Source organism: Floridaenema evergladense BLCC-F167, assembly GCF_041929205.2.
Classification (GTDB): domain Bacteria; phylum Cyanobacteriota; class Cyanobacteriia; order Cyanobacteriales; family Aerosakkonemataceae; genus Floridanema; species Floridanema evergladense.
The window spans coordinates 5,799,296-6,260,668 of the sequence record NZ_CM171625.1 but is presented as its reverse complement, the minus strand read 5'-3'; the positions used below and the strand labels follow the sequence as shown (position 1 = coordinate 6,260,668).

General features: G+C 40.3%; 401 protein-coding genes, 5 tRNA genes, 7 pseudogenes and 1 riboswitch (2 of these 414 only partly in view). Of the genes and pseudogenes, 181 read left to right on the top strand and 232 right to left on the bottom strand.

Translation table 11 applies throughout. The features are described from left to right. The 3 genes from ACE1CA_RS29825 to ACE1CA_RS29815 all read right to left on the bottom strand — a co-directional run. Positions 1-484: the 5' portion of a cation:proton antiporter gene (locus ACE1CA_RS29825; protein ID WP_413279592.1), read on the bottom strand. 779 nt of this gene lie to the left of the window's left edge; only the first 484 of its 1,263 coding nucleotides appear in the window; it begins with the start codon at positions 482-484; its stop codon lies beyond the left edge, outside the window. A gap of 134 nt (positions 485-618) precedes the next feature. After that, positions 619-1,551: a WG repeat-containing protein gene (locus tag ACE1CA_RS29820; protein ID WP_413279593.1), complete on the bottom strand. Its 933-nt coding sequence runs from the start codon at positions 1,549-1,551 to the stop codon at positions 619-621. 142 nt (positions 1,552-1,693) lie between these two features. Then, positions 1,694-2,758, bottom strand: a complete 1,065-nt coding sequence (locus ACE1CA_RS29815) for a WG repeat-containing protein (RefSeq protein WP_413279594.1) — start codon at positions 2,756-2,758, stop codon at positions 1,694-1,696. Positions 2,759-3,162: 404 nt separating this feature from the next. Here ACE1CA_RS29815 and ACE1CA_RS29810 point away from each other — a divergent pair, with 404 nt between their 5' ends. Beyond that, entirely contained in the window at positions 3,163-3,465 is a 303-nt protein-coding gene (locus ACE1CA_RS29810; protein WP_413279595.1) for a hypothetical protein, read from the top strand. Between the two features lie 73 nt (positions 3,466-3,538). Here the strand turns inward: ACE1CA_RS29810 and ACE1CA_RS29805 are convergent, their stop codons facing one another. The 4 genes from ACE1CA_RS29805 to ACE1CA_RS29790 form a co-directional block, all read right to left on the bottom strand. Next, positions 3,539-3,862: a hypothetical protein gene (locus ACE1CA_RS29805; RefSeq protein WP_413279596.1), complete on the bottom strand. Its 324-nt coding sequence runs from the start codon at positions 3,860-3,862 to the stop codon at positions 3,539-3,541. 194 nt (positions 3,863-4,056) lie between these two features. After that, a complete protein-coding gene (locus ACE1CA_RS29800) occupies positions 4,057-5,403 on the bottom strand; it encodes a (Fe-S)-binding protein (protein ID WP_413279597.1) in 1,347 nt (448 codons plus the stop codon). Positions 5,404-5,448: 45 nt separating this feature from the next. Continuing rightward, positions 5,449-6,768, bottom strand: a complete 1,320-nt coding sequence (locus ACE1CA_RS29795) for an FAD-binding oxidoreductase (RefSeq protein ID WP_413279598.1) — start codon at positions 6,766-6,768, stop codon at positions 5,449-5,451. A 200-nt stretch (positions 6,769-6,968) separates the two neighbouring features. Then, positions 6,969-7,844, bottom strand: a complete 876-nt coding sequence (locus ACE1CA_RS29790; RefSeq protein ID WP_413279599.1) for an Rpn family recombination-promoting nuclease/putative transposase — start codon at positions 7,842-7,844, stop codon at positions 6,969-6,971. A gap of 330 nt (positions 7,845-8,174) precedes the next feature. Between ACE1CA_RS29790 and ACE1CA_RS29785 the strand changes: the two genes are divergently transcribed. The 3 genes from ACE1CA_RS29785 (at position 8,175) to ACE1CA_RS29775 (ending at position 11,388) form a co-directional block, all read left to right on the top strand. Continuing rightward, positions 8,175-9,146, top strand: a complete 972-nt coding sequence (locus ACE1CA_RS29785; RefSeq protein WP_413279600.1) for a glycosyltransferase family 2 protein — start codon at positions 8,175-8,177, stop codon at positions 9,144-9,146. Positions 9,147-9,320: 174 nt separating this feature from the next. Continuing rightward, a complete protein-coding gene (locus ACE1CA_RS29780; RefSeq protein ID WP_413279601.1) occupies positions 9,321-10,655 on the top strand; it encodes an alpha/beta hydrolase family protein in 1,335 nt (444 codons plus the stop codon). A 199-nt stretch (positions 10,656-10,854) separates the two neighbouring features. After that, complete coding sequence (locus ACE1CA_RS29775; RefSeq protein ID WP_413279602.1) at positions 10,855-11,388, top strand: REP-associated tyrosine transposase; 534 nt, start codon at positions 10,855-10,857, stop codon at positions 11,386-11,388. Positions 11,389-11,560: 172 nt separating this feature from the next. On the opposite strand, the gene glcD is transcribed toward ACE1CA_RS29775, so the two are convergent. The 4 genes from glcD to ACE1CA_RS29755 all read right to left on the bottom strand — a co-directional run bounded on the left by glcD (position 11,561) and on the right by ACE1CA_RS29755 (position 18,379). Further along, entirely contained in the window at positions 11,561-13,033 is a 1,473-nt protein-coding gene (gene glcD, locus ACE1CA_RS29770; RefSeq protein WP_413279603.1) for a glycolate oxidase subunit GlcD, read from the bottom strand. Between the two features lie 92 nt (positions 13,034-13,125). Then, the gene (locus ACE1CA_RS29765) at positions 13,126-15,225 is read right to left on the bottom strand and encodes a tetratricopeptide repeat protein (RefSeq protein WP_413279604.1); all 2,100 of its coding nucleotides are present in this window, start codon (positions 15,223-15,225) and stop codon (positions 13,126-13,128) included. Positions 15,226-15,373: 148 nt separating this feature from the next. Then, positions 15,374-16,066 carry a carbonic anhydrase gene (locus tag ACE1CA_RS29760; RefSeq protein WP_486517584.1) on the bottom strand — a complete coding sequence of 231 codons (693 nt, stop codon included), beginning with the start codon at positions 16,064-16,066 and terminating at the stop codon, positions 15,374-15,376. 63 nt (positions 16,067-16,129) lie between these two features. Continuing rightward, positions 16,130-18,379 (bottom strand): O-linked N-acetylglucosamine transferase, SPINDLY family protein, encoded by a 2,250-nt coding sequence (locus ACE1CA_RS29755; RefSeq protein WP_413279606.1) that lies wholly within the window; start codon positions 18,377-18,379, stop codon positions 16,130-16,132. Between ACE1CA_RS29755 and ACE1CA_RS29750 the strand changes: the two genes are divergently transcribed. Continuing rightward, positions 18,378-18,533 carry a hypothetical protein gene (locus ACE1CA_RS29750; RefSeq protein WP_413279607.1) on the top strand — a complete coding sequence of 52 codons (156 nt, stop codon included), beginning with the start codon at positions 18,378-18,380 and terminating at the stop codon, positions 18,531-18,533. The two genes, ACE1CA_RS29755 and ACE1CA_RS29750, sit on opposite strands and share 2 nt — an antisense overlap. 270 nt (positions 18,534-18,803) lie before the next feature. On the opposite strand, the gene miaA is transcribed toward ACE1CA_RS29750, so the two are convergent. Next, a complete protein-coding gene (gene miaA, locus ACE1CA_RS29745; RefSeq protein ID WP_413279608.1) occupies positions 18,804-19,721 on the bottom strand; it encodes a tRNA (adenosine(37)-N6)-dimethylallyltransferase MiaA in 918 nt (305 codons plus the stop codon). Positions 19,722-19,917: 196 nt separating this feature from the next. Here miaA and gyrB point away from each other — a divergent pair, with 196 nt between their 5' ends. Continuing rightward, entirely contained in the window at positions 19,918-21,855 is a 1,938-nt protein-coding gene (gene gyrB, locus ACE1CA_RS29740) for a DNA topoisomerase (ATP-hydrolyzing) subunit B (protein WP_413279609.1), read from the top strand. A 77-nt stretch (positions 21,856-21,932) separates the two neighbouring features. On the opposite strand, the gene ACE1CA_RS29735 is transcribed toward gyrB, so the two are convergent. Next, positions 21,933-22,586 carry a Uma2 family endonuclease gene (locus ACE1CA_RS29735; RefSeq protein ID WP_413279610.1) on the bottom strand — a complete coding sequence of 218 codons (654 nt, stop codon included), beginning with the start codon at positions 22,584-22,586 and terminating at the stop codon, positions 21,933-21,935. A gap of 130 nt (positions 22,587-22,716) precedes the next feature. Between ACE1CA_RS29735 and ACE1CA_RS29730 the strand changes: the two genes are divergently transcribed. Further along, on the top strand, positions 22,717-23,298 hold the full coding sequence (locus ACE1CA_RS29730; RefSeq protein WP_413279611.1) for a Uma2 family endonuclease: 582 nt from the start codon (positions 22,717-22,719) through the stop codon (positions 23,296-23,298). A gap of 29 nt (positions 23,299-23,327) precedes the next feature. Further along, positions 23,328-23,909 (top strand): Uma2 family endonuclease, encoded by a 582-nt coding sequence (locus ACE1CA_RS29725; protein ID WP_413279612.1) that lies wholly within the window; start codon positions 23,328-23,330, stop codon positions 23,907-23,909. Positions 23,910-24,000: 91 nt separating this feature from the next. On the opposite strand, the gene ACE1CA_RS29720 is transcribed toward ACE1CA_RS29725, so the two are convergent. From ACE1CA_RS29720 to ACE1CA_RS29695, 6 genes are all read right to left on the bottom strand, one after another. After that, complete coding sequence (locus ACE1CA_RS29720) at positions 24,001-24,366, bottom strand: low temperature-induced protein (protein WP_413279613.1); 366 nt, start codon at positions 24,364-24,366, stop codon at positions 24,001-24,003. Positions 24,367-24,554: 188 nt separating this feature from the next. After that, positions 24,555-24,851: a hypothetical protein gene (locus tag ACE1CA_RS29715; protein ID WP_413279614.1), complete on the bottom strand. Its 297-nt coding sequence runs from the start codon at positions 24,849-24,851 to the stop codon at positions 24,555-24,557. A 140-nt stretch (positions 24,852-24,991) separates the two neighbouring features. Then, the gene (locus ACE1CA_RS29710) at positions 24,992-26,056 is read right to left on the bottom strand and encodes an ABC transporter permease (protein WP_413279615.1); all 1,065 of its coding nucleotides are present in this window, start codon (positions 26,054-26,056) and stop codon (positions 24,992-24,994) included. Between the two features lie 26 nt (positions 26,057-26,082). Then, positions 26,083-26,601 (bottom strand): adenine phosphoribosyltransferase, encoded by a 519-nt coding sequence (locus ACE1CA_RS29705; RefSeq protein ID WP_413279616.1) that lies wholly within the window; start codon positions 26,599-26,601, stop codon positions 26,083-26,085. Positions 26,602-26,736: 135 nt separating this feature from the next. Next, a complete protein-coding gene (locus ACE1CA_RS29700) occupies positions 26,737-28,371 on the bottom strand; it encodes a ShlB/FhaC/HecB family hemolysin secretion/activation protein (RefSeq protein WP_413279617.1) in 1,635 nt (544 codons plus the stop codon). A gap of 265 nt (positions 28,372-28,636) precedes the next feature. Continuing rightward, the gene (locus tag ACE1CA_RS29695) at positions 28,637-29,317 is read right to left on the bottom strand and encodes a response regulator (protein ID WP_413279618.1); all 681 of its coding nucleotides are present in this window, start codon (positions 29,315-29,317) and stop codon (positions 28,637-28,639) included. A gap of 246 nt (positions 29,318-29,563) precedes the next feature. On the opposite strand from ACE1CA_RS29695, the gene ACE1CA_RS29690 reads away from it, so the two are divergent. The 4 genes from ACE1CA_RS29690 (at position 29,564) to ACE1CA_RS29675 (ending at position 33,451) form a co-directional block, all read left to right on the top strand. Beyond that, the gene (locus tag ACE1CA_RS29690) at positions 29,564-30,160 is read left to right on the top strand and encodes a superoxide dismutase (protein ID WP_413279619.1); all 597 of its coding nucleotides are present in this window, start codon (positions 29,564-29,566) and stop codon (positions 30,158-30,160) included. Positions 30,161-30,291: 131 nt separating this feature from the next. Then, entirely contained in the window at positions 30,292-30,504 is a 213-nt protein-coding gene (locus tag ACE1CA_RS29685; RefSeq protein WP_413279620.1) for a hypothetical protein, read from the top strand. 34 nt (positions 30,505-30,538) lie between these two features. Further along, entirely contained in the window at positions 30,539-32,674 is a 2,136-nt protein-coding gene (ppk1, locus tag ACE1CA_RS29680; RefSeq protein ID WP_413279621.1) for a polyphosphate kinase 1, read from the top strand. Positions 32,675-33,016: 342 nt separating this feature from the next. Next, positions 33,017-33,451, top strand: coding sequence for a response regulator (locus tag ACE1CA_RS29675; RefSeq protein ID WP_413279622.1), 435 nt, complete (start codon positions 33,017-33,019; stop codon positions 33,449-33,451). Here the strand turns inward: ACE1CA_RS29675 and ACE1CA_RS29670 are convergent. Both ACE1CA_RS29670 and ACE1CA_RS29665 read right to left on the bottom strand, forming a co-directional pair. After that, positions 33,448-33,633 carry a hypothetical protein gene (locus ACE1CA_RS29670; protein ID WP_459563666.1) on the bottom strand — a complete coding sequence of 62 codons (186 nt, stop codon included), beginning with the start codon at positions 33,631-33,633 and terminating at the stop codon, positions 33,448-33,450. The genes ACE1CA_RS29675 and ACE1CA_RS29670 overlap by 4 nt on opposite strands. Positions 33,634-33,684: 51 nt before the next feature. Further along, positions 33,685-33,942: a hypothetical protein gene (locus ACE1CA_RS29665; RefSeq protein WP_413279623.1), complete on the bottom strand. Its 258-nt coding sequence runs from the start codon at positions 33,940-33,942 to the stop codon at positions 33,685-33,687. Between the two features lie 349 nt (positions 33,943-34,291). Between ACE1CA_RS29665 and ACE1CA_RS29660 the strand changes: the two genes are divergently transcribed. Beyond that, complete coding sequence (locus ACE1CA_RS29660; protein WP_413279624.1) at positions 34,292-34,837, top strand: DUF2854 domain-containing protein; 546 nt, start codon at positions 34,292-34,294, stop codon at positions 34,835-34,837. A gap of 133 nt (positions 34,838-34,970) precedes the next feature. On the opposite strand, the gene ACE1CA_RS29655 is transcribed toward ACE1CA_RS29660, so the two are convergent. From ACE1CA_RS29655 to ACE1CA_RS29645, 3 genes are all read right to left on the bottom strand, one after another. After that, a complete protein-coding gene (locus tag ACE1CA_RS29655) occupies positions 34,971-36,122 on the bottom strand; it encodes a glycosyltransferase family 4 protein (protein ID WP_486517583.1) in 1,152 nt (383 codons plus the stop codon). A gap of 242 nt (positions 36,123-36,364) precedes the next feature. After that, entirely contained in the window at positions 36,365-37,354 is a 990-nt protein-coding gene (locus ACE1CA_RS29650; RefSeq protein ID WP_413279626.1) for a GDP-mannose 4,6-dehydratase, read from the bottom strand. A gap of 66 nt (positions 37,355-37,420) precedes the next feature. After that, entirely contained in the window at positions 37,421-39,058 is a 1,638-nt protein-coding gene (locus ACE1CA_RS29645) for a serine/threonine-protein kinase (protein ID WP_413279627.1), read from the bottom strand. A 708-nt stretch (positions 39,059-39,766) separates the two neighbouring features. Between ACE1CA_RS29645 and pheT the strand changes: the two genes are divergently transcribed. Then, complete coding sequence (pheT, locus tag ACE1CA_RS29640; protein WP_413279628.1) at positions 39,767-42,208, top strand: phenylalanine--tRNA ligase subunit beta; 2,442 nt, start codon at positions 39,767-39,769, stop codon at positions 42,206-42,208. Positions 42,209-42,376: 168 nt separating this feature from the next. Further along, positions 42,377-42,646: a YciI family protein gene (locus ACE1CA_RS29635; protein WP_413279629.1), complete on the top strand. Its 270-nt coding sequence runs from the start codon at positions 42,377-42,379 to the stop codon at positions 42,644-42,646. 79 nt (positions 42,647-42,725) lie between these two features. Here ACE1CA_RS29635 and ACE1CA_RS29630 read toward each other — a convergent pair whose 3' ends face one another. Next, entirely contained in the window at positions 42,726-43,283 is a 558-nt protein-coding gene (locus ACE1CA_RS29630) for a single-stranded DNA-binding protein (RefSeq protein WP_486517582.1), read from the bottom strand. Positions 43,284-43,412: 129 nt separating this feature from the next. Then, positions 43,413-45,977 carry a sugar phosphate nucleotidyltransferase gene (locus tag ACE1CA_RS29625; protein WP_413279631.1) on the bottom strand — a complete coding sequence of 855 codons (2,565 nt, stop codon included), beginning with the start codon at positions 45,975-45,977 and terminating at the stop codon, positions 43,413-43,415. A 627-nt stretch (positions 45,978-46,604) separates the two neighbouring features. Here ACE1CA_RS29625 and ACE1CA_RS29620 point away from each other — a divergent pair. From ACE1CA_RS29620 to ACE1CA_RS29610, 3 genes are read left to right on the top strand one after another with little or no spacing between them, the layout of a single operon-like run. After that, positions 46,605-46,793 (top strand): hypothetical protein, encoded by a 189-nt coding sequence (locus ACE1CA_RS29620; protein ID WP_413279632.1) that lies wholly within the window; start codon positions 46,605-46,607, stop codon positions 46,791-46,793. A gap of 14 nt (positions 46,794-46,807) precedes the next feature. After that, complete coding sequence (locus ACE1CA_RS29615) at positions 46,808-47,626, top strand: cobalt-precorrin-6A reductase (RefSeq protein ID WP_413279633.1); 819 nt, start codon at positions 46,808-46,810, stop codon at positions 47,624-47,626. 12 nt (positions 47,627-47,638) lie between these two features. Then, positions 47,639-48,064, top strand: coding sequence for a DUF29 family protein (locus ACE1CA_RS29610; RefSeq protein WP_413279634.1), 426 nt, complete (start codon positions 47,639-47,641; stop codon positions 48,062-48,064). Positions 48,065-48,105: 41 nt separating this feature from the next. Here the strand turns inward: ACE1CA_RS29610 and ACE1CA_RS29605 are convergent, their stop codons facing one another. Then, positions 48,106-49,704, bottom strand: a complete 1,599-nt coding sequence (locus ACE1CA_RS29605) for a gamma-glutamyltransferase family protein (protein ID WP_459563667.1) — start codon at positions 49,702-49,704, stop codon at positions 48,106-48,108. A 70-nt stretch (positions 49,705-49,774) separates the two neighbouring features. On the opposite strand from ACE1CA_RS29605, the gene ACE1CA_RS29600 reads away from it, so the two are divergent. Further along, entirely contained in the window at positions 49,775-50,692 is a 918-nt protein-coding gene (locus ACE1CA_RS29600) for a histone deacetylase family protein (RefSeq protein WP_413279636.1), read from the top strand. A gap of 15 nt (positions 50,693-50,707) precedes the next feature. Here ACE1CA_RS29600 and ACE1CA_RS29595 read toward each other — a convergent pair whose 3' ends face one another. Further along, a complete protein-coding gene (locus ACE1CA_RS29595) occupies positions 50,708-51,013 on the bottom strand; it encodes a small RNA NsiR4-regulated ssr1528 family protein (RefSeq protein WP_413279637.1) in 306 nt (101 codons plus the stop codon). 127 nt (positions 51,014-51,140) lie between these two features. On the opposite strand from ACE1CA_RS29595, the gene ACE1CA_RS29590 reads away from it, so the two are divergent. The 4 genes from ACE1CA_RS29590 to uvsE are packed head-to-tail and all read left to right on the top strand — an operon-like array spanning position 51,141 to position 53,032. Beyond that, positions 51,141-51,356 carry a hypervirulence associated TUDOR domain-containing protein gene (locus ACE1CA_RS29590; RefSeq protein ID WP_413279638.1) on the top strand — a complete coding sequence of 72 codons (216 nt, stop codon included), beginning with the start codon at positions 51,141-51,143 and terminating at the stop codon, positions 51,354-51,356. 2 nt (positions 51,357-51,358) lie between these two features. Then, positions 51,359-51,688: a DUF3140 domain-containing protein gene (locus ACE1CA_RS29585; RefSeq protein ID WP_413279639.1), complete on the top strand. Its 330-nt coding sequence runs from the start codon at positions 51,359-51,361 to the stop codon at positions 51,686-51,688. 19 nt (positions 51,689-51,707) lie between these two features. Further along, positions 51,708-52,094 (top strand): nuclear transport factor 2 family protein, encoded by a 387-nt coding sequence (locus ACE1CA_RS29580; protein ID WP_413279640.1) that lies wholly within the window; start codon positions 51,708-51,710, stop codon positions 52,092-52,094. Next, a complete protein-coding gene (gene uvsE, locus ACE1CA_RS29575; RefSeq protein ID WP_413279641.1) occupies positions 52,091-53,032 on the top strand; it encodes a UV DNA damage repair endonuclease UvsE in 942 nt (313 codons plus the stop codon). The genes ACE1CA_RS29580 and uvsE overlap by 4 nt, the downstream gene beginning before the upstream one ends. 228 nt (positions 53,033-53,260) lie before the next feature. Here the strand turns inward: uvsE and ACE1CA_RS29570 are convergent, their stop codons facing one another. Next, the gene (locus ACE1CA_RS29570) at positions 53,261-54,034 is read right to left on the bottom strand and encodes a class II glutamine amidotransferase (RefSeq protein ID WP_413279642.1); all 774 of its coding nucleotides are present in this window, start codon (positions 54,032-54,034) and stop codon (positions 53,261-53,263) included. Positions 54,035-54,197: 163 nt separating this feature from the next. After that, complete coding sequence (locus tag ACE1CA_RS29565) at positions 54,198-55,427, bottom strand: methionine gamma-lyase family protein (protein ID WP_413279643.1); 1,230 nt, start codon at positions 55,425-55,427, stop codon at positions 54,198-54,200. Positions 55,428-55,507: 80 nt separating this feature from the next. Between ACE1CA_RS29565 and ACE1CA_RS29560 the strand changes: the two genes are divergently transcribed. After that, the gene (locus tag ACE1CA_RS29560; RefSeq protein WP_413279644.1) at positions 55,508-56,320 is read left to right on the top strand and encodes an acyl-CoA desaturase; all 813 of its coding nucleotides are present in this window, start codon (positions 55,508-55,510) and stop codon (positions 56,318-56,320) included. Between the two features lie 9 nt (positions 56,321-56,329). Beyond that, the gene (locus ACE1CA_RS29555) at positions 56,330-56,461 is read left to right on the top strand and encodes a hypothetical protein (protein ID WP_486517581.1); all 132 of its coding nucleotides are present in this window, start codon (positions 56,330-56,332) and stop codon (positions 56,459-56,461) included. A 105-nt stretch (positions 56,462-56,566) separates the two neighbouring features. Here ACE1CA_RS29555 and ACE1CA_RS29550 read toward each other — a convergent pair whose 3' ends face one another. From ACE1CA_RS29550 to psbZ, 5 genes are all read right to left on the bottom strand, one after another. Then, on the bottom strand, positions 56,567-57,838 hold the full coding sequence (locus ACE1CA_RS29550) for a glutamate-5-semialdehyde dehydrogenase (RefSeq protein WP_413279645.1): 1,272 nt from the start codon (positions 57,836-57,838) through the stop codon (positions 56,567-56,569). Positions 57,839-57,842: 4 nt separating this feature from the next. Next, complete coding sequence (locus ACE1CA_RS29545) at positions 57,843-58,253, bottom strand: hypothetical protein (RefSeq protein WP_413279646.1); 411 nt, start codon at positions 58,251-58,253, stop codon at positions 57,843-57,845. Between the two features lie 401 nt (positions 58,254-58,654). Beyond that, positions 58,655-58,726: transfer RNA gene (locus ACE1CA_RS29540), tRNA-Gly, on the bottom strand. An 88-nt stretch (positions 58,727-58,814) separates the two neighbouring features. After that, positions 58,815-59,405, bottom strand: a complete 591-nt coding sequence (gene ribH, locus ACE1CA_RS29535) for a 6,7-dimethyl-8-ribityllumazine synthase (protein WP_413279647.1) — start codon at positions 59,403-59,405, stop codon at positions 58,815-58,817. Positions 59,406-59,513: 108 nt separating this feature from the next. Then, on the bottom strand, positions 59,514-59,702 hold the full coding sequence (psbZ, locus tag ACE1CA_RS29530; RefSeq protein WP_413279648.1) for a photosystem II reaction center protein PsbZ: 189 nt from the start codon (positions 59,700-59,702) through the stop codon (positions 59,514-59,516). Positions 59,703-60,070: 368 nt separating this feature from the next. On the opposite strand from psbZ, the gene ACE1CA_RS29525 reads away from it, so the two are divergent. The 6 genes from ACE1CA_RS29525 (at position 60,071) to ACE1CA_RS29500 (ending at position 72,982) form a co-directional block, all read left to right on the top strand. Then, positions 60,071-62,785 (top strand): CBS domain-containing protein, encoded by a 2,715-nt coding sequence (locus ACE1CA_RS29525; RefSeq protein WP_413279649.1) that lies wholly within the window; start codon positions 60,071-60,073, stop codon positions 62,783-62,785. A 127-nt stretch (positions 62,786-62,912) separates the two neighbouring features. Beyond that, positions 62,913-63,824, top strand: coding sequence for a DUF928 domain-containing protein (locus tag ACE1CA_RS29520; RefSeq protein ID WP_413279650.1), 912 nt, complete (start codon positions 62,913-62,915; stop codon positions 63,822-63,824). Between the two features lie 99 nt (positions 63,825-63,923). Beyond that, positions 63,924-67,253 carry a two-partner secretion domain-containing protein gene (locus ACE1CA_RS29515; RefSeq protein WP_486517580.1) on the top strand — a complete coding sequence of 1,110 codons (3,330 nt, stop codon included), beginning with the start codon at positions 63,924-63,926 and terminating at the stop codon, positions 67,251-67,253. A 15-nt stretch (positions 67,254-67,268) separates the two neighbouring features. Beyond that, a complete protein-coding gene (locus tag ACE1CA_RS29510) occupies positions 67,269-70,022 on the top strand; it encodes a CHAT domain-containing protein (RefSeq protein WP_413281412.1) in 2,754 nt (917 codons plus the stop codon). Between the two features lie 184 nt (positions 70,023-70,206). Next, a complete protein-coding gene (locus ACE1CA_RS29505) occupies positions 70,207-70,476 on the top strand; it encodes a hypothetical protein (RefSeq protein WP_413281413.1) in 270 nt (89 codons plus the stop codon). Between the two features lie 184 nt (positions 70,477-70,660). Then, positions 70,661-72,982, top strand: a complete 2,322-nt coding sequence (locus ACE1CA_RS29500) for a lamin tail domain-containing protein (protein ID WP_486517579.1) — start codon at positions 70,661-70,663, stop codon at positions 72,980-72,982. A 54-nt stretch (positions 72,983-73,036) separates the two neighbouring features. On the opposite strand, the gene ACE1CA_RS29495 is transcribed toward ACE1CA_RS29500, so the two are convergent. Both ACE1CA_RS29495 and ACE1CA_RS29490 read right to left on the bottom strand, forming a co-directional pair. Then, positions 73,037-73,933: an alpha/beta fold hydrolase gene (locus ACE1CA_RS29495; RefSeq protein WP_413281415.1), complete on the bottom strand. Its 897-nt coding sequence runs from the start codon at positions 73,931-73,933 to the stop codon at positions 73,037-73,039. 125 nt (positions 73,934-74,058) lie between these two features. Further along, positions 74,059-74,742, bottom strand: a complete 684-nt coding sequence (locus tag ACE1CA_RS29490) for a phosphoribosyltransferase (protein ID WP_413281416.1) — start codon at positions 74,740-74,742, stop codon at positions 74,059-74,061. 88 nt (positions 74,743-74,830) lie between these two features. Here ACE1CA_RS29490 and ACE1CA_RS29485 point away from each other — a divergent pair, with 88 nt between their 5' ends. Next, positions 74,831-75,538, top strand: a complete 708-nt coding sequence (locus ACE1CA_RS29485) for a uracil-DNA glycosylase (RefSeq protein ID WP_413281417.1) — start codon at positions 74,831-74,833, stop codon at positions 75,536-75,538. 182 nt (positions 75,539-75,720) lie between these two features. Continuing rightward, positions 75,721-77,394, top strand: a complete 1,674-nt coding sequence (locus ACE1CA_RS29480) for an aspartate:alanine exchanger family transporter (protein ID WP_413281418.1) — start codon at positions 75,721-75,723, stop codon at positions 77,392-77,394. A gap of 10 nt (positions 77,395-77,404) precedes the next feature. On the opposite strand, the gene ACE1CA_RS29475 is transcribed toward ACE1CA_RS29480, so the two are convergent. From ACE1CA_RS29475 to tyrS, 3 genes are all read right to left on the bottom strand, one after another. After that, on the bottom strand, positions 77,405-77,899 hold the full coding sequence (locus ACE1CA_RS29475) for a hypothetical protein (RefSeq protein ID WP_413281419.1): 495 nt from the start codon (positions 77,897-77,899) through the stop codon (positions 77,405-77,407). 226 nt (positions 77,900-78,125) lie between these two features. Further along, positions 78,126-78,845 (bottom strand): orotidine-5'-phosphate decarboxylase, encoded by a 720-nt coding sequence (pyrF, locus tag ACE1CA_RS29470; protein WP_413281420.1) that lies wholly within the window; start codon positions 78,843-78,845, stop codon positions 78,126-78,128. Further along, positions 78,845-80,077, bottom strand: a complete 1,233-nt coding sequence (gene tyrS / locus ACE1CA_RS29465; protein WP_413281421.1) for a tyrosine--tRNA ligase — start codon at positions 80,075-80,077, stop codon at positions 78,845-78,847. Before tyrS ends, pyrF begins: the two co-directional genes overlap by 1 nt. 343 nt (positions 80,078-80,420) lie before the next feature. Here tyrS and ACE1CA_RS29460 point away from each other — a divergent pair, with 343 nt between their 5' ends. After that, the gene (locus ACE1CA_RS29460) at positions 80,421-82,337 is read left to right on the top strand and encodes a transglycosylase domain-containing protein (RefSeq protein WP_413281422.1); all 1,917 of its coding nucleotides are present in this window, start codon (positions 80,421-80,423) and stop codon (positions 82,335-82,337) included. Between the two features lie 121 nt (positions 82,338-82,458). On the opposite strand, the gene ACE1CA_RS29455 is transcribed toward ACE1CA_RS29460, so the two are convergent. Next, a complete protein-coding gene (locus ACE1CA_RS29455; RefSeq protein WP_413281423.1) occupies positions 82,459-82,782 on the bottom strand; it encodes a DUF1825 family protein in 324 nt (107 codons plus the stop codon). 341 nt (positions 82,783-83,123) lie between these two features. Between ACE1CA_RS29455 and ACE1CA_RS29450 the strand changes: the two genes are divergently transcribed. Further along, a complete protein-coding gene (locus ACE1CA_RS29450; RefSeq protein WP_413281424.1) occupies positions 83,124-83,495 on the top strand; it encodes an SHOCT domain-containing protein in 372 nt (123 codons plus the stop codon). A gap of 8 nt (positions 83,496-83,503) precedes the next feature. Continuing rightward, on the top strand, positions 83,504-84,010 hold the full coding sequence (locus ACE1CA_RS29445) for a ComEA family DNA-binding protein (RefSeq protein ID WP_413281425.1): 507 nt from the start codon (positions 83,504-83,506) through the stop codon (positions 84,008-84,010). A gap of 149 nt (positions 84,011-84,159) precedes the next feature. On the opposite strand, the gene lepB is transcribed toward ACE1CA_RS29445, so the two are convergent. Beyond that, positions 84,160-84,765, bottom strand: coding sequence for a signal peptidase I (lepB, locus tag ACE1CA_RS29440; RefSeq protein ID WP_413281426.1), 606 nt, complete (start codon positions 84,763-84,765; stop codon positions 84,160-84,162). Between the two features lie 310 nt (positions 84,766-85,075). On the opposite strand from lepB, the gene ACE1CA_RS29435 reads away from it, so the two are divergent. Beyond that, the gene (locus tag ACE1CA_RS29435) at positions 85,076-85,261 is read left to right on the top strand and encodes a hypothetical protein (protein ID WP_413281427.1); all 186 of its coding nucleotides are present in this window, start codon (positions 85,076-85,078) and stop codon (positions 85,259-85,261) included. 50 nt (positions 85,262-85,311) lie between these two features. Here ACE1CA_RS29435 and ACE1CA_RS29430 read toward each other — a convergent pair whose 3' ends face one another. The 3 genes from ACE1CA_RS29430 to rimI all read right to left on the bottom strand — a co-directional run bounded on the left by ACE1CA_RS29430 (position 85,312) and on the right by rimI (position 89,759). Continuing rightward, positions 85,312-86,142, bottom strand: a complete 831-nt coding sequence (locus ACE1CA_RS29430; RefSeq protein ID WP_413281428.1) for a transglutaminase-like domain-containing protein — start codon at positions 86,140-86,142, stop codon at positions 85,312-85,314. Between the two features lie 216 nt (positions 86,143-86,358). Beyond that, positions 86,359-88,830 (bottom strand): ATP-dependent Clp protease ATP-binding subunit, encoded by a 2,472-nt coding sequence (locus ACE1CA_RS29425; protein WP_413281429.1) that lies wholly within the window; start codon positions 88,828-88,830, stop codon positions 86,359-86,361. A gap of 254 nt (positions 88,831-89,084) precedes the next feature. Beyond that, entirely contained in the window at positions 89,085-89,759 is a 675-nt protein-coding gene (gene rimI / locus ACE1CA_RS29420) for a ribosomal protein S18-alanine N-acetyltransferase (RefSeq protein ID WP_413281430.1), read from the bottom strand. Between the two features lie 74 nt (positions 89,760-89,833). Here rimI and lysA point away from each other — a divergent pair, with 74 nt between their 5' ends. The 3 genes from lysA to uppS all read left to right on the top strand — a co-directional run bounded on the left by lysA (position 89,834) and on the right by uppS (position 93,451). Then, positions 89,834-91,225, top strand: a complete 1,392-nt coding sequence (lysA, locus tag ACE1CA_RS29415; protein WP_413281431.1) for a diaminopimelate decarboxylase — start codon at positions 89,834-89,836, stop codon at positions 91,223-91,225. 412 nt (positions 91,226-91,637) lie between these two features. Then, positions 91,638-92,555 (top strand): diadenylate cyclase CdaA, encoded by a 918-nt coding sequence (gene cdaA, locus ACE1CA_RS29410; protein WP_413281432.1) that lies wholly within the window; start codon positions 91,638-91,640, stop codon positions 92,553-92,555. Positions 92,556-92,701: 146 nt separating this feature from the next. Beyond that, positions 92,702-93,451, top strand: a complete 750-nt coding sequence (gene uppS, locus ACE1CA_RS29405; RefSeq protein WP_413281433.1) for an undecaprenyl pyrophosphate synthase — start codon at positions 92,702-92,704, stop codon at positions 93,449-93,451. Positions 93,452-93,535: 84 nt separating this feature from the next. Here the strand turns inward: uppS and ACE1CA_RS29400 are convergent, their stop codons facing one another. Both ACE1CA_RS29400 and ACE1CA_RS29395 read right to left on the bottom strand, forming a co-directional pair. Further along, positions 93,536-93,808, bottom strand: coding sequence for a DUF3143 domain-containing protein (locus tag ACE1CA_RS29400; protein WP_413281434.1), 273 nt, complete (start codon positions 93,806-93,808; stop codon positions 93,536-93,538). A 45-nt stretch (positions 93,809-93,853) separates the two neighbouring features. After that, positions 93,854-94,369: a J domain-containing protein gene (locus tag ACE1CA_RS29395; RefSeq protein ID WP_459563720.1), complete on the bottom strand. Its 516-nt coding sequence runs from the start codon at positions 94,367-94,369 to the stop codon at positions 93,854-93,856. 189 nt (positions 94,370-94,558) lie between these two features. On the opposite strand from ACE1CA_RS29395, the gene ACE1CA_RS29390 reads away from it, so the two are divergent. From ACE1CA_RS29390 to ACE1CA_RS29375, 4 genes are all read left to right on the top strand, one after another. Further along, the gene (locus tag ACE1CA_RS29390) at positions 94,559-94,948 is read left to right on the top strand and encodes a hypothetical protein (RefSeq protein WP_413281436.1); all 390 of its coding nucleotides are present in this window, start codon (positions 94,559-94,561) and stop codon (positions 94,946-94,948) included. Between the two features lie 16 nt (positions 94,949-94,964). Next, complete coding sequence (locus ACE1CA_RS29385; protein ID WP_413281437.1) at positions 94,965-95,366, top strand: DUF6575 domain-containing protein; 402 nt, start codon at positions 94,965-94,967, stop codon at positions 95,364-95,366. 132 nt (positions 95,367-95,498) lie between these two features. Next, complete coding sequence (locus ACE1CA_RS29380) at positions 95,499-95,741, top strand: DUF2281 domain-containing protein (protein WP_413281438.1); 243 nt, start codon at positions 95,499-95,501, stop codon at positions 95,739-95,741. After that, positions 95,738-95,950, top strand: a complete 213-nt coding sequence (locus ACE1CA_RS29375) for a hypothetical protein (RefSeq protein ID WP_413281439.1) — start codon at positions 95,738-95,740, stop codon at positions 95,948-95,950. The genes ACE1CA_RS29380 and ACE1CA_RS29375 overlap by 4 nt, the downstream gene beginning before the upstream one ends. A 24-nt stretch (positions 95,951-95,974) precedes the next feature. On the opposite strand, the gene ACE1CA_RS29370 is transcribed toward ACE1CA_RS29375, so the two are convergent. Next, the gene (locus ACE1CA_RS29370) at positions 95,975-97,291 is read right to left on the bottom strand and encodes an O-antigen ligase family protein (RefSeq protein WP_413281440.1); all 1,317 of its coding nucleotides are present in this window, start codon (positions 97,289-97,291) and stop codon (positions 95,975-95,977) included. A gap of 18 nt (positions 97,292-97,309) precedes the next feature. Then, entirely contained in the window at positions 97,310-98,152 is an 843-nt protein-coding gene (locus tag ACE1CA_RS29365) for a YaaW family protein (RefSeq protein WP_413281441.1), read from the bottom strand. Positions 98,153-98,232: 80 nt separating this feature from the next. On the opposite strand from ACE1CA_RS29365, the gene ACE1CA_RS29360 reads away from it, so the two are divergent. Beyond that, positions 98,233-99,273, top strand: a complete 1,041-nt coding sequence (locus ACE1CA_RS29360) for an NAD(P)/FAD-dependent oxidoreductase (protein WP_413281442.1) — start codon at positions 98,233-98,235, stop codon at positions 99,271-99,273. Positions 99,274-99,325: 52 nt separating this feature from the next. Here ACE1CA_RS29360 and ACE1CA_RS29355 read toward each other — a convergent pair whose 3' ends face one another. The 5 genes from ACE1CA_RS29355 to pap form a co-directional block, all read right to left on the bottom strand. Then, the gene (locus ACE1CA_RS29355) at positions 99,326-99,874 is read right to left on the bottom strand and encodes a PEP-CTERM sorting domain-containing protein (protein WP_413281443.1); all 549 of its coding nucleotides are present in this window, start codon (positions 99,872-99,874) and stop codon (positions 99,326-99,328) included. 2 nt (positions 99,875-99,876) lie between these two features. Continuing rightward, entirely contained in the window at positions 99,877-100,020 is a 144-nt protein-coding gene (locus ACE1CA_RS29350) for a hypothetical protein (RefSeq protein WP_486517578.1), read from the bottom strand. Between the two features lie 91 nt (positions 100,021-100,111). After that, complete coding sequence (locus tag ACE1CA_RS29345; RefSeq protein WP_413281444.1) at positions 100,112-101,860, bottom strand: ABC transporter ATP-binding protein; 1,749 nt, start codon at positions 101,858-101,860, stop codon at positions 100,112-100,114. An 80-nt stretch (positions 101,861-101,940) separates the two neighbouring features. Beyond that, a complete protein-coding gene (locus ACE1CA_RS29340; protein ID WP_413281445.1) occupies positions 101,941-103,092 on the bottom strand; it encodes a YdcF family protein in 1,152 nt (383 codons plus the stop codon). 132 nt (positions 103,093-103,224) lie between these two features. Continuing rightward, on the bottom strand, positions 103,225-104,712 hold the full coding sequence (gene pap / locus ACE1CA_RS29335) for a polyphosphate:AMP phosphotransferase (RefSeq protein ID WP_413281446.1): 1,488 nt from the start codon (positions 104,710-104,712) through the stop codon (positions 103,225-103,227). Positions 104,713-105,193: 481 nt separating this feature from the next. On the opposite strand from pap, the gene ACE1CA_RS29330 reads away from it, so the two are divergent. Continuing rightward, positions 105,194-106,054 carry a pentapeptide repeat-containing protein gene (locus tag ACE1CA_RS29330; protein ID WP_413281447.1) on the top strand — a complete coding sequence of 287 codons (861 nt, stop codon included), beginning with the start codon at positions 105,194-105,196 and terminating at the stop codon, positions 106,052-106,054. Between the two features lie 57 nt (positions 106,055-106,111). On the opposite strand, the gene ACE1CA_RS29325 is transcribed toward ACE1CA_RS29330, so the two are convergent. Continuing rightward, positions 106,112-106,747, bottom strand: coding sequence for a sugar transferase (locus tag ACE1CA_RS29325; RefSeq protein WP_459563721.1), 636 nt, complete (start codon positions 106,745-106,747; stop codon positions 106,112-106,114). Between the two features lie 591 nt (positions 106,748-107,338). Between ACE1CA_RS29325 and ACE1CA_RS29320 the strand changes: the two genes are divergently transcribed. Next, on the top strand, positions 107,339-107,623 hold the full coding sequence (locus tag ACE1CA_RS29320; RefSeq protein ID WP_413281448.1) for a KGG domain-containing protein: 285 nt from the start codon (positions 107,339-107,341) through the stop codon (positions 107,621-107,623). Between the two features lie 366 nt (positions 107,624-107,989). Here ACE1CA_RS29320 and ACE1CA_RS29315 read toward each other — a convergent pair whose 3' ends face one another. From ACE1CA_RS29315 to ACE1CA_RS29230, 18 genes are all read right to left on the bottom strand, one after another. Continuing rightward, entirely contained in the window at positions 107,990-108,937 is a 948-nt protein-coding gene (locus tag ACE1CA_RS29315; RefSeq protein ID WP_413281449.1) for a F0F1 ATP synthase subunit gamma, read from the bottom strand. Between the two features lie 203 nt (positions 108,938-109,140). Further along, positions 109,141-110,661, bottom strand: a complete 1,521-nt coding sequence (atpA, locus tag ACE1CA_RS29310) for a F0F1 ATP synthase subunit alpha (protein ID WP_413281450.1) — start codon at positions 110,659-110,661, stop codon at positions 109,141-109,143. Positions 110,662-110,809: 148 nt separating this feature from the next. Further along, complete coding sequence (atpH, locus tag ACE1CA_RS29305; RefSeq protein ID WP_413281451.1) at positions 110,810-111,358, bottom strand: ATP synthase F1 subunit delta; 549 nt, start codon at positions 111,356-111,358, stop codon at positions 110,810-110,812. After that, a complete protein-coding gene (locus ACE1CA_RS29300) occupies positions 111,355-111,909 on the bottom strand; it encodes a F0F1 ATP synthase subunit B (RefSeq protein WP_459563719.1) in 555 nt (184 codons plus the stop codon). The genes atpH and ACE1CA_RS29300 overlap by 4 nt, the downstream gene beginning before the upstream one ends. A 106-nt stretch (positions 111,910-112,015) precedes the next feature. Next, the gene (locus tag ACE1CA_RS29295) at positions 112,016-112,450 is read right to left on the bottom strand and encodes a F0F1 ATP synthase subunit B' (protein WP_413281453.1); all 435 of its coding nucleotides are present in this window, start codon (positions 112,448-112,450) and stop codon (positions 112,016-112,018) included. 177 nt (positions 112,451-112,627) lie between these two features. After that, complete coding sequence (atpE, locus tag ACE1CA_RS29290) at positions 112,628-112,873, bottom strand: ATP synthase F0 subunit C (protein WP_413264337.1); 246 nt, start codon at positions 112,871-112,873, stop codon at positions 112,628-112,630. A 126-nt stretch (positions 112,874-112,999) separates the two neighbouring features. Further along, complete coding sequence (gene atpB / locus ACE1CA_RS29285; protein ID WP_413281454.1) at positions 113,000-113,758, bottom strand: F0F1 ATP synthase subunit A; 759 nt, start codon at positions 113,756-113,758, stop codon at positions 113,000-113,002. A gap of 65 nt (positions 113,759-113,823) precedes the next feature. Beyond that, positions 113,824-114,267, bottom strand: coding sequence for an ATP synthase subunit I (locus ACE1CA_RS29280; protein WP_413281455.1), 444 nt, complete (start codon positions 114,265-114,267; stop codon positions 113,824-113,826). 267 nt (positions 114,268-114,534) lie between these two features. Then, a complete protein-coding gene (gene lpxB / locus ACE1CA_RS29275; protein WP_413281458.1) occupies positions 114,535-115,692 on the bottom strand; it encodes a lipid-A-disaccharide synthase in 1,158 nt (385 codons plus the stop codon). Between the two features lie 101 nt (positions 115,693-115,793). Then, entirely contained in the window at positions 115,794-116,612 is an 819-nt protein-coding gene (lpxA, locus tag ACE1CA_RS29270; RefSeq protein ID WP_413281459.1) for an acyl-ACP--UDP-N-acetylglucosamine O-acyltransferase, read from the bottom strand. Between the two features lie 183 nt (positions 116,613-116,795). Further along, positions 116,796-117,305, bottom strand: a complete 510-nt coding sequence (gene fabZ, locus ACE1CA_RS29265; RefSeq protein WP_413281456.1) for a 3-hydroxyacyl-ACP dehydratase FabZ — start codon at positions 117,303-117,305, stop codon at positions 116,796-116,798. Positions 117,306-117,443: 138 nt separating this feature from the next. Continuing rightward, the gene (gene lpxC / locus ACE1CA_RS29260) at positions 117,444-118,310 is read right to left on the bottom strand and encodes a UDP-3-O-acyl-N-acetylglucosamine deacetylase (protein WP_413281457.1); all 867 of its coding nucleotides are present in this window, start codon (positions 118,308-118,310) and stop codon (positions 117,444-117,446) included. Between the two features lie 134 nt (positions 118,311-118,444). Beyond that, a complete protein-coding gene (locus ACE1CA_RS29255; protein WP_413281715.1) occupies positions 118,445-120,895 on the bottom strand; it encodes a BamA/TamA family outer membrane protein in 2,451 nt (816 codons plus the stop codon). Positions 120,896-121,173: 278 nt separating this feature from the next. Next, positions 121,174-121,899 carry a phosphoribosylaminoimidazolesuccinocarboxamide synthase gene (purC, locus tag ACE1CA_RS29250; RefSeq protein WP_413281716.1) on the bottom strand — a complete coding sequence of 242 codons (726 nt, stop codon included), beginning with the start codon at positions 121,897-121,899 and terminating at the stop codon, positions 121,174-121,176. A gap of 151 nt (positions 121,900-122,050) precedes the next feature. Beyond that, positions 122,051-124,696, bottom strand: a complete 2,646-nt coding sequence (locus tag ACE1CA_RS29245; RefSeq protein WP_413281773.1) for a GAF domain-containing protein — start codon at positions 124,694-124,696, stop codon at positions 122,051-122,053. 444 nt (positions 124,697-125,140) lie between these two features. Beyond that, positions 125,141-126,271: a glycosyltransferase family 4 protein gene (locus ACE1CA_RS29240; protein WP_413281717.1), complete on the bottom strand. Its 1,131-nt coding sequence runs from the start codon at positions 126,269-126,271 to the stop codon at positions 125,141-125,143. A gap of 148 nt (positions 126,272-126,419) precedes the next feature. Continuing rightward, complete coding sequence (locus ACE1CA_RS29235) at positions 126,420-127,571, bottom strand: NAD-dependent epimerase/dehydratase family protein (RefSeq protein ID WP_413281718.1); 1,152 nt, start codon at positions 127,569-127,571, stop codon at positions 126,420-126,422. 144 nt (positions 127,572-127,715) lie between these two features. Continuing rightward, complete coding sequence (locus ACE1CA_RS29230; RefSeq protein ID WP_413281719.1) at positions 127,716-128,306, bottom strand: chromophore lyase CpcT/CpeT; 591 nt, start codon at positions 128,304-128,306, stop codon at positions 127,716-127,718. A 393-nt stretch (positions 128,307-128,699) separates the two neighbouring features. Here ACE1CA_RS29230 and ACE1CA_RS29225 point away from each other — a divergent pair, with 393 nt between their 5' ends. Beyond that, positions 128,700-130,469, top strand: coding sequence for a SulP family inorganic anion transporter (locus ACE1CA_RS29225; RefSeq protein WP_413281720.1), 1,770 nt, complete (start codon positions 128,700-128,702; stop codon positions 130,467-130,469). A 57-nt stretch (positions 130,470-130,526) separates the two neighbouring features. Here ACE1CA_RS29225 and ACE1CA_RS29220 read toward each other — a convergent pair whose 3' ends face one another. After that, positions 130,527-131,699, bottom strand: coding sequence for an esterase-like activity of phytase family protein (locus ACE1CA_RS29220; protein ID WP_413281721.1), 1,173 nt, complete (start codon positions 131,697-131,699; stop codon positions 130,527-130,529). A gap of 93 nt (positions 131,700-131,792) precedes the next feature. On the opposite strand from ACE1CA_RS29220, the gene ACE1CA_RS29215 reads away from it, so the two are divergent. Further along, positions 131,793-133,034 carry a tetratricopeptide repeat protein gene (locus tag ACE1CA_RS29215; protein WP_413281722.1) on the top strand — a complete coding sequence of 414 codons (1,242 nt, stop codon included), beginning with the start codon at positions 131,793-131,795 and terminating at the stop codon, positions 133,032-133,034. Positions 133,035-133,183: 149 nt separating this feature from the next. Here the strand turns inward: ACE1CA_RS29215 and ACE1CA_RS29210 are convergent, their stop codons facing one another. The 6 genes and pseudogenes from ACE1CA_RS29210 to ACE1CA_RS29185 all read right to left on the bottom strand — a co-directional run bounded on the left by ACE1CA_RS29210 (position 133,184) and on the right by ACE1CA_RS29185 (position 139,233). Then, positions 133,184-133,987: a calcium-binding protein gene (locus ACE1CA_RS29210; protein WP_413281723.1), complete on the bottom strand. Its 804-nt coding sequence runs from the start codon at positions 133,985-133,987 to the stop codon at positions 133,184-133,186. A gap of 287 nt (positions 133,988-134,274) precedes the next feature. Further along, positions 134,275-135,303: an ABC transporter permease gene (locus ACE1CA_RS29205; RefSeq protein WP_413281724.1), complete on the bottom strand. Its 1,029-nt coding sequence runs from the start codon at positions 135,301-135,303 to the stop codon at positions 134,275-134,277. Positions 135,304-135,392: 89 nt separating this feature from the next. Further along, positions 135,393-135,736, bottom strand: a pseudogene (locus tag ACE1CA_RS29200) (four helix bundle protein). A 52-nt stretch (positions 135,737-135,788) separates the two neighbouring features. Next, the gene (locus ACE1CA_RS29195; protein ID WP_413281725.1) at positions 135,789-137,435 is read right to left on the bottom strand and encodes an ABC transporter substrate-binding protein; all 1,647 of its coding nucleotides are present in this window, start codon (positions 137,433-137,435) and stop codon (positions 135,789-135,791) included. A gap of 228 nt (positions 137,436-137,663) precedes the next feature. Then, positions 137,664-138,680: a sulfate/molybdate ABC transporter ATP-binding protein gene (locus ACE1CA_RS29190; RefSeq protein WP_486517987.1), complete on the bottom strand. Its 1,017-nt coding sequence runs from the start codon at positions 138,678-138,680 to the stop codon at positions 137,664-137,666. A 244-nt stretch (positions 138,681-138,924) separates the two neighbouring features. After that, complete coding sequence (locus ACE1CA_RS29185) at positions 138,925-139,233, bottom strand: hypothetical protein (protein WP_413281726.1); 309 nt, start codon at positions 139,231-139,233, stop codon at positions 138,925-138,927. Between the two features lie 313 nt (positions 139,234-139,546). Here ACE1CA_RS29185 and chlP point away from each other — a divergent pair, with 313 nt between their 5' ends. Together chlP and ACE1CA_RS29175 are read left to right on the top strand one after the other, a co-directional pair. Then, entirely contained in the window at positions 139,547-140,767 is a 1,221-nt protein-coding gene (chlP, locus tag ACE1CA_RS29180; RefSeq protein ID WP_413281727.1) for a geranylgeranyl reductase, read from the top strand. Positions 140,768-141,366: 599 nt separating this feature from the next. Then, on the top strand, positions 141,367-142,104 hold the full coding sequence (locus ACE1CA_RS29175) for a choice-of-anchor K domain-containing protein (RefSeq protein ID WP_413281728.1): 738 nt from the start codon (positions 141,367-141,369) through the stop codon (positions 142,102-142,104). A gap of 487 nt (positions 142,105-142,591) precedes the next feature. On the opposite strand, the gene ACE1CA_RS29170 is transcribed toward ACE1CA_RS29175, so the two are convergent. Further along, positions 142,592-143,335: a response regulator transcription factor gene (locus tag ACE1CA_RS29170; protein ID WP_413264363.1), complete on the bottom strand. Its 744-nt coding sequence runs from the start codon at positions 143,333-143,335 to the stop codon at positions 142,592-142,594. Positions 143,336-143,732: 397 nt separating this feature from the next. On the opposite strand from ACE1CA_RS29170, the gene ACE1CA_RS29165 reads away from it, so the two are divergent. Further along, positions 143,733-144,728 (top strand): YheT family hydrolase, encoded by a 996-nt coding sequence (locus tag ACE1CA_RS29165; RefSeq protein WP_413281775.1) that lies wholly within the window; start codon positions 143,733-143,735, stop codon positions 144,726-144,728. 93 nt (positions 144,729-144,821) lie between these two features. On the opposite strand, the gene ACE1CA_RS29160 is transcribed toward ACE1CA_RS29165, so the two are convergent. Further along, positions 144,822-145,658 (bottom strand): CPBP family intramembrane glutamic endopeptidase, encoded by an 837-nt coding sequence (locus tag ACE1CA_RS29160; RefSeq protein ID WP_413281729.1) that lies wholly within the window; start codon positions 145,656-145,658, stop codon positions 144,822-144,824. 13 nt (positions 145,659-145,671) lie between these two features. Beyond that, a complete protein-coding gene (clpS, locus tag ACE1CA_RS29155) occupies positions 145,672-145,953 on the bottom strand; it encodes an ATP-dependent Clp protease adapter ClpS (protein ID WP_413264316.1) in 282 nt (93 codons plus the stop codon). Positions 145,954-146,306: 353 nt separating this feature from the next. On the opposite strand from clpS, the gene ACE1CA_RS29150 reads away from it, so the two are divergent. Then, complete coding sequence (locus ACE1CA_RS29150; protein ID WP_413281730.1) at positions 146,307-146,672, top strand: hypothetical protein; 366 nt, start codon at positions 146,307-146,309, stop codon at positions 146,670-146,672. 145 nt (positions 146,673-146,817) lie between these two features. Here ACE1CA_RS29150 and ACE1CA_RS29145 read toward each other — a convergent pair whose 3' ends face one another. Both ACE1CA_RS29145 and ACE1CA_RS29140 read right to left on the bottom strand, forming a co-directional pair. Further along, on the bottom strand, positions 146,818-147,993 hold the full coding sequence (locus ACE1CA_RS29145; RefSeq protein ID WP_413281731.1) for a pyridoxal phosphate-dependent aminotransferase: 1,176 nt from the start codon (positions 147,991-147,993) through the stop codon (positions 146,818-146,820). Between the two features lie 137 nt (positions 147,994-148,130). After that, on the bottom strand, positions 148,131-148,325 hold the full coding sequence (locus ACE1CA_RS29140; protein WP_193980889.1) for a hypothetical protein: 195 nt from the start codon (positions 148,323-148,325) through the stop codon (positions 148,131-148,133). 512 nt (positions 148,326-148,837) lie between these two features. Between ACE1CA_RS29140 and ACE1CA_RS29135 the strand changes: the two genes are divergently transcribed. From ACE1CA_RS29135 to ACE1CA_RS29120, 4 genes are all read left to right on the top strand, one after another. Then, positions 148,838-149,173, top strand: a complete 336-nt coding sequence (locus tag ACE1CA_RS29135) for an STAS domain-containing protein (RefSeq protein ID WP_413281732.1) — start codon at positions 148,838-148,840, stop codon at positions 149,171-149,173. 297 nt (positions 149,174-149,470) lie between these two features. Beyond that, a complete protein-coding gene (locus ACE1CA_RS29130) occupies positions 149,471-152,131 on the top strand; it encodes a TIGR03960 family B12-binding radical SAM protein (protein ID WP_413281733.1) in 2,661 nt (886 codons plus the stop codon). A 1,088-nt stretch (positions 152,132-153,219) separates the two neighbouring features. Next, complete coding sequence (rne, locus tag ACE1CA_RS29125) at positions 153,220-155,490, top strand: ribonuclease E (RefSeq protein ID WP_413281734.1); 2,271 nt, start codon at positions 153,220-153,222, stop codon at positions 155,488-155,490. A gap of 84 nt (positions 155,491-155,574) precedes the next feature. Beyond that, positions 155,575-156,177, top strand: a complete 603-nt coding sequence (locus ACE1CA_RS29120) for a ribonuclease HII (RefSeq protein ID WP_413281735.1) — start codon at positions 155,575-155,577, stop codon at positions 156,175-156,177. Between the two features lie 151 nt (positions 156,178-156,328). On the opposite strand, the gene ACE1CA_RS29115 is transcribed toward ACE1CA_RS29120, so the two are convergent. Beyond that, complete coding sequence (locus ACE1CA_RS29115) at positions 156,329-156,904, bottom strand: DUF1997 domain-containing protein (RefSeq protein WP_413281736.1); 576 nt, start codon at positions 156,902-156,904, stop codon at positions 156,329-156,331. Between the two features lie 263 nt (positions 156,905-157,167). Between ACE1CA_RS29115 and pheA the strand changes: the two genes are divergently transcribed. Further along, positions 157,168-158,058, top strand: a complete 891-nt coding sequence (gene pheA, locus ACE1CA_RS29110; protein ID WP_413281737.1) for a prephenate dehydratase — start codon at positions 157,168-157,170, stop codon at positions 158,056-158,058. A 53-nt stretch (positions 158,059-158,111) separates the two neighbouring features. Further along, positions 158,112-159,512 (top strand): hypothetical protein, encoded by a 1,401-nt coding sequence (locus ACE1CA_RS29105; RefSeq protein WP_459563729.1) that lies wholly within the window; start codon positions 158,112-158,114, stop codon positions 159,510-159,512. Between the two features lie 80 nt (positions 159,513-159,592). Here the strand turns inward: ACE1CA_RS29105 and ACE1CA_RS29100 are convergent, their stop codons facing one another. The 9 genes from ACE1CA_RS29100 to ACE1CA_RS29060 form a co-directional block, all read right to left on the bottom strand. Beyond that, complete coding sequence (locus ACE1CA_RS29100) at positions 159,593-160,234, bottom strand: LON peptidase substrate-binding domain-containing protein (RefSeq protein ID WP_413281776.1); 642 nt, start codon at positions 160,232-160,234, stop codon at positions 159,593-159,595. A gap of 128 nt (positions 160,235-160,362) precedes the next feature. Continuing rightward, a complete protein-coding gene (gene rpsJ, locus ACE1CA_RS29095) occupies positions 160,363-160,680 on the bottom strand; it encodes a 30S ribosomal protein S10 (RefSeq protein ID WP_073594782.1) in 318 nt (105 codons plus the stop codon). A gap of 133 nt (positions 160,681-160,813) precedes the next feature. Then, positions 160,814-162,043 carry an elongation factor Tu gene (gene tuf, locus ACE1CA_RS29090; RefSeq protein ID WP_413281739.1) on the bottom strand — a complete coding sequence of 410 codons (1,230 nt, stop codon included), beginning with the start codon at positions 162,041-162,043 and terminating at the stop codon, positions 160,814-160,816. 120 nt (positions 162,044-162,163) lie between these two features. Then, positions 162,164-164,242, bottom strand: a complete 2,079-nt coding sequence (fusA, locus tag ACE1CA_RS29085) for an elongation factor G (RefSeq protein WP_413281740.1) — start codon at positions 164,240-164,242, stop codon at positions 162,164-162,166. Positions 164,243-164,334: 92 nt separating this feature from the next. After that, a complete protein-coding gene (gene rpsG, locus ACE1CA_RS29080; protein ID WP_413281741.1) occupies positions 164,335-164,805 on the bottom strand; it encodes a 30S ribosomal protein S7 in 471 nt (156 codons plus the stop codon). 183 nt (positions 164,806-164,988) lie between these two features. Continuing rightward, positions 164,989-165,375, bottom strand: coding sequence for a 30S ribosomal protein S12 (rpsL, locus tag ACE1CA_RS29075; RefSeq protein WP_193980877.1), 387 nt, complete (start codon positions 165,373-165,375; stop codon positions 164,989-164,991). Positions 165,376-165,430: 55 nt separating this feature from the next. Further along, entirely contained in the window at positions 165,431-165,772 is a 342-nt protein-coding gene (locus tag ACE1CA_RS29070) for a HesB/IscA family protein (protein WP_413281742.1), read from the bottom strand. 6 nt (positions 165,773-165,778) lie between these two features. Continuing rightward, complete coding sequence (locus ACE1CA_RS29065) at positions 165,779-166,195, bottom strand: phosphomannose isomerase type II C-terminal cupin domain (protein ID WP_413281743.1); 417 nt, start codon at positions 166,193-166,195, stop codon at positions 165,779-165,781. Between the two features lie 278 nt (positions 166,196-166,473). Beyond that, positions 166,474-168,291, bottom strand: coding sequence for a phosphodiester glycosidase family protein (locus ACE1CA_RS29060; RefSeq protein ID WP_413281744.1), 1,818 nt, complete (start codon positions 168,289-168,291; stop codon positions 166,474-166,476). 685 nt (positions 168,292-168,976) lie between these two features. On the opposite strand from ACE1CA_RS29060, the gene ACE1CA_RS29055 reads away from it, so the two are divergent. Then, on the top strand, positions 168,977-173,794 hold the full coding sequence (locus tag ACE1CA_RS29055) for a glutamate synthase-related protein (protein WP_459563730.1): 4,818 nt from the start codon (positions 168,977-168,979) through the stop codon (positions 173,792-173,794). Between the two features lie 40 nt (positions 173,795-173,834). Here ACE1CA_RS29055 and ACE1CA_RS29050 read toward each other — a convergent pair whose 3' ends face one another. The 3 genes from ACE1CA_RS29050 to ACE1CA_RS29040 all read right to left on the bottom strand — a co-directional run bounded on the left by ACE1CA_RS29050 (position 173,835) and on the right by ACE1CA_RS29040 (position 178,324). Further along, positions 173,835-175,115 carry a polysaccharide deacetylase family protein gene (locus tag ACE1CA_RS29050; protein ID WP_486517577.1) on the bottom strand — a complete coding sequence of 427 codons (1,281 nt, stop codon included), beginning with the start codon at positions 175,113-175,115 and terminating at the stop codon, positions 173,835-173,837. A 276-nt stretch (positions 175,116-175,391) separates the two neighbouring features. Further along, positions 175,392-177,026, bottom strand: coding sequence for a bifunctional pantoate--beta-alanine ligase/(d)CMP kinase (locus ACE1CA_RS29045; protein WP_413281747.1), 1,635 nt, complete (start codon positions 177,024-177,026; stop codon positions 175,392-175,394). Between the two features lie 185 nt (positions 177,027-177,211). Continuing rightward, positions 177,212-178,324, bottom strand: a complete 1,113-nt coding sequence (locus tag ACE1CA_RS29040; protein ID WP_413281748.1) for a septal ring lytic transglycosylase RlpA family protein — start codon at positions 178,322-178,324, stop codon at positions 177,212-177,214. Positions 178,325-178,761: 437 nt separating this feature from the next. Between ACE1CA_RS29040 and purM the strand changes: the two genes are divergently transcribed. Further along, positions 178,762-179,790: a phosphoribosylformylglycinamidine cyclo-ligase gene (gene purM / locus ACE1CA_RS29035; protein ID WP_413281749.1), complete on the top strand. Its 1,029-nt coding sequence runs from the start codon at positions 178,762-178,764 to the stop codon at positions 179,788-179,790. A 66-nt stretch (positions 179,791-179,856) separates the two neighbouring features. Here the strand turns inward: purM and ACE1CA_RS29030 are convergent, their stop codons facing one another. The 3 genes from ACE1CA_RS29030 to ACE1CA_RS29020 all read right to left on the bottom strand — a co-directional run bounded on the left by ACE1CA_RS29030 (position 179,857) and on the right by ACE1CA_RS29020 (position 183,103). Next, entirely contained in the window at positions 179,857-180,507 is a 651-nt protein-coding gene (locus tag ACE1CA_RS29030) for a hypothetical protein (RefSeq protein WP_413281750.1), read from the bottom strand. A gap of 165 nt (positions 180,508-180,672) precedes the next feature. Continuing rightward, entirely contained in the window at positions 180,673-181,806 is a 1,134-nt protein-coding gene (locus tag ACE1CA_RS29025) for a tetratricopeptide repeat protein (RefSeq protein ID WP_413281751.1), read from the bottom strand. A 16-nt stretch (positions 181,807-181,822) separates the two neighbouring features. After that, complete coding sequence (locus ACE1CA_RS29020; RefSeq protein ID WP_413281752.1) at positions 181,823-183,103, bottom strand: C13 family peptidase; 1,281 nt, start codon at positions 183,101-183,103, stop codon at positions 181,823-181,825. Positions 183,104-183,226: 123 nt separating this feature from the next. Between ACE1CA_RS29020 and ACE1CA_RS29015 the strand changes: the two genes are divergently transcribed. Continuing rightward, entirely contained in the window at positions 183,227-185,227 is a 2,001-nt protein-coding gene (locus ACE1CA_RS29015) for a DNA polymerase III subunit gamma/tau (RefSeq protein ID WP_413281753.1), read from the top strand. Between the two features lie 69 nt (positions 185,228-185,296). On the opposite strand, the gene ACE1CA_RS29010 is transcribed toward ACE1CA_RS29015, so the two are convergent. Further along, on the bottom strand, positions 185,297-186,700 hold the full coding sequence (locus ACE1CA_RS29010) for a glycosyltransferase family 2 protein (protein ID WP_413281754.1): 1,404 nt from the start codon (positions 186,698-186,700) through the stop codon (positions 185,297-185,299). A gap of 7 nt (positions 186,701-186,707) precedes the next feature. Further along, positions 186,708-186,947, bottom strand: a pseudogene (locus ACE1CA_RS29005) (radical SAM protein); the annotation flags it as partial. A gap of 193 nt (positions 186,948-187,140) precedes the next feature. Between ACE1CA_RS29005 and ebsA the strand changes: the two are divergent. The 6 genes from ebsA (at position 187,141) to ACE1CA_RS28975 (ending at position 191,032) form a co-directional block, all read left to right on the top strand. Further along, a complete protein-coding gene (gene ebsA, locus ACE1CA_RS29000; RefSeq protein WP_413281755.1) occupies positions 187,141-187,518 on the top strand; it encodes a type IV pilus biogenesis protein EbsA in 378 nt (125 codons plus the stop codon). Positions 187,519-187,564: 46 nt separating this feature from the next. Beyond that, positions 187,565-188,656, top strand: coding sequence for a phosphotransacetylase family protein (locus ACE1CA_RS28995; protein ID WP_413281756.1), 1,092 nt, complete (start codon positions 187,565-187,567; stop codon positions 188,654-188,656). 189 nt (positions 188,657-188,845) lie between these two features. Further along, positions 188,846-189,349: a DNA recombination-mediator protein A gene (locus ACE1CA_RS28990; RefSeq protein ID WP_413281757.1), complete on the top strand. Its 504-nt coding sequence runs from the start codon at positions 188,846-188,848 to the stop codon at positions 189,347-189,349. Positions 189,350-189,394: 45 nt separating this feature from the next. Then, positions 189,395-189,799 (top strand): MAPEG family protein, encoded by a 405-nt coding sequence (locus tag ACE1CA_RS28985; RefSeq protein WP_413281758.1) that lies wholly within the window; start codon positions 189,395-189,397, stop codon positions 189,797-189,799. Positions 189,800-189,935: 136 nt separating this feature from the next. Continuing rightward, on the top strand, positions 189,936-190,427 hold the full coding sequence (locus tag ACE1CA_RS28980; RefSeq protein WP_413281759.1) for a YajQ family cyclic di-GMP-binding protein: 492 nt from the start codon (positions 189,936-189,938) through the stop codon (positions 190,425-190,427). 50 nt (positions 190,428-190,477) lie between these two features. Then, positions 190,478-191,032 (top strand): YidH family protein, encoded by a 555-nt coding sequence (locus tag ACE1CA_RS28975; protein WP_413281760.1) that lies wholly within the window; start codon positions 190,478-190,480, stop codon positions 191,030-191,032. A gap of 46 nt (positions 191,033-191,078) precedes the next feature. Here ACE1CA_RS28975 and hemL read toward each other — a convergent pair whose 3' ends face one another. Further along, entirely contained in the window at positions 191,079-192,377 is a 1,299-nt protein-coding gene (gene hemL, locus ACE1CA_RS28970) for a glutamate-1-semialdehyde 2,1-aminomutase (RefSeq protein WP_413281761.1), read from the bottom strand. A gap of 120 nt (positions 192,378-192,497) precedes the next feature. On the opposite strand from hemL, the gene ACE1CA_RS28965 reads away from it, so the two are divergent. Continuing rightward, positions 192,498-192,710 carry a ChaB family protein gene (locus ACE1CA_RS28965; protein ID WP_413281762.1) on the top strand — a complete coding sequence of 71 codons (213 nt, stop codon included), beginning with the start codon at positions 192,498-192,500 and terminating at the stop codon, positions 192,708-192,710. Between the two features lie 164 nt (positions 192,711-192,874). Then, a complete protein-coding gene (hisIE, locus tag ACE1CA_RS28960) occupies positions 192,875-193,522 on the top strand; it encodes a bifunctional phosphoribosyl-AMP cyclohydrolase/phosphoribosyl-ATP diphosphatase HisIE (RefSeq protein ID WP_413281763.1) in 648 nt (215 codons plus the stop codon). Between the two features lie 11 nt (positions 193,523-193,533). Here hisIE and ACE1CA_RS28955 read toward each other — a convergent pair whose 3' ends face one another. The 7 genes from ACE1CA_RS28955 to ACE1CA_RS28925 all read right to left on the bottom strand — a co-directional run bounded on the left by ACE1CA_RS28955 (position 193,534) and on the right by ACE1CA_RS28925 (position 201,058). After that, positions 193,534-194,181: a restriction endonuclease subunit R gene (locus tag ACE1CA_RS28955; protein ID WP_413281764.1), complete on the bottom strand. Its 648-nt coding sequence runs from the start codon at positions 194,179-194,181 to the stop codon at positions 193,534-193,536. Between the two features lie 7 nt (positions 194,182-194,188). Continuing rightward, complete coding sequence (locus ACE1CA_RS28950) at positions 194,189-194,851, bottom strand: restriction endonuclease subunit R (RefSeq protein ID WP_413281765.1); 663 nt, start codon at positions 194,849-194,851, stop codon at positions 194,189-194,191. A gap of 20 nt (positions 194,852-194,871) precedes the next feature. Then, positions 194,872-195,132 (bottom strand): DUF4926 domain-containing protein, encoded by a 261-nt coding sequence (locus tag ACE1CA_RS28945; RefSeq protein WP_413281766.1) that lies wholly within the window; start codon positions 195,130-195,132, stop codon positions 194,872-194,874. Position 195,133: 1 nt separating this feature from the next. Beyond that, entirely contained in the window at positions 195,134-195,463 is a 330-nt protein-coding gene (locus tag ACE1CA_RS28940) for a DUF6883 domain-containing protein (protein WP_413281767.1), read from the bottom strand. 161 nt (positions 195,464-195,624) lie between these two features. Beyond that, positions 195,625-196,986, bottom strand: coding sequence for a tellurite resistance TerB family protein (locus ACE1CA_RS28935; RefSeq protein ID WP_413281768.1), 1,362 nt, complete (start codon positions 196,984-196,986; stop codon positions 195,625-195,627). Between the two features lie 182 nt (positions 196,987-197,168). Continuing rightward, entirely contained in the window at positions 197,169-198,983 is a 1,815-nt protein-coding gene (locus ACE1CA_RS28930) for a protein kinase domain-containing protein (RefSeq protein WP_413281769.1), read from the bottom strand. Between the two features lie 98 nt (positions 198,984-199,081). Then, positions 199,082-201,058, bottom strand: coding sequence for an SPFH domain-containing protein (locus ACE1CA_RS28925; RefSeq protein ID WP_486517576.1), 1,977 nt, complete (start codon positions 201,056-201,058; stop codon positions 199,082-199,084). Between the two features lie 368 nt (positions 201,059-201,426). On the opposite strand from ACE1CA_RS28925, the gene ACE1CA_RS28920 reads away from it, so the two are divergent. The 6 genes from ACE1CA_RS28920 to ACE1CA_RS28895 all read left to right on the top strand — a co-directional run bounded on the left by ACE1CA_RS28920 (position 201,427) and on the right by ACE1CA_RS28895 (position 206,119). After that, entirely contained in the window at positions 201,427-202,065 is a 639-nt protein-coding gene (locus ACE1CA_RS28920; protein WP_413281771.1) for a peroxiredoxin, read from the top strand. Between the two features lie 108 nt (positions 202,066-202,173). Next, on the top strand, positions 202,174-202,758 hold the full coding sequence (locus tag ACE1CA_RS28915; RefSeq protein WP_486517575.1) for a Uma2 family endonuclease: 585 nt from the start codon (positions 202,174-202,176) through the stop codon (positions 202,756-202,758). Between the two features lie 20 nt (positions 202,759-202,778). Then, positions 202,779-203,363, top strand: coding sequence for a Uma2 family endonuclease (locus ACE1CA_RS28910; protein WP_486517574.1), 585 nt, complete (start codon positions 202,779-202,781; stop codon positions 203,361-203,363). Positions 203,364-203,383: 20 nt separating this feature from the next. Then, on the top strand, positions 203,384-203,968 hold the full coding sequence (locus ACE1CA_RS28905; protein WP_413280900.1) for a Uma2 family endonuclease: 585 nt from the start codon (positions 203,384-203,386) through the stop codon (positions 203,966-203,968). Positions 203,969-204,014: 46 nt separating this feature from the next. Beyond that, positions 204,015-204,989 carry a cysteine synthase A gene (locus ACE1CA_RS28900; RefSeq protein WP_413280899.1) on the top strand — a complete coding sequence of 325 codons (975 nt, stop codon included), beginning with the start codon at positions 204,015-204,017 and terminating at the stop codon, positions 204,987-204,989. Between the two features lie 122 nt (positions 204,990-205,111). Further along, positions 205,112-206,119 carry an NAD(P)-dependent alcohol dehydrogenase gene (locus tag ACE1CA_RS28895; RefSeq protein ID WP_413280898.1) on the top strand — a complete coding sequence of 336 codons (1,008 nt, stop codon included), beginning with the start codon at positions 205,112-205,114 and terminating at the stop codon, positions 206,117-206,119. 85 nt (positions 206,120-206,204) lie between these two features. Here the strand turns inward: ACE1CA_RS28895 and ygfZ are convergent, their stop codons facing one another. The 5 genes from ygfZ to ACE1CA_RS28870 form a co-directional block, all read right to left on the bottom strand. After that, positions 206,205-207,248, bottom strand: a complete 1,044-nt coding sequence (ygfZ, locus tag ACE1CA_RS28890) for a CAF17-like 4Fe-4S cluster assembly/insertion protein YgfZ (RefSeq protein WP_459563705.1) — start codon at positions 207,246-207,248, stop codon at positions 206,205-206,207. A gap of 29 nt (positions 207,249-207,277) precedes the next feature. Continuing rightward, entirely contained in the window at positions 207,278-207,661 is a 384-nt protein-coding gene (locus ACE1CA_RS28885) for a hypothetical protein (RefSeq protein ID WP_413280897.1), read from the bottom strand. 62 nt (positions 207,662-207,723) lie between these two features. After that, positions 207,724-209,136: a GGDEF domain-containing response regulator gene (locus ACE1CA_RS28880; RefSeq protein WP_413280896.1), complete on the bottom strand. Its 1,413-nt coding sequence runs from the start codon at positions 209,134-209,136 to the stop codon at positions 207,724-207,726. After that, positions 209,137-210,249, bottom strand: a complete 1,113-nt coding sequence (locus ACE1CA_RS28875) for an IS630 family transposase (protein ID WP_486517970.1) — start codon at positions 210,247-210,249, stop codon at positions 209,137-209,139. A gap of 393 nt (positions 210,250-210,642) precedes the next feature. After that, complete coding sequence (locus ACE1CA_RS28870) at positions 210,643-211,254, bottom strand: GNAT family N-acetyltransferase (protein WP_413275846.1); 612 nt, start codon at positions 211,252-211,254, stop codon at positions 210,643-210,645. 39 nt (positions 211,255-211,293) lie between these two features. Between ACE1CA_RS28870 and ACE1CA_RS28865 the strand changes: the two genes are divergently transcribed. The 6 genes from ACE1CA_RS28865 (at position 211,294) to ACE1CA_RS28840 (ending at position 217,631) form a co-directional block, all read left to right on the top strand. Continuing rightward, a complete protein-coding gene (locus ACE1CA_RS28865; protein ID WP_459563549.1) occupies positions 211,294-212,058 on the top strand; it encodes a hypothetical protein in 765 nt (254 codons plus the stop codon). After that, positions 212,058-212,534 (top strand): DUF2726 domain-containing protein, encoded by a 477-nt coding sequence (locus ACE1CA_RS28860; RefSeq protein ID WP_413275844.1) that lies wholly within the window; start codon positions 212,058-212,060, stop codon positions 212,532-212,534. Before ACE1CA_RS28865 ends, ACE1CA_RS28860 begins: the two co-directional genes overlap by 1 nt. Before the next feature lie 2 nt (positions 212,535-212,536). Continuing rightward, the gene (locus tag ACE1CA_RS28855; RefSeq protein WP_413275843.1) at positions 212,537-212,983 is read left to right on the top strand and encodes a hypothetical protein; all 447 of its coding nucleotides are present in this window, start codon (positions 212,537-212,539) and stop codon (positions 212,981-212,983) included. Between the two features lie 90 nt (positions 212,984-213,073). Continuing rightward, positions 213,074-213,167: riboswitch (TPP riboswitch) on the top strand. Between the two features lie 7 nt (positions 213,168-213,174). Continuing rightward, complete coding sequence (thiC, locus tag ACE1CA_RS28850) at positions 213,175-214,560, top strand: phosphomethylpyrimidine synthase (RefSeq protein WP_413275842.1); 1,386 nt, start codon at positions 213,175-213,177, stop codon at positions 214,558-214,560. Between the two features lie 62 nt (positions 214,561-214,622). Next, positions 214,623-215,744 carry a restriction endonuclease gene (locus ACE1CA_RS28845; protein ID WP_413275841.1) on the top strand — a complete coding sequence of 374 codons (1,122 nt, stop codon included), beginning with the start codon at positions 214,623-214,625 and terminating at the stop codon, positions 215,742-215,744. Between the two features lie 36 nt (positions 215,745-215,780). Next, entirely contained in the window at positions 215,781-217,631 is a 1,851-nt protein-coding gene (locus ACE1CA_RS28840) for a hypothetical protein (RefSeq protein ID WP_413275840.1), read from the top strand. A 215-nt stretch (positions 217,632-217,846) separates the two neighbouring features. Here ACE1CA_RS28840 and pyrE read toward each other — a convergent pair whose 3' ends face one another. Next, positions 217,847-218,440 carry an orotate phosphoribosyltransferase gene (pyrE, locus tag ACE1CA_RS28835; protein ID WP_413275839.1) on the bottom strand — a complete coding sequence of 198 codons (594 nt, stop codon included), beginning with the start codon at positions 218,438-218,440 and terminating at the stop codon, positions 217,847-217,849. Positions 218,441-218,522: 82 nt separating this feature from the next. Here pyrE and ACE1CA_RS28830 point away from each other — a divergent pair, with 82 nt between their 5' ends. Then, positions 218,523-219,005 carry a hypothetical protein gene (locus ACE1CA_RS28830; protein WP_413275838.1) on the top strand — a complete coding sequence of 161 codons (483 nt, stop codon included), beginning with the start codon at positions 218,523-218,525 and terminating at the stop codon, positions 219,003-219,005. Positions 219,006-219,081: 76 nt separating this feature from the next. Here the strand turns inward: ACE1CA_RS28830 and ACE1CA_RS28825 are convergent. Then, positions 219,082-219,154, bottom strand: a tRNA-Ile gene (locus ACE1CA_RS28825). A gap of 155 nt (positions 219,155-219,309) precedes the next feature. Between ACE1CA_RS28825 and ACE1CA_RS28820 the strand changes: the two genes are divergently transcribed. Next, positions 219,310-220,029 (top strand): hypothetical protein, encoded by a 720-nt coding sequence (locus ACE1CA_RS28820; RefSeq protein ID WP_413275837.1) that lies wholly within the window; start codon positions 219,310-219,312, stop codon positions 220,027-220,029. Positions 220,030-220,097: 68 nt separating this feature from the next. Beyond that, positions 220,098-221,567, top strand: coding sequence for a hemolysin family protein (locus tag ACE1CA_RS28815; protein WP_413275836.1), 1,470 nt, complete (start codon positions 220,098-220,100; stop codon positions 221,565-221,567). 8 nt (positions 221,568-221,575) lie between these two features. Here the strand turns inward: ACE1CA_RS28815 and ACE1CA_RS28810 are convergent, their stop codons facing one another. The 3 genes from ACE1CA_RS28810 to queC form a co-directional block, all read right to left on the bottom strand. Further along, positions 221,576-222,022 (bottom strand): DUF29 domain-containing protein, encoded by a 447-nt coding sequence (locus ACE1CA_RS28810; protein WP_413275835.1) that lies wholly within the window; start codon positions 222,020-222,022, stop codon positions 221,576-221,578. A gap of 114 nt (positions 222,023-222,136) precedes the next feature. After that, on the bottom strand, positions 222,137-223,264 hold the full coding sequence (locus tag ACE1CA_RS28805) for a trypsin-like serine protease (protein ID WP_413275834.1): 1,128 nt from the start codon (positions 223,262-223,264) through the stop codon (positions 222,137-222,139). A gap of 289 nt (positions 223,265-223,553) precedes the next feature. Further along, on the bottom strand, positions 223,554-224,231 hold the full coding sequence (queC, locus tag ACE1CA_RS28800) for a 7-cyano-7-deazaguanine synthase QueC (RefSeq protein WP_413275833.1): 678 nt from the start codon (positions 224,229-224,231) through the stop codon (positions 223,554-223,556). A 246-nt stretch (positions 224,232-224,477) separates the two neighbouring features. Between queC and ACE1CA_RS28795 the strand changes: the two genes are divergently transcribed. After that, a complete protein-coding gene (locus tag ACE1CA_RS28795) occupies positions 224,478-225,509 on the top strand; it encodes a Gfo/Idh/MocA family oxidoreductase (RefSeq protein WP_413275849.1) in 1,032 nt (343 codons plus the stop codon). A 99-nt stretch (positions 225,510-225,608) separates the two neighbouring features. Here the strand turns inward: ACE1CA_RS28795 and ACE1CA_RS28790 are convergent, their stop codons facing one another. Beyond that, complete coding sequence (locus ACE1CA_RS28790) at positions 225,609-226,556, bottom strand: SGNH/GDSL hydrolase family protein (RefSeq protein WP_413275832.1); 948 nt, start codon at positions 226,554-226,556, stop codon at positions 225,609-225,611. Between the two features lie 198 nt (positions 226,557-226,754). Here ACE1CA_RS28790 and ACE1CA_RS28785 point away from each other — a divergent pair, with 198 nt between their 5' ends. Together ACE1CA_RS28785 and ACE1CA_RS28780 are read left to right on the top strand one after the other, a co-directional pair. Further along, a complete protein-coding gene (locus ACE1CA_RS28785) occupies positions 226,755-226,895 on the top strand; it encodes a hypothetical protein (protein WP_413275831.1) in 141 nt (46 codons plus the stop codon). A gap of 255 nt (positions 226,896-227,150) precedes the next feature. After that, entirely contained in the window at positions 227,151-228,542 is a 1,392-nt protein-coding gene (locus ACE1CA_RS28780) for a malic enzyme-like NAD(P)-binding protein (protein ID WP_413275848.1), read from the top strand. A 173-nt stretch (positions 228,543-228,715) separates the two neighbouring features. On the opposite strand, the gene ACE1CA_RS28775 is transcribed toward ACE1CA_RS28780, so the two are convergent. Next, positions 228,716-229,075: a PipX family protein gene (locus ACE1CA_RS28775; RefSeq protein ID WP_413275830.1), complete on the bottom strand. Its 360-nt coding sequence runs from the start codon at positions 229,073-229,075 to the stop codon at positions 228,716-228,718. 313 nt (positions 229,076-229,388) lie between these two features. Between ACE1CA_RS28775 and ACE1CA_RS28770 the strand changes: the two genes are divergently transcribed. From ACE1CA_RS28770 to ACE1CA_RS28735, 8 genes are all read left to right on the top strand, one after another. Next, on the top strand, positions 229,389-230,876 hold the full coding sequence (locus tag ACE1CA_RS28770) for a hypothetical protein (RefSeq protein WP_413275829.1): 1,488 nt from the start codon (positions 229,389-229,391) through the stop codon (positions 230,874-230,876). Positions 230,877-231,179: 303 nt separating this feature from the next. Next, positions 231,180-231,641 carry a ribosome maturation factor RimP gene (gene rimP, locus ACE1CA_RS28765; RefSeq protein ID WP_413275828.1) on the top strand — a complete coding sequence of 154 codons (462 nt, stop codon included), beginning with the start codon at positions 231,180-231,182 and terminating at the stop codon, positions 231,639-231,641. A gap of 178 nt (positions 231,642-231,819) precedes the next feature. Beyond that, complete coding sequence (nusA, locus tag ACE1CA_RS28760) at positions 231,820-233,112, top strand: transcription termination factor NusA (protein ID WP_413275847.1); 1,293 nt, start codon at positions 231,820-231,822, stop codon at positions 233,110-233,112. A 2-nt stretch (positions 233,113-233,114) separates the two neighbouring features. Then, positions 233,115-233,456, top strand: coding sequence for a YlxR family protein (locus ACE1CA_RS28755; protein ID WP_413275827.1), 342 nt, complete (start codon positions 233,115-233,117; stop codon positions 233,454-233,456). A gap of 451 nt (positions 233,457-233,907) precedes the next feature. Next, complete coding sequence (gene infB, locus ACE1CA_RS28750; protein WP_413275826.1) at positions 233,908-237,051, top strand: translation initiation factor IF-2; 3,144 nt, start codon at positions 233,908-233,910, stop codon at positions 237,049-237,051. A 134-nt stretch (positions 237,052-237,185) separates the two neighbouring features. Next, the gene (locus tag ACE1CA_RS28745) at positions 237,186-237,797 is read left to right on the top strand and encodes a low-complexity tail membrane protein (RefSeq protein WP_413275825.1); all 612 of its coding nucleotides are present in this window, start codon (positions 237,186-237,188) and stop codon (positions 237,795-237,797) included. A gap of 76 nt (positions 237,798-237,873) precedes the next feature. Then, complete coding sequence (locus ACE1CA_RS28740; protein ID WP_413275824.1) at positions 237,874-238,071, top strand: hypothetical protein; 198 nt, start codon at positions 237,874-237,876, stop codon at positions 238,069-238,071. 214 nt (positions 238,072-238,285) lie between these two features. Further along, on the top strand, positions 238,286-239,995 hold the full coding sequence (locus ACE1CA_RS28735; protein ID WP_413275823.1) for a DUF1565 domain-containing protein: 1,710 nt from the start codon (positions 238,286-238,288) through the stop codon (positions 239,993-239,995). Between the two features lie 422 nt (positions 239,996-240,417). Here the strand turns inward: ACE1CA_RS28735 and ACE1CA_RS28730 are convergent, their stop codons facing one another. After that, positions 240,418-240,705, bottom strand: coding sequence for a DUF3493 domain-containing protein (locus ACE1CA_RS28730; RefSeq protein WP_413275822.1), 288 nt, complete (start codon positions 240,703-240,705; stop codon positions 240,418-240,420). A 111-nt stretch (positions 240,706-240,816) separates the two neighbouring features. On the opposite strand from ACE1CA_RS28730, the gene ACE1CA_RS28725 reads away from it, so the two are divergent. From ACE1CA_RS28725 to ACE1CA_RS28710, 4 genes are all read left to right on the top strand, one after another. Then, on the top strand, positions 240,817-242,640 hold the full coding sequence (locus ACE1CA_RS28725; RefSeq protein ID WP_413275821.1) for an ABC transporter ATP-binding protein: 1,824 nt from the start codon (positions 240,817-240,819) through the stop codon (positions 242,638-242,640). A 166-nt stretch (positions 242,641-242,806) separates the two neighbouring features. Beyond that, positions 242,807-243,910, top strand: coding sequence for a hemolysin family protein (locus ACE1CA_RS28720; RefSeq protein WP_413275820.1), 1,104 nt, complete (start codon positions 242,807-242,809; stop codon positions 243,908-243,910). 101 nt (positions 243,911-244,011) lie between these two features. After that, a tRNA-Tyr gene (locus tag ACE1CA_RS28715) sits at positions 244,012-244,093 on the top strand. Positions 244,094-244,104: 11 nt separating this feature from the next. After that, positions 244,105-244,176, top strand: a tRNA-Thr gene (locus ACE1CA_RS28710). Here ACE1CA_RS28710 and ACE1CA_RS28705 read toward each other — a convergent pair. The 10 genes from ACE1CA_RS28705 to ACE1CA_RS28660 form a co-directional block, all read right to left on the bottom strand. Then, a complete protein-coding gene (locus ACE1CA_RS28705; RefSeq protein WP_413275819.1) occupies positions 244,168-244,929 on the bottom strand; it encodes a DUF4058 family protein in 762 nt (253 codons plus the stop codon). The two genes, ACE1CA_RS28710 and ACE1CA_RS28705, sit on opposite strands and share 9 nt — an antisense overlap. Positions 244,930-245,212: 283 nt before the next feature. Next, positions 245,213-245,536: a Grx4 family monothiol glutaredoxin gene (gene grxD, locus ACE1CA_RS28700; RefSeq protein ID WP_413275818.1), complete on the bottom strand. Its 324-nt coding sequence runs from the start codon at positions 245,534-245,536 to the stop codon at positions 245,213-245,215. Between the two features lie 158 nt (positions 245,537-245,694). After that, the gene (locus ACE1CA_RS28695) at positions 245,695-245,931 is read right to left on the bottom strand and encodes a BolA family protein (protein ID WP_413275817.1); all 237 of its coding nucleotides are present in this window, start codon (positions 245,929-245,931) and stop codon (positions 245,695-245,697) included. A gap of 54 nt (positions 245,932-245,985) precedes the next feature. After that, entirely contained in the window at positions 245,986-246,609 is a 624-nt protein-coding gene (locus ACE1CA_RS28690) for a hypothetical protein (RefSeq protein ID WP_413275816.1), read from the bottom strand. Positions 246,610-246,720: 111 nt separating this feature from the next. Continuing rightward, positions 246,721-247,446, bottom strand: coding sequence for a lysophospholipid acyltransferase family protein (locus tag ACE1CA_RS28685; RefSeq protein WP_413275815.1), 726 nt, complete (start codon positions 247,444-247,446; stop codon positions 246,721-246,723). Positions 247,447-247,667: 221 nt separating this feature from the next. Then, entirely contained in the window at positions 247,668-248,156 is a 489-nt protein-coding gene (gene tadA, locus ACE1CA_RS28680; protein ID WP_413275814.1) for a tRNA adenosine(34) deaminase TadA, read from the bottom strand. Then, positions 248,143-248,319, bottom strand: coding sequence for a BrnT family toxin (locus ACE1CA_RS28675; protein WP_413275813.1), 177 nt, complete (start codon positions 248,317-248,319; stop codon positions 248,143-248,145). The genes tadA and ACE1CA_RS28675 overlap by 14 nt, the downstream gene beginning before the upstream one ends. 1 nt (position 248,320) lies before the next feature. After that, positions 248,321-248,635: a glutaredoxin 3 gene (gene grxC / locus ACE1CA_RS28670; protein ID WP_413275812.1), complete on the bottom strand. Its 315-nt coding sequence runs from the start codon at positions 248,633-248,635 to the stop codon at positions 248,321-248,323. Positions 248,636-248,826: 191 nt separating this feature from the next. Further along, on the bottom strand, positions 248,827-249,249 hold the full coding sequence (locus tag ACE1CA_RS28665; protein ID WP_413275811.1) for a VOC family protein: 423 nt from the start codon (positions 249,247-249,249) through the stop codon (positions 248,827-248,829). 284 nt (positions 249,250-249,533) lie between these two features. After that, positions 249,534-250,187 carry a Uma2 family endonuclease gene (locus ACE1CA_RS28660; protein ID WP_413275810.1) on the bottom strand — a complete coding sequence of 218 codons (654 nt, stop codon included), beginning with the start codon at positions 250,185-250,187 and terminating at the stop codon, positions 249,534-249,536. A 339-nt stretch (positions 250,188-250,526) separates the two neighbouring features. Between ACE1CA_RS28660 and glpX the strand changes: the two genes are divergently transcribed. From glpX to ACE1CA_RS28645, 3 genes are all read left to right on the top strand, one after another. Further along, positions 250,527-251,564: a class II fructose-bisphosphatase gene (gene glpX, locus ACE1CA_RS28655; protein WP_413275809.1), complete on the top strand. Its 1,038-nt coding sequence runs from the start codon at positions 250,527-250,529 to the stop codon at positions 251,562-251,564. A gap of 291 nt (positions 251,565-251,855) precedes the next feature. After that, positions 251,856-253,151: a glutamyl-tRNA reductase gene (locus ACE1CA_RS28650; RefSeq protein WP_413275808.1), complete on the top strand. Its 1,296-nt coding sequence runs from the start codon at positions 251,856-251,858 to the stop codon at positions 253,149-253,151. Between the two features lie 616 nt (positions 253,152-253,767). After that, positions 253,768-256,755 carry a UPF0182 family protein gene (locus tag ACE1CA_RS28645; protein WP_413275807.1) on the top strand — a complete coding sequence of 996 codons (2,988 nt, stop codon included), beginning with the start codon at positions 253,768-253,770 and terminating at the stop codon, positions 256,753-256,755. A 146-nt stretch (positions 256,756-256,901) separates the two neighbouring features. On the opposite strand, the gene ACE1CA_RS28640 is transcribed toward ACE1CA_RS28645, so the two are convergent. After that, positions 256,902-257,135, bottom strand: a complete 234-nt coding sequence (locus tag ACE1CA_RS28640) for a hypothetical protein (RefSeq protein WP_413275806.1) — start codon at positions 257,133-257,135, stop codon at positions 256,902-256,904. 131 nt (positions 257,136-257,266) lie between these two features. After that, positions 257,267-259,177 carry an ATP-binding protein gene (locus ACE1CA_RS28635; RefSeq protein ID WP_413280486.1) on the bottom strand — a complete coding sequence of 637 codons (1,911 nt, stop codon included), beginning with the start codon at positions 259,175-259,177 and terminating at the stop codon, positions 257,267-257,269. A 288-nt stretch (positions 259,178-259,465) separates the two neighbouring features. On the opposite strand from ACE1CA_RS28635, the gene ACE1CA_RS28630 reads away from it, so the two are divergent. Both ACE1CA_RS28630 and ACE1CA_RS28625 read left to right on the top strand, forming a co-directional pair. Beyond that, on the top strand, positions 259,466-259,663 hold the full coding sequence (locus tag ACE1CA_RS28630; protein WP_413280485.1) for a hypothetical protein: 198 nt from the start codon (positions 259,466-259,468) through the stop codon (positions 259,661-259,663). Positions 259,664-259,957: 294 nt separating this feature from the next. After that, positions 259,958-260,788: a cyanophycinase gene (locus ACE1CA_RS28625; protein ID WP_413280484.1), complete on the top strand. Its 831-nt coding sequence runs from the start codon at positions 259,958-259,960 to the stop codon at positions 260,786-260,788. 95 nt (positions 260,789-260,883) lie between these two features. On the opposite strand, the gene ACE1CA_RS28620 is transcribed toward ACE1CA_RS28625, so the two are convergent. The 5 genes from ACE1CA_RS28620 to ACE1CA_RS28600 all read right to left on the bottom strand — a co-directional run bounded on the left by ACE1CA_RS28620 (position 260,884) and on the right by ACE1CA_RS28600 (position 267,061). Continuing rightward, positions 260,884-261,615 carry an amino acid ABC transporter ATP-binding protein gene (locus tag ACE1CA_RS28620; protein ID WP_459563693.1) on the bottom strand — a complete coding sequence of 244 codons (732 nt, stop codon included), beginning with the start codon at positions 261,613-261,615 and terminating at the stop codon, positions 260,884-260,886. A 28-nt stretch (positions 261,616-261,643) separates the two neighbouring features. Then, entirely contained in the window at positions 261,644-263,119 is a 1,476-nt protein-coding gene (locus tag ACE1CA_RS28615) for an ABC transporter substrate-binding protein/permease (protein ID WP_486517573.1), read from the bottom strand. Between the two features lie 167 nt (positions 263,120-263,286). Then, a complete protein-coding gene (locus ACE1CA_RS28610) occupies positions 263,287-264,948 on the bottom strand; it encodes an iron uptake porin (protein WP_413280481.1) in 1,662 nt (553 codons plus the stop codon). A 114-nt stretch (positions 264,949-265,062) separates the two neighbouring features. Then, positions 265,063-265,866 carry an ABC transporter ATP-binding protein gene (locus ACE1CA_RS28605; RefSeq protein WP_486517986.1) on the bottom strand — a complete coding sequence of 268 codons (804 nt, stop codon included), beginning with the start codon at positions 265,864-265,866 and terminating at the stop codon, positions 265,063-265,065. A gap of 58 nt (positions 265,867-265,924) precedes the next feature. Then, on the bottom strand, positions 265,925-267,061 hold the full coding sequence (locus tag ACE1CA_RS28600; RefSeq protein WP_413280479.1) for a branched-chain amino acid ABC transporter permease: 1,137 nt from the start codon (positions 267,059-267,061) through the stop codon (positions 265,925-265,927). Between the two features lie 238 nt (positions 267,062-267,299). Between ACE1CA_RS28600 and ACE1CA_RS28595 the strand changes: the two genes are divergently transcribed. From ACE1CA_RS28595 to ACE1CA_RS28580, 4 genes and pseudogenes are all read left to right on the top strand, one after another. Further along, complete coding sequence (locus ACE1CA_RS28595; protein WP_413280487.1) at positions 267,300-268,886, top strand: glucose-6-phosphate isomerase; 1,587 nt, start codon at positions 267,300-267,302, stop codon at positions 268,884-268,886. Between the two features lie 43 nt (positions 268,887-268,929). Next, a complete protein-coding gene (locus ACE1CA_RS28590; protein WP_486517572.1) occupies positions 268,930-269,214 on the top strand; it encodes an isopentenyl pyrophosphate isomerase in 285 nt (94 codons plus the stop codon). A 67-nt stretch (positions 269,215-269,281) separates the two neighbouring features. Continuing rightward, positions 269,282-272,701 (top strand): annotated as a pseudogene (locus ACE1CA_RS28585) (DUF4912 domain-containing protein); the annotation flags it as partial. A gap of 192 nt (positions 272,702-272,893) precedes the next feature. Then, positions 272,894-273,850: pseudogene (locus ACE1CA_RS28580) on the top strand (DUF4912 domain-containing protein); the annotation flags it as partial. Between the two features lie 134 nt (positions 273,851-273,984). Here the strand turns inward: ACE1CA_RS28580 and ACE1CA_RS28575 are convergent. Then, positions 273,985-274,656, bottom strand: a complete 672-nt coding sequence (locus ACE1CA_RS28575; protein WP_413279455.1) for a 2OG-Fe dioxygenase family protein — start codon at positions 274,654-274,656, stop codon at positions 273,985-273,987. A gap of 154 nt (positions 274,657-274,810) precedes the next feature. Then, positions 274,811-275,572 carry an HpcH/HpaI aldolase family protein gene (locus tag ACE1CA_RS28570; RefSeq protein ID WP_413279454.1) on the bottom strand — a complete coding sequence of 254 codons (762 nt, stop codon included), beginning with the start codon at positions 275,570-275,572 and terminating at the stop codon, positions 274,811-274,813. A gap of 186 nt (positions 275,573-275,758) precedes the next feature. On the opposite strand from ACE1CA_RS28570, the gene ACE1CA_RS28565 reads away from it, so the two are divergent. Continuing rightward, complete coding sequence (locus ACE1CA_RS28565) at positions 275,759-276,412, top strand: response regulator transcription factor (RefSeq protein WP_413279453.1); 654 nt, start codon at positions 275,759-275,761, stop codon at positions 276,410-276,412. Between the two features lie 39 nt (positions 276,413-276,451). Here ACE1CA_RS28565 and ACE1CA_RS28560 read toward each other — a convergent pair whose 3' ends face one another. The 9 genes from ACE1CA_RS28560 to rpsP all read right to left on the bottom strand — a co-directional run bounded on the left by ACE1CA_RS28560 (position 276,452) and on the right by rpsP (position 281,796). Further along, positions 276,452-276,943 carry a low molecular weight protein-tyrosine-phosphatase gene (locus ACE1CA_RS28560; protein WP_413279452.1) on the bottom strand — a complete coding sequence of 164 codons (492 nt, stop codon included), beginning with the start codon at positions 276,941-276,943 and terminating at the stop codon, positions 276,452-276,454. A 42-nt stretch (positions 276,944-276,985) separates the two neighbouring features. Beyond that, the gene (locus ACE1CA_RS28555) at positions 276,986-277,630 is read right to left on the bottom strand and encodes an HAD-IA family hydrolase (RefSeq protein WP_413279451.1); all 645 of its coding nucleotides are present in this window, start codon (positions 277,628-277,630) and stop codon (positions 276,986-276,988) included. 1 nt (position 277,631) lies between these two features. Then, positions 277,632-278,252, bottom strand: coding sequence for a serine O-acetyltransferase (locus ACE1CA_RS28550; RefSeq protein ID WP_413279450.1), 621 nt, complete (start codon positions 278,250-278,252; stop codon positions 277,632-277,634). Positions 278,253-278,287: 35 nt separating this feature from the next. Then, positions 278,288-279,091, bottom strand: a complete 804-nt coding sequence (locus ACE1CA_RS28545) for a DUF6816 family protein (protein ID WP_413279449.1) — start codon at positions 279,089-279,091, stop codon at positions 278,288-278,290. A 42-nt stretch (positions 279,092-279,133) separates the two neighbouring features. Then, positions 279,134-279,541, bottom strand: a complete 408-nt coding sequence (locus ACE1CA_RS28540) for a ChuX/HutX family heme-like substrate-binding protein (RefSeq protein ID WP_413279448.1) — start codon at positions 279,539-279,541, stop codon at positions 279,134-279,136. 105 nt (positions 279,542-279,646) lie between these two features. Then, the gene (locus ACE1CA_RS28535) at positions 279,647-280,603 is read right to left on the bottom strand and encodes a PhoH family protein (protein ID WP_413279447.1); all 957 of its coding nucleotides are present in this window, start codon (positions 280,601-280,603) and stop codon (positions 279,647-279,649) included. A gap of 196 nt (positions 280,604-280,799) precedes the next feature. Next, positions 280,800-280,973, bottom strand: a complete 174-nt coding sequence (gene rpsU, locus ACE1CA_RS28530; protein ID WP_073595038.1) for a 30S ribosomal protein S21 — start codon at positions 280,971-280,973, stop codon at positions 280,800-280,802. Between the two features lie 165 nt (positions 280,974-281,138). After that, on the bottom strand, positions 281,139-281,573 hold the full coding sequence (locus ACE1CA_RS28525) for a KH domain-containing protein (protein WP_413279446.1): 435 nt from the start codon (positions 281,571-281,573) through the stop codon (positions 281,139-281,141). Then, positions 281,536-281,796: a 30S ribosomal protein S16 gene (gene rpsP, locus ACE1CA_RS28520; protein ID WP_193981862.1), complete on the bottom strand. Its 261-nt coding sequence runs from the start codon at positions 281,794-281,796 to the stop codon at positions 281,536-281,538. Before rpsP ends, ACE1CA_RS28525 begins: the two co-directional genes overlap by 38 nt. Positions 281,797-281,881: 85 nt before the next feature. Here rpsP and ACE1CA_RS28515 point away from each other — a divergent pair, with 85 nt between their 5' ends. After that, a complete protein-coding gene (locus tag ACE1CA_RS28515; RefSeq protein WP_486517571.1) occupies positions 281,882-282,019 on the top strand; it encodes a hypothetical protein in 138 nt (45 codons plus the stop codon). A 67-nt stretch (positions 282,020-282,086) separates the two neighbouring features. Here the strand turns inward: ACE1CA_RS28515 and ffh are convergent, their stop codons facing one another. Further along, on the bottom strand, positions 282,087-283,550 hold the full coding sequence (gene ffh / locus ACE1CA_RS28510) for a signal recognition particle protein (RefSeq protein ID WP_413279445.1): 1,464 nt from the start codon (positions 283,548-283,550) through the stop codon (positions 282,087-282,089). A gap of 224 nt (positions 283,551-283,774) precedes the next feature. Between ffh and hpsL the strand changes: the two genes are divergently transcribed. The 4 genes from hpsL to hpsP all read left to right on the top strand — a co-directional run bounded on the left by hpsL (position 283,775) and on the right by hpsP (position 288,955). Continuing rightward, entirely contained in the window at positions 283,775-285,448 is a 1,674-nt protein-coding gene (gene hpsL, locus ACE1CA_RS28505) for a hormogonium polysaccharide biosynthesis protein HpsL (protein ID WP_413279444.1), read from the top strand. Between the two features lie 84 nt (positions 285,449-285,532). After that, positions 285,533-286,528 (top strand): hormogonium polysaccharide biosynthesis glycosyltransferase HpsN, encoded by a 996-nt coding sequence (gene hpsN / locus ACE1CA_RS28500; protein ID WP_413279443.1) that lies wholly within the window; start codon positions 285,533-285,535, stop codon positions 286,526-286,528. An 84-nt stretch (positions 286,529-286,612) separates the two neighbouring features. Beyond that, positions 286,613-287,788: a hormogonium polysaccharide biosynthesis glycosyltransferase HpsO gene (gene hpsO / locus ACE1CA_RS28495; protein WP_413279442.1), complete on the top strand. Its 1,176-nt coding sequence runs from the start codon at positions 286,613-286,615 to the stop codon at positions 287,786-287,788. After that, on the top strand, positions 287,789-288,955 hold the full coding sequence (hpsP, locus tag ACE1CA_RS28490; RefSeq protein ID WP_413279441.1) for a hormogonium polysaccharide biosynthesis glycosyltransferase HpsP: 1,167 nt from the start codon (positions 287,789-287,791) through the stop codon (positions 288,953-288,955). Between the two features lie 71 nt (positions 288,956-289,026). On the opposite strand, the gene ACE1CA_RS28485 is transcribed toward hpsP, so the two are convergent. After that, positions 289,027-290,298 carry an MFS transporter gene (locus ACE1CA_RS28485; protein WP_413279440.1) on the bottom strand — a complete coding sequence of 424 codons (1,272 nt, stop codon included), beginning with the start codon at positions 290,296-290,298 and terminating at the stop codon, positions 289,027-289,029. 142 nt (positions 290,299-290,440) lie between these two features. Between ACE1CA_RS28485 and ACE1CA_RS28480 the strand changes: the two genes are divergently transcribed. The 4 genes from ACE1CA_RS28480 to ACE1CA_RS28465 all read left to right on the top strand — a co-directional run bounded on the left by ACE1CA_RS28480 (position 290,441) and on the right by ACE1CA_RS28465 (position 294,528). Beyond that, a complete protein-coding gene (locus ACE1CA_RS28480) occupies positions 290,441-291,265 on the top strand; it encodes a tetratricopeptide repeat protein (protein WP_413279439.1) in 825 nt (274 codons plus the stop codon). A gap of 107 nt (positions 291,266-291,372) precedes the next feature. Then, positions 291,373-292,122: a sucrose-phosphate phosphatase gene (locus tag ACE1CA_RS28475; RefSeq protein ID WP_413279438.1), complete on the top strand. Its 750-nt coding sequence runs from the start codon at positions 291,373-291,375 to the stop codon at positions 292,120-292,122. Then, positions 292,119-292,754: a Holliday junction branch migration protein RuvA gene (ruvA, locus tag ACE1CA_RS28470; RefSeq protein WP_413279437.1), complete on the top strand. Its 636-nt coding sequence runs from the start codon at positions 292,119-292,121 to the stop codon at positions 292,752-292,754. The genes ACE1CA_RS28475 and ruvA overlap by 4 nt, the downstream gene beginning before the upstream one ends. 121 nt (positions 292,755-292,875) lie before the next feature. Then, positions 292,876-294,528 carry an alpha-amylase family glycosyl hydrolase gene (locus ACE1CA_RS28465; protein WP_413279436.1) on the top strand — a complete coding sequence of 551 codons (1,653 nt, stop codon included), beginning with the start codon at positions 292,876-292,878 and terminating at the stop codon, positions 294,526-294,528. Between the two features lie 318 nt (positions 294,529-294,846). Here ACE1CA_RS28465 and ACE1CA_RS28460 read toward each other — a convergent pair whose 3' ends face one another. Continuing rightward, entirely contained in the window at positions 294,847-295,368 is a 522-nt protein-coding gene (locus tag ACE1CA_RS28460; protein WP_413279435.1) for a DUF29 domain-containing protein, read from the bottom strand. Between the two features lie 128 nt (positions 295,369-295,496). Between ACE1CA_RS28460 and rpsO the strand changes: the two genes are divergently transcribed. From rpsO to aroF, 3 genes are all read left to right on the top strand, one after another. Beyond that, positions 295,497-295,766: a 30S ribosomal protein S15 gene (gene rpsO, locus ACE1CA_RS28455; protein WP_413279434.1), complete on the top strand. Its 270-nt coding sequence runs from the start codon at positions 295,497-295,499 to the stop codon at positions 295,764-295,766. A 5-nt stretch (positions 295,767-295,771) separates the two neighbouring features. Further along, positions 295,772-296,299, top strand: a complete 528-nt coding sequence (locus tag ACE1CA_RS28450; protein WP_413279433.1) for a PAM68 family protein — start codon at positions 295,772-295,774, stop codon at positions 296,297-296,299. Between the two features lie 99 nt (positions 296,300-296,398). After that, positions 296,399-297,457 carry a 3-deoxy-7-phosphoheptulonate synthase gene (gene aroF, locus ACE1CA_RS28445; RefSeq protein ID WP_413279432.1) on the top strand — a complete coding sequence of 353 codons (1,059 nt, stop codon included), beginning with the start codon at positions 296,399-296,401 and terminating at the stop codon, positions 297,455-297,457. A 174-nt stretch (positions 297,458-297,631) separates the two neighbouring features. On the opposite strand, the gene ACE1CA_RS28440 is transcribed toward aroF, so the two are convergent. The 3 genes from ACE1CA_RS28440 to ACE1CA_RS28430 form a co-directional block, all read right to left on the bottom strand. Further along, positions 297,632-297,985, bottom strand: a complete 354-nt coding sequence (locus ACE1CA_RS28440) for a DUF1257 domain-containing protein (RefSeq protein ID WP_413266424.1) — start codon at positions 297,983-297,985, stop codon at positions 297,632-297,634. A gap of 107 nt (positions 297,986-298,092) precedes the next feature. After that, complete coding sequence (gene ycf46 / locus ACE1CA_RS28435) at positions 298,093-299,619, bottom strand: stress-responsive protein Ycf46 (protein WP_413279431.1); 1,527 nt, start codon at positions 299,617-299,619, stop codon at positions 298,093-298,095. Between the two features lie 95 nt (positions 299,620-299,714). Then, a complete protein-coding gene (locus ACE1CA_RS28430) occupies positions 299,715-300,068 on the bottom strand; it encodes a slr0373 family blue light stress response protein (protein WP_413279430.1) in 354 nt (117 codons plus the stop codon). Positions 300,069-300,391: 323 nt separating this feature from the next. Between ACE1CA_RS28430 and ACE1CA_RS28425 the strand changes: the two genes are divergently transcribed. After that, positions 300,392-300,463: transfer RNA gene (locus tag ACE1CA_RS28425), tRNA-Cys, on the top strand. Between the two features lie 51 nt (positions 300,464-300,514). Here the strand turns inward: ACE1CA_RS28425 and ACE1CA_RS28420 are convergent. Continuing rightward, the gene (locus tag ACE1CA_RS28420) at positions 300,515-300,988 is read right to left on the bottom strand and encodes a GNAT family N-acetyltransferase (protein WP_413279429.1); all 474 of its coding nucleotides are present in this window, start codon (positions 300,986-300,988) and stop codon (positions 300,515-300,517) included. A 193-nt stretch (positions 300,989-301,181) separates the two neighbouring features. Between ACE1CA_RS28420 and rnhA the strand changes: the two genes are divergently transcribed. Further along, positions 301,182-302,033, top strand: a complete 852-nt coding sequence (gene rnhA, locus ACE1CA_RS28415) for a ribonuclease HI (protein WP_459563659.1) — start codon at positions 301,182-301,184, stop codon at positions 302,031-302,033. 150 nt (positions 302,034-302,183) lie between these two features. Here rnhA and ACE1CA_RS28410 read toward each other — a convergent pair whose 3' ends face one another. The 4 genes from ACE1CA_RS28410 to ACE1CA_RS28395 all read right to left on the bottom strand — a co-directional run bounded on the left by ACE1CA_RS28410 (position 302,184) and on the right by ACE1CA_RS28395 (position 307,682). After that, positions 302,184-302,630, bottom strand: a complete 447-nt coding sequence (locus ACE1CA_RS28410) for a DUF29 domain-containing protein (RefSeq protein WP_413279427.1) — start codon at positions 302,628-302,630, stop codon at positions 302,184-302,186. A 139-nt stretch (positions 302,631-302,769) separates the two neighbouring features. Further along, positions 302,770-304,698 (bottom strand): alpha-amylase family glycosyl hydrolase, encoded by a 1,929-nt coding sequence (locus tag ACE1CA_RS28405; RefSeq protein ID WP_413279426.1) that lies wholly within the window; start codon positions 304,696-304,698, stop codon positions 302,770-302,772. A 168-nt stretch (positions 304,699-304,866) separates the two neighbouring features. Then, positions 304,867-306,591, bottom strand: a complete 1,725-nt coding sequence (locus tag ACE1CA_RS28400) for an ABC transporter ATP-binding protein (protein WP_413279425.1) — start codon at positions 306,589-306,591, stop codon at positions 304,867-304,869. Between the two features lie 38 nt (positions 306,592-306,629). Further along, positions 306,630-307,682 carry a YegS/Rv2252/BmrU family lipid kinase gene (locus ACE1CA_RS28395; RefSeq protein ID WP_413279424.1) on the bottom strand — a complete coding sequence of 351 codons (1,053 nt, stop codon included), beginning with the start codon at positions 307,680-307,682 and terminating at the stop codon, positions 306,630-306,632. A gap of 294 nt (positions 307,683-307,976) precedes the next feature. Here ACE1CA_RS28395 and ACE1CA_RS28390 point away from each other — a divergent pair, with 294 nt between their 5' ends. Beyond that, positions 307,977-308,750: a class II aldolase/adducin family protein gene (locus ACE1CA_RS28390; RefSeq protein ID WP_413279423.1), complete on the top strand. Its 774-nt coding sequence runs from the start codon at positions 307,977-307,979 to the stop codon at positions 308,748-308,750. Positions 308,751-308,778: 28 nt separating this feature from the next. Continuing rightward, the gene (locus ACE1CA_RS28385) at positions 308,779-309,432 is read left to right on the top strand and encodes a VOC family protein (protein ID WP_413279422.1); all 654 of its coding nucleotides are present in this window, start codon (positions 308,779-308,781) and stop codon (positions 309,430-309,432) included. Positions 309,433-309,655: 223 nt separating this feature from the next. Here the strand turns inward: ACE1CA_RS28385 and ACE1CA_RS28380 are convergent, their stop codons facing one another. The 4 genes from ACE1CA_RS28380 to ACE1CA_RS28365 form a co-directional block, all read right to left on the bottom strand. Then, positions 309,656-310,027, bottom strand: a complete 372-nt coding sequence (locus tag ACE1CA_RS28380; RefSeq protein WP_413279421.1) for a hypothetical protein — start codon at positions 310,025-310,027, stop codon at positions 309,656-309,658. A gap of 203 nt (positions 310,028-310,230) precedes the next feature. Then, positions 310,231-310,497 (bottom strand): hypothetical protein, encoded by a 267-nt coding sequence (locus ACE1CA_RS28375; protein WP_413279420.1) that lies wholly within the window; start codon positions 310,495-310,497, stop codon positions 310,231-310,233. A gap of 290 nt (positions 310,498-310,787) precedes the next feature. Beyond that, positions 310,788-311,000, bottom strand: a complete 213-nt coding sequence (locus ACE1CA_RS28370; protein WP_413279419.1) for a hypothetical protein — start codon at positions 310,998-311,000, stop codon at positions 310,788-310,790. A gap of 226 nt (positions 311,001-311,226) precedes the next feature. Beyond that, on the bottom strand, positions 311,227-311,820 hold the full coding sequence (locus ACE1CA_RS28365) for a hypothetical protein (protein ID WP_486517570.1): 594 nt from the start codon (positions 311,818-311,820) through the stop codon (positions 311,227-311,229). A gap of 251 nt (positions 311,821-312,071) precedes the next feature. On the opposite strand from ACE1CA_RS28365, the gene rpsD reads away from it, so the two are divergent. Then, positions 312,072-312,680, top strand: a complete 609-nt coding sequence (gene rpsD, locus ACE1CA_RS28360; protein ID WP_413279417.1) for a 30S ribosomal protein S4 — start codon at positions 312,072-312,074, stop codon at positions 312,678-312,680. Positions 312,681-312,763: 83 nt separating this feature from the next. On the opposite strand, the gene moaA is transcribed toward rpsD, so the two are convergent. The 3 genes from moaA to ACE1CA_RS28345 form a co-directional block, all read right to left on the bottom strand. Beyond that, positions 312,764-313,750: a GTP 3',8-cyclase MoaA gene (moaA, locus tag ACE1CA_RS28355; RefSeq protein WP_413279416.1), complete on the bottom strand. Its 987-nt coding sequence runs from the start codon at positions 313,748-313,750 to the stop codon at positions 312,764-312,766. An 82-nt stretch (positions 313,751-313,832) separates the two neighbouring features. Then, complete coding sequence (locus ACE1CA_RS28350) at positions 313,833-314,183, bottom strand: type II toxin-antitoxin system RelE/ParE family toxin (RefSeq protein ID WP_413279415.1); 351 nt, start codon at positions 314,181-314,183, stop codon at positions 313,833-313,835. After that, on the bottom strand, positions 314,167-314,454 hold the full coding sequence (locus ACE1CA_RS28345; RefSeq protein WP_413279414.1) for a type II toxin-antitoxin system Phd/YefM family antitoxin: 288 nt from the start codon (positions 314,452-314,454) through the stop codon (positions 314,167-314,169). The genes ACE1CA_RS28350 and ACE1CA_RS28345 overlap by 17 nt, the downstream gene beginning before the upstream one ends. Positions 314,455-314,484: 30 nt before the next feature. Here ACE1CA_RS28345 and ACE1CA_RS28340 point away from each other — a divergent pair, with 30 nt between their 5' ends. Beyond that, the gene (locus tag ACE1CA_RS28340; RefSeq protein WP_486517569.1) at positions 314,485-314,625 is read left to right on the top strand and encodes a hypothetical protein; all 141 of its coding nucleotides are present in this window, start codon (positions 314,485-314,487) and stop codon (positions 314,623-314,625) included. 12 nt (positions 314,626-314,637) lie between these two features. Here ACE1CA_RS28340 and ACE1CA_RS28335 read toward each other — a convergent pair whose 3' ends face one another. Further along, the gene (locus ACE1CA_RS28335) at positions 314,638-314,769 is read right to left on the bottom strand and encodes a hypothetical protein (protein ID WP_413279413.1); all 132 of its coding nucleotides are present in this window, start codon (positions 314,767-314,769) and stop codon (positions 314,638-314,640) included. A 141-nt stretch (positions 314,770-314,910) separates the two neighbouring features. Between ACE1CA_RS28335 and ACE1CA_RS28330 the strand changes: the two genes are divergently transcribed. Then, positions 314,911-315,981, top strand: a complete 1,071-nt coding sequence (locus ACE1CA_RS28330) for an SGNH/GDSL hydrolase family protein (protein WP_413279412.1) — start codon at positions 314,911-314,913, stop codon at positions 315,979-315,981. Positions 315,982-316,037: 56 nt separating this feature from the next. Here the strand turns inward: ACE1CA_RS28330 and ACE1CA_RS28325 are convergent, their stop codons facing one another. Both ACE1CA_RS28325 and ACE1CA_RS28320 read right to left on the bottom strand, forming a co-directional pair. Beyond that, positions 316,038-317,462: an MFS transporter gene (locus tag ACE1CA_RS28325; RefSeq protein ID WP_413279411.1), complete on the bottom strand. Its 1,425-nt coding sequence runs from the start codon at positions 317,460-317,462 to the stop codon at positions 316,038-316,040. A 540-nt stretch (positions 317,463-318,002) separates the two neighbouring features. Next, positions 318,003-318,338, bottom strand: coding sequence for an STAS domain-containing protein (locus ACE1CA_RS28320; RefSeq protein WP_413279410.1), 336 nt, complete (start codon positions 318,336-318,338; stop codon positions 318,003-318,005). Positions 318,339-318,822: 484 nt separating this feature from the next. On the opposite strand from ACE1CA_RS28320, the gene ACE1CA_RS28315 reads away from it, so the two are divergent. The 6 genes from ACE1CA_RS28315 (at position 318,823) to guaA (ending at position 329,505) form a co-directional block, all read left to right on the top strand. Then, positions 318,823-323,001, top strand: coding sequence for a TIR domain-containing protein (locus ACE1CA_RS28315; RefSeq protein ID WP_413279409.1), 4,179 nt, complete (start codon positions 318,823-318,825; stop codon positions 322,999-323,001). A 76-nt stretch (positions 323,002-323,077) separates the two neighbouring features. Continuing rightward, positions 323,078-324,613 carry a DUF4231 domain-containing protein gene (locus ACE1CA_RS28310; protein ID WP_413279408.1) on the top strand — a complete coding sequence of 512 codons (1,536 nt, stop codon included), beginning with the start codon at positions 323,078-323,080 and terminating at the stop codon, positions 324,611-324,613. 13 nt (positions 324,614-324,626) lie between these two features. Continuing rightward, the gene (locus ACE1CA_RS28305; protein ID WP_413279407.1) at positions 324,627-324,962 is read left to right on the top strand and encodes a hypothetical protein; all 336 of its coding nucleotides are present in this window, start codon (positions 324,627-324,629) and stop codon (positions 324,960-324,962) included. Positions 324,963-325,012: 50 nt separating this feature from the next. Next, entirely contained in the window at positions 325,013-326,356 is a 1,344-nt protein-coding gene (locus tag ACE1CA_RS28300; RefSeq protein ID WP_413279406.1) for a hypothetical protein, read from the top strand. A 108-nt stretch (positions 326,357-326,464) separates the two neighbouring features. Next, positions 326,465-327,661, top strand: a complete 1,197-nt coding sequence (gene cbiD / locus ACE1CA_RS28295) for a cobalt-precorrin-5B (C(1))-methyltransferase CbiD (protein WP_413279405.1) — start codon at positions 326,465-326,467, stop codon at positions 327,659-327,661. A gap of 296 nt (positions 327,662-327,957) precedes the next feature. Continuing rightward, the gene (gene guaA, locus ACE1CA_RS28290; RefSeq protein WP_413279458.1) at positions 327,958-329,505 is read left to right on the top strand and encodes a glutamine-hydrolyzing GMP synthase; all 1,548 of its coding nucleotides are present in this window, start codon (positions 327,958-327,960) and stop codon (positions 329,503-329,505) included. Between the two features lie 87 nt (positions 329,506-329,592). Here the strand turns inward: guaA and ACE1CA_RS28285 are convergent, their stop codons facing one another. Continuing rightward, complete coding sequence (locus tag ACE1CA_RS28285) at positions 329,593-329,829, bottom strand: hypothetical protein (RefSeq protein ID WP_413279404.1); 237 nt, start codon at positions 329,827-329,829, stop codon at positions 329,593-329,595. Between the two features lie 331 nt (positions 329,830-330,160). On the opposite strand from ACE1CA_RS28285, the gene ACE1CA_RS28280 reads away from it, so the two are divergent. From ACE1CA_RS28280 to ACE1CA_RS28265, 4 genes are all read left to right on the top strand, one after another. Continuing rightward, positions 330,161-330,919 carry a MinD/ParA family ATP-binding protein gene (locus tag ACE1CA_RS28280; protein ID WP_459563658.1) on the top strand — a complete coding sequence of 253 codons (759 nt, stop codon included), beginning with the start codon at positions 330,161-330,163 and terminating at the stop codon, positions 330,917-330,919. Between the two features lie 5 nt (positions 330,920-330,924). Further along, a complete protein-coding gene (gene glsA, locus ACE1CA_RS28275) occupies positions 330,925-331,956 on the top strand; it encodes a glutaminase A (protein WP_413279402.1) in 1,032 nt (343 codons plus the stop codon). A 79-nt stretch (positions 331,957-332,035) separates the two neighbouring features. Next, the gene (locus tag ACE1CA_RS28270) at positions 332,036-332,842 is read left to right on the top strand and encodes a hypothetical protein (protein ID WP_413279401.1); all 807 of its coding nucleotides are present in this window, start codon (positions 332,036-332,038) and stop codon (positions 332,840-332,842) included. Positions 332,843-332,997: 155 nt separating this feature from the next. Next, a complete protein-coding gene (locus ACE1CA_RS28265; protein ID WP_413279400.1) occupies positions 332,998-334,767 on the top strand; it encodes a PAS domain S-box protein in 1,770 nt (589 codons plus the stop codon). A 31-nt stretch (positions 334,768-334,798) separates the two neighbouring features. On the opposite strand, the gene ACE1CA_RS28260 is transcribed toward ACE1CA_RS28265, so the two are convergent. From ACE1CA_RS28260 to sat, 3 genes are all read right to left on the bottom strand, one after another. Continuing rightward, positions 334,799-335,752 (bottom strand): TPR end-of-group domain-containing protein, encoded by a 954-nt coding sequence (locus tag ACE1CA_RS28260; protein WP_413279399.1) that lies wholly within the window; start codon positions 335,750-335,752, stop codon positions 334,799-334,801. Between the two features lie 4 nt (positions 335,753-335,756). Beyond that, a complete protein-coding gene (locus ACE1CA_RS28255; RefSeq protein WP_486517568.1) occupies positions 335,757-338,024 on the bottom strand; it encodes a caspase family protein in 2,268 nt (755 codons plus the stop codon). A gap of 164 nt (positions 338,025-338,188) precedes the next feature. Continuing rightward, entirely contained in the window at positions 338,189-339,367 is a 1,179-nt protein-coding gene (gene sat / locus ACE1CA_RS28250; RefSeq protein ID WP_413279397.1) for a sulfate adenylyltransferase, read from the bottom strand. A 136-nt stretch (positions 339,368-339,503) separates the two neighbouring features. On the opposite strand from sat, the gene ACE1CA_RS28245 reads away from it, so the two are divergent. After that, positions 339,504-340,346, top strand: a complete 843-nt coding sequence (locus ACE1CA_RS28245; protein ID WP_413279396.1) for a DUF4351 domain-containing protein — start codon at positions 339,504-339,506, stop codon at positions 340,344-340,346. 162 nt (positions 340,347-340,508) lie between these two features. On the opposite strand, the gene mnmA is transcribed toward ACE1CA_RS28245, so the two are convergent. Beyond that, positions 340,509-341,570, bottom strand: a complete 1,062-nt coding sequence (gene mnmA / locus ACE1CA_RS28240; RefSeq protein ID WP_413279457.1) for a tRNA 2-thiouridine(34) synthase MnmA — start codon at positions 341,568-341,570, stop codon at positions 340,509-340,511. 295 nt (positions 341,571-341,865) lie between these two features. Here mnmA and ACE1CA_RS28235 point away from each other — a divergent pair, with 295 nt between their 5' ends. Next, positions 341,866-342,912, top strand: coding sequence for a hypothetical protein (locus ACE1CA_RS28235; protein ID WP_413279395.1), 1,047 nt, complete (start codon positions 341,866-341,868; stop codon positions 342,910-342,912). A gap of 41 nt (positions 342,913-342,953) precedes the next feature. Next, positions 342,954-344,513, top strand: a complete 1,560-nt coding sequence (locus tag ACE1CA_RS28230) for an NAD(P)H-hydrate dehydratase (protein ID WP_413279394.1) — start codon at positions 342,954-342,956, stop codon at positions 344,511-344,513. Positions 344,514-344,566: 53 nt separating this feature from the next. Here the strand turns inward: ACE1CA_RS28230 and ACE1CA_RS28225 are convergent, their stop codons facing one another. The 12 genes from ACE1CA_RS28225 to ACE1CA_RS28170 form a co-directional block, all read right to left on the bottom strand. Further along, complete coding sequence (locus ACE1CA_RS28225; protein ID WP_413279393.1) at positions 344,567-345,664, bottom strand: hybrid sensor histidine kinase/response regulator; 1,098 nt, start codon at positions 345,662-345,664, stop codon at positions 344,567-344,569. 68 nt (positions 345,665-345,732) lie between these two features. Beyond that, positions 345,733-347,526, bottom strand: coding sequence for an EAL domain-containing response regulator (locus ACE1CA_RS28220; RefSeq protein WP_413279392.1), 1,794 nt, complete (start codon positions 347,524-347,526; stop codon positions 345,733-345,735). Continuing rightward, positions 347,459-348,199 (bottom strand): ATP-binding response regulator, encoded by a 741-nt coding sequence (locus ACE1CA_RS28215; protein ID WP_413279391.1) that lies wholly within the window; start codon positions 348,197-348,199, stop codon positions 347,459-347,461. The genes ACE1CA_RS28220 and ACE1CA_RS28215 overlap by 68 nt, the downstream gene beginning before the upstream one ends. A gap of 76 nt (positions 348,200-348,275) precedes the next feature. Further along, entirely contained in the window at positions 348,276-349,382 is a 1,107-nt protein-coding gene (locus ACE1CA_RS28210; protein WP_413279390.1) for a hybrid sensor histidine kinase/response regulator, read from the bottom strand. Next, positions 349,379-355,144: a PAS domain S-box protein gene (locus tag ACE1CA_RS28205; RefSeq protein WP_413279389.1), complete on the bottom strand. Its 5,766-nt coding sequence runs from the start codon at positions 355,142-355,144 to the stop codon at positions 349,379-349,381. The genes ACE1CA_RS28210 and ACE1CA_RS28205 overlap by 4 nt, the downstream gene beginning before the upstream one ends. A 35-nt stretch (positions 355,145-355,179) precedes the next feature. Further along, positions 355,180-356,670, bottom strand: coding sequence for a histidine kinase dimerization/phosphoacceptor domain -containing protein (locus ACE1CA_RS28200; RefSeq protein ID WP_413279388.1), 1,491 nt, complete (start codon positions 356,668-356,670; stop codon positions 355,180-355,182). A 455-nt stretch (positions 356,671-357,125) separates the two neighbouring features. Further along, positions 357,126-358,493, bottom strand: a complete 1,368-nt coding sequence (locus ACE1CA_RS28195; protein ID WP_413279387.1) for an NAD(P)/FAD-dependent oxidoreductase — start codon at positions 358,491-358,493, stop codon at positions 357,126-357,128. Positions 358,494-358,738: 245 nt separating this feature from the next. Then, a complete protein-coding gene (gene pstS, locus ACE1CA_RS28190) occupies positions 358,739-359,824 on the bottom strand; it encodes a phosphate ABC transporter substrate-binding protein PstS (protein WP_413279386.1) in 1,086 nt (361 codons plus the stop codon). Between the two features lie 486 nt (positions 359,825-360,310). Beyond that, on the bottom strand, positions 360,311-361,426 hold the full coding sequence (gene pstS / locus ACE1CA_RS28185; protein WP_413279385.1) for a phosphate ABC transporter substrate-binding protein PstS: 1,116 nt from the start codon (positions 361,424-361,426) through the stop codon (positions 360,311-360,313). A 124-nt stretch (positions 361,427-361,550) separates the two neighbouring features. Next, the gene (gene pstS, locus ACE1CA_RS28180) at positions 361,551-362,639 is read right to left on the bottom strand and encodes a phosphate ABC transporter substrate-binding protein PstS (protein WP_413279384.1); all 1,089 of its coding nucleotides are present in this window, start codon (positions 362,637-362,639) and stop codon (positions 361,551-361,553) included. A 185-nt stretch (positions 362,640-362,824) separates the two neighbouring features. Continuing rightward, on the bottom strand, positions 362,825-365,905 hold the full coding sequence (ppc, locus tag ACE1CA_RS28175) for a phosphoenolpyruvate carboxylase (RefSeq protein WP_413279383.1): 3,081 nt from the start codon (positions 365,903-365,905) through the stop codon (positions 362,825-362,827). Positions 365,906-366,210: 305 nt separating this feature from the next. Then, positions 366,211-366,444, bottom strand: a complete 234-nt coding sequence (locus tag ACE1CA_RS28170; protein WP_413279382.1) for a hypothetical protein — start codon at positions 366,442-366,444, stop codon at positions 366,211-366,213. 492 nt (positions 366,445-366,936) lie between these two features. Here ACE1CA_RS28170 and ACE1CA_RS28165 point away from each other — a divergent pair, with 492 nt between their 5' ends. From ACE1CA_RS28165 to recR, 3 genes are all read left to right on the top strand, one after another. Next, on the top strand, positions 366,937-370,095 hold the full coding sequence (locus ACE1CA_RS28165; RefSeq protein WP_413279381.1) for a hypothetical protein: 3,159 nt from the start codon (positions 366,937-366,939) through the stop codon (positions 370,093-370,095). Positions 370,096-370,258: 163 nt separating this feature from the next. Then, positions 370,259-371,776, top strand: coding sequence for an MBOAT family O-acyltransferase (locus ACE1CA_RS28160; RefSeq protein WP_413279380.1), 1,518 nt, complete (start codon positions 370,259-370,261; stop codon positions 371,774-371,776). Positions 371,777-371,840: 64 nt separating this feature from the next. Then, on the top strand, positions 371,841-372,437 hold the full coding sequence (gene recR, locus ACE1CA_RS28155) for a recombination mediator RecR (protein ID WP_413279379.1): 597 nt from the start codon (positions 371,841-371,843) through the stop codon (positions 372,435-372,437). 57 nt (positions 372,438-372,494) lie between these two features. On the opposite strand, the pseudogene ACE1CA_RS28150 reads toward recR, so the two are convergent. After that, positions 372,495-372,779, bottom strand: a pseudogene (locus tag ACE1CA_RS28150) (metal-dependent phosphohydrolase); the annotation flags it as partial. Between the two features lie 221 nt (positions 372,780-373,000). On the opposite strand from ACE1CA_RS28150, the gene ACE1CA_RS28145 reads away from it, so the two are divergent. Then, entirely contained in the window at positions 373,001-374,683 is a 1,683-nt protein-coding gene (locus ACE1CA_RS28145) for an IS1634 family transposase (protein WP_413277490.1), read from the top strand. A gap of 267 nt (positions 374,684-374,950) precedes the next feature. Here ACE1CA_RS28145 and ACE1CA_RS28140 read toward each other — a convergent pair. Further along, positions 374,951-375,529, bottom strand: a pseudogene (locus ACE1CA_RS28140) (metal-dependent phosphohydrolase); the annotation flags it as partial. Positions 375,530-375,928: 399 nt separating this feature from the next. Here ACE1CA_RS28140 and ACE1CA_RS28135 point away from each other — a divergent pair. The 3 genes from ACE1CA_RS28135 (at position 375,929) to ACE1CA_RS28125 (ending at position 382,204) form a co-directional block, all read left to right on the top strand. After that, entirely contained in the window at positions 375,929-377,797 is a 1,869-nt protein-coding gene (locus ACE1CA_RS28135; RefSeq protein WP_413278666.1) for an AAA-like domain-containing protein, read from the top strand. A 70-nt stretch (positions 377,798-377,867) separates the two neighbouring features. Continuing rightward, on the top strand, positions 377,868-378,698 hold the full coding sequence (locus tag ACE1CA_RS28130; protein ID WP_413278667.1) for an ATP-grasp domain-containing protein: 831 nt from the start codon (positions 377,868-377,870) through the stop codon (positions 378,696-378,698). A 53-nt stretch (positions 378,699-378,751) separates the two neighbouring features. Beyond that, entirely contained in the window at positions 378,752-382,204 is a 3,453-nt protein-coding gene (locus tag ACE1CA_RS28125; protein WP_413278668.1) for a GAF domain-containing protein, read from the top strand. 75 nt (positions 382,205-382,279) lie between these two features. Here the strand turns inward: ACE1CA_RS28125 and ACE1CA_RS28120 are convergent, their stop codons facing one another. Both ACE1CA_RS28120 and ACE1CA_RS28115 read right to left on the bottom strand, forming a co-directional pair. Then, positions 382,280-382,513 carry a hypothetical protein gene (locus tag ACE1CA_RS28120; protein WP_413278669.1) on the bottom strand — a complete coding sequence of 78 codons (234 nt, stop codon included), beginning with the start codon at positions 382,511-382,513 and terminating at the stop codon, positions 382,280-382,282. A 343-nt stretch (positions 382,514-382,856) separates the two neighbouring features. Then, on the bottom strand, positions 382,857-383,360 hold the full coding sequence (locus ACE1CA_RS28115; protein ID WP_486517985.1) for a response regulator: 504 nt from the start codon (positions 383,358-383,360) through the stop codon (positions 382,857-382,859). 208 nt (positions 383,361-383,568) lie between these two features. On the opposite strand from ACE1CA_RS28115, the pseudogene lipA reads away from it, so the two are divergent. Continuing rightward, positions 383,569-384,510: pseudogene (gene lipA, locus ACE1CA_RS28110) on the top strand (lipoyl synthase); the annotation flags it as partial. Positions 384,511-384,762: 252 nt separating this feature from the next. Further along, complete coding sequence (gene psaX, locus ACE1CA_RS28105; RefSeq protein ID WP_413278671.1) at positions 384,763-384,903, top strand: photosystem I protein PsaX; 141 nt, start codon at positions 384,763-384,765, stop codon at positions 384,901-384,903. Between the two features lie 92 nt (positions 384,904-384,995). Here the strand turns inward: psaX and ACE1CA_RS28100 are convergent, their stop codons facing one another. After that, positions 384,996-385,868, bottom strand: coding sequence for a branched-chain amino acid ABC transporter permease (locus ACE1CA_RS28100; RefSeq protein ID WP_413278672.1), 873 nt, complete (start codon positions 385,866-385,868; stop codon positions 384,996-384,998). A 279-nt stretch (positions 385,869-386,147) separates the two neighbouring features. Between ACE1CA_RS28100 and ACE1CA_RS28095 the strand changes: the two genes are divergently transcribed. Then, positions 386,148-386,822 carry a DUF305 domain-containing protein gene (locus ACE1CA_RS28095; protein WP_486517567.1) on the top strand — a complete coding sequence of 225 codons (675 nt, stop codon included), beginning with the start codon at positions 386,148-386,150 and terminating at the stop codon, positions 386,820-386,822. A 214-nt stretch (positions 386,823-387,036) separates the two neighbouring features. Continuing rightward, entirely contained in the window at positions 387,037-387,225 is a 189-nt protein-coding gene (locus ACE1CA_RS28090; protein WP_413281076.1) for a heavy-metal-associated domain-containing protein, read from the top strand. 69 nt (positions 387,226-387,294) lie between these two features. Here the strand turns inward: ACE1CA_RS28090 and ACE1CA_RS28085 are convergent, their stop codons facing one another. The 3 genes from ACE1CA_RS28085 to ACE1CA_RS28075 all read right to left on the bottom strand — a co-directional run bounded on the left by ACE1CA_RS28085 (position 387,295) and on the right by ACE1CA_RS28075 (position 389,798). Beyond that, on the bottom strand, positions 387,295-387,570 hold the full coding sequence (locus ACE1CA_RS28085) for an FmdB family zinc ribbon protein (protein WP_413281077.1): 276 nt from the start codon (positions 387,568-387,570) through the stop codon (positions 387,295-387,297). Between the two features lie 153 nt (positions 387,571-387,723). Then, the gene (gene fmdA / locus ACE1CA_RS28080; RefSeq protein WP_413281078.1) at positions 387,724-388,899 is read right to left on the bottom strand and encodes a formamidase; all 1,176 of its coding nucleotides are present in this window, start codon (positions 388,897-388,899) and stop codon (positions 387,724-387,726) included. Positions 388,900-389,165: 266 nt separating this feature from the next. Next, positions 389,166-389,798 carry a PD-(D/E)XK nuclease family protein gene (locus ACE1CA_RS28075; RefSeq protein WP_413281079.1) on the bottom strand — a complete coding sequence of 211 codons (633 nt, stop codon included), beginning with the start codon at positions 389,796-389,798 and terminating at the stop codon, positions 389,166-389,168. A 104-nt stretch (positions 389,799-389,902) separates the two neighbouring features. Between ACE1CA_RS28075 and ACE1CA_RS28070 the strand changes: the two genes are divergently transcribed. Beyond that, on the top strand, positions 389,903-390,775 hold the full coding sequence (locus ACE1CA_RS28070; protein ID WP_413281080.1) for an urease accessory protein UreD: 873 nt from the start codon (positions 389,903-389,905) through the stop codon (positions 390,773-390,775). A 62-nt stretch (positions 390,776-390,837) separates the two neighbouring features. On the opposite strand, the gene ACE1CA_RS28065 is transcribed toward ACE1CA_RS28070, so the two are convergent. Continuing rightward, positions 390,838-391,566 carry a ferritin-like domain-containing protein gene (locus tag ACE1CA_RS28065; RefSeq protein ID WP_413281081.1) on the bottom strand — a complete coding sequence of 243 codons (729 nt, stop codon included), beginning with the start codon at positions 391,564-391,566 and terminating at the stop codon, positions 390,838-390,840. Between the two features lie 112 nt (positions 391,567-391,678). Between ACE1CA_RS28065 and ureA the strand changes: the two genes are divergently transcribed. The 5 genes from ureA to ureC all read left to right on the top strand — a co-directional run bounded on the left by ureA (position 391,679) and on the right by ureC (position 395,547). Next, complete coding sequence (gene ureA, locus ACE1CA_RS28060) at positions 391,679-391,981, top strand: urease subunit gamma (RefSeq protein WP_413281082.1); 303 nt, start codon at positions 391,679-391,681, stop codon at positions 391,979-391,981. 111 nt (positions 391,982-392,092) lie between these two features. After that, positions 392,093-392,407 (top strand): urease subunit beta, encoded by a 315-nt coding sequence (locus ACE1CA_RS28055; RefSeq protein WP_413281083.1) that lies wholly within the window; start codon positions 392,093-392,095, stop codon positions 392,405-392,407. Between the two features lie 24 nt (positions 392,408-392,431). Then, positions 392,432-393,109, top strand: a complete 678-nt coding sequence (locus ACE1CA_RS28050) for a Coq4 family protein (RefSeq protein ID WP_413281084.1) — start codon at positions 392,432-392,434, stop codon at positions 393,107-393,109. A gap of 167 nt (positions 393,110-393,276) precedes the next feature. After that, the gene (locus ACE1CA_RS28045; RefSeq protein ID WP_413281085.1) at positions 393,277-393,813 is read left to right on the top strand and encodes a DUF1349 domain-containing protein; all 537 of its coding nucleotides are present in this window, start codon (positions 393,277-393,279) and stop codon (positions 393,811-393,813) included. Between the two features lie 9 nt (positions 393,814-393,822). Then, positions 393,823-395,547, top strand: a complete 1,725-nt coding sequence (ureC, locus tag ACE1CA_RS28040; protein WP_413281086.1) for an urease subunit alpha — start codon at positions 393,823-393,825, stop codon at positions 395,545-395,547. A gap of 21 nt (positions 395,548-395,568) precedes the next feature. Here ureC and ACE1CA_RS28035 read toward each other — a convergent pair whose 3' ends face one another. The 6 genes from ACE1CA_RS28035 to ACE1CA_RS28010 all read right to left on the bottom strand — a co-directional run bounded on the left by ACE1CA_RS28035 (position 395,569) and on the right by ACE1CA_RS28010 (position 408,932). Continuing rightward, positions 395,569-395,796: a hypothetical protein gene (locus tag ACE1CA_RS28035; RefSeq protein ID WP_413281087.1), complete on the bottom strand. Its 228-nt coding sequence runs from the start codon at positions 395,794-395,796 to the stop codon at positions 395,569-395,571. A gap of 369 nt (positions 395,797-396,165) precedes the next feature. Beyond that, on the bottom strand, positions 396,166-399,666 hold the full coding sequence (locus ACE1CA_RS28030; RefSeq protein ID WP_413281088.1) for a WD40 domain-containing protein: 3,501 nt from the start codon (positions 399,664-399,666) through the stop codon (positions 396,166-396,168). Between the two features lie 33 nt (positions 399,667-399,699). After that, the gene (locus ACE1CA_RS28025; protein ID WP_413281089.1) at positions 399,700-399,951 is read right to left on the bottom strand and encodes a hypothetical protein; all 252 of its coding nucleotides are present in this window, start codon (positions 399,949-399,951) and stop codon (positions 399,700-399,702) included. Positions 399,952-400,388: 437 nt separating this feature from the next. Then, positions 400,389-403,883, bottom strand: a complete 3,495-nt coding sequence (locus ACE1CA_RS28020) for a WD40 domain-containing protein (RefSeq protein WP_413281090.1) — start codon at positions 403,881-403,883, stop codon at positions 400,389-400,391. A gap of 88 nt (positions 403,884-403,971) precedes the next feature. After that, entirely contained in the window at positions 403,972-406,626 is a 2,655-nt protein-coding gene (locus ACE1CA_RS28015; RefSeq protein ID WP_413281091.1) for an AAA-like domain-containing protein, read from the bottom strand. 194 nt (positions 406,627-406,820) lie between these two features. Continuing rightward, positions 406,821-408,932, bottom strand: coding sequence for an AAA-like domain-containing protein (locus ACE1CA_RS28010; RefSeq protein ID WP_413281007.1), 2,112 nt, complete (start codon positions 408,930-408,932; stop codon positions 406,821-406,823). A 337-nt stretch (positions 408,933-409,269) separates the two neighbouring features. On the opposite strand from ACE1CA_RS28010, the gene ACE1CA_RS28005 reads away from it, so the two are divergent. Further along, complete coding sequence (locus ACE1CA_RS28005) at positions 409,270-410,406, top strand: sensor histidine kinase (RefSeq protein WP_413281006.1); 1,137 nt, start codon at positions 409,270-409,272, stop codon at positions 410,404-410,406. Positions 410,407-410,512: 106 nt separating this feature from the next. Then, positions 410,513-411,892 (top strand): aldehyde dehydrogenase, encoded by a 1,380-nt coding sequence (locus ACE1CA_RS28000; RefSeq protein ID WP_413281008.1) that lies wholly within the window; start codon positions 410,513-410,515, stop codon positions 411,890-411,892. Between the two features lie 71 nt (positions 411,893-411,963). On the opposite strand, the gene ACE1CA_RS27995 is transcribed toward ACE1CA_RS28000, so the two are convergent. The 4 genes from ACE1CA_RS27995 to ACE1CA_RS27980 form a co-directional block, all read right to left on the bottom strand. Continuing rightward, positions 411,964-412,560 (bottom strand): sulfite oxidase-like oxidoreductase, encoded by a 597-nt coding sequence (locus tag ACE1CA_RS27995; protein ID WP_413281005.1) that lies wholly within the window; start codon positions 412,558-412,560, stop codon positions 411,964-411,966. Between the two features lie 153 nt (positions 412,561-412,713). Further along, positions 412,714-412,893 carry a 50S ribosomal protein L32 gene (rpmF, locus tag ACE1CA_RS27990; protein ID WP_413281004.1) on the bottom strand — a complete coding sequence of 60 codons (180 nt, stop codon included), beginning with the start codon at positions 412,891-412,893 and terminating at the stop codon, positions 412,714-412,716. A 73-nt stretch (positions 412,894-412,966) separates the two neighbouring features. Then, positions 412,967-414,379, bottom strand: coding sequence for a hypothetical protein (locus tag ACE1CA_RS27985; RefSeq protein ID WP_486517566.1), 1,413 nt, complete (start codon positions 414,377-414,379; stop codon positions 412,967-412,969). Positions 414,380-414,609: 230 nt separating this feature from the next. After that, positions 414,610-415,893: a hypothetical protein gene (locus tag ACE1CA_RS27980; protein WP_413278253.1), complete on the bottom strand. Its 1,284-nt coding sequence runs from the start codon at positions 415,891-415,893 to the stop codon at positions 414,610-414,612. Between the two features lie 79 nt (positions 415,894-415,972). Here ACE1CA_RS27980 and ACE1CA_RS27975 point away from each other — a divergent pair, with 79 nt between their 5' ends. Continuing rightward, a complete protein-coding gene (locus tag ACE1CA_RS27975; protein ID WP_413278254.1) occupies positions 415,973-417,709 on the top strand; it encodes a caspase family protein in 1,737 nt (578 codons plus the stop codon). A 54-nt stretch (positions 417,710-417,763) separates the two neighbouring features. On the opposite strand, the gene ACE1CA_RS27970 is transcribed toward ACE1CA_RS27975, so the two are convergent. Both ACE1CA_RS27970 and ybiA read right to left on the bottom strand, forming a co-directional pair. Further along, complete coding sequence (locus ACE1CA_RS27970) at positions 417,764-420,529, bottom strand: GAF domain-containing protein (protein WP_413278255.1); 2,766 nt, start codon at positions 420,527-420,529, stop codon at positions 417,764-417,766. Between the two features lie 199 nt (positions 420,530-420,728). Then, on the bottom strand, positions 420,729-421,187 hold the full coding sequence (ybiA, locus tag ACE1CA_RS27965; RefSeq protein ID WP_413278256.1) for a riboflavin biosynthesis intermediates N-glycosidase: 459 nt from the start codon (positions 421,185-421,187) through the stop codon (positions 420,729-420,731). Positions 421,188-421,287: 100 nt separating this feature from the next. Between ybiA and ACE1CA_RS27960 the strand changes: the two genes are divergently transcribed. From ACE1CA_RS27960 to ACE1CA_RS27940, 5 genes are all read left to right on the top strand, one after another. Continuing rightward, a complete protein-coding gene (locus ACE1CA_RS27960; protein WP_413278257.1) occupies positions 421,288-421,884 on the top strand; it encodes a DUF4129 domain-containing protein in 597 nt (198 codons plus the stop codon). Next, positions 421,881-423,002 carry a DUF4350 domain-containing protein gene (locus ACE1CA_RS27955; RefSeq protein WP_413278258.1) on the top strand — a complete coding sequence of 374 codons (1,122 nt, stop codon included), beginning with the start codon at positions 421,881-421,883 and terminating at the stop codon, positions 423,000-423,002. The genes ACE1CA_RS27960 and ACE1CA_RS27955 overlap by 4 nt, the downstream gene beginning before the upstream one ends. Positions 423,003-423,083: 81 nt before the next feature. Then, positions 423,084-424,037 carry an AAA family ATPase gene (locus tag ACE1CA_RS27950; protein WP_413278259.1) on the top strand — a complete coding sequence of 318 codons (954 nt, stop codon included), beginning with the start codon at positions 423,084-423,086 and terminating at the stop codon, positions 424,035-424,037. Between the two features lie 52 nt (positions 424,038-424,089). Beyond that, a complete protein-coding gene (locus tag ACE1CA_RS27945; RefSeq protein ID WP_413278260.1) occupies positions 424,090-425,415 on the top strand; it encodes a DUF58 domain-containing protein in 1,326 nt (441 codons plus the stop codon). A 17-nt stretch (positions 425,416-425,432) separates the two neighbouring features. Further along, positions 425,433-426,257, top strand: coding sequence for a hypothetical protein (locus ACE1CA_RS27940; protein WP_413278261.1), 825 nt, complete (start codon positions 425,433-425,435; stop codon positions 426,255-426,257). Positions 426,258-426,299: 42 nt separating this feature from the next. On the opposite strand, the gene ACE1CA_RS27935 is transcribed toward ACE1CA_RS27940, so the two are convergent. Then, positions 426,300-427,256 carry a stage II sporulation protein M gene (locus ACE1CA_RS27935; RefSeq protein WP_413278262.1) on the bottom strand — a complete coding sequence of 319 codons (957 nt, stop codon included), beginning with the start codon at positions 427,254-427,256 and terminating at the stop codon, positions 426,300-426,302. Between the two features lie 79 nt (positions 427,257-427,335). Here ACE1CA_RS27935 and ACE1CA_RS27930 point away from each other — a divergent pair, with 79 nt between their 5' ends. From ACE1CA_RS27930 to ACE1CA_RS27890, 9 genes are all read left to right on the top strand, one after another. Continuing rightward, positions 427,336-428,139 (top strand): DUF975 domain-containing protein, encoded by an 804-nt coding sequence (locus tag ACE1CA_RS27930; protein WP_413278263.1) that lies wholly within the window; start codon positions 427,336-427,338, stop codon positions 428,137-428,139. 121 nt (positions 428,140-428,260) lie between these two features. Next, entirely contained in the window at positions 428,261-429,037 is a 777-nt protein-coding gene (locus tag ACE1CA_RS27925; protein WP_413278264.1) for an RDD family protein, read from the top strand. Between the two features lie 235 nt (positions 429,038-429,272). Then, complete coding sequence (locus ACE1CA_RS27920; protein WP_413278265.1) at positions 429,273-429,425, top strand: hypothetical protein; 153 nt, start codon at positions 429,273-429,275, stop codon at positions 429,423-429,425. Between the two features lie 247 nt (positions 429,426-429,672). After that, a complete protein-coding gene (locus tag ACE1CA_RS27915; RefSeq protein ID WP_413278266.1) occupies positions 429,673-430,416 on the top strand; it encodes an LmeA family phospholipid-binding protein in 744 nt (247 codons plus the stop codon). A 396-nt stretch (positions 430,417-430,812) separates the two neighbouring features. After that, complete coding sequence (locus ACE1CA_RS27910; RefSeq protein ID WP_413278267.1) at positions 430,813-431,634, top strand: DUF1206 domain-containing protein; 822 nt, start codon at positions 430,813-430,815, stop codon at positions 431,632-431,634. Positions 431,635-431,835: 201 nt separating this feature from the next. Beyond that, positions 431,836-433,530, top strand: a complete 1,695-nt coding sequence (gene crtO / locus ACE1CA_RS27905; protein ID WP_413278268.1) for a beta-carotene ketolase CrtO — start codon at positions 431,836-431,838, stop codon at positions 433,528-433,530. A gap of 81 nt (positions 433,531-433,611) precedes the next feature. Continuing rightward, a complete protein-coding gene (locus tag ACE1CA_RS27900; RefSeq protein WP_486517565.1) occupies positions 433,612-434,715 on the top strand; it encodes a saccharopine dehydrogenase family protein in 1,104 nt (367 codons plus the stop codon). Positions 434,716-434,796: 81 nt separating this feature from the next. Beyond that, a complete protein-coding gene (locus ACE1CA_RS27895) occupies positions 434,797-435,372 on the top strand; it encodes a TMEM175 family protein (RefSeq protein ID WP_413278269.1) in 576 nt (191 codons plus the stop codon). Positions 435,373-435,506: 134 nt separating this feature from the next. After that, positions 435,507-435,797 carry a hypothetical protein gene (locus tag ACE1CA_RS27890; RefSeq protein WP_413278270.1) on the top strand — a complete coding sequence of 97 codons (291 nt, stop codon included), beginning with the start codon at positions 435,507-435,509 and terminating at the stop codon, positions 435,795-435,797. A gap of 75 nt (positions 435,798-435,872) precedes the next feature. Here ACE1CA_RS27890 and ACE1CA_RS27885 read toward each other — a convergent pair whose 3' ends face one another. The 4 genes from ACE1CA_RS27885 to ACE1CA_RS27870 form a co-directional block, all read right to left on the bottom strand. Continuing rightward, positions 435,873-436,811: a hypothetical protein gene (locus ACE1CA_RS27885; protein ID WP_486517564.1), complete on the bottom strand. Its 939-nt coding sequence runs from the start codon at positions 436,809-436,811 to the stop codon at positions 435,873-435,875. A 3-nt stretch (positions 436,812-436,814) separates the two neighbouring features. Continuing rightward, positions 436,815-437,957: an AAA family ATPase gene (locus ACE1CA_RS27880; RefSeq protein WP_413278272.1), complete on the bottom strand. Its 1,143-nt coding sequence runs from the start codon at positions 437,955-437,957 to the stop codon at positions 436,815-436,817. Further along, on the bottom strand, positions 437,954-439,096 hold the full coding sequence (locus ACE1CA_RS27875) for a DUF262 domain-containing protein (RefSeq protein WP_413278273.1): 1,143 nt from the start codon (positions 439,094-439,096) through the stop codon (positions 437,954-437,956). The genes ACE1CA_RS27880 and ACE1CA_RS27875 overlap by 4 nt, the downstream gene beginning before the upstream one ends. A 155-nt stretch (positions 439,097-439,251) precedes the next feature. Beyond that, a complete protein-coding gene (locus ACE1CA_RS27870; protein WP_486517563.1) occupies positions 439,252-440,274 on the bottom strand; it encodes a hypothetical protein in 1,023 nt (340 codons plus the stop codon). Positions 440,275-440,359: 85 nt separating this feature from the next. On the opposite strand from ACE1CA_RS27870, the gene ACE1CA_RS27865 reads away from it, so the two are divergent. Next, positions 440,360-441,547 carry a hypothetical protein gene (locus tag ACE1CA_RS27865; RefSeq protein WP_413278275.1) on the top strand — a complete coding sequence of 396 codons (1,188 nt, stop codon included), beginning with the start codon at positions 440,360-440,362 and terminating at the stop codon, positions 441,545-441,547. Between the two features lie 48 nt (positions 441,548-441,595). On the opposite strand, the gene ACE1CA_RS27860 is transcribed toward ACE1CA_RS27865, so the two are convergent. The 9 genes from ACE1CA_RS27860 to ACE1CA_RS27820 form a co-directional block, all read right to left on the bottom strand. After that, positions 441,596-441,949: a XisI protein gene (locus tag ACE1CA_RS27860; RefSeq protein ID WP_413278276.1), complete on the bottom strand. Its 354-nt coding sequence runs from the start codon at positions 441,947-441,949 to the stop codon at positions 441,596-441,598. A 6-nt stretch (positions 441,950-441,955) separates the two neighbouring features. Continuing rightward, a complete protein-coding gene (locus ACE1CA_RS27855) occupies positions 441,956-442,534 on the bottom strand; it encodes a Uma2 family endonuclease (RefSeq protein WP_413278277.1) in 579 nt (192 codons plus the stop codon). A gap of 108 nt (positions 442,535-442,642) precedes the next feature. Next, entirely contained in the window at positions 442,643-443,572 is a 930-nt protein-coding gene (locus tag ACE1CA_RS27850; protein ID WP_413278278.1) for a LysR family transcriptional regulator, read from the bottom strand. A gap of 265 nt (positions 443,573-443,837) precedes the next feature. Then, positions 443,838-444,584, bottom strand: a complete 747-nt coding sequence (ccmO, locus tag ACE1CA_RS27845; RefSeq protein ID WP_413278279.1) for a beta-carboxysome assembly protein CcmO — start codon at positions 444,582-444,584, stop codon at positions 443,838-443,840. A gap of 77 nt (positions 444,585-444,661) precedes the next feature. Then, positions 444,662-445,387 (bottom strand): beta-carboxysome scaffolding protein CcmN, encoded by a 726-nt coding sequence (gene ccmN / locus ACE1CA_RS27840; protein ID WP_413278280.1) that lies wholly within the window; start codon positions 445,385-445,387, stop codon positions 444,662-444,664. Positions 445,388-445,517: 130 nt separating this feature from the next. Then, a complete protein-coding gene (ccmM, locus tag ACE1CA_RS27835; protein ID WP_413278281.1) occupies positions 445,518-447,155 on the bottom strand; it encodes a beta-carboxysome scaffolding protein CcmM in 1,638 nt (545 codons plus the stop codon). Positions 447,156-447,286: 131 nt separating this feature from the next. Then, positions 447,287-447,589: a beta-carboxysome shell vertex protein CcmL gene (ccmL, locus tag ACE1CA_RS27830; protein WP_413265431.1), complete on the bottom strand. Its 303-nt coding sequence runs from the start codon at positions 447,587-447,589 to the stop codon at positions 447,287-447,289. 3 nt (positions 447,590-447,592) lie between these two features. Next, complete coding sequence (locus tag ACE1CA_RS27825) at positions 447,593-447,934, bottom strand: carbon dioxide-concentrating mechanism protein CcmK (protein ID WP_413265430.1); 342 nt, start codon at positions 447,932-447,934, stop codon at positions 447,593-447,595. A gap of 121 nt (positions 447,935-448,055) precedes the next feature. Then, positions 448,056-448,364, bottom strand: coding sequence for a carbon dioxide-concentrating mechanism protein CcmK (locus ACE1CA_RS27820; protein ID WP_073591589.1), 309 nt, complete (start codon positions 448,362-448,364; stop codon positions 448,056-448,058). 289 nt (positions 448,365-448,653) lie between these two features. Between ACE1CA_RS27820 and ACE1CA_RS27815 the strand changes: the two genes are divergently transcribed. The 3 genes from ACE1CA_RS27815 (at position 448,654) to ACE1CA_RS27805 (ending at position 453,443) form a co-directional block, all read left to right on the top strand. Continuing rightward, positions 448,654-450,540, top strand: a complete 1,887-nt coding sequence (locus tag ACE1CA_RS27815) for an NAD(P)H-quinone oxidoreductase subunit F (protein WP_413278282.1) — start codon at positions 448,654-448,656, stop codon at positions 450,538-450,540. 113 nt (positions 450,541-450,653) lie between these two features. After that, the gene (locus ACE1CA_RS27810) at positions 450,654-452,165 is read left to right on the top strand and encodes an NADH-quinone oxidoreductase subunit M (RefSeq protein WP_413278283.1); all 1,512 of its coding nucleotides are present in this window, start codon (positions 450,654-450,656) and stop codon (positions 452,163-452,165) included. Positions 452,166-452,261: 96 nt separating this feature from the next. Continuing rightward, positions 452,262-453,443, top strand: coding sequence for a CO2 hydration protein (locus ACE1CA_RS27805; RefSeq protein ID WP_413278284.1), 1,182 nt, complete (start codon positions 452,262-452,264; stop codon positions 453,441-453,443). 15 nt (positions 453,444-453,458) lie between these two features. Here ACE1CA_RS27805 and nagB read toward each other — a convergent pair whose 3' ends face one another. The 5 genes from nagB to ACE1CA_RS27780 form a co-directional block, all read right to left on the bottom strand. After that, positions 453,459-454,259: a glucosamine-6-phosphate deaminase gene (nagB, locus tag ACE1CA_RS27800; protein WP_413278285.1), complete on the bottom strand. Its 801-nt coding sequence runs from the start codon at positions 454,257-454,259 to the stop codon at positions 453,459-453,461. A 90-nt stretch (positions 454,260-454,349) separates the two neighbouring features. After that, complete coding sequence (locus ACE1CA_RS27795) at positions 454,350-455,282, bottom strand: hypothetical protein (RefSeq protein WP_486517562.1); 933 nt, start codon at positions 455,280-455,282, stop codon at positions 454,350-454,352. 34 nt (positions 455,283-455,316) lie between these two features. Continuing rightward, positions 455,317-456,930, bottom strand: coding sequence for a GldG family protein (locus ACE1CA_RS27790; protein ID WP_413278287.1), 1,614 nt, complete (start codon positions 456,928-456,930; stop codon positions 455,317-455,319). Positions 456,931-456,961: 31 nt separating this feature from the next. Further along, entirely contained in the window at positions 456,962-457,771 is an 810-nt protein-coding gene (locus ACE1CA_RS27785; RefSeq protein ID WP_413278288.1) for an ABC transporter permease, read from the bottom strand. Beyond that, positions 457,772-459,052, bottom strand: a complete 1,281-nt coding sequence (locus tag ACE1CA_RS27780; RefSeq protein WP_486517561.1) for an ABC transporter ATP-binding protein — start codon at positions 459,050-459,052, stop codon at positions 457,772-457,774. It lies immediately after the preceding gene. A 318-nt stretch (positions 459,053-459,370) separates the two neighbouring features. Here ACE1CA_RS27780 and ACE1CA_RS27775 point away from each other — a divergent pair, with 318 nt between their 5' ends. Next, positions 459,371-460,105 carry a hypothetical protein gene (locus ACE1CA_RS27775; RefSeq protein WP_413278290.1) on the top strand — a complete coding sequence of 245 codons (735 nt, stop codon included), beginning with the start codon at positions 459,371-459,373 and terminating at the stop codon, positions 460,103-460,105. 281 nt (positions 460,106-460,386) lie between these two features. Here ACE1CA_RS27775 and ACE1CA_RS27770 read toward each other — a convergent pair whose 3' ends face one another. Together ACE1CA_RS27770 and ACE1CA_RS27765 are read right to left on the bottom strand one after the other, a co-directional pair. Next, positions 460,387-460,947: a phycobiliprotein lyase gene (locus tag ACE1CA_RS27770; protein ID WP_413278291.1), complete on the bottom strand. Its 561-nt coding sequence runs from the start codon at positions 460,945-460,947 to the stop codon at positions 460,387-460,389. A gap of 130 nt (positions 460,948-461,077) precedes the next feature. Beyond that, a protein-coding gene (locus ACE1CA_RS27765) for a HEAT repeat domain-containing protein (protein WP_413278292.1) crosses the window boundary here: on the bottom strand, positions 461,078-461,373 show its 3' portion. The gene runs 370 nt beyond the window's last position; 296 of the gene's 666 nt are visible here — the last part of the coding sequence; its start codon lies beyond the right edge, outside the window — the gene reads right to left on this strand; the stop codon is at positions 461,078-461,080.

Here is a 461,373-nt window from a genome sequence, read left to right as displayed (position 1 = left end):
TTAAACCGCCTTCTGAGGTTAGACCAAAACGTAATTCTTCTTTATCTTCTACATGGGAAATTTGGACTTCTGAAGCTAATACTGGGTCAGTTGGTGCTAGAATTGCGCCTAGTAAAATTGCTGGACCCCAGTCCATTTTTAGGAGAAAATGTCCGACAGCAGCGATCGCAAAAATGGAAATAGGCATTAAAAGACCAATTAGCCGAACTGTGGAACCCCAAGCCATAGGATGCAGCGGTCGATTCATTTTTAATCCGCAACTGAAGAGGGAAACAATTACCACAAATTCGGTCAATCTTTCCAAAGTTTCAGCATCTGGACGCAATTGAATTAGATGTAATCCATAAGGCCCTAAAAATACGCCAACAATTAAGTATATTAAAGCAAAAGATAGGGGTAATCGGGCAATCCAACCAGAGGCTAAAGTAACAATTAGTAATAATAACCCGATAACTAGCAGGTCAAGAATATAGATGTCTACCATAGCGATCGCAGGTATATTGAGAGCAACTTTTTGACTTTACAAGGCAAACCTTTGCTCTCTAAATACCCTTTAGGAAGATATTTTAGTTACACTTCTCTATCTCTATCTATTGGATGAAATAGAGGGAAATTTCATCACTGCTGTTTATTAATATTTTCGACAAATCTACCAGTTTTATCTATATACCCCGATTTATCTCCTAATCTCACTTCTGCCAAACCTCCCGAAAAACTCGCAGCAACATCAAACTGTGGTGGGATGACAAATTTTCCAGTTTTATCTATGTAGCCATTTTTATTATTAATAGATACTCTGGCTAAACCTTCAGAAAATGGATCGGCGCAGCCAAACTGTGGCGTAATTACAATTTTGCCTGTTCTATCCATATAACCGTATTTGCCGCTATTAGGAATATCAGGGTTTTCGTCAATTATTATTTGTACCAATCCCTCGGAAAATGTAAAAGCATGAGCTAAATTTATGGGAATAATTATTTTTCCACTACGGTCAATATAACCGTATTTTCTAGTAGATTTTTGGCTGTTAACAGAGTGACTATGTGCAGATTTTTTCCCGTCTAATCCAACTAATCCCAACCCTTCAGAAAAGTGTTTTGCTTCATCATATTCAGGGGAAATTACTACATTTCCAGTTTTGTCGATGTAACCCCATTTGTTGCCAATTTTAACTGCTGCTAATCCTTCGTTAAATTCTAAGGCATCATCAAATTTTAAACCAATAACTATTTGACCTGTTTCTGATACATAGCCATATTTGTTTTTAATTCTTACCATGCCTAAACCATCAGAAAATTTCCTAGCTTCATCAAATTGAGGAGGAATAACTATTTTACCAGTGCGATCGGCATAACCATATTTTTCATTCTCTTGGATGGGAACTAAAGCACTCTTATTTTGAGGAGTGGGAATAACTGATGGTTCTGGTTTGGCTTCTTGGGTCATATTATGAGTATCTGAAGCCAGTGCTGATGGAGATTTGCCACTAATTATGCTGAAGCAGATAGCTAGAAAAGTTATTAAAAAGATTTTATTTAAATTGAACTTCATTTTAATACACCTAGTTACTTTAATCTGATTATAGTTTAGCCGATCGCAAATGATTGTCAACCTAGCCATACTCATGTGCTTAAATTTACGCTTTTATCAATACAACCTTCCGCGAAAGCTAATTTAGATATCTGTATAATCCTTATTTAGTTGGTTTCCAAACAAATTTACCTGTTTTATCAATATAACCAATTTTACCGTCATTGCTTCCAATGGTTGCCAGTCCATCAGAAAAACCATAGGCTTGATCAAATTGAGGTTTAATAACTATTTTCCCAGCTTTGTCGATAAATCCCCATTTATTACCTATTTTTACAGTTGCTAATCCTTCAGAAAAAACATTAACTTCATCAAATATTGGCTTAATTGCTAAAATTCCTTTTTTATTAGCAAATCCCCATTTAGCACCAACTTTTACTGGTACTAATCCTTCAGAGAATAGGCTCGTGTCATCGAATATAGGCTTAATTACCACTTTTCCTTTTCTGTCAATGAATGCCCATTTCTTGCCAACTTTAATAGAGGCTAAACCTTCAGAAAACAAACTATTATCATCAAATATAATCTTAATAGCTGTTTTTCCTTTTTTATCAATGTGACCCCATTTTTTTCCGATTTTAACTGATGCCAATCCTTCAGAAAAGGGGCTAGTTTCATCATAAATAGGCTGAATTAATACTTGCCCTTTGGGATTGATATAGCCCCATTTATTACCAATTTTGACCGATGCTAATCCTTCGGAAAAGTCTTGTACTTCACTAAATTGAGGTTTAATGACGATTTTTCCTGTCTCGTCAATATAACCCCATTTGGAGCCAGTTTTAATAGCCGCTAAATTTTCTGAAAAGTTGTTTACTTCTTCAAATTGAGGCTTGATAATTATTTTGCCTGTCTGGTCAATGTAACCCCATTTAGAGTTTATACTGATTGGTGCTAAACCTTCTGAGAAACTGAATGTTAAATCGTATTGAGGTTGAATTAAAATTTTACCTGTACGATCGATAAAGCCTTCTTTACCATTTTTAGTGATAGAAAAAAGTGGTTTTTCAGGTTGCTGAAGCTGCGTTTGTGAGCCAGAATTAACTGCTTGTGTTTGCTTTTCAGTAGCAGCTAATTCATCAATTTCTTTTTTTGGGCTACAGGATATTAAACTTATATGAGCAAGACAGAGGAAAAGCAAAATTGATTGGTTAATTTTTTTGTTCATTGTTAGGAAAAGAAAATTGCTAAGAATTGGCTTAAAGTAGAAAATTTGTATGTTTTGAATTACTAAAAATTAGCTTAGTAGAAAATGTAATAGCTAGAGTTTACTATGAATTTTGGGCTCTCCCGTACTTGTGGTGGAAAACCCTGGTTTTAGGGACTGGGGACTGGGGACTAGGGACTGGGAAACCTTGTGGAGTAAGCACTTGGCTAATTAATTAGGTTTACTTATCACCATGATTACGGGAGAGCCGGATTTTGTTGCATGATTCTTCTTTTAACCAGAAATTCATCTATATTATTTGTTGACGATCGCAAAAGGAATTTTTCAAATTCGAGTGTTTTTACTATGTTCGATCGCTTTCTTTCCATGTTAATACCGTAAAAGTTCTTCTATGTCAATCAAAAATGCTTGTCCAAAGTCGATCGCTTGATACTTTAGATTACAGAACAATTGTACTAACAGAAGATAGAAAAGCTTTAAGTTACGAAGTCGTCAGAAGATTTGCAGAAGCGACAGAGGCGGTAGAATGCTTTTGGAGGATTAGCGATCGATCTTTTTCTGGTTGTGTAGCAGAAGTTTGGTTTAACGAGTTGCCAATAGCCGGAGAATTTGCGCGGGTGTGTGGCGATCGAACTGGTGTTAATTGTAAGCTGCGAGTAACTTCCGAAGGCCCAGCTAAATTTTACGTGACTGTACCTTGTTTGTAAATATAGAAAAGTCTCTATATTGTAGGGTGCGTTAGCTTTAGCGTAACGCACCATCACCCATCTTTAGTGTCGTTTAAAAAGGAGGTAATAAACCTGTGTTTGCTATGATTCCTTGCATAGCAGCTTGTTTAGCAACCTGAAAAGCTACTTCAGCATATCGATCGATAAAATCAAATTCAGGTTTAGAAGCATGAAAAGGTCTAATCCCAAGTGATTCTACTTTATATTTTTGCTCAAGTTTCCATCCATTTGGAATACAGGTTAAACTCAGTTCTGAAGCATCAATATTTTTAATCCAAAATTCATTACTAAACAAAGGAGGGTTATCATAAAGAGCTACTTTTAATCTACCTGTTTGGCTACAGATAAAAAATTTTATCTCATGTACATAAGCCATGTTTTCACCTTCTATTTTTAGAAATCTTGTATGGTGGACATAGCTAAAGTTTAAGAAGTTTAAAAAGTACCGACAACAGTATATTTTCGGAATTTCCTAAACTCAACTGCTGGCAAAGTCAATTCGGTCTGAATTTATTTGCAATTCAAAACCCAGAAATGACGAATTTTGCCAGCAATTCACTGCTTACCAATTTATGCGTCGATTTTTACACCTCGAATTGAGTAATCTAATAATTCGATCGGGTGCATAATCGGAATTTCCTTTCCTTGAATCTGCAAATGTTTACTAATTTGCAAACTACAACCAGGATTCGCAGAAGCAATTAAACGCGCCCCAGTATTCAACAAATTAGTAACTTTTTGTTCTCCCAATTCTTCTGCTACTTCTGGTTGCAGCATATTATAAACACCTGCACTACCACAACATAAAGCAGCATCTATTGGTTCGCGCAATTTCACCCCAGGAATTTGCTTTAATAATTGACGAGGTTGGATACTAATTTTTTGACCATGTAACAAGTGACAAGCATCTTGATAAACCATTATTAACTCATTATCACTAATCGGTGAAAGTGGCGCTTTTAATCCCACTTCTGCCAAAAATTCTTGAGCATCTTTCACCTTAGCTGCAAATGCTTTTGCCTTGTCCCGATAGTTACGATCGTCTGCCAAAATATGACCGTACTCTTTCAAAGTGTGACCGCAACCAGCCGCATTAATAATGATAAAATCAACGCCAGTTTCAGCAAAACTGTCAATCATTTGTCGCGCCAAACTTTGCGCTTGTTCCCTTTGTCCTTGGTGTTCCGGTAAAGCAGCACAACAACCTTGACTTTTAGGAATAACAACCTCGCAACCGTTAGCAGTTAAAACTCTTACAGTTGCTTCATTTACCTTAGAGAAAAACAGTCGTTGTACACAACCCAAAATCACCCCTACCCGATACCTTTTTTCCCCTTTTGCTGGGATAACTTCCGGTAAAGTATCGACAAAAGATTTAGCAGTTACATTAGGCAAAAGAGATTCCATCGCCCCTAAACGAGGCGAGATTTTTTTCAGTAATCCAGTAGCGCGGAAAAACTTAGGAAATCCCAACTTTTGATACACCAATAAAGGTGCTAACAAAACCCGTAATCTTTGCGGATAAGGAAACAAATTAAAAATCAATTTTCTATACAGAGTATCCGGCAAACTCCGCGAATAATTTCTTTCAATTTGCGGACGAGTTGCGGCAATTAACTTGTCATATTGTACCCCGGAAGGACAAGTAGTAACACAAGCCAAACAACCCAAACAACTATCAAAATGCTGTACCGTTCCTTCAGCAAGAGGTGCTTCTCCCTCATTAATCGCATCCATTAAATAAATGCGTCCTCTAGGAGAATCCATCTCCTTACCAATCACGCGATAACTCGGACAAGTGGAAAGACAAAAACCACAATGTACACAAGTATCAATTAACTTTGGATTAGGCGGATTCTTCGGATCAAACCCACTCAAATCTTCATTATTTGTTGCTGGTTTCTCAGAAATCTGCATCTTCTCTTCCTTCGCGCTCTTCGCGTCTTCGCGGTTTAATTAAAACTAAATCCCTGCCACAAACCGATGAGGACTAAAAATATTATCAGGGTCAAACTGCTGCTTAATTTTTCGCATTACATCAAAAGCATTGCCACTGTAACCCCAAACATCCAACTGTTTTTTCCAAGCTAAAGGTGCTTCTAAAACCGTGAGAAAACCGCTATTTGATTGACATAAATTTCTCATTTGTAAAATTGTTTGTGATGACAAGTTTGCACTATCAAATTTTAACAATCCTAACCCATTACTAGCATGAATCAATCCCATACTTCCAGGGGCAAGTTTATCCAGTTGAGTTAGGGTGGTGACAGCAGCAGTGGGTAATACTCCTATTTTGCAGGCGATCGCCAACTCTGCACCAACTTCCCACATAGAATCTTGTAATCCTTGCCATAGATTAACTTCATCATTAGCCGAAATTTGGCTACCTGACAAACCCAACTTTTCCCCTACTTCTAAAAGACGGTTTGATTGCTCTTTAACACTTTCCATTACACTTTGAAATCGAGCAATTAAACCCAGACCTTTACCCAATCCCAACTTATTGACTAATTCAGTAGATAATAAATCAATTGCGATCGGAGTTAAAGCCGAAGCCAGCAAAATTTTATTAGCTTCCGCAATCGCATCTGCTGCACCAATTAACGCTACAGTTTGGGAAGCTTCCGACATTGGATAAAGTCGAAAAGTGACTTGACTAATAATTCCTAAAGTGCCAAAAGAACCCGTAAATAACTTCATTAAATCGTATCCGGCAACATTTTTTACTACTCTGCCGCCAGCTTTGGCAATTTTGCCATCATAACGAACAAAAGAAATTCCTAATAACATATCTCGCACGCCGCCATAACGTTGGCGCAGCGAACCAGCATCAGCTGTAGCCACAATTCCGCCGATAGTTGCTGTTTGGGGATAAGCTGGATCTAAAGCGAGAAATTGCTTTTCTTTAGCAACAATTTCTTGAATATCAGCAAATTTTGCTCCAGCTTCTACAGTGAATGTTAAATCTCCGATCGCGTGTTCCACAATTCGATTTAAGCGCTTTGTGCTAACAATTAAATCGATATTTTTCGTTAAACCACCCCAAGTCAGTTTGCTACTATTACCGCAAGCTAAAACCCGCCAATGATTTTTATCAGCACAGGCAATAATTTCGCCTAACTCTTCTTGAGTATTTGGATAAACGATGCAACTAGGAGAAGAATTTTCTGTTACTTTCAGTATTGTTTCTTGTTGGGTTGCTTCTATTTCTTCCCAGGTACAAATTGCGCTTGGGTTAAGGATAGATGTGAGTTGTTGTGCGATCGCAGTTTGAGTTATCAAGTATCAAATCCCCTTTATAGAAATAGTTGTAAATTTTACTACTCTATCAATTATCGTTCACCATTGGACTATTTCTATACACCGAGCAAAGTTGCTATTAATGCAGAGTTTACCCTGGTTTTTGAGTTAACCCAAAGCAAAATTTTGCAAAAAACCGGGTATCTGCTTCATATTATTTTGCGTGGTGGCGATCGGATTTATTAGTGCGCCGCTAACCAAGCCGACAAATCATCCAGACTGCTAAAATCCAGTAACGCCTCACTTAAATCTTCCAATACAGATAGCGGTAAGTTAGATATGCGTCCTCTGAGTTCGTCGGATAACTCTCCAAAGCGGTGCAACAAAATACGAACAACTAAATTAGCAGCTTCTTGCTGTCGTCCTTCCAGTTGTCCTTCAATTCGTCCTTCAATTCGTCCTTCTTCTTTGGCTTCCCGATAAACTCTACTTTCTTCCAATCGCATTCCCAGCATGGCTTCTACCTCCTGACGACTTAGATTAGTAAACTTGTAAACGATTATGGTGGCGATCGTATTTATTATGGCGCGACTTGCCTCTGGTTCGCTGACTTCTTGTTGGGCACGTTCGAGTAAATGCCTTGCCTCTACTGGTGCTTGTTCTTCAGAGACAATTGTGAGTACCATCAAAGCTATCCCTAACGGTAACTCTCGAATCCCACCTAACTCGTTCAGATACACTCGATGCACTTGATCGGAGTTTAGCAGCGATCGATAAGGATGAGAATCGCTTTGTTCCATACTGCGTGTCGGATAAATCACTACCGCTTGCCAATCCGAATAACGCTCTCGATTGCGGTAAAAATAGAGAAATGCTTCCCCGAATAAACGTTCGTATAATCGTTCGTCTTTCTGAAACTGAACTTCGCAGAAGTAGACGATTCCTGTACTATCAGTTTCCGGTGGCAGAAATACACCATCAATCTCAAATTTTGGTTCTTTAACTGCTACCGAGTCAAAGCGATACCTGCTGGCATTAGCTGGGGGAGTTGCCAGTAAGTCGAATAACAGAGTAGGTGATTGCTGGAAGAGTTTGTAAAAGATTGAGTCTCGCCGCATGAATCAGGTTGTAGCGGATAAATCAAGTCAATTGTACTGTTTAATACTACCGTTTTTACGCTTCGGTAATAGTTAAAATTTATGGTTGGGAAATTGGGACTTACTAAATGGGGAATTTCTAATCAAATTAAGTTAATTTTACGTCAGAGTTACAGTTTTATAATCTTGGCAATTTGCCAGAAAAGCTATTAGTAAGAAATTTACTATTCAAATTAAAGGGAGAAAGAAAATCCAAGATATGTTCATACTTAATGGGATTAATCCGTCTTCAGACAGAGGAAACAGCCAGAGCGAAGCAGTATTCTTTAAATTAATTTCAAGGTCTTGAAAATGGCTGAAACAATTGCTGCTGTGGTTGTAACGTATAACCGCAAACATCTGTTGGTTGAATGTCTGGATGCACTAATTTCTGGAACCAGATTATTAGACAAGATTATTATTATTGATAATGGTTCTACAGATAAAACTTTTAATTTACTACAAGAAAAAGGTTACTTAGAAAAATCTTGCATTGATTACATTTTATTGCCAGAAAACACTGGTGGTGCTGGGGGGTTTTATGAAGGCGTAAAATATGGTTACGAAGCAGGTTACGATTGGTTATGGCTAATGGATGATGATGCTGAACCTAAACTAAATGCTTTAGAAAAGTTATGCGAACATTTATCTGAACCAAATGTAAGTGCCTTATCAAATTTAAAGATCGATCCCAAAGAAAAGATTGCCTCTACCCATTTAGGATTTGTTAATTCTCTTTATGATTCTGATTTTGAAGCGGAAATTTTTAGAGAAGTAAAATATAGTGATATTCAAGATTATCAAACAATAGAACTAAGCTTTACTTCTTTTGTTGGACTGTTAGTTAAAAGAAATGCGATCGAGCAAATAGGCTTTCCCAAAAAAGAGTTTTTCATCCATTTCGATGATATAGAATATAGTTTTAGATTAATGTTAGCCGGGAGAATTTTACTGGTGACAGACAGTATTATTCTTCATAAAGAAGCTACGGCTAAATCAGCCATTACCAAAAACTTTTTCGGAAAAACTTTTTACAGACCTGCTTACGAAAAGCTTTGGTTATCATATTATGGAACTAGAAATGGAGTCTGGCTAAGAAAGTCCAATTACTCAACAGCCAAATTTTACCTGAGACTGCTTAAGAATTATTCCCGTTCCATAATAGCTATACTTTTGTTTGACGATCGCAAGTTAAAACGCCTTCGTTTTTTAACCGAAGCGTATCGAGATGGCATCAATGGAAACTTTGATAACCTTAAGCCAAAAACTCTTTTATACAGATAAGCGAAATAGTTAAACCAGTCAATTCATTAACCTTTTAATAAACCTAAAAAGCCAGGATAAATAATATGCACGTAAAAGAATGGCAAAATGCTGCTAAATATCTGACATCTACTATGTTTTGGCAAGAATATCTTCAAGTAAACAAATAAAAAACACCATATAGGAATTATTAATATGGTTCAGGTCAATTTTAATATTTGGGGTAATGGTTCGATCGACCTTTCCGGGCAAATCGATCGCAACTCGCAGACTTATATCATCGTACATGGCTGGAACAACACGGGTGGCAATGCTGCTAACAATTACCAGCCAACTGATTGGATGACTAATCATGCCCAAACCCTTCGCCAGCGGGAGTCCAACGCTAATATAATTCTGGTGGACTGGGAAGATGGAGCGCGTAATCCCTTCTATTTCCCCTCTGCTAACAGAACGAAGGATGTTGGCAATCAAGTAGCTGCTTACTTGAGAAATATCAGCGTAGATCCTGACTACACAAGTCTAATCGGACACAGCCTGGGGGCGCAGATCGCTGGATTTAGTGGTGCTACCTATCTTCAATCTACCGGGTGCTCTATCTCGCAAATTGTGGGATTAGATGCTGCTGGGCCTGCATTTGAGGGCAGGGGTGCAAGCGATCGCCTAGATCCAACTGATGCGGCTCGTGTTGTTAGTTTCCATACCAGTTTTATCTTGGGCTATGACGATCCTTTGGCTACTCTGGATGTCTACCCAAACCGGAACGACTTGTTTCAACCCGGACAGAGGAGTTTTATCGGCAATCATGGCTATGCTAATACTCTGTTTACAGAATTGCTCGAAGGCAACAGCTTTACCCAGTCCAACGGCTTTCTGTTAAACCTAAACACGGTAGTCAATGCGGGATTTGTTGGGGTTAACAATGTCAACACTAGAAACAATAAAGTTGTCGTGGCTCTCAACTTGTCGGGCACTCTCAACAACGATAATCTCGCAGGTGGCGCTGCTGACGACAACATTAGTGGCGGCGCGGGAAATGACAAAATTAGTGGTGGCGATGGCAATGATTCCCTGTTTGGCGATAGCAACACCGATCTCATTAATGGCGGACGTGGTAATGATTTTATCTTCGGTGGTACTGGTGGCGATCGCTTATTTGGCGATGATGGCAACGACTTGCTCACAGGAGCAGATGCAGTAGTAGACAGAGGTTTTGGGGAGATCGATCGCTTAACTGGTGGCAATGGACGCGATCGCTTTGTGCTCGGAGTTACACAGGAAGTCTTTTACAGCGACAACGATCCGAACACGAATAGCATCAGCGATTATGCTCTAATTGCTGACTTTAATATCTTGGAAGACACAATCCAACTGTCCGGTTCCACGTCGAGATATACTTTGGGAGCCTCACCTATGGATTTAGCAGTGGGTACAGCCATTTTTCTCAATGAAACTAGTTTGGAACTGATTGCGATCGTACAAGGTGCGATCGACCTCAATCTCAGCGCCACCTACTTCGTAAATGTCTAAAAACGTAATTCAGTAGAAAGCATAATTATTCTTCAAAAACTTGACTTTCCCACTCTCAAAAGCCAGGTAATAAGTATATAGCATGAGTGGATCTACTGTTTTCTAATATTTTCCCCATAGCTATTATTTCCTCATTACCAGGCTCAGCCTGGTAATGCTGTTTAAGAGGCTCTGCCTCAATCTAATCAAGCGTAATAAAATGGGACGCAGCCGTTATCGGGTAATAGGGAATCAACCGCACTTTTTAACCTGTACAGTAGTCAATTGGATACCCCTATTCAGTAAAGTAGAACTAGCAGAAATTGTGCTGAATTCATTAACTTTTCTGCAACGTCAACAACGCCTAATATTGTACAGTTATGTATTGATGGAAAACCATCTCCATTTGATTGCGTCGGCGGCAAGTTTATCAAAGAAAATCGGAAATTTTAAATCCTTTACGGCAAGATCGATCGTTGATTTACTTACACTAAACCAGTCCAAACATATTCTTGCCCAACTCCAATTTTATAAGCTCAAACACAAAACGGATCAACAATATCAAGTCTGGCAAGAGGGATTTCATCCCCAAGCTATTTTGAATGAAGAAATGTTCACACAAAAATTGAATTATATTCACAGTAATCCGGTTCGTCGTGGTTATGTGGATGATCCTGCTCATTGGCGCTATTCTAGCTACCGCAATTACATAGGTCAACCAGGGTTATTAGAAGTAGAAATCATTGATTTTTAGCGGGTGAGGCAGAGCCTCTAAAAAAGCATTCCCAGGTAGAACCTGGGAACGAGGGGAACGAGGGGAACGAGGGAGAACGAGGCACAAAGGGACGGCTCTCGTTCCAAGCTCTCGCGCTCTCGTTACCAGGCTCAGCCTGGTAACGCAGTTCTAGAGGCTCAGCCTCGCTTTCTCAAAATACCTCGACTTGCTCAAATTTTTTCTCGGTTTGAGCGCGTGCTGCTTCTCCGCAAGTGCGAGGCGTGGGGAAAATTTTCCCAGGATTTGCTAAATCTTTGGGATTAAAAACTTGCCTTATCCATTGCATAGTTTCTAAATCTATTTCTGTAAACATTGCTGGCATATAGCATTTTTTATCTGCACCAATGCCATGTTCGCCGGAAAGACTACCGCCAACTTTTACACAAAGCTTGAGAATATCTCCTCCCAATTCTTCAACTTTTTCTAATGCTCCCGGCACTGATTTATCATAAAGAACTAATGGGTGTAAATTCCCATCTCCTGCGTGAAATACATTAGCAATTCGATAGCCATACTTGTCACTCAAGGCTTCAATCTCTCGCAAAATGTAAGGCAGTTGAGTGCGTGGAATTACGCCATCTTGCACGTAATAATCAGGACTTATATGACCTGCTGCGGCGAATGCTGCTTTACGTCCTTTCCAGAATTTTAATCTTGTTTCGGGGTCATTCGCTGTAGTAATATTACGTGCGCCATTCTTTTGACAAATTTCGGCAATGCGTTTTTTATTAGTAGCAACTTCTACTTCTAATCCATCTATTTCTACTAACAAGATAGCCACTGCATCGCGAGGATAACATCCAGTAGCGACTACATCTTCTACAGCATTAATGCTCAAGTTATCCATGATTTCCATGCCAGCAGGAATAATTCCGGCACTGATAATATCAGACACAGCTGCACCACAGGCTTCTATGTTGGTAAAGTCTGCCAAAAGTACACAAATTGATTCGGCTGTTTTGAGTATTTTTAAAGTAATTTCTGTGGCAATACCCAGAGTGCCTTCTGAACCAACAAATAATCCTGTTAAATCATAACCAGGCATTTCGGGAACTAAACTTCCAGTATCAACAATTGAGCCGTCGGGAAGGACTAATTTTAATCCTAAAACATGGTTAGTTGTGACTCCATATTTTAAGGAATGAACGCCTCCAGAATTTTCGGCTACATTGCCACCTATTGAGCAAATAATTTGGCTGGAAGGGTCTGGTGCGTAATAAAATCCTGCGCCGCTAACTGCTTGAGTTACCCAGTTATTAATTACTCCTGGTTGCACTACAACTCGCTGATTTTCTAAATCTATTTCTAAGATTTTATTCATTAAGGCGGTAACAATTAGGACGCTATTTTCTATTGGTAATGCACCGCCAGAAAGTCCGGTTCCTGCTCCTCTGGCTACCCAAGTAATTTGATTTCGATCGCAAATTTTTACTAATGCTGCTACTTGTTCGGTGGTGCGTGGTAGGACTACTACAGCTGGTCTTTGGCGATAGCTGGTGAGTCCATCACATTCATAAGTTAGTAGTTCTTCTCGACGCTGTACTACGTTTTTTTCGCCAACAATGGCGGCAAATTGTTTAATAATTGGTTGCCAATTTATTGGGGATTTTTCTTGGGTAATCATGGGGATAAAAGTAGCGGTGGATGGATTTGGTGTTAACTGTCTTAGAATTATTGTGCAAAATTTATGGCTAAAAGGAAAGTATTACAGATGATTTAACGTCCTAATTTTTTTTGTAGGCGCTTGCGTTTGGCAATTGCTTCTTGATTAGCAGGCCAAATTTGGATGGTTTTATTGTAAGATTCGATCGCTTCCTCTAGTTTCTGCTTTTTCTCTAAAATCAATCCGCGATGATACCAAGCTTCAGCATAATCTGGTTTAATTTGTGTGGCTTTATCTAATGATACGATCGCTTCGTTTTCATTATTTATCTGAGACAAAATTACTCCTCGCTCATACCAAGCTTCGGCATTATCTGATTTAATTTGGATGGCTTTATCTAAAGATGCGATCGCTTCATCATACCTTTTCAATTTTCCTAAAATATCGCCTCTTTGTTGCCAAGCTTCCGCCGAGCCTGAATTAATTTTTAAAGCTTTATCTAAAGAAATCAGTGCTTCTTCTTTCTGGTTTAATTTACCTAGTGTTGCTCCATGTTCTATCCAAGCATCTGCGTAATTTATTTCGATTTCTAATGCTTTATTTAAGGCTGTCAATGCTTTTTTAGGCTGATTTATTTGATTTAAAACCACACCTAATTTATACCAAGCTTGGCGATAATCTGGTTTTATTTCTGTAGCTTTATTTAAAGAAATATAAGCTTCTTTATAATTTTTTTCTTGAATTTGCATCTCTCCTAGATTATACAGAGATTCAGCATTATTAGGTTGAATTTCAATAGCTTTAATTAAAGATTCCTGGGCAAGTTCGTGGCGATTTAATTTTTCTAATGCCAAGCCTCTTTCATACCAAGCTTGAGAATACTCCGATCTAATTTTCAAAGCTTCTTCGTATGATTTTTGGGCTTCTTCATATTTCTGCAATTTACTCAACGCTTGACCTCGCCTTAACCAAGCTTCGGCAGATTTGCTATCAATTTGTAATGCTTGGTCTAAACTAGTAATTGCTTCTTCATAGCGCTGTAATTCTATTAAAGTTTTTCCCTGTTCTAGGAGTTTTACAGCTTGGTTGTTTGGCGATACAACGGGAGGTGTAACAGTTGTTGTTGGTGGCAGGACTACTGAATTTTCATTGTACATATTCCAGAATTTAGCAATACCAAAACTTATGCCTGCTGTCAACAAAATAATCAATAAATAAGAATAATTTTTAAAATAACTATGTTGACTTTCTGCTGATTTTAATATTTTTGTATTATAGTTAGTATAATTTTTTAATTTCTCTAAATCGCAAAGTATTTCTTTAGCTGATTGATAACGATCTCTAAAATGCGATCGTACCATTTTTTCTAAAATTACTGCTAATTCATTACTAATTGATGCGTGTTCGCGCCAAATCATCTCTCCCGTTTCTACATCTTCTTCAAATTCTTCCGGTGATATTTTAGTTAATAATTGAATCGCCGTTACTCCTATAGCATAAATATCACTATTAAACCTTGGTTTCCCTTTTAATTGTTCGCTTGGCATATACCCAGAAGAACCAATTAATATAGTGCCTGTTATTTGTTCTCCAGAATGTAATACCAAACTTCTAATTTCCTTAACTGCTCCGAAGTCAATTAAAACTATTTTGCCATCTTTCTGCCGTCTAATTAAATTTGAAGGCTTAATATCGCGATGAATTACATCTTGTTCGTGTACGAAAGCTAAAGTTTGTAAAACATCCTGCAAAAAAGCAATTAATTGAGATTCACTCAACTTTTTACCAGTAATTAATTCTTGACCAAAATCTTCTCCTTCAATATACTCTTGCACTAAATAAAATTCTTGATTTTCTTCAAAATGTGCATACAGTTGAGGAATTTGCTCGTGTTTTCCCAATCGGTAAAGCACCTGTGCTTCTGTGTCGAACAAACGCCTAACGGTTCGTAAAATTGCCGGATCTGAGTCGTTTGACTTTAGCTGTTTAACAACACACAGAGGTTGTCCAGGGAGATCGAGATCTTGGGCTACAAATGTTGTTGAAAACCCCCCGCTTCCTAACTGGCGAATAATTTGGTAGCGTCCACGTAGCGTTTTTCCAAGCATTGGGTCTTTGCTATTTAGCAGCACTGATACTGCATTCTTACCCTGATTTTGACACATGGCGACACCATATTCAGCACAACTATTGGGGAATTTTTTTGCTGCCATTGAACTCATGTTCGTTTACAAAAACACTTTCAGGAAAATTTCGTGCTTGACTACGGTTCTTTTACGCTTCAGGTAAAAATTGATTAACTAAAGAATTTGCCTCTGCGTACAGTCGCTCAAATTTCTAATTTCCTATGAGTAATTTACGCTAAATCATATTTACCTCCGAAGTATTAATATCTTTTTCTTGGACAATGTTTTCGGGAATAGAAAATCCTAAATCTTCGTGTCTCGCTTGAATATTACATCTTTCCATGCTGTAAACAAAAACTCCACCAGTTTCAATTTTATAAATCCAACCGTAAATGCTCAATTCGCCTTTGTGAAGTTTGGAATGGATCGCTGGGTAGGTGCGTAAATTTTCTATTTGAGTGAAAATATTCTCTTCAATTGTAGCATCCAGAAGTTCTTTTCCTTCATAATTCTGATAATTTTCTTTAATCAACCTGCGAGTAGCTTCGGCGTGTTTCAACCAATTATAAACTAATGGCATTTCTTCAGCTAATTTACCTATTTGCAATAATCCTTTCATGGCTCCACAATTAGAGTGACCGCAGACAATAATTTGTTTAACTTCTAAGGCTACTACAGCATATTCGATCGCTGCTCCTTCTCCACCATTAGCGGCACCGTAAGGGGGGATAATGTTACCTGCATTCCTAATAATAAAAAGTTCACCTGGCTCGGTTTGGGTCAGCAAATTTGGATCGATGCGGGAGTCCGAACAGGTAATAAATAAGGCTCTCGGATGCTGTTCTTCTGAGAGCTTCTCGAATAATTCTCGATGGCTAGTAAAGTAGTTAGATTGAAATTCTTGTAATCCTCTAATTAGTTTTCTCATGGGGAATTTGTAGTTTTTACTGCTAAAGATTATTAGCTTTCAATATAGCTAATAATCGCTTAATCAAAAAGTATTCTGTTGTACAACTTGAGCATAAAACTGCTCTAATGCTTGAACACAATTTTGGTCATCAAAAAGGAGATTATGATTCGTTTTAATTTTTTCAACTACCTCCTGTCGCCACTCATTATTTAAACCTAATTTTACAGCAATTTCGATGTATTCTGCTTCAGTTTTAGCGATCGTCTCTGTAATCCCAATCATTTTTAAAAAGCTATCTGCATGACGACCGCGCATAAATTCACCTGGCTGGGTTACGATGGGTAAATGACAAGCGATCGCTTCTAAAGAAGTATTTCCCCCCGACCAACCGATCGTGTCTAAAAAAACATCCGAAAGTAAATTTATCATTAAATAATCTGGTCGAGTTGGAATATTAAGAAATAGACAATAATCTTCATAATTTAAATTTACTTGAGCAAAAGCACGTTCCAAGCGTTTTTTCAGTAATTCACCTCGCAGGAAAATGAACTTAGCTTGTGGAATACAACGAGCAATTTCTGCAAAAATATAATCATGCTGTGGCAAATACTTAAAAGGTGCTTGGCAACATAAGTACAATACATCATTATCTGATAATCCAAAATCCGATCGGGTTTTTGTTATTGCTGGAATATCTTTCGGTTTTGGATAAGCAACTCCGATATTTGGCAACAAAATTAACGTTTCTGAATAATGTTTTTGAGGATTTTCTGGTTCCATCAATTGACTAGATATAAAGTAATCAATTGTTGGTATTCCTGACGTTACCGGATGTCCCCAAGCCGTACATTGCAGTGGTGCTAAACGCAACCCAGCCATAGTAACAGTTTGCGAGTCCATGCCAATTTCAGGAAATACTAAAATATGTAATTCATCAGCTAATATTTGTTGACAAACTGCGGTGAAATTACCAGGAATATGATAAAATTTATCGCTGAAATCATAAAATTGTTTAGTTATATAATCAGGATCGTTTCCTGTGTAGTAACAGTAAACTTCAAACTGCTCTTTATTAACGTTTCGCAACCAACCAGTTAACCACAAAGTTCCACTATAAGAATGTAAATAATGGGAAACATAACCGACGCGAATTTTATTATTTTCTTTCAATGGCGGCATTGCTAAAGGTTGCACCCATTGGGGATAATTCGCTGCTACAATTTGATAAATTAAATTTCCCCATTGATGCTGCAACTCTAAAACATCTAATCCTTGATGTCCCAAATAAAAGGTAGTAACACAAGTTAAACCTCTCAAAGCATTCTGTTTATCTTCTGTAGTTTCTAAGGTTGTTTCTTGAATTAAGCTTTCTAGTCCTTGAGTATATCTTTGCCGATAATACTTGATTTCATCTTCTGTATCATAGACTAAAGGCAACATTAATTTACTAAGAATTTTGAAAATATAGTTATGAGGTAAAAGACGAGTTGCGGCTTCTGCACAAGCAATTGCTTCTTGAGTTTTTCCTTTTGTTTGCAAGTATATAATTAGGGCATAGTGTAACCGATCTGCTGTAGGATAAAGCCGAATTCCTTCTTCTAGTGTATGAATAACTTCTGTGGTGCGATCGAGACTTTTATAACATTCACTAATAGCCAGATAAACTGTTGCATCTCTAGTGCGAGTGGCTAAAAATTCTTGATATTTAGCGATCGCTTCTTCATACTTTTCTTCTTGGTAAAACTTGTTAGCACTTTCTCGAATATAAGCCGGATTATTTTGCAAATTAATAGCAATTTTTAAATTATATAAAATATCAGTATTGTTGGGATTAAACTTTAATGCAGCTTGATATACCTCAATAGCTGAGTCAATTTGATTTTGTTGGATTAACAAATTTCCTAAATTAATATAACTGCCAAAATGCTGAAAATTAGTAACTATTGCTTGCCGGAAAATTGCTTCAGCTTCGGGAATTTTGTCTGTTTGTGATAAGAGATTTCCTAAGTTATTGTAAGCATCAGTTAAGGTGGGGTCGAGGGCGATCGCATCTTCGTAAGCTGATATTGCTTCCGGTAAATTATCTGTTAGTTCCAAACAACAACCAAGCACATAATATGCTTGGGCATTTACTCCATCAATTTCTAATGATTTATAAATAGCTTCGTGTGCTTGCGGGTAATTTTGGGTTTGATAGTAAAGTATCCCGAAGTTTAACCAAGCTTCAGCATGGTCGCTATTCAATTCTAAATATTCTCTATACTTGGACTCAGCTGCGGTAAATTGCTGTTGCTGATGTAAGTTTAAAGCTTCTTGATAAATGTTATCCATGATATTTATTCTTTACTTTAGCTATCTGGTAATTTTACCAATTATTATACGTAATTGGCAAGCTGAACAACGCGCCACCCAAGCGGAACGACCTGCCCAACTACTAGCAGAACAACTGCGAAATTTAGGGATTGATCCCGATACAATTATTTAAAACATTGTCAGTTAGATCCCCCCTAACCCCCCTTATTAAGGGGGGAACAAAAACTCAAAGTCTCCCTTAATAAGGGGAGAATAAAAACTCAAAGTCTCCCTTAATAAGGGGGGGACAAAAACTCAAAGTCCCCCTTAACAAGGGGGAACAAAAACTCAAAGTTCCCCTTAATAAGGGGTATTTAGGGTGATCTATAACGCTTAATCTCAAAGTTATTTAACTTAACTCAAAGTCCCCCTTGGTAAGGGGGATTTAGGGGGATCTTCATATTTATTTAACTTTAACAAACTCCTGTATTCGCTGCCAAACCTTTTCTAATAAATCAGAATCGTCAGCATTAAACCATTCAATTTCAGCATAAGATCGAAACCAAGTGCGTTGACGTTTAGCGAATTGTCGCGTATGCAAAACCGTTAATTCTTTCGCTTGTTCCAAGCTAATTTCTCCAGCTAAATATTGTTTAATTTCCGCATATCCCAAAGTGTTCAATAAAGGTAAATTTGCCCCATATTTTTGGCAAAGATTTTCGATTTCTGTTACCAATCCATCAGCGATCATTTTCTCAGTACGTCGCGCAATCCGTTTTTGCAAATCTTCCGAATTACACTCTAAACCTATCTGCAAAATTGGATAATTTGGTGGATTTTCTCCTTGTTGTTCGGAAATTGGTTTGCCAGTGACGTAAAATACTTCTAATGCTCTTAAAGTTCTCACTAAATCGTTAGCGTGAATTTTTTCGGCAGCAGCACGATCGACTTGTTGCAAAAAAGCGTAAAGTTGAATTTGTCCCAAGTTTTCTAATTGCGATCGCAAATCCAACTGCGGCGCAACTCGCGGAATTTTCAAACCCTGCACCACAGAACGAATATATAAACCCGTACCACCAACTAATAATGGCACACTTCCTGATTCCTGCTGTTGACTAATTAATGATTCAGCTTGTTCTTGATAATTCGCAACTGTTAATGTCTCCCTTGGATCGCAAATATCTATTAAATAATGTCGGACTAACTTTTGCTCAAACAAAGAAGGTTTAGCCGTACCAACATCAAATTCGCGGTACACTTGACGAGAGTCTGCACTAATAATTGCTGAATTCAGCCGTTGCGCCAAAGCCAAAGCTAACCCCGATTTCCCCGTCGCCGTTGCGCCACAAATAGTAATTAAAGCTGGTTGGTAATCCGTCATTTGATTTGAAATTTTCGATTTAGTTTCCTCATCTCCCCTTAACACCCAGTTCCCTGGAAGGAATCAATCCCCTAAATAAATTTTTTATTATATTGGTCTACGGTCGCCACTAAGCCTTTTGTGCTAGAATTTTGGAGTGTTTTTTCCTTTTTATGTCAATACAAGGCTCAAAGCCATTATTGGAGAAATCCCGACTATGACAAGCAGTTACAGCGCCGAACAGATTCAAGTTCTCGAAGGACTGGAACCAGTACGCAAAAGACCAGGGATGTACATTGGTTCAACCGGACCAAGGGGACTCCATCATTTAGTTTACGAGGTAGTAGACAACTCGATCGATGAGGCGCTGGCTGGCTATTGCACTCATATTGAAATTGATCTGAACGCCGACGGTTCAGTGACAGTGACAGACGACGGGCGGGGTATCCCTACAGATATCCATCCTCGCACGGGCAAATCAGCGCTTGAAACGGTTTTAACAGTTCTCCACGCTGGAGGCAAGTTTGGTGGAGGCGGTTACAAAGTTTCCGGGGGACTACACGGCGTTGGTGTTTCGGTAGTTAATGCTTTGTCCGAGTATTTAGAAGTTACAGTATGGCGAGAAAAGAAAGTACATAAACAACGCTTTGAACGTGGTGTTCCAGTGACCGAATTGCAGGTTGAACCAATTAAAGAAAATCGCACTGGAACTTCAGTAACATTCAGTCCCGACGAGCAAATTTTCACCAGTGGCACAGAGTTTGATTATACAACTTTATCTGGTCGTTTGCGCGAATTAGCTTACCTAAATGCTGGGGTAAAAATTACCTTTACTGACAACCGTTTAGAATTACTGAAAAGCGGTGTTCCCAAAGTAGAAAGCTACGAATACAAAGGTGGAATTCGCGAATATATTGCTTACATGAACCGCGAAAAACAAGCCCTGCATGAAGAGATTATTTTTGTGCAAGGAGAGCGGAATGATGTGCAATTAGAAGTAGCATTACAATGGTGTACTGATGCTTACTCAGATAATCTTTTAGGCTTTGCGAATAATATCCGCACCATTGACGGTGGGACACATTTGGAAGGTTTGAAAGCGGTGTTGACGCGGACGTTAAATGCGATCGCCAGAAAACGCAATAAACTAAAAGAAGCTGATGCCAACCTCGCCGGAGAAAACATCCGCGAAGGTTTAACCGCAGTAATTTCCGTAAAAGTACCAGACCCCGAATTTGAAGGACAAACCAAAACCAAATTAGGCAACCCAGAAGTCCGGGGAATTGTTGAAGGTTTAGTCGGCGAAGCATTAACTGAATATTTAGAATTTCGTCCCCCCGTAGCTGACGCAATTTTAGAAAAAGCAATTCAAGCCTTTAAAGCCGCCGAAGCTGCTAGACGTGCCCGTGATTTAGTCCGCCGCAAATCAGTTTTAGAATCCTCCCCTTTACCCGGTAAATTAGCAGATTGTAGCTCCAGAGATCCCGCCGAATCAGAGATTTATATTGTGGAAGGCGACTCTGCGGGCGGAAGTGCAAAGCAGGGAAGAGATAGACGTTTTCAAGCAATCTTACCTTTGCGCGGAAAAATCCTCAACATTGAAAAAACCGACGATGCCAAAATCTACAAAAATACCGAAATTCAAGCGTTAATTACTGCTTTAGGTTTGGGGGTCAAAGGTGAAGAATTCGATGCTTCCCAATTGCGTTATCATAGTATAATTATAATGACAGATGCTGACGTAGATGGGGCGCACATTCGCACGCTATTGCTAACATTTTTCTACCGCTATCAACGGGCATTAATTGAGCAAGGGTATATCTATATTGCCTGTCCTCCATTGTATAAAGTTGAGCGTGGTAAGAATCATGATTACTGTTATAGCGATCGCGAATTGCAAGAATTAATTCGGGCATTTCCCGCTAACGCTAAATACACAATTCAGCGTTTCAAAGGTTTAGGTGAAATGATGCCTACACAACTTTGGAATACTACCATGAATCCAGAAACTCGGACATTAAAACAGGTGGAAATTGAAGATGCAGCAGAAGCCGATCGCATTTTTACTATTCTAATGGGCGATCGAGTTGCACCCAGACGCGAATTCATTGAAACTTATGGACCGAAATTGAACCTCACCGATTTGGATATTTAGATCCCCCCTAACCCCTCTTAACAAGGGGGGAACCGGATTGATTCAAAGTCCCCCTTATTAAGGGGGATTTAGGGGGATCAAAAGCTAATTTCAGCAATGATTTTTTCAAATTCTGCTAATGCTTCTACTGTGCCTACTTGCCAAGAAAGTTCTACAATCTGAGGAATTATTTGAGTTAGGGGAATAGAGGGAAAATTAGGGCTTGTTTCAGAAGCAATATACTGTCCATTTGTCAATAAATAAATTATTAATTTGCTATTAGCATAAACCCATAATTCGGGAACTGCGATCGCTTCATAAGCATCAAGAGTAGTTTTAGAAGTTACATTTGATTCGATCGCTAAATCAGGTGGAGGATCGTTTGGTTGGAGTCGGCGGCGATTAATCATTCTTTGGTAATTCTGGATATAAAAACAAGCATCTGGTTCGACTCCAGCGACATTTTCTTTCTTAAAAGTTGTGGAACCAAAAGGTTCATATTTTCTACCTGACTTTTTGAGCAAAATTTTTACCATATCCGAGATTAATTCTTTGGGTTTCTCATGTTCAGGTAGAGGAACCATTATTTCTAACCAACCTTTGCTGTAAGCAATACGAGAAGAACGCTTTTCTCCCATTTCCTGTAAAATCGCTTCAAACTCCTGCCAATTCACATTCGGAATAGTGACTACACTACCGGGAGATAGCTGAATTTGGCTAACAGGTTTGACAATAGAAGTTCCAAGAGTCATGGGATTTTAGATTTTGGATTTTGGATTTTATATTGAACCGACAGATACATCTTTTGGTTATAGCTAGAAAAGGTTTACAATATAGTAACCTTGATTCTGCTACATTAACAAACCGACACAGTAAAGTAAAATGAACAGTGTCACATTAAATTTATCTCAGATTCTAAAACTCACTGACGAAAAGTTTGCCAAATTAGCGGCGGCGAATGACAATTTGCGATTAGAATTAACAGCTAAAGGAGAGTTAATTATTATGCCGCCGACGGGGGGAGAAACGGGAAATCGCAATTTTGAAATTTACATTGATTTGGGTATTTGGAATCGCCAAACTCGATTAGGAAAAGCATTTGATTCTTCCACAGGTTTTCGCTTACCAAATGGTGCGACTCGTTCTCCTGATGTATCATGGATTAGAATTGAGAAATGGTCAGCTTTAAGTGCAGAACAAAGAAAGAAGTTTTTACCAATATGTCCTGATTTTGTGGTGGAATTAGTTTCAGAAACAGATGATTTAGCACAAGTGCGTCAGAAGATGCAGGAATATTTAGAAAATGGATTACTTTTAGGTTGGCTAATTAATCCAAAAAATCGGACGGTAGAAGTTTTTCGTGCGAATCGAGAAGTAGAAAGATTAGAAAATGTTTTAAGTTTGTCGGGTGAGGATGTGTTACCCGGATTTGTCTTGAACTTACAACCAGTTTGGAATGAATAGAATTCTCTAGCAAATAAAGATTAATTAATATGAGTACTGTCAGCCTTAACATATCTAATATTGTGAAATTGACGGACGAGAAGTTTGCAGAATTAGCAGATGCTAATCGGGATTTGCGATTAGAATTAACAGCTAAAGGAGAGTTAATTATTATGCCGCCGACGGGGGGAGAAACTGGCGATCGCAATTTCGAGATTGACGGACAACTTTGGTTGTGGAATCGCCAAACTCGATTAGGAAAAGCATTTGATTCTTCCACAGGTTTTCGCTTACCAAATGGCGCGACTCGTTCTCCTGATGTATCATGGATTAGAATTGAGAAATGGTCAACTTTAAGTGCAGAACAAAGAAAGAAGTTTTTACCAATATGTCCTGATTTTGTGGTGGAATTAGTTTCAGAAACAGATGATTTAGCACAAGTGCGTCAGAAGATGCAGGAATATTTAGAAAATGGATTACTTTTAGGTTGGTTGATTAATCCGAAAAATCGGACGGTAGAAGTTTTTCGTGCGAATCGAGAAATGGAAAGATTAGAAGGTGTTTTGAGTTTGTCGGGTGAGGATGTGTTACCCGGATTTGTATTGAATTTACAACCAATTTGGGAGAACTAAAACTCGACACTTCTAACAAACATTCAAAAAAATAAGAGTAGACACTCAGCCTACCCTCTTTTAGTAACCAAATATTAATTAAACTTTGGTATTACTTTTCACCAGTCACCTTTTCCAAAGTTTTACCAATAATTTGTTCAACAGACTTCGTGTTATCTGAAGTATTTTCTGGACGTTTCATCTTATCAGCATCAGCAGTTCCTTGGATTTCGTTCAACCCAGGATTGGTTTCCTTAACTTGCTTGTGCAAACCGAAATCTGAAGGGTCTTTACTAGAAATAGCATCTTGAGATTTGCCTTCAATTTCTAACAAATTAGCTTCGCCTTCGGTAGGTTTAGAAGTAGCGCTGTAAGCAGGTAAGGCATAAGAAATTACTAGCAATGCACAGACACAAACAACTGCAAAAAAACGAACTCGGCGTAGCAAATTAGAAAGATTAAAATTGATAAAGCGCATAGTAGGCTTCTCCTCTCTATTAAACTAAAAACTAACTAGTGGTTGTTGATAATAGCTAAAGAAAGCTCTTTTCACCAACCTCCTACTATTTGCTCATATTTTTCTCGTCCTAACATCTGTAGCTAGATATATCTGTGCCAATGAAAATTTCCATCAAACTCAACCGGAAGGAATAGGCAGTAATCGCCTCAATTCTGGACAAAAAACTCAATAGTTGGCAAAAGCGGGTCGCGCACTACCCCTACACCCGCAAAACCCCAACGTTTTAGCAGGTTTTTGAGTTGACCTCCCGGAACAGATTCTATAGCAAAGCGATTTGCCACATCTGCACCATGAGTATTTAAATAACTTAACGCCTCAAAATCTTGAGAAAACATCAACAAATAGCCTGTGGGATTTGCTGTTTCCGAATTACTTTCTGGGTGGGCAGTTAAATAACGACCATCAGCAGTAGAACGAATTACGTAATAGACTTGAGAGAACATAGTAAAATTTGGTAATTGGTGGTAGGTAGTTGGAAAAGTTCTGAGTTTTAAGTTGTGAGTTTCAAATTAAACTTTCAATTTTCTATTTAACACTTATAACTTATCGATTTTTCAAGCTAACTACCTACTACTAAAATAAACTAATTAAGGTTTTCCAATTTGATTCTTGGATCGGCACTTTTTAACATTAAATCAGCTAAAAGATTCCCGATAATTAGCATGACTGCACCTAACATCAAACTTGCCATTACTAGATAAAGGTCTTTAGCTGTAACTGCTTGTAAAATTAACCTTCCTAAACCAGGCCAATTAAAAAAGTTTTCTACGATGAAAGAACCACTTAATAATCCAGCGAATTCAAAGCCCAATAAAGTAATTAGTGGGTTAATGGCATTTCGCAAAGCATGAACGTAAATTACGCGGTTTTCTGGTAAACCTTTGGCGCGGGCTGTTTGGATATAATCTTGGCGCAAAACTTCTAGTAATTCGCCACGAGTAATGCGCTGTAATCCGGCAAAACCAGTAATACTTAAAGCTAGTACAGGAAAGACTGAATGCCAAGTAATATCTAAAAATTTACCCAAGGGAGTGAGTTCAGCATAATTGATGCTGGTCATGTTTCCTACGGGAAATAAAGGGGAGATATTCTGCACAAAAGTTAGCAGTAATAAACCCATAACTAGAGTTGGAACTGCTTGTCCGGCGTAGCTAATTACGCGCAAGACTTTATCTAACAAACGATTTTGGTGAACTGCGCCAATGATACCCAAAGGAATGGCTATTCCCCAGGTTATTATTAGGGATGCGATCGCTAAAAATAGCGTAGCAGGTACTCTTTCCCACAACAATTCGGATACTGGACGTTGATAAGCGAAACTCAAGCCAAAATCTCCGCGAGAAATTATCCCCCATAACCACAAAAAATACTGAACAATTGCAGGTTTATCCAACCCAAATTGCATTTTTAGTTCTTCAATTCTTTCTGGGGAAATTTTGGGATTTTGACGCAAAGTATCTAAGTAACTTCCCGGTGCTAATTGAATAATGGCAAAACTTAAAGCTGATGCCAATAAAAGTGTTAGTACCGCCTGCAATAATCGCTTCAGTATATACAAAGCTGTTTCTTCTGAGGGAACTAACTTTAATAGTTTATCTCCCACAAATTGAAAGCTTCTAACAACCGAAGAACTCCTAGCAGAACTCATTTTTCACCTCAAAACAGTGACTAGATTCAATATTCAATCAGCGTCACAATTGGTAGTTCGGGAAGCTTTTCTTTTCCGCCTAAACCCTTTAGTTCGATGATAAAAGCAAAACCAACCAATTCTGAACCCGTTTGCTGTACCAATTGTGCTGTTGCAGCTGCGGTTCCCCCTGTAGCAATCAAGTCATCGACAATTAAGACTCGACTTCCTAAACCTAGAGCATCTTGGTGCATTTCTAAGCGGTCTACACCATACTCTAATTCATATTCCACACAACAAACTGCTGCGGGAAGTTTCCCTGGTTTGCGGACGGGAATAAAACCAGCACCCAATTGATAAGCTAAAGGTGTGCCGAAAATAAAACCGCGAGACTCCATTCCCACTACATAATCAATTTTACCGAAGGTGTCTTTGCATTGCTGGGTCAAAGTGTCAATTGTATGACGTAATCCGTCGGGGTTTCGGAGTAAGGTGGTGATGTCTCGAAATAAAATTCCTGGTTTGGGAAAGTCAGGAATATCACGAATTAGAGATTTTAAATCCATATTGGCTGAAAGTTACAGATAATGTTCCAGATTATATGATTAATTGGTGATAATTTGTCATTGGTCATTGGTCATCGATCGCTAAAAACCAGCAATTACCCACTACCGATTACCCATTACCCACTACCAAAAAGACTAAAATCGATAAAATAGTTGGAAGTAAAGACCTCGATCTTGAATGTTGTCTCCTCGATCGCGAACATAGCTCAAAGGTATACCGTAATCAATTCGTAAATTCAATCCCGGAATTGGTTCCCATAATACACCTAAACCCGCCCCAGCTAAAAATCTTCGACTGGGAATTGCATTAGGATTATCTGGGTGATTCCAAACAGTACCTAAATCTACAAAAGGTGCTAATTGAAAAATTTCTCTTCCACCTTTATCCCGACTCAAAATAATTCTATCTTCTATAGAAACGCGAAAACCATTATCACCAGAACGCAGATTTTGCCGATATCCGCGAATTGATTGACCGCCACCAATTACAAATTGTTGAGATGGCAATAAACTATTTGGTGTTAGTTGCAAATCTCCCTGGATAATTAATACATTATTGTTACTAATTCTTTGCACTCTTTGCACTTGACCGAGCCAACTAAAGAAGCGTCCATCAGGAATTGGTTCAGGATTAGTCGTAGCATCAAAAGCGTCAATACCGAAACTAAAAAGCGATCGCAAAGCTGTTGCACCTTGTACATCTCGCCTTACATAATCCTGACCAAAACCAATTACGCTAGTGCGAGTTCTGCCTTCTTCATCAGGGCCAAAACCGAAAGGAAAAGGTTCATCATCCAAGAAAGTTTGACCGCGACGGTAAGTAAAACCGATTGATAAAGCTAATTCTTCACGAGGCGATCGAATTAACGGTTGCCGATAACTAAACTCATAGAGTTCGGAATTACCTCTAATATCTAAATCCCGAAACTCTTCCTCAGTTACCCTATAATAATTCGGTGCAGCCCGCAATTGTAAAGTGCCATCCATTGCATTAATCGGCACAGTATAGGAAAAATCTAAAACATTAGAGCCGCCTGTGGTCGATCGAAAATAAGAAGCAAAAAAAGTATCGCCAATTCCGCTAACATTTCGAGCAAAAAAATTGCCTCCAAATCTTTCCGAACCAATACTAGGCGGCGAATTATTATCAATTACTAAACTAGAACCAGTAAACGGACTCGCTTCAGTTACCCTGACTACTAAAATACTTTGTCCCTGTTGATTTCCCGGACGTAAACTAGCTTCAACATTTTTAAATAAAGGATTAAACCGCAATAATCTTAATTGATCTTCTAACTTAGCGCTGTTTAATGGTTGTTCAACTCCCAAGCGCACTCGACTGCGAATATAAGAACTATTTAACCTGCGATTTCCCTCAATCTCAATTTTTTCTAACTTGCCTTCAATCACTAAAATTCGCACCACACCATCAGTAATTTTTTGGTCTGGTAGCACTGCTCTCGAAGTAATATAACCACGTTCCACATAAAGTTGAGTAATAGAATCAGCAACTTTGCCTAATTCTTGAATTGTGACTTCTTTACCTTCCAAAGGTTTAGTAATTGCACTAATTTCATTACTCAAAATTGTATTACCCGTGACCTCAACTTTCTGCACTTGAATCCTAATTGGTGGTGCAGGTTGAGTAGGCGTAGGTGTGGGAGTTTCTAAAATAGGCGCTTGCGGATCTGGTGTAGTCGGGGGAATTATTGGTGCAGGTTGGAGAAAGCGATCGGTATTCGGGCGAGGTTCCACATTCTGTGGCGGCACCTGAGAAAGGCAGAAGGCAGAAGGGCAGAGGGGCAGAGGGGCAGGGGAGCAGGGGAGCAGGGGAGCAGGGGAGCAGGGGAGAAATAAATTTTCCTTGTCTCCTTGTCCCCTTGTCTCCTTATTCCCTTGTCCCCTTATCCCCTTATCCACTTGTCCCGTTGTCTCCTTATCCCCTTGTCCTCGCGTCTCCCACGCCCCCAATACCATCTTTGGGAATAGACTAAAACACAAACAAGTCAATAAAACAGTCAAAAGCTTCCACATCTCAGACTAGTCCTGTACGCAGAGCCACAACAGCTGCTTGAACGCGATCGTCTACAGACAGCTTGTTCATTATGCCACGAACATGAGTTTTCACTGTATTCGGACTTAAATAAAGAGCTTCAGCAATTTCGGGATTACTATAACCCTCCACCATCAATTTCAGAACTTCTAGCTCTCTTTGAGACAAATTAGCTAAATTTCCCGTTGGCGACGGTGGTTTTAGATGCTCGATCACCTTGCGGGCAATTTGCGGATCGAGGTAAGTAGCACCCTCAGTAGCAGCTGCGATCGCCGTTAACAACTGTTCCACACTCGCACCCTTAATACAATAAGCATCCGCACCACTCGAAAGCGCCGCAATCACCTCCGTCTCCGCCGTATGCGAAGTCAACATCACCACACGCACCCCCGGCAAAGCCGCCTTAATTTGTTGCGTCGCCGCAATCCCATCAAGTCGAGGCAATCCAATATCCATCACCACCACATCAGGCTTGAGTGCGATCGCCGCTTGTACCCCCAAATAACCATCCTCAGCTTGTCCCACCAAATTAACCTGCGGATGATTCGCCAAAGACTGCTCCAACCCCAACAACATCATTGGATCGTCTTCCACAATCAACACTCGAACAGGTGCAGAAGCAGAATTAGAAGAACTATTTTCGGGACGTGATTCAAGAGACATATCTATAAAATCAATTGCAAAAAGAGGAATCAGGAATCGTGCCTACTGTCCACATAGTCTATCCGATTTAATCAAAAAGGCAGAAGTTTTAAGTAATCAACGTCCCCTCGTCCCCTCTTCCCCCCTACCGACTTTTGATATAAAGTTCTATCATAAGTTTGGGTTTAAACTGAGCGAGAACCCATAAGTTGGAGAGCAGCTTGTACATTAGCTCAGAAACGAAAAGCTAAAAGAGGATTGAACACAATGGCAATTGAATTGGCACCTTTACCATTCGACTACTCTGCCCTAGACCCGAAGATGTCGAAGTCAACCCTTGAATTCCATCACGACAAGCACCATGCTGCTTACGTTACCAACCTGAACAAATTAATTGAAGGCACCGAACTCGCCGACAAATCTTTAGAAGAAATCGTCGTTACCTCCTTCAAAGAAGGTAAAACTCCCATCTTCAACAACGCTGGTCAAGTGTGGAACCACAACTTCTTCTGGCAATCCTTGAAACCAGGTGGTGGTGGTACTCCCACTGGCGCATTAGCCGACAAAATCAATGCTGACTTCGGCAGCTTCGACAAATTCAAAGAAGAATTCAAGACCGCTGCTACTACTCAATTTGGTAGCGGTTGGGCTTGGTTGGTAGTTGACAACGGCACTCTGAAAGTTACCAAAACCCCCAACGCAGAAAACCCAGTAGTTCACGGACAAACTCCTCTGTTAACTTTGGACGTTTGGGAACACGCTTACTATTTGGATTACCAAAACAAGCGTCCCGACTTCATTACCACTTACTTAGAAAGCTTGGTTAACTGGGACTTTGCCGCAGAGAACTTCTCTAAAGCTTAAAGCTTTTCCTTAATCAAATTTCCCATAGAATACAAATTAGGACAGTCACGACTCAAACGTGGCTGTCTTTTAATTAGTTTAAACTTTTGGTACAGTTACAAAACTTGTTTAAGTTTATTAATGTCTCAATAATGAATAGCCAAGAACTAGCACAATATTTAGAAGCAACAGACAGCATTTCCAAATCCTGGCTGTTAGTACAACTACGACTGAAAAAACTACAAGAAAGCCGTGCAGACCTTTCCCCAGAAGCTTATGCTGAGCAATTAGCAGACATTCATCAAGATTTGATGAACTTGGGAGAATGGTGGATTGGCAGGGAAGATGAAGTTTTTGGTACTTAAGGTGATTACTTACTAATTTTTTTGAATTTTGTTTATGACCAAAACTAAAAATACAACCACAGAAATTAATCTCAAAGAGCCAGAATACTATTTCAATCGGGAACTGAGTTGGTTGGAATTTAATTACCGTGTTTTGCATGAAGGGATTGATGAAAGAACGCCTTTAATTGAAAGATTGAAGTTTTTGGCGATTTTTAGCTCGAATTTGGATGAATTTTTCATGGTGCGAGTAGCTACTTTGCGGGAACAGTTAGAAGCGCAAGTAACTCGGTTAAGTCCTGATGGAATGTCTACTAAAGATCAATTAATAGCTATTAGCCAAAAATTGCGTCCTTTAGTAGAACTTCTCCACCAACATTTTGAGCAAGTATTACGCCCTTTGTTAGCAAAACATGGGGTGATTATACTGGACTATGTAGACTTAAATCAGGAGCAAAGAATTTATTTACAAAACTACTTTGACGAGCAGATTTTTCCGGTACTTACACCTTTAGCTGTCGATCCTGGACATCCGTTTCCCCATATTTCCAATCTCAGTTTAAATTTGGCTGTGGTGATTCAAGACCCTGATACTAAAGAGGAGCTTTTTGCTAGGGTGAAAGTACCCCAAATGTTACCGCGATTTGTGGTGATGCCGGAAGCGTTACGGGTACAAACAGAGGGACAATCTTTAGTTTGGGTTGGTGTACCTTTGGAGCAGGTAATTGCTCATAATTTGGTTGCTTTGTTTCCGGGAATGAATGTGCAGGAATGTTATGCTTTCCGTATTACTCGGAATTCGGATATAGCTTTACAAGAAGATGAAGCGGATGATTTGTTATTAGCGATCGAACAAGAACTTCGCAAACGTCGCATTGGCGGATCGACTGTACGTTTGGAAATTGATGCAACTGCTTCAGATTGGGTACGAAATACTTTGGTGCGGGAATTAGACCTAAGTGAAAATGATGTTTACGATGTGAATGGTTTGTTAGGACTGCGGGATTTAATGTCTTTTATGCAATTACCCCTTCCTGAGTTAAAAGACCCTACTTGGACACCTGTCATCCCAGCACGTTTTCGTCGCCTCGCGGAAATTGGTCAAGATGGAGAAAACATTTTCGATTTGATTTCGCAACGAGATTTATTAGTTCATCATCCTTATCATTCATTTGCCGCGACAGTACAGCGTTTTATTACCCAAGCAGCACACGATCCGAAGGTTTTAGCGATTAAAATGACCCTGTATCGGACTTCGGGAGATTCACCAATTGTTCAGGCTTTAATTGCAGCGGCAGAAAATGGGAAACAAGTAGCTGTATTGGTGGAAATTAAAGCTCGGTTTGATGAAGAAAATAACATTCTTTGGGCTAAGAAGTTAGAGCAAGCTGGCGTTCATGTTGTCTACGGTTTGGTAGGATTAAAAACTCATACAAAAGTAGTTTTGGTAGTGCGTCGGGAAGATAATCATATTCGCCGTTATGTGCATATTGGAACGGGTAATTACAATCCAAAAACGGCGGGTTTATATACGGATTTGGGTTTGTTAAGTTGTCGAGAAGATTTAGGTGCGGATTTGACAGATTTGTTTAATTATTTAACTGGTTATTCGCGTCAAAGGTCTTACCGGAAATTGTTGGTTGCGCCTGTGAATTTGCGCGATCGCATGATCGCCTTAATCCACAGGGAAATCGAACATTGCCAAAACGATCGTTCCGGTCGCATCGTCGCCAAAATGAACTCACTAGTAGACCCGCAAATTATTGCTAAACTCTACGAAGCTTCCCGTGCAGGCGTGGAAATTGATTTGATTATCCGAGGAATTTGTTGTCTGCGTCCGGGATTCCCAAATGTCAGCGAAAATATCCGTGTAATTAGTATTATCGGTAGATTTCTAGAACATTCCCGCATTTTTTACTTCCAAAATGGCGGTCAGGAAGAAGTTTACATTGGTAGCGCTGATTGGATGAATCGAAACCTCACTCGACGGGTAGAAGCTGTTACTCCCGTAGAAGACTTAAATCTTGCTAAAGATTTGCAGGAAATTTTAGGTATTATGCTATCCGACAATCGCCAAGCTTGGGAATTACAACCAGACGGCAGTTATACTCAACGCCGTCCCTCGGACAATCTCCAAGAGCAAAGCGCTCAAAAAACACTAATGGAGATGGCTAGCAATTCCGGGAGTTAAACCAAGCGTCTAAGTGATAATACGGGATAACCAGGTCAGTAACTCCGGGTTTTTCCCTATTAATTTCCTTAGATTTACGGATTCGCAAAAATCTGATTTCCGGGCAAAATATAAAATAATCATAATTTTGCAAATCTGTTTTTCGCTCGTCTATCCCTCATTAACTCTAGTTTTCTGCCTTCAAGACAGGTAAAACCTAAGCGTTTTTGTGGTTTACAATTTCTTTAAAAAACAACAACAATCATCTATGCTGGATTCAATCAAATGGTAGAGGGAATAAACTGTTAATCAGCGTAAACTAGTGGAATAATACACCAACTGTTGAGAAACTTTTGAGAGGAAATGTTGTCATATTACGATCCGTCGAGTGTCCGTGTTCTAGTGGTTGACGATCATGAACTAACTCGTCTCAGCCTCAAACTAGCACTCTCTAGCCAAAAAAACATCCAACTTGTTGGCTTGGCTAGCAATGGACAAGAGGCTATTAAAATGGTGGAATCCCATCACCCTGATGTGATTATCCTGGATCTCCATATGCCTATTATGGATGGGTGGAGTGCTTCGAGCTATATCAAAAGCATTGACCCGCAGGCTCAAATTATAGCCTATTCAGCAATGGAGGAGACACAAGCGATCGCACTCCAACAAAAATCTACTTTCGATGCCTTTTGTAGCAAAGAAACAGCTACCCAAGAATTAATCCAGCTAGTAAACGAACTAGCACAAAAAGCTGATTCCTCTACTAGCTCCGCTGTCAAGATGGAAGTAAACAGTTAAATAGTTTCCGACTCAGGAAAAGTCCGGTTAAATTCCTCGATCAGGTCGTCTATTTCTTCTAACGCTTGATTAACATCTATTCTAAGGGTGCCTAAATCTGGTTGCTCCAAAAGCCGCAACAAGGTTTCGCGTTTACTTTCAATCACAGAAATGCGCTCTTTCAGGGTCTGGGGGTCGATCATCTTAATAATTAGTGCTATTCAAAAGTGCTAATCAAACTCTTAAATCCAAGTCTATCTTAGGAAAGGTGGTCTTTCATCATCCTTGGGCTTATTTTTCACACTTTCGGCAATGAAGCGCTTCAAAGCTTTTTCCCGATTTTTCATGAAAGCAGCCCAAAAACCAGGGTGAAATTCATCCATAGTTTTAGCCAGCGCCCAGACATCTACCGCCAATATATTATAAAGAGTTTCATCTTCCCGCTTGAGCGAGTTAATTTGTTCGAGAATGGTACGTTCTTGAGTTTCGGGACTGTTTCCATTAGGGTTCATAGGAGATTTCAGTAATTAAAATATCAAAAATACTGCATCAAAATACCAACAGAGAATCTTTTTGGCTGTCTGTCCAAAAATCAACTCTTCCAAAGGTAGCTATTCGGTAAGAATTACGGCTCTCCCGTACTCATGGTGATAAGTAAACCTAATTAATTAGCAAAGTGCTTACTCCACAAGGTTTCCCAGTCACTAGGCTTCGACGTGAGCGCTCAGCCGAACGTCCCCAGTCCCCAGTCCCCAGTCCCCAGTCCCTAAAACCAGGGTTTTCCACCACAAGTACGGGAGAGCCAAACTGAGTTACGAAATTAGAGAATAATAAAAATTACCAATTTAACTACCTAACACTATGTTACGTCAAACTTCGTTGGCAACTCTAGGAATGAGCCTGGGAAGTATTTTAACTACTGTGGGTTTCATCGCTTATTTTGCCAATAATCCCACCTTAAATCTAGTAGGATTCTTTTACGGGTTTCCACTGTTACTGGGAGGATTGGCACTTAAGGGTTCTGAACTAAAACCTATACCCTTCTCTCAACCTACTCCGGCAAACATTCTGGAACTGCGAAATCAGCAAGCGACAAAAACTCAAACCAAGCTACGTAAGGACTTGACTAGTTACAAATATGGACAAGATGCTCATTTAGATAGAGCTTTGGCTCAAGTAGGTTTAAGCCCTACGGAAGAAAAAAGACCACAAATTACCGGAATCCGGGAAACGGAAGTCAAAGGTGCTTATACTTTGGTGCTGGAGTTTGATTCGCCGTTACTACCGTTACAGGTGTGGGAAGAACAACAGGGAAAAATCGAGACTTTTTTTGGCCCTGGTATTAAAGCTGAGTTGCAACAGCCAGAAAATAATCGAATAGAGCTATCTTTAATCGCGTCGCCCTGAGTTAGGGACTGAGGGAGATGGGGGGATGGGGAGGTGGGGAGGTGGGGGGAAAGATGTAGCATTATTTTTTCTATTCGATTTTAGGAATCTGGGGAGAAGGAGACAAAGGTTATTTCTCCTTCTCCCCAGATTCCTACTTTGGTATAACCACAGCACGATCTGTAGCATTTAACAATTCTTGTAGTTTTTGGCGAAAAGCAGTTCTACCGAATTGGGCTAAAGACTCTTCTCGTAACCATTTTCCGTCGCAACGTTGGTCTTTGCCTTGGAGAATTTCTTGACAAGCTGTTGCTACCGCTTCTGAGTTACGGTGTGGGACTCGCCAACCCAAGCGTCCATCCTGTAAAGGGTCTGCTGAACCGTCAGCGTCACCAGACAATACGGGAACACCACAAGCCATTGCTTCTAAGTACACGATGCCAAATCCTTCTTGTGAAGGCATGATATAGGCATCAGCCAGACGATAATGTTCGACTAGTTGTTCTGTTGGGATGAAACCTGCAAAAACTACTCTGTCACCGACACCCAAATCTTTGGCTAACTGGGCTAGTCTGGGTTGGTCGTCACCTCGACCGATAATTAAGTATTTTACGTTGGGGAAGGCTTGCGCGATCGCAGGTAACGCCCGAATCGTCACATCTACACCTTTATAAATGTCCCCGGACCACAGTCGCGCCACAGTCATCAACACCCTAGCACCTGCCAAATTATACTTTTCCACTAAAGCCTGATTCTTCTCTCCCGGAGTAAAGGTTTCGCCATCTACACAACAAGGGAGAAATTCCACCAACTTGGGATTAATTTGATTAGTTTGACAAGCTCGATCGCGACTATAACGGCTAATTGTCCAAATTCCCGACGCTTGTTGCAAAGCTTTTTGATATCTGGGTGATAACGGTTCCCAAACTTCTTTACCATAAGTCAAAACAGTATAACGAATTCCGCTAATTTGGCAAAGTGTTTGAATTAAAGGTGCTAAATTAATGTGACCGCAGAAAACATGATCGGGACGATATTGCCACAAATAAATTGCGAAATTAGCAATCATCCAAACTCGTCCTAACATCGGATTTCTAGTCTTAAAATAATGAAATTTCAACTTCTCGGTAGCAAAGGGATTATGCTTTACTGGTGCGTCACGAAGTAAAAATATATCAGCAGTAGATGGTTCGGATAATTCCCCATAAGCCCGCCAAATATCTTTAACGTAGGATTGAATCCCTCCTTCAACACCAAGGATTTCTAAGAAAACAAATAAGTACCGCTTTTCTCTGTTCATTTTCATTCTTATCCTTAATTTATTATTTATATAATTCCCAAGTTAAAACTAAAACTAACTCTTAGATCCGGCTTTTCTAAACTGATGGGCTCTCCCGTACTTGTGGTGGAAAACTCTGGTTTTAGGGACTGGGGACTGGGGACTAGGGACTGGGAAACCTTGTGGAGTAAGCACTTGGCTAATTAATTAGGTTTACTTATCACCACGATTACGGGAGAGCCAACTGATGTCTCTCCTGTTTCCCTGAACTAAGACTTAACGCTAGTAACAATTGTTCCATTCTGCAATCGCTCTAAATCTTTGAGTACCATTTTTTCTAACAGGTTGTCAAAGCTCAATTGAGGTTGCCATTGGAGTTTTTGCTTGGCTTTTTTAGAGTTAGCTGCTAATAGAAAATGTTCGTCCGATCGAACTAAATTGGGATTCACCACTACGTAGCGCGTCCAATCTAACCCCACACATTCAAAAGCGGTAGCTACTAATTCTTTAACACTATGCAATTTTCCGGTGCCAATTACGTAATCTTCTGGCTTTTCTTGTTGCAACATCTGCCACATACTTTCTACGTAATCACCTGCATAACCCCAATCGCGCTTAGCTTCTAAGTTGCCAATTTCCAGACGATCGCTAATTCCCAGTTTAATTGCTGCTGCTGCCAAACAAACTTTTCGACTCACAAACTGTGTGGGTCGGCGGGGAGATTCATGATTGTATAAAATGCCACTACAAGCAAACAAACCGTAACGCTGCCGATAATGCACCATTGTCCAATGGGCGTGTAATTTGGCGGTGGCGTAAGGATTCAGCGGTCGAAAGGGGGTATTTTCATCTTGTGGCGATCGTTCCACTTGACCAAACATTTCCGAACTGCTAGCTTGATAAAATCGAGTTGCCAAACCTGCTTGACGAATCGCCATTAACAATCTAGTTGTCGTTCCAGCAATTACATCCAAAGTGGCGAGAGGGTCATTCCAAGAATCTGGAACAAAACTAGGAGCAGCTAAATGATAAATTTCTTGAGGTTGTACTTGTTCGAGTAAGCCAGAAAGCACTCTACTATCACTCAGATCAACGGCATAAATCTCTAGTTTATTCACTAAAGAACCCAACTTAGCCAGACTACTTTGCCGTTGAGGTAATATCAAGCCTACCACTCGATAACCCTTTTGCAAAAGGAATCGGCTTAAGTAATAACCGTCTTGACCTGTAACTCCTGTAATTAGTGCTGTCTTAGTCATTAGTCATTAGTCATTAGTCATTAGAACTTTTTTTCCCAGTCACCTTGTCACCTTGTCCCCAAACTTCTACCAAATCCCACCACGTTTCCCAGTGGGACGGACTGTCATCCAGTTAGTTTTCGCCATAGCTAACTGTTCTTCTGTAATTCTGGCACCTGTGAGGTTAGCACCACAAAGATTTGCCCCTCGCAAATTGGCATTCATCAAATGGGCATCACGCAAATCTGCTCCACGCAAATCTGCTCCTTCTAAATCAGCATAACTGAGATAAGCCTTACTTAAGTTAGCATCTCGCAGAATGGCTTGATTTAAACTGGCTCTGCCAAAATTGGCACGAAATAAATTTGCGCCTTGAAGATTGGTACGATTTAACCTAGCTTGATGGAAAATAGCTTCTGATAAATCAACTTTTTGTAAATTAAGTAAACTGAGATTTTGTTGAGCAAAATCTCTTCTGCCTTTACTGTAAGAAGTTTGGACTTCTTGCGCGTCTAATTTGCGCTTAATATTTTTACCTTTACTTCCAGTAAAATTATCACTGCTAGGTACATTGCTACCATTTCTGTTGGTGTTACCTCGATAGCCACTAATTCCTGAATGGACATCTGTTCCTTCTAGCCTAGTGCGTCTGGCACGAATTGCCATTGCTGCTCTCGATACAGAATTGGAAGATACCGATCCTTTAAAAGCACCTGCTCCAGAATTTAAGGAGTTAGGGCCAAACTTACTAGCTGAGGAAGGAGAAGGTCCTGATGGGGGGCCAGCGATCATGCCTTGGGCTAAACTATCAAGGTATGGTTCTAGGTCTAAGGCTCTCAGGACATCGTTGGCGCATTGGAAGCGATCGCGCACCGATACTTCTAACATTTTCCGTAGCACATTAGCAAAATGGTCGCTCAAATTGTTGACCATGCGGACGTGCTTTTCCCAGAGCATTTCCCCAGTTGAGGGATTATAATCTAAATCTTTGGGAGATTTGCCACTTAGTAAATAAATACAAGTGACACCTAAAGCATAAATATCACTGGCATAAACTGGGCGCATCGCCATTTGTTCTGGGGGGGCGAACCCAGGCGTACCAATAGCATAAGCTGTTAAAGCTGTTTGGTCTGAACTATTCGTCGCTGCTTGGTTGACTTGGTTTTTCACTGCCCCGAAGTCAATTAAAACTAGCTTACGGTCTTGGTTGCGCCGAATTATGTTTGCCGGTTTAATATCTCGGTGAATTACCTTTTGACCGTGAATATACTGTAGTACTGGCAGGATCTCGCTCAAGAATTGTTTGACACCTTCTTCGCTGAAGGGGCCATTTTGTTTCACTTCTCTTTGTAAAGTATCCCCAGATACATATTCCTGCACCAAGTAAAATTGCTGATGGTCTTCAAAGTAGGCTAGTAACAGTGGAATTTGGGGGTGATTGCCAATCTTACCCAATGTTTCCGCCTCTCGGACAAATAACTCTTGGGCCATTTTAAAAACGTGAGGTGCGGTAGCCGTTGGACGTAGTTGCTTAATTACGCAACAGGGTTCTCCCGGCAGTAATTGGTCTTTAGCTAAAAATGTAGCTCCGAAGCCACCCTGACCCAGTGGTTTGACCACACGATATTTATTTTGCAGCATGAGTTGTGAACCACAAGCTTGGCAGATTTCTTCGTGGTCTAGGTTTTCTGGATTAGGACAGGCTGGATTTAAGCAATAGCTCATTGAGCGTCACTCGCAAAGAGGATCATTTCGGTATTCTTTGAGCGCCCTATTTTTATTATCCGGGCTAAAACCAACAATTACAGTAGTATGTAACCAATAGATCAATTAAAGAGTTGATTAAGCAACCTCTAAATTTTTGCACTCTTGTTGAATTGTTCTACATTCACCCCCATTTAAATTACAAAAAATTTAACCTACCTATAGTTAGATTACCCGTTGTCAGTGGGAAACTAACAAATAAATTTAGTTAATGAATCGATGAATAAAGCTAAAAATGATACTTTCATCTTAACTAACATGAACGATTCTTAAGCAGAGCGTTCAATCTGAGCTTGTCACATACTTAAATAGTATCATGTTGGCAAAGAGTGAGTAAATCCGCGATCGTGCTAACAATGAGTATGACTTTTGGTAATTCGCGATTTAATTACGTAATCTTACCTAAATTTTTGTCTGGGCAGGAAGTAGGGACAATTGATGAATTGTCCCCACTGTTCATGATTTAAACCTTTGGTTGAAACCGCAGGGTAGGTGAATCTTGGGACAAGGGGACTAGGGGAAATGAATTAACTAGTTGTAGGGACAATGATAAATTTCCCCGACAACACAAAACTGTTCCTGTTCCCTTTCTGGCAGTAGTAAAAAAACCGGGATTGTTGATACTTTAGGTAAAATAGAGAGTCTGACAACAGTAAAGGCATTTTAGCGATGCGGATCTCTCTGAACTGGTTGCGGGAACTGGTAAATTTCACCATCACCCCGGAAGAATTAGCCCACAAGCTGACTATGGCTGGGTTTGAAGTAGAAGACATTGAAGACCGTCGCACTTGGGCTGATGGTGTGGTAGTGGGTAAGGTGCTGAGTTGTCAACCCCACCCTAACGCCGATAAGCTGAGAGTTTGCGAGGTGGATATTGGCTCAGGCACTCCTTTAAATATTGTCTGTGGTGCGGCTAATGTCAAGGCAGATCTCTTTGTGCCAGTGGCGACTATTGGCACATATTTACCGAAGGTTGATTTGAAATTACGATCGACTAAACTGCGTGGAGTGCGATCGGAAGGGATGATTTGCTCTTTGGCAGAATTGGGTCTAGAAAAGGAGTCATCGGGAATTCACAGTTTTGACCCAGAAAATATCGAATTAGGCAGCGATGTTCGCCCACTTTTAGGTTTAGATGATGTGATTCTCGACTTGACAGCAACGGCTAATCGTGCTGATGCTTTAAGTATGATTGGAATTGCGCGAGAAGTGGCAGCTTTAACTGGGGCAACTTTGAAATTACCAGAAGTTCCTGAAGTAAAAATTCCTGGGGGAAACAAAGAGGTTTTAAGTTTAAAGATTGAAGAAACTCAAGCTTGTCCTGCTTATATTGGCACGGTAATTGAAAATATCAAAATTAATTCTTCTCCTGTTTGGTTACAACAAAGATTGCAAGGGGCGGGAATTAGACCAATTAATAATGTGGTAGATATTACCAATTATGTGCTTTTAGAATGGGGACAACCTCTACACGCTTTCGATCGCCAAAGTTTACTCTCTGTCACGGGCAAAGATTCTCTAACTATTGGGGTTCGTTTGGCTAAAACTGGCGAATCTTTGCAAACATTAGACGGACAAACTCGCAATTTACAACCTCCAGTTTTGTTAATTACTGCTAACGATCGACCAGTTGCTTTAGCTGGGGTGATGGGTGGTGAAGAAACGGAAGTTTCCGATCGCACCCAAAGTATAATGTTAGAAGCGGCATTATTCGATCCGACAGCAATTCGTCGATCGGCACGCAGTTTGGGAATCAGAACTGAGGCTTCTGGACGTTATGAAAGAGGCGTGAATCAGGCGGAATTAGAGTTAGCTTGTCGGCGGGCGATCGCCTTAATTTCTGAGTTAGCTGGCGGAACTCCAGTCACGCAAGAAATAGCCGATAATCGTCCGAATCAATCTGCTTGGACTAGATCGATCGAACTTCGTCTAGATAGAGTCAATCAAATTTTAGGGCCGATCGATTTAGGCGAAGAACTTGGCGAATTACAAACAGAAGATATTCGTCCAATTCTCATATCTTTGGGATGCGAAATTACTCCTACTGAAGATGAAGACGTTTGGTTAGTTACAGTACCACCTTACCGCTATCGAGATTTAGAACGAGAAATCGATTTAATCGAAGAAATTGCCCGTCTTTACGGTTACGACAATTTCTATGTGGAATTACCCGAAGAAACGGAACCTGGTTATCTTTCGATCGACCAATTGTTAACTCGTAAATTGCGCGAAGCTTTACGAGGTGCGGGGTTAACCGAGTTAGTACATTACTCTTTGGGTAAACCGGAAGGAGAAGCACAAATCAAACTGCGTAACCCAATGTTTAGCGAATATTCAGCTTTACGCACCGATTTAATTTCGGGATTAATTGACAGTTTCCAATATAATTTAGAACAAGGAAATGGCGCTTTAAATGGTTTTGAAATCGGGCGCATTTTCTGGAGTGATGAAGATGGGTTAATGGAAGCTGATTCTTTAGCGGGAATTATCGGTGGCGATCCTACGGTAGGTCGTTGGGTAAATTCTGGAAAGGAAAAACCAATGACTTGGTATGAAGCTAAAGGTGTTCTAGAAAGCGTGTTTCAACGGTTAGGAATTACGGTAGAATATCAACCAGATTGTCGTGATTCTCGCTTGCATCCGGGACGAACTGCTTCTTTGTGGGTACAAGGCGATCGGTTAGGAACTTTCGGGCAACTTCATCCTCAATTACGTCAAGAACGAGGTCTTCCCGATGCAGTTTATGTGTTTGAATTAGACCTGGATGTATTACTAGAACAGATGAATCAAGATGAAATTTTGGTTCCAGTTTTAAAACCCTATTCTAGTTATCCAGCATCCGATCGCGATATCGCTTTATTTGCCCCTACAAAAGTTTCTGTGGCAGAAATTGAACGGGTAATGGCAAAAGCCGCTGGTACTTTATTAGAATCAGTGGAATTGTTCGATCGATATCTGGGCGAAAGTGTACCCGAAGGACAACGCAGTTTAGCATTTCGGTTGATTTATCGGGCGGGCGATCGTACTCTCACAGAAGAGGATATCGAATCTGTACATCAACAAGTCCGAGAAGCTTTAACCGAAAAATTCCAAGTCACTCTCAGAAGTTAGTTCTTTTGGTAGTTGGTAGTTGGTAGTTGGTAGTTGGTAATTTTTAGAACCTCCTAAATCTCGTTCCCAGGTTCAACCTGGGAACGAAAAATAGAGGCTCTGCCTCAGAAGTAAAATATCTGAGTTTAACATTGCTATACTACATTTGATTTCTGGAAAATTTACATTATGCCAAAATACGTGATGTGGGGAAGTTATTGTGAGGATGTTCTGGAAAAAAGAACACCTTATCGACAAGCACATTTAGATGGTTTAGCAGCACAAAAAGAGTCGGGAGTTTTAATTACGATCGGCCCAACTAAAGATTTAACCAAAGTCTTTGGCATTTACGAAGCAGCAGACGAAACTACTGTTCGTCAGTTAGTTGAAGCCGATCCTTATTGGCAAAACGGTATTTGGACAGAATACGAAGTTAAGGAATGGATTCAGGCGATTTAATTAATTAGATAGTAGGTAGTGGGAATGAATTCCTATTACCAATTACCCACTACCCACTACCCACTACCAAAAAAGCCGTTTAAAAAGGAATATCATCCACATCTGGTTGATTTACTGGTGTAGTAGGTTTTGATGTAGTTGTGGTAGTAACAGTCGGCAGAGGTTCATCATCTACATCTACTTCGGGAATAGTAGTATTTCTCGCAGGCGCAGTTGCCACAGATCTGTTACTTGTAGTTGCTACATTGCCAGAATGATAAGAATCTTGATTACTATTTGTAGCTTGGTTTCTAGCAGCTGGTGTTGCTGTTGTCGTTGCAGCAAAACTTTCACTAGCATTTAAATAATGTACTTTTTGGGCAGTTAATTCGGCGCGTTTTTCTTTGAAACCTTCTGGTTTACGTTCAAAGGTGATCATCCCCAAACGACCTTCAATAACTACTTGTAAACCTCGGTGACAACGTTCGTGAATTTCTGTGGCTAAGTTTCCCCATCCGATTACTTTTAAGTTAGCTGGAGGATCTTCCGGTTTGAAACCGGGAAACTGTACCAACATCTCAGCAACAGCGAGGTTATCAGGTGTATATCGCAGTTGAGGATCTTGTACGACCTCAGCCATTAAAATGCAGCTGTTCATAAATAATTTTTGAGTGATGATTGTTTACTTTTGTCCGCATTATTCTTATTTTACAACTTTATTTTGTAATTGGTAATTAGTAATTGTTAATTCGCCCAATTTTTTACCAACTACCAATTACAAAATTAACTATTGAATTGCTTGTTCTCGTTGTTCTTGCTCGACAAAGTTCTGCACTTTAGTGCGGTATTCTTTTAAGGTGCGATCGACCCAAGCCCGATCGTTACTGTTCACGAAAATATGCACTAATGGTTCGCCAGCATCGGGTAAAAGTAACACCCAGCTATCATCAGTTAAAGAGCAAATTTTCACCCCATCAATTAATTCTAAAGAATCGGCAGGATGGGTTTCTACCAAATAGCGCATTAATGCACCTTTAACTGTCCAAGGGCAACGCACGGTTTGGCTTTTATGGTAAACTGTTGGCAATTCTTCCCGAATTGCGCCGAGCGATCGCTCTTGAATTGTTAACATTTCAATCAACTTCGCAATGCAGAACATCGCATCAAATCCCGGATGCAACTGTGGGAAAATAAATCCCATTTCTGCCGAACCACCTAACACTACATGAGCATTAGTTTGACAAGCTTCCATTAACGCACTCGGATTAGCTTTAGTCCGAATTACTTTGCCATCATGTCTGCGGGCAATTAATTCCACCGCACTCGAAGTATCAACCGGAACTACTACCGTTCCTCTCGGATTAGCTGTCAAAATCATGTCTACCATTAAGGCGGTTAGCATTTCCCCGCGAATTGGTGCCCCAGTTTCATCAACTAAAATTAACTGTTCCCCGTTGCCAGATACTTGAACTCCAAAATTGGCTTTTAATGCTTCTACCACATGACCAAGTTGATGCAATAAAGCCTCTCTTTCCACTGCGGAAACAGCTGTTTGATTCAAGGAAGCATTTAATACTACTGCATCGCAACCAAACTTAGCTAATAATTGTGGCAAAACTGCCCCAGAAACCGCATAAACATAGTCAATTACTACTTTAGAATTGCTATGACGAATTGCTTGAGTTGTCAGGTGTTTTTCAAAACTAGTGCTGTAAATATCCATCACCTGACTTGGATAAGCCATATTGCCAATTTCATCAATTTGGGCACGACGTAAATCTTCCTTAAAATAAGCTCCTTCAATTTTCTTTTCTTGGGATTTGGAAATGTTAATTCCTTTCAAATCTAAGAACTCAATCAAAATATGATCGGGCCGTTCGGGATGGATTCTAATATGAACTCCGCCGACGACTGGCAAGGTAGAAATTACGGTGCGAGTAATGGGAATCGCTGTTGCTTCTAAGTTTTGTACGTGAACTCCCACTGACATTAAACCCGCAATAAAGGAACGAGAAACCATGCGGGAAATGCTGCGTTGATCGCGGGAAACGGCTACTTGTGCCCCAGGTTTTAAGGTGGAACCGTAAGCTGCACCTATTTTGACGGCAAATTCTGGCGTAATATCAATATTTGCTAATCCTGAAACGCCTCTTTGAGCAAATAAATTCCGGGTGGCTCTTTGTCCCCAAATTAAGTTAATGTTCAAGGTAGCGCCGGATTCAATTTGTTTGCTGGGCCAAACCCGAACACCTGGATTAACTAAGCTTTCTTCTCCGACGGTGGACAGGGAACCGACGACTGCACCTTCTAGAACTTGGGCGCGTCGATCGACTCTTGTCCCTCTGGCAAGTACGCAAGCACTCAGTTGCGCTTCATCTCCAACTATCGCCCCATTCCAAATTATTGGGCGTTTTAAGTTGGCTTCTGCACCAATGGTTACTTTGTCGCCAATGACAGTTCCGGCTTCTATTTGTACTCTCGGTCCGATGCGGCTATTGTCTCCGATTAAAACTGGTGCTTCAATTTCAGCCGTAGGGTCAATGTAGGTATTTTGCCCGATCCAAATTCCTGATTCTCCGATGTATGACGGTCGTGTTAGCGTGGCAGAACCGTATCGTTCTCCGTAAGCTATATCTAATTTAACTTTGCCGCATAATCCATCATATTGGGCTTCTCGATAAGCATCTAAGTGACCGACATCGCACCAGTAACCTTCGGCAATATAGCCATACATTGGTATGCCTTTATCTAACAACAAAGGAAATAAATCTTTGGAAAAGTCGCTTTCTTGGTTAGCTGGTAAAAAGTCTAAAACTTCTGGTTCTAGAATGTAAATACCTGTGTTAACTGTATCGGAAAAAATCTCGCTGGTAGAGGGTTTTTCTAAAAATCGTTTGATATGTCCTTCTTCGTCGGTAATTACTACTCCAAATTCGATCGGATTCGGCACGCGAGTGAGGATTATAGTAGCTTTTGATTGATTCCTTTTATGATAGTGAATGGCGGCGCTTAAGTCAAAGTCGGTAATACAATCACCGCTAATTACTAAAAATGTTTTATCCAAAAGTTCGGCAATATTTTTGACACATCCTGCCGTTCCTAAAGGCTGGTCTTCCTCCACAGCGTAGGTCATTTGTACGCCAAAATCACTGCCGTCATGAAAGTAATCGCGAATTACATCTGGTAAGTAATGTAAGGTAGCGATTACTTCGGTAATTCGATGTCTTTTTAATAAGTTGATTATATGTTCTGCGATCGGTCTATTTAGTATAGGAACCATTGGTTTGGGAAGATCGCAGGTTAGCGGTCTTAATCTTGTTCCCGATCCGCCAGCCATCAGCACTGCCCGCATAAGTCCTCCTATTTTATCTTCTTAATTACTGTTTAGATTAGGGCGGGCTTAGTGATAGTTAGGTTTCCCAATCAAAGTTTGATTCACTTTGCCCCTGATATTTTGTTTCAAATCTTACGGTTAGGTCAGTAATTACATCATACTATTAGACAAGTTTAACTAATTTTTTCACTCTTGGTTTAACTGCGATCGAGTCTTTTTGCTCATTTGTAACAAATTAATAAAATCACCTCTCTGTTTAGTTAGCTTGTCCCGACCTAATTTTGGGCAGGTAGCTTTTTATAATCTTGCCGCAGGAATATTATTAACTTTAGCTGAGATGTTCAGCTTGGTTGTGAGTTTTGAACTAACAAAACTTAGCTAAAGCAATTCTAAGTTTAGTTAGGATCGTAATCTTTATTATGTAACTGCTTGCCGGACAGACAGTTTTTGTTAAACATTTTTTAGCAAATTAGTTAATTTGCCAGAACGATCGTTAAAGCTGATTTAATCAGCTAAATTATATTTCATGATTTGGCTCTAATTAGATCGAGGTCGTCAGCCAATTATCCAATCTGTTATTCTGGGTAAAGAACGCTACTTTCAGAGGCAGAAATTAAGATATAAGTAGGGTCGTTAGGAGATTTTATGGGTAATTTAATTCTTTTAGTATTGGCAGTGGTTTACGTGGGAGGCGTTTGGAAGTTTTGGACTGGTTTTGAGAGGACAAACTTCCAACGCAGTTTGCCGACTCGCATCTCTTTAGCCTTATTGTGGCCTGTGTTATTGGTGAATAAGTCTTTTCGCCGCAATTTTACGAAAGCCCTTAAAGGTTAACAGAGAGTCAGCTGTTGCAGAAGGAATCAGAAACTCAAACTAGGATCTGGTTAATTGGTGGCACTGGAGAAAGTGCTAAATTAGCAATAGCGTTGCTGCAAATTGAGCTGCCTTTGGTAATTTCTGTAACTACCGAAAATGCCCGATCGCTCTATCCAAATTCGTCTTTGTTGCAAGTTTGGGTAGGGCGTTTCAATTTATACCAAATCGAGCAATTTTTAACTCAACAAAATATCATTGCGGTTTTGGATGCTTCTCATCCTTATGCGGTGGAAATTTCCCAAAATGCGATCGCCGCTTGCGCTCAAAAAGATATTCCTTATTTGCGTTTTGAACGCCCCAGGTGGGAGGTGGGGAAATGGGGAGATGGGGAGATGGGGGGACGGTTGATTTATTTGGATAGTTTTGAGAGGTTAGTAGCTGGTGAATATTTAACAGGACAAAGGGTGCTTTTAACTGTTGGTTATAAAGTTTTGCCTTTGTTTAGAGATTGGCATGAGCGATCGACTTTATTCGCCAGAGTTTTACCTGCTACTACTTCTATTGAAGCAGCTTTAGCAGCTGGTTTTACACAAGATAAATTATTTGCTATGCGTCCGCCAATTCCCATTAATTTAGAAAGAGAACTTTGGCAACATTGGCAAATTTCAATGGTAGTAACTAAAGCTTCCGGTGCGCCTGGAGGAGAGGATATTAAACGGCAATTATCAGCAGAATTAGGAGTTAGTTTGGTAATTATTGAACCGCCAATTATGGATTATCCTCAAGTTACTAGTGATTTGGAGGAAGCGATCGCATTTTGTCAGCAACAGTTTGGAAGTCAAAATGTTTAGGATTCACAAGCAATGGAAGAATTACTCACATTAAAACAATTGTTGCATCAGGGCAAAATATCCGAAGCTCTGCTAATTGTAGAAGAATTAGAAGAAATGAGTAAATCTGATAAACTCAACAAAATTTTTAGCTTTGGTATTATCTTATTATTGCATTTAATCAAACAATCTGCGGAAAAGCGTACTACTAAATCTTGGGATACTTCGATACTTAATTCAGTCAAGCAAATTCAACGCACTAATAAGCGACACAAAGCAAAAGGCAATTATTTAACTGAAGAAGAGTTATTAGAAACTCTAGAAGATGCTTATGATTCAGCTTTAAGAGATGCAGCAATAGAAGCTTTTGAAGGACGTTATGAAGCTGAAGAAATTGGGGAAATGGTGAATCGAGAAGAGATTATTAGAAAGGCAATGGATTTGATTTTAGTGGACTAGATCCCCGACTTCTTGAAGAAGTCGGGGATCTGGGTAGCTAATTAAAGTGCGATCGCCATTCCATCAGCACGAGGTTCCGAACCTGCAATAAACACATCTTCTTGACGTAAAATAATTTGACCTTTGCCAAACAAAGATGTATTTTTAGTTACTCGCACTTCATGACCTTTTGCTAATAATAATTCAGCTACTTTTGGCGAAACATTTTCTTCTAATAACACTCTATTTCCAGCTACAAAAAACCAACGTGGCGCATCTAAAGCAGCTTGGGGATTCATTCCATAATCCACCATATTTAATATTACTTGTAAATGCCCTTGGGGTTGCATTGGCCCTCCCATAACTCCAAAGGGGCCTAATGGTCGATCGCCTTTTGTTAAAAATCCGGGGATAATAGTATGAAATGGGCGTTTTTCTGGGGCAATTTGGTTAGGATGTCCAGCTTCTAAAGTAAAACCCAATCCGCGATTATGCAAAGCAATTCCCGTTTCAGGTATCAATATTCCACTACCAAAACCCTCAAAATTAGATTGAATAAAAGAAACCATTAATTCCCCATCTGCTGCTGCTAAATAAACCGTTCCACCTTTAGGAAGTCCAGGTTCAGCAAGAAAAATCGCAGTATCATTAATTAAATTTCGCCGTTCAGTAGCGTAAGTTTTATCTAGCAAATGTTCTGCTGCAACTGTCATAAATCTGATATCAGCGACGTGACGATGAACATCAGCAAATGCCAATTTCATCGCTTCAATTTGTAAATGATAACTCTCCACAGATTCACGGGGATATTTGGCAAGATCAAAACCTTCTAAAATATTTAATGCCATTAAAGTGGCGATTCCTTGTCCGTTGGGGGGAATTTCCCAAACTGTTAAATCTCGATAGTTTGTAGAAATTGGTTCTACCCAATCTGCTTGGTGATTGGCGAAATCTTCTGTTGTTAAAAACCCGCCTGTATCTTCAGCAAAGTTAGCGATTTTTTGGGCAATTTCTCCATTGTAAAAGCTTTCGCCGCCAGAAGTTGCGATCGCCCTCAAAGTCTTTCCATGCGCTTCACTTACCCAAATTTCCCCCGCTTTCGGTGCGCGATTTTTGGGAAAAAAGACTTGTTTAAAATGTTGAAATTCAGGATTATTTAAAGGTAAAAATATCCTTTCCGCACCTTGCCAAGCTTGTGCAGTTACCGGAGACACCGGAAAACCATTTTCAGCATAGCGAATTGCCGGAGAAAATAACTGTTCAAAAGGCAATTTTCCCCAACGTTCCCATAAGTTTCGCCAAGCAGAAACCGCGCCGGGAACTGTTACAGGCAACCATCCATTTGAGGGAATTTCTGTTAGGTTTGTAAATGCTGCTAAAGGTAGAGATTTAGCGCTTTTTCCTGAAGCATTTAACCCATGTAATTTGCCATCCCAAACTATTGCAAAAGCATCGGAACCTATGCCATTAGAGGTGGGTTCAACTACGGTGAGTGCGATCGCCATTGCTACAGCTGCATCTACCGCATTTCCCCCAGCTAATAACATTTCTATTCCTGCTAAAGTTGCGAGGTTTTGACTCGTCGCCACTGCACCCCACTTTCCCATTATTACTTTTCTTTGTGATGGATAAGGGTAGTTTGTTAAATTTCCTAACTGCATAACTTTCTAATTGTAAAATTGAAGAATCAAGTATCAACGATTTGCTGTTAAGTATAAACAAATTTCAACTATGGTGACTATCATTTATTCAGACGAGTTTTTGCGCCACGACACGGGAGAACGACATCCAGAGAAAGCAGAAAGATTGAGAGCAATTGTATCTTTACTCAAAAGTATTTCTTGGGCCGATCGACTAAAATGGCGATCGCCAACTCCCGTCAATCAAACATCTTTAATCCCGCTTCTCCAACAAGTTCACACAGCAGAATATATTCAAAAAGTTGCCCAATTAGCTAAACAAGGTGGCGGCGATTTTTATTCAGATACCATTGTTTCTCCTGATAGTTATGATGTCGCTTTGTTAGCAGTAAATGCTTGGTTAGATGGTGTTCAACAAGTGCTAATAACTGAAGAACCAACCTTTGTTTTATCTCGTCCTCCCGGACATCATGCTTTAGCGGATACTGGCATGGGATTTTGTTTATTTGCCAATGCTGCACTTGCCGCTTACTATGCTTTAGAACAACCAAAAATTAACCGAGTAGCTATTTTAGATTGGGATGTTCATCACGGTAATGGTACACAAGCAATTGTAGAAAACCATCCCCAAATAGCTTATTGTTCCTTGCATCAATCACCTTTCTATCCTTTTACTGGTAGAGAAGACGAACATGGCACACATAACAATGTTTTAAATCTGCGATTTTCAGCAGGAAGTACTTTCGCTGATTATCAACCGAGATTTGAACGAGAAGTTATGCCATTTCTTAGCAATTTTCAGCCAGATTTATTGATAGTCAGTGCTGGTTATGATGCTAATCAAGCTGATTCTTTGGGATGGATAAATCTACAACCTCAAGATTATGGTGTATTCACCAATTATTGTTTGCAATTAACCAGACGAATCTTATTTGGTTTGGAAGGTGGTTATGAACTTTCTAGTCTTGCTAAATCGGTAGCTGCAACTATTGAAACTTGTCTGAGTTAACCTTACCTTTTGCTGCTATTTACCACCATAAAAGAAGGCAATTTCTTTGTCTTTCAAAGGCGCGAAACCTGCACCAATTAGCTTTTGGTTGAGTTCATCTTGGGGAATATGTTTTGCGCCAATTCTGACAATTCGCGATCGCATTGTATTGCTAACTCCGCTACGTTGTCTCCCCGCTTCCAACGCCATAACTTGATTATAAAGATCTAATTTTTCGGCAGGAATGGGAGAACCATCAAAATCTATTCCTTTAGCAATAGCTTCATCGATCGCATCTGCACCTGTAGTGGTTTGTTGTTCTGGGGTAGTTTCAGGAGACATGAGAAAGTAGCAATTAACAACAGGAATATTTTACCAGAATGGCGATCTCTATATTTCGGTTGATGTTTAATTCGTCTTTGTTAACACAATGTAACAAATAGAGGTGTAGCGAAACAGGAGCAAAATTTTGGCAGACGAATTTAAAAAAGGCGACAAGGTAGAATGGAAGACTTCTCAAGGGAAAACTCAAGGGGAAGTGAAAGAAAAACTGACTTCACCAACAGATATTAAAAGTCATCATGTTGCTGCTTCTGAAGATAACCCAGAATACTTGGTAGAAAGCGATAAATCAGGGAAAGAAGCTGCACATAAACCCGAATCTCTGAAGAAAATTGAGGAATAAAAATGAGTAAGGACTCGCAAACCGTAATTGATGAATTTCAGCAAAACGTCAACATGACGGCGAAAGAAATGGAAAATTGGCTGAAAACAGATGAGTCAAAATCAGTCGGACAAAAAGACGGAGATAGCGAATCAATTGGACATGAGTCTGGTAGATATATTGTCGATATTTTGCAGAAAAAAGAAGCGAATTACACCGATGATGATATCTCCCAAATGCAGCGAGTTGTGAGTTACATCAAACGTCATTCCGCGCAAAAACCATCAAGTGATATTGAAGATTCTCGCTGGCGATATTCGCTGATGAATTGGGGACACGATCCGCTAAAATAAGTAAGGGAGTTGAATAAAAATGGCAAGTGAAACTGCTGAGAAATTTATGCAAACACTTCAGCAAATAGAGGAAAATAAGAATATTGAACCTTTGGTTTCTCTGTTTACTGAAGATGCTGAATTGAGTAATTTAGCAACTCCATCGCCGCTACAAGGGAAAGATGGTGCTAGACAATTTTGGCAAAAATATTTGTCAGTTTTTCAACAAATACATTCTAAATTTACCAATGTGGTAGAAAGCAATGGTTATGCTGTGTTAGAGTGGACTTCTGAAGGTAGTTTAACATCAGGTGAACCGCTAAAATATCAAGGTGTGAGTATTATAGAAACAGTAGATGGAAAGGTACAGCGTTTCCGTACCTATTATGATTCAGCTGCTTTTTTACCCCAAGGCGCGAAACAATGAATTTGAGCACAAAAAACGATCGCACAACCACCCCCACAACCACCTTACCAAAGTTAGGTTTAGTCTGCATTACCGCCTCTGACAAAGTGCGTTATCGCACTGTTACTCGCAAAAGATTGTTAACATTAACACCCACAGAACAAGCAAAGGTGTTAAGAGAATTATATGCAGACAACTTGCAGCGACTCAATGGTGCGATCGCTTTTTGTGCAACTAACAACATTAAATTATATCGTGTTACTTCTGGGTTATTTCCTTTTGCTGATGACACCATTGGCGAGGATATCTTAACAGAATTTAGCGAAGAATTGGGGAAAATTGGCGATCGCGCTCAAAATTTAGGAATGAGAATTGTGATTCATCCCGATCAATTTGTCGTCTTAAGTTCCGACAAACCAGAAGTTATTGAAAACAGCATTAAAATTCTCAGTACTCATGCCAGAATTTTAGATTTATTAGGTTTACCGCGTTCCCCTTGGACAGTCATGGAAATACATGGGGGAAAAAGCGATCGCGCCGAAAGACTAATTAATGTAATTGCCAATTTACCAGAAACAATTCGTTCTAGAATCGCCTTAGAAAATGACGAATACGCCTACAGCGCATCAGAAATATTCGACATTTGTCGCACCGCAAATATCCCAATGGTTTTTGATGCACATCATCATATAATCCACCAAAAACTTGATAGTTACGACCATCTTAGTGTAGCAGAAATGTTAGCCAAAGCCCAGACAACTTGGCCTAAACCAGAATGGCAATTAGTTCATATTTCCAACGGCAAAGAATCTTTCAACGACCAACAACACAGCGATTTTATCACAGTAATGCCAACTTCTTATAAATCAGCACCTTGGATAGAAGTAGAAGCGAAACTCAAAGAACAAGCGATCGAAAAATTACGCCAAGAATGGTTGCCATTAGTAACTAGTAATTAGTCATTGATAAATCACAAAAAGCTATATATAACATCTGCGTTCATCTGCGTTCATCTGCATTCATCTGCGTTCTAAAAAAAGATATTGCCTCCCACCAAAAAGCTAAAAGCACATCTGTGTTCATCTGTGGACATCTGTGGTAAGAAAAAAGACTCCAGCAAAAACCGATAACCTAGATATAAAATCTAGGTTCCAAAAAATCTGACTTCCTGATGTGTAAGTCTTAAATTAATCAAAAAATTGAACCATTCCATCCTGAAAAACCAACAATTCTCCCGGTTTAATTTGCGTCCAAACTTCATTATCAGTCAAAGGAGTAGTCGCAATAATTGCTACTCGATCGTTCGGAGTAGTCAACTTTTGAAAATCCACCGTCACATCTTGGTCAATTAAATGAGCCGCAGCAAAAGGCGCTTGCCTTACAATGTACCAAAGATTAGTCGAACAATGAGCAAAAAAGTCAGAACCATCAGAAAGTAAATAGTTAAAAGTTCCCTTTTGGGCTAAACTTGCCGTTACTTCCTTTAACACCGGATAAAGTTCTGGCAAAGGTGGTTTAACTTTGGGAAAATACGATCGCAACTCATTCAAAATCAAACAAAAAGCTTTCTCACTATCAGTCTCGCCAACTGCGCGATAAAACCCATTATTTTCAGGATTAAAATCTTCTAAATTCCCATTATGAGCAAATACCCAATACTTACCCCAAAGTTCGCGCCGGAAAGGATGACAATTTTCTAAAGCAACTTCCCCTTGAGTTGCTTTCCGAATATGAGCAATTACATGAGTAGAACGAATCGGATAACACCTTACCACATCAGCAATTGGAGAAGCAACAGCAGGTTTAGAATCTAAAAAAATCCGACATCCCAAACCTTCAAAAAAAGCAATTCCCCAACCATCTTGGTGAGTATCTGTTCTTCCCCCTCTAGCAGAAAAACCTTCAAAGGAAAAACATATATCCGTCGGTACGTTACAATTCATTCCCAAGAGTTGACACATAGTAACTGGGGATTGGGGACTGGGGACTGGGGATTGGGGACTGGGGACTGGGGATTGGGGACTGGGTACTGGGTACTGGGTAAATTTTACCCTGTTCCTTTTACCCGAATATTTCCTTCTTTATTCCTTCTTTACCTTCTGCCTTCTGCCTTCTGCCTTTCCTTCAAGCAGGTCCGATCGCATCAATCGCCGCCTCAAGTGCGATCGCCACGTGAGTCCAATGCGTCCCACCCTGGCAATAAACAATGTAAGGTTCTCTTAATGGCCCATCTGCGGAAAATTCCAAAGTGCTACCTTCGATAAACGTACCACCAGCCATGACCACCTGACTTTCATAACCGGGCATATCCCAAGGTACAGGTTCCACGTAAGAATCGATCGGGGAATATTGCTGAATCACCTGACAAAAAGCAATTAACTTCTCTGCCGAACCCAATTTAATCGCTTGAATCACATCCCGTCTAGGTGCTAAAGCGGGAGGATTCACCGGATAACCCAACTGATCGAACACATAACCAGTCAAATAAGTTCCCTTCATCGCCTCCCCAACCATTTGAGGTGCTAAAAACAAACCTTGGAACAGCAAACGGTTTTGGTCAAAAGTTGCACCCCCCGCACTGCCAATTCCGGGGGCTGTGAGGCGACAAGCCGCCGCTTCCACCAAATCTGACCTTCCAGCGACGTAACCCCCCGCCGTGACCACTGTACCCCCCGGATTTTTAATCAATGACCCGGCTATCAAGTCAGCACCCAGATGGGTCGGTTCTTGGGTTTCGATAAACTCGCCATAACAGTTATCTACAAAACAAACTGTGTTAGCATTTTGCTGCTTCACAAGGTAGATAATCTTCTCAATTTCCTCAATAGAGAGGCTAGAACGCCAAGAATAACCACAAGATCGCTGAATCAACACCAGGCGCGTTTTTTCACCTACCGCATGGGAGAGAGCTTCCCAATCTACATTTCCTTCTTTTGTCAGAGGTAATTCTCGGTATTTGATGCCAAATTCAATAAGTGATCCTTGACCCTCACCGCGCAAGCCAATGACTTCTTCGAGAGTGTCGTAGGGAGTACCGACGACAGCCAGCATTTCGTCACCGGGACGTAGGACACCGAACAAGGCGCAAGCGATCGCATGAGTACCGGAAACAAACTGCACTCTTACCGCAGCAGCTTCGGCACCCATAACATCCGCGAACACCTTGTCTAAAACTTCCCGCCCCAAATCATCATGTCCATAGCCGGAAACACCCGCAAAGTGATGGGCTCCGACGCGATGACGACGAAAGGCTGCTAAAACTCTTTTAAGATTTTGCTTGACCTGAGCGTCAATTCCAGAAAAAATCGGAAATAGTGCCTGTTCTGCTTCAAGCAGCTTGAAAAAGCTGTTCATTAATTCCTCATTCACGATATAGGTATGCGGATTTTAAGACCGCGCAGATTGGGCTAGACAATTCGTTTTAAGGTTCCTGCATGACAATTGCAAGCTCAACTCAACTTCGCCCCAATACTTCCCATGCAATTGGTTTATTGGTAGTTCACTTCGGAGCATTATTTGCTCTACTTCCCAGTAATTTCAGTTGGGCTGCGATCGGCTTGGCTGTTTTCCTCCACTGGGTTACAGGTGGCTTGGGCATCACTTTAGGTTGGCATCGGTTATTATCCCACCGTAGTTTTCAAACCCCAAAATGGTTGGAGTACTTTTTAGCTTTCTGCGGGGTACTTGCCAGCCAAGGAGGAATAATCGATTGGGTTGGGTTACACCGCCTGCATCATCTCCATTCCGATCAAGAACCCGATCCCCATGATTCAAATCGGGGTTTTTTATGGAGTCATATCGGCTGGATGTTATTTGATAGTCCAGCTAACGCCGATATACCTAAATTTACGAAAGATCTTGCCGAAGACCCAGTTTATCAGTTTTTCCAAAAATACTTTGTACTGATACAGGTAATACTAGGAATTGGTCTTTACCTTTTAGGTGGCTGGCCCTTTGTGGTTTGGGGGATCTTTGTGCGTTTATTCGCAGTATTCCATTGTACTTGGTTTGTTAATAGTGCGACTCACAAATTTGGCTATCGTACTTATGAATCTGGCGATCGCTCAACCAACTGCTGGTGGGTAGCATTAGTCACCTACGGCGAAGGTTGGCACAACAATCACCACGCCTTCCAATATTCCGCCCGTCACGGTTTACAGTGGTGGGAAATTGACATGACATGGAAGACAATTCAAGTCCTACAATTCCTTGGTTTAGCCCAGAACGTCAAATTACCGCAGAAGTAGTCAGGTGAGATGGGGAGATGGGGAGGTGGGGAGGTGGGGAGATGGGGAGATGGGGAGGTGGGGAGATGGGGAGATGGGGAGATGGGGAGATGGGGAGATGGGGAGATTCTCGTTCCCAGGTTGAACCTGGGAACGAGGTGAAGGAGGTTCTACCTCCATTCCCTAACTCAAAACTCAAAACTCAAAACTCAAAACTTCCCCAGTCCCCAGTCCCCAGTCCCCAGTCCCCAGTCCCCAGTCCCCACTCTAAAATCTGCCATTCCCCTGTACAATGTGCTTCAGCGTTGTCAGAGCTTCCATACTAATTAAGCCTCGGCGCTGTCCTCTTTGGTTAGACATTCCGAGAAAAATTGCGTCTCCTCTGCCAGGATTTCTGGAAAATCTGGGACTAGCGTTAATGTAGGTTGAGGCACTGTTGACACCCAAGGCAAATTGGCGGCTTTCTTGGTAAGATTCGGTAACTATACAGTCAGCATGACCGCTGCTGTATTGGTTAATCCAAACGATCGCATCTTCCAAGCTATCCACCAACTTAAAAGCTAGTGTCTTAGTTAGGTAAGATTCACTCCATTCCGCATCACTAGTGCTTCTCAACTCAGGAAACTCTGCTACTAAATTGGAATCACCTTTTAAAGTAAAGCCCTTTTCCTTCAAACTGTTAAATAAGGTGACTAAGGAAGAGGGTTTTTGATTGGGATGAATTAAAACTTTTTCGATCGCATTCACCGGATCGGGCTCACTCTGATGACTATCCATAATCACCCAACGCGCTACTTCCAAGCTACCCGAAGGCGACCAAAATAAGTAACAGTTACCCATTCCCGACTTTAAAACGGGTGCAGTTGATTGGCGTACTACCTGCTGCACTAAACTGGGACGACCGTATGGGATAATTAAATTAATATAGCGCTCTAGCGTAATTAAGTCTCGCAGAGAACCGCCTTGATCTGTCGGCAAAAGTTCCAAGCTTCCCTCTGGTATTCCTACTCCCTGCAATGCCGACTGCAAAGCTTTAGTAATTGCACTGTTGGAATGACTCGCTTCCGTTCCACCCCTGAGAATTAAAGTATTTCCCGTTTTCATACATAACCCAGCTGCGATCGCACCCAACTCAGGAAACGCCTCATAAACTAAAGCTATTACCCCTAAAGGCATCAGCTGACAGTAAGTTTGGGAATGTTCCAATTGATAAGCTGCTGTCATTACTCGCCGCATCGGATCTGGTAACTCCCCTAACCTTTGCAGCATTTGGACTGTAGTTTGTAGCCTTTCTGGTGTCAGTTTTAGCCAATCTAAAATTAATTCTGGGATCGCCATTTCCCGACTTGCTTCCAAGTCTAGGGTATTAGCTTCCAAAATCTCGTCGGAGGCGCTTTTTACTGCTTGTGCCATTGCTTGCACGGCACGCGAGCGATCGACTCCTTTGATGGTACTCAGTTCAAAAGAAGCATGGTAGGCACGCTGAACTGTCGCCATCAAATTTGCATTCACTGAACCATCAAACGTTTCGGTGGTCATAAAGCTAACGTCTGTAAGCTAGCCAATACATTAGGACTATCAACATCAACGCCGCCACTGCTCCCATGATAAACCCAATGATTATATAAGTTTCTTTTTGTAATTTGGGAGCCAAGAATAGCCCTACCACAAACACTACCACAATGATTAACAGCGCTACAGGTAGATAACTATCTCTAATCCTGGGATAGGCTTTACTCCACCTACTACCTGTCCAGTGCCAAGACCTTTTGTAGGGATAGGTCGTCGAGAGTTGCTCGATCGCATGACCATTATCTTCCACTACAAATATTTGCTGGCATTTATTGCAACCAAAGGCTTCTGTCAGGACAATGGGCATCAGTCGCCCCCTTCGTCCACAGGGACAGGGATAATCACTATTTAAATCTATCTTTTGGGCTTTTGGAGATGGCACAAGTGGTCTTATATCAAACCGAGTTTATTAAAGGTTTACCTATAAACATTTGAGTCATTAACAATCTATTATATGGCTTTTTCACCATTTTTTAACTGTTCTTGATTTAATAAAATCTAACAGCTGTATTAAATTCTAGCATTCCCCACCAGATTTTCCAATGCTGGGGATTGGGGATTGGGGACTGGGGACTGGGGATTGGGGATTGGGGACAAGGGGACAAGGGGACAAGGGGACAAGGTGACTCTTGAGAATTTTTCACTCAAAACTCAAAACTTCCCCAGTCCCCAATCCCTAGTCCCTAGTCCCTAGTCCCCAGTCCCCAGTCCCCAGTCCCCAATCCCAGCCCCCAATAAACTTTCCACGACAGCATCTTGGGAGATGGTATTAATTACTTTCTAAGCGGGCAACGCGATTCGAACGCGCGACATTCACCTTGGCAAGGTGACGCTCTACCGCTGAGCTATGCCCGCAACCACTTGACTTTTACTAGTATGTCAGAAAAATCTAGGGTTGTCAACTAAAAACTAAGAAAATTTTTAGCGAATGATTCCGTATCGACTACTCTAGCTCAGTTGAGGAGTCGTGAGCGATCGCATTTTTCAACGCCCCAGGTAAATGTTGAGTAGAGGCTGGCCCCACAACTTTACCGCTGTAGGGTTCCAGATTGCCGTTACTCTTAATTTGGCGCATTAAACTAGCCATTTCGATCGCACTCATAGCATAATTCCAGCCATGATTACTTTTAATTCCTGCCCGTTCTAGAGCTTGCTGCATATTATCTGCTGTAATAATGCCAAAAATTACCGGAACTCCGGTTTGAAATCCAGCAGCAGCAATCCCTTTCGCCACTTCAGCCGCGACATAATCAAAGTGAGGCGTTTGACCTCGAATCACAGCACCCAAGCAAATTACCGCATCATAGCGCCCGCTGAGTGCCATTTGGCGAGCAACTAAGGATACCTCGAAACTGCCTGGTACCCAAACGTAATCTACCTGAGTGCCGTGAAGATTGGTATCGATGCCATGCCGTTTCAGACAATCTTGACATCCCTCTAAAAGCTTACCTGTCACTAAGTCATTAAAACGACCAATGACAATCCCAAACTTTAAGGTGTCTGTCTGAGTAAAACTTCCCTCAAAAACTGCCATGTCAATTTTTTCGCGTCATCGTCAATTGTTCTTTGTCCATTGTCTCAAAGCCAATGACTTATGACCTACTCAGCAATGAATTTTTGACTAATGACTAATTGACTCAGCTTAAACTACGAAGGAACTTAACGCAGCTACTACCAATACTAAAGCCACCCAAACGCCAGAACCCAAAAACAGCAATCTCTTGGATTGATCCCAATTTTGGGGTGAGGCGTATGCAACAGGCACCCAAACTACTAATACGAAAGATAGTGCTACCAGAGCAAATAGCGCAAGTTGAAACAAGATTGTCATTTTTTGCTTCTCCCAAGACAGCAGACAGCTGATTAACTGATTAACCTTTTCACCCACAGGGGGCGAGATTTTAAATTCCTATCTTGCTAAACTACCATGAAGCGGTCATCTTTCAGCAAGAAAGGCGGGATAGGGGACTGGGGACTGGGTACTGGGTACTGGGTACTGGGGATTGAGAATGAGTTTTGAGATAAGGAGAAAGTTTTAAGTTCATGAATTTTTCCTTTGTCCTCTTCTTCTGAATCCCCAATCCCTAGTCCCCAGTCCCCAATCCCCAATCCCCAGTCCCCAATCCCCAGTCCCCAGTCCCCAATCCCCAGTCCCCAATCCCCAGTCCCCAGTCCCCAATCCCTAACCCCTAGAAAGCAATGGATTTAATTTTGTGTCATACTACTGCTGATTTTGATGCTTTGGGAGCAGCTGTTGGGTTAACGCGGTTGCTTTCGGGAGCTAAAATTGTGCTGACTGGTGGTGCTCATCCGACGGTGAGAGATTTTTTGGCGTTGCATCGGGATGAGTATGCTTTGATTGAAAGGCGATCGGTCAATCCGAAACTGATTCGATCGCTTACAGTAGTAGATACGCAACATCGCGATCGTTTGGGTAAAGCAGCAGAGTGGTTAGATTTACCCGATTTAACTGAAATTACTTTATATGACCATCACTTAAATCAAAATTCTGACATTCCTGCAACGCAAGTCACTATTGAAGCTGTAGGCGCTACTACTACTTTGATCGTAGAACAGTTGCAAAAAATCGCCGGAGAAAACTTTTTAACACCTGCGGAAGCAACGGTAATGGCGTTGGGTATCCATGTTGATACGGGTTCTTTAACTTTTGACCATTCTACAGTTAGAGATGCTGCGGCTTTAGCTTGGTTGATGGCTCAAGGAGCTTCTTTACCTGTGATTGCTGATTATATCGATCCTGGTTTATCTCGTCAATTACAACAATTACTCACTGTTGCTTTAGATAATTTGCAAACTATCAATCAATGGGGTTATACCTTAGCTTGGAGTTTAATTGATATTTCTGGTTTTGTGCCTGGTTTGTCTAGTTTAGCTTCGCGGTTAATTGATTTAACTGAAAGCGATCTTTTGTTGTTAGCAACTAGATACAAAAGTGATGATTCTATTGAGAGTTTAACGGTAATTGGCCGATCGCGCATTGATGGCACCGACTTAAATCAATTATTTCAAGATTTAGGCGGTGGGGGACATTCCCAAGCGGCATCTTTAACTATGAAAACAGTTTCTTCAGAACTGATTTTACAAGAGTTAATCGATCGCTTAAAAGGTCAAATTCCCCACCCCCCGACAGCGAGAGAGTTAATGTCTTCTCCGGTGCGAACGATTCGCCCAGAAACTACAATTGAGGAGGCACAAAGAATTTTATTAAGATATGGTCATTCTGGTTTATCTGTTGTAGATGCGAGCGATCGATTAGTAGGAATTATTTCCCGTCGAGATATCGACATTGCTTTACATCATGGTTTTAGTCATGCTCCAGTTAAAGGTTACATGACTACTAATTTAAAGACTATTTCTCCCGATACTCCTTTGCCGGAAATTGAGTTGTTAATGGTAACTTATGATATTGGTAGATTGCCTGTTTTACAAGAAGGTCAATTAGTAGGAATTGTCACTCGTACTGATGTTTTACGACAGTTACATCAGGAAAATCGTCGAGGGGAAAGAGATAAGAAAACTGGGGTAAATACTGCTTATTGTCCTTTGCCGATTTCTCGGTTGCGCGATCGCTTAACCGCACCTTTATGGAAATTACTACAAAAAGCCTCCCAAGAAGCAGAAAAACGCGGTTGGCATCTTTATTTAGTCGGTGGCGCAGTGCGAGATTTACTATTGGCAGAAAATCAAAAACAAGTATTGCTAGAAGATATCGATTTAGTAGTAGATGGATTCCATAAATCTGCTGATGTTGGTGCAGGTGTAGAATTAGCTAAAGCCTTACAAAAAATTTATCCGGGTGTGCGTTTAGAAGTTCACGGACAATTCCAAACAGCTGCTTTATTGTGGCATAAAGACCCAGATTTAGGTTCACTTTGGGTAGACATTGCTACTGCGAGAACTGAGTTCTATCCCTATCCAGCAGCTAACCCCGAAGTGGAAGCAAGCTCAATTCGTCAAGACCTTTACAGAAGAGATTTTACCATAAATGCTTTAGCCATGAGACTAACAAAACCCCGTGCTGGTGAATTGTTAGATTTCTTTGGCGGTTTATTAGATTTACAATCTCGACAAATCCGGGTTTTACACGCTAATAGTTTTATTGAAGATCCTACCAGAATTTATCGTGCGGTGCGCTTTGCTGTGCGGTTAAATTTTGAAATAGAACCGCAAACAGAAAGTTATATTCGGTATGCCATAGCAAGTGGAATTTACGAACAAATTCAAGGGAGAAATGGCAGAGCGCCAGCGTTAGAAACTCGGTTAAAATCAGAATTAAAATACATTTTACAAGCTCCTTATTGGAAACCTGCATTACAACTTTTAGCACATTTAGAAGCTTTGCGCTGCATTCATCCGACTTTAGAATTAGATGAAAAACTGTGGTGGGAGGTGCGGTTGTTCGATCGCTGTTTACAAAAATTCGACCCGCAAAAAACCTTAGAACATTGGCAAATGCGCCTCGAAGTTTTAATCGCTTACTTAGCACCAGAATTTCGGAGTAAAGTAGCGAATAATTTGCAATTACCAGTAGATAGTATTGAGAGATTAGAAAATTTAGACAAAGCTGAAAATAACATTATTGAATCTTTGCCAAAATTGCAATTAAAAAGCGAAATTGTTCAATTTCTACGTCAATACAATTTACAAACCTTGATTTTAATTGCCGTGCGAAATTCCCGGATAATTAGACAAAAAATTTGGCGATACCTCACTGAATGGAGTCACATTAAAGCACACTTAAATGGCAATGATTTGAAAGCATTAGGATATAAGCCAGGGAAGCAATTTAAAGAAATTTTGGATGCTTTGTTAACGGCTACTTTGGATGGCAAAATTGATAGTCGAGAGTCTGCTGAAGCCTTTGTTGCAGAACATTTTCCTTTGGAGAACTAAGCTATAACAATTGCTTTGTACTATATATTGATTTAAGTAAACAACCAAAAAATTATCGATTCAGCCTTGACAATGTATTTTTGGTTGGATAGAATCTAATCAAATTGAAAAATATTAAAAGCTCAAAATGTCTCGAAAAAAGCCGAGTTATTTGGTGTATCTGCTAACTTTTTTATCTTTAATCTCAGCTATAAGTTTCCTCTGCAATTTTTTTCTAGGATTGAAAAGTTTAGCACTTATCCCTACACCTGAAAAGCCAGTCATCAACCGAGAAAATATTGACCGTGCAGAATTCAAACCATCTCCAAATACAGGAGCACCTGATAAGGGAACAACAACAGCATCCACAGGAACGAGATACGTACCACCAGATAGAGGAGTACCAAGTAGCACAGCACCAGGAGGAAGTAGGGGAGGAATTTGCGAACAAGATCAGAAACAAGATCAGAGTATTCCCTCATTAGGATTAACAGCTTTAAGACCTGATGATAGTTTAGAACGTGGTATGGGATTAACATTAGAATCGCAACCACAATTTTTGGTATATATGCCTCAAACTTCAGCAGAATATGCACAATTTACTTTAAAAAATGAACAGGGAAATAATGTTTACCAAACAAAAGAATTTCGTATAAAAGGTCAACCTGGTATTATCAGCATCAGCTTACCCAAAAACTCTATTCAGTTAGAAAACAACAAAAATTATACTTGGTACATTTCCCTTATTTGTAATCCCCAAAACCGAGCCAAAGATGTGTATGTTACGGGATGGATTAGGCGAGAGCCGCGAACAGATTTAGCAAATAAATTGCAAAATGCAGCTGCAAGAGAACGCCCAAAAATATATGCTGAAAATGGAATTTGGTATGAAGCAATAGCAAATTTAGCCGAACTAATCAGCCAAAATCCTAAAGATCCAACGTTAATGAATGATTGGAAAACGCTTTTGGAATCAGCGAAAATTCCAGACATTGGAAACAAGCCGTTTAGCTTGACTAAAATTGAATTACCCCCAAATTTAGCTACGGAAAATCGCTGATTTTCACCAAATCACCTAAACTAGCAAGAAAAGGGTTACAAAAAACTATTTTCTCAAGTAAATAGGTGATGATTTTGATGATATTGCATCTGAAATTTTATGAAAAATTGCGATCGCAAAGCATTTACCAACAAAAATCACCTGATTTTCATCGTCCTATTGAAAATCAGTTCATCAACCCAAAAAGAAAGCCAAAAGTTTCTCCTTTCAACTTTATTTTTCCTGTTGTCTTTTGGGTTATTAATCAGCAAAGTTCAGGCGCAAATAGTCCCGGATAATACGCTTCCGGTTAATTCTCAAGTAACACATTCTGGTAATCTCCGCACTATTGACGGAGGAACTAGGAAGGGAGGCAATTTATTTCATAGTTTTCAAGAATTTTCAGTTCCGACTGGGATAGAAGCACATTTTAATAATGCCCTTGATGTGCGAAATATTTTCAGTCGAGTAACCGGAAAGTCTATTTCTAATATTGATGGGTTGATTAAAGCTAATGGCACAGCTAATTTATTTTTACTCAATCCCAATGGCATTATTTTTGGACCGAATGCAAGGCTAAATATTCGCGGGTCATTTTTGGGGAGTACCGCTAATAGTATTAAATTTGGAGATGGCATAGAATTTAGTGCGACTAATCCCCAAGGTACACATTTGTTGAGTATTAATGTACCAATTGGGTTGCAATATGGCAAGAGTGCCGGAGAAATTCGCATTCAAGGTAAGGGTCAGGGATATAGTTTTGGTGCAACGGAAAAGTTTAATAGTGAATTGAATCCCTTGGAAGTTGCAACTGGAAAAAGTTTAACTTTTGTCGGAGGCAATGTCATAGTTGACGGGGGAATTTTACAAGCTCCTGGTGGTCGTGTAGAGTTAGGGGGATTAGCAGGAGAGGGAACTGTAGGAATCAATGCTGATGGTAGCTTGAGTTTTCCAAATAATTCAGAAATACCTGTTACTTTGGCGAATGTTACTATCAACAATCAAGCTGGAATTAATGTGGTAGCTGATGGTGGTGGGAGCATTACTATTAATGCGAATAATTTAGAGATTTCCGGGAACAGTTTACTATCGGCAGGAATTGCTACCAGTTCAAAAACAGTAGCAAACACTCCCGGAGATATTACTTTCAATGCTGCTCAAGGCATAACCATTTCATCTAGTCGAGTTGAGAATAATGTTAATCCTGCGATTCAAGAAATAGATGTTTCGCGGGTAGGAAATAGTGGAGATATTAACATTAAAACTGGCTTCCTTTATTTAACTGAATATGCTCAACTGAGTACCACTACTTTCGGAAAAGGTGATGCTGGAAATGTAGAAATTTCGGCTAGTAATTTTGTTTTGTTTGATGGAAGGGCTGGAGCTTACAGTAATGTAGGGAGAGGTGCTGTAGGTAATGCAGGTGAAATCTATATTGAAAGTGGGTCACTATTTTTGAAAGATGGCGCACAACTGCAAACAGTGATTAATAGTCCTGCTGAGGGAGAACAAGCTCCAAAGGCAGATAGGAATGCTGGAGTTATATTTATCAAGGCTACAGATTTGGTTTCCATAGAGGGAAGTGGTACAGGGATTTTCAGTACTGTGGAAAAAGATGCCAGTAACAACTCAAAAAATAAATTTGCTGGCAATATCTTTCAAGATTTTGTAGGGACTGGAGAGATTGTTGCAGCGATCGGTATCCTAACAAAAAACTTTGAGCTTAAAGATGGTGCTCGCTTGAGTAGTAGCAGTGGGGGAAAAGGGAATGCTGGAGCAGTTGTAGTTATAGCAGAAGACTCAGTAACGATCGCAAATAACAGTCGCATTTTCAGTTCTGTCACCAAGGAAGCAAAAGGAGATGCTGGTGCTATTTTAATTGGTGGTAAATCAGTTTCTTTAACTTCGGGTGCAGAGCTAATTACTAGTTCCTCGGGTCAAGGAGATGCAGGAATTGTAGTTGTTTTATCAACTGAAGATATTTCCCTAAAAAACAGTAGCATTTCCAGTGCCATATTAGAGGAAGCAACGGGTAATGCTGGTGGTATTGGACTATCTGCGGGTAAATCGATTTTTCTGACTGATGGCTCTAAATTAAAAGCTTATACCAATGGAAAAGGAAATGCTGGTCTTGTAATTTTAGAAGCTAAAAATGCTATTTCTTTTGACAACAGTGATATTTTCAACACTGTTGAGGAAAAGGGAGAGGGTAAAGGGGGTGGTATTAAATTATCTGCGGGTACATCGATTTCAATGACTAGTGCCTCTACTTTAAATGCTTATACCAATGGAAAAGGAAATGCTGGTCTTGTAATTTTAGAAGCTAAAAATGCTATTTCTTTTGACAACAGTGATATTTTCAACACTGTTGAGAAAGGGGGAACGGGTAATGCAGGTGACATTGGGATCTTTGGTCGATCGCTCTCTCTAAAAAATGGCTCTCAAATTCAAACTTTAATCGACTCAAAAGAACCAGTCACCGACGGACAAAGATCTGCTGGTAACATCGTAATTCAAGTTAGTAAAGATGTTTCCTTTTCAGGATTTTCAATTGGCACAGATCGCGAGGGAAATCAACGTCCTTTGTACAGTTTAGTTGCCAGTACTGTACAACCAGAAGCTATAGGAAATGCAGGCAATATTAGTATTTCTGCTCGTTCCATCTGGTTAAACGAAAATACTCGTATCACCGCTGCAACTCAAGGAGGAGAAGGGGGAAGTATTACACTAAGTCCCTCTAATTTACTTGTAATGCGTAAAGGTCAAGTTACCACTACGGCAAACGAAGCTGGTAAGGGCGGAAATATTACTATTAATACTGATGGATTAGTTGGGATCAAAAACAGTGACATTTTAGCGAATGCCGGAACTGGGTTAGGTGGTAAAATTGCGATCGACGCTCGTTCTGGTTCTTTGGGAATAGAACCACGCACAAGGGAAGAATTAGAAGCACGAATAGGAACAAAGATCGATAGTCAGAACATAGTTTCTGTTACAAACGATCTTCCTAGTAACGATGTTACAGCTATTTCTGGAAATCCCGCATTGGACGGTACAGTAACGTTTAATACTGTTGTTTTTCAGGTAGTTCCTTTAGGGCAACAATTTGCTGTAGCGCCTTTGGTTCCCCAAGCTTGTCGCAGTAAAATTGCCGATGGTAGTGAATTTATTATTACTGGTAGGGGAGGTTTGCCAATTAATCCGATCGAATCGATCGCAGATGAAGCTACCTGGATAGATCTTAGAGTAACAACCGAGCCTTCTACCAAATCAGCGGGAAGAACGGAAGCACAAAGCAAAATTTCCCCATCATCAACTACCCCCGAAATTATCATTGAAGCACAAGGATGGAAAGTTAATTCTCAAGGAGAAGTGGTACTCGTTGCTGATACATCAACGGCAACACCCCAAAGTCCTAACTTTTTTGTACCCCCAGAATGTAAGCAATAATAAACTTTAAGAATTATGAAATACCGACAAAAGCTCAAAGGTTTATTTCGCTTTTCAGAACAAGTCAAAAAATCGTTATTTTTTTTGATTATTGTACTTTTGGCGGCGGTAATTACTACCAGTGTTGCTACTGCTTTCCCTAAATCTATCTCTACAGTTAATGTTTCTGTAAGTTCTTCATCAAATTTACTGCAACAAGGGGCAGAATTATTTCAAACCGAACAATTTTTAGAAGCGGCAAAAGTTTGGCAACAAGCTGCTACTGCTTGGGAAAAATCTGGGGATAAACTTAATCAAGCGCAAGCTCTCAGTTATTTGTCTTTAGCAGAACAAAAGTTAGGAAACTGGCAAGCAGCAACTCAAGCAATTGATAGTAGTTTATCTTTAATTAGTAACTTCCGTTCCCAGAAAAATTCTACCTTAATTTTAGCGAAAGTTTTAAATGCCCAAGCTCATTTATACTTAGCAATAGGAAAAACAGCAGAAGCTTTAAAAACTTGGCAGGAATCTGCTACTAATTACTTGCAAGCTGGTGATTTACAAGGAGTAATTGGTAGTCAAATTAATCAAGCTCAAGCAATGCAAAGTTTGGGTTTGTATCGTCGGGCTAAAACTACATTAGAACAGCTAGAAGCTGAACTAAGAAATCAACCTGATTCTTTAATTAAAGCTACAGGTTTACGTAGTTTAGGCAATGCTTTGCGGGTAACTGGGGACTTAGAAAAATCCCGTAAATTGTTAGAAGAAAGTTTAAGAGTATCTCAGGAATTGAATTCGCCATCTGCGATCGCATCAACCCATTTTAGCTTAGGAAACACTGCCAGAGCAATTGTTAATAGATCGAAGCAAGGAAACGAATCAAAATTAACCATAGAAACGGAAAGCAAACTTGCCTTAGCAGAGTATCAAAAAGTAATCGAAACTTCTACTTCGCCAATGCTGCGAACTATTGCTCAATTGAGTCAGTTTAGCTTATTAGTAGAAACTCAAGAATTACAAAAAGCTTTGGAATTGCGATCGCAAATTAAACTCAATGAATTACCTGCCAGTCGGCGCTCAATTTATGCCAGAATTAACTTAGCAGAAAGTTTGATTCGTTATAATAAAATTATTCAAGCTATCAATACCGGAAATACTTCTGAAACCGAGTGTGTAGATAATAGAATAACTGTAGGAAATAACAAAATATTTCCTCATTTTGTACCAGATTATACACAACAAATTCCTTGGTCAGATATTGGTGAAATACTAGCTACATCTATACAACAATCGAGGAGTTTAAAAGATCGCCAAGCTGAATCTTACTCATTAGGAAAATTAGCAGAACTTTATGCTTTAATTGGCAAAACTCAAGAAAGTTATAGCTTAACAAAACAAGCTTTAGCTTTATCTCAAGCAGTTAACGCTGCTGATATTTCCTATCGTTGGCAATGGAAATTAGGACAACAATTAAAGACACAAGATGACGCTAAAAGTGCGATCGCAGCTTACAATACAGCATTAGAAACCCTAAAATCTCTGCGGGGTGACTTAGTTGCTGTTAATCCCAATAATCCAGACGTACAATTCTCTTTTCGAGAAAGTGTAGAACCAGTTTATCGGGAATTAGTCGAATTACTAATTAGTGGAGAAGGAGAAGTTAGTCAAGAGAATTTACGGCAAGCACGTCAAGTAATTGAATCCTTACAACTAGCAGAATTAGATAACTTTTTCCAAGAAGCTTGTTTAGATGCCAAACCTGTAGAAATTGATCAAGTAGACAACACCGCAGCCGTAATTTATCCGATTATTTTACCAGATAGATTAGCAGTGATTGTCGCCTTACCTGACAAAGAATTACCATTGCGTTATTATGCAACTTTAAAATCTCGCTGCGAAATCGAAACTATCATCACTGATTTAAAAAATACAATAGGCACAGTTACAGGTGGTTATTCAAAAGGTTTGCGTCTTTCTCAACAAGTATATGATTTGATAATTCGCCAGGGGGAAGCAGATTTAAAAAAGAGCAACGCCCAAACTTTAGTATTTGTCTTAGATGGTGTATTGCGAAATATTCCAATGGCGGTGTTGCATGACGGGAAGCAATATTTAATTGAAAAATACAGTATTGCTGTCACTCCAGGGTTACAATTACTTCCAGCACAACCTCTCAAACAAGGTAAAATCCAAGTTTTAGCAGCTGGTTTATCAGAAGCAAGACAAAATTTTTCATCTTTGCCAAATGTGAAAACGGAGTTGAACGAAATTAAACAACAAGTAAACTCCCCAGTGTTATTAATTGACGAACAATTTACTACAAGTAACTTAGAACAACAAATTAAATCATTTCCTTTTCCAGTAGTTCATATTGCTACTCACGGTCAATTTGGTTCACAGGCAGAAAAAACTTTTATTTTAGCTTGGGATGACAAGATAAATGTTAAACAATTAGACAGTTTGTTGGGTGAAAAAGAAAAAAGAGGAAATCGTCCGATCGAACTATTAGTTTTAAGTGCTTGCGAAACCGCCCAAGGAGATAATCGCGCCGCATTAGGAATAGCTGGAGTAGCAGTCAGAGCAGGCGCACGCAGCACTATAGCAACCTTGTGGAAAGTTAATGATGAATCAACAGCTAAGTTAATGGTACGATTTTATCAGGAACTACTCAAAGGTGATGTAACAAAAGCTGAAGCATTAAGACGCGCCCAGCTTAGTCTTTTAAAAGAGGATAAGTATAAATTTCCTTACTTTTGGACACCTTATGTTTTAGTAGGAGATTGGCGATAAGGTTCGTTGTCAGCGCTTTAGCGCATAGATGCTAATTTTTCCATGATTTAACATTTTTTTAGAAAGCTTTTCAAAAAGCAATAAAATGGGTTCGCCTTAGAGGTTGAATTTAATTTGTAGACTAGTCATACATCATCATGATAATCTAATAGACGAATAACTTAAAGTATTACGGTACACAATCATGGATGTAAAGACAGAAGATTTCGTTTATTTATTGTTTGCTATTTTGGGAGCTTTTCCTCCAGATAGTAAGTTTTGCAAGATAGTAAAAGCCTTAGCCGAAAGTGATGCTTGGGATGATTTCATGGAAAAAGAATACGCACCTAAAGGTGAAGAAGATTATTGGGAAAGAGATCAACAAACTCTTATAACAGAGTTAAAAGACAAATTTGGAGATGAAATAGATATGGAGGAAATTATAGAAGAATGGAAAAAGCAGGTTGAAAAGTAATTGCTACATTTAAAGTTTCGTTGTAAGCGCTTTAGCGCTGAAGCGCTTACAACATACTAATAATTAACAATGATGATGCTGTTTACTTCATCATGCGGGTAATGTCCGGCTTAGAGAAAATATAAATAGAAGTATTAATTGTTTTTCACATTACATTGAATAGTTCGCCAAAAATCTTTAAATCATGAGTAATTCACAGGGCAAAATTGTAGTTAATGCAGATGAGTGGACGTTGAGCGATCGCGGCTTCCAAAAAGCACCTGATGCAGCCACACTCGCGATTAATCTTGCCAAATACTTTGTCGGAAACGAGAAAGGCAAATTTCATGTACTTTCTAATAATTGGGGTTTAACGGAATCCTCTTTAGAGGAAACGATGATCAAATCCGGTCATACTTGGACAAAGGGAATGAATATCCAGATTAATATAGCAACCCTGAGTCAATATGATGGGATTTTTATCGGTGGCGATCCGATCGATAACCAAGTTTTAATTGAATATGTAAAAAATGGTGGTAAGGTTTATCTTGGCGCTGCTACAAGTGAAGTAGGAGCAGAAATAGAAGCCAACAATTGGAATACTTTCCTGGCAGCATTTGGTCTGAAGCTGGAAAAATTAGATGATAGCGTTAGCGAAAAAGCGGCTGTAAATAAAAGTCACCCATTATTTTCAGGAGTCAAAACGCTTTATCAAGATCGGGATATGCAAATTATTGATTTACAACCCGATTCTCCACTTAATCAAATCATCCTTACTAATAGTAATGGTCAAGGGTTAATGGCTACGGCTGAATTTATTAAAGTGCCTGTTCCTAAACCGTTGAATGGCAGAATTGTAGTGAATGCAGACGAGTGGACTTTTAGCGATCGCGGCTTCCAAAAAGCACCTCATACAGCCACATTCGCGATTAATCTTGCCAAATACTTTGTCGGAGATGAGAAAGGCAAATTTCATGTACTTTCTAATAATTGGGGTTTAATGGAATCCTCTTTAGAGGAAACGATGACCAGATTCGGTCATACTTGGACAAAGGGAATGACTATCCCGATTAATATAGCAACCCTGAGTCAATATGATGGAATTTTTATCGGTGGCGATCCGATCGATAACCAAGTTTTAATTGAATATGTGAAAAATGGTGGTAAGGTTTATCTCTGGGCTGGTACAGGTCAAGGAGGATCGGAAATAGAAGCCAACAATTGGAATACTTTTCTCGCAGCATTTGGTCTGAAGCTGGAAAAATCACATAATACTGTTAGCGAAAATTTGGTTGTTAATAAAAATGACCCACTATTTTCAGGAGTAAAAACTCTTTATCAAGATCGGGGTATCTACATTATTGATTTACAACGCTATTCCTCACTTAATCAGATCATCCTCACTAATATTAATGGTCAAGGGTTAATGGCTACGGCTGAATTTATTAAAACCCCCGTCCCCCAAACCGCCATTGAAACAACACCTGCGATCGAACCAACAGTTGATGTAACACCTGCGCCAGAATCTGCGATCGAACTAACAGTTGATGTAACACCTGCGATCGAACCTGCGATCGAACTAACAGTTGATGTAACACCTGCGATCGAACCTGCGATCGAACTAACAGTTGATGTAACACCTGCGATCGAACCTGCGATCGAACCAACAGTTGATGTAACACCTGCGATCGAACCTGCGATCGAACCAACAGTTGATGTAACACCCGCGCCGGAACCTGCGATCGAATCTTTGGTAAGTGACTCAGAAGAATTTACCATCACCGCTACTCAAGATGTCACTATTTCCAAATTGGTTTACAAAGGTGAAGTCAAACGTACTCAATCCGATGAATATATAGAGATTAGCAATCTCGGCAACAGTTCAGCTAATATCTCCGGTTGGAAAATCACTTCTGGAGGTAGCCTGAAGCAATTTTTCACTTTCCCAGAAGGAACTATATTGGAAGGTGGCAAGAGTTTCCGCGTTTATACGAACGAAGTACATCCTGAAACTGGTGGTTTCTCTTACGGTAGTAAATCTGCTGTTTGGAACGATGCAGGGGATGAAGCTAAACTTTTTGATGCCGCAGGAAACAATGTTTCTACTTTAGCTTATGGGAAAAATACCGTTGCTGGCATCACACAAGAATTCAAAGTTTCTCAATTAAAGTTTGTTGCTAGTTATGGTGTAATTAACAAACAAATGGCTTTAGGCGGAACAGTCACATTTACCGAAGCTTTATCTTTAGCAATTAGGAGTTTTCTGGAGGATGATAGTAATGTTAAAAGTCCTTTAGCATTAATTCTTAAAGATCCTGTTGCTTTTGGTTTATCCTCTCGTGCTACTAAAGCAATGGCTACTGAAAAATTGCGTTCTTTTATGAATGAGAACGGAACATTGAGTTTACTTCCTACAGCTAAACGTAGCACTGGAGAAAATGGGGAAACAGTTGAGAAAAATTGGATTTTTGAGCTATCACTGGGAGCATTTGGTGAGACAACTTTCTATACAGTAGTGCCACGTTAGTAACAATTAAAAATGAGGTTCATTGTAGGCGCTAAAGCGCTTACAATGAACGAGTTAACAATTATTTGTTACCCATTGGTTGATGATGGTGTTTACTCGATCGGGTACTTCATCATGAGGGCAATGTCCAGCTTGGAGAAAATATTCGGTTAAATTAGGATAATAATGACGAAACTTTCTACCTCTTTCTTTAGCATTCATCCAAGGATCGGCCTCTCCCCAAATTAATAACAAAGGACAAGCTAATTCTTTGAGTAAAACATCAACTTTTTCGCCTTGACGAGTGCTAAAAACGGAAGCAAAAACTTGTGGCGCACCAGCATCGCAAGAAGGACGATAAATTTCTTCTACCAATCTATTAGTAACTGCACTTTTGTCGAGATAAACTTTTTCCAAAGTTTGGCGAATTACCCAAGGTTGACGGATGTATTGAAACAGGAGAAAATTCGCCCAAGATTGACGGAGAATTGATAATACTAATTCACCCCAAATTTTTCTGATTAAATCCGGTTCGGGTTGTGGTTCAATTTCAGTAAATGGCCCTGCACTGTTGAGTAAAATTACGCCTTTTGCGGTGTTAGGACGTTGGGCGGCGACACATAAAGAAGCGTAACCTCCGAGTGAGTTTCCGGCTAAAACTACGGGTTCACCAATTACTTGGGTGATAAAATCCTGTAATTGATCGCGCCACAAATCACCACTGTAATCCCAATTTGGTTTAGCGGAACGACCAAATCCTAACAGATCGATCGCCCAAACCTCAAAATCTTCACTCAACCCAATAATATTTTTCCGCCAATGATCTGTGGAAGCACCAAAACCATGAATCAACAGCAACGGAGGACGTTCTGAATCAGATTTTCCTGCCCGCACGTAGTATATTTGCTGTTGTCGCCACTGCCAATAAGCACCAGGAATAGAATCTTGTGAGGAAACGAGAGTTGCCGACATTTTTTCCAGAATTATGAGAACCTCGTTAAATATCTTAACAGGGACTGGGGACTGGGGACGTTCGGCTGAGCGCTCACGTCGAAGCCTGGGGACAAGGGGATTTTTACCTTCTGCACCTCAGCCCCTCAGCCCTTAGCCTCTTTGCTACCATTGACCTGTTGTAAATAACTGATAGCTTCTTCCATTTCTAATTGGGGAAAATCTTGATAAAAACGGCTGACGCTGGGGAAATTTTGGGGTTGGGCGAGAACGATCGCTCGATCGCTCCATTCTTGTAACATTTTCATTAAAGCCAAAGGTGCGACTGGAGTGGCAATCCAAACCGCAGCAGGTCTTTTTAATCGCAAAGAAAGAATCGCTACAGCAGCAGTCATGCCCGTAGCGATGCCATCATCGATTAGAATAGCGATCGCACCTTCTGGACTAAAATTTGAGCAATAAGGCGCTAATTGTTCCCATTGCACTTCTGCTTTCGCTCTGGCTTCTTGTAAAGCGAACTGTAAACTAGGATCAGCTTTAACATCATTTAATCTGTTTGACCAAATTACCAACCCATCTGCCGTTACTGCACCAATAGCCAATTCTGGATCTTCTGAACGGGCAATTTTTTTAGCGCTAATAATTTCTATAGGACAACCTAATTTTAAAGCAACTGGAACGGCAACAGGCAAACCACCGCGAGGCAGTGCATAGACAACTGGAGAAGCAGAAATCCCCGACGCTTTGACTAGGTTAATCTCTGCCTCTATTGCTTCAGCTAATTGTATTCCGGCACTGTTGCGATCGCAAAACAGTACAGAATGTGGCATACTTTTCTCCGTCAATTGGCAGTAGGATTGCCTCTATATTGACCGATACTATAATTTTGTGCTACCTACTGAAATCTTTTTTTTCGTGATGTCTGACGCAGAACAAGGTAACTTATTCGACCTTTCCAACTTTAATACATCTGCCTCTAAACCAGATTTTCCCCCAAATCTGATTCCCACAGATGCCAAAGTTCCCATTCCCCCCGGAACTTACCAAACTATGACTGAGATCGCAGAACATTGTAACCGCTGCCATCGCTGCGAATTAGGGAATCATCGTACCAACGCAGTCGTCGGCAGAGGCAACCCCCAAGCTGATTTAATGATAATTGGCGAAGCACCCGGACAAACCGAAGACGAAACCGGATTACCATTTGTCGGCAAAGCGGGGCAATTATTAGAAAAAATCTTAGTTGCCGTCCAATTAGACAGTGAAAAAGATGTCTATATTGCGAACATTAATAAATGCCGACCCCCAGGAAATCGCGTTCCTACAACTGAAGAGATGAACGCTTGTAAACCTTATTTATTAGAACAAATTCGCCTGGTAGATCCCAAAATTATTTTATTAGCTGGGGCAACTGCGGTTAAAGGTTTAACAGGTGATAAACGGGGAATTACCAAAATTCGCGGTGAATGGATGTCATGGGAAAATCGTTTATGTATGCCAATTTTCCATCCTTCTTATTTGTTAAGAAATCCGTCTAGAGAACAAGGAAAACCTAAGTGGTTAATGTGGCAAGATATCCAAGAAGTCAGAGCAAAGTTCGATCGAATTCGTAACGGTTCTACTTAGGTTTTTAAATCTTTGTTTAAGCTAACTGAAAGTAGTCCAAGATACAAATTTTGAGTAGGGAGCAAGAAATCAACCAGCAAAAATAAAGATAGAGTTTTTTGGTGGAAGCGATCGCAATTCCTGTGGTAAACTCCTAATTGATTCAATTTTGGGAGTTTGTCCACAAACTATCATGAACAACAATGGTACTTGATATCTTAATCGTCATCAAAAACAATCCCCAACTGTTGTTATTTGTGTTGTTAGCATTGGCATATCTATTCGGCAAAATTAAGATTGCTGGATTAGAAATTGGTTCTGGTTGTGGAATGTTGATTGCTAGTACAATTTTTGGACATTTTGGCTATAGATTATATTCAGGAACGGGAGATACAGGTTTTCTGTTTTTCTTGTATGCAGTGGCGTTTCAAGCAGGGCCAGCTTTTTTCTCTGTAGTATTAGGAGAAGCAACAAAATATATTGCTCTAGCTGCGATCGCAACTTTGGTAGCAGTTATACTAACTTTAATTTTTGACTTAATCTTTAATTTTCAAGTCGGTACAGCTGTTGGTTTATTTGGCGGTTCTTTAACTACACCACCAGGATTAGCAGCTGCTTTAGAAGCATTAAGAAGTGGGACTGTCCAAATACCAGAAAATACTACATTAGAACAAGTAATCAAGAATGTTAATGTTAGTTATGCCCTAAGTTATCTTTTTGGTTTAATTGTCGTAGTATTATTTTTTCGCTCTATGCCAAAATGGTTACGCTTTGATTTACATGAAGAATCAGTGAAAGCAGCTAAGGAAAAAAATGTTTCAGAAGAAGATAAGGATCAACCGCTACATTCTTCGGTGCTAAGATTTCGCGCTTATGCAGTAACTAACCCGGAAGTATTAGGTAAAACCATTGCTGAAATAGAGCAAATAACTCAATCTTCGGTGCAAATTTTTAAACGTAATGGTGTTTTAATACCTATACAACAAGAAATAAAATTGCAGTTAAGCGATCGACTTTCTCTAGCAAGTACATTAGAACAACAAGAAAAAATCCACAATCTCTTAGGTTCAGAAGTTGCCGATCTTGATTTATTAGCAGTAAAAATGGCTACCTACGAAATTACCGTTACTAAATCAGAATTGAGTGGTAAAAGTGTCAGAGAAATAGGAATCACCAACCTTTATGGTTGTTATTTAAACAAAGTAACTAGAACTGGGATTGATTTAATAGCTAATCCCGATTTAAAAATTTCCAAAGGCGATGTATTAACGGTATCGGGATTACAAGTACGTTTAGATGAGTTAGTAAAAGCGATCGGTTTTGTCGAAAGAAACGCCAATCAAACTGACTTATTAACCTTTGCAGGTGGTGTAATTGCTGGTTTTTTAATCGGACAAATAAGTATTAAAATTGGTGGTATTGCTATTGGATTAGGAACTGCTGGCGGACTATTATTAATGGGTATTTTACTAGGATATTTACGTTCAATTCACCCTACTTTTGGTAGAATGCCTTCAGCAACAATTTGGATTTGTAAAGAATTAGGACTATTATTATTCCTAGCAGAAACCGGAATCAAAGCAGGACAAGGAATTGTTCCAGCATTATCATCTCCGATCGGAATTATTATTGTTCTTTGCAGTTTAGTCATCAGTACAGCACCCATAATTGTTGGTTATATTTATGGTATTTATATTTTAAAAATGAATCCAGCTTTATTATTAGGTGCGCTAACAGGTGCAGTTACTTGCACTCCTGCGATGTCTGCAATTAGTGCCGATGCAAGAAGTTCTATTCCTGCTGTTGGATATGCGGGAACTTACGTTTTTGCCGCTATTCTTTGTACAATTGCTGGTAGTTTAATGGCAGGATTGTAAGCAAAAAAAGTTAAGGTCGAATCACTCCAGCGCGACAATCTCTTAACCAAATTTGTACAGCTTGTCCAATAATTCCCGTACTAGTTTCTCTGGGTGCAGTAGGTACAGTTCTTGTAGGATAAGACCCTAATTGTGAATATAACATTACTAAGCGCCAACCACTATTACTGCGTACTAAAAACAACCAATGATAATTTTGTAATAAATTCGATCGATTACCCAAATACTGTTTTTCCAAAGTAGTAAAAAACACCTGTTTTGGCACACCTTCCCCCTCAACTGGTGCTGCTGGAGAGTAGACACCAGGGCCAAGAGTTAACGGAGCAAATTCCGGTTTTCCCGCTAAAATAACATAAGTTCCGCTAGGAGAATTTATCCGGTTACTTCTACTACTTACCCGATTAGCATAACTGGGTAAATCTCGCAATAATAAATTAGTTAAAGTTTCCAAATCAGCAGGACAAACATAATTTTGGCTATTAGCTGCTGAATTTTCAAATAACACCGAAGTCAGGAGACAAAGGGAACAAATAAAAAAAAACTCTGACCTCTCATATCATTTCCTATAAATCTATCTACACAGCCAAAATCTTTATCTATTATCTGCGTTCATCTGCGTTTATCTGCTTTCATCTGCGTTCTAAAAAAAGGGTTGTCGGGAAAGTTTAGATAATTTATTGAACCGCAGAGACGCAGAGGACACAGAGAGAAGAGAAAGGAGGAATATTTTCTTAGACATTAGTTAATTCATCGTTAATTTTTGCCCAAGATTCTTGAGGATTAGTAGCAGCAGTAATGGGGCGACCAATTACTAAATAATCTGCCCCTGCTTGGATAGCTTGACTAGGCGTAAAAGTCCGACTTTGATCGCCTGTTTCCGCCCATTTTGGACGCACTCCAGGACAAACTAGCAGAAATTCATCGCCGCAAACTTGACGCAGTTGTGCTGCTTCTTGGGGCGAACAAACTGCGCCATCTAAACCAGATTCTTTAGCTAAAACTGCCATTTGTAAAGCATATTCTGGCAATTCAATTGGCACTTTTAAATCAAAGGCTAAATCCCTGGAATTGAAGCTAGTTAAAAGGGTAATCGCAATTAGTTTCGGAGGCGGATAACCAACTTCTGCTGCACCTTCAACTAATGCAGTTTTGGCAGCTTGTAAAGCTTTTCTGCCGCAAGTAGCATGAATGGTGAGTAAGTCAACTCCGTATTTTCCAGCGGCGCGACAAGCACCAGCAACGGTGTTAGGAATGTCGTGGAATTTTAGGTCGAGAAAAATACGTTTTTGGCGGTTTTTGAGAGTGGGGAGAATTGTCGTACCAGTGCTGACAAATAATTCTAATCCTACTTTCCAAAATTGTACATCAGGAAGTTGGGAAATTAGGTCGATCGCATCCTCCTCCCCAGACACATCTAAAGGCACAATCACCCTTTCCGCTGCTAACACCATTACTGCACCAGTCGAACAAACTTATTTTTTCCTAACTGCAATACCTTACCATACAACGACTCTGGAAAATCAAAAGTCAGATTTACATCCATCTTTTGTTCCCCATCAATTCGCACCCCACCGCCTTGAATTTGTTTTCGTGCCTCCGAACTACTTTTACACAAACCAGAAGCACTCACAACATAAAATAACTTCGCCGGAAAATTCACCGATGCTAAAGAAAACTCAGGAACAGTATCAGCTTGGAAAGTTTTTCCACCAACCAAATTTTCTGCATCCTTTTGCGCCTTTTGTGCCTCTTCCTCACCGTGATATTGCGAAACAACATCTAAAGCTAAAAGCTTTTGCCTTTCCCTCGCATCACTTGGCAAATCAGCCAAAGATTTATCAGTCAACAACTCAAAATAATCTTTCACCAAACTATCAGGAGTTTTCTCTAACTTTGAGTACATTGTTAAGGCATCTTCCCTTAACCCCACATAATTACCCAAAGACTTAGACATTTTTTGTTTGCCATCAGTACCCAGCAAAATTGGCATTAACATTCCAAACTGCGGCGTTAAACCAAAATGCCTTTGTAAATCTCTTCCCACCGCAATATTAAACTTTTGATCGGTCCCACCCAATTCTACATCCGCCTCAACTGCCACCGAATCATAACCCTGCATCAACGGGTAAAGAAACTCATGCAAGAAAATCGGACTTTGCTGCTTGTAGCGTAAATCAAAACCTTCCTTTTCCAACATTTGCCCAACAGTCATTGTGGCGAGTAATTCCAAAATCTTCGCCAAATCCAGTTTAGACAACCACTCCGAGTTGTAGCGAATCTCCAACCGTCCGGGAGTGTCAAAATCTAAAATCGGGCGCACTTGTTCCAGGTAAGTTTGGGCATTTTGCGCCACCTCTTCGGGAGTTAATTGGCGACGCACCTCAGATTTTCCGGTTGGGTCGCCAATTCTAGCGGTAAAATCACCAATAATCAGGACTGCTGTATGTCCAGCATCTTGGAAGGCGCGTAACTTGCGAACTGGGATACTATGACCTAAATGGATATCAGCACCAGTGGGGTCGATTCCGAGTTTGACGCGCAAAGGGCGATCGCATTGTGCTAACCTTTGTCCCAGATTCTCATTCACATCCTGAGAATCAGTCACATTGGGGAAAATCTCGCTGATACCCCGGTACAACTTATTCAGATCTTGGGTAAAATGAAACAATTTATCAGAGGTCATACTTGCCAAATATCCAGACGGTGATAAACTCACTGGTTAACATCAAAAATAAAATCAGCCAGATTAATCTAACCGCAAAACTAATCAGAATATCAATGCTAACTCAATCGGGCCGCTCTCGACCTCGAAAATTAATCCATCTCCAGAAACAAGTGAATAAACGCGATCTATGCTAAAGTTTGACCTTGGCAGTCCATAAATCAGACCCCATACAAAATGTTCCCACTTTCCTGTAACCAATATAAGTCTTTAGAATAGGGCAGTTATAAATACTCGATTATCTACACTCAGATAAATTATCCCGTTTTTATTCAGTTTGTCGCGTTGAGGAAGTCAAATCGCCGTGTCGTCTAACACACTTCGACAAAAGCCATCCGGCACTAATGCCTCTAGCTTTCAATTTGTACAGACAATTGCCAAAGTTACTGGCGGCACTTTGCTGAGTATTACCATGCTAACCACTTCCGTTGTTGCTGGAGGATTGGTTGGTCTGGCGATTAGCTTCCGCAATTTGCCAGATGTGAGAGTCTTACGCACTTACGCCCCCACAGAAACTTCTCACATTTATGATATTAAAGGTAAATGGCTGGCTAGCATTCACGGAGAAGCTAACCGAGAAGTTGTCTCCTTAAATAAAATCTCTCCAGAACTTAAACGTGCAGTATTAGCAATTGAGGATAGTCATTTCTATCTGCACCAGGGAATCAACCCCAGTAGTATCGGTCGGGCGTTTAAAGCTAACTGGGAAAGAGGTGATGTGGTAGAAGGTGGTTCTACTCTTACCATGCAGTTGGTGAAAAACGTTTTCCTCTCCCACAGGAGGGCTTTTAGCCGGAAAGTGGCGGAAGCAGTGATGGCAATTCGCCTAGAACAAATTCTCACCAAAGACCAAATTTTAGAGTTGTACTTAAATCAGGTCTATTGGGGACACAACAATTACGGCATCCAAACCGCAGCAGAAAGTTATTTTAACAAACAGGCTGCTGATTTAACTTTGGCAGAATCGGCAATGTTAGCTGGTATTATCCAAGCGCCAGAAGAATACAGTCCGTTTGTTAACTATAAGATAGCTAAACAGCGTCAAGCTTTAGTTTTAGCTCGGATGCGAGAGTTAAACTGGATTAAGCCAGAGGAAGAGGCGGCTGCAAGAAAGCAACCTTTAAGATTGGGTAAGGTAACTTCTTTCCAAACTAGTCAGTTACCTTATGTTACTGATGCAGTGAAGCAAGAGTTAATTCAGAAGTTCGGTCGGGAAACGGTGCAAAAGGGTGGAATGCGGGTGCAAACCACGATCGATCTTGACTCCCAGCGCAAGGCAGAAAATTTTATTGCTAACGAACATCGAAGATTACAACGTCGCGGTCTCTGGGGGACGGAACTGGCACTCGCAGCTGTTGACCCACGTACCCATTTTATTAAGGCGATGGTTGGGGGTTCTGATTACGAGAAGAGTCAGTTTAATCGTGCTACTCAAGCCATCAGACAACCTGGTTCTGCTTTCAAGCCGTATGTTTACTATACAGCTTTTGCTTCTGGTAAATATACGCCTGACTCAACTGTTTTTGATACTCCGATACGCTATCGTGATGGGGTGAAGGGTTATGCTCCCAGAAATTACGATAATAGTTTTGCTGGGCCAATGAGTATTCGGCAGGCATTAGCGATATCGCGCAATGTTCCTGCGGTGAAGATGGGTCGATCGGTAGGTTTGGATAAGGTGATTGAAACCTGTCGTATTTTGGGAATTAAAAGCCCAATGGAACCTGTGATTTCTTTGCCTTTGGGTGCTATTGGTTTAACACCTATGGAAATGGCTTCTGCTTATGCGACTTTTGCTAATAATGGTTGGCAGTCGGATACTACTTTAATTGTGCAGGTGACTGATACTCAGAACAATGTCATTTTAGATAATACGCCGAAGCCTAAATTAGTTCTCGATCCTTGGGCTGCCGCTTCTACTACTAGTGTGATGCAGTCTGTAATTAATGAAGGTACTGGAAAAATGGCGAATATTGGTCGTCCGGCTGCGGGAAAAACTGGTACTACTTCTTCGGAGAAGGATGTTTGGTTTGTGGGTTTTGTTCCTCAGTTATCTGTGGCAATTTGGATAGGTCGGGATGATAACCGACGTTTGGCTTCTGGTGTTACGGGTGGTCACTATGCGGCACCAATTTGGCGGAATTTTATGAATCAGGCTTTGGATGGTGTACCTGTAGAGTACTTTGTGCCACCTTCTAAATTTAAGCGTCCGCGTGCTTAGATTGTTTTAATTAGGGTTGGGGAAAATGGTAAAGGGTAAAGGTGAAAGTAGATTTTTACCCTTTACTGTTTTTCGCCATTGAGCTAATCATTGAGTTTTATTGCCAATGTGACAAAATTGGTTAAGGCTGTTTGTCTAATTCGGATTTCATTCGTTCTAGGGTGAGGTGCATTTGGTCGAACATTTGCTGAGGTGTAATCCCAAATTGATTTAGTTGGGTTTTTAGTTGTTGTACGGTCATTTGAGCCATAAAATCCTCAGATAGTTCAAAGCGTTTCATAAATATCCGGTAACGCTCCATGAGTGTTTCCCATTGTTCTATGAATAGCTTTTTGCCCTCGCGATCGAATTTCCCGTAGTTTCCCCCGATTTGAATCAGGGATTGATATTCTTCGGATAGTTGTTTTAGTTCTTGTTGAACGATCTCAGAGTCAAAAAATCCCATTTGTTTAGTTTAATCTGAACTTTTTAATTCAGTAGGTCATGTATTAGTTGTGTTCTTATTTTAGTCCAGGCTGGATTAGTAATTCAAACAAGGTCTGGGGCTATTTTGCTGTAATTTAGCCGATCGGATTCACCTTGCCAGCAATTGTCGGGTAATTTGTAATTAGCAAGTAGTAAAAGCCGAACAATTGACGCTTTGATGGTGAAAAAAGTTTATATCATGTATAAAGATGAGCGTTGCTGAATTGTCCAATATTTTAATTTGTGGCTAAGTTTGGCAGAACAACGCTAAGCTGATGGGTTAACTACAATTGTTTACTCTTTGAGGGTTGACGGAATATTATGTTAAGTACTCCAAAAAATCGCAAGTTAGCGGCATTTCTGGCGTTTAGTGGCACTTTAGTTCCTTTAGCGGGACTGCATAAGTTTTATTTGGGACAGCCGTTGTGGGGTATTTTATATTTGTCGTTATCTTGGACTCCGATACCTCGTGTGGCGAGTGCGATCGAAGGTTTTTGGTATTTAGTCCAAGACTCTGAGGAGTTCGATCGCAATTTTAATGCAGAGATAACTGTCTCTGCCAAATCTACTGTCGATCCCCAAAATGTCACCGCTCTTGCTGATGCGTTGCGCCAGTTGGAAAGTCTCCGCCAGGAAGGATTAATTTCTGATTACGAGTTTGAACAAAAACGCCGACAGTTACTTAATATTTGAGCAATTCCATGTCACAAATGTCAATTCGCTTTCGGTTATTAAAAGACCCTTATTATCGATTTAGGTCAATTGAAGAAGTGGTTGTAGCAGCAAGTTTAGGGATTAAAATTGATGTGAATCAAGCGACTGTGGATGATTGGTTGAGATTACCTGGGTTATCGATTCATCAGGCGCGATCGCTTGTGGAACTTAGCCGTAATGGAGTTCAATTTCATTGCTTGGAAGATATCGCTGCTGCTTTAAGTTTGTCAGTTCAGAGATTACAACCTTTAGCACCTGTTCTACAATTTTGTTATTACGACGTAGAAAGTATTCACTCACCACAACGAATTAATCCTAACACTGCTACTAGGGAAATGTTAAATACAGTCCCAGGTATTGATAGTTTGTTGGCTGATAAAATTGTGGAAAATCGAGAATCATCTGGATTTTATCGCAGTTTAGCAGACTTCCAAAATCGCCTAGTTTTACCAAGCGAATTAATTAGTCAGTTGATGCACCATTTGCGCTTTTAAGTAATTAGTCATTCGTGATTATTTAACCTAGATAAAGACATTCATCTGTGTTTATCTGTGGTTAAAAAAAGAACTTTTGCAAAAACCGATAACCTCTGAATACCATCTGCGTTTATCTGCGTTTATCTGCATTCATCTGCGTACAAAAATTAATCTTTAGTGACAAAACCGATGCGATCGAAAGGCCAAAAACGAAACCAAGCACGACCGATAATATTTTCAGTTGGTAAAAAGCCCCAGATATGGGAATCATTACTATTATTTCGATTATCTCCCATAACAAATACTTGATTTTCTGGAACTCGTTTTGGTCCCCAACGGTAATCAGGTGACTCAGCGATATAGTCTTCTTTTAGGGGTTTATCATTAATATAAACTTTGCCATTAGCGACGCTAACAATTTCCCCAGGTTCGCCAATTACTCGTTTAATAAATGCTTGGTCTTTAGCGTAACCTTGAATTTGTAATTGAGTGGGTGGTTCAAAAACTATGATATCTCCGGTTTCGGGTGGATGGAAGGCGTAGGAAACTTTTTCGACGACTAAGCGATCGCCTAACTGCAAAGTCGGTATCATCGAATCCGAGGGAATAAAGCGAGGTTCCGCTACAAAAGCGCGAATCAACAACGCTAATCCCAAAGCTATAACTAAGATCAGCAAATTTTCCTTGATCGATCGCCAAACTCTTGCTTCCCCCACACTTGGCGAAGGCGACTCAATCGGAGAATCTTTTAATTCTTGGTTGTCATATTGCATAAATGTTATTTGTGATACAGCACAAAACTATTTCTCTAATAAAGATATAGAACCATGTTACATATTGAAACAAACCTTCTCTAGTTTCCAGCTAAAGACAGATGAAATCAGATAAGTTATGGCACTAAATATGATGCAATGAAGCCTGAGAAATTATCCTTCGGCTACAAGATTCATCAGAGATTAGAATTATGAATCTATCACAATTTAGTTGCCGGAAACATTACAAGAACTTAAGGAGTCATACTAATAGGCAAATTTTTAAAATGCTTCCGGTTTTAATTTTTGAATTATTTTTTGAGGAGGTGCAATGATACTCATTCGTGATGTCGTACAACAGGCTTTAACAACTGGCTATTTAACTATAGAAGCCGAAAATTTGCTCAGACAACTTTTATGCCAAAAGTATGAGTTAGAAGACTTCTATGCTTTTATGAACTTACAATTAGCAGCTATGGCTGGTTACGTCAAGCAAGAGTCTCGTGAGTTAGTTTAGCAGAAGCTTGGGTAGGTGTGACATACGCTACGCGATATGCCTACGGTAGGCTACGCCAAAGCGATCGCCTCACCCATGTTATCAGGCTCCTTTGCTTCGGAAACTCGATCTACAGAAATCTTCATTTCTTGTAACTTTACCGAACCAAAAATAGTTGCTACAGAAACATCAGCCGCATCCCGACCCGTACCAATACGAATAAAACCCTCTTTCGGCGCTAATTTTGTCGCATCAAATAAATACCAGCGATCGCCCAAATAAGCCTCAAAAACCGCATGAAAATCTGGCGGTTCTAACTGATAAGCATACACGCTCACAAACCGGGCTGGTATATTCAAAGCCCGACAAAAAGCCACACCTAAATGAGCAAAATCCCGACAAACGCCCGCCCTTTGCATCGCCGTCTCATAAGCAGAAGTTTGGGAATCACTACTCCCAGAAAGATAAGTCACCTTCTCATAAATCCAATCACAAATCGCCGCTACTCTAGAGTAACCAGGTTCTAAATCATTAAACTCGCTTTGGACTAAACCAAATAACATATCTGATTGACAATAGCGACTAGGATAAAGATATTGAAAAGTCTCCATTGGCAATTGAGATGGCGGTACTTCTGCGATACTTTTCCCATCTGTAAAAAAATGTGACAAATCCACAGTTGCTTGATAGTCGATCTGCAAATTACCCACAGGTGCAACTAAGCGAACGTAGCGATTTCCATTATCATCAACAGTCAATTCATCAAAAGGTAATTGCGGATCGAGTTGCAATTCTTCCGCAATAATCTTTTGGAAATCATTTCGGACAACCTGCACATTAAAAATAAAAGTGCTAGGTTCATTAATTGTATAAACTAATTGCGAATTTACTTTATATTTCATAATTTGTCCTTTAAAAGATAACAGGGAAGAAAGTTCGATCGGGATTTATGGATTTACTCCTGATAAGATCCCCGACTTCTTCAAGAAGTCGGGGATCTGGCTTGCACTAATCAACAGAAAAACGGTAGAAATTAACCCTACCGTTTTTCAAAAAGTTATGAGGATGAGCTTTGAATTGAATTAATAACTTAAAACTCAAAACTCAAAACTCAAAACTTATTCAGCCGCTTGGGGTAGTAATTCTCGTTTTTCCCCTTGACGTACTTTTACTTGACCTTGGTCGTCTACATCGACAACAGCAGTATCTCCTGATTGAATGCGACCAGAAAGAATTTCCTCAGCCAAGCTATCCTCCAACAAGCGCATAATGGCGCGGCGTAAAGGTCTTGCGCCATAGCTGGGGTTGTAACCTTCTTGTACCAAGCGGTCTTTGAAAGCTTCGGTTACTTCTAAAGTAATCTCTTGTTCCAACAACCGTGAAACCACTTCCTTAAGCATGATATCGGCGATTTCCTTAACCTCATCCTTGGAGAGTTGCCGGAAGACAATAATTTCATCCAAACGGTTGAGGAATTCTGGACGGAAGTATTGCTTCAATTCTTCATTAACCAAAGAACGAATCCGGTTGTACTGTGCTTCATTTTCATTACTAGAGAGTTCAAAGCCCAACGCACCGCCGCCTTTTTCAATTACCTTAGATCCGATGTTGGAAGTCATGATCAATAAGGTGTTCTTAAAGTCTACCGTCCGACCTTTAGCATCAGTCAAACGACCGTCTTCTAAGATTTGCAGCAGCATATTGAATACATCGGGGTGGGCTTTTTCGATTTCGTCGAAAAGTACCACTGTGTAAGGACGACGACGTACTGCTTCGGTTAATTGTCCGCCTTCGTTGTAACCAACGTAACCCGGAGGAGAACCAATTAACTTGGAAACGGTGTGCCGTTCCATGTATTCCGACATATCTAAGCGGATCATGGCATCTTCCGAACCAAAGAAATAGGAAGCCAAAGCTTTGGCTAACTCAGTCTTACCTACTCCGGTTGGGCCAGAGAATACGAAGGAAGCGATCGGACGATTGGGATTTTTCAACCCAACTCTAGCCCGACGGATCGCCCGTGAAACTGCGGTTACAGCTTCTTCCTGACCAATCAAACGTTGGTGTAAGGTGTCTTCCATGTGTAGCAGTTTCTCAGACTCAGACTCAGTGAGTTTATTCACTGGTACACCAGTCCAAGAAGCGACAATTTGGGCGATGTCTTCTTCGGTGACAACTGGTGAAACATCTTTGTCGGAAGTTTCGGTAGCCTTTTTATTTTGGGAAATCGATCGAATCTGGCTCTTAATTTCCATTTCCCGATCGCGCAACTCACCCGCACGGTCGAAGTCTTGGGCCCTTACTGCATCGTCTTTTTCCTTAAGAACTTGACGCAGTTCTTTATCCAATTCTTTAGCTGCTGGTGGCAGTTGCGAGTTAATCAAACGTACTCTAGAACCTGCTTCGTCAACCAAATCGATCGCCTTATCTGGCAAGAACCGATCTGAGATGTAGCGATCGGATAACTTCGCTGCTGCAATAATCGCTTCATCAGAAATTTTCAGTTTATGGTGTTGCTCGTAGCGTTCGCGCAAACCGTAGAGAATCTCAATTGTTTCTTCTACGCTGGGCTCGCCCACCATTACTGGTTGGAAGCGTCTTTCTAAAGCCGCATCTCTTTCAATATGTTTGCGATACTCATCTAAAGTTGTCGCGCCGATGCACTGGAGTTCGCCCCGTGCTAAAGCAGGTTTGAGGATATTAGCAGCATCGATCGCACCCTCCGCCGCACCCGCTCCAATCAGAGTATGTACTTCATCGATCACCAGAATTACATTTCCAGCCGATCGAATTTCATCCATAATCTTCTTCAAGCGTTCTTCAAATTCACCCCGATACTTAGTACCTGCAACCAACAAGCCAATATCGAGAGTAACCACCCGCTTATCTTCAAGGATATCTGGCACATCAGAATTAGCGATGCGTTGGGCTAGACCTTCTGCGATCGCTGTTTTACCAACACCAGGTTCCCCAATCAATACCGGATTATTCTTAGTCCGCCGACCCAGAATTTGAATTACCCGCTCAATTTCCCGTTGGCGACCGACCACCGGATCGAGTTTACCTTCCCCAGCCATCTGAGTTAGATTCGAGCCAAACTCATCCAAAGTTGGAGTTTTCGTCCGACCTTGACTGACACCAGGGGTAACTTCGGTATTTTCACCCAGCATCCGAATCACTTGGGTACGAACCTTAGATAAATCTACGCCTAGATTTTCCAGCACTCTTGCTGCAACCCCCTCCCCTTCCCGGATCAGACCTAAAAGGAGATGCTCAGTGCCAATGTAGTTATGCCCTAGCTGACGAGCTTCTTCTAGGGATAACTCCAGAACGCGCTTAGCTCTGGGAGTAAAAGGTATTTCTACAGCAACAAAACCAGAACCTCTACCGATAATTTTTTCTACTTCAATGCGAGCGTCTTTTAAATTAACGCCCATCGATTTTAGTACCTTGGCGGCGACACCTGTCCCCTCACCAATCAGACCTAATAAGATCTGTTCTGTACCAACAAAGTTGTGTCCCAGGCGACGTGCTTCTTCCTGGGCCAGCATGATCACTTTAATTGCTTTTTCTGTAAAGCGTTCAAACATGGCAGCTTTCCATCACCTGCTGAGTCCCGGTAGGTTTGATTCTAGCATAGTGATTCTGGAGGGCTGTTATTGTTCTTTAGAAAACAACCCTTGAGATTTATACATTTATTAATAAGAAATTGACGGGTTTGGATTGGCGTTGGCGAAGTCTGTGCGGTATAAGCCCTATCGGGCATTCAAGAAAAGCACCTATCGCCATTTGTCTATCTAAAACATCTACACTTTCCCTTTACTAACTCTTAAATTTTTTCCTGTTAATTAGCAATTTCTCTGATCAATAATTCCCAACCATAAGCACCCAGGCGCAAGCGCATTTGCTGTTCCCAGTCAGCCAAAGTTTGAGTAAATTCGGGATATTGCAAGCCATTGAGCCACAGAACCAAAGCATCTTCACCTGTATCTTGATAGTATCCGCGTCGGGTTCCAGCTACCTTAAAGCCAAACTTTTGGTAAAGAGAGATAGCTGGCTGATTGGACGCTTTTACTTCCAAGGTGGCTCGTTCTATTCCTCGTTGTCTGGCTCTAGACAACAAAGCTAGGAGCATCGCCTGACCTAAACCTTGATGTTGGTAGTCGGGAGAGACAGCCACGATCGTAATGTGTGCCTCATCTAAAATAGCCCACTGACAGCCCATTGCCAAGAGTCGGGGGCTGGGGACTGGGGACTGGGGACTGGGAACAAGGGGACAAGGGGACAAGGGGACAAGGGGACAAGAGGAATTTTTATCTTCTGCTCCCCTGCTCCCCTGCTTCTCTGCCTCTCTGCTCCCCCGCTCTGTCAAAATTAACAAAACGTCACTATTCGGGCTTTCTAACTCTCTTTGGTAGCCTTCTAAAGTCCAGAGTCCAGCAAAGCATTTTTGGTCTAGTTCGACTACTGCTGGTAACAAATCTGTGGTTAAAGGTTGAATAATTAATGTTTGTGTCAAGGCGCGATTGTAAACTGGTTAAAGTGAAGCACTTAAGCTTGTTATTTTGAATTTTTGAGGATCGCTCTCACATTATGGTATCAACTCACCCTTCTGGGGTTCGCAATTTTGGTTCTGAGTATTTATCTGACTTCAGGAGTGCTACTGCTTCGCCAAATCAGGAACTTTTACCTTTGACAGCTAAGGTTAATAGTAGTGGCTGTTTGGAAATTGGTGGCTGTGATGTCACTTCTTTGGTGGCGCAGTTCGGTTCGCCACTTTATATATTGGATGAAGAAACTCTGCGTACTGCTTGTCGTCAATATCGTGATAGTTTTAAAAGTTACTATGCTGGGGAATCTCAGGTAGTTTATGCTTCTAAGGCTTGGAATTGTTTGGCAGTTTGTGCGATCGTCCACAGTGAAAGTTTAGCTGTAGAAGTAGTCTCTGGAGGGGAACTTTACACTGCGCTTCAGGCTGGTGTAGCTCCCGAAAAACTCTATTTTCACGGCAATAATAAGTCAGTTCAGGAATTAGAGTTAGCGATCGAATCTCAATGCACAATTATCGTCGATAATTGGCTAGAATTGGAAAGTTTGGCTGGTTTGGCTCAAGAAAAACCAACCTCAGTCCCAATTATGCTGCGGCTAACTCCGGGAATCGAATGTCATACTCACGAATATATTCGTACTGGTCACTTAGATAGTAAATTTGGCTTCGATCCTCATCAAATCGATCGAGTATTTAGCTTGGTTAGCAAAAATCCTCAACTTAAATGTATAGGACTTCACGCTCACATCGGCTCACAAATCTTTGAACTCCAACCTCATCACGATTTACCAGGAGTAATGGTAGAGTGGCTGAAAAAAGCAGCTGATTATGGTCTACCAGTAAATCATCTTAATATTGGTGGTGGTTTAGGCATTCGCTACACTGAAACTGACGATCCCCCAAGTATCGCGGAATGGTCAAAAGTTGTTTGTGAAGCGGTAACGGCTGCTTGTCACGCACAACAAATACCTCTGCCAAAATTAATGTGTGAGCCTGGACGCTCTTTAATTGGTTCTGCTTGCGTGACAGCTTACACTATTGGTAGTCGGAAAGAAGTCCCCGAAATTCGCACTTATATTTCTGTAGATGGGGGAATGTCGGATAATCCGCGTCCGATTACTTATCAATCAGTTTACCGAGCCGTTGTCGCTAATCGGATGTCTGCGCCTTTAACAGAGACGGTGACTGTTGCTGGTAAACATTGCGAGTCGGGAGATGTTTTGATTAAAGATATTTCTTTGCCACCAACTCAACCGGGAGATATTTTGGTAGTACTGAGTACGGGTGCTTACAATTACAGCATGGCTTCTAACTATAACCGAGTACCTCGTCCGGCAGCAGTTTTGGTCAAAGATGGGGAAGTGAATGTGATGATTCGGCGCGAGACTTATCAGGATTTGGTAAGATGCGATCGCCTCCCAGAACGCCTAATCTAAGACTCTTGAAACATGGGGACAAGGGGACAAGGGGAAGTTTAAATCTCACACTCAATATTTTCCGTACTCTCTTGCTTACTCAAAAGTCAACAGATAAAACTTATCCTGTTCCCTGTTCCCTCTCTTAGCCTTCTGCTTGGAAAAATATTAAGTTTTAAATTAAATAGCTTTTGCTTTGCAAGAATTAATATTTTGCTTAAGTAACGAAAAAACTTTTGATAGCGCTTTCAGTCGAAAAAACGATTAAAATTAAATGAAATTTAATGAAACAACTATGAATTGGTAAAGCTTTGATATTACTGGTAATAATTGAAATTATGATAAAAGTAGACACTTTTTGGCTAAACTCTCGTTCAGCTTAACTGATATGGTAAGAGCGAGGGCAGTTGTAGAGTAATTTATTCCAGAACTGATGGGAGATGCGCTACGTAAATGGCTGACCGACCCTAGTTGGGTTCTACGTTTAATTGATGTGGGGTTGGTTTTGGCTCTCACCTATATGGTGCTGGTCATCATTGGTGAGCGACGCACCCTTTGGGTGGTCAGAGGATTTATTATCTTGATGTTGGCTAGTGTATTGAGTAAAAGCTTAGAGTTGTCTCTGTTGAGTTTTGTTCTGGATAAATTAGTTGTTGGTTCGGCTGTGGCGATGGCTGTAATCTTCCAATCGGAGTTTCGCAGGTTTCTAGAACAGCTTGGTCGGGGAGAAATTATGCAATTGTTTAATCACCAAGGTCGCGTTACGCCGAGGCAGGATAGTGTAACTGACGAAATTGTGGATGCGGTGAAAGAACTTTCTCAAAATCGGATCGGTGCTTTAATCATAATGGAAACGAGTAGTCCAATTGATGAGCAGGATTTTTCGGTGCCTGGAGTGAAACTGAATGCGGAAGTATCTAAGGAACTGTTACAGACTATTTTTCAGCCTTCAACTTTATTACATGATGGGGCAGTGTTGATTGCTGGTTCGCGAATTGTGGCTGCGGGAGTGATCTTACCGCTGTCCGATCGGACAGCATCTCGGCAGTTGGGAACGCGCCATCGGGCGGCAATGGGAATTACAGAACGAGTCGAAAATTGCTTGTGTATTGTTGTATCTGAAGAAACGGGATCGATTTCTTTAGCTGAGAGGGGGATACTGAATCGACCTTTGACCAGCAGTAAACTAAAGGAACTTCTGGAGTTGCGCTTTTCTCCATCAAGTGATGAGAGGGCTGTTGCTCCCATACGTACTTTAGGTCGGCAAATTGGTTCTGGTGGACAGGCGCTGGTCGATCGCTTATTCGGTTGGCGATCGACCTCACGGGATAAGACAAGAGATAAGAAATGACTTGTCAGTGAGGACAAATAGGCGCAAGCTATTTAAAGAACGATGTGATGATTCGGACATTATGCTTCTTAGATGGTAAAGATTAACTGAATTGAAATTGTTCCTACGAGTGAAAAACTAACGCATTCAAGATTTTTAAAGTTTATATGACAGCCAAGCAAACTGTTTTAAAATATTTGCCTGATGATTTAGAGCCAGAGAGATTGCCCCGGCACGTAGCGGTGATTATGGATGGTAATGGTCGCTGGGCAAAGCAACAAGGTTTACCGCGAATTATGGGGCATAAGCGAGGGGTTGATGCGCTGAAAGATTTGTTACGTTGCTGTAAGGATTGGGGGATTGAGGCGTTAACTGCTTATGCGTTTTCGACGGAGAATTGGGGGCGACCTTTAGAGGAAGTTGATTTTTTGATGACTTTGTTTGAGCGGGTTTTGCGCCAAGAGTTGCGGGAAATGATGGAGGAGAATGTGCAAATTCGCTTTGTGGGGGATTTGAATTCTTTGCCTGCGTCGCTGCAAGCGGAAATAGAGCGATCGATGGCCCAAACTAAGGAAAATCAAGGGATTAAGTTTACGGTGGCGACGAATTACGGGGGCAGGGAGGAGATTTTACAGGCTTGTCGGGCGATCGCAAATCAAGTTCAACAAGGTACTTTAAATCCAGACAAAATTGATGAATCTTTGTTTGAAAGCCATCTTTATACTGCGGGAATTTGCGATCCCGATTTATTGATTCGGACTAGTGGTGAGATGCGAATTAGTAATTTTCTGCTTTGGCAAATGGCTTATGCAGAAATTTATATTACGCAAACTCTTTGGCCTGATTTTGACCGGAAGGAGTTTCATCAAGCTTTGTCTAATTATCAACGGCGCGATCGACGTTTTGGAAAAGTCTAACAATTTTAAATTTCCGTTTGTTGTGAGGACTTTAGTCCTTCTATCTCACGAAGAAACGACTAAAGTCGTCACTACAAACTGATATTACGGCCCTGAGAAAACTGCTTCCTCAATGTCACGGCGACTCAAGGAATATTTGAAAGAACGTTGAATATCTTGACCATTTTCTCCAGCGTTGAGATAACGAACTGTTATTTGGTCGATATCTAACCATAACTCAGCTTTCCAGGCGGGTTTTTCCACTCGCCAACAATGCAATTCTTTTTTGTCCTGTTGACATCCCTGCGCTTTTAACCATTGTTCAATTTCTGGTAGGGGATGGTTATACAAAGGAGTTTCTGGAGGAGGAATCGTCATAGTTTAATAAGTTAAAGGTGAGGAATAGTTAACCCTCACTTATTATTAGCTCAGCGGTGGTGCTGAGTGAACAGAGAACAAACTTACTGAAGTAGGGGTTACTTGTTTGAGAATGGTCTGATTTTCCTTAACTATGGGTTGTAATGCTGTCTCACCACGAGTTAAGGCGACGAAGAAGGCTAAGGCTAAACAGCCAATAAAGGTAAAAAGGAGAAGAAATAAGGCAAAAATTTCTCCACCATCGAGGGGTCTGTCGGTGGGGTCGAGGTAGGCGGATGAGGAGTGGATTTTTTGGGAAGCTTGTTGGTGTAGGTTTGGCTTTGGCTGAACTACGGCGACGCGAGAGTAACCTATTTCGTAGTCGTAGGTTAGTCGGCGTTCTGGGTTGCTGAGGGTGGCGTAAGCTTCGTTGAGTTGTTGAAATTTGCTGGTGGCGATCGCTTTTGGTAAATTTGTCGTGTCGGGATGGTAACGTTTGCTTAATTCCCGGTATGCACGCCGAATCTCTACAGGGGATGCCGCAGGATGCAGCCCTAATAAAGCGTAATAACTCGAATTTATGCGATCTTTGGTAGAAACGCTGGTTTGATTTTCGTTTTCTGTCGCCCTGTTGCTAGTCACCTCTGCTTCCCTCTGACTAGTTGTGAAAGTTTATCGACTATTTTAGCGATACTTACAGCTTAAGATTAAGCAGAAGGGCTAACCTCAATAATCTGGAATATTTAAACTATAAAATTGCATAAGAAAACGATGTGGCCTGAACACTTCCCCAGTGATTGTCCACCTGAAAATGCCAAAAATGCTTTTGGGGAGGTGTATCGTCTTATCAACCATGATTCCCCTAGTCCCGATGACTTTTGCTCATGGCGTGAAGAAAATAGAAATAAGCAGTGTCCTGAAGGTATGACAGAATGCCAAATCTGCGGCATCTCTGTTTTTACCGATAAAGCTGATGCTGACCGCGTAATCAAGAGAATTCCTCGTTTTAGAAGGGCAAAGCCTGCTTTAGGTCAGCTAACTGCTGAATTGGGAGTAATATTACATACTCCCTCACGACTAAGCCAGTCTCATCATACTTGGTGGATTCCTTTTGGTGCGGAACCTTGGGCTATATTTCAAATTGTAGATGTTAATGAATAATGAATAAAGCAAAATTATGAGCCTTTTGCCTAAGTCAACCAGTTTAGGAAACCTCGAAATTATCGAGGTTTATGAATACTACGACAAACCATGTCTTTTCTCCTGTCGCAATGAAGCAGGAGAGATTTTTCTTGGAGTTTGGGTAGATGAAACACCTAATTCTGACATCTGGTTTTATGTACCCATGAGTTTAAGAAAATTTCAGTCTGTTCGGTCTGGAGGTATCGATCTAAAAGATGCTTTTCTAACAGCAGAAGACGGTTTTGTATTTAAAGTTTTAACCTCTAATGATGACAGCCCAAGTAAGATCGTAAGTATTTCTTGTGAAATGCTTAACGAAGATTTGCTACCTATGGCTGGAGAGTTCCTTAATTATAATACTGAGATTCTTGACATATTAGATACCCAGCCTCTTTGATTTTGAAGCAGCAGTTCAACAATGGTTATAATTAATGTAAGAAGGTAAAAAAAGAATATTTCTACAAAGGTTTTTTACTTGTTATAAGTGTATTACTGTTTTTGCTACGCTTTAGTTTTTAAACGGTGAAATATGACCCAAGCCATTAATAATGAACAACTAATGATTGATGAATTTAAAAAATTATCTACTAATCAACAGCAGGAAGTCATTGATTTTATTCAATTTTTGCAATATAAATCCCAAAAGGATGCGAAAGAAACACAACCTATTTCTGCTTATGAAGCAGCCCAACAGTGGGCGGGATGTGTTGATAGTGGATTAGGCGACCTTTCTACTAATAACGCTTATCTAGAAGGATTTGGTAAAGAATGAAAACCAAGGTAATTTTAGATACCAGTCCCTTAGTAGCTTTTATTGATAAAGGAGATAACTTTCATCATTGGACGAGAGAAACTTGGAAAAATCTGAGGATGAGTGAGTTAATAGAAGGCAGTTCGATATTAACTTTGGATAGTGATTTTCGGATTTACCGGAAGCATAAAAATGAAACGATTGATGTAATTATTTCTGATGAGTTATAAGCGGGTGCTGTGCTACTACAAGTGTCAAAGATGTTCAATATTTGAGCGATGAGAACTCACAACTCCCCAAATTCCAGCTAACAGCAACCAACCTAAAGCATTCACTCGCAAATCAAACATTGTGACATCGGCAGTATTAAATAAAATACAACCGAAAAAGGCTACTAAATGACTGAAAAATATTAATTTTGCTGCCGAAGTATCTGACCAATTTCTGATTAATAAAAACCCTTTAACGATTATCCAACCGACTAAACAAGAGAGGAAAATTGTGGCGGGAATGCCGATTTCTGCGGTTAACATTAAAAACAAGTTATGGGGATGTCCTAACCAAATTGGTGTTTGATAGTTGGAATATTTGGTAATATAAAGAGGGGAAAAGTTGCGTAATCCCCAACCTGTTAAGGGGCGTTGTTGGGTGAGGGATAAGGCGAAGTTCCATTGGGTTGAACGTAATAGGGGAATTGGTCGATCGCCAAACATTTCGTCAGACAGTCGCCCCCAAATAAAATACGGTACAATTTTTCTCAAAGGTTCCCGAATCGGTGATGGTGCAAAGGCTGATAATAGAACAATTCCCGAAATTCCACCCACTAGAAAAACTAGCCAACGCCAACCTAAATATACGGCAAAGGTTAAGCAGGCGAAAACTGCGATCGCCCACCCATTGCGCGAATTTGTTAAGAGTAAAGCTAGGGCATTTCCTAACAGCGCTACTATTAAAAATAGTGACTGGGGATTGGTTTTTTTGGGAAAGTTTTCGATTAATAAACCTAAGTTTAAAATGAAAACTATTGTTAGATAGGCGGCGAGAATGTTGGCGTACATGAAGTTAGCAGACATTCTACCAAGGGGTTCTCCGCTGGGTGCGATCGCTAAACCTAAAAAACTTGCCACTGCGCCAGTTGTTCCCCAACCTAATAATATTTGCGCTAAACCAAAAATTACGATCGGGATGGAACTAATTACTAAAATCCAACTAATGCGTCTTAGTTGGTTGGGAGTTTGAATTAACGCACTAATGCCAGTAAAAAAGATGAATTGGGGAATTAAATTGCCTAAACCTAAATAAGCTTCGGTTCGATAATAGCCAAAACTGGATACTATAACTAACAAAACTGTCAGAATGGCAAAACCCCAAGTTAAAGGTTGACTGATAATTTGGCGATATTTTTTCCACCAAGTTGCTAAAGCTGATAAAGAAAGTAATACTACGCCCACTGCTGGAATTATCGGGAAAGTGAGTAAGCCCAGCTGGAATATATTACCCAAAAATTGTAATTTATAATTGGGATGAAAGTGAGAGGATTTAGTTTTCCAATTTAAAAATTTTTCCTTCATCTTTCATCCTTCATTTTGTTAAGCTAATTCCCAACATTCCCCACGAGTTAAACGAATTTGGGCTAAGGCAAAAATGGTTGGAATAATCCGCGAATAGTTGACAGAAATTGCCCGCCAACCAATATCAGCAACGAACCAAGCCCACATTGCTGGGCCTAAGAATGAAAATACACCACGTACTGCGGAATATCGAGCAGCTGTAATTGCCATTCCTTTTTCCGCTGCTTGCAAAGCCATATAACCTTGAAATTTTGTGGCTACTGCTGCACCACCTTGAACAATTGCTTCCTTTGCCATTTGATAGGTAGTAAAATGAATGGCAAATTGACGGGCAATTTGTTGCAGAAGCATTGGTTGTAGAATGGAAGTTACTGCTAAAGCACTACCACCTTTAACTAACCAACCAAAGGGATCTTTTTCCACTGAAAGGGGTAATGGTTGAGAGAGTTTACATTCAGATAATCCAATTTGTACTCTCTTTGTAATCTCATTTCGATCGCCAGCAGGTAGTTCTTTCCAAGCCCGTTTTAGCAGATTGAGAAAAATTTCTGCTTCTAAGTCTGTGGTGGAAAGTTTATGAGAATAACGAATTTTGAGATAACGACAAACTTGGATTAAAGTTTGGCGGTAGGTTACTTGCTGGGTACGCCCTCGCAATACTGTCATGCCATCTGCTGCTAAAAAGCGAAATCTATTTTCGATCATATCCAGCCAAGCTTCATGGTCTTGGCTTTGTACTTCTACTGGGTCAGGCGTGTGAATATAATCTATAGGATTAAATCTGCGGCAGAACAGAATTGCGGTAAGTTGTTGCAATTCTTCTTCTGTTGCTAACTCCAGCGCCGATCTCAACTCATCCAAAATCGAACCCTCCCAGACTAGAGATTCGTTGCTGTACCTTATTCTACTTCTATACCTTTGATTGCGGAGTTCATTAAGTCATGTTTGATGTGGCAATTGTTGGTGCTGGTGTGGCTGGCTTGACTGTGGGGCAACAATTACGTCAGGCTGGCTATGGGGTGGTAGTGGTGGAAAAGTCGCGTGGTGTGGGGGGAAGGGTGGCGACGCGCCGTTTACATCATACTCGCGCCGATCACGGTTTGCGCTATTTGGAGGAGAAAGGTGAATTGTTGCAGGGTTTGGTAAAGATTTTATCCGATCGCCAAATCCTAAAACTATGGACGGATAAAATTTCCCTTTCGCCCGACTCTCAAATTACTACTAATTGTTACGTTGCGCCAGAAGGAATGAGTGCGGTTGCTAAGTTTTTGGCTAAGGGTTTGGAGATTCGGTTAAATCACAGGGTTGAGTCAATTTCTGTAAATAATCAAGATTGTTGGCAATTAAATTTTGCTGCTGTTAATGATGAGTTACCCGCAAGTTTGTTGGCGAAAGCTTTGGTTGTGGCAATTCCTGCACCTCAAGCTTTGATGTTGTTAGAATCTTTGGTTTCTCAGGAGGTTTTGGGTAGGTTAGGGGCGATCGAATTTGAGCCTTGTATTACTGTTATGGCAGGTTATTCTAGTTCTTGTCGATGCGATCGATCTGAGAAAGCAATTCTATTTTCCCAAAATGATAATTTAGCTTGGATAGGTTTAGATAGCAGCAAACGCTTAAATTCAGAAGCACCTGTTTTTGTGATTCAAAGTAGTGCTAAATTTGCTCAACTTTATTTAGATGCACAAGATTTACAACCCGCCGCTAGAGAATTATTAGCCAGTGCAGCTAAACATTTTATTCCTTGGTTAGACAATCCTGAATTCTTCCAAGTTCATCGCTGGCGTTATGCTTTTCCTAGTCGCCCTTTGTCGGAAATGTTTTTGGATGCTCAAACAAGTTTACCTTTAATTTGTTGTGGCGATTGGTGTGGGGGAAATTTGGTAGAAAGTGCTTTACAATCTGGCTTGTCTACAGCGCAAAGAATCAATTCACAATTGCAAAATTTACCTTTGCCTGGGGCTAACTTTTTAAATTGTCTTTAAATCCGGGTTATAACCTTTTTTTGAACGGTAAATAACCCGGATTTGCTATCACCTAATTAACAATTTGTTGTTTACGACGACGGAAATAAGCACCTGCTGCACCAGCTAATGCTAAACCAACTATTGTGTTTGGTTCGGGAACAGCCCTAGAACCTTCAAATGTAACAGCAGCATTGACTGGCACGTTACCAGTAAAGGTGGCGCTGAAAAGAGCCGTTGCGCCAACACTAAATAAACCATCACTCAGGGTAAGAACTTTGCCATCACTGGAAATTTCTGCCCTGTTGAAGAAATCAAACCTAGAGTCCGATGACCAAACCGCATCCTGCCCTGGAAGAATAGTGTAGATGAATTTCGTAAAGTTGTAATCTGTGTCATTTGTGGCAAATACTGAACTTGTGCCTGGATTATACGTAAGATTTAGCACGTCTCCAGGTTGGCAAAGTCCCCCAGTAGCACATTCTCCAATTACAGTACTTCCGGCAGGGGGAGTTGCCAGGGTTGCATTTTGCACAATCGATGCCGCATCACTCTGTCTAGTCGTAAGCAGCAGCATTGCCACAGTCGTCCCAGCTAACAGCCCATATCGTATCAAATTCATGCTTAATCTCCTTGAATTTCCCAAAAATTAGTTAAATCGAAAAACTCCATCTGAATCTCATCAAAAAATGTCATACTTCGATCGGCCTCGTCAATCAGTTTAAAAAAATCTTCATGCAAAAAATAAAATACTGCCCGTAGTTTCACTTATTGTTCACGAAAAAAACACATTTAAAGATAGAGAGAAATACTGCCAATAACTGAGATAATTCAGTAATAGCACTAATGCTCAAAGGTTTTATTTCAGCAATTCTTCTAATTTTTGCTGATTCCAAAGCGATCGATATAATCCAGGTTTTTCTACTAATTCGTTGTGAGTTCCTACTTGGACTATTTCACCTTTATCCATAACGAAAATTCGATCGCAACTCGCAGCAGCAGACATTTGGTGAGAAATAAATACTACGGTTTTACGTTCAGTTCCTGAAGACAAATTTTCCAAAATTGCGGTTGCTGTTTGATTATCTACACTGGCTAAAGCATCATCTAATATTAATACTGGTGCATCAACTAATAATGCTCTAGCTAATGCCGAACGTTGTCTTTGTCCGCCGGAAAGTGTGATTCCTCTTTCGCCAACTATGGTTTCATAATTTTGGGGAAAAGTAGTAATTTCTTGGTGAATTTGTGCTTGTTTCGCTGCGGTTTCTACAAAAGGTTGCTCAATAATTGGATCGCCGTAACGAATGTTATTTTTAATAGTGGTACTGAAGAGAAAACTTTCTTGGGGAACGTAAGCGATCGCATTTCGCAAGTCTTGCAACCGCAAATAAGTTATATCATAACCATCCAAAAATAAACTACCTTGGGGAATATCCAATAAGCGAGGAATTGCATTGGCTAAAGTTGATTTTCCCGAACCAATTGGCCCGACAATCGCTACAGTTTCTCCTGGTTCAATGGTAAAATTGATATTATGTAAAGCGGGAGTTTTAGCACCAGGATAAGTGAAGTTAAGGTCTTTTGCTACTAATTTACCTTTAACTTTTTCTAACGGTAAAGGTACAGAGTTGGCTCGATCTTTGACCTTTGCTTCTACAGTTAGAATTGCTTCGATGCGATCGATACTTACTTCCCCTCTTTGATATGCTGTAATCGTAAAACCTAACAATGTAGTGGGAAAAACTAAGCGTTCTACATAGAGAATTAAGGCGACAAAATCTCCAATAGTAATTGTACCAGATGCGATCGCACCTACTCCCACCCACAATAACACCAGCAAACTAATATAAGCCATTCCTTCAACTAAAGGAAACAGAGTAGTTCTAGTTTTAGCTAATTGCAAATTTGCTTGTAGTAGTTCATTATTTAACTCAGTAAAAGCGTGTTTTTCATTCTCTTCTTGAGCGTAAATTTTAATTAAAGAAATCCCACTCATATCTTCCTGAATTAATTCGCTCAAGTCAGATAATTTTTCTTGCACTTGCAATTGTTCGTTACGCAATTTGTTACTAAACAATTGGACAATTAGTAACATGAAGGGATAAACTGCGATCGCTGATAAACTAATAATTGGGCTAATCGTTAACATTACTGGCAAAGTTAACCCATAAGCAAAAAAAGTATTTGCCAAACTCAATACAGCAAAACCCAACAACCGTCGAATATTATCTACATCACTAGTCGCACGGTTAATAATATCCCCAGCTGTATTATTATGAAAATAAGAAGGTTCTAAAGTTAGTAAATGTTGAAAAATCTTTTGCTTTAAATCAAACTCTACCTGTCGCCCGATGCCAAAAATTAACATTCGCGAAACTATGCGAATCACCCACATGATAGATGCCAAAATAAAAAGTAGCACTACATAAAGCAAAACTTGATTAAAGCTAAAAGTAACGCCAAGTTCGTCAATGATTCTCCGAATTAGCAAGGGAATATATATCCCTAAGCTGTTGACAAAAAACAATGCTAGGATGCCTAAACTAACTTTTCTCCAGTAAGGACGGAGATAAGTACCCAGTTTTCTTAATCGAGAATTAGCCATATTTCTAATTTTATATCAATTACTTAAATGTTTGCTGCAAATATCAGAAATGTTTCAGATAAAGTCTCTACATTTTTCATTTAACATTTTATATTTGGAGGAACGGGTATAGGATCTACTGTAGTAGATAACCAACCACGCAAAAAGTAATAAACTGATGACCAAAACTCATTAATTACGCGAGTACTCAATAATAAAGAATCTACATTAGGCATGAAATCAGAAAATTGCACTTCCCGCGCATTACGGAAAGTAACACTAATTGTGTCGCATCTATCTTTTTGGGTGCTAGTGAAAATAATTTTGGGAACTCCCCCTGCTTGAAATGTGTAAAAACTAGCTGGACTGGGGATGGTAGAAATTCCTAATTGGGCAAATGTTTGTCTAGCCCGTTGCATATTTAAAGCTGAAGAAACGAGAATAACTCGTTTAATACCTTCATCTACATATTTTCGTTTGATTGCTTCTGCACTAGTACGAATATCTAAACCTGTTGGTTCAATTAAAATATCTGATGCGGGAATGCCTAAACTTTTCAAGACGTTGGCAATAGCAAAAGCTTCCGCAGGGTTAGGTTGATTGGGATTTAATCTTTGTCCTGGTCTAGGGCCTGCACTAACAATTATAAACGCATCGTTCCCTAATCTTAACTGTTGTCTGTATTCTGCTGCGGCTTGCAAAATTCGATCGCCCGCATCCGTCAAGTGAATTTGGTTTGCTTCTAAAAAAGGTTGTTGAGTTGTTGCTTGTCCTAACAATACAATAGCATCAACTTTATCTCGTCGATAAGGTGCTATCTGTAAAGCTGCGATCGAATCAGATTCAATTAATTGCACCATTAAAAAAGCAATAATTGGAATGCTAAAAAACAGCAACAGTGCTGTGGTAATTTTTATATAATTTTCCGCATCTTTGGTGATTGCTCCTTTTTTAATCCCCATTAATGCAAATAACAACAACAAAATAGATAATCCCAACGGTCTTAGAGGTAAAGATATAACACTCCAAACCTGTACAACTGCACCATTATTAGGTGTTAATAATGCTAAGATTACTGCTAGTAAAACAATTAGTGCTCCCAACCAAGCTAAATAATCTCTTGGTCTATACTTCCCACCACCAGCACTACCACCACTAGCATCACCCTCTTTGCCAGGTCGAAAAACTACCCGCCAAACTAACCAAACTATTAGGGTTAAAAATATTAATTGTGTTAATGTGAGAAACAACATAAAAACACTACCTCACGAATATATTTTTAGGCATTAGTCATTTGTCATTTGTAGGGGTTTAAAATAAGTAACAAGTTGAGTTAATAACTAATAACTTAGCACCAATGAACAATGACCAATGACCAATGGTAATTATCTGCGTTTTAGTTCCCGGACGATCGCCCCACTAACAGTTTGAATTACTTTAACACGGGCCAAGTATTTGTCATTAGCAGGAATTAAAGTCCAAGGGGCGGTAGGAGTACTAGTGCGTTGAATAGCTTGATTTACTGCTACCTCATATAAAGGCCATTTTTCCCGATTGCGCCAATCTTCCTCCGTCAATTTATACTGCTTAAAGGGGTCGTTTTGTCGTTCCTCAAACCGTTTCAATTGCTCTTCTTGACTAATTTGTAACCAAAATTTCAGCAAAACATAACCATCACTGGTTAACTGGGCTTCAAATTCATTAATCTCTTGATAGGCACGTCGCCATTCATTTTCTGTAGCAAAACCTTCGACTCGTTCTACTAATACTCGACCATACCAACTGCGATCGAAAATGCCGATCGTTCCTGCCATTGGTAAGCGTCGCCAAAAACGCCACAAATAATGATGAGCTTTTTCTTCGTCTGTGGGCGCAGCAAAAGCACTAACATTGTAACTGCGAGGGTCGAGAATATCTGTAAGTCGCTTAATTGCCCCTCCTTTTCCCGCTGCATCCCAACCTTCAAAAATAATTAAAACTGGGACTTGATGTTTGTGGATACTTAATTGTAACTTTCTCAGTTTTACCTGTTCTCGACTCAGTTGGATTCTATATTCTGACTTAGATAAACTCTGTGTTAAATCTACCTGTGCTAATAAATTTGGTTCGGCGGGACTCAAGCGTTCTTGGGGAGGAAATGAAGGCGGCACAACTTGATGATGTAGGCGATCGAGTGCTTCAGTAATTGTAGCCACTAATTGCGTCAAAACTTTCACCCTTGCCCAACGTTGACAGTCACCTTCAACTAAAGTCCAAGGTGCCGATCCAGTGCTAGTATGAATCAGCATTTCTTCCGCTAGGGCAACATATCGATCGTAATTTTTCTCTTGTTGCCAATCTTCAGGACGAACTCGCCAAGATTCTAAAGAGTTGGCAGCATATTTTTTCAAGCGTTTTTTCAATTCTTTTTGGCTAAGATGAATCCAGAATTTAGCGATCGCCACTCCATCATCCACCAACTGACGTTCAAAAGCATTAATACTCTGCATTACCATCGGCACTTGCGCCGCATCCACCCGATCGAATAACCGATCTTCGAGAACATGAATATACCAGCTATGGTAAAAAATCCCAATACTACCCCGCGCTGGTAATTGTTTCCAAAACCTCCACAAAAAAGGATATTTTTGTTCTTCGGGACTCGGAGGCCAGATTGGATGGACTGTAAAACCTCTAGGGTCCATGTATCCTACCATTTTTTTCACTAAACTGCCCTTACCTGCCGCTGCCCAACCTTCTAACACTACCACTATCGGTTGTTTCTTATCCCAACAGGCTTTTTGGAGCGATCGCAACTGCCGCATCAAAGCTTCAATCTGCGTGCGATAAGTACTTTTATCTAAAGCCAGATCCAGATCGAGAGTATCTAACATAACTTAACCAAGTGAAAAATTTACTAAACACTACGCTATCTATTCACAGTCAAAACATCAAAATATCCCTTACCCAACTTAACAAAAGTGACCAAAAGTACCTCTTATGGAACAGGGGTCTCTCGGATCAGGAAAACTCATTAACTTAAAACTCTCCTACCCCCCAGTCCCTAAAAGCAACAATTCTTTACTCTCTCTGATCATTTCGATCTTCCCTTTGACTGGTAATTTTTGTAAAATCAGTAGTAAATATAAATAAATTGTTAAATTTGCTTGACAAAACATCTTTTTTCTTAAATCTTTCCTCAAGCTAACCAAAGTAATATTTTTAATAGACTGTTTAATTTAGAAATTCAGCAGGTAAAAATAAATTAGCTCTCTAGTGCTTATGGCGATAAGTAAACCAGATTATTAATACATAACAATCCCCAGTCCCCTTAACTTCTCAGAGGAAAAACTTAGCAATAGGAATTCGCAGAACATGGCTCGTCACATTATGCTCAGGCTTTATGATATGGGACACAGAGACTTCTCTGGATATGACCTGCGAGGAGTAAACTTAAGCGGAGTCACTTTAATTGGAGTAAATTTAGCAGAAGCAAACCTCACAGGAGCAGATTTTAGTAAAGCTTTTCTGACTAAATCCAATCTGAATGGTGCATTATTACATTGGGCAAATTTGAGTTATGTTAAATTGAGTGAAGGTAGTTTGGAAAATGCCGATTTAACTAAAGCTAACTTAAAAGGCGCTTTTTTAGTTAAATCAAAATTAAGCAAATCTCGACTCAGCGGTGCAAATCTTAATGCTGCCAATTTGCGAAATGCTAACCTAACAAAAGCTAATCTTTGTGGAGCTAATTTAACCGGAATTAACCTTAGAGGAGCTAATCTTAACGATGCAATTCTCAACTGGGCAAATTTAAGTTCTGCGAGGTTAAGTGGAGCTTCTTTAGAAGGCGCACTTCTACAAAATGTTAATCTTGCTGGAGCTTTTCTGAATGGAGTTGATTTAACTGGAGTTGACCTAAGTGGAGTAAATTTAAGTGAAGCAAAGTTGAGTGGGGCTAACTTTCAAGGAGCAAATTTAATAGGCACTAATTTTACCCAAGCAGAGATCCAAGGAGTAAATTTTACAGGTGCAGACCTAACTAACGCCAATTTTACTCAAGCTTCTTTACATAATTCTGAATTAAATTGGACAAACTTGAGCCGAGCTAATTTAACTGAAGCTAAACTCAACGATGTTAGCTTTTCAGGAGCAAAATTAGATAACTGCGAGTTTAATTATTTTATACAATTATCAAACAACTCTCTTGAGCAATATAATTGTCACATTTGCTAAGTTAGAACTGAAAAAGAGCCAAAGAAAGGGGGAATGACCCTTCTTTGGTGTGAATTTTTAGTAAGCACCTTTTCTCATCAATACTACTTCTATAGTTTTCAAAATTAAGTAAAGGTCGTAAAGAGGATGCCAATTTTTTTGATATTTTAAGTCCAAATTGACGATTTCTTCAAAATCTTTGACAGAAGAACGACCGCTAACTTGCCATAACCCAGTAATACCAGGTTTAACGTCTAGTCTGCGCCAGTGATGTTCCTTGTATTGAGCAACTTCATCCAAGGTTGGTGGACGAGTACCGACTAAACTCATTTCTCCGGTTAAAACGTTCCAAAATTGTGGCAATTCATCCAAACTAGTTTTTCTCAAGAAACTGCCGACGCGAGTCACGCGAGGATCGTTTTCGTTTTTAAATATCAATCCTTTTGCTTCGTTCTTTACTTGTGATTTCAGAACTTCTGCATTAGCTACCATCGATCGAAACTTACGCAATCTAAAAGGTTTGCCTTGGAATCCACAGCGTATTTGCGTGTAGAATATCGGGCCTGGACTATCTAGTTTAATGGCGATCGCGATCGGTAAAAATACGATAGATAGAATCAACAACCCTACGATGCTGCCAACTATATCTATGAGTCGTTTGATCGCAGAACGAGTTGAAGGGTGAGCTACTGAATAATTTCTAGATTTAAGCATTTCTGAATGGACAAGTGTTGAACACAGTCCTGGTGGTCTCATCATAGAGTCTTTTTGACTTAATTACCGTAAAACTACTTAGGTAACAGCTTCAAATAATAAAGGCATAATTCCTGATGAGGTAGTATTACGGGTTTTTCTTATTCAAATCTTCATTGACCTTCTGACTCATACCAAGTTATATGAAGCTTGTATGAAGCTTGTAGTAAAAATATGTTCTTACTTACATAAAAATTAGGCTTGCAACCTTTAAAGATAGGGGTAAAAGTATCTTCATATACAAACAGTTTTATTTTACTTTTACAGTGAGTTAGTCAATGGGGACTGGAGGTAAGGTTAAGTAGTGGTAAAAATTTGTTACCTTACTTAAGGGAACTCAACTATTTTTTCGAGAAGTGCGATCGGTTTCTATTCTTTAATCACAAACAAGTAGACTCCTCTATAAATTAATATTCAATTTGGTAGAGTAGGCTACTAAAATTACTACAATAGATAATCCTGTAGTAAGAAGAGATCGTCCATAGAACCTTTCTAGGATGTAATTAGCTGCATAATCAAATTGCCAGGTTTGAAATAAAGTGGAGTCTAGTCATGGCAGAGAAAAGTAAGCGCGGATTTGCCTCAATGGATAAAGAGAAGCAAAGAGAAATTGCTAGCAAAGGTGGGAAAGCTGCCCATGAAAAGGGTACTGCCCACGAATTTACCCCAGAAGAGGCTAGAGAAGCTGGACGTAAGGGCGGCGAAACCGTCAGCAAAGACCGCCAACACATGGCTGAAATTGGTCGTAAGGGCGGTGAAGCTGTGAGTGAAGACCGGGAACATATGTCTGAGATTGGAAGCAAGGGTGGTAAAAATAGCCATAAAAATAATAAGTAGTTCGATCGCCCTTGACATCTAACCCGGCAAAACGGGTGCGCCCATATCGGTTTTCGTGGTGGATTTTGCTATAGATAGCTAAGAAGGAAGTACTGCAAAGGCTCCAGATTAGTATGTAGCAAAATTTATGTAATCTTAAGTTGCTAGTTATCAGTATGGTGGTGGTTTGAAATTGGTAGTAGATATAGTTAGTATAATTCCTACTATCCATTACCTACTACCTACTATCTACTTTAATCTTATAACTAGCAACTTGATTCCGATCGCCTACCAGAATCGATCGCTCAACCCCAAAAAAAAGCGCCTGAAGATACAGGCGCTTTCAACCAGGGGGTGGAAAACTGAAATATTAAATAATTTACTTGCCTAACCCAAAGCGTCAGCACCAGCCACAACTTCTAAGAGTTCTTGGGTAATAGCTGCTTGTCGTGCCTTATTGTATGACAGAGTTAAAGTCCCAATCAACTCACTAGCATTATCGCTGGCATTGTTCATTGCTGTCATTCTAGCAGCCAGTTCGCTTGCAGCTGATTCTTGTAATGCTCGCAACAATTGGTTATTTAAATACAACGGTAACAAAGCATCAAGAATTTGTACTGGATCTTGCTCGAAGATCATATCTCTGGGAAAGGAGCGAACTTCGGTTGTTACCTTGTTGCGCTCCACCAGAAGTTGACCACCTCTAGTAGTGAGACGGAAAACTTCATCATCTGAGGGTTCCAAACCTTGAGGATCGAGGGGTAACAAAGTTTGAATTACAGGACGGGAACTAATTAGCGAGACAAACTTGGTGTAAACCAGTTCTACTCGATCGACACTTTCCGACAAAAATAGAGACAGGAGTTCGTCTGCGATCGCTGATGCTTCTGCTGCTGTGGGAACTTGTTCTAAACCTGAGAAGGTAGCATCAATTGGTTGTTCGCGGCGTTGGAAATACTGAATCGCTTTCCGTCCCACCAGAACAAATTTATAATCCAATCCTTCTGCTTTCAGTTCCTTAGCACGAGTTTCTGCCCGCTTAATTACGTTATTGTTATAACCACCACACAGACCACGATCGCCTGTCACCACTAACAACCCGACAGAACGAACTTGGCGTTGTTTGAGTAGGGGTAAATTAGCTTCTTCAAAACGTAACCGGGACTGCAAACCGTAGAGAACCTGAGCTAAAGCATCAGCAAAGGGACGGGTGGCGATAACTTGTTCTTGGGCACGACGCACCTTAGCTGCTGCTACTAGGCGCATCGCTTCGGTGATTTTTTTGGTGTTTTTAACCGACTTAATCCGATCGCGAATTGCTTTTAAATTAGCCATAATTTTTCCAAAGAAGGGGTTAGGGGTTAGGGGTTAGGGGTTAGGGAAATAATTGGGTGTTAGGGGAATAGTTTTAAGTTATGAGTTTTGAATCAATAACTTAAAACTTAAAACTCACAACTCATAACTCCCGAAGGGGAATTGTCTTTCTCCCTATCCCCTATCACCTGACCCCTAACCCCTAACCCCTAATTCTTGACAAATTACTTAGCCATTGCGAAGAAGTTCTTTTTGAAGTCTACGATCGCTTCCTTAAGCAAACCTTCTGCTTCCTCACCCAACTTCTTCTCACTGCGGATCAATTCGATATACTTCGGCTTGCTGGTTTTTAAGTATTCCCGCAGTCCCGCAGTGAAAGCAGTCACCTTTTCTACTGGGACATCATCTAAGTACCCATTCAAACCTGAGTACACTATAGCCACCTGTTCTGCAACAGAGAGCGGCGAATATTGAGGTTGCTTCAGTAATTCCCGCAAGCGTTGACCTCTGGCTAACTGGTCTTGAGTCGCTTTATCCAAATCAGAAGCGAACTGAGCGAAAGCTGCCAAATCATCAAACTGAGCCAGTTCCAGCTTCAGTTTACCTGCAACTTGTTTCATTGCCTTGGTTTGTGCTGCCGAACCTACGCGAGATACGGAGATCCCAGGGTTAATCGCTGGACGAATACCAGAGTTAAACAAGTTAGTGGTCAAGAAGATCTGACCGTCGGTAATCGAAATTACGTTAGTCGGAATGTAAGCAGATACGTCACCCGCTTGAGTTTCGATGATTGGTAAAGCTGTCATGCTACCGCCACCCAATTCATCGTTCAATTTAGCGGCGCGTTCCAACAACCGAGAGTGGAGGTAGAATACATCTCCGGGATAAGCTTCCCGTCCTGGTGGACGACGCAGCAGCAAGGACATTTGGCGATAAGCTGCCGCTTGCTTGGAGAGGTCATCATAAATTACCAGGGTGTGTCTGTTTTTGTACATGAAGTACTCAGCCATACTTGCACCCGCATAAGGAGCCAAGTATTGTAAGGTAGCGGGGTCACTAGCGTTAGCTGCAACGACAATGGTGTAATTCATTGCGCCGCCATCTTGTAGTTTTTGCACTACGTTAGCAACGGTGGAAGCTTTTTGTCCGATCGCTACATAAACGCAAACCACATTCTCTTCTTTTTGGTTGAGGATGGTATCGATGGCGATCGCAGTTTTTCCAGTTTGACGGTCGCCAATAATTAACTCCCGTTGTCCCCGACCTACAGGAATCATCGCATCGATCGCCGTAATCCCAGTTTGCAGCGGTTCGCAAACCGATTTCCGGGCTACAATACCGGGTGCTGGAGATTCAATCAAACGGAATTCAGTATTTCCCAAATCTCCCTTACCATCGATCGGACGACCCAGCGCATCTACAACTCTACCAATCAGAGACTCACCTACAGGCACCTGAGCAATTTTACCTGTAGCTTTAACCGTACTACCTTCTTGGATTTCTAAACCTTCGCCCATCAATACCGCACCCACGTTGTCCTGTTCCAAGTTCAACGCGATCCCAATCGTGCCATCTTCAAACTCTAACAGTTCGCCAGCCATGACCTTATCCAAGCCATAGATCCGAGCGATCCCGTCTCCTACTTGCAATACTGTCCCAACGTTAGTAACATCAACTGTTTGGTCGTATTGCTCAATTTGCTGCCGAATAATGCTGCTAATTTCGTCTGGTCTGATGCTGATCATGGAAGTTTTATTTGTTAGTTGTTACTTTGTCAGTTAAAAACGAGTGGATAGTTTTTAGTGGATAGTTTTTCACTTTTCACTAATTAGTGGATAGTTTTTCACTTTTCACTAATTAGTGGATAGTTTTTCACTTTTCACTAACCACTAATTAGCTACTCAGGCGCAGAGAAATGCGACGTAGTTGACCGCGCAAACTCGCATCAAACACCTGAGAACCAACTTTGATGATTACTCCACCGATGAGGTCGCGATCGACTTTCGTTGCCAGTTCCACCTCTTGTTTACCTGTTAAGGATTTTACCTTTTCCCGAACCGAGTGTTTTTGGTCTTCGTTCAATTCCACCGCTGAAGTAACCTCAGCCAAAACAGTTTGATTGAGTTCTCTCAACCGACTTAAATACTCGTTTGCGATTGCTTCTAAAAACAGAATCCGTTTTTTATCTATCAAAAGCATCAAAAAATTCATCATCAAAGGATGAACTTGATCGCGGATAATTTGGCGGATTACTTCCTTTCTTTTCGCAACTGGAACTAAAGGATCGCTAAAGAATTTTTGCAATTCCGGCGAACTTTTTACCAGTTCAATTAAACCTCGCGCATCTTCACCAAACTTTTCTGTCAAGTTCTGACTTTGCGCCACCGACATCATTGCTTCTGCATAAGGTTCTGCTATTACTTCACCAAAGTTTCCTTTCATTGGTTGCCTCCTAGCAGAGCAATGCTGTTATTAACTAATTGTTGTTGAGCGGATTCATCCAAAACAGAATTTAGCTGAGATTCTACCCTTTGAATTGCTAACGCCGATACTCTTTGCCGTAATTCTGCTAACACTCTTTCTGTTTCGGTGTTCAAATCTTCGTTAGCTTTTTTCCGCAAATTTTCTTCTTCCTTAGCAGCTTGAGCGAGGATAGATTCTTTCGCTGCTTGAGCCGTTGCTTCAGCTTCTTTTCTAATTCGTTCTGCTTCCGCTTGCGCCTGAGCCAACTTTTGCTGTTGATCTGCTAATGCTTCAGCTGCTTGGCGTTGGCGAGTTTCCGCTTCGGCGATCGTTTCTAAAATTCCTTTCTTTCTTTCCGTCAGGATATTAGTAACGATGTTCCGCCCTAAATAAAATAAAACTCCAATCAGAATAGCTAGGTTAATCAGGTTGGTTTCTAATAAATTCAAATTCAGCCCAAAACCCCCCGATTCCGCTGCTTCCGATGAAGCTCCTGTAGCCAGTAATAAGAAAGTCTCCATGATACCCATTGACTATTGATAGCGGCTCAGTTTCCCATACATTCACTTTCTACTTAGCAGCCCATTTCTGACACTAAGTAAAGCTTCATTTCAGCAAAACCAAAAAGTAATTGCTCTATCTATTTACCAGACTTGGCCCCAAAAGCTTTTCTAGAATTTGGCGCGAGAGAGCATCTACTTCCTGTTCCAAAGAACTCATTGCAGCTTGTTTTTGCTCGTCTATTTCTTTCCGAGTTTGCTCTAATCGAGCTTGTACTTCTGCAACAGCCTCAGCATTTTTCTGAGCAGCGATTTTCTTGGCATCTTCTTGAGCAGCGGCAATTACACTTTGAGCTTCCCGACGGGCTACAGCTAACTGTTCCTCATACTGCTTTGCTAGTGCTTCTGCCTTAGCCAAACGTTCGCGTGCTTCAGCCTCATTGGTGCGGATATATTCAGAGCGATCGTCTATTGCCCTAGACAAAGGCTTATAGAAAACCGCATTCAACACCGCCGCCAGCAGCAAAAACTGCACTGCCATTAAAGGCAAAGTAGCGTCGAAATCAAACATTTTTTACAGTTTCAAAAACTAATTGGAAGCAAAATAAATTCTGGACAAAATCGCTAACTTTGGGTATGGAGGAATTTCAAATTCTAGCTGGCAGATGGCAAATATAATTATACTTTGTCCATCCTACATCTGAAATTTGCATTCTCCATTACCCCTCTCTGTTCGGCGTTACTTTGCTTAAGCGAATGGGTTAGCAAACAATAACACCAAAGAAATAACTAGACCGTAAATGGTCAGAGATTCCATGAACGCGAGAGTTAACAGCAAAGTACCGCGAATCTTGCCTTCAGCCTCTGGCTGACGAGCAATACCTTCTACAGCTTGTCCAGAAGCGTTACCTTGACCGATACCAGGGCCGATCGCAGCTAAACCAACAGCTAAAGCAGCAGCCAATACAGAAGCAGCAGAAACCAATGGATCCATGATGTTTTTACTTACCTTATCTACACAACAAACAAATCGGATTTTGGACTTTTGAGCTAGGATCAGAAATTTACTTCCTTGATGCCTGATTCTCTCTTCCTACTCAACCTACCATTAAATGAGGACTTAACCATGCTCCTCATGTTCTTCTCCACCATGACCTTCCATAGCCTCATGGATATATGCCGCCGCCAGGGTAGCAAATACCAAAGCTTGGATAGCGCTGGTAAACAAACCTAACGCCATAATTGGCAAAGGTACAAACAGAGGCACCAGTAGCACCAACACCCCAACTACGAGTTCATCCGCCAAAATGTTTCCAAATAGACGGAAGCTCAGGGAAAGTGGTTTGGTGAAATCTTCTAAAATCGCAATGGGTAATAGGATTGGTGTCGGTTCGATATATTTCCTAAAGTACCCTAATCCTCGTTTGCTAAATCCTGCGTAAAAGTATGCCAAGGAAGTTAGCAATGCCAAGGCTACAGTCGTGTTAATGTCGTTAGTCGGTGCGGCTAATTCACCTTCTGGAAGTTTAATTAATCTCCAGGGAATTAATGCTCCTGACCAATTAGACACGAAGATAAACAAAAACAGTGTGCCAATAAAGGGCACCCAAGGGCGGTATTCTTTTTCACCAAGTTGGTTTTTTGCCAGTCCTTGAATAAATTCCAGAACATATTCCATAAAATTCTGCATACCGCTGGGAATTCTCTGGATGCTCTTAGTAGCTAGGAATGAGGCTACCAATAGGAGGGCAATAACGAACCAAGAGGTGAGAAATACTTGCCCGTGTAGTTTTAAGTTGCCCACTTGCCAGTAGAAATGATGACCCACTTCTAAGCTAGCCAGGTGCGTAAAAGTTAAGTAATTGAAGTCACTGAGCATTTTTACCTTCAGGAAACTTTCCCCGAAATTTAGCTTTTGAACTCTCTACCCAGCTTTGCCTATGCTTATCTAGGATCGGACGGCATGAGAGATCGCACCATCTGGTATAAGAGTGCAACTTTGTATGTCAGGAATCCCAAAAATATCGGGAGAACCTGTAGCTGACTCAATTGAGTTGCTAGTATAATCAACCCAATAAATAGGGCAAACCGAGACTTGCTCAGACGGCGATTTTGCTGACCAAGTTGTTCAACATTTCTAGCCAACATTCTCAAGTAAACCACACCTGTGCACGCCCCAAGCAAATAATTTAGCGCTGTGTTCAGGTTGTAGAAAATCCAAACTGAGACGAAAACGATCGCTGTTGTCGTCAGGGTGACTACGTATAGTTCTTTTTGCAGGTTATAGTATTCCTGCATTGATTCTCTGGGTCTTTGTTCCTGTGAATCAGGTTGAGAATTATCCGTAGCTATCGCTACAGTGGTGGATTCATGAGATGAGTCTGTCAAGGTATCGGAACTCGCAAATCGGTTCTATAATTTGACTTTGGCTTTGTTGTAGCCAGTTGCAATCATACCATGCAGGAAGTAACAATACTTAAAGAAAAATGATCTTTCTGTTTTAGGGGTTAGGGGTTAGGGGTTAGGGGTTAGGGAGGTGGGGGGGTGGGGAGGTGGGGGGGTGGGGAGGTAGGGGGATGGGGGGAGTGAGAGAGTTTTGAGTTAAACTTCCCCATCTCCCCATCTCCCCATCTCCCCATCTCCCCATTTCCCCCGCTATGGTAACAGGGTGAAGATTTCTTGGGCTGCTCGATCGCACACTCTACCCTCTTCCCCTAAAGCTTGACGCATTTGCTGATAATCAGTTAAAACTTGGGAACGTTTGGCAGGATTTAATAAATTTAGGGCTTCTTGGACAATATTTTCTGCTGTTGCTTGTTCTTGGAGTAATTCGGGTACGATCGCTTTCATCAACGCCAAGTTTGGCGGTGACATGAAGGGAATGGAAAATTTTAAGAGATTTTTGGCGATCCAGGCAGTAATCGGGTTAACGCGATAGATTACAACTTGAGGAACTTCTAAAAGGGCTATTTCTAGATTTACTGTCCCAGATTTGGTAATTGCTAAGTCAGCTGCGGCGATCGCTTCGATATTTTTATCAGCTATCAAAGTAGCTTTTATGTTATAATTTTGAATCGCTTTTTCAATGGATTCGCGGAATGCTTCCAAGGAAAGGGGTATTAAGAATTTGACTTCAGGAAGTTTGGATTGCAGGGTTTTCGCAGCTGCCAACATTACTGGTAAAACATATTTAAGTTCTTGTCGTCTGGAAGCTGGAACTAAGGTAATTACTGTTTCTTCGGGCGCAATTCCCAAACTAGCACGGGCAGCAGAACGAGTGGGAGCATTAGTCATTTTATCTAGTAAAGGATGACCTACCCAAGTTACTTTTGCGCCTTTTTCTCGGAAAAAACGAGCTTCTTCCGGGAAAATTGCCAATATTAGGTCAGAATTTTTGATAATTTGATTAGTGTTGCGATCGCTCAATGACCAAACCCAAACTTGTGGTGCTATGTAGTACACGATTGGCACATTTGTCAAGTGCGATCGAATAAAACTACCGATAGCCAGATTTGGCCCCATATAATCGATTAAAATTACCAAATCTGGCTTATTTTGCCGTAAATATTGTTTAGCACAATTTTGAATTTGTAGAGTTGGCAAAATGTAGGGTAATGATTCCAGAATACCCACAGACCCAATTTTGGTGGTATCGTCCAACAATTTAGCACCAGCTTGAGCCATGAGGGAACCACCTAAAGCAACTATTTCTAACGCCTGTCCCAAATTTTGAGCTTGACGCTTCAGTGAATTAATTAATAACGCCCCTTGTAAGTCGCCAGAAACTTCACCAGTTGAAATAAAAATCCGCATAGTCATTTGGTCATTTGTCCTTTGTCATTTGTCACTTGCCTTTTGTCATTCGTTAAACTTTTGACCAATAACTAATGACCGATAACTAATGACATGATTGACTAATTATCCTCATCATTTATAGCATGAGATTTGCCAGGAATTAGTCCTCGACGTTTTGGTAATTGGCTCAGTTGCAAAAAGTTGTATAAATGATCGATATGCGGGTTATTGTTTAATCCTTCCAACTGTTCGAGAGCTTGATTTAAAGTAAATCCAGAGCGATATAACAGACGGAAAGCTTTTTTCATATCTGCTAAATCACTGCTAGTAAAACCTGCTCTTTTTAACCCGACTAAATTAAGAGTTCTCACTCTTGAAGGATTACCTTCTACTAGCATAAAGGGTGGCACATCGCGATCGATCCGACTCATTCCGCCCACCATTGCCAAACGTCCCACATGAACGAATTGATGGATACCCAAAACTCCACCAATTACCGCTTTTGATTCAATATGAACATGACCTGCTAAAGCTACAGCATTGGCAATTACCACTGAGTCTTCAATTACGCAGTTGTGAGCTACGTGAACGTAAGCCATCAATAAGTTATCATTACCGATTTCAGTAGCTTCTCCGGCGTTAGTGGCGCGGTTAATCGTGACATACTCGCGAATTTTGTTACCGTTGCCAATTTTGACCCAACTAGCCGAGCCATCATATTTTAGGTCTTGGGGTTCGAGACCGATCGCCGCCCCTGGAAAAATCTCATTACGTTCGCCAATTTCCGTTGGCCCCTCAATCACGACATGAGGGCCAATAACCGTTCCTGCACCGACTTTAACCTTATCCCCAATTACAGCATAAGCTCCAATTTGAACTGTAGGATGAAGTTCGGCATCAGAATGAACGACAGCAGTGGGATGGATTAAAGTAGTCATCATCAAAGTTTTGAGTTCTTAGCTTCGTTTTTCAAGTTGGGGTAACTAGGGGTTAGGGGAGGAATCTTGAGTTTTGAGTTTTGAATTTTGAGTTTTGAATTGAATTTATAACTTAAAACTCAAAACTCAAAACTTAAAACTCGAAACTCCCCCACCCATCCCCTAAAAAGGAGCCGCACTGCACTAGTCCACCAAAGAAAACATTAACTCACCTTCACAGGCGAGTTGACTATCTACTTGGGCAATGCAGCGCATTTTCGCAAAGCGACGACGTTTGACGCTCAGTAGTTCCACAGTCATTATTAATTGATCCCCTGGTACTACAGGACGACGAAAGCGCACTCCATCAATAGCAGCAAAAACAAATAAACTGCGTTCCATTTCAGGTAACTGAGTGAGAACTACGCCACCGACTTGCGCCATTGCTTCGACAATTAAAACTCCCGGCATAAGAGGTCTTCCGGGAAAATGCCCTTGAAAAAACGGTTCATTAACTGTGACATTTTTAATGCCTACAGCCTTTTCTCCGGGTACATAATCAATGATGCGATCGACTAATAAAAAAGGATAACGATGGGGCAGCAAATTTTGAATTTCTTCAATTGTAAAAACTTTTTTGCTGACGGTAGAAGACTCGATATCTGTTGATTCAGAACTTTGAGAATTGGATGTACTTGCTTCGATTACGGACATGAGCAGAGCGATTGTAGATTTTAGATTGGTGATTTATCTTGGGGAAAGTGTTAGGTTTTGAGTTCTAAGTTTTAAGTTTTGAGTTTTAAGTTTTAAGTTATAAATTCAATTCAAAACTCAAAATTCAAAATTCAAAACTCAAGATTCCTCCCCTCCTCTCTGTGCTTGTAACAACTTAGCGAGTTGGATATGTAGGTTGTGACTGGCTTTGTAGGCGATGTAATGAGCGATCGGGATATTTCCCAACAAACTCAAATCCCCTACTAAGTCTAAAATTTTATGACGTACTGGTTCATTTGCAAATCGTAAAGGTGGATTAATCCAACCGTCATGGTCACAAACTAGAGCATTTTCCAAAGAACCACCTTTGATTAAACCTTTAGCCCGTAACTCTTCAACTTGGGATGCTAAACCAAAAGTGCGTGCGGGTGCGATCGCTTCTGTAAAACTTTCCTGACTTGGACACCAACTGTACCATTGATTCCCGATCGCCGGAACCGCAAAATCGATTCCATAAGTAAACCGTAATTCCGGCGCAGGTATGGCACAGACAAAAGCATCACCGTGATAAACGGATAGGGGACTGGGGAATAGGGACTGGGGACTCGGAGAGTCTTGAGCTTGTAGGGGCAACTCATGAATTGCTCCTGCGCCTAATCTTGTTCCTGCGATCGCTTTTACCCAAACTTGAGCCGAGCCATCCAACAGCGGTACTTCTGGCCCATCAATTTCAATTCTCGCATCATGAACGCCCATTGCCGTTAAAGCCGCTAATAGGTGTTCCACAGTGCGAACTGATTGGGCATTTTCCCCCAGTTGAGTAGAAAGCAGAGTTTGAGTCACAACTTCCAACTTAGCGGGAATAATTGGTTGTTCCGGCAAATCAACCCTAACAAAATAGCGACCTTCACCAGCTAATGCTGGTAAAACCCGCACTTTGGTAGCGATCCCGCTATGGAGTCCTACGCCGGAAAGTTCAAAACTGTTTGCTAGAGTTTGTGTCATTGGTAGGGGTTAGGGGTTGGGGAGGTGGGGAGATGGGGGGATGGGGGGATAGAGAGAGATCTAGATCTAAACTCCCCCCACCTCCCTACCTCCCCACCTCCCCACCTCCCCATCTCCTCATCTCCTCATCCAAATTAGAACCTTTCGCCGATACCGAACTGAAAGCGGCTATTACCTTCATCGTTGAAACCATAGTCAATCCGAATTGGGCCTAGAGGTGATTGGATGCGAACACCAATACCGTAACCGTAGCCAGTACCGGGTTTGTTACGGATTTCGGCGGGTCTTCCGGGGACATCTCCAGCTGTACCCAGGTCTGTACCAAAATCGAAGAAGAGTACGCCACCGACAATTGAGAATACTGGGAAGCGATATTCTGCTGTAGCTTGAACGTAACTGCGACCGCTACCCAAATCGCCTTCATCGTAACCGCGTACAGAGTTTACGCCACCCAAGGAGAAGGCTTCATAAGGAGGCAAATCTCCGAAAATAGTTCCGCCTTGGATGTTGAAAGCGAGTGCTTGTGGGCCTTGGGCAAAGTTAGTGAATCTGACTGGGATGAAGTAGCTGTAGCTACCGCGCACTCTGGTTAAGAGGATGCTACCTTGACCTATAGGCACAGATTGTTCTAGACCGACGCGGAAGATAGAACCTTTGGTGGTACGAAGTGGGTTGTTGCGTCGATCGCGCACTGCCCCCACTTGCACTGTCACCAAATCATCTGTCCCCGACCCGCTAAAGCTGAGGTTATTGCCAAGCTCATCTCTAGGACTGAGGTCGCCATCACTGTCACGGATAGAAATATTTTGATACTGCAATCCCAAGGAAGCTACCCATTCTGAATCTGCTAGGGGATTACGAGACAAAGGACGAGTAAAGGTGACACCGCCGCCCAGTCGGAGGATTCTAGGTGTGTCGCCGTTTGGTAGGTCAATATCTCGATCGCCACCGTCAAAAATTAGGGAGATCGATCGTCTGCGGAACAAGTTAACAGTATAAGAAGTCCGGTAAGGGTCGCCAGCAATCCAAGGGTCAGTAAAGCGGACATCAAAGAGAAATTCCCTTTGACCTAACTGCACTTCCAAACCAACTTTTTGGTTTCTACCAAACAAATTTTGCTGTTGATAGCTTGCTGTACCAAATAAACCCGCTGCGGAACTGAAACCTGCCCCAGCTGCTATAGAACCGCTATTTCTTTCCCTAACATTCACCTGTACTGTTACCCTTCGCGGGTCTTGACCAGGATTCAATGATAATTTCACATCATCAAATAAACCCAAACCAAACACTCGCTGTAAATCCCGTTGAATTTCATTCCGGTTAAACACCCCACCAGGCTTAGTTGCTAATTCACGGGTAATGATATATGGCTTGGTGTTGCCCCTAATTGGTTGACCTTGAGGATCGGTAGTTTCACCTTCTCTATTCAAGAACTGCACGCTTATACTTTCCACAACCCCTTCCGCTACTTCCAGCGTTACCACACCTTCCGGGGAAACTCTCGTATCTACTACCTGAGCTAAAACGTAACCTCTATCCCGATACCACTGCTCGAGCTGCCTGATACCTGCTTGCAAGTCCCGGAAATTCAGAATTTCGTTGTACTGTTCCCGGAAAGTTCGCTCTACTATATCTTTCGGCAATACTTGGCTATCCTCGACCTGCACGGAACGCAACACTGGGTTAGGTTCCACCACGAATGTTACCCGCACACCCAAAGGGGTATCAGTAGGTTCGGCTCTCACTCTAGAAAAATAACCAGTAGCAAAAATTGCATTAATGTCTTCTTGTAACTGTGATTTAGTAGTCGTCCTTCCCGGACGGGTGCGGATGGCATCATAAACAATGTCTAGCAGTTTTCCTTGGGTACCTGTAACCAATACTTCCGCCACTAATACGCGGGGTTCTCCTTCTGCTGAAGGCACAGGTTCGGCTGGAGGTTTAGTCTCTCTTGGTACAGAAGGAGGCGCATTTTGTTCGAGCGTGGGTAACGAGGGAGGAGCAGATGGTTGATTGGGTGTTTGTGGTTCAGTCGTTTGACCTTCAGCCGGGGGGGTATTTGTCTCTGGGACTGAGGGTGTAGTCGGTTCTGATGGTGCTTGTACAATTAGCGGATTAAGATTAGGGGAAAAATCGGAAATATGGTTTAAGGAATAAACAGCGCTCTGCTGTACGGGCAATTGATGAATTGTCCCTTCTCTATCTTTCGGTAAGTAATGGGTAAGAGGTTCAGGCGACAGAATGGTTGCCGGAAAAACATTATTGATTGAGATTTGTCGATTTACAGCATCAGCAGGCGCAATTTTTTCATTTAGTAAATTAATCCTGTTGGTCTTAGTCATCTGGAAATCCGGGTGGTTAATATGTCCCAGTGTTTCCTGCTGGAATGCTGATGGAGAAGCGCCGTCAAGAGCGCTGGGCAAATGAGCAGTTATTTCTAATTCATTTAGATTTTTGATTGCTGTTGCGGAGTTGTTTTCCGATCGCAAATTGGCGCTTTCGGCGCTGGTTTGCCCGGAAGCTGGATTTGAGTTACCTAGTGTGACCCAAGCAACAGCTACTACCAAGACTGGAGATAAACGCATTTTGTTTTTGTTATTTACCACTTCCACACACCGTAGTTATGGAGAGTTTTCTAGTCTACAGCCTTAAAGCCAATTTCAGTGTTAGCTTCTGACTGAAGACCCCCAACGAGGGGACTCTTCACTATTAAAGTATTCGATCCAACACAATATCACCTGTTTAGGCAATACTTAATTATCTGCCTTGTTGGGATCATGTGTCGAATTTAGCAATTTGGCAAGAGTTTTGTAGGGGCAATTCATGAATTGCCCCGGAGCGAGTTTTTTCGGCGTATCTGCTTTTAAGTGCTAGTTTGAGCTAGAACTCTTTCTAGGACTTGTTGATAGGCGTTTTCTACGTTGCCTAAGTCACGTCGGAAGCGGTCTTTGTCCATGACTCGTTTTTCGGAGTCGGTTTCTGACTGGTTCCACAGGCGACAGGTGTCGGGGCTGATTTCGTCAGCTAGGAGGATTTGTTGGGTTTCATCGAGTCCAAATTCTAGTTTGAAGTCTACTAGGGTGATGCCACATTGGTTGAAGAATTGAGTAAGAATTCGGTTAACTTCTAGGGAGAGACTTCGCAGTTGTTCGATTTGTTCCGGTGTGGCTATTTCCATGACTAATATGCGATCGCTAGTCAGCAACGGATCGCCTAATGCGTCGTTTTTATAATAAAATTCCACCAAGGGATTAGGTAAAATTTTTCCTTCTGGTAATCCGGTTTGTTTACAAAGACTACCAGCTGCAATATTTCTTACTACTACTTCTAAAGGCACTATTTGCACCCGACGTACTAACATTTGGTCTGGGTCTATTTGTTCGATAAAATGGGTACGAATTCCCGCTTGCTCTAAAAGTTTAAATAAATGTGTGGAAATGGTGCAGTTAATTTGTCCTTTTCCTGCAATTTGACCCCGTTTTTGAGCATTAAAAGCTGTTGCGTCATCTTTATAATGAGCTAACAAAACTTCTGGGTTGTCAGTTGTATAAATAATTTTTGCTTTGCCTTCGTAAAGTTTTTGGTTCATTGTAATTTGCTCTTGCCTAATTATGGTGAAAAACCCTGGTTGAGGGAATTTTGAGTTTTAATATATTTTCCCCTTGTCCCTTCGTTAGTTATGAGTTTTAAGTTTTAAGTTTTGAATTAATAACTTAAAACTCATAACTCACCCTTGTCTCCTACTTAGTTGTCATTTCATGAACACCATCCCATTCTTTTGCGGGAGGTTGATTAAGATACATATTGGCTCTTTCGAGATGAATGTTGAGTGCTGGGTCAAGGGGGTGAATTTTTTGGGCGATTTCAAATTTGGCAATTGCTTGCGAAAATCTCCGATCGAGAAATGCTTGTCTACCTAAGTTGTAATAATATAGAAATTCTTGGGTTTCTTCATCTAGAGTTTGAGAGCGATCGCTAATCAATCGATAAATTTTCACCGCTTCTTGTTTGCCCTTAACGCGAATTTTATCTAACTCCTGTACCCAAATATGTTGATGACATAAGTTATAAGTAAACTCGCTTAAAATAATATCGCATCGATACTCTTTAGTCACGCCTTCTAACCGGGAACTTAAATTAACTCCATCGCCAATCACTGTATAATCCATGCGTTTATGCGAGCCAATATTTCCTGACACTACTTCTCCTGAACTAATCCCAATCCCAATAGCTATTATTGGTTGGTTTTTGGCTCTCCGTTGCTGATTAAATTTTGCTAGACGCTGGCGCATATCTAAAGCTGTTTGCACAGCTTTCCAAGCATGATCTTGTAATGATAATGGCGCACCAAATACAGCCATTAAAGCATCTCCAATAAATTTATCGAGCGTACCTTCATGGTCAAAAACTGCTTCTACCATTGTTTCAAAATATTGATTTAGCAGCGATACTACTTCCCCTGCACCTAAGTTTTCTGTAATGGTTGTATAGCCGCGAATATCAGAAAATAAAATTGTAACTTCTTTTCTTTCTCCTATCATTAATGTATCTTCTGCTTGCGCCATGACTCGTTCTGCGACTCCGGGAGTCATGTAACGGTACATGGCATTTTTCATTCTTTTTTGTTGGGAAATATCTTCTAAAACTACTAACCCACCTCGTACCTCTCCGTCTGGATTTGTCAGAGGTTTAACTGAGAGATTTGCACTCCGTTCGATACGTCTTACTTTGTCTTTGTGAATTTGGTAAGGAAGTAGTTCTTCGCTAGTTTCTTGATTATTTTCTCTGATTGATTCTGTTTCATTCCAAGGAATATAGTATTCGGGGTTTGTGCGATCGAGAATTGCCAAAACACATTTGCATCCAGCTATTTCCTGACTATTTTGGTTAGCTGTTTCGGTAAATTTATCTTGGGTATTCTCACTAGAATAATTATCTTTAATCAATAAACCTACTGTCAAACTTTGTTCGGGAACATAGTGATTTGCACCATTTTTCAAACTATCTTCTAACCTAAATTGTAAATTTTCTATAGGCACTACTTCCCAGATTAATCGACCCATTAATTTTTGTTCCCAGCTAGATTTATGCAATTTGTCATTATTCTGTTGTACCGGGCAACCTAACAATACTAAAGCGGCATCATTAATAGTAACAATTCTTCCTAACATATCAGTAGAAATTACTGCATCGGATAGACTTTGCAGAATATCTTTTTGATATTGCTTTTCTAGTAATACGCTTTCAAATAGTTTGGCATTTTCTAAAGCTATTCCAGCTTGAATATTAAAGGCTCGCATAAACTCTTCATCAGAAGAGGTAAAACTACCTTGATGTTTATTAATTAGTTGAGTTACGCCTATTAAAGTACCTGCTGAATTATAAACTGGCAAACAGAGAATATTTTTGGTACGGTAGCCTGTGCGCTGGTCGGTAGTAGGGTCAAAACGAGGGTCTTTGTAAGCGTCAGGAATGTTTAAAGGTTGACCTGTGGAAGCCACATAACCAGCAATTCCTCTATTCGCAGGAATGCGAATTTCCAACATGGTTTTACCGTCGGCGGCGGCTACTTTTGTCCAAAGTTCGTTAGTTTCTCTGAGTAATAAAAATAGTGTACTGCGATCGGCCTGCATCAAAATCCGGGCTTGTTCCATTACCGACTTTAAAGTAGCTTCCAAGTCGAGGCTTTGACCTAAAATTTGCGTCGCTTTCAATAAAGCATTGGCACCACGTTGATTTCGTCCCGCTTGATAAAATAACTGACAACTTTCCAGAATTACGCCGATATCATCAACAAATCTTTGAAACTCCTGTTCATCTTCTTCATTAAAACGTTGCTCCCCAGCTTTATTAGTTAGCTGAATCACAGCTACAACCTGCCCTTTACTACTTTTTACGGGCATACAAAGAATATCACGAGTATGATAACCAAATTGTTTATCTAAGTCAGGATTAAACAAGGGATGGCTATAAGCATCAGGGACAATTAAAGATTTTTCCGTGTTCGCTACATGACCTGGAATACCTGAATTTAGAGGGAGACGAACTTCTAAAGGTTTGTCACTATTTGCCTGGGATATTTTTGACCACAAATAGCCTTTGGCGTTATCAACTAAGAAAATGGTAATGTGTTCTGCTTGCAGAACTTGACCCATTTTCATGGTAATAACTTCCAAAATATCTTCCAGCATAGTTTCCAGAGCTTCATTGTTAATTAATTCAATAGCTCTGAGAAATTGCTGAAATTCGGCGGTGATGAAGTCGAGAAGACAAATAAATTCCTTAACGGAAATGTTTCTGACTCGCTCAAGCAGAGCTTTAACACGATGCTGCTGAGTTAGCTGGGTTAACGTGGTTAAGACGCTACCAGTGTTGGGAAATGTCATACTCATGAGGTTTTACAGGGTGAAGCTTCTAGTTAATGAAGCTTTTTTCCTTTTTGATAAAGGAATATGAAAGTTACAGGTGATGGAATGCAGAGGGTCTAAAGGTTAAAGTTGGTGGGCTTTTTCCTAATGATTTTTGACTCTGCTGTTCTCCCATGCTATTTGTTTTACCCTGACCCCTAGCCTAGCTGACCTACTTCGACAAGAAAGTAGATGACCTAATACGAATGTATCTGCATTAATCGGTGAGTTACAAGTGTTTTAATCACAAGTGAAGCTGATATGGAAAAAGTTAAATAAATGGCTGTATCAGCAAGCGGGACTTGGGTGAGTAAGGGAACAGGGAACAGGGAATCAAATTTCTGTCACCTCTTGTCAGACTTGCTTTGGTAGCCAAATAAATTTAGCTTCTTCATAGAGTATGACAAATTCCTGAGAGGAGTATTAAACGGCTTTGGGTAAGGAGGAGAAGGCTAGGTTTTGATAGTAACGCTGTAGTTGTTTGGTGGCAGCTGCCCAACCCCATTTTTCGGCTTCTTTCCGGGCGTTTTGACGGAGGATTTCTCTTTCTTCTTGATGGGCTAGTAGGCGAATGGTGGCGTTGATAGCACCTTGTTCGTCTTTCGGGTCGAAGAGGTAGCCGTTTTCGCCGTCGGTGACGATATCGGGGATGCCACCGGAACGGGCGGCGACAACGGGACAGCCTGCTGCCATTGCTTCGAGGAGGACTAAGCCTAGTGTTTCGGTGCGGGAGGGGAAGATGAAGGCATCGGCACAGGCGTAGGCGGAGGCGAGTTCTCTGCCGCGCAGGTAGCCGACGAAGTGGGTATTTGTTCCGGCGAAGTGTTTTTCGAGGGCTTCGCGGTTGGGGCCATCTCCGACTAGGGCGAGGCGTGCGTGGGGAATTGCTTTTAGGATGGGTTTGATGCGTTCGATTTCTTTTTCTGCGCCTAAGCGTCCGATGTAGAGGAGGAGGGGGCTTTGGGGGTGTCCTTGGCTGAGGTGCGATCGCATTTCCTCAGTAGCTGTGTCAGGATGAAATAATTCGGTGTCTACTCCTCTTTGCCAGAGGTCTACTCGTTCGATGCCGTGTTCTCTTAATTCTTGTACCATTGCGGTGGAGGTACAAAGGTTTAATTCGGCTTGGTTGTGGGCGGATTTTAATAGTTCCCACAATACTCCTTCTAACATTCCTAATCCGTAATGTTGTAGGTATTGGGGTAGGTGGGTGTGATATGAGGCGACGATGGGAATTTTTAAGGTTTTGGCATAAAATATGCCGCCTAGTCCTAAGACTGCGGGGTTAACTACGTGAATAATATCTGGTTGAAATTCTTCTAATGCTTTGCCGATCGCAGGTCGGGGCAATGCTAATTTTAGTTCTGGGTACATGGGTAATGGTAGGCCAGAAACTCCGTAAACTTTGGCTCCTTTATATTCAGTAATGCCGTAATCTGGAGAGAAAATTAATACTCGATCTCCGCTACGTTGTAGATGGTCAACGGTGTGGCAAAGGCGAGTTACAATGCCGTCAATTTTGGGCAAAAAGGTTTCTGTAAATAAGGCAATTCGCATATTTGGTCATTGGTCGTTGGTCGTTGGTCACTGGTCATTGGTCATAAGTGATATTCGTGCATTCGTACCCCAAGGATTTTGGATAAATTGTTTCATTTATTAGTAACAAATGACGAATAACTAATGACCAATAACTGATGACAAAAGTTTACCGTCGCCAAGTTACTTTTGGTAGGATTTGGTTTTTATCGACTCGCTGTTTATACTTGATGGCAAAGTTTAATAGAGAGTCAAGTAAGGCATCGGAGAGGTAGTGTGGTTTTAATCCTAAGTCAAGTAGGTTGGTGTTTTTGGCGTTGAAGTAATGTTCTTCTTTTTCGATGCGGGGGTTGTCCAAGTTGTTGATTTCTACTTTTAATCCCAATGCTTTGCCAGCTTCTTTGACTTTTTGAGCTAGTTCGGCGACGTTAAATTGTTCGGTGAATTGGTTGAAGACGCGGAACTCGCCCGGTGCAGCTGGATTGGCGATCGCCAATTCTACACATTTTACTGTATCTCGAATGTCTAAAAATCCCCTGGTTTGACCACCTTTGCCGTAAACTGTCAGCGGGTGATCGATCGCTGCTTGGATGCAGAAGCGGTTGAGGGCGGTACCAAATACGCCGTCGTAGTCTAAACGGTTAATTAGCAGTTCGTCCATGCCTGTTTCGTCAGTTAGTACGCCGTAAACGACTCCCTGATTTAAGTCGGTGGCGCGTAATCCCCAAATCCGACAGGCGAAATGAATGTTGTGGCTATCATGCACTTTGGAGAGGTGATACATTGAGCCTGGTTGTTTGGGATAGGGCAAGGTATCTTTACGTCCGTTATGCTCGATCGTGATGTATCCTTCCTCAATGTCAATGTTGGGTGTACCATATTCACCCATTGTGCCTAATTTAACTAAATGACAATCAGGAAAATCTTCCTTCATGGCATAAAGGATGTTCAGCGTTCCTGTGACGTTGTTGACTTGTGTTAGGACTGCATGTTCGCGATCGATCATGGAAAACGGTGCGGAACGCTGTTCGCCGAAGTGAACGATCGCATCTGGTTGAAACCGATGCAATGCTTTGCTGAGAAAATTGTAATTTGTAATATCACCGATAAATAAATCGATGACTTTCCCTGTTTGATCGCGCCAACGTTCTATCCGTTGCTGAATGGGCGCGATCGGGGTTAAGGTTTCTACACATAATTCTAGATCCCAGTGTCGCCGCACTAAGCTATCTAGAATGCCAACTTGATGACCTTTGTTGGAAAGATAAAGCGCTGTTGCCCAACCACAATAACCATCGCCACCAATAACCAGAACTCTCATCTTAATTTTGTTAATCCTGTTTGCCGACACTCGCTAAATGTACCAGGTTTGTGTACCCTTTCAACCACCAAAGTAAATATTTGGGTCGAATCTAAGATAAGGGAGTGCTGTAGTAGCGATAATTTGAGAATTGGGATAATTTTTTTAAACTTTTACTTCGTCAGCGAAACTTGCCCAACGCACGAAGTAAAATGGGCCAGCAACGGAACCCCAAATATGTTCGTCGGTTTGGGGGTCGCGTCCGCGATCGAGACTGATAAACTTGTCTTGGTCGATCTGAAATTCGCTATCTAGGTAAGTAGTGTGACCTTTGCGAACTACAATGCAACCTTTCCCCGGTTCCACTCTGCCTTTAAAACTGTTATCAGTCCACTCTACAATCATGTTGCAGCCTGGTAATTTCTCCAAATTGTCAATTTTGAGGTTTTCTAGTCGTTTCAAGTCACGGGAAGCGCCGTAAAATTGAGTTTCTGATTTGAGGGTATAATTTTCGATTTCGATGCGATCGTCTTTAGGAACTAATTTCAGCACTCGCACTCGGTAAGGGTCGTTAAGTGCGTAATCATAAGCTTGTTCGACAAACAAACTGACCCCAGAAAGAAATTCTACGGGCAAAGGACGCATACAAACGCGAATATGGGCGTAAAACGGCGGATTTTCAAATGCTTGTTCTTGGTTACTAAAGTCTGCTGCCATCCAGCGAGCTAAGGTGGTAATGTCGGTAGAATGGGTCATGGTTAATTAAACTGGTTTATAATTTCCAACTATTTTAAAGCAGAAGGCTTTTTTGTTCTCATTCCCGTTGGGCATAATACCAATTCCGGGTTAGCTGCGATCGTGCTACTGTGATTTGAGCAACATTAATAAGTTTTAGTGCCACTAAATTTTAGAAAGATTTAATTTTTAAATCTATGGAGAGTTAAATTGCTCGATTCATCTGTATGGATTATTAATTAGTCAAATAAATATAAGTAATTGTTATTTTTAGAGGTCAAATAGTAGATTCTGACTGTTTACCCCTATACAAAATAATCTTAGTCATTGCAAATTCCAATGATTAATTTTCCACCTATAGAACATTAGCAATGTAAGTTAGTACTCAATACTTGTGGGACTGTCTTAAATCTTATGCAACTAGCGAATCGTGTAACATTTAATCACCTACGGGGTGATTTGTTTGGTGGGATCACGGCAGCGATCGTAGCTCTTCCAATGGCTCTTGCCTTCGGTGTTTCTTCTGGTGCAGGTGCGATCGCAGGTCTGTACGGAGCAGCTATTCTAGGTTTCTTTGCAGCACTGTTTGGTGGCACTCCCACCTTAATTTCTGGCCCCACTGGGCCGATGACTGTAGTCATGACAGCCATTGTTACCAGTATGACCGCCAAAAACCCAGAGAATGGGTTAGCAATGGCTTTTACAGTAGTCATGCTAGCAGGTATATTTCAAATCCTGTTTGGCATCTTAAAGCTAGGCAAATACATCACCTTAATGCCTTACACCGTAATCTCTGGATTCATGTCCGGGATTGGTGTAATCATGATAATTTTGCAAATCGGGCCATTTTTTGGACAAGCAAATCCAAAAGGTGGAATTATGCCTGTCTTCACTTCGATCCCGACTTTTATCTCAAACCTGAATCCAGCTGCAACGGCATTAGCAGCTTTAACATTAGCCCTGTTATTTCTCACTCCCAAAAAAATCCGTCGTTTAGTTCCCCCCCAACTATTAGCATTAGTCATCGGTACTGTAATTGCAGCAGTATTTCTCCAAAGTCCTGACTACAACCTCAAATTCATTGGTCAAATTCCAATGGGTTTACCAAAACTACAGTTACCAGCATTCACCGTTGAGCAAATGACCACCATGTTAGTTGATGGTGTAATGTTAGGGATGTTGGGCTGTATTGACTCTCTATTAACTTCAGTAATTGCTGATAGCATCACTCGCACTCAACACGACTCTGATAAAGAATTAGTCGGACAAGGAATTGGCAATTTATTATCAGGACTTTTCGGGGGTCTTCCTGGTGCTGGTGCAACAATGGGAACAGTTGTTAACATCCAAGCTGGTGGCACAACAGTCCTTTCCGGGATGCTTCATGCCGTAGTTTTGTTTGTCATCGTTCTTGGTGCTGGTGGATTAACTCAATTTATTCCCCAAGCTGTATTAGCAGGTATTCTGGTCAAAGTTGGAATTGATATTGTTGACTGGAATTTCTTAAAACGCGCCCATAAACTGTCTTTTAAAGCGGCAGCAATTATGTACGGTGTGTTATTACTCACTGTGTTTGTTGACTTAATTGTTGCTGTAGGTGTTGGCGTATTTGTTGCCAATATTCTGACAATTCAACGCTTGTCAGATATCCAATCTGATGAAGTGAAAGCAATTACTCATGCTGATGATGAAACACCTCTCAGTCATGAAGAAAAACTGTTGTTTAAAGAAGCTGGTGGAAAGATTCTGCTGTTACACTTAGGTGGGCCAATGAGCTTTGGTGCTGCTAAAGCGATTTCGCAACGCCAAGCAATCATGGAAGATTATAAAATCCTGATTTTGGATATTAGCGACGTACCAATTTTGGGTGTTACTGCTACTTTGGCATTGGAAAGTTTGATTGCAGAAGCGAAGCAAAAACACTTGGAAGTGTTCATTGTTGGTGGTACAGAAAAGGTCAGAACTAGATTAGAACGTTTCGGTATTTTAGACCGAGTACCAGCAAATAATTTAGCTTCTTCACGCTTGGAAGCATTGCATAATGCTGTAAGTTCATTAAACGGTGTAACTGGAGAAAGTTACGTAAATAATACTAATTACGTTGGTGTTAGCGAGGAAAATGATTCTACACCTTCTACGAGTGAAGGTAAACTCGATATCGATGGCACTTTAACCACAAAATAACAAAAACCAATGCTTTACAGATACCCGACTTCTTGAAGAAGTTGGGTATCTCTTGAATTACAACGAACCTTTGAGGCGAAATAAAAGAAGTTGGGTTATTTGTTCTTCTTTGAAGTTGTCGTCACTAACTAAAATTAAACTTTGAGTGCCATCAGGTAAACGAGGGCCAAAAGTCATTCCTTCTAAATTGTCTAATCTAATTCCTAATTTTTGCAAGTCTAAGGTTAATTGTTTTTTCACTGGTTGGACTGCTCTTGTTTCACCTTTTAAACTGGCGATGCGAGAGGTGTCGGTTGCTGCACCTGTGAAGAGTTGATATAGTTTTGCGCCGAAACCTGTTAAACCGAAAGATCTTTCTATACTTAGGAAATGTCCGCCTGGATCGATCGCTAACAACTCAGTCACTCCATGATACATTGCGCCTGGGGGATAGGGCGATAGGGGATAAAGATGTTCTGATAAAATAATTGGCGGACCATCACTAATTAGATAATGTAAAAAACGACTTTTAGTAATTTGGGGTTTTATATTACCTTGTTCGTCTTTTTGTGGTGGGTCTTTGTCTTGAATTAATGCTGATTCGGTGACTGTAAATAATCGAATTGGTTCGCCACTAGCTGGCAAAGATCCGGTAGGATTAAGTGTTAATGATTCAAAGGCTAAATTATCTTGTACTCCCCTTTGTTGTTGTTCGCCGTTAGTATCAGGAATATATCTTTGTGGCATTGGCAAATTTTGTTTTAATGCGCCAGTTTTTAAGTCGAATTCGCCAATAAATGGGGGAATAAGTTCGCGGGTAGAACCTTCGCTGGAAATAAATAAAGTTCCTTGAGGGGTGATGGCAATTCCTTCGGGATCGATGCTACCTTTGGGGTAGGTTTTACCTTCTTTGGTTTTGAGGAAGGTAACGTTTTCTATTTCTGCTTTTTGAATTTTACTGTTGTTTATGTTTAATTTTAAAGTGTAAAATCTGGCTGGTGCGAGGTTGCTGCGATCGTCCGAAACTGCATAAAAGCGATCGCGCTTTCGGTCATAAGTTATTCCCGATAATCCCCCAACTGTTGTATCCTGAAATTTCATCTTGGGTAATTGGTATTCACCCAAAAATTCTAAAGATAGGTCGAGAAATGTTCGTTGTTGAGCATTAACTCTTGGTAATGCACAAGATGATATGAAAGTCAATCCTATTAATGCTAAACTCAGAACTAAAATTCTGATGCTTTTGTTCACCAACGATCTCCTGTTTATCGATTATTATAACTAACAGCTTGAGTAATCGCTATTTCCGGTCTTCTTTATATTAGCTTGAGTGGATTTTAAATTATGAGCGATCGCCTGCAACAAAAAATTAGCAAATTTTATTTTTCGTTTGTTTGTGCTTTGGTTGGGATAATTTTGAGTTTTCCGGTTTATGCTCAAAGTAATAATGAGGAAGATCCAAACGTATTTCCTCCCGATCCTTTAGAGTTTAGAACTCTCGATCCGATGTTACCGCAATCGGCGCGAAATAAAAAACCTTTGACTGAGGAAGAAAGAATTCAATTACTACAATCATTAAATGAGTTAAATCAGCAAGCTACGGAGTTATTTCAAGCAGGTGATAAAGTCACTGCTTTTGCAGTTTGGTATCGAGAATTGCGCTTAACTAGGGTATTGGGATTATTACCAGAAGTGCAAGCTTTGGGAAGAGTAGGTGCGATCGCTTGGGAGCAAAATTCGCGAGAAGATATTCAATTTATTACTCGAAGATTGCAAGCAATTCAAACCGAAGCTACAGCCAAACTTCCTGTAAAATTAGAATTATGGAGTGCTTTAGCAACAGCTTACGAACAAGTAGGAGCACCTGATAAAGCAGTGGTAGCTTATGAACAAATTCTCCGCAATGCTAGAGAACAACAAAACAAAGATGAAATAACAGCAACATTGCTCAAAGTTGGGGAATTAAGTTTAAATTGGTTTGATTACCAAAAAGCTGCTGTTACTTATAATGAGTTGTTGAATTTAGCTAAAGAGCAAAATAATGGCGAACAACAAATCACTTACTTAAAAAGACTTGCTTATATTTACGAACAATTGAAACAACCGCTGCAATTTATTAACAGCAATCAACAGTTAATTGAACTTTACCAAAACCTGCAAAACTTTACCGAAATTCCCGATCTAAAATTAGCGATCGGCACTAAATTAGAATCCCTTGGACAAATTGAAGAAGCTGCTCAACAATACGAAGAAACTTACTCCTTTGCTTGGTCAATTCAGCAATATTCTAGTGCATCCGACGCGCTGAGAAAACTAGTAGCATTGCAACTTTCTCTAAAGCAAATAGACTTAGCATTAGAAACCAGTCAAGTACTTTTACAAAGCGATCAATTAGCTCACAATTCCTATGGAATGATGACTACTTATGACCAAATTGGTCAAATTTATTTAGAGCAGAAAAACTATTCTCAAGCACTTGCAGCTTTTGAAAAAGGACTGGCGATCGCCAAACAATTAAGTTATCGAGAACCTTACTTTACCAGACAAATTCAGGAAGTGAATAAACAGATTACAGGTCGATCGTAAAACTGATTTTTTGAAATAAGATCTGGTTTTGACCCAGATCCACTTTAACTTGATGCACCTTATTTTAAGATTTAACTGACAAAAAACACTCCACAATATTTGTATAGATGCCAAAATTTTTACTAATTCAAGCAGTAGGAAATTGAACTTTAGCTAGTCAATCTTGAAACCGCAAAATCTGAAGCTATAACTGTTGTAACTCCACTTAATACCGCAAATAAACCACCACTACCAAAACCTAATTCACTGCCATTTTGGTTATAGAACAAATTGCCGTTAGCAGAGTCGTAAACAATTAAAGCACTGCTGGTTTCTACTGCTAAATTATCATTAACGGTATTCACAGTAGCAAAAACAGTACTAAAGTCTACAACATCAGAGAGGTTGGAGAAAAGCTGCCGAGATAATAAAATTCTATCCTCTCCCGAAGTAAAGTCTGTAATAGTATCTACACCCAAAGCATCAGTGATATTAGAAATATTGGAAATTACTCCCTGTTTGCTATTAGATGCTAGAGATACATGAAAATAAAATGTATCCTTACCTCCACCACCAGTTAGAGTATCATTTCCCCATTCCCCGGAGAGAAAATCGTTACCATTTCCCCCATTTAGGGAATCATTCCCAACACCACCAAACAATAAATCATTGCCATTACCACCATAAATTGTGTCGTTGAGATTCTCTGTAGCTAGATCGACGGAACTAGAATTAAAGTTCCCGAAGATAATATCATTACCGTCACCACCATCGATAAAGTTACTACCTCCTCCACCTTGGATATAATCGGTTCCTCCTAAACCAAAAATTTGTTCGTTTTGTTCAGTTCCAACAATGATATCTATACCATCTTTACCTACGATATCTTTTGTGAAATAAACTGGCTGATTGGCAGAATTACTTTGTTGAGTTAGCGAATTACCAACAACAGTTGTGGAGTTTCCTGTATTCATTATGCTCGTTCCTCCTAAGCAAAGACAGTAAATTCCCTTAGTAAATTGTCCCTAACAAGGGAAATACTCAATATTCAGTAATTATAACGAATCAATATTTAAACTAACTTTACAAAAACTTTGCAGTTTATCTATTCAGATCTTGCAATAGGGGAGGTAGAACCTCCGAGAGTCTCGTTACCAGGTTGAACCTGGTAACGAAAAACAGAGGCTCTGCCTCTTCTTGGTGCAAGATTTCAGTTTATAAAATTAACAATTGGTTGTGTAGTGGTATATTCGCTTGAGTGTTAATAGCGAATGCGTGGATCGATGTAGGCGTTGACGATATCAATTAAAATGCTGACAACTACTACAATAGTGGCGAAAAACACCATAATGCCTTGAACTGTTGGATAATCGCGATCGGCAATTGCCAAATATAGTCTATTACCTAATCCAGGCCAAGAAAAGGTAACTTCTGTTAAAACCGCACCTCCCAACATAGAAGCGAAAGTCAAACCCAAAACAGTAATTACTGGAATCAAAGCATTTTTAAAAGCATGAGAAATGAGAATTTTCCTTTCTGAAATTCCCCTAGCTCTAGCTGCTTCCACATAATCTGCTTTTAAAGTTTGGCGCAGATTTACTCTGACAATGCGCTCAAAAATTCCGCTGATTAAAAACCCTAAAGTCAAACAAGGAAGCGCTAAATAGTGCAGAGAAATCAATAGCTGCTCGATATTACCATTGAGGATACTATCAATAGTGTACAAACCTGTAATTGTTGGAGGTGGAGAATAACTTAAAGAAAAACGACCATTAGGAGGAAACCAACCTAATTGTACGGCAAAAACCAATTGTAAAATCATCCCAAACCAAAACAAGGGAATAGCATAAGTAATAATGCCAAATAACCTGCCGCTAACGTCAAAAATTGTATTTGGTTTAGAAGCAGAAATAGCACCAAAAGTAACTCCTACAATTAGCGCAACTGCCATACCAAAAGTTGCTAATTCCAAAGTTGCAGGAAAGTGATCTTGAATAATTTCTACAACATCTTGACCTTGACTGGTGAGGGAAGTTCCTAAGTTAAAACTGAGCAAAGATGCCAAATAACGAATGTATTGTAACCACAAAGGATCGGCTAATCCTAATCTTTGACGATATTCTTCTTTAACGCTATCTGGTGCGCCACGTCCTCCTAATATGACATCCACAGGATCGCCGGGAGTTGCTCTTAGTAGTAAAAAAACTACTGTAACGATCGTCCACAGCATCAAAGGAGCAAGGAGTAAACGCGCTATAACATAATATTGCAAGGCACGCGATCGAGACATTTTGTTAGTTTTGAGTTTTGAGTTTTGAGTTAATTTTGAGTTTTGATTGTAACCCGTTAATTGCTGCTTAAGAACTGCAAAAAATATATTCAGTTCTCACTAGTTGTTTTAACTATTGAGGTTAGAATACGGATCAGTTCATCAATGTGATTGAGTTGAGTAGTGAAATCAATATCTACCATTTTTGACTGTTGTAGCAAGCGTAACCAGTATCTAGTTTCTCTCGCTTCTTTGGAAGCGATTGACATTTTGCCAAGAAATCTTTTCTACTTTGAGCAGCACTGGCTTCCTCAACATTAGCACCAATACTTGTTCCACTCCGCAATAATTGCTTAGAAATTACATACTCGTTGCATTTTATCAGTTCTTGGTAAAGATGGATAATTTCTAGAGCAAACTCAAAACTTTTATGTTGAATTATACTTGCTGCCATTCAACTTCTCTCTTTGCTATCTCAAAACTCAAAACTAACTCAAAACTCAAAACTATTTACTGATTTCCCAAAGTGGTAATTGTTGAATTGGGTCTAATTTCACTCCTTGTAATCCTGGTTTGGCAAAAGCAAAATCCTTACTTTGCCACAAGGGAATTAAAGGAACATCTTGCGCCATGAGTTTTTGAATTTCGGCAAAGATTTGTTTACGTTTTTCGGGGTTTTGTTCGCTGCGCTGTTGCTGAATTAGTTTGTTCATGCGATCGCTATAATAAAACGACCCTTGACTTTGACTTGCACCTTGTTGACAACCTGTTGTTGGCGAACCTTTGGCACAACTTAAAAAAGGTTGAATGTAATTATCTGCGTCTGAAAAATCAGGATACCAATCTACTAAAGCGCTTTGATAAATCCCTTTCCGAATGTTAGCAAAAAAGGTTGCTGATTCAACTGCTTGGGGTTGAATTTGTACCATACCATCTAATTCTTGTAAAGCATATTCTCTCAACAAAGCTGCTACTTGTTGCCGCACTGCTGAACCGATCGGATACCAAATTTCTAACTTTAAAGGATTCTCTTTAGAAAATCCTGCTTTAGTCAAAAGTTCTTTTGCTTTAGCAATATTTCCATCGCCATAAACTTGTTGATAAACGGGAATAGAAACATTAAAAGTATTAGGAATCATGCTAAAAGCAGGTTCTCCTTGATTCCTTAAAATTCGCTCGTTAATCAATTTCCTATTAATTAAAGAAGCGATCGCCTGTCTCACTGCCACATTATCCAAAGGTTTTTGTTTAGTATTGAGTACCATGTAACTAATTACATTACCTTTCGCCTCTAATACTTGCCAACCTCCAGATTTCGCATTTTGTTGCAAACTAGAAATTTGTACCGGATCTAAACTTTGATAGGCAATATCTACCGTTCCCGTGCGAAAAGTATTATATAAATTTGCCGAATTCGTGAGCACTTGCAAATTAATTCCTTGATTCGCTGGTTTTTTGCCCCAATACTTATCAAAAGGTTCTAAACGAATCAAAGTTGGTGTAAACTCAACTAATTTATAAGGGCCAGTTCCCACAAATTTTGTTGGGGTAAATTTCCCTTCTCCAATTTGATAAGCTTTTGGAGAAACCGGACAAATTCCCGCAAAAGCTAAAACTGCTGGAAATGCCGCAAAAGGATTTTTCAATTTAATTGTTACTTCATAAGGCCCAGAAGCTTTTACAGATTCCACAACATCTGATAATAAGTTGGAAGGTTTTCCTCCATTTTTAATGAAGCGTTCCAAGGAAAAAACCATTGTTTCGGCATTAAAAGGAGTACCATCGTGAAAGAGTACTCCTTGACGTAAAGGAATTACATAAGTTAAACCATCTGCGCTAACTTTTGGTAAAGCTGTAGCTAGTTCTGGTACTAATTGATCTGTGCCTAATTTGTAAGTGTAAAGCCGATCGCCCACGCTATTAAGTATATTACTTGCCGCTAATTCGTAAGCATCTGCCGGATCGAGAGTTCGCGGTTTTAAAGTTGTTCCTACAGATAAGCGATCGCTATTATTACTCGCTGAAACCTGACCCGTTACATTAGCATTAGGTCTGCGACCACAGCTAACAACTAAAATAAAACAAAGAGAAAAAAGACCGCCAAGTTTTGCTAGAGAACGCAATTCTTTACTATATACAGAAAATTTCTTCATTACTACCATTAACCTCTCAGAAATAGCGTGGCAGAAATAACTATACAGTCAAAAGCAACCAAAAAAGCTTTGTATTAAGCTGTTCCGCATTTAAATTGGATTGTTTGGAAACAGAAAAAAATTCGTCTAATTCTCTCCCCTGCCCCCCTGCCCCCCTGCTCCCCTGCAATCTTAATAAGTGATTTAAATGCGTGACAGCTTAGCCTTCTGCCCTCTGCTTTCTTACAACTAGATTGAATAGTATAACGGAAAAGATCTCGCGTCCTTGGGTCTGACAAAAACTCTTTGTTGCGGTTCGAGTTTTAACTCATCAAAGCGTTCTCTGGAAAGGTGCGCTGTCAAAACTTGTCCATCGTCTAACACTAATTCTGCCTGAATTTCCCAACCCAAATGAATGAGACGTTCCACCCTAGCAGCAACTGTAGTGCCGTTTGCTTCTCTTTGAACTACGATGTCGTGAGGACGGAGAAAAATTTCTGGTTGGGTAGACTCAAAACCATTTCCCTCAAAGATTTGTGAAGTGCTAGGCAAAACATTTACTGGCCCAATAAAACTCATTACAAAAGCCGAAGCTGGATGGTCATAAATTTCTGCTGGTGTACCAACTTGCTCAATTTTTCCCTGATTCATCACCACAATTTCGTCAGCAACTTCCATTGCTTCTTCTTGATCGTGGGTAACAAAAACTGTGGTAACGTGAACTTCGTCGTGTAAACGTCTTAACCAAGCTCGTAAATCTTTGCGAACTTTGGCATCCAAAGCACCGAAAGGTTCGTCTAGTAATAATACTTGAGGTTCTACAGCTAAAGCTCTGGCTAAAGCAACTCTTTGCCTTTGTCCGCCGGATAATTGGGAAGGATAGCGATCGCCTAATCCCTTCAACTGCACTAACTCTAAAAGTTCTTCTACCCGTCCTTTAACTTTCAACTTAGATATTTTGCGAATATCCAAACCAAAAGCAATATTTTGCCGCACTGTCATGTGTTTGAACAAAGCATAATGCTGAAATACAAATCCAATATTTCTATCCTGTACGCTCTTGTTAGTAGCATCCAAACCCGTAATAAAAATTCTTCCACTATTAGGAGTTTCTAAACCCGCAATTAACCGCAATAAAGTTGATTTTCCCGAACCGGATGGCCCCAATAAAGCCACCAAGGAACCGGGTTTAATTGTTAAGTTTATTTGGTCAAGTGCTTGGAAACTGCCATAATTTTTGGATACGTTTTCTACAATAATTCCCATAACTGCCTCTGGACGTGCCAATCTATCAAAACCCCAAACTATCGATCGGGATAACTCAGATCTTGCAGCAATGGAGGTAGAACCTCCTTTCACCTCGTTCCCAGGTTCAACCTGGGAACGAGAAACTCCAGGCTCCGCCTCTTGGTGCAAGATCTCAGTTAAATTAATTGCTTTTTCTATTTTAATTTCCCATTTATCGATAAATTTGCTGTAGTTTATCTTACCGCTATTGGTAAACAAAGGATCAAGAACCGCAGCTACCACAATCTAAACCAGAACCGCAGTCACCACAGCCACTGCAATCAAGACCGCTACAATCTAAACCAGAACCACATTTGCCACAATTACCACAATTTAAACTAGAGGCACAGTTAATCCAATTACCGCAGTCAAGCAAAGGGCAGGATATGTCAATCTCAGTTGGAGTGTTGCCACACTCACAACTTTCACAGACGTTGCCGATCGCATCTCCAAAAACATTTTGCTGTTTCCGTTCTTCTCTTTGGCGTTTTTCAGGATTGTCTTGCTCCTCCATCTCAGAATTATTTACCATACCTTTAAGGATCTGATGCGCTTTTTTACAATCTTGAAACCCTCATAACTCGCCTTGTCCCCAGTCCCCTTGTCCCTTCGTTAGTGATGAGTTTTAAGTTTTAAGTTTTGAATTAATAACTTAAAACTCATAACTCAAAACTCATAACTCGCCCTTGTCCCCTTGTCCCCTTGTCCCCAGTCCCCAGTCCCTACATAACGGAATATTAAGCTCTGTTGCAATTCATTCACATAAATGTAAAGAGGATTAAGGCGAGCCAACAGTCCGTGATAACATCACAGCTTGTAGGTAGAAGAGATTAGGGAGAAAACGCTTGACACTACGGGTTGCTGTTGTTGGAGGTGGCCCAGCAGGTTCCTCTACTGCTGAAGTCCTCGCTAAAGCTGGAATTGAAACTTACCTGTTTGAGCGCAAGCTAGACAACGCGAAGCCTTGCGGTGGAGCAATTCCGCTATGTATGGTGAAAGAGTTTGATTTGCCGCCACAGATTATCGATCGGCAAGTGAGAAAAATGAAAATGATCTCACCTTCTAATATTGAGGTCGATATCAATTTAATCAAACAAGACGAATATATAGGAATGTGCCGTCGGGAAGTGTTAGATGGCTTCCTGCGCGATCGAGCCGCCAAATTAGGAACCACCGTAATTAACGGCACAGTTTATAAATTGGATATTCCCACAAACAACACCGACTCCTACACCATCCACTATGCGGATCATTCTAATGGCAGTGCCGAAGGAGTGATGAAAACTTTAAAAGTGGATTTAGTAGTGGGCGCAGATGGGGCTAACTCCCGTGTTGCCAAAGCGATCGATGCTGGGGATTACAATTATGCGATCGCCTTTCAAGAGCGCATTCGCCTCCCCGAAGCCGGAATGCACTACTACGAAGACCTAGCCGAAATGTACGTCGGGACAGACGTTTCTCCCGACTTCTACGCCTGGGTATTCCCCAAATACGACCACGTAGCCGTCGGTACAGGCACCATGAAGGTCAACAAAGCAATCATTAAAGACCTCCAAGCTGGCATCCGCACCCGCGCCGCCAAAAAACTCGCAGGTGGCAAAATTATTAAAGTAGAAGCTCACCCCATCCCCGAACATCCCCGTCCCCGTCGCGTAGTCGGTCGAGTCGCTCTCGTCGGTGATGCCGCTGGTTACGTAACCAAATCTTCCGGCGAAGGAATTTACTTTGCGGCTAAGTCTGGTCGGATGTGTGCGGAGACGATCGTCGAATTTTCCCAAAACGGCACCCGCATTCCCACCGAAAACGACCTCAAAATCTATCTCAAGCGTTGGGACAAAAAATACGGTCTTACCTACAAAGTTTTGGACATCCTCCAAACCGTCTTCTATCGTTCCGATGCCACCCGCGAAGCCTTCGTGGAAATGTGTGCTGACTTAGATGTACAAAAGCTAACTTTCGATAGCTACCTGTACAAAACAGTAGTGCCAGCTAACCCCTTGGTACAACTAAAAATTACCGCCAAAACCATTGGTAGCCTGCTACGTGGTAATGCCCTAGCACCCTAACCAAATATACCTAGTTAAAACAGAAAGGGGGAAAGGAGAGATTATTCCTTTCCCCCTTTCTTCTTTCTTGGTGCAAGATTCTGAGTAATATCATGTCCGATCGAAACGTGCTAACGCATACGCTTGGCGATCGGTAATCATATCCTTTTTCCAAAGCCTTATAGAGACGTTCTATGCAACATCTCTACATTATGGCTAATCTTGCCGGATATGGTCTAAAACCCCAATACTCTAGCTCAAATTTCCGTGACACACCTAGTAATTGAGCCATTTGCGTCAACCCTGTAACCATCACTCCATAATCCAGAAAAGTTTTTATTCAGAGCAATTTCCAAAACAATTTATAACGTTTTAACTACTAATAAAAAATTATTAATACTGAATAGTAAGTCCTAGAAATTTGCATATATAGCAATTATTTTATATAGATAAAGTTTATAAACTTACTTATTTTTCCGGATCTCACCTACCTTTATTAGGAAGGGGAATTAAAGTTTTAGTAAAGATTTAGTGAAAAGATTGCAAATACCTAAATATGCACTTGGCAATCCTTCCATAAATTTACTAGCTTTGGTAAAAGTATTCGATTAATCAAAATTATGCAAGTTTCTCTGGGAAGAATTATAAAGAAATTGTCAAGTTTTATTCTAACAACAAATATATTGTTAGGATTACCAGCAGGCGCTCAAGCCATCACATTCACAGGTCATACCAGCGGAGAATGGGGATCGCCTAATACTGATAACCAAAGCGCACTCATTGACCTGAGTAGCGAAGATGGGGGAACAAATAATCGTCTAACTTGGGGTGAGCCAGTATTCCCAGGCTTTGAAAATTATGTTCAATTTAACGGTATAGACTTTACCACTGAGCCTAACAATATCTTTAAACTTGGAAAACTTTATTATCAGAATGGTAGAACATTTGTTGAGACTAACTTTGATGGAGATTTTCCTCTGCATTTAGAGTTAGCTTTCAGTCTTCCTTTAGAGAGAACCCAATCTTTCAGATTCTTATTTAATATATTGAACACACCTAATAACCCAGAAGACCCTGATGTGGATGATGATGATATACTCCTTTTTTCCGCACAGGGGATGTCTAGCGAGACTTTTGATTATGAAGGAGTTGAATATACTTTGCAGCTTATAGGCTTTTCTAAAGATGGTGGAATAACCATCCTAAATGAATTTAAATCGCCAGAATTAGACTTATCTGAAGCTGATCTATACGGAAAAATTACCTTTGCTCCTTCCTCTGCTTCCGTCCCTGAACCTACCGCTATACTTGGCTTGTCCATATTGTCTATTTACTTAGCAACCCGCAAACGTAAATAAGAAATTTTCCTTAAAGGGTGCATCTATTTAAGATTTTATAAAGATTTTAACGGTTTTAATTTAATTTATAAGCTGATGCTTACTGAACTTACATATTTGGGAAATCCAGGGAAAACGTTTAAACCCTCTCCCTTACAGCTCTCCCGTACTTGTGGTGGAAAACCCTGATTTTAGGGACTGGGGACTAGGGACTAGGGACTGGGAAGCCTTGAGGAGTAAGCATTTCATTAACTAATCACCTTTACTTATCACCATGAGTACGGGAGAGCCGTAAGTTGAAGGCTGTAAGGGAAGAGGGCTTTTTGTTCTAGCTTTTTACTTACTTTTAATAGTTCAATCATTTCTGCTGCCCTGCACTAGCGACTTAAATGACTAACACTTTACCTCCAATAAAATAAATGATTTTCTTAGTACTCAAAAGAGATAGATGATGAGCGAATCTGAGTTGTAGCAGGGGCTACAGCCCTACTACATTATTGATGAAAAGTCACTCAACTATTGAAGAATCGAGGTCTTCTCCCAACTGTTCGCGGCTGGGTAACTCTAGACAGTAACCTGCACCATAAACTGTTTTGATATAGCGGGGATGACGGGGATCTGGCTCTAGTTTGGTTCTCAGGTGTCGGATGTGGACTCGAATAGTTTCGATGTCATCATCTGGGTCATATCCCCAGACTTCCTTGAGAATTTCGCTAGGAGATACTGTTTGACCGTGACGCTGTAGTAAACAGTGGAGTAACTCAAACTCTAAGTGAGTCAGCTTAATAGTTTGACCGAACCAGATTGCTTCAAAGCGTTCTGGGACTAGAGTTAGGGGGCCATAATTGAGGATTTCGCTGTGTTTAGCTGCTTGGGGAATGCGATCGGTACGTCTGAGTAAAGCACGTACCCGCGCCAGCATTTCTTCGACTTCAAAGGGTTTAGTGAGATAATCATCTGCTCCAGCATTAAAGCCTTCCACTTTATCTTGAGTTTGACCCAAGGCAGTCAACATTAAAACCGGAATATCCTTGGTGCGCTCATCCCGGCGCAGGCGTTGACAAACGGTAAATCCATCCACCTTGGGTAGCATCAGATCTAGCAGAATCAGGTCAGGCTGTATTTGCAAGGCAAGTGCCTGACCTTTGATGCCATCCTCTGCTTGACTGACATCGTATCCAGCCATTTCCAGATTGACGGCGACTAATTCTGAGATAGCAGAGTCATCGTCGATGACGAGTATCCGGGGCATCATTAAAAAATATAACTTTGGCTAAAGGGCTCGTTAAGGTTTTTGAAGAACCTGTTTCGGCATCCAAAGATTCCTGTACAAATTATAAGCAAGGATTCTAAATTCTTATCTTAGCAACCAAAACTTTACAATTAAATAACTTTTCCACTGGGCTACCAAATCTGAAATAGTTGAAAGCCTTTGCCTACAATGGATAAGTAATTGTAGTGCTGAGGAATTTTGACTGTCTCAGCACCATCTCAAATGTCAGGTGAATTTGATGTATGTAAAGAGTTGGCAGCGTTTGGTAGCAAATTTCCGTAATGATTCTCCCAATTTAGCTCTGAGTGCGATCGGACTCCGAAACTTTCAGCCTCCAGCTTACACTCCCCCTAGCTGGTTAAAAAATGGCTTCACCATGACTCTTTATACTGCACTGCAAGCTCCCCGTGATTGGGAAAGTACTATTCCGCATCCAGAACCGAATTACCAAGAAAAAATTTTTACTGGTGCCCAAAGTGTACCTATCTACGGCAGAGTTGCCATACCTCAAAATCCTCGGGGCACAATTGTTGGGACTTACGGGATTACAGGTTCTTTAGATAACCAGTGGTTTCTGAAAATTTTGGGGCGTAAGGCATTTGCTTGCGGTTATGCAGTAGTTTTATTTGACTGGCGGGCTCACGGTAAAACGGCAGAATTATCTTCTACTCTGACTTCTGATGGTTTATTTGAAGGGGAAGATTTCGTTCGCATTGCTTCTCAAGTGAAGGAAATGGGCTGTCCTGCACCTTTTTGGTTTACGGGGTACTCTTTGAGCGGACAGTTGGCTTTGTGGGCTGTTAAAGCTGCTCAAGACTTAATTCCTACTCAACAGGTGCAAGGGTTGGAGGAGGCAGAAATAGGCGGTGCAGCGGTAATTTGTCCTAATCTCGATTCGGTGCATTCTCTTTCTTACTTAGAAAAACATCCTCTGGGAAAATACTTAGAAAAAGCGATCGCCCAAGAACTCAAAAAACTCGCTCTCCGCATACATACTTTCCACCCAGAGTCAATAGATTTAGCTGCGATCGAACGAGCAAATAGTATCTGGAATTTCGATCGCCAACTAGTCATCCCCCGCTTAGGCTTTCCCACCGTAGAAGCCTACTATCAAGCTAGTAGCCCCCTTCCCCTACTACCCCAACTGAAAAAACCTACTTTGATTTTGTACGCTGCTGACGACCCCTTATTCGACCCAGTACTTATCCCCGACCTGCAAAACGCCTGTGCTAACAACCCTTACATAGACTTAGTACTCACTCGTTACGGTGGTCACGTTGGCTACATCAGCAGCAAAACTTGTCAACAACAAGCAAACGACCCCGACCCCTGGTGGGCATGGAATCGAGTTTTACAATGGTGCAGTCTTTGAAGGTAGTTTTGAGTTTTGAGTTTTGAGTTTTGAGTTAGGAAGAGTTGGAGAGTTTTAAGTTTTGAGTTTTGAGTTAGGAAGAGTTGGAGAGTTTTAAGTTTTAAATTCTCCCTTGCCTCTCTGTCTTAGCCAGAAAGCATAAGCGATCGCCAAAAGAAACGCCAGTCCCATTAAACCTGATAATGGATTGCCATCGATTCCCGTAATCCAGGGGGGGACGCGATCGCTATACCGAACTAACTGACCCACATTAATTATGTAATAACCCCAAACCAAACCAGCGTGTAACCCAATTGCTAAACCCAAACGCCCCCTACTACCTCGTTTCGCCCAAACGAAAGTTAACCCCAACAGCACTAAGGCAGGAAATTGCGGAAAAGTGCGGATAATTTCTGGTAAAGGCTTAATAAAATGCAGTAAAGCATAAAGCCAGCTGCTAACCCAGAGACTAATCTGAGGAGAATAATCTCGTTCTAATTCATCCAACAACCAGCCCCGAAACACCAGTTCTTCAGCAAAACCAACACCTAAAGCACTGATCAACCCTTCTAAAATCACTCTAGGTAACTGCTCTGAATTTTGCCAACCTAACCAACCCAGTTTTCCCTCTACGAAAAACAGCGTCAAAGTTAGGAATAAGCCAATATCCAAACCCTTTAACAGTTCTAGGGCATTTTTTCGAGTAACTGACAAACCATAACTTTGGAGGAGATTACTTTGTTGATAAACTAACTTGCCCCAAAATTGCAGCCATAACAGAAACCCGACAAATAGCAATCCCATTGTCAGGATAGTTACCAAGTTAGTATCGCTCACCCAAAAGTAAATCAGTGTGGCGATCGGAAGCCATAGCACAAGTAAAGCCAGCAGAAATATCCCTACCCTAATTAGGGTAGGATAACTGGCTATAGCTGGAAAGTGTATTTTCAACGAACCTGTTTATCTACTCTTCAGGTTCAATTGTGCTGGTTAACCCATGATTTTTCAAAGTGTCGCAATAAAACTCTGCGTGTTCTTGGGCACAGGTAATTACTAAAGCAATTCCTGTGGCATGGGCTTCCATCATAATATTGACAGCTTGTGGTTGAGTCAGAGAAGGTACAGTTTTCATCAGAACTTGTACCACATACTCCATTGAATTGAAATCATCATTATGTAGTAGCACCCGATAGCGTGGTGCGAGTTTGCGAGAAGTCGATCGCTTTTCTAGGGTTTCGACAGACACAGCTGCTTTTTCTCCCTCATTTCAATAAATTTTGCCAGTTAATCAATTTTTACCAACTCTAATACATGAGTTTGTAAAATTTTAGGTGTGGGTTTCCACCATTGATAAAGTCGGTTTCGACTACTGAAACCATAAATTATGGGCAAACTCATCCACATTAGTTTTGCTCACTTTATGGACGCTGCTCAATGCGTAACTCTTGCCAACTCTTACTAGTTAGAAGTTCAGATGGTTGGCTTTTTATAAAGCTTAACATTTATTGAGAAATTTTTGTGCAATATTTGAGTTTTCCAATATCCTTTTAGAATAGTTGGCAGCACAATATACATTGGTTTACTGTGGAGCAATCCGTAATGAGTTCTGCTGTAGACTTTCAACCTAGCCAAATCGTCTGTTTAGAACATCAGGAAACCCGCTTGTATGCTGAAGTGATTCAGATTGTAGAATCACGACAGGTAGCTTGGGTACGTCCTTTGATGTTGGTGGTGTTTTTAGGCGATCGCCTGGACTCCGAACCCTTTACTTTGTATGATTTAAGTCAAGGTGCAGATTTACTATGGTCAAGCAATTTATTCCGACCTGCTTTGGATACAGAAGTTTTACCGTTGTTTACTCACCTGCAAACCTCTAAAACTCAAGGTGAAAACCAGCAGTTAGCGCATCAACAGCTACAGCGTTTTGTTCGTCAACTTTGGCAAGATTATGAGGGTAAGTTTTGAACGGTTTTTTTCGATAAATTTGTAGAAATTTTGGCTATCAAGGCAAGATGAGACAAGGGAAAATAGCAAAATTCAAAGGAACCAAATTTTATTTTTATCTTCTATTTTTACCTTCTGCCTTCTGCCTTGAAAAAGCCTTATTAACTTAAGCTTGGTAATAAATTCCTGCTTGTTTCATTCGTTGCATGGCTTCGGATAGGCGTTCTTCGGAAATTGTTAAGGCGATGCGGAAAAAGCCTTCGCCTGCGTCTCCGTAACCGTTACCAGGGGGAACTACGATCGCGCATTTTTCCAACAATAAGGTAACAAATTCAGTGGAAGTGTAACCTTTAGGTACGGGAACCCACACATAAAGGGTAGCTTTGGGGGCGGCAATTGTCCAACCCAAGGATCTTAACCCTTCTACAACCACATCTCGTCGTTTTTGGTAAACTGACAACATTTGCTGAAGTTCTTTGCTACTGGTGGAATAAGCTGCGATCGCTGCCCGTTGAATTGCTTTAAATATACCAGAATCTATATTAGTTTTAACTTGGCTCAATCCTTTAATTCCCAAGGCATTTCCCACCACAAAACCAATTCGCCAGCCAGCCATATTGTAAGACTTAGATAGGCTGTGAAATTCGATCGCTATTTCTTTCGCACCCGGAATTTGCAGGACACTAGGCGGCTGATAACCTTCATAAGCTATTTCCGAGTAAGCATGATCGTGACACAACAAAATGTCATATTTTTGACAAAACTGAACTAACTGGGCAAAAAACTCTAAACTAGCCGTAGCACCAGTTGGATTATTCGGATAATTTACCCATAACAATTTAGCCTTACTAGCCACTGCTTCGGGAATTGCTTGTAGATCTGGCAAAAACCCCCGTTCTGGCAGCAATGGCATATAGTAAGGTTGAGCACCAGCAAAAAATGTTGAAGTTCGATATACTGGATAGCCAGGATTAGGAATTAGCGTATAATCTCCTGGTTCTGCAAAAGCCAAAAAAGTATTGTGAATGGCTTCTTTTGAACCAATAGAAGGGATTACTTCGGTTTCTGGATTTAATCCACTAACTGCAAATCTCCGCTCCATCCAATCTACTACGGCTTGACGGTATTCTTTTGTACCCCGATAAGGCGGATAATTGTGAGTAGCAGGGTCATCGATCGCCTCGTGCATTGCTTGGACAATATGGACTGGTGTCGGTTTATCTGGATCGCCAATTGCCATATTAATAATGTCCACTCCTCGACTAACTAGTTCATCTCGTTTGCGATCGAGTTCTGCAAATAAGTAGGGAGGTATTTTTTCTAAACGTTGAGCAAACTGCATGGCAACTGTATTTGATGTAGGATAGGAAAGCCATTTGACAGTTTACCGTTTAGTTAGCTCTGTTAATGCACACCTGACTCAATATTTGAGCTTTCAGAGCTTTTATATACACTAAACCACCATCTTTCCTAGTTAATTTAGCAAGTCGGAACTAACTGAATTCGACCTGCATCCATTTCATCCATCAACAATTCCAAGGCTTCGTAATCAACATCTGAGATATATCCCAGTCTCGTTAGTTCATAGTTGATTTCATTTTCGATATCTGGAGTCAGACGACGAATAGAAATCGCTTTTTCTACAAGTCCACGAATCGCGTTTTTAGCTTCCACGGTTACTGACCAGAACTCCTTTATGAGAAGATTCTCTATTAAATATTTTTCAGATGGAGTGATCGAAACCTTTCAATTCTAGTGATATGACTCACAGTCATCATCAAAAAACTTATGTTTGACTCGAAATAGGTAATTAAATATCTAGCCATATAAAAAATGTTAGATATTGTGCATCTACAGTTTTGATTGATATAGCCAGAAGCAAGCTTAGCGATAGTGTAACTAAGATGATTTTTGTTTATCAGTTTGGCACTATTTGACCTAAATCATCAGCGTTCAAACAGATACTCTACTCACTTACTTCTTGACCTCACGGGAAATTTTGAGAGGCTTTTCCGTATCATTACATACTTTATCACGAAATTATCTTGTTAGAATCTTTAAAAAAGTTCTAATCTAAGTAAAGTTTCTGTAAAAATACGGATATTACCTGTTCAATATTCTGCTTCAGGTTATAACCTTTATTACATGGAATGGCACAGTAATTTTTCTAATAACAGGACTGAATCATGCAAACTTTAGCAGTAACTTCACCAATCACCGTTGTTCAACCCGAAGGACATCTTAATGCTGCTAATGCAGCTGAGTTTCGCGGTAAACTGACAGCAGCTGTCGCCGCCAATCCTAACGCTGTTGTGTTAGTGGACATGAAACAGCTAGATTATATGGATAGTGCTGGATTAATGACTTTAGTTTCTGCTTTCAAGCTAGCACAGAGCCAAAACCAAAGATTTAGCCTTTGCTCCCTTTCCCCAGCTATTAGGATTATTTTTGAATTGACGCAGTTAAATAAAGTATTCGAGATATTTGAAAGTAGAAATGCTTTTGAAGCCACGTTGCAGTAGCTTCTCAAAGCAATCATGTTTCTGACGGCTTTTAATTAGTTGGGTTTGCTATCAAAGATACTTCAGAACGTTATCTACTTGAGCAATTTGTAAGTAACAAACGATACAAAATCGTCGATCGGCTTATTATTTTAAGCTTTTTGTATTTTACTAACAGTAATTTGATGTTGCTAAATCTGCTTGTTTCTTGCGGGAGAAAGCAGATTTTTGCCATGACTATGAGGAATAAATAAATTAATAATAGATAAAGTTAGGTTATAAAACCTCCCGATCGGTCTTCAGACAAGGATAATGATTGTGGCAGTAGCAGTAGAACAGTTGCTCACACCAGATATTTTTAAGCCTGCGCGTTATTTAGGGAATGAGTTAGGTGCAGTGCATAAGCCTTGGGAGAAGGCGAAAGTGCGCTGGGTGTTGACTTATCCAGAAGTTTACGAGGTAGGAGCTTCTAACTTAGGCCATATTATTCTGTACAACATTTTAAATCGGCAACCTCGTCAGTTATGCGATCGCGCCTACTTACCTGGAACCGACTTAGCAGCTAAACTACGCGCAACGAAAACGCCTTTATTTGCTGTTGAATCGCGTCAAGCGGTGAAAAATTTCGATATTTTGGGCTTTAGCCTCAGTTATGAACTAGGGGCGACAAATATCTTAGAAATGCTGGATTTGGCTGGAATTCCCTTAACTTGGCGAGAACGGGGAGAAAAGGATGATTTTCAGTATCCTTTGATTTTTGCTGGGGGACAAACAGCTACATCTAACCCGGAACCTTACGCTGAGTTTTTGGACTTTGTGGCTTTGGGTGATGGGGAAGAACTGTTACCGGAAATAGGTTTGGTAATTGAAGAGGGTAAAGCCCAAGGGTTAAGTCGGAAAGAGTTATTGTTAGATTTAGCCCAAGTTCCGGGAGTTTACGTGCCTCAGTTTTATGATATGGCAACGGATGGTTCGGTTCATCCGAATCGCCCGGATGTTCCCAAAAGAATTTTACGCCGGGTAGCGACTCCGATTCCGGCTTATTCGATCGGGTTAGTTCCCTTTGTGGAAACAGTACACGATCGCTTAACAATAGAAATTCGTCGCGGTTGTACCAGGGGATGTCGTTTTTGTCAACCGGGAATGCTAACTCGCCCAGCTAGAGATGTGGAACCGGAACAGGTGATCGAAGCGATTTCCGCAGGAATGCGGGCGACTGGTTATAATGAGTTTTCTTTGTTATCTCTTTCCTGTTCGGATTATTTGGCTTTACCTTCGGTTGGGGTGGAAGTGAGAAACCGCCTCAAAGATGAAAATATTTCCCTCTCTTTACCTAGTCAAAGGGTTGATCGCTTCGATGAAAATATTGCCAATATTATCGGTGGAACTAGACAAAGTGGAATTACCTTTGCGCCGGAAGCTGGTACCCAGCGGATGCGGGACATCATTAATAAAGGTTTGACTAATGAAGAATTACTGCGGGGAGTAAAAACTGCCTACGAACAAGGGTGGGATAAAATAAAGTTATACTTCATGATTGGTTTGCCTGGAGAAACCGATGCAGATGTGCTAGGAATTGGGGAAACTGTTCGCTGGTTACAGCAGGAATGTCGGATTAAAGGTAAGAAGCAAATTAATTTCACGCTGACGATTTCCAACTTTACGCCGAAACCTCACACACCTTTTCAATGGCATTCTGTTTCCACTGCGGAGTTTAAACGGAAACAGGGACTTTTACGATCGGAATTTCGCTCGATGAAAGGTGTAAAAGCTAACTTTACCGACGTGCGAATTTCGGCAATGGAAGACTTTTTGGGAAGAGGAGATCGCCGTTTGTCTGCGGTACTGCGTCGCGCTTGGGAGTTGGGGGCTCAGAATGATTCTTGGTTTGATAGTTTGGAAAAAGCTTATGCAGCTTGGGGAGAAGCGATCGCCCAATCTGATTTAACCTGGAAGTATCGTCTAGTAGAACAAGGCGAATGGAACCTGGTAGGGGCTGGTTTAGCGGATAATCTATCTACCCCAGAGACAATTTCAGAACAAAACCCGCCCTTAGAGAAAACAGAAGAAGAACGGTTCGATCGACCTCTACCTTGGGATCATATCGATACCGGAATCGATAAAAATTGGCTGAAAACTGACTTAGCAAAAGCCCTAGAAGCAGCGACAGTTCCAGATTGTTCGTTTGAAGGTTGTTCCCATTGTGGGGTATGCGGCACCGATTTTGGACATAACATAGTAGTATCACCTCCACCAATTCCCGAATTTGTGGGTGAGTTCGTTCCTAACCAACACAAAGCCCAGCGGTTGCGAGTTCGGTTTGGGAAACGCGGTGAGATGGCTTTAGTAAGCCATTTGGATTTAGTCAGGTTGTTCGATCGCGCCATCAGGCGGGCGGCGATACCAGTCACTTTTACTGGTGGTTTTCATCCTAGTCCGCGAATTTCGATCGCCAATGCCTTATCCTTGGGAAGCACCAGCGAAGGCGAAATCGTAGATTTTGAGTTAACCGAAGCAATGGAAGTAGCAAGTTTCCAAGCCAAGTTAGCCCAAGCACTGCCTGAAAATATTCCCATTTATCATGTTGAGGAGGTACACTTAAAAACGCCCGCAGCTACTCAATTGTTAGAAAAAGCCGAGTATGTGTTAACAGTAGCCTCTGTTACAGACAATTTACCTGCACAGTGGGTCGAATGGATAGCAGAAGTAGTCAAGAGCGATCGAATTTTGGTAGAGCATACTACTAAGTCAGGGAAAAAGGTAGAAGTGAATTTGTGCGATCGCCTGTTAGAATTAGAACTTGTCTCCACCGAAACCGAAAATCAGCAACAGGCAAAAATCCGTTATCTAGGTAATTGCCGAAATGATGGGAACTTGTTGCGCCCGGAACACATCATTTATATGCTAGAACAAGTAACAAGATTTCAGTTTCAACTACTTCACGCTCACCGGACTCAGTTAATCCTAGAACCAGCGTAGGCTTCAGAATTCCCAAAAACAATAATTTTTGCTTATTAAAAAGCAGCAAAAAATGTACCTGCCTGGTCAATGGATGAAATTACCTAGTTTAGATGTGATAAGATGCGATTTAGAGTTAAGCAAAAATAAGAAGCTTTCATGTTTCTTCGTAACAACTGCCTTGTGGTTAACTCTAAAATGAAATTTACTGACTTTCATCTGTGTCGGTGGTGTTTAGAAGTAAATAGTTGCTCTGGCTCATATTTCTGACTAAACTCGTCCATAGACACTAAAAAATCGTATTTAATGCTAGGGGTTTCAGTTTCCCTCTCTATTAAATTTCCCATGTTTCTATTGATAGAAAAAAGGGAAAAAATAGGCAGCAACCTGAGTTTTACGACCTTGGTAGACTAAATTTTTTCTACCTTACAAAGGTAAAAGCTAGGGGAAGATAGGGGAATTTAACATAATAGACTCGCAAAGCGTCAACGCGCTGCTACCGCTAACAAACCAAAAAACTTGGTTAGATATGCCTTTAATTAATCTGCGCCCAGCACCCCAAATGAAAAAACCTAGATGTGCCACAACGCTTTCTCCAAGAGGCTGGATATGCCAATCATTCACGAAGCTTGTGTGTTAGCACACTCTAGATTCAAAAAAGGGTTATTGTACCTCCCTCCAGAGATAAAGTACAGTGGAAGAAAAAGTCGATTTGGGTAAATGGATTTACGAAGTTCGGCTCTAGGCGCGATAAGTGCTGAGGCACAGGCTAACGCGAAACGTGCTACGCACACGCTAACGCGAACGAATTACAAATTAATTACTCTAAGGAAGTTAAGTGAGATATTCTGTCATTTCTGAGTTATTGACAACCCAAAATATTTTCTGAAAATTGATGTAATAGTTCATCAGTAGATTCGGAAATTTAGGAATTACTTAGTACAGGCAAGATGCCCGTACTTACTTGCTTCAAAAAGCAGATTTTTCAAACCATTGCCAACAAGAAGAAAGCTAAATAATGATTTTGATTTTAATTTGTGATTGAGGTTTTTTTTAATCCAAAATCCAAAATATAAAGTCTAAAATCTAAAATTTTAAGAGGTATTTGAATGCCAAAGCAAATCATCATAGCTGAACAACATCGTATTGCTGCCGTATTTTCTGAAGATCAAATTCAAGAATTAGTTGTTGCTACTGGAAATCACCAAGTAGGAGATATTTACCTTGGTGTAGTGGAAAATGTATTACCTGGGATTGATGCAGCTTTTGTAAATATTGGCGATCCAGAACGCAACGGATTTATTCACGTTTCCGACTTAGGCCCATTAAGATTAAAACGGACAGCAGGAGCAATTACCGAACTGTTAGCGCCACAACAAAAAGTCTTAGTCCAAGTAATGAAAGAGCCGACGGGGAATAAAGGCCCGCGACTCACTGGTAATATTACTTTGCCCGGTCGTTATTTAGTATTAATGCCCTTTGGCAGAGGGGTAAATTTATCAAGGCGAATTAAAAGTGAAAGCGAGCGCAATCGCCTGAGAGCCTTAGCAATTTTGTTAAAGCCACCGGGAATGGGTTTGTTGGTGCGAACTGAGGCAGAAAATAAGCCAGAAGAAGCGATTATTGAGGACTTAGAAGCGCTACAAAAACAATGGGAAGCGATTCAACAAGAAGTAATTTCCAGTCGGGCTCCGGCTTTATTAAACCGGGATGATGACTTCGTGCAGCGCGTGTTACGCGATATGTATAGCGAAGATGTGAATCGAATTGTGGTAGATTCTCACACTGGAGTGAAGCGAGTTAAGCAACATTTGATTAACTGGAGTGCTGGGAAGACACCACAAGGGGTTTTAATCGATCATCATCGCGATCGCTTACCCATCCTAGACTACTTCCGAGTCAATGCCGCAATCAGAGAAGCTCTTAAACCCAGAGTAGACTTACCTTCTGGTGGGTATATCATCATCGAGCCTACCGAAGCACTTACCGTAATTGACGTTAACTCCGGTTCTTTCACCCGTTCTGCGACAGCTAGAGAAACCGTGTTATGGACAAACTGCGAAGCCGCTACCGAAATCGCCCGTCAATTGAAACTACGGAATCTGGCTGGAGTAATCATCGTTGACTTTATTGATATGGACTCCAGGCGCGATCAGCTACAAGTCCTAGAGCATTTTAACAAAGCCCTAAAAGCAGATAAAGCCAGACCCCAAATTGCTCAACTGAGCGAACTTGGCTTAGTGGAACTGACTCGGAAACGCCAAGGTCAAAATATTTATGAATTATTTGGTCGTCCTTGTCCCACTTGTGGTGGTAACGGTCATATAGTCCATTTACCAGGGGAAAATATAGCTAGAGAACGGGAAAGTTACGATACAGAAGCTAAGAGATGGACAGATACAGGTAGTGAAGAAGCTGTCTCGCCTGTCTCACCCCGTCACCGCATTTCCATCCCATCTCCTGTAGGAAATGGAGAATCTAGAGATAGAGAACGCTTTTCAGAAAGAGAAACTCCTGTTTCATCGTTCAGAGATTATCCAACAGCCGAACCAAGTCGCGCACCTGTAAAGGAAATTAAGAACCCTGTATGGGAAGACAAAGGTTACGCAGACGATCTTGACCCTAATTCTGATTATCCAGATGCAGACTTGCTCAATCACCCCGACTTGAAAGATCGAGGCGGGTTGAATAATGCGCGTCGTCGTCGCCGTCGTCGTTTGGGGATTGGTGAAAGCGAGGAGATGAACAGAATGCCTGGAAATCCTGCACCTTTTTCAGGGGCGAGTGAGTCTGGTTGGGTTCAGGAACAGGAACCGGAGATGTCTGCTCCTGCGCCGAAAACCTTCCCTACCCAGATTTCTAAGAATCCCTCAATCATACAAAAAGGAATTCGTTTAGATTCTTCCGATCGCTACAATCGTCCGAGTAAAGAAGTTACACCTGCGGAAGTGATTTCTGTGGAAATGACACCAGAGGAGCAGGATGTTTATGCCTTGATGGGTATATCACCTTTGCTGTTATTAGATCGGGAAGTAAAAAATCCAAAAACAGCGACGGTTGCTATTAAGTTACCAGGAGAATCTGATTCAGAATCTAATGATGATGCAGGGCGATCGCTAACAGAAAGTTACAACAAAAATGATGTAACAACTGAAGTTGAAACAGCCGATGATGAGCCGGAAAATTATCAGTTGGAACTGGACTTTTCTGAGCCTGCCACTGAAGAAGAGCAGATAATTGAATCTCCTGTTTTGGTGAGTATGGAGGAACCTGAAACTACTCCTGAAAGTAGCGAAAGTGAAAGTGAAACGGTTGATAATGGAGCGCGTCGCCGTCGTCGTCGTCGTTCCTCTTCTGTTGATACTGATGGGGGAATTTAACAAAGTTAATCATTAGTCATTTGTCATTGGTGAAAGCTCTTACAAATGACAAGTGACTAATGACTAATAACAATTCATCGCACTATGAAGGAACCAGTCACTAGTATCTATTCATTAGCAAATTTAGTTGCTGGAGTTGATGAAGTAGGAAGAGGCTGTTTGTTTGGCCCAGTGGTAGCAGCAGCAGTCATCTTACCTGATGAGGCGCTCTTAGGATTGAAGAGTGCGGGAATTAAAGACAGCAAACAGTTAACTAATTTTGGTAGAAAAAAATTTGATTTAATGATTCGTCAAACCGCTTTAGATTACCAAATTGGTTACTGTTCTGCGGCGGAAATTGACCAAATTAACATTTTCCAAGCTTCTTTGTTGGCAATGAAACGGGCTGTAACTAAACTAAAGTTATGCCCTAGTCTTTGTTTGGTGGATGGTAAATGGGCGATTCCCGGTCTGGAAATACCTCAACAGTCAATTATTAAGGGTGACGAGCAGATTTTGGCGATCGCAGCTGCCAGCATCATAGCTAAAGTATGGCGCGATGACCTCATCCTCCGTTTAGCTAAAAAATACCCCCACTATGGCTTAGAAGCCCACAAAGGCTACGGTACAGCCCGTCACCTTTTAGCATTAAAAGAACATGGCCCATCACGTCATCATCGCCGTTCTTTTCGTCCTTGTCGAGAGTAGGGGACTGGGACAAGGGAACAAGGGGACAAGGGCGATTTATGAGTTTTGAGTTATGAGTTTTAAGTTATTAATTCAAAACTTAAAACTCATAACTAACGAAGAGACAAGGAGAATTGTTTACCTTCTGCCCTTCTGCTCTCTGCTCCTCTGCCTAATTCGCTGGCAAAACTCTAACTTCACCAGAAATATTGGCTTCGCTGCCTGTTTTTGCCCAATTAGCGTAATCTAGCAGGAGTTGTTGCATTAAGCGATGTTTGATTGTGAGTAATACGCTTTTGAGTAGACCGTTACCTGTGGTTTCTAGTAGTGGTTTGGGAGTCAACCAAAAGGGGGGCGGTAATTCTACTTGAACTTGTAAATCTGCTTTGCCTTTGAGGTAGGTAATGCCGTCAATTTGATGGGGAGAAAGTCGCCCTTTCAAATTTAAGGCAAAGCGTTGGTTAATGTATTCCACACCTCGAATTTGACAACGCATTGATTCTAAATGAACAGTACCATCGCTGTCTGCCCACACCCGCATATCTACTGTGGGCTGAATCATCAATGTTAAAAATGCCAGTGGGCGCATTTTTAGCCGAAATACTTCTTCGCTTAACTGTTCAATCCGATTTACATCAACTAAAGCTTGGACTAAACGTTTTGGTTGACGTAAATAATGTTGAATGGGTATCGGTTGCTGGGGAACAGCGATTTCCACTGATTGGGAGGCATCAAATCGGGTGTGCATGAGATGTTGGTAACAGAAGTTTACGCTGTACTACTACTTACTTAATTGTACGTTACAGTTCTTAAAAGTTCCGTGCAATTGCTTGTAACTTAAATTTGCATTTCAGCAGTGAAATTTAGCTTCTGATAGTAAACTGTTGAGAAACTATGTATGCTTATCATTACAAAAGTTTACGAACTATTCCTCTCTAAAATGGCATAAGTCACCGGATAGAGTCTGTTGGAAATGCTGAGAAACGTTACAAAACTGAGATTTATTACTTTATGAGTCTATCAATTGCACACTTGGGGCCAACTGGTACTTACGCAGAAGCAGCTGCTTTGGCTTATTCTCAATGGTTAACTCAAGAAACTGGTCAGGAATCAATTTTGTGTTCTTACCCTAGCATTGCTCAAACTTTGGAAGCTGTGGCGAATGGGGAGGCTTGTTTGGGTGTAGTTCCCATTGAAAATTCTCTGGAAGGTAGCGTGACAATGACAATGGATGCTTTGTGGCGATTCGATAATTTACAAATTCAACGATCGTTAGTTTTACCTATTGCTCATGCTTTATTATCTTGTGCCGAAGATTTGGCATTAATTCGAGCGATTTATTCTCATCCCCAAGCTTTAGCTCAATGTCAAGGTTGGATTGATAAGTTTTTACCTTTAGCGCAGTTAGTTCCGACTAATGCGACTACGGAAGCTTTACAACATTTAGAACAGGATAAAACAGCGGGTGCGATCGCTTCTCAACGCGCCGCTCAACTTTACAATTTACCAATTTTAGCTTGTCCAATTAATGATTATCCAGATAATCATACCAGGTTTTTGGTAGTAAGTTTAAATGCTGCTTCTGGTGGTACTCATACTTCTTTGGCTTTTAGTGTGCCAGCAAATGTACCAGGGGCTTTAGCTAAACTTTTACAAATATTTGCTAGTCGTAATATTAATCTTAGCCGGATTGAATCTCGTCCGACTAAGCGATCGCTCGGTGAATATTTATTTTTTATTGATATTGAAGCTGATGCTAACGATCCAGCAATCCAATCTGCAATAGCCGAATTAAAGCTGCATACGGAAACTTTAAAAATTTTTGGTAGTTATAAAGTTTTACCCATTAACTCAAACAATCAGGATGTAACAGACATTTTAAATCAAGAAACTTTTGAATGATGAATATAGTCTTTCTCTCCATCCGAGAAAAGTTAATGTGGGAAAGAAAACTAATGTTAATCTTAGCTGCTCAAGGTATTCCCAATTTACCTGATTTAACCCAACCCAGTCAAATTATGCAGTTCGGGGGAGAAATACTGCGTTTATTTTTGATTTTAGTTGGTTTGGTTGGGGTGTTGGGAGTGGCGATCGCTCTTTTAAGTTTTTCGCTCTTTTCTTTACGAAAAGACGCACCAGAACCCGGAATTTTTATTGGCGAATGGGTAGTGCGTTACTCGGCTTTATTGCGGGGTTTACAACATACTGCTTTAGTGTTAATTCTAGTAATAGTCGGCTTTTTTCTTTGTACAACTTTAGCGAATCGTTATCATTTTTGGGAACAAGGGAAAGTAACTCAAGTAGCAGCAAGTGTAGCTGGCGATCGATTAGAACAAACAGCACCTGAAGTACGTTACAGCATTCAAGAACCATTAAGTTACAACACGCAAGTAGGAAACAGAATAGTTAAAGTGCAGGAAAAAAGAACTGTGAACCGTTTATTAGCAATTAATGGTTCCCAAGTTCAAGTTAATATTATGCAAGCTTCCGATCCGCAAAAGAACGATCGCAACATTTATTTAGTAGACTTTGCCGCAGAATATCAAGTAATAAATCGCCTCAAAGATACTGATAATTTTGTCTTGGAAGTACCACCACCTAACGGCTATTCTTTACTGCAAAACTTTAAAGTAGAACAAAACGGAACTCGATTAGAACCAAATAATCCAGGTGAATATACCTTTCCCTTTCGCTTACTACCAAACACAGAAACTCGCTTTCGTGTCACCTACCAAGCCCAAGGAGGCCCTCGTTGGGTTTACAATGCCAATGGGCAATTACTTTCTAATTTTCGACTTTCTGTATTAGCTAATTTTCCTAATGCAGATTTTGCCAGTGGTGTAGTTCCTACAGAAGCAAAAGTAGAGGGAAAAGGTACTCGTTTTACCTGGGTTTTTGATGATAATGTTTCTGTTCTCAATCCCTTTGGCGTATTTACAGCAACGGGAACAATTCGCAATACAGGAATTCTCCCACGTTTACTATTATTAGCCCCAGCAATCTTTCTCTGGTGGTTGTTATTATTGTATTTTTCAATTCCGATGCAATTAAAAGATGTAGCAATCACAGGGGGAATTTTCTTTGCTACGATTTTGGCTATAACTTATCTAAGTCGAATTATAAATCCCCAGTTAGCTTGGGCGATCGCATCTCTCGTCCTCTTAACTCTAGCCTGGGGACTAGGAAGGAATCTAAGGGCATCTCTAGCAGCTTTCATCTGTACTATTGCTGGGGCAGTTCTACCAATTTTAGGGTTAATAGTACCTTACAGTGGTTTAACCTTGAGCATAGCAGGATTGCTTTCCGCGATTTGGTTAGCTGTCTTAAACTGGTACGGCTGGTATCCGCTGAGGTAAACTAAGTACGTTGTTGCGCTTCAGCGCTAATCTGGCGCTGAAGCGCAACAACGTACTTTAGTTTCTACTTAAGTCGTCAATTAGTCTTTTAAAGTATCTTTAAGCACAGTTCTAGCAGCTAAATGATTGCGAGTAGAAGTGAGAATTTCTGCTTCCCTTTCCAACCGAGAGACAGTATCATCCATTTCTAACAACATCTGTTGTTCTGCTGGTACACCGTAGAGGTTACTAGCAACCCAATAAGACAACTCTCTTGGTAGAGAAGGAATATCATCGGGTAATTCAATATTTTGTTCTGTAAGCTTGGCGGAAAGGCGCACTACATCCCGCAGTAATTGTTCTACATTGGCTGCTAAAGAGTTCAATTCCCTCTGGGGTGGTTGATCTTCAATCCATTCTACCAACCCAACTCGGTAAGGCTTTTCGCGCACGTATTCCAAAACTCGAAAACGTTGCTGCCCTAGAGTGAGTATTTTCATGCGGTCATCTGGTAATCTTTGAAAGCGGACGATTTCCGCACAGCAACCTACTGATGCTGGTTTACCGGATGGTTCCATTAGTAGTACCCCAAAACGACGATCGCTCTCCAGAATCGTATTCATCATAATTCGGTAGCGAAACTCAAAAATATGCAGCGGTAGGGGTCTACCGGGAAACAAAACTACTTCTGGTAGTGGGAATAAAGGAAGCTCTCGAACCGCGATCGAGGATGACGGTGGCATAGTCACAGAGGGTAATGGCGTTTCTTTATTTACTTTAACTGATCTAAACCACAAAACAGAAATCAAGTCAGCCTTTCAGAATTACTTCTAAAAGGCTATCTCAAGTGTGAGATGGAGAAAGAAACTGATTACAGTTTGACTTCAATATCGACACCTGCTGGCAAATCAAGTTTCATCAAAGCATCAATAGTCTTAGAAGAAGGCTGATAGATATCAATAATCCGGCGATGAGTCCGAGTTTCAAAATGTTCTCTAGAATCTTTATCTACGTGAGGAGAACGCAAAACGCAGTAAATTTTCTTGCGTGTAGGTAGGGGAATTGGGCCAATAGCTGTAGCTTGTGTCCGATTTGCGGTGTCTACAATCTTTTCACAAGAGGTGTCAAGCAGACGACGGTCAAATGCTTTTAAACGAATGCGAATTTTTTGCTGCTGAATGGTTGCCATTTTTTTAGTTTTCTAGGTTCTAAAGTAATTGTATGTTTTCAGTTAGACAGTTTTAGCAGGATGCTGAAGGAGCAGAAAAGTATTTTACCAAACTGGCAATACTTTTCTGCCCCTTGAGTAGTTTAAAAAGTGACTACTTCAGAATTTTGGAAACAACGCCTGCACCGATGGTACGACCACCTTCACGGATCGCAAAGCGCATACCTTGTTCGATCGCGATCGCGTTGATCAACTCCACAGTCATTTTCACCCGGTCTCCTGGCATCACCATTTCTGCGGCGCTGCCATCATCTGCGGTAAAAGCTGCAATAGTTCCAGTTACGTCAGTTGTCCGTACATAGAACTGAGGACGGTAGCCAGGGAAGAAAGGAGTTTTCCGACCACCTTCTTTTTCGGTCAGAACGTACACTTCCCCCTCGAATTTAGTATGAGGCGTAATGGAACCAGGTTTAGCGATTACCATACCCCGTTCAATGTCGGCTTTTTGGATACCGCGAAGCAGTAGACCAGCGTTATCACCAGCCATACCTTCGTCAAGACTCTTCTTGAACATTTCAATCCCAGTCACAGTGGTATTGCGGGTATCTCTCAAGCCCACTAATTCAACTGTATCGCCCACTTTGACCTTACCGCGTTCGATCCGACCTGTAGCCACAGTACCACGACCAGTAATCGAGAATACGTCTTCTACCGCCATCAGGAACGGCTTGTCAATATCCCGTTCTGGAGTCGGAATGTAATCATCCACCGCATCCATTAGTTCGTAGATTTTATCTACCCACTCATTATCACCCTTTTGAGTTTTGGGGTTTGCGGTCATTGCTTCCAGCGCCTTCAGACCTGAGCCACGAATGATGGGTATATTGTCACCATCAAACTCGTATTCACTCAAAAGTTCGCGCAACTCTAATTCTACGAGTTCGAGGAGTTCCTCGTCATCTACCATGTCAACCTTGTTCAGAAAGATGACTAGCCGAGGTACACCTACCTGACGTGCTAATAGGATATGCTCCTTGGTTTGGGGCATAGCGCCATCGGTTGCTGCTACCACGAGAATCCCACCATCCATTTGGGCTGCACCAGTGATCATGTTTTTCACATAGTCAGCGTGTCCGGGACAGTCTACGTGAGCGTAGTGACGATTTGCCGTTTCGTATTCTACGTGGGCTGTATTGATTGTGATCCCCCGTGCTTTTTCTTCGGGAGCCGCATCAATTTGGTCATAAGCCTTAGCTACTGCATTACCCAAGGCAGCCAAGGTCATAGTGATTGCTGCGGTTAAGGTAGTCTTGCCGTGGTCAACGTGACCGATCGTACCGATGTTAACGTGGGGTTTATTCCTTTCAAACTTTGCGCGTGCCATGAATTTAGATCTTCCTTTTTCCTAGTTATGCGAGAAGTAAGGTGTTGGGTGTTAGGGGTTGGGTGTTGGGGAAATTATCTTTTTCCTTATCCCTATCCCCTATCCCCTATCCCCTATCCCTTATGCGTTCCCTTTGCTCTTAGCGATGATAGCTTCAGCCACGTTGCGCGGCACTTCTTCGTAGTGGCTAAATTCCATCGAGAATATACCCCGACCTTGTGTTCTAGACCGGATATCGGTGGCATAGCCAAACATTGCTGCCAATGGCACCTTAGCGGTGACTTTGGCAATTCCCTGTTCCGATCCCATCCCTTCGATTTGACCGCGACGGGAATTGAGGTCGCCCATCACATCTCCCAAAAAGTTTTCGGGAACTTCAACCTCAACTTTCATCATAGGCTCCAACAGCACTGGTTTAGCTTTTGCTACAGCTGCTTTTAGTGCCATTGAACCTGCGATTTTGAAGGCCATTTCATTCGAGTCTACGTCGTGATAAGACCCATCCACTAAAGTCGCTTTCACGTCAATCAGTGGATATCCAGCTAATACGCCAGATTCACAGGTTTCTTTGATCCCTTGCTCTGCTGGGCCAATGTACTCTTTCGGTACTACACCGCCCACGATCTTGGATACAAATTCAAAACCGCTACCGGGATCTCCTGGTTCTAGGTCAATCACTACGTGACCATACTGACCTTTACCACCACTTTGACGGATAAATTTGCCTTCCACTCTGTTGACAGCTGCGCGAATAGTTTCTCGGTAAGCTACTTGGGGTGCGCCTACATTAGCTTCTACTTTGAATTCGCGTAACATCCGATCGACCAGAATTTCTAAGTGCAATTCACCCATTCCCGCAATCACAGTTTGGTTAGTTTCTGGGTCAATCCGCACCCGAAAGGTTGGGTCTTCATCTGCCAAGGATTGCAGTGCTTTCGAGAGTTTTTCTGAATCCTGCTTGGTTTTTGGTTCGACCGCTACTGAGATTACAGGCTCGGGAATGAACAGGGATTCTAGAATTATTGGGTTAGCTTCGTCGCAGAGTGTATCGCCTGTGATGGTGTCTTTTAGACCGAGTGCGGCTCCTAAATCACCTGCACGGAGTTCTTCTACATCCACCCGATCGTCTGCTTTCAGAACGACTAGGCGCGAGATCCGCTCTTTCTTACTTTTACTGGCGTTTAAGACGTAGCTACCTTTTTTCAGAACGCCTGAGTAGACGCGAACGAAGGTGAGACGACCATAAGGATCTGCCATAATCTTGAAGGCTAAGGCTGATAATGGTGCCTTGTCATCTGCCCGTCTTTCTACTGTTTCTCCACCTGGGAGTTGTCCCTGAATGGGTGGTATGTCTATCGGAGCGGGTAGATAATCAACTACTGCATCTAACAATAGCTGAACACCTTTGTTTTTGAAGGCTGAACCGCAAAGCACTGGTACGATCGCGCCAGCAATAGTACCCTTTCTTAGCGCCAAATGAATTTCTTCTTCAGTTAATTCTTCTCCTTCAAAGTACTTGTTCATCAGTTCGTCGTCAGTTTCAGCTACTGCTTCTACCAACTTCTGATGAAACTCTTGTGCTTTATCTTGGAGATCTTCAGGAATCTCTGTTTCTTGGATATCTGTGCCTTGATCGTTTGTATAGACAAAGGCTTTCTTCTTCACCAGATCGATGATTCCTTTGAATTCACTTTCACTACCTATGGGTAGTTGAATCGCTACCGCATTGGCTCTGAGGCGATCGCATATTTGCTCGTAAACTTTATAGAAGTTCGCCCCTGTCCGATCCATTTTATTGATAAAGGCAAGCCGCGGCACTTTATATCTATCTGCCTGCCGCCATACGGTTTCAGATTGAGGCTGTACACCTCCCACCGAGCAAAATACAGCTATCACTCCATCCAAAACTCTCATGGAGCGTTCAACTTCAATGGTGAAATCTACGTGACCCGGTGTATCAATAATGTTGATCTGGTGGTCTTTCCAGCTAGTGCTGATCGCGGCAGCAGTAATGGTAATTCCTCGCTCCCGCTCTTGCTCCATCCAGTCTGTTACGGCAGTTCCTTCATGGACTTCTCCAATTTTATGGATAATACCGGAATAGAACAGGATTCTTTCTGTCGTTGTTGTCTTGCCTGCATCAATGTGGGCTGCAATACCTATATTGCGTGTTTTTTCAAGCGGGATGGTACGTGCCACGGCTACCTCCTTGGTTATTGCCGTAGATAAACTTTCTTTACTCTCTGTTAAGATTCTATACTTTTTTGTGGTGAACCCACCGATTTTGGGAGTTAGTAGCGATAGTGAGCAAATGCCTTATTCGCTTCTGCCATCCGGTGCGTTTCTTCCCGCTTCCGAATCGCACTTCCCGTTTCATTTGCCGCATCCATCAACTCTGACGCTAATCTATTAGCCATTGAGCGTCCGGTTCTAGCACGAGAAAATTGGATTAACCAACGTAGTGCTAAAGTTGCACCTCTATCTGAGCGAACTTCCATTGGTACTTGGTATGTAGCACCACCTACACGGCGAGCTTTTACCTCTACCAAAGGCGTAGCATTTTTTACGGCTCGCTCAAAGGTTTCTAGAGGATCGGAACCAGTCCGTTCTTCAATAATCTTAAAAGCATCGTAAACAATGCCCGAAGCAACGGACTTCTTACCACTCTTCATTACCCGCCGCACCATCATACTGACTAAGCGGCTGTTATATACAGGATCTGGTGGTACGGGACGTTTTTGAACAACTGAACGACGAGACATAATAAGCCTTCAACATGGACTTTAAAGATTTGGCTTAAGGCATGAAATTAAGCCTTATGGCATCAAATTATTTCTGAGCAACTAATTTTTGCAACTTTCGCAGGTGATGGCTGGGCGCTTTTCCTACTTTGTGCCTCTAACTTAATTCCCAATACCCTTAAGAATTGGGAACTTATATCTTTATTATTTAGCGGCTGCTGCTTTGGGACGCTTAGTACCATACTTGGAACGTCCTTGCTTCCGGTCTTTCACACCAGCTGTATCTAGAGTACCGCGAATAATGTGATATCTTACCCCAGGTAAATCTTTTACCCGACCACCCCGAATCATCACAACGGAGTGTTCCTGCAAGTTATGTCCGATGCCTGGAATGTATGCTGTTACCTCAAATCCAGAGGTAAGTCTGACTCTAGCTACTTTACGAAGTGCCGAGTTGGGTTTTTTCGGAGTAGTTGTATATACTCTAGTACAAACACCGCGTCGCTGAGGACAACTCTTCAACGCAGGCGACTTTGTTTTCTTACGCGCTTTTTGGCGTTCATCACGAATTAATTGTTGAATTGTGGGCATGACCTCTAGGGTACTGTCTTGGCTGTTTGGAATTAATCACAAATATTTATTATATCTATTTGAGTGGATTTGTGTCAATTACAGAAAAAGAATTGCCACAACCACAACTGGAACTAGCATTAGGGTTATGAAAGCGAAAGCCTCCACCCATCAAATCTTCAGTATAGTCTAGGGTGAGGCCGTTAATATATTCTAAAGTATTTTCTTCTACTACAATTTGTATACCTTGGCAATCATAAACTCGATCGCCCGATCGAGTTGCGCGATCGAACTCTAGCGTATAGTATATCCCAGCGCAGCCCCCAGGCTGAACACCCAAGCGAAACAGAGAGTTTGGTTGTTTTTGTGCCATTAGTCGCTTGACTTCGCTGGCGGCTGCTTTGCTGAGATTAATCATTAGTGCTTACTTAGAGGAATTAGTACGAGCGTAATCGTCTTGGAAACGAATAATATCATCTTCTCCGAGATATTCTCCATTTTGCACTTCAATGAGGATCAAGGGAATCACGCCAGGATTTTCTAAACGGTGGCGGGCACACTGGGGAACGTAGGTAGATTCGTTAGGTCCGAGTAATCTTTCTTCTTCACCACAGGTAATTTTAGCTGTTCCACAAACCACAATCCAGTGTTCGCTACGGTGGTGGTGCATTTGTAAGCTAAGACGGTGCCCTGGCTTAACTTCAATTCGCTTAATCTTATAACCCTTTCCTTCTTCTAGGGTAGTAAAAGAACCCCAGGGGCGTAATTCTGTTGCTGCTACAGCATGAGATGACTGTAAAGCTGTTAAAGATACGCTGGAAATTTCTTGAAGTTGAGCCATGATTTTAATTCCTTACTCTTTTATCCTGTTAACTAAAGTTTTTAGTTGATTAATTGCCGATTGAGTGCGATCTTTTATCTTTAAAAACTGGAATCTAAAGGACTATTTGTTAAAAAATAAGACATTTAATTAGATTTCCAGTTAATCGCTTTGGATCTCGTACCCTAACATAACACTCCACTTAGGTAGTGTCACCTCAGAAAGGCTGAGTTTAAGTGATTAACATCAAATCTTTAATAAAAGAAGCGATGTATTTAAATAAACTTTAAATGCCTAGACTAAAATTCTAGGAAAATACCTAGTCCATTGTGTATACGAGCAGCAGTACGAGATGAACGATTAATCAATTGACCACCAAGGTAAAGGCTGGTAGAGCTACCTCCATCAAGGTTGAGAGCATCTATTGCACCCAGACGTTGTACAATTTGGGCAATTTCACTGAGAGTTGGGCCAACTCCACCAGAGCGGTTGCCTACGGTGGCTATTAGTATAGTACCCATCTTGTTGGTAGCAATTACACTTCGATAAGCAGATTCTTTAATAAAAGCATCACGAAATTGTTCGGCTTTAGCATCAAGAACGATACGACTATTTAATAATAAAATTGGCCCAGCACCGATGATGTTGGGATAGCGGTTAAATTCAGGTGGGATGGTTTCACTTTGGAAAGTAACTGTTGTTCCTACAGGTAAGTAAGTTTCTGGTTGCCAATTTAAGGAACCACGAATTGCCAAGATATACCCATTGCTGGGAATAGGAAGAGGATTTTGCCCTATTATTCCTCCGGGTAAAATATTTTGTACTTGATTATTTTGGATGACAATTAGGGTTTCATTGTCAGTTAAAGGAGCGTAAACTGTTCCCCAGTTGGGAGTGTAACGAGAGATTCCTGTTTGGATGTAACCGCTATTGGAATTAACTATGGGTAATTTTTGTCCGCTGGATGTGGTAAGTGTTTCTTGCAGGGTAAGATGGGCGATTTTGAATTCGCCTCGATCGTTCCAAGCGATCGCACCTCGATTTAAAATAGGGCTAGAAATCCAATTACCATCTTGACGAATTGCACCCAAAGGTAATTTAGTATTACGATTAAAATAACCGCCATTAATTGCCGCAGCTACTTGCGATTCCCTAGCTACTGTAACTAAAGGATTGATTCCAATTAAACTTTGAGAATTTCCCCAAATTGGTCTTAACTTTAATCCAGGTTGGCGCGGATTAATTTCTAGCCAAACTACAGGAAATCGAGAGTTACCTAAACTAATAATTTGTTGTTTGTAATTTATGCCTGGAACCCAAGCAATATTTAATTCTTGCAATACTTCAGGAAATAAATCTATGATTATTCGACTTGGATTAGCTAAAGTCCAAACGCGAGAGCAAAGACCATGAGGTATACTCATTTGTAGCAAAATTTGGTTCCCTGCATTTACTATCTGCAAAGGAGAGTCAGGCTTTTGGAATCTTTGTAAAAGTTGTGGATTTGCTTGAGCGTCAATTTGTAAAGTTAATGTTTTACCATTATCAATAACTTGCCAAGGAGTTGAATTGTCTAAGTCTACAACTATTCTTTTTCCTGAATTTCGATCGCTTTGGCGAATTTCTTCAATGATGGCAGGATGTGTAATGATTTGTAGAGTTTCGCCCGAAATTTGGAGTTGCCAGTTGTAAGTTTTGGCTAGGTCGGTAATATCTAAATAACGATATTGTCCAGTTAATTGAGTAGCTAAAATAGAGGTCTGGCTATTGACAGCAGAAAACCATTGTACTGGTTGTTTGTTTGGATCGGAAGTACTTAGTAATTCTAGTCCGATCGCCTGCATTAATCCAGCATCACTCACCCCAACTCGTACTCCACCCGAAGCAGAAGTTTGCCACTGTTTCCAAGGAAAAGGAAAAGTGCGACCATTGACAGAGATTTGATTACCAAAAGCTGGGGACTGGGGATTGGGGACGTTCGGCTGAGCGCTCACGTCGAAGCCTGGGGACTGGGAAAGAGTTTGAAGAGTTTTAAGTTTTTCTCCCCTCTGTACTCCTACACCCTCACACACCTCCACTGCTACTGCTGGCCTAAGAATAATATGTGAGATACTCATACTCACCCAAATGGAGGTAGCGACCAAGGAGACACTGCTGAAACAGTAAAAGAGAAGATTTTTGGAGAGAGTTTTCACGATGTCAATAGTCAAGAAATAATGACTTTATTTACAAAAAGTTTTTCGTATCAACTACATTTGTGATAGAGGCAGATCGGAAAGTAAAGACTCTTGGGCTACCGCATCTAAGTGCGTACCATAGTCATATCCTGTTCAAGATGAACAAAAACTCTAGCTGATAAAGGATACCAAATTAGGTGTTGCTTGCGTACAAGTTTTTTTATAGAATCTTAAACATCTGTCGCAAGTGCTTGCCTGTATCCCAAGCTATCAAAGAAGCTTCTGGAATTCAAATATCCGATCGCAGTTTTTATTTGTTTTGAGGTTGTTTTGAGGTTCCCCCTAGTTAGTTTTTTAAGTGTTAAAAAGCAAAATTGAGTATCTAAATTAATTCCCCCCAGGATCAGGATTAAAGGATTTTAGGATTTCAGGATTCTTCAGCAAGAACTCTTAAATCTGTCCCGGAACTAAATAATAAAGATTTTAGGATTTCAGAATTCATCAGGAAAATTCTTCAACTAATCCTCAAAATCTTGTAATCCTCAAACCCTGATTTGGGTTGAATTGTTTAACTTTTCTCGCAAACTCCACATTAGAAACAAAGTAGTAACAGATGAGTCAATCTATGAATCAAAAAAATTGGCAAGAAGATAGATTATTAGATGAGTCAAACCTATCCACAGTTGGCTATTTAGGTCAACCTTGGTTAGTAGAAGAAAGAGATGCTTGCGGTGTTGGGTTCATTGCTAATAAAGATGGGCAATCTAGTCATGATATTTTGGATAAAGCCCTGTCTGCATTAGCTTGTTTGGAACATAGAGGTGGTTGTAGTGCAGATTATGATTCTGGAGATGGCGCGGGAGTCATGACTGCAATTCCTTGGGATTTGTTGCAGGAGTGGGTAGGTAGTGAAACTGACAGAAATTCATTAGCTGTGGGAATGGTTTTCTTACCACCACAAGCCCAAAAAGCATCGATTATTCGTCATGTAGTAGAAAAGGTTTTAGCCCAAGAGAATTTGACATTAATTGCTTGGCGAAAAGTACCTGTTGAGGCTCAAGTTTTGGGGATTCAAGCTAGAGAAAATCAGCCGAAAATTGAGCAGTTAATTGTTAAGAGTGAAACTCTTAAAGGAGATGAATTAGAACGGCATTTGTATCTGGTGCGTCGTCGCATTGGTAAAAGATTAGAACAAGAAACTTCTTTAAAATGGCCTGATGATTTGTACATTTGTTCGTTTTCTTGCCGAACAATTGTTTATAAAGGCATGGTTCGATCGGCAGTTTTGGCAGAATTTTATACGGATTTGAAAAATCCAGAATATAAAACTAATTTTGCGGTTTATCACCGTCGTTTTAGTACGAATACTATGCCTAAATGGCCTTTGGCTCAACCAATGCGCTTGTTGGGGCATAATGGGGAAATTAATACTTTACTGGGTAATATTAACTGGACGATGGCGCGGAAGGCAGAGTTAAATCATCCAGTTTGGGGAGAGAGTATTGAGGATTTGAAGCCTTCTGTTGATGTGAGAAATAGTGATTCGGCGAATTTGGATAATGTTTTAGAATTGCTGGTGCGTTCTGGACGATCGCCAATGGAATCATTAATGATTATGGTGCCAGAAGCATACAAAAATCAGCCGGACTTGGACGATCATCAAGAAATTGTTGACTTTTACGAATATTACAGCGGTTTGCAGGAGGCTTGGGATGGTCCGGCTTTGTTGGTGTTTAGTGATGGCAAACAGGTTGGTGCTACACTCGATCGCAACGGCCTAAGACCAGCCCGATTTGTTACTACTAAAGATGGTTGTGTTATTGTCGCTTCGGAGGCTGGAGTAGTAGATATTCCCGAAGCAGAAATTCTGGAAAAAGGTCGCTTGGGTCCCGGTCAAACGATCGCGGTTGATTTAGAATCTAAGGAAGTTCTGAAAAATTGGGAACTGAAAACTAGAATTGCCCAAAAATTGCCTTATGCTGAATGGTTGAAAAACCGGAAGACTTTGCAACCTCAACCTTTCCCAGAAACTAGATTGTTAGATGAACAAACTTTACTAAGGAATCAAACTGCTTTTGGGTATACGATCGAAGATGTAGAAATGATTATCGAGGAAATGGCAGCGAGTGCCAAAGAACCGACTTTCTGTATGGGTGATGATATTCCTTTGGCAGTGCTTTCGAGTCGTCCTCACCTACTCTACGATTACTTTAAACAACGTTTTGCTCAAGTTACAAATCCGTCGATCGATCCTTTGCGGGAAAAATTGGTAATGTCTTTGAGTATGACTTTGGGCGAACGGGGTAATATTTTGGATGTTAAACCGGAATATGCCGAAAAGTTGTTAATTCAATCTCCGGTTTTGAGTGAAACTGATTTAGAAGTAGTACGAAATTCTGGTTTTCAAACTGCTACTTTATCTACACTTTACCCTGTAGCTTCGGGTCCCGATGGGTTGGTAAAAGCTGTTAATAACCTTTGTTTAGAAGCAGATGCAGCAGTTAAATCTGGCGCGAAGATTTTGATTTTAAGCGATGCGCCTGACGGCACACTCCGTGAACGAACAAAATTAGGGGATAGGGGTCAGGGGGTAGGTGTTAGGGAAGAAGACAGTTCCCCTAACCCCCAATGTGGAATTAGTGCTGATTGTACTTATATTCCTCCCTTGTTAGCTATGGGTGCAGTTCACCACCATTTAATAGGTGAAGGACTGCGGATGAAAGCTTCGATCGTTGTTGATACAGCACAATGTTGGAGTACCCATCATTTTGCTTGTTTAATAGGTTTTGGTGCAGCCGCAGTTTGTCCTTATTTAGCTTTTGAAACTGTGCGGAGTTGGTGGGAAGATCCTAAAACTCAAAGTTTCATGGAACGAGGGAAAATTCCGGCTTGTACTTTAGAAAAAGCTCAAGCTAATTACAAAAAAGCTGTAGAAGATGGGTTGTTGAAGATTCTCTCGAAAATGGGAATTTCGCTGCTTTCTTCTTACCAAGGAGCACAAATTTTTGAAGCGATCGGCATTGGCCCCGAACTATTACAATTAGGATTCAAAGGTACAGCTTCTCGGATTGGTGGTTTAACTGTCAAAGAGTTAGCTTCTGAAGTAATGTCTTTCCACAGTAAAGCCTTCCCAGAATTAACTATTAAGAAGTTAGAAAACTTCGGCTTCGTCCAATACCGTCCCGGTGGAGAGTATCACATGAACTCCCCCGAAATGGCAAAAGCTCTGCATAAAGCAGTAGCAGAATATAAGAAGTGGGGAGATGGGGAGATGGGGAGATGGGGAGATGGGGAGATGGGGAGAAATCTAGCGCTAGAAACTCCCCCTATCCCCCTACCTCCCCACCCCCCTACTTCTTCGTATTACGAACTGTACCGGAAAATCCTAGAGACTCGTCCGGTAACAGCTTTACGGGATTTGTTAGAGTTTGAGAGCGATCGCCCATCGATCGCCATTGAAGAAGTAGAATCGGTGACGGAGATTGTCAAGCGTTTTGCTACTGGGGGAATGTCTTTGGGTGCTCTTTCACCAGAGGCGCATGAGATTTTGGCGATCGCAATGAACCGCATCGGTGGTAAATCTAACTCAGGCGAAGGTGGAGAAGATCCCAACCGTTACAAAATTCTTAATGATGTAGATGAAAATGGTTTATCGCCAACCTTCCCGCATTTGAAGGGTTTGCGGAATGGCGATACAGCTTCTAGTGCGATTAAACAAGTCGCTTCTGGTCGTTTTGGCGTAACTCCAGAATACTTGATGAGTGCCAAGCAAATTGAGATTAAAATTGCCCAAGGTGCGAAGCCGGGAGAAGGTGGACAGTTACCGGGTAAAAAAGTCAGTCCCTACATTGCGATGTTACGGCGTTCTAAGCCGGGAGTAACTTTAATTTCGCCACCTCCACACCATGATATTTACTCGATCGAAGATTTAGCACAGTTAATCTTTGATTTACACCAAATTAATCCGAAAGCTGCCGTTTCAGTCAAATTAGTGGCTGAGGTAGGTATCGGAACTATTGCTGCGGGTGTGGCTAAGGCTAATGCCGATATTATCCAAATTTCCGGTCATGATGGGGGAACAGGCGCTTCGCCTTTGTCTTCAATTAAACACGCCGGAAGCCCTTGGGAATTAGGATTAACTGAAGTTCATCGGGTGTTAATGGAAAATCAACTGCGTTCCAGAGTCATTTTACGGGTTGATGGTGGCTTTAAGACAGGCTGGGATGTGGTGATGGGTGCCCTAATGGGTGGCGAAGAATATGGCTTCGGATCGATCGCCATGATCGCAGAAGGCTGTATTATGGCTCGCATCTGTCATACAAACAATTGCCCAGTAGGTGTGGCGACTCAGCAAGAACAACTGCGGAAACGGTTTACCGGAATACCGGAGCACGTTGTCAATTTCTTCTACTATGTAGCCGAAGAAGTGCGATCGATCCTAGCAAAACTGGGTTATCGTTCCTTGAATGAGTTAATTGGTCGGGCAGATCTGCTAAAAGTACGAGAAGATGTTCAACTGACAAAAACTGAGCATTTAGATTTGTCTTACTTGTTGGCTTTACCGGATACTAGAGTCGATCGCAGTTGGTTGTCACATGAAGCAGTTCATACCAATGGTGATGTTTTAGACGATCGACTTTTAGCAGACCCCGAAATTGCCGCAGCTATTACCCATCAAACCGAAGTCACTAAAGATATTGTGGCAGTAAATACCGATCGGACGATCGGCGCAAGATTATCTGGCGCTATTGCTTCAACTTATGGCAATACTGGCTTTGAAGGACAAATTACCCTCAACATCAAAGGTAGTGTCGGTCAAAGCTTTGGCGCATTCAACTTACCCGGAGTAATCTTGAATTTGTCAGGAGAAGCAAACGACTACGTAGGTAAAGGAATGCACGGTGGCGAGATTATCATTAAACCACCCGCAGAAGCTACCTACGATGCTTCGGCAAATGTGATTGTTGGTAATACCTGCCTTTACGGGGCGACTGGTGGCGTGTTGTATGCTAATGGTCAAGCTGGGGAACGTTTTGCAGTGCGGAACTCAGCTGCTAAAGCGGTGATTGAAGGTGCTGGCGACCACTGCTGCGAGTACATGACTGGTGGTGTAATTGTAGTCTTGGGTAGAGTAGGTCGCAACGTCGGTGCTGGGATGACTGGTGGTTTAGCTTATTTCTTAGATGAAGATGGCAGTTTTTCTAAGAAAGTTAACCCGGAAATTATTAAAGTCCAACGGGTACAAACTCCAGCAGGTGAAGCACTTCTTAAAGAACTGATTACCGCCCATGCCGATCGGACTGGCAGCAAAAAGGCGAAACTAATTCTAGAAAACTGGCAAACTTATTTACATAAGTTCTGGCAAGCAGTTCCGCCTTCGGAAGCTGATTCTCCTGAAGCAAACCCAGAAGCAAAAGCAGATAAGGTTCTCACTTCAGTTTAGTTGGTAGTTGGTAGTTGGTAATTGATTTTTCTACTACCCACTACCTATTAGTAGGGATTGGGGACTGGGGAATTTTCGATTTTTGTTGCATCTTCCTTTGTCCCCTTATAACTAGGTTTCTTAGTTTAATAATCTTGTTGTTTGCTGGTTTTGCGATTAGAACTCTAGGTTTAACCAGCTTATTATTTCGTGGTTTTATGGTCAAAACTCTAGGTTTAACCAGCTTATTATTTCGTGGTTTTATGGTCAAAACTCTAGGTTTAACCAGCTTATTGTTTCGTGGTTTTATGGTCAAAACTCTAGGTTTAACCAGCTTATTGTTTCGTGGTTTTATTGTTAAAACTTCAGGTTTAATGGTCTGGTCGTCTTCTGGTTTTATTGTTTCTTGGTTTCCTGAATCATCACTTTTTTGTATGCCCATCAATTCAGGAATCGTGACGAATCTGTAACCTTGGTTTTTCAAGGAATTAATGATGATGGGTAGGGCTTGAACAGTGCGGGAACGATCGCCTCCACCATCGTGCATTAGTAAAATACCTCCAGGTTTAGCACTTTTGAGGATTCTGTTAACTATGTTGTTAACTGAAATGTTGCGGGCGTAATCTGTGGAGTCATCTGACCACATCAGAATTGCATATTTTTGCGAAAGGGCATAACCTGCTGGCCCATTATTTAAAATTCCCCCTGGGGGACGAAATAGATTAGTTTCTACATTGGTTATTTTTTTGATAATTGCCTTAGTGCTTTCAACTTCTTTGGTGGCAATAATTTTATTCATCTTCCGGTAAGAGTGACTCCAAGTGTGATTGCCGATCGCATGACCTTCTGCAACTACTTGTAAGGCAATCTGAGGAAATGATCTTACATTTCTGCCAATCCAGAAAAACGTAGCCTTAATATCATTTTTCTTGAGAATTCCTAAAACTTGGTTGGTATATGTAGGCCAAGGCCCATCATCAAAGGTTAAGGCAATAACTTTATCTTGAACTCCCCAATTTACCTGTTTAATGGTTTTTCCCTGAAAACTAATAGGTGCTTTAAATGCTAGAGGTGGTAGCGGATTTTTTTTATTAATAGGGGCAATTTCCGGTTTCTCCTTCAGGTCTGGTTGTAACTTTTTATTTGGTTTTTCTTCAGTACCAAAAAGTTGAGAGAAATCCTTTGTTGATAAGGGGTGCTTTATGACTAAATGTCTCTTTCGATATGTCTCCTGACTATGTTCATGAATTGACAGACTCACTCCAACTAAAAAACTACAAGCAGCGGCAAACAAACTTACGTATGTGCAGAACTTCAAATTTCTGCGGCTAAGTCTAAGCATTTGATTTTTCTTCGCTCCTCACGATAAAAATTTGCTTGGTTCGGCACCCTTTATTAACCAAACACAGTAAAAGCAAAAAGTAAACTAAATATTCCTTAATTTAACTTTTTTTGTTTTGAAATGAAAGAATTTTAGATTACTTAATGTAAATTTGTTAGTTATTAATGTGATTGGATTTTCTAATCTAGAGGATAGGTCAGTCAATAAAAATTTGAGAGAGTCAGAGTAAATTAAAGGTTCTGACTCACTCTTACAAAATCTAGCAACTTGTGTTACTTAGTGTTTAGTTTTTTCCCAGTAAAGGTTAGTAATTAACTCAGTTACTTGGGCGATAGTTAAGCCATCGGTGTAAATTTCGATCGCATCAGGAGCTTTTCGTAAAGGCGCAATATCACGGTTACTGTCTTTCCAGTCGCGTTCCAAAAGGTCTTGTTGCATTTTTTCCAAACTTAGCTCAAGTCCGCCTTGATTTTGTAAATCGGCACGACGGCGACGGGCACGTTCTTCGACTGATGCAGTCAAGAAAATTTTGAGTTCCGCATTTGGGAAAACATGAGTACCGATATCGCGACCTTCAGCAACTAAACCGCCTTTTTCGCCCCAGAGTCGTTGCTGTTTAATTAGTTCGCTGCGAACCGCTTTTTGGGCTGCGATCGCAGAAACATGAGAAGTCACTTCCAAAGAGCGAATTTCTTGGGTACATTCTTCACCATCGATCCAGACTCGTACCCCAGTTTGGGGATCGTCACTCATGCGGAGTTCAATTTTACAAGTACTGGCAATTTCTGTAACTCCCGGTTCATCATTAACGGAAATGCCCAATTTCAGGACTAACCAAGTTAAAGCCCGGTACATTGCACCCGTGTCCAAATATAGTAGCCCCAAACTTTGGGCTACTGCTCTTGCTACTGTAGATTTTCCTGCACCCGCAGGGCCATCAATAGCCACAATGGGCTGACGTTTGGAAAGAATTATATTATCGATGAGACGGGTGGAACCCAACCTCGCTGCGATCGCCAACAGTCCAACCTCCTTAATCTCTGCTAAAGGTTTAAGTGTATTAGGATGCACCAACTCCACATATTCGGTTTGGATAGAAGGTACCTTTGCTAATTGTGCCTTAACAATAGCAATTAGCTGCTGAGTCTTCATTTCTCCTTCATAAAAAGCGATTTGGGCTTGTTTTAGACCTTGATATAAAATTGCCGCTTCGGTCTTTTGTGCTGGGGTCAAATATTGATTGCGAGAACTTAGCGCTAGTCCAGAAGGTTCGCGAACGATCGGACAGCCGACAATTTGCACCGGGAAATTTAAATCCTGTACCATGCGGCGAATAATGGCTAATTGCTGAGCATCCTTCTGCCCAAAATAAGCTGTTTCCGGTTGTACTATGTTGAATAATTTAGCCACAATGGTAGTTACACCTGGGAAATGTCCCGGACGCTCTAGCCCACACATCAAAGAAATCATTGGTGCAGGTGGAATCACTTGCGTCACGGGTAAAGAGGAAGGGGTTGGGGGTTGGGGGTTGGGGGTTGGGGAAAAAGACTCTTCCCTAACCCCTAACACCTGACCCCTATAACCTTCTTCTTGGTTAACTACTCCTAATTCTGCGGCTGTGGGAGCAAAAATTACATCTACCCCGACTTGTTCGCATAATAGGCGATCGGACTCCAGCGATCGGGGATACTTATGAAAATCTTCTGTTGGCCCAAATTGTAGGGGATTGACAAAAATACTAACTACTACAACATCATTTTGTTTTCGAGCTTTTTCAATTAAGCTGAGATGACCTGCGTGCAAAGCTCCCATCGTAGGAACTAAGCCAACTTCAACTAGCGAGTTAAGTTGTCCAGCACGGGCTTGCCGTAGGTAGCAGCGCAGTGCCGCAACTGTAGTAAACAGGCGCACTTTGATTCCTTATGTGCTACGCACACACTACGCGAACAGGGTTCCACCGAATTAAACCCATAGTAGTGTATAGCGAATCAGCCAGAAAATACACTGCTCATAGTGAGAATCGGGAAGAGTTTTGAGTTTTGAGTTTTGAGTTGAATTTAACTTAAAACTCAAAACTCATAACTTAAAACTTATCTCTAGTTAGCGGTGATAATTTGTGTTTCACCCAAGACTTCGACTTTGACGGGGGCTACTCCTGAGCCTGTTAATGCGATGATTCTGGCGGCAGCGGCAGAAAGGTCGATAATGCGACTTCTGGAGAAGGGGCCGCGATCGTTAATCCTCACTACTACTGACAGACCATTCCTTAAGTTTGTCACCCTAACCATCGTGCCAAAGGGTAGACTACGGTGAGCCGCAGTTAACGCATTTTGGTTGTACCTTTCGCCACTAGCACTGCGACCACCGTGAAAACCGGGGCCATACCAAGAAGCTAAACCTCTGAGAACCGATCGAACTGTGGGAACATAAGTAACTACTTTTTCTGGCTCAGGTTGAGGCGTTGGTTTTCCGGGAATGTCAGTTAACGGGGGGGCATCGCCCATAAGTCGCCGCAATCTGTTGGTGGCTTGTAGGGCATCTTCAGCTAAGTTATTTGTGGTATCTGGAAGCCTGGTGTATTCGGTGATTTCTACCAAATTTTCGTTGTTAACTTTGATTAGGTAGCGCTCGTAATTAGTTTTAGCTAATATCGCTGTTTTTTGACTGCTGGCTGGATTTGCTAGTGCTTGTAATGTTTCTTCTTTGCTGCTGGCGACTTTGTTGGCGATCGCATAAGCAACTGTAATTTGGTTAGCATCAAGGTTTTCCCGATTCCATTGATTCAGCTTGGCTGCTACCGCACTGGCTCTTGCTACTGGGCTGTCGGCACTTTCAACTTCTTGAATGTCATCCTGAGAAAGGCTGCCTTGTTTAATCCCACTTGACTCCACTGGGGCAGAACCGAGAAAAGTTAAAACTGGAATAGCTCGCAAATAAAGGGTTGCCGCTTGACGACCTGCTACTTCATGAGCTTTAATTGTCGCGATTACCTGCTCTTGAGCATTACTTCCAGTTTTTGATTTATACTCTCCTACTTTGATAGTCTCTGTTGGAGTATCGGCTGGAGGTAAAGTCTGACTAGCAGCTGCTGGCTTTGTTTCTAATTCCGTTCCCCCAACCTTGTTTATTTCGGCATGGCAGGAAAGGCTTGTGCCAAGGGCAGTTGTTAGTACGGCGGCAGAAATACCGCTCCAAATTCTTTGCTTCATAAGCTCTTGTTTTGTCGAGGTGGATATCGCTACTTTTGAGGGCCGTGATTAGTTGGTATCAGCACCCCGCCTACAATTTTTCGGCTAACTTGTAGTCGATTCGTATTCGCTTAACTAATTTTGCAACTGCAACAGATTACCATGAAGTTTTAGATTTGAGAAAGCGCTAACAAGCTGCTATTGCTAAGGCAATTCGCCAGAATTTGTAATTAATTGGTTCGATAATCAATCATGTTTTTTAGTAGAACTACTGCCATAAGCTAGTTTTCCGGGTTTTTTGCCTTGATGAAGTATAAAAATAAATTTTTATAGGATATTTATGAATTGATTTGGAATTGTTATCAAAATTTGCCATTATAAATTTTGGGAATTTGCCAGCGCCTAGTTCGGTTCAAAATTGAATCTGGCAAAGATTGAATGAAGAGGGAGTAATGGTCATGGATTATCGAGAAGCGGGTGTTGATGTTGAGGCGGGTAGAGCTTTTGTAGATAAAATTCGGAGTTTGGTAAATCGTACTCATAGACCAGAAGTGATTGGTGGATTGGGTGGTTTTAGTGGTTTTTTTGAATTACCTAGCGGATATAAAGAACCTGTTTTAGTTTCGGGGACTGATGGAGTGGGAACGAAACTGAAGATAGCTCACGATCTAAATTGTCACGATACTGTAGGCATCGATCTAGTTGCCATGTGTGTGAATGATGTGCTGACTTCTGGTGCGGAACCTTTGTTTTTTTTGGATTATTTGGCTACGGGAAAGCTGGAACAAGAACAGCTGGCTGAAGTGGTAGCGGGAATTAGTCAAGGATGCGAAATGGCGGGTTGTAGTTTGTTAGGAGGGGAAACGGCAGAGATGCCGGGATTTTATCCGCCTGGGGTGTATGATTTGGCGGGTTTTTGTGTGGGTGTGGTGGAAAAAAGCCAACTTTTGTCGGGTTCAAATGTGGAAGTTGGGGATGTGGCGATCGCTTTAGCTTCTCAAGGCGTTCACAGTAATGGTTTTAGTTTAGTGCGAAAAATTGTTAGTGATGGTGGGTTTAATTGGAGCGATCGACCAGAAAAATTAGGCGGTAAAACTTTAGGAGAAATTTTATTAACTCCCACGCAAATTTATGTCAAACCTGTATTAGCTGCTAGGTCTTCAGGAATCGAAATTCATGGCATGGCGCATATTACAGGTGGAGGTTTACCAGAAAATTTGCCTCGTTGTTTGGGTGCTAATCAGTCAATTGAAATTATTCCCAACAGTTGGAATATTTTGCCTATTTTTGATTGGTTGGCTACTGCTGGTAATGTTAATCCTAAAGCTATGTTTGAAACTTTTAATATGGGAATTGGCTTTGTCGTTTTGGTGAATCCAAAGCAAGAAGAAGCAACTATTAAATGGTTTGACTCACAAAATATTGCTGCTTATGCGATCGGGAAAGTAATTCCTGGTACAGGCGAACTTTTAGGTTTACCAGAATGATTTGTAACCCTTTACGTAGGGGCAATTCATGAATTGCCCTTACTTTATGCTTCCTTGCTCTCTGAGTTAAATTTCATCCGTAGGGGCAGGGTTGGATTGATTAATTAAAGCTTGAATAATTTCTTCTGGATTATTAGTATTGATTTGCAGTAAAGCTGCCATTTGTTGTACTAATTCTTGGTCTTGTTGTAACAATTCCCAAAGTTGTTCTAAAGAAATAGTTTGTGATTGCTCTCCCAAATTACCTATTTCATTAACTGATGGAAACAAAGTAGAAGTTGCTGGATTTTGTGGGGTTTGGATGATAGGTTTTTCTTGTTTTTGTAATAATTGTAAACCAATTTCACCTGCTTCAGTGCTAATTTCACCACAATTCATTTCCCCTAATGCTAACATTCGTAGGGCTAATTCCTGATTTGGCGCAGGTGAAGCAATTAATTTCTGACCAAAGTTATGTATCCATGTTACCCATTGTGCTTCAGTGGTGCGATCGTCTAATTCAGCAAAAAATTTTTCTACTCTTGACTGTTGCCAACCATGTGCTATACCTTCCAACAGTTGCATGAATAAAAACTCGTAATCGCTGTTTTCCAAAGGTTTTGCAGGTTGAATCTGCTTTTTTAAAGCCGTAAGATTGGATTTGGATCTTTTACGCCTGTTGCCCCCAAATAAACTCTGAAAAAACTGAACTATTTTTTGCCAAATCCTTCCAATCATCGCTATTTCCTTGCACGGTATTGCACTCTCGATTTTAGCCAATTACTGCTAAGAGTAAATAATTTTACTTAACCCTCAAAACTCTCCCAGTCCCCAGTCCCCAGTCCCCAGTCCCCAGTCCCCAGTCCCCAGTCCCCAGTCCCCAGTCCCCAGTCCCCAGTCCCCTCAATAAAGGTCTGGTTTAAGTGCCTTTGCTTTTTCTAAGCTGGCATTAGCTTCTTCTGTTCGTCCTAAGTTATTCAAAGCTACACTGCGGTTATACCATGCTTCGTAGCGTTCTGCGTTAATTGATAATGCTTCGTCCCAACTAGCGATCGCTTCTTCTAAGTTACCTAAATTACCTAAAACTAATCCGCGATTAAACCAAGCTTGATCGTCTTGGGGTTTAATTTCCAAAGCTTTATCGTAAGATCCGATCGATTCTTCTAACCTACCTAAACTTCCCAATAATACTGCTTTATTAAACCAAGCTTGGTGATATTGAGGTTGAATTTCTACGGCTTTACTGTAACTTTCTAAAGCTTCTTCAATTTGGCCTAAATTAAATAAAGCATTGCCTCTATTGTTCCAGGCTTCGTATTTGTCAGCTTTAAATTCCAAAGCTTTTTCATAACTGGCGATCGCTTCTCTAGATTTATTCAATTTAAATAAAGCGTTGCCGCGATTGTACCAAATTTCATTAGCATTTGGTAAAATTTCTAAGGCTTTGTCATAAGTTGTAATTGCCGCCAAAAAATCTCCTTTGTTGAATTGTTCGACTCCTTGATTAAATAAATTTTGGGCTTTTTGAGCCGGACTTTCTATAATTTCTTGCTCGCGCTTTAGTTCATGATTGTATATATATGCTTCGGGCAATCTCGCTAATAGAGAAAAGCCTATTTCCCGCGATAATTTGCCAAATGTACCGCAACCTAATTCGCCTAATCTAATCATTTGACTGGCTAAATGTTCATCTGATGTTGGTGCGGCTAATAAGCGATCGCCAAATAATTTTAACCAATTGATCCATTCTGCTTCGGTAGTTTTCTCACTCAAAGCGGCAAAAACTTTCTCAACTTGAGTTTTTCGCCATCCATGATCCACACCTTCTAACAACTGCATAAAATAATATTCATAATCTGCACTATCCAAATATGTTTTCTCTTCAAGAGACACATAACTTTCTAGTACTTGATATCTCTTTTTCTTTGGTGCTAACCAAGGTTTTAACCATCGTCTGAGTTTTCTTTTCAGCCAGCTGCGAATAATTCTCTCAGCACGTTTGATTTTTTTTCTAATTTTGGAACTAAATTTACTCATTATGACAACCGCTTGTTTATTGTTTCCCCCAAGAACCATTTTCACATTCAATTAATCTCTCAAGGATAGCGATCGCTTGAGGATTTTGTGAATTTCGCACTCGTTTTTCCATCCCAATATTTAACAACTCCATGCGTAGACGCATCACATAGGCTTTCTGTTCTTCCGTTTTGGCTCTCTCCCGCAGGACAGTCTTTTCATTTTCTAAAAAAGACTGCTCTGCATTTAATTTAAACATTTTTATAAGAGAATTAATTACATATTTTTGTTCGGGACGCGCTGTTACTAAAGTAGCATTTATCGGTTCAGCTAAAATTGTTTCTTGAGCTTTTTTATTAGCTTGGTTTTGTAGCCAATATTCAGAAGTAGAAAGGGGAAAATCAACATTCTGTTGGTCTATTTTGGCAAAAGCATGAGCTTCTGCAAAAGACACTCTTCCATCTTGGTTATAATCAGCAGAAGTTACAGTTCGATCGGTGCGACTGCGACCACTTAAACCAGCAAAGAAGCTAGAGCTATAATCCTCATAGTCGGCTTCGTTAACTTCGGGGAAACAGCCAACAGAAGGTCGAGTTTTCACAGTAGCAAAAAAACCACAGCGAGGTCTTTGAGTTACAGGACTTTTAGGATTACCACCTTCATAAATTAAATTAGCAAATGACCCGGAGTAGCATTGACTCATCATCCCTACAAAAGATGTTTTTGGAGGTAATCGATCTAACAAGGAAGAAAACTCTTGAACGCTCAATAGTTCATCATTCCATAACAAAATTAGGTTATTATTAATATTCTTAGGATTGCGAATTCCGTGACCTGTGAAGTAAAAGAACACAGAATCGGGTTTTTTACTCTGCAATTGTTGAAAGGCGTTCCGTAGATTCGATAAAGTTGAGGCACCCTTAATATTGGGTATCTCTGGGACTTTAAACATTTGTCTACCGTTTCTATCCAAATAGCTCACTGTGGCTTGTTGATTGTTACCATTAGCAAAGAGAATGGGTACCTCTGCTGAATTGTATCCCAAAACACGCAGGGTTCTCTGAAAGTACAGAATGTTTTTCTCAATGGCAATTTCGTTAGCTTCTGGTTTAGGTCCACCGCCGATAATTAGAAAACTTTGAGTTGACTGGGAGTTTAAATTAGTTTGTTTACCTTGACTATTTTCGGTTTTTTGTGGTAAGGCAATAGTTTTTTCTTCTTTAATGTTGTGAGGAATTTTTTGTGGTAATTTTATAGCTGTAAATATGAGAACAGCAAAGCTACTGAGGATTAAACTAACGGTGGAAAATTGTGGCATGGTAATTGCTAAGTGCTAACAAGTAACTGAGCAGCAATTCAAAGTTAAAAACAGAGATTCAAAATAAATAATCTCACAATTAATAAACATCTTAGATCTTAACTATATTGCTTTTTGTTTCTCATGTCTTACGAACCCCTACATCACAAGTATCGTCCGCAAACTTTTGCCCATTTGGTGGGTCAAGAGGCGATCGCGACTACTTTAACTAATGCAATCCAACTAGAAAGGATTGCTCCAGCATACCTGTTTACTGGGCCTAGAGGTACGGGAAAAACTTCTAGTGCGAGAATTTTTGCTAAGTCATTAAATTGTCTTTCTAGTAATGTTCCCACAGAAAGTCCCTGTGGTAAATGTGAAGTTTGCGTGACTATTGCTAAAGGCTCATCGTTAGATGTAATTGAAATTGATGCGGCTAGCAATACTGGGGTGGATAATATTCGGGAAATTATTGAGCGATCGCAGTTTGCCCCCGTACAATGTCGTTACAAAGTTTACATTATTGACGAAGTTCATATGCTATCGACAGCGGCATTTAATGCGCTATTAAAAACTTTGGAAGAACCGCCCGATCGGGTAATTTTTGTCTTAGCAACTACTGACCCCCAAAGAGTTTTACCCACGATTATTTCTCGCTGTCAAAGATTTGATTTTCGCCGCATTCCTTTACAGGAAATGGTAGAACATTTGTGGCAAATTGCCAGTAAAGAAAACATTAATATTACTAAAGAAGCAGTTACTTTAATTGCCCAAGTTGCTCAAGGTGGGTTAAGAGATGCGGAAAGTTTATTAGATCAGTTAAGTTTATCTCCGGTACAAGTGACAGTTGAAATTGTTTGGGATTTAGTGGGTGCGGTTCCCGAAAGAGATTTAATGGAGATGGTAGAAGCGATCGCAACTGACCAAGCTACCCAAGTTTTAGAAATAGCCCGTCGCCTCATGGATAGAGGAAGAGAACCTTTAATCGTGCTGCAAAATTTAGCTAGTTTTTATCGGGATTTGTTAATTGCTAAAAGTGCGCCCAATCGTCCAGATTTAGCAGTTGTCACTACTCCCACCTGGGAAAAAATGTGTGATTTCACTGATTTAGAAATCCCCGAAATTTTAGCAGGACAAAAATTACTCAAAGATAGTGAATTTCAGATTAAAAATACAACTCAACCTCGCTTGTGGTTGGAAGTTACCTTATTGGGATTGTTACCTTCGGCAATTAAGCAAACAACACAACCTGCCACTAATTCGGTAATTTCCCAAAATATAAAACCTGTTAATACAAATCAGAATCTCTCTAAATCAACTTTGCCAAAACCGCCAATTCCAGAAGATTCAACTTCTGTACAACCTTCGGTTAAATTCGAGAATATTCAACCAAATCAAGAAGTTAATCATTTAGTTACTGAAATATCTGAAACTGCGAAAGTTGAACCAAAAGCAGAAGTTTTTCAACCCGTGAATCTTTCGGATCGAGAAAATAACTTAGAACAAATTTGGCAACAAGTATTAGAAGATTTACCGATCGCAAGTAAAGCTCTTTTTACTCAACATGGATGTTTATTAAGTTTAGAAGAATCTCAAGCTCAAGTAGGAATTAAAACTGCTAATTTACTGAAGATTGCTCAACCCAAAATTCCCTCTTTAGAAACTGCATTTCAGCGAATTTTAAAGCAGAAAATTAAGGTAAATTTGAAATTAATTACGAATCAAACTGCTAATCATCAAGAGACAAATATTAATCATAAAGAAGTCGAAATTTCTTCTGAGAACAAAACTGATACCAAACCAATTAATATTCCCAATGATTTTTCCCCAACTCCGGCAAAAGTCGATCGAGAAACACCTTTACCAGAATCAAAACCAACTCAGCGAAATGTAAATAAACCGGAGAAACCGCCAGAAACAAGCCCTATAGAATTAGCCAAAAATGCCGAAGCAGAAATGCTAAAAAAAGCAACTCAAAGCTTAATTAATATTTTTAATGGTGAAAGTATCGAATGCCCAGAAGATCTGGAATTAGCAGATACATTACCAGAGAAAAACAATTTGCGATCGGCCTCAGAAACAGCCAACTTTGACACCACAATGGAATCAGAAGAAGACATAGAAGAGGAAGAAGAGGATTTTTAGAACACAGAGGAATGGTTAAATTTAACTTTCCCAGTCCCCATTCCCCAACCCCCAGTCCCCTTCTACCGCTTATTCTGCCTCAGAACCTTTATGGACAGTTTTCACCCATTTTAGTCGTTTAGGTAAAACGGACATACGGGCTGTAGTACTAGCCATCACAACGATCCAGTGAAGCATATAAAAAGTGCCACGAATGGTATCGAGCAGAGTCAAAAACAGGTTGGGAATAGTGACTTTCTGTTTCTTAACGCGCCGTAAACCGCTAAACATGGCGATAAAAGACATTGTGAGCATTAAAGCTGTGACTGGGCTAAACACAGGCATTCGGTTGCGGGCGATCGCCATCACAAAATCTGGTACTGCTGCTGTGGGGAGAAAATATTGGATGATCCAAAACATGAACATATCCCAAGATTTCCGCCAACTCATGCGACCAGCAAAAATGGGTCGCCAGTAGTCCAGATAACGTTGATAACCGCCTTCTGCCCAACGGTTGCGCTGATGCCAGAGAGCGATCGTACTCGTCACCCCTTCCTCTTCCACTGCCGGATCGATGACAAACTCAATATCCCATCGATCGAGATGCAGACGAATAGTTAAGTCAAGGTCATCAGTAATCGTTTCCTCATTGAAACCACCACAGAGTTCCAAGGCAGAACGACGAATAAACTCACCATTTCCCCGCAGTTCGCCAATGCCACCAATAGCGATCCGCTGTTGTTGGAAATAACTATCCAATGCCATCTCCGCCACTTGACCCACTGTGAGAAAATTGACATCGGGGTTAGAGACCGCCTTTTGCACTTGGACTGCGCCCACCTGTTCTTTAGTAAACACAGGGACGACGCGCCGCAGCATATCTTTGGGTACTTGAGCATCAGCATCAAACACAGCAATAATATCGCCACTAGTCAGAGGCAACACTTGATTTAATGCCCCTGATTTACCGCCTTTCGCACCAGGCGATCGCCGGAATACTTTCAACCGATCGTATTTTTGCGTCAGTTCCTTGAGTACCAGTGGAGTTTTGTCCGTGCTGTTGTCATCAATTACCCAAAGTTCATAACGGTAGCTAGGATAATCCAAACTACAGAGGGTATTCACCAAGCTCTCAATTACAGCCTCTTCATTTTTAGCTGCTACCAGCAAAGAGACGTAAGGCCAAGAATCTTGGGTTTCGGCAGACAAACACTCAGGTAAAGTGTGGGGACGGGCACGCAAAACACGGATGGCATGAATTCCCATCAAGGTTGTTAAACCTAAGATGAACCAACTACCCCAAGAAAGTAAATGCAGGGCAATGGTGCCACTCCAGACGATCGTCAGGACGATCGCCGCTTTCCGCCTGCGTCCGCCATATCTTTGGTTAGGTGTCTTGTCAGATTCCTCTGGTTGAGAGATCTCAGACAGCAACGAGCTAAGTTCGTCAAGCTCATTGTAGGAATTGTTTTCGGGCCAGGAATTCGCTGGCATATTTCAATTAATTCAACCACCAGTACTTATTTACACCTTTCCAGAAGCTCGGTATTAAATACCACCCAACCGTACAGCTTTTCCAAACTAATAGTTTGTCCTGAGACAGACGGCGTGCTTCTACCACTTTTAGCTGGCAATACAAATCGTATAATTTCCCAAAAATTGGGACACCAGTATGGGCAAAATGATAACAAGGTAACAACAGTTTGTCATCAGGAGAAATCTAAATTACGGCATCTACCGCCTAAAAGCAAGGATTTTTGGTGGTCTCCGGCTCCCCATAAAGGTTTATGCAGCCTTATTGTATCTAAGATTGCTGTATTAATTAGCAGCTGCCACTATTAATTTGGTCGGTAATTTGGTGATTCCGTTGGGTAAATTAGGGAATAATACGATCGTGTAAGACATTGCCAAACAGCAGCGAAAGGGTAACTTTTATGGATATCATTGAACAACTGCCCCCTCCTAATTCCCAAAGAGTAAATGTTTATATGCCATACTACACAGGCAATAAGCGAACTTGGCTACCCAAGGCGATGAGCTTGTATGAAAAAGGCGTACTCGAAGGCAATCGCAAAATTGAAGGTGGCGAGAATATTCCTTTTGTGGCAACTTGGAGCGTGGCTGCATTACCAGCAGATTTAACTCGTTGTCGGTTGCAGTTTGATGGCAATGCAGAACTCAGCTATGAGATGACTTTGGCAAATAATGAATTTGTTAACTTTCTCATAGAAGTGATAATGAATTTTAAGTCCTCACGGACGATCGACTTTTCCAAGAGTTTCTACCGGAGGCTATTGCGCCTGGATGAGTAAAAGTTTGGAAAAGCCACCTTATTTAGATGAATTCAGGAGCTAGGGTGTGCCAAAATTCACGAAATATTTGCTGATTGGGTCAACAGAATCTTATAGTGGCAAGTCAGCAGTAATATTGGGGCTTGCCCATCAGTTAAAAGAAAAACAACTGGATATTGCCTACGGTAAGCCTCTGGGAACTTGTTGGAATGAGCCACAGACAGATGCGATCGAAGAAGATGTAAAGTTTTTGGCGCAAAGCATCAACTTGCCGTCCGATCGCATTAGGCAAACTCTGTTCTTCCTCACCGAAGATGCTGTCGCTAAACGCATCAGAGGGGAAGATCGAGTAGATTACCATGCGGAATTGACAAAATATCTGGATGTGACTAACGGAGAGTTGGTGTTGCTAGAAGGCCCAGGTACTCTAGATGAAGGCAGCTTGTTTGATTTGTCTTTACTGGATGTGGCTAATACTATTGATGCCTCTATCCTGTTAGTGTCTCGTTGGCAGTCTTTACTGTCGGTACATAAGTTATTAGCAGCGAAGCGTCTGTTGGGCGATCGCTTATTGGGCGTTGCCCTTAATGATATTCCCACAGAGCAAATGGAAATGGTGGAAACAGAAGTTCGCCCGTTTCTGGAACAACGTGAAGTTCCAGTCTTAGGTATTTTGCCTCGAAGTCCTTTACTCCGCAGCGTCAGTGTTAAGGAATTAGTCAAGCAATTGAAGGCTGACGTTTTGTGCCGTACCGATCGCTTAGATTTACTAGTAGAAAGCTTGACAATTGGGGCAATGGATGTTAATTCAGCACTAAAATATTTCCGTAAAGGGCGGAATATGGCAGTGGTGACAGGGGGCGATCGTACCGAAATACAACTAGCCGCATTAGAAACTTCCACTCAATGCTTGATTTTAACCGGGCATATCCCGCCTTCAAATTTGATTTTAAGTCGGGCTGAAGATTTGGAAATCCCGATTCTTTCTGTGGATCTCGATACTTTAACAACTGTGGAAATTATCGATCGAGCTTTTGGTCAAGTGCGTCTCCAAGAACCGATCAAAGTTGAATGTATTCGTCATTTAATGGCAAAACACTTTGATATTAATCGGTTGTTAACAAAACTCGACTTACAACCAGCAGTGACTTTACCCTAACCAAGTCAGAGTGCGCTGAATTTTCAATTGTAGGGGCGGGTTTAGCAGACAATTGTATGAGCAAAGCAGAAGAGCTAACAACAAAACCCGCCTCTACAGAAGCCTCTCTGCCTCGATCGACTCTAATGAAGTACTCATCTCAACACTTCTGTTAAAATAACTAGGTCGTTGTGTCTTCAACATTAATCCTTGAGTCAATCGCTGGACATTCCTAAATTTGATGAATTAGTCCAAGAACTAGCGACGATCCAACAAACAGGAGCAAAAAGAATTGCTCTGTTAGGTTCGCGTCATGTTCCTATTACCCATCAGCACTTAATTGAAATGATGAGCTACGCCCTGGTTTTGACAGGGAATAGATTACTCACTTCCGGTGCTACTGGGACAAATGCCGCTGCTATTCGCGGCGCAATGCGGGCAGATCCCAAATTGTTAACGGTGATTTTACCCCAAAGCTTGGAAAGACAACCTCAAGAATCTCGCGAGTTGTTGAAACAGGTAATGCACTTGGTAGAAAAGCCGGAAAATGACCATTTATCTTTGGGTGAAGCTAGTGCTCTCTGCAATCAGGAAATTGTTTCCCGATGCCAACAATTAATTTGTTTTGCTTTTCACGATAGCAGGACGCTTTTAAAAACCTGCGAGGATGCTGAGGAGCAAAGAAAAGTAGTCACTTTGTTTTACTTTGATTAAAGTGTGAATCTGGGAAATAAGTGAGGACTGATGAGGTTATTACCAATGTCAGGATCGATAACTTTTCTGTATTGCATTGCTGTAGCTATTGTTTTAGTTTATGTTCCCTTTTTGCTAGTAGCTTATGCTCGATTCAATTTGGGAACAGAAGCTTTAGCAACTCCTAGAGCTATGGTTGATAAGTTACCTGCTTATGCTCAACGTGCTACTTGGGCGCATCAAAATAGTTTTGAATCTTTGATGGTGTTTGTTCCAGCAGCATTAATGGCATACATAACAGGTGTGAATTCGACTCTGGCAATATATGCTGGGTTAACTTATTTGGTTGCCCGGTTGCTTTACTCGGTGTTTTACATTTTGAATGTACCGCTGTTGCGATCGCTCATGTTTGCGATCGCAACTCTTTGCAGCGGCACTTTAATTGTGTTGAGTCTTTCCCAGGCTAGATGAAATTACTTTTGAGGTAATAGGTAATAGGTAGGACAATTAGCAATAACAAATCTCTGGCAAACTTTAGATTTGAAATTCAAATTAACCACCAATTACCAATTACCAATCATCCCCCATTACCGTTCAGTTAGGTGTTATGGCCTCCACTTATTCGTTTGATATTGTTAGTGACTTTGATTACCAAGAATTAGTAAATGCGATCGATCAAACTACTAGGGAAATTAGTAGTCGCTATGACCTGAAAGATACGAAAACCACAGTAGAATTAGTTAAGGAAACGATTACTGTGAACACGGATAGCGAGTTTACTTTAGATGCCGTCCATACAATTTTGCAAACAAAAGCAGCTAAACGAAACTTATCTTTGAAAATTTTTGATTACGGCAAAGTTGAAGCAGCTAGCGGTAATCGAGTTCGCCAAGAAATTACCTTGAAAAAGGGCATTAACCAAGACATTGCTAAACAAATTAGCAAGTTAATTCGCGATGAATTTAAGAAAGTGCAAGCTTCGATTCAAGGCGATGCGGTGCGAGTTTCTGCCAAAGACAAAGACGAATTACAAGCAGTTATTCAGCGTTTGAAGCAGGAAGATTACCCGGTAGCCTTGCAATTTACTAATTATCGCTAATATTTAAAGTTGGTTGGGTATGGCTTCCCAACTAACTACAAATTGAAGTTATGGCTAGTCCTGAGAAGATCGATCGTCAAAGAGAACACCAAGCCAACGAACGCACGTTTTTAGCTTGGTTAAGAACTGCTATTGCCTTAATAGGTTTTGGTTTCGCCATTGCCCGTTTTGGCTTATTTCTCCGACAAATAGAAGTTTCATTTACCGGGAAAAATACTGTTCCTGATTCTTTTGTTAATTCTCAAAATTTAGGGATTAGTTTAGTAATTTTAGGAGTAATTGTCATTGGTTTATCTGTATGGCGATATAACAAAGTTCTCCGGCAAATTGAAGATGCTAACTATAAACCTAGCCGTTTAATGGTGTGGTTAACTGCTGTAATTGTCATGGTTTTAGGATTACTAAGTATTCCTTTTTTGTTGTTGCGACATACGCCTCCTACTAAGTTAAATCCTCCAAAGAAGAAAACAAATGTTTCCTCTTTAGTAAAAAAGCTATCAGTTCTTAACGCAAAGTATGATTATCTTTTTTTGAACCGCAAAGGACGCAAAGGACGCGAAGTAAGAATTATTTTTAACAGGTTGGATTTTCATAATAAACAATAAACCCCGCCTGAGAGACGGGGTAACTATTGAGAAATAAAAAGATATTCTAGATATTCGCAAGAACTTGCTTGGCAGCTGCTAAAGTGCGATCGATATCTGCATCCGTATGCGCCAAAGAAGTGAACCCAGCTTCAAATTGCGAAGGTGCCAAATAAACACCACGTTGTAACATTCCCCGATGGAAACGACCAAATTTAGCTGTATCCGACTTTTTGGCATCCTCATAATCATGTACTGGCCCAGCAGTAAAGAATAAACCAAACATCGCGCTAATGTGACCCCCGCAAACCCCATGACCAGCATCTTTGGCAATTTGCAACAAGCCATCAGTCAGTTTTTTGGTAATATGTTCTAAATACTCGTAAGTGCCGGGTTTTTGTAGTAATTCCAGAGTTTTAATTCCCGCAGTCATTGCCAAGGGATTGCCAGATAAAGTCCCCGCTTGGTACATTGGGCCAGCAGGTGCCACCATAGACATGATATCCTGTCTGCCACCATAAGCACCCACTGGCAAACCACCGCCAATAATTTTACCCAAAGTGGTTAAATCGGGAGTAATGCCAAATTTTTCTTGTGCGCCACCGTAAGCAATGCGAAAACCAGTCATTACTTCGTCAAACACTAGCAAAGCACCATTTTCTTGCGTAATTACCCGTAACCCTTCCAAAAATCCGGCATCTGGAGTAATAAAACCTGCATTACCGACAACTGGTTCCAGAATTACTCCGGCAATTTCACCAGGGTTTTCGGCAAACAAAGCTTTTACAGCTTCTAAATCGTTGTAAGGTGCGGTGAGAGTGCTGCTGGTTGCAGCTTTGGGAACGCCGGGGGAGTCGGGTAAACCAAGGGTAGCAACGCCGGAACCCGCCTTCACCAAAAACATATCGGCGTGTCCGTGATAGCAACCTTCAAATTTAATTACTTTTTCACGTCCGGTAAAAGCACGCATCAAACGCAATACTGCCATGCAAGCTTCGGTTCCAGAGTTGACAAACCGCACCATTTCAATACTAGGAACGGCATCAATTACCATTTCTGCCAGGACATTTTCCAGTACTGAAGGTGCGCCGAAACTGGTGCCTTTTTCTAAAGCTTCGTGCAGTGCTTTAATTACTTCGGGATGCGCGTGACCGCAGATTGCTGGCCCCCAAGTTCCTACATAATCAATGTATTCATTTCCATCGACATCCCAGATGTAAGCGCCTTTAACATGGTCAAAGACGATGGGTTGTCCTCCCACTGATTTGAAAGCACGTACAGGAGAACTCACGCCTCCTGGCATGATTTTCTGTGCTGCTGAAAATATTTCTTCTGATTTGGTGGTTTTAAAAGAGGTGGTCACCAAAGCTGTCTCCTTAATTGTAAGTCTTTGCTTGACTTGGTTTTAAGTCTGTCTCAAGATAGGCGCAACCTGTGACTGATAATGTTACCTTCACGTTACCCCCAATCTACCTGTAAACCAAAAATGTTATATAAGAGCAATCAAGATTTACCAGCAGATGTGCGCGATCGCCTTTCTGAAGCTGCACAAGAATTATACCGAGCAGCGTTCAATTGCGCTATTCATTGGTACGGTGAAGAGTCAAAAGCTCATCAGGTTGCTTGGTGTGCTGTAAGAACTCAAGCCGCAAATATTTATAGTAACCTGAGTGAGGGATCAAAACCTCTGCTGGTGTAAGAAGGCTCCAAGACAAAAGGCAGAAGGCAAAAGGTAAAAATTCTCCTTGTCCCCAGTAGTAGGGGCAATTCATGAATTGCCCGTACCCCAGTCCCCAAAAATAAAATTTTTGCGTCAAAACCAGCTACAATAAGCAATCTATTCTGCTTTTGTGACCGAAGTTTATGGCTGCTGATTTAACGGCTCTTAACCAGTCTATCCCGATCGAGCAAATTCGCTATGACGAGCGTGGATTAGTCCCAGCTATTGTTCAAGATTACCTTGATGGTACTGTTTTGATGATGGCTTGGATGAATCGGGAATCTTTAGCCAAAACTTTGGAAACTGGTAGAACTTGGTTTTGGAGTCGTTCTCGATCGGAATTATGGCCTAAAGGAGAAACTTCTGGTCATATTCAAAATGTAAAAAGTATGCGTTACGACTGCGACAGCGACGCATTACTAATTACTGTGGAACAGATTGGTGATATTGCTTGCCATACTGGAGAACGCAGTTGTTTTCATCAAAGCAATGGCTCGAAGATTGCGCCACCTGCTGATACTTTGTCGCAGGTGTTTGAGGTGATTTGCGATCGTAGAGATAATCCCAGTGAAGAGTCTTATACTTGTAAGTTATTTGCGGGTGGAGATAACAAGATTTTAAAGAAAATTGGCGAAGAATCCGCTGAAGTGGTGATGGCTTTTAAGGATGATGATAAAGAAGGTATTGCTGGAGAAGTTGCCGATTTATTTTATCATACTTTGGTCGCTTTAGCGCATCATAATGTTGATATTAAAGCGGTTTATCGGAAGTTGCAGGAACGGCGGAGATAGGTTTTTTGCTGTTACTGGGATTGTAGTTTGCAGATGGCTTTGAGTACTTGTAGGATTTGGGGGGTGCGATCGATCTCCCACAAATTTAACAAAGGCATTAAGAGATAAGTTGGCGGATTTCCTGACTGAATATACAGGAATTGATAGAGATCTCCATTAGTAGTTAAACCCCAGACAGAGCCTTGATGTCCTAAGCTTTGGTAGGCATAAGTAAGCAATTGTGGTACACCAGCCGAAGGAGCAACACTGCTATTTTTAGATTCAATTACCAAGAGCCAAAAATTTACATCAGTAGCAGTTTGAATACTCTTATTAACTGCTAAAATATCTAATCTTCCAGTAATATTTGTATCCTCATCTTCAATCTGAATTTGAGCGATATTCTCTTCCAAACCTATTTTAATAGGAGAACGGTAAAAACCAGCCAAACGCAATAAAGGAAAAGTAGTTAACGCTTTTACCAATCCTTCTCCAACTTTACTTTCTAAAAAATAGTTACGATAATCTTCTACAATTTGCGAAAGTTCCTGCTGTTCAAACTCCGTTAAAGGTTCCAGATTTAATAAATGTGTAAATGAACCATGCAACTGCATCTGAAAACCGAAGATACGTTGCACATCAGCTAAGGTTAATTCTTTAGCGTTGCGAGTGTTTGTCATAGCTTTGTTACAATTTTAAAGAACTAAATTCTAACTTACAGATAGCTTTAAGAACTTGCAGCAACAATACAGATTGCTGAGAGTAGAATAAATCTAATCTTGGCATGATTAACTGGTAAGTTGGCAGATTTCCTTGTTGAATCAACACAAACAAATATTGCAATCCATTAGTCACCATTCCCCAAACTGATGGTTGGCGTTCTAAGCTATTGTAAGCATAAGCAAGCAACTGCGATAAACCTTGAAGAACATCAACTCCCAGTTCTTTTGATTCAATTACCAAAATCCAAAAAGGTACATTATTAGTCGTAAAAATATTCCTGTTAACTGCAACAATATCAAAACGTCCAGTAATAGTTGTATCTTCATCTTCAATTACAATATTATCGATACCTTCTTCCACATTAATTTGGATTGGGTAATGATAGAAACCAGCTAATCGCAGTAAAGGAAAAACTGTGAGAAGTTTTACTTGTCCTTCTGAAGCTTTTTTCGCTCTCACGTAAGGACGAAAATCATCGCAGATTTGGGCAATTTCTTGTTGTTCTAAATCAGTTATTGGTTCGAGGGTTAATAAATCTGTAAACGAAACTTCATCTAGTTTTTCTGCTAAATTAAGCAGACGATTAACATCATTGAGGCTTAGGTTTCTAGCTCTTAAGGTTATCATGGTTTTGACTGCCGTTTGTTTTAGGTTAATATCAGTTCATATTGCAATACAATCAACTCATCTGCTTTCAAAATAGCCATTGCATATTCCTGCCCTTGGTTATCAGCAAATTCTACTAAATATTTGCTTTCATTTTCAGAATTGTATACTTCAACAACCGTCCCAACTAACCCAACGGGTAGACTGTTTATAGAAGTATACTCAGGTTCAACTAAAGTTAATCTTTCAGCAGAAATTGGATTGAGGAGAGCGACAGTATCAAAATTTTGGATTTCTTTCATATTAGTCCTTAATGAAGGCAGAAACTAAACGAGGATTTGGGTTATTTGATGTAATTTCCCAAATGGTACGAAGTTCAATATTTGTATTTGTTACAATCCAGTCTACTTTGAATAATTGACCAAATTCAGTGGCGCTTTGTTGAACTACTTCGCCTTCAATTGCGGCTAATTGAATAAGTTTATACAAAACATTTGCATTTTGAATTGTAATTCCCAATGCAGACTGAAAAACTCTGGCTTTATGTTTCCCTTTGCTATGATTCGTATTTAAACAATAACCTGTTAACTTTTGCATGGGAATTTCGGCTGAATCACCGTTCGGTAATTTCATAATAGAGTGGATGCCCTGACTAATTTTATTTTAGCGGTATTCAGCTAAATAAACGGACAGGATGCCCATACCACAAGATATAAATTTTCTTGTAGGATGGGCATCTTGCCCGTCATTTTAAATTGTGAAAGATTTGATCTATTTCATTAACAAAAAACTATTTAGTAGTAGGCTGGTTCAATGTATCTAGGGTTGAGCATCCGACGAATTTCTTTTACCTCTTCACGAGAAATACCGAGCTTATCTGCCATTCGGTTATGAAGGAATAATTCTGATGAATCAATTACTCTATCAGCAATAGCGATCGTCCAAGCTGCACATAATATTAGGCAATGCTTCAATCGCTCATCATCACTTTGGCTACAATTTTTTTCCCGATACTCCTGATCAAAAGGAATACCTGCTTGCATAATCTCGTCAAAGCTTTGGTGTTTATCTCTGGCTTTATAAACCTTTTTTTGTTCTTCTTTTCTGATTCCAGAAGTAGTTATTAGTCTATCTATAGTATCTACTTCCTGGTATGTTAATTCACCATCTATCCAAGCCATTGGTAAGGCAGCAATAATAATGTCTGCTAAAAACCTACTCTTCTTAGCAGCTTGCTCTTCACTACTCCAATTTTTCAAACCGCTGTAAACTCCTATAGTTGCCAGTACTCCTAGTCCAATCGGAGTAGCAACCGTAAGTAATGTGTAAGCTGATGCACCAACAACTATACCGCCCGTTGACATTCCCAAAAAACCTTGTATAGTTGTCCAAACACTAGCTTGTACAAATACTGATGAAGCAACTGCTGAAGTTCCAACGCCAGTCAATGTTCCTAAAGTTGCTCCTGTACCAGCATAAACTGCTTCTTTTGTCCAATCATCACTTTGGTTTAATAAATCTGCACTTACATTTTCATAATCTGTAACTGCTCTTTTATTAAGATATATTGTTAGTCCCTCTAATTCGTATTCAAGGTTTTTTTCAAATGATTTATCGTTGAAGTTGATATGTTTTTTACTACCTTCTTCAAAGATTTTCTGGGTAGCTTCGTTAATAGTTGTTGTAACTTTTTCCCATGATTTGCCAAAAATACCCTTCAAGCTCTTAATATCAGCAGTTATATCCTCCACAGAAAAACCTGCTCTCTTCAGCTTTTGTAGGTAATAATCTTTATTCATGGCAAAAATTATATCTAAAACGCCCAGTGCAACCGCAAAAGTAAGAGCAGCAGCTATGGGACTAGTAATAGCACCAATTAAAGGTACAGCTGTCAAGGGTACAACTCCATAAGCCATAAAAGTTAAAATGCTGCCAATTACTAGGAGTCCTGCGGTAAGAATTTTTCGCTCTTTAGAAGATGGATCGGTATCTGAGTATAAAATTTTTAGCAGTCGGATATAAGTAGGAATTTTAGGAATGCGAGTCACAGTGAATTTGATAACCTCGGTCAATATAGGAACTAAAAGACCAAAAATAGTGGCGAGTACAGTGAAAATAAATTGAATTGGGATTACAAAAGGGAAGAGAATAGGCATAGCAAATTACCTGAACTAATTTATTCAGTGAGTTTCAAAATTTTTGGTTTGGTTATTTTGGGAAATACTTAATATTTCTCTATTGGCAGTGTAGTAAAATTTAACAAGTAATAGGAACCGGAAAACTACTTAATGAGACAAGTGAGTTTTCTTGTTTGTACTAATTATTTTCCGTAAATATACTAATTTTGCTTGTATAGTTTAATAGTCTTATCTTGACTACCACTAGCAATGAAACTGCCATCAGAAAAGATCGCAACACAACTAACTAAATCTGTATGACCAACAAGCATTGCAATTTCTTTTTCATTACTAACTTGCCACAATTTTACAGTTTTATCCCAACTTCCACTGATGAGAATTTGACTGTCGGGGGAAAAGGTAAGTGCAGAAACTAACCAAGGATGTCCTGAAAGAATAGAATTGCATTGCCAATTTGTGGTATCCCAAAGGCGAATTGTTCTGTCTTCGCCGCCTGTGGCTAGTAATTTGCCATCGGGACTAAATACGATCGCTCTAACTCCCCCAGTATGTCCAACCAAAGTACAAATTAATTCAAATTTTATTAAATCCCAAATTTGCACAATCCGATCGGAACTTGCACTTGCTAATAGAGGGGAGATTGGACTGAATGCGATCGCATTTATCCCTAATTTAGCTCCCGATAATGTGGTTATCTGTTCTCCTGTTTCGGGATGCCATAATTTTACAGTTTTATCTGCGCTACCACTGGCAATAATTTGTCCGTCAGGACTGAATGCTAAAGCGTTGACAGAGTTATTATGACCGACTATTGTGTGAATTTCTTCGCGTTTTTGTAGATCCCAGAGCTTAATTTGGCGATCGCTACTTCCGCTTGCTAATATGTTCGGGGAATGGGGATGAAAAGCAACAGACTTAACTTTTCCTGTATGACCTTTTATGGTATAATCTTCTTTAATTGTGCTGATATCCCATAAGCAAATTGTTCGATCGTCGCTGACACTGGCAAGCATTTTATCATCAGGAGAAAGAGCGATCGCATTAATCCCAGAAAATATCCCTCCATCACCGACAAGTGTGGCGTAAGTTTCCCAAGTTTGTGTCGGAGGAGGTACGGAAATCGGGATTTTTTTACCTCTGAGTTTTTGCATTTCGGTGAGTGCAACTTCAGCAGAAGGAAATCGCTTTTCTAATGAAGGTTCGATTAAGCGATCGAGAATTTGCGCCAAATCATATTCTACAGAACTTGTCAAATCTGACAGCCAATAATTCCGCCACACCCAACAGTTATTCGCTAAATCGAACAGATGAAACGGACGAATTCCTGTTAGTAAATTCAGGCAAATAACCCCTAAGCTGTAAAGATCGCTGCTGAAAACTGCCTCTCCTCTCACTTGTTCTGGTGCAGCATATTCAGCACTACCGATCGTCGTTTCTGGCACAACAAAGGAAGTTTCTGTCACCAGTTTTGCTGCACTAAAATCAACTAAAAATAAATCATTTAACGATTTTCTTTGAATAATATTCTCAGGTTTAATATCGCGATGGATGATTTGATGGGAATGAATGAACTGGAGAACGGGAAGTAAATTTTCTAAAATTTGCCAGACTTCTGCGGCACTAAATTGACCCTTTTCTCCTAAAAGTATTGCTAAATTTTTTCCGGTTATGTATTTTTGGACGAGATAGAAATAGCCATTTTCAGCAAAACTTTCTCTAACAGCAGGAATTTGGGGATGTTTGGCTAACTCTTTTAATTTGTCGATCGCATCTCCCCGATCGAGAACTTGCCAAAATTGTTTGATAACACAAAGAGTAGGAGAATTTTCAGCCAAATCAAAGGCTAAAAATGTTTGTCCAAATCCTCCCCTACCCAAAACCTTAACCGCACGATAGCGGTTTTTAAGAAGCAAAGTAAAGCCACAAAATTGACAGGTTAAAGAATTGCGATCGTAATTTTGTGGCTTATTACAACTAGGGTTGAAACAAATTAAATTTCCGCCTTCAAGACTCATCTTTCTCCCAACGACTAAAGTCGCGGGCTATACAAACAAAACCTGCCTTCGCAGGTTAGAAGTCCGCGAAGGCGGACTTCGTTTGTGTAGACGCGGTTTTAACCGCCCTTTTCTAACTCATCTTCTACTTGGGTAATGACGATCGAATTCTGACCATTACTTTTACCATTACTTTGCAATTCTTTAGTTTGATTCCACAACAACATTCCCATCAAACCATCAACTAAACCTGCACCTTGGCTATTACCGCTAACAGCTACATCGGGAACAACTCGCACGTTGCGATCGCCAATTACCTGCATTAATTGTAACGCCGTGTAAGATTGCGAACCCAAAGCATTTACACCAGCTTGATAAGCATCCGCTTTCGCTTCTCCTGTGACGCGAATCGATTCCGCTTCCCCATGCGCTTCATTAATTTTTGCAGTCGCATGGAGTTCCGCAATTTTAACACCTTGTTCTGCGGTAACTACTTCTTTTTGAATGTCCGCCAAAGCAGTTTCTCTGACTAATTCTTGACGCTGGGATTGTGCCGTGCGCTGAACTTCGTAGGTTTTTTGTTGTTCTTCGGCAATTTTGCGATCGGTCAAAGTTTGCATTAATTCAGCTGGTGGTGAAATCAAACCGATCAGGCTATCAACCGCTTGCACATCATAAGCACGCAACGCTTGTCGCACGTATTCGGCTGCTTCTGTTTGGCGTTGAGCGCGATCGACCAAGAAATCCAAAATAGTATATTCTTGTGCAGAATTGCGGAAATAATTACCTACAATTGGACGCAAAACATGATCTACCAAATTCTGCATCGAACCCAACCGCGAAATTACTTTTGGTGCATCGATAGCCGCAACATGAATGATTTGAAAAACTTCTAAATCGAATGTAAAACCATCAAAAGAAAGCAACTTCAAAGCAACCAATTTAGAATCATAACCATGTTCTCCGCTGAGTCGCGCCGTAAAATTCAACACAATATTAGTTGTAGGAATTAATTCCACTTTCATAATTTTTGTGTTGAGGGGATGTTTACCAGGATATAAAGGTTCAACCCAAACGCCTTTATCTCCTCTATTAACTAAATTTCCGTGAGTAAAAGATTCGCCGCTGATATCTTCGTGCGATCGACCCACAAACGAAATTACCACGCCTACATAACCGATCGGCACTTCCGTCATCGGCACTTGTTCCACCTTCACAAACCAAGGATTAAGATTCCAAGAACCTGACAGAATTACTTGTTCCTGCAAACCTCTCCGTCCGCCACCATTGATAAAACTTTGTGCTTTTTGGAAGTTATCATGTTGGGGAATTATAGGCCCAGCAATTTCACCTTCTTCAATGGGAATACCATCTAAAGTAGAGACAATTCCCACTCGTTCTGGCTCAACTTTGTAGAGTTTAAGTTGCTCCGGTTTCATGCCATGTTTACTAGCATTAGTAGAAGTAATTACCTCAAACAAAGCTGTATTAATTCGATAAGTTCCGGTAGTCATAACAGCCAACTGCCGACCTTTTTCGCCTCCATTAGTGAGGAACTTGCGAGCATTCTGAAAATCATCACAGTCAATGACTTTGCCTAAAATTCTATTAGGTGGAATAGTTCCCCCATCATTAGCAACAATTAAACCGATTTCATCTTGAGGAATAGCGATCACTTGCTCTTTACGAATGCTATATTGCCAAGGGAAATAACCAAAATGCCATCCCGGTGGCAGAGTATCTGCTTGCAACCCCGCTTCACCATTCAGCGCAATTAATTTACCTGCTGGCAAACTTTTAGAAGCAAATTTTTTGGTGATAATTCCTACTTCTTTTTCCCCAATAACTATCAATCCCAAAATCCAACCAATATTGGGTAAGAAAATCAGAATTACTACAACTCCTCCTACCGCATAAATCCAAATTGGCAAACTGAAGCCGAAATCAGCTTGCATAGATTGAACTTCTTGTGATTTGGGTTGTTCTTGGTTAGTTTGGTAAGGGGGGTTTGAGGCGATCGCACCTACTGGAATTCCTGCCACCAACAAAGATGCTACCAAAGGTAAAAATTTGTTAAAAACTTTGAAACGAGACATATATCTTCAATCTCCAATAAAAGTGGAAACTTGTCCACTTATAAACTGATACAATGCCAGTCCTACTGTTTACTGAAGGACTTAATTAAGGATTGGGAAAGAGTGAGAAAAATATGCAATCTTAAGCCTTAAATTAAACTTAAAAATTAAGGCTATTTTTCCAAGACCGAGAAGTATAAAGTAAATTCTAGCCTAACAAATTTTCCCAATTTGTCCATAGCAGCCTCTCAGCCGCTAAATTGTAGCAAAAGTCACAAAAAACTTAACAAAAACATTAAAATATCTAAAATCCGGTAGGAAAGATCGGATTTTATGGCATGATTGCAAAGTAAATGATTTTAGCGGTTTCAGCGCAGAGGAAACCTATTATGGCGCTTAGACTAGGCGACACCGTTCCCAACTTTACTCAAGCTTCCAGCGAAGGCGAGATCAACTTTTATGACTGGGCTGGAGACAGCTGGGTTGTCCTGTTCTCTCACCCCGCAGATTATACACCAGTTTGCACCACCGAATTAGGCGAAGTCGCCCGTCTCAAACCAGAATTCGACAAGCGCAACGTAAAAGTATTAGCGCTGAGCGTGGATGATGTAGAATCTCACAAAGGCTGGATTGGCGACATTGAAGAAACTCAAAGTGTAAAGCTGAACTATCCAATTCTGGCAGATCCAGATAAGAAAGTTTCAGACCTTTACGACATGATTCACCCCAATGCTACCAACACGGTAACAGTTCGGACAGTTTTTGTGATTGACCCCGAAAAGAAACTGCGTTTGAGCTTTACCTATCCTCCGAGCACTGGAAGAAATTTTGATGAAATTCTGCGGGTAATTGACTCTTTGCAACTGACAGATAATTACAGTGTAGCGACACCTGCTAACTGGAAAGATGGCGAAGATGTAGTAATCGTACCATCTTTGAAAGATCCCGAAGTTTTAAAAGAGAAATTCCCCAAAGGATACGAAGAAGTTAAACCTTATTTGCGGATGACTCCTCAACCAAACAAATAATTTTTAGTTTGGCTGAAGTTTGCATTTGAATTTAGATCCCCGACTTCTTGAAGAAGTCGGGGATCTGAGTATATAAAATGTTAGGTAAGCAATTGAGGTTAATTAACTATGCTTTCCGAACCAATTGTATTAAAACTACCTCCCGAATTGCGAATGACAGATGAGCAATTCTTTGAATTTTGTCAAATAAATCGAGAATTACGAATTGAATGCAATAAAATAGGAGAGTTACTGATTATGCCACCCACAGGCTCAGAATCAGGTAATAGAGAAGGTAACATATTAGGGCAACTTTGGGTATGGTCAGAACAAGATGGTACAGGTATAACTTTTAGTTCTAGTGCTGGATTTACTTTATCAACAGGTGCGAAACGATCGCCCGACGCATCTTGGATAAAATTAGAAAGGTGGAATAGTCTAACCCCAGAACAGCAACAAAAATTTGCTCCAATTTGCCCAGATTTTGTAGTAGAATTAAGGTCGCCTTCAGATAATCTAAAACCTCTGCAAGAAAAGATGGCAGAATATATGAGGGAACCAGGAATACAGTTAGGTTGGTTAATTGATAGAAAAAATCGAACAGTTTATATTTATCGCCCAAATCAAGAAGTAGAAATTTTAGATAATCCAGCAACTATCAGCGGAGATCCAATATTACCTGGGTTTATTTTAAACTTGAATAAAGTTTGGTAAGTTGAGAGAGGAAATAAAGAATGCTTTCCGAACAAATAGTATTGCGGATGCCGCCAGAACTGCAAATGACAGATGAGCAATTTTTTGAGTTCTGTCAGGTGAATCGAGACTTACACATTGAACGGAATAAGTTTGGAGAATTATTAATAATGCCGCCGACTGGTTCAGATTCAGGAAATCGAGAAGCTAGAATAATTCAGCAATTGATGAATTGGGCAGATGAAGATGGTACTGGGATTGCGTTTTCTTCCAGTGCGGGATTTACTTTATTGACGGGCGCAGAGCGATCGCCCGACGCATCTTGGATAAAATTAGAAAGGTGGAATAGTCTAACCCCAGAACAGCAACAAAAATTTGCTCCAATTTGCCCAGATTTTGTAGTAGAATTAAGGTCGCCTTCAGATAATCTAAAACCTCTGCAAGAAAAGATGTCAGAATATATGAGGGAACCAGGAGTACAGTTAGGCTGGTTAATTGATAGAAAGAATCGAACAGTTTATATTTATCGCCCAAATCAAGAAGTAGAAATTTTAGATAATCCTGCAACTATTAGCGGAGATCCAGTTTTGCCTGGATTTATTTTAAACTTGAATAAAGTTTGGTAAGTTGAGAGAGGAAATAAAGAATGCTTTCCGAACAAATAGTATTGCGGATGCCGCCAGAATTGCAAATGACAGATGAGCAATTTTTTGAATTCTGTCAAATCAACCAGGATTTACGCATCGAACGCAATCAATTAGGAGAATTAATAATTATGCCACCCACAGGTGGAACTACAAGCAATCGCAATTTTAGTATAGCTGGGCAATTATATGTTTGGTCAGAGCAAGACGGAATGGGTATTTGTTTTGACTCCAACGGTGGTTTTAAATTATCTACAGGTGCAGAAAGAGCACCCGATGCTTCCTGGATGAAACTGTCCCGCTGGAATGCTTTATCACAAGAAGAACAAGATAAATTTGTGCCAATATGTCCAGACTTTATAATCGAACTCAGGTCGCCTTCAGATAATCTGAAACCTTTACAAGAAAAGATGGCAGAATATATGAGGGAACCAGGAGTACAGTTAGGTTGGTTAATTGATAGAAAGAATCGAAAAGTTTATATTTATCGCCCAAATCAAGAAGTAGAAATTTTAGATAATCCAGCAACTATCAGCGGAGATCCAATATTACCTGGATTTATTTTAAATTTGAGTAAAGTTTGGTAGGAATATAGGTCAAAATTTTTAAAGGAGAACTAAGGTAAATTTAAAAATGGACATCAAAAACGGGTTTATCGGTACTGTTGGCAACACACCGCTAATTCGGTTAAATAGTTTCAGCGAAGAAACAGGTTGCGAAATCTTGGGAAAAGCAGAATTTCTCAATCCAGGTGGTTCCGTGAAAGACCGCGCCGCACTTTATATTATTAAAGAAGCAGAAGAGAAAGGCTTACTTAAACCGGGGGGTACAGTTGTTGAAGGAACTGCGGGAAACACAGGTATTGGACTAGCGCATATTTGCAACGCCAAAGGTTACAAATGCCTGATTATTATCCCAGACACCCAATCTCAGGAGAAAATGGACGCATTGCGGACATTAGGTGCAGAAGTTCGTCCCGTTCCTGCCGTACCTTACAAAGACCCGAACAATTATGTTAGACTTTCCGGCAGAATCGCCTCGGAAATGGAGAACGCAATTTGGGCGAATCAATTTGATAATCTAGCGAATAGACTTGCCCATTACGAGACTACTGGAAAAGAAATTTGGGAGCAAACAGAGGGAAAAATTGATGCTTTCACTTGCGCCACAGGTACGGGTGGAACTTATGCGGGAGTGTCGATGTTTCTTAAAGACCAAAATCCCAATGTTAAAACTATTTTGGCAGATCCAATGGGTAGTGGATTGTACAGTTATGCCAAAACTGGCGAAATTAAAAGCGAAGGAAGTTCTATCACAGAGGGAATTGGTAATAGTCGGGTGACTGCTAATATGGAAGGTGTACCCATTGATGATGCGATTCGAGTTGACGATCGAGAAGCGATTCGAGTAATTTATCAATTATTACGAAAAGACGGTTTATTTATGGGAGGTTCTGTAGGCATTAACGTTGGCGCAGCTGTCGCCATTGCCAAAAAATTAGGCCCCGGACATACAATAGTAACAATTCTCTGCGATGGTGGTTCCCGCTATCAATCTCGATTGTACAATCAAGAATGGTTAGCCTCAAAAGGATTATCACCAGATTAGTGATTACCGATAAACATCTGCGTTAATCTGCGTTAATCTGCATTCATCTGCGTTTAAAAAACCAGATTTTCGCATCCCAGCAAACACCCCAATAAAAATCTGCGTTCATCTGCGGTTAAAAAATGAAAATTAACGCACTAGCATCTTACCAAACAGGCGAACCCTTAAAAGATTACAGCTTCGATTCTGGAGAATTGCAAGACTACGACTGTTTAATTAAAGTATTAGCTTGCGGCATTTGTCACTCAGACATTCACATGATAGATAATGATTGGGGAAACTCGCGTTATCCGTTAGTTCCCGGACATGAAGTGATTGGGGAAGTGGTAGAGTTAGGTTCGCAAGTGAGACATTTGAAAATTGGCGATCGCGTTGGTGTAGGATGGCAAATGTCATCCTGCTTGCAATGTCCCGATTGTCTCAAAGGTAACGAAAATCTTTGCGACCAAAACCAAGGTTTAATTGTCAGTGGATATGGCGGTTTTGCTGATTACCTAAAAGTAGACTCGCGCTTTGCTTTCCATATTCCTGAAGGTATAGAAACGGAAGCAGCAGGGCCATTACTCTGCGGAGGGATTACAGTATATGCAGGTTTGCGCTATGCTGGGATGAGTTCCGGTCAAGAAATTGGCGTAATTGGCATTGGCGGACTGGGACATTTAGCGGTGCAATTTGCTAGTAAATTAGGCAATAGCGTCACCGTTTTCACTACTTCTCAAGATAAAGCAGAATTCGCTCATCAACTAGGTGCTAATCATGTAGTTGTCGTTCCTCCCGGAGAGTCGCCACCACCACCAACTCGCCTGCTTGACATTATTATTAGTACAGTTCCGCAATCATTAAATTGGTCAGCTTACATAGAATATCTCAATTCGGACGGAACTTTAACTTTAGTTGGGGTTCCCGATGCACCTTTGACGATACCGCTGTTCCCTTTACTGATGAAGCGCCGTCGAGTGATGTCTTCTCCAATTGGTGGAAGAGGGATGATTGTGGAAATGCTTTCCGTTGCCGATCGCTTCGGAATCAAGCCTATCATTGAAACCTTCCCTTTGCAACAAGTAAACGAAGCAATGCAGAAAGTCCACGATAACAAAGTTCGCTATCGCGCCGTCCTCAAAGTTAGCTAAAAAAGGTAAAGGTACGTTGTTGCGCTTTAGCGCTTCTGAGTTGTAATAACAGCGCTAAAGCGCAACAACATACATTTATAAAAGTCTATTGAGAAGAATCACGAGTCAAAAACGGAACTTCGACAACTTCACCTTCGACTTCCCCAACTCGCACTTTTAACCCTTCTCCACCAGCTTTTGTTCGCACATAACCTAACCCAAAATAACCCTTCTCAGTTTCGGTAAAACTCGTCAGTTTTCCGACTTTTTCATCTTCTAAATTTATCGCACTTCCAACTTCTACAGGCGCAGCTAAACGAATCCCCCAAAGTTGCTGTTTCACACCTTTATAAGTGTTCAATCTGGCAATAGTTTCCTGACCAATATAACATCCTTTAGTGAAAGAGATTGTTTGCCACAAACCCGCCTCTAAAGGATTATAATCATCTGTTAATTCTTGGTCTGGAATAGGTCTTCCTTGGGTAATTCTTAACTGTTCCCAACCTTGTTCGCCTAAAGGAACTGCACCTAATTCTACTAACTTTTTCCATAACTTCGCTGCATATTCAGCAGCCACAATTAAAGTATATCCGGGAATTGCTAAACCACTGCCAACAGCAACTCGAAATTCAATATCTTCTAACTTAAATAACTGGTGATTACCATAAGCTTGATTAATAATCTCTTCTGCACCCAATTTTTTAACAATTTGCTCGCTCTCAGGCCCAATTAAACTAAAAGTAGCAGTATCATTAGTAATATCTTTTAGTTTCACCTTGTCAGCAAAAAAGATGTATTTATCCATCCATTGCAGCAAATATTCCCGACGATTGGGCGAAACTAAAAGTAACACTGAATCTTCCAAAATATATGCAGTTACTAAATCAATAGTTCTGGCTGTAGAAGAAACAAAAACTGTATCACAACCTGCGCCTGGTTTAAGAGATTGCAAATCATTTGTGGTTTGATTGTGTAAAAAGCGCGATCGATCCTCATCGCTAACTAGAATTCTACCCCAATGCGTGCGATCGCACAAAGCCACCCCTTCCCTAGCTGCCAGCAAAGCATCCAACTCATTCCCAAAACTAACCACTATTCCATCTACAATAATCGCCCCAGCCTCTACTTGAACATCACGTAATTGCATCATCTTCACCTACCTCCCAGATAAAAATTTTACTAACTAACTGGTAAATTTGTAAATATTTCTGCAATTACCCGTTGCGTTTTCGCCTCCAAATTTTCCCAATCTACATCCCCAGTTTCATCAATTAAACTAGTATCAATTTGAACATCTTGGCTTTCTAATTCCGAATGAGTAGGCTGGTACTCCAGAAAACACACTTGAAAGCAAAGTTCCCACAAATTTATAGTAAACTCCTGCTCCTTGTGTTGTAAACGCAGTAGATAGCCTGGATAAGGGTTTTGTACTTCCTCATAAGTACCCTTCCAAGCAGACTGTTCCAACTGTTTCCGAAGATTATCAACAATACGAAGATAAGCGGGCTGCATCAACAACTCAGCTTGCTGCCATGCCACCATATTAGTAATTTTCGGCTTCATTAGCATTGATTTTGATGGAAATAGTCTCTAGACTATCACTCCCCAGAGGGGCATTGTAACCACTATAAGAGATAAGTGCGATCGCGCCCCTGTTCCTTCGCCCGATACAACGCCCTATCAGCCGTCGCAATCAACTCTTCCGGCGAAGACTCCCGATGAGGAACAATGCTCGACACGCCTAAACTGAGAGTAACATATTGCGCGATCGGTGAATTACTATGAGCAATTTGCAAACATTTAACCTTAGTCCGAATCCTTTCCGCAATATCAAACGCCGTTTCTGCACTTGTATTGGGCAAAATCACCGCAAACTCTTCCCCACCATAACGCGCCACCAAATCAGCAGGACGATTCACCGTTTCTCGAATCGCTTTTGCCACTTCCTGTAAACAAAAATCCCCAGCCAAATGACCGTAACTATCATTATAAGGCTTAAAGTAATCCACATCACACATAATCAAAGATAAACAATTTGGATTACCTTTAAACCTGAATCCTTGAGTTTCTTCAATTAATAAATGTTGCCATTCTTGGCTCAAGTACATATTAAACCAATAGCGATTTGCTAATTGAGTCAAACTATCCAAAGTTGCCAAACGATGTAACTCTTCATTAACTGTTTGTAACCTCTCATAGAGTTGTGCTTGTTGAATAGTAACTCCTACCTGTCTCACCAATTGCTTAAGTAACTCTACCTCTAATTCCTGCCCCTCAGATTTTTGTGAAACATTCTCGACAATTAAGAATCCCCAAATTTTTCTTCCTTGTCGAATCGGAAGTATTAAATTAAACTTATTTTCAACTTGATATAAGGGATTTTGGTACTCATTTAAACTGGGAAAATAACCAGCTTTTGTCTCTTGGTAGTTTGGGATATAATCAGAACCTTTACTAGGATAATAGTTATAATTAGTTTCTAAATTAATCAAATCCAAAGATGTTGCCTGCATAGAGTGTTGTTCCAATTGATAAAGAAACACACGCTCATTTTGCAAAATTCCTCGGAGTTCATTAACAGTATCGTTGAGAATTTCCTCTAATTTAGCAGACTGACAAATTTGCTCTTGCATCATCCCAATTAAGTTCTGAATAGCCATTTGATGTTGGATGCGGAGATTCTGTTCATGCACTTGTTTTTGTAACTGGCAAATAATTATATTATTTCTGACTCTGACTAAAACTTCTTCCGGTTGAATTGGTTTATTGATATAATCAACTGCACCAATTTCTAAACATTTAATTTTCTCCTCTTTATGGGCAATGTCAGCAAGCAAAACCAAAGGAATATCTTTAGTAATTTTATCCTCTTTCAAAGATTGACAAGCTTTTACACCATTAAACTCTGATTCCGTAATGTCTAAAATCATTAATTTTGGTCGGGCATATTCAGCTTGATAAATAGCCGAATCAACACTCTTTCCTACCACTACATTAAACCGAGATTCAGTTAATAACTTTGATAAGCTGTTAAGCATTTAAACAGGGATAAGAGCATTACCTTTATTTTTAAGTTTTCGCTCCCATTTAATAATTAACTGTCCTTCATTTAAAAGTTGATGCAATAAATATTCTAATTCTTCGATTGATTTAAATAGTCGATTAGCAATAAATTCTTTTGCTGAATGCCAAACTAATTCAATTAAGTTATAATCCGGGCTATATTTGGGGAGAAACTCTAAATGAATATTGGGCATTTCGGCAGCAATTTTCTGGAGATATTCAGCTTTTTTGTGGAAACTAGCATTATCTAGAATTATCACTATTTTGGCTCCTTTTTCCGCAAATTCATCGGCTTCATTGCCAGCAGCTACCCATTCAGCAATCAATTCTTGATAAAACAGTTTTAGCACTTGATAAAAACTTTCTGAATTGCTTTTATCCAGAAACTCCACAAACCTTTTCTTGTCGGAATACCTCAGCCCTCCCATTACATTAATCCGACCCTTTCTTCGCTCTCCCCTCACCTCTTTTCGGCTACCTTTCTTACACCAATTCTTTCTTTTTATCACGCTTAAACTAAAACCGCTTTCGTCCCAAAACCATACTTGTAAACGTTCTGGGTTATCTTTTTCTATTTTTAAATATTCGGTTATCTTCTTTTTAAATTCTTTTCTTTTTTCCGGCTCTCGCTTTCCCTCTAAGCTGTACTTCGCCCAGAGGTAAACGAACTTTTTTTTCTCTAATATTCTCCTAACTTGCGACCCACTTAATTTTATTCCTGTCGTTTCTGCTAAATATGTTGCTAATCTTTCTGCTGTCCATCTGCCAAATTCGTATCCTAATTCTTTGGGTTCTTTATCTACTGTCTCTAATAATATTTCTCTATATTTATCTGTGGCTTTTTGATGATTCCCCTTCATCCTTTCATCCACTAGGCTTTCCAGATTATCTGGATCTCCATGTACGCACCAATAAGATACTTTATTTATTGAACAGCCCAGAAATTCCGCTATTTTACCTTGAGTTTTTCCATCATTTAGCAACAGTAACATCAGAATTCTTTCTCTAATGTTTCCATTTTCTTCATCTTTTAGGGCTTTTTGTAGCTTCTCTACTTGTTCTAAACTCAGATGATTCTTTGCTGGCATTCCCTGACTCATTTTGCTCGGTTGACTTTTCCATTTTACCCTATTTAAATGATTAACAGCTTAACAAATCAAAATTATTAGCATTATTTCCGATGAGAAAAATCAACCCAGGTTTGGCAGATGCGTTTATTTGAGTGGTGAATCCAGTTTGTGACATGGAGAATTTACTAGCCATTTAGGTATCTGTTAGTACGAAATCGATGACGCTTAACAGTATTCCTTTTTTAGCTAGTGGCTCAAGTGATTAGCCAAATTCAGCTCTTGTGACAATTAGGTATAAATAACGTGCTAGAAACCTTTGTTACATAGTGAGGGAAAAGCTTTTTCGCTTGTGAGAAAGGTCACAATTATTGGCTCTTTCCTACTTGTGACAGAAGACCGAGATTTGAAGCATTAACCCTGTGGTTCTCTCCGCATCGCCCAAAGGCGCAGGTTTCCAGGCAAATCAGAAGTCTTAACCACCTGAAAACCCCGCTTCTGGTAAAAGTTGACATTTTTTTCGCTATCAGTTTCCAAGTAACAAGGCAAATTTTCCCCATCTGCTTGTTTGAGTATCGGTTCGATGAGCTTTCCACCCACACCTTGACCTTGATAAGCGGGGTCAACACCCAGTACATTTAAGTACCAGTGAGGCTCTGACATACATTCTTGATGACATTCCTCTATTTTGTTAAATAGCGGAATTCCCCGCCCCATTCCTCCCCAACCAAGTTTAAATGGCAAAGTTAAAGCTAACTGAACAGTTTGCCACAAGCCCATAGGATATTTTCCTGGGGGTATCCAAATTGCCACACCTTTTAAAGCATCAGTTGTATAAATTGAATCAAAAGGCTGACTGTAGCTTAATGAAACAAGAAATAACTGCTTCATTTTACCCATTCTTGTTAGATCTTCTTTCGGGAAGATGTAACCAAAAATTGGGTCATTCTCGAATGCTTTTGCCAGTACTTCGCTTGCTGCTAGAATTTGCGGCGCTTGAAGACGAATAATTTCGTTGTCTGTCATGGTGCATCTCCCTGTTTTACAGATAGAGTATAGCGTTTGATGATTTTACTGCCTCTTTGGGGGTTGTCTCTTCAACAAAATCTAAAAATCTTAGCTAAGACTCTTGGCAAACTCCAAAATAACGGTTATGCTATATCCAAGAATCTTAGCCAAGGTTTTTGGAATCAGCCAATGTCCAAGATTATTTACGATGTCATCCAACGTTTTGAGGTAGAAAACGGCGTTCCCCGTTTAGTTTCTACGAATATCCAAGTAATTCAAGGTGGCGAAGATTTGCTATCTTTGGCTATTAGTTTGCTGACTCAAATGGGTTTTTATGAGAAGTTTGAGGAAAAAAGGACATCTCAATACATAGGCTATCGTCTTAAAAATCCAGCAAAAGGAGATAAACGTTATCAACTTGTTTTAGCGCAGCGCAAAGAGGGATTATGTATTTCTGCGCTTAAAGAAATATTAGACCCAAATTTGTTAAACCTCATAAATTGGCCTTACGATGATCAATTAAGAGAGATTTGGGATTCTCAAAAAGGAAGATATTGGGTTATTCCCAGTAAAAAAGACATTTTCTTTGCTTCGATGAATCCAGAAATTTGGTACTTAATAAAAGGAAAAATAGCAGGAAATTTTAATTTTAGAAACGCCATCTCTGACTCTCCACTTGGACTAATTAGTAATACTGATAGTTACTTAACCCTCAGAGAGGATAAACTTTTTCCTTACGCTTGGCAAGTATGTATCAATTCTAAAGAAGTTCTAGAAGAATTTATTATTCAATTTGCAAAAGTTTTAATGGAGCAAAAGTAATGTCTATTAAACTCAAAAGATTGGTTAATCCATACGAAGAAAGAATGTTAGAGTTTCTCCATACTTGCGTAGAAGCAGATTACAAAATTCACACACAGGTTAGTTTATCTCAATTCTGTGCAATAGATAGCCCAATTGACTGGGACTTAAGAAAATTTTTCTTTAGTTCCAATGTAGATGCTTTAATAACAGACTTTGATTATAGACCTTGTTTAGTTTTTGAGTTTCAATCTTCATATCATGATAACACAGAGGCTAGGGAGCGCGATCGCAAAAAAGCCACCTTACTCCATCTCGCTAGAATTCCCCTAATTTACTCACGAATAAAAGATTTTGGTTTATTACATCTTTCCTCCCCAGATGAACAGGCAATTTTCAACTTATTCACAGGAAAGGAGCGAGAAAAAGCCGAATTACTAATTAGAAAATATTGCCAGTTACCTACGGAAAATCAAATGGAATTAGTAGCTTGGTAATCATGATTAAATTAAATCCAGAACAGTTAATCGATTTCCAGCAATGGAAACAAGCGAATGGTGATGAATTCTCACTTTGGGATTATCTTTTTGGAGTTGCTAATGCAGAAATAGCGATCGCATTCACCAAACTATTTTTACCTGATATTATCGAACATGAAGGCGGCATCTTTTTAGCCCAAGCATTCAATAAAGAAATCTACGAACAATGGAAAGCTAAACTTGGTAATGACATCACAGCAATTGAAAAAGTGATGAATCATCAGCATATTGATGACTTGCTACCAGGTACAGAGAAAGTTGGCATCGATAATTTATATTATCTGGGAAATGCGCTCTCTCAAATGTGGACGAGTCGCCTAAAATCACTTTATCCTGAGCGAAACTTTCAAATTAGCTGCGATCGAGATGAATATACTGTTGTTGTAACATTCTGCCAGATACCATAACAAATAAACAGCAATTTCCATTCCTACACATTTTATAAAATTTTCCTAACATACCCTAACTCACCACCAATCCAAAGTGTTACAATCAACAACCAAAGCTAGGGGTGCCCACTGTGGGCTGAGAACAAACCCTTTGCACCTGAGTCTGGGTAATACCAGCGGAGGGAAGCTGTTTATCTGAGGAATCAAATATGCGAACAGAATGGGTCGCCAAACGGCGTGGGGAAGCAAACGTCTCTCAAATGCACTACGCCCGCCAGGGTGTGATCACCGAAGAAATGCACTACGTCGCCCAACGGGAAAATCTTCCAGTTGAGTTAATTCGGGATGAAGTTGCCAGGGGACGGATGATTATCCCTGCTAACATTAACCACACTAACTTAGAGCCGATGTGTATTGGCATCGCCTCCAAGTGCAAAGTTAATGCCAACATTGGTGCTTCTCCCAATTCCTCTAATATTGATGAAGAAGTCAATAAGCTGAAGTTGTCGGTGAAATATGGTGCTGACACCGTAATGGACTTATCCACAGGTGGCGGAAATTTAGATGAAATTCGCACCGCTATTATTAAAGCATCGCCTGTTCCCATTGGTACTGTGCCAGTTTACCAAGCATTAGAAAGCGTCTATGGCAAGATGGAAAATCTCACCCCAGATGACTTTCTTCATGTGATTGAAAAGCACGCTCAACAAGGCGTAGATTACATGACAATTCACGCAGGTATTTTAATTGAATACTTGCCATTAGTGAAATCTCGCCTAACAGGAATTGTGTCTCGTGGGGGTGGAATTATTGCTAAATGGATGTTGCATCATCACAAGCAAAATCCGCTTTACACTCACTACCAAGACATCATTGAAATCTTCAAGAAATACGACGTTTCTTTTAGTTTAGGTGATTCTTTGCGCCCTGGTTGTACTCATGATGCTTCCGATGCTGCCCAACTTGCAGAATTAAAAACTCTGGGTAAATTAACTCGCAAAGCTTGGGAACATAACGTACAAGTAATGGTCGAAGGGCCAGGTCATGTACCGATGGATCAAATTGAGTTTAATGTGAAAAAACAAATGGAAGAGTGTTCGGAAGCACCTTTCTATGTTTTAGGGCCTTTGGTGACAGATATTGCGCCTGGTTATGACCATATCACTTCTGCGATCGGGGCAGCAATGGCAGGTTGGTATGGTACGGCAATGTTGTGTTATGTAACGCCTAAAGAACATTTAGGTTTACCGAATGCGGAAGACGTGAGAAATGGGTTAATTGCATATAAAATTGCTGCCCATGCTGCGGATATTGCCCGTCATCGTCCGGGAGCACGCGATCGCGATGACGAACTTTCCCAAGCCAGGTATAATTTCGATTGGAATCGTCAATTTGAGTTGTCATTAGATCCCGATCGGGCCAAAGAATATCACGACGAAACCTTACCAGCAGACATCTACAAAACCGCTGAATTCTGCTCAATGTGTGGGCCAAAATTCTGCCCAATGCAAACAAAAGTTGATGCCGAAGCATTGGAAGAATTGGAGAAGTTTTTGGCAAAAGATCAGGAATCTGTAGCAGTTCCTAGCATCTAAGATTAAAGTAGGGTGGGCTTTTGCCCACCCTAAAAAATATATTGATAAAAATGGAAATTAAAATGGTAGAAACAGAAACAAGCTCTCTAGAACAACCTACTAATGAAGAAAATCTTAACACTAAACCAATTCAAAAAATATTCTTTGGCAGTCCAGGCACAGGCAAAAGCTATCGTGTTAATGAAATTGCAAAAAATGATTTAGGTATAGATAATGATGAAAACATAATTAAAACTGTATTTCATCCAGAATACACTTATTCCGACTTTATAGGCAAACTTTTACCACAAACTAATGGGTATGGTTCTGTAATATACAAGTTTTATGAAGGTCATTTTCTACAGGCATTAGGATTGGCATATAGAAAGCTTATAGATGGTACTAAAGAAAATGTTCTTTTGGTTATTGACGAATTAAATAGAGGCAATGCTGCTGCAATATTTGGCACAGTTTTTCAATTACTCGATCGTAATGAAGATGGTTGGTCTAGTTATTCAGTTAGTTTGTCTGAACTTGAAATATTTGGTCTTTGGCGAGCAATGCAATATAAAGTGCAGATTTTTCCCGATAATATAATTGTAGAAGGCAGTAATTTTGAGAAGTTTTACGACTCAAAAAAGCAAGAGTTAGAAGGTAAGGATGAAGATGGCTTGCGGGTATTAAATTATTTTAGCCAAAATAAGATTGCTATTCCAAACAACCTTTCAATTATTGCTACCATCAATACCTCTGACGAATCCATTTATTATCTTGATAGTGCATTTAAGCGTCGCTGGGATTGGGAATATATAGAAGTTCCCGGAGAGAATTTTTCTGGTGAAGTCCCAAAAGAAATAAAGGAAGTACTAATTGAAAATACTGAATACAAGTGGTCTGAATTTGTTAAAAATTTAAATGAATTTATTAAGTCTAATCATCAGACAATACGGAGAATAGAGGATAAACAGATTGGCTGGTGGTTTTTGAAGCCAGACAATAACAAGATTGAAGAAGAAGCTATTAAGAATAAATTGATGTTCTATTTATGGGACAGCGTATTTCCGCGAGACAGGAAGCCGTTAGCAGAACTTTTAAAGAAAGCCTGTGGCAAAAGCAAAAGTATTGAATTGATTACTTTTTCTGACTTTGTGGCATTGGCAGAAGATTTTGTAACTGGTATTTATAATGAAAAGTGGAAAGCTTAATTTATTTCGCTTGCAAGCTACAATTGAGGGATAAAAATGATAAATTTTGGGAAATTGCAAGTCAGGACAAATGAAAAGTATTCTTTTGTAGGAATAGAGAACAAAAATTCCCAATTAATTTTTCATGTTCCAAAAGGTTTCTCTCAAGATGATCCCTCAATCGATACTTTTAATTTCAAGCGAGATTTATTTTTTAAATTGTACAGAGTGCTGGATATATTCAAGCAAACATTATTGGAAAAGGGACATTCTTTTCAAGAAATTAAAGCTAGCGATCGCGACGGGATCATTCAAGAAGAAGAAGGTGCAGAAATTGATGGTGAAAACAAGCAAGAAATTAATTTTTCTAAGCTTGACGCACTGGAAAAAATACTCGATGCTTATGATGAATTAAAAATTTTAGCCCTTGTTTCTCGACTAGGTAAGACAGAAAAATTAGATTATAGCAAACTCCACCACTTTTTACATAAAGGTATTTTTTTGGAAAACGGTGCTGTTTATGTGGATTCGATGGTTTTGCCTCGGAAAGAGGTACGTTTTGAAGTAACTGATATAATCAATATGTATTGTTACATATTGGTTGAAATTAAACACCAATTAGAACAAGAGGTAAGTTCTGAAGTAAGAGCTTTAGCTGAACAATTTAGACAAAAATATATTGGTTCTGAATCAACTTTATTTAATGAATTAACCTATGAACAAGTAATGAATGATTTAAAAGACGCACTTGAAGTTATTGACAATTATACTCCTATAAAAGAGCCTGATTATTGGTATTTCTATGATGCTATCGAAGCTTTCTTATTTGGAGATTTAAATTATTCTAAGAAAGGACTAATTTGGGGAATCAGTAACTTCCATAGCGTTTGGGAATCGATGTGCTTAAATTACTTATGTAATACCCATATTTCTAATCTTATTTTATATGTAGATAATAAGTTTATTAAATATAAAAATTATTTCAAAAAGGAGGATAATATTCTTAATTTAGAAAATGTTTTTCTAATGCAAGTGAAACAAGAAAATCGTAGGCTTTACCCTGACGCAGTTATCATTTCATTGAATTACTCTAACTTTAATTTACAATTGATTGAAAAAGATCTGAAAAGCCACATTATAACAAAAGACGATTCATGGAATGATGATTATGCTTATTATACCAAGTTTAGCTGCCAAAAATTAAAGAATAATTGGTTAAAGATTGCTTACGAAAACCAGCCCAAAGATAGGCATACTTTTGATGTATTTCCAAAAAGACTTAAAACTAGTGAAAATTCTATAAGCATTGCTATAACTAGATTACCCGAAAAGTTTTCTTCTTATTGGCCTTTAAATTATCCATTGTTGATTGAGGAAATACAAATGATGCGTAGCTTTAACCATATATTCTGGGTTGCTTTAGCAAAGGGAGTAACTTCGGAAAATGATTTTAAAAAATTTATTGAGCAATTAGAAAATTCTTCTAAAGATGTAGATGTAGGCAGAAAATTTAGCAAATTATCAAATGTGTTTAAAAGCTCTCTATTGTCAGAGTCTCGAGAGGAGGAATTTAGACAATTTGTCGAAAATTCATGCTTTCATATAATAGATATTAAATATGATAATTTCGCTTATTACAAAGATTCTGAAAATTTAGAAAAAATTAAGGTAAAGAATGTAAGAAAGCAATTTGTTTACGAATATCTACTTCAAAACCATTTGGATAGCTCTAATAGTCTTGTTAAAAAATGTTCTATAAAAAGTGAATTTTGGCTTCCAACTTATTCACCAAATTCACCTGCATTAACCGAAGGCCCAGAATATTTGGATGGTTATATAAAATTGAGAGGTGTTAACATTATGGCTGTGATTGATAGCTATTTAAATACAGAAGTAAATAAAGTTTAGTTACTGCGTTCTTGTAAATAGGCACCAGTTGTATACCTCAATCAAAACATTGTAACTAGTTTAGTCATCAGTCATTGGTCATTAGTCATTAGCACCCCACCAAAAATCTAGAAGAACATCTGCGTTCATCTGCGTTCATCTGCATTCATCTGCGTTCAAAAAAACGATCGCCAACTCTCACCACAAATCTAATACTAACAACCATTGACCAATAACTAACCCTCTAATTCCTTAGCACGACTTTGAATTTCCTCAATCCCAAAAACTGCCGAAAACTTCAACCCAACAGACTGATAAAACTCTTCACCACCCTGCTTTCTATCCACCAAAGAAATCACTTCTTCCACAGTGTAACCAGCTAGGCGCAATCTTTCCACCGCCTTCATTGCAGACTGTCCAGTAGTCACCACATCTTCCAAAACTACCACTTTTGCACCATCGGGTAAATTTGGCCCTTCAACATAAGCTTTTGTTCCATGACCTTTAGCTTCTTTTCTGACAATTAAAGCGGGAATGGGGCGATTTTCCAAAGCAGAAATTACGCTTACAGCTGATACGATCGGATCGGCACCCAAAGTTAATCCAGCCACAGCTTGCGTATCTTCCGGTAACATTGCTAGAAGTAAACGCCCGATCGCCAAACCCCCTTGCGGATGCAAAGTCACCTGTTTACCATTAATATAATAAGAACTCTTCTGCCCAGAAGAAAGCACAAAATCCCCAGATTGATAAGCCAACTGACAAAATAAATCTAGGAGTTCCTGCCGTAAACTCGTTAAATCAGATGAAGCTTTAATTCCACTAGTCATTACAGTAATTAAACTAAATCGGTCAACAACGATCTTAGACTGAAAGATAGGTTAATATTTGGAAAAAAGTGAGGGTGAAATTATGGTCATGCGCCTTAGCAATTTGATAGCAGCATTAACGCTGAGTACTGCTACCTGCTTACTTACCACGACTGCCAAAGCACAACCAGAAGTATACTGCACCAATGGCTTAGATTGTGTCGCTCCTTTTCCCTTAACAGGATACACTCTGGATGAAGCAATGAACCGTGCTTTTTACAGCCACGATAAACCAGTTTATCAAAATCAAGTCTTCCCCAGACAACTTTACTTCATTTTTGGCTTCGGTTCCAACTTGCTTCAAGGCAACTACCCAGATGTTGAAATTGCCAAAGACGCACGCGCAGTTCACAACCTTTACGTAGAAGCCTTGAGATTGCAAAATACTAGTGGCCCTATATTGCGTACTAGAAATTTACCCAACCCTTACAACACCTCTTTATTGCAACTTGGCAATACTTTCATTGTTAACCCAAACCAAGTTCCCGGAGTTGAACTTTACATCGAAGAATTACCCCTTCAGTAAAATTTTTAAACCGATTTTCTAGTAAGGTTTTAGTCCTAATTGTCAACACAGATAGGACTAATTTTTTCCTGTGAAATCGGCAGTGCAGGAGTCGAACCTGCCTGAGGCGAATTATGAGTTCGCTGCCTAATCCGCTCGGCCAACTGCCGGAATTTTACTGACAAGCGGTACTAACTGCAAACAGAATAATATAATACCACTTCAAGTTTATCCCAGCTATAAGCTCTTTAATTGTATAATCGATCGGGTAAATTCGACAAGCTTTAGAGCTGGCTGAGTATAATTGAGCGTTAGTGGAAGCAAAATGGCGAAAAATATAACCTCTATGAGAAGATTGAACCCAACAGCAGTCCTGACAATTACTTTGTTAGCACTGATGCTTGCCGGGGGCTTTTTGAGTGGAATTTGGGGATTCGCTTTAGGTAGGGAAGCTCTCAAAGGTGTCAGCCAACCAGATGCTCGCCCAACAGCCAAAAAGAACCAAAAGGATTCCCAGTTGGCCTCGAAACCCCTGATTTTTCTTAAAGAAGCCGATATCATTAAGACTGTGAAAGTTCGGTTACAGGAGAAAGACAAGCAAGCTAAACCGGAAAAGAAAGAAGCAGACAGTAATATTAATGAGAATTTGGTTGCCAAAGCTGAAGCTGCTCAGAAACCGCCAACTCAGCCCGGTTTTCCCATTACCACCAAAGATAAAGGTGTAGTCTTGGAAATTCGCTCAATACACAAGAAAGAGGGGTTTTTACTGTTAGATGTTAGCTTGAAGAATGAAAGCTCTCAACCAGTAAAGTTTGTTTACAGTTTTTTAGATGTTACTGATAACTGGGGAAGACCTTTAAGTGCTAATGTAGAAGGTTTGCCAGGAGAAATACCTGCTAATAGTCAGGCGTTCGCTGGGACAGTAAATATTCCAAATTCGGTGCTGGAAAATGCCGAGCAACTTTCTTTGACGTTAACGGATTATCCCGAGCAAAAAGTTCGTCTGCAAGCTGCTGGTATTCCCATTGCCAAACCTAGTAATTAATTAAAAAATCTTTTTCTTAGTAATAGTACTTTTTCCTTATAATGTTTGCCACTGCTGTGGTTTTGTTAGTGACCTATCAGGGATTGAGTAATCAAGTTCCCATAGCTCTTACTTGGTCGGATGTGGGATTTCGGATTTTGTCAGTGTTGTTACTAATTGCAATCAATGCTTTTTTTGTTACTGCTGAGTTTTCTATGGTTTCGGTGCGTCGATCGCGCATCAACCAATTAGTTAACTCAGGCGATATTCCGGCAAAAACTGTACAAGATTTGCAACGCAGTATCGATCGGTTACTGTCAACTACTCAACTGGGAATTACCCTTTCTAGTTTAGCTTTGGGTTGGATTGGCGAAAATACAATGGCGATTTTAGTCGCTAGTTTTTTGACTCGCTTACCATTACCCCGATCGCTCAATCAAATGATGGCTCATACTTTAGCCATTCCCTTAGCTTTTTTCCTGATTGCTTATTTACAAATAGTGTTAGGCGAGTTGTGTCCAAAATCAGTTGCCTTACTTTATTCTGAACAATTAGCTAGATTTTTAGGGCGGCCAAGTTTAGCGATCGCCCGCTTTTTTAACCCCTTCATTTGGATTTTAAATCAATCCACTCGCTTTTTATTAAGAATTGTCGGAATTCGTTACACTGGACAAGGTTGGCGCACCCCAGTTACCCCAGAAGAATTACAACAAATTATCACTACTTCTACAGAATCAACAGGATTAGAAGCCGAACAAAGAGAACTGTTAAGAAACGTCTTTGAATTTGGCGATATTACCGCAGAAGAAGTAATGATTCCGCGAATTAGTATTGCCGCTATTCCCAGTAACGCTACCTTCCAAACCTTACTTTATGAAATCGCTGCCAGCGGTCACTCCCGTTACCCAGTCATGGGAGAATCTTTAGATGATATTCGGGGAATTATTGACTTTATTGAATTAGCTGAACCTTTAGCCCAAGGAAATCTTAATTTAGAGACTCCCATTCAACCTTGGATTCATCCAGTAAGATTCGTTCCCGAATACACGCCATTAAGTCAATTGTTGCCGATGATGCAGCGATCGCACCTGCCAATGGTAATGGTAGTTGATGAATTTGGCGGAACTGCCGGATTAGTCACAATTAACGATCTAATTGCCGAAATAATCGGTGACACTAACGAACCAGAAAACCCCGAAGAATTACTCATCCAAAGTTTAGATGAACAAACTTTCTTAGTCCAAGCACAAATTAATTTAGAAGAACTTAACGACCTGTTAGATTTGAATTTACCATTAACAAATGAATACCAAACCTTAGCAGGTTTTTTACTTTACGAAGCCCAAAAAATTCCCCAAGTTGGAGAAAGTTTAATCTATAAAAAATTGGAATTTACCGTAATATCTGCTGAAGGGCCAAGATTACATCAAATTCGCATTCGTCGCCTCGACTCAACTTCAAATTTGATGGAAGATAGCAGCGAAATAAATACTGTAAGTAAAACCAAAGATTCAACAACAAGCAACACTAGTTCTGACTCTGACTTGATTTCAGATTAAATTAACAGCTAATCAGGAAAAAATTCAGCATTCATCGCTTGTTCTGGAGTATAAAGACAAACTTCGGGAAAAGACTGTTCATCTAACTGAGTTTCTTTAATTGCTAAAGCTAAACCGAGTTCGTAAGCATCTAGAAAACACTGGCTTAAATATGGTTTTAAACTGGGGCTATCCTGCAAAAGTAATTTAATTTGAATCCGTTGTTCGCGAATAGTACCTAACCAACTATTGCTCCGCTTTTCTGGTTGAAATTGCCACTTGAGTAAATGCCCCAATAATACGCCTAATCTATTTCTTAATTCTTGGCACTCTTTCCTACCCAAACTTTCAATTTCCTCAATTAAATTAAATGTGTCTACCCTATTCCACTGCTGCGTTTTGAGCAAATTAACTTGTTGTTGAGTCCAAGCATAAAAATCTCTTTCATAAAGGTCAGAAGTAGAACTTATCTCCATCTTAAATCTTTAGTTAACGGCTACTTACTAATAATAATTTACTTGAAGAACTGAGGACTGGGGTAAATTTGGTAGGTTGGGTTTTTTCCACCCAACCTAATTCTGATTGACTGTCTAAGCTGCTTTACTTTGCTTGCGAGAACGCCAACCCAAACCAACTAAGGCTAATAGTCCAACAACCATTCCTGGTTCTGGAACGCTTTGAGGTTCGCGCAAATTTTCACCGTCAAAAACAAGTCCTGAGCCAAAATCAGCGAGTTCTAACTCATCAAGAATGAAGCTTTCTACAGAGATGCTATCGTCGAACCAGTTATCATCATCAAGTAACGGAGAGTCTGCTTGCTGATTCCAACCTGCACCCGATGAAGTTGTACCAGAACTACTAGCAATTGTTGGATTAGAACGTCCTAGCAACTGAGCAAGGTAATTAGCTGCACTGCGAATCCAATTAGCTGAGGATGACACGCGAACCGAAGCTGAAGTATCGCCGTAGTCTGCATTCGTAGCGCCATCGGTAGAACTGATAAAGGAATGAACCCCAGCAACTCGACCATCGATGAACATTCCACCGCCGCTATCTCCGGGACCCAATTGATATTCTAAGTTAAGGGGTTGACTAAGAGGATCGGACGATCGAGCCAAGCGGGGATCGTCAAAGTCGGAAACAAGTAAGCGATCGCTCCAACCCAAACGAGTTCCTACTCCCATTATGTTTTGACCTGCCCGTTTCACACTATCGGAGCGAATATATCCAGTGTCGCCTGTTCCGGTTGCGCCGAAACCTACGTAAGTACCAACTTTGAGGTCTTCATCACGGCTAGTGTAAAGCATTGCTGGATTGACGTTCCACACGCTGCTGCTCAAACTTAATATGGCTAAGTCAACGCCTAATCCTAAATTACCTCCACTACTAAACCAATTGCTATTTGCGGCAACTCCATTAACGCTGTATCTTTGATTACCAAGCAAAAAAGTCCCTTGATTCATGAAGACATTTGAGTTTTCAACGCAGTGAGCCGCAGTGAGAACATAGTTCCGAGCAATTAATGTTCCCGAACACCCCCATCCGCCAGCAGAGTTGCGAGCGCTAAGGTAGCCAACGCTGGGGAAACCAGCGGCTAAATTTCTGTAGAGTGAGTCCGATCGATCGTGCCGAATAGTACCAGCTTCAGCGACAAAACCTACACTAACTGTTGCCATTAAAGCTGTCGCAGTAGAAGCAAACAAATGATTAATCTTCATAGTTAATAGTCTCTTATTCCTTTGTTTTTTGACTTATTTATCTATAAAGTTTAAAGAATAACTATTAAATTAGCTTCTGTGCAATTGCGGAAATTTTGAAAATTTACTACTAAATTTTAATTGAATTTAAAAATAGTGAAACTGCCGAAATGACATCGAAAAATATCAGTATTACTCCTGAAAAAACTTGGATTTTTTGGAAATTATGATTATTTAAGTAGTTTGACTTAAAATTGGCAATACTTTACTTCCACTTAAGTAAAATTTCTACTAATACCTAAATACTTTATTATTCAGCATAATCCACAGGATCTTTTAAACCCAATTCCTCAAAAGCCGCCAAACGTAAGCGACAAGAATCACAAACACCGCAAGCTTTTTCCCCACCAGCATAACAAGACCAAGTTTTTTCCCAAGGCACACCTAAACTATTACCTAATTGAATAATTTCTGTCTTTCTTAAATCAATTAAAGGCGCAACAATTTTAATTGGTTCACCCTGAAGACCTTGCTTAGTTCCCAAACGAAAAACTTCCTGCATCGCTTGGATATAATCAGGACGACAATCTGGATAACCAGAATAATCCAAGGCATTGACCCCAATGTAAACCCGTGATGCGTCGATCGCTTCTGCATATCCCAACGCAAAACTTAAAAAAATCGTATTTCTCGCTGGAACATAAGTAATTGGAATACTTGCTCCCATCTCGGAGAGCGATCGCTCGCTGGGCAAATCAATTTGATTATCCGTCAGCGCCGAACCCCCCCACAAGCGTAAATCAAAACTCACAATCTGGTGTTCCCGCACCCCAGCAAAACGCGCAATATCTCGCGCTGCTGACAATTCTCGACGGTGGCGCTGCTGATAATCAAACGAAAGTGCGTAACAATCTAACCCATCTTGTCGAGCTTGGTACAGTACAGTTGACGAATCTAAACCCCCAGATAACAAAATCACTGCTTTCATCGCTTTTTTCCTCTAATACTTCTTCTAGCTTTAATACTCAATGGTTTTCGCCAAAAAGCATAAAAAGCATTTTTGGTCAAGATAACCTCTGTAGGAACTTTGAGTCTGCTTATAAATTCTTAATCAATGGAGCCACTATGTTACCATCTGGATGGTTTTTGACGGCTATAAGTAAAAAGACCAAACGTGGTGTAGGAGCATACCAGAGTGCAAGAAAGCATCTCCGTAAGATTTTCAAATGCTTATATGCAACGAAATATAGAACCGTTGCGAATTGGGGTCATCGGTGTAGGTAACATGGGGCAACATCATACCCGTGTTTTAAGCCTACTCAAAGATGTAGAACTAGTCGGTGTCGCAGATATTAACGTAGAACGCGGTTTAGATACTGCTAGTAAGTATCGGGTGCGCTTCTTTGAAGATTATCGTGACCTGCTGCCTCATGTAGAGGCGGTTTGCATTGCTGTACCAACTCGCTTGCATCATGCAGTAGGAATGACCTGTCTGCAATCAGGGATTCACGTTTTGATTGAAAAACCGATCGCAGCCAGCATCAGCGAGGCTGAAACTCTTGTTAATGCTGCCGCTGAATCCGGGCGCATTCTCCAAGTCGGACACATCGAACGCTTTAATCCAGCATTCCAAGAACTCAGCAAAGTGCTGAAAACCGAAGAATTGCTGGCGCTAGAGGCACATCGCATGAGCCCTTACTCCGATCGAGCTAACGATGTCTCTGTAGTTTTGGATTTAATGATCCATGACATAGACCTGTTGTTGGAATTAGCAGCCGCGCCAGTGGTGAAATTAACTGCTAGTGGTAGTCGCGCCTCCAATTCTGGCTATTTGGATTATGTGACCGCTACTTTGGGTTTTAGCAACGGAATCGTGGCGAATCTGACTGCTAGCAAAGTCACTCACCGGAAAATCCGCCGGATTGCCGCCCATTGTAAAAATTCTCTAACTGAAGCTGACTTTCTCAATAACGAAATTCTGATTCATCGCCAAACTACCGCCAATTACATGACTGATTACGGTCAAGTACTCTATCGGCAAGATGGTCTAATTGAGAAAGTTTACACCAGTAATATTGAACCACTTCATGCAGAATTGGAGCATTTTGTCAATTGCGTGCGTGGTGGCAATCAACCTTCTGTAGGCGGCGAACAAGCTCTGAAAGCGCTGCGTTTAGCAAGCTCGATCGAACAAATGGCGCTAGATGGTCAAGTTTGGCATCAGACAGAGATAGAGCACGTTAATCAATCACCTTTACAGGTTTAAATTCAGCCAAGTTTTTCGCTTCGCGAGTTTTGAGTTATGAATTATGAGTTTTCAGTTATAAATTTTGAGTTTTCAGTTGTTAAGTTATTAACTCAAAACTTAGAAATCAAAACTCATAATTAACTGAGTAATTGCTTGGCTAACTTGGAAATTACCCTGATAACTGAGGTGAATATGATCCCTATATAAACTTTCTTTTGACTCGGCACAGTTAAACACTGGCAAAAAATCCAAGTATAAAATTTGTTTGTTGGCAGTGAATTCTTGAAGTCGTTGGCGTTCTTTAATCTCGTAGTCGCGGGGGCCAGGGTCGCCAACTTCTCGCAATAATGGTGTCATTGCCAGCAAAAATTTGCTATTGCTGAATTTTGCGATCGCCTGAATTTCCCCAATTGCTGCTAAATTAAACCCAACTCGATCGCCTGGTTCCTGATTTAATTTTTGTAATTCCGGTATATTTGGTGCTGGCAAAAGATAGCGAGTCACAACTTCTTGTAATGCCAACAAAGGTTTGTTAGCTGGATAATTGCGATCGCGTCCCACCTGTATACTAGAAGGCGCAGTAGCAAACAAATCATCAGTATTAATTAACAACACCAACACTTGCGCCTCAAAAGTACCAAACTTTTTTAAATAAGCTAACTCATTTCTTGGCCCCCAAGAATTTGCCGAAGCATTTAAAACTTCCACTTCCCTAAACCCATTTTGGGCAAAAGTTGCTTTTAAACTACTTGCCATCATTACCGATAAAATATCAGCTTGATCGGTCCACCAACCACCATTAGCGATCGAATCTCCCAACAACAACACCCGCAAAGTTGACTCCGCACGAGTGGGCGAAATTATCCCACCTCGCATCGAATATTCATTAATCTCTATGCGATTGCCAAACCTTCGCGTTTGCTGATTTGGTGCTAGTAAATAACCAATCTCTGCATCTGTAACATAAATTAAGGGATTACCAAAGCCAAAGCGCGATCGTAATCCCATCTCTAAAAATAACAACACCACAAAAACCGTTGCCAAAACTATCAGCAATATATTCACAACTCTTCTCTCCCCGAATTTATACTCATCTGTAATCTTCAGACTAAAAAGCGAAAAAACTTTCTAAAGATATGCTTAATTTTTGAGTTTTTGTACCATAAGGTAATAGACGAACATAGCAACAGCTAGTTAATTTAATATTTAAAATCTTTATTTTGTAAAACTTTGCAGCACTCTACCGGAGGAATATATAGCGCTATGACAGACTTAAATCGTGGCATCATGAAATTCGACGGAGCCGACACCCCCAAAGCTGTTACCATTTCAGCAATCCTAGTTCTAGGTACAATTGCTGGCTTAATAATTTGGGCAATCAATTCCGCTTACGCCGTAGGCTAGAAGAAAGGCTCCAGGTGCAGGGGTGCAGGGGTGCAAGAAAAGTATCTAACTTGAAACTCCTCCAACTAAAAACTTAAAACTCAAAACTCAAAACTCTCCCAGTCCCCTTGTCCCCTTGCCCTAACTATTAAATTGGTGTGAGTTAGTACAATAAAACCGCTTTTCTTCCTCTAATCTGAGTGACGTTGTAACAGAAAATATTAGATTCTGGGCAAACTACCAGTAAGCAACATGGAACTGAGGCAAGAAGAAAAGATGGTACAACTTACACCAAACCCTAGTTATAGTTTGGCTATTCGCATTGAACTGCCTAATCGCGCCGGAATGTTAGCCAGCGTGACTCAGGCGATCGCTTCTGTTGGTGGTAATCTAGGACAAATTGATTTAATCGAGCAATCACGTTACGTTTCGATTCGGGAAATTACCGTTGATGCTGCCAGCTTGGAACAAGATGAGGAAATTATCCAAGCAGTAAAAGCAGTCCCCGATATCAAAATTATCGAAGTCTACGATCGCACTTTCAACTTACATCGCGGCGGAAAACTCAGCGTTAACAGCAAAATTTCCCTCAAAAGCCAATCTGATTTAGCAATGGCTTATACTCCTGGTGTGGGTAGAATTTGCACTGCGATCGCCGAAGACCCAGAAAAAGTTTACAGTTTTACCATCAAACAGAATACAGTGGCGATCGTTACCGATGGTAGCGCCGTTTTAGGATTAGGCAACTTAGGCCCTGCTGGTGCATTACCAGTCATGGAAGGCAAAGCGATGCTATTCAAAGAATTTGCTGGCATTGATGCCTTTCCCATTTGCCTTGCCACCCAAGACCCCGACGAAATTGTAAAAACTGTGAAAAATATTGCCCCAGTCTTCGGTGGCATTAACCTAGAAGACATAGCCGCACCCCGTTGTTTTGAAATTGAACGACGACTGCGACAAGAATTAGATATTCCAGTGTTTCACGATGACCAGCATGGAACTGCGATCGTCAGTTTAGCAGCATTAACCAACGCCCTAAAACTAGTCAAAAAAACCCTATCCGAAGTACGCATCGTCATTAACGGTGCAGGTGCAGCAGGTATCGCCATCGCCCGCTTACTCAAAAAAGCAGGCGCAGAAACCATCTGGATGTGTGACTCCAAAGGCATCCTCTCCCACAGTCGCACCGACCTCAACGAAGAAAAACGTGAATTTGCCGTCAAAGCTCAAGGTTCCCTCGCCGGAGCCCTCCAAGGCGCAGACATATTCCTTGGCGTTAGCGTCCCTGGCGTTCTCACCCCGGAAATGGTCAAATCAATGGCAAAAGACCCCATAGTTTTTGCAATGGCAAACCCCATTCCCGAAATCCAACCAGAATATATCGCCTCCGATGTCGCCGTTATCGCCACAGGTCGCAGCGACTACCCCAACCAAATTAACAACGTTCTAGCCTTTCCTGGCGTATTTCGCGGAACCCTAGACTGTCGCGCCACCACCATCACCACGACTATGTATTTAGAAGCAGCTTATGCCATTGCTTCCCTAGTCAATCCCAACGAACTCAGCGCCGAACAAGTTATCCCTTCCGTGTTTGACAAACGAGTTGCCACCGCAGTTGCTAGTGCAGTCCAACAAGCAGCACGCTTAGAAGGTGTCGCCCGCTGTTAATTGTGAAGATTAACACACTCCCCTTTTTAGAAAAAAGGGGATTCTCGGCTTAAATGTAGCGAATTGTAGATAAGTTAGGGTTGTGTATCTAATTTTTTATTCAGTAGTTTTAGGCAATATCTAGATTTAGCTTCTTCTTGCGATCGGTCTCATAAAAAATCAGATATTACAACTTACGAAGTTATAGTTTTTACCTGAAAAATTTGCTGGTACTTACCGAGAACTTTCTCAAACTCCTGTGATTTGCCAAGACCGCGCAAGTAACGTAAATAATTTTCTACCAGTATCCTTGCATCAGCACGTCCAACAGGCTCCACTTGAATATCAACACCATTAGTAGTGATGACAAAAAACAATCGCATTGCATAAATAGTAGCGAACAATTCCTGATTATTTTGCAACGAACACACCCCATAAAGCAAGCCAAAAGTAGGGTGATTTAAGTAATGTTCTGTCGTTTCATTGACATTTGCTCTCGGCGGACTAATCTCATCAAGCAGAGCGTTAAACTTATTTTTGTGGAATATAGTCAAAGGGAATCACCTTTCTAATTATTACTAATGATAGATGTTAGCTTCGCAGCTAGTTAATTTATTTTCCCACTCACTAGACTTTGTGGCAATGGAGAGATATTAATTTTGTGGAACTAACCTGTAATTCTTAGTAACCCTTCATAAAATAACTTCATAAATTCAATAGTATTTACTCATCTTGGACAGAAATTTAATCTTAGGTAGCTAAAGTAACATTTTATAGATAAGCTCATAGATAGAAATTATATTTTTCTAAATTTGGAACAATAAAGTTTAACCCTTTTCCCTTTCCTTTTTCTCTGGAGTATTAGTGATGACACAATTACAAAAATTAACGATTAAAAAGAAACGAGTAAGTGGAAAATTAGTGTTTGAAAGAGTGATGGCTACGATCGCTCTAGTAAACTTAACCTTGGTTATATTCGATCTTACATACGTACCTTGGCGCAACTTCTGGCTACAGGGTGATATCAAAGTAGGTAATGTAATAATTAACGTTCCTTTACCTCCGATTACCAAATGGTACGATCCAATTAAAGGTATTGAACCATATAGAGACACAGTAAGTTATCTAAAAACAGTAAATCAACTAAAACAACAGATATCAGAAACGGGATTGCAATCACCACAAGTAGAAAAATTGTTAGCAGAATTGCGATCGCAAAGTGTAGAAATGATCGACACCAATCCTTTTGCAGTTGCTAACAAAACTGGTACATTAGAAAAGATTAAAAATCGAATGCGACGGCATCTCGCTAATGATTCTGCTAAAGCATCTTTTCGAGAATTTTGGAGTTATAACTTTTTGTCTCAAAGAGGTTGGGAAACGGAATTAGCTTATTTCCAAAGAGAAATTCAACCTTTAATAGAAACTAACTATTTCCGTCCAGTAGGCGAAAACGGTCAACCAGTTGATTTTTTCTTTGAACGCATAGACTGGATATTTTTCTTAATTTTTAGTATTGAATTAATTGGGAGAGTAGTTTATATTAGTCGTACTCATAAAGGTGTGAGTTGGCAAGAAGCAATTTTATGGCGCTGGTATGACATTTTCTTACTCTTACCGTTTTGGCGTTGGTTAAGAGTTATTTCAGTATATATGAGACTCAAAGAATGTCAAATCAGACGTTTGGATAGATTACAAAGGCAATTAAACCAAATTTTTATTGCTAACTTCGCTGAAGAAATTATCGAAGTAGTAGTAATAGGAGTAATCGATCAAATCCAAGATTCCATTCGCCAAGGAGATTTAAGAGATTTTTTATCTCACGCCCAAAATCGACCTTATATCGACCTCAATAATATTGATGAAATAGCGGAGATTGGTAACATAGTTACCAAATTAGCAATTTACCGAATTTTGCCGAAAGTACAGCCAGATATTGAATTACTGCTTCAGCATAATATAGAAAACGTGCTGCAAAATTTACCCGCTTACCGCAGTTTTAAAGCTATTCCCGGATTAGCCGATATACCAAAACAATTAACAGAAAAATTGGTGACAGAAATTTTTCAAGCTATCTATCAAGGTTTGACATCTGCGATCGAAGATCCCATCGGTGCTAAACTATCAGGAAATTTGGTAAATCATTTAGGGGAAGCGATCGCCCAAGAAGTCAAAAATCAACATACCATAGAAAGAATTCAGAGCTTACTGATAGATATGCTCGAAGAAATCAAAATTAACTACGTCCAACGCCTATCTCACGGAGATATAGAACAAATTATTGAGCAAACTAGACATCTACGCCAAAAAGCTGAACCGAAAGCTGTAGAAATTATTCCTTACCAACGAATGTAAACCCAATGAATTAGAAAACAAGAGCCAGCTTAAACTAAATTAAACAAGACTTTAAGTAATCCGTAAGTTAGAATACAATCAAGACTGTGAAGCGGTACAAGTAAAACCAAGAAACCTTCTGAAAACAACTTTAGAACGCAGAGATAGCTTGGTAATACTGGAACTTCTCTCAATCTAGAGAGCAGGAAAGTCTTAAGTAATCGGTTCCCCTGATCCCCGGAAATCAACTTGGGATTTTGTAGAAGGAAAAATTCTTTCATGGGAAGTGGGTATTTATCCCACTTTTTTTATTGGAGTTGACGGATGACTCATCCCTTAGTACCACAAATTATCGAAATAGCTAACCCCATTGCCGAAGCCTTACGCTTAGAAGTTGTGGGCGTAGTATTTCATACCAATCAAAGCCCTCCCGTATTGCGAGTGGACATTCGGAATCCCGTGCAGGACACTAGTTTAGATGACTGCGAACGGATGAGTCGGGCTTTAGAAACCAGCTTAGATGCTTCAGACGTAATACCAGATGCTTATGTACTGGAAATCTCTAGTCCGGGAATTTCTCGGCATCTATCCAGCGATAGAGAGTTTATTTCTTTTAAAGGATTTACAGTACTCGTCAATACATCTGAACCTTATGAGGGCAAAAGTGAGTGGCGAGGGAAACTGATTGAAAGAGATGAAACATCAGTTTACTTGAACCAAAAAGGACGGAAGATCGCAATTCCCCGTACCTTAATTACTAGGGTGCAACTGGAAGAAAAAGAGTAGCAATTTTTGCTTTAGATTGCAGATTTTCGATTTCTCAACTTATTCGGACAGCGGCAAATCAGAGTTAAGGAATCGATCGCAAGCAGACGTGCAGCCTGTACGTAGTAACGATCGCCAATCTAAAATTTATCCACCAGACTATCACCGAGCAAAAAACAAAATAGGAGGCACTTTACTTGTGACAATCGTTAAATTACCAGGACTAAAAAACTTAATAGATAGCATTAGTCAAGAACGTAACTTACCCAAACACTCCGTTAAAGATGCACTGCGCGAAGCACTTCTTAAAGGATACGAACGTTTTCGACGCACGCAAAACATGGATCGACGGCAGTTTGACGACAACTACTTCGACAACTTAGAAGTGGAACTAGACGTAGAAGAAGAAGGCTTTCGCGTCCTCGCCACTAAAAGCATCGTCGAAAAAGTCACCAACCCCGACCACGAAATCGCCCTCGATGAAGTTAAAGAAGTCGTCGAAGAAGCCCAACTCAGCGATACAGTGGTATTAGATATCACACCAGATCAAGGCGAATTTGGGCGGATGGCAGCGATGCAAACCAAACAAGTCTTTTCCCAAAAACTGCGAGATAAGCAACGCCAGTTAATTCAAGAAGAGTTCCAAGACTTAGAAGGAACAGTCTTACAAGCCAGAGTGTTGCGGTTTGAACGGCAATCAGTAATCCTGGCTGTCAGCAGTAATTTTGGTCAACCAGAAGTCGAAGCTGAACTACCTAAAAGAGAACAACTTCCCAACGACAACTATCGCGCCAACGCCACCTTTAAAGTATTCCTGAAAAAAGTTCGGGAAGGCCCGCAAAGAGGCCCACAATTACTAGTATCCAGAGCATCTGCGGGATTGGTGGTTTACCTATTTGCCAACGAAGTCCCAGAAATTGAAGACGAAGTGGTACGGATAGTTGCCGTAGCAAGGGAGGCTAACCCGCCCTCACGTTCCCTTGGCCCTCGGACTAAAATAGCCGTAGATACGTTAGAAAGAGATGTAGACCCAGTAGGTGCTTGTATTGGCGCTAGAGGTTCGCGGATTCAAGTGGTAGTCAATGAATTGCGGGGAGAGAAAATCGATGTAATTCGCTGGTCGCCCGACCCGGCTACCTACATTCAAAATTCTCTGAGTCCAGCAAGAGTGGAAGAAGTGCGGTTAGTTAACCCAGAAGGTCGGCAAGCTCACATTCTGGTGAGTGAAGATCAACTAAGTTTAGCTATTGGCAAAGAAGGGCAGAACGTTCGTCTAGCAGCCCGGTTAACTGGTTGGAAAATCGATATTAAAGATGTTGCTAAGTACGATGCAGCGGCTGAAGACGAAAAAATTGCCGAGGCAATAGCCAAAGGACAAGCAGCTAGTGTTGATGCCCAGACAGAAGATAGTATCAGACTCTACAGCTTGGATGATGATAAAGACGAAACAGATTACGATGAAGTTACATCTGTGCCAGAAGATGAAGAATAAGTGTGAAACCTAACTATAGACGTTGTATCAGTTGTCGGAAGGTAGATTTAAAGTCAAATTTTTGGCGGATTGTGAGAGTCTATCCATCCCGACAGGTACAATTAGATGAGGGCATGGGGCGATCGGCCTATCTTTGTCAACAAGCCAGTTGTCTGGAAATAGCACAGAAAAAAAATCGCTTGGGCAAGACATTGAAAGCAACCGTACCCCCAGAGCTATATCAAGCCTTATGGCAACGTTTATCCCATCAACCTGTACCAGAGAATTCTAGCAGGGTCACAGAGGCAGAGGAGCAGGGAGGACAAGAGGATAACCAAACAAGGGGACAAGGGAAAATTCCTTAACTCATAACTCCTTAAACTCTTTCCTTAAATCAAAAGTTTCTGGGAGCAGAATGCTGAGAAAATCAGTTGCTTCATGCCATGCTATTGGATGCCAGAATAGTAAGGGTGATAATTAATTCACAAATGGAGTTAAATAATCAACAATAACGATCGCAGTTAAGAAAAATTTGGTGCAACATTAGAAGAGTAGGTGTGAAGCGTTGGCAAATCGCCTTGGAGCAATCCGACTATTTGACTGACGCGAACAAAAACCACTACTTTAGAAGTTGGCTCTGATTTACTATCTGATTTCAGAAGTCAAAGTCAAGTAAAAAGCCAAGGAATTTTTCCTGGCAACACCAACACTATTTGAACACCGCCAAAGGAGGCAGCGTTCCAATGATGTAAACAACTATCGAAAACAGTGGCTCCCAGAGATTGACCACTGGTAGGATTCAAGGGGAAAGCGTGGATGAACAACGGCAAAGTCAGAATTTACGAGTTATCACGGGAATTGAATTTGGAAAATAAGGATATCCTTGCTATTTGCGACCAGCTGCGAATTCCGGTAAAAAGCCATAGCAGCACCATTCCAGACGCGGATGCAGAACGCATTCGCTCCTTAGCTGCGGAAAAATACACCGCTCAGCATTCTTCACCAACTAAAGAGGTAATGAATCGCGTCTCAACATCAGGTTCTAGAAATAACCATAACTCACAAGGTAGCGCTAATGCGCCCGGGTCGGGAACTAAACCCAATGCTCCGAAAAAACAACAGATTTTAGGAATTCGCCAGCATCAGGAGACCTCCAACAACAACCCAGGTAAGCCACAGGGGGCAACAGTTGCGATTCCCCCGAAAGCGCCAGTAAACAATCAGCCAACGCAGTTATCCGTAAAGCCGACAACGCCAAATAAACCAGTGCGTCCTAATCCCCAACCGGAGCCGATCGCTAAACAAGACGATCGAGAGAGCGAAACATCGGATAATAAACCGGATAGTAAACCAAAATTACACAATCCACCCGTTACTCCTCCGGTAGCACCAAAACCCAAGCTGGTTGAACCACCCTCAAGACCAAGTGCGCCCAGTAGTGCTAACGTACCGCTGCCAACCCCACGACCTCAACCGCAGCAACCGCAACCAGCACAGACAGACGATCGGACACAGGCAGACCAACCCAAGAGCGAGCAACCCCGGAAAAAACTCAAACCAGTAGGACAACCAAAGGATCGGCAGGAGCGGCAAGAGCGGCAAGAAAGACCGGAAAGAGCCGCCCCTACAGGTGAGAAACCTAATCGACCAGCCGCAGTTGTCGCACCAGTACCAGCAGTACCAGAACTGCAACGCCCTAAACCACCAGTCAGACCAAGCGCACCAGCAGCCTTGAAGTCTCCTGGTAGAACTGTCGCTGAAGAAGATGCAGAACCAGTAATCATAGATGAAGAGTTAGAGGGTGGCAAACCACGCAGTAAGGTAGATAAAGAACTGAAGCGACCGACGGCGATCGCGCCAAGGACAGCGCCCAAGAAAAAGAAATGGGAAGAAGAGGAAGAAGAGCAACCACAAAAGGCTGCAAAGCTGGCTAGTAAGGGTAAACGCAGCAAGCAAATTCTTGATGAAGATGAAATTGATTTTGACGATCCAGAACTCGATGCTTTAGCTCCAGCAATTCAAGTTAGTTTGTCTGTAGCTCGTCCACCTAAGCCAAAAGCAACTAAACCAGCCCAACCTGTAGCTATCGCTATACCAACAGCTAGAACTAAACCTTCACGAGATGTCGGCAGTGCTAGCAGGGCAGCGAACAACAGACGCAATCGTGAAGAAGTAGCCCCAGAACGCCCAGAAAAGCTAGTATTAACGGGCAATATGACCGTACAGGAACTAGCCGCTGCTTTATCGATAGCTGAAACGGAAATTATCAAACGGTTATTTATAAAGGGAATTCCCGTTAGCGTAACCCAGAACCTAGATATGGCTACTATCACTATGGTGGCAAACGAACTGGGTGTGGAAGTAGAAACTGCGGCTAAGCGATCGGAAGCTACTAAAGGTAGCGAAATGATTGATGCTGAAGACCTAGAATACTTGGAGCGTCGTCCTCCAGTAGTGACGATTATGGGTCACGTAGACCACGGTAAAACCAGTTTGTTGGATGCAATCCGAGCTAGCAAAGTGGCTCAGGGAGAAGCAGGTGGAATTACTCAGCATATTGGTGCTTACCACGTAGACGTTCAGCACAACGGCAAAACGCAACAGGTGGTATTTTTGGATACTCCGGGTCACGAAGCCTTTACTGCAATGCGGGCAAGGGGCGCTAGAGTGACAGATATTGCGGTGTTAGTGGTGGCGGCTGATGATGGGGTACAACCACAGACAGTGGAAGCAATTAGTCACGCTAAAGCTGCGGAAGTGCCGATCGTAGTGGCAATTAACAAGATTGATAAACCAGAAGCTCAGCCCGATCGCGTTAAACAAGAATTAACCGAATTTAGTCTAGTACCAGAAGAATGGGGCGGCGAAACAATCATGGTGCCAGTGAGCGCTATCCAGAAAGAAAATTTAGATACGCTTCTGGAAATGATTTTACTGGTGGCTGAAGTAGACGAAAATCTCTTAGCTAACCCGAATCGGTCAGCGAAAGGAACTGTGATTGAAGCTAATTTGGATAAATCTAGAGGGCCAGTGGCTACTCTATTAGTCCAAAATGGCAGTCTGCACGTCGGCGATATTTTAGTCGCTGGGTCGGCTTTTGGTAAAGTCCGGGCGATGATTGACGATCGCGGTCAGCGGGTCGAAGCTGCTACACCTTCCTTCGCCGTAGAAGTGTTAGGTTTGGGTGATGTTCCGGCAGCAGGTGATGAGTTTGAAGTCTACCAAGATGAGAAGAAAGCTAGACTAATTGCCGAAGCACGCGCCGAACAACAAAGACAATCTCGCTTGATGCGAGGCGTGACTCTAACCACCCTCTCGGCGCAAGCTCAAGAAGGAGAACTCAAAGAACTGAATTTGATTTTGAAAGCAGACGTTCAAGGTTCTCTAGAAGCGATTATCGGTTCTTTACAACAACTGCCGCAAAATCAGGTGCAAATTCGTATCCTGTTAGCTGCACCTGGGGAAGTTACCCAAACAGACGTTGACTTAGCCGCAGCTAGTAACGCTGTAATTATTGGTTTCAATACTACTCTGGCTAGTGGCGCACGCCAAGCCGCCGACCAAGCAGGTATTGATGTCCGCGAGTACAACATCATTTATAAACTCTTGGAGGATATCCAAGGGGCGATGGAAGGTTTGCTGGAACCAGAATTGGTGGAAGAACCCCTTGGTCAAGCGGAAGTCCGCGCTGTCTTCCCTGTGGGTCGAGGTGCGGTCGCTGGTTGTTATATTCAATCTGGCAAGGTGATCCGTAACTGCAAAGTGCGGATACACCGCAATAACCAAGTGATTTTTGAAGGCTCTTTGGATTCTTTAAAACGGATGAAGGAAGATGCTAGAGAAGTCAATGCTGGATTTGAGTGCGGTATCGGGATCGATAAGTTCAACGATTGGCAAGAAGGTGACGCGATCGAAGCTTATCGCATGGTGACAAAACGCCGGACTTTGATTGGAAACTAGGTTAAATGTAAATTTTTAGAGAGTTTTGAGTTTGTTCGTTAGTTTTGAGTTTTGAGTTATGAGTTTTGAGTTAAATTAATAACTTAAAACTCATAACTTAAAACTCAAAACTCTCGTAGCGAACTCATCTCTTTATGATCCCTTCTTTCTGGTCTGAGCCTTTCTTATGGATTCATTTAGCTGGCATAGCTGCTTTCCCAATTTGGTTAGGATTAGTGCTGCTATCTTTGGCGATCGCTAATCCCCTATTGCCAGCTTGGTTGGAATTTAGTTTAATTGCATTGATTGGTATTGTGCCAATTTTGTGGATGCAGTTGGTAAAACCCTTCAATATTTTCTGCATTTTGGTACTAGCTCTCAAGCCAGAAGTCCTAACTATTGAACAACGAAAGATTTTAAGTTTATTCAAGCGCCCTTTAGAAAAGGTAGGAGCGATCGCAACACCATTGTTTTTGCTGTTGGTACTCTGGAAAATTTACAGTTTAGCTCCTTTGGCAGTGGAAACTCCTCCTTTAGCATCATCCTGGCGCATTGTTGGTCTGTTAATTGCTGGAGTGGCTTTTTTGTTATCTAATCTATTTTTTCAGATTCCTTTGAGCGTTCTAGGCGTGTTACTGACTAAGGAATCAGCATTTGCGACTACAGAACCTTACCCAGTAGAAAAGATTCCTGCCGATTTTACGATCGCAGGTTTTCAGGTAGAGGCAATTTTACCGATAAAATCGTCGCCAACAACACCAAGTTAAAATTTGGATTCATCCACAATAGAAGATAAGAAGTCTACTTCATCCACTTAGTTTGCGATCCTCATATTGGAGAATTATGGCTAAACAACCTACATCTTCTAACATTCAAGATATTAATGATGCTCAAATTTGGGATAACTTGAAAGAAGCGATCGCTTCTTGTTCCGGTTTTGAGCGTTGGCAATATGAGCAACAAGTCGATCGAGATAATACCAGCCTTGATTATCGGGTGCGTCGTTATCTTCGGGAAACTTTAGAAACATTAGCTTATTAAATCGATCGCTTTCCACCTATTAGGTTCTCAATATTTCTCCACTGCTGCTCGAAAGGCAGCAGTTTTTTCATTTAACCAAATTATACTTATCAAATTACTACTGAGTACTCTTGCATATATAGCTTTAAATGTGGTAAACAAACTAACTAAAAACTTTATAGATGTCTTTCATCTGTCCCAGAATATAAAAACATAGCACTCAAAAAGCTGGAAAATGAACAAACATTTGGCTTCTCATATCTATCAGGTGACTATTTTGAACCGAAATTTTACTAAATCCATCCCACTTACTAAAACCCTAAAAGCCGGATTAGCAGCATTCTTGCTTTCTGCTTCTAGTGGATTGATTTTACTTCCCGCTGGGGCAAATCCGTTAATCTCCCAACAAACAACTTCCCCCGCTACACCTGCAACTGCCAATACTGTTTACGTTAACCCCCAAACAGGCAATGATAGTGCTGGTGCTGGCAATCAAGTTGCACCCTATCGCACGATTACCTTCGCCCTCCAACAAGCGCAACCGGGAACAGTAATTCAATTAGCACCCGGTTCTTACACCGCGCAAACAGGCGAAGTTTTCCCTTTAACTGTAAAAAGTGGCGTGATTTTACGGGGTGATGATTCCACTAGAGGTCAAGGTATTGTAATCGTTGGTGGCAATAAATATCTTAGCCCGACTTTTGCAGGTCAAAATGTCACAATTTTAGCGGAAGGTGCAGCTGAGATTCGCGGGGTGACTGTAACTAATCCTCTGAAACGGGGTACAGGTATCTGGGTTGAATCGGGCAATCCGACTATTGCTAATTGTACTTTTGCTGATAGTAAGCGAGAAGGAATATTTGTCACTGGGGAAGCTAATCCCAAAATTGAAAATAACCTGTTTACCCGCAATGACGCTAACGGAATTTCTGTGGCGCGTGCTGCTAAAGGGCAAATTCTGCGTAATCAGTTTCAAAGTACGGGTTTTGGGATTGCTATTGGCGGTACGTCTTCTCCATTAGTTGCGGAAAATCGGATTCTGCAAAATACTGATGGGGTTTATATTAATGATTCTGCCCGTCCAGTGTTGCGGAATAATTTAATCCAAAATAATGCTCGTTCTGGTATTGTAGTCACGATTAATGCTCAACCTGATTTGGGAACGGATACTGAACCGGGCAATAATATCATTCGTAATAATGCGACTGTAGACCTGCAAAATGCTACTTCTACAGTTACCATTGTGGCGATCGGCAATGACATTAACCGTAGTCGCATTTCTGGGCGAGTAAATTTTGTTGCCGCAACGGTAAAACCGCCTACTGGTGGAACTAATGCCGCTTTTGCAGATATTGAAGGACACTGGGCAAAACCTTACATTGAAGCCCTCGTTGCTAAAGGTATTATTACTGGTTATGAAGATGGCACATTTCGTCCCAGCGAACCAGTCAACCGAGCTCAATTTGCCGTCATTATTCAAAAAGCTTTTGCACCCACACCACAACGCCCCAGCATGACTTTCGCTGATGTACAAAGTAATTTTTGGGCTTTCTCGGCAATTCAAGCTGCTTACCGAGGTGGTTATTTATCTGGAGATGGGCGCAATTTCCGACCTCTACAACAAATTACCAGAGTTCAAGCTTTAGTAGCTTTAGCAACTGGGTTAAAACTGCCTAATGGAAATACTGCTGTGTTGGCTTTTTATAAAGATGCTGCTCAAATTCCCAGTTATGCCGCTTCTGCGATCGCTGCTGCCACTAACCAAAAACTGGTAGTAAATTACCCAGAACAAAGTCAGTTAAATCCTAACAAAGTTGTCACTAGGGCCGATCTTGCTGCTTTTGTATATCAGGCAATGGTAAATTCGGGACGTGCTGAAGCCATTACTTCCCCTTACCTAGTCACCGTTTCCTCTAACACCCCAGCGAAAGCTGGAGGACAATAATCAGTTCGTTGTAAACACTTCAGTGTTCCCCTCTGGCAAAGGAACTACTCAACTCGTTACATCAAACTCAAATTAAAAAACCAACCACAGTAACTTCTGGGGTTGGTTCTTTAATCTGACTTTAAAAAGCTGTCAGTTTTTTTATTCCGGGGTCTTTATCTAAGCTGACCCCATTAAAAAGCCTGGTATTAATGTCCAGGTGGCATTTTATAGTCAGGGTCTTTATATAAGCTGACCCCGTTTCAGACAACTTTATTGTGACAGGATTATGGCGAAATCCTAAAATTGTTAATGTTTTTTTTATATTTCTTACTAAGTTTTCTAAATTATTGCGTTTTGTAACGTTATTTTGTTTATACGTTACCTTAACCCAAAATTTCCAAATCTTTAGATTTTTTTAATGATTAACCCATTGATTTAGGTTACAAATCGCGTTTAGGTTTTTTCGCCTGGGATTTTCTGGCGGCTCGTGCTTCTAAGCGGAACAGCAACACCATTAAAGTTAATATACCCAGTTGCAGGGCAAGATTAGGCAGGGCAGAGTCAACTTCTCGACCTGCGGCTAATTGGGACAAGAATACTACAGCCCCTATGAATCCAGAAGCGCCAAAAGCTATATAAATAAACTGTCTCAAACCTCGATAAGGGGCTTTGATCTCTTCTTTGAGACGAGCATATTTTTCGGGGGTAGGGGGTTTGGGAGTAGTCATGGGATTTTCGATTTAAAATGCCGCCAAAGTTTGGTAATACAACTATAATACAAAAAGCTCAGTTAAATTTGATGGAAAGACTGGGTGTCGTTGTTGTTCCTAAGCCAAGACATGGCAAAATTTGCGGATGTCGTCGGATATTATCGTCCTTATCGGAAAATCGCACTTTTGAGCATTACAGCTACGAGTGTGTTTGAACTGATTGACCTAGTGGTTCCTTATACCATTGGGCAAATTTTAAACGTGCTATCTGGACAAAGTTTAGATAGCCCATTGCAAAGGGCGATCGCAGGAGTAGCCACACTTATCGGGATACCCGTAAATCAGATTTTATCCCTAAGTGTGCTCCTAGCAATCATCTTTTTGGTAACTGTAGTTAGAGCACCTATTCAACCTTGGATTAGTTCTTGGTTTCACTGGGATATTGCCCTACGTTCTCGGCGGGACTATTTCCGAAAAGCCTTAGAAAAAATCCTCACCTTACCATTAGAATTTTATGACGAAAACAACCCTGGTCGAATTGCCGGAAGAATCGCCAGAGGCATTTCTAATCATACCTGGACTTATCCAGAAATTGCCGGACAATTAATTCCCAAACTGATTAGAGTTTTGGGAATTTTTGTAATTATTTGTTTCATTGAGTGGCGAATTGCTATTCTGTTTTTGTTGTCGTTTCTGCTAATTCTTGGCTTTAGCATTAAAAACTTGCAAGAGATCATGAAAAAAGAAGAACGGCTTGATAAGTATATGGAAAACACTGAAAGTCGTACTTCAGAAATTATCACCAACATCAAAACAGTCAAAGCTTTTGCCACCGAAGCGACAGAATTCAAACGACAAAATCAGCGCCTGAAACGAGAATTGAAAGTAGTGGATTACCGAATCCACAAAAGTTACATCATTTTAAGCACTTGGCAAAAAACTGTGATTCAATTCTTTGTATTCACGGTGTTAGGTTTAACCCTAGCTGCTACAGTTGATGGACAAATTTCCTTGGGACATTTTGTCACAACTTTAACTGTTTCTAGCATGGCTTATTCCGAGTTAGAACCGATTAGTAATTTAGCAGAAGTATTTGCTCGTCGCTATGCTTCTATGCTGCGATTTCATGAATTTATTCAGGAATCATCTGGGAAAGATGCCAATGGTTTAATTTTATCAGAAAATACCTTGTTTCCTAGTAGGAGCTATCAGTTTACAGGCAAAATTGAGTTGAGCAAAGTTAGTTTTGGCTATAGTAGCGATCGCTTAGTCCTGCAAAATATTAACCTGCTCGTTGAACCATATCAAACTGTAGCTTTAGTCGGGCGTTCTGGTTCAGGAAAATCTACTTTAGTCAAGTTACTGCTTCGGTATTTTGAACCAACCCAAGGGCGAATTTTAATCGACGGCGAAGAGATTCGTAACCTTGATGTTACAGCTTACCGACGCAGATTAGCGATCGTCCACCAAGAAGTAGATATCTTCAATGGCACCATCCTCGATAACCTAAAATATGGCAATCCTAACGCCACATTTGCCGAAGTAGAGGAAGCTTGTCACATCGCCAGAGTCACCGAAATTATTCAGGAAATGCCCCAAGGTTACAATACAGTCGTTGGGGAGAGAGGAGTAAGGCTTTCTGGCGGACAGCGACAACGTTTAGGAATTGCCAGAGCGCTGTTAGTCAATCCCGACGTGCTAATCTTTGATGAAGCAACCTCTAGTTTAGATTATGAATCCGAGCGATCGATCCAGCTAGCAATGCGAAGCATCTTAGGCACCCGTACCACCATAATTATTGCCCACCGACTCAGCACCGTTCGGGAAGCAGATAAAATCGTCGTCTTAGACCAAGGTCAAATAGTCGAAGTTGGTACACACAGCGAACTATTGCACCGAGAAGGAATTTATCATCGTCTCCACTCATTGCAAGAAACAGGCGAGCTAATTTAGGTTAAAAAGGTAAAAATAAAAGGTGAAAGAAAGCAAAGCTTTTCTTTTGCCTTTTATCCTTTCCTCCATCCTGCTAATTCCCCCCTAAAAAAATAAGGTTGGGAAAAGACAAGAAAAAATTTGTTTCTAGGATGGAGTAAATGCCTTTTTTCTCTCTTAGCAACCAGTGATTTTCTTATCAAATCAGTCTTACTTACTAACTACCACAGAAAGCGGCCCCCTCTTGGGCAATATTTGGCTTGATGTCTCAGCTTTGGTAATCATGCTGTTATTATCAGCCTTTTTCTCTGGTTCAGAAACCGCAATTACCGGACTAGACAATTTTAAACTCCGAGCCTTAATTAAGGAACAAGGAGATCCACGAAAGATTTTTACCTTGGTACTAGAAAACCGTGCCAAGTTTATTACCACTCTTTTAATTGGTAATAACTTGGTAAATAATTTTTCCGCTATTCTGACAAGTAACCTATTTGCTCTTTGGTTAGGTAATGCAGGGATAGGAGTCGCCACAGCGGTTGTTACCTTTTTAGTGCTAATTTTTGGGGAAGTAACGCCTAAATCCTTGGCAATTACTCATGTTATGCCGATTTTTAGGTTATCAGTACGTCCAGTTTACTGGCTTTCCATTCCCTTATCTCCTGTAATTTATCTATTTCAAAATATCGCCCAAAGTGTAATTCGCTTATTTGAGAGAGGTAGCGTTCCCGAAGGAGAATCTTTAAGGGATCTTCAGCTGATGATCGAAGTTTTGGGCGGTAAAGGTTACTTAGATTTAGATAAGCATCAGCTATTAACTAAAGCTTTAACTTTAGACAATCTGATTGCCCGTGATGTAGTTAAACCGAGAATTGAGATGCGAACTATCTCCCACGAAGCAAGTTTAGAAGATTTGGTGAATCTATGTTTAGAAACAGGTTTTTCCCGCATTCCCGTACAGGAAGATTCTAAAGATGAAATTGTCGGCGTAGTTCACCTAAAACGTGCCTTGCAACATCTCAACAGTTGTCAAAAAGACGATCGCTCTAAAGTACTGGTGAGAGAAGCAATGGACTCTCCTTTCTATGTTCCAGAAACCAAGCGAGTACCCAGTTTACTTAAGGAGATGCTACAGACTCGGTTGCATTTGGCGATCGTAGTTGATGAATACGGGGGAACTGTGGGTTTAATCACATTAGAAGATATCCTCGAAGAGTTAGTAGGAGAAATTTATGATGAGAGTGACATTCCCCCCAGAGTCAGTATCGGTAAAAATAAGCTGTCCCGCCATTAAACTGAACTCTTCTTTGTCAGGGAATCAATACAAAAAATTTTTGAGCAACCTACTTGCCAACTAAAAATTAGAGTGATAATATAAATAATCGTGGACAAAAAGGGTCGATGCCCGAGTGGTTAATGGGGGCGGACTGTAAATCCGCTGGCTATGCCTACGCTAGTTCGAATCTAGCTCGGCCCACCTTCCATGATGCCCGTGTAGCTCAGTGGTAGAGCACACCCTTGGTAAGGGTGAGGTCACGAGTTCAATCCTCGTCACGGGCTTTCTTTAACTAAGTTCAAGCTTTGAATCCAGGCAAAATCATCCTCACTAACAGGTGGTATCGGAGGCTGAGTGTAGTCGATCGCTAGATCCAACGCTGCTTCTTCGTAAGTTTGTTTCAATACAGTTTGCAAATCAATCACAGGTTCTCGATCTCCAGGACATAAAGGTAACAAAAAGCACGGTAACGATTCTCGCAAATTAAAGGGATACAGACCTGCGGCAGGGCGACAATTTGCACGGCTAACCAAAATCCGGTAATCTGATGCTATTCCTCCTGCCATCAGCATTGGTTCGCCAGTTCGCAGCAAATCGATTTCCACCAAATGAGCCGTGCTATTCAACACAGCTTGGCGTTTGGCATTGTACTTCACTTTGCCTTCCCCTGCCCGCTTGTTCTTAGGTGAGAGTACTTCTACCACCGTTACCACTGTTCCTGTTCCCACTTCTCGAATTTCCAAAAACCGCTCTTGGGTTTCTTCTACAATCGGTACTGTGACGACCAATGCTTCGCTCAAAGTGACTACGCTTTGTTGAGGTTTAGTCATCTTAGAGCTTCGCTGAAATACAGCAACATCGGGAATACCAACCAGCAGCGTGTCTGAATAAACTCGTTTTTCAACTGCTGCCCGATATTTAGGTGTAATCACTGCATTTAGCGATCGCGCCAGCACTGAAATCAGCCCGAAATGAACCTCTGACCACAATTCAGGGTTTTCTAGATAGGGATTCATTCCCGGAAATTGGGGCGACATAAACCACACCTCTTGCCCTTGTGAAGTCTATTGTAAGAGCAGTGCTAAAAGGAGATTAACTGCTATGACGATCGCCAAGCCCATTTGAAATTGGCTCTATCAGCAGGAATAAAGATTTACCAGCAAGTTTAAAGTAAAATAAATCAGTATTTTTTTAACAGCCTGTAATATTGTTGTAAACATAAAAACGCCTACAACGCAAAAGTTTTAGCAAATGGCTGTAGACGTTTTTATAGATTAAAACCCAGTTAGTTAAAAAAATCTGAGTTGATTAAGAACAGAATTAAGATGCGAGGGCAACTTCTACCTTTTGTTGCAATTCGCCTTTTTGGTAAAGCTCAATTAGAATATCCGAGCCACCAACAAATTCACCATTAATGTACACTTGGGGAATAGTAGGCCAGTTGGAATAGTCTTTAATTCCTTGGCGAATTTCATTATCTGCTAACACATCTACAGTTTCGTATGGTACTCCCAGTGTGTTGAGAATTTGCACCACATTGTTAGAGAAACCACATTGGGGCATGAATCTGTTGCCCTTCATGAATACTAATATCTTATTTTCTTGGACTAAATTATCAATCCGTTCTTTGATTTCTGGTGTCATAGTTTTTAGTAAGTTCGCGCACCTGACGCTTTCTGCGATCGCTTAATTGCAATGTTACTATTTGCGTTAGGTTATATCCTATAGGATAGTGAATTTTACCCTAACGTTGTTAGTGTATCGACAACATTCAGCTTGGTCAAGCAAACCAAGCTAAAGTTTTAAGATTTCGGGGCAGAAGTTTTCAGTGCTAGGGCGTGTATAGCCTCGGTAGACATAGCCTGTTTTAAGGCACCGTAAACCATTTGATGCTGTTGAACTAGCCCTTTACCTGCGAACGAGGAAGAAACGACACTAACTTCATAGTGATCTCTAGTACCAGTCAAGTCTTGTACTTCCACTTGGGCATCCGGCAATTCTGCCTCAATCATCTCTTTAACCTCTTCTGGGCTAATCATACGGTTCCTCTCACATAACAAAGATTTGACAGTTTGTTTTTAGTGTAGATTAAATTATCGGGTTGATGAAGTAGGCTGACGATCGCTACCACTTCTAGGATAAGGAGAATCCACAAAACCCAGTTCAAATAGTTGCTGATAAGCCTTTTTGCCTAAATCTCTTGTGGGATTTTGCGATCGAATAATTTGTACTAACAAGGGTACAGCTAATTCCGGCTTATTTTGTGCCCGATGTACTAATGCTAGTTGATAGGTAGCCTCATCGCGCATTTGGGCAGTATCTACCGCCCTTTTTCGTTGGCTATCCGCGATGCGGTTGTCAATTCCAGAAAAACTAGCAGCCAGTTCTTGATAAAAATTAGATAGCTGGTTAAAAACCTGACGAGCTTCTTGGAGTTTTTTCACTGCTAAGGCATAATTTTGGGCAGAAACTGCACTACTAGCCTCAGCCATTAATCGCTGTCCTCCTGACAAACTCAACAAAGTGTTATCTTGATTCAGAGGACGTAATTGGTTAGCATCTGTCCCTTCCAAAAGCTGAGGTTGTGTAGGAGATGCGGGAGTAGTGGGTGGTTCAGTTTGAGCACTTACTGATACAGATAGACTAAAAGCTGTAATAAGTGCTAGAGAAGCTACACCACTAAGGTGAGATAAGCGAACATTTACAGAAAACACCATGAACTCAAATTTTATGGATATTAACTTCGGAGTATATTAACATTACTAGGCTGAATAAAGTTGCCATTTGAGTGTAACAAGATGAACGATTTCGATCGAAAATACTTATATCTAACTCAGGCTTTGATTCAGAGGACATTCATAAAGCCTTTTTAGGGAAGTTTGCAAATCTTCTGTTAAACGCTGGGCGCTGTGTTTGACGCTATTGCCACGATAATCGGCTACTTTGAGGGGAGAACCGATGTTAATGGTAACGTTGCAACCACGATGGGGTACTTCTTGACTATACTTGATGGCGATCGGAACTACTCTAATTCCCAAATTACATTGACTAGCTTCTGCTTGCAACGCAATCCTAGCAAAACCAGGCTTGAGTGGCTGAATGTAATTTTCCCGGAAAATGTTCCCTTCGGGAAACATCACCAAAACTTGTTGATTTTGTAACAACTCTATGCCGTGACGGATGCTGCTAATTCCCGGATGGTCTGTATCTACGGGAAATCCTCCCATACAACGAATGAACCAGCCTTGAATTCCTAACATTTCATTGGCAGAAACCATAAAATGCAGATCTCGACCTGTAATATCTCGTCCTGCGGCGTAGCCTAGCGTAAATGGGTCCCAACGAGAACGATGGGTAGGAGCAAAAATTACGGGTCCTTCTTTAGGTATATTTTCCCGACCTGTTATAGAAATTTGCCCAAAATAAATTGGCAGAATGATGTATCGTCCGATGGGGTAAGCCAGAGAAGATACCCAAGGAGAAACGCTAGAATTAAGATTGGTCGATTTTAGGGTTGCCAAGGAACGTGAGGAGGAATCAACTTGAGTCATCATACAAAAGATGGCTAGTAAATATATTTAATCATCTTAAGTTTCACCGTAAAGTTTTCTGGCTAAATTGTGTTGCAGATAAGGACAGTTAAATTGCTGTCATTCGATTTTATATTTTATCTTTTGGATTTTAGATTAACTTTACAGGTAAATCAACTCTCTGGGTGCGAAATAAGTGAAAAAGCTTTGTATAATCCTTTTTCAATTCTGCTTTCTTGCATTGGTTACAGCCTTTTCTGCTTAAACCAGGATTGTAGCTGCTGACGACAGGTAGATTCTAAAATTCCGGCTATGACAGATAAGCGATGATTAGAGCAGGGACTATCGGGAATGTTCGCTACTGTACGCACTGCGCCTGTTTTGGGGTCGTCTGCGCCATAAACTAGTAGTCCCAGTCTAGCTTGGACGATCGCACCTGCACACATCGGACATGGTTCCAGAGTAACGTAGAGAGTACATTGGTTCAAGTGCCAATCTTGCAGAGCTTTTCCGGCTGTTCTTAGGGCGAGAATTTCGGCGTGGGCGGTGGGGTCTTTGTCTCGTTCCTTGCGGTTTTCTGCCTCTGCTAATAAGTTACCATTTGGGTCAATAATTACTGCACCTACGGGCACTTCTCCCGCTTCTCCCGCAGTTTGGGCGAGTTCAATGGCGCGACTCATCCATTTTTGGTGTGTTTCGTAGGTTAAGCAATTAAGATTTTTACTGCGGTTCATCTGCTATTTTATTGGCTGGAAATGCGATCGTTTTGATATGAAGGATCGAAATGTTCCTCAGTTGTTGGTCATTGAATACGCTTTTAGCTTTCTCAAAGCGAACACCATGCTTCTTAAAATTGGCATTCGCTTTGTCCTCGTCCCACTCAAACTCTAGCTCCATTTTAAACGCTGGCTTGAGTTAATAATGGGTCTAGTTTAGCTTCGGTATCTAATTTGTAAATGTCGTCACATCCGCCGATATGTTGATTGTTAATAAATATTTGGGGAACTGTTCTGCGTCCGTTGGCGCGTTCTGCCATTTTGTTTCTTGCTTCTTCATTTCCGTCAATTTTATATTCCGTGTAATTTACGCCTTTCCACCAGAGCAACATTTTGGCACGAATGCAATAAGGGCAAGTTTGCCAGGTGTAAATTTCTACGTTGGCTTTGATGCGTTCTGGGTGTCGTCCTAAAATTGGGTTGAGAAAGTCTAACATTTTGGTTTTCCTGAAATTAGAGGGAGTGATTATTTTTTAACACAGATATCCACAGATGAACTCAGATGTGGATTTAGATTTATGGTGGGAGATAAGGTATCTATGAAATTTAGCGATCGCATTACATTATCGCTGAATTATTAAAGCAAATTTTATGGAAAATATTATCAGGAAAAAACTATCAGTTTGTACTAGACATTCGCTGCTTTTTCCACTGTCAGACCTATTTCTTGCCCGTATGATAGTTCTAGGGTATGACCATCTGGATCTCGCAAGAAAGCCCAATATCCGACAGGATAACCTGAGTCTTTGGGTTCTTCAACTAGTATGCCTTCCTGACGAGCCTTGTCACAAAGCACATCCATTGCTTCCCGACTTTTACAGCCTACTCCCAGATGGGCAAATGGAGAGAGAATTGGCTGCACGGATTTGGTTTGAATTAGTACGATCGCAAATGGTCGAGTATTGTCACTCAGCCAAGTGACTGCTACTCCTGTATTTGCATCAATGCGACTGTGAACTACGTGCATTTGAGCATAAGTTGAGTAAAATTCAATACTTTTTTCCATATTTGAGACAGGAAGGGCAATGTGGGTGAGTCCAATATCAACCATGTTGTGTTCCTTGCGATCGATTGTCTTTAATTTAGATTAGATCATATTTAGGAAGTGGTAAAATATTGTACTCATTACCCAAACAAAGTAAAGCAATCAACTTACTTTACTTATTAAAAATGTGGCGGTTTTAACCGCGACTACACAAACAAAGTCCGCCTACGCGGACTTTTGGGAATTGGAACCTGCGGAGGCAGGTTTTGTCTGTATAGCCCGCGACTTTAGTCGCTGGGGCGACAATAATTACGACCTTTAAAACATCCTCTTAATATTAAAAATTTCCCTCAAACATCATCAGGATTTATCCCCAGACTTCGCAATCTTTCTGCTAATCTTTCTGCTCTTTGTTCTGCTAATTCTCGTTGTCGATCGATCTCCACATAACTAGCAAACTTTTGCCCATCAGGTCGATAAAGTTGCAATTCATTTTCTACTACGGCAAACCTAATTCCTAAACGAGGACTTACCCAACCTTCCATTGAGTCAATTTCACTTAATTCTGTACCCGATCGTAACCATCCCTCTAAATTGCCGTTTTCAGGGTCATAAACATAGTATTCTTCCACACCGTAACGTTCGTAAAACCGAAATTTTTTCAGCATTTTTCCGAAACGATTACCGGGGGAAAGCACTTCAAAAACTACTTGAGGAGCAATATTATTTTCCCGCCATTGTTGGTAGGAACCTCGATCGCCTTTCGGTCTACCAAACACCACCATGACATCCGGTGCTTGCCTAATTGTATTATCTCCTTCGACGGGATACCAAAGTAAATCACCAGCAACAAAAACAGCGGGATTATCTTTAAATAGCGAGTCTAGTCCACCTTGAATTGTCACGATATAGCGGAATTGTTTAGTATTATCTGCCATTGGCTGACCATCGCTTTCGGGATAGAAAATCTCTGGCTGACTCAGAGGTTGAATTGGTGCTGTCATGGGATACTGACCAAAAGCCTTACTAAAAACAAAGATAACAGTATTAATTTTTAATTGCCGATCGCAGAGAGTCTACTTTAGTCTTCATAACTATCACCTAAACAAGTTATTAAAAAGTAACAAAATATTGGCATTACCTTTTAGAATCAGAAGCCACTACCCAGTCCCCAGTCCCCAATCCCCAATCCCCAGTCCCCAAGGTCAGGCATTAGCAGCAAAACTTTACACAGGTATTACAAAGACGGTTCAGCAGAGGTATCCACGCTCTGATAGACTTGAAAACTGTTAGAGCCAGACGAAATATTGCCTAAAATTTGCCTTGGGAGGACAGACCCCGTGTTGGAAAGTACGCTCGGATTGGAGATTATTGAAGTTGTTGAACAAGCAGCGATCGCTTCTTCTCACTGGATGGGTAAAGGAGAAAAAAACACCGCTGACCAAGTAGCTGTGGAAGCTATGCGGGAAAGAATGAATAAGATACACATGCGGGGTCGCATTGTCATCGGAGAAGGGGAACGTGATGAAGCCCCTATGCTTTACATTGGTGAGGAAGTGGGTATTTGCACCCGTGAAGATGCCAAAGATTTTTGTAACCCTGATGAATTAGTAGAAATTGACATCGCTGTTGACCCTTGCGAAGGTACTAACCTAGTAGCTTATGGGCAACCAGGCTCAATGGCAGTACTCGCAATTTCGGAAAAAGGCGGTTTATTTGCTGCGCCTGACTTCTACATGAAGAAACTCGCTGCACCTGCGGTAGCGGCTGGTCATGTAGATATTAACAAGTCAGCGACCGAAAACCTCAAGATCCTTTCCGAGTGCATGGATCGGAAAGTTGACGAATTGGTAGTGGTGGTGATGGATCGTCCCCGTCACAAGGAGTTAATCCAAGAAATTCGCCAAGCTGGTGCCAGAGTTCGTTTAATCAGCGATGGTGACGTTTCTGCTGCCATTTCCTGTGCTTTTTCGGGAACTAATATTCACTGTTTGATGGGTATTGGTGCAGCACCGGAAGGTGTGATTTCTGCGGCTGCTATGCGGTGTTTGGGTGGACACTTCCAAGGACAGCTGATTTACGATCCTGAAGTGGTGAAAACTGGCTTAATTGGGGAAAGCAAGGAAGGCAATATTGCCCGTTTGAAGGAAATGGGAATTACCGATCCTGACAGAGTTTACAATGCCAATGAATTAGCTTCTGGGGAAACGGTGTTGTTCGCTGCTTGCGGTATCACTCCGGGAACTTTAATGGAAGGCGTGCGCTTCTTCCACGGTGGCGCAAGAACTCAAAGCTTGGTTATTTCTACTCAGTCGAAGACCGCTCGCTTCGTGGATACAATTCACTTGTTCGAGAATCCCAAGAGTTTGCAATTGAGATAGTCATCAAGAAAGGGAACAGGGAACAGTTTTTTCTTTTCCCTGGTTGCCTTTCCTTGTTGATGTGTTAGCGGGACAAGGGTGAAGGTAAAGCTAAAAAAGTAAAGATTCTTTTCTAAACTTTACCTATTTCTCTTTTATCTTGTAATATATTTGGGCTTTTGCCTGATTTTCCAACTGCCTGATTTCAAGATTTATAGGTAATTGGTAATCATTAAGGGATAATAGTAAGAATATCAGCCAATTACCAACTACCAAATTAACAATTAGCCGTTAGCAATTAACCATTAGCAAATGAATATTGCAGTAGTAGGGCTTAGTCACAAAACAGCACCAGTTGAAATTCGTGAAAAACTGAGCATTCCCGATGTACAGACGGAAAGTGCGATCGCGCAACTGAAAAATTATCCTCATATTGAAGAAGTTGCTATTCTCAGCACTTGTAACCGTCTGGAAATTTACGTGGTACTCTCAGAAACCGAACAAGGCATTTCTGAAGTCCGTCAGTTTCTCTCAGACTACAGCAAATTACCAATGGGCGAACTTAGGCGACACCTGTTCATGTTGCTACATGAAGATGCTGTCATGCACTTAATGCGAGTAGCCGCTGGATTAGATAGCTTAGTTTTGGGAGAAGGACAAATCCTCGCTCAGGTGAAAAATACCCAAAAAATTTGTCAGCAATACAAAGGTGTTGGACGAATTTTAAATCAATTGCTGAAAGCAGCGATCACTGCTGGTAAGCGAGTTCGCACTGAAACTAACATCGGTACTGGCGCTGTTTCCATTAGTTCCGCTGCTGTGGAATTAGCACAAATCAAAGTTTCGGCTTTAACTACCAGTCGCGTAGCAATTGTGGGTGCTGGGAAAATGTCGCGCCTTTTGGTACAACATTTAATCGGCAAAGGAGCCACACAAATTTGCATTGTGAATCGCTCTATGCAACGTGCCCAAGAGTTAGCTAGTCAGTTTCAAGAAGTAGAAATTAAGTTACATCCGCTATCAGAAATGATGACAGCAATTGCCTCTGCTGATATCGTTTTTACTAGCACTTCTGCAACTGAACCAATTTTAAATCGCTCTAAGTTAGAGCAGGTTTTGGATGGTAGTCGCTCTTTGATGTTGTTCGATATTTCTGTACCGAGGAACGTTGCTGCTGATGTTAATGAAATTTCCCACGTTCACGCTTTTAATGTGGATGATTTGAAGGCTGTTGTAGCTCAAAATCAGGAAAGTCGCAGACAAATGGCGCAAGAAGCGGAAGCACTTTTAGAGGAAGAAGTTGCCGCTTTTGATATGTGGTGGCGCAGTTTGGAAACTGTTTCTACTATTAGCTGTTTGCGCGATAAAATGGAAACAATTCGCACTCAAGAGTTAGAAAAAGCACTCTCTCGTTTGGGTACTGAATTTGCGGAAAGACATCAAGAAGTAATTGAAGCTTTGACTAGGGGAATTGTGAATAAGATTCTTCACGATCCAATGGTACAATTACGCGCACAACAAGATATTGAGGCTAGACGTAGAGCAATGCAATCTTTGCAATTGCTGTTTAATTTGAGTACGGAAGCTCAATCTGGTGAAGCGGTATAATTGAAAACTTCAGTTAGCAGTTTAATAACCAAGTAATTTTAGATTTTGGGTTTTGGGTTTTTGTTGGGAAAATCTGAAATCTGAAATCTAAAATAGTTTTTAGGGGTAGATGAGAAAATTTGGCTCTCCAACACTTGTGGTGGAAAAACTTGGTTTTAGGGACTGGGGACTGGGGACTAGGGACTGGGAAACCTTGTGGAGTAAGCACTTGGCTAATTAATTAGCTTTACTTATCACCATGAGTGCTGGAGAGCCGAAAATTTTAATTAAAATTGGTAGTTACAAAGATTATCGGTTAGATCCCCCCTAACCCCCCTTACAAAGGGGGGAACGAGATTCAAAGTCCTCCCTTTGTAAAGTGGGAACGAGATTCAAAATCCTCCCTTTATAAAGTGGGAACGAGATTCAAAATCCTCCCCTTACAAAGGTGGGAACGAGATTCAAAATCCCCCCTTTGTAAAGTGGGAACGAGATTCAAAGTCCTCCCTTTGTAAGGTGGGAACGAGATTCAAAGTCCTCCCTTTGTAAAGTGGGAACGAGATTCAAAGTCCCCCTTTGTAAGGGGGATTTAGGGGGATCCAAAAGGCTGAAGTTTCATTTATTGGACTGCAATATAATGCAATCTAAGATTGATAAACGAGAGTCAGAACGGGTTTTACCTAAATTTGCCCAAATAATTTTATGGTTATTGGGTTTATTGTTAGGTGTAGAGCTATTATGTCGGTTAATAGCAGAAGCTTTATGGTTTGATGAGCTTAATTATTTATCGGCTTTTTGGGTACGGTTAGGTACTCAGTTGGGTTTATGGACGATCGCACCTTTATCACTAATCTTTTTGCTGTTTAATATTAATATTGCGGAACGCTATCGCTATCCTGCACCTAGTTCGTCATTTCCTGAACCGAGAAAAACTCTGCTTTTAACTAAAGATAAAACTAAAGATGAGCAGCGAAGTTTTAGTTTTGGTTTAGGTTGGCTGTTAACTTGCACAATAGGATTAAGTTTACTGACAGGATTGCTGGTTTTTCATTATAGTAAAATTGCTTTCACCTATTGGCAACCAAATGTAGATATTACAGCTATATCGACTACTATTCCGGCACATTTCGATCCTAGATCGATTTGGCAGAATTTAAGAAATTCTCCAAGTTGGCAGTTGATTTTTATACCTATAGGTTTATTAATAATTATTCTTAAAGCTAGAGTTGTTTTAAAAGCGATCGCAATTCTAATTAGTCTCTGTTTCGGGCTAGTTTTTTCCGGTGAATGGATCAAAATTTTAGAATATTTCCAAGCTCAAGCTTTTGGGAGTAAAGACCCTTTATTTCATCGAGATATCGGCTTTTTTGTTTTTAATTTACCACTTTGGCAATTATTAGAATTTTGGTTTTCAGGTTTATTTTTATTTGCTCTTATAGCTGTCAGTTTAATTTATTTACTATCAGGAAATAGCTTAAGTGAAGGAAAGTTTGCTGGTTTTAATCAACCGCAGCAAAAGCATTTATTATTACTCGGTGGCGCAGTTATGCTGTGCATATCTTATAGCTATTGGTTGCGACGTTATGAATTATTGTATTCAACTCAAGGCGTAGTTTATGGCGCGAGTTTTACTGATGTTACGGTGCAATTACCAATTTATACTTTGCTCAGTTTGGTGGGATTGACGATCGCTATTTTACTATTTTGGCGATCGCTTTTTACCGAATCAGCCACAAAAGCAAAAAAATCACCAGGAAAACGCAGCTTACATTTCTCATTGACTAGCGCTTTTCTTTTACTTTTTTCTAGCTTGTTTGTATTTTCATTTATTATGCCGCTAGTTGTCCAACAATTAGTGGTTCAACCTAACGAAGTAAGCAGGGAAATTGCTTTTATTGAAAATAACATTAAATTAACGAGAGAAGCATTTCAACTAGATAGAGTTGATGTCAAAACGTTTAATCCTCAAGGCGGATTAACGGCAGCTGATATAGTCAAAAATAACGAAACAATTCGGAATATTCGCCTTTGGGATACCCGTCCCCTTTTAGAAACTAATCGGCAATTACAACAATTTCGACCTTATTATAGATTTCCTAGTGCAGATATCGATCGCTATACCTTAGCAACTTCAACACCTAAAAAAACCGAAAAAAGACAAGTAATTCTGGCAGCTAGAGAGTTAGATTATAATGACGTTCCTGAAGCAGCAAAAACCTGGGTAAACCAACATTTAGTTTACACTCACGGTTATGGATTTACAATGAGTCCAGTTAATATAGCTGCACCAGGAGGACTACCAGATTATTTCGTCAAAGATATAGGTACAGCAACAAATAGCGGCAATTTACAAACATCAAGTCCGCTAATTCGCTACAGTATTCCTACTAATAATCCGCGAATTTATTATGGGGAAATTTCTGAAACTTATGTAATGACTAACACCAAAATCAAAGAGTTTGATTATCCTAGTGGAAACGACAACGTTTATAACACTTACGATGGTTTTGGGGGAATTAAAATTGGTGCTTGGTGGCGAAAATGGGTATTTGCTAAATATTTGAATGATTGGCAAATGTTATTAACGGGGAATATTACTGAGCAAACTAAGGTGTTATTTCGTCGTGATATTGCTGAAAGAGTTCGAGCGATCGCACCTTTTTTAACTTATGATAAATCTCCTTATTTAGTAGTCACAGATGTTCCTCAAGAATCAGAAATAACAAAGAATATTAGAAACCATTTGTTCTGGATTATAGATGCTTATACAACTAGCGATCGCTATCCCTATTCTGACCCCGGAAACAATAAATTTAACTATATTAGAAACTCGGTAAAAGTAATCATTGATGCCTACAACGGCGATGTTGATTTTTATGTAGCTGACCCCAAAGATCCAATTATTAAAAGTTTATCTGCCATCTTTCCAAAAATGTTTCAACCTCTGTCTGCGATGCCAGCTGCACTTCGCAGTCATCTGCGGTATCCGATCGATATTTACAGGATTCAATCGGAAAGATTACTCGCCTATCACATGACAGATCCTAGAGTTTTTTATAATCGAGAAGATTTATGGCAAATTCCTACAGAAATTTATGGTGGGAAACCACAAACAGTCGAACCTTATTATTTAATCATGAAATTGCCTACTGCCAAAGAGGAAGAATTTATTTTATTACTTCCTTTTACACCTAAAGGCAGGACAAATTTAATTGCTTGGTTAGCAGGTCGTTCTGACGGTCAAGAATATGGTAATTTATTACTGTATCAATTCCCCAAACAACAATTAGTTTTTGGGCCAGAACAAATCGAAGCTTTAATTAACCAAGATCCCGTAATTTCGCAACAAATTTCCCTGTGGAATCGTCAAGGTTCAAAGGCAATTCAAGGTAATTTATTAATTATTCCGATCGAAAAGTCACTACTTTATGTAGAACCACTTTATTTAGAAGCAGAACAAAATAGCGTGCCAACTTTAGCAAGGGTAATTGTTGCTTATGAAAATCGCATTGTGATGGCAGAAACTTTAGAACAAGCATTCAATGCAATTTTCCAATCTCAACAATCAAATCCCGCACCTATTGTTCGTCCGGTGGAAACTGTACCCTCAGAAAGTGTTCAATAATTGCAGCGAAAGGTAGAAGTAACTTCGCCTTTGCGACTAAAGTCGCGGCTATACAGACAAAACCTGCCTTCGCAGGTTCCAATTTGAAAGTCCGCGTAGGCGGACTTTGTTTGTGTAGTCGCGGTTTTAACCGCCAAAACTTTTTCTTACTTACTGACGATCATCGTCACACCACTCACTCCCCAAGCGGTAAAAAATCCGCGAAATAATTCATCACTAGCGGCACTCATTTCCCCATCTTCACCGATAATTCCTCCGGTAATTAACTTGCCGCGATCGCTCAAAAAAGTCAATCTTTGTTCGCCATTTTCATCCTTCTGGATTAACAAACGACCTTTGGCTAAAATTTGACCTGCACTACTCGAAATTGCACAACGCATTGTTTATTTATTGTTCATAGTTCCTTGCTTATTTTAAATGATTTATGAACCAGGACTAAAGTACGTTGTTGCGCTTCAGCGCCAGAATTAGCGCTGAAGCGCAACAACGTACCGAAAAATAGCAAGGGTGATTACAAAATAGTCCCAATTTGTTTGAGATAAACTGGTGTAAAAGGTTCCCCCGATCTAAGTTGGTAATTTTCTATCCAACCTTCACGACGAATCGAAATATTATCACCTTGTTTTTCAACTATGGTTGCATCTTCGTAAATGTTTTTTACTAAAGTTTTTTCCGTTGCAGTGGGATTATCTAAAACCACAATGTTGCTACCTTGGTAAAACATTCCATCGCGTTCTAAGACTTCTTCGCAATATTCAGCAATCAGTAAATCCAGTTTGGGATTACGCAATAAACTTTGGACGTTAGTATTATAATCTTTGTGCATTACTTTTTGGGAACGGTTTACAAATACCCCTTGACGGCAAACTGCACCGATCGTCCAATGAGGGTATTTTAGGAGGATATGATCGATCGTTTCTTCCAGTTCCTTAAGAGAAATTTGGTTAAAAGTGATAGTCGGAATTCTCGCATCCGTTGCATTTTTAAAGAAAGTTTCAATAATAAAAGATGGCACATCAACACTTTCTCCAAAAGCGGGATTTAAGTGCATGAAAATTCCCGGTGCTGCATTAATTTCCAAAATGGCAAAATTCCCTGATTTCCAAGATTCGGAGAGAGTTTCTGTAATCACATCAATACCCATACAAACTAATCGGAAATGCTGGGCAATATCTTGCGCCAAAATGATGTTATCAGGATGAACTGTAGCAGTAGCATCTATGCTGACTCCTCCAGCAGAAAGATTGGCAACTTTACGCAAATAAACTGTTTTATCTGCTTCAATTACGCTATCCATTGTCAAGGTTTGTTCGTCCAAAAACATCTCCATTGCTTCATCAACTTGAATTTTTCCCATTGGTGAAGTTGGAGTATCTAATCTTTCATGTTTGGCATTTTCCTTAACAATTAATTCGGAAATAGTTGATTTTCCATCACCAACTACCCAAGCGGGACGACGTTCGGTAGCAGCTACAAATTTACCATTGACGCATAGTAAACGAAAATCCGATCCTTTGTAGCTTTTTTCTACAATAATGTTCACAGGTTGGGTTTCGGGAATGGCTTTTAATGCTCGATAAAAAGCGTGTTCTAATTCTTCGCCATTCTGCACATTTGCTGTTACGCCAATTCCTTTATGACCGACAACTGGTTTAACTGCAACTGGATAACCAACGATATCTGCTGCATCTAAAGCGCCGCTTAAAGTGCCAACAATATCACCTTTAGGAACTGGAAAACCAAGGGTGTATAAAAAATCTTTACAGTCATCTTTACGAGTGGTAAAATCTGAGTCTAAATGACTGTCGCGATCGAAGGTTGTCGCCACACCACGCACTAATTTTTTCCCATAACCATACTGCATTAATCCTTCATCCCATAAGTAAAATACGGGAATACCTTTTTGAGTTGCAGTACGGAATAAAGAATAAACTGTAGGCCCTCCATAAACTGAGGCGCGAAACATTTCTTGTATGCTTTTAAACTTTTTGTGGATGGGAAAATCTTCATCTTGAGTAATAGATTCTAGCCAATCCCAAACAAAGTAAATTACTGCTTTGGTAGTTCTGGCGTGGATAGTTTCTACTGCAATTCTTTGATAAGTTTTATATGGATTTACACTCCACTCTTTGGGGTGTAAATTCATTTGCAGTTTCCCCACTTCCATAATTGTTTCAGTTAGTAAATGCCCGTAAGTTTCATATTGTCTATCTTTTAATTGGGGGCAAAATTTACTAATTTCTGTAACATAATTTTCCATAGCTGCTGGTTCGAGATATCCGGTAACTTCAAAATCAAAAACGATCGCAGCTGTGCTTAAATATGGGTTTGGCCCTACGAAATGCTGAATGTTAAAAATGTCGAATGCGTCTTCTTCTCTAGCATTAATCCTGGGGTCATCATTAATTTTTTCTCTTACCATTATTATCTCCTTTGGTAGAAGCGCTGGATTTAGCGATCGATCCTGAAATTACTCGATATCTTTTCTTACTGTTAATTGATTTTTAGCATAATTGCTTCTATCTATAGTTAGTATTTACCTTTTGCTCTCATAGCTGTTGCTATTTTACCTGGAACTTGCTTAAAAAACTATTTTTGTTCCTGAAAAATCGACTGAATTTTGTGTTAAAAGCTACCCCTTGAGAAAGATGTCTTTACTAAAACTACGCCCTAAATTAAATTGTAAATAAGAACACAGGAGGACAGCAAAATGACTGTCACAAAAACTCCTCTAAGAGAAGAAGTTCATCAACTGGCTGAAAAAGCTTTTCATCTCAACTTGATTTCGGGTTACGGAGATGGAGAATACAACGATGAATATCAAATTGTTTATCAGGGTAAACCTAGACATCTCCAATTAGAAAAGGCACGTTCTTTTTTAAGCAAATTAATCCAGAAATCGCGATAAAAACGGTTGCTAACATCCAGCATCAAATTTAATTTTCTCTTCTCCTAATTCACCTCTAGGATTGGGAGGTTTTATTTTGCTAACAACTTAATAACTGCCAATAGAATGATATTTTACATTTTACTGAGCGATCGTTTATCTCTCTTAAAGTATAGACTTTTGGGAATAGTAGCTTATCATTGAAAGTGAACTTCATTCTGTATTAATATCTACCAAACGACTGTTTCAAGCCGATCAATAACCATGCTTTACTTAAATTGCTTACAAATTGAGTAATTTTAAAAGCGAGTTTATATGGCTGACAATCAAGGGACAGGACAATTAATAATTATTGGTGGTGCGGAAGATAGAGAAGGAGATTGTAGGGTACTCCGGGAATTTGTCCGCCGTGCGGGAGGTACAAAAGCTAACATTGTAATTATGACCGCAGCGACAGAATTACCTAGAGAAGTGGGAGAACAATATACAAAAATATTTGAACGTTTTGGGGCAGAAAACGTTCGGATTATTGATACTGTCACCAGAGATGATTCTAGCTCATCGACATATTTAGAAGCTGTAGAAAAGGCTACTGGTATATTTTTTACTGGCGGCGATCAAGCGCGAATTACTAGTATTATTAAAGACACTGAACTTGATGCTTTAATTCACAAACGTTACGCCGAAGGTGCTGTAGTTGGGGGTACTAGTGCAGGCGCAGCAGTGATGCCTGATGTGATGATTGTAGAAGGAGATTCTACGACAAATGCCAGAGCAGAAGTTGTAGAAATGGGTCCCGGAATGGGATTTCTTCCCGGAATTGTCATCGATCAACATTTTTCTCAACGCGGACGTTTAGGACGTTTAATTGCCGCATTAGCACAGCAACCTGCTGTTTTAGGATTTGGGATTGATGAAGATACAGCGATAATAGTTAGCCAAGATGTAGTTGAAATAGTTGGCAGTGGTTCTGTAACAATTGTCGATGTGGCAGAAATTACTCACAGCAATGTAGATAATCTTTTGAAGGATGAAGCTATGGCACTTTGTAATGCTAGATTGCACATTCTTCCTGAAGGTTATAGCTACAATTTGAAGAATAGAAAACCAATTTTAGAACGCATTCTTCAAGCAGCAGCAGCTTAGGGAGGCAGAGGGGCAGAGGCGCAGAGAAGAAAGAAATAAATTTTCTTCTTATCACCTTCTCACCTAGTCCCCAGTCCCCAGTCCCCAGTCCCTAATTACAAAATATTATCGAGAAATTGTTTTGCCCGATCGCATTTTGGATTTGAGAAAAACAGTTCCGGGGGTGAATCTTCGGCGAGTTTTCCTTGATCTAAGAATAAAATGCGATCGGCAACTTCTTTAGCAAAACCCATTTCATGAGTTACAACTGCCATTGTCATGCCGGATTTTGCTAAGTCTTGCATTACATCTAAAACTTCTTTTACCATTTCTGGATCGAGAGCGGATGTAGGTTCATCAAATAACATGATATCGGGTTTCATGGCTAGGGAACGTGCGATCGCAACCCGCTGTTTTTGTCCCCCCGAAAGTTGGGAAGGATAAGCATTTGCCTTAGCTTCTAAACCCACCTTTTTCAACAAATCCATTCCCACTTTTCGCGCTTCTTCCTCAGAAACGTGCTTCACTTTTATCGGTGCATACATCACATTTTTAATCACCGTCATGTGAGGGAAAAGATTAAAGTGTTGAAACACCATTCCGACATTTTGCCGCACCTTCATAATGTCGGTTTTTCGCGAAGTAATTTCTACCCCATCAATAAAAACTCTGCCCGAAGTTGGTGTTTCCAGTAAATTCATACACCGCAAAAAGGTAGATTTTCCCGATCCAGAAGGCCCGATTAATGCCACTACTTGCCCTTTATTAATTTCGGTAGAAATCCCTTGCAAAACGTTGAGAGAACCGAAAGATTTATACAGATCTTCAACCTTAATTGCCAAACTTATTTCCTTGTTTGATGTCGTTGAGTCTTTTTTAAGCGCTACGTTGTAATCGTCGTTCAAGTTTAGAACCTCCCCAAGTCAAAAGCATTACTAAAACGTAATAAATTAAACCAGCCACTAACAGTGGTTCAAAATAGATATATTTTTCTGCACCCACAATTTGCGCCCGACGTAGCACATCCACCACACCAATTGTTGATACCAAAGATGAATCTTTTAAAAGAGCGATACTTTCATTTACCAAGGAAGGTAAAATATTTTTCACTGCCTGTGGTAGGATAATATCTTTCATCATTGGTTGATAAGGAACTCCTAAAGATAGAGCCGCTTCTCTTTGTCCTTTATCAACTGCGAGAATTCCTCCTCTAATTGTCTCAGAAATATAAGCACCTGAGTTGAGAGTGAAAGTAATTACACCCGCCAACAATGCTGGAATATCATAACCAGTTAATTGTGGCGTTGCATAATATACTAATGCGATTTGTAGCAGCAGTGGTGTACCTCTGAATACAGAAGTATAACCTTTAGCAAACAAATTCAAAGGTTTAACTGTAGAAATCTTAAACAATGCCAGAACAATTCCCCAGAGAAATCCGAAGAATGCGGAAATGAGGGTAAATTGTAATGTTACTATTATTCCTTGAGCGATGAAAGGAATGCTACCCCAAGCTGTTTCAAAACTTGAAGGTGCGTTTGCTGGATCTTCAGCTGCTTGATTTCCGCCTTGGTTTTCAAACCATTTTTTGACTAGTGCTTCTATTTCTCCATTTTGTTTCATCTGCTGGAGAACTTTGTTAAAAGGTTGCACTAATGGCGAACCTTTGGGAAATGCGATCGCCAATCCCGCTTCTTCTGCACTACTAGGAACTGTGTTAAATTCCAAGGTAGGATTATTAGCAATAAATCCCTTAGCAATGGTATCTTCAATAATTGCTGCATTGATGCGATTTGATTTAATTTCTTGAATCAAATCCCCAGTTTTATTCAAAGCAACTATTTTCGCACCTTTGATTTTTTCCTTGGCAAATTTCTCTTGTGTCGAACCTAATTGTACGCCGACTTTTTTGCCAGCTAAAGATGCAAGCGTTGTTAAATTTGCGCCTTTTTTCGTAACAATTGTGTTTTTTGCTTCGTAGTAAATATCAGAAAAATCGACATTTTTTTGCCGTTCGGGAGTGGGAGTCATCCCCGCCATTGCAAAGTTTGCTCTTCCTGATTGTAAAGCCGGAATAATCCCGCTAAAATCCGTATCTTTAATTTCCAATTCGTAGCCTAATTCTCTAGTGATGTATTTGGCAATATCAACATCAAAACCAATGATTTCACCTCCAGCGCCACCACCCGTTTTTCTAAATTCATAAGGTGGGTAATCAGCGGAAGTCACCATGATTAATTTCCGTCCGCTATTTTGTGCAACTGTTTCATTAGTAGTTAAGTTGCCGATTATGAGAGATATGACTAATGTGGCAATAAATAAAATTGCCATTAACCACTTTTTCCTGAACATAGTTTATGAGTTTCCTAGTAATTTTTTCCTAAAAAAGCCAATTTTTTAGTTTCCAGTTTAGTCAGAACCGGAACTAATGATATATGGGTTATTGTCTAATTAATTGTATTTTTGGTTACAACTTTTTTTTGGAAATCTGTCTAAAGATAGATTCCAGATGATTGTAACTAAAATACAAAAGAAGTTCTAATTACGCCGACTATAGCATCAGGATTTCTTGCGTCATGGTTAGGTGCTGTTAACCAAATGAAACCCGGTGTAATAGAGAGATACTGGTTGAGTTGAATGCGGTAAAATGCTTCGATATGGAATCCGGTGTCGCGATCGCTTCTCCGTCCATCTTGTAAACCAATTGCTGCTGCTAAAGCTGCATTACTGGTACTAATTAATCTCGGCTGCATTCCAAACACAAACCCCCCATAATTGCCCTGTTTAAATAAGTCTGGAAAAGCGAAAGTTGCCGCATAATTTAACACATCTGCATCGCCTTTCACCCCCAAAGCACGCGCCACTGTATAACCTACCCATCCGCCTAATTCAAAACCTTTACCAAAGCGATAATTAGCTTGAAAACCGTAATTATTACCGACAACTGGACCTGCACCAATTACTTTTGCTGCATTGCTTCCGGCTAAAGTATCAACCCCAAATTCGGGAGAATAGGAATTGAGATAAAGTAAGCCGAATTTTAACCTTTCTCCAGAATAGGTTAACTGCGCCCAAGCGCTGTAACCAGCATTGAAAAATCCTAAACTTGGTTGATTGGAAGATCCACTTTCTCCAAAATAAGCAACGTCTAAACTTAAGCCTTTAGTAATTAAAAAGTTAGCCCCAACTCCCGCCTGATTTCCTATGGGGAAATAAACTGGATTGACCTGACCAAAATTGCTTAAAGCACCAGTAGCAGTGTCAACAAAAGGACTAATTGTATCGGTGACATAAGTAGGATCTGTAGAAGCAGCATCCAGATAAATCGTCAATCTATCTCCTATGGAAAAACGATACTGCAATTGGTTAATTGTTACGTTATTATTCCCAGATAAAGTACTAGGAACAAAACGAGTTTCGCCTGTTTGTCCGGCTGGCAATTCCGCAGAACTTGCGCCAAAAATTGCCCCGGTGTCGATCGGTCTTAAATTAGTCGCCTGCAACCGAGTTCTTAAGCGGTCTTTTCCTGTAAAACTAGTATTAAAATCAATCCTCGTCCGATAAGCAAGTGTAGTTTGATTTACATCATCAGCCCTTTTTCCAAAAGCATCAGAAACGTAAGTAATAACTTCTACGGCGAGTTTTGTAGTTGTGGAAAATTGCTGGGCTTCGACTTTGTTTACTCTAGCTTCTAAAGCATCAACTCGTCCTCGTAAATTCGCTAATTCTGAAGCAAATTCTTCCTGCAATTTTCGCAGTCTGTCTAAATCTTCTCGACTAACTCCTTGGGGTAAAGCGGCGATTAATTCTTGAATTCTGTCTAAACACTTATTTAAACCAGCGGCAAATTCGTAGCGTGTCATAGCCCGATTTCCGCGATAAGTTCGATCGGGATATCCTTCAATACAACCGTATCTTTCCACTAAAGATTGTAAAGCCTGAAAAGCCCAATCTGTAGGTTGTACATCTCGCAGTTGAGAAACCGAAGTTACCTGTTCTGAACTATTAGAATCTTCTGCTGTTTCTGAAGCTAAATTTAATGATTCTGAATATTCAACTATTTGTTCGAGAGAATTGGTATTTTCGCTAATTTCGGCTGCTTTAGTCATGCTGGAAATTAGCCAACCATTCATTAGTACAGCAATACTCAATGGTAGGGCGTTTCCTAAAAGTCTATTCATGATTGTTCTCACACCAAAAAAATTTCTGAGTTAAATCAACCCAGCATCTAAAACTTAATTTAAACCTAATTTTAGAGTAATGATTTTATTTAGATGTTGGAAATGATACAAATATTATTTTCCCAGATAAGCTTCTAAAACTTGGGAATTGTTTTGAATTTCTTCAGGAGTTCCAACAGCTAGGTTACGCCCTTCTGCTAGTACCCAAACCCGATCGCACAATGACATGATTACATCCATGTTATGCTCGATAATTAAAAAGGTCATTCCTTCCCCATTCCATGACAAAATTCGATCGCAAATCTGATTAATTAAAGTTGGATTCACCCCCGCTGCTGGTTCATCTAATAAAATTAATTTGGGTTGCGACATTAACGCCCTTCCCATTTCTAAAAGTTTGCGTTGTCCCCCTGACAAAGAACCTGCATAATCATTTGCTTTATGGGCTAATCCTACTGATTCTAAAATGGCGATCGCCTTTTCTCGCAAATCTTTTTCCTCTTGCTTCACTTCATGGGCGCGAAACCACACATTCCAGAACTTTTCTCCCGTTTGCTTTTGCGCCGCTAACAGCATATTTTCCATTACCGAAAGTCGCGAAAGCACCCGCGCCACCTGAAAAGTGCGAATCATTCCCATCTGGGCAATTTGATGAGGTTGTAAACTTTCTACTGGTTCCCCGTCAAAAATTACCCGCCCAGAATCAGGGCGAATAAAATTAGAAATTAAATTAAATAAAGTCGTTTTTCCCGCACCATTTGGCCCAATTAAGCCAGTAATACTACCTTGACTCACTTCCAAAGTAGCATTTTCCACTGCTTTTAACCCACCAAAACTTTTACTCAAACCGTTAGCTGATAACAATAAATTATTACTTCTTTGAGGTCGTGGTGGTGCATCTTCTACCTGTTTAAGAATATCCTCTATATCAGTTTGTGGTTCATTCAAAGGTATATCTGAAAGAGAATCTGATGGATTATTTACCAAGGGTTAATTCCTCCTTTTTCCCTAAAATACCTTGCGGTCTTACCATCATCAAAATAATTAATAATAAACCGATTACCATAATCCGAAACGCACCCAAACGCGCATCATCGAAAGGTAATAATCCCGGTAAAACAAATCTTGTTCCTTCAAAATATGCCCAAAAAATTATCGCCCCTAATAAAGTTCCGTAATTGTTACCCGCCCCACCTAAAATGATAATTGTCCAAGCATCAAAAGTAATTTGGGGTTGGAAGTTGTCTGGGTAAACTGTGGCTAATTGCCAAGCGTAAAAAGCTCCAGCAAATCCGGCGATCGCACCGCCCAACATCAACGATTGCAACTTATACCAAAATACATTTTTCCCCAGAGCTTTTGGTACTTGTTCATCTTCCCTAATCGCCTTTAAAACTCTTCCCCAAGGTGCATTTACTAATCTTTCTAATGCCCAAAATACTACTGTTAAAACCAACAGTAACACTACCATTAACCCTGTTTTGTAAGTAAAATTATTAGCATCAACTATAGATATTAAACCTACAACATAAACAATTAATCCTAAAATTCCTCCCACAATTCCCATAATTAAAGATGCAACAGGAGTAGAACCTCTAACCTTTCCTTGTTGTAATTGTTTCCTCATCCATCGCCACAATTGCCAACCACCTATCCCAGCGATTCCTGTTAGCACGGCTAGCAAAAAGAACTGTAACAATGGATTCAAAGTAACCTTACTAAAAGGTAAAGGAAAACCTTGTAAACCAAACACGCCCGATCGCCATCGACCATCCCCGACAGGTAACTCTTGATTATTCACAATCAAGCGAATCAATTCCGATAACCCGATCGTAACAATTGCCAAATAATCTTCCCGCAATCGTAGCGTTGAGATACCCACAAACAAACCCAACAACGCTGCCAAAACCGCACCAATTAAAGCAGCAATCAACAGGGGTACTCCCTGTAAACTTAATAATACAGTAGTGTAAGCTCCCACAGCCATGAAAGCCACATGACCGAAGTTAATTAAACCTGTAAAACCCCATTGTAAATTTAACCCTAAGCCAAATAGGGCATATATTGATATAAAAACGATCAGAGAAACTAAATAACCTGGAGAAAAATTCATAGGAAGTTGTTTATCTTAAAACAAGTATTTTAGTTTGTTAAGGCATTTTACCTTATATTGCCAAATTTTTTAATCTTCTGGTTTTGTCGAGCCAGAACAATTAAATAAGGCAACTGTGACCTATTCCCTTTTCATTAAATCATTGTAAGATTTGCCCAAATTATATATTTAGTCTTTCTATCTCCTCTAAACTGTTGAAAGAAAAAGATACTGTTAAACTTTTAGGATGAGAACTGCTATGGATGCAGCGGCACTCTGGCAACGTTACCAAGAATGGCTTTACTATCACGAAGGACTAGGATTTTACCTAGATGTCAGTCGCATGAGATTTGATGACAACTTTTTACAGACGTTGCAGCCAAAGTTGGATCGAGCATTTAAAGATATAGCCGCATTAGAAGCAGGTGCGATCGCCAACCCTGACGAAGACCGCATGGTAGGTCATTATTGGCTACGCGATCCAGATAGAGCACCCAGCCCCGAACTGAAACAGGGAATTATCGATACTTTAGAGAAAATCGAAACATTTGTCCAGAAAATTCACAGCGGAGAAATACATCCTCCCAACGCCCCCAAATTTACCGACCTTCTCTCCATCGGCATTGGCGGGTCGGCTTTAGGCCCGGAATTTGTTGCCGAAGCCCTAGCCCCCGATTTTCCCCCGATGACGATACATTTTATCGACAATACCGACCCAGCGGGGATCGATCGCACCCTCACCAAACTCAAAGACAAACTCGCCTCCACCTTAGTATTAGTCATCTCCAAATCAGGAGGCACGCCCGAACCCCGCAATGGGATGATTGAAGTGCAGAATGCTTTTGCCGCCAAGGGTTTAGACTTTGCCAAACAAGCGATCGCCACCACAGGAGTAGGCAGCCACCTCGACAAAACCGCCCATTCCCAAGGTTGGCTTGATACCTTCCCGATGGAAGACTGGGTAGGCGGACGCACCTCCGAAATGTCAGCAGTAGGCTTACTCCCCGCAGCATTACAAGGCATCGACATTCGCACCATGTTAACCGGGGCAAAAGAAATGGATGCTGCTACCCGCATTCCCGACTTAAAAAGTAACCCCGCCGCTTTACTTGCCCTTTCCTGGTACTACGTTGGCAACGGCAAAGGCGAAAAAGACATGGTAATTCTGCCATACAAAGACAGCTTGCTACTGTTTAGCCGTTACCTGCAACAGTTAGTCATGGAATCTTTAGGCAAAGAAAAAGACCTCGAAGGCAACATCGTCCATCAAGGCATCGCCGTATATGGTAACAAAGGCTCCACCGATCAACACGCCTACGTGCAACAGTTACGCGATGGAGTCGCCAATTTCTTTGTCACATTTATTGAAGTACTAAAAGATCGTGAAGGGAAATCACCGGAAATAGATCCAGGAATTACATCAGGAGATTATCTTTCTGGCTTCTTACAAGGAACGCGCAAAGCACTTTACGAAAACGATCGCCAATCAATCACCGTCACCATTCCCGAAGTCAATTCTTACACGATCGGGGCGTTAATTGCGCTTTACGAACGCGCCGTCACTATCTACGGTTCCTTGGTGAATGTTAACGCTTACCACCAACCCGGAGTGGAAGCAGGTAAAAAAGCCGCTGCGGAAATTTTGGATCTGCAAACCAAAGTAGTTCAGTTAATTAAGCAGGAAGGCAAACCGATGTATTTAAGCCAAATTGCCGAAAAATTGGATGCGACGCAAGATATAGAGGCAATTTATAAGATTGTCCGTCATTTAGCCGCTAACGATCGCGGCATCGCCCTACACGGCAACTTAGGCAAACCCAACACCTTAACTGTTTCTACCAGTTAGGGGACTGGGGACTGGGGACTGGGGACTGGGGGGAGTAGAAGAGATGGGGAGATGGGGAGATGGGGAGATGGGGAGATGGGGAGATGGGGAGATGGGGAGATGGGGAGATGGGGAGATGGGGAGATGGGGAGATGGGGAGATGGGGAGATGGGGAGATGGGGAGATGGGGAGATGGGGAGATGGGGAGATGGGGAGATGGGGAGATGGGGAGATGGGGAGAGATCTAGAACTAGAAACTCCCCCCACCTTCCTATCTCCCCAGTCCCCAATCCCCAGTCCCCAGTCCCCAGTCCCCAGTCCCCAGTCCCCTTGTCTCCCATCGGCTTGAGGGCTATATAATGAGCTACATATTTTGGAAAAATTAACTTCAATTTGCGCTTCTGAGCATTTTTTAAATGTTACCCAAAAAAGACTCTTCAATCGCAACTTTAGCTTTAATGCTACTTCTGGCTGTGGTTCCTAAACCCGCTACTGCATTAGAAAAAAAACAGAATATTTTAGCTCAATCTCCCACTACTCCCAACACAATTACCCTACCAAAGTCAGTAAAATCAGGCACTAGGGTAAAGATTGATGGTTCTAGTAGTAGCGCTACATTTAACCTAGCTCTTAAACAACGCTTTGAAAAAGAAAACCCAGGTACACAAGTTAATATTGGCTATCGGGGAACCAGCGCTGCTTTAAATTCATTACTAAAAGGAGAAATAGATTTAGCTGCTATTGGTCGTCCCTTAACTGAAAAAGAACGATCGCAAGGTTTAGTTGCCGTTGCTTTACCTAGAACTAAAATTGCGGTTATAGTCGGGCCAAAAAACACTTTTCGAGGAAGTATCACAGATGCTCAGTTTGCCAGAATCTTTCGCGGTGAAATTAGAAATTGGTCAACTGTTGGGGGAAAACGGGGTCGGATTCGCTTTATTGACCGACCTGTAACTAGCGATACCCGTCAAGCTTTGCAAAATTACCCGGTTTTCCGCAATCGTCCCTTTCGATCGGGTTCCAACACTGTTAGGTTATCACAAGATACTACCAGTGCAGTTATTAATCGATTGGGAACTAACGGCATTGGCTATGCTATTTCTAACCAAGTAGTCAATACGCCTAACGGCACGCTACGCGAACGCCCAAATGTGCGGATTGTCTCAATGCACAAAGTTTTGCCTAACGATCGCAAGTATCCTTTTTCACAACCAGTTTATTACGTTTACAGACGGACAAATCCCAGTCCTGCTGCTTTAGCATTATTAGGTTTTGCTGGTTCACCCGTAGGTCAACAAGCACTCAACGCTGCTGCTGGAGTTCCCGTTGCTACTACTACGCCAATAGCGATCGCGCCAACTAGCCCAACACCCGCACCAATACCAGTCACTCCCAGAACACCCGCAGCCACTACCCCAAACCCCAACCCCGAAACCCTAACCCCCAGTACGTCTGAAATTCAAGAAACCAATAATCGTGGTGGACTTGGTTGGCTGTGGTGGTTGATACCTTTATTAGCTTTGTTAGGTATCCCGATTTTTTGGTTACTGCGAAATCGCCGCAGGTCAACAACCTCAGTCGATAGCCAAACTCCACCATCAACTTTAGCAGGTGGTGCTACTCCCGAAGCAACTATCCCGACAGATGTTTCTTTGGCTACTAGTGGTACGGAAGCGATCGCTACTTCCCCCACTCAATCACCTGAAACAGCCAACCCTACAGAAGCACTTTGGGGAGAAGATTTATTACCTGGGACAGATGCAGTAAGCCAAACAACTACCCCATCAGTACCTGCAACCGATTGGTTGGGAGGTGCAGCTGTAGTAGGAGGCGCAGCTTTAGCAGGAGGCGCATTAAGAAATTGGAATAGTAGCATTGCTCTAAGAGCAGAAAATAGTCAACAGGTTCTTGCAGCTTGGCAAGTCTCCGAGTTTCACAAGCAAGCAGTACGAGAACAAGGTGGCAAACAGTCTTTAGGGGATAGGGTTCAGGGGTTAGGGAGTAGGGAAGAAACCATTCCCCAACCCCTAACCCCTAACACCCAACCCCCACAGTTAGCATTAAGACTTTATGACATTACTAACATCGATCAAATTCAAACCGAAGGTTGGCAGATTTTCCAACAGTTTGAGGTAGAGGAACAAGCTACCGAGAAATTATTGCCGATATTGGTTGGCGATCGCGACTATAATGCAGAAATTGGCTACTTAACAGATGACGATACACGCTGGTTGCCCCTAGCCACATCTAATCCCATTTACATACCTGCATCACCAACTGTTACAGAAGTTACCCCTCCTATCCCAGCACCATTAATTTCCACCACACCCGCAGACTGGGGTAGCAGTATTACGCTAACACCACAAAACAATCAAATTGCTCTTGCTGCTTGGCAAGTATCGCATAGACACAAACAAGCTTTACAGCAACAAGGTGGTAAACAACTAGTATTGCGACTTTATAATGTCACCGGAATTCTTGTAGATGAGCAAATTCCCGCGAATTTTCCCCAATTTGCCGTAGATGAACAAGCTACCCAAATGTTAGTAGCCATACCGGAAATTGGACAGGATTACATGGCAGAAATTGGTTACTTAACTGATGATAATCGCTGGTTATTGTTAGCGAGATCTGCGCCAATACGCATAGTTCCATCCATACAACCAGTTAGCGAAATTGTCGCTACTATTCCTACTCTGGCTGTTACTTCAACACCAACTACTAGCAGCATTAACCTAACACCATTTAACAATCAACAAGCGATAGGTCAGACGACTCCCTACGCGATCGCAGCTTGGCAAAGCTTAGAAGAACATAAACAAACATTGCAACAACAAGGCGGTAGACAGTTAGCATTAAGACTTTATGATGTGACGGAAATAACCGCCGAACCTGGCACACAAAATTGGGGAATTTTCCAACAATTTAATGTGGATGAACAAACTAATCAGATGTTAGTGCCGATATTAGTTAGCGATCGCAACTATGCCGCAGAAATTGGCTACTTGACAGAGGATGAACGCTGGTTATTATTAGCTAGATCCGCACCCATAACAATTAGTAGCGATACTCTACCCACCACAGAAATCGATTTAGCCCCTGGAGTCGTCGCTGCTTTAGGTTCAACTCCCGTTACTAGCACTAGCAGCATTTCCCTAACACCAGAAACCGCCAATCAAATTGTTGCTAATTGGCAAGTTTCACCCACTCATAAACAAACATTGCAGCAACAAGGTGGAAGATATTTAATATTGCGGCTTTATGATGTGACGGAACTTGATTTAACTCGGCAAGAACCACAAATTTTCCAACAATTTGCTGTAGATGAACAGGACGATCGCAAGTTACTGGAAATAATTGTTAATGACAGAAACTATTTAGCAGAAATTGGCTATCTAACAGATGATAATCGCTGGCTATTGTTGGCGCGATCGGCACCAATATATATAGTTTCTTCAGTCTCACAAGTTACAGAAATTATTCCAGAAACTAGCGAAGTTCCCCCAGTTTCACAAGTCACAGAAATTATTCCAGAAACTAGGGAAATTTCCCCAGTTTCAGATCCCACACCAATATACTGGAACAGCACGATCGCCCTAACAGCAGAAAATGCTCGTCAAGCTCTGACTAACTGGCAAGTTTCTTATGAGCATAAACAAGCATTGCGACAACAAGGTGGCAGACAATTAGCGCTCAGACTTTATGATGTGACTGAAATTGATTTGAGTCAGGATACGCCGCAAATTTTCCAACAATTTCCTATAGACGAACAAGTTAACCAAGTATTATTGCCAATACCATTGGTCGATCGAGATTATGTTGTAGAAATTGGTTATTTAACTAATGATGAAGATTGGTTAATGGCGGCTCGATCGACACCTTTGAGAATTGTGCCTGATGTGTTGCCAGCCACAGGAATTGATTTAGGTGCTGTCGTTAATCAAGTAACAGAAATTCCACCAATAATTGGTAATAGCGATACGCCTTACAGCACGCTTCGCGATACGCCTAACGGTACGCTGCGCGATCGCACCCAGTCCGAAATAGAAGCCGCCAAATTTAATTTAGGATCGGAAGAATTAATCCCAGAAGTCTTAGCCGCAGTAGATGAAGGACTTCCCGATTTACCATCAGGCTATGATGAAAGTCGCATTGTTCTAATGCCTCGCGATCCGCAATGGGCTTACACTTATTGGGATATTCCAAGACGACATAAGGAAGAATTGCGACAACAGGGAGGTTCTCAATTAGCTTTACGATTCTATGATGTCACTGATGTTGATATGGATTATCAACATCCGCACAGCGTCCAGGAATTTGAGGGCGATGAAATGGGACGGGAATGGTATTTGCCTGTTCCGGTGAGCGATCGCGACTACATCGTAGAAATCGGCTACCTTACTAATGATGGTCGCTGGCTAATGTTAGCTAGGTCAAACTCCATCCGCGTTCCTCCCCTCTATCCCTCCAGTTGGTCAAATGACCAATTCATCACTATTCGTTGGGAAGAGGAACTAGAAAACAAGCAATTTTTAGATTTAGGTTCTCCCACTCCAGAAGCAACTGTCACGTCACCTAACGGTTTTCATGACTCCTTCTTTGGCAGAATGCCAACCCCAAATTTAGCAGCACAAACAGGAGCTTCTTACATTTTCCCCTCTGGCATCGGTCAATGGGCATCAGGAGTTGGTTTTGCCTCGGAAGCACCAGAACGTTCTCGCCAATTCTGGTTAATGGCAGATGCAGAATTAGTAGTTTACGGCGCGACAGAACCGAATGCAGTAATTACGATCGGAGGTCGTCCCATTAAAGCTAACTCAGACGGTACATTCCGCTTTCAGCTATCCTTCCAAGATGGGTTGCTTGATTTTCCGATCGAAGCGATCGCACCCGACGGCGAACAAAGTCGTTCCATCCACCTCAAATTCAACCGCGAAACTCCCCTGCGGAATACTAATACTAAAGAGGAAGCACAGGAGGAGTAGGACAAGGGGAGATGGGGAGATGGGGAGATGGGGAGATGGGGAGATGGGGAGATGGGGAGATGGGGAAGTTTAACTCAAAACTCAAAACTCCTCAATCCCCAGTCCCCAGTCCCCAATCCCCAATCCCCAATTCCCTAGTCTTCAATCAAACTGGGACAAGTTAACACAAATACGTCTCTGGTGCCGATATCTTCAGTTACGGGTTTAATCGGGGTGGTGTAGTGGAAGAATTCGCGATCGTTCACTAATAGCAATTCACCCGAATTTAAAACTTGTTTGAAAACTGGGTCTTGTTTGCGATTCTTATATAAATGGGTTTCGCCACCCTGAACATTTTGTCTATCTACGGCAAAAATCCCAATTAAATCAGTGCCATCTCTGTGAATGCCTTCTGGTGCTGGGTTGCCGAAATTGTCTGGGGAACAAGTAGTGCGAATTTGATGCACTCCTACTTCTAGGGCTACTGAGTTTAACTTGCAAAAATCACTGAAGGCAAATAACAGTTTTTTAAATTCAACTAATTCGATTAACCGATCGTCTAATTCAGCAAATTCTCGTTTAACATCCCCGACTAAAGGGTTATAGTTTTTACTTTGAAATAAATAACCATGAGGTAGTTTGACTACTTCATCGGAGGAAACTTTAAACCGCGACAATCTTCTTTGGCGATATTTACCTTTAATGTAAGGATCTACAGGCAGATCGTTAAAGAATGGTTTGAAATCTTCTAAACGGATGCGCTCGACTCTTTGCAATGTAAACATCATTGCATATTGCAATTCCGTTGAACCTAATAAAGTTTGCATAGTAATTTCCCTTGCTAAGATTGATCCCCTAATATTGTTTGGGGCTTTTTCTTTTCATTATAAAAGCTGCTCAAAAAAATGTTGTCAAATGGACAACAAAAAATCACAACTTATGGTATAGGAAAATTTTACTCAGCAATTATACTTAATCTAACTAACTTCTTACGGCTTTGACTAGAGCCTGACAAGCACGAAGAAAGATCGCCACATCCACACCCAAAGCAATGTACTGCACCCCAGCATCAATCCATAACTTAGCCATCTCTGGATTATCAGCAAATGTACCTACAGCTTTCTGACTCTGGCGAATTTTGGTGACAGATTCTTTCATTAACTGAATTACACGGGCATCGCCCACCTGTCCCGGAATGCCCAAAGACTGGGACAAATCATAAGGGCCAAGAAAAATCACATCAATGTGAGGAACGCTGACGATTTCTTCGAGATTTTCTATACCCTTCTTGCCTTCCACATGAACTATAATTAAAGATTGTGCGTTCAATTTGCTGATAATTTCGGTACCTGCGGCAGTATACATTCCCGCACGAGTGTTTAAAGAAAGACCGCGACTACCTAATGGGTAATATTTGGCACTACTTACTACTGCTTCGGCATCGGTTTTAGTTTCAATTTGTGGCACTTGGACACCTGCGCTGCCGATATCGAGGGCGCGTTGAATTTGGGGGGCATCATTTTTGCGAACACGGACGATCGCACTAAGCCCCACACAATCAGCCGCCCGACAGAGATCTTCAGCTGCTAAAGTGTGTAAAGGCCCATGTTCCATATCAATAATTGCGAAATCAAAGCCAGCGTATCCACAAATCTCGATAAATGCAGGATAAACACAATTAATAAATGGCCCAATGACAACTTCACCTTGCTGAAGTTTCCGTTTAACTTGGTTTTCTTCCATTGATTCATTAGTCAGCAACATATTTAACTAGAATGTTAATAGCTATGAAAGCTATCTCATTAAGTTTTGCCTAAGCATTTTCCATCCGGGAGAAACGTTATCCTAGTAAAAAACTGATGATAGCGGTAATTTTAATCTAGACTTCGCCTATTCTATGGGTTAGGTCTGTTAGCCACCTGTAACCTCATGTCCTTGATAATCGTAGTAGCAGATGACGATCTGCCAATGCGTCTTTTTGTAAGTGAATATTTAGAGATGTGTGGCTACTCAGTAATAGCGGCTGAGGATGGTCAAACGGCGCTAGAGTTAGTGGAAAAGTATCATCCTCATTTATTGGTAACAGACATCATGATGCCGCGAATGGACGGCTATCAATTAGTGCGGCAAGTTCGGCAACGTCCTGAATTTCGGTTGTTGCCAGTGGTATTTTTAACGGAAAAAAATACTACTGAAGAACGAATTCGTGGTTATAAGTTAGGGTGTGATTCTTATCTACCCAAACCTTTTGAAATTCATGAATTAGGAGCAATCATTCGTAATTTGTTAGAACGATCGCAAATTATGCAAACTGAGTGGCATTTACGAATGCAGACACCCACATTATCAGGAAATGGTAACACAAATGCCCCAACAGCTTTGACTATATTGAATTTGAGTAAAAGAGAGAAAGAAGTCTTAGAATTAATTACTCGCGGATTATCAAATATAGAAATTGGCGATCGGTTACACTTAAGCGCGAGAACAATTGAAAAATATGTGAGTAATTTGCTCAGAAAAACCGAGACTAGCAACCGAGCCGAGCTAGTACGGATTGCGATCGAACAACGTTTAATCGATTAGTATCAAAGTCAACTTAATGAATTTCTGCCATTATTTCTGTTAACTTTGATTGGCTAACTTTTCCTGAGTGATAACATAGTTAAGCAACCCTTCACAGGCATCTAATAACAGATCGATTACCTGATTAAATCCTTCTGAACCACCATAATAAGGATCGGGTACTTCTTTGAGGTTATGCTTGGTACAAAAATCACACATCAGTTTAACTTTATCTTTGTATTGGTGAGAGCGATCGAGTGACAAAATATCCCGATAATTCTCTTTATCCATTGCCAAAATTAAATCGAATTTTTCAAAATCCGATCGCTGAAACTGACGTGCTTCGCCTACTAACTCAATTCCTTTAACTTTAGCTGCGGCATTCATCCGGCGATCGGGAGGACTCCCAATATGATAACTAGAAGTTCCCGCAGAATCACAAATAATTTCCTGACTTAAACCAGCTTGGTTAACCAAATGTCTCATAATGTTTTCTGCCGAAGGAGAACGACAGATATTACCCAAACAAACGAACAGTAATTTATATGCCATCACTCAAGGAATTTTGGATTTTCAACTATCTACTTTACACCTCTAATTGCGATTTAGCCAGACCGCCTTTAAACCAACAGCTTTTGCACCTTCATAATCCTCCTTAAAACTATCACCAATATGCCAAGCTGCATCAGCGGGGCAATCATGTTTTGCTAAACCAGCATAAAAAATTTCCGCTTCTGGTTTTGCTGCACCCACTTCCGTAGAAATAGTAACAGAGGAGAAAAACTGCGTCAAATCTAAAGCATCTAAAACTGAGTAAAGGCGGGAATCAAAATTAGACAACACGCCTAAAGTTATGCCCAAATTTTGCCAATATTCCAAAGCAGGAATGACATCAGGATAAATAAACCAAGGTTCAGCAGTAGCAAAATAATCGTAAAGTTCGCCAAAAAAAGTAGCAAAATCAGTAAAATTTTCCCAAACACCTGCTTCTTGAAAAGTGTTAATCGCCACTGCTTCCCACCATTCAAACTCCCGTAAGGGAATCTCTTCCAAAGGAACTCCGGGAAAAGCCATTTTCTCACTTTTTTTAAAGCTATTGTAGAAAGCGCGATCTAACTCTTCTAAGGAAACTTCTACACCAAACTTTTGTGCTAATTTTCCGTAGACTTCTCCCACGCTACCTTTAATTCCAAATAAAGTACCAACGGCATCTAAAAAAATTACTTTTGGTTGCTGCATTTTAAACTAATTCTTCTTTTACTTTCAAACCATCTCTTTTGATAATGTAAGCAGGAACACCGACAACTACGCAATTATCAGGAACATTTTTAGTGACAACTGCATTTGCTCCTACGGTGACATTATTCCCCAAATTGATATTTCCCAATACCTTTGCTCCCGCAGTGATTCTAACATTATTCCCGATTTTCGGACGACCTGTTTTATCTTTATAACCAATAGAGACTTGTTGATTTACCCAACAATTTTGACCCATATCTGCCATAATAATTGTGCTAAAACCATGTTGAATGAATAGTCCTCCCCCAATATTACAAGAGCGATCGATAAACAGCGAGGCACATTCTGGATAAAATATTTTGATTATTTTCATGAAGATTCTAGCTGAAAGATTTCCTTTACTTACTCGATAGTAATAAAGATTGCGAAACTCTTGATTCCGAGAAATTAAAGTTAGTAAATTTACTAGATTAGACGGCTCTTTCCATTCAAATACACTCACCCATTTTTGGACATCATTAACAATAATTTCCTTTTGTGTACTCAGGTAAAATAAGAATAATTGCGGAAAGACAAAACTCAATTCTAAAAATGTAAAAACTTGATTTATAATATCTTTCACAATCTCAACTCCTAAACCTTAAATTTAATTAATTATCATTCTTGTTTTTGTGGGTAAAGCTCTAAATGGTAACGATAAAGAGCGACTGGTTTTTCATTACTAAAGAAATAATTAGGGTCTTGAGGAGACAAATAAATAGCGGTTATTTGCTCTGCTGTAATAGGTGCTTTAGAATTTATTTGCCGTTGATACAAAGTAGTAGTTTCTACCTCATTTAAATAAACTTGTGCTGCACTGCGAAATATTTGTTGAGAGATTTCTGTAGCAATAAATTGTTCTGAATTAGCTTGTTCAGTAGCACGATTTGTCACCAGAGAAATTAGTTGCCGTTTTCCTGGTAAATAAGTAATTTGACGATTTGGGTTATTCCGATCGACATTTACAGAAAGCACAGATCGATCGCCCAAAGTAGCCCTAGCAATATTTAAACCATTAAAAGAGCGATCGGCAACCACTCTTATAGTTTTGAGTTTTGAGTTTTGAGTTTTGAGTTGAGAGAAAGGATAAGTTTTTATTTCCGATTGTTGTTCATTCACACCGACAAAACGCACTGAAAAATTGATGGGTTTATTTAAAAACTGTCGATTACCCTCAAACCCCGGAGTCACAAAATCAGGAGCCAAAGGTGCTACCATTTCCACCAAAGTACTACTAACATTCCAAGTACCCAACATCCAATCTGGATAAACCAAATCTTCAGTTGCTTTCACCGCCGAAATCGCGGGTTTACTATCCCAATTCGGGAATTGTGATAAGCGATCGTTCAGCGTACCCGCCCTCACTTCAGCACACCAAAAAAAACTCAACAAAACCAAACAAAAAACCCAAAAACCTCTCACAACTCCTCTCTGCGTTCTCTGCGTCTCTGCGGTTTCAAAAAATTAAATCGTCTCCACAGGAACAGGTTCCCAAACCTCCCCATACTTCTCCTTTAAACCTTGCCAAGCTTCCACCTGTCCCGGTTCATATTCTCCCGGTTTTCCCCACTGTAAAAAAGCACTAAAAGCAGGTTCTTGGTGTTCATCCAAAAAGCGAATTGCATAAGTAGTAAAATTCCCCCGTTTCGACTCCCCAGTTTCAAACTTCACTTGAGTAATTTTGTCCATATTCAAGTGAAACTCAAAATCATCAGCGTGCATATTCGCATACTTGCCTTTAGGAAGTTCCGCATAAAAAAGTTTTTTAATCGGACTACGGACTTCCAAAACTCCAGCACTACTAGTTACAATTAAACGCAGAGTACCTAAATTTTCACAAGCTTCCAGAAACTCTTTCAAATTAGCAGACATAATGATTTTGGTAATGGGTAGTTGGTATTAAGTTTGTTGTGACGACTTTAGTCGTTCTTTGCTGAAATTTAAGAAACACTAAAGTGTTTACAACGAACCTGATGTTTAACTATTTTCGTACTTTTCGTAAGCAGAAACAATTCTTTGTACCAAAGGATGGCGCACGACATCTGCTTGGGAGAGATGACAAAAAGCAATTCCTTCTACATTTTGCAGGATTTTTTGAGCTACTGCTAAACCAGAAGTTTGATTAGGTGGTAAATCAGTTTGGGTAATATCGCCAGTTACTACCATTTTTGAGCGAAAACCTAAGCGTGTCAACACCATTTTCATTTGTGCTGCTGTGGTATTTTGCGCTTCATCCACAATTACGAAAGAGTTGTTGAGAGTGCGTCCCCGCATATAAGCTAAAGGAGCGACTTCAATCACGCCTCTTTCCATTAAATTGGCGATTTTTTCTGGATCAATTAATTCATGCAAAGCGTCGTATAAAGGACGCAGGTAAGGATTAACTTTTTGCTGTAAATCACCTGGTAAAAATCCTAACTTTTCCCCAGCTTCGACTGCGGGACGAGTTAAGATTAACCGTTCATATTGATTAGCCAAAAGTGCTTGAACAGCTAAAACCGCTGCTAAGAAAGTTTTACCAGTACCAGCAGGGCCAATGCAAATGGTCAAGTCGTGGGTGCGAACTGATTGGATATATTGACGTTGACGAAAAGTTTTGGCGCGAATTTCTTCACCGCGACGAGTGCGGGCGAGCACATCTCGCTGTAAGTCTTGTAACTCTTCAGTGCGCTGAGTATCTAAAGCGTGACGGGCGGTGAGGATATCGACCTTAGCGATCGTTTTACCATATTTCCAGAAGTCTTCTAGCGATCGCACTAACCTACCACAAAGCTCTACCTGATTCGCCGTTCCCGAAATCAATAAATCTTGTCCGCGCAACACCAGTGTCGCACCAGTTTGTCGCGCCAAAGTCTTCAAATTTTCCTCTTGATTTCCGCTTAATGCGATCGCACTTTCTTTCGTAGGTAGCTGAATCGTAGCTGATTCCGGCATTGTTGAAAAATCTTGCAGCAGTTTAAAATCACCTTGTCTTTTTACAATACATAATCCCCTCACAAAGCAAAAAGACGCTGCACCCAAAAATCAGTCACCACAGAAGTAAAATCTGAGATAACTACAGGTGTGGCTGAGCGTCATTTTTGCTTTTCGAGAAATCAAAAAATTATTGTTTTATTCCCAGCAAATATGATTAATATCTGCGCTTGCGTGAAGCTTCAGCTTTCCGCTTGCGACGGAGGCTGGGCTTCTCGTACCGTTCACGGCGTTTAACTTCCGATAAAATTCCCGCTTTTTGAATCTTTTTTTTGAAGCGTCTCAACGCCGAGTCAATTGACTCATTTTCTCCCAAACGGACTTCTGCCACTTTTTAAATTTCACCTCCTTAAGGCTTTCCAATTTACTACTTAAAGCAATTGTATTACTTCAATCTTGACAACCCCTCAATATTACATACTAACCCTAGCGAAGTACGGCAGAAATAACTAAACTAGTCGAATAAAAAAGTTTTATTTCCTTCTGCCTGCTTGCGCTAGCGCGGTCGGAGTCTATGAGGAGCTCTCGACGGACTAGGAGGACGGGGAGAAGGTCTTCGCCCCATATCTCTATCCCTATCTCTAGTTGGTGGACTGCTCTCATGCTCTGCTGGTGTACCACCGTAGATATCCAGATAAACCGATTGTCCAGCTAATTTTGCGGCTGCGGCTATTACCGCTCGGATTGCCTGAATATTACGTCCACCACGTCCAAAAACCCGCCCTTTATCTTCACCTTCAAAAGCCAGTCGAATCCATACTTTCGGTTTAGTAGATGAAATTTCGCAGTCTACCCTTAAAGAATTAGGCGACTCCAAAAACGGCAGAAGAAGGAATTTCACAAGTCCGGGATAATCTGGTGAACTTGTGATTGATAAGGGTTGGGCGGAACCATTACTCGGTAACTGGGGTACGTAGCTGCTCGAAGACATTAGCTTTTTGGAGGATGCTGCGAACGGTATCAGTTGGTTGAGCGCCTTCTTTGAGGCGCTTGACGATCGCTTCTACATTCAGTTTAGTTTCATCAGTGCGCGGATTATAAAATCCTAATTCTTCGATCGGACGACCTTCTCGCCGAGATGTACTGAGCGCCGCTACAATCCGATAGCTGGCCTCCCGCTTTTTACCGTATCGCTTTAATCGCAATTTGATCATTTTGGAAAACTAATTTGCACAATTCTGACTAATCTACAATTGTACTTCTCTAAGAGTAGCAATTGGTTAAATCTTGATAAAGGAGATGGGGAGATGGGGAGATGGGGAGATGGGGAGATGGGGAGATGGGGGGATGAGGAGATGGGGAGATGGGGAGATGGGGAGATGGGGAGATGGGGAGATGGGGAGATGGGGGGATGAGGAGATGGGGGGATGGGGATAGATCTAGATCTAAACTCCCCCTACCTCCCCACCTCCCTACCTCCCCACTTCTTCTTCCCAGTCCCCACTTATAATTGACCGAACCCTTTTTTCTTTTTGTCCTTTTTCGGCTTCTTCTTGCCACCGCCGCCACCGTGACCGCGCCAGCCTGGAGGTGGTTGCCGATTTCCGAAGGGACTCATCCCGCCACCCATTCCGGGCATACCCATTCCAGGCATACCCATTCCGGGCATTCCGCCTTGTCCCATTTGCTGCATCAAAGTTCGCATTTTTTGGAAATCAGACACTAACTTAGAAACTTCTGTTTCTCGATAACCCGAACCTTTAGCAATACGCTTGCGCCGACTGGGAGAAGAAGCTAATAATTCTGGTTCCTGGCGTTCTTGCCGGGTCATGGAATTGATCATCGCCTCAGTTTGCTTGAGTTTTATCTCAGCTTCCCGCAATTGTTGATCGGAAATTTTGGGCATTCCGGGCAGCATTTTTAATAGCCCGCCGAAAGATCCCATGTTTTTCATCAAGCGCATTTGCTTGAGGAAGTCGGTAAAGTCAAACTTAGCCGAGAGGATTTTTTCCTGCATCTTCTCAGCATCGGTGAAATCGATCGCTTCCTGCGCCTTCTCCACCAACGTCAACACATCACCCATCCCCAAAATCCGAGAAGCCATCCGGTCAGGGTAAAAAGGTTGTAAAGCATCCACTTTTTCGCCCACACCGATGAACTTAATCGGTTGACCGGAAACTTGCCTTACCGAAAGCGCCGCCCCACCTCTAGTGTCGCCATCCATCTTGGTGAGAATCGCACCAGTAACTCCGATTTGTTCGTGGAAAGTGCGAGTCAGAGTCGCCGCCTCTTGTCCCGTCATCGCATCCACAACTAACAGAGTTTCATCAGGTTGCACGGTTTGTTTAATCCGGGCTAACTCTGCCATCATGTCTTGGTCGATTTGTAAGCGTCCGGCAGTATCGATAATTACCGTATCAAAACCTTCTGCTTTTGCCTTTTCTACCCCTTGACGGGCGATTTCTACGGGGTCGGCATCTTTCCCCAATTCAAAAACGGGGACTTCAATTTGTTGACCTAATGTTACCAACTGATCGATCGCTGCCGGACGATAAACATCTGTCGCCACCAGCAAAGCAGAACGATTCTCTTTGCGTAAGTGTAAAGCTAACTTAGCCGTAGCTGTAGTTTTACCCGTTCCCTGTAACCCTGCCATTAAAACAACAGTGGGTTTTTTCTTCGCATCTGCCAAGGGGACATTGCTTTCCCCCATCACACTTACCAGTTCGTCATAGACGATTTTGATAAACTGTTGGTCAGGGCGTACCCCAGTAATTACTTCTGCACCTTGGGCTTTAGTTTTTACCTCTGCCACAAAATCTTTGACTACTTGCAGGTTGACATCTGCTTCCAGCAAGGCGCGACGCACTTCCTGTAAAGCTTCTTGAATGTTGCTTTCAGAAATGCGGTCTTGTCCCCGTAACTTTTTCCAGGCACTTTCTAAACGATCGGCGAGTGCATCAAACATAAATCTATTATTTCTCAGTTATTTATTAGGTTATCAATTGGTGATTCTTGATTGTAATTTGGGCAGTCTTAGTTAGGGGCTGTTGCCAGCATCGGTGTTCTGAATGCTATAACAGTGTCCGCAGGTGCATTGTTCAGCTTATCGGAACTCTTTAATCATTTTGCGATCGTTTGGGAAAGCGATCGTTACTCCTAAACCAAAAAGCAGTCTATTTCACTGCCATTATGCCCAAGCCCAAATCTAAACGAAAATCTAAACAAAAGACCGATAATGCCGAAACTCCCCAACTTAGTTTAAAGGAGCAACTAGCACTTAAGCGCCAAGCAGCCAAAGCCAAACAGGAATTTATTAGCTTGGCTAGTTCTACCTTTTTTGGTTCCCTGTTCTTGGGGTTATTACTCTTTCCCATTGGTGGAATAAAAGCCACTAGTGGTGTAACTGTGGGTATTACTGCGATCGTCCTCTCTTTTAAATACCCTCGCCAAGCACTTTGGGCTTTCCTCTTCTATATGCCCTTCGGTGGCACTATAGTTTATGGCATTGCAGGCGGTAACGCCCTTTTTCAACTAGCTAAAGATGCCTTTTTTATTCCCGCTGCTATCACTATCTACCAAGAATTTAAACGCAAAAGTCAGCCTTTTCTGATTCCCAAACAGATTAGAACTCCTTTCTTTGTGATTTTGGGTTTAGCCATAGTTACACTTTTGGTAGTTAATGCTGCTCAACAATTTGCTCCTTCCTGCGACAGTTTGCCACGCGGAGTCAGAATATCCTGTAGAAATGGTCAACCCATAATCATGGGTTTGTTGGGTTTAAAGGTACTTTTGGGATACGTTCCTTTAATTACTTGTGGTTATTATTTGATTCGTAATAAAAAAGAGTTACTTTTTTTTACTCGTTCTCATTTAGTCTTAGCCATTATCTGCTGCTTATTAGGCTTAATTCAATACCAATTTCTCAGCAGTGGTAGATGTGAAGGAACTAGGGGAATGTCTGGACAAGATTTATTTAAGGCTACCCTAGAAGCTAGATGTTTGGTTGGTGGTTCCTTAGTTTTCAGTCCCGACGTAGGCATGATCCGTTTACCTGGAACTTTTGTTTCTCCTTGGCACTGGGCTTGGTTTCTCATTTCTAATGCTTTTATAACTTATGCCTCTGCTTTTAGTGACCCTTCTTTTATTTGGCGAATGGGGGGTTTATTTGGCATGGGATTGGTAATTATTAATTCTTTCATTTCTGGTCAAAGAATTGCTTTGGCGCTGGTTCCAGTAGTATTTATAATTCTATTAATTTTGACTGGACAAATAGCTAACCTGAAACGTTTTATTCCGATTGCGATCGGAATTGGTGTGGTAGCAGCTATTGGTACAGCGATGTTTCCAGAAGTAGTTCAAGAACGGGTAGATAGCTTTGTCAGTCGCTGGAATGCTGCGCCTCCTACTGATTTTATCGCTAGTCAAGCTGAGTTTACTTCTAAGGGACAAAGTGGCATTTTTGGTGCGGGAATAGGTAGGGCAACTAACTCGGCGCGTGCTTATGGTGCAGATGCTTTGATTGAAACTTTTTACCCTAAATTACTCTTTGAATTGGGGCCATTGGGAGCGGGAGGATTTTTAATTTTTGTTACTATGATTACTTGGGTAACTTTTAAAATCTATCGCTCGGTTAAAGAGCATAATTTACGCAGTTTTGCTGCCAGTTTTTGGGTATTTATTTTGGTAATTAGTTACAACACTTACTGGTATCCTTTAGATACAGACCCAGTAGCAGTTTATTATTGGTTCTTAATTGGTGTAATTGTCAGGTTGCCGGAGATCGATCGCGAAGAACGCGCCAAAGAATCCGCAGAAAATCCTATTGACAAGAAACGTAAACCGAAAAAACGAAGTAAGTCGTAATTTCTTAAGCAAAACTTTTGTTTAATTGCTGGTTCAACAAGTTTAACTAAATTAGGCACACTTTCTCAACAGGAAACTAAATTTATGAATCTACCTTCAATTTCTGTAGTTATTCCTACTTACGAACGAGAAGAAGCTTTACGGGGAACGATCGCAGATGTACTAAAACAAGATTACCCAAGTTTTGAAGTAATTGTCGTCGATCAAACCAAAACCCATCAACCAGAAACTCAAGCTTATTTAGAAGAGTTAGCCAAAGCTGGGAAAATTCGCTGGTATCGTTTAGATTGGGCGAGTTTACCTGGGGCAAGAAATTATGGGGTACGGCGAGCAACAGGAGATATTATTTACTTTATTGATGATGATGTAGAAATGCCCGTTGATTGTTTAAAAAATCATGCCCGTAACTATATGGAAAACCCGGAAATTGGGGCAGTGGCGGGGAGAGTTTTCGATCGCATGAAATTGGCAGATGCCCAAAAGGAAAAACCGGGAGAAACTTACACAATTGAATATTTACCACCACAAGCAATGGACCCTGGAATTGCTTGGTATTATATTGATTTAGTGCATACAACCAAACCGCAACAAGTGATTACGGCGAGAGGTTGCAATATGTCTTTTCGTCGGGAAATTTTTAGCAAACATGGATTGTATTTTGATGAAAGATTTCGTGGTAGTGCGGTGCGAGAAGAGTCAGATTTTTGTTTAAGATTGCGAAAAACTGGTTATAAAATTTGGTATGACCCAGAGGCTTTTTTGGTACATTTAGGAGAAGAAACTGGTGGGTGTCATGATATCAGTACGCGATCGCTAAAATACCAAATAACTTTCTACCACAATCACTTTTTAATGGGTATGAAAAATCTCACAATTGACCAACAATTGAGATTATTTTATCGGTTATTTGACTGTCACGTACTTGGTCGTCCACCTTGTCATAAAAGCGGTTCACCATTAAAAATTATTAGCCGCGCCGGATTTTACAGTTTGGGATTTTTCAAAGCTTTAGGTACAGTAATTCAGTCTACTTGGAATAATGGGCAAATTTACACTCAACAAGATTTAGTTAAGGAGTAAACTGTAAGGTCTTGAGTCCTTTAATTTAGGAAAGAACGACTAAAGTCGTCACAACAAACTAATCATAATAATTTATCTAAAAAAATGAGAATTCTAGTTGCTAGCCATACTTATATTGTTGACCTGAACCGCGAGAAATTAAGAGAATTATCTCGATTAGAATCAGGAATTGAAGTTACAGTGGTTACTCCTCGAATTTGGCAACCTGGAGGAGTCCAAAATAAAACAATTGAAACGCATCTTTTACAAGAAGGTTCTTTCCGGGTAGTGCCAGTTTCTAACTTTAGCAAAAACAACCAAGGTTTATTAACTTTTGGTGCAGATTTGATTCCTTTATTACGCCAGTTTAAACCAGACATTATTCAGGTTGAACAAGGTTCTAAAGCTTTAGCTTATGCCGAATTTATTACTTTGAATAAGCTGTTAGGTTTAAAGGCAAAAAATGTCTTTTTTACTTGGTGGAATCTGCCTTATAACTTAAAGTTTCCTATTTCATGGCTGGAGTCATACAACCTTAATAATACTGATGGAATTGTTGTGGGAAATAAAGATGGAGTAGAGATTTTGCGGGAAAGAGGCTACAAAGGGCCAATGGTAATTATGCCGCAATTGGGTGTTGATGAAAGTTTATTTAAGCCACAAACTCAACCGGAATTAGCTAATCAATTGGGAATTCAAGAAAGTGATTTTGTAGTGGGTTTTGTGGGTAGATTTGTCGAGGAAAAAGGCTTACTTACTCTAATAGAGGCTTTAGCTGGTTTGGCAGAGAAGCCTTGGAAATTGTTATTATTAGGTCGTGGGCCATTGGAGTCAACTTTGTTGGCAGTAGCGGCGGAAAAAGGGATTAAAGAAAAGTTGATTTTGGTGGAAAGTGTGCCGCACGATCGCGTATATCAATATATCAATTTAATGCACACTTTGGTATTACCCTCGCAAACAACATATAAATTTAAAACTTTAACTGCTGCTGGTTGGAAAGAACAATTTGGTCATGTTTTAATTGAAGCAATGGCTTGCAAAGTTCCGGTGATTGGATCTGATTCTGGAGAAATTCCTAATGTAATTGGTGAAGCTGGTTTAGTATTTCCTGAAGGCAATGTTGCGGAGTTGCGAAAATGTTTGATGCAACTAATGGAAAACCCAGAATTAAAAGATAAATTGGCGGATTTGGGTTATCAAAAAGCAATTAATCAGTACACTAATAAAGCTTTAGCCAAGCAATCGTTAGATTTTTATAAACAAATAACTGCAAAAAATTAAATGCGAATTCTCCAAATAGTTCCCTCTATTTCTCTAGTTTATGGTGGCCCTAGTCAGATGGTTTTGGGTCTTTCTAGTGCTTTAGCGAAAGCAGGTATTGAAGTCACAATTCTGACTACAAATAGTAACGGAGATGCTGGACAACCGCCTTTAGATGTGCCTTTAAATTGTCCGGTAGAACAAGATGGTTATCAGATTCGTTACTTTCGTTGTTCTCCGTTTCGCAGATACAAATTTTCTTTAGATTTGTTGCAATGGTTAAATAATAATGCCAAAAATTATGATTTGGCGCATATTCATGCTTTATTTTCGCCTGTGTCTTCAGTAGCAGCAACCGTCGCCAGAATGCAAAAGTTACCTTACATTTTGCGTCCTTTAGGAACTCTCGATCCTGCTGATTTACAGAAGAAAAAGTTGCTGAAAAAAGTCTATGCAACTTGGTTAGAAAAGCCTAATATAGCTGGTGCGGCGGCGATTCATTTTACTAGTTTGGAAGAAGCTAAAGTTTCGGAAAGATTTGGGGTAAAAACTAAAGATTTGGTAATTCCTTTAGGCGTGAGTTTGCCAAGACTGGAGAAGGAAGAAAATGAATTTGTTAATTTGTCATCTCCGGTAATTTTATTTATGTCTAGAGTCGATCGCAAAAAAGGGTTAGATTTACTAATTCCGGCTTTACAAAATTTGGCAAACTCAGGGATAGATTTTCATTTTGTGTTAGCGGGATCGAATCCGCAAGATCCAGAATATGAGGAAAAAATCCGATCGCAAATCTCCACCACACTACCAGGCAAAGTAACGATAACAGGTTTTGTCAGAGGCGATCGCAAAGTCTCATTACTAAAAAATGCCGACTTGTTCGTGTTGCCATCTTATTATGAAAACTTCGGTATTGCTGTAGCCGAAGCAATGGCAGCGGGTACACCAGTTTGTATTACTCGTGGAGTTTATATTTGGGAAGATATTCTAAATGCAGAAGCTGGCTGGGTATGCGATCGAACAGTAGAATCTCTGACAGAAACATTGCGATTAGCACTTCAAGATCCAACAGAAATTAACCGAAGAGGATTAAACGCCAAAGAGTTAACAATTAAAAACTATAGCTGGGAAGCGATCGCCCAACAAACAATCCAAGCTTATCAACAAATAATCTCTTCCTCACCTAATTAAGATCTTATACCAAGAGGCAGAGCCTCTATTTTCGTTCCCAGGTTCAACCTGGGAACGAGATTTGGGAGGTTCTACCTCCTCTCCTGCGTCTGATTGTAATGCCTAACTAGGTGATTTAAATACTGCAAAATCGCAATTAAAATACTAACACTAAAAGCTAATAACAACCAAAAATTATTGATTAATAAAGCATTTTGATCCATTACCCAACCGCCTAAAGGTGGACCGATCGCATAACCGATCGCCCAACAAAGAGAATTAATAGAAAGGTAAACTCCCCGTAAAGAAACAGGGGCAATATCAGCCACAAAAGCTGCTGCTGAAGGAGTATAAGAAACAGTAGCGATCGCTAAAATTCCCATCCCCAATATTGCCCAAATTAATTGAAAATTTGGTACACCACCAATAAACCAAATTAAACTAAAACCTATCCCCCAAAGTAAAGCCGAAATCATTAAAGCTTGGGGATGATTGAAGCGTTTGAGAAAACGAGATACAGGAATCATGGTTAAAATAGCTAAAACCATGTGCCAACTGAAAAGGATACTAATTATTTGCGAAGAAAACCTGCTGCTAAAATATAAACCAAGCGTACTGTGTAGCTGGGAAATGTAAGTAGTAAATATGATATTGATGACCACAAAAACTAAAAGTAAGCGATCGCTTAAAGCAGTTTGCCAGGAATTAGGCAAAAACCTCCAAATTTTGCTTGTAGCTGCGCGAGTTTCCCCATTGCCTTTGTAAGTTTCTGCTATCAGTAAATAAACTACTACAAAAAAGACTATAAAAGAAATCCCATCGATAATAAACAACGTTCGATAACTACTAGTAGTGCTAATTAAAATACCTCCCAAAATAATTCCTAAACCTAAACCAAGGTTATCTGCTAACCTTACTACCGCATAAGCTTCTTGTCGCACTTGACCTTCAGTTAAATCGGCTACTACCGCTTCTGTAGCAGGCCAATATAAACCTATACCAAATCCCGCCAACAAATTAACTAAAACAAAGGTGAAAAAGTTATTGGTTACTGCTAATCCAAAAGAGGCGATCGTCGAAATTGCTGCGGAAAGTAACAAAGTACGGCGACGACCCCAAAATTGAGAATCACTAAACAAACCACCCATTATTCGCCCGAAAACGCCGGAAATAGAAGCACTACCTAAACCTAAACCTACTTCGGTAGCAGATAAACCAACACCTTTAGCAAAGAAAATAGGCGCATAAAAAAGTGTAAAACCAGTGCCAACATCAGATAAAAATCTACCAGTAGCTAGAATCCAAATTTGTGGATTTAGTTGGGGGAACCAAGCACGTAATTGAGGCGGTAAAAAAGATTTCATTGGTAAAATGGCTGCAAATAGAAAAATTTTTGGCACACATTTCTAAAACAAAGTGGTTAAACCCTGATATCCTAATTGGCAACAATGTGAATTTCTTTGAAGTCTAAGCTTATACTGACTACCAAGCAGATTGCTTACACACATGAAAATCATTTACCAATCAATCACAATTTTAGGTATTGTCACTTTACTGGGTAGCGTCTCTGTTTTAGATGTTAATGCACAATCAAAACCTGGACAGACGCAATCTAACCCAACCCAGGAAGAGTCAGGAAAACCCGATGCTAGTCCCACACCTGGGGAAACCCAAGTAGTTCCCGCGACACCAGAAGCTACCCCTGGAACACCCCAATCCCAACCAGGGGAAACGCAGTTATCTGCGGAGGAATACTACCGTCAAGGTGCAAGTAAGGCTGAACAACGGAATTATGAGGGTGCGATCGCAGATTATACCCAGGCAATTAATTTAAAGCCTGATTATGCCGAAGCTTATCTGAGGCGAGGAATTGCCCGTTACTTTTTAAAAGATTACCAAGGGGCGATCGAAGATAGTACCGCAGCATTAAAGATAGAACCCAATAATGCTAGGGCTTTAACTAATCGTGCCAATGCTTACGACGATTTAGGTCAACATGACCAAGCCTTTGCTGATTATAATGAAGCGGCAAGAGTTGACCCTAAAGATCCTAAAGTCTTTTACAATCGAGGCATTGCTCACAATAGAACGAAAAACGATCGGGCGGCGGTTCAAGATTATACTCAGGCAATTCAACTGAAGGCAGATTTTGCGGAAGCATTCTTTAATCGCGGCGTGAGTTATTACAATTTAAAAAATAATCAAGCCGCCATTAAGGATTTCCAACAGGCAGCAGAATTGTTTAAACAGCAGGGAAATACTAAATCTGCTACTCAAGCTCAAGAAGCGGTGCGATCGCTTCAACAACTGCGTCCCCAAAGCCGTAGCTAAAGAAAGGTGAAAACCCAAAATGAAAAATTAAAAATTGAGGTAAAAAACTCTTTTTTAATTTTTCATTTTGTATATTTGATTTAGGTAATATTTCCCCAGAGGTTTTTATGGCTAAATTTTTATTTGTTAGCGATCTGGATAATACTCTAGTCGGTAATGACCAAGCTTTAGAAGAAATTAACGAAAAGTTAAAACACCATCGTCAAGAATATGATACCAAGATTGTTTACACTACAGGGCGATCGCTCACCTTGTATCAACAACTTGCAGAAGAAAAGAATTTGTTAACACCAGATGCTTTAGTTACGGCTGTAGGTACAGAAATTTATTACCAAATCGGTGATAGTCCAGACGCAATTTGGTCAGAACAAATGGCGATCGGTTGGGAGCGAGAATTAGTAATTAACACTGCTTCCCATTTCGCTGATTTAACTCCTCAACCAGAAACAGAACAACGCCCTTTTAAAGTTAGTTATTTCCTATCAGAAGTTGTAGCAGCAGATGTGCTTTTTGAACTAGAAGATTTATTACAAAAACGGGGCTTAAGTGTAAGATTAATTTATAGTGGTAGCAAAGATTTAGATATTATCCCCCGACGTGGCAATAAAGGTGCAGCAATGCAATTTCTCCGGCAAAATTGGGGAATAGAGGCTACCCAAACCGTAGTTTGTGGTGACTCAGGAAATGATATTGCTTTGTTTAGCGTGGATAAAGAAAGGGGTATAATTGTCGGTAATGCCCTTCCAGAATTGCTGCGCTGGTGTGAAATTAATCCGGCGGCTCATCGTTACCTAGCAAAATCATCTTACGCTGCTGGAATTTTGGAAGGTTTATATTATTTTGGTTTCTTTAAATGATTGCCTATCTTCAAGGCACGATCGCAGGAATTTACAAAAGTAGTGGCAATCGCTGGACACTAATTTTAGAGGTAAATCAGATCGGTTACGAATTACAAATTCCGCCTCTATTAGCCCAGCAATTGTCCGAAATTGGTGCAACAACCCAAGTTTTTACTCATTACCAAATCAAAGAAGACCAAGCAGTTTTATATGGTTTTGGTTCGACTGCGGAAAGAGATTTGTTTCGCCAATTAATTAGTGTGAGTGGGATTGGCGCAGCTTTAGCGATCGCACTTATAGACACATTAGGATTACCAGATTTAGTCCAAGCAATTGTCACCGGAAATATTCGCGCCTTAACAAAAACTCCCGGAGTCGGCACTAAAACAGCCGAACGCATCGCCTTAGAATTAAAAGCAAAACTATCTCAATGGCGGACAGAAACCGGACTTTCTCAAGCTATTCCCACTAGTCCTTCCGCCGCTATCATCGAAGATGTAGAAATGACTTTACTAGCTTTAGGATACACTCACAACGAAGTATCAAAAGCAATCAAAGCTGTCAGTGAAGATGGGTTAATAGCTAAAAGTAAAAATGCCGAAGATTGGATTAGAGGTGCGATTTCTTGGTTAAGTCAAGCAATTGAATAAACAAATAATTCTCTCTTTAGGAAGATAAGCAACAAGCAAACTTATCTCTTACGACCGATCCGAAAAAAGAGATAGTAATTAGAGAATAGCCTTGTAAGCATTCTCTAACCAAATAATTACTATGACCAGTTTAATTGAATTTAAATTATTTGCTCCTTATAACAAAGGTGCAGCTTTAATCGGTTCCTTTTCCGACTGGAAAGAAATCCCAATGGAAAAAGGCAAAGATGGTTTCTTTCGCACCAAAGTAGAACTAAAAGATGGGACTTATCAGTATAAATTCCGCGTTCAATCAAAATCATGGTTTTTAGAAGAAGACCAATGGGTAAATATTGTCGATCCTTATGCCACAGACATTGACGATCCTACACAAAACGGCATAATTCGGATTAAAGATGGGGAAAAAATAGTTGATACTTACGTTTGGAAACATGATGATAAACCTTTACCCCCAGACCATGCTTTAGTAATTTATGAAATGCACATTGCAGACTTTTCTGGTGGAGAACCCGATCGTTATGTGAGGGGTAAATATAAGCACGTAGTTGAAAAATTAGATTACCTTTGTGATTTGGGAATAAATGCGATCGAACTAATGCCAGTAAAAGAATATCCCGGCGATTATAGCTGGGGATACAACCCCCGTTACTTCTTCGCCACCGAATCTAGTTATGGCACAACCGCAGAATTAAAAGCCTTAATAGATGAATGCCATGCCAGAGGAATTCGAGTATTAATGGACGGGATTTATAATCATTCCGAAGCATCAAGTCCTCTAACCCAAATTGACCACGATTATTGGTATCATCATTCACCACGCGACCCCGGTAATAACTGGGGCCCAGAATTTAATTACGAACATTACGACGAAAATTACCAATCCTATCCCGCCCGTTGGTTCATCGGTGATACAATCAAATATTGGATTAGAGAATATCATCTTGACGGCATTCGTTACGACGCAGCAAGGCAAATTGCCAACTACGATTTCATGCACTGGATTACCCAAGAAGCCAAAAAAACAGCTGGTACAAAACCATTTATTAACATTGCCGAACACATCCCCGAAACTACCAGCATTACCAACATAGACGGCCCAATGGACTCTTGTTGGCATGACAGTTTTCGCGCTTGTATTGTCGAACATATTTGCGGCGACACCTTCGATTTAGAACGTCTCAAAGATGCCTTAGATGGCAAACGTCAAGGTTTCATGGGTGCCACAAATGTTGTTAATTATCTCACCAATCATGACCACAATCATGTCATGGCAGAATTAGCAGACAGAGAAATATTTGATGAAGCAGCATTTCAACGCAGAAAATTAGGGGCAGTTTTAGTCATGACTGCTGTCGGAATTCCTATGTTGTGGATGGGAGAAGAATTTGGCGAATACAAATACAAAACTATTGAACCCTCAAAAATCGATTGGAGTTTATTGGGTAATGATTTGAACAAAAACCTATTTTATTACATGAAAGGTTTGATTCATTTACGCAAAAACAATTATGCACTTTACACAGAAAACATCGACTTTTTCTATGAAAATGCCGATGATAAAGTGTTAGCTTACTGTCGCTGGAATGACAAAGGTTCTCGCGTAGTTGTGGTTGCCAATTTCTCGGACAATTTCCTTGGTGGGTATCAAATTCCTCACTTTCCAGCAACCGGAACTTGGCACGAATGGACTTACGATTACGATGTAGAAGTTGGTGAAGCAGGTTTAATTACCGACTTAGGCGAATACGAAGCAAAAGTCTTCGTTTGGAGTTGACACGGGTGTATTAGAAGGAGAAATAAAGAGTTGTCACTCTTGTCAGTATACAACTTTTAACAACAAAATCAGGGTTTGAATCGCACATCTGGCAAAGTTATGACTCTTGTAGTAGCAAAATTATAGGTAAAGTCACAAGATAAAACCCTGATGCTTTCAATATGTTGATCTACTTAAGCTGTTCCCCATTTAAATTGGATTGTTTGGAAACAGAAGAAAATTGGTCTAATTCTCTCCCCTGCTCCCCTGCAATCTCAATAAGTGATTTAAATGCGTAACAGCTTACGCTCCCATTATTTCCTAATAGAGGAGTCAAGCTTATGATTCTGATATCTCATCTGTAGATTTGGGGGAGATTCCGTAGCGTTCAAACAAATCCCTATCTTTATCCGTAATTTCGCCCGGAAAAAACTCCGGGCTGTTTATTAATTCCCAAGAGTAAGGAACTTCAGAAGGAAAAGTTTTTATTTGTAGTCCTGTTTCATCAACAGCTAAATCTAATCCAAGTAAATAAGCTTTATTTGTCGCTTCATTGAAAAAAGGTTTTAAACTAGGGTTTTTCTCTATTATGTCTTTAATTTTTCGGCGCTGTTCTCGAATTGTCTTGAGCCAACTGCTAGATCTTTTGTTGGGTTGATACTGCCATTTTAATAAGTGTCCCAGTAGAATCTCTAGACGACTTACTAACTCTTGCTGTTGCTGTTTACCCAAAGATTCTATTTCCTCAATTAAATTTTTGATATCAAGAAGATCTAACTGGTTTTGGCGTAACAACTCTACTTGTTTTTGTGTCCAACCATAAAAGTCAGTTTCGTATAGGTCGATGAGTGGAAGGTTCATAGTTTCTTCCTCTGATAGCTCTGTACCTCCCATTATCACACCGCTCCCCATTTAGCCGAACCATTTCAAACTTCAGGTAAACTGTGATAATATAATAGACTGCTGAATTAATAAAATAGATTTCATTCATGGCCCTGACTCAAGAGCGTAAGCACCAACTAATTACTGATTACCAAGTCCACGAAACTGACACAGGTTCCGCAGAAGTGCAAATTGCTATCATGACGGAACGGATCAATCGCCTTAGCGAACACCTGAAAACTAATCAGAAAGACCATTCCTCCAGAAGAGGATTGTTGAAATTGATCGGTCAACGCAAACGCCTATTATCTTACGTTGCCGAACAGGATCAACAACGCTATCAAGCTTTAATCGGTCGCTTGGGCATTCGTGGTTAAAGAATATGTCCGAGGAATCTAAATCCAATCAAGAATCCGATCGGAATGCTTCATCAGGTAAGGAACGCTTACCTTTTGAGCCAAAAAAGAATCGCAAGAAAACGCCAAAGAAACCACCTGTCAAGGCGGTGGAGGCGAAAAGCCAAGCTCCAACAAATACCCTTTCTAAAGAGCAAACGGCAATCCCAGCTGCTGTGAGCGAAAGAATGCTGCGGCGGATAGGATTATTTTCTGGTGTTCCCACAGTTTTTGGCATTTCCACGTTCATTATTAGTTATTTTGTAATTACTCATGGCTGGTTCCAACTGCCGAATAGCGCAGTAGTACTAGTTAGCATGGGCTTTTTTGGTTTGAGCGTTTTGGGGTTAAGCTACGGGGCAATCTCGGCTTCTTGGGATGAAGACAGACCGGGAAGCCTTTTCGGTTGGCAAGAGTTTACCACCAATTTTGGACGGTTGAGGGAAGCATGGCGATTCCGCGATCGCGGATCGCAAAGCGAATCGGCAAAACAGAAAAACCAATCGGAAAAATAGCCCTGCCAAACTGAAATTTTGCTTAAATCGAGTAATTGCCAGGATTATAAATGATAAGTCGTTAAGTACAACCCAAGTAAGTTAACAGGGAATTGTCAAATGATTGTAGTAATGAAAGTCGGCTCACCAGAAGGTGAAATTGCCCGCATTAGCGACGAATTGACCAGCTGGGGACTGACACCAGAAAAGATTGTTGGTAAGCACAAGGTAGTAATTGGTTTAGTTGGTGAAACAGCTGACTTAGACCCTTTACAATTGCAGGAAATTAGCCCTTGGATCGAACAAGTCCTGCGGGTAGAACAACCTTTCAAACGGGCAAGTATCGAGTTTCGTCACGGGGAAGCCAGCGAAGTACCAGTTTCTACTCCCAATGGCACGGTTTACTTTGGGTTACACCATCCTTTGGTAGTGGTGGCTGGGCCATGCTCGGTAGAAAATGAGGAAATGATTGTTGAGACTGCCAAGCGAGTTAAAGCTGCTGGGGCGCAGTTTCTCCGGGGTGGTGCTTACAAACCTCGGACTTCTCCTTATGCTTTCCAAGGTCACGGGGAAAGTGCTTTGGAGTTTTTAGCGGCTGCTAGAGAGGAAACTGGTTTAGGGATTATTACTGAAGTGATGGACACTGCCGATCTGGAGACGATCGCCAAAGTAGCTGATGTACTCCAAATCGGTGCCCGCAATATGCAAAACTTCTCTTTACTCAAGAAGGTGGGCGCACAAGAAAAACCAGTATTGTTGAAGCGGGGAATGTCGGCTACCGTTGAAGATTGGTTAATGGCAGCTGAATATGTGTTAGCCGCAGGTAATCCAAATGTGATTCTTTGCGAAAGAGGAATTCGGACTTTCGATCGTCAATACACCCGCAATACTTTAGACTTGGCTGTTGTTCCCGTGTTGCGGCGCTTAACTCACTTACCGATTATGATTGACCCCAGTCACGGTACGGGTTGGGCGACTTATGTACCGGATACCGCAAAAGCGGCGATCGCGATCGGTACCGACTCCTTAATGATTGAAGTTCACCCCAACCCCGCCAAAGCTTTATCCGATGGGCCACAATCTCTCACGCCCGATCGCTTTGACTCCCTGATGCAAGAACTCTCAGTTGTCGGCAAAGCAATGGGTCGTTGGCTCCAACCTGTTGCCGCTGTAGTTTGAGGCACGTTGTTGCGCTGTTTTCGCTAAAGCGCAACAACGTACCTAACGAGAAAGGCCAGCTTTCCGCTGACCTTTTTAATCCACAATATAATTCCATCTATCCGATAGGCTGTTGAGTAGAGAAACGGGCTAACATCAGCAGTTAACCCGCGAGCTTGGGAACGCGCAGAGCAATTATTTTTGCACTACTAGTTTAACGTTGGCGTTTTGCAAACCACGTTGCTTAACTTCAGCCAAAGTCTTGTTCACAGCATATTTTTGGTTGATAGAATTGATCAATTCGGTTTGGTTGTGCTTCTTAGCAACACCCCACAGGTCAGCGATCAGGTCAAAGGTACCATCGCTGTTGCGAGACCAACCCAGGTCATATTCGCCTTCGAGAACTGCAACCAAGTCAGCACGAACACGCTGTCCATTGTAACCACGAACATCTGCATTGCTCTTAACAGAGATGCCCAGGTCGCGCAAAGAAGTTTTCAGGATTTCAGCGTCGGTGATTTTGGTACGCAGTGTGCTAAAGTGAGACATTGGGATTCCTCCTAGAGAAACTAGAAACAAACAACAACATTTTGTTTTTGGTCAGAAACTGCTAGCTTTAGCTAGCCTTTCCTCCTGTTGGGAGCAGGAGAAAGCTTTTAAAACTCCATTCGCTGATATTCAGCAACGGAGGCGGCAGCTGGTCTGGCACGCTGTCTCGCCCAATCTCTCAAAGCTGTAACCTGTTCGGTCATAGTCCGAGATAGGGGTTGCGTAGCCTTAATTGCGGCGATAATGTCCAACTGCGTGAATTCTCTGTCTTGGGCAAACGCTTCATACATTGCAGCGACTAGCGCTTGCTCAATTTCCGCACCGGAAAAACCATCGGAAACTTTTGCTAATTGATCGAGGTCAAAGCGGGCTACTTCTCGACGGCGTTTGGTGAGGTGAATTTTGAAAATCTCTTGACGTTCCTCTGCATTTGGTAGGTCTACAAAGAAAATCTCGTCAAAACGTCCTTTTCTTAAAAACTCTCCCGGTAATCTTTCTACTCGGTTTGCGGTTGCCATTACAAACACTGGCGAAGTTTTCTCTTGCATCCAGGTGAGGAAGGAACCAAAAATCCGACTTGAAGTACCACCATCTGAATCGGCAGAACCTGCACTGCCAGCGAAAGCTTTGTCTAATTCATCAATAAACAGAATGGCTGGAGAAATTGATTCTGCGGTCTTTAAAGCGTTCCTGAGATTGGCTTCCGATCGCCCTACCATTGAACCGTCGTACACTCTACCCATGTCTAGGCGCAATAACGGCAAACTCCAAAGTCTAGAGGTAGTCTTAGCAATCAGGGACTTACCACAACCGGGTACTCCCAAAATTAACATCCCTTTTGGTTGGGGTAAACCATACTCTCTCGCTCTCTCGGTGAAAGCATTAGAGCGCTGCATCAGCCATTTTTTCAGTTCTTCTAACCCACCCACCGCTTCGATCGTTTCATCTTCTTCGATATACTCCAGAATTCCGTTACGGCGGATAATTTGCTTTTTCTCAGAAAGTACGATGTCAACTTCGGCTTCGGTCAGGCGACCAGAGGTGACTTGAGCTTTGCGGTAAACTTTTTCCGCTTCATCTTTGGTTAGACCCAAGGCAGCACGTAATAGCTTTTCTCTAGCTTCCGTACTTACCTTTCTTCCCCTTCCACTTTGCTCTAGCTGCTGGGTTAATACCTGATTGAGTTCTGCCATGTCCGGTAACGGGAAGTCTAGAACTACCACTTCCTTTTCCAGCTCGATCGGAATGGTCTGCACCGGGGACATCAGGATAATACTTTTCTGTGTACCCTTGAAGCTGGCGATCGCATCCCGCAGCCATCGCGTTGTCTGTGGATCGTTGAAAAATGGATGCAGATCTTTGAAGATGAAAATACTAGAATCTCGCTGGGGGTCTCGCTGTTGCCGATTCATTGCCCACTCAATTGCCGCTTGCGGTGAGACTGTGTTGTGTTGAACGCTGCGTGGCTGTCCATATTCCACCATGCCTTGCGTTACTGTCCACACAAACACCCTTCTTTGAGGTCTCATCTGCGCGATCGTCGAGATTGCCTGCTCTGCCCGCTCTTCCTCGGAGGTTACGAGGTAGATCAGAGGATATTGAGCTTGTACTAGGATGCTGAGCTCTTCTTTCATTTCGCCACGACCTACTTAATATCTACCGAATTAAAGAGACGATACAGACAGTACCAGAGTTTTCATTTCCTGCTCTTACTCGCTATTTAGCCACTTTAGCAGGGAACTAATTCTTCAGCCTCTCCCTGTTGAGTAGATTCCTCTGTCACCGTTACCTTCTCAACTGATGAAAGCTCCTCTTCTGGCAATATACCTGGCTGCTTTTTCAGGGAAGCTAATTCCCCTTGTTTCATAACTAGCGAACCCGTACACTCCGGACAACTGTAAACCCGATGCGTTTGCCCGTAAGCTGCTTCTATTTCTCCCACGATTTCTGGATTATCCAGGTAGAAGATAATCGCTCGTTCAGCAATCGCTGACATCGGTTCTGAGTCAATAGCGGCTCTTATTTTGAGTTGACGGTGCAGCTCTGGTGAAAGATACAACGTAACCTTTTGTTTGTCTTGCATAATTGACTCATTTCAGTTGTTCTACCCGGGTATGTGTATCAGACTATCGCTTGATTTTCCTAGTGTCAAGACATCAAGCTGCTATGACAGCAATATTGTTACATTTGTTCATAATTACTCTAGAAACTCTTGTAATTAAAAGGTAGTTCAACAGCCAGAAGGTAGATCTCATCTAGTCCGCAAGTATGATTGAGAAAGGGAAGGGAAAGAGTTTTAAGTTAAAATTTCCGCTTGTCTCTCCATCAAATTCTCTAAAGAGAAACTCAGTTTTAATAGAGTTGCTAAAAAAATAGTAGTTTGATATTATAGAAATTCTGAAAGACGGCGGCATAGCCAAGTGGTAAGGCAGAGGTCTGCAAAACCTTCATCCCCCAGTTCGAATCTGGGTGCCGCCTTTTAAAAGTAACTTACCAATTACTTAACTTTGTTGCGGTACATTGGGATTGTTATACAACAACACTTCCCAATACCTTGCGGAAAATGATTTTGTCCTCTCCCGCTTTGTAAAATTCTCGAATCCTCGCTTCCTCTTCATAACCGTTCTTTCGGTAAAATGCACGAACGTATTCAAACTCCTCCAGCCCAGAGGTTTCTACTAGTAGAACACGCTCACCATTTTCAGCCAGCATTTGCTCGACGTAGCCTAACAAAACGGCTCCGCGTCCCTGCCTTTGCCAGTTGGGATGAATAGCGATTAGATAGAGATTCCATGTCCCCTCGGTCATTCGTTCCGGTGCAACGTAGGCAACACCCACTGGCTCACGATCGTAGTCGGTCAACCATACATCTTCGCTTTCGTCACTGAAATGCTGATTGAGCATTTGGGCGAGTTCTTCAATATGGTTTGACTCGAAAAGTCCTGTCGCTTCTGCCAAAGCAAGTAATGCGTTCGTGTCATCGGGTGTGGTCAATCGAATCATCGCGAGTTCCAGTTAAGGCTTGTACGTTTGCTTCCATTATTCAAGCACCAACATTAGAATTTCCCATCGCCTGAATAATAAATTCCTGAGATACTTGTAACTAGTGCGATCGTACCAGTTTGAGCAAACAATTCTCAGTTTTTGGTTATGCTCAGATAGCGATCGCATAAACCAAGAATTACTGAAAATTTTGATGTCTTCCTTTCCTCAAATTAAAAGCATATACACCGATGGAGCTTGTAGCGGAAATCCTGGCCCAGGTGGTTGGGGTGTGGTAGTTTATTTTGCAGATGACTCCGTTTATGAAATTGGGGGCGCAGAAGCTCTCACTACTAATAATCGGATGGAATTACAAGCTGCGATCGCAGCCTTAGAATTCCTCAGCAAAACCGAACAAAAAGAACCCATCACTCTCTACACCGATAGCGAATACGTAAAAAAAGGGATTACCATCTGGGTGAAAGGTTGGAAAAACAAAGGCTGGAAAACCTCCCAAGGTAAAGCCGTTTTAAATCAAGACCTTTGGGAAACACTCGATCGACTAAACTCCGCAAAAATTAATTGGCAGTATGTTCCAGGTCATGCTGGTAACGAGGGGAATGAACGCTGCGACGAAATTGCCCGGAACTTTTCCCTGAGTCGCCCGCAAACACTCAAACAACTGCCAACATCAGAGATATTTAGTTCGGAAACAACAGACCAAGCTGGTTACATAACGTTACAATCCAGTGAAGTACGCTCTGACGTTTCTACATTCAAAATAGCTATGACTGATGCGACTATTTCTTCTGCTGAGACACTGGAAAGTTTATCTGGTGAAGCCAGGGTTATACAGCTTCGTAATTTAGTAGAAGTTCTGCATATTGCTGATGATATTGCCGCTAAAGGCTACCTAATCACCAGTTCTGAATTAGCAGACTTAATGGATATTCATACCAGCGCCGTTACTAGTCGAGGAGACAACTGGGTGTGGCGTAATTGGGTAGTGTCGCGAGTCCGGCGCGAGGGCAATCAAATTCTCTGGCAATTGGAACGGGTAGACTAGTGCAAAAAGGCAGAAGGGCAGAAGGCTTTTATGTTTGGCTTTTTAGCTGTTTTCAACTGCTCGATCGTTTCTGCTGCACTGCACTAGATTTAAAGAGGTGAGATTGCAGATTTTTTCTGCAATCTCACCTCAAAATCTACACAAAATCAATCATTCCCAATCAAAATCAAGTAAGTTCTCAAGAGTATAATCACTAGGGCGCATTTCAGGGAAGTTAACAGAAGATCCTGTTTTCTTTTTAACAGACCTAAATGCACGCTCATAAACTAAATCTAAATTTTCTTCTAGATAGTTTCGTAGGTTTGTAGTAAGTTCCCGATCTAATTCATCGCGCCAATTATAAATCTCTTCTCTCCATCCATTAGCATTGTATTCTCTTTCGCTCTCCCAATATTGAAGCAGTAATAAATGTGCAACTATATTTCTTAACTTACTAAATACCTTGCTTTTTTCACTCCTGCCCAAATACTCTAACTCCTCAATTAAATTCTCTACATCCAAAGCATTAAATTGACGATTTTTTAGTAATTCTATAGTGGCTGACAACCACTCTAAATCGTCTGTTTCATAGAGAGTTTTTAAGTCAATAACACTCATGTTTCCGCCCTTTAGGTTGTTATGCGAGAGAAACCGGAATCGTTAACTAGATTTTGCTCTTACCTACTACACTAGCAACTTATCATCTGTAAATCCCCGACTTCTTCAAGAAGTCGGGGATTTAGACAGCGAGTTTTGCTTATGATTCTCTTCCACTCGCCCACATATCACGCCATTTCACAGTTCCTTCGCTGGCAACTACCCAACGCCGACAAACTAAATTTTCCCGCAAAGGCGATTGACCTTCGCGCAACAAGGCATACTTGTAACTAATCAATTTGCCAGCACTTTCATCGAAAGGAATTTCGCCAAACCAAGTATTAGTATTGATGTATTCCAAGGGAAAACCTTTAGCAATATCCCAATTTCCTAATTCGGGACAATCACCAATTACGACAATTTTTTCACCTGGTTGAGTGTTTACGCCGTTAAGTTGGGCGCGAATAATTGTTTGCCCTTTCACTCTTTCGCCAACGTGACTGATAACAATTACATCTCGCGTTTCTAAGGGTAAATCGATTAATTTACCTTCGACAACTTGGAATTTGCGGCGAGTGACAGCACAAGTATGTTCGCCATCAGGTAAGTCTGTTAGGACTTCGGGAACTGTGGTTGCTGCGCCACGATTTAAGGCAACAAAACAAATTGAATCCCGATATTTTCGCACGTAACAATATACATCAGGTGTGATAAATCGCTGCCATTGTCCACCCATTGAAACAGCAGGATTTAAACGTCGCAAACCAGAAAGTAAGCGAATAAATCGATATATTTCTGTGTCTGTATCCCAATTATTCATCATGGGGCGATTATAAGGATCGTTACCGCCATTTGTATCATCATGCAAATATTGTTCTGTACCGTAATAAATGCAGGGAATACCACGACAAGTCATGACTAAAGAAATTGCCACTTTTAACATTTCAGGGTCGGGATTGAAACTTTGAAAACGTGGCATATCGTGATTATCAATGAATGTTACCAATTCATTGGCACTTTTATATCGATGATCTTGGTCAAAAATCTTCTGAATTTCATGGAATCCTCCCTCTGCACCTTTTGCTAATGCTTGGCGAATTGCTACACAAAGTCCAAAGTCAAGTATTGACATTCCTGATTCGTTGGCAAATTCTACGGATCGATCGTCAAACGGACTACTATAAATCCATTCTCCAAATATGAAAACATCCGGTCTATGTCTTTGAATATCGGCATTAAATTCTTGCCAAAACCAGATCGGCATATGTTTAACAGTGTCAACTCTCAAGGCATCTACACCTCGGTCTAACCACTGTTCGATCGCAGATTTGATATAATTTCGGTACTCAATATTGTTCTCGTTGAAAGTAGCTAACCCGGAAAGTTCGCAGTTTTGCACTTGCCATTCATCTTCCCAATTAGTAACAGGGCCATAATGGTGATACCAGTTATTTTTATCATCGTTAAAGTCGGCAATTTTAACTCCGTCGTCGTAGAGTTCGCCTTTTTTTCCGCTAAAGTCGGGGTTACTATGATTGCAAACAATGTCGAGAATTAACTTCATGTTTCGCTTGTGCATTTCGGCAATTAAGCGATCGAATGTTGTATCTCTAGTTTCTTGAGTTTGGTTTAGCGATGGGTTTTCTCTTTGGCTAATAAATCGAGGATTTAAACGCTTAAAATCTTTCGTCCAATAACCGTGAATCGCTGCTTGTTCTACAAATAAAGCTTCGACTTGTTCAAACAAAGGAGTTAACCAAATTGCTGTAACTCCCAAATTTTTTAAATAATCGAGTTTGTCAATAACTCCTTGCAAATCTCCACCCCAATATTTACCCCAATCTTTCGCTTCTGGATCGTATAATTCGGGATTTGGCCCTTCGCTATTTTCAGGATCTCCATCAAAAAAACGGTCTACAACAATGAAATAAATTGTCTCTTGGCGAAACTCAATATCTCGCGTATAAAGAAACTCTAAATCAATTTCTGTGTCCGTTTTTTGTTCGGATACTAATTCAGCAACTTTTGCAGGTGCGTCTGTTACTTCGTACTGTTGTGAAGTAGATTTGGGAGGTGGAGTGGCGACCATATTAGTATTTTTTTCGAGTTAGGTTAGTGACCAAAGAAGGTCTTACATTTACCAACTTTAATCAGTAGAGCCTGCTTTTGTATATCTATCGATGGGTAGAAGCTAGTAGAAGAAGTCAGAAGGTAGAAAATAAAGAAGGCTCTAGCCAGCAATTTTTTAGTTAATTAATTACTGAAATTGTTGAGCATAAAAACCTGAATAACGTCCACCTTTTTTGAGTAATTCTTCGTGAGTTCCTGATTCGACTATTTCCCCATTTTCTAATACTAAAATCCGGGTTGCGCGGCGTACAGTGGCTAATCTGTGAGCGATGACAAAGACTGTTCGATCGCGCATTACCCTCTCCAATGCTTCCTGTACCAAAGTTTCTGATTCCGAATCTAACGCCGAGGTTGCTTCATCTAAAATCAGAATTCTGGGATTATTAAATACGGCGCGTGCGATCGCAATTCTTTGCCTTTGTCCTCCCGACAAATTAACACCTCTTTCTCCTACCCAAGTTTGATAACCTTGTGGTAACTTAACAATAAACTCATGAGCATTAGCAATTTCTGCGGCTTTTCTTACCGCATTCATATCAAATTTACTATGTCCATAAGCAATATTTTCCGCAACAGTTCCCGAAAATAACACAATATCTTGCGGAACAAGTCCGATTTGCCGACGCAAACTTTTTAATGTTACCTTTTGGATATCAATTGTATCAATAGAAATCTTTCCTCCTTGGGGATCGTAAAACCGCAACAGCAAATTTATTAAAGTAGTTTTTCCCGCACCGGAAGTACCAACTAAAGCAATCATTTCTCCCGGTTTAGCAGTTAAACTAAGCTTTTGTAAAACTGGTTTATCGGCTAAATATGCAAAAGAAACATCCCGATATTCCACATTACCACTAGTTGAAAATAACTTAATAGCCTCTTGGTTTTCTACAATTGATGGTTGTTTGTCCATCAGTTCAAAAATTCGCTCAACCGATGCTTCTGTTTGTTTAAATTGGTTGTAATTAGTAGTACTAAAAGATATGGGATCGATTAGCATTGCTACCGCAGCTATATAACTTACAAAACCTGGCCCTGTTAAATTACCTTGGGAAATTTGCCAACCACCCAATAAAAACAGAATTAGTACGCTAATTCCCTGTAAAACACCAACAATAAAAAACTGTAATGCTCTAATTTGTTCCGATCGATATCGTGCAATTCTATGCTGTTCTGCTTCTACAGAAAACCTCTTGATTTCATAATCTTGAGCGCTAAAAGCTTGTACTAAACGAATCCCGCTAAAAACTTCCGTCAACAATGCTGATAAATTAGAAATTCTGGTTTGACTGCGCCGGGAAAAATACAGCATTTTTTCCCCAAACCAAGTAATCAAAACTGCCATTAAAGGCGCTACAATCAAGGCAGCTAAAGTTAACTGCCAATTCAACCAAATCATGTAGCCTAAAACAACAATTAACTGTAAAATACAAGGAACGAATTCATGAAAAAATTTATTTATTACTTCGCCAATTCGATCGATATCTTCCGTTAACCGATAAGACAAATCTCCAGTTTTTGCTGTTTCAAAAAAATCGAGATTCAAGTGTTGTAAATGAGCGTAAACTTGCCTGCGTAATTTTAGAGAAATTTTTAATGCAGCTTTTGCCATTAAAGCATTTTGACCGTACTGCACGATTCCCCGAATTAGGAAAATTATCGCACCAATCCCGGCAAGTTGGGCGATCGCTCTCAGATTACCCTGACCGATATATTTGGCAAACTGACCAGCCAAGCTCGCCAAAATAGGCCAGAATATGGTAAACGCCAAGGTGCAAACTAATGCTAGAGCGATCGTTTTCCACTCAGGAACAATGTAAGGAATCAGTAACTCGTAATTAGAACGCTTTTTCAATCTCAAACTTCCCAAAAATCCTGCTGAAATTTAGGTTATCAGCTTTCTGGGTACTCGCTGTCACTATTGGACAAATTGTTATTTTCTTTCGGTTCTATAGTTAAATCGGGTAATCCCTCCAACTTCTCCACAGGTGCTTCCGCTTGGCTCTGTGGTATCATCACAATTAAACTTTTGGGAATCGCTTCCACAAACACGGGTGTAGTTCCAATCACCTCTCCATCTACCACAACTTTTTGCGGTGGGTCGGTATTAATTAATGCTCTTTTCACTCGCAAATAACCAATATCGTTGCGTTCTGTAGGCGTACCGCTGAAAGCACTTTTTAATAAATGATAGGATGCTGCGATCGCATTTAACACGCTTACCGGAGCAAAAATTGTTACATCCAAAAACTCATCATCAGGAACCAAACTAGCAGGCCCTTGAGCCAAAATAGAAGTAGGCGGCGCAACATTTGCTACAGTTACTCCCACAGCCGAAAAACTAATAACTTCATCTTCCCTTTCAAAGCGAGTGTCAAAAGATTTTAAATCTTTTAGTTGGTTAATAGCTGATAAAATATAAGCAAAAATTCCTAATCTATTTTTAGCTGCTCTATCTGCTTTAGCAATAGTCTCTGCTTCCAAACCAATCCCTGCCAAAAGTAACATTGGTTTCCCATTACAACGAGCAGTACTAATTACTCTGGTTACTCCTTCTAAAATAACCTGACAAGCAGCTTCAATATTAGCAGGAATTCCCATACTCGCAGCAAAAGCATTTGCCGTACCACGAGGAATTACAGCTAACGGTATATTACTATTAATTAAAGCATCAGCCGCAGCAGAAATAGTCCCATCACCACCAGAGGCAATTACCAACTTTGCACCCCGTTCTAAAGCCTCTCGCGCTAACTGAGTAGGACTTACTTCTTCGCTAGTGAACTGAATGTCTAACTGCAATTCTGGCTCTAGAATTGACTTGATTAATTCTAAGTCTGTTTCATTGTTTCCTCTGCCTGCGATCGGATTAAAAATCAAACAAGCGGAAGTATATTTTGGTGTTTGTCGATCGGTTTCTGTTTTAATTACTTCGTTTTCTGACATCATAATTGGTAATTGAGCCTAAAAATATATCTTTCGATAGTTGCAGATATTTGCTGAAATTGATTAACAAATTGGTGTAATGCAAATAAATTAATCGCTTTCTCTAATTCTGATTCTGACAGATTTTTTGACTGTCAATCATTTTATTAATAGCTATTGAATTAAAAATTTTTGTAAACAATAATCGATAGGTATTTAACAATTAGTTCACCCACTTAGAAAAATAAAAATTACTTGGTTAAACTAAGTACAGACGTTTTATAAAATGTCTCTACCGTACCTGAAAAAAGCAAACTTATGGTTAATGTTAGAGTTCCCAAAGTTATCCCTCAATCGCCCACATTTTCGTCGTTTGAAGCAGAACGTCTGTACCGCAAACAACGTCTTGCTGCTGCCTTTCGTCTGTTCGCCAAATTTGGTTTTAGTGAAGGTATTGCCGGACACATTACCGCCCGTGACCCGGAAAACCCGAATCATTTTTGGGTCAACCCTTTTGGAATGCACTTTCGGCTAATTCGCGCCAGCGACTTGATTTTAGTTAACCACCAAGGCGAAGTGATTGCCGGAAACAAACCTCTCAACGAAGCCGCTTTTGCCATTCACTCCCAAGTCCATGCTGCCCGTCCTGATGTGGTAGCTGCTGCCCATGCCCATTCCACTTACGGCAAAGCTTGGTCTTGCTTGGGTCGTCTCCTCGATCCTTTGACTCAGGATGCTTGTTCGTTTTACGGGGATCACGGCTTATTTGATGATTATACCGGAGTTGTGCTGGAAATTGAGGAGGCGCGAAGAATTGCTGGGGCGTTGGGCGATCGCAAAGCCCTCATCCTTCGCAATCACGGACTGCTCACAGTAGGTCATACTATAGATGAAGCAGCTTGGTGGTTCATCACAATGGAGCGTTCTTGTCAAGTACAACTAATGGCAGAAGCCGCTGGCAAACCCATCTTGATAGAACCGGAGTATGCCAGTTTAACCGCTAAACAAGTAGGTTCGCATCACATGGGTTGGTTTAGTTTCCAACCACTTTACGACCTGATTGTACAAGAACAGCCAGATTTACTCGATTAATTTTAGGTAAGTAAAAACTAGCGAAACCATGAAACAATTAGAGACTAGCAAAGGCAAATTCTCCCCTGGAGAATCACCTTTTTCGGAAAAATTAGGCTTACTGGAATTTAAACCCGATTATGCCACACCAGACTTTTTTGCTCGGTGGTCTTTTCATACTAAAATTTACGGCGAAGCAGTAGAAGTAGACCATTTAGTTGTCAGTTTCCTTGACTTTACTAGCTTAGAAAATTACGCCGCAGCTTTGGCTAAATTCCAAGGCAGAGTTGTGGAAGGGCCAGGAATTTTCCCCTTAGAATTCTGTCCCCAAAATTATAGTCTGACTGCTGATTTGTGGATACATTTAGAAACCATATTAATGCCTTCGGGTGGTTTAGTTGTTTTACAAGCACCGCACGCGGAGGGCGATCGCACGCACCGCTTTATCCAAGAACGAGGACTAGCAGCCGTGCATCACGTAGCCATCAAAGTTGACGACCTGCAAACAGCAGCATTAAATTGGCAAGAAAAAGGCTTTATTCCCCTATCTTTAGAACCTGTAGTAGGTGACTCTCTCACTCAATGGTTCTTAAGAAATTCTGCTGGACAAATCATCGAATTAATTAACCGCAGTCCCGAAAATCAAGCCACTTTCTTCTGCCAAAATATCGGCGGACTTCGGATGTCGGAAATCAAGGTTTAGTAGACTCAGATCTTACACCTTGAGGCAGAGCCTCTGTTTTTCGTTACCAGGTTGAACCTGGTAACGAGATCTGGGAGGTAGAACCTCCCAGATCTGCAAGATCTGAGTAGAGATTACCCATATTGTAGAGACTTTGTATACAACGTCTCTACTTTTGCATCTGCAAAAAAAATAGTAGGACAACAAGCCCTACCACCACCCAAAGGAGAAACTTTATTACTATTTAAAAACCTGCAAATTCTCTTGATTCTAACCCGGAAAGTTGTTGGGCAATCATTAATCTCGCTTCTAGTTTAGCGACACTAAACTGATTTCTCAGATATTCTAAATGAGCAACAGCATTACTTTTTTCGGTTGCTAATTTTGCTGAGAGTTCTTGAGCTTTTTGGTATTCTTGATTAACTTGCAATAATTCAAATCTTCGGGCTTTCCGTTGGCTATCATTTTTTAGGTTAAAATCAGTGGCAACTATCATCTCTGCTTTGCCTTCAAAAGCAGAAATTACTTGACGTAACGCAGACAATTCATAGTCTAATTCTACGATCGCTTGGTTGGTTCTAGCGATCGCTACCGGATAATCACTCAGCTTGAGCATTAAAACTTATCCTCTGAAACTGTAGCCAGCAAAAATTACCTAACTAGCAACAACTAACTAGTAACAAAATGGTAGGGAAACAAGGGGAAATTAATTAACTCCAAACCAGATCGGGATTTATTGATTTACATGATAAGCAAGATTAATTAAGAAATCTCGCCGCTCTGTAAACCCCGATCGAACTTTCCCCTCTACCTTCTACTTTAAGCAACTAATTCCTGTGGATGAGAATGAACAGAAATTTCCGGCAAACTAAGAGTTAGTTGCTCAGACTGGGGCAAACCTGCTTTATCCAAAACTTCCACTTCAATCTGCACAGAAACTAAGTAAGAACCAGGTTTTCCTCCCACCACTTCTGCAATCAACTTAGCGAAATCAGGACGCTTAGCTGTTAGCGGATCTCGCAAAGTGCAACGATCCCACTCCTGCTTCGCGTGAGGATTGAGATTGAGAATATAATGCTTATTCATAAGCTAAAACCCGCATCCATGCTCTACAACTTTTTTCCTTAGCCAGTTCCTAGATTAGGTTGGCTCAATCACTTAACTTGAATCTATTATAGTACAAATGTACTAAGTTGTCTACCCCCATTCTTATAAACACTAAAAAAACCTGTCTGAGTAACTAACTAGACAGGCGGAGAGAGATTGTATATCTTTAGTTTTCCATAAAGAATAGCTAATGAGGAAGTAGGTATTTATCGATTCTGGTATAGGGAAAATTAATAATAAACTTACAGTAATTGAAACCAAATCAATTACTAAGAAATACTAGAAATCTCATTTACAATTACCAACTTCCTTTTGTATATGCTATAAATAATCCGATTCACAGCCATTCTTTGTTCCTCATCTAAAGTTTCATCTAACACTGCTGCCATCAATCCATAGCGATCGGCTAAAGTAACTTGTCCAGAATTACTAACTTGAGCGTATAATTCAGAAAGGGCATTAGGTAAAAGTTGAACTTGCATAACGAACTTTTGAACTCGATACTTATAATATCGTTTAAATCAATCAGCGTCAGGGTGATTCAAAAGAGGAATAAAATGTGATTAATATAAATTATGAATCGTGAGAGAAAACAATTTTCTTAGTGAGCAAAATGAACCGCAAACAGTGATACGTATCACTTACTCAGATGCCCATAAAAAAACCGCCTCAAAGATGGAGACGGAAAACTGATTCTTCTTAAACCTGTTAAGGAGTTGTAGTTGGTGGTGGTAGAGTGGGATTAACTGGTACAGGAACAATCAATGGTTGCTGCGGTGGTGCTTCTCGTAAAGGACTAGCTCCAGGTGGATAGAAATCTCTTGGACGATCGGTACCATCAATACAGTTATTCATTACCCCAGTTACTGGCAATTTTAGTGACTCAACCAAACCGACAACACACTTACCAAAACGCACTGGTAACAAACTACGGCGACAATTATCTAAAATCGCGCCAGGATTGCCCCCGGTAGTATTTAGACTGATGTTTGCTACACAACTTCCTAAATCGCGGGGTCGTCGGACTTGTCTACAGGTAGTCAGCGCATCTGCTGGAGAAATTTTCGTTTGTTTGTAAATAGTTAAAACGCAAACGGTTAAATCTCTGGGGTAAAGTGCGTCGGAACAAGATTCTGATGCCTCCGATGCCGGAATACCCGCACGCGCTAACTCTACTCCACAAGTCTTGAAATCATAATCAAAAGCATTCGATTCCACAGCGAGAGATTGGCTGGGAATGGCAACTGTTAACAACAACAGGGAAGCCCAAGATGGGGCAAAACAACGAAACAGCATTCTCATGCTAGTTCTAGTAAAAATATAGGAACTGGGAAACATACAGAACTATAGTTAGTCTGGAAAGAATTTACAATCTTTTTTGCCTTTGCGTGTAATTTGGGGATTGGGGACTGGGGATTGGGATTTACCAGATTGTGGTTTTCTTGCGAAATTAAGGTAAAATTTATGAGCGCCCAGTTAAAAAAATTGTTAATTTAACTATATACTAGAAATTCTGGGTAAAATTTAATCTGGATAACTAGAGAGGAAGCGAGATGTCGCGATATAGAGGCCCACGCCTCAGAGTGGTTCGTCGCCTGGGAGACCTCCCCGGCTTAACTCGCAAATCAGCGAGAAAAACCAGCCCTCCAGGGCAACATGGTGCAAACCGGAAGAAACGTTCTGAGTATGCGATTCGTTTAGAAGAAAAACAAAAGCTGCGCTTTAACTACGGGGTGTCGGAAAGACAACTCCTGCGTTATGTGCGGAAAGCTCGTCGCGCCACTGGTTCTACGGGACAAGTGTTGCTGCAATTATTAGAAATGCGTTTAGACAACACTGTTTTCCGTTTGGGTTTGGCTCCTACCATTCCAGCGGCTCGACAAATGGTAAATCACGGTCACATTACAGTTAATGGTCGTAAAGTTACCATTGCCAGCTACCAATGCAAACCGGGCGAAGTTATTAGCGTCAGAGACAGGGACAACTCTCGTCAGTTGGCAGAAGCTAACTTGCAATATCCCGGTTTGGCTAACTTGCCGAGCCATTTAGAATTCGATAAGACTAAGTTGGTTGGCAAAGTTAACGGCGTGATTGAGCGGGAATGGGTAGCGCTACAGATTAACGAACTACTGGTGGTTGAGTACTACTCACGGCAAGCTTAATGATTTTAGATTTGGGATTTTAGATTTTGGATTGCGGTTAAAATCTAAAATCTAAAATCTGAAATCTGAAATCTAAAATTGTCTCAGCCGCCAATTTGTGACATGGTGCGCCTGTAAGTACCTGTAGTTCCAGAGTCACGTTGTTTAAAGTTTATCTCTGGTTTAATATTTAGTAATTCTCGGACTCGCTCTCTTAGTTCAGTAGGGTTAATACCTTTGCGGAGGGCGGTTTTTAAGTCGATTTCTCCGGTTTCGTTCAACAGACAAGGGCGCAACCAACCGTCAGCAGAAAGACGCATCCGGTTACACCGATCGCAAAAACACTCCGACATCTGACTGATAAATCCTAGCGTTCCCTTGGCTCCCGGAATTTTAAATACATCAGCAGGGCCATTACCACGCACTTGCGATTCTGTCAAGCCCCAGCGATCGCGAATTTGTTGGCGCAACTGTTCGGAAGCTACCCAACCACGATCGCTAAACAAATCAGAATTACCGATCGGCATAAATTCAATAAACCGGACGTGCCATTCCCGGTCGATCGACAAAGCCGCTAAATCCAAAATTTCTTGGTCATTTACCCCCGGAATCACCACCACATTGAGTTTGAGGGGATTGAAACCAACTTGGTAAGCAGCTTGAATTCCTTGCCAAACTTTTTCCCAGCGAGAACGTCCTCGATTTCCAGTAATCAGATCGAAAGTTTGTGGATCGAGAGAATCCAAACTAATATTAATTCGCCGCAAACCTGCATTGTAGAGGTCTTGCGCCAAGGGTGCGAGTAAAAATCCGTTGGTTGTTATTGATAAATCTTGCGTTTGGGGTAGAGATGCGATCGCACCCACCAACTCGACTACCCTTGGACGCAACAAAGGTTCACCCCCAGTCAAGCGGAAACGAGTAAAACCTACAGGAATGAACACTTCCTCAATCAGCGTCAGTAGTTCTTCGTAAGTAAGTAATTGTTGCTGCAAAATATAGTCCAGTTCTGCACCTTCCGGCATACAGTACTGACAACGAAAATTGCAGCGATCGATTAAACTAATTCGCAAATAATCAACTTGGTTCATTCGCCTGTGGGATTTTTAATGGGACTACATCTAGTGTAAGAAAGGCAGAACTTCTGAGTAATTGCAAAAAGGCGATCGCGTTTTAAGTTTCTGGTTCATCACCTAAGAGTTGATCTATACTTTGAAGTGCTTGTTGAGAACAACGGCGCACGCGATGAATACGCACAATTCCTTGCTCTTGCTCAACTATTTCACTAACAGTAAATAAAATATTGAATTGCTTTTTATAGAGAAGTTGGCGTATCTCTATTTCCATATACTCACTTTCGATCGCCAAAGCACAACGCTTGGGAAAGTTTTCCAGTGTCAACATAATTTCATAACATCCTCTTACCCAGCGATAAGCGTTTTCCGGTGAATCCTCCTTGATCCAAAGAAAAATACTTTCTATATCAGCTACCGCAGTAGGAGATATTTCAATCTGGTAAACCATATTTTTCCCGAAGTTCTGCAAATGCTTGCTTCAGAGGAATCCCTTTCCCTTGCTCAAATTCTTCTATACTTTTGCGGATACCTACAATAGACTCCAGTAACTCAACCTTATCGAGCAGTTGCTGGTAGCTTTCAGCATCTTGAACAACTACACTAGCTTTACCATTCACAGTCAGAACTATGGGTGCTTTAGTTTCATTGAGTTTTGCTAGGAAAGCTTTCGCACCCCGTTGGAACTCCGAGAGAGGATAAATGTCACTCAGACTGAGCATAATATTTGCAAAAAATTATCTGATAATTTCATGCTAACATTATGGCAATTGTTTTGCCTATTGTGTGATTTCGGTGTGATGTACGTGATGCCGTTACGCATCAAACAAAAACCCAGTTACTATCCCAAGAGCATAACTGAGCGATCGCCTTCTGCTTTTAGTCTACTTTAAATGATGATTGATTTATCCTAATCCTATCAAAACCCGCTTTGTGGTAAGAGGTAGGGTTTGTAAAGTGCGATCGTACTTCTTAAATAATTGCAAAAAGGCGATCGCAAAATAAGCAGCTTGATTGCGACTTGGTGCTACAGTCATAAAGATACAAATTTTTACATCATTTCCTGAGACAGTACATATCTTTATTTGGCTTGAGTTACTTCATAGAAACATTATAAATTTTATATAGTCTATCACTTACAATATCAGTATAAATTCGGTTTCCCTAAGAGAAGATATATGGTTTGGCAAAAACTTGTTGTTGCAAGCGCAAGTGCTGCGATCGCATTTACCCCTGTCTCGGAATTCGCTGCCCAAGCTGCTGAATTAAATTACACTAAAATGTACGTTTTTGGTGACAGCCTTTCCGATACAGGCAATATTTATAACTCTGCTCCTCAACAGTTTCCGGGTTTCTACTTCAATGGTCGATTTTCTAATGAGCAAAACTGGGTTGATTATCTGGCTCAAGATTTAAGATTAACACCTAGCACATTTATTACTCAGCCAAACACATCCATACCTTTGCCACAAATTCCCAACCAAAGTGTTAATTTTGCCTTTGGTGGAGCGACTACAGATTTCGCTAACACATTCAATCAAAACGCTTTCGGTTTACAACAACAAGTAGGAACTTATCTTAATATTTTGCAAGCAACAAGTCAGCCCGCCGATCCAAATGCCCTTTATATTATTTGGGCAGGTGCAAATGATTACTTGCCTACTACATCTACATGGTTTACGCCATTTACAACTCCTAATCAATCGATTAACAATATATCTTTGGCGCTTAATTCATTATTGGCAGCTGGCGCAAAACAGATTGCAGTTGCTAATCTACCCAGTTTAGGAGAATTACCATTAACTAATGGGACACCATTAAAAACATCATTAAATACTTTGACCCAAGCACATAATTTGGCACTTCAGCAAACAATTAATAGTTTATCTCAAAGTTATGATGCCAAAATAGTTTCGTTAGATTTTGCTTCTTTATTTGCAGATGCAGTTAGCAACCCTGGTAATTACAACTTCACCAATGTTACTCAAGGATGTCTATTAGAACCATCTTGCCAAAACCCAGACCAGTTTCTATTTTGGGATACCATTCACCCAACTACCGCAGGGCATAAATTACTAGCAAAACAAGCTTATTCCGCACTCAGCACTAGCGTACCAGAACCGGGCGAAGAGTTGGGACTTTTACTATTAGGAGTATTAGGTGCTGCTTCTATTTGGAAGCGGAAAAAGTTTTCATCTTCTTTGGCTTTAGTTGGTAAATTTGAATCAGTTCCTGGTAAGTCTAATTAAAAAGCTCTGAAGCTGGAACAAGGAAAAAAATTTCTTTTCCTTGTTCCATGCACCTACTAATTGCTACTTGTAGTTTCCCACAATCCTTGCAGCATTCCTCTTACAGAGTGACTGCGGTGTTCCCAAACTAAAATTAAGGGAAGTAAAGCTAATAATCGCAGTACACTAGTGAGGGCAAATAAACCAGGTAAACCAGCAAAAAAGGGTTGTTGGGCTAAAAATCCGCCCACTGTTGCCCCAAAAGCGCCACAGATTCCAGCGACAGCGGATGCGATCGCAAAATAAGTAGCTTGATTGTGACTTGGTGCTACACTCATTTGAATATTATTGCTGCATAGATCGATCGCTGACCAAACTCCACCACTCAATAAATGTAAAAAGGGAAATCCTACCCAAAGACAAATCGGATTATAACCAGTTCCCAACCAAAGCAACGGCATTAACGCCACGACAACTCCCACTAAAATTAACAGCGGACGATTGCCAATTTTATCTGCTAACTTTCCCCAGAAAACTAACATCAATAAATTTGCTGCTGCCGATAAACTGCTATAGACTGTTACCCAAGTCACATTAATATTTAAGTTATCCAACAGGTAAAGATTAAAAAAGGGATTGCCCACATTAACAGCAAAAGCCCAAAACCCGAAGTAAAGTAAGAATCGGAAAAAATTATTGGAAATTAAAGACTTAAAATTGCTAATCAAAGATTGGCTATCATTCTCTTCTAATGACTCAGTAACCGTGATTATTTCTGCTTTTGGGTTAACATCAGCCATGAAAAATTGACAGATTAAACTGATAAAACCAGCAATCACACCCAAAAACAATAATAAACTGTAACCTTGTAGTATTCCTCCAGGCCAAACTGATATTATTAGACTGATTAACGGCATACCAATTAGTCCCACCAAATTAGCAGCACTATTGCGAATGCCAAAATATCTACCGCGCAATTTTTCAGGAACTAACTTCGCTATCCAACTAAACCAAGAAGCAGATCCAAATGCGCCTAACAAATTACTGGCAAAGACAATTAATAGTGTCAATTGTACTAAGTTATCGTTTTTCTGGGAAAAGGCAATAGCGATCGCCAAAACTAACCACAGCGATCGAGAAATTCCAAACACCCAAAAACCATACCAATGACGACTTGTAGTGAATCCAGAAAGATATGCTCCCAAAGGTTGCAGTAAATTTACTACCATTGGAACTGAAGATAACATCCCAATTTGCACGGGAGTAGCCCCCAATTGTAGCAGCAAATTACTCAACAGAACTCCAGTAGTAATACTAGAAAAGATCGCTGCAAAAATCCCATCCCAGGTAGATGCTGTTAAACTTGTGCGAATTTCTTCTTTAGTAAATTTAGGTAGAGTTTTTGATTTTATTACTGTTTCCGGTACGATCGCACTCTCTGTAATTACTCCACTCTCTACCGAACTTGACAAATTAGAATTGACAACCACTAATTTCCTCATACTTGTTAAATAAAATCCCGTATAATTGGCTCTCAGATTAGTAATAACTGAACAATAAACAGCAACTTACTTACTAAACAGCACTCTACCGGAATAACTACTGTTCAAATTTGCCGACAAAAATCCCATCCTTGGATAGTTGTTCATTACCTATTAGTTAAAAAGTTAAGCAAAAATAGATGAGGGGCAAAAATATTTTACTAAATGAACAATTAAATAATGTTTTAGTAAAAGCATATTGAACCTATTAATTCGCTATTTTAGAGTATTCCCTTTTTACTCCATATATTAACCATACCCATTCTGAGATCTTGCACTTTTGGAGGTGGAACCTCCCCAATCCTCGTTCCCAGGTTCAACCTGGGAACGAAAAATCGAGGCTCTGCCTCTTAGTGCAATTTTTTACAAGCAAAAGAACTCTAACATTAAGTCAAAAATTTCCCCAATAAACAATCAGCCTCACCTACTAAAAAGCAGATGAGGCGAAATTGATTACCTGTTGAAAGCTCAGGTGTAGTGATTATTAATGGAAGAAAAACTTTAAACGCACTGTCGATTGTACGCAGCTTCAACTGCCGCTTGCGTCGTTACATCCATAAATCGCAAAGAGAGATTTTTACCTAAAGCAGAGGCTTGTTTCAACGCTGCAATTAAGCAAGAAATTCCCTCAGCTTCTACAAAATCTACCCATAAAAGGTCTACAACTACAGTATCAGTAGTTAACTCTAGGGCTTGTTCGAGAGCCTTGGTAAAAGATAGACTACTCTCACTATCAAGACAACCATTAGGTCTGAGAACAATAGTACGGGGGCGCTTTTCTTCCAAGCTGTTGCCTGAGTGAGAGAAGTTGGGGATCGAGTCCATGAGACGTTGCATGGGAATCTCCAATGACTGCACAGAAAGAATTAAAGGTAAAGTTTATGCCTCGCAAAAAACAACTTGTTAATCTTTTCTACTATACAGCGTGAACTAAATTTACTGCGATCGCTTCTAGTTTTATCACAATCTCCCTGTGTCTTAAATCACAAGAATTTTCTTTCCCTCTTAACAAAAAGTGCAATGGATTGATAGTTTTCAAGAAGAACCCTAATTAATTATCAGCGAAACTAAGAATTACCGCATCCTAGCAAGGTCAATAGGTAGAAATAGCGATCGTTAACAACAAAACAGAAATCTTCAACTAGTTGATTTGCTTAAGTATGATGTGATATTGTCGTACTAATACAAACTTAAAATTACATCTTCCTGTGGGAATAACTTGCTGCTTACCTTAGTAAGTAACTATTTACTCTTTTCCTACGTGCATCTACCTTAAAGTCTCAAAACAAGTTGTGTATCTACCCAAAAATCAATAAGTAGAATGAATAACTTTTGCGATGCCTTCATATCTTATGGTCGAGCAGACAGTAAAGCTTTTGCTACAAAACTTCATGCTCGATTAATAGAGCAAGGGTTAAGGATTTGGTTTGACCAAAATGATATCCCTTTGGGTGTAGACTTCCAAAATCAAATTGACGACGGTATTGAAAAGGCGGATAACTTTCTATTTATCATAGCCCCCCATTCCATCAATTCTCCCTATTGTGGCAAAGAAATCGAACTCGCCTTCAAGCGCCACAAACGAATCATCCCCTTGCTGCACGTCGAGCAGATTAGTCGCGACACCTGGCAACAGCGCTACCCAAATGGAACAGATGAAGAATGGGAAGCTTATAAAGCTAAGGGACTCCATTCCAGTTTTCCCAATATGCACCCAGGAATCGGCAAAATCAACTGGGTGTATTTCCGCGAAGGAGTTGATGATTTTGATAAGTCACTAGAAGGACTGCTAAGTATCATAGCTAGACACAAAGATTATGTACACAAACATACCTTCTTTCTAGCCAAAGCCTTAGAGTGGGAGAGAAATCAAAAGCTGTCGCGTTACTTACTAGTAGGAGAAGAACGCCAGGAAGCACAAGAATGGTTAAAAGTCCGTTTTAAGGGAGAACAAGCACCTTGTACGCCGACAGACTTACATTGCGAGTACATCACCGAAAGTATTAAAAATGGTCAAAACCTGATGACACAGGTGTTCCTCGCCTATGCCTATGAAGATAAAGAGGTGATGGAGAAAATTCGCAACAGCTTAAGGCGTGACAGCATCACAGTCTGGACAAATACCACCGATATTCAGAAAGGAGAAGCTTACGATAAAGCTGTTCGGCGTGGAATTGAACAGGCAGATAATGTTGTCTATCTGCTTTCGCCAGAGGCATTAAAATCGGAATTCTGCGAGCAGGAACTTAACTATGCTCTTTCCTTGAACAAGCGGCTCGTTCCACTATTAGTGAAACATATTTCTAAGAAAGAGATACCAGAGAGTTTGCGTTATGTGCAGTATATTGACTTAACGGACAATGTAAACGCAAGCGATTACTTACTGGATGAAAGCGAACTATTGAAAATTTTTCATCAGGACGAGGCTTACTACAACGAGCATAAAATGCTGTTGACAAAAGCGCTGAAGTGGAAACAGCAAAATGATAATCCTAGTATTCTTCTGAGAGGATATAACTTACGGAGTGCGGAAGCATGGTTAAAAGTAGCAAATAAGAGAGTGCTAAATCCGCCGACACCGTTAATGGAAGAATTTATTAACGAAAGTCTGCGACAACCGCCTCTAACCTCGCTAGATGTGTTTGTTTCTTACTCCCGCTCTGATTCAGACTTTGCGCGTAAACTGAATGATGGGTTGCAGATGCAGGGAAAAACCACTTGGTTTGACCAAGAAAGTATTGCTTCGGGTACGGATTTTCAGCAGGAAATTTATCGGGGGATTGAAATTTCAGACAACTTTTTATTTATTATTTCACCTCGATCGATCAACTCCCCCTACTGTGCCGACGAAGTAGAATATGCAGCCAAGCTGAATAAGCGGTTCGTAACCTTACTCTACCAACCAGTGAACCCAGCCGAGTTGCATCCAGAATTAGCGAAAATTCAGTGGATTGATTTTCATCAGAAAAGTACTAACTTTGCCACCACATTCGGCGAACTGATTAGGACTCTCGATACCGATCGCGATCACGTCCACAATCATACCAAATGGTCACAACGGACATTGGAATGGGAAGAAAAAGGCAAGAATAGCGACTTACTACTGCGCGGGAGCGAATTTATCCTGGCTCAAGACTGGTTGAAAACAGCTTTAGAAGAGAAAAAACAACCCCCACCAACCGCTTTACAGGAAGAATTTATTGAGGAAAGTCAAAAAGCGATCGTCGCAGCTGAAGAAGCTGAGAAGCAGAGGCAAGCTGAACTGGTACGCTTGCAGGCAGAAAAGCTCAAAGAAGCCGAAGCAAGGCTGATAGAAGAGAAAAAAAGCGCCAAACGACAAAAAATGTTCCTGGCTGCCGTGAGTGTAGGATTTGTGATTGCCACAGCATTGGGAGTAATATCTTTCTTCCTGTTTAATCAAGCTACCAGAAAAGAGCTTCAAGCAAACATAGCCACAGCTCAAGCATTGGCTGACTACTCGGATGCGCTATTTCTTTCCCATAAAAGACTAGATGCCCTACTAGAAGCACTCAAAGCAAATCAAGTACTACACAAAATCAAAAAGCCAGAACCCGAACTCAAACAAAAAGTTGAAAGCGTACTGCAACAGGCTGTTTTTGCCTCAAGACAATTTAACCGCTTCTCTGGAACTAACGGACACAAAGCAACAGTACTTGCTGTTGCGGTTAGTCCCGACGGTAAGATCGTCGCTTCTGGCAGCGAAGATAACACCATCAAACTTTGGAATCAGGATGGTAAACTCCTGAAAACTCTTACTGACCATAAAGGTTCAGTCAATTATTTAGCTTTTAGTCCTGACGGGAAACAGATGGCTTCCGCAAGCGTAGACGAAACTATCAAACTCTGGAAGCCAGATGGGACTTTACTCAAAACTTTGACTGGACATAATAGTAAAGTGGAAGCCGTTGCCTTCAGCCCAGATAGTCAGACCTTGGCTTCCGCCAGTAACGGTAAGACAGTGAAATTGTGGAAGTCAGATGGGACTTTACTCAAAACCTTAACTGGACATACTGAGGCGGTAAAAGCTGTCATCTTCAGCCCGGACGGTAAATTGATTGCTTCAGCGGGTAACGATCGAACCATAAAACTGTGGAAATCAGATGGGACATTACTCAAAACCCTGACCGGAAATACTGATGAATTAAACGCGATCGCCTTCAGCCCCGACGGTAAATGGATAGCTTCCGCTAGTGATGACGGTACCATTAAACTGTGGAAGGCAGATGGCACTCTGGTCAACACCTTTACAGGACATAACGGCTCAGTGACAGCAGTAGCCTTCAGTCCAGATAGTAAAACAATTGCTTCTTCTGGTGGCGATCGAAGCATCAAACTATGGAACCTGAATGGTCAATTATTAATAAGTCTTCTTGGACATAGCGATCGCGTCAGAAATGTAGTGTTTACTCCTAATGGAAAAACAGTTATTTCAGGCAGTGAAGACAACACGGTGAGACTCTGGAGACGCGAAACACCCTTCTTGAATATCCTCATTGGGCATCAAAAATCCGTAAACGCAGTTGCTTTCAGTCCTGACAAAGACAAGAAAAAACAATTAATTGCTTCTGCCAGTGAAGACGGGACTTTAAGACTGTGGCAACCAGATGGTACATTGAAAAAGATCGTTCGTGAAACTGACCACGTTAATGATGTAGCATTTAGCCCGGATGGTCAGACTATTGTCACAGGAAGTCGAGACAAGAAAATTACTCTTTGGAATCCCGATGGGATTCGATTACAAAAACCGTTCCTTGACGAAGATAAAGTAAATCGAGTGTTATTTAGCCCAGATGGGCAAATAATTGCCTCAGCAAGCGACGACAATACTGCTAAACTTTGGCGACGGGATGGTACAAGATTAAAAGTCCTTAAAGGGCATACCGATAAAGTCGAAACCCTTGCCTTTAGCCCAGATGGTAAGCTGATTGCCACAGGGAGTGCAGATCATACTATCAAGCTCTGGAATCAAGACGGAGTGCAGCTTTCAAGTGTGACAGCCCATAAAGGAGCAGTTAATCATCTAGCATTTAGTCCCAATGGCAAACAACTACTCTCAGGTAGTGTAGATAACACGGTTAAACTTTGGAAACTGGACGGAGTTAAGCTAATTTTCGTGGACTCTAAGGAACGGGATGAGTCAGTAAACGCAGTTGCTTTTAGCCCTGATAATAAGCTCATTGCCGTAGCAAGTGCTGATAAAACTATCTTGATTTGGCCTCTAAATGGCAGCAGACCACCGATTCCTTTTTACGTTCATAGCGATGGAGTGAATGATGTCGCATTCAGCCCAAACAATCGTACCGTTGCCTCCGCTAGCAGCGATAACACCGTGATTCTCTGGGACATAGAAAAAGTTAAACAGTCAGACAAGCAGCTAGAGATAGAGGGATGCAAGTTACTGCGGGATTATCTCCAAACAAGTACATCTGTAGATAATGAAACCCGCCAGATTTGCAAAAACATTGATTCGGGCAAATAAGTTGAGTTGATAGCTGTAAAGGGTGCAACGCTTTACTAAATAGAATCAAATTTTAGTACGGGAGCAGATGAAAACAATGGCAAAGAAAAACGACTATCGTCAGTATTTGAGACAGACATTGGGTGGACTAATAGATCAACTTGACTTATCAGATTTACGCAAAGACTTTCTGAAGCAGCGCTGGCTTGACCAAGTTTTGTGGCTGGAGGGACGAGCTACCAAAAATCGGAATCGCCATTATGCCCTTAGATTAACTACTATCATTGGCGGGGTAATTATTCCGGCATTGGTTGGTTTGGGCAAAGGTGACGAGCGCTGGCAAATATACTTAAGCTGGACTGCTTTTAGTGTGAGTCAGGCGGTAGCAATATCGGCTGCATTAGAAGAATTCTTTGGTTATGGTGAGAACTACCGCACCTATCGCAATACTGCCGAGGGCATGAAAATTGAAGGCTGGGAGTTTTTTCAGCTAACAGGAGCCTATCGTCAGTTTGAAGACCATACCGATGCTTATACTACTTTTGCCGAGCGCGTCGAGCAGTACATTAAGCAAGATGTACAAGGCTTCCTTGCCAACTTAGAAGAAAGACAAAACGCCAGCAAAAAGAAAACCGAAGAAGAAGCACAAAAGAATGCCGAACAAGCTCTGGAAAAGCTCAACCAGCAGTTAGTGCTACAGGCGCAGTATGAAGCACAGCGTCAACAGATGGAGGCAGAGAAGCGTCGTCTGGAAGAAGAAAGGATCAGGTTGGAACAACAGCAAGCCGCTCAAGCTGAGAGTACGCAAGAACAACCAGCAGACCAAGTTGTTGTGGAAGTGACTACAGATCCTCTATCTGACTCAACTGTAGTGATGGTAGATTTGCAAGAAGACCAAGAAGACCGCGACAGCACTATTGTTAAAGCTGAAATAATAGAGTACCTCAGCGCAAGCGAGATTCTGGCTAAGGTGAAGAACAATCCGATACGTGCGCTCAATAATTCAGCACAGCCACCGTCAGGTGGAACAACTACAACTACAACCACAGTTACCACAACTACAACTACTACTCCAGCAAGTAAAGTAGACCCTGCCAAGGTAGCTGCTGTTCTGACCGCTGTACCGAGAGATTTAAAGCCTTACGCGGAAAGATCAGTTCCTTTGATTTTGCAAGAATGCGTGGACTGTGGGGTTACTGACCCTGGACAAATTGCATATATTTTCGCTACATCTGAACATGAATCTCATTTGGGTCAGTGGATGGTTGAGTTTGCCAGCGGTAAGGCTTATGAAGGGCGAAGAGACCTGGGAAACACTCAGCCCGGAGACGGTGTAAGGTTTAAGGGGCGTGGATTCTGTCAAGTTACTGGTCGAGTCAACTACAAGAAATGGTCTGACAAACTGGGCATTGACTTGGTGAGCAATCCAGAAAAAATGGCAGAGTATGGGATCGCGGCAAAAATTATGGTAAGGGCGATGCGGGATGGCTCATTCACTGGTAAGAAGCTATCTGACTATATTTCTAGTGGCAAACGGGACTTTCGTAATGCACGCCGCATTATTAATGCCTTGGACAGAGCTGATAAAATTGCCGAACACGCGCAAAGATACTACAGAGCTTTAATCGCTTAAGGAGACAAATTTTATGCTTCGCAATAACAAAAAGTATTCGATCGATGTAAACAAAATTGGGCAAGACATTTCCATCAGCGTTTCTCTGGAAATGGAACTTAGTCCTGATTTAGCCGAGTTAGTATTGCGCGACTTAAGTACGGATATCAAAGACTTTAATGAAGCGCGAATTCTGGCTGAAATTGTCCGCGATCCGATCATCATTTATAGACTTTGCCAGCAAATAGAAGATGTGAAAAATCAAGAGCTTCCAGAGGTTATATATTCAGAAATGCGGCAAGACATCAGACTGCAAGATGGAAAAAGTGATGCTCCTGACTGGAACCTTGAGCTTGACGCAAACACCTAACAATTCACTTAAATTAATCGATCGGAATCGTAAAAGGATAATCACTGAAAATGACAAATACTGTAAGTATTCTGGACAAATATACGGAACTATGGCAAACCTGTAAGGTGCAATCAAATTTATTGCCAGACCTAGAGAAAATTGCGGAAAAACTGTGTTACGATCGCGGCATTTACGAAAAAATTGAATGCCACTATCCCAACGTCCCTTGGTACTGGTTAGGGATATTACACGCTGTCAAGGATTTTGATGGTTCTAGTCAATTCTTAGAGCAAGTTATCCGTAAGCTAAGTACGATTCAAGCCGAACAGATGCCAGCTAAGTCCTTTGCTCGCTTACTTGCCTTTGATAAATACAACGACTTTCAGGGTAAAGATGACCAGGGAATTACATCATTTGTTTGGGCTGGGACTAATCACACTAAGACCAACGATCCAGAGCCAGGTTGCGCGGCAATTCTGTACTTTCTAGAAGCGCTCGGACTTAAGGACGATCGGACAGAGCAGGGTGAGTTTAATCTGACAGTAACTTCTGACACGGTGTTCAAAAACTGCTCGTTGCCATCCAACAAGTTGTTAGCGACTGAAAAAACCAGCGTTAAGGCTGGAAAGCAGTTGCCAGTGGTTCAGATATCGGTTGCCGACTCTCACCATCTTCGAGTGACGTTGAAAAACCCATTCGAGAATAAGTTGGTTTGGTTTATTTATGGCGAGCATATTCAGATTGAAGGTTCCAAGCTGGCTGCTACTCCAACTCAGCCCAAGACTCTAGTAGAGAAAATTATTGCTTATTGCCAGAAGAAGGGCTACAGAATTGACAGAGAACCGGGATACAAGAATATTGTCTACATCGAAGGCATGAACCCAGATGGAACGCTCAATAATAATGCTCTTAATGTCTGGAATGACCTCCGCATTGTGATTGAGTTCAAAGAAGGTAAGCCTGTAATGATAGGCTGTTGGGAAGCTACAACCAACCCAGGTAAGTACTACGTAAAAAATCCGATGAACCCCAAAGGTGCGGCAATTATTGCATTTGGGCAATACACTTCCTGGCGTGTGGGAATGCACGGACACGCCAGCCCTCATGAGGCGCTGGTGCAATGTAATCCGGTGACTGTCCATCGTGATTCAAATCGCTCCGGTACTCGTGATGCTGGCGAACCTATTGATTCAGGTTTATTCGGTATTAACCAACACTGGGGCGGTGACAATCCTAAGTCAGATATTGGAAAATGGAGTGCGGGTTGTCAGGTAGGGAGGACGAAGCAGGGACATCGAGAGTTTATGTCGATCATGAAGTCGGACCCACGTTATCAAGCTAATCGCAATTTCGTCTTTACTGCCACGATCATTGATGGTAAAGACCTCTTAGCACATTTCCCGGCAACTTAATTTGCATCGGGTTTCCTACTCTGCCTATTTCTTAAGAAGACAATTTAAATCTCCCCTGCTGAAAAAGTGGGGGATGATTTAAGCTTTTAATATGTGTTTAACTAACTAATGACTGAGGACAAACCCCGTTCTGGCTATACATTACCAGTGTTTGCTGCTGCGAGTGCGATCGCGGCGTTGCAATGGTTAAAACAGCGTCAAGCGATCACATCTGTAAAAGTAGATTTAATTAATCCTGACGAAACTGTAGAAATTGCGATCGAACAAGTCAGCGGCATTGGTGAAACTACAGCTTTAGCTATTACTCGCAGCGACCCCGGAGATAACCTCGATATCACGCGCAATACGCCTGTTTGGGCAATGGTAGAGTTGCATAGGGAAGCAGAGAAGCAGGGGAGTTCTTCCCTATCCCCTACCCCCTACCCCCTAACCCCCCAGATCACTTTGCTGGGTGGTGAAGGAATAGGGAGAATAGTTGACGCTGAGGGAAAGGCGGCGATTTATGCTTATGCAAGGCAACTTTTACAGGCGAATTTGCTGCGGTTACTGAGTCCAGAGGAGAAAATTACGGTTACGATTATTTTGCCAGAAGGAAGACAATTAGCCGATCGCACTGCCAACGCTGCTTTCGGTGTTGTGGACGGACTTTCCCTACTCGGCACTAGCGCTATCTCTCAACCCCTGAGTGCCTCCGGTCAATTAGACATTTATCTCGAAGAACTCCGACAAAAAATCAAACAACTAAATAACTCCCCCCTGCCCCCCTGCCCCCCTGCCTCCCTGCTCGTCTTCTGCATTGGGGAAAATGGTTTAGACTTGGCTCAGAAACTAGGGATTTCAATTCAGAGATTGGTAAAAACGGCTAACTGGTTGGGGCCAATGCTGGTAGAAGCTGGAACACAGGGGTTGAGGGAAATTTTGCTGTTTGGTTATCACGGTAAACTGATGAAATTGGCAGGGGGAATTTTTCACACTCATCATTATTTCGCTGATGGAAGGCAAGAAATTTTGACGGCGCATTGTGCCAAGATCGGTTTACCGACTCCCATGTTACAAAAAGTTTTTGCCCAATCAACGGCTGATGCGGCTTTAAATTACTTGCGGACTTGGGATGGGGAAAATGGCAGTAATTGGGTAGAACAGGTTTATAATTCTATTGCTCAAGCAATTGACGATCGCTCCCAAACTTACATCTATAATCAGATTCAACAACAAGTTAGTGTCGGTTCGATTTTGTTCGATCGTCAACGTCAAATTATCGTTAAAAGTCAAGTCGGTATCAAGCTACTCAATCAACTATGTTAAATTGGTAAGAATATCTATAAAATATGGGTAAGATGTAATATTTTGACATCAAGCTTGTAAACTAATATATTTTTAGCAAACTTTAACAAAGATATAAGAAGACCTGAAGAAGGGGTTGGGTGGTAGGGGTTGGGGGTTAGGGAAACTTCTTCTTCCCTAACACCTAACCCCTGACCCCTATCCCCTTCTTCCTAGACCAACTTTCGTTCTATCTTTAACTTTTTGGATTTATTTCAGTGACAGTACAGACATCTCAACCGCCTTCTACCCAATCTTTGGGTGAACTGAACCGCCAAATGATCGTTATTTTGGACTTTGGCTCTCAGTATTCCGAGTTAATTGCGCGTCGGATTCGCGAAACTCAAGTTTACTCGGAAGTTCTTTCCTATCGCACCACTGTTGAACAACTCACGCAACTAAATCCTAAAGGAATTATTCTTTCCGGTGGGCCTAATTCAGTTTACGATCCAGGCGCACCCCATTGCGACCCAGGAATTTGGCAGTTGGGCATTCCGATTTTAGGAGTTTGCTATGGAATGCAGTTAATGGTGCAGCAACTTGGCGGCGAAGTCAAACGCGCCGAACGAGGTGAATATGGTAAAGCATCTTTAGCGATCGACGATCCCACAGATTTGTTAACCAATGTAGAAGATGGTTCGACAATGTGGATGAGTCACGGAGATTCTTGCACGAGGTTGCCGGAAGGGTTTGAAATTTTGGCACATACGGCAAATACGCCTGTAGCTGCGATCGCCAATCACGAGAAAAAGCTCTATGGGGTACAATTTCACCCGGAAGTGGTTCACTCTGTCTACGGTTTAGCTTTAATTCGTAACTTTGTTTATCATATTTGCGAGTGCGAACCAACTTGGACAACTGCTGCTTTCGTGGAACAATCAGTGCGAGAAATTCGGGCGAAAGTTGGTGATAAACGAGTATTATTGGCTCTTTCTGGGGGTGTAGATTCTTCTACTTTAGCTTTCTTGCTGCACAGGGCGATCGGCGATCGGTTAACTTGTATGTTTATCGACCAAGGCTTTATGCGGAAGTATGAGCCAGAAAGATTGCTGAAGTTATTTCAAGAGCAATTTCATATTCCCGTGCAGTATGTTAACGCACGCGATCGCTTTTTACAAGCAATAGCCGGAGTTACCGATCCCGAAGAAAAACGTCGTCGCATCGGGCACGAATTTATTCGCGTTTTTGAAGAAGAATCTAAGAGACTTGGGCCTTTTGATTACTTAGCCCAAGGTACACTTTATCCAGACGTAATTGAATCTGCTGATACTAACGTCGATCCTAAAACTGGGGAACGGGTAGCAGTGAAAATTAAGAGTCACCACAACGTCGGCGGATTACCTAAAGATTTACGATTCAAGTTGATCGAACCACTGCGGAAACTTTTTAAAGACGAAGTGCGGAAAGTTGGGCGTTCGATCAGTCTACCAGAAGAAATTGTCCAAAGACATCCTTTCCCCGGTCCCGGACTCGCTATTCGCATTTTAGGCGAAGTTACCGAAGAAAGGTTAGATATTCTCCGGGATGCAGATTTAATTGTTCGTCAAGAAATCAACCGTCACGAAATGTACGGTGAGTTATGGCAAGCATTCGCCGTACTCCTACCCATTCGTAGCGTTGGTGTAATGGGCGATCAACGTACTTATGCTTATCCGATCGTCCTCCGCTTCGTAAAAAGCGAAGATGGCATGACCGCAGACTGGGCAAGAGTACCTTACGATTTGTTAGAACTGATTTCTAACCGGATTGTGAATGAAGTAGCTGGAGTTAACCGAGTGGTTTACGACATTACTTCTAAACCACCTGGGACGATCGAATGGGAGTAAAGTAGCAGGGGAGCAGGGGAGAAATTAAAACTTAAAACTCTCCAACTCTTCTTAACTCAAAACTCAAAACTTTCCCCTATCCCTAATTTAATATTCCCACTCTAGTTCGCCGATAGTGATTTGGTGATAAATCATAGTGCGGCATAACTCCAATTCTTCAGGGGTAATTTTCCCATCTGCCCACATAATTCTTTTAATTCTCTCGCACTCTTCCTTACTAATCTTACCGTTGGCAATTATTTGCTCAATAGCTGTTTTGAGTTTTCCTAACTCTTGTAATTCTTCTGGAGTAGGTAATTTTGTGCTTGGTCGTTCTATTTTCATAAGTAACACCTCTTGTCAATTTTATCAAGTTATGTTCACGAGGTTATCGCTAGTTAAACTGAGGAAAGAATTTAATAGCCCAGATGTTATTTTTTGATGAGGATTTAGACTGTATTTACTTTAAAACTAATGCTTATAATTAAACTTATCAGTTTACCAATATACAATAATCTAGACAAATTTTAAAAGTTTGTAGATAAACTTTAAATAATAGTCAGGAGCTTGAAAAATTTTCTAATCTTTTAAACTTGCACCTAAAAGTATATGTACTATACAGTTTGGGACAACCAGACATGGTATGACTTATTGTAATTTTGCTATTGACATAAAGATGCCTAAAGTCGTTTCGATTCACTCTTACCGGGGTGGCACGGGCAAGTCTAACTTTACAGCCAACTTAGCGACGACTGTTGCTTTACAAGGAAATCGGGTTGGTGTGGTGGATACAGATGTTCCCTCGCCCGGTATTCATAATCTGTTTTGCTTGGAACCCGAACAGATGGGTAAAACGCTGAATAACTACCTCTGGGGTGATAGTCCGATCGAAGATGCAGCTTACGATGTCAGCGCCAATGTTGGGTTAACTGAAGCGGGTAAGCTTTATCTAGTCCCTTCTAGTGTAAAAGCGGATGACATTGCCCGCATTCTCAAAGATGGTTATGATGTCAGGCTGATGAATGATGGGTTTCGCAGCTTAGTAAAGACGCTGCAATTAGATTATTTGTTTATTGATACTCACCCTGGATTGTCAAAAGAAACTTTTTTGTCGATCGCTATTTCCCATTTTCTCATCTTAATCTTGCGTCCTGACAAGCAAGACTATCAGGGAACTGCTGTTACCGTCGATGTGGCAAGGCAATTGAAAGTTCGCAAAATGCTACTGGCTATTAATAAAGTCCATAGTAAGCTCAACCCAGAAGCGTTGAAACAGAAAGTTGAGGAAACTTACCAGGAGCAAGTTGCTGGAGTCTTTCCGCTTTCGGAAGATGTGGTTCAACTAGCGAGTGAAGGTGTTTTTTGTGTGACCTACCCAGAACACCCGATGAGTCAAGAGTTTCGTAAGGTAGCGCAGCAAATTATTGAAGGGTGAGCATCATGTCTAACTTTGGAGATTTACAGTCCCTTGCTAGTTCCATCACAGCCGTTACCTCACCTTTTCGGAATTATTTGACAGACTTGTACGAAAAGTATCGTAAGCTCAACGATGGAGCCGTCGCGGACTACATTCCCGAACTGGCGCTGGCAAAGCCGGAATGGTTTGGCATCTGTGTGGTGACAAAAGACGGACAGGTGTTTGAAGTTGGAGATTGTGACAAACTATTTACGATTCAATCGATTTCTAAAGCTTTCGTCTTTGGTTTAGCTCTGGAGGATCACGGGCGCGAGTATGTTAATAGCAAGGTGAGTGTGGAACCTACGGGGGAAGCATTTAATGCCATTGTGCTCGATGAAGCAACTAACCGTCCCTACAACCCAATGGTGAATGCGGGAGCGATCGCTACAGCTGACTTAATTGAAGGCGAAAATGGCACTGAACGCCTGAAACGACTGCTGGAAATGTTTAAACGCTACACTGGACGGGAGCATGACATCAATGTACCCGTCTTTTTGTCAGAAAAGGCGACAGGCTTCCGCAACCGAGCAATGGCATACCTGATGCGAAATTTCGGTATGATCAGCGACAAAATTGATGAAACGTTAGATCTCTACTTTCAGCAATGTTCGATTCTGGTGAACGCAAAGGATTTGGCAATGCTGGCGGCAACTCTGGCGAATGGCGGTGTAAATCCGGTTACGGGGGAAAGAGCGATCGATGAACGCTACGTGCAAGATGTGATCAGTGTAATGCTTACCTGTGGAATGTATGACGCATCTGGCGAGTGGTGTTATCGCGTGGGAATGCCTGCCAAGAGTGGCGTAGGTGGTGGGATTACAGCAGTTGTTCCGGGAAAACTGGGTATTGGCACCTTTTCACCCCTCTTAGATGCAAAAGGAAATAGCGTCCGGGGCATCAAAGTTTGTCAAGACTTGTCGCAGGATTTTGGCTTGCACTTGTTTAACGTGGCAAAATCAGAACGGGATTTACAGCAATGGATTGCCGGAGGTAATGGTATTAATGATTGGTAGACAGAGTGTTTAGCTAAAAATCCTCAATGCTTGAAAGAAAGTAAAAAAAAGAACTTTAGTAATCCAAAATTTAACATTTATGGAATTCAATTACTTTGATAAGCTGCGGGATGAAATTTTTCAAGCTATAGATGGATATGCACCTAGCAGTAATCCAGTTTTCTACGAAACTCTGCAAACTCATTTTCCCGGCAGTTTGCCAATGGCAGACTACATTAAAAACACTTACAAAACTCTAAATTCTTACGGTTTTGATAAGGGTAAAACAATCGGAATGGTGGCAATTTGTCGGGACGAAATCACCGACATTTTAATTGATGAAGTGATTAAATATTGGGGAAAAACATTCAATTGTTGCAGTTTAGCAGGCTTTGTGATGATGGGGAAAACAGGTTTAGCCGCAGCAACAGACCACACTCCGATCGTAGATGGCACAAGGCGATTTACTTTTTATGCAATGCCCCACATTGCTATTTCCCGACATGGCGAAATTGGCAAAGTTTACCGAGATGGTATTCAAAAAGCTTCCCATGCTTGTGGGGCATTGGAAGCAATAGTTAAAGAACTACAATCTGGTCATGTTCAGCTAATGACCGATATGCAGGATATTGAACAATCAATTATCCGCCAAAAAATTCTTTCAACAATTAAATATGGCGATAAACCCGATTTGGTGGAAATCACTAAATTGGCTAGTCAGATTATTTCTCAAGATGTTGAGCAACTCTTAAGTTCTTTAGATAGTTCTATTTTCAATTATGCAGTGATGACCGGAATTCAAATTCACGGCCCTCATGACACGCATTGGATTTATCCTCAAGATTTTTATGTGGTAGGTTCTAATATTCCTGATAGTAAGAAAAATTTGAATGAAGATACTTACTAATGAAAGGAAAGAATCGTCATAGAATAAAATGAGTATAGCTCTTTAGAACCTTGACAAATGAAATCAAACCTGTTGATGAAGCAAGAAAATTTGATCTTGACTACGAATGCGCTAATCTAGCTTGATGAATACTGGAAAAATAGGAGGCAAGGTAGATGAAGAGTAAAAAAATTGTTAATAAACTACTGCTCTGGTTTTTATTTATCGCTTTGGTTCCGCTAACTTCAGTGACGGCAATTACTTACTTTACTACTAGAAATTCTCAAACAAAAGAACATAAGAATAATTTAGTTTATATTGCACAAAGTAAGGTTTTTGACAGTAAAACAATTGACGCGGATTGGAGATATTTACCTGTTTTGAATGGAAGTATTTTAGTGAAAATCAATACTTCGGAAGCCTTGTCTAATTTAACAGCATTAAAAAAAATAGTCATTGTTTTCGGGGTTGTTACTTTATTGGTGGTGATTTTAGCAGCCTTTGTAGTGGCAAAATCTATTTCTAAGCCTGTTGTTAAACTGACTCAACTTGTACAAGAAATGGCTCGCGGTAATCTGAATCAACAAGCACCTGTTCTTACCCGTGAGGAAATCGATCGATTAGCCCAATCATTTAACTTCATGGGCAAACAACTGCAAGAATCTTTTCAAACTATTCAAGCAAGAGAGCAAGAACTAGCTAGTGCAAAAGAACAACTAAAGGCGGTTTTGGATGCCGTTCCGGGTTCTATTTCTTGGATTGATTCGGAGGGTACCTACATGGGGGTAAATCGCCATTTAGCTGAAAAATTTAACTTGTCTCCAGAAGCTTTTGTTGGTAAAAAATTAGGGTTTATCCAAGAAAATGATAAGCTCGCAAGCTTCTTGCGCGAGTTTATTAACAGTCCTGAAAATTCAGCTTCTTCTATTATTGATTTTGAGGTTAATCAGAAAAAGCGATATTATCTAATTGCTGCCCAAAAATACCAACAAGGTAGTGCTACCGTATCTGTAGGAATTGATATTACCGATCGCAAACAAGCTGAAGAAGCGCTAAAACAAAGTGAAGCAACAACCCGTGCTTTGATTGAAGCTATTCCTGACTTATTGTTACGAGTTCGCGGCGATGGGGTTTATCTGGATGATGCAGTCGGTGCGGGAAGGGTGAAGCGTTTCTCAGGAGATAATATTGCTTTAAACACAACCACAGTTTACGATTCTCTACCACCCGCCCAAGCACAACAACGTATGGATGCCATTAAACGGGCACTGGAGACGAAAACGCTGCAAATGTACGAACATCAGTTGTTAATTGATGGACAGTTAATTGATGAAGAGGTGCGGGTGATAGTTACAGGAGAAAATGAGGTGCTGGTGATGGTGCGCGATATTAGCGATCGCAAACGAGCAGAAGAGGCACTACGAATAGCAGAAGAAAACTATCGCAGCATCTTTGAAAACGCCTTGGAAGGAATTTTTCAGTCCAGTCCCGAAGGGCATTATATCAACATCAATTCAGCAATGGCAAGAATATATGGTTATGATTCACCCCAAGAAATGATTGAAACTATTAAAGATATTGGTATGCAAATTTATGTCGATCGTCTAGATCAAGCAGAGTTTAAACGTCAATTAGAAGAACACGATCAGGTTAAGGATTTTGAATATCGGGTTTATCAAAAAGATGGTAATATCATTTGGATTCAAGAGGATACCCGTGCTGTTCGCGATCATACAGGTCAACTTTTATATTATGAAGGGATGATTCAAGATATTACAGACCGGAAACGCCGTGAGGATGAATTGAAACGACAATTAGAAGAATTGAAAATTGAAATTGACCATAAGAAACGACAAAAGGAAGTAGCTATGCTTACTGGAAGTAGCTATTTCCAAGAGGTGCAGCAGGAGATAGCAGAAGTGAACCTAGATGAATTTTGGAGCTAAGTTATAACTGAACTTTTCAGGGAAGTTTTTGTTAATTATTAACTAATTGTTGAAACTGTTCATCATTACGAATATAGTTAAAAGCTGGATCGGTTTGTGCTATTTCTTTGTATTGAGGATCGAGATCGATCGCCCACTGCAAATTACCAATTGCGGGGTTTATACTGCCTCTCAAAGCGTAAGCTTTAGCATTTTGATATCTAACTTCTGGTAAATTGCGTTCGATTTTCAAGGCAGCATTATAAGCATCAATAGCTTCTTGGTAGCAACTTTTTCGCAAATAGTTATTACCTAGATTTAAATAATCGTCAACTGTCAAAATCTGAGTTTGGCTATCATCTAATTTTGGTGTGGCAGCTTGGTCATTATGAGTTAAGTTAGAAATTTCATATTGATCTTCTGCCATTAAAGTTTGAGTTTCTCCGGGAATAAACTTGTTATCAGAATTAATAATTTGCTGATTTTCTGAAGTTTCGGTAACATAGTTACTTGCAACATCAGGAGCAGAATTTTCCCAAGTTTGAAACTGGGATAAATAAGCAATGTATTCTCCCTGTAACTGTTCCATTTCTTGCTTAAAAATAGCAGTTTGCTTTTCTAGTTCTGTTTTTAATTCTTGTTTAATTTCAGTTTTTGACTGATAAATTATACTCCGACGCAACAGCCAAAAAGTTAGTGTTATAATTATGGGAAATAAAATCATTACAAATAAGAGAATATTAATTAAAGTTGCTGTGCGACTAAAAACGCGATCGACCTCTGCTTGAACTAAATTGCGAGTCAGAGCTTCTTGCTGAATTTTTTCTCTCTCTTTTCGCAATATCTCTAGTTCTCGACGTTCCTGCGCCGACAAATTTTCGGTGGGAATTTGTGGAGGGTTAACTGTTGGTGGAACTACTTGGAGTTTTGGTTGTGCAGTGGCATCTATAGTAAATAGTACTATTCCCAAAACAGCTAATTTAGTTAGAAATAGATGATTTTTCATCTTCTTAAACTACTTGATAAATAAAACTAAGAGTTGCCCAATGATTCACATCTAAAATCCAGGTATCTGGAGATGCAGCGATCGCTTCCGTCATGTTACCACTAGCTTGATGTAAATCATTTAAAATAGATTGAACTACTTCTAAAGGATTTGGTAAAGTCGTTAACCGACCAAAAGCCGAAATTTTCTGGCTCTCCAAAACTTCTAAAGTTCGAGAAAAAGGTGCACGACTAAAGATTAATTGAATTTCTACCACACCGGGAGGCCCTTGCACAACCCACTTAAAAGGGTTATCAGCTGAAGGAATAATTTTGGTTGTACCGGGAGTAATTACTTGAGTAGCAAAAGATTTACTGCCCTGTTCGTTAAGATTATTTATAGACCTGGCTGGAAGTAGAGCGATCGGACAACCATTAGTATCTATTCCCAGTAAAATAAAGTAAATTGGCTCGTTGCTGTAATTATGAATTTTGTACTGGATAGAGCTACTAATTGGTAATTTAACGATCGCTTCTTTTGGCGCACTTGATGATACACTAGCTGTAGGAGTAGGCCAAGGTGCTCTAACTGTGGTTCGCTGCATTAAGACTTGTTCTTCGGGTGCGATCGTCTCTAAAATAGCTTGAACTCCCAACCGTGAAGAACCCTCATTAGCAGTTAAGCGCAACAACTTCGCAGCCAACAAAGTTTGCAATTTCGGTACTAAACGATTCACAGCTGTTTTTACAGCTTCTCCTGCTTCTCCAGAAGTATTGGGAATTGGTTCCAAACCCGGAGAAAATAAACTATAGCTGCTTTTCGGTAAAGGTGCAGTTCCGGCAATAGACTCTGACTCTGCTTGCGCCAACACTGACTCAGCAGTAGAAACTCGCCCCAACAAACAATCAGCAGACTGTTCTCCTGCCACAATTGATGTTACATGAGGAATTCCTGAAAAAGCACTAGTAGCATCTACTCTTTCAATTCTTGTTAAACAACTATGTAAAGCCACAGTTAAATTAATATTATGAGATAATACTCGTACAGCTTCTTGTACTAATTGTCCAACTTGAAGTTTACTAACTTCATTAAGATTAGTAGAATTAACTCGTGCCTTAGCTTTTAAACCTTCATGGGAACGAATAGCTAATTGTAAAGGTGGATTATCTTGAGGGGATAAATTTATCGGCGATCCAGTAAAGAACAGGGAATTAATATTATATTGCAGTACTTTTGCAGGTAATCCAGCTAACCATAGTTGGGCAGTTTTTCCATTTTCTTCCACCGCCGTTATCACCCCATCAGCACTTATCATTTTATCAGATAAAACATGATAAGTGAGAAACTTTTGTTTAGAATTAGTTTGACCAGAAATTTGTGGTTGTTGTTTATTACCGACTAATTGTTCAACTGTTCCAGCGACTCGGTTTAAGCTAATTTGTACAGTACTAGCGGGAGTAGCTTGCCAAAGGTGCTGAGTTAAGGCATAAGTAAAAAATCCACTACTAAAACCATCTATTTGCCCTTCCATCGCTACTTGGTCTGGTTTTGCTGCAACTAAAACAGTACCGGGGTTTGGATTAATTATTTGCGAATTTTGTTTCAATTGGTCTTGCAAAGCAAATTCTTCTTGAGTGATTTCTCCAGTGAGAATTGATGGCCTAGACCTAACGCGCAGATTGCCTTGTAAAATAATCTCACCGTCACTATAACTAGTATCTAACACTGAGGTTAATAAATCTGTGGAGAGCGATCGCAACAACAACAACAAAGTATCTTCCAACAACGCATTAACCACAGGTTGATTTTTAATTTGAATAATCCCATCAACAGGCAATAACAAATTAGTGACAGCAAATTTTTCCTGATTCTTTAGTTCTCCTAAACTGCCACTTTCCTGTAATACCGCTTTCCGAAAACGACTACCATAACCGCTAAAGTGAAAAACTACCACATCACCCGGTTTTACCTGTTGAGTGAGATGTTCCAAAAAAGCAGTTTCAATATTTTGCCGAGTAGCTTGTTGATCTGTAATAGTTAGGATATCGCTAGGATGAAAACCGAAACGGTGAATTAAAAGTTCCCGTTGCAATTCTACATCAGTTACACAACCTGTTAGTGGTGTACCGAATAAGTATTGGTTAATCCCAATTAGCAAAGCTAATTTGCGCGGACTAGACTGTGCTAAAGCTTGATAATAGCGATCGCTCAACAACGATAACACAGACTGACTCAAGCCCAGCGCACCCAGCACCATACCAGATTTTTGCAAAAAAGTCCTGCGCTTCATCATGTTATTAAGTAATTTAAGTTTTTCAACCTAATGGCATTATTTGGTAGTTGGTAATTGGTAATGGGAACTGATAAAGATCCAAATTATTTTCTCCTTACCTTTCACCTTTAACCAAAAAGTATTTTACCCATTACCCGCTACTTACTACCCATTACCCAATTAAATTAAGCTTCCACTGGCACTCGCATTGCCTTTGCCAATTCTGCCGCTACCTCTGGACGGGAAAACTCTGGTGGTGGAAGTTCACCTCGACGTAGCAACTCCCGAACTTTAGTACCTGAAAGGTGAATCCGCTGTTCCGGCGTACTAGGACTCGTTTTCGTCGTTGCCATACCTTGAGTCACAGTACAGTAAAAAGCGTGTTCAAACTTCATTGGCACAATGCCCAACTCCCCAGGCTCAAACTCATCAAAGATATATTGAGCATCATAAGTGCCGTAATAATCACCCACACCAGCATGATCTCGTCCCACAATGAAGTGAGTACAGCCATAGTTTTTCCGAACTAAGGCATGAAAAATCGCTTCCCTTGGCCCAGCATAACGCATCGAAGCGGGATTAATTGCCAAAATCACTCGATCTTTTGGAAAATAATGTTCCAGCATAATCTCATAACAGCGCATCCGCACATCAGCTGGAATATCATCTTCTTTAGTTGCGCCAACCAAAGGATGTAAAAATAACCCATCAACTGTTTCCAAAGCACATTTTTGAATATACTCATGAGCGCGATGGATAGGGTTACGAGTTTGGAAACCCACTATTGTTTTCCAACCTTTCTGTTGAAATAATTGGCGAGATTCTGCCGGGTCAATTTGGTATTTAGGAAAATAAGGATGCGGGTCACGTTGTAATAGCCAAATTGGGCCAGCTAAATTAATTGCCCCTTGATTATAAACAACTTGTACGCCTGGGTGTTTAATATCGTCAGTACGATAAACATTAATAACTTCATGAGCTTTGTTGTAACGATATTTTTGAGTTAATTCCAAAACACCCACAAATTGCCCGTTCGGGTCATCCAAACGTATCCAATTTCCTTCTTTTAAAGGTTCTGCGACTTCTTCTAATACAGACAAAGTGACTGGAATTGACCAAGGTAATCCATTTACCAAGCGCATATCAGTAACAACTTGTTCGTAGTCTGCTTGCTGCATGAAACCATTTAGGGGACTAAAGCCACCAATGGCAATCATTACTAGGTCACTATAGCTACGTTCGTCGAGTTGGACGCGAGGTAAAACATCAGCTTGGGCGAGAAATTCTGCTTTTTCCTGTTCTGTAGCAATGCGATTGATTAAATGACCACCATGAGGGGCTATGCCATCGGTCGTATGACTCATAATTAACTTAGATTTTTTGATTGTTGCTCCAAGAAACGATCCTACCAAGCTATGTGAACATTTGTAGTCAAAATTAATTTAGTCACTAAATCAAATAAAAAACTTACAATTTTCATTGACCTAAATTTATTTAATTGTGGCATACGACAACCTTTGTAAATACCTGGCGGAAACTTATGCCCCAAATTTCGTCCGCTGGTTGCTGGCTATTAATCCTACCAACGTTCGCGTGCTTAAAACCGAAATCATTCCCGAACCAATACGTTCTGATGCGTTGATTCTTTTACAAACAGATAATCAAATTCTCCACTTAGAATTCCAAACTTTACCTTATTCCGACCCTCCTCTTCCTTACCGAATGATCAAATATTGGGTATTGTTGTATGGACAATACAAGTGTGACATTGAGCAAGTGGTAATCTTTCTCAAGGAAACCACATCAGAGCAAGTTTTTGTTAACCGATTTGAGAGGCAGAATACGCGACACAGTTATCGGATAATTCGCTTATGGGAACAAGACCCTACACTTTTTTTATCCGAACCAGCTTTATTACCGTTGGCACCTTTAACCCGCAGTGATACTCCAAGCAGGTTATTAGAACAAGTTGCCCAAAGAGTCGCTATGCTAGAAGAGCCAGCACAACAGCAAAGTTTAGCTGCTGCTACTGAAATTTTAGCGGGTTTGCGATTTGAAAAAAACTTAATTCGTCGATTGTTTCGGGAGGAACTGATGCGAGAATCTGTAATTTACCAAGATATTCTTGAGCAAGGATTACAACAAGGATTGGAACAAGGCTTACAACGAGGGGAAGCGATCGCACTTCTCCGCATTCTAACACGACGCTTTGGAGAAATACCCCTTGAATTAGCAGAAAAAATTCGCTCTTTACCAATCCCTCAATTAGAAGCCTTAATCGATGCCCAAATAGACTTTTCCAGTTTAAATGATTTAATCAATTGGTTAAACCAACAAAGTTAGAAGACAGAGGCGCAAAGGGGAAGAATATAATAAATTTTCCCCTTGTCCCTTCGTTAGTTATGAGTTTTAAGTTTTAAGTTTTGAATTAATAACTTAAAACTCATAACTCATAACTCGCCCTTGTCCCCTTGTCCCCAGTCCCCAGTCCCCAGTTCCCAATCACTAATCCCCAACACCCTTCTCAATAACTCCCCCACCCAACACCATATCTCCGTCGTACCAAACCGCAGCTTGTCCGGGAGTAATGCTAAATTGAGGTTCATCAAAAACTAATTTGACGCGAGAATTTTCCAGAGGAATTACTATTACAGGAGTTGCTGAAGAACGATAACGAATTTGCACTTGGGCACGAATAGGTGCAGCTGGTTCAGCAATAGAAACCCAATTAACTCGTTGTACAGTACATTCTGTTTGATTAGCACTATCACGAGTACCGACAATTACACGATTTCTCACTGCATCCAAACCAATTACATACAAAGGTTCTGCCGCTGCAATTCCTAAACCTCGGCGCTGTCCAATTGTATAGTGATGTACGCCGTCATGCAGTCCTAAAACATTACCAGACTGGTCAACAATTTCTCCTTTTTGGGGTGTAATGTACTTATCCAAAAACGCCCGCATGGAACCATTGCTTTCTACCAAGCACAAATCCATACTTTCCGGCTTACTAGCAGTTTTTAAACCGTATTCTGCCGCAATTTTTCTAGTTTCTGTCTTCAGTTTTTCACCCAAAGGAAAAATAGTTGCTGCTAACAATTCTTGGGGTAGGTCATACAAAAAGTATGATTGATCCTTACTCAAATCAACAGCCCGTCGCAACTCATAACGACCTGTTTCCTCATTGTAAGTAATTCGCGCATAGTGACCTGTGGCAATTTTATTAATGCCCAATTTTTCTTGAGCATATTGCAGCATCGGGCCAAATTTTACCGCTTTGTTGCACTGGGAACAAGGCAGAGGGGTAATACCCTCACTGTACCCGGCTACCAAATAATCAACAATATAGGTTTGAAAAACTTCTCGGCTATCAACAATATGGTGAGGAATGCCCAGCTGTTCGCAAATGAAAGCAGCATCGACCATCCCCTCAGAACAACATTGACCCTTGCCTTTCATCAACCAAAGGGTCAACCCTGCTACTTCATATCCTTGATTATGAAGCAGGGCTGCTGCAACAGAACTATCTACACCACCAGAGAGGCCAACTACTACTTTGTTCATAAGCATACTAAGACTTTGCCCAATTTTTTCGGGGCTTCCTCTAAGGTAACATTCAAACAAAAATCTTTCTATTACGGATTTCTGGGGGACAAGGGAGTTTTGAGTTTTAAGTTGAATTGTGAATAACCCAAAACTTAAAAATAACTCGTTTACCTTGTTTTGGTTTGAGCTAGTGGCTACAAATTTATTAATAAGTCTTATAGTTAGGATTAAATGTTATATCCTCTGAGTTAGATTAATTACTAAGTTTATGGCTAGGGTGCGGGGAACCAAAATAAGAGGAGTAAAAACTGGTATGAAGGAAAATCAAAGAGGTAAGTTTTGGTCTTTTGGTAAGTTGAAGTGGAGCAATTTTTCGGCACTGCTATCTGTGTTGGCTTTGTTGATGGGGGGATTTTGGGCGGTAGTTAATGAGGGTAAAGCCGAAGCAAGGCATAAAACCAGACCTTTTGAGGAGTGCTGTGTGGTGGCTCAAACTTTTCCTCCAGGTTTTGAGGATGAGGCACCGTTTCCTGATAATTATAGGTTTGGCGATCGCACTTATGAAGTACTAGTCCCTACTTATAGCCCAGATTTACTAAATTTCGTACAAACCCGAATTGATGGCAGAGCACAAGTTACGAATAGAAGAGGCAGACGGGTCATTACGTTAGGTAACTATAATCTGGATGGAGCCCGACAGCGTGTGAGAAGACTAACACAGGCAGGTATTACCGCAGAATTAGTTGCCACTAATCGCTTTTCAGGTAGTTCAGTTTCACCTTGGGAAAACTCGCGCTATGTTGTTTATGTATCAGTTAGACGAAGGAGCGAGCTAGAAGATGCTTTATGGAGAATTCAGGCTGTAGTACCACAAGCTTATGTTTGGCAATATCAGGGAAGAAATGTAATTCTGGTTGGGCAATTTAACGACCAATCAGAAGCATTAGAAGTTCGTAATGAATTAAGAAGACAGGGCATTTGGGCACAATTTTCTCGTAATTCAGTTAGACCTGGAATTCCCCCAGTTTCCAACAATGAAACTAACTTTATTATTGTAGAAAATCCCCGTGTAAGTCGCGTTGTAGTTAGGGAAAACCAAGTACAAAGAAAGAGCAACTTTAACACCAGTAATTCTTACAGTGTGGTCATTCCCGCAAGGCCAGAAGAATTAGCAGCAATTGAAGCACAAGTAAAGCAAATGGCTATAGATTTGGGCGTAGAAAATGAAATTCTCATTCAATATGATGACAATCTACCTCAATTAATTGTTGGGCCATTTCCGCAGTTAGCAGCGGCGCAAGAATGGCAAAGTTATTTGCAAGAATATGGTGTAGCTAATTCCAGAGTCATCAATAGGTAACTAACCACTTTAGCAAGTGCAAAATCTCAAAATTTAAGCTCATGAACAGGCATGAAAAAATTCAGCAAATAGCCGTTACCGCAGCCCAAATGCAGGAGATTGAAGGACGAATTTTTGCTGGAGGAATGCCTGTGGCAGCTTTGATGGAAAAAGTGGCTGGGTTAATTTATAAACGGGTTCAGTCGCTTTTTCCTAATTCTTCGGTTCCTATAAAAGTAGGTTTTTTAATTGGGCCAGGTCATAATGGTGGCGATGGTTTAGTTGTGGCGCGAGAGTTACATTTTCGCGGTTATCAAGTTAATATTTATCGCCCTTTTTCTAAGTTAAAAGATTTGACGGCACAACATGATTTATATGCCCAAAGTTTAGGGATTTGTTACGTAGAGAATGTGGCTGATTTACAAGATTGTGATTTGATTATTGATGGGTTATTTGGGTTCGGGTTAGAGAGAGAAATTAAAGATAATTTGGCAGAAGCAATTAATGAGTTGAATGAATGGTCTAAACCTGTAATTAGTATCGATTTGCCTTCGGGTTTACATACAGATACGGGAGAGGTTTTAGGAACTGCAATCAAGGCTACTCATACTCTTTGTTTGGGTTTGTGGAAGTTGGGATTATTGCACGATCGAGCTTTAGAATATGTGGGTAAGGCGGAGTTAATTGATTTTGATATTCCTTGGACAGATATTACGGCAATTTTGGGGGAAACACCGCAAATTCAGCGAGTAACAACAGAGTTTATTAAACAACATTTGCCGCTACCTCGTCCGCCAGTTACGCATAAGTATAAACAAGGGCATTTGCTGTTAATTTGTGGTTCGCGGAAGTATGCTGGAGGGGCAATTTTAACTGGTTTGGGTGCGAGAGGAAGTGGTGTGGGAATGCTTTCTATTGCTGTTCCTGAATCTTTAAAACCTCTATTGGTTTCCCATTTGCCGGAAGCGTTAATTATTGGTTGTGAAGAGACGGGAAATGGAGCTATTTCTAGTTTACCAGATGGGGTGAATTTGGGGAGTTATGACGCGATCGCTTGTGGCCCCGGTATTACCACAGAAGCAACTACAATTGTCGAGGAAGTTTTAGCAAACAATAAACCTGTAATTTTAGATGCAGATGGTTTAAATATTCTAGCACAAATGGGAACAATTTCTACTTTAGAAAAACGCCAAGCAACAACAGTTTTAACTCCTCATGCTGGGGAATTTAAACGGTTATTTCCCGATCTTGAAAACTTGCAACAAAATCGGGTTGAAGCAGTGAAAAAAGCAGCAGAATTAACGGGTGCAATTGTTCTATTAAAAGGAGCAAGAACGGCTATAGCAAATACTTCTCGTATTTGGATTATTCCTGAAAGTACACCAGCTTTGGCGCGTGGTGGAAGTGGAGATGTGTTAACAGGATTGATTGGCGGATTGTTGGCGCAAGGGATTGCTGCTAATACAAATTCTCTGGTTGAAAGGGTGGTAATTGCTGCTTGGTGGCACGCCCAAGCTGGTATTTTAGCGGCGAAGGAAAGGACAGAATTAGGTGTAGATGCGTTTACTTTGACGCAGTTTTTAAATCCTGTATTGGCAAATCATTTTTCTAGTTTGTTGTGAGGACTTTAGTCCTACTCTTGGAGAAGAGAACGACTAAAGTCGTCACTACGAACTTAATTTGAGTTAGTAGGAAGGATAACTTTAACGGTTGTTTGGCGATCGGGGATACTTTCTATGTTTAAACTTCCTCCATGTAGTTCGGCTATCCGTTTAACAATTATTAATCCTAACCCCGATCCTTGCTGTTCATAAAGTTTGCGTTCAAACTGCATATAAGCACCTAAACTTTCAATTTGTTCGGGTTTCATTCCCCTGCCTTTGTCACTTACAGATAAAATAAATGAGTTATTATTTATCTGACTAGTGATATTAATTGGAGTTCCCGGGACTGAGAATTTGCAAGCGTTATCTACTAATTCTTCCACAATTTTTTTCAAGCGGATAGCAGAAATATTTAGCTGAGTATATTCTAGTTTTAAGTGTAAATCAGCTTGTCTTTGCACTTGTTTTACTTGCTGAGTTGCTTGTTCAGTAATTAGAGAATTGCTCTGTTCTGTCTGATAGTTTCGTAAAGCTTTGATGCGTTCTGGATTAGTAGAAATTAATTCCAATTCTGCATACAATAAAAAGTTTTGAATTAACCGATATAGGCGTTTACCTGATGTTTGAATCTGCTCGACCATCTCCTTTATTTCATCTGGTTCTAGTGTATCTAATTCGGTCAATAAAAGCTCGGAAAAACCTAAAATTCCATTTAGGGGTGTTCTGAGTTCGTGAGGTAAGGAGAAAGTAATACTACTACGTAATTCTTCTAACTTTTGGCTTTGCTGCTGATTAATAATTGCTTGTTTTTTGAGGCGAATGTCGATCGCTTTTAGCAGTTCTACAGGTTTACAAGGTTTAGTTAAATAGTCATCTGCACCTAATTCCATTCCCTTACGATTATTAGCTTTGTCCACTAAAGCTGTCAGAAAAATAAAGGGAATCATTGCGGTAGCAGGTTCACTTCTTAATGCTTGTAAAACACCATAGCCATCTAATTCTGGCATAGATATATCACAAATAATTAAATCTGGTTTTTTTTCTTTAGCTACTTGAACGCCTTGAAAACCATTTTCTACGGCAATTGCGTCAAATTCTTTAGCATTTAAGAGTTCTAAAAGATTTTCTCTAATTGCTTCTTCATCTTCAATAACTAAAATTTTGGTCATGATTAATCCATCCTATTTAAAATTATTTTTCTTGTTTAATCAAGGAAAACACCACTTTATTCCCTAATCTATTGATGTAAGGTTAAAGTTTTTCCCGACATCAACAAATTGGTGAAATCTTTAACGCTGAGAGGTTGGCTAAAAAGAAAACCTTGGATTTCATCACAATTATTTTGAGATAAAAAATCCAGTTCTGTTTTAGTTTCAACTCCTTCTGCCACTAAATTTAAGTTGAGTTCCTGTCCCATTTGGATAATAGAACTGGTAATAGTTTTAGTTTTGGTGTTCTTGTTCAATTGATGAATAAAAGATTTGTCAATTTTCAAAGTATCAAAGGGAAACTGTTGTAAGTAGCTTAAAGAAGAATAACCTGTCCCGAAGTCATCGATCGCAATTTGAACACCCAACTCTTTAAGAACAGTCAATCTGTCTTTAGCAATTTCCAAATTTTCCATAAGTGCAGTTTCTGTTAACTCCAATTCCAAATAATCAGCCGGAAAATCAGTTTCTTTTAATATTTGGACTATTCGCGAATAAAAGTTGCTGTGACTGAGTTGACGACCTGATATATTAACTGCTATTTGTAAAGCAGGAAAACCTGAATGCCATAATTTTGTTTGCTGACAAGCAGTTTTTAAAACCCGTTCCCCCAGAGGAATAATTAAGTTTGTTTCTTCAGCTATGGGAATAAATTTAAGTGGGGAAATTACTCCTTGTTCTGGATGAAACCACCTTAAAAGCGCTTCTGCACCAACAATTTTACCAGTCTTTAAACTAACTTTCGGTTGATAGTAAATTTCAAATTCGTTTCGTTCTAAAGCATAACTTAAACTGGTTTCTAAACTTAAGCGATCGCTACTTGTAACCTTCAGCGTTGGTTGATAAAATGCAAAGGAATTTCCCCCCTGTTGTTTGACATAGTTCATCGCTTTATGAGCTAATTGCAGCATTTTATCCAATTCATTGTCATTTCCACCATATAAATAAATTCCCATACTAGCTGTAATTAAAACTTCGGTATTATCTTCTAAAATTATGGGTTTTGCCAAAGTTTCTAAGAGTTTTTGGACAAAATCAATCAAGCTCTTTTTCTGATTATTATTTACCATAATTATGGCAAATTCATCAGTAGATAACCGCGCTATAGTATGACAATTACTGCTATAAGTTTGTAAGCGTTCAGCTACAGATTGAAGCAATTTATCTGCTTGTGAGTGTCCTAAAACTTCAACAATGCGATTGAATCTGTCTAAACTGAGATACAGAATTGATAGCAGTCGATCGGAGTTGGAATGGCGCTTATTTAAAGCTAAAGAATTAAGAATTTGAGTGAATTTTTCATTTAACAATAAACGATTTGGCAAATTAGTTAAACTGTCATAGTGTAAAGATTTATTCAGTTGTTGTGATGCTTGTTTTAAAGCAGTGGTGTAAACCTCAGTAATCGCCGTTTTTTTGCTTAACCGTATAGCGATCGCCTTTAACAATTCCACAGGTTTACAAGGTTTAGTAATATAATCATCTGCACCTAATTCCATTCCTTTACGATTATGATCGCGATCGGCTAAAGCCGTTAGGAAAATAAAAGGAATTACTGCTGTTAAAGGGTCTTTACGTAACTCTATTAGCACATCATAGCCATCCAATTCTGGCATCAGAATGTCACAAATAATTAAATCAGGAATAGTTTTTCGCGCCAAATGAATCCCTAAGCGACCATTTTTTGCGCCGATAGCTCTAAGATTTTGTCCTATTAAAATTTCTAAAATGTTTTCGCGAATATTTTCATCATCCTCAATCACTAGAATCTTGGTCTGAGGTTCGATCGGGGGAAGATTTAAAGCATTGTAAGAGTTTGACATTTTCCGGTACTAAAATTTCTTGCAGGTCAGTTAATTGATTAATAATTGATATTTCCCGCGCACATTCTTGTTGCAAGATTTTTAAATATTGAGCCCGTGCTTTTTCCGTAGGTGCTAACTTCAGCATTTGAATTGCCATTGTGATATTAGACAAAGGATCGCGCAATTCTTCGGTAATTCTTTGCAACAAATCTGCTCTACTTTTGCTTAACTTTTGTAGTTCTAAAACCCTTGCTTGTAATCCTTTGGCTTTGCTACGTTCGGTTTCATATTGTTGGCTATATGTAGCTTGTTTTTTTAACCTACTGGTAATTGCACTCAGTAATTCAGTCACCGTACAAGGTTTGGTAATGTAATCATCTGCACCTAATTCCATTGCTAAACGTAAGTCGTCTCGCTCAGTTTTTGCTGTCAAGAATATGAATGGAATAATAACAGTTAAAGGGTCTTCTTGTAACTCACTTAAAACTGTATAACCATCCATATCAGGCATCATAATATCGCACAGGATTAGATCGGGAAGCCAATCTCTTGCCTCTTGAATTCCTGTGCTACCATTTTTGGCACCAATAACATTAAAACCTTCAGATTCTAAGATTTCTAAAATATTGGATCTCACTGACTCTTCATCTTCAATTACCAAAATTTTTATTTTTTGATTATTTACTTTCATAAGTAACCAGTCCTAAATTGATTTAAATTCCTTAATGGATTGCGGTACTTTGAGAAATATGGCAACGTCACCTCCGTTAATTTTGTTCGTTCTTGTTCACTGGTAAAATTACGGTAAATTTAGTTCCAACTCCTATTTCGCTATGCACTGTAATTGTCCCTCCATGTAAGTCTACAGACCTTTTCACTATTGCTAAACCTAGTCCAGTTCCGGGAATTGAACCGACGTTAGTTGAGCGATGGAAAGCATCAAACAGCCGTTTTTGATCTTCTACAGGAATGCCAATTCCTGAATCTTGAATCTCAAAAGTAATTTGATTATTTTGGCAGGAAACATTAAAGTTGACTGGTGTACTTTCTGGAGAATATTTAGTCGCGTTGCTCAGTAAATTTATTAGGATGTGACGCAACAATTTGTCATCCATTTTCACCTCTATCAATCCACACTCAATATTTACATTTAAATGATGCTGATTTTTATCAGCATTTTGGATGTCTTCGACTAATTCTCGACAGAATTTTTCTAGTTCCAGTGGACGGGGATTAAAATCTAATTTTCCAGCTTCAGCTTTACCAATTACCAGTATATCATCTAACATTTCAATCATGCGTTGAATAGCAGATTGAATTCGCCGCAGATGAGTCATTTTTTTCTCTTCCGGCCATTCATTAATATACATTTCTAAGAGGTCGGTTGAGAATAAAATTGTGGACATTGGCGTGCGGAATTCGTGGGAAACCATCGATACGAAACGAGATTTTAGTTCGTTGAGTTCTCTTTCTTTTTCTAAGGCTTTACGGATTTCTGTTTCGGCTTTACATCTAGCTAAAGCAATTTCTATTGTGGTGTGTAAATCTTTTTCTTGAAAAGGTTTAACAATATAACCAAAGGGTTCGGTTTCTTTAGCACGTTGTAAGGTGGTTTGGTCGGTATGAGCAGTGAGGAAAACTACTGGTAAGTTCAATTGAGTGCGAATTTTTTCGGCGGCTTGTACGCCGTCGATCGCACCTTTTAACATAATATCCATTAAGATTAAATCTGGCTGAATTATTGCTGCTTTTTCGATCGCTTTCTCGCCAGTAGCCACCACCGCAGGGACATTATAGCCTAATTTTTTTAAGCTATTTTTGATATCCATGCCAATAATTACTTCATCTTCAACAACTAAAATTGTCGCTGTCATTTTTCTTTTGCACTCCGATTGATAAAGGTAATAGTAAATTTAGCTCCCTGTTCCGAACAAATCTCAATGTTTCCGTCTAATTGGTCTGTCAAATTATAGACTAACTGCAAACCTAATGATTCGATTTCTGTAATGTCAAAATCTGGAGGTAAGCCGATTCCGTTATCACTTATTACTAAAGTAATTTCTTGACTTTCTTCTTGACATGAAAAACTAATTAATAGCTCTCCTTTTTCTCGATCGACAAAGGCATATTTTAGTGCATTAGAAACTAATTCATTAATAATTAAACCGCAAGGAATTGCTGTATCGATGTCTAATTCTATATGTTCTACTTGCAAATTTAGTGTAATAAAATTCGCTGCCACATTATAAGAACGAAATAGGTTATCTGTTAAGTCACGAATGTAATCTACCGCATCTATTCTAGCTAAACCTTTTGATTGATATAACTTTTCATGAATCAATGCCATTGACCTGACACGGTTGTAACTTTCTGTGAATAAAACCAACGCTTCTTCATCTTTAATATAGCTAGATTGCAGCTTGAGTAAACTGGAAATTACCTGTAAGTTGTTTTTAACTCGGTGGTGAATTTCTTTGAGTAAAAGTTCTTTTTCTTTAAGTGATGTCCTGATTTCACTTTCAGCTTTTTTACGTTCGGTGATATCTCGATACATCCATAGATGTCCTTTGTACTTTCCTTGAACGAAAATCGGTGCATAATCCCGTTCTAGAATTCGACCATCTGCCATTGAAATTTCTTCGTTGGTGGTTACTTGTTGAAATTGTAAAATTTCTTGATGACGTTGGATAAACAGTTCGGGATTAGTAAAACTATGTTGATAAGTTGTAGCAAAATCGGAAAAGTCAGCACCAATTAAAGCAGCAGGTACAATGGGGATATTAAAGATGTCACAAAATGCTTGGTTAACTAAAACAACTAGATCGGATTCATCTTTTACTAAAATACCAAGTTGCAAATTTTCAATTAATGTTGAGAGGCGGGAAGTTGTAGCACGCAGTTCTTCTTCTGATTGTTTCCGTTCGGTAATATCGGTTTGAACGCCAAGGAAATGAGTTAAAATTCCATTGTCATCGTAAATGGGTGAAATGCTTAATTCATTCCAGAATAAACTGCCATCTTTCCGATAATTACGTAAGATGACTGTACAATTTTCTCCTTGGCGAATTGCAGTTCGCAGTCTTTCTAATTCTGGTTGTTTGCTTTCCTTACCTTGGAGAAAACGACAGTTTTTTCCTAATACTTCAGCAGCTGTATATCCGGTAATTTGTTCAAAGGCTGAATTAACATAAATAATTGGTTGATTGGGTATTTTGGCATCAATAATAACAATGCCATTTTTGCTGGCTGCGATCGCTCTGTCTCGTAATCTTAAAGTTTCCTCTATTCCCTTGCGTTCGGTAATATCACGACATACACAAATCAATCCGCCATCAGGAGTTAAAGTCAGAGAAAGTTCTTCGGTAAAAGTTGTGCGATCGCGTTTTTTAGCAGTTATTTCTCCTTGCCATTTCCCTTGTTGCCAAACAATCGGAATTACTTCCCGTTCTAGTATTTCAATTTCTTCATTACTGTACAACTCTTGCCAACTTTTTCCAATTAATTCAGATGCACTTTCGTAGCCGAAGATATTAACGTGAGATTGATTCAAATAAATATATTCCCCGGCTGCATTAATAATACCAATTCCATCACTTGCAGCTTCTACAGCAGCGATTTGTCGCCGCATTTTTTCTTCTATTTCTTTACTTTCAGTGATATCTCGACAAACACCAACTAAACCTATTGGTTCCCCTTCGGATGAAATATAGGGAGATTTAGTAGAAAGAAAAGTGTATTTTTTCCCATTGACTTCTCCTGATTCTTCATAAGTCCAAGTAATTCCACTCATCATGATTGTGTAGTCGAGTTCTCTAATATAATTACCTGTTTCTGGAGTGAATAAATCATCATCTCGTTTGCCTAAAATCTCTTCTACTGGACGCTGTAAAATTTTGGCTCCTATGGGATTAATGAATTGATAACGACCTTCTTTATCTTTAAGAAAGATCGCATCATTACAGTTTTCGACAATGGTGCGGAGTTTATATTCACTTTCGCGCAATGCTGCTTCTGCTTGTCTGCGTTCGGTGATATCCATGACTACACCACTAATCCCTACAGTTTGTCCTAATTGATTACAAATCACATCACCTTTACTCGCAATCCAACGAATTGAGCCATCAGGCAAAATTATGCGATGTTCGAGGTTATAAGGAGTTTTTTGTTGGATGGAGTGAGAAAGTGCTGTGGTGAGATAGTGACGATCGCTAGGGTGTATCAAATTATAATAATCTTGATAATCCCCTGGAAAAGTGCCAGAAGTAAAACCAAAAATTCTTTCCGTTTGCTCGGACCAAGTTATTTTACTAGTTTGAATTTCCCAATCCCAGGTTCCCATATTAGCAGCATTGAGAGCGATTCTTAGTCGTCTTTCGCTTTCGCTTAAGGCGGCTTCTGCGAGTTTGCGATCGCTAATATCAACCAACAAACCATCCCATAAAATATCTCCATTAGCTTGTATTTCGGGACGAGAAATGCCTTGCACCCATTTGATATTTCCTGATGGTGTAATGATGCGTCCTTCCCATTGCCAAGGTTCTAAACTTTGAGCAGAAATTTCGGTTGATTTGATTAAAGATGGCAAATCTTCAGGATGAATTAGATCGAAGCTAAGTTGAGGATTTGATTGCATTGCTTCTGGCTCTACTTCCCAAATTTGAATGCCACCAGGACTAATATAAGGAAAGTCATGGGAACCATCAGGATGTAGCACATACTGATAAATCATTCCGGGAACATTGGCTGCTAATTTTTGGAATTTTGCTTGACTTTCTTGTAATGCTTTTTCGGCGCGTTTGCGATCGGTAATATCGGTAGAAATGCCACACATGGCATACATTACACCATCGCTATTTTTTAAAGGAAACTTCACTGTCAAGTAAGTATGTAACCCATCTTCATGAGGTGCAACTTCTTCTGTATGTATAGCAATTCCTTCTTCCCATACTTTGCGATTATTTGCTACAAACTTCTCAGCTATTTCTGGAGGCCAAAATTCGTGTAGATTTTTGCCAATAACTTCTTCTTTCTTGCGATTAAATAAAGTTTCATAACGCCGATTAATCAAAATGTATCTATTTTGGTTGTTATGTACATAAATAACTGCTGGTGAATTATCCAAAATTGCTTGGAATTGTGCTTGGCTTTCTTGCAATGAAGCTTCTGCACGTTTCCGTTCAGTAATATCGCGATCTATTCCCCGATAACCTTTAAATATGCCATATTCATCAAAAATCGGAGAACCACTGGTTTCTAATATAACAATATGACCATCTTTATGAATATTAGTATTTTCTAAACAAGTAAAAGGTCTTTGTGCCATCATAATAGGTTGAAAAGCATTTAGAATTTGCTTCGCTTCATGAGGTGGCATCAAATCAAAGGGAGTTTTGCCTAAAACTTCTTCTGGCTCGTAACCCAAAATTTCTCTGATTTTTGGACTAGCATAAGTATAAACAGCATTTTCATTAATTTCCCATACCCAATCGCTAGTAGTTTCAACTAAGTTACGAAAGCGATTTTCACTTTCTTTGAGTGCTGCTTCGGTGCGTTGGTGCTCAACAATTTCTTCTGCAAGTTGCTTGATTATTTTATGTAACTGTTCTGTACGTTCTGCAACTTTAGTTTCTAATTGGGAGTTAAGTTCTTGTAATGCTATTTCGGCACATTTGCGTTCGGTAATATCAGTAGCGACACCCAACAATTGAATCTGACCATCTGAAGCTAATATTGGTTTTTTTACTGTCTGCAACCAGCGCACTTCACCTGTAACATTAGTTAGAGTTTCTTCGGAAATAAATTTAGTTTTCCGAGTGGTCATTACCTGGCGATCGTCTTTTTGAAATTGCTCTGCTTCTGCTTGATTGGGATTTAACTCTAGATCGGTTTTCCCCAGCATTTGCTCAACATTCAAACCCACGATATCCGCGCAAGCTTGATTAGCTAAAACGAATCTACCTGACCAATCTTTAATAAAAATCAGATTGGGATTAATATCAATAACATCTTGGAGAAATTGCTTTTGCGACCTTAATGCTGCTTCTGCTTTTTGCCGTTCTTGCAGTTCGATTTGTAATTGTTGGTAAAGATTTGCTTGATGGATAGCGATCGCGCAATGGTCAGCAATTGCTTTCACAAAAGCTACGTCGTCTTCTGTCCATTGTCGTTCGCGATCGCATTGATTTAAAGTAATTCCTCCCATATAATTTTGCTGATAAATTAATGGCATAATCATCATGGCGCGAACATTACACTCTCTAGCAGCTTCCTGAATTTCTACAGGAAAACTAGAATTTATTTCAGATATAACTAACGGTTCGCCTTGACTTAATTGCGAGTGATAATAGCAGTAGCAATCGCAACGTACACCAATTAAGCTGTCACCTTCTAAAGAAGCTTCGGAAACATAATGAGTTGCTAATTGATTATCAGCATTGGGACGAAAAATTAAGCAACGACTAACATTTAATGCTTCATGTAAGTAATTAACTGTAGTTTGCAATATTTCATCTAATACCAAACTTCCCCTAATTGCTTGGGTAATTTGGTTAATCAGTTGTGCTTGCTGCACTTGTCGCTTCAGTTTTTCCGACTCTTGGCGCAGTTTTTCTGTTTGTTGCTGTACTTGCCCGGTTAATTCAGCGTTACGACGAGATAAAAGTTGCGCTTTTTCGATTTGAAGTTGTTGAACAAATTGTTGAGTACGCTTGAGTCGTCGATAAATCTGCATTGGTTCTAGCGATCGCAATAATTCCATTGCTGTTATTATTCCCCATTTCCCACCCAAAAATTCGCTTTGACCTTCAGAAACTAATAATATATCTATGCGATCGTTTTGCATTTGCTGATAAGCATAAAGCAACGAATTTGTAGGATTTAATTCCCCCAATCTTCGCATAATTAAAGATGCAGGTGTTTGGGTTATATCCATTCCCAGCGTCCAAGCTTGTACAATTTGCTGTTCTGTAACTACTCCTATAGGCACAATTTTTTCTGGTTCTCTTTCAGCGGTAATTACTACAGAATTTACCGAATTTTCTATAATTAATTGAGCAATTTTTCGGATGGATGTTGCGCGATCGACACTCAGTACTTCAGTGTTCATCACTTCTCCTACTGAGCCAAGTTTCAATAAGTTAGTTAGTTTCAAACCTTGAAGAATAGTCGCAGGTGTGACAATTCCTAATAACTCTTCTCGATCGTTAATAACTGGTAGATAATTAATTTTATATTGTTTAAATAATAATAAAGGAGTAAAAATACTTTCTGCTTGCGAAATAGGTAAATTAATTAGTGGTTTAGTAATTAAATCAGCAATTTTAATTTGTTGATTTTGTTGAACTCCAGAAAGGATTAACTCTAACAAATTGCGATCGGTAAACAACCCCAAAACTCGGTCATTTTCCATAACTACAACATAATTGCATCTGGGATTTTGTAAAATCTCAGTTTCTTGGTTTTCTTCTAATAAGCTCCTCCCAGTAACAACACTTTGATTACTTCGAGAAAAGCCCATTAGAGATATTACATCTAATAAAAGTGTATCAGCAGCTATTAGTGTAGGATGGCGGTTAATAGCTTGCTCTAATTTGGGTAAGTTTAGCCATAAATTGTTATATTCCATAGATTTATTCATTAAAAAGCTGGTTCCTAACTGAAAGAAAGCACTTTTTAAACATGACTAGGAAGTTGACAAAAATTATCTCTTCTAGGGAAAGTAATGCAGAAATATGTTCCAGATTGCGAACAAACTTTAAGAGTTCCATCTAACTGATTGGTCAGATTATTGACCAACTGTAAACCTAAAGTCTCGTTCATTTCAATATTAAAGCCTGGGGGTAATCCAATACCATTATCGGCAATTTCCAACATAATAAATTTATTTTTAATTACTTTTAATTTAATAGTGATTTTCCCAGTCGATCGATCCACGAAAGCATATTTTAAAGCATTACAAATCAATTCGTTAATAATTAAACCGCAGGGAATAGCCGTATCTATATCCAAAGATATTGGCTCAATTTGAATATCTAAATCTATTCGATCCGAAATCTGTTTATGAAAAGAAACTAAGTTATTAGTTAAACTATTAATATAATCAGCGGCATCAATCTGGGCAAGACCTTGAGATTGATATAGTTTCTCATGAATTAGTGCCATTGACCTAACTCGGTTATAGCTATCACTCAAAAGTGAAATTACTTCCCCATCTTTGATATACTCAGATTGCAATTTAAGTAAGCTAGAAATAACTTGAAGATTATTTTTAACTCGGTGATGAATTTCCTTTAGTAATACTTCTTTTTCTTGCAAAGAAGCTTTGAGTTTTTGTTCTGCCTGTTTTTGCTCGGTAATATCAATTCCTACGGCTACAGCAGCTTGACCTTGCTGATACTTTTGGGCAGCAATTAAGTAATTTCGCAGCGTACCATTAATTTTTGCGTCAATCACTTGGCGGGCGGATTCTTGAGCAGTACACATAAAAGCACTCATAAAATTGGCGAAGTCAAAGCTAGTGTCTAAAAAACCTAATTCTTTACCAACAAAACTTTCTGGAAGTTGGTTAAAAACTGCACACAAATGATGATTGACACCGATATATTTTAAGTCAGAACTAATCCAGGAAACTAAACCAGGAACAGCATCTAAAACTGCTTGCAGTTGGTCGTTAGCTTGTTGTAACGCCGCTTCTGTTTGTTGGCGTTCTTGCACCTCTGCTAATGCTTTATCTTTGAGCACACGGTAATCTTGAACTCTTTGACTAAGCTCGGTAACATCTTGGATCGAGAGTAAAGCATAGTAACTTCCATCAGGTGCAGGTTCAGCAGTAACAGTTGTATGCTCAACTCGCAAATTTCCGTTGGGTAAGGAAGCAGGAATTAAATGTTTGTGGAGTAGTGAAGAGAAAATTGTTGGCGGCCCCCCGGCAAAAATGTCTTGGAGACGGCTAGCATATCTCGGCTGACCAAGATGAGGAAAATATTTAGTAATATTAGTGCCAACAATTTCCTGTTTTGGAATGTTCGTCCATTTTTCTAAGCAGCAATTCCAATAAATTACCACAAAATCTTGTCGTAACGCGCAAATACCAATGGGTATGCGATCGAGAATTTTAAATCTTTCCGCAGCTTTTTCCATGCCGTTCATCATGAAATTTTTCATATAATTCCTCATTTTTTCTTCGCCTTGGCATTTGAAATTGCTTGGAAATGCAATTCTATTTGGCGAACGGAATCATCAGCAAATCAAATTAGCAAAATATTATCTGAAATGGGATTTTGTTAAATTTTTCAATCCCGTAAATTAGTTTTAACATAGTTATTTTAATTAACCTTGAGTGATATTACTTTAGGAAATCTCTTGGTTTACCGTATTACTACTGAGAGCAATTAAATAACATCCTTAAATTTCTAGTCTGGGGCTAAAAGAATAAAACTTGCCCACCCAGACTGCAAAACATTAAATTCCGTTAGTCTGGGCTGACAGACTTGGTTTGTTTAGCTATCAGTACAGTCTTTTTGTATCTAGTTAGAAATACGGAAATCCTAGATTTGACAAAAAGTAGTTTATGTGATATGCAGGTCGATCGCTCACAACAGCAAAAATTACTCAAGCTACTACCGGACTTCTAGAGGAGATTTCTTTGTCGGTGGTACGTAATACTCGCCTTTTTCGTTAATTCCTACCACGCCCAAAGATTCATTTCCGGTGATCAGACGCGCACCACCCTTGCGAGTAAAATAATTCCAAGCCCACTGAATCATCACTACTAACTTATTATCAAATTCGATTAAGTAGTAGATATGGACAAACACCCAAGTTAGCCAAGCTAAGAAACCAGATAACTTGACAAAACCTAAATCAACAACAGCGTAGTTTTTGCCAATAACTGCCAAACTTCCCACATCAACATAACGGAAAGGAAAAGCATTTTCACTACCTTTTAACCGCTGTTTAATCAGTTTAGCAACATACTCTCCTTCCTGCATGGCTACAGGCGCAACTCCCGGTAAAGGTTTCCCATCTTGATGGGAATAATTTGCTAAATCACCGATCACAAAAATATCGGGATAACCCTTAACAGTTAAATTTGGTTCAACAATAACTCTACCAACTCTATCTAATTGTACGCCCGTGCGTTCTGCCAAAACTTTCCCCACAGGAGAAGCTTTAACACCAGCTGCCCATAAAATTGTTTTAGCCGCAATCTGTGATTCTGTGTCGCCTTGTTTCATAGTTACTACATCGTTATCAATGTTAGTAACTAGAGTTTTAGTTAAAATAGTCACGCCTAATTTGGTTAAAGACTTTTCCGCTTTTGCAGATAGTTCTGGTTTATAGGGAGGCAATATTCTATCCATGCCTTCCAACAGATAAATTTTAGCTTCTGAGGTATCAATATTGCGAAATTCTTTTCTTAAAGTAGCAAAAGCTAACTCTGCGATCGCACCCGCCAATTCTACCCCTGTAGGCCCCCCACCCACAATCACAAAAGTCAACCAAGCACGGCGCTTTTCCAAATCAGTTTCCTTTTCCGCCGCTTCAAACGCCAAGAAAATTCGCCGCCGCATTTCCAAAGCATTTTCCACAGTTTTTAATCCCGGCGCAGCTGTTTCCCAATGTTCATTCCCAAAATAGTGATGCTTAACTCCAGTAGCAATAATTAAAGTATCATAATCAACCTCACCACTAGATAAAGTTAACTTTTTTTCCTCTGGATCGATATCCAGCATTTCCGCTAACAACACTTGCGTATTTTGATGATCGCTTAATACAGCCCGGAGAGGAGAAGAAATATCAGCCGGAGATAAACTTCCCGTTGCTACTTGATACAAAAGCGGCTGAAACAAATGAAAATTTCGTTTATCAACCAAAGTCACATTAACAGGTGTACGCCCCAAAGCTTTCGCCGCATATAACCCACCAAAACCACCACCGACAATTACTACACGATGAGGTGTCTGATTTATTTGTGCATCTATCATTAGAATTACCCCCTTTGGTAAAATTTGCCAGCGTTATTTTACGCAAACATTTCTTATATTAACTAAGCTTCCTTTTTAGTGTGGAATCAGCAAAATATAGGTAGTAAAAACTACAAAATAGCTCCAGACCTTCGACCTCTTCAACAATATAGACATCTCAACAAAAACAGCAAAAAACCTGGTTTATTTATAAGCCAGGTTTTTTTTAATTAAAATTTCCGCAAAAGTTCCCCAACAAGAATAATCTACTTGATGGAGTTAACTGCTGCTTGCGATCGAGATACAACATTGGGTGGCAAAGGAATGTATCCCAAATCATCAGCAATATCCTGACCTGTGGTTAACCCATAATTCAAAGCATCCTTCAATGCTTTTGCTTTGTTCGCATCTGGGTAAGTTTTGTAAGCCAAGATCCAAGTGTAAGTAACAATAGGATAGGAGTTTGCACCTGAAGGGTCTGGAACAAAGCCAAGCAAGTTAGCTGGTAACTGCACGGAAGCTAAAGCTGCTCTAGAATTCTCAAGAGTTGGTGCGACAAAATTTCCAGCTTTGTTTTGTAATGTAGCAAAACTAACTTGGTTACTTCTAGCATAACCATATTCGATGTAACCAACTGCTCCTTGAGTTTGTTTAATTTGAGCAGTTACACCTTCATTACCTTTCGCGCCTTGACCTGAAGGCCAAGATACAGACTTACCTTCGCCAACTTTAGTTTTCCACTCAGGACTAATAGCACTTAAATGTTGAGTGAAAATCGCAGTTGTACCGCTACCATCAGCACGGTAGACTATACTAACAGGTGTACTTGGTAGCTTGACTCCAGGGTTATCTTTGGCAATCCTTGGATCGTTCCAAGTCTTAATTTGACCCAAAAATAGGGCAGGTAATGTACTCCGAGAAAGTCTTAAAGAAGTAACACCAGGTAAGTTGTAACCCACAACTATACTGCCTGCGGTTGCCGGAATTAACACTACACCTCTGGAAACTTTTGCCATTTCCCCATTAGTCATGCCAGTATCGCTCGCACCAAAGTCTACGGTGCCATTGATTAGCTGTTGTACCCCAGCACCGCTACCAACTGATTGATAACTGACTTGAACATTGGAATTTTTTTTGTTGAAATCCGAGAACCAACGTTGATACAAAGGTGCCGGAAAAGAAGCGCCAGCACCAGTCAGACGCACTTGACCTTGAGCTAAAAGCAATGAAGAATCGTTGGCAGTAGCAATTTGAGTACGGAAATAGCTAGTTGCGCCACTGGCAGCAACGAAAGCTGAGAGAGATAGAAAAACCAGTAGGTTTCTCCGCTTTAATGGAACTCTAACCGACATAGTTTAAAAATGTATTGGATTATGCTGTCGAGTATCGACAGTAAGGTTAAGTGATAAAGCTCAGGTTAAGAAATGTGTTTTGAAACACAAATTTACACAAAAGTTTACAATTCATTCATAAAAAAATCTATCTTTAGTAGTAGTTACTTTAACGTACCTTAATGCTATGCAACGTACTGAAAACATTGAAAAACCCTGCGTTGCACTTATTGACTAAATTGCTATTTGGCTAAATCTTCAGCAAAAGCTCCAGCACAAGTTAATTTCAGTAGACCGAAAAGCAATCTTTAAAGGCAGGGGTTAGGGGTTAGGGGGTAGGGGTTAGGGTATCTTTAGGTGATAGGGGTCAGGTGGTAGGGGATGGGGAAGAATCTTTTTCCCTATCACCCAACCCCCAACACCCAACACCTAATTCTTTTTCCCTATCACCCAACCCCTAACCCCTAACCCCTGCTTTGATTCAGATAACTTTTCGGTCTACTGAATTTATTTGATAGAGTTAACTGCTGCTTGCGCTCTTGATACCACAGTGGACGGCAAAGGGATATATCCTAATTCATCTGCTACTTGCTGTCCGGTTGTTAATCCATAATTCAAAGCTTCCTTCAATGCTTTTGATTTGTTAGCATCTGGATAAGTTTTGTAAGCCAAAATCCAAGTGTAACTAACAATGGGATAGGAATTCGCTCCCGGAGGGTCTGGAATAAACGCACGCAAGTTTGCTGGTAACTGCACTGAAGTTAAAGCTGCCGCAGAGTTAATCGGAGTTGGTGCAACAAAATTTCCGGCTTTGTTTTGTAATGTAGCGAAAGGAACTTGGTTACTTCTAGCATAACCATATTCGATGTAGCCAATTGAGCCTTGAGTTTGTTGAATTTGAGCAGTTGCACCTTCACAACCTTTAGCACCTACACCTACAGGCCAAGATACAGACTTACCTTCGCCAATTTTACCTTTCCACTCAGGACTAATAGCGCTTAAATGTTGAGTGAAAATGGCTGTTGTAGTCCTACCATCAGCATGGTAAACTACAGTAATAGGTGTCTTTGGTAGCTTAACGCCAGGGTTATCTTTGGCAATTTTCGGATCGTCCCAAGTTTTAATTTCACCCAAAAATATGGCAGGTAATGTACTCCGAGAAAGTCTTAAAGAAGTAACACCAGGTAGGTTGTAACCTAAAACAATACTACCTGCGCTCATCGGAATTAATACTACGCCTCTAGAAACTTTTTTCATTTCTGCGTCAGTCATTCCGGTATCGCTGGCACTAAAGTCTACGCTTCCATTAATTAACTGTTGTATGCCAGCACCGCTACCAACTGATTGATATTTGACTTGAATTGTGGGATTTTTTTGATTGAGTTCTTTAAACCAACGTTGATACAAAGGTGCCGGAAAAGATGCGCCAGCGCCAGCGACACTCACTTGACTTTGAGCTAAAAGTAATGAAGAGGCTTGAGCAGTAGGAGTTTGAGGAGGGACATCTTTGGCAGTACTACTTTGAGAATCGAGATTGCTGCAAGCGTTACTAGCAGCAACCAAGGCGAAGAAAGATAGAAAAACCAGCAGGTTTCTCCGCTTGAATTGAATTTCGATCGACATAGTTTAAAAATTTAGATACTATCAAATATCAATAGTAAAGCTAAGTAATAAAATTGAGGTTAGAGTATGTATCTGGCAATGCAAAAACATACAAAATTTTACAAAATAGCTAACAAAGATTAATCTATTTGTTGATGGAGTTAACTGCTGCTTGCGCTTTATTGACCACACTTTCCGGCAAAGGAATGTATCCTAAATCATCAGCAATATCCTGACCTGTGGTTAACCCATAATTCAAAGCTTCCCTCAATGCTTTTGCTTTGTTCCCATCTGGGTAAGTTTTGTAAGCCAAGATCCAAGTGTAAGTAACAATGGGATAGGAATTTTCTCCTGGAGGGTCTGGAACAAAGGCACGTAAGTTTCGTGGTAACTTCACTGAAGCTAACGCAGTCGCAGAATTAGTAGGAGTGGGTGCGATAAAATTTCCGGCTTTGTTTTGTAATGTAGCATAAGGAATTTTGCTATTTCTGGCGTAACCATATTCTAAGTAACCAATTGCTCCTGGAGTTTGTTTAATTTGAGCAGTTACACCTTCATTACCTTTGGCACCTGCACCTGTAGGCCAAGACACAGACTTACCTTCACCAACTTTACTTTTCCATTTAGAGCTAATAGCACTTAAATGTTGAGTAAAAATGGCTGTTGTACCGCTACCATCAGCACGATAAACTATAGCAATAGGTGTAGTTGGTAGATTAAGGCCAGGGTTATCTTTGGCAATTCTCGCATCGTCCCAAGTCTTGATTTCACCCAAAAATATAGAAATTAATGTACTACGAGAAAGTCTTAAAGAAGTAATATTAGATAGGTTATAACCCACAACTACACTGCCTGCGGTCATGGGAATTAACACTACACCTCTGGAAACTTTTGCTATTTCCTCGTCAGTCATGGCAACATCACTGGCACCAAAGTCTACGGTGCCGTTGATTAGCTGTTGTACGCCAGCACCGCTACCAACTGATTGATAGCTAATTTGAACATTGGGATTTTTTTTGCCGAAATCTGAGAACCAACGCTGATATATAATAGCTGGGAAAGATGCGCCAGCACCAGCGATAATTACTTTACTTTGAGCTAAAAGTAATGAAGAGTCTCTGGCAGTAGCGGTTTGAGGATAGAAATGGCTGGCAGCGCTACTAGCAGCAACGAAGGCTGAAAGAGATAGAAAAACCAGCAGATTTCTTTGTTTTAATTGAACTCGAAGCGACATAGTTAAATGTAGTAATTTATGCTTTCGAGTATGACTGTAAGGTTAAGTGATAAAATTCAGGTTAAGAAATGTGTTTAGCAATACAAAACCACATACACTTTTACAATTTATTAATTAATAAGGCTGACTTCTAGTGCTAGTTAATTTAGGGTGCGTTACGGCTGCGGGTGACGCACCCTAGTCGATCAGCCTGTGTTTCTCATTCCGGCTGCAATGCCGTTAATGGTTAATAATGCACCTCGCAGTAGTTCGCCGCGACTGTGGCGGGAGTCTATTACTCCGGTGAGGCTTTGTGATTTGCTGTGACGCAGGCGTTTTAATAGGGAAACTTGTAGAAATCCTAGAGGTACGATGTTACCGTTGCGGATTTGGACCGATCGCTGTAAGTCAGGATCGCCATCTAACAACCGTTTATGATCGGTGATATTTAACACTAGCTCGCGAGTCAAATGATATTCATCAGCGATTTGAGCAAACAACTTTTCAAATCTAGGTAAATCCTCTGGTACGGACAATTCTTTCATGTAGTAATGAGCAATTTGTAAATCGACTTTTGATAAAGTCATTTCTACTTTAGAAATTACTACTTTGAAGAAGGGCCATTTGTAGTAGAAGTAGCGTAACAACTTGAGATTTTCTTGGGGGTCTTCTTGTAAAAATTGATTGAGTGCTGTCCCTACGCCGTACCAAGCTGGTAATAAAAAGCGGCTTTGTGTCCAACTAAATACCCAAGGAATTGCTCTTAATGTGCTTAAATCTTTTTTCCCGGTTTTTCTTCTAGCGGGACGAGAACTAATTTGTAATTGGCTAATTTCTTCGATCGGCGTTACTTGCATGAAGAAATCAACAAAGTCTGGTTGTTCGTAAATCAAAGCGCGATAATGTTCGCGAGATTTAGTAGACAACTCTTCCATGATCTCGTTCCAAGGTTCTATATTATCGAACCCGGTTCTGAGCAAACTGGCTTGAATTACGGCTGTGGTGACTGTTTCTAAATTATACAAAGCTAATTCCGGCCATGAATATTTGGAGGCTAGGACTTCGCCTTGTTCGGTAATTTTAATTCTGCCGTTGATTGTGTGTCCTGGTTGAGCTAGAATTGCTTCGTAGGAAGGGCCGCCACCACGTCCCACAGAACCGCCTCTGCCGTGAAAAATGCGGAGGGAAACGCCGTATCTACAGGCGATCGCTTCTAAAGCTTTTTGTGCTTTGTGAATTTCCCAGTTACTACTTAAGAAACCAGAATCTTTATTGCTATCAGAATAACCCAACATTACTTCTTGTAATGAAGAAGGTAAGGAACTCAAAGCGGTAACATTATTACCAATTTCTTTTCTGTTTTCTGCTTCGTACTTCTGATAACCACCTGCTAGTAAAGCGCGATAAAATGGCAACTCAAACAAAGTTTGCATGATTGAAGGAGCTTTTTTCAAATCTTCCACAGTTTCAAATAGTGGTACTATTTGTAGAGTTCCTTCACCTGTGGATGGATCGTAAAGTCCGGCTTCTTTAGCTAACAGTAGCACTTCCAACACATCGCTAACATCATGGCTCATGCTAATAATATAAGTTTGGCAAATATCTTCGCCAAATTCTCGCTGCATTTGCCTTACCACGCGCAAGGTTTCTATTGTTTCGCAAGTTTGAGGACTAAAGGCTAATTCGTTAGCAACTAAAGGTCTTCTAGTTTGCAGTTCCGAAACTAACCATTTGATTTTTTCGTCTTCCTCTAAGTCATTATATTGACAAGGGAGTACCTGTAAGTAATCCACTATTTCATTGATGGCATCTGAATGCCTGGTACTTTCTTGGCGAACGTCTAAAGATGCTAAACAAAATCCGTAAACTTCTACCTGACAAATCAAGTTTTCTAAGTCGCGGCAAATTAAACCTGTTTCTTGTAAATTTCGCTGAATTAATCGCAATTGAGCTAAAAATTCTTCGGCTGTTTTATAAATTGGAGTTTGCAGTTTTTGTGGCAAAGCTTCTAGTTGTAAAGCTTCACCTTTGTATAGTCGCCAATTGCGATCGCGCGTATACTCCAACCGCTTCTTCACATAAGATAACTTAAGCCGATAAGGTTCTTGGCGATAGCGAATCGACAACTCCTCATAAACATCCGGCATTTGCAACCGATTTTGTTCCAAAGATTCTAACAACTCTGGCAAAACATCGCACCAGTGCAACGACAAACTTAAACGATTGATTAATCTATCTACAGAAGCAATATATTTTTCCAAAACTAAATGCCGCTGGTAACAAGCTGTTTGCCAAGTAACTGCGGGTGTCACAAAGGGATTACCATCTCTATCTGACCCTACCCAAGAACCAAACTTACAAAAATTATGTCTGGGAGGACGTAGTTCTCGCCATACACTTTTTAGACCATTTTCTAACCTGTGATAAAGTTGGGGAATTGCTTCAAATAAAACTTCTTGGAAGTAATGCAAAGTATAATCAACTTCATCCAAAACCGAAGGTTTAAACTGATGCAATTCATCAGTGCGCCACCACAAGCGAATTTCTTCCGTTAACTCTTCTTTGAGTAACTTACCTTCCCAAGAATTTTCCGCTTCTTCAATCAGCGTACTTCCTTCTTCTATTTCATCAATTTCTTTGAGAATCTTGGCAATGTGGCGCTGTTTGTCTCTAATTGTATGCCGGACAATTTCTGTCGGGTGAGCAGTAAATACTAACCGAATGTCCAAGTTCTCGATTAATTTTTGCACAGCTTGCGGTGGCATATTTAACTTCCGCAAGTAAGGAAACAACCATTGAAAAGTTCCCTTTTCCTTGCGCGACCAATTTGCTGCTTGCCAACTTTTTTCTAACGAATCTGTTCCGGGAATGCTTTCTTTAGATTCTGCATCTAATTTCGTGAATGCTTGCAGTGCGGGGTCGGGAACTTCTTGCTTAAACGCCATGCGTAAAGCTTGTTGTTGTGCTCTTTGGTCGTAGTGTTGTTCGACAATGTTAATTAGTTGGAAATAAAGGGCAAAAGCACGCGCCGCACGGATGGCATCATTGATTTCTAAATTTTGAATGATGCGAAAAACTTCTTCTTCTTGAAGGGTGTCACCAGTTGCTTGTCCTTCTGGGGAACATAGCGATCGCAAATAATTACACAAGTCCACTAGTTCCTGACCGCATTCTGTGCGGAGAACGTGCTCCCATAAGTCCTCGACAACTTTAAGGCGATGCCGCAAAAATAGGTCTGATGGGGAAGCAAGATGAACTGCCTGATCGGATTGAAGTGTAGGACTCATAGGTGTTGTTCTATCCAAGCAATAATAACCAACAAATTTTACGAGACTTTGTAGGCTAGATTAGTGTCAGATTCAACCGATCTAGCCTGTCCAGTAAAAGAAGGCAGAAGGCTCCCAAGCAGAAGGAAAGAAGACTTTTCTGTTCAGCTTTTACCTTTTTTCCACTAACAAAGTTATTTCTGCTTTGTTGCCCTCGAAAATCTTTTCTACAATTGTGTTATTCTTTTAAGTTTGGGAATTCGCGTTAGATATTTAGTAGTCAGGATGAGGGAATCATATAGATTTTTGCCCTCATGACACCAGTTTTAATCTCCTTGAGATTCAACTTTGGGAAATTGCAGCACTGGCAAGCGATCGCCGCGAAATACTTCTTCGCTTGCTTCCCCTATTGCTTGGAGAAACTTTAGTGAAGCCTTTCCACATAATACACCTAGAAGTAAAGGACCTGTAGCCAAGCTGACAATTATTTCTATAGGAAAGCTTACTTCTGGGGCTTGGGATCTTGGTGTTTCTGGCTGGTTGATGCTATCAGAGTTCATAATCTACCTCGATTAGTATAACTAAATCAAGCAGTATTTCTTGTCTAGATCTCTGTTCGGAAAAAACTGTAAAATTGATTACTTTTTTCCGAATTAGATTAGAGCCACAACTGCAAACAGAAGGTAGGGTACAGAAGGCTCTGAGGCGAAAAGGTTTTTAGCTTCACCTTTTACCTACTCAATCTTTTCTGCAAAGCTGCGCTACCTGTTGTTTAATATTGTGGGATAGATTTGCTCAAACGGTTTATGTCGGCTCTAAAGATGCAAAAATCGCGATCGTAATGATTGTATTTTGACCAGAGCAGGATATAATGCCACTCGTAATTTGATTTAGCAAGAACCAGGGTCAGTATTCAGAAAACTAACGCAGTAAGGCAAAAATAACTATAAAGTTAAAAACAAGTGAAGAGGCTGCTGTACATAGCTTCTATCCTTGCTGCCTTCTGCCTGATTAGACCTCAGTTTCTTACTCAGTCCTTATTAAGCGCCCTCATGTTGAACATAGAGCAACGCCAAATTACATCCGACCCAATCAACCTGACTCAGTGGGTTGAAAGACAGCTAGTGCTTGCGGGGATGCAGGTACGAGTCCGGGTCAGGGAGAATACTCTGCATATTCTCTGGGAAGGTCAAGATTGTCCCAACAAGCAAAAAGCAACGGAGCGAGTGATACAAGCTCTGGGAAGCTCTAAACTAGAGGACTTGTTGGGTGGTGAACATCTGGCAATTAACCGAGTATTTCTTTACGGTCGGGTGTTGGGTGAAAAACGACCCAGTTGGACAGAACAACTAGATATTCAACAGTTGGTTACGCCAGTAACCCATTCTGGAGTAGATCCAACAGTAGCAATGAAATCAAACAGTGAGGGGACAGCAGAAATTGTCTCTTCTGCTCAGGTGGTTGAGATTGGTGATGGTGAGTGGTGGGAGCGAGCGCGTCAGGGTAATCCAGAAGCGATCGCTCGTTGTCTAACTGAGCTACTGAGTCACTTGGGAGTGACGGTGAAAGTAGTCGCCAAAATCTTGCCAGTGAAGACAAAAAGCAGACAGCGAGAAAATTCTTTCCGCAGTCAAGATTTAGCTGCACCGAAGCAGCGATTATGGGTATTTTGTGAAAGTGCTTACAGTCCAGACCCATCTTTGTTAGCTGCACCCGTAGCGCAACAATTACGGGAGTTAAATTTGGCAGGTTTCCAAGATGCAGTGATTTTGAGTCAGGTGACGGGGGAAGAGTCTGCTGATTGGATGCTGCGGGTGGATTTGACCCTTCCAGACGAGATGTTGCGGGAGTGGGCACAGTGGGGAGATGAGGTAGCGATCGAACGCTTGCTGAATCGTCCCCAAAATTATGGCATGGAAATTTCGGTAGTGATTAAGGAGTCAACGCTACATATTTCCTGCACTACGCCGAATTGGGAAAGAATTAAACAATTACATCGGGGAAATTACCATGTTCGCCCGGATGTGGTGCCAAATAAGCATAAGGCGATCGCTATTCTCACCCCAATTTTACGAAGCTTGGCTCCCCAAGGGCTGAAAGCAGCAATTATTTACGGTCACGAACATTTAAACGAAACGCCCATTTGGGTAGAATGGTTAGATTTACCAGGGAACAATCATCCCCAATTAGCCCAGTCTACTTTGTCCCTAGCGGGGAATGGCGATGAAGAAGCTTTGGAATTTTTGTTAGGGCAATTATTAAATACTGATATTGATTCGCGGTTAGCGACAGGTGGCGTTCGCATTCAAGTGCGGCGGCGCAAAGATTTACTCTATGTGATGACTGATGCGCTAATTTGTCCCTTGCAACAGCAAGTAGCTTCCCCCGTCGTGCAGTTTATCAGCGAATTGCAAATTCCGGGCATTGCTGGGGTAAGAGTTTACGGTCGGCGTTCAGGAGAAAAACAACCAAGTTGGACTTACGGAAGAGATTTTACAGACCGGGGGGTTGTAGTTCCCGAAAGTACCCCAGAATTCCCCACTAGCGATGACACGGAAAAAATTGACTCAGAATTAGCCGACTCTAGTTTAAAAAGCGCAGTTCCCGATACAGAAGATTTACCACCGGGCTGGCTAGAAACGCAAGTCGGAAAAATTCAGCAGGGGGTTAATAAATTTGGGCAATCTTGCTATGCGGGGTTGACGCGATCGCAAATTTGCACCCCCAGCGAAACAACCCAAAAATTCCTAGCTTTACCAGGAAATGCCAATTACAGCGGCGCAAAAGTAGCCTTGGTTTGGGGCGCTTTGGGAATTATGTTAGCTTTAAGCATTGATTTAATTGTCGGTAGCGTACTAAAAATTCCCGACAATCCCCAACCAACTTCTACAGTGTTAAATAATGCCGCTTTCCGGGAAAAATATGAAAATCTCACCCCCGAACAGCAAGCAGCAGCAAACACAGAATTAACTCAGGAAAATCCCACCCAAAACAAGAAATCGCGCAACCGAAAACGCCGCCAACCAGAAAATATTTTTGATACTACAGGATTTACCAAACCAGGAAATACGGAAGTAAAAGTAGACCCGACTGGAAAAAATGCCAGCTTGAAAATTAAACAGTCAGATTTTCCCAGTTTTGACAACGTTCAGTTCGATGAAAAGCTGGCAATTTACAAACAACAAGTGGCAAAACAAGGCCCACCTGATATATTGATTGTCGGTAGTTCTCGGGCGATGCGTGGTATCGACCCGACAATTTTGCAACAATCTTTAGCAGACCAAGGTTACGGCAAAGTTAAAATTTTCAACTTCGGAATTAATGGCGGAACGGCTCAAATTGCCGACCTATTAATTCGCCGCATTCTCACCCCAAAACAAATGCCAAAATTGATTATTTGGGCAGATGGTTCGCGGGCTGTAAATAGCGGTAGGTTTGATTTAACTTATAGTAAATTAGCGGCATCTCAAGGTTACAAAGAAGTTGCAGCAGGGACATTTAATAAGCCGAAAATTCAACCTAATCCAACGCCAGAGAAACAGCAAGAAATCCCACCCATTGTTCCCGAATTAGCAGAAAATATTGGGGAAATTAAAGCCCAAGATGTAGATAATTTGTTAAACGAAAAATTGGGTGCGATGTCGGCAAGTTATGAAGAACGCGATCGCTTAAACCAAAGATTACGCAATTGGTTTGCTAATACTTTTGGCGAACCAGAAAAACCGGGAAAAGTGCGATCGAGCGATGAAGAAATAGAAGAACGTTCGATCGATTGGGATGGTTTCTTACCACTTTCTATTCGCTTCGATCCCGATAAATACTACGAAAAACACGCCAAAGTCAAAGGTGATTATGACACTGACTACAAAGATTTCTATTTAGGAGGGCCACAAAACGCTGCCTTAGAATCTTTAGTTCAGTATACTCAATCCCTGCAAATTCCCTTAGTTTTCATTAATTTACCCCTAACCCAAGAATACCTAGATACCCATAGGCGACAATACGAAAAAGAATTTGAAATGTATATGTTGCGCCTTTCCTTAAGAAAAGGATTCACATTCCGCAACTGGAATCAATTATGGTCTAATAAAAACGAATACTTCTCCGACCCCAGTCACCTAAACCGCTACGGTGCTGCTGCTGTAGCCAAAAGACTAGCACAAGATCCCTTGATTCCTTGGCCCAAAAACAGTGGGGAAGTCGGGAAATAGGGAGTAATAATTATGAGTTATGAGTTTTAAGTTTTAAGTTTTAAGTTAAAAACTGATAACTCAAAACTTAAAACTTATTGATCCACCTCCTCAATCCCTAGTCCCCAGTCCCCAGTCCCCAATCCCCAATCCCCAGTCCCCAGTCCCCTACCAACTACCAAGAATGACTTTCGTTTCCCTGTTATACGGCGTATTCCTAATAGCTGTCCTGGCAATTTACTGGTTAGTTCAAGCTCAGTGGTTGCGCTTATGGATACTTTTGTTAGCAAGCGTAATCTTCTACGCTTCGCTACAAATTTATTACATTCCCCTACTTTTTGCCCTGACATTTTTTAACTATCGTTTGGGATTAATCTTAGGTAAACGATCGCTATTAAGATTAAATTCTAAAGATTGGCAATTAAGTAATCAAGAATGGCAAAAAGTTCAAGAAAACTGGAATAAGAAACGGTTGCGTTTTTTATGGTTAGGGATTTTCTTGAATGTAGTTTTACTGTTTGGCTTTAAATATATACCTTTCTTTTTAAATTCGATCGCTACCCTATTTAACTTACCAACAATCAAAGAACAAGCAACTTGGGTAAGTCTACAACTAATTGCACCTTTAGGAATTTCCTTTTTCTGTTTTGAATGTATCGCCTATTTAGTAGATGTTTATCGGGGTGCGCCAGCAACCGGAAGTTTCCTCAAATTTTCCGCCTACAAACTGTTTTTTCCTAAACTAATTTCCGGGCCAATTACCCGCTATCATCACTTAGCAGCGCAACTAAATACCCTGCGATTTCCTAGCACCAATCAAGTAGTAGAAGGACTTTGGTTAATCGCTTGTGGAGCAGTGAAAAAAGCCTTAATAGCAGATAGGATTGGGATTTTAGTTGGAATCAGTTTCGATAACTTAGAACGTGCGGGAAGCGGAGATTTATGGTTAGCAACCTTTGCTTATGGATTACAACTGTACCTTGATTTTAGTGGTTACGTTGATATTGCCTTGGGTACAGCTTTGTTAATGGGATTAAACTTACCGCCAAACTTTGATTTCCCCTATTTCACTACTAGTATTGCTGAATTTTGGCGACGTTGGCACATTACATTAGGAGACTGGTTGCGGAATTATCTTTACTTCCCCCTTGGCGGTTCTCGACAAGGTTTAAGACGCACCTGTTTCAACTTATTAATAGTCATGTTAATTGCCGGAATATGGCATGGTGCAGCTTGGGGTTTTGTCGCTTGGGGCGCATATCACGGGATGGCTTTAGTAGTTCATCGCTTAACAGAAACTCTATCTGATAATATTGCTATCCTGAAAAAATGGTGGCAAACAATTCCCGGAATAGTGGTAGCTTGGGCAATTACTCAATTAATGGTATTTACTTCTTGGATCTTTTTTCGCTTACCTAATTTACAAGATGCTAGTTGGGTATTTACTCATTTGTGGGGACACAAAGCTGACGTTCAGTTTGCTCAAAAGGTATACTTAGAAGCGATCGGACTTCAAAGAGAAGAAATCGCTTTATTACTTTGGGCAATAGTCGGCATCATGGCATTAATATTTGCCCTACATCGCGGCTTAAAGCTACAACTAAACTGGCCTCTGAAAATCATGTTAGTACCCCTGAGTTTGTACGCAGTTTGGATGTTAGCCCCCAAACAAGGTTTACCTTACATCTACTTCGACTTCTAAAGTTGTTAGCATTTGAATGCTGAGTCGAAAGTCCTGATTCAGTACTCAGCATTCAGAACTGGAAATGGTATACACACGCCCCTTAGCTCGTTTAATCGAACAATTACAACGTTTACCAGGAGTTGGCCCCAAAACAGCACAACGCCTTGCATTACATATTTTGAAACGTTCCGAAGACGAAGTACAAGCACTTGCCCAAGCTTTAATCGAAGCTAAACAGCAAGTAGGTTTATGTTCCGTTTGTTTTCACTTATCAGCCGAACCAACTTGCGAAATTTGCCGCAACCCAAACCGCGATAACCATACTATTTGTGTAGTCGCCGACTCTCGCGATGTGATTGCTTTAGAAAAAACGCGAGAATTTAGCGGCAAATATCACGTTTTAGGCGGTGTAATTTCCCCAATGGATGGCATTGGCCCAGAACAATTAAATGTTTCCCCATTAGTGAGAAGAGTGAGTCAACAAAAGCCGAAAGAAGTAATTTTAGCAATTACTCCTAGCGTAGAAGGTGAAACAACAACTCTTTATGTGGGTCAATTATTAAAACCTTTCACCAAAGTAACGCGAATCGCTTTTGGTTTACCAGTAGGTGGAGATTTAGAATATGCAGATGAAGTAACATTAGCCCGGGCTTTGGAGGGCAGAAGAGAAATAGATTAGAAATATTAACATGAGGAATTATGGGGATTTTTTAAAATCTCCAAATTCCATTACTTGCTAAACTTCTTTTTGTTTAGAATGTTCCATACGAAATACATTGGAATGTAAATTCGCCAGAATTTGTTTACCTTCCAAAGTTACGTCCAGAAATTCCAAAGCTGGTTCAATATATGGGTAAACTACTCCCCAATAAAATTTAGGATAGTTTTTGCGTAAGTCGTTAGGGTTTTTGTAACCTAAAGTTTTATTTGTTCCTGTTTCTTCAAATTCATAAAACAAAGCGCTGATTTTTTGTAAATAGCGGGGGTCGCTTAATTGACCTATTAAACCCACATTCCGCACCCAAAACTGTCACACGGAGTCCCAAAGCCAGAAGAAGTAAGTTGGCACTAATACTCTGAGTAAAAATGCTTAAAGATTTCTGTCATTTAGTCCCGTAGAGTGAGATGGCGATGGTTCCATCGCCGATGGAAAAATTTACTATTTTTAGCCTCCCTTTCTGGGGTTAAAAATAATTAACCAGCATGGTAAAAATAAAGCAGTTTTCTTTTTCAAAGAAGCAGATGAATAATCCATTAGAGATAGAGACGACCATAGAAGACCTCGACCATCTAGGGCTAGTAGCCGGGTTAATTGATGAAATAGGAATAGTAGAGAAAATCAACGAAATAGTGGGAGAACAACCAGGAGAAATAGTCAGTCCAGGTCAAGTAGTAAAGGCGATGTTGCTCAATGGACTGGGATTAGTATCAGCACCATTATATTTATTTTCTAAGTTTTTTTCAGGAAAAGCAACTGAACATTTAATCGGCGAAGGAGTAAGACCAGAACATCTTAATGATTACCGATTAGGAAGAGTTTTAGATAAATTATACGTCGCTGGAACCAGTCTAATTTTCGCCATAATTGCCTTAGCTGCTGCCAAAAAGTTTCAGGTAAACCTGGAAACAGGACATTTAGATTCCTCTTCATTTCATCTGCATGGAGAATATAAATTATTATCGCCAGTATGCCATGTTTCTTCAGCAGAAATAGACCCAGATAACTCTGACAAATCAAATACCAATCAGGAAACCACACCTGTACCAATAAAAATTACTTACGGCTACTCGCGTGACCATCGTCCTGACTTAAAACAATTTATGGTAGACCTAATTTGTAGTGGGGATGGCGATGTCCCATTATTTTTCCGAGTCGGGGACGGTAATGAATCAGATTCAGCTGTATTTGCTCAAATTATGCAAGAGTTTAAACAGCAATTCAATCTGGATACTTTAATGGTAGCTGATAGTGCATTATATACCGCACCTAATTTAGAAATGCTGACCAATATTAAATGGTTAAGCCGAGTACCAAAAAGCTTGAAACAAGCGCAGCAGTTAGTATCTCAACTAAAACTAACAGATTTTACTCCGAGTTGTTTGGTGGGTTATACTTGGTCAGAACATCACAGTAATTATGGCGGAGTAGCGCAAAGATGGTTAGTGGTAGAAAGCGATTCTCGTCGGGAATCTGACCAAAGGAAGTTAACCAAAAATATAGTCAAAAATAAACAAGAATCTGAGCGAAAGTTGCGAGATTTATCAACTATTCTATTTGCTTGTGAAGCTGATGCAATATCGGCAGCTAAACGGTTAGATAAACAATTAAAATATTACAGCTTAACCGTCATTAAAGTTGTTCCATTTACTACCAAAGTCAGAACTAATTCTAGTGATGATACTAACAGTCTAACCCCGAAATTTAAAGTCACAGCACAACTAGAACTAAATAGTAGTGTAGTCCACCAAGAAACTCTAGCTTGCGGCAGATTTATTCTGGCGACTAATGTCATGGATGTTAGTCAGCTAAGTCCTGACGAAATGATTATTAAATATAAGGAACAACAGTCTGCAGAAAGGGGTTTTGGTTTTCTGAAAGACCCATTGTTTTTTACTGACAGTGTATTTCTCAAATCTCCTGAACGGATTGAGGCTTTAGCTTTGGTCATGGGATTATGTTTGTTGGTCTATACTTTGGGGCAAAGATTACTTCGACAAAGCTTGAAACAGACTAATTCTACTGTAAATAATCAGTTAGGTAAGCCGACAAATCGCCCGACTTTACGATGGATTTTTCAATGCTTTCAATCTATTCATTGTTGCTCTCAGAGAGGTCTTAAATACATCTCTAATTTAACTGACGAGCGACTTCATATTTTGAGTTTTTTCCCTCAACCATGTCGTTCTTATTACTTATTAATTTAACTAGGATTCTACTCGTGATTAATTAATTGACTAATTTACCTCCAATTCATTGATGAGCCACAGCTTTTGTTTAGGATATTGGCGGTGATATTCTGCTGCATTCATTGCTGAATTTATGCTCAACAATTACTCCTTTTTCGGCTCATTCTTGATGTTATTACTCCCTGATTCCATTTTTTCGGTTATTAGCTTGACTTTCATTGTGTTTCCACAAAGCCATTCCTCCCTTCATCCCCCTTGTGACAGTTGAGGGTGCGGAATGTGGGTTAAATCTCCAGCACGAACTAAGCCAGGATATTCCTTTGTGTCCTGGTGGTCTTCATCATTGGGTACGGGAAAACGAGTTAGTTCTATATTCTTCTTGATGACGTTAGCATCAATAATTCTATGACCGCCAAAACGTTCTTGAATAAATAATTTACCTCGGTCTACGTGATAGTCATTTAGACTCGCATCAGTGCAACCAAAAGGTAGCGTAATCATCAAATCATTTATCCCTGTGGCATATTGTCTTTCCAAAGGTTTGTCAATTCGGCACACTCCTTTCACAAATCCGATATCATGACAGAGAAGAGAAATAATGCAGTGCAACCAGTCTTCGCAAGTTACTCCACCTTCACGAATGTGTTTACCCCAAAGAATTTCTTGCCCTACTAAGGTGACATAAATTGTATGTTCAACGTTGTGGTATAAAGCGTCGCTGTTGGCAATATTTTCTAGTGCCATGTTAGCCGCCCAGCCGATAATGTCGGCATAGTCAGGTTTCAAACCGCCATAATTGCGACGATAGCCAGCTTGTAGGCTTTCTACGAAACCATCGATCGTATATTTTGTGGGATTGTACATTGTTCCTCCTTGAAGTATTTTTAATTGGTTATTTGGTAAGTATTGAGTGGCTTTATTACTATTTTGATAGATTGTCTCGTTATTATGTTTCGTCTTAAAGTTTAAAATAATCGTTAGTAGGCTTTAATAGTAGTTATAGCAATATTTTAATAAATAGCGAACCAGAAAAGTCCCTATATAATTAATTTTAGAATATATTTAATATTTGATGTTCAGGAAAAGTCGGGACATTTAAATTACTTGGTTCAGAATTATTCAGGAAAACTCTGTAAAACTCAGTAATTTTAATATTTATGGACAATAATTCTAATTTTTTGTTATACTGATCGTGATTGCTCAGGGTGAACTTGAATTATCAAATTTTAATTAGGTAGCAGCAATAGGAACTAAGTTGGTTATATGGAAGTTGAGCAAGCTTTGGAATTTGTGGATAAGTTAGTCTATGATGATGCGGGAAAGTATCTGAGTGATTTAGAAAGAAAGGTATTTATTGGTTCTTGGTCGGGACTGACTTATGAAAAGATTCATCCTGAAAATCCTGAATATGTGGAAAAGGATGTTGCTTATAGGCTGTGGAGAAAGTTAACTCAAGTATTAGGTGAAGAGGTAAAGAAAAAAACTTTACAAGGGGCAATAATCCGGGCATATAAAGCTAAAAATTTTCAACCAGAATCGACTGAATTAAGTATAAAGAAGGAATTTTCGCCAAAGATAGGTGCTTCCAAGACTTTTTTTATTAGTTATCATCATCAGCAACCGGATGCTAATTTGGCTACGGAGTTGGAAAGATCGATCGCAAAATTAGGCGGACAATCATACAAGTTTCCTCTCAGTTTTAACAATGGGTTAGGGGGAAATTCTCATTCGTATCAAGCAGAGGCAGATTGGTTTGCTGATATAAATCAGAAATTGCAACAATCTGATTATTTTTTGCTGCTTTTATCACCTGAATCAGCGGTGAGTGAAATGGCGATCGAAATTTTACGGCGGGTGCGGGAGTTGCGCGATCGTCAGCTAATATTATTAACTATTCGGGTAAATTGTCCAGCTAATACTATTTTAAATCATGATTTACGTGGTTATCTAGCCGAAGTTAGACAACGAGAATGGAATTCTCCTAATGATACGCCTGGTTTGCTGGAAGAAATTAGTAGTTTATTATCAGGAAAAGCACTGCAATGGGAGAACTCTACACCTCCATCTACGCACAGGGTTACGCCAGAATTTCCTTTGCCAGTAGCAGAACCAGAAATACCCAGCGGACAAGTGCGCCTAGCTTCAACGTTTTATGTAGAAAGAGTCCCTTGTGAAAGTCAGTGTTATTCAGCTATTGCTCAACCTGGGGCTTTAATTCGGATTAAAGCACCTAGACAAATGGGCAAAACATCTTTAATGGCAAGGCTTTTATACTATGCAGAGGAAAAATTAACTTATCGCACAGTTCCTTTGAGTTTTCAGTTAGCAGATACGGAAATTTTCACCGATTTAAATCAACTTTTAAGATGGTTTTGTGCAATAATTTCCCGCAAATTAGGTCTAGCTTCTCAATTAGATAAGTTTTGGAGTGACACTTATGGTAGTAAGGACAATTGTACGATTTATTTTGAGGAATATCTGTTACCATCGGCAAATAATGCTTTAGTTTTAGGTTTGGATGAAGTCGATCGCATTTTCCAATATCCAAAAATCGCTGATGATTTTTTTGGATTATTACGTGCTTGGTTTGAGGAAGCGGGATATGGCAGTGGTGATAGTAATCTTTGGGGAAAATTACGTTTAGTAGTAGTACATTCCACTGAAGTTTATATACCTTTAAATGTTAATCAATCGCCGTTTAATGTGGGGTTACCTATTGAATTACCGGAGTTTAATTTTGAGCAAGTGCAGGTTTTAATCGATCGCCATCAGTTGAATTGGCAAACCAATAAAATTGAACAATTAATGGCTTTAGTTGGAGGACATCCTTACTTAATTAGATTAGCACTTTATCGCATTGCTCAAAAAGAAATTACCTTAGAAAAGCTGTTAGAAACTGCACCTACAGAGGCGGGTCTTTATAACGATCATTTGCGGAGACATTTATGGAGTTTGCAACAACATCCAGAATTAGCAGATGCTTTTGCTCAAGTAGTGACGGCGGACACACCTATAGAATTGGAATCTGTGCCAGCATTTAAATTGCATAGTATGGGATTGGTAAAATTTCAGGGAAATCAAGTAATTCCGCGATTTAATTTGTACAAATTTTATTTTCGCGATCGCTTATAATTGCTAATACTAGAACAGTATTTAGCAACTTGTTTCTGGCAAACACTAACTCAATTTAATCCAGGTCTTTATGTTCAATAACTTGAGAATTTTACTCCTAGCTTGCGAAAACCTTAACATTAAATATGAAATTATTACTCCAAATGGTAACTTAATAAAAGTTAAACTGCATAAAGATTATTACTTCTGTAATAGTCGTACTCCTTTAATTGATGAAGCTGTCTCTAAAATTTTACAAGATAAAGAATACACTTACTACCTTTTAAAGGAGAAAATTAAAATTCCTCAAACAATTGGTTTTCTTTCTCCTCACTGTAATGAGCAATATAAAAGTTACTTGAAATGTTCCAGTATTACAGAAATGATGACAGAAATAAAAACTAACTTTGCTTTGCCTGTCATTGTTAAAAGAAATTCTGGTTCAAGGGGACATAACGTATTTTTATGTCATACAGATGAGGAAATAGAAACGGCTTTAAAAGTAATTTTTGATTTAAAAACCAAAGGTTATGATGACATCGCTTTGGCTCAACAATATATTTTAAGCAAGTCAGAATATAGAGCCATTTATTTGTATAAAGAGTTAGTTTTACTTTATGAAAAAAACGTAAAAAAAGCCAAATTTATTGGTAATCTTAGCCCTTTACATTGGCAAGGTGCTGAAGCAAAATATATTAATGACTTAGAAATATTAGCAGAGATTGATAACTTTGTTAGACCAATTTTTACCACAATAGACCTAGATTATGGGGGTTTGGATATAGTAATAGATAGTAACAACAATTATTGGTTGATTGAAATTAATTCTCATCCAAGTTACAGCATTTTTATCAGAGATAACGGAGATGAGCAAGTAATAAAAATTTTTGAAAAAATGCTAATTAAGTTAGCGAATCAATAAACAATAAAAGTTTCATTAACTCTCTGGTGTTTTCTACTGAATCATAACTAAGAATGATTACAACACAAAACTCAACCTACACTTACAAAGTTGGCGGACATTTACCTTTAGATGCACCAAGCTATGTTGTGCGACAAGCCGATCGAGAACTTTATGAAGGTTTAACAGCTGGCGAGTTTTGTTATGTTTTAAATTCTCGACAGATGGGAAAAACTAGCTTGAGAGTGCGAACGATGCACAAATTACAACTTAAAGGTTTCGCTTGTGCAGCTATTGATTTAAATAAAATTGGTAGCCAGGATATTACGCCGGATCAATGGTATGCGGGAATTATGAGACGGCTATTAACTAGCTTTCAATTAACAGAAAAGATTAATTTACAAAGTTGGTTGCGCGATCGCGCTTTTCTCACACCTGTACATCGATTAAGCGAATTTATAGAACAAGTACTTTTAGAATCAGTTACGCAAAAGATCGTTATTTTTATTGACGAAATTGATAGCGTTCTTAGCCTCAATTTTCCCACTGACAATTTTTTTGCTTATATTCGTTCTTGTAATGAACCAGATAACCGAATTACTTTTGCTTTATTAGGAGTAGCTACTCCCTCGGATTTAATTCAAGATAAAAAAACTACACCTTTTAATATTGGACGTGCGATCGAATTAAACGGATTTCGACTAGAGGAAACCGGATCTTTAGCTGAAGGTTTAGCTAATAAAGTGCGTCAACCTCAAGCTATATTAAAAGCTGTGTTAGATTGGACGGGTGGACAACCATTTTTGACGCAAAAACTATGTAATCTAATTTATACTTGGGAAGGTGAAATTCCCGTAGGTAATGAAGAAGAGTTTGTGAAAAAATTGGTGCGGTCGCGTTTAATTGAAAATTGGGAAGCTGTAGATGAACCACCACATTTAAGAACGATTAGAGATCGGTTATTAACAATTAGTAAAAAGTCGCGATCGCTACTCAACATTTATCAAAAACTTTTGCGGGAAGAAGAAATTATCGCTGATGAAAGCACCGAGCAAATAGAATTACGTCTTTCCGGTTTAGTAGTTAAACAACAGGGTAAATTAAAAGTTTGTAACCGCATCTACTCAGAAATATTTCATCACATTTGGGTCGGTAAAGCTTTAGCTGAATTACAAGCAGATTTTCTCCAAGTTATTGAAGCTCAAGAGCAAAAATTACTCTCCATGTTAGATGCAATGGAAGGGAAAGCTTTTGAATTTATTTTGAAAGAAATACTTGGTTCAATTACCAAAAAATTAGCTGAATTAATGAATGCTGAACGTACAAGAATCTTCTTTATTGATGAAGAAAACCAAGAACTTTGGTCGATTACGGCAACAGATAAGTATGGTCAGCAACCCGAATTAGAAATTAATGTCGAGCAACAAACCAAAACTTTAGTTACTAACTTTAAAAAATTTATTAATCAACCATTTAAATTTGGCGATGAAAATGCTAATTTATCGCCAGATGTAAATCAAGGAAAAACTTACTATCCCATATACAATTGGTTAGTTTTACCATTGTTTAACGAACAAAGAGATGTAGTTACTGTTGTACAGTTAATTAATAAGCTTAAACCTCATTATAATCCCCGTGCCTTATTATCAGAAAGAATCGATCGCCAAGGTTTTAGTGAGATAGATGAAAAACAATTTGCTGAATATGCACCGAAAATTCGCCAAATTCTGCAAAAATGCCAATTATTTTATAAACAAACGCAAAAAGTCCAATCCTTAAAAGCTTTAACAGAAGCAACAGTATCTCTTTCTCAAAGTAGTCTTGATTCAGAAGCTACCTTAACCAGAGTTATGGAAGAGGCAAAAAAATTGATGAATGCCGATCGCAGTACTCTCTGGCTTTTAGATCATGAAAAAAATGAACTTTGGACAAAAATTCCCTTTGAAAATGGCGAAATTAAAGAGATTAGAGTGCAGGTTGGACAAGGTTTTGCTGGTAAAGTTGCTCAAACAGCAGAACCTTTAAATATTCCTTTCGATCTTTACAAACACCCCGATTCTGTCACTGCTAAAAATACCGATCAAAAAACGGGATATCGCACTTGTAGTTTACTTTGTATGCCAGTTTTTAGTCCAGATGGAGAATTACTTGGCGTTACCCAATTAATTAATAAAAAAAGACTGGGTAATTTTCCTAAATATAACCCAAATGATTGGCCTAATGCACCAGAATGTTTTCAGTCCAGTTTCGATGTTCAAGATCAAAAATCGATGAAAACATTTAACGAGCAAGCTGGTGTAGCGCTGCATAATGCCAAGAAATTTGAAGCGTTAAAACAGGAATTAAAAAATCAACCAAATAACGTAGTGACGCAAGCTTTAGCGGTACTCACTAGCGTTATGGATATTCAAGGTTGCGATGAAATTATCGATTCAATTTTACGCAGAATTACCTTAAAAATGGGAAGATCGTTAAATGCCGATCGCACCAGCATTTTCTTATTAGATGAAGAGAAGAACGAATTCTGGTCGATCGTTGCTGAATCAGATAATAATGATTTTCTGGAAATTCGTATTCCCACAAATAAAGGTATTATTGGTGAAGTAGCCGCTACCAAACAAATCATTAATATTCCCTACGATTTTTATGACGATCCTCGCTCAATTACAGCTAAAGAACAAGACAAAAAAAATAATTATCGTACTTATACAATGTTAACTTCGCCGCTATTAAATGAGCAGGGAAATTTAGTAGCAGTAGTGCAATTACTTAACAAATTAAAACCGGGAATTTCTAAGAGTAAACCTTTAGCAGAAAAGATCGATCGACAAGGTTTTACTGTTGTTGATGAGCAACGTTTACTTAAGGATGCTCAAGAAATTAAAATAGTTTTAGAAAGTTTTCGTTCCTATCATAAAACAGCGCGGGGACAAAGAGTAGCTGCGGCTTTAATTGCTGCTACACGCACTGTTAGTAACGGTAGCATGGAGATTAAAGAAATTCTGCAAAGGGTAATGGAAGAAGCGAAAAAACTTACAAATGCCGATCGCAGTACTCTCTGGTTATTAGATAATGATGAACGAGAATTATGGACAGAAATTCTCTTTGATGATGGTTCATTTAAAGAAATTAAAATTAAAGTTGGACAAGGTTATGCAGGTAAAGTTGCCGAAACCAAAAAACTATTAAATATTCCCTTTGATTTGTACGATCACCCAGATTCAGAAACCGCTAGAAAAACCGATCGCCAAACAGGTTATCGCACTTGCAGTTTACTATGTATGCCAGTATTTAATCCCGATGGTGATTTGATTGCTGTCACCCAATTAATTAACAAAAGAAAACCCGGAGATTTTTCCGACTTTTCCCTAGCTTACGATCTAGAAGTACCAAATCAATTTCAAACTAGTTTTGATGAAAGTGATGAAAAATATATGCAAATTTTCAATAATCAAGTGGGAGTAACCCTGCAAAATTCTAAGCTTTTGGAAAAATTGAAAGGCTACTTAGCGCAAAATGATAGTTAATAGGAATAATCATAACAATGTAGGGACAATTCATGAATTGTCCCTACATAATAGCCGGGGATCTGTTCTAGCTAATTATTGGGGAATGCGACTCATAATTCTTTTTTGACGTTCAGCTGCTTTATCATCATTTTCTAGTTCAGAATGAAGCGGAACTGCGGTAATAATATCTGAAAAATGATTAATATCTTGTTCAATTCCTGCTAAGTTAGCATCATAATCGGGATTTGCCGGATCGGAACTAACTTCAGAGTCAAGAAAACCAGAATCATCAAAATTTGCGTCTGGACTATTTAAATTTAATGTCATTCTCTTGCCTCCATTTAAATGCACAAATTACTATCAATACTGCTGAGTTTAAGCAGTATAATTTACGGAAAATAGAGTATAGAAAAGCTACACAACCCGGGAAAAAACTACTCAGGTGTTAGTCTGATAAACTAATTTAATTATATAACTATCTTTAGGTAAGTTCTCTGGTTTGGCGATCGCAAAAATTGAGAAAATAATTAAATTAATAAAGCATTCACTAAAATGTAATTAACCTTTATTAGTGTTGCCTTTCTTTCCTGGGAACCTTCTGCCATAAAAATAAGCCTAGCAGCGTCCCATGACTACTAGACTTAAGAAAATACTTATTTAACAAAGGCTACTATTTTAATTTCTGCTTAATAAAAGTCATAATTTGAGCCTGTTGTTTCTTCAAAGCTTCTACCTCAGCATTTAACTTAGCAATTTGCTGTTTCAAAGCTTGAATTTCTCCTGCACTTGCTGCACCGTCTTCATCTTTAGGGGGGGCGGGGGGTGCAGGTTCTTTGCCAGGGGGAGGGGCTGGTCTGAGCTTTACTTTCTCCATAGAACTTTTTAAAGCCGCCATTAATTGTTTTTGATCAAAGGGCTTAACAAGAAACTCGATAAATTTAAAAGAAGCATCGGGAATTTTTGATGTTACTTCTTCCTTACGCCCTGACATTACTACTAAGGGAATCTTGCGGAGTTCTGGTTGTTTTTCCAACTCTTGATAAACATCCCAACCACTCATTTTTGGTAAGATGAAATCTAACATAATCCAATTGGGGCGTTCCTTTTTGGCAAGATTGAGTCCTTCTACACCATCTTTGGCTTCTACAATCTCAAACTTACCCGCAGGTAACATATCTTTTACCGTTTTACGGATCACTCCGCTGTCATCAATAACTAAGATTTTGTTTGGCACGACCAATTCCTCTAATAGGGACTATATTACGCTTGACTGAAGTTGCCTCTTAATCATAATGCTAGTTTAGCCAAAGCTCTACAATGTACGTCATGCTATTTATTAAGAGTTTTGTTAACCTCTATTAACATCATAATTCTCTACTATCATGGCTTCTGAAGCTAACCCAACAATTGTATCTAGTTTTGTCAATTCGCAAATGCGATCGGAAATTGCAGCAATGCCTCCTTGGTTAAGACAGCGAGGCATCGGTAAAGCTAGTGAAATTTCTACAGTACAACGAATCATTAAACAAAGACAGATTCATACTATTTGTGAAGAAGGGCGTTGTCCAAACCGAGGCGAGTGCTATTCCCAAAAAACCGCAACTTTTTTATTGATGGGACCGACTTGTACAAGGACTTGTGCTTTCTGCCAGGTGGACAAAGGACACGCACCCATGCCCCTTGACCCCCAAGAACCGCAAAAAGTTGCCGAGTCCGTGCAGTTGTTGGGGTTGCGTTATGTGGTGCTGACTTCAGTTGCCAGAGATGATTTGCCCGATGGTGGTGCGGGTTGGTTTGTCGCCACAATGGAAGCAATTCGCCAACTCAACCCAGCAACCCAAATTGAAGTATTAACCCCTGATTTTTGGGGAGGACAAGGGGATTCAGAAATTTCGCCCGCACAAAAGCAAGATCAAAGAATTGCCACTGTAGTTAAGGCAAAACCCGCTTGTTATAACCACAATATTGAAACAGTGCGGCGGTTGCAAAACCCGGTGCGACGGGGGGCAAAATACGATCGCAGTCTAGACGTTCTCAGAATTGTCAAAAATCTTGACCCAAGCATCCCGACAAAATCAGGTTTGATGTTGGGACATGGAGAAACCGAAGCAGAAGTTATGGAAGCAATGGCAGATTTGAGGGCAGTAGGTTGCGATCGCCTCACTCTCGGTCAATATCTCCGCCCCTCCTTAGAACACCTGCCAGTGCAGAAATACTGGACACCCGAAGAATTCGATCGACTCGGTGCGATCGCCCAAGAACTCGGCTTTTCCCACGTCCGTTCCGGCCCCTTGGTGCGGAGTTCCTACCATGCAGGAGATGGGGAGATGGGGGGATGGGGAGATGGGGAGATGGGGGGATGGGGAGATGGGGAGGTGGGGAGATGGGGAGATGGGGGGATGGGGAGATGGGGAGATGGGGAAGTTAACTCAAAACTCAAAACTCAAAACTCCCCCTACCTCCCCACCTCCCAGTCCCCTTTGTTAAGAGACTAAAAGATTTTTGTCGATTTGTACCAAAAAGCGAGTTTCTTTGGTATTTCTTTAGAAAAGTCTCATCTAAAGGAGCTAAAACTTATGGCTGCTCAAGCCAATCAATCAAGTGGTGCTGTAACCAAAACTGGCAAACCACCATATACTTTCCGTCTAGGTTGGGCACTGTTGCTGTTAGCAGTCAACTTCATTGTGGCTGCTTATTATTTCCATATTCTTGAGTAATTAAGAATTTTTGGGTAGATCGATAAGGAGTCAGGATACAGGAGACGGGATAATTATTCTGTAATTCTGACTTTTGAGTTCTGACTCCTTATTTAAACTGTGCCTTTAAATAAACCTTGGGGACGAATGAGTAGCACGACGATCATCATCAAGAGTGCTACGCCTAATTTGTACTCGCTACCCAAGAAGGGTACGCTGAGTTCTTGAGCTAAACCGATGACTAGGGCACCTGCGATCGCGCCATAAGGGTTGCCAATACCGCCCAAAATTACCGAAGCAAACATCGGCAAAATCAAAAACCAGCCCATATTCGGACGCACTGCGGTAATTAAACCATACATTCCCCCGCCCAAAGCGGTTAAACTTCCCGCAATTACCCAAGTCCAAATCACTACTCGGTCTACATTAATCCCTGTGACACGGGCTAAGTCAACATTATCGGCAACTGCCCGCATTGCTTTGCCAATTTTGGTATTTTGCAGGAGCAAATGTAATGCCACAATTGCTAAAATTGCCAAAATTACTACTAAGATACGATAAAAAGCTATTCTGATGCCAAAAACTTCAATTGCTGGAACTACAGGCAAAGCATAAGATTGGTTGCTACCGCCCCAAATAAAAATGATGCCGTTGCGAAGAAATAACGCCAATCCGATCGAGATAATAATTAGGGTTGTGGAAGTGGCACGGCGATCGCGCATTGGCGACCAAATTATTTTTTCTGACAATAACATTGCCGCAACTGTACCGATCGCCCCTAACATCATCGACAACCAAATATTTATGTTGGCAGTTGTATTCGCTAACCAAGTAAAATAAGCTCCCAGCGTCATAAAATCGCCATGAGCAAAATTGGAAAGGCGCAAAATTCCGTAAGTTAACGTTAACCCAACTGCTGCTAAAGCAATGACGCTACCTACAGCAATTCCATTGACAAATAATTGTGCAGTTTGTTGCAGATCCATAATTTTAGTGAATTACCCTAACAGAAATTTGGGAAGTGCTTATTTATCATGCCTGAAATTGACTAACATTGTACGTTGTTGCGCTTTAGCGCTATTATCTAGAGCGCTAAAGCGCAACAACGTACTTAGAGAATGGCAGTAAGGTACTGAACCAGGAAAAAAACTAAAAAAAAATTAATTTTGGCTTTTTTCTCTTGACTCTCCGCTCATGAGGAGACTTTATCATAAAAATGATGAATTCCTAAAAGCTGAAACAATAGCTTTGGGAGGTTAAAAGATATGTTAATGCCAAACAGATTGTTAATTGCTCTTGCTTTTGCAAGTATTGGTACAGCAACCTTAGCCACTACCCAGGTAACAAAGGCTGATTCACTTTCAGCAAATCAACAAACAAATTCTTCAGTAACAGGTTGTCCCGGAATGATGGGCGGTATGGGAATGGGAATGATGCACTCGATGAGAGTGGAAAATGAGGCTGATTTTCTCACCCAAATGATTCCCCATCATCAAGAAGCGATCGCCACTGCTAAACTATTAAAAGCGGGAACGAATCGCCCAGAAATGAAAAAATTTGCTGATGATATTATCCGCGTTCAAAGTGCAGAAATTCAGCAGATGCGACAATTTTTAAAACAATGGTATCCGAATCAAAATACCAAAGTAACATATCATCCAATGATGCGAGATTTAACTAATCTCAAAGGTGATGATTTGGATTTAGCATTTTTGGAAGATATGCGAATGCACCATAAAGGCGCAGTCATGATGTCTCATCAGCTATTAGGAAATAATTTAGCGAAACATATTGAAGTGAGTAAATTAGCCCAACAAATTAGTATTAGCCAACGTCAAGAAATTCATCAGATGCAAGCTTGGCTAAGAAGTTGGTTTAATGCTGGTGGTATGGGAATGATGAACCCAAGAATGGGTAGTTTTGGTGGACGTTGGCTGTAAATTTTAGATCCCCCTAAATCCCCCTTAAAAAGGGGGACTTTGAAATCAGTTTTTCCCTTAAAAAGGGGGACTTTGAAATCAGTTCCCCCCTTGGTAAGGGGGGTTAGGGGGGATCTAATCGGTAATCTTGATAACTAGTTGCGTTAATCCTAAATTCTGCGATTTAGTAAAATAGTTAGTAACAAAAGATCTCAAACAGGAGTAAAGATCGAACATGGAATTAAAAGTGCCGAGTATGGCTTGTTCTGCTTGTAGCGATACTATTACCAAAGCGATTAAAACGATCGATCCTAATGCTGTGGTACAAGCCGATCCTAAAACTAAGTTAGTGAATGTAGAAACGGAAAAACCGGAGACTGAAATTCGGGAAGCGATCGCATCTGCTGGCTATCCAGTCACATAAGAAACTCAGGTAATTTAGAAATAGAACTTATCTCTAAATTACCTGATTTCAAAGCCATTATTGGTAAATTTAATGACCAATCATCCAAGGTCTGCTAGGCTCATGATGATGGTGTTTATGTGTGTGAGAATGCTTAATTTCTGAACGATTAACTAAGCGAGGTTCTGCACTTTGATCGATGCGAGTTCTTAAAGATTGAGGTGTCATAATTAAGCCAGCTACGGAATAAACTCGTTTAGCTTCCGCTTGGCAAGTTGGGCAAAACATTGGCTTGTTAGTTTCGCTCATACTGCGGAATTTTTCAAAAGTTCCACATTTTTGGCAATCAAATTCGTAAAGAGGCATAGTTGATTTTGGATTTTAGATTTTCGATCGAGGATTGTCAAAGAATACTCCGCTCTTGCAGAGCTTGGAGGTAGAACCTCCCAAATCTCGTTCCCAGGTTCAACCTGGGAACGAAAAATAGAGGCTCCGCCTCTTGGTGCAAAATCTCATACTCTATGTTGGTAAAACATTCTTTTCAAAAATTGCGGTGGGAACTGCGAGGGTACAACAAGCATTAGGAATGTCTACAATGCCACTAATTCGCCCTTCTACTGGTGCGGAACCTAAAAGCAGGTAAATTTGCTCTCCGGTATAACCGAATTTTTTGAAATATTCGATCGCATTCAAACAAGCACGCCGATAAGCAACATGAGCATCTAAATAATATTGTTGTCCGGTAAATTCATCAACAGAAATCCCTTCAAATACCAGATATTCAGAATAACGAGGTTCCACAGGTCCCGGTTTAAAAATTGGATTCGTTAATCCATATTTTGCCACGCCACCTTTAATAATATCAACGTGCAAATCAATGTAACCAGCCATTTCGATCGCACCACAAAAAGAGATTTCCCCATCACCTTGGGAAAAGTGAATATCTCCCATTGAAAGTTTCGCGCCGTCTACATAAACTGGGAAATAAATTCTCGAACCTTTGGACAAGTTTTTAATATCACAATTTCCCCCATGTTCGCGAGGTGGCACAGTTCTGGCTGCTTCTTGGGCAATTCTGTCATATTCTGCACCTTTTAATGAGCCAAGAATTGCGTTTTGAGGGTTAGGTAATGCGGCTAAAGGTGGGACTCTATTTGGGTTAGTTGCTACTAAGTCTGCTTCCCGTTTATTCCAAGTAGCAAGTAAGTCATGAGAAGGCGCACAACCTATTAATCCAGGGTGAGGAATTCCGGCAAATCTGACATCAGGAATGTGACGAGATTTCGTGTAAATTCCTTGAATATCCCAAATCGCTTTTTGAGCAATTGGAAAATGTTCTGTCAGGAAACCTCCGCCATTTTCTTTGGCAAAAATTCCCGTAAATCCCCATTCATATTCTGATAAAGTTCCCACATCTAAAATGTCAACAATCAGAATATCTCCGGGTTGGGCACCGTTGACATGAATTGGGCCACTTAATACATGAACTACCGTTAAATCAACATCTTTGACATCGTTGGGGTTGTCATTATTGCCAATTTGTCCATCTGTCCAATCTTTACATTCAATGCGAAATACAGCCCCCGGATTAACAGAAACTATTGCCGGAATATCAGGATGCCAACGATTATGTCCGACTAATGCTTGTTCGGTAAATGGTTTATTCAAGTCTACTTTGAAGAGAACTTCAGGCATAGTATTCCCCTGATTAGTGAAACTTTTTTGGTGCTATCTGTCCCGCAGATTGGCTAATTAATTTTGCCTTTTAGCTGCACTTAAGTTAAAGATAACTATAACCGACATACTGTATTTTTGAATACAAAAAACTATGAGGATTTGTAACTATTAATTTAGTTATAAGTAAAGTATTGTGTGTTAATATTTAGATTATTAAACAAAGGTTTAAATTTAATAATTGAGATTCGCCAATTTGTCTAAGAATTTGAAGTATTCAATTGCTATTAATTATTAATGACTAATTGGCAGAGGCGTTTTAAAATTCGGAGAACATCGTATAATTCATTGCCAGGATTAAGAGTGGAAAAAGTTTTAGATAAACCGTATTGTGGTCTTTCTCCTTTAACTAATTTTAGAAAAATGAAACTGCCACCTGTGGTAATCATACCAAAACTGGGCTTTTCTGAGTGAGGATTACCTAACATATAAGCGAGGATTTGGGCGCGTCCAGCTTCGATCGAGAAACTAAATTTTTTCGATTCAATTGCCATCACCCAAAATTGGTCTTTCAGCACTAAAACATCTAGCCTACCAGTTATAATTACTTCTTCATCTTCAGAACTAATTGTAATGGATTGTTCTGACTTAACATAAAAGGGAGCTAGATAAAAGTTTCCAATAAATAAAATTGGGTCGAGAACCGACATTTTTACCACATCTTCTAGGAGGGGTGGGTAATTAAGTAAGTTCATATAGCCAGCTTTAACTTTATCTAATTGTTGTTTTTCTAAATCAGTAAGGTCTGGTAAATTTTCTTGCCATTCAGGGAAGAATTGTAAATCTTCTACAAACTGAAGACCGAATTTGTTGATTAAGTCGCGCAGATCGACGTTTTGACCTTGGATTGTTTGCACCATATTCAATATTTTGTTGTAGATGTTGAGTAAACTTAGCTAAATTATAACATTAATATGATAATATTTAGATTATTTTCAATTTGCCCAATACTTATTAATATAAAGTGGACAATAACGCTGCTGAGAAAATAGCGGTTTCTTTATCTTCTGGATGGCAGGGAAAAGTTAATTTAGTTTATGCCGATCGCCAAAACACCACCCAACTAATTCACAATTTAGCGATCGCACCCCTAAAAGTACAAAGACCTTTTTATCCTGAAGGTACTGATATTTGTCACAGCGTAATTTTGCACACTGCGGGGGGAATGGTGGGAGGCGATCGGCTTACTTTCGATATTCAATTACAACCCAAGGCCAAAGCCTTAATCACCACCGCTGCTGCAAGTAAAATTTATCGCAGTAACGGCTTCCAAGCAAAACAAAGTATTCAAATTAAAGTAGATTCTGGCGCTTATTTAGAATGGCTACCACAAGAAAGTATTATTTTTAATGGGGCAAATTATCGGCAAGATTTGCGGGTAGAATTAGCACCGAAAGCCACTTGGTTAGGTTGGGAAATTACCCGCTTAGGACGTAGCGCCAGAGGTGAGAAATTCTTAACCGGAGAATGGCGCAGTTACACTGAAATTTGGCGACAAGGAAAACCTTTGTGGATCGATCGACAATGGCTACCAGCAGGGGAAGAAATGATTAATAGTCCTCATGGTTTAGCCGGACAACCAATAGTTGCTAGTTTAGTTTGGGTAGGTGAAAAAGTCTCGCCGGAAATAGTAGAAAAAGCGAGAGAAATTTGGCAAAATCAACCTGATTTTTCCAGTAAAGGAGAAGCCGGAGTTACCCAAATAAACGAGGGTTTATTATGTCGATATCGGGGCGCTTCTAGTATAGAAGTAAGACATTGGTTTAAACGAGTTTGGGATTTGTTGCGGGTGAATTTTTGCGATCGTCCCAGTTGTCCGCCCAGAGTTTGGCAGTAAAATTAAGTAAAGTATGTTGTTGCGCTTTAGCGCTACAGTTGGCGCTAAAGCGCAACAACGTACTAATTAATTACCAGCTCATTTTCTAATTCTGAAGGTACGCCATCACGCGCCAAGTTAGTCATTTTTCCGCCCTTTTGCAAAAAATCATTAATCATGGCAAAAAGTGCATTAACTTTGCGCGATCGCCATTCATCAGTTAACTGCACAACTTCCGCAGCAGGTAAACGACTTTCTAATGCTTCATAAAGATAAGCTGCATGACCTGTTTCATCTTTTGCTACGCTTAAAATTCCCTTTTTGATATTGTTACTAATGGGATCTTCTGGCAAAGCATTCGCCATTCGCACGAAATCTTTACTAGCATCCAATTCTAGGATGTAAGTACTTGCCATAAATACATCCCATTTAATATTTTCCGGTTTCAAATTTTCACTAGAATAACCTTGGAAGTAAGCTGCAAAAAATGGACTGCGGTTGTTATTATTGCTTTTAGACAAGCTTTTAAAATCAATTATTTGCTTGTTTAATTGTTTCAAAGCTTGGGCAAAAATTTGTCCGTGACGACGTTCATCAGCAGCATGACGCGCCAACTTTTCCGCTAACCAAGTATCGCCTTCAGCAGTCGCCCTTTGACTTAATTTTTCCAAAAAAGGAACTGCGCCAGATTCAGAAAGTTGCAAACTTGCTAACATACTTGGGCGAGTCAGACTGTCGCGCATATTACGCGAAGTTACATAAGCTGCTGCACCAGAGGTTAGAATGTGCAAAATGTTGGTGATAAAGTTCATAATCGAGAGTTCAGTCCTTGTCTGGAAATTTTATGAAAATTAACTCAGAATAATAGCTGATTCTGATACATTCTAAAAAGTGTTATCCAATAATTGCAACCAAGTTGAAACTATGCAACTGACACCCCAGGAAAAAGATAAACTTTTAATTTTCACCGCCGCCCTGTTAGCAGAACGCCGCAAAGAGAGAGGATTAAAACTAAATTATCCTGAAGCCGTAGCCTACATTACTGCTGCTATTTTAGAAGGTGCTAGAGATGGTCGTACTGTAGCAGAATTGATGAGCTATGGAACAACTATACTCAGCAAAAAAGATGTGATGGAAGGGGTAGCAGAAATGGTGCATGAAGTACAGGTAGAAGCAACCTTTCCTGATGGCACAAAATTGGTAACAGTACACAATCCAATTATTTAGTTGCTACCAACAAGAATTGATTTGCGATCGCCCAAACCAACTCCAAAATTTCCCGAATAACTGTGAAAATTGCATTTATAATTTACAACGGACTGACTTTGAGGAGGAAAAATGATACCCGGAGAAATGATCACACCAGAGGGTGAAATTGAATTAAATGCAGGTCGTTATACTCGAAGAATGTTGGTAGCAAATAGAGGCGATCGACCCATTCAAGTTGGTTCACATTTTCACTTTTATGAAGTAAATGAATTTCTAGAATTTGACAGAGAACAAACTAAGGGAATGCGCCTTGATATTCCTGCGGGTACAGCAGTACGCTTTGAGCCTGGAGACGAAAAAGAAGTAGTGTTAGTACCCTTTGTCGGTAGTCGAGAAGTTTACGGCTTTAACGGCAAAATTAACGGGAGTCTACCAGCAACATAAAATTAGTAAATCGGATGATTTTTTATGTTTCTCAAAGATAGACAACGCCGCAATATTGACTACATACAAACGATAAAAGGAGTTGTTACTCTTTTAAGAGATCCCGGACAAACTGATTCTATTTACGATGTAGAAGAAGGTTTACGTAACATTAAAGCTGCTCCATTATCTGTAGAATTTCTCAAATCAAAACCAGAGGTAGCAGCAATTATTGCCGAACGTTACCTAGCACCAGAACCAGATATGAATGCACTGCTAAAATTACCCAAAGGATCTTTAGGATATGAATACGCATCCTATCTCACAGAAGCAGGTTTTGACCCAAACTTTTACCGCAAAATTGCAGTAGTAGATGATGTCAGTTATGTGTTTTTAAGAATTCGCCAAAGCCATGATATTTGGCATATAATTACAGGCATGAAAACTGATGTGATTGGGGAATTGGGATTAAAAGGATTTGAATTAGCTCAAACTCGTAGACCCATGTCAATTATATTATTAGCTGGTGGGTTACTACGAACTTTGTTAAGTTCTCCAGAACATTTGGATCTGTTATTAGATCGGATTGCTGTAGGTTATAGAATGGGAGCTAAAGCTAAACCATTTCTTCTGGCGCAAAAGTGGGAAGAAAATTGGGAAAAATCTGTGGCTGAATGGAGGTCAGAATTAGGAGTTGAATTGGCTCCTGTTTATGTTCCATAATAAGTTTTGGGTGGGCTAAATGCCCACTTTTTTTAAATTTGAACGATCGCAACCTCCTACTTTATGCTTATTTGGGTAAGTCGCGTTTTTTCCAAAAAATTTTAGGTTTGTTAATTCAAAATAACCGTAAAATCAACTTGATAAGCTTTGATTAGTAAAACTTAATTATGGAATGGTACAACACACCACCAAATTGGCAAGTTCAAGGTGATACAATAAATGTTAATTCTGGCGCAAAAACCGACTTTTGGCGCGAGACTCACTACGGTTTTATCCGAGACAACGGTCACTTTTTCTATCAAACAATTCAAGGAAACTTTGTTGTTGATGTGAAAGTTAGCGGTGAGTATCGGGATCTATATGACCAAGCGGGAATTATGGTGCGGTTGGATGAAGCCAACTGGTTAAAATGTGGCATTGAATTTGTCGAAGGTGTGCAACAAATTAGTGCTGTTGTTACCAGAAATTATTCCGATTGGTCAGTTGTACCATTACCACAAAATCCCGCTTCTATTTGGATTAAAGTAATTCGGCGTGGCAGTGCGATCGAAGTAAAATACTCTTTCGATGGCAAAGATTACACAATGCTGCGATTGGCATATCTTACCCCAAAAGTAACAGTAAATGCTGGTTTAATGTGTGCCTCTCCCGATGGAAATGGCTTTTCCACTAAGTTTGAAGAATTTAAAATTAGCCAATTGTGAGGAGTTATTATGAGTTATAGAATGGATCGGCGGGCTTATGCAGAAACTTATGGGCCAACGGTGGGCGATCGCATCCGTTTAGCCGATACAGAATTATTTATTGAAGTAGAACAAGACCTGACAACCTACGGCGATGAAGTCAAATTTGGCGGCGGCAAAGTAATCAGAGATGGCATGGGACAATCGCCAATTTCTAACAGTGATGGTGCCGTTGATTTAGTAATTACTAATGCTTTAGTCGTCGATTGGTGGGGGATTATTAAAGCAGATATTGGCATTAAAGATGGCAAAATTTTTAAAATTGGTAAAGCTGGAAATCCTTATATTCAAGACAATGTAAATATTATTATTGGCCCCGGAACTGAAGCTTTAGCTGGGGAAGGCATGATACTTACTGCTGGTGGTATCGATTCGCACATTCACTTCATTTGTCCGCAACAGATTGAGACAGCGATCGCATCAGGTGTAACCACAATGATCGGTGGTGGTACTGGCCCCGCTACAGGCACAAATGCTACGACCTGCACTCCGGGGCCTTGGAATATTTACCGAATGTTGCAAGCTGCTGATGCCTTCCCCGTCAACTTGGGATTTTTGGGCAAAGGCAACAGCAGCAAGCCTGAAGGTTTGGAAGAACAAGTACTCGCAGGGGTGATGGGGTTAAAACTGCACGAAGATTGGGGAACCACACCAGCAACAATTGATACTTGCCTTAGCGTTGCCGATCGATTCGACGTACAGGTAGCAATTCATACTGACACTCTCAACGAAGCCGGATTTGTGGAAGCTACGATCGCCGCCTTCAAAAATCGCGCCATCCACACTTACCACACCGAAGGCGCAGGCGGAGGGCACGCACCCGACATTATTAAAGTGTGCGGCGAGTTAAATGTGCTACCTTCTTCCACCAACCCGACTCGACCTTACACTTTGAACACTCTGGAAGAACACTTAGATATGCTGATGGTGTGCCATCACCTTTCGCCCAGCATTCCCGAAGATGTCGCCTTTGCAGAGTCGCGCATTCGCCGGGAGACGATCGCAGCTGAAGACATTTTGCACGACTTGGGCGCATTTAGTATGATTTCCTCCGACTCGCAAGCAATGGGAAGAGTAGGGGAAGTGATAATTCGTACTTGGCAAACCGCCCACAAAATGAAAGTACAAAGAGGAATTCTCTCCCCTACATCACAAGGAGAAATGCAGGAGAGAGCAGACAACTTCAGGGTAAAGAGGTATGTAGCTAAGTATACTATTAATCCGGCAATAACTCACGGAATTGCTCAATTTGTTGGTTCGGTAGAAGAAGGAAAATTAGCAGATTTATGTCTTTGGAAACCTGCATTTTTTGGCGTAAAACCAGAGATAGTGATTAAAGGTGGTGCGATCGCTTATGCCCAAATGGGAGATGCTAACGCCAGCATTCCCACACCTCAACCCGTGCATACTCGCCCGATGTTTGCTAGTTTTGGGGGTGCGATCGCGGCAACATCATTCACCTTTGTTTCCCAAGCAGCATTAGAAAGAGAAATTCCCGCCCAGTTGAAATTGCAAAAAAGTGCGATCGCAGTATCAGGAACTCGCCAAATTACCAAGCGAGATTTGAAATTAAACGATGCTTTACCACAAATCGAAGTCGATCCAGAAACCTATCAAGTTAGGGCAGATGGAGAATTATTAACTTGCGAACCTGCAACAGTTTTACCAATGGCACAACGGTACTTTTTATTTTAATGTACCGAACAAAGATTGCCATTAGCAAGACTTAACATCTTCAGTTTTGTCTTCTTGGAATTTGTTACCTTGGCTGCCTCGTCCTCTGCTATCAGGAGAACCATTATTATCTGGAACGGCTTCAGCTAAAACAGAGAACCCAGAATTGTCGATGTTATTTTTAGCATTATTAAACCATTTTAAGTTAGCGTAAGAAATTGCAAATCCGCTTAAAATGATTACTTCTAACAGAATTAAAACTAACTTCATTTGCTTTTACCTCCACTACTTCTTGTACAAGATGATGAATACTAGCTGCAATTTGTTCCCGATTTATCACTCAAGTTATGATTTGTTTTCCCCTATTAAAGTTTAGTTATATATAGATGATAAATAATTCTTCATAGATAGGCTATAAAGATCCGGAAAAATAGAAAATTTTCTGGTTTCTAGCACCCTATATTATTAATTATAGAGAATGTGTGAATTTATGCAATTGGTGAGACTACCACTCTTTTCCCCATTTGGCAAGTATAGAACTTCAGCAAAAATTTACTTGATTATACGTAAATAAGGTTTTCCAGCTATTTGCTGATAGCTGAAGTTTAGTTCTTTTGTATTAATTAGAAAATCTAAAAACTAGGGAATTGTTGCACAAATACGACGTGAGTTCGGATGAGTAACAAAATAATCTTTTAACCATAAGCAACCACGCCTCAGCAACTCGTCTAATCCTTCCACGCGCCAACGCTTTACCGTACCATCTTCTCCCACAGTAACTAAATACTTTCCGTTGGGGCTAAAACTCACATTGTAAACCCTACCTTCATGGCCTTTAAAGTTAGCAATTAACTGTCCCGATGGCAACCATAACTGTGTTGTTCCGTCTTGTCCAGCAATAGCCAACAGCTTACCATCTGGGCTATAAGTAGCATTCAATACTCCGCCTTGACCAGTAGTAAACTTATTTAATTCTTTACCAGATAAGTTCCAAACTCGGATGGTTGTATCAGTTCCACTACTAACTAAATGTTGACCATCTGGACTAAAGTTAATACTTAAAACTTCGCCTTCATGACTCCTAATTTTGATTATCTGTTGTCCTGATAAATCCCAAAGTCGAATAGTACCATCTTTTCCGGCTGAACCTATGTATTGCCCATTCGGACTAAAAGAAACGCTATTAACTGAACCTTGATGACCTTTAAACAGAATAGGTTGCTGTAGTGCGGAAATTTTCCAGAGGCGCACAATCCCATCTTTTCCACCTGTAACGATACTTTGATTATCGGAACTAAAACTAGCACTGTAAACTCTATCTGGATGAATTAGCGATCGCACTAACCTTTTTGATTCCCAACTCCATAATCTCACTTGATAGTCATTTCCTGTTGTCGCTAACAACTTTCCATTCCGACTAAAAACTATAGTATTAATTCCATCTTTATGACAATTAAATTTAGCTAATTGCTTGCCTTGGAAGTCCCAAACTTTAGCTATACTATCTTGTCCAGCTGAAGCAAAATACTTTCCATCAGGGCTAAAAGTCACACTCCAAACCTCTGCATTGTGACCCTTCCAACTTGATACTAATTGCCGAGAATTTGTCAGAGGCCATTCCAAATTCCAAATTCGCACTTTCCCATCTCCGCCTGCTGTGGCTATGATTTTTTTATTAGGACTAAAACTTAGACTTTCCACTCGTTTTTGATGACTAGGAAATTCTGCTATTAATTGTCCAGATATATCCCAAAATCTAGCTTTTCCATCAATTCCGGCAGTAGCTAGGTATTTTTCATCGGGACTAAAACTGATATTTAATACGGAATTTCGGCTATTTCTCCATTTTGCTAAAGGTTGTCCGAAGGATTTTTCGGCAAGATTCCAAAGTTGAACAATTCCATCTTCTCCAGTAGTGACTAGGCGTTGTTTGTTTGGAGCAAAACTAAGACTAATGACAGACCCTTGATGTCCGATTAACTTCTTAAGTTCCCTTCCTGATGGATTCCAAATTCTTGCTGTTCCATCTCTACCAGCAGTAGCAATATATTTGTCATCAGGACTAAAAATTGCATTCCAAATTGAGCCTTTATGTCCTTTTAATTCAACTAATTGTTTACCTGATAAATCCCAAATTCGCGCCATCCCATCTTCTCCCGCCGTAGCAATATATTTGCTATCGGGACTAAAATTCACACTCCGCACTGACTTATTATTATGACTAATAAATTTTATAATTTCTTTCCCCGAAAGACCTAAAATTTCGATAATTCCATCCTCGGCTGTAGTTGCTATATACTGTCCATTGGGACTAAAAGCCACGCTAAAAACTCGACCCGAATTAATATTAAAATAATTTTGTTCCTTAATGTTACCTAGTATCTCTTGAAGAGTTGATAGTGTTGATTCTGAACTGATTACTGGGTCTTTCTGCGATAAATGAGAAGATTTAATAATTTCTTTTAAGCGATTTCCTGATTTGATGGTTGATAGTAAAGCTTCTAATTGCCCGCTTTTAAATTGTCGCGAAGTTTTATCTGCTGATTGTTCTATTTTGACAATTTCTTTTAATTGTTTAACTTTTTTCTTACTTATTTCAAAAATTGTATTTCCCCAAAAAGCAACAGCGATCGCACAAGCCGTAGTTAAAGATAATACTGTAAAACCTGCACGAATCATCTTTCTGGCTTTTTTTTGTGCTTCTGTAAGTACCAGAATATCCTGTTGCGCTAACTCCTTGGCTCTTCTTTCTGCTTCCAAATCTCTCTTTACTTGCTCTGCTTTTCTTTCTGCTTCAATAGCTTTTCTTTCTGCTTCCAATACCTGTTGCAATTCTCGATTCTTTAAATTTTGACTCGCTGCTAAAAATAGATGATCTTCATTACTCAAATGTTTGTCTACAGACCAATCTAGAGCATCTTCTAATGCTTGTCCCCGGAGTAGACGCGAGTCATTACAATTTGAAGCAACCCAAGCTGCTAAATTTTCTGCATAAGGGCGCAGATTTGCTAATTCTTTCTCCACCCAGCTACTATTAAAAACTGCTGCATAAATACGGTTATAAACTTTTAAGCTTCCTTCCTGCTTAACTACTAACCCTGCTAGCCGCAATCTCATTTGTTCGCTACTGTCATTCTCTGTTATGCTTTGATGTTGCAGAATTTGGTGATAAATTCCTAGCAAGCGATTACATTGTTTTTCATTGCAAAAAAGACGATCGCGTATCGTTTTCAAATGCTCCGGTTCATCCTGCGTTTCCCAATTTTCAATAATACATTTTACGACCAATCTCTCAACCCACTTCTCAATTAAATCTTTCTCTTCTTTCTCTGCGTCTCTGTGGTTCAATTCTTTTATTTCAGAGGATGTACGAATTAATTGACAAACTTTCTGAGTCAAAAAAAGTTGCCCGCCTGTCCAATCCAACACTGCTTTTAATACTGCTTGAGGATTACTAACTTTACTTGCCAATCCTTCAGCTAAAGGCTGCGCTTCATGGAATTGAAACCCATTTAATTGAATGGCTTTTCCAATATTAAACGGCGTTCGATTTTTGTCAGAAATCAAATCGCTAGGCGTTGCCACTCCCAACAAAGCAAAAGTTAAACGTTTATATTCTGGTCGATCGGCACGTTTGTTATACCAGGCACGAATCGCAGCAAAAAAATCATCTAAGGAGAAACTTAAGCTCAGAATGCTATCGATCTCATCTACAAATATCACAATTTTTTGTGGAACTTCTATCAGCAATATAGACTCGATAAATTCGCTAAAGCGTTGCACTGGAGAAAGATGATCGCGATCGCGCCACCAACTTCTCAAATTTAAGTTAATTTGTAAAGTAGCGATCAACCTTTGAATGATACCCGCATACCACTGTTCTAGAGTAATCTGTTGGCTACCAATTGCCGTAATATCGATCGCAGCACAAGCAATTCCATCTGCTTGCAACCGCTGCATTGTCTGCACTCGCAAGCTAGACTTACCCATTTGCCGAGAGTTCAACACATAGCAAAATTCACCCGACTTCAAACCAATATATAAGTCATCATCTGCTTGTCGTCTCACATAAGTGGGTGCATCAATTGGCAGGCTTCCACCGACTTGATAATGATATACTGAATTGTCTGTCGGACTCATGGAAACTATTAATTTTTGTTTCTAGTATATTTTTCATACTACAGAATTTTTTCCGTAGCGATAGACAAGAAATCTTATATCATCGTTAATATAAGGAGAATCTTTCAGCCTGCCTCTTCCCCTCCTTCTAGGAGAGCCTCTATCTGGTGGAACAGCTTCGGATAAAAGTTGGTAATTAGGGCGATCGATATTATGTTTGGCAGTATCATGATTATTAAAATCTAGCCAAAAACTGTCTAAGCTATTCAGTAAAAGTATTCCTAAAATCATCGCGATCGTCTTCATTTTATTTACCTCATTCCTTCCAATTAAATCGATAAATAATTGTACTCATTCTCTTCAGCACCACTACTATTAACATTGAATAAGTCACCCCGTAAGCCTCAAACATATTTTCCTAATATCGCGTTCAAATCAGGAAATTTATTCTCTAAAATTTATTACTAAAAATATTTCCTTAAAAATACTAGTTATTTTCCTCAAATCCGGATCTTCACTTACGAAAATTTTCAATTATGTAATAAAATAGATCTTTCCTTACAACTAAGTACAGAATTCCTCTACCTTTTGACTTCTCTTGTTAATAATGTTAAGAAGTAACCCGGATTAATTAATCTAATGCCTGAATATATTAATAAATTCCCATTCCCAATCTCTAGTTCCCAGTACCCAAAACCAAAGTTTTCCACCACAACTAGAAGAGAATCTGAAACTTAAGAAAATTAACGGCAAATCCGAGATTCTTGCGGATGAATTGCAAAGAAATTCTTTAACCATATACAACCACGCTTTAATAACTCATCCAAACCTTCTACACGCCAAAGTCTTACGGTACCATCCATTCCCGCAGTAGCTAAATATTGTCCATTTGGGCTAAAGCTACTACTATAAACTCTGCCCTTATGACCACTAAATTGAGCAATTCGTTGTCCCGACAGTAACCATAGTTGTACTGTACCATCCTGTCCGGCTGTTGCCAAAACCTGACCATCCGGGCTAAAAGTCACGCTCAAAAGTCCACCTTGATGAGTATTAAACTTATTCAGTTCTTTGCCAGACAAGTCCCAAAGTCGAATAGTAGTGTATCCAGTACTAGCTAAAGTTTGTCCATCGGGGCTAAAACTGACGCTCAAAACTTCACTATCATGCAGCATAGTTTTCACTTGCTGGCGCTTAGACAAATCCCAAAGTCGAACCGTGCCATCATCTCCTGCGGTGGCTAGAAATTGACCATTTGGACTAAAAGCAACCGCATAAACTAAACCTTCATGACCTGAGAGAGTAATAGGTTGGGTTTGAGATAATTTCCAGAGGCGAACAATACCGTCATTTCCTGCTGTAGCAATACTTTGTCCATCTGGACTGAAACTGACGCTATAAATTCGATCTGGATGAATCATTGACTTGATTAACTTTTTCTCTCGCCAATTCCATACCTCTACTTTACCATCATTTCCTGCGGTAGCTATCAAACGCCCATCACGATTAAAAACCACGCTATTAATCCCACTATTATCTTTATTTGAAAGACGTTTGAATTGGGCTAATGTTTCTCCTTTTAAATTCCAAACTTTAGTTACCCCATCTTCTCCTGCTGTAGCGAGATGTTCCCCATCTGGGCTAAAATTAACGCTCCAAGCTTCAGCGCGATGTCCTTGCTTTTGGAAAACTAGTTGGCGAGAAGTTCCAAAGATATTTTCTAAGTTCCAAATTCTGACTCTCCCATCTGCTCCCGCTGTGGCAAGAATCTTACCATTTGGACTAAAATTAACTTCTTCAACTCGTTCCTGATGACTGGGAAATTCAGCTAATTGTTCTCCTGATAGGTTCCAAAGTCTGGCTTTACCATCTACTCCTGCTGTAGCCAATAATTTCCCATTAGGGCTAAAATTTACGCTTAAAACTGCATCTCGGCTACTTTTCCATTGTCTGATTAGCCTTCCAGAAATGTTAGAAAGTCGAACGTTACCATCTATTCCTGTGGTAGCCAAGTACTGTCCATCTGGGCTAAAACTCAAGCTAATAACGGAATATCGATTTCCGGTGAATTTCCACAACTGTTTTCCTGATAGTTGCCAAAGTCTGGTTGTCCCATCTTCACCAACAGTACCTAAATATTTACCATCAGGACTAAAACTAACTTTCCAAATTGCTCCTTTGTGACCTTTTAATTGGGTTAGTTGCTGTCCGAACAAATTCCAAATGCGAACAGTTCCATCTTCACTAGCTGTAGCGAAATATTTACTATTTGGACTGAAACTTACATTTGAAATAGGGCGTTTATGTGCTTTTATTTGTATTAGTTGTTTCCCGGAAAAATTCCAGATGCGAACAGTACCATCTTCACCAGATGTAGCCAGGTATTTACTATCAGGACTGAAAGTAACACTGCGAACGGAACCTTTGTGACCTTGCAGTTGGGTTAAGACTTTTCCTGAAAGGTTTAAAATTTTAACAATTCCATGCTCTGCTGTGGCAGCTAAGTACTGTCCATTGGGGCTGAAACTTACACTAAAAACTCGACCTGAATGAATATCAAAGTAATTTTCTTCGGTAATATTGTCTAAAATACTTTGTAATGTTGATACTGGGCTAGGTGCAGAATATTCTTGCCATTGCCGAGAGTTATGTACTACTTCTTTTAATCTTTTTCCGGTTTTAATTGCGGATAATAAACCTGCGATTTGGTCTGTGCTAAATTGTCGCCAAGAGCTGGCTGCGGCTTGTTCTAATTTTAGTTCTTCTTTTGCTCTTTCAACGTTGATGTTTGCTCCTAGTACTATGGCGATCGCAGAAATTGAAGTTAACAGTAATACTGCCACTCCTCTACGAATTGTCAGTTTGGCTCTCTGTTGCGCTTCGGTTAAAATTTTATTAGCTTCAATTTGGGTTTTTAGTTCAATTTGTACTTGTTTTTTGTCTACTTCTTGACTAGCATCTAAAAATTGATAATCTTCGTTATTTAATATTTTACCTACTGCCCAATCTCTGGCATCTTGCAAAGCTTGACCGCGCAATAATCGAGATTGGTCTTGACGATTTGAGGCTAACCAAGCTGTCAATGCTTCGGCGTAAGGTCGGAGATTACTTAATTGTTTTTTCACCCAATTCAAGTGAAAAACTGAAGCATAAATTGGATTATAAACTTTTAATTTTCCCTGCTGTTCGACAACCACACCTAATAAACGCAATTGCATTGACTCTAGGCTACCATCAGCTATAATTTCTCTATATTGTAAAATTTGTTGATATAGTCCCAAAATTCTCGCTAGATGTTTACCTTTGTTCAAAAAGCGATCGCGAATTGTCCGCAAATGTTCCGGTTCATCTTGAACTTCCCAATTTTCAATTATCCGGCTTTGTACTAAATTTCTAATCGCCTCTACTTCTGCACCTTCATTAATGAAAATCTCCGAACTTCGGACGATTTTACATAGTCTTTGAGTTAAAAAAGGTTGTCCACCCGTCCAGTATAAAATCTCTTTTAATACTGCTTTAGGATTGCTGGCTTTATCCATTATTCCACTAGCTAACGGTGCAGCTTCTTCTAACTTAAATCCCGATAATTCAATGGCTTGACCAATATTAAAAGGTGTGCGGTTTTTATCATGAATTAAATCTGAAGGAGTCGCTACACCTAATAAAGCAAAGCTCAATCGTTGATAATCTGAATTTTCGGCTCTTTTGTTATAACAAGCGCGAACAAAAGCAAAAAAATCATCGCTAGAAAAGTTTAAACTGAGAACGCTATCAATCTCATCTATAAAGATAACAATAGGCTTTTTAACTTCTTTTAATAAGACTTCTTCAATAAAGTCACTAAAGTTTTGTAATGGTGAAAGATATTGGCGATCGCGCCACCAATTCCGCGAACTAACCGTTAACCCAAAACTCGTTACCAATTTATGCGTAATTCCAGCATACCATTGTTCTATTGTGATATTCTGGCTACCAATTGCTGTTAGGTCAATTCCCGCGCAAACTATTCCTTCTGCTTGTAATCTTTGCATTGTTTGAATTCGCAAACTAGATTTACCCATTTGGCGCGAATTCAATACATAACAAAACTCTCCAGATTTTAAAGCTTGATATAAGTCTCGATCGGCTTGTCGTTTAACATAAGTCAACGCATTGACTGGCAAACTACCGCCTACTTGGTAATAAGAGTTTAAATGATAATCCTGATTCATTTGTGTATTATTGAGAGCGATCGCCATAAATTTTATAATGATTACTTTTGCACCCTCATTAATTCAATTTTTTTTACTTTAGGCTAGATTTAGCAAGAAAAAAATCAGTTCAATCCTATGTATTTACACCTCCTATTTGCTGTAATTTCTCAGGATGACTGTTTAGATAATCTTGCAACCAATCACCAGCTTTTGTTAACAACTCATCCAAACTAAAAATTTCCCAAGAAGTGACTGTACCATCCTCACCCCGACTAGTTAAATATTGTCCATCAGGACTCAATCCCACATCATAAACTCTTGTATATTGGCTACACAACAACATAAAAGGTTTCCTTAAATCCCAAATTCGGAAAGTTCCGTCTGCGCCTGCGCTTGCTAAAAACTTTCCATTTGGACTAAAGCAAACATCCCTAACGGTACCCTGATGACCATTCAATTCTAATAAAAGTTTTCCTGATAAATCCCAAATTTTAATTGTACTATCCTTACCAGCAGTGGCGATATACAATCCATCAGGACTAAAACTAATACTTTTAATTTCGCTATGTTCAGTTTGCCAGTGAGACATTTGTAGTATAGAAAAATCCCAAAGTCGGAGAATATTTTTTTCTATCATTACTAAGCGTTGTCCAGTCGGACAAAAAGTAATCTGAGTAATTTTTGCTGAGATAGTTTGATTCACTTTCAATTCCAACGGTTGTTGTTGAAAACGCTTCCATAACTTAACTACTCCGCTACGAAATGCCACAGTAATACATTCTCCATCAGGGTTAAAACCAACTGTGGTTATCCAACTTGGATGAATATTTCTGTGAGCTATTTTCTGTCCAGATAGATTCCAAAATTTAACTCCATCTTCAGTCATTGTAACTATATTTTTCCCGTTAGGGCTAAATTTAGCTTCAATTACTGCACTGTGATGACGATCGATTTGGTTAATATATTGTCCAGAGAAATTCCAAATTCTAGTAGTATTATCCTCTCCTGTGGTAACTAAATACTCTCCATCAGGGCTGAAATTCACACCCCAAACTTCTCCTTTATGGGCATCATACTCGATTAATTTTTGCCCTAATATATTCCATATCTGGACTTTACCGTTACGACATCCAGTTGCCAAATGCTGGCTATCAGGAGAAAATCTAATCGAAGTAATTCCTAGCCAATTAGCAAAAATTTTATTTTTCTCCCGAATATGTTCTAAAATAATTTGTAAACCTAATAATGGACTGAGGCTAGGATAGTTTGTTAAAGAAATTTCGCTATTAATCAGTGATTTCAAAGCTTGTCCTGCTTGCAATGCTAATAATAATGCGTCAATGTGTTGGCTTTCAAATAATCGTAAAGCAGTAATACCAGTTTGTTCGATACTCGCTGCTTCTTGAGCAATTGTTTCCTCATTTTCAGCAAAGGAGTGAGTTTTTTTTAATTTTTGATGAGCTTGAATAATTTCTCTGGTTTCTAATAATTGGCTAGCAGTTAAAAATTGAAAATCTTGTGGGCTTAAGCTTTTATCTTCTGCCCAATTTAAGGCATCTTGTAAGACTTTTCCGCGCAATAAATAAGCTTCATCTTTTCTGTCTGTGGCTTCCCAAGCAACGATCGCTTCTGCGTAAGGACGTAAATTAGCTAAAGCTTCATCTACCCACTGACGATTAAAAACTAATTCATAAATTCGATTATAAACTTTCAATTTACCATCTTTTTTCACAATTAATCCCGACAATTGTAATTCTAATTGATCAAAATTATTATTAGCTAAAATTTCGCCTTGCTGCAAAATTTGTTGGTACATTCCCAATAATCTTCCTGGCTGCTGACAACTTCTTAATAGGCGATCGCGTATTGTCCGCAAATGTTCCGGTTCATCTTGCGCTTCCCAGTTGTGTATAATTTGAGAATTAATAATCTTTTTAATCCAATCGGGTTGGTGATAAATTTTATTTTTAGGATGTAAGTTCGCTTCGCAGCTGAGGTAATTCTGAATTACTCGACAAACCTTTTGCGTTAGAAAAGGCTGTCCGCCAGTCCAGTCTAACACTTCTTTTAAAACCTCTTTCGGAGCAGGAATTTTTCCCGGAAATCCTTTAAACAAAGGCTCTACATCTGCTAATGTAAAACCACAAAGTTGAATGGCTCGACCAATATTAAAAGGCGTACTTTGGTGTTTAGCATCAATTAAATCATTAGGAGTTGCTACACCCAATAATGCAAAAGTTAACCGCTGATATTCTGCGCGATCGGCCCGATTATTATAACAAGCTCTAATTGCCGTAAAAAAATCATCGACTCGGAAATTTAAACTTAGAACGCTATCAATCTCATCTATAAAAATGACAATTTTTCGCTCAATACGGCTCAATAATACTTCTTCAATAAACTCATTAAATCGCTGTACGGGAGAAAATAAATCTCTTTCTCGCCACCAACTGCGTAAATTAAAATTACCCGCTAAATTAAAACTATTAACTAACCTTTGAATAACTCCTGCATACCATTGTTCTGGAGTGATTTGCTGACTACCGATCGCCGTAATATCGATCGCCGCACAAGCCACACCAGACTCTTTTAAACGCCGCATAGTTTGCACTCGCAAACTAGATTTACCCATTTGTCGGGAGTTTAAAACATAGCAAAATTCACCCGCTTGTAACGCCTCGAATAACTCATCATCTGCCTGTCTTTTTACATAAGTGGGAGCATCTACTGGTAGACTCCCTCCCACTTGGTACATATCCGCAGAATTTCTTAAATTTAAGTTAGCCATTCCATTTTAGATTTTAGATTTTCTCCGCTGCTCCCCTGCTAAAACGCCGATTCAGTATTGTAGTCGGGGATGAGAAACCGGGTTTCTTTCCCTAGCGCAGTCGATATTTTGTTACCCCAAGCCAAAGAAACCCGGTTTCTGGGATTACTGAATTGGTGTTCTAGGCTTAACCAGCAACTTAAATTACTAACAGTTTAATCTAGGCGATCGCGCAAATAAAGCCGATAAAGATCGCACCTTGGACTACACTCGTTTCCTTGTAAATATACTAAACCCATACTATGCAATTTAAAAGCTGATAAAGCTTCCAAGCGCACTGGAGTATTAGCCTTCATCACCTCTTTAATTCCGGCTACTAATTCTGGATTTTGTTGTAAATTCCATAAATGTCGCCGTAAATGATCTGCATAAAGTCCCGCTTCTGTAGGCGCAACTTCTAACAATTGATCTAAAGAAATATCGCCCCTTTGAATATGATATAAAGCCAACCTAATCAAATAAGGATGACCGCCTACCATAGCCATCAACTTTTCGACTTCTGTCCCCTCCCATTGCAATCCATAACGTTTGGCTAAATCTCGAATTTGTTCCTGATTAAACTCTGGTAATTCAATGGGTAAACCTACATTAAACGGTGATTGATTAATACTAATTGGAATATAAACTTCCGTTGAATGTACTACAATCAACCGTAACTTTTTCCAAATGTCCCGATTTTTAGCATCCTCATGCCAAGCTCGTAACAAACCAAAAAAATCAGCCGCAATTTCTGGATATTGGAAAACACAATCTACCTCATCTAATCCCAAAACTAACGGATTGTTGATACTCTGTAAAATGTATTCTTCAAAGTAAGCCGTGCAGTTATCTTTACTGCCAAAAATCTCATCCCAATAATCATCTAACCGATTAGATAATCGCAATCTTCTAGCTATATTAGCAGCAAACCAACGTAAGAATTTATCCAAATCAGTAAAAATTTTTCCATCAGCCAATTGAAAACTTAAAGGAACAGTACTAAAGCGAGAATTTGCGGCATAATGTAAAACTCTGGCTAACAAAGAAGTTTTCCCCATTTGTCTAGGAGCCTTAATTCTAATTAGAGAACCTGGCTGTAAAACCGTTTCATAACATCTCGATTCAATGGGGGGTCTTTCTACATAAAAAATCGAAGTTAATTCTACTTGACCTTCTGGTAATTCTATAACTTGAGGTAATTCGGGAATTGCTACAGGTAAAGGTTTAGCTTGGGAATCTGATACTGCTACTGGATATTTTTGAGTTTCTTTAGTTTCTTCTTGTTCTCTTCCTTCTGTAACTATTTCGAGAATTTCTTGGACAATTTTTTCTGTATCTTCTGCACTCTTCCATTCTCGCTGTTGAATGCGACTTAGATATTCTCGTAAGTTGTAATTTAATGGAGAATTCATGGGAAATTTAACCCGGATGGGCAAAATTATTGGCTTGCCTTGGGAATTGCGATCGCGTAACTCCTTAGCCCTTCGCACTTCCTCAATCACCATTTCACTCGTCACAGATTTCTCAGATAACAACAACAATAGATAATTACTTTGTTTTAATTCTGCCTCAATTCGTTGGGGCCATCCTTCTCCCAAACGAATACTTTGTCCCGCCATAAAAGCTTCATGTCCGGCAGCTTTTAAAGCTCGATAAAACTCTTCAGCTAAACTTAAATCTGGATCGTGACTGCGATAGCTAATAAACACTTTCTTAGCAGTTGATTGCGAACTTTCTAAAGCTGGAATATGATAAACTGTGACAAGTTCTTCAATGCCTTTAATCTCCCGCTCTTCTTTAAAAATTCCCGTTAATGTCAAGCGATTTTTCACTACATCATAGATGGTTTGTGAAATACAAATACCGCCAGCTTGCGCTGCTGTTTGCAAGCGTGCTGCCATATTAACACCATGACCTTTAACTTTTCCTCCCTCAAAATGAGCCACATCTCCTAAATGAATTCCAATTCGATGTTTAAGTACATTATTTTCTGGCAATGCGGCAGCAGTTTGAGCGATCTCTTTTTGAATTTTTTGAGCGCAAGCTACTGCATTTACCGCACTAGAAAAGTACATAAATAACCCATCGCCTGTATCTTCTACTACTCTGCCCTTAAATTGTTCGCAGATTCCCCTCATTAGTTGCAAGTCGCGGCTAACTAAAGCCAAGGTGCGATTTTGGTTGGCAGCCATTTTGGAAGTATATCCCTCTACATCGGTAAAGACTATAGCGGCTAATGTACTATCTGCTTCTATTGACGGTATATCCTGAGTTTCTTTCGGTTCCATAAGTGTAGTTTCCTGGTATTGGCTCAACTTAGAAAGCATGAGGAAATAAATCATTTAATTTTAATATTCACAGATTTTAGTTTAATTCAGGGTATTTAATCAGGCTCTAAGGATAGCGATCGCCATCAAATATCAATAGTTTTTCTGAAAAACAGGCTATTCAGACCCAGAAACAGCTATTAAAGGACTAGATGTTTAATAACTAGTGATTTGAGTTGTTAGCAAAGATCTATTTCGGTAGGATGATGTAAAGTAAATACTCAGTAAGAAAAAATAATACTAAGGTTGATTGACAATAAAACAGTTGCTAGAAATCATTTGCAAAACTTCCTCTACTATGAATCGTTTTTTATCCTCTAAGGTTGTAGGAAAAGACCGGATTTTGGTTGTGGATGATTCACCAGATAATGTGTTTCTCATACAAGCTATTTTGGAAGAAGAAGGCTATCAAGTTATTACAGCTTCAGATGGATTTTCGGCTTTAACTCTGATAGAAGAATCACCACCCGATCTATTATTGTTAGATGTGATGATGCCCGGAATGGATGGCTTTGAAGTCACCCAAAGAATACGTCAGAATACAAATTTACCATTCATGCCCATTTTGCTAATCACTGCTTACGATCATCTTAGTGTAGCGAAAGGATTAGACAATGGTGCTGATGATTTTATCCACAAACCAGTGGAAGTGGATGAATTATTAGCTAGGGTACGTAGTCTTCTCCGGCTAAAACATAGCATAGACGAACGCGATGCCATTGCTCGGCAGCGAGAAGATTTTGTTTCTCGTCTGACTCACGACTTACGAACGCCTTTAATTGCAGCCGATCGAATGTTGGTTTTAATGCGTCAGGGAGCTTTGGGTGAAATTTCAGATCCCATCCTAGAAGTGCTAGACACAATGGTTCGCAGCAACCAAAATCTCCTAGCAATGGTTAACACCTTGTTAGAAGTATATCGTTATGAAGCTGGACGTAAAACACTCTCTTTTAACCAAATTGATTTAGCAGCAATCCTCAAAGAAGCAGTGCAAGAATTGCAACCTTTAGCTGATGAAAAAAATTTGTGTTTAAATTTTGATTTGGGTGAAAAAGCAGCAGACTCTTCAGGTAAAAAAGTGATTATCGAAGGCGATCGCTTAGAATTACATCGAGTTTTTATTAACCTAATTGGCAATGCGATCAAATTTACTGAAGCTGGATCGGTAGAAGTTCGTCTGATTGATGCCAATTCCAAATCTTCAGTTATAGTAAAAGTTGAAGATACAGGGCTAGGTATTTCCGCAGAAGATCAAACCAAATTATTTGAAAGATTCCGCCAAGGTAAACATAAACAATCTGGTAGCGGTTTAGGTTTACATCTCTCGCGCCGCATTGTAGAAACTCACCAAGGAACCATTGATGTTAAATCAGAAGTAGGCAAAGGTAGTTGTTTTACTGTCTGTTTACCCATTAAACAAGCTCACAATTCCTAAATTTTAGCAATTGTGTTTAAATATTAGACAGCCAAGAGTTTATTCTCAGGTGACAATCAACTCTTGGCTGTCACTATTTTTACTCTTTACCTACACTCCAACTCCAATGATTACTCAAGAATTAGCAGCACAGGAAATTCTCCAGCAACAACGGCAGTTTTTCTCCACTGGAAAAACCAAAGATATAGCTTTTCGGTTAACACAGCTAAAAAATTTAAAACAAGCAATTTTGGATAACAAAGATGAGATTATAGATGCTTTAAAAGCTGACTTCAACAAACCAATATTTGAAAGTTATCTTACGGAAATCGGGGTGATTAAAGAGATTGATTACGCTATTAAAAACTTAAAAAACTGGAGTAAACCTAAGAAAGTAGCAACTCCTTTAGAGCAATTACCGGGTTCAGCATTTATTTACCCCGAACCTTTGGGAGTAGTATTAATTATTTCTCCTTGGAATTATCCTTTTTACTTGGTAATTTCGCCTTTGGTAGGTGCGATCGCCGCTGGAAATTGTGTCATTATCAAACCATCAGAAATTTCTCATCATACCTCTGGTGTCATTGCTAAAATTATGCAAAAAACCTTTCAATCTGACTATATTTCAGTTGTAGAAGGTGGCGTAGAGGCTAGTCAACAACTATTACAACAAAAATTCGATCATATATTTTTCACGGGCGGTACAGCTATAGGCAAAATAGTCATGGAAGCAGCTGCCAAAAACCTAACCCCAGTTACATTAGAATTAGGTGGCAAAAGCCCTTGCATTATTGATAGTGATATTAACATTGAAACAACTGCCCGTAGAATTGTTTGGGGTAAATTCCTAAACGCTGGACAAACTTGCATAGCTCCAGACTATCTTTTAGTTAATCAAACTATTAAAAAACCCTTGGTTGACAGTATTAAGAATTGTTTGGAAGAATTTTACGGAGACGATCCAGAAAAAAGTCCAGACTTCGGGAGAATTATTAATCAAAAACAATTTAACCGTTTAGTAGAGTTATTAAAAAGTGGTGAAATTATCGTTGGGGGAAAAACCAATTCAGAAACTCGTTATATCGCTCCTACATTGATTGACAAAGTATCTTTAGATACGCCAATTATGCAAGAAGAAATCTTTGGCCCGATTTTACCAGTTCTAGAGTACGAAAAGTTAGAAGAAGCGATCGCGATCGTTAACAACCAACCCAAACCTCTAGCCCTCTACTTCTTCTCAAAAAATCAAGAATATCAACAAAAAATATTACAAACTACTTCATCCGGTGGCGTTTGTATTAACGATACTGTTATGCAAATTGCCGTTACTGAGCTACCCTTTGGTGGAGTAGGTAATAGTGGCATCGGTAGCTATCACGGCAAAGCTAGTTTTGATACCTTTTCTCATCGAAAAAGTGTCTTGAAAAAATCTTTTCTGCTGGACTTTAAAATACGTTATGCACCTTATTTAGGAAAATTAGATTTATTGAAAAAATTCATCGGTTAAGCGATTTGTAGAAATTTTTATTGTAGAGGCGTTTGATGAAACGTCTCTACAATAATGACAATGTTAATTGCTTAAAATGCGCTATAACGTTCTTCCGCCCAAGGTTCACCCCGACGGTGATAACCATTACGTTCCCAAAAACCTAGTTCTTCCTTGTTTGAAAACTCTAAACCATTAATCCATTTAGCACTTTTCCAAGCGTAAAGATGGGGAACAATTAAGCGCAAAGGGCCACCATGTTCTGCTGGTAAAGGTTCACCAAATAAAGTATGAGCAAAAAAGTTTTCTTCGCGCCAGAAATCTTCCATATTGATGTTAGTGGTGTAACCTCCGTAGCAGTGTTCCATGATGTATTTAGCTTTGGAGTCTACCTCTATATGCTGCATAAAATCGGTGACTTTTACGCCAGTCCACTGCACATCTAATTTTGACCAACGAGTTACACAGTGGAAATCAGCAGTGAAATCACTTTGAGGCATTGCCATGATATCAGACCAAGTAAATCTTGCCTCTTTTGCTAGACCCCAAATGCGAAATTCCCAATTTTCAATGCTAACTTCGGGTGTACTACCGTAAGTCAGTACGGGAAAACCTTTAGTTTCGTATTGATTGGGAGGAATACGATCGCTCATTTCTGGCCCAGGTTTTTTGAAAAACTTCCCTATCATAAAATCCGATAAGAATTTAGACTTCTCTGTGCTAACACAACAAAAGCTCTTTGTTCTTTGTCAAGTCAGCAGCATAGTTAAATTTTGTAACAGAATCGGTAGCGGGACGGAAACTGAGCGATCGCTAAAATTACACAAACTTCTAACCCATCATTAGGATTCTTCGTCTTCCTCTTCTTCATCCTTGGAAGGGTAAACAAACGTAGAGCGACCAGACAAAATTGACTTACCCAAACTCAATGCCTTTTGAGCTTGTAAAGCTGCTTTCCGTCTCCAAGTCGCTCTACGTTGGTCACGTTTTGCCTTCGATGTTTTCTTCTTAGGAACCGCCATAGTCCTGGATTTGCTATTAGTAGACAACCCTCCTATTGTAGGGCATTACTACGCTACTTGAACCCAGTTAGTTTTAAAAACCTCCCGTTCCCGATCCACCAGTAGTTCCGTTAATTCCAGTCCCAGTAGTTCCGTTAATTCCAGTCCCAGTAGTTCCGTTAATTCCAGTCCCAGTAGTTCCGTTAATTCCAGTCCCGGTAGTTCCGTTAATTCCAGTCCCGGTAGTTCCGTTAATTCCAGTCCCAGTAGTTCCGTTAATTCCAGTCCCAGTAGTTCCGTTAATTCCAGTCCCAGTAGTTCCGTTAATTCCAGTTCCGGTAGTTCCGTTAATTCCAGTTCCGGTAGTTCCGTTAATTCCAGTCCCAGTAGTTCCGTTAATTCCAGTTCCGGTAGTTCCGTTAATTCCAGTTCCAGTAGTTCCGTTAATTCCAGTCCCAGTAGTTCCGTTAATTCCAGTCCCAGTAGTTCCGTTAATTCCAGTCCCAGTAGTTCCGTTAATTCCAGTCCCAGTAGTTCCGTTAATTCCAGTCCCAGTAGTTCCGTTAATTCCAGTCCCAGTAGTTCCGTTAATTCCAGTCCCAGTAGTTCCGTTAATTCCAGTCCCAGTAGTTCCGTTAATTCCAGTCCCAGTAGTTCCGTTAATTCCAGTTCCAGTAGTTCCGTTAATTCCAGTTCCAGTAGTTCCGTTAATTCCAGTTCCAGTAGTTCCGTTAATTCCAGTTCCAGTAGTTCCGTTAATTCCAGTTCCAGTAGTTCCGTTAATTCCAGTTCCAGTAGTTCCGTTAATTCCAGTTCCAGTAGTTCCGTTGCCTGTGCCGTTAGTACCGTTGGTGTTGGCAGTACCATTAGCACCTTGTACGCCTGCATTAACAGATACAACGTTACCGTTGGGAAGCACTTGCGTACTACCGTTATTAGTTACAACTACGCCATTGGGAAGTATTTGCGTACCATTGCCTGTAACTACAATGCCGTTGGGAAGTACACGCACACCGTTAGGAAGTGTTTGTCCGGCATTAGCAACGTTTGTTTGTTGAGGTTGATTGGCAACGTTGTTATTGAGTGTGGGAGTTCTTAAGCCGAGAAGCGATCGCGAATTCGGAAAATAAGTCGCAAATCGATTCACATCCTGACCAGTTGCCCAAGTTTGGCGATCGACATTTAGAGAAAAAAGTGGTACAATCTGACCAGAATTTTCACCCAAAATCGTCACAGAAACTCTTCTAGCTGAAGGATTTTGATTAAAAGAACGAGTTAAAGCATTTCTCGCAGCCGTTTGACCCCTAGTAATTAACGTCTCGTAACTTTCATTAGGTTGACGATTCAACGTAACATCAATCCGAGTACCATTACCATTGATGCGAGTTGCTGTTTGTGCCTTAGCAGGAGTAGTTACCACTAGAGTACTTCCTAAACCTGCTAAAGCAAAAAACATCGGAAAAACAAAAGTGCAACTTTTTAACAAAAATCTATTAAACTTCCACATAATTAACCTAGCTCCCGGTTCCTGAACAGCGATCACCAAGGTTTATATAAGTTCAGGTTAGCTAGATGCTTTCCAAGTTTTATCTGCTCCTTGAAATAGAACTTGCTTAGTCCAGAGAGAGATCTATTGGAGATGGGGGGGAATAGAAGTGGGGAGGTGGGGAGGTGGGGAGATGGGGGGAATTTCTAGCTCCAGATCTCTCCCCATCTCCCCAGTGTCCTTCTACCTGATTAATTTTGTGGGAGATCGGTTGGAGGTCTATTATTGAGGTCATCTCTTAATTCTCTGGCTCTCCGAAGTATACCTTCATTAGAAGTTGCTCTGGAAGGAGAACGATTAGGTTGAGTGTTAGTTTGTTGATTGGGAGAAGTGGAAGTACCTGTTTGATTTTGGTTGTTGGTTTGCGATCGATTAGCCGGAGTGTTAGTTTGTCGATTAGGAGAAGTGGAAGTACCTGTTTGATTTTGGTTGTTGGTTTGCGATCGATTTGCCGGAGTGTTAGTTTGTCGATTGGGAGAAGTGGAAGTACCTGTTTGATTTTGGTTGTTGGTTTGCGATCGATTTGCCGGATTAGTTGAATTACGTTGTTGAGTAGCACTTCCCGTACTATTGTTATTTGTACCGGAAGTAGGTCTTTGTCTTGGATTGCCAGTACCAGTGGGAGTATTATTTTGGGAATTTGCAGGTGATTGTCCCGGTGTTGCGCCTCCAGCATTCAAGGCTAGGGGGAAATTGACAATTTTTTTACTATCATCGACATTGCCCGTAAGTTCTTGAGTTCTTCCTTGGACTAGTAATCTCAACCGGAAAGGAATTTGTCCAGTTTGGGTAGCACAGCGCTGATAAAGATTAACTCTAACTAAATAATTCCCAGGAGGAGCACCTGTGGAAGGCCAGAACACATTTTCTACAGGGTTAGTGATGGTATTTTGACAACCTGCGTTACTGTCAACGTCTAGCTGTCCTCCTGATGCTACTTTCTTGTTGCGGTAAAAAACTGTCTGACCGCTGGGGTCGGTGACTGCTAAATCTAGGTCGTCTTTGGTAGACCATCGGAGGGTAGTTTGAATTACACCTGTGCCTAATGTTGGCTCTGGTCTTTCGCCAGCTGCGGGTGTGGCAACTACAGGAGTAGGATCGTCAATTCTTAATAAAGCTTTAGAATTTGGGTAGTAGGTAGACCAACGTTGCGCGTTAGGATAATTTTTCCAGTTTTCCCGACTGACCTCTAGGGTCAAAATTGGCGCGGATAAACCAATATGTTCGCCTGTAACGACTACTGCCGCTTGGGTAACTAGAATATCGTTGTCGAAACTGCGTTGTGCTGCGGCTCTGGCAATGGTTTCGGCTCTGCGGGTTAGGGTTTGAAAAGATTCATTTGGTTGTCGTTCCAGTGTAATATTGACGCGAGAGGTGTAGGCTTGGGCGGCTAAGGGTGCGATCGCACTTTCAGCAGTATAAAAACTGCCAGCTAACCCCAAAAAAACCAATAAACTTAAAGTTCTTATTTGCATTGTTTCACCTCAAAATAAATACTGTTAACATTTCTTTGATTACAATCCAAAAACATCCTAGAGATGGGAGACATCACTGATGAGCAATCAATGGTTGATCGCAATAGGCATTAATCAATACCAACACTTCCAACCTTTAAATTATGCCCAAGCTGACGCGCAGGGTTTATGGAACCTTTTAGTTAGTAGGGGTAGTTTTCTGCCCGATCGCTGTTTGTTACTGACAGATACTTCACCGTTTATTGAAGGTCTGTCTACTTACCCTTCCGGTGAAAATCTCAAGCAATGGCTAGATCATCTATGTCAGCAAACAATTAAACAGGATGACCTAGTTTGGTTATTTTTTAGCGGTTATGGTGTGAAGTGGGAAGGACAAGATTACCTGATGCCTATTGATGGCAACCCAGCTGATGTTAGCGCCACAGGGATCTCCATCAGAGAAATCTATGAAAAACTCAAGAACTCTAAAGCGGGAACAGTTTTGTTATTGCTGGATATGAATCACCATCAGGAATATCAAGATGGTGCGACAGTGGTGGGCAATCAAACTGTGGAATTAGCCAGGGAAATGGAAATTCCTACGGTACTCTCTTCTCAACCGGGTCAATTTTCTTATGAGGTTGGGGAACTACAACATGGTTTGTTTGCTGCGGCGTTGTTGGAGGGTTTGCGATCGGGCGCTGGTTCGACTCTGGCTAGTTTAAAACGTTACTTAAGCGAACGAATCCCAGAATTAAGTCAAAACCACAGTCGTCCTCTACAAGAACCCACAATTGTGGTTAATCCTCCCGGAAAGAGTCATCAAGTAATTTTACCGGAACAACCCGCATTTGTCGGTTCTAGTAATGGTGACTGGAACTCGACAACCACTCAGTCAATTGGTAGTGGGGTTGCTGTTACCTCTGGGGTGGCAACTAGTTCTCAGGAAGAAAATCCTTTTCAAACTGCTTTACGTAACCAGCAAGAAACCGCAAGCACTACTTCATCAGTTAATAATGGGCAATCTAGACCTGTAAATGCTGCTGAAGATGATGATGAGAACGATGGTGGTTTATGGCAGAAAATTCTTTTGTGGGGCGGTGGTTTGCTGTTGTTGTTACTGCTATTGTTGACAACTTTCGGGCGCAACCTACTTTTCCCGGCTGGCGAACAAGCGGAAAGTCCGGTTGGGGGACAAGCAGAACGCTCTGCTGGAAAACCTACTGGGAAAGGGACTGCTAGTAGCTTAACTGCTTTAAATAAAGCTAAAGTTCTATTACGCAGCAATCAGTCTAATTCTTATGTGGCAGCGATTAAACAAGCTAGTCAGATTCAGCCTGGTGATGCGGAATATCGGGAAGCACAAGCGGCTATTGAACGCTGGAGTCGCAACATTTTGGATATTGCTCAGGGAAGGGCTAATGTAGGGAATTACCGGGGTGCGATCGTTGCTGCTAGTGTAGTACCTCAAGACCCCCAGCCAGTTTTTGCCGATGCTGAAAGGTTAATTCGGCAGTGGACTCCTTTAGCGAAAAAGCAACAAGCAAATCAAGCTTTACTATCTACTGCGAAGGGATTAATTCGCCCCGGTTCTGCTTCTTCTTACAACCAAGCAATTAGAATAGCGCAAAAAATTCCCCCTGGAGATCCGGGTTACACCCAAGCACAAGTTTTGATTAATCAATGGAGTCAAACTATTTTCAATTTGGCTAGACAAAGAGCTAGTCAAGGTAATTTTGCTCTGGCAGTTCAAGCTGCTAATTTAGTTCCCGCTAATACTCCGGCTTATAAACAAGCTAGAGTAGCGATCGTTCTATGGCAAAAACAAGTTAAATAGCAAGAACCCCACCCCCATCCCCTCCCCGTCAACGGGGAGGGGTGCAATATTTCTTCAATTTTTAATTACTTGCTGAACAGGAATTTCAATGGTAAATTCTGTTCTTACTCCTGGCTCAGAGGAACATTTGAGTTTTCCGTTATGTTTCTGCACTATAATCTGATAGCTAATAGCTAATCCTAGTCCTGTACCTTTGCCCGGTTCTTTGGTGGTAAAGAAAGGATCAAAGATGCGAGATTTAATATCGGATGGTATTCCTAAACCATTATCAGAAATTTTAATTGTTACTGAATTATTGTTAGTGGGTTTTGTAACAATTTCGATTTTCAGTTCGTGGCAATTATCGTTTTCTATTATTCCTGTTTGTTCTTCAGTGCGGCTTTTAGTTTCTAAGGCATCAATAGCATTAGATAATAGGTTCATAAATACTTGATTCAATTGACCTGCGTAGCATTCTACTAAGGGCAAATCCTGATAATTTTTAATAACTTGAATGCCGGAATGCCCTAATTTTGGTTTGAGGCGATGTTGCAAAATCATTAATGTGCTGTCAATGCCTTCGTGAATATCTACTGGTTTTATTTCTGATTCATCTAACCGAGAAAAGTTACGCAATGATAATACTAATTCTCTGATGCGATCGGCTCCTACTTTCATCGAATTTAGCAATTTTGGTAAGTCTTTAGCTATAAATTCAATGTCAATTTCTTCGATTTTCTGTTCAATTTCTGGATAGGGTTGGGGATAATATTTCAGAAAAAGCTGTAGGATTTCAAGAAGATCGTGGCAGTAGTCGCTGGCGTATGTGAGATTACCAAAAATAAAGTTAACTGGATTGTTAATTTCATGGGCAACACCTGCAACTAGTTGTCCTAAACTAGACATTTTTTCGGTTTGAATTAGTTGTGCTTGGGTTTTTTGTAAGTCGATTAATACTTGTTCTAATTGTTGGGCTTTTGCTTGTTCTAATTCGGCAGAAGTTCGGGTTTGTTCGTAAAGTTGGGCTTGCTGAATGGCGATCGCGGCTCGATCGGCTAATTGTTGTAATAAATCTATTTCTGAGGTTAGCCAATTTCTCGGAGAATGACATTGATGGACAACTAATAATCCCCAAAGTATGTCGCTCATTCTAATTGGAACTACTAAGTTAGCTTGCACATTTATGCTTTGTAAAAACTCATAATGACAAGGGCTAATATTAGCGTTAGCAATATTACTAATTGACCCTATTCTTCCTTTTTTATAAAGTTGAGCTACTTCATCAGGAAAACAATCTTCTGGCCCTTGAAAACCTAAAATTGACAGCCAACTGCCAATGGTTGATTCCACAACTACTTCGCCATGCCATTGTTTAGTAAATTGATAAATTACTACTCTATCTGTATTCAATAATTGGCGCACTTCTTCAACTATTGTTTTTAATATAGTTTTGAAATCTAAGGTGCTACGAATTTGATCGGTTATTTGCTTTAATAGGTTAGCAAATGTGAGCGAATGTTGTAATTGTGCTGTACGTTCTTTTACCTGACGGTCTAAATTAGAATTAAGTATTTGCACTTTTTGATATAACTGATATTGCTGTACCGCCATTGAAAATTCAGAACCTAAACCTGTGGCTAATTCTAATTCTTCGGGCTTCCAATCTAGCACTAAACCTTTTTTTAATTCTAACCAAGCGGTGAAAGAGCGTCTGGGATAAAGTTGTCTTTTGTCGGAATCAAATTGCCCTGCCCAAAGAGTTTTTTTGTCTATTTCATGACGAAAAATTGTTAAATATCCTAAAAATTCTTGTCGATATTCTAAGGCAATAACTAATAATCCTCGAATTTTAGTAGGTTGAAAGATTGCTGAGATTTGACTTAGTTCTGGGTCTTGATAAAGATCGGCGATCGCCCATACAGAATTAGCTGCTGAAGTGGCAGTTTTTAACGAAAATTTCTTCTGCCAAACCGGGTCTTCTTCTAATAAATAATTACCATATTGAACGATTAGAGGATCGTCACCATAAGTATAAACCTTTATAGGAAAATATTCATCTACGGCTATGTAAAGTCTACCGCCATCGCCTTGAAAAATAGCAACTGTTTCTGCTAATGCTTCTTGTAATTGAATTGTACTTAATCGATGTAGTTTGATGGCAACTTTGTTAATTGCTGCTTGTCTTTCAGCTTGTTGACGAGCTTGGGTTAATAAATTACTTTGAGCAATAGCAATTGATACTTGATCGGCAATTTCTTGTACTGTATTCAACTCTGTTTGGGAAATGTTTTTTGGGTTAGCATGATGGGATACAAGCAATCCCCAAAGTTTTAGTTTTGATTGATTAACACTAATATCATATTGCAAAATTGGTATAACTAAAGAAGAATAAACTCCCATTGCTTTTAAATATTCAATATGGCAGGGATCTACAGGTCGAAAGCGAATATCTTTTGTTTCTAAAGCTTGTCCGGTATCGGGACAATCTAAAGGACTTAAGCCAATTTCACCTGTAGCGACGTTAACCATAGAACGTTGACGCGCACGGATAAACATTTCTCTTGCAGTTATAGGAATGTCGTCTGCGGGAAAGTTTAATCCTAATAAGGAAGGGAGGCGATTTTCGCTGAGTGATTCTGCTATTACTTCGCCACTGCTATCAGGATGAAACCGATAAATCATGACGCGATCGGTATTTAAAAAAGCGCGAATTTCTGCTACGGTAGCAGTTAAAATTTCCTGTAAATCTAGTGATTGACGGATGCGATTCGTCATCCGATGTAACAGGTCTGCTTGAGTAAAATTTGGTTGTGATGAGGGAAAGTTATTAGTAAGTGGCATTTTAACAAAAGATTCAGAATAGTAACTCTTTATACTAATTTTTAAGCGAAAGTTACTGAAAAATTTACATTGTTAATAAAAATAGTTATTTATTTGCATAAATTAATTTATCTTTTTAAAATTAATTTAAATACTCATCTTGGAGGGAGAAAGAAAAAGAGAAATTTCTTCTTCTTTCAAAGGAGCAGTTTGGTGAATTTTACTTGCGGTTTTTTAGTTCTCTGATTTCCTGACGCACGCTCATCAGAATTTGACCTAAATTATTTTGACCAGTGTTATCTAAACCACAACCCCAATAATAATCGGTGGGAGATTTTTCCACAATTAGCTGTTCGCCAGTGGAAAGGAGGGTTTCTTGGATGTCTGAGTGAGTGAGAAATTTGGTGAGTACTGCTTGGCGCATAATCGAACATTTGACTTCTTCCCAGTCGGAACGGACTTTGCGGATGCGATCGCGCCCTAAAGATGCAGCTTTTTCCGGTGTAGAAGCAGCTTTAATTAACGGGATGACAAGGTTATCTTTTGTGCCTAAAAATTTATTTGCTTGGTAGTAATGTTCTACTGTTTGCCAATATTCTCCTTCTATAAAAATCCCATGCGGAGAAAAATTGGAAAAACAGCCGTAAGGTTCATAAACTTTGTAAAAATATATTACCATTTTCAACTGCTCTCGATAATTTTAGCTGAAACTATTGATTAATTCATCAATAATCTAATTACTATATTATAGTAAAATAAAGGCGAAGAATTTAACAATTATGGCAGCACAAAGTTTTGAGAAAACCAATTTCTTTTGGGAGTTACAGCAACAGGTGCAGCGATTTAACGAATGGTTAGAGTCGGTCACGGCAAGGAATCAGAATCAAGTACCAGAGTTAAGTTTGGAGCCTTGGTTTTTAGATTTATTATGGTTAGTGGTACGGGGAATATTTTGGTTAATTTTAGGGTTAATATTGATTTGGTTGGGTCGGCAGATTTGGCAGAATTGGCAAAAATATTATGATTCAGTTCCCTCATTGTCAAATGCTGGGCTAACAAAAGCAGGTGCTAATAAGTTAAAAGTATCAGTTTGGATAGAACGATCGCGCAAATTTTACCTAGAAGGGAACTATCAAGAAGCAGTCCGTTGTTTGTACATGGCAACGATCCAAAGATTGAACGATCGGGGTATAATTCTCGATGAAACTAGCCGGACAGATGGCGAATATCGGCAATTAATTCAAAACTTACCTAATCGGGAAGCATATCAAATTTTATTGAATACGCACGAACAGCTATGTTTTGCTAATCGTGTAATTTCTTTAGAAATATTTGAAAGATGCCAGCAAGCGTATCAGGAAATTGAAAAACAATGAAACTTTCGCGAAGAAATTGGTGGTTTTTGGCGATCGTCTTAGCAGCATTAATATTGATTACCTTAATAGCTGCTCCGCAAAATACTAATAGTAATATTGGTTCTACTTATAATCGTTCTCCTAGCGGTTACGGTGCTTGGTATGCTTTCATGGAAAAACAAGAAATCCCGATAAAGCGCTGGCAAAAACCTTTGGATAAATTACCGGGAATTAACAATAATCAACCGACGGATACACCAGCGACTCTGTTACGAGTGAATAGTGAAATTACTGAATCATGGTTGAATTCTGGGGAGCAAAAATGGATAGAAAAAGGTAATAGTTTGGTGATTTTAGGGATAAAAGAACCAGTGACAAAGGCAAATTTTACCACTAAGCAAGAAAGTCCTTTTGGTAAAGTGGAAATTTCCACAACTAGAAGGAAAGCCATTAATCAAAAAATCCAGCAAAGATTGGGCGATCGATTTGGGGCGATCGTTTGGGAAGAAAAAATAGGCAAAGGAAAAGTCATTTATGCAACTACGTCTTATCTGGGCGCTAATGCTTATCAAGATGAACCAGGAAATTACAAATTATTGGCAGAATTAGTCAGTGAAGATAGCAAATTGATTTGGGTAAACGAATATATTCATGGTTACAAAGACAGGGAAACTATTGTTGCAGAAAATAACGAAGGTTGGGTGAGTTACTTAGCTAAAACACCTTTATTTGCTGCCTTTATCCAACTAATAATAATTTTGCTAATTTTAATTTTGGCTAATCTGCGCCGTTTTGGACAACCAATTAAACTCACAACGCCTTCAGTTAACAACAGCGAAGCTTATATTCAAGCATTAGCTGGGGTACTGGAAAAAGCAGAAACCAGAGAATTTGTTTTAGATACGATCGGCAAAGAAGAACAGTTACAATTACAAAAAGCTTTAGGTTTAGGACAAATACCTGTTGCAGAAGAAACCTTAGTCAATGCTTGGGTAGAACAAACAGGCAGAACAGCAATAGAACTGGAACAAGTATTACAAATTCAATCTAAAAAACGTCGCCTTAGCGAACAAGAGTTGCTAAACTGGTTAGAAAAATGGCAACAAATACGCCATTCGATTGTAAATTTTCGCTCTTAGATTTTCGATCGAACTTACAGCTAAATTTGGAGGCTGGCATCGGTTTATGTTTTGGTCAATAATTGCTAGTGGTAAAATCAAATGAACGATGAACTATTAACAGTATTTAATCGGTTAAGTCAAGCATTAAACCGAGTTGTAGTGGGGCAGACTACTTTAGTACAACAATTATTAGTAGCTTTGTTGTCAGGGGGTCATGTAATTTTAGAAGGAGTTCCAGGGACGGGAAAAACTTTACTAGTGAAAGTTTTAGCACAGATAATTCAAGCTGATTTTCGCCGGATTCAACTGACTCCAGATATCCTTCCTGCTGATATTATTGGCACTAATATTTTTGACTTAAATACCCGCCAATTTACCTTAAAAAAAGGGCCTGTTTTTACCCAAGTATTGTTAGCTGATGAAATTAACCGCACTCCACCAAAAACCCAATCCGCTTTGTTAGAAGCGATGGAAGAACAACAGGTAACAATGGATGGGGAAAGTTTGCCTTTGCCGGAATTATTTTGGACGATCGCCACCCAAAACCCGTTAGAATTTGAGGGGACTTATCCGCTGCCAGAAGCGCAACTCGATCGGTTTTTATTTAAGTTAATTGTTGACTATCCTGATGCCGCTGCGGAAAAGCAAATGTTACTCAATCGTGAGTCTGGTTTTCAGGCGAAAAGGCAAGATTTAGCCAGATTAAAACCTGTAGCAAAGGTAGAGAGTATTTTAGCCGCCCGTCAAGAAGTAAATGCTGTGAAAGTTGATGAAAAAATTATCGATTATTTATTAGCTTTAGTGCAAAGAAGTCGTCAACATTCTGATTTAGCTTTGGGTGCTTCTCCTCGTTCTACAGGTGCTTGGTTACAAACAAGTAAAGCTCATGCTTGGCTATCAGGAAAAGATTTTGTTACTCCTGATGATATCAAAGCTGTAGCCCGTCCATTGTTACGACATCGATTAATTTTACGTCCAGAATCTCAATTGGATGGATTGCAAATTGATGCGGTAATTTCTTCATTATTAACTCAAGTAGCTGTTCCTAGATGAGCAATTACGAGAAGAAAGTTACAATCTAAAATCCAAAATCGAAAATAGAAAGATGATTCCTTCAGGAAAGTTTTATTTACTATTAGTGTTGGGAGTGGCGATCGCCATTTCCTTAGCATCACTTTTTAGCGTCAATACTGGCATTTTAGGCGCTTTGTTGTTTGATGTAATTTTACTGCTGTTAATGGCGATCGACAGTTGGCGAGAACGGGGAAATCTGGTAGAAATTACCCGTCAACCATTGGGTAGATTATCTATTGGTAGAGATAACCCAGTTACCTTATCAATTAAATCAAAAAAACGCCCAGCATTGATTCAAATTCGTGACTTTTATCCCTTAGAATTTGGCGTTTCTAACTCCAAATTACAAACTTCTTTGCCTAACAATACCACTCAAGAAATTAGTTACACAGTTCATCCTACCCACAGAGGCGAGTATGCTTGGGGAGATATTCAAGCGCGACAATTAGGTGCTTGGGGTTTAGCTTGGTGTGATCGAAAAATTCCCCAAAGTACCAAAGTTGCTGTTTATCCAGACTTGTTAGGATTGCGGCAATTATCGATTAAATTAACCTTACAAAATACAGGCACAATGCGCCAATCTCGACGCATGGGAATTGGTACAGAATTTGCTGAATTGCGCGAATATCGCACCGGAGACGATCCAAGATTTGTGGATTGGAAAGCAACAGCACGCCGTTTGGGTGCGACACCTTCCGCATCTTTACAAGTAAGAGTTTTAGAACCTGAGAAAGAACAAACTTTAATTATTTTGCTCGATCGCGGCAGATTAATGACAGCAAATGTGCAAGGTTTAAAACGTTTTGATTGGGGATTAAATGCCACTCTTTCTTTAGCATTAGCAGGAATTCATCGCGGCGATCGCGTTGGTGTTGCAGTGTTCGATCGAGAAATTGTGAGTTGGATACCTCCAGAAAGAGGACAAAATCAATTGGCGAAACTGATCGATCGTTTAACACCAATTCAACCAGTATTTTTAGAACCAGACTATCTCGGTGCTTGCACTTCTTTAGTAAATCAGCAAACTCGACGCGCATTAGTAGTACTAATTACAGACATCATAGACATTACCGCTTCCTCAGAATTACTAATAGCATTGGGAAAATTAACCCCTCGTTATTTGCCATTTTGTGTAACTTTACGCGATCCCCAAGTTGACAAACAAGCACACAATTTTACCAAAGATTTAGACGGTGCTTATAGTCGTGCTGTCGCCTTAGATTTATTATCGCAACGTCAAGTTGCCTTTGCTCAATTAAAACAAAAAGGAGTGTTAGTTTTAGATGCACCAGCAAATCAAATTAGCGAACAATTGGTCGATCGATACTTGCAATTAAAAGCTCGAAATCAACTGTAAATCCTTGGCTAATTCTCATGCAATTAATCAATCCTGGTAACATAGTCACTGGTGGATTACAAATTTATCGTTCTCGATTCAAATCATATTTTATTATCAGTTTAATTGCCCATATTTGGTTAATTATTCCTTTGTTAGGTTGGGCGAAATTTTTTGCTAATTCTGCTTTGATTTCCCGATTAACATTTAAAGAAATTACTGAAAATCCTGAACCTTGGCAATCTACTCAAAAGCAAGTAAATCGGAAATTAATCGGCTTTTTACTTTCAGCATTTATCGTTACTGTTGTAGTATATATCAGCTTTAATTTTTTGTTTGTCTTTGCAGTAATTGCAGGAATAATGCTATCTCAATTCCTTTATTCATCTGTTTATCCTTATGTTCCCAAAAGTGACTTAGCGCAAATTTTGGCACTTCTAACTTATGTTTTATTAATTGTTTTCTTAATTATTGCTTTTATAACAATGGTAATTACAATTTATTCTAGGTTTTTTATTACAGAAGTTATTCTCGCTATAGAAGAGAATGTTAATATGTGGGGTGCGCTCAAAAAAAGTGATAAACTAATCAGGAGTTACGGTTTTCGACCTCAGTTAATTATTACAATTGCCAGTTTAGTTTGTTTTCCTATCTTGTTATTGTATCAAATTATTTTAGGATTATTAAACTTCGGAATCACTTATTTTAAACTCAATGATTCTGATTTGTTTTTGATTTTAGCCATTGGTTTATTAGTATTAGTCAACATCTTAGTATTACCTTTTTGGCAAACAATCAAAGCAATGATGTATTTCGATATTCAAAATCGGCGCGAAGGTTTAAGTTTACTAATTCGCCGCTGAATCTACTAGATACCTGACTTCTTCAAGAAATCAGGGTTCTCATCATTCTGGTTTTTTTAGATTGCAATAAAGAATTAACAGCAAAAAAAGTGCGGTTCCTACAAAATACTTAATTGGTGCGGGGATAGCAGGATTAGGAGACAAAAATCCTTCAATTGTTCCAGCAATAATTAACATTGGTACAATGCCAAAAACTAATTGAGATGCCAAACCTCCGTAATATTTTAATGCGTCACCACGACTATATTTACCAGGAAAAAACATGGCTCTAGCTATTAATAAACCTGCGCCACCTGCGAAGAAAATTGCTGGTAATTCTAGAGAACCGTGAGGAAATACAAACGCCCAAAAAGGATAAGCTAATTTATTTTGTCCTACTAAAGTAGCAATAGCACCAATAATTAATCCGTTGTACCACATTAAAAAAGTTGTATAAATTCCTCCTGTCATTCCCCCCGCAACAGCGCCAAAAGAAACGGAAATATTATTAATCATAATGCTGCTAGAAGCTAAGGGTTCAATACCAACAATTGAACCCATCCATAATTTACCTTCGTCGCGTACCATTCTAATTAGTCGTTCTGGTACGATAATTGACAAAAATGTAGGGTCTTGCCACGCATACCACCAAGCGACGATCGCACCTAAAATAAACATAGTTGTTGCCACAGCAATATAACCTTTTGTTTGCTGTATGACAGCAGGAAAACCCCAGCGATAAAACTCCCAAACTGCTGCCCATTCTTGCCGACGAGAACCTTGGTAAATTTGGTTATAAGCTCTAGATGTGAGAATTTGTAAATCTTGAGTGAGAGTGTCACTAACTTTTTGAGTACGCGATCGCGCCAAGTCTGCGGAAACCGATCGATACAAACTTGCCAATTCCTTAATTTCTTCTGCCTGTAGTGACTTAAGTCCCTTTTTTTCCACTTGTTTTAATAAATTATCCAACCGTTTCCAGTTTGGTTCTCGCCGCGCAATCCAACGTTGAATATTCATAAATTTTTCCCCAAACTACTATCAGCGTAACTTAAGATAGCGTCAAAGCTTATGCACTGTTGCTAAGGAATTTTGACTTATGTCACAAAGTTCTATTCGTCCCCTTGGTGTTGGTAACGTTGTTAGCGCCGGATTAGTGATGTATCGCTCTAATCTGAAAACATACCTTAAGCTGTCCATAACAGCCTATTTGTGGCTTTTAATACCGATATATGGCTGGGCAAAATATTGCGCTATTCATGGATTAATTGCCCGTTTAGCTTTCTGTGAATTAATTAATAAACCCGAAACAGAGAGTGCAGCACGCGATCGCATCGATCCACGTCTCTGGTCATTTTTAGGAGTAGGTTTTGGCGTTGGATTACGGTTATTAGGACTTTACATTCTTTGGTACTTAGCATTACTAGCAGTTGTCTTGCTTCCCATCAGTGTTTTAGGAACACAAACAGGTGTATTTATAGGAATAATTGTTGGTCTTGCTGTGTTCATTGTAGGCATAATAATGATTATTAGATTTTATTCCCGATGGTTTGTTGCTGAAGTACCTTTAGCAGTTGAAGAAAGCACAACTACTGGTAGCCAAAGTATTGATAGAAGTTGGGATTTAACTAAAGATGCCGTCGGCAAAATTCAATACATTATTGTTGTGGCATTCTTAGTCACAATCCCAATTCAAATAGTTACTGGATATATTCCCTCATTTTTTCAAGCTGGTACAGAACCAGGTACTTCGGCTTACGCAACTGCTCAGATGATTTCCCTTCTTTTAAGTTTAGTAGGTGGGGCAATTATTATGCCTTTCTGGCAAGCTGTCAAAGCAGTAATTTATTACGATTTGCGTAGTCGTCGGGAAGGCTTAGATTTGCGGTTACGCGATCGCTAAACTATCTCTTAGCGAGGGCGAGTTGTGTTTAAACTGTTCTCCTATAATTATAAAACTATTTCCCCAACTCGCTCCTCCAATTCAACACTCAAAACTTCAAAATCAAAACTGTTCAGGTGCCATGCGATTTTTCAACAGAATTACTTTACAAACTCCAGAAAGCGTAGAATTAGAATTTACTTTAGCCGGAATTGGTAATCGCGCTTTAGCTTTGTTGATTGATTATATCGCCTTGGGTTTTACCTTAATTGTGTTTTGGGTAGCTTGGGGAATTTTTACTGTAGTTATTATAGATAGTTTTGGCAATGCCAGGAATTTAGGGCTTTGGTTATTTGCGATCGCAATATTCCTCAACTTTGCCATTTACACAGGCTATTTCGTATTTTTTGAAGTGTTATGGCAAGGACAAACACCAGGAAAACGTTACACTAAAATTCGGGTAATTCGTGATGATGGTAGAAGAGTACGAATTCAACAAGCAACCTTAAGAGCTTTACTACGTCCAATTGATGACACCTTGTTTATTGGTGCTTTTTTAATCATGCTAACGCGCAAAGAAAAACGACTCGGTGATATGGCAGCAGGAACAGTAGTAGTTCAAGAAGAATACTTAGTTGCAGCTACTAATTTCCCCATCTCTGAAAAAGCCAAACAATTAGCCACAGAACTTCCACAAATGGCGAATTTATCTTTATTATTACCTGACGACTTTGCCACTATACGCGAATATTTACAACGTCGCAAAGACATGGCAACAACAGCCAAAAATGAACTAAGTTTGACTTTAGCTAGACAAATTAGAAATATTATTGACTTGAAAGATTTGCCAGAAGGTTTAACCCCCGATGTATTTTTGGAAGCCGTTTATCTTGCTTATCAGCAACAAACTTCCTCATAAACTCTCTTCCAAACGTTATTACAATTCTACTAGCTCTAGTCAAATTAGTAGGACTTACGCACCATAAGCCAAGAAACCCGGTTTTTCGTTACTACTCTAACGCTGAAATAACGGAATTATGTTAAAAAACCGGGTTTCTGCGTAAGTCCTAATTAGATTGAAAGCCTTTAGTGAAATTTGAGCATTACTACCTGAATTACCAGAAAATTTTAGCATTAAATTAGGATAAATTCTCATGACTACTGAACAACTATTAGATAAATGGCAAGCTTTAGACCCAGATGAGCAAGAAAAAGTTTTAGCATTTATTGATGCTCTTTATCACCAAAAGCAAACAAGGAAACCTGCCTCTAGTTTGGGCAAAAAGTTAAGAAAAATTCGCCAATAAATTATTGATTATGGAATTCCTTTATTAACAAATGAAGAAGCAGATAAAGAGAAAGCGGAACGGCGAGGCGGGTATGGAGAATACTTAACATGATTCGTACTTTTAAGGTAATTTCTATTCATTCGACATGAATTAAAATACTCAACAATAACCTAAAAAGATACAATTGATTCTGACTAAATATAGATTTATTCTCTTAGCTGAAGTCATAAAGTAGGAAAGTATAGGCTACTAGGAGAAATACCGAATGACGGAAGAAAATCAACCCAACTTAGAAGAAAAAGTAATCTCAGCAGCATTAGGAATGGGTTTATCTAATCAGCTAGATTCCGCAGAAAATATTGAGGTAGATGTACGTACTAGTCTGGTTGATATTGTACAAGGAAAAGCACATTCTGTTTCGGTTTCTGGTCAAGGTGTAGTGGTACAAAAAGATGTCCGTTTGCAAGAGATGGAAATCTCCACAAATCGCATTGCTATTAATCCTTTGAGTGTACTTTTTGGGGAATTAGAGCTTTCACAACCAACTCATGCTTCTGCCAGAATTGTACTTTCAGAAGTAGATATTAATCAGGCTCTAAATTCGGATTATGTCCGCAGACAGATGAAACCTTTTCAATTAAGTGTCGATCGGCAAACTGTTACTTTAGAAATGCAACAAATGAGCATTCAGCTACCGGATGTTAATACGATCGCCTTCAAAGGTAGCACAATATTGCATGAAGGTGAAAATAAGCGATCGGTAAATTTTCAAGCAGTAATTCACCCAGGTACTATTTTTGAACCTTTATTTATCGAGTCTTTTCAATGCACTCCAGCACCGGGTATTTCTCTACAATTTGCTGTAGCCTTGATGCGGAAGTTTGAAGAACTAGTATTTTCACCATATTTTGTCATGAGTGGAACAGCAGTCCGCATCCAAAAGATCGATTTGGAAAAAGGCAGATTAACTATTCATACCACAGCCAAAATCACCGAGCTTCCCTCATAAGGCATATATAAATTTGCCGATTTTTACTGCTGAATGAATACAGATAAATGTCTGTCGCGATGCAGATACAATTTTTAACAAATACAACCTAATTTGTAGGGTAGTAATGCCATTCTCTAATTTTGAACTGAAGGGAATGTCTTTGCGCTTGAAAAACTTAGACGTGCAACCAGGAAATCTTATTGTAGAAGCTGAAGCTTACATCAAAGATTTTCCTACTTCTTAAACTGATGGAAACCAAAGCCAAAATAAAAAATAGCTTTTGGCTTTTCTCTGATATTCGTTTTTAGGAGTTTACGCTTTTTATTTAGGAAATAAATGACTAAAGTCACTACTACAAAGTTAATAACATATTCAAGAAGTCATTGATTTTTTTATCTAAACCAACAAACTACTATGAAACAAAACACAAGAAATCTAGAACAGAAAGCCAGACAAGTTGCTGCCGATCCTTGGGTAGAAAAACTAGCAAGACTTGGCTTAATCGCTAAAGGAATAGTTTACTCAATAGTCGGTGTTCTAGCAGCACAAGCGGCTTTTGGTACTGGCGGCAAAACTACTGATACCGCAGGCGCTTTGCAAACAATTGTTACTCAACCTTTTGGCAAGTTTTTATTAGCTTTAGTGGCAGTTGGATTGCTGGGTTATATGCTTTGGCGATTTCTTCAAGCATTTTTAGACCCAGAAGATAAAGGGATTTTTGGACGCTTGGGCAGTTTTATTGCTGGTATAATTTATGCAGGTTTGGCTTTAACTGCTGTTAAATTAATTATAGGTTCTGGGAGTGGCAATAGCAATTCTACAGAAGATTGGACGGCACGTTTAATGTCACAACCTTTCGGTCAATGGTTAGTAGGAATTGTAGGGGCATTCATCATTGGTTTCGGATTTTATGAATTTTATAAAGCTTTTACTGCTAAGTTCAGGGAAGATTTAAAGTGGCAACAAATGAATCATCATCAGAGAAATTTTGCTACTAATCTGGGAAGATTTGGTTATTTTGCTAGAGGTGTGGTTTTTGTTGTTATTGGCTTTTTCTTGATTCAAGCGGCGCGTTTTTCTAATCCTAATCAAGCTAGAGGGTTTGGTGAGGCATTAGCGGCGTTAGCAGGTCAACCTTATGGCCCTTGGATTTTGGGGCTTGTGGCGATCGGTCTTTTAGCTTATGGTATCTATACATTTGTGGAAGCTAAGTATCGCCGAATTAAGACTGCTTAAATTTGCGAAAATTAACAAAAAATAATTAACAAAGGGACAAAAAAGAGGGAAAATAAAAACTTAAATCTTTTCCTCTTTTCTGTCCCTTTTTGTTTTGGTTAGTGCGATCGCGTAACAAAAAATTCTGTAATTAGACAGATTTTTTACATTTATTTATTTTTTTAGAATTGAGGAAATACACTACTGCCCGGAGTTGGATAGATGGAAAGTTACGATGTGGTAATTATTGGTGCAGGTCACAATGGATTGGTTTGTGCTGCCTATCTCTTAAAAGCAGGATACAGCGTTTTATTACTAGAAAAGCGATCGGTTCCTGGAGGTGCCGCAACTACAGAAGAAATCATCCCGGATAAAGCGCCCGGTTTTAAATTTAACCTCTGTGCGATCGACCATGAATTTATTCACTTGGGGCCAGTAGTTGAAGAATTAGAACTGGAAAAATACGGCTTAGAATATTTATTTTGCGACCCAGTTGTATTTTGTCCCCATCCCGATGGAAAATACTTTTTAGCACACCGTTCTTTAGAAAAAACTTGTGCGGAAATTGCCCGTTACAACGAACGAGATGCCCAAAAATATGCCGAATTTACTAACTTTTGGCAAAGAGCGATCGGGGCAATGATTCCTATGTTTAATGCCCCGCCAAAATCAGTAGTTGATATTATTGGTAACTACGATTTTAAAAAGATCAAAGATTTAATTTCTGTCATCGGTTCTACTAGCAAAACCCTTGACTTTTTACGTACCATGCTTACCAGTGCTGAAGATATCCTAAACGAATGGTTTGACGAGGAATTTATAAAAGCACCTTTAGCAAGATTAGCATCAGAATTAGGTGCGCCTCCTTCCCAAAAAAATCTCGGCATTGGGGCAATTATGATGGCAATGCGTCATAATCCTGGTATGGCTAGACCTAAAGGTGGGACTGGTGCTTTAGTTAAAGCTTTAGTCAATTTAGTTACTAGTTTGGGTGGCAAAATTCTTACCGATCAAAAAGTAGAAAAAATCTTAATTGATAACGGTCAAGCTGTTGGCGTTCGAGTCGCTGGTGGCATAGAATATCGCGCAAACAGAGGCGTAATTTCTAACATTGATGCAAGGCGAGTTTTCCTGCAATTAATGGATGAAAGTGATGTAGATGCTGCCGATCCAGAATTGCGGGAACGCTTGGAACGTCGCATTGTGAATAACAATGAAACTATCCTGAAAATTGACTTGGCAATGGATGAACCTTTACGCTTTGTGCATCATAATCACAGAGATGAATATTTAATTGGTTCGGTGTTAATTGCTGATACAGTCAGACAGGTAGAAATTGCCCATAGCGACCCTTCTGTTGGGAAAATTCCTTTAGAAAATCCATCGATGTATGTGGTACAACCAACGATGTTAGATCCGACGATGGCACCTGATGGAAAACATACCGTTTGGATTGAATTCTTTGCGCCTTATAATGTTTTTGGGGCAGAAGGAACTGGTTTAAATGGTACTGGTTGGACGGATGAATTGAAGAATAAGGTTGCCGATCGCGTCATCGATAAACTAGCAGAATATGCCCCCAATGTAAAGACTGCAACTTTCGCCCGTCGCGTTGAAAGTCCAGCAGAATTAGGCGAACGTTTAGGAGCGTATAAAGGTAATTATTACCACATTGACATGACTCTAGATCAAATGGTATTTCTCCGACCTTTGCCAGAATTAGCTAACTACAAAACACCAATTGAAGGACTATTTCTCAGTGGTGCGGGGACTCATCCAGGTGGTTCAATTTCGGGGATGCCAGGAAGAAATTGCGCTCGCGTTTTCCTACATTCTCAACAACCACTCGCCCAAACTTTAACTGATGCGGCAAACTCGATTAAATCAACAGCGAAATCGATCTTCAAGACATTTTAATTTGGCTGGAGTTCCGAATAAAATCCAAGTTTGGAACTCCCCTTCACTTCTCAATTGCAGTTAACGAAAGAGCTTTTTAACATGACTGAAAAAATCTTAATTATTGGAGGAAGCGGCAGAATTGGTAGCAGTGTGGCAGCGGATTTAGTCAACCACACAAAGGCAGATGTTACTATTACTGGCAGAGATGTAGAAACGGGAATTAAAGTAGCAGAAAAATTAGGTAATAAAGTCAATTTTTTGGCTTTAGATTTGGCAGAGAAAGAGAAACTAAGAGAAGCAATTACTACTAGCAAAATAGTCATTCATTGTGCTGGGCCATTTCATTACCGCGATGCTAATGTTTTGAAAACTTGTATTGAAGAGGGTGTTGATTATTTGGATGTCAGCGATCATCGATCGTTCACAAGTAAAGCATTAGAATATAAATCGGCAGCAGAAGCAGCAGGAATTACCGCTATCGTAAATACGGGAATTTTTCCCGGTATTTCTAATAGCATGGTGCGCCAAGGTGTAGAAAAATTAGAAAAAACAGAAAAGATCCATTTAAGTTACGTAGTTTCTGGATCTGGTGGCGCAGGAATTACCGTCATGCGAACCACTTTTTTAGGTTTACAACATCCGTTTGTAGTGTGGATAGATGGCAAATGGCAAGAACTAAAACCTTATAGCGATCGCGAAACAGTCCAATTTCCCGCACCCTACGGACGCATAGGAGTTTACTGGTATGATATGCCAGAAACATTTACCATTCCTGATACTTTCCCTGTCCAAACTGTAATCACAAAATTCGGTTCTGTACCCGACTTTTACAATTACCTTACTTGGTGGGTAGCGAAAACTTGGCCTACTAATTGGATTCAAAATCGCTACGTAATTGAATTTCTGGCGAATGTAAGTTTTAAAATGACTAACTTCACCGATATGTTTAGCGGAATTGGTGTAGCAATTCGTTCCCAAGTAACCGGAGAAAAAGACGGTAAAACTGCAAATTATTGTTCTACTTTAGTTCATAAAAATACCGCAGTAGCCGCAGCTTATGGCACAGGTAGCATAGCAGAATTAATTCTAGAAGGTAAACTGAAAAAACCTGGAGTTTGGCCTGTAGAACAAGCACTTCCTACCGATTTGTTTGAGCAAACAATGGTAAGTAGAGGAGTGAAAATTCAGGAAGAATGGTTTTGATATATTCTGTAGTTTTTTGGGGGAAACTAGGGTACGAACGCGCTAAAGTACAAAATAACATTTGATTTGAGGTAAGCGAAAATGGGTAAAGGAAGATTAGAGGCGTTCAGCGATGGAGTGATTGCCATTATCATCACCATTATGGTACTCGAATTGAAGATTCCTCATGAAGCCAATTTAGCTGCTTTGCGTCCCCTAATTCCCGTATTTTTAAGCTACGTTCTTAGTTTTATTTATCTTGGTATCTACTGGAACAATCATCATCACTTGTTACAAGCAGTTCGACAAGTCAATGGTAGAGTTTTGTGGGCTAATTTGCATCTGCTATTTTGGTTGTCACTTGTTCCCTTCGTCACTGGATGGACTGGCGAGAATCACTTAGCTGCTTTACCAGTCGCTTTTTATGGTATTGTTCTTTTCTGTGCTGCGATCGCCTACTACATTTTAAGTCGAGTTCTGATTGCTCATCACGGCAAAGATTCTACTTTAGCAAAAGCAATTGGCAATGATTTTAAAGGCAAGATATCAGTGGTGATCTATGCCTTGGGAATTGCACTTTCTTTTGTCAACACATGGTTATCTTTCATACTTTATAGTTTAGTGGCAATTATGTGGCTTATTCCCGATCGCCGCATTGAAAGAATGCTGAGTTCGTGAAAAATTACCCCTTGCGATCGCACTTTAATTTTATTAATAAGTGGGAGATGCGATCGCATTAAAATATCAAAAATGAATGCCAATGACTTCTATTTTTATCAGCTAAACTAGAAACAAAGTTTTAGGAGAATACCATGCAAGCATACAAACTTAAGGGAAGAGTTGATGAAGCAGGTAACTTAGTGATTACGGAATCTGTTAAAATGCCCCCAGGCGAGGCGGAAATAATCATTTTACAAGAAGTTTCGGAAAAAAACAGATCTTCTATTAATTCATCAAGCTCTCAGGTTGAACCTTCCAAAAAGAAATTAAAATTTGGAGTAAAATCCCTCAATGAACTACTGGAAAATGCTCCACCTGTTTCCCCCGACTTCGATCCAGAACAAGCTAAATGGGAATATTTAAAGGATAAATACAAACTATAAAAGCTGAAATATATACAAGTTATAATTGATTAAAATAATGAGCAATAATATGTAAGCGTACAAGCTTAATCGAGATTATTGAATTTTTGGCCCAATATATCCAATAATAATTTTTCTTGGCCCTGACTCTACAGAGAAATGAAGCCGCCAAGCTCCCGGTGTCATGCGGACGTGCCAGCTGAAGATCCGCCTTTCGCCGTCGGGACACCTGAAGGTTAGTTTTTGTTCAAACTGCTGGAGCCTTGTATCGCTTTCTGGAGATACTTTACAAGGAAGACTATCCTTATTAAAAGAGCCGGATGTCCAATTCTTGCAGTAGTTCTCAAGTTCAAATAATCGTTTCACAATCTGTCTTAGCATCGGACTACCAGAACTTAGACTTTGTACCTGCTTACCGACTGTCTCACAAAAAGTCAGTGAAGAAAATAGATCGCTTCTACGATTCCATAGATCTAACCCATCACGAACTCCCGTTTTAAGACGATTCTGTATCCAAGTAATGTGACTTTGTAAGTGTTCGAGTCGGCTGGCATGAACAATTGTTAATATCTCGGAACTCAGGTTATTATCATCTTCTAGCCAAGTAACCTCTATAACAAGACTACTGGTATCCCATTTTGGTTCTGACCTAATACTTAAAGCAAGATATTCGAGTAGGAAAGCAAAACCCAAACCTTCAACTAATTCGCCTTCACAGCTAAATTCTGATCTTAAGTTTCTATCCTCGATATCTGCGTTTTGAATGTCCGCTAAGAAAGGAGTCTTTGTAGATAAGAGAATGAATCGTGATTCTTCTCGATCTACGTTTTTATCTATAAGCCAATCAGAAATAGAGTAATTAGATGCAAGTACAGTCGCGTAAAACTCGCTATGTGTACGAAGGGATGAATTTACACCGAGTTCAGCAGCGGTTCGTGCAGTGGCAATAAGATCTGACATCCACTGTCTTGCCATTTGAATATTATCAGCGGGAGTTTTTAAGGATAATTCGTTTAATACCATTTCCAAGTCCATGCTCTACACATCCCTCGGTTTTAGTAAGGTGATTAAACTCTTATCCCACTCATCAAAAAATCCTTCGGGCCATTGGTCAATTCTTCCGTTGCGATCGATTCGTGGCGATATTACCTCAGTTACAATTTGCCTTTCTTTCTCTTGTCGTTGAAAGAAGTGTAATTGAACATCTTTGGGGTCAAGTTTTCCCCCATGAACAGCAAGACGAATCCCATTTAGAACATGATCGCTATGAGTCTCTATGACAATTTGAACGCCACAACTTGCACCAAGGGCTAATAATTCACCCATTTTTACTTGCCCTTTCGGATGTAAATGTGCTTCTGGATTTTCAATAAGTATTAGTGTACCTGGTTTTGATGCAAGCACCGCTACAATAATTGGTAAGGTGTAGCTAATTCCAAATCCAACATTGGTTGCACGGTATAGATTGCTGAGTCCATAAGAGTATTGTAAGCTCACTAAATCTAGATTTCGGTTTGATAGAACTTTAAGACTTGTACCAGGGCTAACCTCTCCCATCCATGCTTCAACTTGATCTATTAAATCCAACGATTTTTCATTGGGTTGAGTTATTGTACTATTTAATTTTACCTCTGGATGGCTGAGAGGCTTATTAGGAATAACTTTACGTCCATTAATAAGTAAAAAATGTGCTGCGTATTCGCCTTTAGTGCCAATTTGCCCAAGTTGTCGAACTTGATAATCTGACACTTCGTTAAAAGGTCGTGATCCCATACGTTCTGCCTGAAGGCAGTGAAAATTATTAGTGAAAAGACTTGATTTATAAACTTCTCTGGCAACTTCTGTTGAGGCAAGATTTAATACATCTACTTCTCGATCATAGTTGAAACGCCACACCCCTTCTAGGCCATTTTCCCAAATAATGTCAAAACCAATTTCTTCTTTGCTGGCTCCCTCGAAAAGGGCATCTTGTGCCGTACCAATACAAGTTAATTCACCATTTAACGCCAATCCTTTATTAGGTAATAAACCCTGTTGGTAAGATTGACGTAGCAACAATAAAGATTGTAAAACAGAAGATTTACCACTGCTATTAAGGCCAGAAAGAAGGGTTAATGGTCTAAATTTAAGAAGTTGATTTTCAAAAGGTTTAAAGTTTATTAATTTTAAACAACTTATCATTGCAATACTTCCTGAATTATTCGTTCAATTGTACTAAACCTATACTCTACCTTGTTAGCTGCCTGGGAGATAGAGGCAAGAAATTCACTATCATTATCTACACAATTAATAAAGCGCTCGATTAATTCTTGTTTTTTATTTTTTAATATTTCGATTTCTTGACAGCTAAGACAGCTAAGATGAACTGACCAAGCTTCAAACAATGATTTGTTAACAGGATATTTTTTTGTAGTTTCGTGTGACATTTTCCGAAAAGCATTTAGTCCAAAAATTTCAAAAGAGTTAAACATTGTTTTCTTGAAAAGCAATTCTATTTCTTGCAAATTTTCTTCTGATAATTTATTAACTTTAAACATACCTTTGTTTAAAAATGAATCTCTAGTTTCATCTTTGTATTCTTTATAAGAAGTTAGTTTGAAAGCTAAAAATCCCAAAACAAACTCTCGATCGTCCATCCGCAGTCTTCGAGAATCACTAAGTTTAATAACCTTTTTGAATTCTTGAGAATCTGCAAGTTTAGCTAAGAATTTTGTTGCTTTACCTGGATTGATAGCATGGCGTAATTCTTGAGGTGAAAGAGGCACTCCCCCTGTATTAATCCGTTTAAAAATATTGTATTTAACTTCAATAGGAGTACCTTTCATTATTAAATATACTGTGGGTTGATTTTCTAAGATACGGCGCTGATATCTGCGCTCTAGTTCATCATAAGTTTTACCGTTAAGTTCAGTTAAGTATTCTAATTCACTTAGCCTAAGCCTTTTGTCAGTCTTATCGTTGACAAATTGGTTGAGGGCAGATAAACGTTGTAATCCATCTACAACCAACCAATTATTTTCATCAGTAGCATCTATGTAAAAGGCTGGTAGAGGAATCCGAATAAGTATAGACTCAATCAATCGGCTTTTAGCACCATCATTCCATATATTTGCTTGACGTTGAAAATCAGGGGCTAAATCAAGGGCTTTTTCATCAATTCGTTCTAATAATAGCTGAATAGTTGGTTCCTTCGTAGCAATGTTAATCTTTTCAGGATCGTAGCGGAAAGTAGGTTTTTCGTACTGCTCATCATCATTATCTTCTTCATCTAAATTATCTTCATCAATTAATTCTGCACTTTTATTCTTTAGCTCTGCCACAATTCTTACTCCTTGGGGTTACAACTTAATTGGAATCGTAACACGCGATCGCGCAGATTTCCCAGTCACCTCTCCCCAAATCATCACCCCTACAGAGTTGATTCAAGAATTAACAAACTCTCCTTAAACCTCACAAAAACTTGTTTCACTGCCAGCTAATTACTAAACGGGTTTAAAATCTCTTCAAGTCCCTGTTTAACTCGCTGAAGTTCTTCTCGTTGATGCTTAATCCAAACTTTTTCAGCTTCTCTTTGTTCTGATGTTTCTTGCTGATATCTTTCTTGTTTTGCTAGAAAGTCGCTGTAAAACGCGATCGCCTCATCAATAGCCTGTGTAGCAAACCTCACTTGCTGATCAAAGTATAAACTAATATCATTTTCAATTGTTGACCAAACTGTATTCCGAAAAATTATTGCTTCATCCCAAGGAATATCACCCCATTTATCCCAATTTATTAAATGATGCCCAACCTTATTCTTAAATCTCGGAATAATTTTATTGGTATCGTCTTCAGTTTTTCCTAACTTAGCTGTCATTTCCCGCCAGATAACTTCAAACTTTTTGTTTGTGCTTGTCTGTAAATTTTCATCAAAAAGGGTTATACATTGCAAAAGCAACTCTAATTTTATCAGGTTAATTTCTTGATAAAGAGGTTTTAATTCCTTGCCAGTTATTATACTAAGGTAAGAAAGGGGGAAATAAGAATCCACTTCAGAGCGAATGTCCTTAATAAAACCATCCTTTTCACCCCAGCCAATTTTTTCCTTAATTTTGCCAGTCTTATCAATAAACCATTTTTTCTTCAGTGTTTCAACTTTCTCATCCCAGTATTTCTTCGCTTGTTCGATCGCTTCTGTTTTGCATTTCTCACCTAGTTCTTGAATTTTCAAATATCGTCCGCTTAATTCTCCTAACTGTTCCCATATTTCTGCTTTTGGTGCAGCAGCAATTCTCGGCTTACTATCCCAAACTGCATCAGCATAATCTAACTCTTCAAAACTTTTCTGAATATATGATTTAAGTCGAGTAGCTGATTCTTGAAGTTCTTTAAAGAACGGTTGTAATGATTTATTAAGCTCTGTTGCAGCTTGTTTAATTTCTAAGGATTTAGAATCATTCGTTAGTAGTTGCGTCGAAAATTGATTAATTTTTTGAAAAGCTTTTAAATACTCATTCATTTTTCGCCTCGCCTTGTATACTTTTTCGTCACTGATTGGGAATCCTAAAATATAGTATAGTTCGCTAGTATCCAAAGGGACAAACATGAATATTTCTTCTGACCAAATATTATTTATGATTAGTACAGCTAATACTATAGCTGGCTTTACCCCTGCATCTGTGATTCTCTGCCCCATACTCAGCGTTGCAGGACAAATGTACGGAGGCTACGCAGGAATGCAATGGCAACAAAGCGTCGATAATAATCTAAGAGGTATAAATGATAACTTAGCAGTTCTACAATCCACTACAGGCTTGATTGGACTTGGAACAGGAGCAGGTGTAACCATATCAGCAGTGAACCTTTACCAGACAATAAAATTGAGGCAAGAAGTTAAGGAACTAAAGCTGAAAGTTCATGCTGGCTTTATTAATTTGGAAGAAGCTCTAAAAGACCAAGGCAAAGAAGTAATAGAACAGATTCATAAAGTTGCGGCAGATGTTAAATATCAAAATCATCTAACAATTTTAAAGAGAGCTTATGGGCATTTCATCGAAGCGGTTAATTGGCTTAGAGATGCAGCGAGATTACCTGATCCCCATGCTAGGAGTGCAGCTTTTGCTGGGATAAATGGAATGTTACATACTGCTCTGGCAGATTATAACAATCCTAAAATCTACGAACATAACAACGTTGCTGGAAGACTACGCAGAATGGAATGTGCTTGGGCAATTTACCAAACAATTACAATGATTTATCAATTGCAAGGAGCTCCTGATGTAGTAAGCGATCGCCTTTTTAGTCTTCATCGCAAAATTCGTACAGAACTTCTCCATTTAATTGATCTTTGCGAATCTCAAGAAGAGTTAGATTTTCTATTTCCAGAAATTGCCCGAATTCATAATCATGATTTAGCAGCTTTAAAACTTTGGCAAGAGCAAGTTGATTTGATGCGAAGCTTATCTCCAGCAGATTTAAAAGAATTAGAAAACGCTTGCTCTGAAAAATTACTAACTACTAACAACCAAAAACCAGAAGTAACAGCTTTAGCCGAACCTCCCGAACAATTACTCTACAATCAATTACGGGAAAAATCTCATTTCCTATCTCTACGCGATCAACTCCGCTTCGTAATTCAACCAGAATCAAGAAAAGAGCATGAATCTTACATTAGCCAACAAGCTAAAAGCTCTAATTATCACGGTTTAGCTCCTTCAAATTGGCAGGAAATCACAGATTTAACTGTTGCTAATCTCTACTGGTACTTCAAAAAACCTAAACCATCTTTTTAAGTTGCATTCGTCCTAATTTAGATATTAGCCAGGAAATTAGTTTCTTGGCTAATTTTTTACAACACCTGTACCAAAACCTGTATATTCTCTTATTTCCGGTTCATGGAATGCTAAAACAATATCTTGTTTGGGAACTCCCATTTCAACTAATCGATTAGCAAATCCTTCTTCTGTACCATCGTGCTGAATCCAGATTTTTCCGTCCTTGATATCAATATGCAGAATACAACCAAAATCGCGTTTATTTCCTCGCCAACCAACATATAGTAATTGATAATGATCTTGCTCTGTATCAAAAACAGTTTGCACCTCATATTCTGGTGCGTTTCTTTGCTTTGCTGCACGTTGGGCGCGTTCCGAAAGTAGTTGTCGAATATATTGACGATATTGCTCTACAGCCATTGAACTTTACCCCCAAACAACAGCCAAATTCAACACAAAACCAGGCAAAACATCTTCCCCAGACAAACTAACAGGATTATCTAAAACTTCCTTCTCTCTACCCCGACGATAAATTTCAACCTGTCGATCTTTCCGATTAATTAACCACCCCAACCTTGTACCATTTTCTATATACTCTTGCATCTTATCTCGCAAAGGTTGTAAAGCATCACTCGGAGAACGTAATTCAACTACAAAATCAGGTGCAAAAGGTAAAAATTTCTCTTGTTCTTCCGCTGTTAAACTGTTCCATTTTTCTAAAGTAATCCAGGCTGCATCAGGCGATCGATCCGCCCCATTCGGCAACCTAAACCCCGTTGAAGAATCAAACACTTCACCAAGCTTTGTTTCTTGATTCCAAAACCAAAGTTGAGCATTAATTCCTGAATTACCTTTTCCCGTTCCTCCACCAGTTGGGGGCATAATAATTAAATCTCCGATCGCACTCCGTTCAAACCTAAAATCTCGATTCGCCTGACAAATCTCATAAAATTGTTCATCAGTTAGCTTCGCTACTGGTGGAATATTCAAAATTACAGCATTCATCAGCTAACAACCCTTAAATTTGTATAACTTAATATTTAGTCCGCGTAGGCGGACTTTGTTTGTATAGCCCCAGGTTTCAACCTGCGGGAAAAACGAACCCAAAACCCGCTAAACCATCACTTTTAAAGTCGAAGTTTCCTGCAAAACTTGCTTACCTTCATTAACTAAATACTCATAAAAAGTTCGCGCCACAACTGACAATTGTTTTCCCGCAGGATACACCACATACCAATGTCTTTCAATCGGAAAACCCTGGACATCTAAAATAGTTAATTGACTAGTTGCACCTTCCAAAGCTAAAGTATGACTTGATAAAACAGATATTCCCAAACCACCTGCTATAGCTTGTTTAATTGCCTCATTACTCCCAAGTTCCAACTTAACTTTTAAACCCAAACCTTCTTTTTCAAACATTTTTTGCACAGCTTGGCGCGTACCAGAACCCGGTTCTCGCATAATAAAAGGTTCGTTAGCGATCGCCTCTAAAGAAATATTTTTCTGATTAGTTAAATGATGACTTCTCGGTGCCAAAACCACCAAAGGATTTTCCAAAAACGGATGAACATTCATCTCCACATTGTCTGGAGTTTGGCTCAGAATATACAAATCATCTTGATTTTGGGAAAACCGATCCATGAGAATTTCATGATTAGTCACTTGCAGCGACACATCAATTCCTGGATAACGTTGGCAAAATGGCCCCAACAAACGTGGTACAACATATTTAGCAGTTGTCACCACTGCTAACTTTAATAAACCTTGTTTTACCCCCTTCAAATTTGCCACAGTCATCTCAAACTGGGCGATGCGATCGAAAATTTCCCGGCAAGTCGCCAGTAACTCTCTCCCCGCTTCCGTCAAATACAAACGCTTACCCACCTGTTCAAATAGCGGTAAACCAACAGCCTTAGACAGCTGTTTTACCTGCATGGAAACAGTAGGTTGAGTTAAAAATAACTCTTCAGCAGCACGAGTAAAACTCCCGTGACGAGCCGCTGCTTCAAATACCTTTAGTTGATGAAGTGTGGTATGCTTCAAAACCACCCTCCTGAAAAGTTCAAATTATAGATTATAGTCTATCATAATTATTAGAAACAATGACTTTTCATTATGTAAGGTTCCGGCTATGATGAGTTCACCGGCAAGAGCGTAAGACATCTTCCACGAGGCGTTGCACAACATGGACATGAATTTTTGTGGGCTAACTGAACTTATACTTCCAAGTGCTTGGTGTTAACCAAACACTAAATAAGTCTTCCCACACGAATCATGCTTCTGATGTGCAGCGCTTTTATTTCTTGCCTCATTCGACTTCTTCCTGCATAGGAACGGGTAATTTAGCTAGATCGGGTAATTGAAGTAACTCTTTCTCCGTTTCTTTGATGGTGACGGGCAACATTACAGGTTGAGGTTGTTCGATCCAGCAGCTGGCGACAGGTAAAGTTTGTTCCAAATCATCCAGAGGTCGAGGAATCACCATCACGGCGTTTAAATCTCCGATGCGTTCTGCCTCGTACATTCCAGCTTCCACAGCCATAGCTACGTTAGCCACTGTACCCCGGATAATTGCGGTACAAAGCCCTGCTCCTATTTTCTCATAAGATGCCAGTTGAACGTCAGCAGCTTTGAGCATCGCGTCACAAGCCCCTACCATTGCCGGAAAACCTCTAGTTTCAAGCAAACCAATGGCTTGATTGCTTAAACGGCTGTGACCGTTAGATTGGGATAATTGGGACAAGCGATGACCGATCGGCAACACCACTTCTAAATTAGGTAAAGGTCGAGGAATCACCAATTTAGAAAGTAATTGCCCAAATTTTTCCGCCGTCTCAGCCCCAGCTTCCACAGCCAAACGGACATCGGAAATTGCGCCTCGGACGATCGCAGTACATTGACCACCACCAATCTTTTCGTAACCTACCAAAGCTACCCCCGCAGATTTGAGCATCATATCGGCGCAGCCCACAATAGCAGGAAAACTACCAGTTGATACTAGTCCTAAAGCCATGTCCCGGAAATCTTCGCGTCCGTTCGCTCCCTGAAATTGCATTTTAACCTCCCTGTAGTTGCTAGTCGTCAGTTCTCGATCGGCAAAAAGTCTAAAAACTAACATCTAAAAACTAACAACTATTCCGCCTTTCCGTCGCGATCTGGTGGCTTTAATGATTGATTATGGGGAAAAAGTGTCAACAGTAGCCGATTCAGATGAAGTTGTCCGTAGACTTGCACTGAGGCATTAGTTGGGACTTCTACTTCCAGTACGTTAGTTGGTGTAGGTTGAGGTTCGCTAGTAACTTCGGCAACTGGAGGCTTATCACTAGTTTTTTCTGGTTCTAACGGTTCAGTATCTACACTCAAGTCCTGTTTCTCTGGAGTAGGTGTGACAGGTGGTTTAGGTTTAGGATCGCTCTTAACTTCTGAAAGTAGGTGCGATTCATCAATCGCCTCTACTTCGTTCGCGTAGCGTGCCGTTAGGCGTATTGTTGTCGTATCCTGAGTTGGTCGGCTTTTATCCCCAATCAAAGAATTGGGAGATATCACTTGCTGAGAGTCGATCGAACTATACAAAATCGTCGTACAAGAACCAACACAAGCATTTGCCCCAATCTTACCCGCACCCACCACCAACACACCCGCACCTAAAACGACTCCCGTCTCAACTTCCAAACTGCCCTCTTGAGCATGAATAATTGTCCCCATACCGATACAAACACCAGCAGCAATCACAATCCGGCTATTTGGTTCTGCGGCTAACAAAACACCCGACCCGATGACTGCACTGGGATCGATCGTTACATCGCCACTTACGTAAGATTGCGGATTACAAAGCGGTTGCAGTGGCGGCGAATACATTAGAAATTTAACCTCATCAGTTTATATAAGGCAGGGGGGCAGGGGGAAAGTTTTGAGTTATGAGTTTTAAGTTATTAATTCAAAACTTAAAACTCATAACTCAAAACTCAAAACTTCCCAAATCCCCAAACTAAGGCTTTTGGATCACCTGTTCCAACACGCGCCGCTTCGCCTTGGAGTCAATCCCAATCAAGCGCACGTATTCGCCTTGATGTTCGTTGAGGCAAGCTTCTATTGCTGAGATCACTTCCCGATCGCTACTTGATTGAATGGGGGCGCAGCTTTGCCAAGAACTAGTGCGGAAACGCCGCTGGTCAGCATATTCCAAACCTACTCGATGTCCTTGTGCGAGTAAATTTCTGACCTGTTCGACTACATCCCGATTTAAGCTAGAACTTGCCACGCTGCTAGTTTTGGCAGTTGTGCTGTTGGAGTAGTTGTTGCTGCTGGTAACTGTTGCCTTAGCTGTTTGAGTAGGTGCTTTGCCATTGGGACGTTGAATAATCATTTCCAATACGCGCCGCTTCGCTTTCGGATCGATACCGATTAGGCGGACATATTCCCCAGCGTGACTCTCGATACAGCCTTCTAATGCCGAAACTACCTCAGCTTCTCTGTTGCTTTCGATCGGAGAGCAAGTATGCCAAGAACTAGTGCGGAAGCGACGTTCGTCGGCGTGTTCGGTACCGATGCGGTAGCCTTGAGATAACAGATTACGCACGCGATCGACCACTTCGCTACCTAGTCCAGAACTAGAAGTTCCTGAATAGCTACTGCTAGCAGCAGCCTTAAACGAAGCCGACTTAGTTACTTGGGGTGCTTTGCCATTAGGACGTTGAATAATTGTTTCTACTACTCGTCGCTTCGCTTTCGGGTCAATCCCAATCAAGCGAACATATTCCCCAGCATATTCATCTAAACTTGATTCTAAAGCGGAAATTACTTCTGATTCGCGATTCGCTTGAATGGTTCCACCACTAGTCCAGGAACTGGTGCGGAAACGCCGTTCGTCAGCGTGTTCTGTGCTAATGCGGTAGCCTTGAGCCAGCATTTGGCGCACTTGTTCTTGGACATCTGAACTTAAACGCATACTTTTCACCTGACCGTTGCCATTACTAGATCCATTACTTGTTTGAGAGTCAACTTGTTCGTTCCGCAGATTGGCTATACAGGCAATATCCGCAGCGCAGCGATATCCCGTCCGCAAAGCTTCGTTGATTCCGACTACGTGATGGGCAAATTCCATATCTGATTCCTGCACATCTGGCAAGCGATCAGCCTGTTGTTGATTGGTAATCACCGACCCAGAAGGCACGTACTTTCCAGGGGGAATTTCCACATCCTGAATCAAAGCGTGCATCATCACAATGCAGCCATGCCCTACCCTAGCGTTAAACACAGTGGAGCGAAAGCCAATAAAACAATCATCTCCCACATAAGCGGGGCCATGAATCAAAGCCATGTGAGCGATCGAACAGTTCTTCCCGATCCAAACTGAGTAGCTTTTCTGGTCATCCCCAATCACTCGACCTTGCTCTAAACCATGAATTACTACCCCATCTTGAATATTGGTACTATCCCCAATGTAAAAAGGAGTACCTTCATCTGCCCGGATCGAAGTATGCGGCGCAATCAAAACATTGGCACCTATCTGCACATCCCCAATAATATTAGAAAAGGAATGTACATAAGCAGTATCATGTATTTTCGGCTGGGCCAAGCTTCGCGACCAAGGGGTGGGCGGGGCAGCAATGCTGCGGACTACCATAACGGAATACCTCTGAACTCAAGAACGAACATCATAAATAGTTCTAAGTTTTAAGTCATGAGTTTTAAGTGCTTAACTCAAAACTCAAAACTCAAAACTCAAAACTCATCACTTTCAGACCAATCACCGTACTAACGGTCTTGGTCTTTCTTGCTGTAAATTAGGCGATTGTCGATATTTATAGTGTCAATAATCGCCACAACCAAAGCATCAAGTGGGCGAGTCTCATTGCCGGAAGCAATGCGGGCAGCACTACCCCGGCTAACAAGTACCCACTCATCCAGTCCAGCCCCTACAATATCTGCTGCTACCTCGTAGCCCGGAAGTAGCTTGCCTTCCTCATCTACAAATTGCAATAGAAGTAACTTTGCTCCCCGTAAAGAGGGGTCTTTTTGGGTGCTGACGACTGTGCCACGAACTTTGGCTATTTGCATTTTCTATGGTCTGTTATATGGGCGAATGCCGCTCACGCTTTCCCGGAACTGTTCTACTGCTTCGGTGTAACGAATCGGTAATACATATTCTAAGTTTTCATGGGGACGGGCAATGATGTGAGTCGATAAAACTTGACCGCCATTTACCCGCTTCACAGAATCGATCCCAGCAGCGACAGAAGCTTGTACTTCCGAAACATCGCCTCTAACAATAACTGTTACCCGACCACTACCGATCTTCTCATAACCAACTAAAGTTACACGGGCAGCTTTAACCATCGCGTCTGCTGCTTCTACAACGGCTGGGAAACCGAGAGTTTCAATCATTCCTACTGCAATTGCCATTGGTTTTATTCCTTAGTTAAATAATCTTTACTTGCAAACAATCTGATTGGTCATTGGTTATTGGTCACTAGTCATTGGTGAAGGTTTTTACAAAGGACTAATGACAGATGACAAATGACTACTAAGTTCGGAACTGTTCAACCGCTTCGGTGTAACGAATCGGTAGGACGTACTCCAAGTTTTCGTGCGGACGAGCAATGATGTGAGTGGAAACTACTTCACCTCCATTTACCCGCTTCGCTGCTTCTATACCAGCAGAAACGGAGGCTTGTACTTCGGAAACGTCACCACGCACGATTACTGTCACTCTGGCGCTACCGATTTTTTCATAACCCACTAATGTAACACGGGCGGCTTTAACCATTGCATCAGCTGCTTCCACGACAGCTGGAAAGCCTTTAGTTTCAATCATTCCAACAGCAATTGGCATTTCTATCTCCTACCGGATGAGCGTAAGTACTCCTGCTTAGGCAGTTTGAGTAATTTTTAGACGGGAGTTGCTATTTTTCTTCTAGCTAAAGCAAATATTTTCTTTAGCTTTTCCAATATTAAGAATAGAGAAGTACGGTACCCTTGACAATATTAATTAAAATGATATTTATTAATCGGCTATATTAAGAAAAGTTAACAGTGGGCTGGGGGAAAAGTACATTGGGGATTTTCCCCAATTGCTGTAGGAGTAATGGATAATATTAAAAAAATGTAAAGGATTGTTTTGGATGACTCAGTTTCTTCTAGAAACAAGTTGGTGGGTACCGATATATGGGTTGATTGGGTCTGTATTGACTATCCCTTGGTCTGCTGGGATGGTTCGACGCACGGGGCCTCGACCAGCGGCTTACTTTAATTTATTGATGACTGTGCTGGCTTTCGCGCATGGTTCGGTAATCTTTCGGTTAACTTGGAATCGGGAACCAGTTGCAGTTGTATTTCATTGGTTTCAGGCAGCAGGTTTAGATTTGTCCTTTGCGCTAGAAATTTCTTCGGTGACAGTTGGGGCAATGGAGTTAATTACTGGGATGAGTTTTCTGGCGCAGCTGTTTGCTTTGGGGTATTTGGAGAAAGACTGGGCATTGGCGCGTTTCTTTACGCTGATGGGCTTTTTTGAAGCGGCGATGAGTGGGTTGGCGATTAGTAATTCGCTGTTTCTTAGCTATGCTTTGTTGGAAATGCTGACGCTTTCTACTTATTTGCTGGTTGGTTTTTGGTATGCTCAGCCTTTGGTGGTGACAGCGGCGAGAGATGCTTTTTTGACTAAGCGGGTGGGAGATGTGTTGTTGCTGATGGGTGTGGTGGCATTGGCAACGATGGCTGGTAGTTTGAATTTTCCTGATTTGTATGATTGGGCGGAGACTGCGGAGTTAAGTCCTGTGGTGGCTAGTTTACTAGGTTTGGCTTTGATTGCTGGGCCTACGGGTAAGTGCGCTCAGTTTCCGTTGCATTTGTGGTTGGATGAGGCGATGGAGGGGCCGAATCCGGCTTCGATTTTGCGAAATTCGGTGGTGGTGGCTTGTGGGGCTTATGTGTTGATTAAGCTTCAGCCTGTGTTGAATGTGTCGCCTGTGGCTTTGAATGCTTTGATTGCGATCGGGGCGGTGACGGCTGTGGGTGCGTCTTTGGTGGCAATGGCACAAATTGATATTAAGCGGGCTTTGTCTCATTCGACGAGTGCTTATTTGGGTTTGGTGTTTATTGCGGTGGGGACGCAGTGGACTGGTTTTGCTTTGATGTTGTTGTTTGCTCATGCGATCGCCAAAGCGCTACTATTCATGAGTGTTGGTTCGATCGTTCTAACCACGAATAATCAAAATCTCACAGAAATGGGCGGTTTGGGGCCAAAAATGCCTGCAACGACTACGGCTTTTGTTGTGGGTACTGCGGGTTTAGTGGGATTATTACCTTTAGGTGGTTTTTGGGCTTTGCGTTTGGGAATGGACGATTTGTGGACAGAAAGACCGTTTTTAGTAGTAGTTTTGTTGTTAGTTAATTGCTTAAGTGCTGTTAATCTAACTCGGGTTTTTCGGTTGGTATTTTTAGGCAAAACTCAACCAAAAACTCGTCGTGCTCCTGAAGTTCCTTGGCAAATGGCAGTGCCGATGGTTTCTTTGAGCATTGTTACTTTGTTAGTTCCAGTGATGATGCAAAGATTGTCGCTGTTACCTAGTTGGGAATATTTGAATCAAACTGCGCTTTTACTGTTGTGTGTTTCGGGGTTGGTTGGTGTAGTTTTGGGAGTGATTATTGAGCTTCCCAGAAATTGGTCTAGATCGACTCGATCGCTTTTGCGATTTGTACAAGATTTGTTGGCTTACGATTTTTATATAGACCGACTTTATCGGTTGAGTGTGGTGTTTGCTGTTAGCCAGATTTCGCGGTTGAGTAATGCGATCGATCGCTATATAGTTGATGGTTTAGTTAACTTTGTTGGGTTAGCCACAATTTTTAGCGGGGAAAGTCTGAAATACAGTATTTCCGGTAAATCCCAAGCTTATGTACTAACTATCTTAGTCGGAGTTAGCTTTTTCGGTTTCTTGATGATTTGGCTGTTCGAGCAGGCAACATTTAGAGAAATTTTAGAAAAAGTAGTTTTGGCGTTAAATGGATAATCGTCTTTTGTCATTGGTCGTTAGCGATCGAATAAGTATTTCGATCAATAAAAGAATGACTAATGACAAATGACAAATGACGAATGACAAACTTAAGGAGAAAAACAAGATAAATGCTCAGTGCCTTAATTTGGATGCCGCTATTAGGTGCCGCTATCATAGCTTTTTTACCGGGAAATATATCAGCGAAAATTACGCGCCAAGTTAGTTTGGCAATTATTCTTGCTGCTTTTATTTGGTCGTTAGTAATAGCAATTCAGTTTAGTCCAGAAAATAATAGTCAGCAGTTTATTGAGTCTTTACCTTGGATTGATAGCTTGGGACTTACCTATAGCTTGGGTGTGGATGGGTTGTCTTTACCTTTGTTAGTTCTGAATGGTTTATTAACTTGTATTGCCATTTACAGTACGGATAAGGAAATTACTAGACCCAGATTCTATTACTCGCTGGTGTTGTTGTTAAATGCTGGGGTTAGTGGGGCTTTTTTGGCTCAAGATTTGCTGCTATTTTTCTTGTTCTATGAATTAGAATTAGTTCCCCTTTATTTCTTAATTGCAATTTGGGGAGGTGCGCGAAGAGGGTATGCAGCAATTAAGTTTTTGCTTTATACAACTGTTTCAGGAATTTTATTACTAGCGGCGTTTTTGGGTGTGGTTTGGTTTAGTGGTTATACGAGTTTTGCTTACGAACCTTTACGCACTCATAATTTACCTTTGGGGACTCAACTGTTACTTTTAGGGGCTATTTTAGTCGCTTTTGGAATCAAAATTCCCCTGGTTCCTTTGCATACTTGGCTACCTGATGCTCACGTAGAAGCTTCTACGCCAATTTCTGTTTTATTGGCGGGTGTATTGTTGAAATTGGGAACTTATGGTTTGCTGCGGTTTGGGTTAGGTTTGTTCCCGGAAGCTTGGCAAAATTTAGCGCCTAGTTTAGCTATTTGGGCGGTGGTTAGCGTACTTTATGGGGCGTTTACTGCGATCGCACAAACTGATATGAAAAAGATGGTAGCTTATAGTTCGATCGCACACATGGGCTACATTCTTTTAGGGAGTGCTGCTGCTACACCTTTAAGTTTGTTGGGTTGTTTATACCAAATGATCAGTCACGGTTTAATCTCAGCTTTGTTATTTATTTCAGTAGGTGTGGTTTACAAAAAAACGGGAACTCGTGATATTAATTTGCTTTGCGGTTTGTTGAATCCAGAAAGAGGTTTACCGATAATTGGTAGCCTGATGATTGCTGGGGTAATGGCGAGTGCTGGAATTCCGGGAATGATCGGTTTTATTTCGGAATTTTTGATTTTTAGAGGTAGTTTTGAAGCATTTCCTGTTGAAACTTTACTTTGCATGATTGGGACAGGTTTAACTTCGGTTTACTTCTTACTTTTGGTGAACCGAGTGTTTTTTGGTCGCCTTTCCGAAAAGGTTTTAGACTTACCTCAAGTACAATGGTCTGAGAGAATTCCTGCTGCTATTTTGACAGGAATTATCATCCTTTTTGGAATTGTACCGAGTTGGTTAGGTAGATGGACAGAAGCAACTACAACGGCTATGATTAGTCCTCAACCTGCGATCGCTAAAATTATTCCTGCGGTCACTGTTTCTGACACCAAAATTCCTTAAAATATAAATATTGAGTAGAGTTATTAAAATATTTTTAACAACTCTACTCAATAGCGAATCATAAATAAAAATAATGTTTAATCTTCAGGAGATAAAATGAAAACTGCCAGTTTAAAAACTAAAGTTCATCTCTTAACAGCTTATATCGATCGATTAAAATCGGGCGATGCTTTATTGGTAGATACATCGGAAAATGTATTGGAAGTTGTAGGAATTCTTAAGAGTTATGGCGTAGTATTAGATGCTTATCAAAAAAATCTGACTTACATTGCAGATTATCAATTTTTAGAGCTTTTTCCCTTTTTTAAATACTTTGATGGAGATATTAATTTACCTAAATTGTTGCGTCACTGGTGGCATGATAGGATAAACTTTGAATACGCCGAATATTGCATGAAAACCATGATGTGGCATGGTGGTGGTGGGTTAGATGAATATTTAGATACTCCTGAATTTAAAGAAAGAGCAAGAAAGGCAATAGAAGCAAAAATTAAAAGTAATTTACCGATTAAATTGGTCGATCGCTTATTTCCCGAATTTTTATTAGAACAAGTGCGCCAACAAGTTTATTACAGCGCCTTGGGACAATTTTGGAATGTGATGGCAGAGATTTTTCTCACTATGTCAGATCTCTATGACCAAGGTAAAATTACCACCATTCCTGAAGTAGTCGATCACATTTTAAAAGGTCTAGTAGCAGCGGCAAATAAACCAATTACTTACGCAGTTACTATTGATAACCAAGTCTATGAAATTATCCCGAAATCTATTGGTTTAACCTTCTTGATGGATACAGCTGTTCCTTATGTAGAAGCGGTTTTCTTCCGAGGAACTCCTTTTCCGGGAACTGTTTCTTATAATGCTCAAGCTTATCAAATTTCCCCTGATCAAAGTAGGTTTGAATATGGTGCTTTGTATGCCGATCCTTTACCTATTGGAGGTGCAGGAATACCACCGACTTTGTTAATGCAAGATATGCGACATTTTCTCCCCGATTACTTACATAATTATTACAAAAAAACCAAGCGCAAAGAAGACGATCTGCGAGTGCAAATTTGTATCAGTTTTCAAAAATCAATGTTTTGTGTGACAACAGCAGCAATTTTAGGTTTAGCACCTTATCCGATGGATACAACAGATCCGACTGAACAAAAAGCTAATCAAAAGTATTTAGAAAGTTGGATGGATAGATTTTTAACTTCTCGTTTGATGGTTGCAAATAGCGATCCAAATGCTATTTTGTATAGTGCTAAATCTGAAGTTTCCGAGGCTAGATAATTTCACATTGTAATATTAATTGAAAGTGGGATTATCTCTTTCTAATTCTTGGAAATATTTAACTGTTTTCACCTTCAATTCTAAGGTTGCATCTTGATCACAAACAATGATGCTTCTGGGGTGTAGTTGTAATGCGGAAACAGTCCAAAAGTGATTTACTCCTTGTTCTATGGCGTGGTGTAGTGCGATCGCTTTATGATAACCTTGAACTAAAATCATCACTTCAAAAGCGTCTAAAATCGTCCCTACACCAACCGTTAAAGCATATTTCGGTACTTTGTTAATATCCTGATTAAAAAATCTAGCATTTGCTAATAAAGTGCTGTAAGTTAAAGTTTTTAACCGAGTCCGAGATTCTAAAGAGGAACAGGGTTCATTAAAAGCAATATGTCCATCTTCACCCATTCCGCCAATAAATAATTCAATTCCACCAAAAGCCTTAATTTTATCCTCATAATTTTGACATTCTGTTGCAACATCGTTCGTATTTCCGTTGAGAATATGAATGTTTTCTCTAGGAATATCAATGTGATTAAAAAAGTTTTGGTACATATAATAGTAGTAACTTTGGGGATGATCTTCTGCTAAACCAACATATTCATCCATGTTAAAAGTAACCACATTTTGAAAACTTAAATCCCCTTGACGGTGAAATTGGATTAACTTTTCGTACATTTTTAAAGGTGTACTTCCTGTAGGTAACCCAAGCACAAAAGGCTTATCTGCTGTAGGTTGAAATTTATTAATCCGTTGTTTCACATAATTTGCTGACCAATTAGCAACGCCTTCTGGAGATTCACAAATGATTAATTGCATAGTTAAACCTAATTACATCTGTTTTACCAAAAGTATAACCAAATCCCCGACTTCTTGAAGAAGTCGGGGATTTAAATTCAGCTTAAATAATTAATTTTCTCTTCTTCTTCTCTGGCGAGGTTTTTCTTCTTTTGGTGGAGGCGATTCTGTTTTCGATTCTTCAGTTGTAGGTTTGTCGGTTTTTGGTGATGCTTCAGGTGTGGGAGTTGGCTGAATTTCTGGTTGTTTCCATTCCGATAAAGGACGATTTACCGCATTCTGAAAATTGAGTGGTACTAAGAGGATATTTAAAGGTTTTGTTGGTTGTTGGGGGGGGTCGGCTAAGGCGTATAAAGCTGTACTGTTATAGTTAAGATTACCCAAAATTAGTTGATGTTTCTCGCCATTTTTTAAAGTTATTTCTATGGTGGCTAAAGGTTTATCTATGCCATCTTCAATGCGAGGGTCAGCGATAATACGATCGCCTTTTCCCGTAGCTAATTCATTGAGTAAAAAAGCTACATAAGGTTCATTAGCTGGCATTTCAGTTAACAGTTTTACTTCATCTTTTTGCTTAGGCATTAACTCCCTAAAAGCTGAAGCTAAACCTTCAGAAAGTTCGGTTTCTTGGCGAATTCTTCTCCTTCTCTTTGTCGGTGTTTCTGTAAGTTCAGGAGTTTTAATTTCTGTATCTTTGGTTTCTGTTGTAGGTTCAGGAGTTTTAGTTTCTGTATCTTTGGTTTCTGTTGTAGGTTCAGGAGTTTTAGTTTCCGCAGGTTGATACTTTTCTAGTACTTTTACTGTCCATTTAGGTGCTGTAGAATTGCTACTTGCTTGCGGTTTTACTCGGTCAAATTGTAGTTTATATTCTTTGGTTTTTAAAACTACACTTTGTACATCTTTTTCTTCCAAGGAAAAGATGCGATTTTCTCGGAGTTTTGCTTCTTCTCTTCTGGGTCTACCTTCGACTTCCCAAATATAAATAATACCGCCAAACATTAATGCGACTAACATCAAAATCAAAGTAGATTTTTGCAATTTCATGCTACATTTTTCTCCTTATAGTTGACTGTTATCGCTAACGTCGCCGCCACCACAGATATCCAGCTATTACTAAACCTAGAAAAGGCACAATAATAATTGACAACCAAGCTAATAAACTAGCTTGTAAAAATGTCATATTAAGTCGGCGATTTTTCTGTTCTTTAGGACTAATGGAAAGTAATCGATCGTCCTGCTGACTTAACCAACTTATCGAGTTTAAAAACACATCTCCATTGATTTGCTGTGAGAAGAAACCATCGGTAGCAAAATCAGTATTTCCTAATACTACCATTCGCGTTTCTTGTAATGGTTTATCTGATTTATTTTCTTGATTTGGAGTAGGAGATGGTTGAGGTGTTGCAGATTCAATCGATCGAGATAAAGCAATTCCTAAAATTAGTGGCCCCTGTCGATCGCTTTCTGCATTAAATTCTATCTTATCTAGGTTACTTTCTGCCCAACTTTGTTCTGATGTAAACAGTAAAGGTGTTGCTTTGATATTTTTTTCGTCTTTGAAATCTTTGACTAACTCAATCGATCTAGCATCAGGATAAAATGAATATCGATTTTTAAAATCTTGAGTAATTGGGTGATTACCGTAACTACTAACTAAAGCAGCTGTCGGACCTAAACTTCTGACTTGAAACTCGGAAGCATTGACTACTAAGCGATCGTCAATTTTGATTCCCCAATCTTGTAAAATTGGTTCTAATTCAGAAGCTTTAGTCTTTTTATCAACAGTTACCAGTAAACTTCCTCCCCGTTTCTGATACTCTTTTAAAGCAGTTATTTCATCTGCAAAAAGCGCTTGTTGCGGTGCAGCTATCACCACTAAATTAGCATCTTTTGGTACTTCTTTACTCTCAGTTAATTTGAAAGTTTCAACTTGAAAATTTTTATCTTTTAAAGTTTGTACCGCTTCTGATAAACTACCTTCTTTTGTTTCTAGATTCCTTTCTCCATGACCTTGTAAAAAGTAGACTTTCGCCGTGCGATCGCTTCTAATTTCTTGAATAGCATTAGTAAGAGTTTGTTCCGAAAGCAGTTCGGTTTCTTTCACTTTTTGCAAATATTTTCGCTTTTCCCCAGATTCTAAATAAACTTCACCTACATCCTTTACTCCAAACTTTTTCGCTAGTCCGGGGTTACTATTAGGATCGACATATTCAAAACTAAAATTTGCTCCTTGGCGGCGATAGTTTTCCAGTAATTCTTTATCCTGTGGATACTGAGTTCGATCGAATATCCACAGCTTTACAGGTTGATTCAAATTCCTCACTAATTGTTGGGTTGCTGGTGATAAAGTAAATAAGTTATTTTCTGTTAAATCTAAGCGATAATTGTAGCGGTTGCCTAAAAAGTTAATTAACCCCAAAATTACTACAAAGGCTAACATGGCAAATGCTGCATTTGTTCCTGTTTGGGTAGAACGTCTACCCCAAAATTCTTGTGCTGGTGAAGTTAAATCGTTGCTTCCTTGTAATACTATCCAAATGCCAATGGCAACAATTCCAGTAATTATTAATCCTAAACTTATGGGTTCCCAGTTGCCAATTACTGCCATAGCTGACAAACCCATAAATAGCAGGAATAACCCGACCAATAAAAGGTATTTGGTATATTTCTTACTTAATTTGAAGGTTTTCATTTGCTGCTAATTTTGGTAATTTGGACAATTTTTAGGATCTTTGGAAACGGAATGTATCTACTGATTGAGCAGTTAGAAATATTCCTAAAATGATGTAACTGGCAAATAAAATTATACTGCTACTATCAACAATTCCTTGCACTAGAGTACTAAAATGTGTCAATAAAGATAAATGAGTTAAAGCTGCACCAACTGGCCCACTAATACTTTTACCAATTAAGTCCAAAATCCACAATGACATAATCAAGACAAAGGTAAAAACTGCGGCTAATAAAGTGCTATCTGTGAGGGAAGAAATAAACATTCCCAAGGATAAAACACTGGCGGCAAGTAAGATTAATGCCAAAAATCCCATCATTGGTAAAATTGGTTGAATTGGGGGAGTGGAACTGCTAAATGCGATCGCTTCATACAACCACAAAGGCGAAATCATAAAAATAAAAAATGTCAGTGCGCCTAACAATTTTCCCACTGCGACTGACCAATTAGTAATAGGCGAAGTTGCCAACAATTCCAAAGTACCTCGTTTGCGTTCTTCCGCATAAAGACCCATTGAAAGCATCGGTAACACAAACAAAGCTAGGGAACTCATTACGCTACCCAAAAATATCTGTTGAAAAGTGTAAGGTAAATCTACAGGCGGCGCATTTGCTCCTAATTGTTGGTCACGAAAAGCAACTTGAGAAATCAAACCTTGTTGCGGATCGAGAAGAATATAAACAAAAAATAATCCCGAAATAATCCAGAATACACAGGCGATCGCATAAGCTAAAGGAGAAGCAAAATAACTTTGCAATTCTCTACGATAAATCGCCATGATATTCCCAAAAATCACCTGCATTTAACCTTCCTCCTCCTTTTTTTCTAACTCTTCTGTCACAGATTCCGATTCATTAACCTCTGGGTTTTCTAACTCTTCTGTCACAGATTCCGATTCATTAACCTCTGGGTTTTCTAACTCTGATTCAGCAACTACAGATGGCTCATTTATCTGATTTTGTGCAGTCAAATCGGGAACTTCTTCCTGATTTTCTGACTCTGATTCAACAATTACAGATGGCTCATCTGTCTGATTTTGTGCAGCCAAATCGGGAACTTCTTCCTGATTTTCTGACTCTGAACTTTCTAGAGTTTTGCTTTCAGCTTCATTTTCAGCTTTATTAAGATTTATTTTTTCAGCAGTCGTCAATCTTAAGAAAACTTCTTCCAAGCTGGCGCGAGTTCGACGCATTTCATACAAACCTAAATCAGACCCCACTAAAGCTGCTGCAATTTCCCTACCAATTTCCTCTCCTGGTTCTGAAACTACTCGATAAAGACCGCGATTTTCTGGTAAAAATACTCCGCTACTTACTGGCACAGATTCTACCAAACTTACTCCCGAAAGCAAGCGCAACCTTTCCAAAATTGTTTCTTGCTCTCCCTCAATTTCCAACTCGTAACCTGTACCGCCAACTAAATTTGCTTCTAGGTTTTCCGGTGTATTAGTGGCGACAATTTTGCCGCGATTAATAATTGTGATTCGGCTGCAAGTCATACTTACTTCTGGCAGAATGTGGGTAGAAAGAATGATCGTGTGACTGCCAGCCAAACTCTTAATTAAATTCCGCATTTCGATAATTTGTCGCGGGTCTAAACCGACCGTTGGTTCATCTAAAATTAAGGCAGGTGGGTCATGAACGATCGCTTGAGCGATTCCCACTCGCTGACGAAAACCCTTAGACAGCTTGCGAATTAAAACCTGACGCTTTTCTTGAAGATTGCAACGTTCGATCGCTGACTTTACTTTATCAGCGCGATCGCCCGCCGGAACACCCTTAATCCGCGAAACAAAATAAAGAAACCCTTCCACCGTCATATCAGGATACAGCGGGGGCAATTCCGGCAAATAACCAATCCTTTGCCGCACCGCCATCGAATCCTCATGGACATCATACCCCGCAATCCTCGCCGTACCACTGGTTGCAGGTAAATACCCCGCCAAAATCCGCATTGTAGTTGTTTTTCCGGCTCCATTTGGCCCCAAAAACCCCACTATTTCTCCCGGTTCTACCGTAAAAGAGACATCCTGGATAGCTGGGGATGAACCATAGATTTTGGTCAAATTCTCCACTTCAATCATTTAACTTTACTCCAGGAAGTTGCCAATCCCGTATACACTAACAATCGTTTGCACAAAATACACTAAAAACAGCTTGAGCATTGTACAACGATCGCAGATCCTCCTGGCAAAACTTTACGGCGATTCTGTGGCAAGCAAATGGCAGTTATGTGTCAATTACTTGACATTGTTGCCACTCAAACTTAAAACAGTTATCACCTTAATCAAAAGGAGGGAGCAAGTGAAAGACCTATTCTACAAGATTAGGACTAGACACTTTAGGGTGCAACTTAATCCTTAACCCTGATTCACTTCCCAACTCAACCTAACTAATAGCTGATGAGCGAACAAAGCAGAAGCTCTATAAGAATTAACAATGACGCAGCAGCACAAGTCGCAGCTTGGCTGTTGGGTAACTACTATTTTGACTTGAGGGGCTATCAACCCTGTGAACTAGTAGATAGCTGGCTGAACTATTACCCAGCTAACTGGCTGCGTCTAGCAGTAATTGAAGCACTTTACCAAGGACGTTACAAAGCCGTTTCTGTAGAGCAAATATTAATCATTTGGCACAGGCGTAACCAAGCGCTTTATCATTTCAACTATGAGTTTGAAACCTTAATTTGCAGCAAATTACCCTCAGAACTGACACAAATATTCTCTTCAAGTGTCAGTAATAGCGCTGCTCCCATTACATCATCTCCTGAACCCGAACCTTCCCATAGTGATTCCGAAATAGAGGTGGAGCAAAAATCTGTTTCTACTTCCCATCCTTTTGAGGCTTTTGCTCAGTCTTCCCTACCTACAATAAAACCAGACCTTTCACCAGTGGAAGAAACGGAAGAAGTTCAACCCGACTTATCTTCTACCACCAATGAATTCCCGCAAACAAGTAATTTAGAAGAAGAGTACCAAACGATCGCACAGGAAGAATATCTTTCTTATCACCAAGACTCTATGGATTATTCTAGCGATCGCTCCAACAACTACCCCTTCCCCGACCTTTTCACCAAACTCAAAGCCCTAGCCCTCCAACATCAACAACTAATCATTCAGCAACAGCAAGAAATATGAAGGCACGCTCTCCCGTACTTGTGGTGGAAAACCCTGGTTTTAGGGACTGGGGACTGGGGACTAGGGACTGGGAAACCTTGTGGAGTAAGCACTTTGCTAATTAATTAGGTTTACTTATTACCATGAGTACGGGAGAGCCTGAAGGCAGAGGGGCTTCAGAGGCAGAAGGTAAAAAATTCTCCTTGTCACCTTGTCCCTTCGTTAGTTATGAGTTTTAAGTTTTGAGTTTTAAATTAATAACTTAAAACTGATAACTCAAAACTCAAAACTCGCCCTTCTACCTAACTCTTCACCTCCGCCGCATTAGCAGCAGCAGGTGGAGTAGTAACGCCTAAGCGAATTTCTGAGCAGAAAGAAGCCATGCTGAAGCCACCGAAGCGTTTTAAAATACTGGTGCGAAGCCGTAAGTTCGGGCTGGCGAACCAAAGACGTTCTTCCGAGTACATGGTTTCATACTCGGTAATTAGCGTCAGTGCGCCATCACTACCCATAACGTAGCGTCCGGCAACTCCAGCTTTTTCCGCATAACCAACATCGCGCAATAATTTGCCTTCACCTGGTTTATCAGGGTCGGGAATTGGTACTAACACAGAAGAACCTGTATGCTTTTCTTGATCCCATTCCATTGTGCCGTCCCAAGTAACTCTGGCACCGCCCCAAGCTAAACTAGGGTTAATTTCGTATTGTTCGCACAGCTTGATCACTTCTGGATCGTTAGCTGGTAGCATTTCAATCCTGATGTCTGATTTGCCACTTTCTGATTGTTTAAATGCTAAATGGTGACTAGTGCGTTGAGAAAACCATTTACCCGCACTCATTTCAAAGAATTCTTTAATGTCCATGAATCAAATTAAGTTGCGCGTTTTTAACCTGATAATCCCAATCTTAAGCGATTTTGGTTATGAGGACTGGGGATAAGGGCGGGGTTAGGGGTTAGGGGTTAGGGAAAAACTCCGAGAACCCCTCTGCTTTTTACTGTCCTAGCCGTTGTAGGGAGATAGTTGCTGCTTGGGAAACTTGGGAGTGATTGTCTTTTTCTAGATATTTGAGTGCGGGAATGCTCTTTGGATGTTGAAGTTGTCCTAATGCTTCGGCTAATCTTTGTCTGACTAACCAATCTGGAGATTGAGCAAATTTTAATATTCGATCAACTGCTTGTGTTGCTTTGATTTCTCCTAAAGCTGCGATCGCAGCCTGTTGCAATACCACTTCGTCAGATTCTAGCGCCTTAATTAAAATTTCGTAAGCTCTTGGATCTTTGAGGTTTC

Coding starts and splice junctions, on each gene's coding strand:
- fmdA (WP_413281078.1), bottom strand. CDS start 388,899: ATGCCTGAAGTTCTCTTCAAAGTAGACTTGAATAAACCATTTACCGAA.
- ACE1CA_RS29390 (WP_413281436.1), top strand. CDS start 94,559: ATGTGGCCTGAACACTTCCCCAGTGATTGTCCACCTGAAAATGCCAAA.
- aroF (WP_413279432.1), top strand. CDS start 296,399: ATGATTGTAGTAATGAAAGTCGGCTCACCAGAAGGTGAAATTGCCCGC.
- ACE1CA_RS27820 (WP_073591589.1), bottom strand. CDS start 448,364: ATGCCAATTGCTGTTGGAATGATTGAAACTAAAGGCTTTCCAGCTGTC.
- ACE1CA_RS28560 (WP_413279452.1), bottom strand. CDS start 276,943: ATGGCATATAAATTACTGTTCGTTTGTTTGGGTAATATCTGTCGTTCT.
- ACE1CA_RS29750 (WP_413279607.1), top strand. CDS start 18,378: ATGATATTTATTCTTTACTTTAGCTATCTGGTAATTTTACCAATTATT.
- ygfZ (WP_459563705.1), bottom strand. CDS start 207,248: ATGATGCAATTACGTGATGTTCAAGTAGAGGCTGGGGCGATTATTGTA.
- ACE1CA_RS29060 (WP_413281744.1), bottom strand. CDS start 168,291: ATGAGTATCTCACATATTATTCTTAGGCCAGCAGTAGCAGTGGAGGTG.
- ACE1CA_RS29495 (WP_413281415.1), bottom strand. CDS start 73,933: ATGTCGGCAACTCTCGTTTCCTCACAAGATTCTATTCCTGGTGCTTAT.
- miaA (WP_413279608.1), bottom strand. CDS start 19,721: ATGACGGATTACCAACCAGCTTTAATTACTATTTGTGGCGCAACGGCG.
- ACE1CA_RS29625 (WP_413279631.1), bottom strand. CDS start 45,977: ATGCGGGCAGTGCTGATGGCTGGCGGATCGGGAACAAGATTAAGACCG.
- ACE1CA_RS28845 (WP_413275841.1), top strand. CDS start 214,623: ATGGTAGAAACAGAAACAAGCTCTCTAGAACAACCTACTAATGAAGAA.
- ACE1CA_RS27805 (WP_413278284.1), top strand. CDS start 452,262: ATGAAAACTGCCAGTTTAAAAACTAAAGTTCATCTCTTAACAGCTTAT.
- ACE1CA_RS28235 (WP_413279395.1), top strand. CDS start 341,866: ATGAAGGAAAATCAAAGAGGTAAGTTTTGGTCTTTTGGTAAGTTGAAG.
- ACE1CA_RS29165 (WP_413281775.1), top strand. CDS start 143,733: ATGACTCTTTATACTGCACTGCAAGCTCCCCGTGATTGGGAAAGTACT.
- purM (WP_413281749.1), top strand. CDS start 178,762: ATGGATTATCGAGAAGCGGGTGTTGATGTTGAGGCGGGTAGAGCTTTT.
- ACE1CA_RS28300 (WP_413279406.1), top strand. CDS start 325,013: ATGACAAATACTGTAAGTATTCTGGACAAATATACGGAACTATGGCAA.
- ACE1CA_RS28565 (WP_413279453.1), top strand. CDS start 275,759: ATGTCCTTGATAATCGTAGTAGCAGATGACGATCTGCCAATGCGTCTT.
- ACE1CA_RS29550 (WP_413279645.1), bottom strand. CDS start 57,838: ATGACCACCGAAACGTTTGATGGTTCAGTGAATGCAAATTTGATGGCG.
- ppc (WP_413279383.1), bottom strand. CDS start 365,905: ATGAGTCCTACACTTCAATCCGATCAGGCAGTTCATCTTGCTTCCCCA.
- ACE1CA_RS28350 (WP_413279415.1), bottom strand. CDS start 314,183: ATGGTTTACCAGATTGAAATATCTCCTACTGCGGTAGCTGATATAGAA.
- ACE1CA_RS28390 (WP_413279423.1), top strand. CDS start 307,977: ATGGTTAATGTTAGAGTTCCCAAAGTTATCCCTCAATCGCCCACATTT.
- ACE1CA_RS27865 (WP_413278275.1), top strand. CDS start 440,360: ATGAATATTTCTTCTGACCAAATATTATTTATGATTAGTACAGCTAAT.
- ACE1CA_RS28570 (WP_413279454.1), bottom strand. CDS start 275,572: ATGGAAGAAAACCAAGTTAAACGGAAACTTCAGCAAGGTGAAGTTGTC.
- ACE1CA_RS29505 (WP_413281413.1), top strand. CDS start 70,207: ATGGATGTAAAGACAGAAGATTTCGTTTATTTATTGTTTGCTATTTTG.
- pstS (WP_413279384.1), bottom strand. CDS start 362,639: ATGTCGCTTCGAGTTCAATTAAAACAAAGAAATCTGCTGGTTTTTCTA.
- ACE1CA_RS28785 (WP_413275831.1), top strand. CDS start 226,755: ATGACAGACTTAAATCGTGGCATCATGAAATTCGACGGAGCCGACACC.
- moaA (WP_413279416.1), bottom strand. CDS start 313,750: ATGAACCAAGTTGATTATTTGCGAATTAGTTTAATCGATCGCTGCAAT.
- ACE1CA_RS29070 (WP_413281742.1), bottom strand. CDS start 165,772: ATGATTAATCTCAGCAAAGCAGCCGCCAGCGAAGTCAAGCGACTAATG.
- ACE1CA_RS29720 (WP_413279613.1), bottom strand. CDS start 24,366: ATGCGCTTTATCAATTTTAATCTTTCTAATTTGCTACGCCGAGTTCGT.
- ACE1CA_RS29145 (WP_413281731.1), bottom strand. CDS start 147,993: ATGCAGTTTGCTCAACGTTTAGAAAAAATACCTCCCTACTTATTTGCA.
- ccmM (WP_413278281.1), bottom strand. CDS start 447,155: ATGGTAGTCCGCAGCATTGCTGCCCCGCCCACCCCTTGGTCGCGAAGC.
- ACE1CA_RS28130 (WP_413278667.1), top strand. CDS start 377,868: ATGTTCAATAACTTGAGAATTTTACTCCTAGCTTGCGAAAACCTTAAC.
- ACE1CA_RS28675 (WP_413275813.1), bottom strand. CDS start 248,319: ATGGAGCTAGAGTTTGAGTGGGACGAGGACAAAGCGAATGCCAATTTT.
- ACE1CA_RS29605 (WP_459563667.1), bottom strand. CDS start 49,704: ATGCAGTTAGGAAATTTAACAAACTACCCTTATCCATCACAAAGAAAA.
- uvsE (WP_413279641.1), top strand. CDS start 52,091: ATGAATTTGAGCACAAAAAACGATCGCACAACCACCCCCACAACCACC.
- ACE1CA_RS27920 (WP_413278265.1), top strand. CDS start 429,273: ATGACTACTGAACAACTATTAGATAAATGGCAAGCTTTAGACCCAGAT.
- ACE1CA_RS28225 (WP_413279393.1), bottom strand. CDS start 345,664: ATGACCAAAATTTTAGTTATTGAAGATGAAGAAGCAATTAGAGAAAAT.
- atpB (WP_413281454.1), bottom strand. CDS start 113,758: ATGCTCAGTGACTTCAATTACTTAACTTTTACGCACCTGGCTAGCTTA.
- rnhA (WP_459563659.1), top strand. CDS start 301,182: ATGTCTTCCTTTCCTCAAATTAAAAGCATATACACCGATGGAGCTTGT.
- ACE1CA_RS29255 (WP_413281715.1), bottom strand. CDS start 120,895: ATGCGTTTATCTCCAGTCTTGGTAGTAGCTGTTGCTTGGGTCACACTA.
- ACE1CA_RS29185 (WP_413281726.1), bottom strand. CDS start 139,233: ATGGTAAATAATTCTGAGATGGAGGAGCAAGACAATCCTGAAAAACGC.
- ACE1CA_RS28695 (WP_413275817.1), bottom strand. CDS start 245,931: ATGATTAGCCCAGAAGAGGTTAAAGAGATGATTGAGGCAGAATTGCCG.
- ACE1CA_RS27880 (WP_413278272.1), bottom strand. CDS start 437,957: ATGATAAGTTGTTTAAAATTAATAAACTTTAAACCTTTTGAAAATCAA.
- ACE1CA_RS29780 (WP_413279601.1), top strand. CDS start 9,321: ATGGTTCAGGTCAATTTTAATATTTGGGGTAATGGTTCGATCGACCTT.
- ACE1CA_RS28860 (WP_413275844.1), top strand. CDS start 212,058: ATGTCTATTAAACTCAAAAGATTGGTTAATCCATACGAAGAAAGAATG.
- ACE1CA_RS29670 (WP_459563666.1), bottom strand. CDS start 33,633: ATGATCGACCCCCAGACCCTGAAAGAGCGCATTTCTGTGATTGAAAGT.
- ACE1CA_RS29775 (WP_413279602.1), top strand. CDS start 10,855: ATGGGACGCAGCCGTTATCGGGTAATAGGGAATCAACCGCACTTTTTA.
- ACE1CA_RS27870 (WP_486517563.1), bottom strand. CDS start 440,274: ATGAATGAGTATTTAAAAGCTTTTCAAAAAATTAATCAATTTTCGACG.
- ACE1CA_RS29800 (WP_413279597.1), bottom strand. CDS start 5,403: ATGCAGATTTCTGAGAAACCAGCAACAAATAATGAAGATTTGAGTGGG.
- ACE1CA_RS28030 (WP_413281088.1), bottom strand. CDS start 399,666: ATGAGTCCGACAGACAATTCAGTATATCATTATCAAGTCGGTGGAAGC.
- ACE1CA_RS28085 (WP_413281077.1), bottom strand. CDS start 387,570: ATGCCTCTTTACGAATTTGATTGCCAAAAATGTGGAACTTTTGAAAAA.
- ACE1CA_RS28465 (WP_413279436.1), top strand. CDS start 292,876: ATGACCAGTTTAATTGAATTTAAATTATTTGCTCCTTATAACAAAGGT.
- ACE1CA_RS28265 (WP_413279400.1), top strand. CDS start 332,998: ATGAAGAGTAAAAAAATTGTTAATAAACTACTGCTCTGGTTTTTATTT.
- ACE1CA_RS29660 (WP_413279624.1), top strand. CDS start 34,292: ATGTTACGTCAAACTTCGTTGGCAACTCTAGGAATGAGCCTGGGAAGT.
- ACE1CA_RS28920 (WP_413281771.1), top strand. CDS start 201,427: ATGGCGCTTAGACTAGGCGACACCGTTCCCAACTTTACTCAAGCTTCC.
- ACE1CA_RS28200 (WP_413279388.1), bottom strand. CDS start 356,670: ATGAAAAATTTCATGATGAACGGCATGGAAAAAGCTGCGGAAAGATTT.
- ACE1CA_RS28855 (WP_413275843.1), top strand. CDS start 212,537: ATGATTAAATTAAATCCAGAACAGTTAATCGATTTCCAGCAATGGAAA.
- ACE1CA_RS28270 (WP_413279401.1), top strand. CDS start 332,036: ATGGAATTCAATTACTTTGATAAGCTGCGGGATGAAATTTTTCAAGCT.
- ACE1CA_RS28035 (WP_413281087.1), bottom strand. CDS start 395,796: ATGAAGTTAGTTTTAATTCTGTTAGAAGTAATCATTTTAAGCGGATTT.
- rpsO (WP_413279434.1), top strand. CDS start 295,497: ATGGCCCTGACTCAAGAGCGTAAGCACCAACTAATTACTGATTACCAA.
- ACE1CA_RS28910 (WP_486517574.1), top strand. CDS start 202,779: ATGCTTTCCGAACAAATAGTATTGCGGATGCCGCCAGAACTGCAAATG.
- ACE1CA_RS29340 (WP_413281445.1), bottom strand. CDS start 103,092: ATGTTGTTTCTCACATTAACACAATTAATATTTTTAACCCTAATAGTT.
- ACE1CA_RS28120 (WP_413278669.1), bottom strand. CDS start 382,513: ATGACATTAAATTTAAATAGTCCAGACGCAAATTTTGATGATTCTGGT.
- cdaA (WP_413281432.1), top strand. CDS start 91,638: ATGGGAGATGCGCTACGTAAATGGCTGACCGACCCTAGTTGGGTTCTA.
- ACE1CA_RS29010 (WP_413281754.1), bottom strand. CDS start 186,700: ATGCCAGCGAATTCCTGGCCCGAAAACAATTCCTACAATGAGCTTGAC.
- ACE1CA_RS29225 (WP_413281720.1), top strand. CDS start 128,700: ATGCAACTAGCGAATCGTGTAACATTTAATCACCTACGGGGTGATTTG.
- ACE1CA_RS29430 (WP_413281428.1), bottom strand. CDS start 86,142: ATGAAATATAAAGTAAATTCGCAATTAGTTTATACAATTAATGAACCT.
- ACE1CA_RS28145 (WP_413277490.1), top strand. CDS start 373,001: ATGAATAATCCATTAGAGATAGAGACGACCATAGAAGACCTCGACCAT.
- ACE1CA_RS29730 (WP_413279611.1), top strand. CDS start 22,717: ATGAACAGTGTCACATTAAATTTATCTCAGATTCTAAAACTCACTGAC.
- ACE1CA_RS29490 (WP_413281416.1), bottom strand. CDS start 74,742: ATGCCACATTCTGTACTGTTTTGCGATCGCAACAGTGCCGGAATACAA.
- ACE1CA_RS29645 (WP_413279627.1), bottom strand. CDS start 39,058: ATGAGCTATTGCTTAAATCCAGCCTGTCCTAATCCAGAAAACCTAGAC.
- ACE1CA_RS28345 (WP_413279414.1), bottom strand. CDS start 314,454: ATGCTCAGTCTGAGTGACATTTATCCTCTCTCGGAGTTCCAACGGGGT.
- psaX (WP_413278671.1), top strand. CDS start 384,763: ATGGCTGCTCAAGCCAATCAATCAAGTGGTGCTGTAACCAAAACTGGC.
- ACE1CA_RS28370 (WP_413279419.1), bottom strand. CDS start 311,000: ATGCAAGTTCAACTTTTACCTAATGCCCTTTCTGAATTATACGCTCAA.
- ACE1CA_RS28065 (WP_413281081.1), bottom strand. CDS start 391,566: ATGAACTTTATCACCAACATTTTGCACATTCTAACCTCTGGTGCAGCA.
- ACE1CA_RS27810 (WP_413278283.1), top strand. CDS start 450,654: ATGCTCAGTGCCTTAATTTGGATGCCGCTATTAGGTGCCGCTATCATA.
- atpE (WP_413264337.1), bottom strand. CDS start 112,873: ATGGATCCATTGGTTTCTGCTGCTTCTGTATTGGCTGCTGCTTTAGCT.
- ACE1CA_RS28885 (WP_413280897.1), bottom strand. CDS start 207,661: ATGAAGCCGAAAATTACTAATATGGTGGCATGGCAGCAAGCTGAGTTG.
- ACE1CA_RS28385 (WP_413279422.1), top strand. CDS start 308,779: ATGAAACAATTAGAGACTAGCAAAGGCAAATTCTCCCCTGGAGAATCA.
- recR (WP_413279379.1), top strand. CDS start 371,841: ATGGTATACACACGCCCCTTAGCTCGTTTAATCGAACAATTACAACGT.
- ACE1CA_RS29785 (WP_413279600.1), top strand. CDS start 8,175: ATGGCTGAAACAATTGCTGCTGTGGTTGTAACGTATAACCGCAAACAT.
- ACE1CA_RS29570 (WP_413279642.1), bottom strand. CDS start 54,034: ATGTGTCAACTCTTGGGAATGAATTGTAACGTACCGACGGATATATGT.
- ACE1CA_RS27955 (WP_413278258.1), top strand. CDS start 421,881: ATGAAACTTTCGCGAAGAAATTGGTGGTTTTTGGCGATCGTCTTAGCA.
- pstS (WP_413279385.1), bottom strand. CDS start 361,426: ATGTCGATCGAAATTCAATTCAAGCGGAGAAACCTGCTGGTTTTTCTA.
- ACE1CA_RS29765 (WP_413279604.1), bottom strand. CDS start 15,225: ATGGCAGCAAAAAAATTCCCCAATAGTTGTGCTGAATATGGTGTCGCC.
- ACE1CA_RS29020 (WP_413281752.1), bottom strand. CDS start 183,103: ATGCCACAATTTTCCACCGTTAGTTTAATCCTCAGTAGCTTTGCTGTT.
- ACE1CA_RS28925 (WP_486517576.1), bottom strand. CDS start 201,058: ATGTCTCGTTTCAAAGTTTTTAACAAATTTTTACCTTTGGTAGCATCT.
- ACE1CA_RS28310 (WP_413279408.1), top strand. CDS start 323,078: ATGGCAAAGAAAAACGACTATCGTCAGTATTTGAGACAGACATTGGGT.
- ACE1CA_RS29245 (WP_413281773.1), bottom strand. CDS start 124,696: ATGACATTTCCCAACACTGGTAGCGTCTTAACCACGTTAACCCAGCTA.
- ACE1CA_RS28870 (WP_413275846.1), bottom strand. CDS start 211,254: ATGACAGACAACGAAATTATTCGTCTTCAAGCGCCGCAAATTCTAGCA.
- ccmO (WP_413278279.1), bottom strand. CDS start 444,584: ATGCAATTTCAGGGAGCGAACGGACGCGAAGATTTCCGGGACATGGCT.
- ACE1CA_RS29235 (WP_413281718.1), bottom strand. CDS start 127,571: ATGAGAGTTCTGGTTATTGGTGGCGATGGTTATTGTGGTTGGGCAACA.
- guaA (WP_413279458.1), top strand. CDS start 327,958: ATGATCGTTATTTTGGACTTTGGCTCTCAGTATTCCGAGTTAATTGCG.
- hpsN (WP_413279443.1), top strand. CDS start 285,533: ATGAATCTACCTTCAATTTCTGTAGTTATTCCTACTTACGAACGAGAA.
- pap (WP_413281446.1), bottom strand. CDS start 104,712: ATGTTAGATACTCTCGATCTGGATCTGGCTTTAGATAAAAGTACTTAT.
- mnmA (WP_413279457.1), bottom strand. CDS start 341,570: ATGAACAAAGTAGTAGTTGGCCTCTCTGGTGGTGTAGATAGTTCTGTT.
- pheA (WP_413281737.1), top strand. CDS start 157,168: ATGAGTCTATCAATTGCACACTTGGGGCCAACTGGTACTTACGCAGAA.
- rpsJ (WP_073594782.1), bottom strand. CDS start 160,680: ATGGCAACCATTCAGCAGCAAAAAATTCGCATTCGTTTAAAAGCATTT.
- crtO (WP_413278268.1), top strand. CDS start 431,836: ATGGAAAGTTACGATGTGGTAATTATTGGTGCAGGTCACAATGGATTG.
- ACE1CA_RS29715 (WP_413279614.1), bottom strand. CDS start 24,851: ATGTTCTCTCAAGTCTATTACGTAATTCGTTCTACTGCTGATGGTCGT.
- thiC (WP_413275842.1), top strand. CDS start 213,175: ATGCGAACAGAATGGGTCGCCAAACGGCGTGGGGAAGCAAACGTCTCT.
- ACE1CA_RS29710 (WP_413279615.1), bottom strand. CDS start 26,056: ATGAGTTCTGCTAGGAGTTCTTCGGTTGTTAGAAGCTTTCAATTTGTG.
- ACE1CA_RS29330 (WP_413281447.1), top strand. CDS start 105,194: ATGGCTCGTCACATTATGCTCAGGCTTTATGATATGGGACACAGAGAC.
- ruvA (WP_413279437.1), top strand. CDS start 292,119: ATGATTGCCTATCTTCAAGGCACGATCGCAGGAATTTACAAAAGTAGT.
- ACE1CA_RS29725 (WP_413279612.1), top strand. CDS start 23,328: ATGAGTACTGTCAGCCTTAACATATCTAATATTGTGAAATTGACGGAC.
- ACE1CA_RS28810 (WP_413275835.1), bottom strand. CDS start 222,022: ATGGAGATAAGTTCTACTTCTGACCTTTATGAAAGAGATTTTTATGCT.
- lpxB (WP_413281458.1), bottom strand. CDS start 115,692: ATGCGGATTTTTATTTCAACTGGTGAAGTTTCTGGCGACTTACAAGGG.
- ACE1CA_RS28935 (WP_413281768.1), bottom strand. CDS start 196,986: ATGCCTATTCTCTTCCCTTTTGTAATCCCAATTCAATTTATTTTCACT.
- hpsO (WP_413279442.1), top strand. CDS start 286,613: ATGAGAATTCTAGTTGCTAGCCATACTTATATTGTTGACCTGAACCGC.
- ACE1CA_RS28460 (WP_413279435.1), bottom strand. CDS start 295,368: ATGAACCTTCCACTCATCGACCTATACGAAACTGACTTTTATGGTTGG.
- ACE1CA_RS29170 (WP_413264363.1), bottom strand. CDS start 143,335: ATGCCCCGGATACTCGTCATCGACGATGACTCTGCTATCTCAGAATTA.
- ACE1CA_RS29210 (WP_413281723.1), bottom strand. CDS start 133,987: ATGAATACAGGAAACTCCACAACTGTTGTTGGTAATTCGCTAACTCAA.
- ACE1CA_RS29675 (WP_413279622.1), top strand. CDS start 33,017: ATGTTGTCATATTACGATCCGTCGAGTGTCCGTGTTCTAGTGGTTGAC.
- atpA (WP_413281450.1), bottom strand. CDS start 110,661: ATGATCAGCATCAGACCAGACGAAATTAGCAGCATTATTCGGCAGCAA.
- ACE1CA_RS28405 (WP_413279426.1), bottom strand. CDS start 304,698: ATGGTCGCCACTCCACCTCCCAAATCTACTTCACAACAGTACGAAGTA.
- ACE1CA_RS28610 (WP_413280481.1), bottom strand. CDS start 264,948: ATGAATAGACTTTTAGGAAACGCCCTACCATTGAGTATTGCTGTACTA.
- ACE1CA_RS29100 (WP_413281776.1), bottom strand. CDS start 160,234: ATGCCACCGTCATCCTCGATCGCGGTTCGAGAGCTTCCTTTATTCCCA.
- ACE1CA_RS28795 (WP_413275849.1), top strand. CDS start 224,478: ATGCAACGAAATATAGAACCGTTGCGAATTGGGGTCATCGGTGTAGGT.
- ACE1CA_RS27930 (WP_413278263.1), top strand. CDS start 427,336: ATGTCACAAAGTTCTATTCGTCCCCTTGGTGTTGGTAACGTTGTTAGC.
- ACE1CA_RS28475 (WP_413279438.1), top strand. CDS start 291,373: ATGGCTAAATTTTTATTTGTTAGCGATCTGGATAATACTCTAGTCGGT.
- tyrS (WP_413281421.1), bottom strand. CDS start 80,077: ATGACCTCTGATAAATTGTTTCATTTTACCCAAGATCTGAATAAGTTG.
- ACE1CA_RS29055 (WP_459563730.1), top strand. CDS start 168,977: ATGAATCAAAAAAATTGGCAAGAAGATAGATTATTAGATGAGTCAAAC.
- glcD (WP_413279603.1), bottom strand. CDS start 13,033: ATGATTACCCAAGAAAAATCCCCAATAAATTGGCAACCAATTATTAAA.
- ppk1 (WP_413279621.1), top strand. CDS start 30,539: ATGACCAAAACTAAAAATACAACCACAGAAATTAATCTCAAAGAGCCA.
- nagB (WP_413278285.1), bottom strand. CDS start 454,259: ATGCAATTAATCATTTGTGAATCTCCAGAAGGCGTTGCTAATTGGTCA.
- hpsP (WP_413279441.1), top strand. CDS start 287,789: ATGCGAATTCTCCAAATAGTTCCCTCTATTTCTCTAGTTTATGGTGGC.
- ACE1CA_RS28705 (WP_413275819.1), bottom strand. CDS start 244,929: ATGTCGCCCCAATTTCCGGGAATGAATCCCTATCTAGAAAACCCTGAA.
- lpxC (WP_413281457.1), bottom strand. CDS start 118,310: ATGACACAAACTCTAGCAAACAGTTTTGAACTTTCCGGCGTAGGACTC.
- lepB (WP_413281426.1), bottom strand. CDS start 84,765: ATGCAATATGACAACCAAGAATTAAAAGATTCTCCGATTGAGTCGCCT.
- ACE1CA_RS29135 (WP_413281732.1), top strand. CDS start 148,838: ATGCAAACTTTAGCAGTAACTTCACCAATCACCGTTGTTCAACCCGAA.
- ACE1CA_RS28325 (WP_413279411.1), bottom strand. CDS start 317,462: ATGAGGAAATTAGTGGTTGTCAATTCTAATTTGTCAAGTTCGGTAGAG.
- ACE1CA_RS28905 (WP_413280900.1), top strand. CDS start 203,384: ATGCTTTCCGAACAAATAGTATTGCGGATGCCGCCAGAATTGCAAATG.
- pstS (WP_413279386.1), bottom strand. CDS start 359,824: ATGTCGGTTAGAGTTCCATTAAAGCGGAGAAACCTACTGGTTTTTCTA.
- ACE1CA_RS29120 (WP_413281735.1), top strand. CDS start 155,575: ATGAAGGAACCAGTCACTAGTATCTATTCATTAGCAAATTTAGTTGCT.
- ACE1CA_RS28340 (WP_486517569.1), top strand. CDS start 314,485: ATGCTAACATTATGGCAATTGTTTTGCCTATTGTGTGATTTCGGTGTG.
- ACE1CA_RS27975 (WP_413278254.1), top strand. CDS start 415,973: ATGAGCAATCAATGGTTGATCGCAATAGGCATTAATCAATACCAACAC.
- ACE1CA_RS28255 (WP_486517568.1), bottom strand. CDS start 338,024: ATGATGAAGCGCAGGACTTTTTTGCAAAAATCTGGTATGGTGCTGGGT.
- ybiA (WP_413278256.1), bottom strand. CDS start 421,187: ATGGTAATATATTTTTACAAAGTTTATGAACCTTACGGCTGTTTTTCC.
- ACE1CA_RS29565 (WP_413279643.1), bottom strand. CDS start 55,427: ATGAACAGCTTTTTCAAGCTGCTTGAAGCAGAACAGGCACTATTTCCG.
- ACE1CA_RS29635 (WP_413279629.1), top strand. CDS start 42,377: ATGCCAAAATACGTGATGTGGGGAAGTTATTGTGAGGATGTTCTGGAA.
- sat (WP_413279397.1), bottom strand. CDS start 339,367: ATGAGTCATACGACCGATGGCATAGCCCCTCATGGTGGTCATTTAATC.
- ACE1CA_RS29445 (WP_413281425.1), top strand. CDS start 83,504: ATGTCACAAATGTCAATTCGCTTTCGGTTATTAAAAGACCCTTATTAT.
- tadA (WP_413275814.1), bottom strand. CDS start 248,156: ATGAACCGCAGTAAAAATCTTAATTGCTTAACCTACGAAACACACCAA.
- ACE1CA_RS28260 (WP_413279399.1), bottom strand. CDS start 335,752: ATGAAAAATCATCTATTTCTAACTAAATTAGCTGTTTTGGGAATAGTA.
- ACE1CA_RS28730 (WP_413275822.1), bottom strand. CDS start 240,705: ATGACTACTCCCAAACCCCCTACCCCCGAAAAATATGCTCGTCTCAAA.
- ACE1CA_RS27915 (WP_413278266.1), top strand. CDS start 429,673: ATGACGGAAGAAAATCAACCCAACTTAGAAGAAAAAGTAATCTCAGCA.
- ACE1CA_RS28210 (WP_413279390.1), bottom strand. CDS start 349,382: ATGACAGCGACAATTTTAGTTGTTGAAGATGAAGTAATTATTGGCATG.
- queC (WP_413275833.1), bottom strand. CDS start 224,231: ATGAAAGCAGTGATTTTGTTATCTGGGGGTTTAGATTCGTCAACTGTA.
- ACE1CA_RS29695 (WP_413279618.1), bottom strand. CDS start 29,317: ATGTCTCTTGAATCACGTCCCGAAAATAGTTCTTCTAATTCTGCTTCT.
- ACE1CA_RS28615 (WP_486517573.1), bottom strand. CDS start 263,119: ATGTTCAGGAAAAAGTGGTTAATGGCAATTTTATTTATTGCCACATTA.
- ACE1CA_RS28595 (WP_413280487.1), top strand. CDS start 267,300: ATGGATGCAGCGGCACTCTGGCAACGTTACCAAGAATGGCTTTACTAT.
- tuf (WP_413281739.1), bottom strand. CDS start 162,043: ATGGCACGCGCAAAGTTTGAAAGGAATAAACCCCACGTTAACATCGGT.
- ACE1CA_RS29510 (WP_413281412.1), top strand. CDS start 67,269: ATGAAATACCGACAAAAGCTCAAAGGTTTATTTCGCTTTTCAGAACAA.
- ACE1CA_RS28115 (WP_486517985.1), bottom strand. CDS start 383,360: ATGTTACCTGCGGGTAAGTTTGAGATTGTAGAAGCCAAAGATGGTGTA.
- ureC (WP_413281086.1), top strand. CDS start 393,823: ATGAGTTATAGAATGGATCGGCGGGCTTATGCAGAAACTTATGGGCCA.
- ACE1CA_RS28205 (WP_413279389.1), bottom strand. CDS start 355,144: ATGAATAAATCTATGGAATATAACAATTTATGGCTAAACTTACCCAAA.
- ACE1CA_RS28975 (WP_413281760.1), top strand. CDS start 190,478: ATGGCTAGTCCTGAGAAGATCGATCGTCAAAGAGAACACCAAGCCAAC.
- grxD (WP_413275818.1), bottom strand. CDS start 245,536: ATGACACCAGAAATCAAAGAACGGATTGATAATTTAGTCCAAGAAAAT.
- rpsP (WP_193981862.1), bottom strand. CDS start 281,796: ATGATCAAATTGCGATTAAAGCGATACGGTAAAAAGCGGGAGGCCAGC.
- ACE1CA_RS29355 (WP_413281443.1), bottom strand. CDS start 99,874: ATGAATTTGATACGATATGGGCTGTTAGCTGGGACGACTGTGGCAATG.
- ACE1CA_RS28095 (WP_486517567.1), top strand. CDS start 386,148: ATGTTAATGCCAAACAGATTGTTAATTGCTCTTGCTTTTGCAAGTATT.
- ACE1CA_RS28485 (WP_413279440.1), bottom strand. CDS start 290,298: ATGAAATCTTTTTTACCGCCTCAATTACGTGCTTGGTTCCCCCAACTA.
- ACE1CA_RS28380 (WP_413279421.1), bottom strand. CDS start 310,027: ATGCTCAAGCTGAGTGATTATCCGGTAGCGATCGCTAGAACCAACCAA.
- ACE1CA_RS28600 (WP_413280479.1), bottom strand. CDS start 267,061: ATGAATTTTTCTCCAGGTTATTTAGTTTCTCTGATCGTTTTTATATCA.
- lpxA (WP_413281459.1), bottom strand. CDS start 116,612: ATGACTACTTTAATCCATCCCACTGCTGTCGTTCATTCTGATGCCGAA.
- ACE1CA_RS28320 (WP_413279410.1), bottom strand. CDS start 318,338: ATGCAACGTCTCATGGACTCGATCCCCAACTTCTCTCACTCAGGCAAC.
- ACE1CA_RS27960 (WP_413278257.1), top strand. CDS start 421,288: ATGGCAGCACAAAGTTTTGAGAAAACCAATTTCTTTTGGGAGTTACAG.
- ACE1CA_RS28985 (WP_413281758.1), top strand. CDS start 189,395: ATGTCAGGATCGATAACTTTTCTGTATTGCATTGCTGTAGCTATTGTT.
- ACE1CA_RS29650 (WP_413279626.1), bottom strand. CDS start 37,354: ATGACTAAGACAGCACTAATTACAGGAGTTACAGGTCAAGACGGTTAT.
- ACE1CA_RS29690 (WP_413279619.1), top strand. CDS start 29,564: ATGGCAATTGAATTGGCACCTTTACCATTCGACTACTCTGCCCTAGAC.
- ACE1CA_RS27925 (WP_413278264.1), top strand. CDS start 428,261: ATGCGATTTTTCAACAGAATTACTTTACAAACTCCAGAAAGCGTAGAA.
- ACE1CA_RS29215 (WP_413281722.1), top strand. CDS start 131,793: ATGAGCGATCGCCTGCAACAAAAAATTAGCAAATTTTATTTTTCGTTT.
- ACE1CA_RS28525 (WP_413279446.1), bottom strand. CDS start 281,573: ATGTCTTCGAGCAGCTACGTACCCCAGTTACCGAGTAATGGTTCCGCC.
- ACE1CA_RS28725 (WP_413275821.1), top strand. CDS start 240,817: ATGGCAAAATTTGCGGATGTCGTCGGATATTATCGTCCTTATCGGAAA.
- ACE1CA_RS29195 (WP_413281725.1), bottom strand. CDS start 137,435: ATGAAGAAATTTTCTGTATATAGTAAAGAATTGCGTTCTCTAGCAAAA.
- ACE1CA_RS27860 (WP_413278276.1), bottom strand. CDS start 441,949: ATGGCTGTAGAGCAATATCGTCAATATATTCGACAACTACTTTCGGAA.
- fabZ (WP_413281456.1), bottom strand. CDS start 117,305: ATGTCCGTAATCGAAGCAAGTACATCCAATTCTCAAAGTTCTGAATCA.
- ACE1CA_RS28625 (WP_413280484.1), top strand. CDS start 259,958: ATGGCTGACAATCAAGGGACAGGACAATTAATAATTATTGGTGGTGCG.
- gyrB (WP_413279609.1), top strand. CDS start 19,918: ATGACAAGCAGTTACAGCGCCGAACAGATTCAAGTTCTCGAAGGACTG.
- ACE1CA_RS29425 (WP_413281429.1), bottom strand. CDS start 88,830: ATGTTTGAACGCTTTACAGAAAAAGCAATTAAAGTGATCATGCTGGCC.
- ACE1CA_RS27825 (WP_413265430.1), bottom strand. CDS start 447,934: ATGGCAATTGCAGTAGGAATGATTGAAACTCTCGGTTTCCCAGCCGTT.
- ACE1CA_RS29240 (WP_413281717.1), bottom strand. CDS start 126,271: ATGCGAATTGCCTTATTTACAGAAACCTTTTTGCCCAAAATTGACGGC.
- purC (WP_413281716.1), bottom strand. CDS start 121,899: ATGAACCAAAAACTTTACGAAGGCAAAGCAAAAATTATTTATACAACT.
- ACE1CA_RS29585 (WP_413279639.1), top strand. CDS start 51,359: ATGAGTAAGGACTCGCAAACCGTAATTGATGAATTTCAGCAAAACGTC.
- ACE1CA_RS27780 (WP_486517561.1), bottom strand. CDS start 459,052: ATGATTGAAGTGGAGAATTTGACCAAAATCTATGGTTCATCCCCAGCT.
- ACE1CA_RS29105 (WP_459563729.1), top strand. CDS start 158,112: ATGTTAATCTTAGCTGCTCAAGGTATTCCCAATTTACCTGATTTAACC.
- ACE1CA_RS27895 (WP_413278269.1), top strand. CDS start 434,797: ATGGGTAAAGGAAGATTAGAGGCGTTCAGCGATGGAGTGATTGCCATT.
- ACE1CA_RS28055 (WP_413281083.1), top strand. CDS start 392,093: ATGATACCCGGAGAAATGATCACACCAGAGGGTGAAATTGAATTAAAT.
- ACE1CA_RS28820 (WP_413275837.1), top strand. CDS start 219,310: ATGGCGAAAAATATAACCTCTATGAGAAGATTGAACCCAACAGCAGTC.
- ACE1CA_RS29015 (WP_413281753.1), top strand. CDS start 183,227: ATGTCTTACGAACCCCTACATCACAAGTATCGTCCGCAAACTTTTGCC.
- ACE1CA_RS27790 (WP_413278287.1), bottom strand. CDS start 456,930: ATGAAAACCTTCAAATTAAGTAAGAAATATACCAAATACCTTTTATTG.
- ACE1CA_RS28690 (WP_413275816.1), bottom strand. CDS start 246,609: ATGGTGTTTTCTGTAAATGTTCGCTTATCTCACCTTAGTGGTGTAGCT.
- ACE1CA_RS29175 (WP_413281728.1), top strand. CDS start 141,367: ATGCAAGTTTCTCTGGGAAGAATTATAAAGAAATTGTCAAGTTTTATT.
- ACE1CA_RS29560 (WP_413279644.1), top strand. CDS start 55,508: ATGACAATTGCAAGCTCAACTCAACTTCGCCCCAATACTTCCCATGCA.
- ACE1CA_RS29205 (WP_413281724.1), bottom strand. CDS start 135,303: ATGTCTCGATCGCGTGCCTTGCAATATTATGTTATAGCGCGTTTACTC.
- ffh (WP_413279445.1), bottom strand. CDS start 283,550: ATGTTTGATGCACTCGCCGATCGTTTAGAAAGTGCCTGGAAAAAGTTA.
- ACE1CA_RS29295 (WP_413281453.1), bottom strand. CDS start 112,450: ATGTTTGATTTCGACGCTACTTTGCCTTTAATGGCAGTGCAGTTTTTG.
- ACE1CA_RS29230 (WP_413281719.1), bottom strand. CDS start 128,306: ATGACCCATTCTACCGACATTACCACCTTAGCTCGCTGGATGGCAGCA.
- ACE1CA_RS29485 (WP_413281417.1), top strand. CDS start 74,831: ATGTCTGACGCAGAACAAGGTAACTTATTCGACCTTTCCAACTTTAAT.
- ACE1CA_RS29755 (WP_413279606.1), bottom strand. CDS start 18,379: ATGGATAACATTTATCAAGAAGCTTTAAACTTACATCAGCAACAGCAA.
- rne (WP_413281734.1), top strand. CDS start 153,220: ATGCCAAAGCAAATCATCATAGCTGAACAACATCGTATTGCTGCCGTA.
- ACE1CA_RS27795 (WP_486517562.1), bottom strand. CDS start 455,282: ATGAAATTGCAAAAATCTACTTTGATTTTGATGTTAGTCGCATTAATG.
- ACE1CA_RS29300 (WP_459563719.1), bottom strand. CDS start 111,909: ATGGGTATCATGGAGACTTTCTTATTACTGGCTACAGGAGCTTCATCG.
- ACE1CA_RS29665 (WP_413279623.1), bottom strand. CDS start 33,942: ATGAACCCTAATGGAAACAGTCCCGAAACTCAAGAACGTACCATTCTC.
- ACE1CA_RS27770 (WP_413278291.1), bottom strand. CDS start 460,947: ATGGACATTAAAGAATTCTTTGAAATGAGTGCGGGTAAATGGTTTTCT.
- ACE1CA_RS29320 (WP_413281448.1), top strand. CDS start 107,339: ATGGCAGAGAAAAGTAAGCGCGGATTTGCCTCAATGGATAAAGAGAAG.
- uppS (WP_413281433.1), top strand. CDS start 92,702: ATGACAGCCAAGCAAACTGTTTTAAAATATTTGCCTGATGATTTAGAG.
- ACE1CA_RS29315 (WP_413281449.1), bottom strand. CDS start 108,937: ATGGCTAATTTAAAAGCAATTCGCGATCGGATTAAGTCGGTTAAAAAC.
- ACE1CA_RS28335 (WP_413279413.1), bottom strand. CDS start 314,769: ATGACTGTAGCACCAAGTCGCAATCAAGCTGCTTATTTTGCGATCGCC.
- ACE1CA_RS28410 (WP_413279427.1), bottom strand. CDS start 302,630: ATGAGTGTTATTGACTTAAAAACTCTCTATGAAACAGACGATTTAGAG.
- ACE1CA_RS27900 (WP_486517565.1), top strand. CDS start 433,612: ATGACTGAAAAAATCTTAATTATTGGAGGAAGCGGCAGAATTGGTAGC.
- grxC (WP_413275812.1), bottom strand. CDS start 248,635: ATGTTAGACTTTCTCAACCCAATTTTAGGACGACACCCAGAACGCATC.
- ACE1CA_RS27935 (WP_413278262.1), bottom strand. CDS start 427,256: ATGAATATTCAACGTTGGATTGCGCGGCGAGAACCAAACTGGAAACGG.
- rpsG (WP_413281741.1), bottom strand. CDS start 164,805: ATGTCTCGTCGTTCAGTTGTTCAAAAACGTCCCGTACCACCAGATCCT.
- ACE1CA_RS29580 (WP_413279640.1), top strand. CDS start 51,708: ATGGCAAGTGAAACTGCTGAGAAATTTATGCAAACACTTCAGCAAATA.
- ACE1CA_RS29805 (WP_413279596.1), bottom strand. CDS start 3,862: ATGGCTTATGTACATGAGATAAAATTTTTTATCTGTAGCCAAACAGGT.
- lysA (WP_413281431.1), top strand. CDS start 89,834: ATGGTATCAACTCACCCTTCTGGGGTTCGCAATTTTGGTTCTGAGTAT.
- ACE1CA_RS28015 (WP_413281091.1), bottom strand. CDS start 406,626: ATGGCTAACTTAAATTTAAGAAATTCTGCGGATATGTACCAAGTGGGA.
- ACE1CA_RS29735 (WP_413279610.1), bottom strand. CDS start 22,586: ATGACTCTTGGAACTTCTATTGTCAAACCTGTTAGCCAAATTCAGCTA.
- ACE1CA_RS28980 (WP_413281759.1), top strand. CDS start 189,936: ATGGCCTCCACTTATTCGTTTGATATTGTTAGTGACTTTGATTACCAA.
- ACE1CA_RS28635 (WP_413280486.1), bottom strand. CDS start 259,177: ATGGTAAGAGAAAAAATTAATGATGACCCCAGGATTAATGCTAGAGAA.
- ACE1CA_RS28230 (WP_413279394.1), top strand. CDS start 342,954: ATGAACAGGCATGAAAAAATTCAGCAAATAGCCGTTACCGCAGCCCAA.
- ACE1CA_RS27995 (WP_413281005.1), bottom strand. CDS start 412,560: ATGATAGGGAAGTTTTTCAAAAAACCTGGGCCAGAAATGAGCGATCGT.
- ACE1CA_RS28450 (WP_413279433.1), top strand. CDS start 295,772: ATGTCCGAGGAATCTAAATCCAATCAAGAATCCGATCGGAATGCTTCA.
- ACE1CA_RS28365 (WP_486517570.1), bottom strand. CDS start 311,820: ATGAGAATGCTGTTTCGTTGTTTTGCCCCATCTTGGGCTTCCCTGTTG.
- ACE1CA_RS28650 (WP_413275808.1), top strand. CDS start 251,856: ATGAATATTGCAGTAGTAGGGCTTAGTCACAAAACAGCACCAGTTGAA.
- ACE1CA_RS29600 (WP_413279636.1), top strand. CDS start 49,775: ATGGTGACTATCATTTATTCAGACGAGTTTTTGCGCCACGACACGGGA.
- ACE1CA_RS28135 (WP_413278666.1), top strand. CDS start 375,929: ATGGAAGTTGAGCAAGCTTTGGAATTTGTGGATAAGTTAGTCTATGAT.
- ACE1CA_RS29380 (WP_413281438.1), top strand. CDS start 95,499: ATGACCCAAGCCATTAATAATGAACAACTAATGATTGATGAATTTAAA.
- ACE1CA_RS29190 (WP_486517987.1), bottom strand. CDS start 138,680: ATGGGAATTATTGTAGAAAACGTATCCAAAAATTATGGCAGTTTCCAA.
- ACE1CA_RS29360 (WP_413281442.1), top strand. CDS start 98,233: ATGTTTGATGTGGCAATTGTTGGTGCTGGTGTGGCTGGCTTGACTGTG.
- ACE1CA_RS28220 (WP_413279392.1), bottom strand. CDS start 347,526: ATGTCAAACTCTTACAATGCTTTAAATCTTCCCCCGATCGAACCTCAG.
- ACE1CA_RS28945 (WP_413281766.1), bottom strand. CDS start 195,132: ATGAAAGAAATCCAAAATTTTGATACTGTCGCTCTCCTCAATCCAATT.
- ACE1CA_RS27775 (WP_413278290.1), top strand. CDS start 459,371: ATGAGCGAACAAAGCAGAAGCTCTATAAGAATTAACAATGACGCAGCA.
- ACE1CA_RS28480 (WP_413279439.1), top strand. CDS start 290,441: ATGAAAATCATTTACCAATCAATCACAATTTTAGGTATTGTCACTTTA.
- ACE1CA_RS28215 (WP_413279391.1), bottom strand. CDS start 348,199: ATGAAAGTAAATAATCAAAAAATAAAAATTTTGGTAATTGAAGATGAA.
- ACE1CA_RS28900 (WP_413280899.1), top strand. CDS start 204,015: ATGGACATCAAAAACGGGTTTATCGGTACTGTTGGCAACACACCGCTA.
- ACE1CA_RS28440 (WP_413266424.1), bottom strand. CDS start 297,985: ATGTCTCACTTTAGCACACTGCGTACCAAAATCACCGACGCTGAAATC.
- ACE1CA_RS29325 (WP_459563721.1), bottom strand. CDS start 106,747: ATGCTTAAATCTAGAAATTATTCAGTAGCTCACCCTTCAACTCGTTCT.
- ureA (WP_413281082.1), top strand. CDS start 391,679: ATGCAACTGACACCCCAGGAAAAAGATAAACTTTTAATTTTCACCGCC.
- ebsA (WP_413281755.1), top strand. CDS start 187,141: ATGGATATCATTGAACAACTGCCCCCTCCTAATTCCCAAAGAGTAAAT.
- ACE1CA_RS27910 (WP_413278267.1), top strand. CDS start 430,813: ATGAAACAAAACACAAGAAATCTAGAACAGAAAGCCAGACAAGTTGCT.
- ACE1CA_RS29025 (WP_413281751.1), bottom strand. CDS start 181,806: ATGAGTAAATTTAGTTCCAAAATTAGAAAAAAAATCAAACGTGCTGAG.
- ACE1CA_RS28515 (WP_486517571.1), top strand. CDS start 281,882: ATGGGGAGATGGGGAGATGGGGAGATGGGGAGATGGGGAGATGGGGGG.
- ACE1CA_RS28160 (WP_413279380.1), top strand. CDS start 370,259: ATGACTTTCGTTTCCCTGTTATACGGCGTATTCCTAATAGCTGTCCTG.
- ACE1CA_RS28745 (WP_413275825.1), top strand. CDS start 237,186: ATGATCCCTTCTTTCTGGTCTGAGCCTTTCTTATGGATTCATTTAGCT.
- ACE1CA_RS28685 (WP_413275815.1), bottom strand. CDS start 247,446: ATGATGACTCAAGTTGATTCCTCCTCACGTTCCTTGGCAACCCTAAAA.
- ACE1CA_RS29150 (WP_413281730.1), top strand. CDS start 146,307: ATGAGTTCTGCTGTAGACTTTCAACCTAGCCAAATCGTCTGTTTAGAA.
- ACE1CA_RS27950 (WP_413278259.1), top strand. CDS start 423,084: ATGAACGATGAACTATTAACAGTATTTAATCGGTTAAGTCAAGCATTA.
- ACE1CA_RS29345 (WP_413281444.1), bottom strand. CDS start 101,860: ATGGCTAATTCTCGATTAAGAAAACTGGGTACTTATCTCCGTCCTTAC.
- ACE1CA_RS29435 (WP_413281427.1), top strand. CDS start 85,076: ATGATACTCATTCGTGATGTCGTACAACAGGCTTTAACAACTGGCTAT.
- atpH (WP_413281451.1), bottom strand. CDS start 111,358: ATGAAAGGAAACTTTGGTGAAGTAATAGCAGAACCTTATGCAGAAGCA.
- ACE1CA_RS28005 (WP_413281006.1), top strand. CDS start 409,270: ATGAATCGTTTTTTATCCTCTAAGGTTGTAGGAAAAGACCGGATTTTG.
- ACE1CA_RS28630 (WP_413280485.1), top strand. CDS start 259,466: ATGACTGTCACAAAAACTCCTCTAAGAGAAGAAGTTCATCAACTGGCT.
- ACE1CA_RS28895 (WP_413280898.1), top strand. CDS start 205,112: ATGAAAATTAACGCACTAGCATCTTACCAAACAGGCGAACCCTTAAAA.
- ACE1CA_RS28780 (WP_413275848.1), top strand. CDS start 227,151: ATGGTACAACTTACACCAAACCCTAGTTATAGTTTGGCTATTCGCATT.
- ccmL (WP_413265431.1), bottom strand. CDS start 447,589: ATGCAAATAGCCAAAGTTCGTGGCACAGTCGTCAGCACCCAAAAAGAC.
- ACE1CA_RS28375 (WP_413279420.1), bottom strand. CDS start 310,497: ATGAATAAGCATTATATTCTCAATCTCAATCCTCACGCGAAGCAGGAG.
- pyrF (WP_413281420.1), bottom strand. CDS start 78,845: ATGGTGTTAGCAGCGGAAAGGGTGATTGTGCCTTTAGATGTGTCTGGG.
- cbiD (WP_413279405.1), top strand. CDS start 326,465: ATGACTGAGGACAAACCCCGTTCTGGCTATACATTACCAGTGTTTGCT.
- ACE1CA_RS29520 (WP_413279650.1), top strand. CDS start 62,913: ATGTCTCGAAAAAAGCCGAGTTATTTGGTGTATCTGCTAACTTTTTTA.
- ACE1CA_RS28950 (WP_413281765.1), bottom strand. CDS start 194,851: ATGATAACCTTAAGAGCTAGAAACCTAAGCCTCAATGATGTTAATCGT.
- ACE1CA_RS28305 (WP_413279407.1), top strand. CDS start 324,627: ATGCTTCGCAATAACAAAAAGTATTCGATCGATGTAAACAAAATTGGG.
- ACE1CA_RS28430 (WP_413279430.1), bottom strand. CDS start 300,068: ATGCAAGACAAACAAAAGGTTACGTTGTATCTTTCACCAGAGCTGCAC.
- ACE1CA_RS28590 (WP_486517572.1), top strand. CDS start 268,930: ATGGGGAGATGGGGAGATGGGGAGATGGGGAGATGGGGAGATGGGGAG.
- ACE1CA_RS28315 (WP_413279409.1), top strand. CDS start 318,823: ATGAATAACTTTTGCGATGCCTTCATATCTTATGGTCGAGCAGACAGT.
- ACE1CA_RS29480 (WP_413281418.1), top strand. CDS start 75,721: ATGGTACTTGATATCTTAATCGTCATCAAAAACAATCCCCAACTGTTG.
- ACE1CA_RS29050 (WP_486517577.1), bottom strand. CDS start 175,115: ATGCTTAGACTTAGCCGCAGAAATTTGAAGTTCTGCACATACGTAAGT.
- ACE1CA_RS28170 (WP_413279382.1), bottom strand. CDS start 366,444: ATGAACTCTGATAGCATCAACCAGCCAGAAACACCAAGATCCCAAGCC.
- ACE1CA_RS29030 (WP_413281750.1), bottom strand. CDS start 180,507: ATGATTGGAAGGATTTGGCAAAAAATAGTTCAGTTTTTTCAGAGTTTA.
- ACE1CA_RS28575 (WP_413279455.1), bottom strand. CDS start 274,656: ATGCAAACTTTATTAGGTTCAACGGAATTGCAATATGCAATGATGTTT.
- ACE1CA_RS28000 (WP_413281008.1), top strand. CDS start 410,513: ATGATTACTCAAGAATTAGCAGCACAGGAAATTCTCCAGCAACAACGG.
- ACE1CA_RS28050 (WP_413281084.1), top strand. CDS start 392,432: ATGTTTCTCAAAGATAGACAACGCCGCAATATTGACTACATACAAACG.
- ACE1CA_RS27970 (WP_413278255.1), bottom strand. CDS start 420,529: ATGCCACTTACTAATAACTTTCCCTCATCACAACCAAATTTTACTCAA.
- ACE1CA_RS29685 (WP_413279620.1), top strand. CDS start 30,292: ATGAATAGCCAAGAACTAGCACAATATTTAGAAGCAACAGACAGCATT.
- ACE1CA_RS29370 (WP_413281440.1), bottom strand. CDS start 97,291: ATGAAGGAAAAATTTTTAAATTGGAAAACTAAATCCTCTCACTTTCAT.
- ACE1CA_RS28955 (WP_413281764.1), bottom strand. CDS start 194,181: ATGACAAACACTCGCAACGCTAAAGAATTAACCTTAGCTGATGTGCAA.
- ACE1CA_RS29595 (WP_413279637.1), bottom strand. CDS start 51,013: ATGTCTCCTGAAACTACCCCAGAACAACAAACCACTACAGGTGCAGAT.
- ACE1CA_RS29455 (WP_413281423.1), bottom strand. CDS start 82,782: ATGGGATTTTTTGACTCTGAGATCGTTCAACAAGAACTAAAACAACTA.
- ACE1CA_RS27985 (WP_486517566.1), bottom strand. CDS start 414,379: ATGTGGAAGTTTAATAGATTTTTGTTAAAAAGTTGCACTTTTGTTTTT.
- ACE1CA_RS28395 (WP_413279424.1), bottom strand. CDS start 307,682: ATGATGTCAGAAAACGAAGTAATTAAAACAGAAACCGATCGACAAACA.
- ACE1CA_RS28125 (WP_413278668.1), top strand. CDS start 378,752: ATGATTACAACACAAAACTCAACCTACACTTACAAAGTTGGCGGACAT.
- rpsL (WP_193980877.1), bottom strand. CDS start 165,375: ATGCCCACAATTCAACAATTAATTCGTGATGAACGCCAAAAAGCGCGT.
- glsA (WP_413279402.1), top strand. CDS start 330,925: ATGTCTAACTTTGGAGATTTACAGTCCCTTGCTAGTTCCATCACAGCC.
- ACE1CA_RS29790 (WP_413279599.1), bottom strand. CDS start 7,844: ATGCGGCGAGACTCAATCTTTTACAAACTCTTCCAGCAATCACCTACT.
- ACE1CA_RS28770 (WP_413275829.1), top strand. CDS start 229,389: ATGACACAATTACAAAAATTAACGATTAAAAAGAAACGAGTAAGTGGA.
- ACE1CA_RS29555 (WP_486517581.1), top strand. CDS start 56,330: ATGGGGAGATGGGGAGGTGGGGAGGTGGGGAGATGGGGAGATGGGGAG.
- ACE1CA_RS29525 (WP_413279649.1), top strand. CDS start 60,071: ATGGATTTAATTTTGTGTCATACTACTGCTGATTTTGATGCTTTGGGA.
- ACE1CA_RS28865 (WP_459563549.1), top strand. CDS start 211,294: ATGATTTTACTGCCTCTTTGGGGGTTGTCTCTTCAACAAAATCTAAAA.
- ACE1CA_RS28880 (WP_413280896.1), bottom strand. CDS start 209,136: ATGCTTAACAGCTTATCAAAGTTATTAACTGAATCTCGGTTTAATGTA.
- ACE1CA_RS29515 (WP_486517580.1), top strand. CDS start 63,924: ATGAAAAATTGCGATCGCAAAGCATTTACCAACAAAAATCACCTGATT.
- ACE1CA_RS29820 (WP_413279593.1), bottom strand. CDS start 1,551: ATGAAGTTCAATTTAAATAAAATCTTTTTAATAACTTTTCTAGCTATC.
- rimP (WP_413275828.1), top strand. CDS start 231,180: ATGACTCATCCCTTAGTACCACAAATTATCGAAATAGCTAACCCCATT.
- ACE1CA_RS29450 (WP_413281424.1), top strand. CDS start 83,124: ATGTTAAGTACTCCAAAAAATCGCAAGTTAGCGGCATTTCTGGCGTTT.
- ACE1CA_RS27940 (WP_413278261.1), top strand. CDS start 425,433: ATGCAATTAATCAATCCTGGTAACATAGTCACTGGTGGATTACAAATT.
- ACE1CA_RS28665 (WP_413275811.1), bottom strand. CDS start 249,249: ATGGTTGATATTGGACTCACCCACATTGCCCTTCCTGTCTCAAATATG.
- ACE1CA_RS28165 (WP_413279381.1), top strand. CDS start 366,937: ATGTTGAACATAGAGCAACGCCAAATTACATCCGACCCAATCAACCTG.
- ACE1CA_RS29385 (WP_413281437.1), top strand. CDS start 94,965: ATGAGCCTTTTGCCTAAGTCAACCAGTTTAGGAAACCTCGAAATTATC.
- ACE1CA_RS27945 (WP_413278260.1), top strand. CDS start 424,090: ATGATTCCTTCAGGAAAGTTTTATTTACTATTAGTGTTGGGAGTGGCG.
- ACE1CA_RS28010 (WP_413281007.1), bottom strand. CDS start 408,932: ATGGAACCGAAAGAAACTCAGGATATACCGTCAATAGAAGCAGATAGT.
- rpsD (WP_413279417.1), top strand. CDS start 312,072: ATGTCGCGATATAGAGGCCCACGCCTCAGAGTGGTTCGTCGCCTGGGA.
- ACE1CA_RS28740 (WP_413275824.1), top strand. CDS start 237,874: ATGGCTAAACAACCTACATCTTCTAACATTCAAGATATTAATGATGCT.
- ACE1CA_RS28805 (WP_413275834.1), bottom strand. CDS start 223,264: ATGAAGATTAATCATTTGTTTGCTTCTACTGCGACAGCTTTAATGGCA.
- ACE1CA_RS27980 (WP_413278253.1), bottom strand. CDS start 415,893: ATGCAAATAAGAACTTTAAGTTTATTGGTTTTTTTGGGGTTAGCTGGC.
- ACE1CA_RS28045 (WP_413281085.1), top strand. CDS start 393,277: ATGGAATGGTACAACACACCACCAAATTGGCAAGTTCAAGGTGATACA.
- ACE1CA_RS28025 (WP_413281089.1), bottom strand. CDS start 399,951: ATGAAGACGATCGCGATGATTTTAGGAATACTTTTACTGAATAGCTTA.
- ACE1CA_RS27855 (WP_413278277.1), bottom strand. CDS start 442,534: ATGAATGCTGTAATTTTGAATATTCCACCAGTAGCGAAGCTAACTGAT.
- ACE1CA_RS28100 (WP_413278672.1), bottom strand. CDS start 385,868: ATGGATCTGCAACAAACTGCACAATTATTTGTCAATGGAATTGCTGTA.
- hpsL (WP_413279444.1), top strand. CDS start 283,775: ATGCCCAAGCCCAAATCTAAACGAAAATCTAAACAAAAGACCGATAAT.
- ACE1CA_RS28640 (WP_413275806.1), bottom strand. CDS start 257,135: ATGCGTTGTGCAATTTCGAGTAGTGCAGGTCAAATTTTAGCCAAAGGT.
- ACE1CA_RS29400 (WP_413281434.1), bottom strand. CDS start 93,808: ATGACGATTCCTCCTCCAGAAACTCCTTTGTATAACCATCCCCTACCA.
- ACE1CA_RS29760 (WP_486517584.1), bottom strand. CDS start 16,066: ATGAGAAAACTAATTAGAGGATTACAAGAATTTCAATCTAACTACTTT.
- ACE1CA_RS28285 (WP_413279404.1), bottom strand. CDS start 329,829: ATGAAAATAGAACGACCAAGCACAAAATTACCTACTCCAGAAGAATTA.
- ACE1CA_RS29040 (WP_413281748.1), bottom strand. CDS start 178,324: ATGAAGCAAAGAATTTGGAGCGGTATTTCTGCCGCCGTACTAACAACT.
- ribH (WP_413279647.1), bottom strand. CDS start 59,405: ATGGCAGTTTTTGAGGGAAGTTTTACTCAGACAGACACCTTAAAGTTT.
- ACE1CA_RS28875 (WP_486517970.1), bottom strand. CDS start 210,249: ATGCCAGCAAAGAATCATCTGAGTTTAGAACAAGTAGAGAAGCTACAA.
- ACE1CA_RS28555 (WP_413279451.1), bottom strand. CDS start 277,630: ATGCAGCAACCAAAAGTAATTTTTTTAGATGCCGTTGGTACTTTATTT.
- ACE1CA_RS29065 (WP_413281743.1), bottom strand. CDS start 166,195: ATGGCTCAACTTCAAGAAATTTCCAGCGTATCTTTAACAGCTTTACAG.
- ACE1CA_RS28830 (WP_413275838.1), top strand. CDS start 218,523: ATGGTCATGCGCCTTAGCAATTTGATAGCAGCATTAACGCTGAGTACT.
- ACE1CA_RS28645 (WP_413275807.1), top strand. CDS start 253,768: ATGCAATCTAAGATTGATAAACGAGAGTCAGAACGGGTTTTACCTAAA.
- ACE1CA_RS28195 (WP_413279387.1), bottom strand. CDS start 358,493: ATGATAGATGCACAAATAAATCAGACACCTCATCGTGTAGTAATTGTC.
- ACE1CA_RS28330 (WP_413279412.1), top strand. CDS start 314,911: ATGGTTTGGCAAAAACTTGTTGTTGCAAGCGCAAGTGCTGCGATCGCA.
- pyrE (WP_413275839.1), bottom strand. CDS start 218,440: ATGACTAGTGGAATTAAAGCTTCATCTGATTTAACGAGTTTACGGCAG.
- ACE1CA_RS29115 (WP_413281736.1), bottom strand. CDS start 156,904: ATGCACACCCGATTTGATGCCTCCCAATCAGTGGAAATCGCTGTTCCC.
- ccmN (WP_413278280.1), bottom strand. CDS start 445,387: ATGTATTCGCCGCCACTGCAACCGCTTTGTAATCCGCAATCTTACGTA.
- ACE1CA_RS28280 (WP_459563658.1), top strand. CDS start 330,161: ATGCCTAAAGTCGTTTCGATTCACTCTTACCGGGGTGGCACGGGCAAG.
- psbZ (WP_413279648.1), bottom strand. CDS start 59,702: ATGACAATCTTGTTTCAACTTGCGCTATTTGCTCTGGTAGCACTATCT.
- ACE1CA_RS29375 (WP_413281439.1), top strand. CDS start 95,738: ATGAAAACCAAGGTAATTTTAGATACCAGTCCCTTAGTAGCTTTTATT.
- ACE1CA_RS28020 (WP_413281090.1), bottom strand. CDS start 403,883: ATGGCGATCGCTCTCAATAATACACAAATGAATCAGGATTATCATTTA.
- ACE1CA_RS27815 (WP_413278282.1), top strand. CDS start 448,654: ATGACTCAGTTTCTTCTAGAAACAAGTTGGTGGGTACCGATATATGGG.
- ACE1CA_RS28540 (WP_413279448.1), bottom strand. CDS start 279,541: ATGTCTGCTAATTTGAAAGAGTTTCTGGAAGCTTGTGAAAATTTAGGT.
- ACE1CA_RS29620 (WP_413279632.1), top strand. CDS start 46,605: ATGGGTAATTTAATTCTTTTAGTATTGGCAGTGGTTTACGTGGGAGGC.
- ACE1CA_RS28660 (WP_413275810.1), bottom strand. CDS start 250,187: ATGACAGCACCAATTCAACCTCTGAGTCAGCCAGAGATTTTCTATCCC.
- rpmF (WP_413281004.1), bottom strand. CDS start 412,893: ATGGCGGTTCCTAAGAAGAAAACATCGAAGGCAAAACGTGACCAACGT.
- ACE1CA_RS28535 (WP_413279447.1), bottom strand. CDS start 280,603: ATGCCGGAATCAGCTACGATTCAGCTACCTACGAAAGAAAGTGCGATC.
- ACE1CA_RS28840 (WP_413275840.1), top strand. CDS start 215,781: ATGATAAATTTTGGGAAATTGCAAGTCAGGACAAATGAAAAGTATTCT.
- ACE1CA_RS28965 (WP_413281762.1), top strand. CDS start 192,498: ATGTTATATAAGAGCAATCAAGATTTACCAGCAGATGTGCGCGATCGC.
- ACE1CA_RS29655 (WP_486517583.1), bottom strand. CDS start 36,122: ATGAAAATGAACAGAGAAAAGCGGTACTTATTTGTTTTCTTAGAAATC.
- ACE1CA_RS29810 (WP_413279595.1), top strand. CDS start 3,163: ATGCTTGTCCAAAGTCGATCGCTTGATACTTTAGATTACAGAACAATT.
- ACE1CA_RS29815 (WP_413279594.1), bottom strand. CDS start 2,758: ATGAACAAAAAAATTAACCAATCAATTTTGCTTTTCCTCTGTCTTGCT.
- hisIE (WP_413281763.1), top strand. CDS start 192,875: ATGGCTGCTGATTTAACGGCTCTTAACCAGTCTATCCCGATCGAGCAA.
- ACE1CA_RS28940 (WP_413281767.1), bottom strand. CDS start 195,463: ATGAAATTACCGAACGGTGATTCAGCCGAAATTCCCATGCAAAAGTTA.
- ACE1CA_RS29630 (WP_486517582.1), bottom strand. CDS start 43,283: ATGAACAGCTGCATTTTAATGGCTGAGGTCGTACAAGATCCTCAACTG.
- ACE1CA_RS29500 (WP_486517579.1), top strand. CDS start 70,661: ATGAGTAATTCACAGGGCAAAATTGTAGTTAATGCAGATGAGTGGACG.
- ACE1CA_RS28090 (WP_413281076.1), top strand. CDS start 387,037: ATGGAATTAAAAGTGCCGAGTATGGCTTGTTCTGCTTGTAGCGATACT.
- ACE1CA_RS28420 (WP_413279429.1), bottom strand. CDS start 300,988: ATGATTCGATTGACCACACCCGATGACACGAACGCATTACTTGCTTTG.
- infB (WP_413275826.1), top strand. CDS start 233,908: ATGAACAACGGCAAAGTCAGAATTTACGAGTTATCACGGGAATTGAAT.
- ycf46 (WP_413279431.1), bottom strand. CDS start 299,619: ATGAAAGAAGAGCTCAGCATCCTAGTACAAGCTCAATATCCTCTGATC.
- ACE1CA_RS28930 (WP_413281769.1), bottom strand. CDS start 198,983: ATGAGTCTTGAAGGCGGAAATTTAATTTGTTTCAACCCTAGTTGTAAT.
- ACE1CA_RS28915 (WP_486517575.1), top strand. CDS start 202,174: ATGCTTTCCGAACCAATTGTATTAAAACTACCTCCCGAATTGCGAATG.
- ACE1CA_RS27885 (WP_486517564.1), bottom strand. CDS start 436,811: ATGGACTTGGAAATGGTATTAAACGAATTATCCTTAAAAACTCCCGCT.
- ACE1CA_RS28075 (WP_413281079.1), bottom strand. CDS start 389,798: ATGGTGCAAACAATCCAAGGTCAAAACGTCGATCTGCGCGACTTAATC.
- ACE1CA_RS27890 (WP_413278270.1), top strand. CDS start 435,507: ATGCAAGCATACAAACTTAAGGGAAGAGTTGATGAAGCAGGTAACTTA.
- ACE1CA_RS28735 (WP_413275823.1), top strand. CDS start 238,286: ATGAACAAACATTTGGCTTCTCATATCTATCAGGTGACTATTTTGAAC.
- ACE1CA_RS27785 (WP_413278288.1), bottom strand. CDS start 457,771: ATGCAGGTGATTTTTGGGAATATCATGGCGATTTATCGTAGAGAATTG.
- ACE1CA_RS29705 (WP_413279616.1), bottom strand. CDS start 26,601: ATGGATTTAAAATCTCTAATTCGTGATATTCCTGACTTTCCCAAACCA.
- pheT (WP_413279628.1), top strand. CDS start 39,767: ATGCGGATCTCTCTGAACTGGTTGCGGGAACTGGTAAATTTCACCATC.
- ACE1CA_RS29610 (WP_413279634.1), top strand. CDS start 47,639: ATGGAAGAATTACTCACATTAAAACAATTGTTGCATCAGGGCAAAATA.